This window comes from Mesorhizobium sp. 131-2-1, assembly GCF_016756535.1.
In the GTDB taxonomy this organism is placed as follows: Bacteria; Pseudomonadota; Alphaproteobacteria; order Rhizobiales; family Rhizobiaceae; genus Mesorhizobium.
Genome location: NZ_AP023247.1, coordinates 6,357,926 through 6,819,298 on the forward strand (window position 1 = coordinate 6,357,926; position 461,373 = coordinate 6,819,298).

A 461,373-nucleotide genomic window follows, 5' to 3' on the forward strand; every position below is an offset into this window, starting at 1 on the left:
CCGCCATCACGACAGGGATCGGCGCCCATGCGGGACGACACCGACAACTTTTACCTCTTCAGCGACAAGCTCTATTTCATCAACCCGAACAATGTCGGCGCTTTGGACACGCCCAATGCGGCCGGCGAGGTCGGCGCCGTCGCCTGCGGCGAGTTCGACCACTGGCTATCTCTTGCCCAGGGAGAATTGATGCGATGACCAACCAACTCCGCAGCGCCATTGCACAAGCATTGCCCTTTTCCTGTTGCAGGAGGGACGCGCGCTTCGCTTCCTGGTTGGCTGTTCCTTCCCTTGCAATTGTTTTCCTCATCCTGCCGGCGCTCACCGCGCCTGCTGCGGTGAATATCCAGGAGGTGAAATCCGAAAAGGGAATCACCGCCTGGCTGGTGGAAGACCATACGCTGCCGATCGTCACACTCCACTTAGTCTTCGACGGCGGCACCACCCAAGACCGATCGGTAAGGAGGGACTTGCCAATTTGATGACCGGCTTGTTCGACGAGGCGCGGCGACAGCGATACCTTTCAGGCGCAGCTCGATGATGCCGGGGCCGAGATGAGCTTCAAGGCGCGGCGTGACGGAATCTATGGCTCGATGCGCATGGTTTCCGAGCGCCAGGACGCCGCTTTCGATCTCATCAGGCTCGCGGAGAACAGGCCCCGCTTCGATCAGCCGCCGGTCGAGGGCATCCGCGCCCAGCTTCTCTCCGAAATCATCGCCAACGAGCGCGAACCTCACGCGATCGCCGAGGTTGCATGGCGGCGCAGACTCTTGGCGCCCATCCGTATTCGAGGCCGTCCGAGGGCACCAAGGAAAGCCTGGCCCGCATAACGCCTTGCACAAGGCCGCCTTCGCCCGCCAGGGCTGCGCGTGGGCCGATGCGATTGTCGAGCGCCTGGCGATGCGCGAAATTTGTCTGTCCACCGGTTCCCGCCTGCCGCGCTGGCTTCACCGCTCCGTCGCATGGATCAGCTATGAAGATGCTAAGTCCACGCTGCGAGCGAACCTTTCCACATTGTCCAAAGGCGGATCTCGAGTTGGCAATGGCCGAAATAGTAGCTGCCGTGAATACGGAGCCACAACGACCGCGCTCGAGGTCTGACAATTCTTCTAGCCCTTGCGCTTCGTTCACATAATCATCGCAGATGCAGCGGCAAGTTCCGCATCCTCGACTGCCTTTCGGCACCAGTCCGCATAGTCGGACGCGAAACATTGCGCCTCTAATTTGATGTCCTGAACGCGAGTACGTCTGGAAGGGTATGCCCGGCAGGAGACTGAGCTCGCTGCCGGGCCGGGTACGCCTTGGGAGGTGGCGTAAGTCGGCGACTTTCGTGGCGGTGGGCCACTCAGTTCGCGCGTTTTGCTGAACAGCCAGGATATACCATGCCAGGTCCAAAAAGCGTTTAGAAACCCCCGAGAGGCAGGTTCTCCCCGACGTTGCGTACTCGACATTTGTCGGCTATCGGGCAATGCTGAACGTGCCTTTCGGCATCGACCCACGCCTGAACCAAAGCACCCGCAAGGCAGTTCCCTGCCGGGTCGACCAGGCGAAGTGGTGGTGACCTTTTTTCGCTGCGCCGGCTGACGCACAGGGCGGACTGTCATTTTCAAGTGAGGAAATCTCTGTACCCTCCATTCGTGAGCGCGCGGCCACGAGAGACGGCGCGGCGAATGCGGTCGCGCAGATGATCGCGAGGATCCCTCCAGTCGGCATGGGCGCGCCGTTGACCAACCAGAGCTTCGGCGAGCTCGCGATGTGATGCCCCGGCAAGTGAGCCGTCGAGCGCACGAAGAACGAAGGTCAAACGGGGACCGCGTTTTTCCCGCGGAAACAAGCGGCCAGGCAGATGTTGACCCACACTCAGAGCATTGAGGCACTCGAGCGCCCTTAGGCGGTGCTTCGAAAACATCGCGGGCCAGATCGCCTCGGTATGGAGGGAAACAGGGTGCAGGATATCCGCGCCAGAGACGGCGAGCTGGAGCGTATACTCTGTGTCGCGAAGAAGAACATGCTGGCGCTTGTCGGGCGCCAGCAGGACCGTCGCACGACATCGCAATGCCGAGAGATCGAACGGCGCTGCCGCCGACGAGGTTGACAGTTTTTCTGAAATGACTGGCAGCACATCGAAGCACCAGGGCGGAGACCAGAATAGGAGCGAATTGCGCCCATAAGACTCGGCGAAACAGGACACCCCAGCGCGACAGGTCGCCGGCCGACGCGACCACCTCCAGAAAGGGGTGGTAGGACAAAGCATTAGCCTGCTGGCTTGCAGCGGTCACTTCACGCCGGAATGCTGGATTGCGGCGCAAGAACTCCCAAGCCCACTCGCGCGGCGTCAGACCAGTGGTGTAGTCGTACGACCTTTCATCGCGCCAATCAGCCTCATCCGCGCCAGTCACGAGAAGTGCAGGCATGACGGCGTTCCCCTGCCCGCGCCCAGGGAGGGCGAAATATTATGCCACATGGCAAGGCAACGGCGGCGAAGGCACCAGCGGTCGTTGGCGGCATTTCGTCGAAGCGTGTCCCATTGGCACTGTCGAGGGCATAAGGCGTGGCAAATAGTGACCAGGCCGTCGAGCCAGCGCAGCGACAGCCAGCAAGGGCGGAGCACGCCAAGGGGATCGATTTGACAGCGGTGAGCGGCTCCTGCGCCGGTCAAGACGTGGCCTAAAGGCGCAGTAGCGCGGCGGTGGATTGCACGCTCCTTGTGGGAAAGTTGTCGTAGCGCCGGCGCTATAAGCTCAGTCATTGGCAGGTCTCCTCAGGGGAAATTTCCGCCATTGGAGGCCAAGTTTCACGCCATGGCAGCCTGTATAGTTGTACAGGTTAAGCCGACTGTTCAGTCGAACGCAAAAACGAACCGGCGAGGCGCGCAATCGCTCCTTTGGGTGGTGCCCACGGCGGCTGTTTGAGAGCGGCATGGAGATGGAGCGCGGCCAGGCTCCGCCTGTTCCTGCGGCAGCCGATTGCTCCACGCAGACTTGCCACCGCACTGCCCTTTGTTTGCGGGTAGCCAATCCGCGGCGTCAGCAAAACATCGCCGACCGTTCGCCGTCTCGCATAGATAGCACGCGGAGCCGGAGCTTCCCCTGTCTCCAGACCCTCGTACCTTGCACTTTGGACGGCGGCTCGCCAGCAGCTGAATCCTAGCGACCACTGCCATGTGTTCGCCCGAATGCAGCTTGCTCGCGTGATCGACAGACTTCAGGAATGCGATCGATGAAGGCGGATCCCCAATGGGAGCTACTGCTCGATCTGGATGCGCTCGCGGCTAGCGACGGAGAGGACTGGATCTGGCGTGGTGCGTCGATCGAGCCGGAGAGACGAGAAAAAGCCGTTCTGCGCCTGTCGCGCGGCGGCAGCGATGCGGTCGTGCATCGCGAATTCGACCTGAGCTCTCTCAGCTTTGTTGCCGACGGTTTCAATCTCCCCGAAGCCAAGGGCGACATTGATTGGCTCGACCCCAACACGCTTCTGCTTTCCAGTGCGCTTGGTCGGGGCATGGCCACCCGCTCCGGTTACGCCCGCACCGTGCGACTGTGGAAGCGTGGCGCGGATCCCCTCACCGCGCGCCCAGGACCCCGGTCACCCCGCCGCAGCTTTTCCTGTTCGATCTCAACGCCGCGCCGCCTCTCAGCGCTCAGTAATGCTGAAGCGCAGTCCGGAGAATTTCGACGCATCCGGCCTGGTGGTCGCGCGCCACGAGGCAGTCTCGATCGATCATGAGATGATCCCCTATACGCAGGTCGACCCAACCAACGGGAACGGAGATGCCCCGGTTCACCTTTCCGGCTACGGCGGGTTCGGCATATCGCTCCTGCCCTTCTATAATTCCTGGCTCGGCAAGCTGTGGCTCGAGCGCGGCGGCACGTGTGTGGAGGCGAACATCCGTGGGGGCGGCGAGTTCGGCACCCGCTGGCACGATGCCGGGCGGAGGGAGGGCAAGCGTCTCGCCCATGACGATTTCGCCGCCGTTGCCGCCGACCACGTGCGAAGGGGCATCACGCTGCCGAGGCGGATTGCCGCCGAGGGCGGCTCAAATGGCGGCCTGCTGATCGCCAACATGCTTACCCGCTATCCTGAGCATTTCGGCGCGCTGTTCTGTACAGTCCCGCCTATTGATATGCGCCGCTACACCAAGCTCCGGCGGGCGCGGGCTGGATCGATGAATTTGGCGATCCCGGCAAGGCTAACGATTGGGCTTTCCTGAAGGAGATCTCCGCCTATCACACTGCCACGCCGGGACAGCCCTATCCGCCTATCCTGATCGCCACCATGAGACGCGACGACCGCATCCACCCGGGCCATGCGCGCAAGATGGCGGCAAAGCTGCAGGCTCTTGGCTATCCCGCTTACTTTTACGAGCCCGTCGCAGGCGGGCACGGCTATGGCAAGGACAATCGGGAGCGAGCTGCATTCATCAGTCTTGGGATCAGTTTTCTTCGCAGCGCGATCGGGTGGCACGCCGATAGCGTTCATGGACGACGGGGGGCCCGGCAAGAACAAACTTCGAACATGTGAGTACAGGGCGATGACTGCGAGGACGGCGCAAATAATGCGTACGGTCTACGAAATATGCGCGCCGACGCTCTGTAGATCTCAGACAATACACCAGGACCACTCACAGTGGAATCTGTCAATTCTGAAGAGCAAGGAGACAATATCACAGCAACAATACGAATGAGCGTGGCCCGGGAGCAACAGCGGCCCATCCTCATGCTGCTGGGACGGCAGGCCATCGCGGCAGACCTTCCAGAAATCCCGTGTGATCCGCAGGAGGATACGTACTGGCAAATCCGCCTGCGTGCGCTGGGGGCCATCACGCAGGATTCTGGCTCCGTCACTGGGGTGCCCGGCTCCGGTCTTGCTTATTCGGACACTGTGACGCCGGAACTTGATATCTCTTATTTCTTCCGCGAGAACGTCGCCGCCGAGGTTATCCTCGGCACCACCTTACCAACATCACAGGCCAGGGCTCGATCGGCCAGCTAGGCAATATCGGCAAGGTTTGGCTGGTGCCGGCCACGCTGACATTGCAGTATCATTTTACCGATTTCGGCGCCTTCCAGCCCTATGTCGGTGCCGGCGTGAACTACACGTTCTTCTATCATCACCAAGCCGGCAGCGCGGATGCTCTCAAGGTTAAGCCCACGTCCGGCGCCGCAATGCAGGTCGGTTTCGACAACATGGTGGATCAGCACTGGGGCGTGAATTTAGACGTGAAGAGGCTCTATCTGAAACCAAACTTCGACGTCACTGTGAACGGCAAGATGCAGACCGAGAGCTGTGCTCCATCCCTGGCTCATAGGCGCAGGTCTCACCTACCGCTTCTGATACCCAAAGGCAAAGGCGGCTTGCTGATAGCTGATCTGAAATGAACGCCTTGTGCGCCCTTTTTACGATCGCCCTGCGCAGGAATAAGGCGTTGTCGACAGGGCGGCCGCCCTCTTGAGCCTCGACTAACGTGAGATGGAAGTGCCTAGAGGCGCTTTCGATCAGGAAGGCGTTGGGCATTGTGGTGGGGATGTGGCGGCCATCTTTGCGGCATCAGTTTCCCCGACCTAGGTCGAAGCTTATGCGGCTGCGCAATGCGAGCACGGCCCCCCTTCGCGACGACAAAGTGTGCCTTGTTCTGCCACGCTGCCAGCTGCCGGTTCTTCTACTGCAGTTCCGGTGGCTGGCGTCCCGGAAGCATTGCTCGGGCAGCCTAAGGCCGGCCCTCCGCCCTGCTCCATGGGACCCGCGGCGAGGTGCCGGGCTTCAGCTCGGCAAGATGCGGGCGGGACCTCCTGATAGAACCTGACGCCGAGCCTGCCCCTGTCTGCCTCTGCGATGGCGGTCCGCTTCAGTCTTGCATGCATCGTTTGTCTCCGCTCGCCGATCCGGCTCCCCGGAGCCGGGACGGAAGGGGTGGGCGGCAAATGCGACCGTAAGGGCCGCCGTCCAGGCGGACCGCATCCGAAGGACCGGAACGAAGAGAAGGACCCGAAGCGAGAGTGAAGGGTTGCGGGATGCCGCGGCAGGCCTAGAAGGGAGTGCCGCCTACCCTGCGCCGCCGGGAAACGCCCAACATAGAAGAGCCGCGCGGGTCTGACGAGCCGCGCCAGGCGGGAGCCGAATGGCTGAGACGCCTGAGCTTTGCCTTAGAAAAGCGGTCCGGCAGCCGTTGCGCGGCGAGGCGCCGACGCCAGCTATGACCGCAGGCTCAACAGAATCCCGCAAGGATCAGCCTCAAGCACCGCAGTTACGTCGAGAAACTCAATGATATCGAGACGCCGCTCTCCACCCTCATACTTGGCCACGAAGGATTGCGGCCGGCCAAGCTTCTCGGCCACCTGCGCCTGGGTCATGCCTTTGGCCTTGCGCAGCGATATCAACTGGGCCAGAAACCGCTGGTGGCGGGCAGATCGAAGTGATTTGGGCATGTAGCCGAACCGGTCAGATAAAGACCGGCTCAGCCACTAATCCCGGTTCCGGATTATCCCATTTTGGGATATACTGCCTTGAATCCACCTATCAACAGGCGAGGTTCGCGGCAGAGATGAATCGATCGACGGGAACAGATGGGACTGAAAGCTCGACACTGCTCGATGACGTCCCGTGGTCAGACAGCATCACGATTTACGACAGGCAGCATGCCACCATTTACCTGCGCATCCTCGACGCCTGCGCCGACAATGCCAGCGTAGAGGAAATGGCCGAACTCATTCTCGGCATCGACCCCGTCCTTGAACCGGTGCGCGCCCGCAAGGCTGTTCGCAGCCATATCGACCGGGCGAACTGGATGGTAACGACCGGCTACAAGGAACTGTTCGCCGGCTGACGCACGGCTGGAACTGTCACGTTTTCAGGCAGGGAACTCACGACAATCTCCATTCCTGAACGCAGGGCCGGAGACGCGCACCGAATGCAGCCGTTCAGTCGGCTTGGATGCGCCTTCCGATCAGCACTTCAACGATCTCGCGACGCGAAGGTCCGGCGAGCGATCCGTCGAGACCCATAGAACGACGCTTAAACGAAGCCGCTTTCGGCGGAAACGAGCCGGCAAGCGATTCGCTGTAAGCACAGGACGTACTTGAGCGCCACGGGCTTCGCTTCAACGCCGCCGCGCACGTGAAGCTAACCTGTCAGTGAATCGAAAAAAGCCGAACGGGCCAAGCGGCCAATTGCCTGCTTGGTGGTCGTCACCCCAAGCTTCCCGCGAGCGTTGCCCAGATGAAAGGCGGCCGTTCGCTGCGTGATCCCGAGGATGCAGCCGATCTCCCAATCGGACTTGCCTTGTACTGCCCACTGCAGGCACTCGTATTCGCGCGGCGTCAGCAGGACACCATCGATCACTCGATCGGCGGACAGTTTGCGGCGAACAAACATATGAAAACAGGTCGCGATATACCGGAGACCTTCTTCGTGGCGTTCTGCGGCGCGAAAAAATACAGCGTCGGGCTTGTCTGCGGCAAAGGTTATCGCAGCAAAATTCCCTCGGCGGTCGATAATCGGGATCGTCATGCCGCAGCAGATGCCAAACTGCGCCGCTTCTTCAAAAACCTGAGCCCCTGCAGCCTCCTCGCCGTTCAGATCGGATCGCCATCGAAACGGGCATCCGCCACTGCGTGCGCGCACGATGACCGGGTCAACACTCTGATACCGGTTCTCAAGATAACGTGCTGTCCAGGGCGCCGGATAATTCGAGATCAGCGTGGGTTTGCCATCAGACCGCGGGGAAAAGGAGAAATAGGCGAAAGTGAGCAGATCGAGTCCAGAGGCGACATCGGCCAGGGCGCCGCGGAGATCAGCCTCATCGACGCTTTCGGAAAGCCGTTCCAAGAATCTCTCGAAGACAGTCTGCATCTCTCCCCTTTTCAGCTCCTTCCCTTGGCTCTCCGGCAACGTGTCATTTGAAAGGTGACGGTGCGGAAGAGGTCCGTGACGCTCTTGCGAGAGCATTGCCGCAAACCGCGCCAACTGGCGCCAGTGGCCTCAGACATTGGCACAAGCCAAGTGCTTTCATATAAGGTCCAGCCGTGCTGAATCGGGATGGTGCCCCCAACCGGATCTGAAATTCCCTGCCTCGGTGTAGACGCTGCGATGCCTGAGGAAGCTCTCGCGGTCTGGCCGTACAGGTGAAGGGGCTCCATTCGGTCGAAGCTCAAATACAGATTTGACCTTTTTAGGATAAATGCGCACGCGGACGAGTGGTACGCCGGTTCGACTGGAAGGTCACGTTTCTGACGATTGCCTCAGAAAATGAAAGCTCGCGTGAACGCGTTTCGTGAAGGTTGAGTCCGTCCATGCAAAAGCGCGATTCTCGCGAACTACAACCGCATTGGTCGACATCATAGTTCACAGGCTGCACCTGCCAGTTCCTCGCTGGTCGCAGTATACATTGCCGCGAGTGTTTCCGGCTTCGACAGCCAAGCGCCGTTCCCATCATCTTGCGGAAGGTCCGGCGGTGTAGCCCCTGTAAGTTGCGCCTATCATCCGTGACTCCAGAGTGGTGGAGTGATGCCATTAGGTTAATTTTGGAAGTGCGGCAATGGACGGCGCAATCGCGTCCTATAAGGCAGTATTCCTGCGAAAACGGCCAGCGCTTCGCAGGCTATCACAGACCTAGACATCGCGTAGAGATGACCCTTCTTGAGCCGCTTAAAAAAGCAACCGCCTGGCTTGTCTCGTCATCGTGACTATGGACGGCTGCCCGCCAGCCCAGGTCGCCCCAATCGTAGAAAACAGCACGCCGGTCGTGACCACTGGAGCCAACCGAACGGGCCGCCCAGCACCCGCCCCGCTTTTCCATCTCCGCAGCGGAGCGGGAAGCCGGTCGATGCCGGCGCTGCCCCCGCAACTATTAGAGGCGAGCCGACCCCACTCATGTCACTGAGGCGAACAGCCTCGGGAAGACGGGTAGAGGCTATGACCCCCGAGCCAGGAGACCTGCCACGGCGAACTATTGTCCACGGGCGGGGTGTCTCGGTGGCCGCTGCAGCCCGGCGTTCGTATCGGCCTACTGGCGCCTTCGTTGCCCCCCACGCCAACCATCGGGGTATCGCATGACTCTCTCTCAGCAAATTCCTGTAGCAACGCTTGGTGTGCCGCGTATTGGTCGTAGGCGGGAATTGAAATTCTCGCTTGAAAGCTATTGGTCAGGATAGTCTTGCGCTGCCGAGCTTCTCGCGACGGCAAAGGCGCTCCGAGCCGCGAGCTGGGAGGAGCAGCGCGATCGCGGTGTGTCGAAAATCCCGTCGAACGACTTTTCGCTCTACGACCATGTACTCGACACCGCCGCCGTTGTCGGCGCCCTGCCGTCCCGCTACGCACGGAATGGCGGCGAGGTCCCACTCGACATCTATTTCGCCATGGCCCACGGCAACCAAGGTCAGACGGAGAATTGCGACTCTGGTCAGGAGCATGCGCCTTGCCCTGTGCTCCTGGTCCCGGTCCCGATAGCGTCGGGCAGTCCTTATTGGCTCGTCTCGCCACAGGCAGCGCCGGTCGCGGCGACATGATTAACCTGCGCGCTCATGGAGAGAACATCTGATGCCGATCTCCTGTGCGAGATGATTGGCTTCGCCCGCCGAGCGGCTGATGGAGACGGAGTGGGCGAATTCGCTATAACTTTTCTGATATCGAACTGGAGCCATTTAGATGTCACTTCTTGAGAAGTTCGAACGATATCCGCTGACCTTCGGCCCGACCCCGATCGAACATCTGCCGCGCCTGAGCGCCGCGTTGGGCGGAAAGGTGCAGATTTACGCAAAACATGACGACTGCAATTCCGGTTTCGCCATGGGCGGGAACAAGCTGCGAAAGCTCGAATACATCGTGCCGGACTCTCTTCGCATCGGCACCGATACGCTGGTGTCTATCGGCGGCGTCCAGTCGAATCATACACGCCTGGTCGCGGCGACGCGGCCAAGATCGGCATGAGGTGCGTGGTGATCCAGGAGAAATGGATGCCGCACCATGATGCGGTCTACGACCGGGTCGGCAACATCCTGCTGACGCGCCTGATGGGCGCGGACAGCCGGCTTGTCGACGACGGCTTTGATATCGACATCCGCAAAAGCTGGGAGGACGCTATTCAGTCGGTGAAGGACGCCGGCGGCAAGCCCTATCCGATCCCGGCCGGCGCCTCGGTGTACAAGTTCGGCGGGCTGGGCTATGTCGGCTTCGCCGAAGAGGTGCCCAGGCAGGAAACCGAGCTTGGCTTTGCTTTCGACTACATCATCGTGTGTGTTGTGACCGGCTCGACTTCGCCGCGCAAGGCCGCGCCGACCGGGTGATCGGCATCGATGCCGCGGGCACGCTCGCTCAGACCCGTGCCCAGGTCCGCCGCATCGTCGACGACACCGCCGCTCTCGTCGGGCTGGGCCGCCCCGTGCGCGAGGACGAAATCGTTATCAATTCCGACTATGCCCATCCCGCCTATGGCGTTCCCTCGGACGCCACGAATGACGCGATCCGGCTGGCGGCCCGCACGGAGGCCTTGATCATCCATCCGGTGTACGAGGGAAAGTCCGGCCTGATCGATCTGACTAGAAGAGGCTTCTTCCCCGAGGGCTCGAGGATTCTCTACGCGCATCTCGGTGGCGCGCCGGCCATCAATGGCTACAGCTACTCCTACAAGGAAGGATGTCCAGAACGTTCCCGCCAGCAATTCCCGCGCAGCCAGCCAAGGAAGACGCGCATCAAAAGCTCCGTGTCGAGACGATCGGTTTTGGCGCGCCGGTGCTCACGCGACACCGCAACGCTGGCGGGGTGGATGGCATAGGCTTCGATGTCGCGCGCCCACAGCCGACGCGCCAGCCAAAAGCCGTCTCCAGCCGCCTCATAGGTGACGGCGATCCGCTTGATCGTGTGCCCAGCCTGGCCGGCTTCGTCGCGCCAGCGCTGCAGCAGCTTCAACAGTGATGGTGCGTCAGCATCGATCTTCTTGAGGGGCTGGCGCTTGAGACCCGGTACGAGCGCGGCAATCAGCCATTTCGCCTTGCTCATTTCGATGACGGCGATGACCGTGTTATCCTGTTCAAGAGCGGTAAGGGACCGGCTCGCGTCAAATGACTGCGACATGGGGTGCCTCCTTCTGATGGTGGATCCAACAACGCCGAAGGATGCCACACCCTCGCCGCTCGCCCCATAGCATCTACGCCAGTGGGCACGATCTCGCGGCATTCAGACTGGCGGTCACCAGGCAGGCTCTGCCTCGATAGTTCGGTTATGACGGCGCTATGTCTTTCGGCTCTGAGCCTGGGGATCGTTGCAGTGAAAGCCGCACGTGATGGTTCACGCGATCCCGTACCTGATTGGGTAACCAGAGCGGGAAAAGATGGGGGAACTTCTGCGGCTATGGCAGTGTGCAAAGTTATGCGAGCCGACCAAGATATCGACGACGCGATCTGGAAGGCTTGGACCTCGGGTGCAAGGCTTCACCGGAGTGGAAAGGCCGTGTCGCTTGGGCTGCGGGTGCGCTTTTAACGCTCACCACCTTTCCGCGTGCACGCAATGACTGCAATCCGCTATCCAACTGCGATGGCAAAGGATCCGAAGGGCCAACGTGCAGATCAATCTTTCCACTGCGGCGGCTTAGTGGCCGTTGATTAGGTCTGTCACCCTTCGTTTGCGGTGCATCTCGGCCCGTGCCCACCGTTCGCGTATTTCCGCGAGCTTACGCTCGGTTTCTCGAAATTGCGTCTTTGCTATGGAAAACTGAGCATCAGTCGATGTCAGGCCGGGACCTCCGCCAAACCGTAGGGCGTCCCTGCCCTCCTCGGGGCTCGCGGGCAGTACGTCACCCAATTCGCTGACTAGCTCGTTTCGGCGCTTGGCAGCACAGCTCTCCTGGGACACACGCGCCGCGATCGCGCCGATTTGTGTATGGACCTCCCGAAAAGGGGTGCCTCGCGAGGCCATTCGTTCCGCGGCGACGGTCGTCATGGCCAACCCATCTTCCAGATTTCTTCGCATCGATGTCGCGTTGAAAGATATGAACCTCACGATGAGCGATGTAAGGGTTACGGCCCGCGTGAGAGCTTCTTCCGCAAGTCGCAGGGGTGAGCAGCCATAGTTGCTCGACTCGATCGAGTTGCTGAAGGGCGATTTGCAGGTTGCCGTTGCCGCGGACACGTATGCGCCCATGACAGTGCTTGCCGATCCCTTGATGTGTTCGAGAAGATATGGGTTCTTTTTTTGAGGCAGCATGGAAGAACCCCCTGCAAGATTGCGGGGAACCTCTATGAGAGCGAACTCGCGCGTCGTCCAAACCTGCATATCCTGGGCCACACGACTGAGCAAAATCGAGACACTGGTAAAGATCGAAAGCCCATGAAGGTGGAGGTCCCGGCTTGCGACTGCATCGAGAGAGTTGAAGGACGGCAGTTCAAATCCCAGGAGGCTCGCCGTCTGCGAGCAATCTATAGGAATGCTGGTTCCGCCACCGGCACCGGCTCCCATGGGACAAGCCCTGATGTCTTTAAGCAGACGATGAAGTCGCTCGCGCTCGCGCCCGAGAGCGAAGAAGACCCCGAGCAGATAGTGTCCCGGCGACCCTGGAAGCGCAATTTGATATTGGCTATAAAGCGGAGCCAAAAGGCTCGATGCCTCTTCCGCCCGCTGAAGCAGGGCATCTTGTGCAACTCCTATCTTCAGGGAAACGGAACACACGGCTTCCCGAAGGGACAGGAGAGAAATGGTGGCGTTCAAGTCGTTACGGGACCGGGCCAGGTGGAGCCAGCCGGCCCTTTCTGCGCCTGCTCTGGCGGCAAGCTCGGCCTCATAAGCCAAATAGAGTCCACGCGGAGCATCACGCCCATCCAGAGATTGGAACTCCTCGCCCTGGAAATCCAAGATATGCGTGAGCAGGTCTGCGGCTACAGCTCGGCTGACCAAGCCCTGGTCAGCGAGCATCACCAGATGTGCTTCATCCACCGTCGCCTGGAGCTGCAGGAGACGACCGTCTCGCGAGATTTCGATGGGTGGAGCGAGCAGCTTCATCGCCTCAGGATGCAGGGTCCATCCGCCGTCCCCTGGCTCGCCGACTCGCGTGTTGTTCGACTCGTCGGGCGTCGCCTCGATCTCAATGGCAATTGAATCGATCATCCGTTCAGCCGCCGCGGCGGCGGTTTCGAGTTCATCGGCGACGCCCACCGCATAAGCCACGCGGTCTCTGAAGTCGCCCTTGATGCGTATTTCCTGTCCCTCAGATTTCAGCAGACCCGCTTCGGGTACAGTCGGCTCCGGACTGCGAGAAAAGGCCAAGCGCATGAGCTTTCCGGACTTTTCAGCAAGTCGAAAACGGATGGCTCCTGCCCTCTTGCTCGGTCCTGGCGGATCAAATTCTGCACCTGCATAGAGCCTTATCACTAGGTCGAGGACCGAGGTGCCCAAGGCCTGCGAGAGCATGATCGGAATCATTCCTCCTGCCAGCCTGGGATTGACCTCGATTACGACAGGGCCAGACTCCGTGATGACGAATTCCACGTGGGCCGGTCCGAAGTCCAAGCCTAAGGCCGACACTGCGTCGGCCGCAAAGGATCCCAGTTCGTCTAGTAACGGCTCCGGAAGGGGAGCCGGGAAGTCGTGACCGACCTCGACGAAGCAGGGAAGCGGTCCCTTGTGCTTCGCGACAATTCCGAGGCAATACGGCGTCCCGTTGCACACGACGATTTCTGCAGAGTATTCCTTACCTTCTATATATTGCTGGATGAGGATCTCGGGACTGCCCAAATCCACTTGATCGAGCAGTACGACCTTCGCGTCCTCAAACGCCTGGGCGGCCGCTGAGGCGTTTTCGCAGAGACGTACCCCGCTGCTGCCGCTCCCGGAGACCGGCTTGATGACGACCGGGAAGACAGATTTGGCAAGCGCTTTCTTCACCTCCTCGCCCGACGTGACCAGACGAGTTTCAGGCACAGAGACTGATTTTCGCTCCAACTCTGTCACTTGCTTCCATTTGTTCCGGCACCTCGCTATGGCTTCCGGGTTTGCCGATGGGAGCCCGATCGCTCTGGCGACCTTGGACGCCGATTCCACGAAGTAGTCAGACGACGAAAATATCCCTGCCAGTCCCGTCAGCTTGGTGGCGATCTCGATGATCGCATCTCGACTGAGTGTTTCAGCTTCGATCACTTGCGCGTCGCTCTTCTCAAGGAAGGGGTAGCGCTTGCGATTGCGTGTCACGAGATAGGGCCCGAACCCTAGGGCCTTGGCCCGCTTTATCAGTAGCTCGCCAGTGCCGGTCGTGTTGCTTTCTACGAAAAGGAAGCTGCCGCTGCTCATCTTACTGCTCCAACGCGCTCAAGACAGTTTCCCGGCTTTTCCGCATCCAACGATACCGGTTCCATGGTGGGCGGGCTGTCGAGGGATGCTCTTCGGTGGCTGGAGCGTCCAGAAGGACACCTTCATAGACACATCCATTTTGCTGGAGCCATTCGTGATCGTAGACGGCTTCGACGTAGCGATGACCTTCATCAGGACATATGACGACCACGGTTTCGTCTGGATACTGTCGAGCGCGCCAGCGCCCCACAATATAGCTCGCTCCGGACGTCGGACCGGCAAAAATGGCGTGCCGTTCGTGAAGCTCACGCGTTGCGGCAAATGCCAGCGATGCCGACGTGAAATGAACCTCGTCATATAATTCATGCTTCACATTTTTCGGGACGAGACTATTCCCCAATCCGCGTAGTTTCCGGTCGCCGTCCGGCTGACCGAAGATGACACTATTGAACGTGTCCACCCCGATCAGGCCGGCGCTGGGGGATTTTTGACGAAGGCGTTCTATTGTTCCGCAAGTGGACCCGCCTGATCCGACAGAACCCACTAAGGTCACGTCGGGACAAAGCATTCCTATGACCTGGTCGGCGAAGGATTTGTAGGCTGCAGGATTGTCCGCGGTTTCGTATTGGCGAGGCCAAAAACATGAGGGGCCCAACTGCCTCATCCTGGCGTACAATGCATCGAGACGGCTTCTTTGATATCCGCCCTGTTTCGCCTTGTCGGTTACTATGACCACTTCCGCGCCCAGGGATCTCAACCTGCTCTCAAGAGCCCTATCCATTACCGGGTCGGTAAAAATCTCGAGCCGAAATCCGTGCTCGCGGCAGACTACGGCTAACCCCAGCGCGAAGGTGCCACTCGAGGTCTCCAAAACGGTCGTGCCCTGCTTCAACGTCCCACGATTCAGTGCTTGTTCAATAATGTACTTAGCGGGAAGCAGCTTCATGAATGCAAACTGCGCAAGATAAAGATTCGTGCCGCACCTGATTATGCGAGGTAGCGCATAAGCAGCAGAATAGCCGGAGAAAGGCAGGTGTTTGCGAACGGCACTCATATGGCAGGTCATCCTCGCCAATGCATGGTCAGGTATACTCTTGGCGAGCTGTTGAACCGAGCTATCTGGTCGACCACAGACTGCAGCTTCCGCGGGAAGTCGCATGCCGTTCGATCAAGCAAGATTCCGATCACGGTACCGCTGTGCGCCACTATGACGCCTAGCGCTCCGACCTCCTCGGACACTTTCAGCATCGAATTTAGATGCTCTTTGGGAACCCGCTCCTGATGCAGGAGGGCGCTGGCTGTAGCGATTTTGCCTATCGACGCGATGTCACCCTGCGGAATTGCTATTCTCGCCTGTTCGAGCAATTCCTGATATTGCGCTTTTTGGCGAGCGGAGATTTCACCTCGTCGCTGGTCATAGGCGACGGTTTCGACGATGCCTCCTTCATCGATACCGACGACGGCAAGAGGCGGCATTTGCCCAAGGAACGAGATAAGCCTACAGGATCGGTGTTGATATGCGACAATGCCCGGGTACATGACCCCATCGGACGGCTCGATTTCCGCCATCAGCTTCTCGATCAACGACGTCCGAACCCTTCGCTTGAACGAGGAGCCGATTGACCGCGCAGTCGCCACGAGATCTGCAGAGGAACTCGCCAGACCTTTTCCTTCTGGGAGCTCAGATTCCAAAAGGAGATTTCCTCCTGATACGCCAAGCGCAAGCACGAGGTTCTCGGCCAGTCGTTGTGCTTTGACCTTATTTGTCGGGTAAATGCTTACAGATTGGGTGCCCGCTATTGGAATGAAGCAAGCACGAGCAAAGAGTGCGACTGGCATCGTGATCAAGAAGTGGGAATCATGCGAAACTGAGCCGATCGGCAATTGGCCTTGCAGCAATTCGCCGAACGTGCCGCAACAAAGGGCTTGGCCACCGCCACTATGAATTCTTGGCTCCCCACCTCCTGCGATGGTCCCAACCGTGTCATTGCAATCGCACCTCTGGTAACGCAAGTGTGGCTCCCAACTATCATCGGCCGCTTCTAGAAGTTCTGAAGCCGATGCTCGGCCTGATTTCTGAAGAGCTCATCGGATTGGATTTCCGGATAACCATGTCACTTCCCTTACGACCAGCCATGAGAACAATCGGGGCACCGCTTGTGTTCGATTGCACGGCATTTACCTCTGGCGTGCCGGGCTTCGAATATGCTGTGACCGTAACATTGGTGCGGTGCCGGGGCGTGCAAAGATTCTGTGAAGTTGCTTTAAGATGCTGTTACACAGATTGCCACAATGGCGCGGCCGCCCCTTGGATTTGGCCTGAACTGGCAACGCTGTAGATGGTTCGGCGACTCCATCGAGAAGACGCGGCGAACTGTTCTGCCGCTAGTGGATGGAATCTAACACTTGGTGCCCATGTTTAACTGCGGCGATGATTTTGTCGGGGTCTGCGGTCCAAGTGGATGGTTTGGGTTTCTGGTTGTGCTCGGCAAGGAAGCGGTTGATTGCCGCCTGGAGGTCGACGTCGGAGTGGAAGACGCCTCGCTTGAGACGACGCTTCGGCAGTTTGGCGAAGAAGCCTTCGACCGCATTGAGCCAGGAGCACGAGGTCGGCGTGAAGTGGAAGGTGAAGCGCGGATGGCGATCGAGCTGCGCATTCCGCCAACTCAGGACAGCGATTCCGCTAAATACGGGACAGGCGTTCCGGTAATGTCGGGACAGCCTGGGGTCGCTGGTTCTCGATAGCCTCGTTGAGTTCAGGATTGATTGATTTCGGTGTTTTCGGCGCCGGTCAAGAGGGGCCTCGTTTTTTGCTTTCGCAGACTGTCGCCTTGCAGGGCAATGCGGTGAGCATTGTGAACGATCCTGTCAAGAATGGCGTCGGCGACGGTGGGGTCATTGATCAGGTCATGCCATTTGTCCACGGTGGTCTGAGCGGCGATGATGGTTGAGCGGCGGCGATATCTCTCCTCGACGATTTCGAAGAGATGGAAGCGCTGCTGGTCCGAGAGGCTGTGGGAGCCAAAATCGTCGAGGATGAGCAAATGCACTCGGGTAAGTTTTTCGATGAGCCGGGGGAAGCGCCCGTCGAGGCGGGCGAGCGCCAGATCCTCGAACATGCGCGGTACGCGCACATAGAGAACGGAATGGTCGAGCCGGGCCGCCTGCCGTCCGAAGGCGCAGGCCAACCATGATTTTCCGGATCAAATTCTCCTGGGCCTTGAGCCAATGGCCTTGGGCGAGCGCCATGGTGTTGCGGCGGTCGAGGCCGCGCGCGGGCGCGAAGTCGATGTCTTCGATGCATGCTTCGGGGAAGCGCAGCTTGGCCGAGGCGAGCTTGTTCCTGACACGCTTGTCGGCCCGCATGGCGATCTCCCGGTCGAGCATCAGGCCGAGCCATTCGTCGCGGCTCAACTCATTGGCGCTGCTCTGTTCAGCTGCGGCCAGTTCGCGCCAGGCGGTAGCCATGCCAGGGAGCCCGAGGGCCTGCATTTGATCGAGGGTTGGGTTTGTCAGCATTCTTTCGTCCTTTGCTTCACTGATAGTAGGTGCGGCCGCGGATATTGGCGTGGGCTGGTGTCGGCTTCGCCGGTTCGGCCTGCGATCCCATGAGATCGAGGCCGGCTTTGAGGATGGCGTTGACGGAGGAATAGGTGATCGCGTTGATGGTAAGCGCGCGCTCGCAAGCGGCGTCCAGGCGCGTGGGTCCATAGCGGGGCGATAGCGACAAGATGCCCATGGCCGAACGATAGCCCTGCTCGGGATGGGGCCTGTCGCGCATCATGCGTTCGACCAGGATCGCGGTGTTCGGGCCGATGACAGCCGCCCGGCCGATCAGGTTGGCGGGCGTGGTGTTGGCGTAGCGCTGATGCGCCTTGGGCATGTGAACGTCGATGGTGACATGGCCGCAGCGCTGCGATCGGCGAACATGGCAGGCGACGCGCTGGTGATCATGGAAGATCTCGATCACCCGGTGGGTGAGCCGGACCTCGACGGTGCGGCCGATCAGTCGGTGCGGCACCGAGTAGAACGTCTTGTCGATCTCGACATGGTAGTCGGGATGCACCTTCGCCGATTTCCACTCGGCGTATTCAAACGGCGTCGCCGGCAGGGTGCCGAGCGCCGCCCGCTCGATCTCCTCGAACAGTTCGCGCCGGCTTTTGCCGACATGGCGCATCGGCCGGTTGTTCAGCTCCTCGAGCAGCTCGGCGATCGCCGCATTGAGCAGGGCTAGCGAGAAGAATTGGCGGTTGCGCAGTCGCGCCAGAATCCAGCGTTCGACGATGAGAACTGCGCCCTCGACCTTGCCTTTGTCGCGCGGCTTTGCTGGTCGGGTCGGCAGGATCGTGGTGTCGTAATGCTCGGCCATGGCCGCAAACGTCGCGTTCAAGGTCGGCTCGAACCACAGGGCCTTGACGACACCAGCCTTCAGATTGTCGCAGACGATCGCTTTGGTGACCCCACCAAAAAAGCTCAGGGCCTGCACCTGTCCTTCGATCCAATCCGGCAGCTTTTGGCTGAGGCTGGCATGGGCGAAGGTGAGATTGGAGGCTCCCAGCACCGCCACGAAGATCTGCGCCGGCGCAATGACGCCGGTGATCGGATCGATCACCGACACCGTCTGTCCGGCATAGTCGGTCTGCATCACAGCGCCGGCCGCGTGCCGATGACGGAACACAGCACTTGTACGCTGTTCGAAGAGGGCGAACCGGTCGCAGAACCAGCTGTAGCCATAGCCGTTGGGATGGGCAGCCCGATATTCATGCCACAGCAGGGCCAGTGTCACCCCTTTGCGCTTGAGTTCCCGGGCGATTGCCGCCCAGTCCGGCTCACTCAGATCAAGGGGAGGACGGCCCGCGCGCCCGAAGAGCAGTCGTTCGAGCTTGGCGTCGTCGTCATAGCCAGGCAACAGCGGCCAGCCCGTTAAACCGGCCTCCCGCGCCCGAAGCAGATAGGTTGAAACCGAGGTCTTGCTGATCTTCAGCCGTTCGGCCACCTCACGCACTGAAAGGCCCTGGTCATGGGTCAGGCGTAGGATCGAGCGGATATCCCTCACTGTCGTTCGTCTCGCTTGCTTCCGTCTTGGCATCGGTCCTCTCAACACACGCGTGAGAGACCAAATTGCCAGAACAGCGCCGTCGAGAACCGGTCGCCAAATCCACCCCGCAAAGCTGTCCGGGATTTAGTGGAATCACTGTCCGGGAATTACTGGAATTGCTGGAGTGCACCCCCAGACTGAGACAAGGAAAATAGCGGACAGTTTCCCGTGTTAAGCTATGCAGCCTTTTCCATCTGTCGCCCGCGTGAATGCTTCTGTTCGTATTCCTCCGGACTGAGGTAGTCGAGCGCCGAATGCAGGCGCTCCGTATTGTAAACGGTCTCTATGAAAGCGCCGATGTGCTTGCGGGCATCATCTGCATCCTTATAGGCGAGACCTTGCACCTCTTCCTGTTTCAGGGTTTTCATGAAGCTCTCCGCCTTCGCATTGTCGTAAGGATTGCCGACACGACTCATGCTCGCCTGGATACCGTGTAGATGCAGAAGTTCGGAGTAGGCCCCGCACGCGTATTGAACTCCGCGGTCGGAATGATGAATGAGGCTCCCGGGTACGGGCTGGCGATCAGCGATGGCCATCTCGAGAGCTTCGATGGCAAGGCTTGCTCTAAGATGCGTATCCAGCGCCCATCCGACAACCTTGCGGCTGAACGCGTCAAGGACAACGGCAAGGAAGGCAAACTCCTCAGCCAGATGCAGGAAGGTGATATCGGCAACCCATAGCTGGTTTACGCCATTGAGGATCATTCCCCTCGCGAGGTTCTGCACGACTTGCCAACCATGCCTGGAGTTGGTCGTCACAGGAACAAAGGGGCTAGCGCGCAGGCACAACAGATTGTCTTCACGCATGATCCGCAGAACGCATTTGTGATTAACTTGCCACCCCTCACGCCGAAGCAGGGCTCCAATCCGGCGGTACCCGTAGTGTGTGTTGCCGAGAGCCAGCTTCTGAATGAGATCGCGCAAACCCGTCTCGGCTCGACGAGGGGCTGAATCCAGCCAGTGACGGTAATAGCTCGCGCGGCTGACACCAGCGAGCCAGCACATTCTGTCGATGTTGAATTCGCCTTGCGACAGGCCGGTCATCATCTTTTCAATGACTTTGAAGATGCCGTTTCGCCAGGAGCGCTGCTCCGACGCTGATCTTCCTCGAAGTGCCGCAAGGCTTCGCGAAAAAAATCGAGATCGAGCTGCTGCTGCCCGACCTTCTGCTCCAGTTCCCTGATCCGGCGCCTGGCCTTGGTCAGTGCCTTTTCCTGAGGTGCCGGCACATCCACTGCACTCTGCAGCTGTGCGGTCCCGTCAACTCCTGCTGTCGATCTGGCCGGCCGGCCGCGCCGACGTGACTTCAGATTACCATGAAGCCTGAGATGATCACGCCACTCGTAAAGTCGTTGGCGACTGATACCAACCTCATCTGCCAACTTGCTGACGGTTTCGCCCGCTTCCATGCGCCGGAGAAGCTCCAGCTTTTGGTCATCATCAATAACTCTTTGCCGTCCGGCCATGCCCCAGTTTCCTCTCCTTGCGGGGAAACTGTCCGCTATTTTCCTTGTCTCAGTCTGGGGGTGCACTCCATTGCTGTCCCCGACATTACTGGAATGCCTGTCCGGGAATTACCGGAACGCGCAATCGAGCCATGCACGCACCTTGCGGTGCTTGTGAGCGGCGTAGTTGTCGAGGACGACGTATCGGCACCTCGGCGTCGATGGCATTGAGAAAGCGGATGAATTCCTGATGCCGATGCCGCTGCATGTTCTTGCCGAGCCGTCGAGCACGTTGAGAGCCGCAAACAGTGTGGTCGTGCCATTGCGCTTGAGTCGTGGGTCATGGTGCCGAGCCTACCCTTCTTCATGGGCAGGCCAGATTGGGCACGGTCGAGCGCCTGGATCTGGCTCTTCTCGTCTACCGACAGCACGATGGTGTGAGCAGGCGGATCAAGATAGAGGCCGACGACGTCGCGCAGCTTGTCGACGAACTGCGGATCGTTGGAGAGCTTGAACTGGCGCCATCGATTGGGCTGCAGCCCGTGCGCCTTCCAGATGCGACACACCGCACTCGGGCTGATGCTGGCCGCGGTTGCCATCATGTCGGCGGTCCAGTTCGTAGTCTCGCCAGGCGGGTCCTGCAATGTCAGCGCCACCACACCCACGGCTACATCAGGCCCGAGAGGCGGAATGCGCGAAGGCCGCGTCTTGTCGCGCAACAATCCTCCGAAGCCTTCCTTGGCGAAGCGCTCCTGCCAGCGCCATACGCATGGCTGGATTTGCCGGTTTGCCGCATGATCTTGACGGTGCCTACACCGTCGCCGCTAAACAGAATGATTTCGGCCCGCCAGACGTGCTTCTGCGGCGCATTGCGATCCCTGATCAGCGCAGCCAGGCGCTGGCGATCAATCGAAGAAACGGTGAGCGAGATTCCTGTGCGCATCCGGCAGTCTCGCGCACACGCCGCCAAAGGGGAATCCCAAATCGGCCTCTTCTGTCAGGTGGAAACCACTAGGCAGTCCGCCGTCGTGATCAACTACCAGACCAGGTAGTATCCCTTATAACCCGCCGCTGGTAGCTAAATGGCTGACATAAAAACAACGCCTAGGCATTGAAATGAGCGAACTTGCAACCCCACTTGATGTATCGAAATACATTTGCCATTTTGACAGCATAGCACGATCAAACGGCATTCAATTTAAAATGGGAGACGATTTTAACCATTATATCCAGATCACAGAAAATACTACTGGAAAGCCGCCCACTTATCCAAACTTCCGGCCGAATTTTTCCGAGCTCGAAGCTGGCCGCGCATTTTGGATCATCGGAGAAGATCAATCTGGCAAAGTTGCACACCTCCAGGCGGTCCGGTTGTACGATCTGACGTCCAACAACTTGGCGGAGCACCTTGAATCATTGCAAGCCTGCTACGCATATCCAAAGAGCCACTCCGGATCAGGCTCCTCTTGTGTTTGCCGGGCGCCGACCGCTCAAAAGATAACTGGGACAGTAGCTTATCACGGCGACTTGTGGCTCCGAGATGACTTCAGGCGCAAGGGCTTACCCCCTGCGCTCGCTGGTATTGCGTTTGGCTTGGCGTGGGCGAAATGGTCGCCCGATTTCATTTATGCCCTTGTCCCTACTTGGCTAATCGAAAAGGGGATTGCCGATCGGTATGGTTATCTCCACAAAGAAGAACAGGGAGCCATTTTGAGTTTGCCGGCCTGGGCCATAAAGGACAATGATTGGCTTATTTGGCTAACGCGATGCGAATTGTCTCAAATTATTAAGCGTGCCGTGGTCGGGGCGCACCATCATTCGAAGCCTTCAAAACCCGCAACCGAAGATCAGCATTGAGTGCCTTACCATTGTCAACCTCCGTCGGAGTGGATATTGAATCAGCCAGGGCGGCCCGACAGCGCTCGCCGCGTGGCGCACGGCCCCGCAGCCGCGCCTTGGTCGACGGACTGGGGTGAGTAAGCCGGAGGGATTTCACCTGCCGGCCTCTTGCACTCACATGGGATCTGAAAGTCCCTACCATCTCGTTCAACGTGGGATGCCCTTGCGCTCCTCGATGAGTCCGACGATGTTGATCGAGGCGCGAGCGCCGTCGACCCGGCAGTCGCGGCATCGTCTGGCCGATCCCGGCCCGAACGATCTGCGATGGATACCCCAACGCCGAACCTTGCCGCGCCATTGAGACGCGATGATATTCTTCGAGGAGGAGTTGACCGCCTCGATGCCTTCGTCGGTGAAGGCCAGGATCCCGTCCTCATCGTTGGCGCCGTAGACCCAGATGACGCCGTCCTCGGGTTCGAGACCGAGGGTAAGGTCATGGATGAGCGCTTCGCCGACGCCGAGGTCCCTGGCGACACGTTCGACGGTGGAGACGCGAAAGGCGGCACTCGCCGGAGGCTACGGTGAAATCAGCGAGCGGAAGGCATGGAACACGGGCAAATCACTCCGTCGATTGCGATTCCGACTCTATGAACTTATTCGCACCGTCCGTTAATCCCGCCACCTGTACCAAATATGCGGAAGGACCCTTGATTGACGCAACGCTCGCAGCTTCATTGTCGCGCCGCAAGGAGTCTTGCCGAGGAGTACGCACATACGATCGATTGGCGACTGGCCGCCCAGCGCGGTGAGCGGCCGATGCCATTCCAGTGATGCTGCCATTCTGACAGTTTCGCCTGGCGCTTGGCTACCGATCGCCAGAAGAATTTGAAACCCAACTCGCCCAGCAGGCGGCTTAGTTTGTTGTGTCCCGCTTAGTCCAGCCCGAGGGTTCACTCCAATCGGGGGTCAGTTTTGAAAACGATGACGTAATTGCTGCCGTCGTTCCTTTGAACGAAGACTCGGCTGACGGCAAAAGCCGCCGAACATTGAGATCAAGGAGGCCGCAGTGAAGCAATATGTCGGACTGGATGTGTAGCAGAGGGAGACGAGCGTCTGCGTGGTCGACGATACTGGAAAGACGGTGTTCCAGGGAAAGGCGAAGTCCTATCCAGGAGCCTTGACGGAGTTGCTGCGTAAACGTGCGCCTCACGCCGAGCGCATCGGATTTGAGACGCGCGCCATGTCCAGCTGGCTCTGGCACGAGCTGAAAAGGGTCGGGTTGCCGGTCGTCTGCCTTGATGCTCGGCATGCAAAGGCAGCGCTTTCAGTCCGAATGAACAAGAGCGATGAGAACGATGCCCGCGGCCTGGCCGAACTGGTTCGCGTCGGCTGGTATCGGGAAGTGAAGGTCAAGAGCGCAGAGAGTCAGGCCACCCGGTCCATGCTCGTCGCGCGGTCAAGACTGGTCGAGATCCGGCGCGATCTCGAAAACCAGACACGGTCCATGCTGAAGGAATATGGGCTGCAGTTCAGTCGATCGATTGGGTCACAGTTCCGGCGAAAGGTTTGGGAACTGGTTGCTGACGGGCATCCGCTCCGGCCTTTGGTTCAGGCGCTTCTGTCTGTCCATGAGCAGGTCTGCTGTGAACAGGAGAAGTTAGATCGGCAGGTCCGGCATCTCGCTCGTGAAGACGAAACCACCCGCCGGCTGATGACAGTCCCCGGCATCGGCGTGGTGACCGCGCTCACCTTCCGCCACACGATCGACGATCCCTCGCGCTTTCATTCGGCCAGCAACGTCGGTGCCTATCTTGGCCTGACGCCGCGACGAAAGCAGTCCGGCGAAACAGATGTCAACGGTCGTGTCTCCCGCTGGGGAGATCGGCTGTTGCGGACCTATTTATACGAAGCGGCCAGCGTCCTCATGCACCGGACGAAGAAATGGTCGACGCTGAAGGCGTGGGGCGTTCGCCTGTCGAAGCGGATCGGCATGAAGAAAGCGAAAGTAGCGGTTGCTCGCAAGATCGCGGTTCTTCTTCACTGCATTTGGGTTGACGGCACCAGCTTTGAGTGGGGTAGCGAAAAGATGGCATAGCAGATCCGAACTCGACCCAATTCGCGGGCCCGTTTCCGGAACCCGTGATGTCCCCGCCGGGACGGTGGTTGCGGCGACCTCGGTCAAACGGCTGACAGCAGGTTACCTGCATCTCGTTGGAAACGTTGAGGCGCCCGACCCGAACATCATCATTGAGGCATTCGACCTCGGAAAGGACCATGACCCCGGCGATGGCAATGCGAGATCTGGATTGACAACTACCCGCAATTAAAGGGCCGTTTGGCAGAAGACCTGGTCAGCGAGCGTAAATTCGCGAGAGGGCCTAGGGTGCTGGGACGCAAAGAGCGCGGCTGGGGCTGTTCGTGACAGGGTCGCTCCGGCGGCTCGTCCCCGTTCTCGCGCAGTTCGACCGCCTGCTGGATCTGTCCTGGCTGCGCGATGACATCGCGGATCTCTACTCCCGCAGTTCCACAGGCAAGCCGTGGCAGAAACATCGCGTCGCCCGTTCCGACCACTACCGACTTCACGGCGCGGAACAAATCGATGTCTTCGACCAGAAAGTGCAGTTGCGGAGGGAGTCGGTGCTGACGCCTGCGGCACGCATGGCCATCGCGGCCGAGCGTCAGTCAGGCCGTGCGACCCGTCGCGATCTTCGCCTGCAGAACTGCTTGAATGGCGTTGGCAGTCGCATCAACATCTTCATCGCTGATGAGGTAATGAAGGACGGCACGAACGATGCCTTCGCGTAGCGTCCCCATCCTCACTCCCTGCTGCAATAGTGTTGAAAGGAATTCGGGGATTGATCCGCCATCCCATTCTAGGCGGAAAAACACCATATTGGTGTCGATTATAGAGGGCTCGAGGCAGATGCCCGGAATGTTGCGGATCTTATTCGCCAGCAATTGCGCGCGCCGGTGGTCTTCCACCAAGCGGTCCACCATAGTTTGAAGGGCCACGATACCTGCGCTCGCCATGAAGCCAGCTTGGCGAAGGCCGCCTCCAAGGAGCTTGCGATAACGTCTCACCCGCTCGATAAGGACTCGTTTTCCGCATACGATTGAGCCGAATGGCGCAGCTAATGCCTTCGACAGACTGAACATCACGGAGTCGACGTCCTCTACAAGCTCTGCCGGCGTCTTCTTTGAGGCAATCGCAGCGTTGAAGATACGGGCGCCATCGAGATGCAGCGGTAGGCTATGTTCGTCGGCAAGCGCGCGCACCTCCTTGATGTAGGAGGCAGGCAAGACCCGCCCGCCCCGCTGACAGTGCGGATTTTCCAGGACTACGACCCCGGGCGGCGCGCATTGGTAATCGCTCTTGTCGCGGATCGCAGCGGACAGATTATCTAATGCTAACCGCCCGTCGGCCTCGGTCGGCACCGGGTGTAGGACGAGGCCGCCCATCACCGAAACACTGCCGGCCTCGAAGTCGTAAAGATCCGAACGATCACCGAGGATTACCTCTTGGCCGCGGGTGCAATGCGCAAGTAACGCGGCTAGATTTCCTTGGCATCCGCTTGTCATGAAAGCGGCGTCTTCCTTGCCGAGCATTTCCGCCGCCAACGCCTCCAGCCGGTTTAATGTCGGGTCTTCACCGTAACCGGCGTCGCCAACTTCCGCCTCGAAGATGGCCTGTCGCATCTCCTGGGTGGGAGTGGTTACTGTGTCGCTGAGCAGATCGATCATTCTTTTCTCCAGAAGGGCAGCTGGTGATCGGCGCTTCTTCAGGTCGATCTAGTCTGGCTGGACAGTGGAGTCCTCTCCTTCAGCGATATTTGAAATAAACTGAAGGATTGTTCCAAAATGTTACTGAAGGGCTGGCATCGTGGCAGGTCTCAGTCTGGCTGCTGCACGGAACATATTCGCCGGATCTGTTGGCGCAATGGCTGATCCGGTACTCGAAGAACCCAGTAGTGCGCGTCCTCTCCTTCGAGATACCTGCCGTCGCTCAAGCATTGCGCCGGCGCTACCACACCCGCATTCTGCAAATGCAGCACCTCGTCTTGAAACAATGTTTCCCTTGCGTAGTTGGTGCAGGCGCTCACCACGACAAAGCCGTTCGGGCGCGTGACACGGGCGAGCTCGCGTAGCCTATCTGGTCGGACATGCCCGAGCGCAAAGACGCCGCAGCATACGGTGATATCGTAGCTAGCGCTCGAATAGTCCAGGAGGGGCATGTTAAGATCAACATTGCCGACTATGTTGCGGTATGTGCCGGTTTGCCGCGCCATTTCCGCCATCGTCTCGGACAGATCGAATCCGTCGATCAATCGGAAGCCGAGGTGGCCCAGCTGGATGCCAACAAGGCCGGTTCCGCACCCCGCATCTAGGACTGTCGTGGCGGCTCGCGTTCTCTCGATATATGACGCCTGAACGGCGCCTGCCAGTTCCGCCACGATCACATGGCCGCAGTATCGAGCGCGGTCAACATCCAACTCGTAGGAGTCGGCCCATTCATGATAGTAATCAGCCACGCGGTTAGCATCGCCGTCGAGCGCATATGAAGCCTTGATCCGATATTCTGCGCCTCGCTTGAGTGCGTTCTGACTGGGTAACATGTCCATGTATTTCCTGTGCGCCAAACGATGCAATCTGGCCACCATCAGCAGTGGCATCGACCGCCAACAAGCTCCGGCTGCCCATCAAGCGGGTCGCTCTGCCCTCTACGCCGGCCCGGTAAGGCTCTCACGACCCAGAATCCCACACCGATACGACGGAGGACAACACTCCAACCAGACAACCAGCTGTTCAGGCGCTTTACAAGTGTATATTTGTTAATTCTGTTGCCGGCTAGTTTTCATTAACATTAAGCTTTCATAAAACTTGCAAAATGCACACAGCATGGCATCAGCGTCATGTCGAGCCCGGTCATCGCAACGTCCACGTTCACAAGCGCCGACAGAGACCGAAGAACGACGACTTCACCCTTCACGGCTCCGGTGACAGGGTCGCTCAGCGCCCGTTGGCCTTCTACGATGCCGTCGCCCGCCTGATGGCGAAGGAGCAGCGTCCATGACGAACGCGCTCGATACTACGCCGTCCACGATCGATCGAATCCGCCACGACCTAGTCAGCCTGAAGATGCCGCGGGCGCTCGAAGCGCTCGATCATATCGTGCGCCGGCTGGAGCAAGGCGAGATCGCCGCCCTCGAAGCCATGGACATCCTCCTCTCGGATGAGTTGACCCTGCGCGAGAACAGCCGGATCAAGACGGCACTGCGCATGGGGCGCCTGGGCACGAACAAGACGCTCGCCGGCTTCGACTTCTCTTTCCAGCCCTCGCTCGACCGCGATCGAATCTTCACGCTTGCCCAACTCGGCTTCGTCGCCCGCTGCGAGGTCGTCCATCTTCTCGGGCCGACCGATCCCACGACATAATGCACACCTCGCTATGTTATTGAAAAAGCTGGATCTGCTGATCCTGTGATTGTGATAATGGACTGTGTCCGCTCCTGCCGGAATGGTGCTGGATATCGAGTTGCTCGATATCTTCATGACGGATGATCCAGGGCGTACCCTTGCAATACTGCTCGGCCTTCAGATCGCCGGCGCGGATCATGCGCAGCACGGTCATTGGCCGCAGCCCGAGCTTTGCAGCCGTTTCCTGCAATGTATACTCGCCGCGCTCCGACCGTTCGTCCTTTTTGTAGACGGCGATGTCGTGCTGGTTGCGGAAAGTGCAGACACGGGACTGCGTCCATCCGTTCTGACGACCCGTGGTTTTGCCGAGCCGGTTGAGAAGCGATGCGATCGCTCTATCCGGCAATTGGCGTGCCAGGGCACGGATCAGTTCCTCGATGTCCGGCGGGGCGCCCCAACGGTGATGGCCTGCCTTGTTCTTCCTGACCGAAAGCGCGGTATGGTCGCCGCCCTGCCAATGCACCAGCATTTTGATGTGGTCGTCTTCGATGGCGACGACAATCTCGCGGATCACGGCGCGGATGATCCGCTTGCGCGTGGTGGCGGTGGCGTTGGCATGATGCCATGCCAATTCGAGATCGCCGCCCATGCGCAGCAGGCTCCGCCGTTCCTCTTCTCCCAGAGCCTCAGGCTTGTGGCGGTCGAGCGCGTCAAGCTCGTCCTGACGCTCGCGGACGGCTACGAGCGCGGCATTCCAGCGTCGCTCTAGTTCGCCTGCTACAAGCCGGTTGTCCGGGTCGACGGCGTCATACTGGCGGCGTGCATGGGCGGCTTCATAACGTGCTTGCTCGAGTGCGAGCTCCACATGGCGCCGCTTCTCTCCAGCCTGCACGGTGGTGGTCTCGATGGCCTTGATCGCCGCTTCGATGCCGAGCGGTTGAAGGCGTTGAAGAACCTCCGCGCTGACCGCCTGATCGACCCGCAACGATCCGAAGCCAATGCACGGGTCGGTTCCGTGGTTGAGCTGCGCTCCGCGGCAATGATAGCGCCCCGTATTGCCGTTGCTGCCGGAATAAGAGACGTGCAGCTTGCGGCCGCAATGGCCGCAGCGCAAGAGACCGCCGAGCAGCAACTCGCCCCGGCGAAGAGCACCGCGCGGCACCAAGCCTTTGCTTGTGGCATTGTCCGTGATCAGGCGCTGATTCCTCTCAAAATCGTGCCAGCTCAGGTAACCTTCGTGATGGTCGATGAGCAAGACCTCCCAGTCGGCGCGATCGCGCCTGATCCCACGCAAAATCCGTTTGCGTCCGGCCTCTATGGTGACTTTGCTGCAGGTTCGCCCGAACGCATAGGCGCCGGCGTAGATCGGGTTGGTGAGAATGTGGTGCACAGTATTGTAGACGGGCAGCTTCCAGACGATCGCCCTGTCCGCCGCGCGCGTGTAATTTACGGCAGGGAGCATAATGCCCTCGCTGCGCAGCCACAGATGCACCTGCCGGATGCTCTGCAGTTCGTCGAAACGCCGGAATACAAGATCGATCGCCTCGCGGATCCGCAGGTCCGGGTCTTTCTCGATCCGGTTCCGGCCCGACTTGACGTAACCGATCGCCACCGTCAGGAAAAGTTCGCCCCGGCGTGCCTTCTGCTTCAGGGCTTCGATCGAGCGGGCCCGCAGGATCGAAAGCTCCAGTTCGCTCATCGTGCCCTTCATGCCGAGCAGCAACCTGTCGTTGGGATGACGCGGTTCGTAGATGCCGTCCTCATCTATGATGAGCGTTCCGACAAGGCCACAAAACTCGATGAGCGTATGCCAGTCCCGGCCATTGCGGGCCAGCCGGGAGGCTTCAATGGCGAGGACCGCACCAACCCGACCTTCGCAGATAGCCGCCAGAAGCTTCTCAAAGCCCGGACGGCTGATGCCAGACCCTGAACGACCGAGATCTTCATCGATGACGATGGCTTCTTTCCAGCCAAGGGACCGCGCTCGCTCGGCAAGGCCATATTGGCGTCGCCGGCTCTCTGGATTGTTGACGAGTTGATCGGCCGTCGACTGCCGGACATAGACATAGGCGCCGCGCGCGAGATGTTCAGCGGTGATCTTCATGATCTGCCTCCCGTTCCGTCTGGCTCACCACCGCTTCCCTCAGCAAGGTCTCGATCAGCGGGAGGGTGCGTTCCCGGACTTCGCCTGGAAGACTCGATGGCGGAGCCTTCGTGGAAAACAGGTCTGGCTGGTCGGTTCGGCATTGCCTGCGCTGCATGGTCGTCTCCTGGCTGGCGTGAGTCGCTCTGCAGAAAACGTAGACCTGCATCCAGCTCGCTGCGCAGGTCGCGCAGGCATGAAAGGGGAAAACGGGGCGCCTCGCGAACCGCCATCGTCAGGGCGATCTCTTCCGTCATCCAGATCGGAATCAGCGCCAGGCTGCCATCCGGTTGTCGCCCGACATAGGCCGGCTCACCGCAATAACGCTGACGGCCTGTGACAAAAATCTCCCCGCCCGAACGCGGATGAAAGGCGTAACGGACAATCTTCTTTGCCTCGCCATCCTGATAACGGGCATTATGAGCCCAGTCCGACCGGCACAGGCAAGAGCCATCTGGCCATCGCCCTTGCCATCGAAGCCGTGAAGGCCGGAAAGAGCGTCTATTTCTGCACGCTCGCCGAACTCATCGCCTCGCTCGCCAAGACCGTGCGCGAGGGGCAGTTGCGCGAGCGTATCCGCTAGTTCGCAGAAGTCACCGTGCCGACTGCAGATCACTTTTCAATCCGCAACGAATGATCAGACTAGTACACGCGGCTCGCACTTAACCCGGTCCAGAGCGATCATGCTGCGGCACTTCCTAACATTCGGGTTCGCCAGCAGTTTCTCTTTAATAAAAGTATCGAATGCCTCGACGTTCTCGACTATGACCACGAGGACAAAATCCGCCTCCCCAGTCACCATGTAGCATTGCGTGAGTTCCTTTGCCTGAGTCATCGCCCTCCGGAAGTAGGCCATCAGGTCCAGACGCTCGCGGTCCAGCTCAACACAGATTACTACGTACAGGCCTTTTCCCAGGCCTTTGGGTCTATGAGGGAGATGTCGGAGATTATGACGCCCTCCTCCCGCAAACGGTTGACACGGCGCATGCACGAGGCGGCCGAAGATCCTACGACCTCCGCGAACTCCGTTCTTCTGGAGCGCTGCTAGGATTCTTGGATTCTTCGGTCGAGGTCATCCATATGTAAAGCCTTTGACTGGGATGCACCACTGCCGCCCCTGATACCCCACCCCGATCTCGTCATATTTGGATACTCGCGACGCGTCGCTGCTGCTGGACTACGCTGCAGCCCATATATGCAGATTACAATCCGGCTCAGAGACGGCGCGAGAAGGATTACGACTTGTTTGGATCACACGTTCCAAACTTGATCGGTCATCGATGATACGTTTCGCCTGCCCGGCATGGCGCACTCACGCCAAAGCAAGTTTTTCCTGGTAGCGCTTCCAGAGTCCTGCCAGCGCCCGCTCTAGCCGATCGACGATCTCGTCACAATCCGCCGAAGTCACCGTCAAAGGCGGCGCAACAATGAACCAATCGCCGAATTTTCCACCTGACGTCCTGCGGGAATAGACTATGAGACCTTCCTTCAGCGCCTCGGTCCGCGCGACTTCCGTTATGTTGAAGTCGTGAGGGAACTGTTGCTTCGAACCCTTGTCGACTACAAGTTCGACAGCATAGAGGAGTCCTTGTCCGCGTACTTCCCCGACGGCGTTCGAGCTTGCCAGGCGGGTCTTAAGACTCTTGCCAAGATACACGCCGGTCTGAGCGGCATTATCGATGAGCTTGTAGTTCTCATACTCCTCCAGCACGGCAAGGGCGGCGGCACAGGAGATGGGGTTCGCTCCGTAGGTGTGGGAGAAGTTAAATCCCGTCAGCTTCGCAAGCTCGTCTACCGGAGCGGCAGGCAACAGGACGGCTCCGAGAGGACTGTAACCCGCTGAAAGTCCTTTTGCCATTACCACCACGTCCGGTGTGACATCAAAATGATGACTTGCCAGGAACTTTCCCGTGCGGCCTGCGCCGCAAAGAATCTCGTCGAAGATTAAGAAAACGCCGTGTCGGTCGCAAAGCTCCCGCACGCGTTTGAAATAGCTGGCAGGGGGGGCGAGGCAACCTGTAGCCACCCCGCCGACCGGCTCCACCACGAAGGCGAGCACGTTCTCGGGTCCTAGTTCGAAGAAAGTCCTCTCAAGCGCTGCGACACTTTCTTCGGCGATTGAATCCGGCGTGCTGCCTGGCTGAATGCGATAAGTCATCGGAGCTGGCACCTTCGCTCCGTTGACCGAGAACCCTGCAAGAAATGGAGCAAGTGACTCATCGCCGGATATGATGAGCGTTCCGATAGAGGCACCGTGGTAAGAGGGCATATTGGAGACGAGGAACCTTCTGTTCAGCGTCCCCTTTGCTACCGCGTACTGGCGCAGAAACTTCAAAGCCAGGTCCATCGCTTCGCTGCCGCCGGATGCAAGACCGACGCGTTCAAATGGTTTGCCCGCCAGCCTACACAAACGCTCGGTCAGAGCTGCATTCAGCGCATGACGGCCTATTCGGGGATAGGCATAGTCGAGCGTAACGGCCTGTTGGTGCATTGCATCCGCAACCCGGCGATTTCCATGTCCGATGTTGCTGGCGATCGGGCCGGAGGAGCCATCTATATAGGCATTACCCTTATCGTCGTACATCCAGATGCCTTCGGCACGCACCATCATTGGAACAGGCTCGGACCCATCTTGCTGGAAGAAAGCGTCTTGAAACATTCCGGGTTGAGGTTGGGCATTTGTGAGCACTTCGTTCTCTTTCATTCGGAGGCGATAAGTAACGATAGCCAGTCAGGATCGACAGCGGCCGATTGCTTTGCTCTCTAATCCTCGACAGTCCCGTCGGTGAGAATTCTCGGCGCGCGTGACGCAGTAGTTTAGACCGGCGAGCAGGATTGGCACAAAGTAGCCTTTAATAAATTCCTGACAACTTCAAAGAGCGTTTGCACGTGAAATGGAAATCTCAAAATCGCGCTCGATGTGCAACGCGCCGCTCAGGAATTTCTGTTGCCGAGTACGGTCTCAGCAAGCCCCACCCAGTAGGCCATCCCATAAATCAAGGAGGCGTCATTGAAGTCGTATGCCGGATGATGGACTTCCGCAGTGTTCCCATTGCCGAGGAAAACGAACGCGCCCGGGCGCGCTTCGAGCAAATATGCAAAGTCCTCCGCGCCCATGATAGGCCTCATCTGATCATCAACTTGGGCATCTCCCACGATGCCCCGTGCGACTTTGGCGGCGACCGCTGTTTCCGCGGGCGAGTTGAGAGTCACCGGTACGGAACGGAGGTAGTGGAAGTCGATTTGCGCCCCGAACGCCTCCGCAATTCCGGTTGCCGACCTCGCCATCTCCGTTTCGGCAAAGTTCCGCAGGTGGGGCGAAAGCGTCCGCACTGTGCCCGATAAGGTCACATGGTCCGGGATAACGTTGTAAGCCTGCGATGCGCTCAGCTTGGTGACGGATATGACGATGGATTCGAGGGGGTCGACATGTCGTGTTACCAAGGATTGGAAGCCAAGGATGATCTGAGCGGCGATGACGACCGGGTCGACCGCACGATGCGGGGCTGCTGCATGTCCTCCTCGACCCTTTACGACCACGTCGAAGTCGTCCTGGGCTGCCATGATTCCCCCAGCGCAAATGCCGAATTTGCCGATGTCCATGCCCGGCCAGTTATGCATGCCGAAAATCTTGGAGATGCCGAAGCGGTCCATGATGCCTTCCTGCACCATTTTGAACCCTCCCGAAGGCCATTCGACTTCTTCCGCAGGCTGGAACACGAGCGCAACCGATCCCTTGAAATCCCGGGTCCGGGCCAAGTGCTTAGCGGCCGCAAGTAACATTGCCGTATGACCGTCGTGGCCGCACGCATGCATCTTGCCAAGCTCCGTAGATGCCCAGGGCTTACCCGACGCCTCGACGATCGGAAGCGCATCCATGTCCGCCCTTAGTCCAATGATCGGACCTTCGCCATGACGACCGCGGATTACTCCGACGATACCCGTATTCGCAATGCCTGTCGCTATCTCGTCGATCCCGAACGAGATGAGCTTGTTATGAACAAACGTAGCGGTACCATGCAGCTCGAACCCTACCTCGGGAATGCGGTGCAAGTGCCTGCGCCATTCGATCGCTTCGGCCGCAACATCCCGGTAGGCAGCAAAGTTCTGCATGTTATTCTTCGCCGTACATGCGCCACTAAGGTCCCTAGCTCGTTTAGAGGCTGGGGACGGTTCCACGTTTGGAACCTAGCCGATAAGGTGTGTGCATTGCCTCCTAAAACGTCGAGCGAATGAAACGTAAGCATCACACGCGACCATGATTTTGGTGGAAATCCTCCACGTCCTATCGCATTATGGAACACTTGTCTAAAACGGCTGATTAACATCTGGGCATGCCCGTGAGCGCAGGCAAACGGCTTCGCTCGACGACTTCAATCGAATGACGCGTGGCGATTTCCACTCGAGTCGAAGCCAACTAAACATTGACGAAATCATGGATGATTTAGACAAACGCATCCTCGCAGCGCTTCAGGTCAACAACAGGATGTCGTTCACTGAAATGGCAGACCTGGTCGGCTCATCCGCGGCCTCATGCATGCGACGGGTCAACAAGCTTCGGTCGGACGGCATTGTCGTCGCAGATATTTCCTTGATCGACCCTCGAGCGCTCGGGAAATCGTTGACTGTAGTAGTGACAGTGGAACTTGACCGGGAGCGGCTCGATCTCGTCGACGAGTTCAAACGCGCTATGAGGTCTGCGAAGGAAGTCACCCAGTGCTATATGGTGACCGGGGGCGCAGACTTCGTGCTGATCGTCATGGTCCAGGATGTTGATGCGTTCGACATCTTCGTCAAAACGAAATTGTATACCAACCCCAACGTCCGAAAACTCCGCAGTATGATAACCTTGGACCGTGTGAAGTTCGAGCCGCGCGTCCTGCTGTAGGGATTTTTTTTCCACCACATGACCTGATGTGGTTGTCTAATCGCCGCTGGGACGTCAAGCATGTAATTGCGTCGAGACGACGCTGCCGGGTGCATGGTTGTCTTCGCGGTCGACATCAGTCGCCGCATGATGGAGCTCCGCGGACGAGCCTTCAATGTGGACGACGCACTTTGCTGAGACAGCGGTGCAACCCCATCAGCGGAATGGCTCGGCTAACGTCCCGGCAGGGACGTCTTAGGCGCTCAGATCCTGAACGCTATTCGCAAGATTTCATTGCTGTGGCGCCTGCATTTCGATCAAAGAACTCACCGGTTTTGAGCATCGAATGCATTATCACCGCCAGTTTGCGCGCCACAGCCACGGCAGCTCGTTTGAAGCCAACCCTCTCCCGGAGCTTGAGGCCCCACGTGCGCAGGCTGCTGTCGATCGAGCTGCGTGTCAGGATGACCGCCGCAGCCTCATAGAGAAGTCCCCGCAAATGTCGATCGCCGCGTCGGGATATATGGCCGTCATAATCGACTTCTCCCGATTGGTAGCGGCGCGTTGTCAGGCCGATCCAAGCGGCAACAGAGCGGGACTTCTTGAAGTTGCCCGGATCTTCAATGGCAGTGGCGAAAGAGGTTGCGGTAATGGCGCCGATGCCGGGGATCGACATGAGTATGCGGCATGCTTGGCTTTGACGTGCGTCTGCGACAAGCTGGCGCCCAAGCTCGGCGGCACGGATGCGAATGCCGCGCCAGGCTTCCAACATCGGTAGCACGACAGGAGCAAGCTCGCTCTGATCGATAAGAAGGCTCCGGACATTCTTTTCGAATGTAGTTCCCTTACCGGCGGGAACGAGCAAGCCGAACGTTTTCATGATCCCTCGGATCTGGTTGGAAAGCTCGACGGTGATACGGACCAGCCGGGTGCGAGCCGCCACGAGCGTGCGGGTCAACATACTGTCGAAGCCTTTCACGCGCACCTCGCGAAAGAACCCTGCTTCAGCAAGACGCGCCAAACCATCGGCGTCATTCGCATCCGTCTTGTTCGCCGCCATATCGAGAGCGGCTTTGGCATGGCGCGCATCGATGCAGATTGCCGGCAATCCCTTGGCGCGTAGCGCATGATAGAACCATACGGAGAGAGGCCCCGTTTCGAACACCACTCGCTTTACAGCTGGCGCCCGCTTGCGGACAAGCTCGGCAATGATGTTGGGATCAGATGCGCACTTCCCGCGCCAGATCCGTTCGCCTTCACGGCGGATCGAAACTGCCGTCTCTTTCATCGACACGTCGAGACCGATATATTCTTCCATGGCTGTTCTCCATTCGATGTTTGGGCCTCGGCGTCAGGTCCTGAGCCCGTATTTCCATCCTATCGGGGAACAGCCACACTCCAAGACTACGATCGATTTCTAGCAGGTTGATGAAAAAGGCTCGGAGATACCCGTTTTGAATCTGATTTGTGCTCGGTCTGATTCTGATACGTTCCGTGAACAAAACCGTTTTTCAACAGCCTGCTAGGGCGACTCGCTCCCGCGATTACCCCATGTGGACGGCCTCCGCTGCCGAGATCGCAATCTGCCAAAGTGTGGGTGTCGAAAGTCACATAAGGAAGAGCCGTCCTGGAGAAGATTACCACAATTGGCCTGGATATCAGCATGTGTGAGGTTCACGGGGTCAATGGTGCCGGCGCGCCGTGAGCCGCCGCAAGCTGCGCTGCGACGATGTCGTTGCATTCTTCAAGGCATTGCCGCCCTGCCTGATCGGAATCGGGGCTTGCGCGACTGGACACCACTGGGGCTCGGGTTCTTATGGCGCTGGGTCACGAGGTGCGGCTGATGCGGGCGTCTTACGTCAAGCCATACGTCAAGTTATGGGCAGGTGAGCATATCTTCACTTGGACTAACCCGCTCCGCGACCGCGGAGCGGCAAGGGTGCGCGCCGACCACGTAATCTGATCGCGTCGTCTGTCGCGCTGGTCATGTTTCCACAAGAAGCTCCGACTGCGTCAGCATGGGGTGGCTGCTTGCAGCCCATTCCATCGGACAAAGGAGCTTGTCATGACCCAACTTCGCCAACGCATGAGTGAGGACATGCAGGTGCGCAACTTCGCGCTCAACACGCAGCTGTCGTATCTGCAACAGGTGTCGCTATTCGCCCGCCACTTCAGCAAGTCGCCGGACTTGCTCGATCGAGAGGATATTCGGACCTATCAGGTCTATCTGACCAACGAGAAGAAGCTGTCGCCGGGCTCGATCCACACCGCCATTGCGGCGCTGCGCTTTCTCTACAAGGTGACGCTCGAGAGGGATTGGGCGCCTGAAGAGGTCCTGCCGCTTCCCAAGAAGCCGCAGAAGCTGCCGATCATTCTCAGTCCCGACGAAGTTCAGCGGTTCCTCGGTTGCGTCCTCGACGTCAAACACCACGCCATCCTGACCACCTGCTATGCCGCCGGCTTGCGCATCTCGGAAGCGGTGCAGCTGAAGCCCACGGGCATCGACAGCCAGCGAATGGTCATCCGCATCGAGCAGGGCAAAGGCCAGAAGGACCGTTACGTGATGCTGTCGCCCAAGCTTTTGGAGATCCTGCGCGACTATTGGAAGCTGCGGCGGCCAAAGGCGTGGCTCTTCCCCGGCGATCGTGCCGACCAGCCGATCACCAGGAGTGCGGTGGGACAGGCCTGCGCGAAAGCGCGCGACCTCTCCGGCTTGTCCAAACCGGTCACGCCGCACAGCTTGCGGCACGCCTTCGCCGTCCATCTGTTGGAGGCCGGCGCCGACGTGCGCACCATTCAGCTGCTGCTCGGTCACCGCAGCCTCGCGACCACCGCCCATTACCTGCGGATCGCTACCAACAAGGTCTGCGCCACGTCGAGCCCCTTCGAGCTCTTGCCGCGTCCGGCGCCTACCCTGCCGCCGCCCGCCAAGCCTCAGTACTTCTGAGCGGCGCGGCGATGGCCCGCTCGGGGCCGGAAGTGGCGGACATAATCCGTCGCTACGGCAAAGCCTATCGTATCCAGCATGACGCGTCGCTGTCGACCGCCCAGCGTCGCGTCATGACGGCGATCGAACTGTGCCGGACCGCCGCGCTTGGCGGGCATGTCGAAGCATGTGATCAATGCGGCCACCGGCGCATCGCCTTCAACAGCTGCCGCGACAGGCATTGTCCCCGCTGCCAATCGCTGGCCCGCGCGCAATGGCTGGAAGCTCGTCGCGCCGAGCTCCTCGACACCCAGTACTTTCACGTCGTCTTCACGCTGCCGGAGCCCATTGCCGCCATCGGCTATCAAAACAAGGCGCTTGTCTACGGCCTGCTCTTCCGCGCCACCGCCGAGACCCTTCGCACCATCGCCGCCGATCCCAAGCACCTGGGCGCCGAGATCGGTTTCTTCGCCGTGCTGCACTCCTGGGGCCAGAACCTGCTTCATCATCCGCATCTGCACTGCGTCGTCACCGGCGGCGGCCTTTCTGCCGACGGCAATCGGTGGATCGCCTGCAAGCCCGGCTTCTTCTTGCCCGTCCGGGTTCTCTCGCGGCTGTTCCGACGATTGTTTCTGGAACATCTTCGGAAAGCCTTCGACGCCGGCCAGTTGAAGTTCTTCTCTGGCTTGCAGCACCTGAGCAGCGACGCCTTCCGGCGTTATTTGGCGCCGCTGCGAAAGGCTGAGTGGGTCGTCTTTGCCAAGGCGCCCTTCGCCGACCGGAGCAGGTCCTCGATTACGTCGGCCGCTACACGCACCGCGTCGCCATTTCCAACAACCGCCTCATCGACATCGAGGACAACGCCGTGCGTTTCCGCTGGAAGGACTACCGGCACGGCAATCGGCAGAAGGTTATGACCGTTGCGGCCGATGAGTTCATTCGCCGCTTCATGTTGCACGTCCTGCCCGAGGGCTTCCATCGCATCCGCTACTACGGCTTTCTCGGCAATCGCTACCGCGCGCAAAAGCTCGCCCACTGCCGCGACCTGCTCGGCATGCCGGTTCCCGAGCCGTCGGACAGTCGACCCGCAAAGGATTACCGCGACCGCTACGAGGATCTCACCAGTCATTCCCTCAGGCAATGCCCCGCCTGTCGTCAAGGTCAGATGATCATCATCGAAATCTTCGACGGCGCCACTGGACCCCCGCCATACTGGGATACGTCATGAAAGAACCGCTTCGCTTTCGCCGCCACCGCATCGCACGAGCCGTTCGGCCCGAAAACCGAGCCGGTCCCGCGAAGGTGCGCGCCGTCACCCCCGGCTGCCTCTGCCGGCGGGGCGCGACGCCGATCCTCACTTTGCCGAACCCATATCCGTGCCGCTTTCGGTGCACGCGGCCCCTTGCAATCGCGGCCTCCACGACCGTATCCGCGCCCACGCCAGGCCTGCTCATCGGGGCACGGCCTCAATTGAATGCCCATAGCGGCCACCCGTGCCGGCGGCTTAGTCCAACACGTTTTTAGCTCATCGTCGCGATCCACCTCAGCGCGCTTTCGCCACCCGCCGTTCTGCGCGACGCCAAGCTAAAAACGCTCTGCATAATCACGAGTGGCAGCTTTTGTGGCTTCTCAACGCAGCCCTCCGAGTCAGCCAAACGAGATCCAAGCCTGATCAATCTCATTGTTCACCGTCGACTACATAAAGTGCGTGGCCACTGGATGCATCTCTATCGCGCCATCGACAGTGTCGGCGACCGTCGAAACCTCCATGGTTGACCCGATCCCATCGGCATCAACGACACCGATGCCGGCGAGGAACTGGCGCTGATCGGCCCATCAATCGGGTAAGACAACCATTCTCCGTATCCTAATGACGCTCGAATCTGCGGCGCGACAATGAAGCTGCGAGCGCGACTTCTAATCAGAATTGGGATCTTCGCATTTTTGGTGCAGGTGCCGGGATTCACGGGCGGTGCGAATGAGTCCATAGAGTCGGAATCGCAGTCGACGCCGGTGATTCGGCCCTTTACCGGCCGCGTCCACAGCCACTACCTGGGCCGGGTGGCTGATCTGCCGTGGCAGGAACGGGTAGTCGAAATCCGGCTTCACGCCAGGCGGTTCCGTTGCGCCGATCCGCAATGCCGTCAGCGGATCTTTACGGAACGGTTGCCGGAAACGGTGTAGCCGAGAGCGAGACGCACCGCCCCTCTCGGCGAGAGCCATCTGGCGATCGGTTTCACGATCGGTGGCGAATCCGACTCGCGCCTGGCGCGCAAACTCGCTATGCCGGTAAGCGGCGAGAAGCTGCTGCGGATGATCCGCGCAGCCGGGTTCGAGCCGCCGGCCGCGCCTCGGGTGATCGGCATCGACGACTGGGTCTGGCGCAAGGGGTAGCGCTACGGAACGATCATCTGCGATCTGGAGCGCAACCTCGTGCTCGATCTGTCGCCGGACCGAAATGCCAACACGGTCGCGTCATGGCTGAAACGTCATCCGGGCATCGAAGTCATCGCTCGCGATCGCGCACCGGATCGGCATGAGCGTGAGAACGGTCGAGCGCTGGCTTGCAGCGGGCGGGGAGCCCGAGCACTGGCGCCCGCCCGCGCGCTCGGTTCTCATGGATCCTTTCCAGGAGTATCTCGAGGGACGCTGGCAGGAAGGCCAACGTAACGGGTTGCACTGTGGAGCGAAATCAAGCGTCGGGGCTTTGCAGGCAGCAAGGCGACCGTCTACAGGTGGACCGCCGCCCGCCATCAGTGCTCATCGGCCGCTCCACGAAATGCGCGATGGCGGTCACCGTCGCGCCGAAACTGTACATGGCTGCTGGCGAAGACCCGACTTTGCTCGATGAGCAGACCAAGCAATTCTTAGACTATCTCTATCACTGCGGCCGGAGCTCTTGAAGGCGGGTGACCTGGCTCGACGTTTCGCTGCACTGATACGCGGTAACGATGATGCCATTCTCGAGCAATGGATCGAGGACACCATGGACAGCGAACTGGCCTCCCTTGCAGCAGGCATCGGTCGTGACATTGCGGCTGTTCGGGCCGCCATCACTCAGCCCTGGAGCCCCAGTCCCGTCGAGAGACAGATCTACGTCTCAACCATCAAACGCTCGATCTATGTGCGCTCCGGGTATGCGCTGCTGAGAAAGAAACAGGCTGATGGCGGCCGCCTAACGACCGTAGAAACAGACGGGGCAACCAAGGGAACGCCCCTGCACCAAATATGCGGAAGATCCCAGAATTGTCGCGCTACACGAATCGATCACCGGCGGTAATATTAATGGTGAGCAACTCTATCACACGGAACGTGACGGCATTTGCACCAATGTTGGGTGAAGGTCGTCTCTTACCTGGCACCACCTGCGCCGGCGTGCGGAGGTAAAGGCCGAAGATTGTTTCTAATCGCCACGGTTCGGAAATGGCGTGATTGACCAACTGATCAATTCGACGGCCCGCTGAAGTGCGAACTCCGTCTCAGCAAGGCTGGGGGAAACGGCGATGACATGTCCGATACCGTCTCGGTAATCGCCTTTCCTGACGATCGGCGTCTTCGGTTTAACATACAGTTTGACCTCGACGACGCCTGATATGGCAGCCGCCCGACCGACGCCATCAATCCAATCGAGGATGCCATCGCGATCAGTATCCAGCATCCGCGTGGCCGCAGTATGCGAGTGTCTTTTGCGCAAATTCGATTCGTCGCCAATGAAGAGCTTGATGTGCTCGGTGACGAGATCGACACCGTAAGCCAGCTGAACCAGTTGAGAATCAACCGCGCCCGCAAGGCGCGGATTAACTTCAATGACCACTGGGCCAAGCTTAGTCCACCGGAATTCAATGTTCGTTGGACCCCAGCCAAGGCCAAGAGCTCGCAAAGACTTCAGCGAAACATCGGCGATGCGCTCATGCTCGTCATCAGGCAGCTCGGCCGGAAAGGTGAACTGACGATAGACGAAATTGGGGGGGGGGCCGAAGTCAGAGGTAGCAATTCCAATGACCTCATTTCCCATTATCTGAGCAGTATAATGGGGACCTTGTGCAAATTCTTCGACCAGTATCGTCGGCCGAGACCGCCATATGTGCTTCCCGCTCAACAGATACGCGGTATGTTCGGCTAACTCGTCGCCAGTGCGGCACAATCGGACACCGCGGCTGCCGCAGCCTGCGGCTGGCTTAAGAATCACCGGCAGGCCGATCGCCGCAGCAGAGCTTTCTACGTCCGTCGCATTCGCTGCCAAGCGATATGCAGGTACTGCAACGCCGGCCTCCGCGAGGAGCTGACGTTGAGTGAATTTGTCGCAGCATCGTTCAATCGATGCGGGGTTCGGTCCTGGTAGATCGAAATACCGGCAGAGCGTGCCGGCTGTCACGTGGACCGACTCGTCGGCGGTTGTAAAGCCAGTAATGCCAGCAATGTCATAGGTCGCGCTCAGCCGGGAACATTCGCCGATCAGTACATCGAGATTGTCTGTATCGACACGGATTGCCTCAACCCCTTCCACCGCAAGGTAGTCGTAATGGGCGGGATCGGCGGATAGGTTAATCGGATGAAGACCAAGACGCTGGGCCGCTTGGACGTATAGGCGACCATTACTTCCGCCTTCAAGCATGATGAGAGCTCTTCTTGCCATTGACTCGTTAACCTCGACGCTGGTGCTGTGCGGAGGTCCGAGCATCAGCCTTTTAGACGTGCCGATCCTCAGACTTGGCAGTGAACTTACCATTTTCAGCGATTTGCGATCGGAAAGATTCTGCAAATTTAGTTGAAGGTTTCGTTGCAATAGCTGAGCTAAGACGCCGAGGATCGGTTAGCTGCTGGTCGGGCGGCGAGACTGGCGAATGATCTATAGCAGCATGTGCCGCACGCTGCGCTGGAGACGCCGAAGCTTCTCCTCGAGCGCCAGGCCGGCCATGACAGTCGAGGGCCTTCTGAAGAAGCGATTTGCGGCAGCGTCAGCGTTCGCAAATCGTCGCGCTTTGGTTCACAGAGCAGCGGGACCTGCCGGGCGGCAAAACTCCGCTCTTGCAGGTTGATGCGCTTCAGCGGCACAGGCAAGAAAGCGGACGACCCAATGGTGGTCTTGCCGAGCGCGCCCGTGCTCTTGGCTGGACGGATGTGACAGTTATCGAATGACGCCCTTGGCCGCTCGGGTTGGGGCGTCAGTCGTCCGGGCTTCGAGAAGCTGCTGTCGGCGATCTGTGAAGATCGTGTCGGCAGTGAATCGCCAGCCTGCAAAGCGAGGAGGCGCTCGTCGAGTCCCCTGTCAGCCAGGTCAGCCGCATGTCGGGGTGCGAAATGTCTCCTCCATAGAGCGGGGTTCTGAAGATTTCGCTGCAGCGTCCAGTTGCGCGCGCCGGCGCGGCTCTGAATGCGCCCCCTTTCGCGCATACAGCGCAGAAATGCCGAGATGTTCGCTTAAAGATCAAATACTCGATCTTGACCACCGCCCCTTGGTCTTAGAGTGAGTGCCAATTCGGTGGAATGAAGTCGGCGGCCTTGATCCCATTCTCCCAAAGTTCGATGGGCATTACCTTTCCCGCCCGCAACCAGCAACAGCGCCACTGCGACGCCTTCGAATGCCCACGTCAGGGAATGGTTCTGCGCGACAGCACCCCAGATCCAGCTGCCGACCGCCATGCCGCCATAGGTCAAAGCAGATTAGATCGACAGAGTGCGACCGACAACCCGCCTTGGGCTCGCCAACTGCACACACACGTTTGTTCCGGCCCAGGTGACAACCCAGCCTGCGCCACCGATGGCAAGCGCGATCGCCGCGCAGGAACCGACGAGCAAAAGGCAACATGCCGCGCAGGCAATGGACGCGAGCGTGACCATTTCTCTTGCGTGGCGATGCATCTCAAGTAGCCATTACCCAGTCCGGCGATGAAGGTCGCCGGCGCTGAAGCCAGCTAGCAGGACGCCGTAAACGAGTGGGCCACCAGCCAGCTGATCACGCACCAGCAGCGGGGGCAGAGCGAGGATCGAGTTGCAAAGCCCAAACAGGGTTGCACGCGCGATCGCGAAGGCTAGCAGCGTCGAGGCTGCCTGCACCAGCGCAACCATAAGATCGGATGCTGGAATGTTGGCCATGAGCCAGCTGATGGCCACGCTTTGGACGAGCCAGCCGAGGCTCGGCGTGGCTGTCTAGATCGAACGAAAACCGGATTGCTGAAAGGGATCAGTGTGGTCGCCGCAAAGGACGAGGAATTTTCAGGGCGCATGACGTTCTCAACTTTCCCTCACCTGCTGTCAGCCGGGCCTTTGGCGCGCAGCTGCTTCACAACCAAGTTCGTTCTCGCGCCCTCGACACTGGAGAGATTTCGTATGGCCATGCCGATGTGCGTAATGGCTCCAATTGAGTGTAAGCGGGTCGGGGTCGCGCAACCGGTGGGCGCGGTCAGTTCTGCCCTGCGATATTAGCTTTGGATGGTGCTACTGCGCCGGGGGGGCGGCTTGTCAAACGGTCGCCAGCCCGCAGCGGCCACCGGCTCGATCAGGGGCAAAAAGGGAACGGGATCTGCGCCTAGGGCCGGGCCGTTTTCACCATTGGCATCGGAAAAGAGCCAGTGGATCATGAAGGGGCATCACGGTCGTTCAGCGCCTCCTTGATCCTCTTCGAGCGTGTCAGTTCCGCTTTCGAAGAGCGCCATGATCTTTGCGGCCAAGGCCTCACGTTCGGGGTCTCCGGCGGGAAAAGGCCGCCGAGCTCCGCGAGCGCCTTGCTGAGCATTTCCAGTTGTTCTGGACGTGCAAAACTATGGTGCGGCATGGCAGACCTCCCTCAACGCGCCTGAAGCCATTCACAACGTCGCCCGCCGCATTATCGCAGCCCGCGTGTCAGTCGAACAAGCCGCTTTTGCGAGCCGGCGCTATTGCGCCATCTCGAGTGCCGGAAACACACACCAGGGTCGGTGTGAACCCGTTCGCGCACCGCTCCTCCAGATCGCCCGAATTCCTCGAGCCCGATAGGTTCACCCCTCCCCCGCGAAACCCTAAGCCAGAAGCTTTTGCACGCGGCGATCCACTGCATGGCCGATATTGGATCTTCCAAGATCGCGGCGCTCGTAGGGGAATCCAGAAGATCGTGTGCAGCGCTTACGGGTCTGTGCCCATATGCATCATAACATGCCTGAAGGGCCGCCTTGTGAGCCATATCCTTTGCTCCTCGGGCCAGTCATTGAGAAAATCGACGCCGTCCGCAACGTTCGGAATCTCTTGCACAATAAAGGCATCACGCTTGACGGAAATTGGGCTGCTGAAATCCTCCGCGTCTATTCGTCCTCCCAACCTAATGAACTCTCACTCGGCGGGAGCATGTGACCCCGGCAATCCTTAGCAAAATGTGCTGTCATGGCTGTGACCATTCAAGGGGCCGAGCCGTCTCTGTTCCGCTCTCCTCAAGACTGATTTCGCCGCATCTGTAAACGGGTCCAACCAGATGCCCAACGCTGGCGCAGCTCCAGGAAGTCTTGCGGCACAGCTTGAGCACGATTGTGCGAAGCAGCAATCGCATTGGCCGTGCGGCGTGCGACTGCCCGGCGGGACGTCCAAAGCTGTGCGGGCGGAATGTTGAGAACGACAAGGTAATGGCAGGCAAAAAGACAATTTGTTTGGAACCGCAAAGCGCATGACAAGGACGCGCATTCCGGCGCCCTGTGTGGAGAGAGACAATTGCGCTTCGACGTCATCACCGCCGGAAAAAGAAACTCGTCGACTGATCCCGTTTGCGGGTCGCCCCAGTCGGGCCCTCGATAGCAAGCCTTTGACGAGGCGGAAGCTCGCCGGCCTGCAATTCGCGAAGGCGCCGGTCCAGTTCCTTGTCCACCGACGTCAGACGATGGTTCAAGCGAAGATAGTCCCGTCCAGGTCGGCGTGCGGAATTCCTCGGTCCACTGCATCGGCTCCTGCAGGTCGCGCTGAAGGTTCCAGTACCGCGCACCGACGCGGCTTTGCACCCGACAGCGTTCCCGTATCTGATCGAGAAATTCCTCGAGGTCGCTTCCGGTATGGCGTACTCGATTTTGACCTCGACCGGACCGCTCCTCGACTGCAGGTCGAGGGCGAGTTGCGGGGTCTCGAAATCAAGCGAATCCTGATCGGATTCCTTCCATTGAGGGATCGGCAGCAGGAGCCCGGTTGCGGCAACCAGCAGCAGGGCGCCCGCGGAACTCTCCAGCGCCGCCGTGAGGGTTTTCAGCCAACGCGCCCCATAGCCAGCTTCCGGCCGCAATACCGCCTGACGCAAGCGCAGAGTAGATCGAGAGCGTACGCCCGACGACCCATCTTGGGCTCGACAGCTGCACGCTGACGTCAAGCCCTGTCCAGGTGACGACCCATCCCGCCCCGCCAAGGGTCAAGGCTTTCGTCGCCACAACGATCGAAGGGGTGAAGGCGAGCCAGGCATCAGGCGGCGCAGGAGATGCACGCCAGCGTGGTCAGCCGCGCCTGCGAAAGCGCCCGTCTCAACGCATTGTTGGAAATGACCGCGCACAAGGCGCCGGCGCCAAACCCGGCCATCAGCACACCGTAGACGATCGGCCCGCCGCCGAGCTAATCGCGCGCAACGAGAGGCAGTAGCGCCGGGATGGAAATGCTCGTCAGTCCGAAAAGAGTTCCGCGTGCGATTGCCGCCTTGATCTCCTCCCGACAGTGCCGTGAAGCGCGCGCCGTCATGAATGGCCGTGGTCAACGGCTCACGCGGAAGAGGCGAAGACCGGCCGCTCCATTTGCAGAGACCAACGACCCAAAGCATCGCGACATAGGTCAGTGTCGCCAAGGCAAAGGCGGTCAGCGGTCCGCACCGAAGGAAGCAACAACGATGCCACCGAGTGCGGGGCCTATGCTTCGCGTGGCATTGTAGCTGACCGAGATCAGCGTGACAGCGGCTGGCACCTCGCGCTTTCGCAGAATGTCGCCAACCGAGGCGTGCCAGGCCGGATCGGTGAAGGCAGCGCCGCATCCGGCCAGACAGCTGAATGCCAGGATCATCCACGGATTGTATAATCCTATCCCCACAAGGGCGGTCAGCATGATCGACGACATGCTATCACGCACCAGCCGAGCGCCATGACATGCTGAAATTGTCGGCAACGGCGCCGGCAAAGATCGACAGAATGAAAACGGGCAGCGTCGTGGAGGCCTGCACCAGGGCGACCATCACGTCCGAGCTGGAGATGGTTGCCATGAGCCAGCTGACCGCGACGGTCTGGAACAACCAGCCCAGGCTCGACACGTGAGCCACGAGCCAGACAGCGCGGAAGGTGGAGTTTTCGAGCGGCGCGAACGTCGCGGACGAAACTGAAGACGCGTCCGCGCGCACCCCCCTGCTCATGGTCCGAGCCTCCATTGGCAAATGATCAAGCTGAAATTTCTACTTGCCGGCTTGCAGAGAGAGAGTGGCGGGATGAGGGCACTACAGGCACGTAGCGCAGATAATTTTCCGAGCGGCGGGTCCGATGGCTGCCGCTGCCTGGCCGCTCAAAGCGCCAAGACTTGCTCCTTGCGCGAAGCTCTTGCTTCATGCCGAAGAGAAACCGGCGAGCAAGCCCGTCTGTCGTCCGCCGGCCAGGCGCATAAAGCACACGTGCAAACCCTCTGCAGAGCCGCGTCTGTGACCACACGCTCCGGGGTTGGTGCCGGCGCTGAGTTCGCGTTCTTCCTTGCCCAAGAAGTCTACGGATAGAGCCATTTTAGGGCGCCCTGCGGATGGGAGGAGGCACCGGCAGGGCACGCCACGCGGGTCGCAGTCCATGGGAGGGACCGGACGGCAGCGGCGTCTGATTTCCTTTCGAGTGTTGGTGCAAGGCTCCAACAATCAGGGTCAGATCCCGATTGCCTCGTAGGCAGCAGCAACCCTGCGAATGGCAGTGACATAGGCGGCGGTTCTGTAGTCGCCCAGTTCAGGCTGCACCTCGAGCAGATCGGCAATGTTGGTCCAGGCGCTGCGCATTACGTCCTCGAGGCCTGAGCAGACCAGGTCGATCTCGGCGCCGCCTTCGAGGAACTCGTCGCGCATGTCGGCGGGGAATTGCTTGCCCGTCATCCGTTCAAGCGCAGCGGCAATTGTCTGGTTGCGCCGCTCGCGCCGGCGCCGCTCCATCAGACCGAAGGGAATGTGCGTCAGGTTCTTCACCCATTCGAAGTAGCTGACCACGACGCCGCCGGCATTGACGTAGAGATCGGGAAGGAGGGTTATGCCGCGGGCACGCAGGATCTTGTCGGATTCGAAGGTGACGGGACCGTTGGCCGCCTCGACGATCAGATGCGCCTTGATGCGCTCGGCGTTCTCGGCATGGATTGCGTTTTCCATCGCCGCCGGGATAAGGACGTCGCAGGGCTGCTCGATGCCGGACATGTCGTCGGCAAACGAGATCGCGCCTTCGAAGCCCAGAATGCTGCCGGTGCGCAGCTGATGCTGCTTCAGCGCCTCGATGGCAAGGCCATCATGATTGGCGACATAGCCGTCGCGTTCAGCCACGGCGATCACGCGTGCGCTGTCCTCTTCCGACAAGAACTTGGCGGCGTGATAGCCGACATTTCCGAAGCCCTGGACGATGGCGGAGGCGCCCTTGAGCACGCGCCGGCCGTCGAGGCCTGGTGTGCGGGCATCGCGAAGGAAGCTCTGGATAGCGAATTGAACCCCCCTGCCCGTCGCCCTCGGTGCGTCCTGCAATGCCGCCCTTGGACAACGGCTTGCCGGTTACGCAGGCACGCGCATTGACGACATCAGTCGGATTCGCGCGGCGGTACTCGTCCATTATCCAGGCCATCTCACGCTCGCCCGTGCCGATGTCGGGAGCCGGAACGTTAACGCCGGGGCCGATCAGGCTCCGCTTGTTGAGTTCCTGGGTGAAGCGGCGGGTGATGCGCTCGAGCTCCTGCGGGCTCCACTCGCGCGGATTGATCCTGAGCGCTCCCTTGGAACCGCCGAAGGGTACGTCGACGAGCGAGCATTTGAGCGTCATCAACGCCGCAAGCGCCTCGACTTCCTCGGCATCAGTATTCAACGCATAGCGGATGCCGCCCTTGACCGGCTCGCTGTGTTCGCTGTGGACCGAGCGCCAGCCGATGAAGCTGTACATGCGTCCGCGCAGCCTGACACCGAAGCGGACCGTGTAGGTCGAGTTACACTGGATGATCCGTTCCGCCAGTCCCTCCGGCAGATCGAGGAAGGACATGGCGTGACGAAAGTTCTGGTCGACGCTTTCAAGGAAACCCGCTGAATTGACCTGCATTTTGCCGATCTCGCTCGACCGTGTTGATGTTGCATGCACTTTTTATTTGCTCCTGAAGGGGCGACGACGGGGAATCGGTCGCGGTGCGCGCGAGCGTGAGGAAGCAGGGCGTTCAACTCACAATGCTCCGATGAACGGCGCTGCGTCTGAGCAGCGCGTAGATCAGCGTGAACAGCCGGCGCGCCGTGTCCTTGTCTATGCTGACTTTGGTGGAGAGGCGCTCTCTCAAGAGTTCGGCGGCTTTGTCATGGAGACCACGCCGGCCCACGTCGATGGCTTCGAGACGATCGGGTCCCGGCCAGCGCATAGCCTGCTGATAGCTTAGGCACATGCGGGTGTAGTCCTTGAGCAGCCTGCGCAAAGGCGACAGCGAGAGATAATGGCTGACAACATGCGCGCCGTCCTCGTCCGTGATATGCAATGCTAGGCGCCCTTCCCCTGCGTCGATCTTCAGGCGATAGGGACCACCGCCGTGCCCGATTGGGACGAAGCTGTTGCTCTCCAGAAGCTCGCTAACTGCAAGAGCCTGCTCGCGCAAAATCTCCGCATCTGCGCCACCCAAGGAACAGCCTAGCGAGACATCGTAGAGGCGGAACGCAGTTGCGGGCATGGTATCGGGCCCCTCACATCGCTTCCATGCACATCGCGACGCCCATGCCGCCGCCGATCTCGAAGACCAGTGTGTTGAAGACGCGAGCGCCGCCCGAGGCGCCGATCGGATGGCTTATGGCAATGGCGCCGCCATTGCCATTAAAGATCGAGGGATCCCAGCCCATGCCATTGTTGAGGGCGCGGGCCTGTGCGGCGAAGGCTTCGTCGGCCTTCACAGGGTCCAGATCCTTGACAGACCAGCCGGCCTTCTCCAGCGGTCTCTGCGAGGCCGGGATCGGCCCGGTGCCCATCTGGCGGATATAATAGTCCTGGTCGACGATGGTGTCGCATTTCCTGCCCTTGATGGTGACGGCGACAATCTCGTCCTTGGACTTGCCGGCAAGCTGGTCAAGGGCATGGGGGGCGCCATGGACCTGGTCGCCGGAGTGAAGCGGGTCGTCGCCCATCGGAAGCTCGGGGATGCCGCAGAGGCCGAACCCGCCAGGCGCGATGAACATCTCGTCGAATAGCAAGCCCTCAAGAGCTGCCAGCGGACTCTCGTGGGTCTTATTCATGGTCTCCCCTTGTGGTGGCGCACCGCAGCCGCCAAAAAAGCGTAGCTTGCCTGTCGTGAGAGCGGCTGGGCTGCTCCCGTCGAATTCCGCTCATCCGCGATTGATGCAAACCACCTTTGGCTGCGTCATCTCTTCGTAAGCAAAGCGCACCCCTTCCCGGCCCATGCTACCGTATTTGAAGCCCCCGAAGGGCATGGCATCGAAGCGGTAGTCCGAAGAGTCGTTGATCATCACACCGCCAGCCTCGATCCTGCTTGCAGCCTCGAGCGCGACGTTGATATCCTTGGTGAAGATTCCAGCATGGAGGCTGTAATCCGAATCGTTGGCCATTTCGATTGCTTCATCGAGCGTGGCGAAGGGCGCGAGCATGACCACGGGCGCGAACACTTCCTCCTGCCATGCGCGGCAGGTCGGCGGCGTGCCTACGAGGACGGTCGGGGTGTACAGAGACCCCTTGCGATGGTTGCCACAAAGCAGCGTGGCACCTGCTTGGATGGCCTCGTTCACAGTTGCTTCAGTGAGCTCAGCGACTTGGGCAGATATCATCGGCCCGACGTCGGTGTCCTCCTGCATCGGATCACCCACCTTGAGCTTCCTGGTGGCCGCGACAAAGGCATCGCGGAATTGGTCGTAGAGCTCCGCCTGGATCAGGATGCGCTGCGCGCCGATGCAGTTTTGCCCGGCGGCCCAGAAGGCGCCGGAGACGCAACCTTCGACTGCCTTGTCGAAGTCGCAGTCATTCATCACGATAACAGGGGCATTGCCGCCAAGCTCCATCGCGAGCTTCTTTAGGCCAGCCACGCGGCTGATGGCTTCGCCAGTGGCAAAGCCGCCGGTGAAGGACACGACGCGCACCTCACGCGCTGTGATCATCGCGGTCACCAGCTCTCTGTCACCGTGAGCGACGGTAATGACTTCTTTAGGCAGACCGCCCTCATGCAGCGCTTCGGCAAGCTTGATAGCCGAAAACGGTGTCAGGTTCGACGGCTTGAGCAACACGGAGTTGCCGCCGGCGATTGCAGGCCCGAGCTTATGAGCGACAAGGTTCAGTGGATCGTTATAGGGGGTGATAGCTGTAATGATGCCGAGCGGCTCGCGCGTGAACCACCCTTGCCGCTGCTCCGATCCCGTGTAGGCATCGAAAGGCACGATTTCACCTGCGTTGCGCTTTGCCTCTTCGGCCGAAAGCTGCAGCGTGTTGACGCAGCGCAGCACTTCCTTGCGGGCCTGAACAATCGTCTTGCCTGCTTCGCGAACGATGGTTTCGGCGAAAGCGTTGCTTCGGCTTTCGATAATTTGCGCGGCGCGTCCCAAAATGGCGGCCCGTTTGTGCCTCGGCAAATTGCGCGACAGCTCGGCACCATGGCGAGCTCGCTCGAGCAGCTTCTCCATATCGGCAGGATGCGTCGCTTCGACCGATCCAAGCAGCGCCCCATCATAAGGGCTGTGAATGGAGATCGGAGCCAAGCTGGTCGTGACGTGGAGTTTGGCGGCAAGCATGTGTCCCATGTCCCCTATTCGTAATGAACCTCCAGTCTGGAGGTCGAACTTGTGTCGCGGGCAGGTGCTGCCGTGCCCGTTCCTGAATTTTTGACGCGGCCACTACGAAGGCCAGCGCAAAGCGGCCGGTGTGGGCCGCCGCGCTTCGTGATGATCAGAGCTTCGGGTGGCTGCGAACGAGGTCGTCGATCACACAGCGCACTGCCTTTTCGGCAATGGACACGATCTCGTCGACTTCTTCCCTGGTGGTTACGAGCGGCGGCGCAAAGCCGAGGATGTCACCATGCGGCATGGCGCGGGCGATCAAGCCACGGTCCCGGGCAGCTTTCGAGACGCGAGCACCGACTTTCAGCGATGGATCAAAGCGCGTCTTTTTCTCGCGGTCGGCAACGAACTCGATTGCACCCATCAGGCCAACGCCGCGCACCTCACCGACGATGGGCAGCTGGGCGAACTTCTCCTTCAGTTGCGCCTGGAAATAGGCGCCGACCTGGCGGGCATTGCCGGGCAGATCTTCCTTTTCGACAATGTCGAGCACCGCATTTGCCGCGGCCGCGCCGATCGGATGGCCGGAATAGGTATATCCGTGCGAGAAGGCGCCGACACGATCAGCGCCGTTTTCGAGGACCTCGTAGACATTCTCGCCGACGATCGCGGCCGAGAGCGGGAAGTAGGCGGAGGTCAGGCCCTTGGCCACGGTGATCAGGTCGGGCTCAATGCCATAATGCTGCGAGCCAAACATCGAACCGGTGCGGCCGAAGCCGGTGATGACTTCGTCGGCGATCAAGAGCACGTCATGCTTCTTGAGCACGGTCTGGATCGCTTCCCAATAGCCTTCGGGCGGGGGCGTGATGCCACCCGTGCCAAGCACCGGCTCGGCGATGAAGGCGCCGACATTGTCTGACCCCAGCTTCTCGATCAGCTGGTCGAGCTCTGCCGCACGGCGAGCGGAGAACTCGCGTTCGGTTTCGCCCAGGTTGGCGCCCCAATAGTGATGCGGCACGCCCGTGTGAACGACCTGCGGCAGCGGTAGGTCCATATGGTCGTGATAGAAGCTCATGCCGGTCATCGAGCCGGATACCACGCTGCAGCCATGATAGCCGCGCTCGCGCGAGATGATCTTCTTCTTGTTCGGCTTGCCGCGCAGGTTGTTGTAGTACCAGACGAGCTTGGCCTGAGTCTCGTTCGCATCCGAGCCCGACATGCCGTAAAACACCTTGCTCATCCTGCCTGGCGCCATCTTGACCAGACGATCGGACAGGATCGCGAGTTCGTCCGTCGTGTGCGCTGCATAGGTATGGTAGTACGCCAGCCGATAGGCTTGGCGCGAGATCGCCTCAGCGACTTCAGTGCGGCCATAGCCGACGTTCACGCAGTAGAGTCCCGCAAAGCCGTCGATCAACTGATTGCCATGGGCGTCCTGGATCCGGATGCCTTGGCCTGTTTCCACAATGGTCGGGTCGCCGAGCTTGCCAGTGGCAAAGTCCTTAAGCTGCGTAAAGGGATGAAGAACGGCATTTCTGTCCTTCTCGCTGATTTCTTTGATGTTGATCGTCATCGGACATTCCTTTCAAGCAGCGATATTCCAACGCAGAAGTATTTTTGGACTCAAGGTAATCGGCCAAGCTGTGCCTTGACCCCTGCGAACGAACCGGATTGCTCCGCTGAGCTACGCTCGACTTTTCAACAATTCAGGCCAGCTCGACGACTCTAGGCCACGTTCAGCACAGATTTTATGTGCTCCTAGCTTCTTCTGAAGGCTAAGCGGCCTCGCCTGCCAATTGACGTCAAAAATCGGGTCGCCTATGCAGAATCGCGGCAAAACGCTTTCAACCTTGCAGGAATACGCTATTGACCTTGATCGCGCAGACGCGTCCCTTGTCGACGGCCGCGAAGAAAAATAATCGACTGACATCCGATGATTCTCGACTAGCGCGCGCTTGCCATTGCCCGCGGTGGCTTGCCACTTCACACGACCGTCTCTGCTAATTGCGGCCCGACTTACGACGCGGTCGTCAACTATAGCGCCGATGCCGTGATCGTGATTACGCCGCGCGCAAACGCGGTCGAACCGGCCGACCACGAGTTTCAAAGGGATCAGCATATCGGTGTGCTGTCCGATCGGACCATCGAGCTGACCGAGCAAGGGTGTCATGTGCGAGGCATTACCCGTGTCCTGGTCGCCCATCGTGTGAGCGATGACTCGCCGCGATCGGCATCCACGGCCAGATGCAGCTTGCGTCATCTCCGGCGGGATCTGGCGCCCTCCTTCTCCTCCTGCCATTGGCCTGCGCCATAGGAACTCGGCCGACATTTGTAGCCGCTTTGATCGTCGGATCTGGTCGGCGACGGCGCGCCACTGGGAACTGGCAGCTTCGGGCGACCCTGCGCGAAGGCGGTGGCAATGAACGAGGCCGTCACGACGACCGGCAGATGGTGCGATCCTCACCTGCGTGCTAAACGACGAATTGAGCGCGGGGCGGCGGCCTGCCAGGAAGCGCTCGGTCACGGGTTTGAAACGGCCTCCGGCCAGCCCGCGGCGATTTAATGCCATGTAGCTGCAAGACGCAGGTTTAGTGCGGAAATGGAGCGCATTTTGCGCAAATGCCCTACTTAACTCAGCTAGAGTGTACATCGGGCAAACAGCAACGGGATCGGACTGGCTGCGCAGTGCCGAGGCCCCTTGGTGATTGTTGACCTGCATGGGATAAGGGAACCGGCCGCACCATGATCTGGTCAAGTGTGACTAGATGTATAGATGGGAGCAGCGGCAGAACATCGGAGGTGTAAATTCATGCACGACTGGACACCCGAGAACAGCACCGCCAAACCCTCTAGACGCGCGGTACTGAGGGGAATGGCGCCCCCTTTGCATGACTGGAATGGCACGAGTTCCATCGCTGTTTCGGCTTCGGCACACTCGCTGCCGGACAAAAATAAGGCGGGAGAGCCGACGGGTCGGCTTCTCGAACGAGGTTCCTTGGGCTTCTCAGGGCGCCGCTTGGCTTCATCAACGCGATGACAAACGATTTCGCGCTCGGCTTCAGCGTGGCAGCACTCGCCAAGGGGGTCGTGATCACCCTAGTTGTGACTTTCGCTTCATCCCTAGTGGCGATCGGCTTGGGGGTGGTTGTTGGCCTTATCCGGATATCGCCCCTTTGGCCGCTGCGCTGGCTCGGCATCGCGTATATCGAGTTTTTCCGCGGAACGTCGATGCTGGTTCAGGTCTACTGGTGGTTCTTTGTTCTGCCTATTTTCGGAATCGCGTTGTCCCAATGGACCGTCGCTATCTTCGGCATTGGTATGAATATTTCCGGTTACGGAGCCGAGGTAGTACGCGCCGCAATCCAAGGCGTCGACCGTGGTCAGTATGAAGCCAGCATAGCCCTAAACCTGCCGCGGTTCGCGGCCATGCGTAGAATATTCCTTCCTCAGGCGATTCGCGCCATGTTGCCCTCTTGGGGCAACCTTTTGATAGATGTTCTGAAGGGCACATCTCTTATCTTTTTCATCAGCATTACCGAGCTGACCACGGCTGCCAAGCTGGCAGCCGACTTCACCGGCAACTATTTGCTGTTCTTCGGAGTTGCATTATTTACCTACTACATCATCGCACGAGCGCTCATCACTCCGTTGGTGCGCCGGCTAGAACGTCGGCTGTCGCGCGGCTTCATCCGGGAGACACCAGTGTGAAAGCTTGGGATTGGTCGTACGTGTGTGAGGCGTTGCCGTATCTTTATCGGGGTGCGATCGTCACAGTTCAGGCTACACTGCTCGGTTTCGCGATCGCCCTAGTGCTAGGCCTAGTCCTCGCACTCATCCGCCAGTCGCCGAATCGCTATGTGTCGATTGCCATGAGGGAAATCACGGATTTCGTTCGTTCGACGCCCCTCCTTCTGCAAGTGTTCTTCGTCTATTTCGTTGGTCCGCAGTTCGGCATCGTAATACCTACTTGGATGGCGGGCATTGGTGTGCTGGGTCTCCACTACGCCGCCTACTGTTCGGAATGCTACCGTGGGGGCATCGAGAGCGTGGATGGTGGTCAATGGGAGGCTTGTACAGCGTTGAACCTGTCACGTGCACGTACCTGGCGCGTCGTCATACTACCACAGGCGGTCCCGCCGGCCGTGCCCAGTCTGGGCAACTACTTTATTGCTATGTTCAAAGACACACCGATCCTGGCTGCCATCTCCATTCTTGAGATGCTGCAGCAGGCGAAGAACTTTGGAGCCGAGAACTACCGCTATATAGAGGCTATCACGATGGCTGGCGTGTTTTACCTCGTGTTCAGTTTGGTAGCATCCGCGATCGTGCAGGGGATAAGCTTTTGGCTCCAACGCCGCTACCATTTACAGTAGAAGGTGTGATGATAATGAGTGAATTGATGGTCCGGCGCGAGGTCGTCCCGCAATTAGACGGCGGACCGCAAGTCTCGAAGGAGCCTAATCTCTTATGTGCGTGCAACAGGAAAGTTATAAGTGATCCCATGGTTCGCTTCGAGAACGTAACAAAGCGATACGGCGCATTGACAGTGCTGGATGGACTTAATTTGGACATTGCGCGGAACGAAAAGGTATCCATTATAGGACCCTCAGGCTCGGGCAAAACTACTGTATTGCGCATGCTAATGACGTTGGAACGTATCGACGAAGGGGCGATCTGGGTCGACGGGGAGCCCCTCACGCACATGCGAAAGAACGACCGCCTGGTGCCGGCGGCCGGACGCCATCTTCGTCGTGTGCGCGGTAAGATTGGCATGGTTTTCCAGCACTTTAACCTGTTCCCGCACATGACCGCAGTGCAGAACTGCATGGAAGCGCCGATCTCGGTGCTTGGGCTCTCGAAGCAGGCGGCTGAAGCGCGCGCGGTCGAACTTCTTGAGATGGTAGGCTTGGGCGACAAAAAGAACCATTATCCAATTCAGCTCTCCGGCGGCCAAAAGCAGCGCGTGGCGATCGCGCGGGCTCTTGCAATGCGGCCCAAGGTGATGCTGTTTGACGAGGTTACATCGGCCCTCGACCCAGAGCTTGTTGGTGAGGTGCTCAATGTCATTCGTAAGCTCGGCGCCGAGCATGACCTCACCATGCTGATGGTGACGCACCAAATGGGCTTCGCTAAGGAGTTTTCAGATCGGGTCTGCTTCTTTTACGGTGGCAAGATTGCCGAACAGGGCACTCCCGAGCAACTCTTCGGAAGCCCGCAAAACGAGCGGACGAGGCAATTCTTGAGTGCTGTGCTACAGGCGGGATAGAGAGACATATGGCGTTTGTTGCTCATGCAATGGAGGGTTCGAGGATTTCGCGCCGGTTGAGCGCATAGCGGATAGCCTTAGGTCAGTTTCGACTTTTCTGCCAGTCTCGGCAGTTCCGCCAGGAATGGAACAGTTCGGCGACGATCGGGACGGATTTCTCCTGCCGGATCGCAGTCCGGATTTCGACGTACTGGCCACGAACCTCTTTTCAGTGGCCCATAGCGGAGCCATCATCGATCATCGGTAGTGTGCTGAGAGTTCTGCAAATTCGCTGAGAGAGGGCGGTCATGGCAGGCTGGTGATGTTCAACGTCACCGATTCACTGGAAGGAACGCCACCGCCGCCACGCATTGCAAAATGAAATTCAGGTGACGAATTGGAAGGAGTATGAGGTGGGACTTCGGCGGCGCGGCAGATTGAGCGTGTGGCTGACGTGGCAATCGTCAATATCATCTTCTGCACAACCGGCACCGACCGGCGCACAGCCAAACTCATTCCGGCGCGACGGCGTTGGCCGCCAGCCACATCGCGTATCTCCGACAGCAATCGATCCATAGGCGCCGCACTGATCATCAACATTTATCGCGAAGCTCGGCGCTCAGATCAAGGCGGCGGTGACGCTCAAGGCGGGGGGGCAAAATCGGGATCAGCCGTTTCAGGCGTTTTGAGCAGAGACGGTCGGATGCTTCCCATAAAGCCACCAGCGCCTCCAGAACCTCGGGACAGCATATTGCCATATTGCCGAGTGGGTGGCCGCTTGACTGGCGGTAGCCGGGCACTCGGACCGCATGCGTGCGGTGATATCCGGTGATCGCGATAGACTCATTCAGGATCCGTTGCTTGTACTGGGAAATTTTCCTCACCACAATCAGGGAATATTCATTGCCCTGTGGAAATCAAGGTCTTGCGGGCAATCCTCCGATTGTTTGGTGACCAGGCACGCTCCTGGCGTCATGCGAGATAGCTTTGTAAAGAACACCGAAGTTGCCTTCATGATGCATCCCTTTGTTAGATTCCGGGCAGGCGAACAACCTTATCATATTGATAATCTTCGTAATGTTGGGGTCGCCGGTCGATAATTTTCTGCACCCCTATCCGAACAGAGTCCGATGTCAGTGCTTCAACCGGAACAAGCCATTGAGCGCCAGACATATGCTGTGTCGCTGGCAACCCCCCCCTGAGCACCAGGGTTTTGGCGGAGCCGATACAGATACCAAGGTGCTGTGCAGCCTTGCCCAAACTGATCATCTTTCCATCGGATTTGTCCGGATCGTATTCCGGCAATCCGAGGCGTTCACGCATTTCCCGAACTCGCACAGTGGTCCAAGTCTCGCCGTCACCGGTTTTGCACCGCATACGGTTGAGAGAGACCGCAAGCTCCTTGTCCGGCCAATGGCCGGCAAGCTTGCGGAGCGCCTCAACCGCCGTTGGTGCCAGGTCCTGGGGATAGCGCCCGGTCTTGACGCGCGCGACGCGGATTTCCGTATGGCGCCCGCCATGCCAATGGACGAGCAACACCGCTTCGTTGGTTGCTTCGTCAAGATCGAGGATAATCTCCTTGATCAGGACGTGGATCAGCCGCTGCTTCGTTCTCGTATCGGTCGAGGGTGCGTTCCAAACGGCGGGTAAATCCTGCGCAAGCTGTAGAAGCGCACCGCGGTCAATCCTGGGCCGCATCGCCGCCGCCGAGCGTAACTCTTCGATCCTTCCTTCGAGTTCCGCAACATGTTCCAGCGCGCCATTCCATCGCGTCTCCAGTTCCCGTGCGACGTGGCGCTTCGCCGGATCTACCGATTCATAACGCCGTGCCGCGAGCGATGCCTCATAGCGCGCCGCTTCCAGATTGCGCTCTACGGCCGCAATGACGTCGTTGTTGGATCGCTCAATCTGGTCAGCCGCGAAGATAGCGGCCTCAACGGCGCGGTCCGAGACCGCTTCGAGGCAGGCCACAGCAACCGCCTTGTCAACGCGCACGCCACCTATTCCGATGCACACACCAATACCGATACCCTCTTCGTCGCCCCGACACTGATATCGGTGCGCATTGCCCTTCATCGTTCCGTAGTTCACACGCACCATGCGCCCGCAACGGCCACAGCGCATCAGGCCCGTCAACAGGGCACGACCTCCGCGCCCGGACTTCCGGTCGCAGTTTTTCTTCATGTAGGCATTCTCGAGCAGCAGCCGTTCGTTCTCTTCGAACTCCTGCCAACTGATATAGCCCTCGTGATTATCGCGCAAAAACGCCGACCATTCCTCACGAGGGCGTTTGCAGCCGTTCCTCTTGCGCGCTCGGCCATCAACGACCTGTGTACTCTGACCATTTCGTCCGAACGCATAGGCGCCGGCATAGAGCGGATTGTGCAGGATCTGGATCACGGTATGGTAAGCGGGCAGTTTCCAGATGACTTTGTAAACTTCGACGTTACGGCGAACGACCGGCATTTTGATATCGGCGTCACGTAGCCAGAGAAACACCTGTCGCGCGCTCCCCAGTTCGCGGAACTTGGTGAAGACAAGTTTCACAGCTTCCTGGACATGTTCATCAGGATCCTTTTCGACCTTACCCGTCTCACTCCAGCAGAAGCCTGGCGGAAGCATGAAGCGGAACTCACCGCGCTGGGCCTTGGCGTTGCGCGAGATCAGGCCGCGTTGACGCATCAGGCTGAGCTCATATTCCGACATTGTTCCTTTCAACCCCAGTAGCAAACGATCATTGACGACTCGGGCATCATAAACGCCGTCTGGATCGACCACCACCGCGCCGGTGAGCGCGCACAGATCGATCAGATGATGCCAGTCACGGCCGTTTCTCGCCAACCGTGACGCTTCGATACAATAGACGGCGCCAACACCACCGGAACAGACAAGAGCGACGAGCCGTTCGAACCCGGGTCGCTCGACGCTCCCCGAGCCCGACCGCCCGAGATCGTCATCGATCACGGTCACCGAGGCAAAGCCCGCGGCCTTGGCAGCGGCAGCAAGCTCATATTGTCGCCGCTGGCTTTCGAGATTGCCCATGACCTGCGCCAAAGTTGATTGCCGCACATAGACGACGGCCGCGCGGCCCAGATGGTCAGGTGTGATCTTGCTCATCAAAGCCTCCGTTTACAGTCTGGATCCCTGGCAATGGCTGGCCCATCGCCGCCATGATGAGGTCCGCCAGTGCTTCCACCAATCCCTTCACATCCCTCCCTCCCGGGGACTGCGGCGTCGGATTGTTGAATTCCAGCTTGAGCTGCGCTCGATCGACACATCTTCTTTTCGGCACGTCGTCTCTCCTTCGGGTTTGAAGAAGAGGATGATGCACGACGTTTCTGAGTCTTGCTCAAAGAGGTCAGCAACGTCGCGAGCTCGTTCAGGCTCTCGATACTGACCTCAGGGAGACCCTTATTCATGCCAGCGCAGAAGCTCGGGTCCAACATCCAGTTCGGCACCTCACGCGAATAGCCTGGCTTAATGTCCGTATGGATAGTTTTGAGTTTCTTGCCCCGTCGATTATGCGAGATTTGAACGGTCATCCCAAAGAAGGGGTGCCACGGATAGACGATCGTCGCATGACGCGAACCGTATGCTGAATGTTGTGTAGTTCCCCCTGCAGCCGCGGAAGCAGAACACATGGCCGCTCAAGGGGATCGCGCTCAAGCACCTCCTGACCGGCAGCGCCAGCGACGGAAAGCCACTCGCCGTGCCGGTGTGCCAGTGGCCAGCCACACCCGACCGCCCAGGACCCTAGTCATCTCTGGCGCGCCAGAACCCGCAGAACAGTAAGCGATGCACCAAGGCACCTTGCAATAGGCCGATGAACATGGAGCTTTCGCGCCATGACATTGGAACATGCAAGGGGCGATTTGGTCGCCGAGTTAAGCGATGCCGCGGCGGCGGAAGACCGTGCCACAGGGATTGGGCGCGCGCGGCAACGACGGCTGTGGAGTTGCACAGAGAAGCGCGCGTTGGTCGACCTGGCGAGCGCGGCGGGGTCGTCGGTGACCGAGGTCGCGCAGGCGTTCGGCGTAGCGCCGTCACAGCTCTATGCCTGGCGCAAGCAGATGGGCGGCGGCGAGCTCGATGCCGATCAGGCGATGGCGACCTTCGCGCGCATCGAGGTGAGCGATCTGCCCGGTGTCGAACGGCCCGTCGCCGATTGCCCGGACCCGGCCGGCAGGATCGTCGTGGCCTTTCCGAGCGGTGCGCGATTGCGGATCGACGGGACCGTCGATCCGAATGCGCTGCGCATCGTCCTGGCGGAGTTGACCAGGTGATCACGGTGGTGCCGACCGACCGGATTTACTTGTGCTGCGGCGCGACCGATATGCGCCGCGGAATCGACAGCCTGGCGCGGATGGTGCAGCAGGTCCTCGCGCTCGACCCGCACTTATGCATCGGGTGAGATTTTGTGGCGGAGCCGTCCTGGCGCCAGCCGGGGTCTGCCAAATCTGGCTTCCTCCGCCACATAATATTTCATGCCTCTCTGACGGACGCGGGATCCCCCTGCGTCGCAATGCCGGAGGGGCAATATGCTCGACTTCTATTTTTCGTATCGTGGGGTACTCAAGCGCCTGCGTAGCGGTGCGCTCGGCGGCGAGATGGATCGCCTCGCGGAGCATTTCTTCACGCTTGGTTACAAGCGAGCATCGGCCAAGTGTTATCTGAGCCGGATTGCGCACTTTAGCCAGTTTGCCGCGACGCGCTCTGGTCCGATGCCGATCCTTCAAGATGTCGTCGATAGCTATTTGCGTACGTTTACTACGGATTCTCCGCGCATTGGGGCAGTGTCGGCGCTGGGACACGCACGGCGAGTGGCTCCGGAGCGGTTCATTGTTTCCGTTCCAAATAAAGAGGATGATCCGGACGCCCCGCTTCTGGCCTCCTTTTCGGACTATCTGCGTAGGGTACGGGGCCTGGAGCCGAAGACCCTCGAAGGCGTTCTTCTGGGCGGCCGCCGCTTTCTGGATTGGTTCCACCACCACCATCCTCGGCAAAACCTGGAGATGTTGACGGCTGAGCACGTCCTCGCTGCTGCCGAACATCGGCTGTCGCTATCGGCGACCTCCAGCAGCCGCACGGCAGCGACTTCTCACATTCGAACATTTCTTCGGTTTTTGTATTGGGCTGGCCACCATCGCCAAGATCTCGCCTGCCTTGTCCCAAGGACGCCCTCTTGGCGTTTAGCACATTTGCCGCCGCGCCTTGCATGGGATGACGTTCGGCAGGCGATCGATGCGATCGGCGCAACGACACCGGTCGACATCCGCGATCGAGCCGTCCTGCTGCTGCTCGCCACCACGGGCATTCGCAACGGCGAGTTACGCGCCATTCGGCTGAAGGATATCGACTGGCGTACCGGCGAGGTTTTTGTCCGGCGCACCAAGGGCAAACGTGATCGGGTGGTGCCACTCCTCGAGGAGACCGGCGCCGCACTCGCCGATTACATCCTGCGCGCTCGACCGAAGGTGGACAGTCCGTATCTGTTCCTGTCCTTCAAGCCGCCGCTGGGACCGTTCACGTGCGCATCGCCTGTTTCGAGGATCGTGCGGAAGCGGTTGCGGCATGGCGGGGTCGAACTCGGGCGGGTCGCAGGTGCGCATCTCCTGCGCCACAGCCTTGCCACCCAGCTCGTCAGGCAGCGAAGGCCAATCAACGAGATCGCCGATCTTCTTGGACACCGGAGTATCAATACAACGGCGCTGTACGTGAAGGTTGCGGCCTCACAACTCGCCGAGGTCGCACTCCCGTTTCCGGGAGGCGCGGTATGACCGTCTTTACCCAATTCCTCGGCGAGAAGGCCGAGCGTTACATCGAACTGCGCCACTCGCTCGGCTACTCTTTCAGCAAACAAGCCGCCACCTTGCGGGCTTTCGTCCGCTACGTTGAACACGCTCAGTTCGTTGCGCCCGCCACCCGGACGATGGCGCTGGACTTCGTCCTGTCGTTCGGTGGCGCCGCCAACAGCCGCACCACTCGTCACGGCGTGCTCCGCCGATTCTACGAGTATCTCACCATCTATGACGCCCAAACCGAGGCCTTGGAGCGCAGAGTCTTTCCCAGATCCAGGGCAATTCCGCCGCCGCGCATCCTCAGCGAGTCAGAGTTGGCGTCGCTCATCGACGCATGTGCGCGCATTTCGCCAGGCATCCCACTCAGGGGGCGGACGATGGCAACGCTGATCGGATTGTTGGCAAGTTCGGGACTGCGATCTGGCGAAGCGGTCAGACTTGATCGTTCCGACGTCGATCTGACCAGCGGGGTTCTTCTGGTTCGGAAGACGAAGTTCCGCAAGGACCGTCTCGTTCCAGTTCACACGACGACCCAGGCTGCCCTTCGCCACTACGCACGTGATCGTGACGCCGCTTTTCCCACGCCCAAGGACCAGGGCTTCTTCCTCAGCTCTCGTGGCAACCGCCTCTCAGCGACCGGCCTGCAAAACGGTTTTGCCGAGGTCCGCAAGCTCGCCGGCCTTGATGGCGGTAAGCCCTTAAGGCCGCACGATCTCAGGCACCGGTTCGCCGTGACCCGTCTCAGCTTCTGGCATCAACAGCGTGCAGACGTTCAGGCGTTGCTCCCGTTGCTCGCCACATATCTCGGCCACGCCAGCTACAGCGATACAGCTTACTACCTCACGGGTTCGGCGGATCTTCTCGCCATTGCGGCGGATCGCGCTTTCCTCGATGGAGGTGCAGCATGAGCGAACATATGCTCCTAGCGCCGCTCCTGGAATCCTACTTTCGCCGGCGCTTGACCAAGCAGCGCAACGCCACTCCCGCGACTGTCGCGAGCTATCGCGACGCCTTGCGCATGCTGATCCTCTTCGCCGCCGCCAGGTTGCGGAAGAGGCCGGCGGCGTTGGTGCTTGAAGATCTCGATCGAGACCTCATTCTCGCCTTTCTCGACGAACTCGAGGAGAAGCGGAACAACACCGTCGCCACGCGCAATGCCCGACTAGCTGCGATACGATCTTTCTTCCACCATGTGGCAGCGGCCGACCCGGCGTCCTTTGGTGTCGCGCAACGCGTTTTGACCATTCCCACAAAACGGGCACACATTGAGGTGACGCGCCACCTCACCAGCGCAGAAGTGGACGCAATCATTGGGGCGCCCGATCAGAGGACGCCCCGTGGCCGGCGCGACCGCGCGTTTCTGCTGTTCCTCGCGCGGACCGGCGCGCGCGTCTCCGAAGCCATCAGTGTCGATGCTGACGACCTTCAGTTGGAACGCCCGCGTTCGCAGGTGCTGTTGCACGGTAAGGGGCGCAGAGATCGCGTCATCCCCGTTCCTCAGGATCTGGCGAGAGCGCTGGCGGCCGTGTTGCGCGAGCGCGGTATCGCCAACCACGAACCACGACCGATCTTTGTCGGCGCCCACAATGAGCGCCTGACGCGCTTCGGGGCTACCCACATCGTACGACGAGCAGCGGCCAAGGCCGTGGCCGTAAGGCCGGACTTGGCTGAAAAGCCCATATCACCGCACATTTTTCGACACTCCCTCGCCATGAAGCTTCTCCAGTCCGGCGTGGATCTCTTGACGATTCAAGCCTGGCTCGGCCACGCACAGGTCGCCACCACCCACCGCTATGCCGCTGCGGATGTCGAGATGATGCGCAACGGACTCGAAAAGGCGGGCATCGAGGGCAATTACGGGGCGCGCTTCCGGCCCACCGATGCCGTTCTGCAACTGCTGGACAGCATCTAAGCTAAAACATTATGTGGCGGAGCACGACAGATTTGGCAGACCCCGGCTGGCGCTAGGACGGCTCCGCCACAAAATCTCACCCGATGCATAAGTGCGGTTAGGTGGCGCGCCACCTAACCGCATACCGGCGCGATCTTCTGCTTCCGTGGACGCAAGGGTCATATCATCAAGATTTTGGCGCATGACGACCAGGGGTTCTGCCTTTTTACAAAACGGCTTTCCGATGGTTGTTTCGCCTGGCCGACCACCAAGGATCAGGTGACCGTGTCGCTCACTAAGGCACAGCTTTCGCTGCTTCTGGACGGGATCGACTGGCGCCGGCCGAACAAGATTTATCGACCGCGTCTGGCCGGCTAAATTCGGTCGTTTCTTATTGATTTTGTGCCGATTTTACTTTCGTAACAGAGGTCTTTCGGGTATGTAATTTGGGTGTCGGAACAAGCTCCCTCAACCGCTGATTTCTTCGCCCGGATCGCGCTTCTGGAGGCGGCCGTTTCTGCCCGTGACACCACCATCGCCGAACGCGATGAGCAGTTGCGAAGAGAGCGCGCCGAGGCCGCGCTTCGCATCCAGCGCCTGCAACTGCAGATCGATCGCTTCAACCGCAAAACCTTCGGCCGCTCGTCCGAGAAGCTGGGCCAGATGCTGCTCGAGCTCGAAGATCTCGAGACCGATGTAGCTGCCGGCGTGCCCGATATCGAGCCGCCCATCGTCGCTGACACCGACAAGGTCCGGGTGTTGCCGGTGCGCAAGCTCAACCCCAACCTGCCGCGCAAGCGCATTGTTCGCGAGCCGTCTTGCGCATGCTGCCCGGGCTGCGGCGGCGATCTGCGCGCCATGGGCGAAGATAGCGACGAGATGCTCGATCTGGTCGCCCAAGCCTGGCAGGTGATGGAGACCGTTCGACCCAAGTACAGCTGCCGGACCTGCGATAAAATCATCCAGGCGCCGGCACCAGCCAAGGCCATTGCACGCGGCAAGCTCAGCTATGCCGCACTTGCCCATATCATGATGGCCAAGTGGGGTTATTATCTGCCCTACTACCGTCAGGTACAGATGATGGCCGCCAAGGGCGTCGATATCGAGCGATCCACGCTTGCGCGTAGCGCCGGCTACGCCGCCGCCTTGCTCGATCCGATCTACAACCGCATCCGTGAGATCGGCCGTACCCGCAGCAAGATTCACACCGACGACACGCGGCTTCCGATCCTGGCGCCCGGCACTGGCAAGACGCACAAGGGCGCGCTCTGGGTCTACGTCGCCGACGACCGCAACTCGGGTTCGAAGGAGCCGCCGATCGCCTGGTATCGCGCCACCATGGGCCGCGCCGGCGAGAGCGTGATGAGCGAGCTCGCCGGATTTGCTGGCACCCTCCAGGCCGACGGATTCAGCGGCTACAATCAGCTCTACAAGGGCGGCGCCATTCGAGAAGCTGCCTGCCTGGCCCATCTGCGTCGCAAGATATTCGACGTTCACGACAGCCAGCCGACCGAGCTCAGCACGACGGCGATGGCCGGTATCCAGGCGATCTACCGGATCGAGGAAGAGATACGGGGGCTGCCGCCCGCCGAGCGATTGGCCGCACGACGAAGGCGAACCCGACCACTGGTCCGCGCGCTGCGACGACAGCTCATGCGCCAGGGCAAGGGTTTGTCGCGCCATGCCGATATCGCGAAGGCCTTCGCCTATGGCACCAAGCGATGGCGAGCGTTCAATCGCTTCCTCTACGATGGCCAACTCGAGCCCGACAACCTCATCGCGGAGCGGGCCATTCGTGGATTTACGGTCGGCAGGCGCAATTGGCTTTTCTCGGGCAGCTTCGCAGCGGCCGAGCGGTCAGCGGTCGTGCTCAGCATCATAGAGACTTGCAAGCTCTGCGGCGTCGATGCCGAGGCCTACATGGCCGACGTCACCGAGCGCATCCAGAATGATTGGCCAGCCTCGCGATGGGACGAACTGATGCCATGGAACTGGGTGCGCCGCGAAGAGATGCCGCTCCCCTTGGCGGCATGAGCGCGCTCGATGACATGGCGCTGTCGGACGAGGCGCTCGAGGTCTGGATGGCCGTCAAGACCAACCCCCGCCCGCTGGTGCAGACCATATCGGCGCTGGATGGCTTCGTAACGGCGTCGGTCACCGGGCCTCGCTACCGGGACCCGCAAGACTGGATGTGCCCGCTCATGGGGTTGCCGCGGAACGTCCTGGCCAAAGGGTCTGCAACCGATCACGCCGTGTTTGCCAGCGTCGCCAGGATCCACAACCGGATCAACGAGACGCTCTTCGACAGACCGCAGGATTATGCGCCCCGCTTCACCAGCACGCCCAGCGGCGGCATCGACCCCCGGCCGTGGTGCCAAGGGTTCTACGCAGCCATGAATCTCAACATCAAACGCTGGAAACGGCTACTCGACCTCGACAACCCCAACCACGGCCTGCTGCTGCCGATCCTGATCTACTGCGTCGACAAAAAGGACAGGCCCGTCCTCGGTAAGCCCAGGCCGGGGCCCGACACCGCGCACTTCATCGAGCACGAGGCGTACAAAGACATCGCCCTCGTCATCCCCGCCCTGCGCGAACTCCACTACGTCACCCGCTATGACGATCGGGAGTGATCGGCGCCGGCGCGCCGACCAATAAGCGACTTAACCATCAAGACGATTTCGGGAAAGGTGCCTTGGCGCAACGCTTACGCAGAACACAGGCAAGAGCGCTGTCATCGAAATTGGTCGGCCTGATTCGAGATCACGTCGATGGCGGCCGCTCACCCGACGGGAGGAGGTGAGTCGTGATGAAAAGATCAAGCCGCACCATCTGGAGCCCAAACCGCTCCTGTACGTGCGGCAGTAGTCAGCCCATCAGGGTCCTGCACCGCGAGAGCAGCGCGGTGCAATATGCGATGCGCGATCGCATGACGTCATTCGGTCGATCTCGTATAGACACGACGATACATGTGACCGGTCTTTCGGGGCGCGCCCCGGATGGCCAGTCATGGCGCAAACTTGGCAAGATTCAAACGGGGCACATTTGGGGAGTAGCGTTCCAGTATCGACATATGAGTGGGCTTGGAGACCTCTCGAGCTATCGTGTCTCAATAAGATCGGCGGCACGCTCGCCGATCATGATGCAAGTTGCGTTCGGGTTTCCTGCTATATGACGTGGGAATATTGATGCATCCGCAACCCATAGGCCTTGAACGCCTCGGACACAAAGATCAGGGGTCACTACTGCGCGCTCATCCGCGCCCATGCGGCAGGTACCTACAGGATGATAACTCGGCATAGCGTTGTTACGGACAAACTCCTCGTCCGCAGCTGCGCCGGCTTCCTGAGCCGGAATGTCGAGGAGCTTGAGGACGTTGTCGCCGAATGGCGGCATTTTGGAAAATCGTCGGATCCAGGTCAGAGATTCAGTGAGACTGCGGAGATCCTCTGGATGGTCGAGCAGGCGCGGAAATATCGCAATTGGGTCGCGGGGACTAGCGGATCGGAGTTCTAGGTGACCTTTGCTTTCGGCGTGGTTTACGTTCGCGAAAAATGCGACAAGCTTCTTGTTGGGGACGACGCGCTTTCCATCCTCAACCCAGTAACCGTACGGCAGAAAGTGAAACTGTAGGTCTGGCTCATACTTTTCAGGGGTTGATTTAACAAAGGCAATTACTTGCGCGAGGGACTCGCCCAAGATTCCTTGTCCTCGCAGGAAATATGAAGCAAACGCTTTGATACGGCCGAGTCCGGAGGAATACGCATTGCCGGTAGCGGTGTTCACTTCGGCTAGCACGTGAAGACAGGGATGCTCCAACAAATTTTTACCAACTTCTGGGCTGTCCACCACAGGTGTCACACCATGTTTGCGCAACTCTGTGGGATCGCCGATACCGGACAGCATGAGGATCTGTGGCGTATTTATTGCTCCAGCGGAAAGGACGACGCCTTTGCGCGCATGGTATCTCTTCGTCTGACCCTTCTTGGTGACAATGATGCCTCCGACTCTGTTTCCGTTGATGATAAGTCGATCCACCGAAGCATCATCTAAAAAGACGAGCCGCTTGTTTGACAATAAAGGTTTGATATATGCTTGGAATGTAGACTGACGAACACCGTTTGAGATATTGGCCTGGTTCCACGCAACGCCATCGTGAAGTGACCCGTTCAAGTCCGAGCTTTGTGGAACGCCTAACTTGATCAAGCTATCGATGAACCGCTGAGATATCGGCAGCCGCCAGCGCGTGCTACGGACACGAACCGGTCCCAATCCGCCGCGAAACGCGTTGTCAGTGTCCCCATCAGCGGTCTCCAACTTCCGAAAGTAAGGAAGTACCGAGTTCCATCCCCAGCCGTGGGCACCTAGCCCCTCCCAAGCTTCATAGTCGTTCCGCGAGCCCCGAATAAAGATCATCCCGTTAATCGCCGATGATCCACCCGGAACTCGCCCGCGAGGCCATCTCTCTTGCAGCCCGTTCCGTGTCGGGTCTGGCTGCGCTAGGAAGTTCCAGTCATAACGTTCATTGCCAACTGTGTAAATTGGCGAAGCAGGTATGCTAGTAACGGGGAATTTCTCTGCTTTTCCCGCTTCTACCAACAAAACTTTGAAGCCCTTCTCTACAAGGCGAGCCGTCAATGGCGAACCGGAACTTCCCGATCCAACTACAATATAGTCAACTTCCATTGATCTCTTCCACTTTTCACCGCAGCAGTAGGCTTCAGTTTATCATAGAACTATCGAGCTGTCGTAGCAAACTATAGAATATGCGACGAAAAACTGAGTTATCTGCGGCGGAAGTGAAGAATTTGGTGTAGCTGACGCCGTTGGTCGCCGCGCCCTCCGGCGCACAGCCGGGTTGATCAGCGCGCCACGGCGGGCAGGCTGATGAGCGGATCATCACTCATCAGGCTGATGGTTTCCAGCGTCATGTAGCGGGCCCTCTGCAGTGAGCTTGGGGATGCGCAGGTCGCCGGTTCCCGGTCGCGTTTTCCAATCCCGCTCGCGGTAGCCGTTGCACTGGGCGGTCCGCCGCGCGCTCTTCTCCCCATGGTCGGCGCCAGTCGTGGCGCCCGCCTCCAACTCCATCAGCCCGCTCGGCGGCAATGCATCATCTCGCGCAGGAGACGGCATCGGCGGGTCTTCTCCAGAGCGCGCAGGTTCACCATGTCGTTTGTCATCGGTGGTTCCTTTGAATCAGGTTGGTGCCAGCAACCCGACCCGAACGGAAGAACATCGATGACCACCGCTGCGCCACTCGCTCGCTACGCCGCTGTTGAGGGCGCGCTGGCCGAGCGGCTTCGCCAAGCCGAGCGCCACCACGTCGCGAGACACGACCAAAACGCACATCACGACCAACCCTTCAGAAATCGCTTGCTTCTCTACGTTTCGAGGTGTGGACGCTTTCATGAAAGTACCCGCGCAAAATCAGGTCGGCCGACCGCTTAAACGAACCCAGGTTTGGTAGGCGGAATGATTGTCAACCACGTCCATCTACCAAATCTTGCCTACCGCTTGCAAAGGTCGGCAGTCTTTGTTCCATCCGGCAGGTTAGACTTTGTGTAGCCGTACTTTCCGACTGAGGCCAGCATTTCTTCGCTGCCGAGGTAAGTCTTCATCACCGCATTCAAAGCATCGACATCGGCTTGTTGGTCTGGCGATAGAACAAGTCCTGGATATACTTTGCCTTCGGGCGCATTAAAAGGCTCAGCCATCTGTATGCTTTTATCGTTGTCAACAAGTCGCTTGGACGTAAAGTAGGCACCGGTTCCCGCGTCTGCGCGACCTGCCTTGATGGACTGCACCACTTCGGGATCCCCAGCAACCTGCATAAGCTTGTCGTCAGCAATCCCAGCTTGTTTCGCCTGCTTGACATAGACTGATCCCGCGACAGCTGCCAACGTTAGGCCCTTGTCGAGGATGTCGGTCAAGGAATGAATACCTTTTGGATTCCCCTTTGCCACAAGCAATGCATCGCTGAAATTGCCGAGGGGCTCGGTGAATAGAACGTTGCGGCATCGTTCAGGAGTGATATACATGCCGCCGGTAATGATGTCGTAGCGCCCAGCTTGGAGCCCGGGAATTAGCGAGCCCCATTCCGCTACGACGGGCTCGATTTTCGTCGTGCCGAGCTTTTTAAGGAGGTCGATTGTCATCGCATTGACAAAGCCAAGAGGCGCGTTGTTTTCTCCGGGGTACGCCCACGGGATTTCATTAGAAAAGCCGATACGGACGGTCTCGCCCTTCTTGATCTTATCAAGGAGCGACTCCGCGTGCGCCGAACACGCAGCCGCGGCAATAGAAGCCACCGCAATGCCAAGCGCAGCGATGCGCCGTTGAATTGCCAGCCTGGGCGTCCAAGTGATTTTGTTGTGAAGCTCTCTGGTTCCCATGAAAGAAATCTCCGTGGATTTTCATTATTATTACGGTCGGAATATGCCAGCTGCGGGTTGTTCGTTTCAAGCGAACTGAGCTGGAAATGTGCAGGAAAACTGCGTGTCTCCCGATTCAACCGCGACGAGTTATCCCTCCGGTCAGGACTCCCTGAGAGCCGCCTTGCGAGCTGAGGGCGAACGTCGGAATATTGCCCTCCGGCATTGCGGCGCAGGGGGATCCGGCGTCCGTCGTCCGTCAGAGAGGCATGAAACATTATATGGCGGGGCGCCCGGCGCCAGTGTCTCCTCCAGAATCCGCCTCTTCGGCTCCGCCGGCCAGCGACGGCGCAGCAGCACCACGCTCTCCTCGAGACGGTTTGCTACCGCATCGATGACTGCAAAACTTTGAAGTCTGGACTTGGGTGCGACTGCAAACCAACCCCCCCAGATTCATGGCGGCAGTGTCATCGCCTTCGCAGCTCAGCGAAGTTAAAAGGGGCGCTTACAGAGAAATCAACACCGGAAAATTCTGAAATTGGGCACTCCGTGGCTTGGCTACAGAAGCAATCTGGAAAGTTCGAGAGCATTCGGGCTGAGGCCGCCTTGTGGATCCGCCATGTGAACTTAGTTCTATCTAGTCTTAGTCTAGCCAACGTTGTTCGAACCCAGAACTGCCTTGACTTCGAGATATTCCTCCAAACCGAACTTGCCATTCTCGCGACCATTGCCCGATTGCTTGTAACCGCCAAACGGCCGAGCAGCATCGCGTATTGGATAGTTTATGTGCACCATTCCGGCGCGTAAGCGGGAAGCTAATTTTTTAGCTTCATCCATGTGTGAAGACGCCACGTAGGCTGCGAGCCCATAAACAGTATCGTTCGCAATTTGTACGGCCTCATCTTCATCTTGATAGGGTATAATTGTTAGTACGGGCCCGAAAATTTCTTCACGGGCGATGGTCATTGTGTTACTTGCGCCAGCAAATACGGTTGGCTTGACGAAATATCCTTTCTTGATGCCGTTGGGCCTACCAAGCCCGCCGGCAACCAATTCAGCTCCTTCTTCGATCCCTATTTTGATCAGCTCCTGTACCTTTTCAAACTGGGCTTTGGTGGCAACAGGACCAATAGCGGTTTGAGGTGAGTGAACGTCTCCTACCACCAGGCTTTCCGCACTTTCTTTCGCTATCGCTTTTGCCTGATCATGTAGGCTTGCCGGAACAAGCATTCTTGTTGGAGCACTGCAAGCCTGCCCGCTGTTGTGCATTACCCGGTGAACCCCGGTCGATACGGCCCATTTCAAATTTGCATCGGGTAGAATAATGTTTGCTGACTTACCGCCGAGCTCCTGAGTTACCCGTTTGACAGTCGACGCAGCGGTTTGCGCGATGCGTATCCCCGCTCTTGTTGATCCGGTAAAGGATATCATGTCTACATCCGCATGAGACGAAAGGGCTTCACCAACAACTGCTCCCTGTCCCTGAACCATGTTGAAGACGCCCGGCGGCACTCCAGCTGCTTCCAGGGCTTCGGTGAAAATAATGGCGCAGAGAGGTGTCATCTCGGAAGGCTTAAGGACCATGGTGCAACCTGCAGCAAGGGCTGGCGCGACTTTGGTAATAATTTGTCCAACGGGCCAGTTCCAAGGCGTTATCATACCGACAACACCGATCGGCTCACGCAAAATGCTATCTGAACCGACTGTCTCGTAGAAGCTATAGCTTTTCAGAATTTCGATCGTCCTCACGATCTCTGCGGATGCATCGTGCCATTCGCGAGCAATTTCGAGCGGTGCTCCCATCTCACGACAAAGAGTGTCCGCTATATCGTTCCTGCGTCGTTGATATTCCGTGAGCATCCTCTCCAACAACGCGGCTCGGTCAAAAACCGACCAAGCCGAGTAGATTGGAAATGCAGCGCGGGCAGCCGCTACCGCCCGGTTGACGTCCTGTACACCTCCGCCGGTAACCCACGTGAATGTCTCTTCGGTCGACGGGTTTACGACCGGCAAGAGGACCGGGTCTATTGGTGTGACCCAAGTGCCGTTTACATAATGCTTCGACTCGTGTTGCACGAGCTTCTCCAGATTCACCTAGAATTGTCCAATAAGAAATCGTTCACAAGTGCGATTAATTTGAGGCATCTGCCATCTATCCTAGCAGTTTCTTAACGGGGTCTATAACAATGCTAGGGTTCAACGACCCACTTGTTGCAGAGAACGCTGCGCGAGCCTTGATCCACATAAGGACCTAATGGGATCATGCCCGCGTTCGCCAAGCTGCTGTCTTGGACGAAGCAGCGTTTGCCGGTACGTTAATATTGCGTCTACTGGCTTGGCAGCGAGCCGGCCGCAATCGGAACACCCCAAAGTTTGTTCTCGATTGGCCTAGCCCGGCATCATCGGTCAGAAGCCTGCGTGTGTTTTAGCGAACGTAAAGCTGACGTTTGTAGTTCGTCAAGATCTCGCAGCCAGTTTCGGTCACGCGAACAGTCTCGCTGGTGCCGACGTCCGCAAAGCCGAAAGCCTTGACCATAGAGGGGATATGGAAGACCATATTGGGCTTGAGGATCCGCGTTTCCCCTCGCTTAAACGACAGGATGTGCCCTTCGCCCCAATCCGGCGGGTAGCTGATGCCGATGGAATACCCCGTACGCTTGAAGCGGCCTTCATAGCCTCCAGCATTGACGGTCTGCGACCAGATGGTCCACACCTCACCGAGGGGGCGATCGGGATGTATGCCGTCGAGCATGTTTTCCAGCGCCCTTCGTGACACGTCCTCCATTTTCTCGAGTTCACGGTTGGATGGACTGACCACGGAAGCCCGCATGATCGCGGCGCTATAGCGTCGAACAGTGCCGGACAGTTCGAGGAAGACAGGATCACCCGGCTGAATCTGCCGGCCCGACCACGTGCCATGCGCATAGCTCGTGCGCACGCCCGAAGTCACAAACGGCGGGTAGCCGGGGTATTCACTTCCCTGGAGCGTGACCACGCGCTGGATTTCGGCGGCGATTTCATTCTCGTTCACGCCGGCCCTTATCTGGTTGATGCCCGCTTCGATGCCGGCCTCGGCAATCCGCGCTGCCTGCCGGATATAGTCTATTTCGGCATCGGATTTGACGACGCGGACCGCCTCGACAATCATCGAGCCATCTTCGAAACGGACGTCAGGGAGAAGGGTCTTGAGCGCTTCGTAATCAGCGATCGAGAAGAACCAAGACTTTTCCTCGAACCCCACCTTCGCCTTGGCAAAACCCAGGTTTCGCAGCGTTTCCGCGAGCAGCTCGAGCGGGGCCTCGTGGTCCATGTAGCTGGTACTGTTATCTATCCACGAATAGGCCCGGACATTCACCTCTTCAATGCCACGGGTGATATGGAGGGGCTCCCCTTGCAGCGGGATAAGCAGATACTGGGCGGAGGCATAACCGAGCGTGTTGTAACCGCTTAAGTAAAGCATGTTTTCGGGGACGGTCACCACGAGGATGTCCAGATCCCGCGCTGCAATGCCTTCGCGGACCGTCTTGAGCCTTCTTTGATACTCCTGGATAGTAAAAGCCAGGTCTTTTTCTACCTTTATCGTGTCTATGCCGGAAACTTTCATAGGAGCCCTTCGAAAGAAAGAGGCGCGCCACGCGCTGGACGGCGTATTGTAGCATCTGATCTGCGCACAACGTTGCCGTCGTTTCCGAGATTGCGCAGGAAACCTGCGTTGAGTTGGCCTTGATTGCTCAAAAGCCTCCGTCCTCGTCGACATTGCTGTTGCATCGGCAGCCGCCTCCAACAATCCAAATGTCTAGAAAACGGCGGCGGGTCGGGCGAAATCTGCGCGGAGGTTGTGCCCGCGTCGGGAGCCTGGGACCCTCGCCGGCTTAGATCACTTCACTTCCGGCAGCCTCGGCGCGCGTGCCGTCCGTCGGAGTGTTCTGCCAGTTGAGATGGCAAGCTTGTGATCGGGTAAGAATGCGGCTGCCGTCACCGCTGACGTCGCGTCCACTGTCTCGAGGCGCTGAGGGCGCGGGCCTCCCGATGCAAAGTGCCTGCGCGCACGATTGGCTGCTCCCTCCCGGCTCGAAAGTCTGCATGCAATTCGCATCTATGCAGAAAATCCTCAACATGGGCGAGAAATAGGGGGAATTTCCCACAGTCTAACGGATATGATGATTCCTACAGAGACGAAGGCAGTTCCCCGCTGCCGCCAGCCGCGTTGGCGCTTGGACGTCTGTCCGGGGCGTTTGGACAAATGTAAACCGTAATTGACGAGCTCTATGACTATGAACGGCAGTGTGCTTCCATTAAACCGCATCCGTGAAGATTTTCCGGCCATCCAAAACTTTATTTACATGGATGTTGCCAATCAAGGATTGATCTCTCTAACTACCCGCAGATCTTTCGAGGAGCATCTGAAAAACAGATTGCACGGGATAAACGATGAGCTTAGCCAGTTGGCGGACATCGAGAAGACACGCGCCCGATTTGCTCGATTTGTTGGTGCAGATAAAGATGAAATTGCTATCACAAAGAACGCGTCAGAGGGGATCAACATAATCGCCAACGCGATTGACTGGCGACCCGGCGACAGCGTTATCTTATGCCCTCAACTTGAGCATGCAAACAACATCCTGCCATGGCTCCAAGTGAAAGCTCTACATAATGTTGATCTCAAATTAGTGGAGCCGGATAATGGTGCGATTCCCGTAGATGCGATTGTCAATGCGCTTGATTCCAGGACTCGCGTTGTGGCGCTTTCAACTGCAACGATGGTTCCTGGTTTTCGGACAGTCTCGCAACCTGTCGCGGAGGCGTGCAGGCGTCATGGCGCCTTCCTCTTGGCGGATGGGACTCAGTCGGTCGGAATACTCCATACCGATGTCAACCGGTTGGGAGTAGATGGTTTGGCCGTCTCGACTGTGAAGGGATTGATGGGCCTCTACGGATCGGGATTTCTCTACTGCCGCCGGGAGTGGGCAGATCAGCTAAAGCCAGCCTACCTCGCTCGCTTCAGCGTCGATCTCGGGAACGCACCAGAATCGGCTCCCATTCTCAACGCCGCCAAGCTGCGGGCTGGGGCGCCTCGTTTTGACATCGGGCATTACAATTTCCCAGGCATGATTGCCGCCCACGCATCCTTGGGACAACTGCTGGAGATCGGAACAGAAGCAATCGACAAGCACGTGACATCTTTGGCAACTCGACTGGCTTCAGGACTGCTACAAACCGGACTGCCTGTCTGTGGCGGGCCTCCTGGCGAGCACACTGGGAGTATTGTGGCGGTGGGCGACATGGCTGCACTCGGCGGAGCGCAAGAAATAGCCGCCTACATACCGTCGCTGCACAGTTATCTTGCGGAAAACAAGGTCGTTGCATCAACGCGACGAGGACTCCTTCGGTTCTCGCTCCATCTTTACAACAGCGAGGAGGAAGTCGACGAAGTTGTCGATATAGTCAAGAAATGGTCGAAGTAGCTGCGCCAGATCACAAGCCCATAGGAGAATTTATGTCATCGCCAAGCGCAGATACCGTCGCGCTTCTTCAAGACCTTGTCAAAATTGAAAGCGTAAACCCTTCGCTTTCGCCCAGGGGCAGCGGAGAACAGCGGGTCGCCGAATATCTTGAAAGGTTTTGCCGGGACCGAAACCTGCCTTATGAACTCCAGCACGTTGTCGACGGCCGCTCGAATTTCTTGACCTGGATCTCAGGCAAAGACCCTAGTCGGCGGCTTCTTTTTGTGGCCCATATGGACACGGTGCCCACTGATAATTGGGCTTCCGATCCATTTTCTCCCGAATTGAAGGATAATCGACTCTACGGTAGGGGAAGTTGCGACACAAAGGGTTCCCTCTCTGCAATGATGATCGCCCTGAGTACCTTAGGGGAGCGTCAGCCGAATGCCACAATTGTCGTTGCCGCCAGCATCGATGAAGAGTACCGCAAGATCGGCGCTCGCGCCATCGCTCTCTCCGGCAAGTCGTATGATGCCGCGGTTGTTGGTGAACCAACCGAGCTTGAGCTTGTAGTCGCCCACAAAGGGTCGGTCCGCTGGCAAATCGACGTTCAGGGTGTCCCTGCTCACACTTCGAAGCCGCATCTCGGAGTCAATGCAATCTCAGGCATGGCAAAGGTCATCTTGGCGCTCAACGAACACGGAGAGAACCTCGCTTCCCGCACCCAGCCTTTGGTTAGTCCTCCAACTTTGACGGTAAGTCTTATCGAGGGTGGCCTGGAATTGACGACGGTTCCTCCATCGTGCCGCATCTGGGTGGATCGACGTCTCGTTCCAGGAGAGCGACCGGAGCAGGCGTTGGCAGAAGTGGAGAACATACTGCAAGGTTTGCGGGATCACGAAGACATCAACGTCCGATCATTACTGCCCGCGCTTGAAGATCCTGCTCCGGACAGTGCCGAGTCAAGCAAGATAGCTTCCGTGGCAGCGCAGGCGTGTGCCGAAGTTGCCGGGACGGGCAAGTACATTGGAGTGCCGTACGGCACGGATGCTAGTCAGCTATCATTGGCCGGCATCCCGTGCATCGTGCTCGGGCCAGGAAGCATTGATCGCGCTCACACAAATAATGAGTTCATTGAGTTGGATCAACTTGAAAGGTCCGTTGAAATATATAGACGCATAATGCTCAGCTACTAGTTTTGGAACCGCAAATTGAGATTAGCAAGGATGCTTGTCACGTAGTGAGAGAGAGGCCCATGGTCCGGCTCGACCACTCTCAATCGGGAAGAGATCATCGCTATGAATGATCATGGTCGAAAAGTTCTGGTAATGGCCAGTAGCAAGGGTCTTGGCTTGGCCATCGCCAAACGACTAGCTAAAAACCGCTCGGAAGTTGTTATTTGTGGTCGTGACAAGGCGTCATTAGACAGAGCTGTAGGTGATCTACAGAAAATTGAGGGATGCGCTGGCGCTCATGGCATAATTGCAGACTTAGCTCAGCGAGCGGATGTCGACATGTTGTTGCAACGCACTTTGGAACTCCTCGGGAGCATTGATTGCCTCGTCGTAAATTCTGGTCATATGCCGTACGGAACTCTCGAAGACCTAAACGACGATGATTGGGATCATTCCTACGAGACGCTTCTCATGAGTGCTGTAAGGGTGTCGCGAGCGGCAGCCGCTGCAATGAAAGCGTCTGGTCGTGGGGGTGATATCGTCTATGTTTCCTCGGCAGGCGTGCACGAGGTGACAGGTCACCTACTCCTATCGAACGTCATGCGTGCCGGAATAGCAGTATTAGCTAAGCACCTCGCAGACACACTTTCGGGAAGTGGTGTTCGCGTGAACGTTGTCGCGCCTGTTATTTTGACACAGGCAGAGTTCACAAAAGAATTGAGGCGTTGATGGTCGACGAAGGCCTCAATCGAGATGCCGCTATCGAACGTGTGGCCAATACCAATCCCTTGGGGCGGATTGGAACTGCCGACGAACTCGCGGAGCTGGTTGGATTCATCGTCGGTGACCGAGCAAGATACCTGAATGGCACGACAATAGTGATTGATGGAGGAGGCAGCCGCCTTGTGACATAGCTGCAGGTGGACGTTGGTACATCCCTCGCCGCGTCCGACGCCCTGAGCGCTGGGCGTCGCCGCCACGGATAGACATTCAAAAAAGGTCCGCGCACGCACTGGAGCAGGATAGCCCCGATATCCTGAAGCGGCGCCAGGGCGGCCATAGAGCGCGTCGGAACCGATGAAGTTGATCGCGCCGGCAATGTAGCGGCCGTTGCGCTTCGCCATCACCAGCAGGATGTCGTCGGCCATGCGCTCGCCGATCAGCGAGAAGAATTGGCGGTTGAGATAGGGGGCTTCTTCGCCTTCTACATTGGACACCGGCAGCCGCAAATGGGTCCTTCCCGCCAGCTCGACCTCGATCCGGCGAAGCTTGTGTTCATCGATGAGACGGCCTCTCTCCACAAAGATGGCCCGCCTGCGTGGGAGAGCGCCGCGCGGCGAGCGCTGCCGGGCCGGCGTGCCGCATGGCCATGTGTGGACGCCCCCGGTGGTGCAAGAAGAATCTTTGGTAAAGGCTACTGCGCGTGATCGGGTGCTGCCATGTGTTCGGCCTCTCTTGCGGCTTTCATTGCCGCGGGCCCGTATGGGAGTTTGAGGATCAGGTCCACATCACTGGAACGCGCTCGAAGCGCTCCTCATGCGCCTGGTTCGTAAGCGTTGCGCCAAGGCACCTTTCCCGAAATCGTCTTGATGGTTAAGTCGCTTATTGGTCGGCGCGCCGGCGCCGATCACTCCCGATCGTCATAGCGGGTGACGTAGTGGAGTTCGCGCAGGGCGGGGATGACGAGGGCGATGTCTTTGTACGCCTCGTGCTCGATGAAGTGCGCGGTGTCGGGCCCCGGCCTGGGCTTACCGAGGACGGGCCTGTCCTTTTTGTCGACGCAGTAGATCAGGATCGGCAGCAGCAGGCCGTGGTTGGGGTTGTCGAGGTCGAGTAGCCGTTTCCAGCGTTTGATGTTGAGATTCATGGCTGCGTAGAACCCTTGGCACCACGGCCGGGGGTCGATGCCGCCGCTGGGCGTGCTGGTGAAGCGGGGCGCATAATCCTGCGGTCTGTCGAAGAGCGTCTCGTTGATCCGGTTGTGGATCCTGGCGACGCTGGCAAACACGGCGTGATCGGTTGCAGACCCTTTGGCCAGGACGTTCCGCGGCAACCCCATGAGCGGGCACATCCAGTCTTGCGGGTCCCGGTAGCGAGGCCCGGTGACCGACGCCGTTACGAAGCCATCCAGCGCCGATATGGTCTGCACCAGCGGGCGGGGGTTGGTCTTGACGGCCATCCAGACCTCGAGCGCCTCGTCCGACAGCGCCATGTCATCGAGCGCGCTCATGCCGCCAAGGGGAGCGGCATCTCTTCGCGGCGCACCCAGTTCCATGGCATCAGTTCGTCCCATCGCGAGGCTGGCCAATCATTCTGGATGCGCTCGGTGACGTCGGCCATGTAGGCCTCGGCATCGACGCCGCAGAGCTTGCAAGTCTCTATGATGCTGAGCACGACCGCTGACCGCTCGGCCGCTGCGAAGCTGCCCGAGAAAAGCCAATTGCGCCTGCCGACCGCCATCTCGCAGACATTCTGCCCATGTCGGGCGCGAGGTTGTCGTTTGGTATCGATGGCATCCGTATTTCGAGCGGACCGTTCGATGCGAGTATACCGAGGAGCGGGCGAACGGCAGAGTCGCGCACATTGTCGTGCGCCATGGCGAAGTCATTGTCGTTCCCGCATGGATGTTGGATCGCGACGTTTGCGAAGCGTTTAGCTTGGGCAGCCCTCAGGTAACTGTGGATGCGCTGACTGACCTTCACAATCTCTTGATCCATCGGGGGTTTCGTAAGGGCCTTGCGAGCGGTTCGAACGCTCAGGAGGTTATCGATGAAGACATTGCCCCCGCCAAGCCGGCTGCCAGCACTGCGGCAGTTGATCATGCCACTCGACTCCCGAGCCCTGGACGGGCTGACGAGAGCGCAACGCGCAGTCGCGGTCGCGAGCCTCGCCAATCTGCTGATGGCGGCCGCAGGTGTCGCGGAGAAGGAGATGACCGATGACGGGCGGTAATCTTCTTCCCACGGCACTCCTGAAGCGCAAGGCCGTCGTCTACGTCAGACAGTCGACGGCCCAACAGGTTCATACAAACCTTGAGAGTCAACGCCGGCAATATGAGCTGGTCGACGTTGCGCGGCGTTGGGGGTTCCACAATGTCGAGGTGATCGACGAGGATCTGGGGCGCAGCGCGAGCGGCGCCGTCGAGCGCCCGGGTTTCGAGCGGCTCGTCGACGATCTGTGCACCGGTCATGTCGGCGCAATATTGTGTCTTGAGGCCTCTCGGTTGTCGCGCAATGGTCCGGACTGGCACAGGCTGCTGGAGCTTTGCGGTCAGGTCGATGCGCGCGTGATCGATATCGATGGCATTTATGATCCTGCCAAGCCGAACGACCGGCTGTTGCTCGGCATGAAGGGCAACATCAGCGAGTTCGAGCTTTCTGTCATTCGGGCGCGGATGTACGAGGCCGCGCGGCAGAAGGCCCAGCGGGGCGAACTGCGGATAAGCGTGCCGATCGGCTACATCTGGCACCGCGATTACGGCCTGGGATTCGACCCTGATATTCGGGTCCAGGAAGCCATCAGGCTTATATTCGCGCGGTTCCGCGAGATCGGTAGCGCCCGCCAAGTGCTGATCTCGCTCAATGCCGAAGGCATGCATTTTCCGCGCCCATCTGACGGCAAAATGATGGTCTCCTTCGAGTGGGTTCCGATCCGCTATCGCAACGTCATCAGCGTATTGAAGAACCCTTTCTATGCGGGGGTCTATGTGTACGGCAAAACCCAGAAGCGGACCGAGATCGTCGATGGCCGCGTTCGCAAGAGCTATGGCCACCGTAAATCCCTTGAGGATTGGGCGGTTATGCTCAGGGAGCATCATGAAGGCTATGTCCGCTGGGACGAGTATGAGCGGAATCAGAAGCTGCTCGCCGCCAACACCTACGGCAAGGGCGGCGGTGTAAAATCCGGTCGAGGCGGAAGGGCTCTTCTGGCCGGCATGCTCACCTGCGGTCATTGCGGTCGGCGCCTGTGCGTCGTTTATGTCGGCCGTCGCATCGGTTATCATATCTACCGTTGCGACCGTTCGAACCTCATGCTGGCGCGACCCCGATGCATGACCGCCAATGGCGGTCGAGCTGACGCTGCTGTCTCGCAGGAGGTTTTGCGCGCCGTGGCGCCCATGGCGATAGAAGCAGCATTGGAGGCGGAGCGCATGCATCTCGAAGGCGAAGCGCAGAGAAGGCAGATGCTTGAACTGGATTTGCAGCAGGCCCGCTACGAAGCCTCGCTTGCCGAGCGGCGCTATGCGGCCTGCGACCCCGACAATAGGCTCATAGCCGCTCAGCTTGAGAAGAGCTGGGAGGCGACGCTTCGCCGTGTCGAGGCCTGCGAAGCCCGGCTCAACAATCGGCAAGTCCGCGATGACGCCGCCATCCCCGATTTTGCCGGCCTGGCTCAGGATCTCAGGGCTGCATGGGACGCTTCCGATGTCGACATGCGTTTTCGGCATCGGCTTCTGCGCGCGCTGATCAAGGATATCGTCGTCACGGTGGACGATGATGCGAGACAGGTCGAACTCACTATACACTGGCAGGGCGGACAGCATTCGCAGGTTCACATTCGCAAGCCAAAGTCCGGCGAGCACACCAAAAGCACGCCCGAGGAGGCGATGGCCATCATCCGATCGATGGCGACGCGCTGGTCCGACGCAGATGTCGCCGCCACGCTCAACCGCATGGGAATGCGGACTGGTCAGGGAAAGACCTGGACAGGGCATCGCGTCAGCTCGTTGCGCCGGGTGCACAAGATCGACGGCTACCGGTCTGCCGGCAATACTGACGGAGAATGGCTCACCATGTCCGAAGCCGCGACCAAATTCGGCGTCACCAACCATAAAATCCGGCGTGTCGTCGAAGCCGGGCTCTTGCCCACTGAGCAAATCATGCCCGGCGCGCCCCATCAAATCCGCGCAGCAGACCTCGAAAAGCCCGCCGTCAAAGCCGCGATCTCGCGCAAGGGCCCGTGTCGCGTCACCGACCGAGACCAGAAATCCCTGTTTTCCGCCATTTGAAGAGGAGCAGCATAATGAATCAGGCATCGTAAATCCACGAATGGCCCGCTCCGCGATGAGGTTGTCGGGCTCGAGTTGGCCATCGTAGAGGAAGCGATTGAACGCTCGCCATCGCTTGGTGCCATAGGCGAAGGCCTTCGCGATATCGGCATGGCGCGACAAACCCTTGCCCTGGCGCATGAGCTGTCGTCGCAGCGCGCGGACCAGTGGTCGGGTTCGCCTTCGTCGTGCGGCCAATCGCTCGGCGGGCGGCAGCCCCCGTATCTCTTCCTCGATCCGGTAGATCGCCTGGATACCGGCCATCGCCGTCGTGCTGAGCTCGGTCGGCTGGCTGTCGTGAACGTCGAATATCTTGCGACGCAGATGGGCCAGGCAGGCAGCTTCTCGAATGGCGCCGCCCTTGTAGAGCTGATTGTAGCCGCTGAATCCGTCGGCCTGGAGGGTGCCAGCAAATCCGGCGAGCTCGCTCATCACGCTCTCGCCGGCGCGGCCCATGGTGGCGCGATACCAGGCGATCGGCGGCTCCTTCGAACCCGAGTTGCGGTCGTCGGCGACGTAGACCCAGAGCGCGCCCTTGTGCGTCTTGCCAGTGCCGGGCGCCAGGATCGGAAGCCGCGTGTCGTCGGTGTGAATCTTGCTGCGGGTACGGCCGATCTCACGGATGCGGTTGTAGATCGGATCGAGCAAGGCGGCGGCGTAGCCGGCGCTACGCGCAAGCGTGGATCGCTCGATATCGACGCCCTTGGCGGCCATCATCTGTACCTGACGGTAGTAGGGCAGATAATAACCCCACTTGGCCATCATGATATGGGCAAGTGCGGCATAGCTGAGCTTGCCGCGTGCAATGGCCTTGGCTGGTGCCGGCGCCTGGATGATTTTATCGCAGGTCCGGCAGCTGTACTTGGGTCGAACGGTCTCCATCACCTGCCAGGCTTGGGCGACCAGATCGAGCATCTCGTCGCTATCTTCGCCCATGGCGCGCAGATCGCCGCCGCAGCCCGGGCAGCATGCGCAAGACGGCTCGCGAACAATGCGCTTGCGCGGCAGGTTGGGGTTGAGCTTGCGCACCGGCAACACCCGGACCTTGTCGGTGTCAGCGACGATGGGCGGCTCGATATCGGGCACGCCGGCAGCTACATCGGTCTCGAGATCTTCGAGCTCGAGCAGCATCTGGCCCAGCTTCTCGGACGAGCGGCCGAAGGTTTTGCGGTTGAAGCGATCGATCTGCAGTTGCAGGCGCTGGATGCGAAGCGCGGCCTCGGCGCGCTCTCTTCGCAACTGCTCATCGCGTTCGGCGATGGTGGTGTCACGGGCAGAAACGGCCGCCTCCAGAAGCGCGATCCGGGCGAAGAAATCAGCGGTTGAGGGAGCTTGTTCCGACACCCAAATTACATACCCGAAAGACCTCTGTTACGAAAGTAAAATCGGCACAAAATCAATAAGAAACGACCGAATTTAGCCGGCCAGACGCGGTCGATAAATCTTGTTCGGCCGGCGCCAGTCGATCCCGTCCAGAAGCAGCGAAAGCTGTGCCTTAGTGAGCGACACGGTCACCTGATCCTTGGTGGTCGGCCAGGCGAAACAACCATCGGAAAGCCGTTTTGTAAAAAGGCAGAACCCCTGGTCGTCATGCGCCAAAATCTTGATGATATGACCCTTGCGTCCACGGAAGCAGAAGATCGCGCCGGTATGCGGTTAGGTGGCGCGCCACCTAACCGCATTTATGCATCGGGTGAGATTTTGTGGCGGAGCCGTCCTGGCGCCAGCCGGGGTCTGCCAAATCTGGCTTCCTCCGCCACATAATATTTCATGCCTCTCTGACGGACGCGGGATCCCCCTGCGTCGCAATGCCGGAGGGGCAATATGCTCGACTTCTATTTTTCGTATCGTGGGGTACTCAAGCGCCTGCGTAGCGGTGCGCTCGGCGGCGAGATGGATCGCCTCGCGGAGCATTTCTTCACGCTTGGTTACAAGCGAGCATCGGCCAAGTGTTATCTGAGCCGGATTGCGCACTTTAGCCAGTTTGCCGCGACGCGCTCTGGTCCGATGCCGATCCTTCAAGATGTCGTCGATAGCTATTTGCGTACGTTTACTACGGATTCTCCGCGCATTGGGGCAGTGTCGGCGCTGGGACACGCACGGCGAGTGGCTCCGGAGCGGTTCATTGTTTCCGTTCCAAATAAAGAGGATGATCCGGACGCCCCGCTTCTGGCCTCCTTTTCGGACTATCTGCGTAGGGTACGGGGCCTGGAGCCGAAGACCCTCGAAGGCGTTCTTCTGGGCGGCCGCCGCTTTCTGGATTGGTTCCACCACCACCATCCTCGGCAAAACCTGGAGATGTTGACGGCTGAGCACGTCCTCGCTGCTGCCGAACATCGGCTGTCGCTATCGGCGACCTCCAGCAGCCGCACGGCAGCGACTTCTCACATTCGAACATTTCTTCGGTTTTTGTATTGGGCTGGCCACCATCGCCAAGATCTCGCCTGCCTTGTCCCAAGGACGCCCTCTTGGCGTTTAGCACATTTGCCGCCGCGCCTTGCATGGGATGACGTTCGGCAGGCGATCGATGCGATCGGCGCAACGACACCGGTCGACATCCGCGATCGAGCCGTCCTGCTGCTGCTCGCCACCACGGGCATTCGCAACGGCGAGTTACGCGCCATTCGGCTGAAGGATATCGACTGGCGTACCGGCGAGGTTTTTGTCCGGCGCACCAAGGGCAAACGTGATCGGGTGGTGCCACTCCTCGAGGAGACCGGCGCCGCACTCGCCGATTACATCCTGCGCGCTCGACCGAAGGTGGACAGTCCGTATCTGTTCCTGTCCTTCAAGCCGCCGCTGGGACCGTTCACGTGCGCATCGCCTGTTTCGAGGATCGTGCGGAAGCGGTTGCGGCATGGCGGGGTCGAACTCGGGCGGGTCGCAGGTGCGCATCTCCTGCGCCACAGCCTTGCCACCCAGCTCGTCAGGCAGCGAAGGCCAATCAACGAGATCGCCGATCTTCTTGGACACCGGAGTATCAATACAACGGCGCTGTACGTGAAGGTTGCGGCCTCACAACTCGCCGAGGTCGCACTCCCGTTTCCGGGAGGCGCGGTATGACCGTCTTTACCCAATTCCTCGGCGAGAAGGCCGAGCGTTACATCGAACTGCGCCACTCGCTCGGCTACTCTTTCAGCAAACAAGCCGCCACCTTGCGGGCTTTCGTCCGCTACGTTGAACACGCTCAGTTCGTTGCGCCCGCCACCCGGACGATGGCGCTGGACTTCGTCCTGTCGTTCGGTGGCGCCGCCAACAGCCGCACCACTCGTCACGGCGTGCTCCGCCGATTCTACGAGTATCTCACCATCTATGACGCCCAAACCGAGGCCTTGGAGCGCAGAGTCTTTCCCAGATCCAGGGCAATTCCGCCGCCGCGCATCCTCAGCGAGTCAGAGTTGGCGTCGCTCATCGACGCATGTGCGCGCATTTCGCCAGGCATCCCACTCAGGGGGCGGACGATGGCAACGCTGATCGGATTGTTGGCAAGTTCGGGACTGCGATCTGGCGAAGCGGTCAGACTTGATCGTTCCGACGTCGATCTGACCAGCGGGGTTCTTCTGGTTCGGAAGACGAAGTTCCGCAAGGACCGTCTCGTTCCAGTTCACACGACGACCCAGGCTGCCCTTCGCCACTACGCACGTGATCGTGACGCCGCTTTTCCCACGCCCAAGGACCAGGGCTTCTTCCTCAGCTCTCGTGGCAACCGCCTCTCAGCGACCGGCCTGCAAAACGGTTTTGCCGAGGTCCGCAAGCTCGCCGGCCTTGATGGCGGTAAGCCCTTAAGGCCGCACGATCTCAGGCACCGGTTCGCCGTGACCCGTCTCAGCTTCTGGCATCAACAGCGTGCAGACGTTCAGGCGTTGCTCCCGTTGCTCGCCACATATCTCGGCCACGCCAGCTACAGCGATACAGCTTACTACCTCACGGGTTCGGCGGATCTTCTCGCCATTGCGGCGGATCGCGCTTTCCTCGATGGAGGTGCAGCATGAGCGAACATATGCTCCTAGCGCCGCTCCTGGAATCCTACTTTCGCCGGCGCTTGACCAAGCAGCGCAACGCCACTCCCGCGACTGTCGCGAGCTATCGCGACGCCTTGCGCATGCTGATCCTCTTCGCCGCCGCCAGGTTGCGGAAGAGGCCGGCGGCGTTGGTGCTTGAAGATCTCGATCGAGACCTCATTCTCGCCTTTCTCGACGAACTCGAGGAGAAGCGGAACAACACCGTCGCCACGCGCAATGCCCGACTAGCTGCGATACGATCTTTCTTCCACCATGTGGCAGCGGCCGACCCGGCGTCCTTTGGTGTCGCGCAACGCGTTTTGACCATTCCCACAAAACGGGCACACATTGAGGTGACGCGCCACCTCACCAGCGCAGAAGTGGACGCAATCATTGGGGCGCCCGATCAGAGGACGCCCCGTGGCCGGCGCGACCGCGCGTTTCTGCTGTTCCTCGCGCGGACCGGCGCGCGCGTCTCCGAAGCCATCAGTGTCGATGCTGACGACCTTCAGTTGGAACGCCCGCGTTCGCAGGTGCTGTTGCACGGTAAGGGGCGCAGAGATCGCGTCATCCCCGTTCCTCAGGATCTGGCGAGAGCGCTGGCGGCCGTGTTGCGCGAGCGCGGTATCGCCAACCACGAACCACGACCGATCTTTGTCGGCGCCCACAATGAGCGCCTGACGCGCTTCGGGGCTACCCACATCGTACGACGAGCAGCGGCCAAGGCCGTGGCCGTAAGGCCGGACTTGGCTGAAAAGCCCATATCACCGCACATTTTTCGACACTCCCTCGCCATGAAGCTTCTCCAGTCCGGCGTGGATCTCTTGACGATTCAAGCCTGGCTCGGCCACGCACAGGTCGCCACCACCCACCGCTATGCCGCTGCGGATGTCGAGATGATGCGCAACGGACTCGAAAAGGCGGGCATCGAGGGCAATTACGGGGCGCGCTTCCGGCCCACCGATGCCGTTCTGCAACTGCTGGACAGCATCTAAGCTAAAACATTATGTGGCGGAGCACGACAGATTTGGCAGACCCCGGCTGGCGCTAGGACGGCTCCGCCACAAAATCTCACCCGATGCATAAGTGCGGGTCGAGCGCGAGGACCTGCTGCACCATCCGCGCCAGGCTGTCGATTCCGCGGCGCATATCGGTCGCGCCGCAGCACAAGTAAATCCGGTCGGTCGGCACCACCGTGATCACCTGGTCAACTCCGCCAGGACGATGCGCAGCGCATTCGGATCGACGGTCCCGTCGATCCGCAATCGCGCACCGCTCGGAAAGGCCACGACGATCCTGCCGGCCGGGTCCGGGCAATCGGCGACGGGCCGTTCGACACCGGGCAGATCGCTCACCTCGATGCGCGCGAAGGTCGCCATCGCCTGATCGGCATCGAGCTCGCCGCCGCCCATCTGCTTGCGCCAGGCATAGAGCTGTGACGGCGCTACGCCGAACGCCTGCGCGACCTCGGTCACCGACGACCCCGCCGCGCTCGCCAGGTCGACCAACGCGCGCTTCTCTGTGCAACTCCACAGCCGTCGTTGCCGCGCGCGCCCAATCCCTGTGGCACGGTCTTCCGCCGCCGCGGCATCGCTTAACTCGGCGACCAAATCGCCCCTTGCATGTTCCAATGTCATGGCGCGAAAGCTCCATGTTCATCGGCCTATCGCTTACCATGGAAGGGCCCCTGCGGCGCGATGAGACCGTACTCAGAAAGATGGCCGCGGATCGCGTTGATGAGTTGAGTACGCTGGCCGATCAGAATATCCCGGGTTCGGAAGATCACGGAGGAGGCCTGTTTGGCCTCGCTCTTAACGGCTAGGCGCGGTGCTGCTCGTCGAGCGCTGGATTCTGGCGCGGCTGAGGAATCGATCCTTCTTCTCGATCGCCGAGCTCAACGCGGCGATCGCCGAACTGCTCGAGGACCTGAACAACCGGCCGATGCGCCATGTCGGCCGCTTTATGGGCTCCTGATGTCGAACATCCGATACTTGTTGCCCACCGCGTCACGTTAGGCAAGCAGGATCGAGCCGGAAGTCTCGCCGTCAGGATTCGAGCCAGCATACAGTTAAGGCGGAGGCGTTGCTCATATCCCGCGCTGGATGCTTGACGAACCCTTTCACGCCCGGCCTCGTCGCATCGATGAACTGGTTAAAGAATGGCGCGATTAAGCCGCCCTCGTCGCGAACGATCATTGCCATCTCGCGATAAAGGTTTTTGCGCTTGCCCTGATCGAGTTCGGCCCTCGCCTCAATGAGAAGCTTGTCGAATTTCTCTTTGACGAAGCGCGTGTCATTCCAAGCGGCCGTCGACAAATACGCGACGGAGTACGCTTGGTCCTGCGTCGCGCGACCAGTCCAGAAGGTGGCGGCGAATGGCTGCTTTAACCAGACTTCCGACCAGTAGCCGTCGCTCGGCTCGCGCTTGACCTCGATGGTAATTCCGGCCTTGGCGCAGCTCTGCTGATAGAGTTGGGCGGCATCGACGGCACCGGGGAAGGCGACGTCAGAGGTGCGCAGCAGGAGCGGTCCGCTATGGCCCGACTTCCGATAGTGAAACTTGGCTTTGTCCGGTTCAAAGATGCGCTGCTCGATATCGTCAGAAAACAGCGGGTACGAAGCGTTGATTGGAAAATCGTTGGCCACTGAGCCATAGCCGCGCAGGATTTGGGTGAGCATCTGCTCGCGGTCGATGGCGAGCTTGAGCGCCATCCGGAGATCGTTGTTATCGAAGGGGGGCGTGTCACAGAACATGTTGAAGCAATAATAGCCGCGCCCCGAAACGTTCTGGACGGTCACGCCGGGGATACGATTGACCAGGTCAACGACCTTCGGCTCTACCCGGTCGATCATGTGGACCTGGTCGCTTCGCAGGGCCGAAATACGCGCCGTGGCGTCGTTGATGACGGTGATCTCGATCTGATCGGCGTGGCCACGCTTTTCGCCCTGCCAGAAATTCTTGAACCGTTCGCCCCCGTGCCGTACGCCCGGCTCATTCACCTTAATCTTGTAGGGCCCTGCTCCGATACCGCCAGCCGGATTGTCCTTGCCCCCGTTCGGTTGGATGACGAGATGATAATCGGTCATCAGATAAGGGAAGTCAGCGTTACCGCCCTTCAGGGTGACGATGACCTCGTCGCCATTTGCCTTGAGCGTGTCAATACTCCCCAGCACGCCCAGAGCGCCCGATTTTGACCTGGAATCCGAGTGCCGCTCGAGCGTCGCCACCACATCATCCGCGGTGACGGTCTTGCCGTTGTGGAACTCGACTCCCTTCCGAATCTTCATCGTCCAAGTCTTGGCGTCTTTGGACGAGCCGATTTCCTCGGCGAGGCGGTTTTCAACGCCGCCGTCCGGGGTCAGTTCCATCAGCAGCTCACCCCAGCATTTGCTGAAGGCGATCGGGCACGCGCCGGGGAAGAACGCCGGGTCGAGAGTGTCAGTCGCCTGACCACCCTGAAGGCCGGCCTTCAGAATGCCACCCTTTTGCGGGACCTGCGCATTCACAGCACCGGCAAGAAGCGAGTTGGCGAAGGTGGCGCTCACGCCGAGTGCCGTCGCGCGACCGAGAAATTCACGCCGGCTCAGTCGGCCGGCAGCGACGTGGCGGCTGAGGTAGTGAAGTTCCTGCGACATTGGATGCTCCTCTCTTCAGACGCGTTCCCATGAGATCGGACAAGGCGGCTCTATTTTGAGCATCGATACCAGCACCAATGTGCCGCGTGGAACGAATTGTCCTTCTTACAGCGCAGGAAATCGGCGTTTTTGGCGGTCATACGCGCAAGATTGACCCTTGTGGGTGTGGATCGACTGGCCAGAGTTCAAACGCGTGACCGTCGCTCCCTAACGTCGAGCCAGCGAAGACCACGCGGCTGAGGCCGCGCGCTTGGCTTCGTCGGCGAGCAACTCGATTACCACACGCGCGCAGCTGGCGCGGTCGAGACCCCGCGTTGTTTTCGCAATTCCTGACTATTTACCGCCAACAAGCAGCTTGAATAGGGGTGCCAGCGTGGGCCGCTTATCAAGGTCCTCGACGAATTCCCCAATCAACCCGAGCTGTGAATCGGAGAACGGCAACATGGACGTTTCGGCGCAAGCTTTGAGTTTACGCATGCCATCGACGAACGAAGCCGGATTGTCCGGATGGCCGAATGGCTTGTCAATCCGAATGGAATGTTCTGCGCCGCCCCTCAGCTTCACGGTAACTGCTGTCGGCGAATTTTGATGCAGACCGTGAGTACGATCGATCTCTGGATCAACTTCAATCTTCGTTACAGCCATTATCCGGCGCACAGCCTCATCCTCAAATGCTTCCGGACGAAAATCGCTAATTCCTACTCTGCCGCGCTGTGCCGCGACAGAGATGACGTAGGGCAGGCTGAAGCGCGCGACGACCGGGTCCTTCGGGTGCCACTTTTGGTCGCGCGGCTGTACCACATAACTTTCAGCGACGAGACGGTTCACCCCAAGCTCAAGTGAGATTATATCCTCTCCCTTGAAGCCATACTTATCGCGCAATTGCTTCAGGCCATCGATCCCCGGATGCATAGCCCTGCAAGCCGGCCAAGCTTTGAAGCTGATCTCAGTATTCACATAGTCCTGACCAAGTTTCTCCATAAGCAAGTCAACGTCGTAGCTAGGTTCGAAGGCTCTGTAGAAGCCATACTTACCAAAGAACGGCTCTCGAGGACCGTTGAAACCCACCATAGCCGACAGGGCCGATTCCACCCCCGAACGCGCCCGCAATCCTTGTTGCAGGGACACAGTATGCGAGCCTTCCTCATACATCTGTACTTCCCCGGCGGCGTGGGCGTACGCAATGCCGAATGCATTTCGGGTTTTCTCTTCATCGAGCCGCAGCAGTTTTGCGCTAACTGCAGTTGTGCCCCACACCGCAACAATATTGTCGCGGCCGGTTTTCAATGAATGGGTCGTCACGCTCCGCGCAAGACGCATGTGCAAATCCATAGCCGTAGCTAATGCGACCAGCAATTCGCTTCCAGCAATAGAAGGATCGCGTTCCGCGAGCGCCAGCGCCGGCGGCACATTGTAAGCGCTGGCGTGGCAGCCGTTGATACAAAGCTCGTAGGTATCATCAAAGTCGATGGCTCTAGCCGTGCTGGCATTGACAAGGGCTGCCATGCAGGCCGGAAGCTTTTCTCCAGAAACCCAGACGGTGCATTCTGCCTTGCCACCGGACAAGCTGCCCAGCCTACGAGCGAAATGCGCGATCGGATCGTCCGATCCCCCGATCGCACTGGCAAGCGTGTCGAGAACGGAGAGTTTCGCGCGTTCAATCGACTCCGTAGGTATTGTCTCTGCGCGCGAATCAACAATGTGCCTAATGATTTGCGCCGTCAAATCCATCGCCAAACCTCCCGCCCTTAATTAGTAAGCTTCTGAAAAAATGTGAGGACAGCCCCGCCCCTCCGCGTGCTAAATTGCCATGGAATGCCTTGCCCAATCAGCTTTGATTGATTGCAGGAGTTGTTCTGCACGCCTCTTCCTTGGAAGACAGTTGGGGCAGCTGTGCGTTATTTGCGCGTAGCCACCTAGGGCTCGAACGGTTGATATTTTCCGCTGGTTGGTGATCTGGCAGTCCAGTGCCGGATGAGGCTGTTCACAGCTTCACTCTGGTCGACCTGGACGTCATGTCCTGCATTGTTCAGCAGGTGGAAATCCGAATTCTTCATCAGCTTTGCCAACTTTACACCGCGGTCAGGCGGCACTGTGGAGTCGTTCCTGGACCAAATGATCAATGTCTCGGCCCGAAGTCGATCCAGATACGGGAACACATATGTTTGCTGCAGCACAACGTACAGACGGAGATTGTTTTCTTCTTCGGGCAGGTTCTGGAGAATCTCGTATTGCCCGCGCGCCGCAGCCCGCCGATAGGCCTCTCTTTTAGCTTCTTCCACATCCTGTCCATAGGCGCGCGTGCTCTTTCGCCAGGCGGCGACGTATTCCTCTTCGCTCGGCATCTGGCTGGAATTGTCGTAAGCTTCCGTATATGCCTTCCACCAAGTTTCGTCGCGATCGTCCCCATAGTCCGGAGAAACTGAACTCGCTGTCAGCAACACAAGCCTCGAGACAAGATCCGGACGCAGGATCGCGACCCGCGCCGCGACGAATGACCCTTCTGAATGACCGACGAGGGTGATCTGCTTCAACCCCAGCGCTTCGATGAAGCCAATCACGTGGTCTACACGACCAAGGCGGTTTACGAATTTTTGATCTGCGGGATAATCGGTCCCGCCGCACTGCAGTTGATCTACCGCGATAACCCTGAACTGATCGGATAGGTCATTGAGCTGCCGCAAAAAGGAACTCTTTCCGTCTGCACCGAAGCCCGCACCGTGCAGGAATACGATAGGCTCGCCTGTTCCGCTCTCGTAGTATGAAGTCCCGATTCCACCCACTGAAATGCTGCGTTCTGAGATCATCTTTTTCCTTGGGGTGAGACCAGTCGCAAGCCCTGCAGTACGGAGACTACCCCCGTGGCGGCGACCACCGAACTCTAGCAAGCCCCATCTCGCGGTGCTGCGCAAAGTTCTCCTTTATCGCGCTGGAAACCGGCGTTTTTGGCGCCTTTCGGGCACAGTCCCTGTGCTGCACAGGACAAACTGGGAGGGCAGGGACTACATTATGGCTCCGTCATACTGGTAGTTTTGGCCCAGCATTCTGATAATTCGCTGAGGGGTACGGCGTGATTGCGTACGTCCAGCATCGCGACTTTCAAGAAAGTAGATGCTATGGGGCGAGCGGCGAGGGTGTGGCATCCTTCGGCGTTGTTGGATCCACCATCAGAAGGAGGCACCCCATGTCGCAGTCATTTGACGCGAGCCGGTCCCTTACCGCTCTTGAACAGGATAACACGGTCATCGCCGTCATCGAAATGAGCAAGGCGAAATGGCTGATTGCCGCGCTCATACCGGGTCTCAAGCGCCAGCCCCTCAAGAAGATCGAGCTGACGCACCATCACTGTTGAAGCTGCTGCAGCGCTGGCGCGACGAAGCCGGCCAGGCTGGGCACACGATCAAGCGGATCGCCGTCACCTATGAGGCGGCTGGAGACGGCTTTTGGCTGGCGCGTTGGCTGTGGGCGCGCAACATCGAAGCCTATGCCATCCACCCCGCCAGCGTTGCGGTGTCGCGTGAGCACCGGCGCGCCAAAACCGATCGTCTCGACACGGAGCTTTTGATGCGCGTCTTCCTTGGCTGGCTGCGCGGCGAGAAGCGCCATTGCAGTATGGCGGCAATCCCGACGCTCGAAGAGGAGGACGCGCGGCGGCCGAACCGCGAACGGCAAACCTTGGTCGGTGAGCAGACGCGGCTCATCAACCGCATCAAGGCGATTCTTGCCCGCTTCGGCATTCGCAGCTTCCGCTTAAGCCTGCGCAATGCGGCCGACAGGCTCATGGCCATCCGCATAGCGGAGGGAGCACCGCTGCCGGACAACACCCGCGCCGAGTTGCACCGCTTGCTTGAGCGGCTCGACCTCGTGCGTGCGCAGATCCGCACCATCGAGGGCGACCGCCTGCGTTGGCTCGCCGCGGCTCAGGCTGCACCAGAAGGCCCGCATGCGATGGTGCGCCTCATCGCACGGGTCATCGGCGTCGGTGTCGAGACGGCGGACATGCTGGTCCACGAGATCCTGTCACGCGGATTGCGCGATCGCCGCGCGGTGGCGCGCTATGCCGGGCTCACGGGTTCGCCCGACGAGAGCGGCAAACGCCGGCGCGAGAAGGGGCTGGCACGCGCCGGCAGTGCCCGCGTGCGGCACGGCATGATCCAATTGGCCTGGCGCTTTCTCCTCTTCCAGAAGGACAGTGCGCTGGCCCAATGGTTCCAGGCGCGCACGGCCGACGGCCGCAAAGCCACGCGCAAGACGATGATCGTGGCGCTGGCGCGCAAGCTTGTGATTGCGCTGTGGCGCCTTGTCACCACGGGCGAGATGCCCCAGGGCGTCAGCTTGCGTGCGGCGTGATTGGGGGCACGTGGGAAGAGGAGAGCAACGCACACCCAATCGGCTGGCCCGTAGCAGGGTCTGCCGATGATGATCCGAGGTGGCGGCAACCCGAAGCTACACATGGTCCTCGGACCGCGGACGTAGAATGGGCCGCCGCCCCGGAGCTTCGCCCACCGATGCGCATGCTGCATCATGGTTCAGATCCACTGAGATCGACCGAATACAAGTCTGCCGCGCGGCACCCGCGCCTGCTTATGGCGAACTCCGCCTCGGAATCCATTGTCGGCACCTCGCAGGGCTCCCTGCCGACCGAGCAAGCCTGCCGCCGTGCTCGTGACCGTCAAGGACAAGTCGCTGCGCGATCGGTGCCTGCGGCCCAGCCTTGACCGTCACTGCGCGCGGCAGCCAGAGCGAAATAGGTCGGGACGAGGAGATGGTCGCCAATCGGCCGAACTAGGAGATGGTCGAAATGAAGTAGGAGCTGGCTTGACAATCATCGCCCCATACAGGTGTAGCTGGCGGCCTTGGTCGCCGCGCCCTCCGGCAGACAGCCGGGTTGATCAGCGCGCCACGGCGGGCAGGCTATGAGCGGATCATCGCTCATCTGGCTGATGGTTTCCAGCGTCATGTAGCGGGCCCTCTGCGGGGCCCGTCATCGTTCTGCTCGAGCAGCTGCGCCCCGAGGAGGCGGAGGATAGCGTTGTCGGTCTGCCGACCACATCGGTTCGGCGCTTGATTCCGCGGTTGTGACGCTCGATCGGATTCGTGCTGTTGGCCCGGCGCTCCTTCGAGAAGGTCATGTAGGCGAGCACGTCAGGTTCGGCGTTGTCGAGGATGGCGGCAGCTTCGGCATTTTCGGTCGGATCTGGTCGGCGACGGCTCGCCACCGGTAACTGGCAGCTTCGGGCCACTCCTGCGCGAAGGCGGTGGTGATGAAGGCCGAAACGACCCAGCCACGGATAGGCCCTGACAGTGTAGATCCAATAACATCAGAAGTTCTCCGAGTTGGACCACCAGCGCCGCTCCCGTCCCGAAAAGGTCGGGACGGACTATCGACACCGGGGCGAAAGCCGCCACTTCCGGGACGCGTCCCGGAAGTGGCGGCAGCAGCGCCAACCCTTGCGCTGGGTGGTCCGCCGCGCGTTCTTCTCGCCATAGCCGGCGCCCGTCGCGGCACCCACCTCCAGCTCCATCAGCCGCTCGGCGGCAAAGCCGATCATCTCGCGCAGGAGATCGGCATCGGGGGTCTCATCCACGACGGAGCGCAGGTTCACCATGTCGTCGGTCACCGGCGGTTCCTTCGAATCAGGTTAGGTTGGTGTCAGCAACCCGACCCTACGGAAGAACATCGATGACCACCGCTGCGCCTCGAGGGATACGGCCCACGGACGAGCCCCATCCAGTCAGCCGATCCGAAGATCGCCAGATCACCAGCGCATAACAGATATATGGAATGGGTATGAGCGAGACACCGCAGAAGTTGAGCTATTCTTTGCAAGAATGTGCAGTTTTCCTGCGAGGAGCTCCCAATGTTGCACACACCGCTGCCAGATTTAGACCGAATCGATCGGAAACTCCTCATTGCCGTACAGCGTAACAATCGCCTTACAACAGAAGAATTGGGCGAGCTCGCAGGCCTTTCGGCCACCGCATGTCAGCGGCGATTGAAGCGACTTCGAGATGCGCGTGTGATCCAGGCAGATGTTGCTGTAATCTCGCCCGAAGCGATCGGGAGGCCCATGCTCATGCTAGCCTCTATAACGCTAGAGCGTGACCGCGCTGATATCATCGATCGTTTCAAACAAGCTATCCGGCGCACACCCGAGATCATGAATGGATATTACGTGACAGGGGAGGCCGATTTTGTTCTCGCAATTTCGGTTCGTGATATGGTCGAATACGAGGCATTTACTCGTCGCTTTTTTCATGAGCACCCCGATATCAAGGGCTTTAAAACGATGGTCGTAATGGATCGAATCAAGGCATCATTGGCTCTGCCAATTGACGAATAGAATGGAAGCGCCAGTAGCACAGCTGCGGCTGCCGAAGAGGGGCAAGCACTTCGCGACTGGCGGCATTGCAGGCGAGACTAATGGTCATCTAGTCTCCTAATAGCCAGCGTCCCGGCGATGCTCCAGCTGCTTCAACTGGTGGTCGATGAACTTGTGCCGCGAGTGATAAACTCGCCCGACCAGCGCCCAAGCTCGACGTAACGTCGAACCATCTGCTCAAGGAATGATATGATGTGCCGTGCGGGTGGCGGCAGTATTGTTCCATATGCCGTTGTTAGCGCCAATTCAAAGCTTAGCGAAGACCGCTCAATCGCAGCCACAGACAGATTCTGGCCTTCGAGATCTTCCCACAAGCACGCACGACTGAAAATGCCGTAGCCTTCATCCAGCGCAATCATTCGCTTAATGAGAGGTATAGAATCGATCTCGTACTTGAATGTCAACTCCACCCTTTGCTCGTGCGCGGCCGCCTCGAGCCGTCGTCGCGTATAACTCGGCGCCGCCGGAATAATCAGCGGAAGACTCTCCAGTTCGGACAACAAGACCCTCTCACCGAATGGCCAATTGTTCTTTGAACCAACTAAATAAACTTCTTCTTGGAAAAGGAATTCTGGGTTCAGATGGCGATAATTATCAACATCGTATGCGAATCCTAGATCGATCTGCTTGCTCTGGATCCAGTTCGCGGTTTGATAGGTGAACCCCTCAAGCAATTTCAGGTTAACACGCGGGAATTGTTGACGGCAGCCTAAAATAAGCTCCGCCATGAAGGTTGGGCCCAGGTTGGGCAGAACTCCCACCCGAATGGCGCCCGAAGGAGTGCCTTCATCGATCCGAGCCTGAAGGCAAGCATTTTCCAGCCGCAGCAAGACATTTGCAACTTCGTCGCAGAGCTTGGCACCACTTTCCGTCAGCGTCACTCCGCGGCCATCCCGAATAAACAATTGCACTCCGAGCGTTTCCTCCAGGCGGCGCATTTGCCTTGATAAAGCGGGTTGCGCTATCCGCAACTCCACCGAAGCTCGACTGATGCTGCCGAGTTCGGACACTCGGATGAAGTGCCTGAGGGCGCGAAGCTCGATCTGATTATCCACGTGTTCCGCCCGCTGATTTAAGATGACTGGGCACCACGGTCTCTCAACTCTGAGCCCTTGCCCTGCCTCAACGTCGAAGCTAAGCCACTGCTGCCCCCCCCGCAATAGGCGGCCTCAAGCTGGTTTCAACCTCGTCGGGAACTCGCGCATGGGCCTCAGGGTGCGATTGCGTCCCTCGCGGACCGGAAACGGAGAATCAGGTTCATCCAAGTCTGAAAAGTACGCACCCGTCAAATGCTGCCCGCGATCGGCATCTTATCGCACAGCGATATCTACAGACAGTTTGTTTTGTGTCCGCAGTGCTCTTCAAATGGCCGCTCTACTAGGCCGCCACCGTTCTCGAGCAACGTCAGCGCCAGCGCCGCCGCAAGATCTACAGCCTGCACGCGCACGAGGTGGAATGCATCGGCAAGGGCGAGGCGCATATGCCTTACGAGTTCGGGGGGGAAAGGTGTCGGTGGCCACCACACTGAAGCGACGCTCCAAGAACCGCCAGTTCGCCCTGCAAGCGCTGCCCGGCAATCTTTATGACGGCCACACGCTTGCAAGCGTCATCCCCGACATGGAAAAGACCATCGGCAACGAGATCGGCCGCGTCCTCGCCGACGCCGGCTATCGCGGCCACAACGCACCGCAGAGCCACAAGCTCAGGGTCTTCACCGCAGGCCAGAAGCGCCGCGTCACCCCAGCCATCAAGCGCCAGATGCGCCGCCGCTCCGCCATCGAGCCCGTCATCGGCCACATCAAGGCCGAGCATCGGATGGGCCGCAACTACCTCGCCGGCCAGCAGGGTGATGCCCTCAACGCCATCCTGGCCGCCGCCGGCTACAACTTCTCCCTCCTGCTCAACTGGTTCAGGCAGCTTTTGTGGCTTCTCATCGCAGCCTTCCAAAGTCAGGCAAACAAGATCAAAGCCTGACCAGTCTCATTGTTCACGGCCGACTAACGCCCCCTTCCACCACTGAACCCAAGCGAGTTCAGCTGCGGACTCGCATACCTAACCGGTTTCACTCTTTCACCACCCAAACTTTCGGTCGCCGGTGACTCCAAGGTCTAGCCTCCTCAAGATCGCGTGCGACACGGACCAGCGTACCCTCGTCGCCGAAGCGGCCGACGATCTGCACCCCGATCGGCAGCCCGCGGGTACTTTGCGCCAAAGGCAACGACACAGAAGGCTGCCCGGTAATATTGAATACTCCCAGGTGAGTGCCGCCTCCGAAGTCCGCCTCGAAAAAGTCTTCAATAGAAACAGTGGGGGTGGTCAAACAATAATTGCCGCCGTGTGGTCGGGCGACAGTCGACATTGTAGGGGTCAGCAAAATGTCGAACGCATGGATCGCCTGGGCCACCCGGAGCCGCATTCGCCGGATGTCTTCATGCAGGTCTGCCGATGCCCATAAAAGTTGTTTTCGTCCGCGTTCGTAGATTTTGAGATTGACGGGCTCTAGTGTCTCCGCGCTGATAGTGCGGCCCATGTTCAGCGCTGCGGTTTGGAGCGAACCTGCTCCGAGTTCCGCGAATGCAATCATGATTTTCTTGAACTCTTCGAACTCATAGGGAGGCCGCACGACTTCCGTCACCTCGTGACCCATCTCCTCCAGCAGCGAGGCGGTCGACTCCACCGCTTTCACGACTTCGAGCTCGACGTCGACCCCTCCCCATGTAGTCCTCGCCACCCCGATCCGAAGTTTCCCTGTGGGCCGCGAGAGTTCCTCGAAATACGGGCGATCTGGCTGGACGATGACGAATGGATCGCCGACTTCGGGGCGCGAAAATACGTCGAGCGCAGCAGCCATATCGCGCACGGAGCGGCACAGTACGAATGTTCGGCCAACGCCAAACCGGCTGTCTTGGCCACCCGAAACGCGTCCTCGCGACGGGTTGAGTCCGACAAGGCCGCACCACGCTGCAGGCTGCCGAATCGACCCGCCGCCATCGCTGCCATGCGCAATCGGAACGATGCCGGCAGCCACGGCCGCCGCGGCCCCCGCGGACGAGCCTCCCGCCGAGCGATCCAAATCCCAAGGATTGCCCGTGATGCCATTGATGATGGATTCGCTCATTCCGGACATGCCAAACTCCGGCGTTGTGGTTCTTCCGACAGTCCGAAGCCCAGCCTCTCGAGCACGACGAAAAAACAAGCTGTCATTTTCCGAACGATGGCCTTTGAATAGGCGGCTTCCCTGTTCCTGGAGGCGGCCTGCCTCTGCGGGTCCGAGGTCCTTGCGAAGGAATGGTACCCCGTTGAAGACCCCATTGTCCGCGCCGAGAACGCTCTCGGCATCTTCGTAGAACTCGATAACAGCGTTGATTGAAGGATTGACCTCATCGTGAGCCTCGCGAGCCAAACGCGTAAGCTCCTTTGCAGTCACTTCGCCTGCATTCACAAGAATGCTCAAACCAGTTGCGTCGTTGTCTGCGTATTCGCCGAGCCGCATTGCAGTTTCCTTTGATATTCGGGATCGATCACCATCCCGGGCTATTTAAAGTGGAGCAAGCTGAGAAGTAGAGCCAGAGGTACTTAGTAGCGCTCACTTCGCCACCCAGCACGCAGACCGATGTCGCGCGCCGAGTTCAATGATCGGTGGCTCCTGCTCTTGACAGCGGTCGAAGGCTATCGGACACCGAGGATGAAAACGGCACCCCTTCGGCACGCGGGCCGCGCTTGGAATCTCGCCCTGCAGGGCTTGAATGCCGTTGCGCTGTCCCTCATTGCGAACCTGGGGCGTCGCATCTCGAAGGGCTATCGTGTAAGGATGCCGAGGATTGAGCGTGATATCGTCGGCGCTCCCGATCTCGACTACTCGACCGAGATACATGACCGCAATCCGATCGGCGATTAACCAGGCAAGCGGCAAATCGTGCGTGATGAAGAGCAGCGCCAAGTTCTGCTTGTCGCGAAGATCAAGGAGAGTCTGGAGGATTTGCGCGCGGATTGAGACATCGAGCATGGAAACCGGTTCATCAGCAACGATGAGCTCCGGCTTGACCACGAGCGCTCCGGCAATGACTACCCGCTGACGTTGTCCGCCAGAAAGCTCATGCGGAAAGCGCGCGAAGAACTCTTCGGGGGGGGTAAGGCCTGCCGCTGAGAGGGCTTCGCTCACCCGCTCGGTGAGCTGGTTTTCGTTGTCGACAAGGCCCAGCGAGCGCAATGGCTCTGCCACCGCATCGAACACAGTATGGCGTGGATTGAGCGCCTGATATGCGTCCTGAAAGATCATTTGGACGCGGTGCCGGTAAGGACGCAATGCCGAGAAGCCCTGCAGCGCCGTCATATCCTCACCGTCGAACAGCAACTTACCGCCGGTTGGCTGCACCAGCTTGGTGATGACGCGGCCAACCGTGGTCTTGCCGCTGCCAGATTCTCCAACCAAGGCGACTATTTCACCCCGCCCGATATTGAGGTCGAGCCCGTCCACAGCACGGACCGTGGCCCGGGTCCGTCCTAAAATACTGTCCAAAAATCCACCTTGGATGGGAAAATGAACCTGCAGGTTCTCTAGCTTCAAGATCGCAACGTTGTCATACACTGGCTGCTACCTTGTGCGTCTGCGTCAAAGAGCTGTGAAGGTGACATGCGACGTGGCCTTGCTCGCACCCATCAGGTCCGGGAATTTCGGTCGTACAAATCGGCATGGCAAACGGGCAGCGTGGATGGAACGCGCAGCCTGACGGGCGCTTCGCCAGAGTAGGCGGATCACCAGGTATGGGGCGCAAAACCCGTTTTCCCTTGGCCGGGTTCGGGATAGAATCGATCAGCAGGCGGGTGTAGGGATGCCTGGGAGCCGCGAAGATATCAGAGACGGCGCCCTCCTCGACGATCCGGCCCGCATACATGATCATGACGCGGTCACACGACTCAGATACTATGGATAGGTCGTGCGTGATCAACACCAGGCCAAGGTTGAATTTGGATCGCAGGTCGACCAACAGATTGAGGATCTGAGCCTGATTGATGACATCGAGCGCGGTGGTCGGCTCGTCGCCAATGATGATTGACGGACGACATGCCAGCGCCATGGCGATCATCACTCTTTGCCGCATCCCACCTGACAGCTGATGTGGGTAGGCGACACCGCGATCGGCAGGAATCCCGACCAGCTCGAGCAATTCGCGTGCCCTCGCCATTGCCTGGTCCCGCGACAGACCAAGCTTCAGTATACATGGCTCAGCAATCTGCTTGATGATGCGATGAACGGGGTTGAGTGCGTTCATCGCACCTTGGAAGATAACTGACGTTTCCCTCCAGCGATGGGGCCGCATCGCAGCATCGTCATCGATCGGCAGCCGGGAGCCTCGATAGCGCACCTCGCCACCGCTCACCCGCGCGCTGGCAGGCAACAGACCGGCGATCGCCATGGCGGTCGTGGTCTTGCCGCTGCCTGATTCCCCAACGAGGGCGACGGCCTCCCCGGCACGTAGCTCAAAACTCACATCCTGAATAGCGGGCAACGAAACGCCCTTCAGCCCATAGTTGACGGAAAGCCTTTCAACCGACAGCAGAGGACCGATCCCTTCTTGCGAGATATTGGTCATGGGATCACTCGCCGGCGGGGGTTGAATGTGTCGTCGAGCGCATTCCCGAGAAGGACGAAGCCAAGCGCGACCGTGAGCACGCACACACCCGGTGCGCCGAGGTACCACCAAGCCCCAGCACTTGCGGCTCCTGAGCGCTGAGCAAGGGCAAGTAAGGTGCCCCATGAAGGCTGCAGTGGATCGCCAAGGCCGATAAATGAAAGTGAGGTCTCGATGTAAATTGCATTGGCGACAACCAGGGCGCCATTCGCGGCGAGCTGCGGCACGAGATTGGGCAGGATGTGCCGCACCATTATACCGAAGTTGCTGCTACCTGCGACCTTGGCGCGGTCTACAAAAGGCCGCTCCCGCAGAGACAGTGTCTGACTGCGAATAACGCGAGCAATAAAGGACCAGCTTGTCAAGCCGATGACAACAACCACGACGAACAGAGACGTTCGGAAGCCTAGGATCTCGTGGCCGCGGCCTACGACTTCTACAAACACGGGCGCAATAACCAGCGCCAGCACGAAGGGAGGAACAATGAAGAAGAAATCAGTCATGCGCATCAGCCAAGAGTCTAATGACCCGCCAAAATAGCCTGACGTTATGCCCACCGCTGAGCCGACAAAGAGACTGATCACAGTTGCAATCAATGCTATCGTCAGAGAAATCCGGGCCCCATGAATTACGAGATTCAGAACATCTCGTCCCACCTCATCCGTGCCCAGCAGGTGTTGGCTGTCGGGTGACGTCAGGAAGTCGCCGGATGCGGACGCGGCCGTTTCAAGCGGACCGACGAGCAGCCCGGGCGCAACTGCCATCAGGAGAAAGAAAGTCAATGCGACTACGCCAACCCAGGCCCCGCCCCGTTCGAACAACCTTCCCAGGAAATCTTTTGTCGCTCGCAGTTGGACACGCCGTCGAGACTTAATGACTGTTTCAGTCATTGTCTCACCCGAGGGTCAAGTAGGCCATAAGCCAAATCTGCGACTAGGTTTGCGAGGACAATCGATGCACCGAGCAATAAGAAAACCCCCTGAAGAACTGGATAATCTCGTGAATTCAGCGCCTCGACTGTCAGCCCGCCAATTCCAGGCCACGCGAACACAGTTTCTACTGTAATGGCACCCGCCACTACATAACCTAGATTGAGAGCCACCAAGGTTACAACTGGCAGCATTGCGTTCTGGAAAGCATGACGCATCAGCATCTGGCCACTTGTAAGTCCCTTTGCCCGGGCTGTGACCATGTAGTCCTCGGCTACGACGTCGCTCATGGCAGCACGCGCAACCAGCACGTATTGACCCATTAGTCCCAAGGCTATTGTCGAGGCTGGAAGCACGAGGTGCCGCAAGTAGTCCGGCAACCAAACAAGAAATTCCTGGTTGCCACCGGGTGAAGATGCGCCATAGCCAGGAAACCAGCCGAGCCCCGTGCTGAATATGACCACCAGCAGCATGCCGAGCCAGAACGACGGCGTGGAGTAAAGCACCAACGATCCCCCTGTGGCGATATTGTCGATGACCTCTCCCCGGCGCCACCCGGCGAAGACCCCAAGCATGACCCCACATATGATTGCCATGATCTGAGCCACGCCGACTAGCGCTATCGTGGCAGGTAGCCGCTCCATGAGAAGGTCGACGACACGCCTGCCTCTAAACTTGAAACTGTAACCCAAATCGCCCTTTGCCGTCGCAGAGATGTAGTCCAACAACTGGTCCGGTATCAGCGGGCGATCTAGGCCCCAACGCTGGCGCTGCGCCTCGATCTGCTCTGCAGTCACAGCGGTGCGCGCCCCCGCCAACAACATCGCGGACGGATCGCCTGGGATGATTCTGAATAAAACGAAATTCAGGATCGCCACCATCAGAAGCGTCACAATCGCCCTAATGATAATATTCCAAATTCGCCGGCTGGACCGGTCTCCTTTTGCAAGGTTAGCCACCTCAGATTGACCTCAGGCGGTCAAACGGAAAATAGGACCACATTGACATCATATCCTCGGTCCCCCAGCCGTCGAAGCAATCCTTGCGATGGGCTTCAAGCACGAAGGGATAACACAGCATGATGTAAGGTGCTTCAACATAGGCCAGCCGCGCTGCCTGATCCACCAGTTCCTTGCTCTTATTGAGGTCAACGGTGCCATTGATCGTCGACAGGAGACTGTCGAACTTTTGATTGGTCCAGTATGACGTATTGGCACGGCCTACTACCTCGCTGCTGCACAAGCTGAGCAGGTCGTGAGGCGTGGGTGACCCCCAATATGAGGAAACCAGCAGATCCCACCCTCCACCGCCTTCCGTCGGCACTCTTGTTCGGGCGCTGAGCGCTCCGGCGTCGAGTTGGGTCACCGACACGCGGATACCGAGTTGCTCCAGCCAGGCGGCGATAAGCTGTACCGCCGCGATTGGCATCTCCAGCATGCCCGAAAATGTCCCAGTAATCAGCTCGAGATGGAAGTCGTTTCCCTCCTTGTCCTCCCTGACCCCGTCCGCGTTCGAATCGCGATAGCCCGCAGCATCAAGCCGTCGGCCGGCTTCATCCAAATCGAAGCGGCGCCTAATGTCGCTTAGGTCCGAGTAGTAGTCGGTGGCCGCCGGTACGACAAGTCCCACGCCAGGATCAGCGTGTCCGCGCATAGCTCGATCGACAATGGCCTTCTGATCGATCGCATAGCCGATCGCATCCCGAAATGCCGGGTCCTGCAGCGCCTTGGTGCTACCAGCCCCCTTGCCGGAGAGGGTGTTAAAAGCGAGATAATTCTGCTGCTCGATGCGAGATTCTCCGACAGCCATGTTGGCCTGCTTCGAGAGATCGGCCCACTGGGAGGGCGTCAAGCTTACGCCGTAATCAAGGCTACCACTCTTCAGACCCTGCGCAATGGGATCGGCCGTATCGAAGAAGTGGAAGATCATGCCGGCTGTCTTTGGCTGCCCGGTGCGGAAGTAGGGGTTCGGCGTGAATCGCGCAAACTGACCCTGTTGAAACTCTGAAATGGTCATAGGCCCCGTGCCCACGAGCGGCGGGTCGTTGCGAAAAGTGCCACGTGCGTCAGCATAACTTATGTTCTTCCAGATGTGCTCTGGAACGATCATCGTGAGGTTTTCAACTGGCGAACGGGTCGGAACCTTTGTAACGATTTGCAAGGTCTCGTCGTCGAGGGCCGTAATAGACTCAAAGGGCGCGACGGTTAGAGTAGTATTATAGCCGACGTTCAACTCGTCGGCCCTTCCGATAGAGCCCCGGAGGTAATTGTATGTGAAAGCGGCGTCTCGAGCAGTGGCGGGCTGGCCGTCCGACCATTTCATCCCCGGCCAGATCTTGAATGTCCAGGTTAGGTTGTCCTTGGCAACGGTCCACTCCTTGGCGAATCCCTTCCGATCGGAATGTCGTTGAGCGTCCACAGCGACGAAAAAATCATAGGTAAAGGTCAGAGGCCAGAAGTTGCCATTGCTAGCGAAAGGATTCAATGTGTCTGGGGCCACGATTGCGGCAATGCGCACGATATGATCTTTGCACGATGAGGCAAACGCCCTAGAGTTCATCATCAAGGTCGATACGGCTGATCCGGCAAGCATTGCCTTCATGACCGCTCGGCGGTCGAGTGTCCAGTCCTGCATTTCGTTATCCTCTCCCCTTGGTCGAAACCAAGTTCACGTTACCGGCCAGTATGCAGCTTCGTTCTGCGAAATTGATCTTTTGCTGCATCTTTCCTGCGTATCGTTGTTCTGGCCGCAGATTTTCTTCAGGGTCCCTTCGACAGCTTTTTGTCCAAAGCGCGGTTGCCAAGCCTTAGCGTATTGCTGGAGATCTACCCGAAACGATCGAGTCGCTGAGGCTACAACGTCTCTCAATCTTCGAACCGCAGCTGGCACGTATCCCTGGTGGTGCGGGAGGGACCGGCAAAGCCCGTCACTTCAGTCCCAATCCATCCCTCATCAGCGGCTCGACAATTCTTCACGGTGGAGTAGAAATCTCGCAGGAGAAGCTGCTAGCCCCGGGTCATCCCGCTCGCAGCATTGTAATTTCCCGATCCCACTCGCAAGCCGGCCGCGTGCTAACCATTGGTTGTTGTGCGTCCTCCAGACAAAGAACGGCCAAAGTAGTGCGAAGACTTCGCCACGGCATGGCTGCGTGCCCGGCGAAAGATTACGGATCGTCATATCCTCGATCATGCGCCGGTGAAGCGGGGCTCACTCGGCCATTTTATTGCTCCTGTTCTCAAGATTGCGCTTTAACAGCCGCAATCCTTCAAAACAGAAGCTTTCTCTCCGGCAAGCCGACCCGCCAAATGCGATCGAGGTGAAGGCTTGTGAAGCGGTGGACGTTACCGGGTTTGTAAAGGCGATATTGTTTGTCTCTTCTTGGGCTCTGGCGCATCGACAATCTCTTGGCATCCGGCTTCCGGCAGCCCCGTTGACCTGTCGGCCGAAGCGTCCACAATCTTCGAGGGGGCTGCACACGATCGTCCGAAATCGCACTCACGATCCCGCGAGATGCGTGCTCACGATCGGGGGAAATCCGTGCTCACGATCAACTGAAATCAGAACCCATGATGTCAGACAGTTTCTTCCTCGCGCACAATGCAGTCTGCAATCATGCGGCGATGCGCAAATGACGCCGAGATCCTGCGCCCCAAGCCTTGAAGTGAAGAACATGCACGATCAGTCTGCTGTATCGATATTAAGGCTAGAGGTATTGAGTACTCAGAGGGTGTTAAGCAAAGACAGAGCCATCGAGGCGGCCGTCAAACAGTTTGCTTTCCAAGAAGGGGAAATGAGCAATGAAATCACGTCATCAGGCCGGCGCCGGTCCAACCGGGCAGTCACTAGCAAGAAAAGGGCTGACACAGCCTTCTCTCGACACCTACCCAACACCACGTGTCTTCGAGGTCCAAATGTCCGGAGGCGGGACGATCCGCGCCTATGAGGTAGGCCCGTCCGATGCACCGCTGGTCGTTGGGATCCATGGGACGCCCAGCACCGGGCTAGGCCATATCGTGGACTATTTGGCTTGTGGTGCAGTTTCTGTCGCCTGGTCACCTTCGATCGGCAAGGCTATGGAGGGTCGACGCCCCAACCTGGCCGTGAGGTTAGCGATATTGCCCCAGTAGTTGAGGCTATCCTCGATCACCTATCCGTCGACATCGCAGCGGTGTACGGCAAATCTGGCGGTGGGCCGCACGCGGTTGCCGTGGCAGCACTGCTGCCCACCCGGATTTCACGGGTAGCATCCCTCGCCGGGGGCGGTCCAAATTCCGGTCCTGGATTCGACTGCACAGATGGGCAAGCCCCTCTCATGCGTGAGGAGATCTTGGAGGCGCGGAAAGGTCCAGAGGCATCGCGCGAATATTACAGGCGTTTGATCGTCAAAATGGGCAATCCCGATGAGCAGCAATTGTATTCATGGAATGATCGCCGCATAATGCGGTCGCCTGCCCCGTTGAGGGAAAATCTCGTACAACAGCTCGGTTTGTCTGGCTCTCCCTATTCGGAAGAAGATGCTTACGTCGACGACGTCCAATCATTTGTTTCCCCGTGGGGTTTCGAGTTCGGTTCGATTAAGGTGCCTGTGCGGTTCTTTCACGGCCTTGATGACCTTATGGTGCCGCCCTGTCATTCCGAGTGGCTGCAGCGTCAGATCCCAACTGCGGGCTTGGAGCTGTTTCCCAATATCGGGCATAACTTGAGCCAACTCATGCCGCACGTTTTTGCGTGGCTGGCCGGTAACGAAGCGAAAGGCTAGCAGGCTGTTGAAGAAGTCAGGCTCTTTCGCAAACGAAGCCTGAATCGTCGGCGTTGTGGATGTATAAGTGGCCGACGAGGCGGCCTGCAGTGCCAAAGGCAACCCAGCCGCGGCCACAGGCTGGGTCGTTCTCATCATGCCCCTCCCATGAGAATTCCGCGCAGGCTGAGCCATCGCGGGTGCCATATCGGACATCGAGGAAGCCCTTGAGTGCACCGAAGGCGATCTCGCCATCCGCCGAGCCTTTGAATGTCAGATGCGCTTCCTCGACGAGATCGAGGAAGTCGTTATCCCAAACATCCATCTCGACGATGCGCCAGCGGCCGGCAACGGCCTTGGCAAAGCCGGGAACCTTGGCCATCAGCCGGTCTCCGCCATGAGCTTTGGCAGTCGCACCAGATTGTAGGCAGCGGCTGCGAAGGTGAAGGCCCATCCGACACGGTCGCGGCCGCGGAACCTGGTCTTGTGCTGGCCGGCTACGACCTTGATCCAACCGAAGGCCTCTTCGATGCGCTTCCTGATGCGCTGGCTGACGGCGTAGCCGCCATGCCGCGTCGTGCGCCCGTCGATCGCGGAACTGCGGCCGCTCGTGTTCTGCGCTACATGCGGCGTCACCCTCATCGAGCGCAGCTCATTGACGAAGTCTTCCGCGTCGTAGGCCTTGTCGGCGCCGAGCGTGATCGCCTGTGGCCGCTCCGCTCGAAGTTCGATCATGTGTAGTGCGGCCACCCGCTCAGCATGTCCGTCGGCCAGTGTCAGGCAGGCGTCGACCAGCAGGCCGTGGCGGTTCTCCATCAAGCCATGTCCCATAAAGCACAGCTTGGCCTCCTTGCCTTTGCCCTTGCGATAGAGCCGGGCATCCGGATCGGTGGTCGAGGCATGTGTGTCGTTCGAGCGCTTGTGGCCATGGAAGTCCGCTTCCGCGTTTCGCCCGCCCCCTTCAGCCGGCGGCTCGCCCGAGCCGTCCTTCGGTTTGACGCTCTTCATCGATGCCCACGCCTCGATCAGTGTGCCATCGACCGAGAAGTGGTCCGTAGACAGAAGCTTCTTCACCTTGGGCTGCGCCAGCACTGCGCCTAAGAATTTCGCCGCAATATCACCTTCCAGCAACCGGTCGCGGTTCTTTGAGAACACCGAATGGTCCCAGGCCGCGTCATCGACGCCGATGCCGACGAACCAGCGGAACAGAAGGTCGTATTCCAGCCGTTCCATCAAAAGCCGTTCCGAGCGGATCGAGTAGAACGCCTGTAGCAGCATCGCTCGCAGCAGCTTTTCCGGCGGGATCGAAGGCCGCCCCATCGGCGAATACAGCGCCGCCAAGTCCCGCTCCAACGCTGCCAGCGCCTCGTTCACAATCGCCCGAATGCGGCGCAACGGATGATCGCGCCGCACCCGAGCCTCGAGATCAACATAACTGAACAGTTCGCCAGACCGTTCGTCGCCGCCGCGCATGCCTCGTTCTCCGAATCTCTCCGGAGACACTGAATCACGCTCACAGCCTCGCTGCGAGCCACTTTTTCAACAGCCTGCTAGGGCAGGTAGATGTCCTTAATCCCCTTTTATTGGGATCCCGTATTTTCCGGAAGTGGCGGATCTTGGCAATTTAGCGCCTGATCCGGTCGAAGTGCCGGAGGATGACAGTTCGCTCAATGGCCCCGCACCTCTGGTTAGATTGTGTCCCACGAAGTGACGGTTGGCCGGTTATTCACCTTTGTTCCAATTTGACCTCCGATCAACGCGGCACGGCTGGCAGAGAAAGGATCATTGCCCAGGGGACGCCATCAGCATCGTTTTGATCGGAGACAAAGGGATGCTGATGGACTGCTCGATCACCGATCGATCCCGGCCATCACCCAGTCGGGGTAGCGATTGCCGGAAACCATTCCTGTCGCGAGCGTCTCGTCGAGCGTCTGCATGTCCGTGGCAGTCAGTTGGATATTGTCTGCGTCGACATTCTCCTCCAGATAGGCGCGCCGCTTAGTACCTGGGATCGGGACGATGTCGTCGCCCTTGTGCAGCAACCAGGCGAGCGCGATTTGCGCGGGCCTCGCGCCCTTGACTTCAGCGATGTCGAACACAGCCTGAGCCGCCGTCACATTGCTGTCGTAGTTCGAGCCCTGATACCGTTCATCGAACCGGCGGGTATCGCCTTCAGCATATTCCTCGGCGCGTTTGACGCCACCGGCGAGGAAGCCGCGCCCCAACGGGCAGAAAGGCACCAACCCGATTCCTAACTCACGAAGCACCGGGATCACGTCCCCCTCAAGGTTGCGCTCCCAGAGCGAGTACTCGCTTTGCAGCGCCGACACTGGGTGGACTGCATGCGCCCGGCGTAGCGTAGCGTCGCCCACTTCCGACAAGCCGAAGAAGCGCACTTTGCCCTCGCAAACCAACTCCGCGACCGTGCCTGCGACGTCCTCGATCGGCACCTCGCGATCGATGCGGTGCTGATACAGCAGATCAATATGGTCGCTTTGAAGCCGTCGAAGGGATCCTTCTACCGCGCGCCGGATCGAGTCGGGTCGGCTATCGGTTTCGGCGCCGAGCTGACGGCCGTTCTTGTAGCGAAATCCGAACTTAGTGGCGATCATCACCTTGTCCCGCCGATCGCGAAAAGCGCGGCCGAGCAGTTCTTCATTCGTGTACGGACCATAGGCTTCCGCGGTATCGAAGAAATCGCAGCCGAGCTCGATCGCCCGGTGCAGCGCAGTGATCGACTCCTCCTCATCCGCCGGCCCGTAGTACTGGCTCATTCCCATGCAACCGAGGCCGATCGCGCCAACCCGCAGGCCTCGCTTACCCAGTCGCCGCTTGCTTAATATCATGGGATCACCCTTCTGAAGACGTGTAGAGTAAAGATATGAATTGCGGGTCGTACGGTGAATGCTACAAATCCGCAAAGCTTGCGGGAGTAGGAGAATGCGAACAATCCGTTTTCCGACATTCTTAAGCTGACCCGGGCGGAAATGCTGATGACAGGCGGCTTCACCGCAGTCGGGCCTAGGGCGATCCGCTTTCCAGTCCCGAGGACGATCCAGTCTTCGCCGTCGTGAGAGTAAGCCGCCGGGTCATTCTCGTGGGCGAAGCGCCGATCCGGTACGCGACCGGCGATGTGGAACTGTTTGTCGGCGCCGCTTTCCTTCGTATTGATTCGCCGTCCCGGTGTTGATCGGGTAGATGCAATCACGCTGTTCGCCGGGGCGGGTCGGACCACCATCCAAATCGGCGACGGCTGCTTCCTCCTTTCGGACGATGTGGAGAACCTGCTTTCGACAGCGAGCTAGCACCATTGACTTTTTGTTTCATGAAAATCGCCGCTGTATCAGGTGGCCTGTGTGACCCCATCCTCCAGAGACTACTTACCGCCCACTAGCAGCTCAAATAGCGGCGCCAAAGTGGGCTGCTTGTCAAGCTCGCGGATGAAGTCCCCTATCAAACCGAGTTGCTGCTTGGAGAACGGCAGCATCGACATTTCGCCGCAATGCCTGAGTTTCCGGATGCCATCATCGAGCGAAGCTGGGTTTTCCGGATGTCCGAACGGCTCGTCCACACGAATAAAATGTTCTGACCCGCTCTTTAGCCTTACTTTAACCTTTGTCGGCGAATTGCCATACTGGCTGTGAGTTCGTTCGATCTCTGGATCAACTTCGACCTGGGTAACGGCCATAATTCGACGCACGGCCGGATCCTGGAGCGCTTCGGGACGGAAATCGCGAATTCCGACTTGGCCGCGCTGCGCCGCGACAGAGATGGCGTAAGGCAGGCTGGAACGCGCTACAACCGGGTCCTTTGGATCCCACTTTTGGTCGCGCGGCTGGGCCACAGCACTCTCAGCGCGACGATTCAACCCGAGCTCAATTGAAACAATATCCTCGCCCGTGAAGTTGTGCTTCTTGCGCAGTTGCAGCAGTCCGTCGATCCCGAAATGATTACCCCTGCAAGACGGCCAGGGTTTGAAGCTCATGGAAGCGTTCACATAATCGTGGCCCAGTTTGTCTATAAGCATATCGAGATTGAACTCTGGTTCGAAGGCCTTGTAGAAACCAGACTTCCCAAAGAACGGTTCCCGCGGGCCATTGAAGCCCACCATAGCTGATAACGCCGACTCAATCCCCGAGCGGGCCCTCAAACCCTGCTGCAGCGCTATAGTATGGGCACCTTCTTCATACATCTGGTATTCGCCCGCAGCATGGGCGTAAGCGATTCCGAACGCATTTCGGGTTTTCTCTTCGTTGAGCCGTAACAACTTGGTACTAACTGCGGCCCCGCCCCAGACCGAGACCATATTGTCGCGGCCCGTATTTGAAGAATATGTGGTAACGCTACGCGCGAGACGCACGTGCAGATCGATAGCTGTTGCGACCGCAGTCAGCAATTCTCTTCCGGTGATAGATGGGTCCCTTTCGGCCAGTGCCAGGGCCGGCGGGATATCATATGAGCTTGCGTGGCAACCGTTAATACAAATCTCATACGTCTCGTCAAAATCAGGGGCTCTGACCGTAGTCGCATTAACAAGGACTGCCAAGCTGGAAGGAAGCTTCTCTCCGGAAACCCAAACGGTGCATTCTGGCTTGCCGCCGGACAATGCGCCCAGTTGGCGCGCAGTGTGCGAGATCGGATCATTCGATCCGCCGATCGCGCACGCAATAGTGTCCAGAATTGAGAGCTTCGCACGTTCTATTGCTTTCTGAGGTATCCTTTCGAAACCGGAATCGAGGACGTGCTTAATGATTTGCGTCGTTACATCCATTGCCAAACCTCCAAGCGAAATGTGCCGTGCGGCGGCCTGAGGTAAAAGATGTTGACTCTTTTTCGTGACTGACCTCAGACTGGCCGGACTATACCATTGCCGGCGGTGCTCGATTGCGAAAGTTCTGTGAAGTTAATTTAAGTTGAGATGATTTACTCGACAGAATTGTACGGCTGTCGATCTGACCCTACCGGGACGCTCCGCAGGAACCTCATGGCCCCGGCTGATTTCCGAAGGTGGAGATCGTCGCGCTCGCGCTGTTTTCCGGGCTCGCAGGCGTTGCGACGACATGGGTTGTGAGCGGTGATCTGCGCATCGTGGTTCGCTTCGTCCTGTTCGACGAACGCCCGCGGCGCTTTGCGGATGCCGAGGCATTGGCGGATGGGTGGTGGGGCCATTGGCGTCGCCCTAAGCTCCACTGGACGGGCGCTTGCGTGAGGTGCAGCGGCAGTTGGATGCTGGGAGGGTGCGTGCGCCGTCCAGTGGTTGGCGGCAAGACAGCGCCCCGCGGAATCTAAGTGACATCCTGCCGGGTTAGTTGAGCGCGAGGCTTTGCGATTTTGCTGCGGCGTCGGGAGGGCGTAGCCCGACCAGAGCTGCAGCAAAATCGCGCGGCGACGAAATGCGGCCGTCGCCATCGCTTGCGCGCCGAAATAGGCCTCGTCGGGCGAGCCCGTCAAGGTTCGAATGCGGGCGCCCTCCATTATAGAAGGCGAGATACCGGGTGATCGCCGTGCGGGCCTAGGACACGCTGTCGTAGGCGCGCAGATGACCTCCTCGTATTTGATCGTGCGCCACAGCCGCCCGACGAAGACGTTGTCGCGCCAGGCACCTTTGCCATGCATGCTGATGGACACGCTCGCCGCCGTCAGCACGCCTGTGAACTCGAGGCTGGTGAACTGGCTGCCCTGGTCCGTGTTGAAGATCTCGGGTCGGCCATGTCTGGCCAGGGCCTCCTCGAGCGCTTCGACGCAAAACGCCGCCTCCATCGTGATTGAGACCCGATGGGCCAGCACCCGCCGCTGAACACGTCGACGACGGCCGCCACATAGACGAAGCCGCGCCGCATCGGGATGTAGCTGACGTCCACCGTCCAGACATGGTTAGGCCGTGCGATCTTCCTTCCGCGCAGCAGATACGGGTAAATTTTGTGGCCCGCAGCTGGCTTGCTCTTGTTCGGGCGCCGATAGATCGCAGAAATCCCCATGCGCTTCATTAGCGTCTCGACATGGCGGCGGCCGACCACGACACCGGCTCGCCGCAGCAGCGCCCGAAGCATCTGCGCCCCGGCGAAGGGGTAGTCGAGATGCGACTCGTCGAGCCGGCGCATCAGCGCTAGCAGGCTTCTCTGATTGGGGTCGATGAGGTCAAGCTTTTCCATGTGACGCCCGATTGCCGCGACGAACGAAACTGTCTCGACAGCTACGACCTCGTCGTCGATCGTGCGCAGGCGCTCGATCGTCAAGACGCTCTCATCGGTCGGCACGTTAAGTGCGGCTGTAACGGCGTCAGCGCGACGCCAGCCGACCGTCAAATGCCTGTACCCGGCCGGAATCCACGCGCTACCGTTTCGTCCGAAAATCCTGAAAAAGGGAGCAAGTCCCGGCGAATGTGACGCTTGGCAACGAACGCCCCTTGCCAGCGCGTCGATAAAGCAAGCCTTCACCGACAAGGGCAAGCTCCGCCTGTCGCACAGTGCTGCTGCTGAGCTCGTGCTGCTTCATTAGATCCGCCTCGGTCGGGAGTTGATCGCCAGCACTGAAGACGCCACTCTCGATCTGAGACCGAATGATATCCGCGAGCTGAATATGAAGTGGAGTTCTACCGGGCCGAATCTTGCGAATATTGCATTCTTGCAAGAAATAATCTAGCGTGTGACTTAGAGGACTCTTGGGGGTGGATCATGCCTTGGTTGAAGATACCGCTCTGGGCGATCTAGCCATAGCCGAACTCCGGCTTCCCGCGCAGCCCGCCGACACCGTCGGCAGGCCAGACCCTGGCCAAAGGTTGTGCAGCATTCTTGGAGTGGCGGCCTTGGCACGCTCGACTTCTGCTGTGGTCAAACGGTCGATAAATTGGCCCAGCACTAAGCGGGCAACCACTTCCGGATCGACCGCCGGGTCTCGCTGGACGCCGGAGTGGATCCGTTCGAGAAATGAATTCCGGTTTCTGACTTTGGCGCGGCCGTCGGGATTCCAACCCTCGTAGTAAAAGCCGCGAAGCAAAGCTGGCAAGCGAGCGCCCATATAAACAGCGTGCTCGCAATCCAAGCAGTCGCGCAGAGCGTGCAGCGTCGCAATCAGAGCTTGGTAGACCCGCTCGCGATCATCCCATCCAAGCCTCCACATCAGATCGCTGATCCAATTCTGTGTTACTTCTAATGCGTTGTTGAAATCATGCCTCGCGCACATTAGCTTTTCTCATGTCGTTGAAGGTTGTCAGGATCTCGGAATGAGCCTCATCGGCGCGGAGGTTGACCTGGTCAGCGACTAGCGCTGGGAAGAAGAGGACTACAAAAAATAGGCTTCAGTCCGCGGCGAGCGAGCGATGCCTGACATATGGCCCCCTTGGAAAAGCGGCCTTCCGGTAGCGAAGTAGTTCCAGAGGCAAAGCTGGAGTTCAGGGTTTGACGAACATACTAACCGGAGCGCTCGCGAGTGCTCGTGCGGGCACGGTTCGATCCAGACAAAACAAACACTCCCTTTGGTTCTGATTTTCTTGTTCCATCCGGATTAATCGCCCAGTTCCGCGTCAGAAATCCTCGCCTCAGCGCAGCGCTTGGATCTTGTTTGGTGCAATCTAAACAATTTGGCAGTCCCAGCGTGCCTCATTCCAGGGGTCTAGATGTCGCCGCGTTTACGCGACGGCCGCACTCGCAGTTCTTCTAGGGGATCACGTCAGCGTGTGCTACGTCGTGGCCGCAGTTTGTTCACGCTTCATCAAGCCGAACGCCTACTGCAACTCACGCGCGCGCCCGGCCCCATTCCCCTTTTCCCATATTGACTCGTAGTTTCGCAGCATCATCTCCGCGACACCAAAGGTGTGATTGCCTTGCCGCGAAGCCAGGCGAGCGTCGATGTCGGGATATATAAAGAAGGGCAGGGAAATTCGTTCGGCCGGTCCACTGTGCACCACTTGATGCGGCGTACTCTTGAACCGGTTATCGCTCAAGACCTGAAGCATGTCGCCCAGATTGACCACGAGACTGTCGGGGAGGCTAGGCGCCGGTATCCAACGCCCGTGGAACCACACCTGCAAGGAGCGAGTAGGGAGTTCCTCCTGGAGTAGGAGCGTGAAGAAACCATTGTCGGTATGCTTAGCGGCCGCCCCGCCAGTAGACGGGTATCGGATCACGCGTTGCAGAACCGTCGGCGGGCTGAAATGACGTCGGAACCAGCCTTTTTCCATATCGAGCAGGTCGGCCAGCGCGTTCCCGAGCTGCGGCACAACCCCATTGAGCACGGTAGCCTGCAAAGCAAGCAAGCTTCGCGCGAAACCAGGAGCCAAGGCATCATCCGGAAGGCGTGTGCGTCCGGCGAACGGACGCCGGTCGTTTTCATTCTCGATTCCGAGGTCGAACATTTCCTTTGGATCCGGGCCAGCCTCGGGATGTAGCATTTCACCGTGCAACGGACTGTACCCACGGGCGGTGGTGGGGTGGACGTCTTGGAAGGCGTGACCATAGCGTTCCTTGGTAGCCAGTGGCAACGCGAAGAAACGGTGGGAAGCCTCGATCGCTTCTGCGATCTGTTCCTTCGGGATTCCGTGCTCGACTAGGTAGAAGAACCCGTACTCCTCGCAGGCCGTGCGTAAGCACTGTTGCTCTTCACGTCGCGTTGCATCGGATGAGAGTTTCGCCAATGAGATTCGCGGTAGCGTAGTCATAGTCGCTCCTTTGTCGGCGCCGTGCCCATGTGGGGCTGTCTAAGTCAAATCTTCTGCTGCATACACGAATTTATTCTCTATCGAAGTGAATCTCCCATATAATACCAGAATCGGCAACAGGAAATATATTAATATTATGGCGGCCTTACTGTCACATTTATTTAACAGTCCTTTAATATCCATGACATGCAATTCTGTGGCCCATTGACTACAAGTGGGCAACAAGCCCTTTCCGGCAGTGGCAAAAGGCTGTTCTACGACATGAGCGAAGATCTGCCCAACGTTCACGCTGGCCGCGGTCTGGACGTCGTGGACGCAGAGTATCGCGCTTTGCGATCTCGACGCAGACGAGTGCCCGCCAGGACCGCCACGCTTCAGGGGGTTAGCAACGCGGAATACCAAGCATAAGTATGTATGTTATGGGGACGGGAGTGAAAGCGGCGCCAATTTCCACCTCTTCGGGAATTGTTTGGCATTTGGCAGTTCGTCAGCCCCGACCAACTTGGCGAAAGACGAATCCCGCCAAGCCCTCATCGATGAAGTTTGATCACCCCTTCGCTGGCCATTCCCTGCCTTCTTTCAAAATGGCATCAGCCATCTTCTCAGCCACCATGATTGTTGGAATGTTTGTATTGGCGCGGGGGCAGAATGGCATCACAGAAGCGTCGGCAATCCTCAAGCCCGAAACGCCACGAACCCGGCCCGACGGGTCGGTCACCGCAACAGGGTCCGAGGCTGGCCCTATCCTGCAACTCGACGTCGGATGCCAATTGCCGGTCACGTTCTGTCGGACAAACCGATCCAGATGCTCCTCGTTGTCGATCAGATCTGAAATGCTCCGTCCATTGGTGATGACATGCCTAATGAGGGCGCGGCGCAAGCGCGGAGAACTGTCCATGAGCAGAGCCAGCACCGACGTAAGCCCGTAATTAATGCAATTTACCTTGCTAACCCGCTTCGCTCGCGTATTCCAAGCTGACGGGAACGGGTCGAGCCCCACCCCCGAAAGGGAATCTTGCAGCAGAAGGCGGGCCACGAAACGGAATCCCTGCTTCAGTCGCTCGGCATCCCGCTGGTCGCTCAACCAGTTGAAATCTACCTCCGGCTCAACGGCATGAGAGCGATCCTTGAGGACGATGGTTCCTGCTGAATAAGTACGGTTGACCCACACGTACAGGGAGCCGAGGCGCTTTCCGAGCGGGTGCCAGGCCGACTTGGCAACCGCCGATACCGCCATGTCTGTCGAAGGACACCTATTGTAGCCCGACGAGTAACGGGCATGCATCTGAATGTGCCCGCTAACATTGGGTGCCATGCGATCGCCCCGTTTCAAATACGCCGAAACGGCGATCCCTGGATGTTCTTGAAGATTCTGGCCCACACCTCTTACATCTGCAACCACCGGAATACCGAGCTTTGTCAGTTGCTCGGCCGGGCCGATCCCGGAGCGCAACAATATGGCGGGCGAGTGGATGGCTCCGGCGCAGAGGATCACCGTCGAGGCGCGAAACGACGGCCGTCCGAACTTGTTTTCCGTCTCGACGCCAGTTATGGCGCATCCTGAAAAGGCCAGCCGCACAACCGTCGTTTCGGGCAGAATTGTCAAATTGCGTCGACGGCGGACACTCTCGGACAAGTAAGCCATCGCGGCGGAAACGCGATGCCCATTTCGATTCGTCAAGGGAACAACCGAGTATCCATCACCAAATTCACCGTTGAAGTCTGGCCTGAAATGAAGACCCTCATTTTCATACGCTCTAGACACCGCCCGGATAAAGCCGGACCAATCTGATCGCCGCACCCGTCTTATCGGCAGTGGACCAGCCTTGCCGTGAAATTCGCCGCCGAAATCTAGATCGCATTCGAGGCGACGGAAGTACGGTAGAACCTCCTTCCAACTCCAGCCAGCTGCACCGCTCGAGGCCCAGTCATCGTAGTCTTCGGGACCACCGCGGTTGGCCACCTGGGCATTGATGCTGGAGCCGCCCCCCATGACCCGGGCCTGCTCGTAGTGAATGGGCTTGCGGCCATCTCGAACCGTGGTCGCGTTGAGTGAAGGCCATTGATAATCAGGATTGAAGTAAGCACGTGTTGGATTGCCGTCCAGGATGTCATGAGGCACGGCATTCGGGGGCGTATCAGGACCGGCCTCGATAAGCAGTACGCGAGGCCCTTCGGCGGAGAGCCTGCTCGCCATGACGGATCCAGAGGAACCGCCACCGATCACGATATAATCGAAAACCAACACAACCCTCCCACCATCGTATGATGCTTAGACGAGGGAAAAGAGGCACTGTCAGCGCTCCCCAGCAAAGGGACCACTCGTCAAGCAGCAAATATATTTGCTGCTGCCGGGAAATCCACACTACACCCTAGTAGTTGGTGAGATGCCGAGAATCAGTTAAGATGAAGAAACATGGAGCGAACGTCCCTAGGGTGGCGTGATGCGCGGATCGCGTAGGCGACTCCTTCTGAGAGCCGTAACTTTCATTCAACCTCTAGGATAAGGGGCCGCAATGAGCTTCAGCGCCGACCCAGCGGTCCGCTCCTGTCGCCTAGTACGAAGAGGTTCCGTCAGGTCAGCCGCGATCTTGCCGGGCATCGGGACGTATGTGCGGATTCCGAGATCATCGCGCGCACCGTTCCGATTTGATCGCGCGCGGCATTCCGAAGTGATGGCGCGCAGCATTCCGAGAATTACCCGCGCGGGATTCCGACACGATCGCGCGCAGTTCGGAGTTAGGAGAACCTGATCCTTGGGGCATGTTCCGGTCGGGCAACGACCGGAGGAATGGATGCCGACGAGGAGGGTTAGGATGCGCCACGTGCGCGAGATTTTACGTCTGAGCTTGGAAGCGGGGCTATCGACGCGGATGGCTGGCGAGCGTGCCGGGGTCGGGCCGACGACGGTCCGGGATATGCTGAAGCGGTTTGCACGCTCCGGGCTGAACTGGCCGGTCCCGGCCGAGATGAGCGATGCCGACCTGGAAGCTTGCCTATACGGCTTACCTGGGATGAAGCCCGGCCGGCGCAAACAGCCGGAACCGGACTGGTCGGCGGTAGCACGTGAGCTGAAGCGCAAGCATGTGACGCTGCAGGTTCTGTGGGAAGAGTATGTCGCCGCCCACCCGGATGGCTATCGCTACAGCCGTTGGTGTGACCTGTTCCGGCGCTGGGAAGGCCGCCTGCCTCTGACGATGCGGCAGAGCCACGCGGGCGGTGAGAAGATGTTTGTCGATTACGCCGGCGACACGGTGCCGGTTGTAGTCGACCGCCGGACCGGTGAGGTGCGCGATGCCCATCTGTTTGTGGCGGTGCTCGGCGGATCGAGCTTGTCATTTGCCTGCGCGACGTGGACCGAGCAGTTCGCGGACTGGATCGAGGCGCACAATGGCGCCTTCGCCTTCTTCGGCGGCGTGGCCCATCTTCTGGTCCCGGACAACGCGAAGGTCGCGGTGATTAAGGCGTGTCACTTCGATCCGATGGTCAACCGCAGCTACACCGACATGGCGCGTCATTACGGCACGGCGGTGCTCCCGGCAAGACCGAGGAAGCCACGCGATAAGGCGAAAGTCGAGGCCTGTGTCGGCATTGTCGAACGCTGGGTCCTGGGCCGCTTGCGCAACCGGATCTTCTACAGCCTGGCCGAGGTGAACGCGGCGGTCGCCGAATGCATCACCGATCTCAACGACACACGGGTGCTTCGCCAGTTCAGCAAAACGCGGCGCCAGCTGTTCGAGGAGATCGACGCGCCGAACCTCAAGCCGCTGCCGGCGGAACGGTGGGTCCACGCTGAGTGGAAGCGTTGCCGAGTCGGACTCGATTATCACATCGCGATTGAGCACCACCATTACTCGGTGCCCTGGCGCTTCGCCCGCCGCGAGGTCGAGGCTCGAATTACCACACGCACCGTCGAAATCTTCCTCGATGGCGAACGCATCGCCGCGCACATGCGTGGCAGCGGCAACGGGCGGCATACGACGATCCCCGAACATATGCCCTCGAGCCATCGGCGCTACCGTGAATGGACGCCCGTGAAGATCCGGGAGGAAGCGGCGCGGATCGGGCCGATGCTGTCGTTGCTGGTTGAAAAGATCATCGAGGATCGGCCGCATCCCGAGCAGGGTTACCGTTCATGCCTCGGCATCATCGGGCTAGCGAAGCGCTTCGGCGCCGAACGCCTGGAAGCGGCCGCGCGGCGCGCGCTGGAGATCCAGGCGCGCAACTATCCCTCGGTCAAATCGATCCTCGAGAAGGGGCTCGACAAGGTTCCGGCGCGCGAAGCCCCGGACCACACGCCGATCTTCCACACCAACATCCGGGGCTCCGGATATTACAACTGAAAGGACTACAATGCTCAAACATCCGACACTCGAACTGCTGGGGCAACTCGGCCTGGCCGGCATGGCCCATGCGTTCATCGAATTGGAAAGCAACAGCGATGCCGACAACCTCAGCCACGCCGAATGGCTTGCCCTGCTGCTCGATCACGAGGCGACATACCGTAATGACCGGCGCCTTGCGCTCCGCCTTCGTCATGCGCGGCTACGCCACCATGCCGTGCCCGAGGATGTCGATTACCGTGCTGCGCGCGGTCTCGATCGCCGGCTGTTCGACAAGCTGCTCAAGGGCGACTGGATCGCCGCCCATGAGAGCTTGGCCATCGTCGGGCCGGCCGGGGTCGGGAAGAGCTGGTTGGCCTGCGCCATCGGTCACAAGGCCTGCCGTGACAACCGTTCGGTCCTCTACACCCGACTGCCGCGGCTCATCGATGACCTGTCCCTGGCCAAGGGCGACGGCCGCATCGCCGCGCGCATGAAAAGCCTGGCCAGGGTCGATCTCCTTATCCTCGACGATTGGGGCCTCGAACCGCTCGACGGCAATGCCCGTCACCACCTGCTCGAAATCCTCGAAGACCGGTACGGGCGTCGCTCAACGCTGGTGACCAGCCAACTCCCGGTGGCCCGCTGGTTCGATCTGATCGGAGATCCCACCTACGCCGATGCCATCCTCGACCGCCTCGTTCACAACGCTCACCGGCTCGAACTCAACGGCGAATCCATGCGCAGATCCATCATCTCCGCTGCCGCTTGACCGAACCGCAAATGCAGTGACATCTTCCCCGACGATCAGGTGCTCCACCTGCGCGCGATCAGATCGGAACGCTGCGCGGCATCAGATCGGAATACATGCGCGCCATCGTCGGAATCCGCACGTATGCGACCGGGAAGATTCCGGAGCGGGTCTCCTATTTTTAGTAGCTTCCTGTTGTTTACGCTAGGACGCAGATCTGTAATTTGCAGAGCTTGGCGGTGTATCCCTTGAGGGTTTCAAGGATCTGTCCGCACTGGCCGAGCCGGAGCTGGTCGTGCTGTATCGGGTCTCACAAGGCCGGACGTTGCATTGACTCGAAGCGGGCTGTCAGGCCCATCTGACTACCTTCGCATATCGTCCGTCCCTGCGTTCCCTCGCGGGACACCGCCCTCGGATCAGCGCTGGCGCTTCACCGCTGGCAAACTGTTTCTACCTCATCTCAAGCCTCGAACAAAGTGCCGTCGCGCAGCATGGCATGCATGATGACAGCGAGACGCCGCGCGAGTGCCACTCGGGCTTTCTTCAGGCCGCGGCGCTTCGAGATTTTCAGCGCCCAAGTCTTGAGCGCGAAGCTCTCCCGGCTCCGGGTCAGGATTGAGTTGGCTGCTTCATAGAGAAGCTTGCGGACCATGCTGTCACCTTGCTTGGTGATCCGGCCGGTCCAGTCGAGTTCGCCGGACTGATGACGCCTGGGCACCAGGCCAAAGTAGGCACCCGCGTTTCGCGATTGTCGGAACCGGCCGGCCTCGTCGATGGCCGCGGAGAAGGCGGCTGAAGTCTGGATGCCAACACCAGGTATACTCATGAGGATCTGGCAGGCCTGCGACTGAGCGGCGAGCATACGCAGCTTGAGATCCAGTTCCTTGATCTGCTCGACCAGTTGCACGCGCACCGTCAGCAACGAAGTGATCGCTTCGCCAAGACCAGGGATGTGGGATGCTTCCATGATGCGTTCGATGAAGGCCTTTCCCTGCCCGACGCCCGGCCTACAGCCGAAGGTGGCGCACAACCCACGGATCATGTTGTCGAGCCGGACACGGGCCTCCACCAGATGACCGCGAGCGGTGATCATGCTGCGTACACCGTGCGCGCCCGGCGATTTGACATGAACCTCCTTGTAGAAGCCCGTTCTTGCCAGTTGCGCGAGCCCTGCAGCATCATGGGGATCGGTTTTGTTCGCCTTCATCGCCTTGAGGCTCTGGTGCGCCTGGCGGGCATCGATACACACCACGTTGACGCCCAACTCCCGCAGGCCAAGGCAGATCGCGGGTGACATACGTCCGGTTTCGATCACCGCCCGCTCGATCGGGCCGTGTCGGCGCAATGCGTCGGCGATCGCATCCGGCGTGCTCTCAGCCGTCTCGGAACTCAGCTTGCGTCCATTTTCATCAATAATGCAGACCTGCGTGCTTTCCATCGACAGGTCTAGTCCGGCATAATGCTTCATGGCTGTTTCCTTCCTTCAGGATTCGACAACCAGAAGTGTGCGCCTCACCCGAGGCCCGAGGGAAGCAGCCACAAATTACACGATGACTCATAACTTTTCAACCAGATGCGCACGGAAGCGAGTTTGATGGCAGCGAGGAAGTTTTGCGGGTCGCGGTCATACCGGGTGGCTATGCCTCTGAAATGCTTGAGCTTGTTGAAGTATCGCTCGACGAGATTGCGCTGCCTGTAGACCCATGCGCTGAAGGGAAAACTGCCGGTTCGGTTCTTCTTCGGCGGGATGTTCGCCCACGCTTTTCGCTCCGCCGCGAGCGTGCGGATAGCATCGCTGTCGTAAGCGCGGTCGGCGAGCAGGATTGCATCGGGTTGGAGGGCGTCGAGCATGGCGGCGGCGGGCTTGCCGTCATGTGCCTGTCCGGCCGTCAGGACGAGGTCGATCGGCCGGCCTTCGGCATCGACGAGCGCGTGGATCTTGGTCGTGAGGCCGCCGCGGGAACGTCCCATGCAACCATCGTCGTCGCCCCCTTTTTTGCCGCGGCAGCGTGCTGGTGAACGCGGACACAGGAGGAGTCGATCATGATGATCTCGCCGTCGAAAGCCTTGGAAACCGCCGCCAGCAGCCGATCCCAGACTCCGGCCTTACGCCATCGCACGAACCGGTTGTAGCAGGTGGTGTAGGGGCCATAGCGTTCCGGCACATCGGCCCAGGGCGATCCGGTCCGGAACCGCCACAGGATGCCATTCAAAACCTTGCGGTCGTCAACCCGGGCAACACCGCGAACCTTGTTGGGCAGACGCGGGTGGATGATGCTCCATTCGAAGTCGCTCAGTTCGTAACGACGCATTCAAGCCTCCAAAAGAAGCCTTGAATCAGAACTCGTCACAAAACGGTAGTCAGTTTATGAGTTTGCGGCCTAGTCATGTGAATCTAAAGTTCGCCACATAAGGTCTGCTCGGCCTTCTGACAGAAACGCCTAACGGACGAGAGAATTTCGTCCGCGGACTTGGTCCATCGATAGGGCTTTGGGTTCTCATTGTGGCGCTCGATGAAGGTACGAATATCGGCCTCGAGCTGGCTGGTTGAGGTATGCACGCCGCGTCGCAGCTGCTTTCGGGTCAGTTCAGCGAACCAGCGTTCGACCTGATTGATCCAGGATGCCGATGTGGGCGTGAAGTGGACATGGTAGTGAGGCCGGCGCGCCAGCCATGACCTGACCAGCGGGGTTTTGTGGGTGGCATAATTATCCATGATGATGTGGATATCGAGATCGGGCGGCACGTTGGCGTTGATCTGCTTGAGGAAGTCCAGAAACTCGGTCGCCCTGTGCCGCTTGTAGCATTTGCCGATCACAAAGCCGGACGCCACATCGAGCGCCGCGAACAGCGAGGTGGTGCCGTGTCGGACATAGCTATGGGTCCGGCGTTCCGGCATGCCCGGCATCATCGGCAGGACCGGTTGCTCCCGATCGAGTGCCTGGATCTGGCTCTTCTCGTCGACGCTCAAAACAAGTGCCCTGTTGGGCGGTGACAGGTAGAGCCCGACGATGTCGCGAACCTTGTCGACGAACAGCGGATCGCTCGACAGCTTGAACGTCTCCGAGCTATGCGGCTGCAGCCCGAAGGCGGTCCATATCCGGCGGATCGTCGTATGGGAGAAGCCAGTCGCAGTGCCCATCGAGCGGATGGACCAATGGGTCGCATCATCGGGCTTCGAGCGTAGCGTCCGCTCGATCACGGCCGCGATCTGATCATCGTCAATCGTGCGGGGTCTGCCGGGGCGGGCCTCGTCCAGCAGCCCCTCGACGCGATCTTTGAGGAAACGTCGTCGCCATTTACCGACCGTGTGTTCGTGCACGCCCAACTCGGCTGCCACGGCCTTGCTGGGGACACCGTCAGCGCATCGAAGAATGATCCGGCACCGCTCCGACATCGATCGCGCTACACGCTGACGCCGGACCTGCCGCTCCAGATACTCCCGCTCGACTGAGCTCAGAACCAAGGCGGCCGTAGGACGGCCCGTTGCGTTTGCCATCATGTGATCCTCATCGCTCCGGGCGAATCATACAATGAGGCTTACTTCAGTTCCAGATGACTAGAAAGCCACTCCGCTTTATAAGCTGACGCGTCAACTACCAGATCCCATAGTATCGGCGCTTTGCCGGAAGCTCTAAATGCCCTGCGTGTTCAGCGCACTGGTTAGGGTGCATCAACATGCAGAGCGACGTCACGACTTTAGAGCTTTCGAGGTGCATATGTGCGGCAGACGAGTTGGGGCGCAAGATGGGCCTTCACATTACGATGGGTGATGATTTTGAGAAGTATGTTGAAATTACCAGCAGCCTTCCCGGGAAGTCACCGACGTATCCAAGCTTCCGTCCCGACTGTTCTGATCTTCCGCCTGGAAAGGCCTTTTGGATCATCGGGCGGGATCGGGACGGAAGAGTAGCGCATGTCCAAGCACTGCGTTTAGATCATCTGTCCAACACAGACGTTGCTGAGCAACTTGGGTCATTGAGAGCCTGGTTCACGGATCCGACCTTAACAGCCGGGCCCGGCTCCTCGTCTCGCTGCGATGCGCCCGCCGCCCGCAGCATAACCGGGCTGGTCGCCTATCATGGTGACATCTGGTTGCGGAAGGACTTTAGGGGTCGCGATCTCTCCACTTTTATCGGGCGCATTGCATTCGGACTGGCATGGGCTAAATGGTCGCCGGACTTCATCTATGCGCTGGTTGCCGACTGGCACATAGAAAAAGGCGTGGTCGATCAATATGGGTATCTACATCAGGAGCCACACGGATCAGTCCTGCACTTGCCCGCGTTCGGTATAGATGACGACGATTGGCTCGTTTGGCTGACGCGAGACGAACTGTTAACGACGCTTCGTACTTCTGCATCGCGAGCGCTCGGTGAGAGTACCGTCGGACGGCCGACTCTCCATAATGGACAATATCCCAACACGATTATCTGAACCGGAACCAGAGGCAACATAAGGCCACGTCGTCGCCCCGGTGAATGGCGGGTTTCCAACACATCCGGGAGCCTACCCTGCGTGAGCTTCGGCACCTCAAGCGATCAGCGATGCGGCGCGGCAATCAACGTGAGAGCGCAGCGTCAATCAGGATGAGAATGCCGGCGGATTGGAACGCAGGGAGGGCGTAGCCCGACCGGAGTTTCAATCCGCCGGCGGCGCGTTCCTTTTCGGGAGCGTTCGTCTGGTGATCACGGTCGACCGGGTATGCCGGTGGTTTTTCCTGTTGGGGAGGAATCGCTTTGTGCCCGGCCGCCACGTAACCGATCACCATATGAGGCTTTTCATGAAGTTCCGGCAGACCAATACGACGGCCGTCGCGGCGGCGAAGGCGTCGATCAGTATCGCCACGGCCTATCGCATCGAGAAGGATTCGAGACTGCCGTCACAAAAGAAGGCGCCGCGGCAACGGCGCCGTGCCGACCCTCTCGCCGATATTTTCGAAGCCGAGGTCGCGCCCATGCTGAGGGCAGCTCCGGGCATTCGGGCGATCGCCATCTTCGACGAGATGATCCGGCGTCATCCCGAGCTTGGAGCCGGCATTCGCCGCACGATCGAGCGTCGCGTCCGAGCCTGGCGCGCCGTCCATGGCGAGGAACAGGAGGTCATCTTCCGGCAGGTTCACGTACCCGGGCGCATGGGATTGTCGGATTTCACCGACATGGCAGCCGCCGGCGTCACGATCGCGGGCCAGCCACTCGATCACCGGCTCTACCATTTCCGGCTCGCCTATTCCGGCTTCGAGCATGCGCATGTCGTGCTCGGTGGCGAGAGTTTCGTCGCTCTGGCGGAAGGCCAGCCGCCTAGCGCCGTATGTCGCTTCAGATTCCGCACGTCTGGCGAGCGGGTAACATCCTTGGTGAGGCAGCCGGTAACAAAATTACGTGAGGCAACACGACAACACTGTTGGTCGTGCGTAGCATGCGGGTCAAGATCGCACTTTGCAGCTGGGCGTGGTCACATTGTTTATGTGACACCCTCAGCGTCTCTGCCTGCTTGGACGTGGGTTAGAAGACACCGGGCGAATGGAATATCTCTCCAACGGAGTAATCCAGATCTGGCTGAGGTGCCGGAGCTGGAATGTTGTCCGGCAGGTTCCAAAGAGATCTCCGAGGCCGCTGAGCATCACCAGTTCAAGTGACAATGGATCATGAGATTGAAAGTTGAGATATACTAATCAAAAGAAAGAATACGATGATATTTCCGCGAGCGATACGCCGCTCTATTGCTATTGTACTAAGCTAAATCCCATTATAACATGTAATAATTAAACCTCTTTGTTGTACATTTTCGCGCAATGTAATTTTAAAAGTAACAACTCCTCGGATAGCAACTACTTGCTGGAGCTTTGATGCCGCCTGTTAAGGACGGCGCGCCGAGCCTAGCCTTGAGGCTGGCATGCTATTTGCGCAGTCGACAATATTCGGTGCAAATGGCTGCGGAGCAGAGACTATGGAACGCCCCCCGATCGAGGAAATTCCCAACCTCTCCACGAGAGAGCGAGAGTGCATACTGTGGACCGCCAGAGGTAAATCCTCCTGGGAAATGGGAAAGATACTCAATATCTCCGAAAACACCGTGAACTTTCATATGAAAAACGTGATGCGAAAATTGGGCGCGGGTAGCAGAACAGTCGCTGCGATCAAAGCCGTGAGCTTCGGAATTCTCGAACTGGAGGAAGTGGTGACAGCCACGGAACTGTCATCTGGCGATGATTAGAGCTCAATCCCTTCGAGGGCTGCCGGGACCTCATAGCCGAGCATGAACTTAGCCCTCGCGTGTTGAAGAAAACGATGCCCTCCGTGACAGACGCTGCCGGACGCGCCTTATGCACACAAAGCTGATAGTGCGCCTGATGCTAGACCACGTTTAGCTAACGCGCCGTCCTACGGGAGGAACCCCGCATACCATCTCGCACGCAAGGCGATCGCGAGGCGATCTCGGCCGGCTGGCGGTGCCGCTTCGCCCATAACAGCCGGAACTGGCAGTAGCCCATCAAAATGTGCCCCGACGTTGACACGACCGAATTTATGTACAGCCGCGCGCAGCCGGGCAAAATCGGCTTCACCAAAACCATCAACGCCGGCGCTACAAGGCCGGGCAGCCCAACGTGCTGACCTTGTGCGGGGTGCTGACGCATTCGAGCCTGGCCGTCACCCTCACCGGCACACCCCTCGGTCTGACGGCGGCGAAGTTCTGGACACGAACGAAGTTCAAGGAAACGCTCGCGCTCAAACGGCACATCAATCCCACGCGCGTGCCGATCGAGACGAAGGAGAGCTACCGCTGGCTGGAGAACCTGCGCCAGTCCATCGCGCTCGTTGGCGCGCCCGAGCGCTGCGTGCATGTGGGTGACCGGGAGAGCGACATCTACGAGCTCTATTGCACCGCGCAGGACCTTGGTACCAGCTTCCTCGTGCGCGTGCAGACGAACAGACTGGCAGAGCGGCCTGCCGATGCTGCCCCACACGATCCTGCTCATCGCGTCTTTGCCTAACTTGCGGCGGCGCCTTGGGCGGGACGTCATCGCATTACGGTTGATCAGGACGAGACGACCTGGCTGCAGGTGAAGTTCGCCGCCATCAACACCTTGCCGCCCGTGGGCAAGCAGAAGCGCTACAGTCCGCAGGTTCTGACTTACATCCACGCCCTCAAAGAGAACCCGCCGCCCGGTCGCGAGCCGATCGACTGGAAGCTGGTGACCAACTTGCCGGTCGAAGATCTCTCCGTGGCGGTCGAGAAGCTCGGCTGGTACGCCCTGCGCTGGAAGGCGGAGGTGTTCCACAAGGTCATGAAGTCCGGCTGCCGTGCCGAGGAGGGCGAGGCTCGAGACCGCCGAGAGGCTGGCGAAGTTCCTCGCCCTCATCGCGGTGGTCAGCTGGCGCATGTTCGTCGTCACTATGTCGGCGCGCGCCAAGCCAGACGTCGCGCCCGACAGCGTTCTCACCTTCGCCGAGATCACTGCGCTCGACCGGATCGACGCGTCTCGAACGCGACCGCGCCTCCAACGGCCCACGCTAGCCGCTTACCTGCTGCAAATCGCCCCATGGTTGGCGGCTATCTCGCCCGCAACCATGATCCGCCTCCCGGCAACATGGTCGTCTGGCGCGGCATGACCCGCTTGCACGACATCGCCTTCGGCATCTCCATTGGATCAAGCCGATAATGTGGGTAATCGAAAGCCAGACCGGATGCGTACGCCGCATCCGACATCAGATATGCGAGCAGCTCGTTGAGCCTCGCGTTCTCCTTCTCAAGAGTCTTCAGGCGCTTGGGGTCGGACGGGTCCAGTTGTACAGCGTTGCTTCAGAGGGCCGCGCTTGCGAGCAACGGCGTCCGCGCCCGCTTTCTGTTCATCGGTCCGTACGTCAAACGGGGCCGGACTCTAATCCCAACTGGAGGAGGTCACTCCTGCCAGGTCACCGTAACGGAGGACATTGACCCTTCAACTGCTCGCGAAATCCGGTCGGTCGCTGCGATATCCAACATCAAGTCCACCAGAGAACAAGATCAGGCCGTGCAAATCCGAAAAAGCTGTTTAGCACCAAACGACGCTTTCCATTGCCTGATTGACCGGTGACCCCGTGCACGAAACCGCCATCGATTAGTGCAATATCCCCAGCGTTGAGCTGGAACTCGCGAGAAGGAACAGCCTCGAGATAAGCTGCCGAGTAGGGATAGCCCGTGGTCTCAACACTCTGCGACTTTCGGTCGGCGACCGTCGGCTTATGGCTCCAGAGCCTCAGATTGCCACCTTCCTCGGGCATGCTGGGATAGACGTTGAGCGCCACAACGGTGTTGTGCGCCACCTCAGAAAGCTCGTAGTCGTTGCCAGCACACAGGACTTGAGCGACATCGTCGTGGGGGTCCAAGGAAAAAGTGCCCCTGCCAGACCAACTGAGAGCGCGACAAACATTAGCCTGACCCTGTTCTGAACGCGCCAGCCGCAATTCAATACCCTGGTTGTGAAGCTCGCGCTTCAATGCGTCGAATATTGCTCGGACCGGATCAACCAAATTCTCAAAAAGGGCGTCGACGTGAGGTCGCGCATCTTCCGATTCCGCGAAATAGGTGGCTGCATCCTTCCTGTAGTGGGATGCGCCGACAACCTGTCCGGGGACGCCATCTTTACGCTCCTTGAGACCGGGACTGCCAACAAAGTTCGTGGTAATCTTCTCGGCCACTTCGGTGCTGAAAGCTTGCTTGATGTGCAGGGCCGTGATCTCACCTTTCAGGACCGAGATGATCTCCGCAGTGCTGATCGAGCCGGTTCGTTCTTTGATCGTAAGAGGCGAGATGGCCGGCGTTTGAGGTACTTGGTTAGTTGCCATTGGTTTTCTCCTGTAGTGCCTGATCGAGGATGGCAATGCCGTGATCGAGTTCGCCATCTGAGATGGTTATCGGCGGAAGGACTTTGATGACGTCGCGATTTGGCCCCGAGGATTCGATCAGCAGGCCGTTTTCGAAGGCGACATCGTGCACACGGCCAACAACGGCCTGTGAACGGCACTTGAGGCCGGCCATCAGACCACGGCCGCGCTTTTGTTCGATGCACTTGGGGAATTTTGCAACGAGGCGATCAAGGTGTTCTTGCAGTTTGACGGCCGTCCGCTCGACGGCTGTAGTAAACTGCCTATCGGACCACATTGTGCACATAGCCGTGGATGTCACGAAGGCGAGATTATTGCCTCTAAAGGTCCCGCTATGTTCTCCCGGTTTCCATATGTCCATCTCGGGGCGAATCAAAACTATGGACAGCGGATTACCTGAACCGCTTAGCGATTTTGAAAGACACACGATGTCGGGCTCGATTTTCGCGAACTCGAACGAGAAGAAATCGCCCGTTCGTCCCGAACCTGCCTGAATGTCATCGACGATGAAAACAACGTCGTGCTTACGGCAAATGCGCTGAATTTCTGAGAGCCAAGGTGCGGATGCGGTGTTCATGCCGCCTTCTGCCTGGATGGGCTCCAGGATGATTGCGGCCGGCTTTTCTATCCCGCTGCCTGGGTCGCCCAACACGTGATCAATGTAACTCGCGGAATCGAAAGTTTGGTTCGGATAGTTCTCGTAAGGGACACGGATCACATCGTGGCGAGCGACGCCGCCAAGCTGTCTGGTTGACGCTGCACCCGACACCGCCAAGGAGCCGAGCGACATGCCATGGTACGAATTTGTGAAGGCCATGACACTCGAGCGGCCGGTATATTTTCGCGCCAGCGCCAACGCCGCTTCGTTAGCGTTCGTCCCGGTCGGACCAGGAAACTGTATCTTGTAAGAAAGGCCCCGGGGCTTCAGGATCGACTCGACGAACACTTTGATGAAATCACGCTTTGCAGCTGTATACATATCAAGCGACAAGACAATATTTTGATCGGCGAGATATTGAATTGCCGGCGCAATGATATCCGGGTTGTTATGACCGTAGTTGAGCGCGCCGGACCCTACAAGGAAATCAATATATGGCTTTCCGGACTCGTCCCAGATTGTCGCCCCCAGTGACTTTTTAAAGACTGTTGGAAATGATCGTCCATAGCGACGAACGTTAGACTCATAAGCATCGAAAATGTCGATATCCATTAAATGGCCTCTCTGTATGCGGCTCGCGATCAACACTGCAAGTTCTATGTTCACGCACTCCAAACCATTGATTTCGACGACTAGCTGCGGCCAATCTCTGCCTTAAAGCGAACGTATCATGGTCAGCAACTTGCGTTCGCAAAGAGTCTGTAAACTTGTTTGACGAATCTGTTGCAACGCATTGGATAGCGATAGCGTGACAGTCAGTACCCGCCTTGCGGCAACGCTATCGGCGGCGTTGTTGGCGAGCGCGACCGACACAACCGTACGGGTTTTTTCCAGCATGACTGCAACCACGATGCTTGTATTGCTCTACGTCGGCTGTGACGGCAGCCTTGCCGACGAGTAGCTGTGGCAGATGGCGATTTCTCACTTCGATGTGACGGCGAGACCGGTGCTTGCTCAGGTTTCGTTTGAGGCGCGGAAGAGCCGGACCGCGAATTGGCGGCAGAACTGGAACTGACCGCGGCCTCTAATTGTGGCCGTGGCCGCCGTGCCGGATTGCGCTGTTTCCTGGGCGGCACGTTGGCCCACCTTCTCGCTTCACGCCATATACAATGCCTCAGTCGGCCCCTCGCGAGGTGGCTTCCGCACCGCAGGCCACGGGCCGAGCACGCGAGTGGTGTTCGGCACCCCGAGCTGATGCAGACGGCGCCTGCTTCGAGAAGGCGCGATCGAAGCGGTATCGACAACCCCGGTGTTCGCCAAGGTACTGTGTGGTGACGACGGCGCGGCTTTTGGAGCGCAGCACGACTAAGAGTCCCCACCCTTACACTGGTCAACATTCATGTGATCGAAAACGCTGGCTCAGGCGACGCCACTGGCGATGTGTCCGATGCCGCTTTTTGTACGCAAGGTTCACTCTGTCCGACATCCGACAATTGTTGGATGTGAGACAGGGCTCCAAATCCGCTAACCAGTGGCTTTATTGAATTTTCCTCTCTGGCACCTTCTGTGCAGAGTGGCTTGCGAACGCATTAGCAAAAAAAATAGTCCCATGATCACACTCACTGAAAACGCCGTCGTCGCCGTCAAGGCTGCGCTTTCCCGCGCCAACGAGCCGGCGGAAGGCTTTCGTATCATGGTCGAGGTGGGCGGCTGCGCCGGCGTCAAATACCTGATGGGTCTGGAAAGCGTCTCGCGCGAGGGGGATGCCATCATGGAGACGGACGGGTTCAAGGTGTTCGTCGACGCAAACTCCCAGCCCCATCTCGCCGGCACGACCGTTGACTTCGTCACGGGCCTGGCGTCCTCGGGCTTTGTCTTCGACAATCCCAATGCGCGGGACAAATGCGCCTGCGGCAAGTCCTTCGGCTAGCCGCCATCACGACAGGGATCGGCGCCCATGCGGGACGACACCGACAACTTTTACCTCTTCAGCGACAAGCTCTATTTCATCAACCCGAACAATGTCGGCGCTTTGGACACGCCCAATGCGGCCGGCGAGGTCGGCGCCGTCGCCTGCGGCGATGGACTTAAATTGATAATGGGTTTCGATCCTAAGACGCAGACGATTACCGCCGCAACGTTCCAGACCTTCGGCCGCGGCTCGGCCATAACCGCTTCCTCGACATTTACCGAATTCATTGTCGGCAAGACCATCGATGAAGCCCTTCAGATCACCGATCAGGACATGGCGGATTTTCTCCGCGCCCTGCCGCCGCACACGACCTACTCATCGCTCGACCGCCTCATCCTGGAGCGCGGCTTGCGGCTGATGAGCGAGTTCTTCCGTGCGGTTAGGAAGGCTTTCGAGGAGACACCAGGATTCTCACGCCTCGTGCTCGTCAAGGCATCCTCGCGATGAGCGACGTGATCGAGGCGTTTCTCGTGGTGATAGGCTTCGAAGAGCGAGAGGCCCTTCCCCGCAGTCTCCACCCGCTGAAACCTAATTCTGCGAGGAGTTCGAGCGAGTGGGTTTTCGGTAACGAGCCTCGACGGTGGAACGCGCTGCAAAACGTGCAGTGGGACATTTCCCACCTTTTGCCGCGTCTCGTAAGCCTGCAGAGATGCTCCTTTGCTCAGTCGAAGGCCGCTTAAGCAATGTCATATGCGGTCAAGGAAATTTTCTACACCCTTCAAGGTGAAGGACGAAAAGCCGGGCGGGCCGCCGTATTTTGTCGTTTCGCCGGCTGTAACCTTTGGTCGGGACGTGAAGACGACCGGGCAAAAGCATTCTGCGGATTCTGCGACACCGATTTCGTTGGGGTAGATGGCCCCGGTGGCGGACATTTTGACACCGCACGGCAGCTTGCGTTGGCGATCGAACAAGCCTGGCGCGGGTCGGGAACTGGGCAGCGTCTCGTCGTGCTCACCGGAGGAGAACCCCTCCTCCAGATCGATGAAGAACTCCTGGAAGCGCTGCATTCCTTGGCGTTTGAAATTGCCGTGGAGACCAACGGGACCATTCCCACACCCGCCGGCATCGACTGGCTGTGCGTCAGTCCGAAATGCAATGCTCGCCTCGTGGTCATGGCAGGGGACGAGCTAAAGCTTGTATATCCTCAGATTGGCGCGGAGCCTGAACATTTCGAAGTTCTCGCGTTTGAGCACCTTTTGCTTCAGCCGATGGATGGGCCCGAGCGCGAGGCGAATACGGCCGCCGCGGTGGCCTATTGTCTTGCCAACCCACGTTGGCGCTTGAGCCTTCAAACCCACAAGTTTCTCGGGATCCCATGAAAATTACGCAAGCTTTCACCTTCGAGGCAGCGCACTGTCTTCCGCGCGTGCCAAAGACCCATCGCTGTCACCGCATGCATGGCCACTCATACCGTGTGGAACTGCGTTTGGAAGGGCCCGTCGATCCAGACACGGGCTTTGTCATCGATTTCTTCGATGTCGAGGCTGTGTTCGGACCGCTTCTGCAACGTCTCGACCATCAGTATCTGAATGAGATTGAAGGTCTCGACAATCCGACCGCGGAAAACATTGCGGTCTGGATCTGGAACCAAACCAAGCCGCTTCTTGGCCAAATGTGCTCGGTAACAGTCTATGAGACACCGCTGTGCTGGGCTGAATACGAGGGTTGACCCGATGCAACGAGATCCGGGAACCGCACTCGTCCTTTTCTCCGGCGGCCAGGATTCGACAACCTGCCTGGCTTGGGCGCTGGAGAACTTCGAGCGCGTCGAGACAATCGGCTTCGACTATGGGCAGCGGCATCGGATCGAGCTCGATGTGCGGCCTTACCTGATCGAGCGCATTCGAACAGACTTTCCGGCCTGGCGTGGTCGACTGGGCGAGGACCACATGATTGACATGGCCGTACTCGGTCAAATCAGTGATACCGCGCTCACGCGCGACGTCGAGATCGCACTGAACGCGAACGGCATAACAAATACCTTCGTGCCTGGCCGCAACCTTCTGTTCCTCGGCTTTGCGGCCGCGATAGCTTACCGGATGGGCGCGAATCACCTCGTAATCGGCGTGTCCGAGACGGATCGTTTCAGCTACCCGGATTGTCGAGATGACGCAGTTAAGGCGATGCAACTTGCCCTGAACCTTGGAATGGAAACGCGTTTCGTCATTCACACACCCCTCACGCAGTGTGACAAGGCGCAGACCTGGGCGCTGGCGGATTGGCTGGGCGGCGAGGCGCTGGTGAAGCTCATCTGCGAAGGAAGCCACACCTGCTATAGCGGAGACCGCGAGCATAGACATAGCTGGGGTTTCGGTTGCGGTACTTGCGTCGAGTGTAATCTTCGCGCAGCAGGATGGGAGCAATTCCGATCCTGCAAAGAGGCACCCGTGACCGCCCATGAAATGACGTGAGCGCCAAGATCCAGGCTGACGGTGGCAATCTGTTCCATAGATCGTTTCCTTCTCTTTGTGATGTTCAGCACGACAAGGTACGCGCCTTCGATGCCGTTTCGAAGGGCTGTTCCATACGATCGACCTTGATGATCTTCGCCGTTCGCGTGGTGCTGTTTCGTGGGGGAGTTCAGCACCACGGCGAGCAGGCTGCGGTTGTTATCCTTGATCCCGGTCGGATTTGATCGTGGAGCGTACTGCCAAGAGAAAAGGGGGAGGTTGTGGTTTCGACGAGAGGCAGTTGATGCCCGAGCCTGCCCTTATGTGGAGGATCGTCCATGCAGTCCATCACCAGCATGGCCGCAGCACTGGCATCATTGAACGAAGAATGACGACCTCATCGGCAATCGATGCCAGCGCCTGCGTGAGCTGGCACGGGCGCAGACGCCTGCGGCGACGCGATGTTGCGGATATCCCTCCCCTGGCCCCGCCTCGGGCCAATCAAAGGATTCCTGATAGCGCCTTCGATCTGGCAATGCTCGTGCGTTCAGTGAATGCGCGTGCCGCCTTGATGGCGATCATCACAGCCTCAGTGTCGATTGACGAAATGGATCTGCTCGACCGCCGGAAGACAATCGAGCAGGTAGCCCAGCAAGGTCGACTCATGTGCCGTCGAATTGAAAGGCGGCTGCCGTCATGAAGGATACGCGCGACCGCATCAAGCGCCGGGGCAAAGCGCCCCAATGAATCAGAATGGCGAAAGTATTGATTGAGGTGCAGAAAGCAGCGCCCATTGATGTCACACAGATTGGCGCCTTCGCGTTGCAGCGCGCGACGCGGCTTCGGATCGCACAGCCGCGGCGCGGGTGGCGCCATCGGAAAAAACCGGGCTCCGATTGGGCGTCAGGCTGCGCGGAGATTCGTGCAATATGTCAGGCCTCCCTCGAAGAATCCGGAGACCTACGCCTCTTTCGCCGGTGACATGGCATTTGCACTTGGAAGACGTCATTCACGAATTGCATATGGGAGGCGGCGAATGAACAGGCCAACGATCGCGGATCTGGCGAAAGCCGCGGGCGTAAGTGTTTCTACGGTCAATAGGCTCTTGCACGGAACTGGCTCACTGCGACCGCAGACGGCCGACCTCATCTCAAGCGCAGCGCAGCAGATCGGCTTCCACAGTTCGGGGCCGCTGCACGAACGCAGGCGGGACAATCTCCCGGATCGGCACTTGAGCTTTTTCCTGCAGCAATCGCACCGGCCGCTCTGTCAGATTTGGGCCGAGGCGCTTCTCGGTGCCTGCGCGCGACGCACAGATGCGGTTATTAAGCCAGACGTGCTCTTCGAGGACGACCCTTCCCCAGAAGCGGTTGCTGCCAATCTGCTCAAGATAGGCGAAAGTGCCGATGCAATCGCTGTGATCTCGGCCGATCACCCGCTCGTCGGCCAGGCGATTGACGAGTTGCGCGTCAAGGGCGTTCCGGTGATCGCCTACGTGACCGACCTGTCCGCCGCCAGCCGGGCCGGCTTTGTGGGAACCGACAACTGGAAGGCCGGCCGCACCGCCGCATGGTTTATCAGCCAGACGTCCGGTCGGCCCGGTAAGGTCTCTCCTCTCATAGGCGGCAACCGTTATCAGTTCCAAGACATCTCGGATGCGAGCTTTCGCTCCTACATGCGCGAGCACGCGCCCGAGTTCCACGTCAGCGAAACGCTCCTGACCCATGAGGCGCCGAAGAACGCCTATGCAATCGTTCGTAGGCTGATAGCGGAGGAGCCCGAGCTCAGGGGCATCTTCGTCAATGGCGGCGGCATTTCCGGCGTCCTGCGTGCTATGCGCGAACTCGCTGTGGAGCAGCAGTGCAAAATCCGGCTCGTCTGCCGCGACATCGGGCCCGAGACACGCAAGGGATTGAGCGAAGGCTTGATTACGGCTTCCTTGTGTCATCCCGTCGACAGGATGCCTGAAGAACTCATCAATGTGATGCTGCGCATGATCGAACGCACGGACACGCGGCTAATCGAACAGCGGATTGTTCCGTTCGAGATCCTCACGCCAGAGAGCATTTGGACTTAAGAATCGGAAGAGCCATCGTCGTCCGGATAAGGTCATCCGTGCCGCTACGAAGCGACGACCGCTTCCTGGGAGGAAACTGGGCGCAAGGGCGGTTCGGCACTCATGACCCTCGTATCCACCGAAAGAGGCCAGGAGGACGAGGAGATGGAAATCTCCGAGGAAGCCGATCTTGTCGAGAGCTGGACCTCACGCTCGCGCCAATGATTAGGCTGCTTCGGCCGTCCGTGCCGATTTGCGCGGCTTGTGGCGCGCCAACCTTATAAGCGCGTCGATCGAGGCAGCGCACCGGGCTTTGCTGTTCGCCCCGTGACTATGGCAGATATGTCGAGCTGTTTCATCATAGCGAGCAACCGAGCCGTTTGGGCTTGATTGAGGCGCCGACGGTTAATGACGGCGCGGATCTCGCGGGCGAGCTTGGCTTTCCGCAATTCCTCTTCGGAATTGTCAAAGCCCAAATCCGCAAACACGTTGCCGTTGGTCATTTCGCCGGTGATTCTTCAGTCATGACTTTGTTCCTAGTTTTCGCGATCGTGCGTCTCAGCCACCTTCAATCGCTGTAACGAGGTCGACTTCGCACTTGGGCGTGTCCCTGCCCTTCTTCTGGAAGCAAAGATGCGCGTTCCGGTAATTCCCGGACAGGCATTCCAGTAATGTCGGGGACAGCAATTGGAGTGCACCCCCAGACTGAGACAAGGAAAATAGCGGACAGTTTCCCGTGTTAAGCTATGCAGCCTTTTCCATCTGTCGCCCGCGTGAATGCTTCTGTTCGTATTCCTCCGGACTGAGGTAGTCGAGCGCCGAATGCAGGCGCTCCGTATTGTAAACGGTCTCTATGAAAGCGCCGATGTGCTTGCGGGCATCATCTGCATCCTTATAGGCGAGACCTTGCACCTCTTCCTGTTTCAGGGTTTTCATGAAGCTCTCCGCCTTCGCATTGTCGTAAGGATTGCCGACACGACTCATGCTCGCCTGGATACCGTGTAGATGCAGAAGTTCGGAGTAGGCCCCGCACGCGTATTGAACTCCGCGGTCGGAATGATGAATGAGGCTCCCGGGTACGGGCTGGCGATCAGCGATGGCCATCTCGAGAGCTTCGATGGCAAGGCTTGCTCTAAGATGCGTATCCAGCGCCCATCCGACAACCTTGCGGCTGAACGCGTCAAGGACAACGGCAAGGAAGGCAAACTCCTCAGCCAGATGCAGGAAGGTGATATCGGCAACCCATAGCTGGTTTACGCCATTGAGGATCATTCCCCTCGCGAGGTTCTGCACGACTTGCCAACCATGCCTGGAGTTGGTCGTCACAGGAACAAAGGGGCTAGCGCGCAGGCACAACAGATTGTCTTCACGCATGATCCGCAGAACGCATTTGTGATTAACTTGCCACCCCTCACGCCGAAGCAGGGCTCCAATCCGGCGGTACCCGTAGTGTGTGTTGCCGAGAGCCAGCTTCTGAATGAGATCGCGCAAACCCGTCTCGGCTCGACGAGGGGCTGAATCCAGCCAGTGACGGTAATAGCTCGCGCGGCTGACACCAGCGAGCCAGCACATTCTGTCGATGTTGAATTCGCCTTGCGACAGGCCGGTCATCATCTTTTCAATGACTTTGAAGATGCCGTTTCGCCAGGAGCGCTGCTCCGACGCTGATCTTCCTCGAAGTGCCGCAAGGCTTCGCGAAAAAAATCGAGATCGAGCTGCTGCTGCCCGACCTTCTGCTCCAGTTCCCTGATCCGGCGCCTGGCCTTGGTCAGTGCCTTTTCCTGAGGTGCCGGCACATCCACTGCACTCTGCAGCTGTGCGGTCCCGTCAACTCCTGCTGTCGATCTGGCCGGCCGGCCGCGCCGACGTGACTTCAGATTACCATGAAGCCTGAGATGATCACGCCACTCGTAAAGTCGTTGGCGACTGATACCAACCTCATCTGCCAACTTGCTGACGGTTTCGCCCGCTTCCATGCGCCGGAGAAGCTCCAGCTTTTGGTCATCATCAATAACTCTTTGCCGTCCGGCCATGCCCCAGTTTCCTCTCCTTGCGGGGAAACTGTCCGCTATTTTCCTTGTCTCAGTCTGGGGGTGCACTCCAGGCACGCGGCCGGCGCTGTGATGCAGACCGACTATGCCGGACAGACGGTGTCGGTGATCGATCCGATCACCGGCGTCATTGCGCCGGCGCAGATCTTCGTGGCGGTGCTGGGAGCCTCCAATCTCACCTTCGCCCATGCCAGCCTCAGCCAAAAGCTGCCGGATTGGATCGAAGGACAGGTGCAGGCCCTGAGCTTTTTTGGTGGGGTCACCAAAGCGATCGTCTGCGACAATCTGAAGGCTGGTGTCGTCAAGGCCCTGTGGTTCGAGCCGACCTTGAACGCGACGTTTGCGGCCATGGCCGAGCATTACGACACCACGATCCTGCCGACCCGACCAGCAAAGCCGCGCGACAAAGGCAAGGTCGAGGGCGCAGTTCTCATCGTCGAACGCTGGATTCTGGCGCGACTGCGCAACCGCCAATTCTTCTCGCTAGCCCTGCTCAATGCGGCGATCGCCGAGCTGCTCGAGGAGCTGAACAACCGGCCGATGCGCCATGTCGGCAAAAGCCGGCGCGAACTGTTCGAGGAGATCGAGCGGGCGGCGCTCGGCACCCTGCCGGCGACGCCGTTTGAATACGCCGAGTGGAAATCGGCGAAGGTGCATCCCGACTACCATGTCGAGATCGACAAGACGTTCTACTCGGTGCCGCACCGACTGATCGGCCGCACCGTCGAGGTCCGGCTCACCCACCGGGTGATCGAGATCTTCCATGATCACCAGCGCGTCGCCTGCCATGTTCGCCGATCGCAGCGCTGCGGCCATGTCACCATCGACGTTCACATGCCCAAGGCGCATCAGCGCTACGCCAACACCACGCCCGCCAACCTGATCGGCCGGGCGGCTGTCATCGGCCCGAACACCGCGATCCTGGTCGAACGCATGATGCGCGACAGGCCCCATCCCGAGCAGGGCTATCGTTCGGCCATGGGTGTCGTGTTGCCTCACCTAATTTTGTTACCGGCTGCCTCACCAAGAATGTTACCCGCTCGCCAGACGTGCGGAATCTGAAGCGACATACGGCGCTAGGCTGCTGACCTCGCCGATGAGCCGCTGCACGGCTTGTTGTCGCCACGCCCTTACTCGCTTCTGCAACGTGTGAAGCTGGTGCAAGCTGTATCGTCCGGGATAACGGACCTGGAACTCGACGAGAAGTTCAAGTGCGGTCTGATCCGGACGCTCTTCAAGGCATCGTGCCATCTCTTCCCAATGGTCCTTAAAGATGTCGGGACGTCGGCCGCGCGGTTTGTCGTTGAGCCGACGATAAGTCTTTGGCCCAACGACAACACCGCGCGCGCGAGCCGCTTGGCGCCAGAGATTGACCCGTCGAACGAGTGTTTTGTACTGCTTGCGGGTAAATCGACCTGGAAACTGGACGCACAGCTCCTCGAAGAGCTGCGTGGCGTTGATGTTGGGGAATTCCTCCAATCGGCGACAAACGATCGGCCACACCATGCGGAGCGCCTGGACGCGGGCTTGGCCAGGCTCGGCGTAGACCGGCTTCGGCTTCTCCTGCATCGTCGCGGGAGGAGTGGGTGGGATCACCGGTTTGAGCGTCGGCGAGGGACTCGCAATAAGGGTTTGTATCGAGACCTTTTGTAGACTTCGCAGGTAACGCGGTTTGGCTTCGATGGAGAAGGTCGGACGGATTTCGCCCGCATGCCAGGCGCTCGATAGGCTGGCTACGAACGCGGCCAGGTTGGGCGGTTCCGATGTCGCCGGTGGCGGTGTTTCGCCGTCAGCCAGCGCCGCCAGATAAGCCTGGACAGCTCGCATCTCCTCCAGCAGCTTCAGCGGATCGAGGTCGCCGGCGATCTCGCGCAGCTTGTTCTTGGCGGCCATCGGCATAGCCTCCGCCTGCAGGAGACGCTCGCAGGGAGTCTGCGGTGGATGATAGCGCTTGGCCACCTTCGCTCCGTCGCGCTGCTTGGCAGCCAGCTTGAACGAGGGCTGGAAGAAGTTCACAAACAGCCGGGATGCCCCGTAGAGGCGCGTGATCGCTCTGGCTGCCGCCAAGCCCTCGAAGCGTCGATAGCCCAGGAGCTTCCGAACAACCGCCCCATTTTTCTGCTCGATCCACGCTTGGTCGTTCTTACGGTAAGGTCGCGAGCGAGTGAGTTCGATGCCGTGACCAAGGCAATATTCGATCAGCCTGTTGTTGACGAACTCGCTGCCATTGTCCACATCCAGCGCTCTAAGGGCAAAGGGCAAGCCCATGCGGATGCGCTCGAGTGTCTCGACCACGAGGGTGCCTTCTCGGGCCACGATGGGCGCGGCCTCCGTCCATCCGCTCGCGATATCGGTCAGAACCAGGCTGTGAACGTAGCTACCGCGGTTGGCCTCTCCGCAATGAGCGACCAGGTCCATTTCCATGCTGCCGGGAAGCGGCTCGTTCCAGTCGGCAAAGGTGCGCATTTTGATGCGCCGCCGGGGCTCTGGCACAACCCTTGGCTTCTTTTTCGTACGCATGGTGCGCCTTGGCATCTGGAGCAAGCGGTCGATCGTCGCGGCGCTCATCGACAGGATCTTGTGGCGGATCTCCTCCTCGAGCTTTAGATGTCCATTGCGTTCCAGCGCCGGCAATAGAATGGGCAGTAGAGCCTTGAGCCGCTTGCCGCAAACTCGGTCGGAAGCTTCCCACAGCACAATCAACGCGGCCCGAGCGGCCTCATCATAGAGCGACAGGCGTTGGCGGGTCTGACGGTGCTTCCGCTCCGGGTGGCTGTTCAGGACACGGATTGCGGACTTTTCGTGATATCCCGTCGCCGCGATGAACTCCTCCAAGATCCGGCGCTTGTCCTTGGTCGTTGCGGCCGCATAGCGATCCCTGACCGCATTGGCCAGTTCCATGCGCATGGCATGCGTCATCTTCGTCTTCATGTTGCCTCCCTGGTGGTGAAGGCACCATGGCGACATGCGCCTTCACGGGTAACATTTTAGGTGAGGCAACGAGCCCGCGCGGTAACATTTTCCTTGAGGCAATGCGACACATGGGCATCTTGTCGCTATCGCCCCGCTATGGACCCACGCGCCTGGACGCCGCTTGCGAGCGCGCGCTTACCATCAACGCGATCACCTATTCCTCCGTCAACGCCATCCTCAAAGCCGGCCTCGATCTCATGGGATCGCAGGCCGAACCGGCGAAGCCGACACCAGCCCACGCCAATATCCGCGGCCGCACCTACTATCAGTGAAGCAAAGGACGAAAGAATGCTGACAAACCCAACCCTCGATCAAATGCAGGCCCTCGGGCTCCCTGGCATGGCTACCGCCTGGCGCGAACTGGCCGCAGCTGAACAGAGCAGCGCCAATGAGTTGAGCCGCGACGAATGGCTCGGCCTGATGCTCGACCGGGAGATCGCCATGCGGGCCGACAAGCGTGTCAGGAACAAGCTCGCCTCGGCCAAGCTGCGCTTCCCCGAAGCATGCATCGAAGACATCGACTTCGCGCCCGCGCGCGGCCTCGACCGCCGCAACACCATGGCGCTCGCCCAAGGCCATTGGCTCAAGGCCCAGGAGAATTTGATCCTCACCGGCCAGACCGATCCCACGACATAATGCACACCTCGCTATGTTATTGAAAAAGCTGGATCTGCTGATCCTGTGATTGTGATAATGGACTGTGTCCGCTCCTGCCGGAATGGTGCTGGATATCGAGTTGCTCGATATCTTCATGACGGATGATCCAGGGCGTACCCTTGCAATACTGCTCGGCCTTCAGATCGCCGGCGCGGATCATGCGCAGCACGGTCATTGGCCGCAGCCCGAGCTTTGCAGCCGTTTCCTGCAATGTATACTCGCCGCGCTCCGACCGTTCGTCCTTTTTGTAGACGGCGATGTCGTGCTGGTTGCGGAAAGTGCAGACACGGGACTGCGTCCATCCGTTCTGACGACCCGTGGTTTTGCCGAGCCGGTTGAGAAGCGATGCGATCGCTCTATCCGGCAATTGGCGTGCCAGGGCACGGATCAGTTCCTCGATGTCCGGCGGGGCGCCCCAACGGTGATGGCCTGCCTTGTTCTTCCTGACCGAAAGCGCGGTATGGTCGCCGCCCTGCCAATGCACCAGCATTTTGATGTGGTCGTCTTCGATGGCGACGACAATCTCGCGGATCACGGCGCGGATGATCCGCTTGCGCGTGGTGGCGGTGGCGTTGGCATGATGCCATGCCAATTCGAGATCGCCGCCCATGCGCAGCAGGCTCCGCCGTTCCTCTTCTCCCAGAGCCTCAGGCTTGTGGCGGTCGAGCGCGTCAAGCTCGTCCTGACGCTCGCGGACGGCTACGAGCGCGGCATTCCAGCGTCGCTCTAGTTCGCCTGCTACAAGCCGGTTGTCCGGGTCGACGGCGTCATACTGGCGGCGTGCATGGGCGGCTTCATAACGTGCTTGCTCGAGTGCGAGCTCCACATGGCGCCGCTTCTCTCCAGCCTGCACGGTGGTGGTCTCGATGGCCTTGATCGCCGCTTCGATGCCGAGCGGTTGAAGGCGTTGAAGAACCTCCGCGCTGACCGCCTGATCGACCCGCAACGATCCGAAGCCAATGCACGGGTCGGTTCCGTGGTTGAGCTGCGCTCCGCGGCAATGATAGCGCCCCGTATTGCCGTTGCTGCCGGAATAAGAGACGTGCAGCTTGCGGCCGCAATGGCCGCAGCGCAAGAGACCGCCGAGCAGCAACTCGCCCCGGCGAAGAGCACCGCGCGGCACCAAGCCTTTGCTTGTGGCATTGTCCGTGATCAGGCGCTGATTCCTCTCAAAATCGTGCCAGCTCAGGTAACCTTCGTGATGGTCGATGAGCAAGACCTCCCAGTCGGCGCGATCGCGCCTGATCCCACGCAAAATCCGTTTGCGTCCGGCCTCTATGGTGACTTTGCTGCAGGTTCGCCCGAACGCATAGGCGCCGGCGTAGATCGGGTTGGTGAGAATGTGGTGCACAGTATTGTAGACGGGCAGCTTCCAGACGATCGCCCTGTCCGCCGCGCGCGTGTAATTTACGGCAGGGAGCATAATGCCCTCGCTGCGCAGCCACAGATGCACCTGCCGGATGCTCTGCAGTTCGTCGAAACGCCGGAATACAAGATCGATCGCCTCGCGGATCCGCAGGTCCGGGTCTTTCTCGATCCGGTTCCGGCCCGACTTGACGTAACCGATCGCCACCGTCAGGAAAAGTTCGCCCCGGCGTGCCTTCTGCTTCAGGGCTTCGATCGAGCGGGCCCGCAGGATCGAAAGCTCCAGTTCGCTCATCGTGCCCTTCATGCCGAGCAGCAACCTGTCGTTGGGATGACGCGGTTCGTAGATGCCGTCCTCATCTATGATGAGCGTTCCGACAAGGCCACAAAACTCGATGAGCGTATGCCAGTCCCGGCCATTGCGGGCCAGCCGGGAGGCTTCAATGGCGAGGACCGCACCAACCCGACCTTCGCAGATAGCCGCCAGAAGCTTCTCAAAGCCCGGACGGCTGATGCCAGACCCTGAACGACCGAGATCTTCATCGATGACGATGGCTTCTTTCCAGCCAAGGGACCGCGCTCGCTCGGCAAGGCCATATTGGCGTCGCCGGCTCTCTGGATTGTTGACGAGTTGATCGGCCGTCGACTGCCGGACATAGACATAGGCGCCGCGCGCGAGATGTTCAGCGGTGATCTTCATGATCTGCCTCCCGTTCCGTCTGGCTCACCACCGCTTCCCTCAGCAAGGTCTCGATCAGCGGGAGGGTGCGTTCCCGGACTTCGCCTGGAAGACTCGATGGCGGAGCCTTCGTGGAAAACAGGTCTGGCTGGTCGGTTCGGCATTGCCTGCGCTGCATGGTCGTCTCCTGGCTGGCGTGAGTCGCTCTGCAGAAAACGTAGACCTGCATCCAGCTCGCTGCGCAGGTCGCGCAGGCATGAAAGGGGAAAACGGGGCGCCTCGCGAACCGCCATCGTCAGGGCGATCTCTTCCGTCATCCAGATCGGAATCAGCGCCAGGCTGCCATCCGGTTGTCGCCCGACATAGGCCGGCTCACCGCAATAACGCTGACGGCCTGTGACAAAAATCTCCCCGCCCGAACGCGGATGAAAGGCGTAACGGACAATCTTCTTTGCCTCGCCATCCTGATAACGGGCATTATGAGCCCAGTCCGACCGGAACTGGAAAATCATGGTTGGCCTGCGCCTTCGGACGGCAGGCGGCCCGGCTCGACCATTCCGTTCTCTATGTGCGCGTACCGCGCATGTTCGAGGATCTGGCGCTCGCCCGCCTCGACGGGCGCTTCCCCCGGCTCATCGAAAAACTTACCCGAGTGCATTTGCTCATCCTCGACGATTTTGGCTCCCACAGCCTCTCGGACCAGCAGCGCTTCCATCTCTTCGAAATCGTCGAGGAGAGATATCGCCGCCGCTCAACCATCATCGCCGCTCAGACCACCGTGGACAAATGGCATGACCTGATCAATGACCCCACCGTCGCCGACGCCATTCTTGACAGGATCGTTCACAATGCTCACCGCATTGCCCTGCAAGGCGACAGTCTGCGAAAGCAAAAAACGAGGCCCCTCTTGACCGGCGCCGAAAACACCGAAATCAATCAATCCTGAACTCAACGAGGCTATCGAGAACCAGCGACCCCAGGCTGTCCCGACATTACCGGAACGCCTGTCCCGTATTTAGCGGAATCGCTGTCCTGAGTTGGCGGAATGCGCAAGCAAAGATGCAGATCACACCAGCGAAGCGGCATGGACGGGCGATAAGTATCCCTGTCTAAGTCGTCGACCACCGCAAGGATTCGGCCGCCAAATCCCTTGAGGGCTTTGACCGCCAGATGCTGCTCGCCATTTTGGGCATCGTTGATTGCAACACCCATGACGATGCAGACATCGACCAATCTCACTCCGCTCAGCCACTGAAAGAAAGATCCGGGTCAAACAGCCGTTTTCGCCAAGTGATCATATTTCCTATGAACGCATTTTGGACTGCACGGACCGTTCCAGCTCGGCGCAAAACCCTCCCAGATACTCGTCAATCGCGCTCTGCAAATGCACCCAGTAGAGCACTTTGGCGGTGCTACATCGATAATGAGCCCAGTTTTGCTTTTTTTGAGAAGATGTCCCTCTTGCTTGGCCGCAGCGAATATCCCAGTAAAAATTGGCGGCAGCGCATCGCGTTTAGCGCTCGCCGGGCGGAGCTGGTCCGGGTTGCGAAGCCCGGCGAGCGCGGATCGTCTTGGGCCATGTGGTGATCAGGTGCGGTTCTTGGAGCGCCAGGATTCATGTCCGATTTCGATGATCTCGCAACGATGCGTGAGAGGATCGAGCAGTGCGGTCGTTGTCCCGTCGAAGAAGCGGCCGCGCCTGCTGTCGCGGATGAGCGCCCGGGCGATGGCAATGGCCAGATGCGACTTCCCGTTCCGGGCCGCCAATCAGCACGCCATTGGACAAAGGCTGTCAAGGGCATCTCAACCGCCGGGCGGCGGCTAAGAAGGAGAAGAGGTGATGGAACGCAAGCTTGATGACGTGATCGCCGCCCTCCCCGAGGAGCGTCGGGAGCGTGTCGACGCACGTTCGAAGAGTTAAAGGACGAGGTCGAGAGCCTCGGAGAGCTGCGCCATGCGGCTGGGAAGCCCAGGGAGATTGCCTCGACCTTCAAGATCAAGCAGCCCTCTGTCTCGAGGATCGAGAAACAGGCCGATATGGATCTGTCGACACTTAGAGCTACGTAGAGGCGATCGGGGGACAAACTCGACCTCATCGTCGCCTCGCCTCGCGCGCGCCGCCTCCGTATAGAGCGGCTCGGCTACGTCGTAGCCCCCACCCCCCTCCGCACGTAGTGCTCAAAGAGCCAGGTGGACGAACCCGCCTGAAAGCAAGCGCGCAGGCTGAACGCGCCGTTTCGGTCAAAATTGCCGAAAAGACGACGGTCTCGTCTACGCTCGCGATACATGGGCAAGCCCTCGTTAGACCCGATACCGATCTGCCCGCTCTCACGCTCGCGGGGGACGCCTCTTCCCTCGCCCGGGCTGGCCCAGTTCACCGCCGCGCTGGGGGTGTGTGGCGATGTGCTCGCCGACGACGACCAGCTCGAGCACGCTTGGTCACAGCTTCCATACCTGATCAGGTAGATACCTCCGCACCTGCGCGACATCTTCAGTGGTTTCCAATTTATTTAATTTGCGGCGATCATCGCCGCACGCAGAATGGCAAAAAACGTTAAACGGCCATGTCTGCTGCCTTCTTATGCGGCTCCAGGACACATTGAGCAGAGGCGAATACTGGCAAGCATCCAGCGCCACGACCCCACCTCGTGGCGGCAGTTAACGGCCCACTGCGGTTTCCCAAAGGCCTTCGGACAAAATTGGCGCAGCGCTGTTACGGCAGGCACAGCACGTGGAAATCTGTCGAGCATCAGCCATTGCGAAAGGTGTAGCCATAACCGTTGATGGCCGGCGCGCCGCCGAGATGCGCGTAGAGTATCCTCGAGCCCTCTGGAAAAAAGCCTTTTTGGATGAGGTCAATCATCCCTTGCATCGATTTGCCCTCATAGACGGGATCGGTAATCATACCCTCGAGCCGCGCACACAGACGGATCGCCGCCTTGGTTTCCTCGGATGGAATGCCGTACCGCGGGTACGCGTAGTCTTCGAGCAGCACCACGTCATCCTCGACAGGTTCCGTTCCGAGCTCGACGAGGGTCGCTGTATGTCGGGCAATGCTTAGCACCTGCGCCTTGGTTTTTGCAGGCGTGGCAGAGGCATCGATACCGATCACCTTGCGCTGTCGACCGTCCTTGGCGAATCCGACGAGCATGCCGGCATGCGTTGAACCGGTGACCGTGCAAACGACCATGTAGTCGAAGCCAAACCCTAGCTGTTCCTCCTGGGCGCGCACTTCCTCCGCGAACCCCACATAGCCGAGGCCTCCATTCGGATGAACAGACGCCCCGGCCGGTATCGCATAAGGCCTGCCGCCCCTTGCCTTGACCTCATAGAGCGCTTTTTCCCAACTGTGCCGGATGCCGATGTCAAAGCCATCGTCGACCAGACGCACTTCCGCTCCCATGATCCGGCTCAAGAGAATGTTGCCGACGCGGTCGTAGACGGCATCCTCATGGGGGACCCAGCTCTCGTGAACCAGGAGACATTTCATGCCGATCTTGGCGGCAACGGCTGCAACCATCCGCGTGTGGTTGGACTGCACGCCGCCGACGGTGACCAGGGTATCGGCATCCGACGCGATCGCGTCGGGGATGATGTATTCGAGCTTGCGGAGCTTGTTTCCGCCGAACGCGAGACCGGAGTTGCAGTCCTCGCGTTTGGCGTAGATCTCCACCTTGCCGCCCAGATGCTTGCCGAGCCGGTCGAGCTTCTCAATGGGTGTGGGTCCAAAGGTGAGCGGGTAACGTTCGAATTTTTCCAGCATATTCTCTCCGGCGATGATCATTCAGCTGAAATAGCCACGCAAAACTCGTCCATAAGCGCTGCTTGGATTGGTCGGCCGCGCTCTCCGACCACCCATCAGAGCTTTGGGGATTTTCCAGCGCTTTCCTTGCGACTGAAACGAAGCGATCCACATGTCGGCATGCTGCGATGAGGCGACCATCGCCTAGGAAACCTACGACGACACGCGGTCGGCATCTGTGTTTTGCCAGCTTTGCGAGCGCAGCTAGACCGCCAAACCAACAGACTTCGATAAAAACGCAGTGGCTCTTGTTTGCGCTTGGATCGGCAGAACCGCACAGTTGCCGAGCCGAATTCTGCGAGGCGATTTTTGTGGCGCTCAACGCCTCACAGAAGTTTCAGCTGCTCGATCGAAGTACTCGTCTACCTGATCGAAACGGGTGCCAATGCCCTCGAAAGGCTGGCCTCGCCGCGGCCGTAAGCCGCCGGATTGTAGTTGACGAGCGTGTCGGTTCTAGCCGTATCCAGCAACTGATTAGTTATCTGTGTCGGTGTTGCGGACGTGAACTTGCTGCCAAGGATGGCGGCATAGCCAGCCACTACAGGTGCCGCGAAAGACGTTCCGGATAGCCCAATCTTGTCGCTATCGACCCCCACCGTGAGGAAGTGGTTCTGCACCTCCGAATCTGAACCGGCGTAATTCGAATAGGAGGCGAGCTTCGCCTTGTTTTCGGGAGTGCCATTGTGCTCGAGCGCACCCACAAAGATTGTCGATTGCGTCCCAGTCAGCTCAAGAGCTAGGAAATCAATATCCCCTTCGGCCGGGGTACCTACCGCTACGGATTTGTTTCCGGCTGCCTTTGTGAAGACCGCGGCACCCGCCCGAGCCGTATCGACAATCGACTGCTCGAGCCGGTACCCGCTCACTGGGTTTTCAAGGGCATAGCTCAGATTAATGACATTGAGCCCCTCCTCCAGCGTCAGCGGAACTGCTTCCAAATAGTCGAGCTCGACTATCTTTGCGCCAGGCGCCACCATGCCGGCTGCTTGAGCGATCCACTGCCCATGTTGCCGCCATTGGGGGCCATAGCCGAGATCCCCAAACTCATCCATTTCACCTGTGAAGTCATCTGCGACAGTCACCGATACGCCGGAACCGGTATAGCCCGATGCCCATGCTTCACCAATATCCGGGCTCATCCAGCAAAAGGTCCCGTCGGCATTTTGTGGGCAGCCCGAGCTACTGCTTTCCGTGGTTGGCGTTCCGGTCGTTCCTTTACCGCTGACCCGCGCATCGAGATCACCAGCAAAACCGGGTGCCGTCAGCAGGCACATGAAAAGACCGGCAACGAGTCCTACCGGGAACAATTGTGTTTTGTGCATAATAAACTTCCTGTCTGGATTGTTCTTCATCAACGAAATGTACCGCCTATGCCTTTCACTATCTCTAGAATTCACCCCTGAACCGAAGATCGAGTTTCAATCGGCTTGGATTGATGTTTGCCATATATTTCAACGTGTCCGCAGGCCGGAATTGCGACGCGGCCAGACGGCAATTCACTGTCTGGAAGCCGCCGACGGCGCCATAGTCAGCCGTGCAAGGTCGTTCCGTCAGGTTCCCGCCCAAAATCGAACTGACGGTGAGAGAAAGCGTCGTGGACGGCGTCGGTCGCTTTTGCAGAATAAAGCCGAGTTTCACACCTGGGTCGATTCGGACCTTCTCGGCATGTTGGCCGGTGCTCGCGCCCCACAGGAGACCGAAATCATCCGAGAGCTGCGTCAACATTTCAAATCGCATGTCGATCCATTTGCTATGGTACCACTTGTCGAAAGACACGTTGGTACCACCCGACAGCTCGTATCCGCCTTGTCCCAGATGGTTGGCCGCCGCGGTTAGCTCCGAACCCTGGGAAATGCCGACAAGGCTGGTCTCCTGTCCGTTCGCAGTCATAGTGCTGACGAACAATGTCATCACGAACAGGACGTAACTCGCCAACCGTATGCACATCTGCAACATGTGATCGACACGCGTACTGCAGTCCCTCGCCGCATCTTCAAACCCCACGGAGGCTCTAGCCGCAGACGCATGGCCGCCAGCGGCCAACGTGTTCATTCGCAACAAATCTGTGATCTCCCGTCCTTCAATTTTGCCGAGCCATCTCTTCGCTCTTCCCTGGCAAGCAGCTCCCGCCTCTCAACGGAATCGAGCAAAATTCATGCCGATCTAGATGACGGCGCCAGGGAAGGAATAGTATGTTTGTTTTCAGTGGCTTAGACGAAACGTCCAAGACGCCGGCCAACCAAGGCCGTGTCGTCGAACCGACAAAGCCGACACAATTGCCGGATATCGACGAACACGCTGAGCGTGAACCCTCCCGCATGGCAACACTCCCTTCTCGCTCCAGCCATGCGTCGGAGAGCCTCGCTTTCATTTTCCATTCGACGCAATCCTCTTCAGTCGGACATTGCGCCGCCCAATTTGAGGTTCTGTACGCGAATCGTCTGAAAAGGCATGCCCGGCAGAGACGGAGCTCCCTGCCGGGCCGGGTTCGCCTTGGGAGGCGGCGTAAGCTAGCGACTTTCGTGGCGGTGGGACCACTCAATCCGTGCGTTTTGCGCAATAACGAGCATCTGCCGTGCCAAGCCAAAAGCATTTAAAAAACACCCGAGAGTCAGCTTCCTCTGCGTTGCGTACCCGACATTGTCGGCTATCGGACAATGCCGAACGAGGCCTCTCGGCATTCGACCTACACCTTAACCAGAGCGCACTCACCAGGCCGTTCGATGCCATTTCGACCTGGCGGACTGGTGGTGACCGGGTTTTAGCTCCGAACTGTTCGCAGGCTGACGGACAGGGCGTATGTTTACCTTCAATGCAGAGGGCGCGGCCACGAGAGACGGCGCGGCGAATGTGGCGGGCAGATGATCGCGAGGATCGCCACAATCGGCATGGCCGCGCCGTAGGCCAATCAGCCCTTCGGCGACCTCGCGATGTGACGCCCCAGCAAGTGAGCCGTCGAGCCCACGAAGAACGAAGGTTAGACGCGTTTTTCCGGCTTTGGCCCAGACTTAGTTCATTGAGGCACTCGAGCGCCCTCAGGCGGTGCTTCGAAAACATCGCGGGCCAGGTCGCCTCGGCACGGAGGAAATAGGGTGCAAGATATCCGCGCGGCAGCGGGCGACAGCAAGCCCGTCGCACGACATGGCAATGCCAAGAGCTCGAGCGGCGATACGGCGATGTCGCCGAGGATGCGGACAGCAGTTCGAGGATCAACACATCCGGCAGACTGGCAAATCAGCAGCCTGATATCTGTCCACCCTCAGGGCCGCACTCCAGATCGGCGTCCACTTATTGCCTCCGCTTGCATAAGCGCGACGAGGAGCGCTCGCCGGGCGGAGCTGGTCGGGTTGCGCAGCCCGGCGAGTGCGGATTGATTGGGCGGTGGGCGCGTCAGGCGCGGTTCTTGAAGCTCATCATACGGCTGTGGCAGAGCCGGACATGTGCCGCCTTCACACATGTTAAGTTTTCCGGCGCTTCGTTCGCCTTCGAGATGAAGCAACCCGCGTGCAGCGCGCTGCGATCGACTACCATTGCCCGGAGAACCGAAACTGCATTCCCCTGGCGTTAGAACGATGAGAATGCCGTCACCTCGATCATACCACGGAACCATGATCTCAATATTCAAACTCGATCCCAAGTGATGAATCCGAGCTTTCATCCTTGTTACATCGCCTCAAGGGAGGAGCAGCGATATGCCGAGCGTTTGATTGCGCTGGGCCCCATCTTGAGTTTCATTCCTTCGCTCATCCTCGTCGGGCGACTGGTACCGAACTTCCTGGGACCTATCTAAAAGCTCAGCACCTTGCCCGGCTTTGCCAGCACAGCCGGATCGCCAGATTAGAAAGAGCACACTTGCGAAATAAACCATCTGGAGCAGCAGCGAGCAGGCCAGCGTCGCGACGACGGTTAGACGGATCGACTGCGAAGCCAAGTAAACGGTCGCAGCGGTGCCGCACAAGACCAGCGCCAGGAGGCGACAAAAGGTGATGAAGCGCAATGCCGTTCTCCTGATTTTGGCTCGTCAAACCATGCAGCTCATGCTGCGATCTGGTCGGCCGCGAGATGGGTCTGGCAGTTCTTTGGGCAGACGCGGCCGCAGGCTCCGCAGCCAATGCAGCGGCCGGCATGGTCGACAACCATGATCATACGATTGAGCTCACCGTCGAAATCGTCGTCATCGGCGTCGCAGGCGCCGAGGATTTCACCCGCGTCATCGACGCCGTAAAGATGCATGACCTCGCGCGAGCAGACTTTGAAGCAGCGGCCGCAGCCGATACAGATCTTGCCATCGATAGCGATCAGATATTCCGGCACCCATATGGAGCCGTCGCGGCTGATGAATTTGCTCCTCATCGCAAAGTCTTCATTTTGGCAAGCTCTCTCCTGGCACCATCCAACTCGGCATAAACGGCATGCGTTTTCTCGGCGACTTCCTCTATCTCAATCCATTTGACCGGGAGACCCTCGGCAAGGTCGCGCAAGTTCGTCTTGGCAATTGCCGCGCGCAGTTGAAGCTTTCGGACTTTCTTCGCCATCTCATCCAAGTTTGCCATGATCCTTCCTCGAAAATCAGTTTCTTCACGCCCGCGCCACGTCGGAATGCAATAGCTGCAGTCGCATCGCCGACCAGTTTCGCGCCGGTATCCGCGAGTTGTCTGGGATTCGCGAAGCCGAACCGGTAGACGTCTCGACAGAGGTCGGTTTGATTTCTGTTGTTGACTTATGTCACGCCTGAGCGCTCCTCGATCGCAAGCTCCACTACGGTCTAAAACATGTCGCGCCTCCACAGCGCGTCCGAATCCGGATTGCCAATGATTGGATATTCCGGCGCAGTCCCTTGGTGATGATGAAATCGGCCAGCAGCCCGGTGTCCGATTTCCGTTGGCATGAGCCGTGAAAATCCTGAGCACGGATCAGCCGCAGGAGGCATTTGACGAACGGGCGGGAAAGGGCCTCGCCATCCTTGTTGACGGCAGGGCCAAGCGTTGCGTGAGACATTTCGTTTCCTCAATTTCAGGTCTCGTCCTCGACGGAGGATTTCTGCTTTCGGTTACGCTGACTTCGGGCTCGCTTACGCAGCCGACGTCCGGCCTCGCCAGGCCGATTCCACGTAAATGCTGCCCCTGTGGCCGACCTTGAACAGGTCCTGGACTGTGACATCTTCAACGACGGGCCAAATTCGCGTCGAATATCGCCGCCGCGGCTATTCGGTTGGAAGTCTAAGGTCCGAGCCCTGACCTGGAGCAAACCGTCGACCCTGTGCTCCATGAACACAGTTACTGCGGGCGCGCCGCAGAAAATGGGCGAATTGATCAGGGTTCCATTCCACTTGTCATCCCGACACCTTGCCGGGCTGAAAGTTCGTGAGAGGTTAGCCACGCAGCCAGTCGTCCACTTTGATCAGAGGAGCCGGGGACTCTCTACGCAACATGTTGTTCTCCATTCCCACCCCTTTCCTGACGTTTATGCGCGAGCTGGTTCTCTCAGAACGGAACACACCGGTTAGGAGACCATCAAAGTCTTGCGTGTTCTCATGCGTTCAGCCCTCACTCAGTATTGCCGATCTCAACCAGCAAACGTCATGCCAGCGCTTTGCCCGCAGTAAATGCGTGATTCTGCCTCGAAACCTCACAAGCCCAAGACGGCCGGTTGTTTTGAACCCGACATGTTTTCTGCTGCTGTCAGCTTTTGGACACGCATCATGCGTCAGACGCTTGAGGGCGAGAGCGGCTTGGCTATCTGCCCTGCGGTAATGTTGGCGTCGGCTCATCTAGCATCATTCGCCGCCGGCGAAGCGCGGGCGCGCACAGCTAGGCCGACCCAGCGCCCCGAACCGCATGACCTTCTTGATCGGCTGGCTATAGGTCGGAAATTCCGCGATTCCGAAAAAGTTGGTCAGCGCCGTGCAGCCCGCTCGGCATTTGCCGCACGAAGGGCAAGCGCTGGAAAGCTGTCAATCGAGCGATCCTCCAAGGCGCGGGCCAGCGTCTCGACGATATGTTGGTGAAGGCCGGCCTGTGTTTGTGTCTATGGTCTGGGAGTGGCCTTCGGCAGCCAATGGTAGCGAGTAAAGCTTCGGCATCCTCGGCTTTGATTGCCGCCCAACTCTGGTCGAAATCACGATAGGCTATTTTGCCTCCTCCTCATTGAGAACAGGAATGTCTGCTCTGGCATAGAAAGCCAGCACGGGTCCGAGATCAAAGGTCGTTGCGGGCGCAAGCCTCTGGACCGACCGCGGCCATGTTTCGGTTGAGACACCCTCGATACCTCGCGCCAGCGTGCAGGCGAATCGGGGCATCAGCGGTGCGAGTGTCTGCGCCAGGATCGCAGCGGCCGTAGCCTGAAGCGCGAGCGAAGTCCGAGTGCGGGCGGGATAGAGACGTCGCGCCGCTGCATAGTCTTGCGCCTGACGGTAGACTACACAATCGCTGACGAAATCGCAGGCCTGCGCGGCCGCGCGGCGGACGGAGAAGCCATCGTCCGAATAGGCGCGTTCCATCGCCGCGCGATGGACCTCTATCCGAGCAAAGAAAGCGCGATCGGCGGGAGCCCAGTCGCCTGCGTCGGGCACACAGCCGCCAAAGTCCTGCTTGATTTCCCGGTGCAGCGCATCAAGCCAATTCAGCCAGATCCCTTGGAACACCTCGTTCTCGGTGCGGCGTAGCGCGTCCTGCGTGAAGTTCGTTCGCTCACCTTCCGGGCGTGTCAGTCCCAAATGAAGGCGGACGACATCGACTGTCTTTGGGCCCAGAACCTCTTTGCCCCAAACCGCATGACCGCGGCTGGTCGAAAACTTCTGGCCGTCGAGCAGGTAGAACTCGTTCACATGATACCGGATGCGCGGCGTCCAGTGGGAGAAGACCTCAGCATAAAGCGCCGGATAAAGCAGGGCGTGATAGAAGGAATTATCGAAGCCGAAGAAATGGACTATCTGCCAGTCGTTGCTGGGCAGGGCTGCATTCCAGTCACGACCGAGCGATGTAGCTAGCGTCTGGATGTTGTAAAGAAAGCCAAACGCCATCTCTGGCCAAACCCAGGTCACCTGCCCCGGGAATCCCTCGGCCGGTAGCCCCCAGTCCGACGGGTGGGTGACGGGCACGGAAATGCCGCCACGTTGGCGTAGACGCGCGAAGAGGTCCATGATCCGAACGGGGGCGCCCGACGCCCTTAAATGCCGGTCGATATTGTCGTAGCACCGTTCCAGCGCAAGTTCGGGACGGCGCACGGAGCCGACCACCGGCGCCTCGGCCGAGTGCCGCGACCGGACTGCATCTAGGTCGTGGCATAGGTTCGGTGCGCCGCATTCCTCGCAGATGTTGCCAGCAGCGGAGCCGCCGCAATCGGGGCAGAGGCCGCTTACATCCGGTTCGTAAAGGTAGTCGCCTGTCACAGCATCGAAGAGCGCAGGGCTCGGGCGCAGATCTACCGCCGTGCTGCTCAGAAGACTACGGAAACACGCGGCTTGAAACTCTGCATAAGCGCTATCGCCCAAAGTGGAGAGGAAACTGTGGACCTCACAGTCGAGAAGCGCAAGCGTGGCTTGAATCTCGCCGGCGTAGTGGCGCGCCACCTTTGCGGGCGTCGATTGATCGGCATCGGCATGCGTGGCGACGTAGCTCTGGTAATCGTCGCTTCCAGTCAGGTGATAGGCTTCGACCCCTTTCATGTGCAGGAAACGCGTGTAGACATCGGCGCCAAGATAAGGTCCAGAAAGATGCCCCAGGTGCAGATCGCCATTAGGCGTCGGTGGCGCGGAGAAGACGAAGGTCGGCCGGCGGGGAGTCGCGACTTGTGCCGCAGCTTCGAGGGCGGCCTTGCCGTCGCGCCAGTAGACATCGACGAAATTTAGGTCGTCGTCCCCATGATTGTGCAGCACATGCGCTTCAAAAGGGTGAAACAGAACGACATCGCCGGCCGCGACCGTGATCTCCCCAAGATCGGTCCTGACCTTGCCCGCTCCAGACAGGATCACGAAGGCCTCGATTTCGTCGTGCCGATGGGGCTCGGATGTGACGCCTGGTGCCACCTTGCCAAATGAAAACCCGGTGCCCGCGCTTCCCGTTCCAAGGGTGGCCATGTCGATACCGAACGCCCGCGACAGCTCGGTTCGAGAAAACGTGGATTTCCGCATGACGAATCTCAGCTTGTTGAAGCAGTGGTATCTTCGGCTGCCAACGCAACAGCCCCTGCTGCAAGTTGCGAAGAGAGCGGCAGCCCGACACGTTGGCCGCCTCCGTTAGAATGATCCGGCTCTGGGTGCCCAAGCGGGTGACGACGGGCGCCAGTGGGGCTTTAGACGTTACAGAAGACCCCCGGCGACACCTGCACAATCGACATACCGAAGCGTCGTAACGGACTGCTGGCGATGCTCCAGTAGGCGGCAATCAAAACCATGCTCTCCGCGCATTTTTTGGCGGCCGATCAGTTTCGTGTGCATTCCCGCCTGGTTCCGTGAGCTCAATCGCGATAGAAAATGCCGTTTGGGGGTTTGAGGTTGTCGAGATCGGCCACTTTGCCCTCCGGCGGATTAAGGGCGCGCTTAAGCACGTTATATTCAGCGCGGGTCGGTCCACCGGTCGAAGCACGCTGGAACACCAAGTAGAGTGTACGCCGAGAACGATTGCTTTTGTTTGGTTGTGAGTAGTGCGGTGCGTAATCGTCGAAGATGAAGATGTCGCCAGCCTTCCATACTACGGGTTCCCAGGAGAATGTTTCGGCGACCTCAGGTTCAATCACCCCGCCGGCATCCATGGGAAATACCCCCTTCTTGTGGTTGCCGGGGCTGAAGAAAAGGCCACCATTGTCCGGGTCGGAATCGTCAATGCCTATGGCAACGATCGCATGGACCATCCGGTCGGGCAGCCTGTGTGGAATGTGATAAATGTCCTGATGCGGGCGATAACCGCCGCTATCGGGATAGTGGAAGATCAGCAACTCCTTGAGTCTGCGCGAATCTTCGCCAAGCAAATCCTCGACCGCAGAGTTTATGCGCTGATCTTCTAGGAGGAGAAGACGCAATGGGTCATGGAAGTCCAGAAAATTCTCGGCCTTAGAGGTGATCTTTCGATCATCAGTCGTCTTCTCGAACCACATGAGCCATTTATCATCGCTAACATCCCAGCGTGATACGTCTTCAACAAAGCTTGAAATCCGTTCCACAGCCGCGGGATCGAAGAACCTTTCGAGCCTGATGTATCCGTCTTTCAGCCACTTTTCTCTTTGTGCATCAGTCAACATGCGAAAGGCCCCCTGTTGGAAAAAAGTGGTTGGTCGAACATTCCGGTTAGAGGCAGTCGGGCGCTGGCCAGGGTGTGGCCCACGGAGACGATACTCCACGGCATGCAGACGGCGACGCAAAGTGCGTTCCGCTCCGGGTGGATTGCAAGGCTTTGTTGTCCCTCCTCAATGGAGAGATCGCCCAGGCCCGTAAAGATCTATCGATCCGGTACGTCTGCATAGTAGTCACGGCCGAGCATGCTGTTGATGGTGCGACTGCCCGATAAGACGACCTTTCGTGCAGCCTGACGCAACGAAAGTCGTGCGCCGCGAAAATTTTTGCGACAAGTTCCCGTTCCGGTCGGGCGATCAGGGAGGCACGTCGCTGGCATCGGGTCCATCGATGCTCCAAAAACGAGTATTGTCCGCACAAGTTCGGCGCTAGACTGCCCATCCGAGGCCAAGCTGGGTCCTCGGATTCCCTAAGGTGGTCCCGATCACTTACCTCACCCGGTCCAGCCACCACACGCATCGCTACGGGCCGGAACCCTCCGCTGACGGCCGACGCAGCCATGGCCACTAGGGCCACTGGGCACTTTCGAGTGAGCGACCTTGTACGGTTTCGACGACCGTGGGGCAAATTCTCGCCCGCAGAATTAAGCGATGCGCCCATAGGTCCAAGGGCATGTTCAGTCACGATGAGTTCGGAGCGGGCTCCGGACTGCGCCGCAGCGGAGGCGGACATCATTCCTTGGATGCCACCGCCGATGATCAGCAGTCGCCGAGTCATATCCCGCTGCCCATTTCTTCGGCTACCGGGTCGGGCCAGCTCTCGACGGTGGTACGGCTGATAAAGCCAAGATGCTCAGGGTTCGCGCACGGCGCGCGCTGTAGAAGGCTGTCAAGAATGCGGCGAGCTCGCCAGGCCAGCAGGCTTAGGTTCGGATCGGCCAGCCCGCGCTGCCCGGGATTGGCGTTCTGTACGAAGATGCGTCTGTCACGCGGTCCGTCCCAGCACACCGAAAAATCCGCGTTGATGACCAACTCATTGTCGGTCTGTTGCAGCCGATCCGCCATCGGTTCCAAAAAGCTTGGCACGGCGTTCTCGTAACCGGTGGCCAGGATGACGATGTCGGCCGTGACTTCTTCGACGTCGCCCAAGCCGCGCTGCAGCGTCAAGTTATGACCCGCGCCGGCGTTGATGCAGCGCGAAACGTTGCAACCCGGCCGCAGTGCGATGTCACATAGGTCTGGCTCAAGAAATTCGTGGCGATACAGCGCCTGGTAGACGGCGCGCAAAGTGCGATCCGAAATACCATCCGAGGCGAGCACGAAACGCCGCAGGAACAGCTTGCGCTGCGGCTCGCTCATGGCCGCGAAACGATCCGAAAAACAGGGCATGAACAACTCGTTTGTGAACGGGCTGTTGTCGAGGGGCAGGTAGTTTTCGCGCTGCGAGACCCAGGTGATCGAGGCAGGCCGCCGTTCTCTTGGCCCACCGACCAAATGCAACAGCACCTCGGCTCCCGACTGGCCGCCACCAACGACGCAAACATGTTTATGTCGCACCTCAGGATGGATGTGCAGCAAATCGGATGAATGGAACAGGTTGCGTCCGATCCAGCCCTGAAATTGAAGTGGAATCCGCGCTTGCTTGCCGATGCCGACCACCAGGTCTCTTGCACTGAGAACTGCATCGTCCGTCCGCACCCGAAACTCGCCATCATAGCGTATTTCGCGCACGGTCTCGCCGCCGCGGACAAGTGGGTTTCTGCGGAACGCCCAGTTCAGGTATTGCTCGAACTCAGCCCTGAGCACAGCATCGAACTGTGCATTCAGGAAGTGATACAGACGCCCGTTCTCGTGCAAGTAGTTTATGAAGGTGTAGGCGGATCGCGGATTCACCAGCGTGACCAGATCCTTGATGTGGCTGACCTGGAGTTCTGAGGAATCGAATGCGCTGCCTGGATGCCAGCGGAAGTCGACTTGCCTATCCAAGAACAGTGCTCCGTGCCCGATTTGCTCGTGTATCTGACACGCAAGGCTCAAATTGGACGGGCCAGCACCGATCCCAATGCAAGAGAGATCCAGTTGTCTTGCGCCTACTGACCTTTCCCATACAGACGCTGTGCGCAGCGAATGCGGGCCATGGCAGTTGGGCTTGCCCTCCCCGCAGGCATCGTCGACACCGCCGGACTTGCGACAGCTTGTCCGCGCGTTCGTAGTATCGGGTGTGACGCCCGCGGATCCCGGCTCCGTGATGAGGTCGGCACTCATGCCGGCGATATGTTGCGCGTGGCTGGCATCAAGACTCCCGCCTCGATGACCCCCGCGTGGTCAGTGACATGCTTTCGCAACCTATCCCTCATTGCAATTGGGCTCAGTTGTGCGCCTCGACCGCGATGAGCCGACCTTCGGCCAGCTTGGCGACCAGCGAGGGCACGGTCATCAGTGCGGCGACAGCATTTTTCCGTGGGTTTGATCATAGAAGACATCCGCTGCTGAATTCGGGAAGTCCCCTGCATCGAACGTGCCAGAGCAAAAGATCAGCAAAGCAACGGAAGGCATGGCTTGCGATCCGTCGAGTATCCGACATTGAGGCCGAAACCTTGCACCGGCGCCGATTTTGCACGTAGTCGTAGTTTTCGACTTCATGGCGTTGCAGGCGCTCTTGGCACTTTCCACACGGTCGACTGACCTCGGCGCCAAGTGTTCGACCCCGAAAAGGAATTTCCGTTGCAGCTGACCATCGGGCGTCGCGCACGATCGGGCCAGCCGCGTGAGCTGGAGCGCGAGGAACGAGAAAGAAGAGAGCGCGACCGCGACGACCGGGACCGTTAGAGGACCATGTTTGATCACCGCGTTTACCAGTACGGCGACCCCGAAAAGGGTGACGAGCGGTTTGGCAAGCTATTTGCAGCCGTCATCTGTCGGGTACACTGCAGGCCGCTTATGAAACGGTGTCTGGCTGGTACCAAAACTACGTGCAGTGGCGCGGCGAGATGATAGCTTTTTTGCCGGCTTGTGGCCGTTTTGATCGTTGCAGGCCCTTGGCGCTCGAGTCTTATGTGAAGACAGACGAACCGAATCGGAATCCGACTGCTGACGAAACAGCCGATTGTGCAATGGTGGAATTCACTTACCGAGGCTGAGCGCTCGGACTGGCTGGCCCGGGCGGATTCACCGTGCCCGCGAGGCTTGGGCAGCATACTACCTCAGGCACCGCTCGATTTACAACCTGCTGGAGTGATCCACCAAATATAGATCGCAAGGAAGAATCCGCTGGCAGACGGAAAGGCTTGGGGGATGATTTGGTGAGCGGCTTACAGTCGCTCCCGGAAAGGTGGCCTGGAGCACGGCACCGGCTTCTCCGGAGATCGCCTGTTGTTGGGACTGTCAGGAATTCTGTGCGCGAGGCCATGATGATGGAAAGGAGAGAATCATCACATGGCTATCGAGAAGGAACTTCTGGACCAACTGCTTGCCGGCCGCGATCCGAATGAGGTGTTTGCCAAGGACGGATTGCTCGACGACCTGAAGAAGGCGCTTTCGGAACGGATTCTGAACGCTGAACTCGACGAGCACCTTGAGGACGAGAACAGCGAGGGGAATGCCAATCGCCGTAACGGCCATTCGCGAAAGTCAGTGCTGACGGGCACATCGAAGATGACGCTGACGATCCCGCGCGACCGTGCCGGAACCTTCGATCCGAAGCTGATCGCCAAATACCAGCGCCGCTTTCCCGATTTCGACGACAAGATCATCTCCATGTATGCGCGCGGCATGACGGTGCGCGAGATCCGCGGGCATCTGGAGGAGCTCTACGGCATCGACGTATCGCCGGACCTGATCTCGGCCGTCACCGACGCCGTCCTGGAGGAAGTGGCCGAACGGCAGAGCCGGCCGCTGGATGCGGTCTATCCGCTGGTCTTCTTCGATGCCATCCGGGTCAAGATCAGGGACGAGGGCTTCGTGCGCAACAAGGCCGTCTACATCGCGCTCGGCATCCTGGCGGACGGCACGAAGGAGATTCTCGGCATCTGGATCGAGCAGACCGAGGGCGCCAAGTTCTGGCTGCGTGTCATGAACGAGCTGAAGAGCCGTGGCGTCGCCGACGTCCTGATCGCCGTCGTCGACGGCCTGAAGGGCTTCCCCGAGGCGATCAACGCCGTCTTCCCCCAGACCGTGGTCCAAACGTGCATTGTGCATCTGATCCGCCATTCCCTGGAGTTCGTGTCGTGGAAGGATCGCAAGCCGGTCGTGCCGGCGCTGCGCGCGATCTACCGGGCAAAGGACGCCGAAGCCGGCATGAAGGCCCTGGAGGACTTCGAGGCCGGCTACTGGGGCCAGCGGTATCCGGCGATCACCCAGAGCTGGCGGCGCAACTGGCAACACGTGGTGCCGTTCTTCGCCTTCCCCGAAAGCGTGCGCCGGATCATTTACACCACGGATGACATCGACAAGCCTGATTTCGGCTTTTTCGACTCCTGGCGTTTCTTTGTTCGGCTTCAGGTGAGCCTGTTTCTTCGTCCCGGCCCACAGGATTTCCCGTGCGAGCGTGTCGAGACGCAGTCAAGGCTGGCCGGTGCGGTGGCGCCACGGCCGGCTGCGAGGTTTCCAGGCCACGCCTTGACTGCGTCGAGCACGGCGCCAGTCTGGAGCGGACCGAGACGGCGGTCGTGCCGGCACATTCCCTATGCTATATTTGTCCGGCACGGACGACCACGTGGCAAAGAGTGGTGTAGGGGATGAGAGTGCCGCCACGCAGCCTTATAGTCGTTCCTCCTTTGTGGCGTCCGTGCGCCGCTTCGGCCCGCGTGGCCGCCAATGCCGAACTATCAGCTCGTAGGCACGCTCGGCATTCTCGGCCGCGGCCTTCTCGCTGTTTCGCAACTCCTTCACGTTGTAGGCGTAAGCCGAACCACGGCGACCGACACCGCGCTCGCCCGGCGCGCCAGCCTTGAGAGCGAGCTGCCTCTGCTTTGCCGCCACCAGCGCCGGGCGAGCCCAGAAGTAGTCCTGCTCCTTTGTCAGCAGATGCCAGATCAACACCGCGAGCTTGCGGGCGACCGCCACGGCTGCGACCTGATGGCCACGCTTGTTGCGGATGCGCAGGAAGAAGGCGCGGGCATGGGAACGCCCATGTTTGCTGATCCGGCCATATTGCGCCAAGCCAAGACCGGATTGGCGCACACGCGGATTGAGGCCGAAGTAGCTCACCAGCCTCTGCGGCTCGCGGAACCGCCGGATGTCGCCGACGGCGGCGATGATACCGCTCGCGACGATGGCATTGACGCCGGTGATTGTCTGAAGCCGCCGGACTTGCACATCATCAACTGCTTCCCGGGCGATGTCGCGATCGAGGTCAGCCAAATCCTCGGCCAGGCGATCGATCTCGCGGATGTGGCGGGCGATAGCGGCCCGCTCGTCGTCGGGAAGCACCTGCTGCTCGAGCCAGGCGCGACCCCGACGGTTGAACAGATCGGCATGCGGGCACTTCGGCACGAGGTGCGCCTGCAGGATGCCATGCACCTCGTTCTTCACACGCGTGCGATGCCGCACGACCTGATTGCGCCGCGCGACGAGGCGGCGAAGCCGCTCAGTCCGCTCATCGGGAACCCAGACCTCCGGCAGAAAGCCGCTGGCATGGAGCTGCGCCAGAACGCCGGCATCGATCCTGTCGGTCTTGATCCTGGCATGGGCGATCGCCTTCACCTGCATCGGGTTGGCGACAATCACCCGGCCGACATAGGGCGACAGAACCCGCACCACCGCCATGGCGTTGCCCGTAGCCTCGACGACAACCTCATCCGTCCGTCGCAAACTGCGGCCGAACCCTTCCAGTCCCGAGCGGGTCATGTCGACCCGTCCGTGATGGCGCAGCCGGCCATCTTCCCAAACCACCACCTCCGCAAAGGTGCGGTGGATGTCCATTCCAATCACACGTCTCATCGGCTCCCTCTCCTCAAACAGTCGGGAGCCGGCGGGCGACGCGACACCTACGGATCCGCGCTCTCGGCGCAACCGGGCAGGTCGCAGGGGCGGCCAGCTACTAACGCGAGCTCGCAGCTCATCGAATACATCGGCCTGCCCGCACTTGGCGTGCTCCCGGTGCCCCTGTCCCGGATGGTCGCACCATACGCCGAAAATCGCTCATCTCCAGCGGGGATCGGATGGCACCGTCATGATCATACCGGTTACGAACGCGATCGAGGCGCTGAATTCCAAGCTGCGCCGCGCTGTCCGTACCCGGGGACACTTCCCGAGTGACGATGCGGCCATGAAGCTGCTATATCTGGTCCTGAACCACGCCGCCGAGGATTGGAAACGACCGCCGCGCGAGTGGTTCGAGGCCAAAACCCAGTTCGCCGTCGTCTTCGGCGAAAGGTTCGTCAGCCAATGACGAAACCGGCCTCGCGCACAGAATTCCTGACAGTCCCCCTGTTGTTAGCGCCAACCTTGCTTGAATTCTTCGATGCTGGGCGAGGCGATCTCCTTGAGAGTTCCGAACCTGCCGGTCAAAACTCGGCAAGGTCGTGAAACAGATTGAGACGCCTCGCTCTCCTTACCCCATCATGGGCGGCCGAGCGCCGACCGCGAAGAAAAGCGAGTGACCTGCGGGACGGTCCAGAAAAAGTGCAGGAGTGGCTTGACCTAAACGACCGCAATCAGAGAAGACTTTGATGTCCCTCATACCGCAGCCTTCCTCATACCAGCGGACCCAGAAGCTGGCCAAATGGCGCTCTGCCAATCCTAACAGATCAGACAACGTGACAGCGCGTAGAGTGCTGGTTGCCTTGCCGCGCGGAGGCGCCAGCGGTGTATGTCTCGCCAGTTACCTCCTGCCGCGTCAGATGGTGCTGACGCTTAACCTAAACCTACACCAACCTTAACTTTATTTAACAATACGTCACAGCCCCTATAACTGTACACAAGACGACGTTCTTAACATAATCAACTACTTGGCAACCACACTCGCACTTCCGTGGCTGCGTTGACGGTAAAACCTGTAAATGGTAGTCTTTTGCTGAAAGTTTTATCAACTCCCGTTTGATCAGATGCAAGGCCACATGCAAATGGTCAACCGATAGTCACACCCATTTTGGGCGCTGGTTGCTTGTCCTGTTTCTACTAAGAGAGAGGCTGCAAAGGTTAACTAGGATCAATTAACGATTTAACAGCGGCGGCTTGCTTTTCAGACTTCGGCTCGAGGCCGATTACTCAAACAATCCATGGCATTTATAGTTTCTTTGCCGGCTCGTTAGAAACTTTATAGCGAATGCGGTTGCACTTTGGAAAAGTGGCGAGCCAAGGCCCGAAGAATGGACGACAGGTGTGAAGCTCGCGGCCACAAAGACTGCGCTTGCGCTGTAAATTAAGGAGCAAAACAACGCGGCTCATACTGAAGCGCTTGGCCCCAAAGTAAAGCAAAGTCAATATTTTGCAGCAGTCGTCCGAAAGGTTCCGCATGAAACGTGTGTTTGATCCTGACTCTTATGCCGAGATCGTCCCGCGAGTTCCCGGCGACGAGGTTTATCAGTTTATTGGTTTCCCTGATGCAATGTTTCCAGACGGGGGCTGCCTGAGAGAAACGATCGCCCAACGGCAAAACCCGGATGATCGCCTGCTCGGGAGAGGCATGCGTGATACGCACTATAAGACACAGGTCAGAGTAAAAGACATTCCAACTATTCTGGACGAATTCCACAACTCCATACACATCCTTTCGCTTGACTGCTTCGATACGTTGCTATGGCGCAAGACAGCAACGCCCGAAGATGTTTTTGCCGTGCTGGCCAATAATCCCGTCGCGCGAAGCTTGGGGGTGACTCCCGACCAACGGATTCGTGCTGCTGGGCGTGCCTATCGAGCAAATCTCTTAGAGAAAGACTCCGGGGAGATCGATCTCGTTGATGTTTATCGACATTTTGCGTCGCTTTCTGGTGAGGAACGGGAACTCTTGACCGAGGCGGAAATCCAGACCGAGATGAATGTTTGCTTTGCATTCTGGCCCTACGTCGAACTGATCAGGCAGGCGCATGCCCGTGGGATTAAAATTATTATCGTGAGCGATATGTATTTACGCGAAGGTCAGTTAAGGCGCCTCTTGGCTCGGCACCTGCCTCCAGATGCTATGAAGGCAATCAGTAAGGTTTACTGCTCTGTTGATTATGGGACACCGAAGAGTGATGCCCTTTTTCAAGTTGTGATTAAAGAGTGCGGCGTGTTTGCCTCACAAATACTTCACATTGGCGATAATGGTATATCCGATGCGCAAGTCCCGCGAAAATTGGGTATACGTGCTCTGCATTTCGTGGCATTTGATCGCAAGGTCACCGACTTTTTGCGGCTACAGCACGCGGCATCTTCGTTGATTGTAATGGAGGAGGCTGCGCCGGAGGCAGTTGTTGTCCCTCGCTATAGTCCATTTCGGCCGGTGTTCTCTGCGGAGGACCTGCATCCGAATGCGCCTGAGACAGTGATCGGCTACTTGTCGTTTGGTCCGGTGCTTTACGCCTACGCCCGTTTTCTCATGGATGAGGTTGAGGCGCTAGAACAGCGGGGCCAACGAGTAAGAGTTCTCTTTCTTTTGCGTGATGCTTATCTTCTTTCAGCTGCGTGTGAAGCCTATGCGCGCAGGCCTATTGGCAAGCTGGCACGAATCAACAGATTTGTATCTGTTGCATCATCTTTCAAAACTATCACTGACGTCGATTACTACCTCAGCGAGATCGATACGAGGATTGATAATTTTCATTCCACTGCGAAACAGCTTTTGCTTCCGCCCGAAGTGACCGAATTGCTGATACGGATCGCACATCAATCTGCCGATCCACAAAAAACGTTCCATCAGCTGCTGCGCGATGACGATGTGTTGGCGCTCATATTCCAAAAGTCGTCCGCTCTGCGTTCCAGATTGAGGCGCTATATGTCAAGTGTTTTAAAGTTGGAGGAAGGTGACACGGTTGTTTTGGCAGACAATGGTTATGACGGCACGATCCTGGACTATCTGACCCGCACCTTTAAAGATGAAATAAAAATAGACATATTGGGTCGCTATCTGGTCGCATCCCACCATCCTTACCGTCCGGCGAACAGAAAAGAGCTTATTACGACATCATCGTGGGAATACCATTTGTTTGAGCAATGTTGTACCGTCAAGGAAGGGGCGGTTGTGGATTATGATGATGACGGAAATCCAGTTTTCGATAATGTCGAGCTTAGTGAGAAGCAGTACGGGAAGGCGAAGAATGTTCAATCTGAATGCGTGCGCTTCATCAATGATGCCGTGACGTTTTTTACCAAATCTGGCGTCACGCACGATTTAGCTATTTTAAAACACTCCGCCCATGCAGCCCTATTCCGCCATGTCTATATGCCCATTGAAGCGGAGCTGGAATATTTCAGGGATTTTCAACACGACAACGGTGTCGGACAAGATCGTCTCCTTACGATCTACAATCAAGAAAGTGCCTTGAAGACTGTGAGGCGCCTTCCGTCGCCTTATCGTCTGGATGCATATGAAACACGCAGCTTGGGACTTGACTTTACATTCAGCGCTTTGTTACAGAAAAGATTTAAGATTAATCTAGTTGAAAGAGATATGAACGTACGTTTTTCACCCTTGGAGATTTCGGTAGGAGGGGCGCACGAATCGAAGGTGTTCTTGCTTAGAGCGCACCATCTGTATGACGGATACTTCTCACTGTTGGTTCCATATCTAAGCGGAACCTGGGTGAAGATGTTTTTGGGGCTACATTACGAGTGGTTGCAGGTTGCAGATATAGCACTATCGAACGGTGCAAGATGCGGGCTAAAAACGCTATTGGGATCTGTGGACTTGAAGGAAATAACGCAGCATGGCGAGATTTACCATTGCCTGTCGCGAGAAAGTGTTGCGATAATTCGTCCGATTGATTGTGAACAGTTCCAAGCTCCTCATTACTGTCATATTATCTTTCGCCCATTGGTTTCGAGGGCTGCTGATCCGCCGGGGGGCCAGGCACCACGCAATAATGAGGAAAGTCACGCGTGCCCAGTGGTGCGAGTACGCGGCTGCGACGATCGAACTGGCGAACTGTTCAGATCCTATGAAGGTGCGCCGGGAGAACGGCAAGTAGTAGATGGAGAAAGCCTAATACTTGCAGGAGTAGCGTCCACGTCGGGCACGAGCAGTGCGTAGGTATCCCAGAGGCTGTCGGCGAAGCGTCGGTAGCGGATCGTATAGGCCTGCCACTGAGCATGTGCTGGAGGTGCACAGGGCAGGAGAAGAGTTTCGACATCGGTCCCCGTGAGCAGCGCGTTGGTGCCGGGATCGGTGATGATGCGGTTCTCGGCTGCGGCGTCTAGAATGGTGATCCCAGCCATCGTCGGTGTCTCGGCCATCTGCCTCGCCGCGGAGCAGTCGACGCCCCTTCGGCGCGCCAGAGTTCCAGTGTCTTGTCACCGAATTTGTCGGTGACAACGCCCGCCAGCAGTTTGCAACTCCGTACGAGTCGACGACATAAACTTCGCAGGTGGGCATCATCTGCTCCGGCCAATTAATTGGCGTGGATGAGCGATTGAGGCGCTCTTGCGCTCGATCCAGCCGGTATAATTGTAGCGATCGGCGCGGTAGGACAAGGATGAAAAGTAAATAGCCCGATCGGTCGCATCGAAGGCGGTACGGTCAATTTGCAGCACCGCAGTACCGCTCGACACGTCGAGGGCTTTCGCCAGTCTGGCACGCGCGATGCCAGCCCGTATCTCCTGTTTGGCTCGGGCAAGCGGCACACCAAGCTGCTGCTCAAGGATCTTGGTGAGAGAGGCGTCGGCGAGGTCGATCTTTTCCATGCGGCGCCCGATTGCCGCGACGAACGAAACTGTCTCAACCGCTACGACTTCGTCGTCGATCGTGCGTAGGCGCTCGATGGTCAACACGCTTTCATCGGTCGGCACGTTAAGTGCGGCTGCAACCAAGGCATCAGCCGAACGCCAGTCGACCGTCACATGCCCAGTACCCGGTCGGAAGCCGCGCGCCAGGGCTTCTTCGGAGAATCCTGAAAAAGTGAGCAAGTCCCTGCCACTGTAACGTTTGGCAACGAACGTCCCCTTGCCAGCGCGGCGATAAAGCAAGCCTTCGCCGACAAGGGCAAGCAGCGCCTGTCGCACAGTGCTGCTGCTGAGTTCGTGCTGCTTCATCAACTCCATCTCAGTGGGGAGCCGATCCCCAGGATTGAAGACGCCGCTCTCGATCTGAGACCGAATGAAATCGGCGAGCTGGATATGAAGTGGAGTTCTACCGGGCTGGACCATGCGGTCTCCTTAAGCCTAGATCACGCCTGGCTGAAGAGATCGCCGAATTTGCCGGTCTGGGCGTCCGAGCCATAGTTATCAGCCTTCTCGCGCAGCTTGCCGACGATGATGGAGCCGTTTGCCCTGCTGTTCTCCGCGATCTGGCGCGGGAGCGTCGATGGCGCGCCGCACGATATCGGCGCCGTATCTCTGGTCGGCGTTGTCGACGGCTACCGCCTCGAGTGCGCAGGGCCCACTCCGCCGCCAGGCAGGATGCCTCTCGACCGCTGCGCGGGTGGGTGTCGCGCGTCGTTGACGCGGCCCTTGCTTTCCTACACCTCGACCTTGGTCGCGCCTCCGACGCGGATCACCGCGACACCGCCGGCGAGCTCGGCCAGCCGATTCTGTAGCTCCTCGCGGTCGTAATCGGAGGTGGCCTCCTCGATCTGCGCCTTGGCCTGCGTGTGCGGCCTCGATCTCCTCCTTCCTGCCGACGTCGTCGAATATCGTGGCGTTCTCTTTCTCGATCGAGACCTTCCTAGCGCGGCCGAGCATCTCCGGCGTGATGCCGTCGCTGATGGCGGTGCCGCCAGTCAGGATCGCGATATCCTCCAACATAGCCTTCCGGCGGTCGCTGAGCTTGTGGTCCGGCGGCTTAAGCTGGCTGGTTTCATTGCGTGCGTCAGGACCGGCGGCGACAACTTCGCCCTCCTGCGGCTTTTCCTTCGCGGTGTCGGGAATGGTAATGCCGCTGTCCGTCTTCTCGTCGGCTTCGATGCGGCGGACCAGGATGCGGTCATGCAATGGACGGAACGTCATATCGTTCTCCTTCAGGACAAGATTCCAACAGGCTACCCCGGTTCGGACTGACAGGGCTTGGTGCGGGCTCGCGCGACCCTTTTTCGGTCGCGCGCACATGCGGACCCAATTTTGCTGCCTTCTCCAAGAGTGGGCTGGCCTAGGAAGTTCCGACGGTTATGCCCTGTATTGCGATTGCGCCATGGGACGCGTTGACCGTTTTCGCGATGCGACGAGACGAAGTTTGACTGGGCTATCCTGAGCCCACAAAATACGTCTTCGGCGCGTTCAGCAGCTGGCATACTGGTTGTCAGATGCCACATCAGACAGCCTGGGTTACCTCTAGGGCTACGATATGCCCCCGGTGAGAGTTGATATTCCAGCTGTCGCGAAACTGCGATACTCGATAATCGTTGCATTCTTCGGCGCACGCTCTCTTTCGACGCGTCGAGCTCGCCGAAAAAGCGAACCTCTCCCTCTTGGCCCAGTGTCCGCAATCGCGATGGCGTTCCTCGGCTTCGCGACTGCAATTCCGACAAATGATTCCCTATGATCTGCCACAGCTCGTCCTCCTGTGATGAGGATCGGCTCGGCCCGCCCGGGCAAGCCTCGGACGCGCAGTGTAGGGCGAGCCACCTCACCGACAGAGGGACATACGGTCTTACTTTGAAGCGCAGCCTTGGGGTGAAGAAGCGCTCGCGCCCAGCCTGACCTGCTTCTCGACCCAACCCTTCTCCCAACTCGACGCTGGAGTGCAGGCCACCGGCTTGACAAGATAGTGGCCGATCCCAATGCAGGGCCAAACAGCGTCATCGACGCCCTCATGCCATGGAATTCCCAGCGCTGAATGGCTGCCGCTTACGCTACATGCGGCAATATGCGCTTCAATCTGATTGCCGCGCGGCACCCGAGGACGGACGCTGGCTGGCTTGGTCTACGTTCAATGATGCGTTCGATTTGGGCCGCTGCATCAAGTCAATCGCTCGAAGACGACGTTGATGTCAGTCATTGCAGCAAGCCGGTATGATCTGCCTTCCATGAGATTGATGATCCGATCTCTATTGCCCTTTAGATAATGCTCATTTGGCTCGCATTGGATGACAGCAGGTCTGATGCACTCGTAGTCAACGGCCTCGACGAGATCGTGATCCAGTCCTTCGCAATCAATCGATAAGAAATCGATCTTGTTGGCATAAGGGGTCAGTAGCTCATTGATACCAATCGCGCTCACCTCGATATGTTCTCGGATACCTCCTATACCGTCGAAGTCGCCGAAACTTTCAACGTGTGCTTTATCCACCGACGAAAGCTCATGGGCGTGTCCGATGAAGAGCGTCGCAGACGCTTGCGGAGCGGGCAACACAACGGATTGAACGAGAACGTCTTCCGGGCGCGCAGTCCGGATCAGCGCTTCCAATTCAGGATTGGGTTCAACCAGAACGCCTCGCGCGCCTCTTTGGTACATAAGATAGGTACTTGAGGTAGAGATGGGGTGATTAGCGCCGATCTCGACATAAAACACACTGGCCCAAGATCTTTGGCTCTTGCAGAGTTTTGCCGCCAAAATTCCTTCGACAATAACGTCTTCTCCGGCTTGTGCGTAACTGGCCGGCGCGAAGTGCTTGATCCGAGAGTTCGGCAGATTAAGGCGAGCGACCTCTTGGTTTATGGACTGGTTTTCAAACTGGGACAGCATAGCTCGACCTAACGTATTGGAGGGGAGACCGCTACGACCGGTTGTCGCTACGGCTCTTGCTTCATAGTCCCAGCAATCGGCGTGCCACATGCCGAATGCGGTGCTTCTTACTTATCAGGAGTGAAACACGCGCGCCCGCTGGAATGGCCGCGACACTTTTGTCGGGTTCGCGACATCGGCGCCACCAACGTCCCGGCGACTTGCCGAAGTGACGTGCAAACAGCGAAACCTGCTTGCAGCGGGTATTGAGCACTAGAGTTGCCACCTCCATGTCCTCGCTCATGCGCTACGGAAGTTAAGGCATGACAAGACTAAAGGCTCCAAGTCCGACCTTGTCCGCCAGCCGTGATCGCCTGAGGCCGGTCGGCACGAGGCCCGATCACGTGAAATGCCGCCATTCGACCAGCAGGCCGTGGCGGTTCTCCATCACCCATGTGCCACGAAGCACAGCTTGGCCTCCTTGCCCGGCCCTTGCGGTTGAGCCTGGCTTCGGGATCGGGTCGGGGCATGAGCCTCCGGTTGCAACGTTTCGCGCTGCATATGGCCGGGCGGGTCACAGGCTGACGCTGCAGCGCGGCATGACCGACGTCGGAAAAGTCAAGGCCGATACCGCATCCTGGCCACCCGGTTACCCAAACGCGCTGCCAGACCGACAATGAGTTGGCTATTCGCGAGGATTTCTCGGTGCGCTGGAACGGACCACATGACAGCCGCATCTTCGTACAATGCGAACCTCGGGCAGCGTGGACTGACTGATCCGAACCTTCCCGCTGGCCTGGGCGCTTGTCGGAGCCTTCTAGACGAAACTTCATGCGGGGTTGATGGATGTAGCGCAAGCCAGCGAAATACAAAGGTTGCTGAGGCCGATCTGATAACCATTTCCCGGAGACCACACCCACCACAAACGATCTTACGCTGCCGCTGGGCGGTTTGTCATCAGTCGGCGGCAAGTCCGTCGTCGCCCATTTCGACGGCGGCATGCTGTCGTCCAACAGCGGCGTTCTGACTTTATAGCGAAGGGTCACAGGCGTGCGCCGCTTTGCCTGTCAAAGATGTGGACCCGGCGCGGATCGATCCTCAGCCTTATCTCCCCACCAGGTCGGACGCTAAGCCTGTCCTTGACGATGGCATCAATCGCGTCCGCGCCAAACTTGGCGAAGATCTGCGTTTCGGAGCCAGTCGGTTCCAGCACCGAAACCGTTGCCGGCAAGCCGTCGGGCGCGATGTCGATATGCTCGGGACGGATGCCGTAGATGACCGGCTGGCCGCCCTGTGCCCTGGCCCCGACCGGGAGCACGGATCCGGTGTCCGAGACAAAGATCTGCTTGCCGTCCGTTGCTTCGATCTTGCCCTTGATGAAATTCATCGCCGGCGAGCCGATAAAACCGGCGACGAAGACATTGCCCGGATTGTCGTAGAGATCGAGCGGTGCGCCGACCTGTTCCACCTTGCCGTCCCGCATCACCACGATCTTGTCGGCCATTGTCATCGCCTCGATCTGGTCATGGGTGACATAGACGATCGTCGTGCCGAGGCGCTGATGCAGTTCCTTGATCTCGACACGCATGGCAACGCGCAGCTTGGCGTCGAGATTGGACAGCGGCTCATCGAACAGGAAGACCTGCGGGTCGCGCACGATGGCGCGTCCCATGGCCACGCGCTGGCGCTGCCCGCCGGACAGCTGTTTCGGAAATCGGTCGAGCAGCTTGCCGAGGTCGAGGATCTCGGCCGCCTTCTTCACCTTGGCGTCGATCTCGGCCTTCGGCCTGCCCTTGATCTTGAGCGAGAAGCCCATGTTGTCGGCAACGTTCTTGTGCGGATAGAGCGCATAATTCTGGAACACCATGGCTATGTCGCGGTCTTTTGGCAGCACATCGTTCACCACCCGGCCGCCGATGCTGATCTCACCCCCCGATATCGCTTCGAGACCGGCGATCATGCGCAACAGGGTGGATTTGCCACACCCAGAAGGACCAACGAGGATGACGAACTCGCCATCGGCGATGTCGACATTCACACCATGAATGACCTGGACGCTTCCATAACGCTTGACTATGTTCCTGACGGTGACCTGAGCCAACTGGCATGTCCTCTATTGCGCATAATCTGCATCTTCATCTCTATGCGAAACCCTCGAGATTATTCTTTGACGCCCGACATCGCGACGGACTGGGTGAAATAGCGTTGGAAGCCTAGCAGGATGACTGCCGGGATGAGGCTCAGAATGGTCGATGCAGCGAAGATCTGGCCGTAGTCGGTGGTGTGCTCCCCCGCCATCAAGGCGAGGCTGATCGGGGCGAGGAACATGTCGTTGCGCGTCGTGACCAGAAGCGGCCACAGATAGGCCTGCCATTGCCCATTGAAGATTATTACTCCGGCGGCGATGAGAGCCGGACGTGAAAGCGGCAGGAAAATCTCGAGGAAAATCCTTAGCCACCCGGCTCCATCGACTTGGGCCGCTTCAATCAATGAGCGCGGTATGGCGAGGAAGAACTGCCGCAGCAGGAAGATCACTATGCCGCTGCCGACGAAGGGCATGATCAGTGCGATGTAGGTGTTCTGCAGCCCGGCGCGTGCGAAGATGGCCGACAACGGGATAGCCACGACCTCCTCAGGGATCAAAAAGCTGAACACGATGATGGCGAAGACGACCTCGCGGCCGCGCCACTGCATGGCGCTCAACGCGAAGGCTGCGGCTGCGCACACCAGGAGTCCCACGACCACCGTACATGCGGCCACCACGATCGAGTTGATCAATCCGGTCCGGAACGGTCCGCCGAGCGCGCTGCCAAAATTTGCCAGCGTCGGCCGGGGCGGAATGAAGCTGCCAATGGAAAGCGGTTCGAGCGATGTAAATATCTCGCTACCGGGCCGGAGGCTTCCCGCAACAAGCCAAACGATCGGCAGCATAAAGCCGGCGGCGACGGCGATGCCGAACAGGAGCTGAACCATGCGCCCCACCCCGGCCGAGCCTTTTTCTCTGGCGCTCACAGTTGCTTCTCCCGCGACAGCAACCGGAACTGGATGAGGATAATGACCACCATGATGACCATCAAGGTCAACCCTTCCGCAGCAGCCAATGGCACGTCGTTGAAAAAGTAAGCCTGCTGATACACGTCAAACATGACTAGCTGCGTGCTGCCGCTGGGCCCGCCTCGGGTAAGTATTGAGATCGGCGCAAACAGCAGAAATGCGGACACGGTGTCAGCGACGATTACGAAGGCCAGCGGCCGACGCATCAGCGGAATAGTGATGTGCCACAGCGACGAAAGCTTCCCGGCGCCATCGATCGCTGCTGCCTCGTAGAGATCGCGAGGAATGTCCTTTAGGCCCCCAATGAGGAACATCATCCAGAAGCCGCATCCGATCCACGAGCACATAACCACGATCGACATCAGTGCCTGGTCTGGCGATGTGAGGAACGGCTGAGCGCTCACGCCTATGGACGTCAACAGAGCATTTGCCAGTCCCTGCGGGCGGTATGCAGCGCCCCACAGTATTGCTGCGACGCTCGATGGGATTAATACCGGAAGGAACACGAAGGTTCGCAGCAGCGAGAGGATCCGTGAATTTTCGGCAAATAGCAAAGCCAGGCCAAAAGCTATTGCCGTCTGCAGCGGCACGGCGACCGCGACAAAGGTTAAGGTCGCCTGAAGGGTCTTGGCAAAGGAAGGGGCAGTGACAAGAAACTCGAAATTATCGAACCAGACGAATTCGCCGTCGGGACCGGACAAGCTCTGTTGAACAAGCCAACCTGCTGGCAACAACCGAAACATGATGAGGGCAACCAGAGCCGGAGACAGGAAGAGGAGCGGCGCTATGGCCGCCCTCCATTTTGCAAGTCTACCAATCATGGGAGCGGCCCTCACAATCCGTCCCTCAGAAACCGCGCCCATCGCCATCGCTTTTTAGCGCTCGATACGCTTGAAACTGCGCTCAAGTTCACTTTGTAGCTGCGGAAACGTCTGAGCAGCATCACTTCCGTTGCGGATATCGCTCCATGCACGTGTGACCAGCTCCTCCAGCTGAAGATATCCCAGTGTACGCGGTCGCCTGACAGCCGTGTTCTCAAGCTCGTAGCGTATCAAAAGATCTATGCCGTTTAGGTTGGGATTTTGCTGAGGGATACGGCTCAGCACCTCGGTCGTAGCCTCGATGTTAGCGAGCAGATTACTTCCGGCGCTCGCAACTAGCGCTCCATCTTTGTCCAAACCCACATAGTTTAGGAATTTCAGGGCCTGATCGGTATTCGGCGTGTCCGCCGCCACCCCCAAATGAAATGATTCAGAAGGCGTTTCCGCCTTGCCACCGGCAAAATACGGATGCGGTGCCGCCGCATAGTCAAGACCTTCGACCTTACTGAAGTCGGCGATGTTCCAAGGGCCGCCAACAAGAAAAGCAAGCCGGCCAGCTTTGAACAGGTCGCGCATCTCTTGGCTGTTGGTCAGACCACGCGAAGCCACGCCATCGGCGAAGATGCTTCCATACCATTTTCCAGCCTGCAGCCAGGCATCATTGGCCACGTCTACGGTCAGCAAATCGTCACCCTTGACGCCTGGACCACCGCCGAGGGACTCCGGAAGGATCTGTAGCTGGTAGTAGCGATCGACTTGCTCGAAGCCGAAGCCCGTCTCGGCTCCGGCCGCCTGCACCTTCTTGGCAAGCTCGATGACTTTGTCCCAGGTCATGCGCGCGTCGGGCGAGATAGCCGGCGCTTCAACGCCGGCCTTGGCCAGAAGCCGCTTGTTAAAGAACAGAAGCTGCGTTGACTCCCACATCGGCATTGTCAGCATCTTCCCGTTGTAGGTAGCGCCCTGCACATCGCTCGGGAACAGCGCGCCCCTGCTTTTTTCTCTAAAGGCACTCGTCAGGTCTGCCAAAATGCCCAGCTTAGAGAACGTCGGGATATAAGTCGGGTCCACGAGGAAGACATCGATTCCGGAATTCCCGGTCCTGAATCGCTGGACGATCGTGTTCTGAAGGTCGGGAAAGGGCACACCTTCATAAGCAACCTTTACGCCTGACACCTTTTTGAAGGTATCGAAAAGTCCCTTAAAATCGGCGCCGTCTCCATAGCCGAAGACTCGGAGCGTCTGGTCCTGCGCCGCAGCCGGCAACGACCCAAGCAGTGGCAGTGACGACATCCCCAGCATACCGGTCAAGAAGCCGCGCCGACCCAAGCGATAGCCCGTTATAGTCATCTTGTTTCCTCCCGTTCGTTCTGCGGCCCATAATAACCGCTCCCTTAGCTTCAAGGTCCAGGCTAGGGCATTTCTTGCAAGAATGCAATAACCGAATATTGCCAGACACCAACGCCGTGTGATAGCAATGACTCGCATTGAGGAGGCCGCATGGTTCAGCCCGGTAGAACACCATTGCACATTCAACTCGCCGATATCATTCGGTCTCAGATTGAGAGCGGCGTATTTAACGCTGGCGATCAACTCCCCACGGAGATGGAGTTGATGAAGCAGCACGAACTCAGCAGCAGTACGGTGCGGCAGGCCGTGCTTGCCCTTGTCGGTGAAGGCTTGCTTTACCGACGCGCTGGCAAGGGGACGTTCGTTGCCAAGCGTCACATCGGCCGGGACCTGCTCACTTTTTCAGGATTTTCGGAAGAGGCCGTGGCGCGTGGATTCCGGCCGGGTACCAGGCATGTGACGGTCGCCTGGCGTTCCGCTGACGCGGTGGTTGCAGCCGCTCTCAACGTGCCGACCGATGAGAGGGTGCTGACCATTGAGCGCCTGCGAACCATCGACGATGAAGTCGTGGCGGTTGAGACGGTTTCGTTTGCCGCGGCAATCGGACGCCAGATGGAAAAGCTCGACCTTGCCGACACCTCTTTCACAGAAATTATCGAGCGGCAGCTTGGTGTGGCTCTTGCGCGAGCCAGGCAGGAGATAAGGGCCGGCGCCGCGCGTGCCAGGCTGGCAAAAGCACTTGAGGTGTCCAGCGGCACTGCGGTGCTGCAAATCGACCGTACCGCTTTCGACACGAGCGATCGGGTTATTTACTTTTCGTCCTCGTCCTACCGGGCCGATCGTTACATTTACACCGGCTGGATCGAGCGCAAGAGCGCCTCGATCGCTCACCCACGCCAATTGATCGCCCGGAGTAGATGATGCCCACCTGCGAAGTTTATGTCGTCGGCTCGTACGGCGTTGCGTTTTGGATTGTGGGCGACGTGCCAGCGCCGGGCGAAACCCGGCTGGGGTCGGGGTTTGCCTTCGGAAATGGCGGCAAGGGCTCTAATCAGGCCATCGGAGCTGCGCGACTCGGCGCCAGATGCAAACTGCTGGCGGGCGTCGGCGCCGACAAATTCGGTGACGAGGCACTGGAACTCTGGCGCGCCGAAGGGGTCGACTGCTCGGCGGTTAGGCAGATGGGCGAGACGCCAACGATGGCCGGGATCATCATTCTCGACGCCGCAGGCGAGAACCGCATCATCACCGATCCCGGCGCCAATGCGCGGCTCGCGGCGACCGATGTCGAAGCCTTCGCAGCCACCTGGAAGAGCCCGGGCATCCTGCTCACGCAGCTCGAGATCCCAGTCGAGACGGCGGCCCGCGCGCTTGCCCTCGGCAAGGCGCGGGGATTGACGACAATCCTTAATCCTGCACCTGGCCGCGCCCTGCCGAAGGAGATCCTTGCCGACGTTGACATCCTAACGCCGAACCAGTCCGAAGCGCGCATCCTGCTGGGGCTCGAAGCGGACAATCGGCAGGCCGACGCCGAAATAGCGGCAAGACTACGCGGTCTCGGCGTGGGGTACGTCGTAATGACACTGGGCGCGGATGGTGCCCTGATTGCCGGTCCTGACGGAATAATCAATATCGCGAGCTATCCGGTCAACGTCGTCGACACCACCGGGGCCGGGGATGCATTCAATGGGGCACTCGCTGCAGGGCTGGCCAGTGGATTGACCCTCGCTGAGGCCGTTCGCCGCGGCACTGCGGCGGGCGCCCTCGCAGTCACGAAAAAGCTCGTGGTTCCGGCATTGCCCGAGGAGAGTCAGATTTCACAACTGATGAAAGATCGGACCGCCTGCGCATGAAGATCAAGGTTGCTTTCCTTCCCACCAGTCCCCTGGCTATTGCCGGAGACGTATGCATTGTCGTGGATGTGATCCGCGCCACGACAGCTCTCGTCGGACTTTTCGACGCCGGCAGCAATCGTGTGTTTGTCGGAGGGTTTCGCTCGGACGTCGCTAAAGCGCGCGCCGCCGTGGGTGAGAATGGCGTTATTTGCGCGGAGTTGGATGATGGATCAACGCCCCTCGGATTTGATCATGAGCCCTCGCCGTCCCTCCTATCGCGACTCGATCTGTCGGGGCGCTCCGCGATGCTGGCAACGGCAAATGGCACGCCAGCCATTCTCGCGGCAGTTCGCGAAGGCGCTGCCTTGATACTGATTGGTTCGCTGCGAAACCTGGATGCGGTTGCCCGGCGTGCGCTCTCGGAGGCCTCATCGCGCAAAACAGACATCACCATAATCTGTTCAGGCCAGCTCCGAAACTCACGTATTGCGATTGAGGACAGCTATTGCGCCGGCATGATCGTTTCACGGTTTTGTGATCTTTCGAACGGTGACGCTGTCAAACTAGACGACTCGGCGTCGCTCGCTCACGGCTTCACAATCTCGCAAGATAGTGCCGTGAAGGTGTTATTGGGCTCGATGACCGGTCGTCGCTTCATCGGCAACTGTCGGCAGAACGACGTGGAGTTCTGTGCGCGCATCAACGAATCGAAAATCGTTCCGGTCATGACCGCGCAAGGCGAAGAATGCGATCATCCGGTTTATCTCCTCGATGCCTAGTAGCCCAGACGCCATCAGATTGATCAGTGGCCGACCTCGCGTCCTGGCCACAGCAGATCTCAGCCCGGAGGGCATCGCCTCGCTCCGCGACATGAGCGAGCTCAAATTGCTCGGCTGGGCAGCCGGCGAGTGGTTCTGTGATCGCAAGCAGCTAATGGAGGCAATTGCTGATGCCGAAGTTGTAATAGCGGGATATGAGTGCTTTGACGAGGCGCTGCTGGCTGCCGCACCTCAGCTTCGCGTGATCCTGTCAGTGCGCTCGGCCCCGGAAGCGAACATCGATGTGGCGGCCGCAACGGCGCGCGGGATCGCCGTCTTGCACACTGTCGGGCGCACGGATCACGGGGTTGCAGAGTTCACGGTTGCTCTCGCACTAGGGCTTACTCGACACCTTATCCCAGCCGGTGCATGGATTAGATCCCGCCCCCCTGACTTCGACGCCGGGGAGGACCTTTATCGCGGCACGGTATGGGGTCGCGGCGCGGGTTCTCCGCAACTCGCATTCACCGGCATTGAGCTCCATGGCCGCACACTCGGCATCGTCGGCTTTGGGGCAATCGGCCGTGTCGTCGCGGAAAAATTTTCCGGCTTTGGCATGAGCACTATCGTCCATGATCCATATGTCGACAGCGTCGAGTTAAGAACCCTCGGGGTCGAACAAGTCTCACTCGACGAACTTCTGGCACGCTCGGCAATTGTAACCTTGCACGCACGGCTCAGCACGCAAACGCGCGGCATGATCGGCGCAGACCAGCTCGGTCGGATGGGGCGCGGCGCGTATCTCATCAACACAGGTCGGGCAGGCCTTATCGACACTGGCGCGCTACTACAGGCCTTGGACTGCGAACAGATAGCTGGGGCCGCGCTAGACGTCTTTGACACAGAGCCGCCTTCGGCAAGGGATCCGCTTGTTACCCATCCGCGCGTCCTTGCGACGCCTCATATCGCCGCGTGGACCGAAGAAATGCGTGTACGTCACACCCGCAGCATTGTGCAAAATCTACAGCGGCTCTTGGCCGGCAAACCCGGCAATCTGTCGAACCCCGAAGTTCTCACGACGGCTGGGAGAATCGTGCCTTGAAAATCATCGATGTCGCCTCCCGTCTCTATCACATTCCGCCGACGGTCTCCTGGGAGGACGCCACACACCGCGTTGCGAACCTCGAATTCATCATCACCCGCGTGACCACAGACGCTGGAATCGTTGGCGAGGGCTTTGCCTACACGACAGGGATCGGCGGAAGCGCCATCCTCGCGCTGATCGATGATTATTGCCGAACGATGATTGTCGGACAAGATCCGCGACAGGTTGAGCGACTTTGGTCGTTCCTGTATGGCCAATTGCACCGCAGCGGCACCGGGGGCATCAACACCCTCGCATTAGGCGCGATCGACATCGCGCTATGGGATATCGCGGCCAAGTGGCACGATGTTCCACTATTCCGTCTGCTTGGCGCGCGCCGTGACAGTATCCCCACCTATGGCAGTGGCATCGACCTCTTCCTCGACAGTGACGCTCTACTCAACCAGGTCGAAGGGTTCCTGGCGCAGGGCCACAAGGCAGTGAAGATCAAGATCGGTCGGGACAACGCGGAAGAAGATCTCGACCGTATCACAGCCGTGAAGAAACTGATCGGCCCCACGCGACGACTGTTCGTCGATGCCAACCAGCACTGGAATGTCGCCGACTGCATGACCCGACTGCAAAAACTAGCCGCGTTCGACCTTGGCTGGATCGAAGAGCCTCTCCATGCCGAGGATGTTCGTGGGCACGCCGACCTGCGCCGTTTCGTGTCGCTGCCCATTGCGATCGGCGAGAGCCTATACACGCGGCATCAATTTGCTGACTATCTACACGCTAATGCCGTAGACATCGTCCAAGCGGACGTGTGCCGAGTTGGGGGTATTAGCGAGTGGCTGAAGATTGCCAATCTGTCAGCTTCCTTCCACCGCAACATGGCGCCTCATTACATGTCCGAACTCTCCGTCGCAGTGATGTGTGCGATCGATAACGCGGACATCCTCGAATGCGTGCACGGCGGAAGCTTCTCCGAGATGGGTGTGCTTCAGACGGCGCTTCGGCTCGAGAACGGAGTGGCCTTCCCATTTGAGGCGCCCGGACATGGGGTGGTATTCGACCACGAAAAGCTCGAGCCCTTCGCTGTCGATCCTGCCCAACTGCGGAAGCGGAATCTACAGAGTGCAAAGTGATGCGGCTTCATCACGCACGCACGGCATTCGATTGCCACAACCTGCTGGGCGAAGGATGCAACTGGAGCGCATCGGACCAGAGCCTATGGTGGACTGATATCGAAGCGAAGAGCGTGTTCCGCTGGGACGACAAACGGAGGGTTGCAGCGGTACGGCAACTTCCCAATCGTGCTGCGTTCGTCTTTCCACGCGCGCGTGGCGGCTTCGTGCTCGGCTTTCCTAAGTCTATTGTTGTCACCGACCTGACCTTTTCCGACTTCTCACAGCTGGCCGAAATCGAGCCGCATCTTGCGCAAACGCGCGTCAACGACGCCGCGATCGATCCGTACGGCGGGATCGTCTTGGGCACATACAATGAACGCAGCCGTGAGCCAGTCGGAAGCGTCTATCGCCTCGCGCCCGATGGAGAGATCGTCACGCTCTTTGGTGGCGTAGCGGCGGCCAACGGACTGGCATTTTCGCCCGACGGCCGGATCATGTACTTCACCGACACGACGGATGGCACCATCCGGCGTTTCGCCGTGGCCCCGCAATTTGCTAGTCTTGCGGAGATAGGCCCACTGGCAGGCCCGAACGTCGCCCCGGGATCTCCTGATGGCGCCATCGTGGACATCGAAGGGGGCTACTGGAGCGCCAGGCTTCGAGGCGGCTGTGTCGTTCGTATCGATCGAAACGGTCAACTCACGGATCGCGTCGACATGCCGAGTATGGCGCCGACCTGTGTGGCACTTGGCGGGGAAGACCTGAGCACGCTGTTCATAACCTCACGGCGAACCAGGCAATCGTCTGATGAACTTCTTCGATATCCCGAGTCCGGCAACCTCTTCCGCGTGGAGGTCGGTCAGGCTGGCGGACAGCCCTTCAGTTGCAGAATCTAGACCCCAAGGACGAGGTTTGTGTCCGTGCACGGATCTAGACTAAGACTAGTCGCGTGGGACATGAAAGCGCCAGCTGCAGGTGGAATGAAACCGGGCGTCGAAGGCGTGAGGAGGGGGCAGTGTGCGACATCAATCTTCGCGACTCTCGACGAAGATGCCGTATCGCTCTTCGTCCGGAAGCACGACCTCGCTCGGCCCCTCTGAACGCCACCCCATCATGCAGTTCCTGCTGGCCGACGGATTTTCCAAGAAGGCGCTCAGCCCTCGCTCGGCAGAGGCGAGGCTCGGCGCATCCATGCATCTCTGCGGGCCGGATAACGACGGATACCGGCCGGCATAGCGCGTACGAAGCTAAGGACAAAGACGCAAACACTCCCAGACGAAGGGTGCCGCCCTCGCCTCGACGCACGGCGTGCATGGCACCTAGGGCGTTCGTGTGCAAAAGCGCTGACACGCGCGCGTCAACAACGTCGGCAGAGGTCGGCTTCACTCCTTGGTAGGGCCGTCGCAGAGAGATGTGCCCAAACCTCGTCTGGACTGCGCCGCACGCCGAGAGCGCGTCGATTGCTGTCATCGAGCTTCCCCCTGTCGAACGCTGCCTTGTTTCATGTGGCGCAGGAAGCCGCCCGAGAGCCTTAGCTTGTACAAAGGAGGTGTCGTCGCGACGGCACCTCGCATCTCGAGAAGTGGGCCGGTGGGCAACGGGGAGGTTCGTTACCCACCAGCTTCCTGTCTGCGCCGCAACGCAGCCAGGATAACACGTGGTGTTAGCGCCGATCGTTCACTTTGCGGCCACGGCGAGGGCCGCCGCTGCTATGCCAAAAACCCGACCACTCATTCGCGACAGTCACGAGCGGCGGAAAGGTCGAGTTGCAATGGGCGAGCACTGGTTCGGCTTACGACTACCGAATATTCCCCAATAGCGTGGTCATGGCAGCAGTCATGGCGCTAGCATAGTTATCGGTATCCTTCACCTCGAACAGGAAGCGATTTGAACCCGAAACGGCGTCGGTCCACGTCGTGACCCCATTCGTATCGCACTTGATGTCGACGGGGCGGAAGCCAAAAACCGCATCGTCTGCGTCGGGCCCCGCGATAATGTTACCCAACTTGTCCACGGCTTGGGATGCCATGTGGAAAAAGCCTGCGGTGCACCACATAGGGCGATAAGCCTGGATTGTGTAGGAGCTCGATACATCGCTGCTCGGAGAAAGTAGCGGCTGTAGATAGCGTGCATCCGTTCGGGCCTCGAGGGAGTAGGTGAAGTAGCTTTGCAGGACGGGCGACAACTTTGGCAGGACTTCGCTCTGGTTGAAACCGTAGAAGGTACCGAACCGCTTCACCTTTTTCACGCTGAAATCCGACCTCAGGTCCTCGAAGCACGGCATCCAGTAGATCGGGCACGGGATGTCGAACGTAGCGGCGTAAGCCGCCGCATTGAGCACAACGTTGTACTCTGTAGCTCCCTGCTGCGCCACATCGGGATGGCCCGTGCCCGCGTTGAGGTAGATCCCGGCACATTTGTTACGGAAAAGGTCTGGATCAAGTTTTGCCGCAACGGCGAGATCGCGACAGGAGCCGACAATGCTAATGTAAGCCGGTCCTTCGCTGTCGCGAAGATACTTGAGAAGGAACTCGGCGCCGGCGCGGTCCCGCCTGGGAAGGGCATTGAGCGACTCCCGGTCATGCGTGTAGGGCACGGAGGAGCCGACAGCCATGTGGGTCGGCATCCCGGTGAGGTAGCTTAGCTGTGCAATGCCGGTGACGTCCGGACTGCGGCCTGGGTAGTGATCGGGCGGGAAGTCGACCAGTACGCCGCCGAGCTCGAGCTGGCCCGATGCGGCAAGAGCATAGACGCAAGCAAGGTCCCAGTGATCGTCGGGATCGATATAGGGACGAAACAGGTCGGTCTGGTGAAGCAATCTTACGGCCATGCGAATCCTCGTGGTTGAACGGCCGACATCGCGACCGAGTCGGGTGAAGAAGCATACGCAGGCTAAGATATTTCTTGCAAGAATGCAATAATCTAATATTGCCAGCCGCCAATGCCGTGTGATAGCAATGTCTCGGCTTGAGGAAGCAGTATGGTTTCGTCGGGAATGCGGTGGCGCGCGAAGCGCGCGTCGAACACGTGTTTCGCTATGCCCATGTTGTCCACGCTGTGTTCCGTGCTCTCTTCAGGTGCAATTGACGTGGAACCGCTGATCACGCGCACGTTCGAATTCGAAGACAGTGTTCGAGATGAATCGCCGCATCTGCCCCGACGGGCGAAGTGAAGATGCAGACTATGTGCAATAGGGGAGATGCCAATGGCTCAGGTCACCGTCAGGAACATCGCCAAGCTACCACGCTCGCCCTAATGCGGTGGCGGAGCTCTACGCCTACCGGATCATCGTGAATCACCGCGAGGCGTACGAGCTCTATGCAAGCACGGCGAGCGCATGTGGCGCATCTTGCAGCGTCATCGACAAACGCTGTTCAGGCCAATCGAGGTTGACCTGCTGATCGGCGATGCCTCCAAGGCCGCCGACCAAACTCGGCTGGAAGCCGAAGACCACTTTCGATGAGCTCGTCTCGGAAATGGTCGAGGCCGACTGCCGCGCCTACGGGATCGTGTTAGTGTGACGTGAAAACACGATGACTTCGCGGGCATGTGCATCTTGCCGTTTCAGAGGCCGTCGGCATTTCAGGCCCGCCGCGGTCAGCCGGCATCAGTTAGTTCCTATCGTTTGGATCGGCAAATTCACACATCCTGCAAAGCAGAAAACCAGCCGCTCCATTCATGCGATCGACGATTTCGCAAAAAAACTGGGCTTTTAAAGAGATCGCCGTATTCGTCGCATAGTAGGTTGCCCAATACGTGACGCCGCTCAAAATCCATGGAGCAGAGAGTAACCTCGCCGTTTGGAAGGAGTACATTCCGATACTGCCGTTCGTCCACGCATATCAGCGCTCCGACGACTGGCTGCCGTGGCTCTACAATCTTAGGGTCTACGCTTCCACCCCTGCTGCTCACCGGTCGCGCGCGAACTAGGGCTTGGGCAGGGATAATGTCGGCGATATCGGGATGGGGCTCGCCCAAAACCACGAATCGGATCGAAGGGATGTCGGCGTCGACGAGTTGACCAACCAAATCGCGATACTTGTCTCCGACAAGGCGGCTATTCATGTGGGCGCCATCATCAAAAACATGAACCACGAGTACCCCCAACCGCAGCGCCTGCAAGCGTTGTAGATCCCGCCCCTTCATTCCCACAAGCGTCGTGAAAATCCTGATGCCGTGGCCTTTGGCGGAAGCGTGCTCGACCATTTCGGTGCAATCCGGATTGAGCCATGGCTCAGAATATCCGGCAAAACTAATGTCGACGGAGGTTGGTACGCGCGCCAGACAGCGCTTGAAATCTCCAAGACTAAGATGCTTCGTATCAGATACTTTTCTTTGCCGGTCAGCGAACTTGTCCTGCGGACAATATGAACATCCCACGATACCGCAGCCATGGAACCGCGTCCGCGACCATCGCCAATGATCGCGCCCCAAGGCAATTGCCCAGCGCAAAATGGCTACGCGCGATTACGCCATGCATCCCTTACGAGGCCACGGCAGCACCTCGGAGAGCCTCGCCGCCATCATGCAGACCGATCTAGCCCCACTTGATCCAGCACAAAGGAATTTCAAACATGCACCAAGATACCGTCCGTGGGAAAGCTTTCGCCATGCCCCTGATCAGCCCGGCCTACCCGGCCGGCCCATATCGCTTCCGCAACCGGGAGTATCTGATCATCACATATCGCACCGATACGCAGAAACTGCGCGACCTTGTGCCGGAGCCGCTTCAGGTGTGCGAGCCTATGGTCAAGTTCGAGTTCATTCGCATGCCGGACTCGACAGGCTTCGGCGACTACACGGAAGGCGGACAGGTCATCCCTGTCTCCTTCTGTGGCCGCAGGGGGAGCTATCCCCACTGCATGTTTCTCGACGACCATCCGCCGATAGCGGGCGGACGCGAGTTGTGGGGCTTTCCAAGAAGCTCGCTAGCCCAACGCTCCGAACGGAGACGGATACCCTTGTTGGCACGCTGGGCTACGGCCCGGTCCGCGTCGCGACGGGTACCATGGGCTACAAGCACCGAGCCGCCGACCTCGCGAGCGTGAGGGCCTCGCTCGCTGAACCGAACTTCCTCCTCAAAATCATCCCGCATGTCGACGGCACGCCGCGCATCTGTGAGCTCGTGGAATATCATCTAGAGGACGTCCATCTGAGGCGCGCCTGGACCGGGCCGGCAGCCCTGAACCTCTGGTCGCATGCGCTTGCCCCCGTCGCCGAACTGCCGGTGCTGGAAGTAGTCTCGGCCGTCCACTTCGTCGCAGATCTCACGCTCGCGCTCGGGAAGGTCGTCCACGACTATCTCGCGAAAGCCTAGCCTCGCCATCGGAAAGGAAGAAACCATGAACTTTTACAGTGATATCTCATTGAACCAACGCGATGGGGAGCCGGTGGCCGGCTTCTCGACAAGGTGGCGCTGATCACCGAAGCCGCGAGCGGGGTCGGCAAGGATAGCGCGGTTCGCCCGCGAGGGAGCAAGAGTGGTCCGCGGATCTTGATCACAGCGAAGTCCAACAACGGCGTCCGGGATCGATCGGTTGACAGAAAATGGTTGCCAGCGAGAGGGGCAGGTGGAAAGCAGCTGATGCAGGCGATCGAAACCTTCGGGCGCCTCGATGTCCTGGTCAGCAACGCCGGCGTCCAGAACGTAGCGCCGCTTGTCGAGTTCTGCCACCAGGCACTTCCCGCCCGTGATAGGCTCCATGTCACGGTGTCGGCGAACTCAATGCCACCAAAATCAGTGTAAGGCTCGGTCTGCTGTTCGGCGTCTGCCTCAGAGGCAGACGCTCGCCCTGTCGCCGATATCGCGTCGAGACTCGGCCTGCAGGGGAGGTGGACTACGGCCTACCTTGGACTTTGCTGCTGGCTTTTACCGTCGTCAGACGAAGCGAGCCGAATGTTGCGCCGCGGTGCTGATGAACGAAATTCTCGGCGACTCGACCTTTACCTCGCCTTTACGAGGAGGTTGCACGAAAAGCGCGGCCTTGCCCACTCGTACCACAAGAGTGACACGGGGCCGACATGGCGGCCGAAACGCTCACCTCATGCGCAACCTGGTTAAGAAGCTGGCGCAAACGGGGCCGAGCGTGGCGGAACTCGAGGGGACGAGGATGAAACGCCCAAATCCTCAAAGAGACGGCCCGCGTCGAAAAAACCCGTGCCTAGCCGAGATTGGGCAAGGGCCAGGAGCCAAGGCTACCCAGCCGTAGCGAAGCCCGTGATCACGCTTAGGCACCCAATAACGATAATGGAAAAATCTGCGCGAAACGGTCGCACCGGTATTGACATTAATTGACACACCCCGCGAACACTTGCATAAGCCACATAGCGGTAGTGACTAGGTGCATGCCGCAGCCAATTTTTTCCCTACGGGCGAGGTCTGATCTATGGCGGCACTGGCGAAATTCAGACCAGTTGATTCCGGCCAACACGACAAGGACGAACTCCGCGAGATTGTCCGTGAGCGCTCTTTTCGATTCGGACGCTACACGCTCTCGTCGGGCATAGAGAGCGACATCTATTTCAATATGAAGCCTACCATGATGGTGGCGCGAGGCGCGCAACTTGCCGCTCTTGAATTCCTAAAAATAGCTGAGCAAGTGAAAGCAGAGTACGTCGGCGGTCTTGAAATGGGAGCGGTCCCCGTAATCGGATCGATGGCGGCTGTCAGCTCGATGATGAACAAACCCATAAACACGATCTTCGTTCGCAAAGTTCCAAAGGCCCATGGCACAAGGGACGTGATTGAAGGACTTGGGCCTAAAGAAGATCTCGAGGGAAAAGTGGTCCTGATCGTTGACGACGTTGCCACAAGCGGCAAGTCGATATTGAAGGCGATTGAAGAGGTTCGCCGCGTCGGCGGCATTGTGGGTGACGCTGCTTGCCTCGTGGACCGTGACGAGGGAGCTACGGCGCTGCTAGCCCAACATGGCGTCACGCTGCACTCCGTACTGCATGCGAGCGAATTTGTGGAACGCCACTGACAATCTCATACAACGTCTTTCCGGCGACCTAGCCTTAGAGGACATTCCGCCGCTTTGCAGTGAGTGCAGGCGCCTCGCGAGTAAGAGCGATTGCCCCTGCCCATCCTCCCTGCTTTTGGTGCAACATATGCTCGCTGCCGTTCACCAGCGGCTTGACGCCATTGACTACCTCTCAGAGCAAGGCGCCATAAGACTGAAGGCTTTTACCGATTATCTGGCGGCGGTCGTTCGAATAGCTTCAGAGAGCGGCGACGCGGTACCCTGGATTGATCTAGCAACCCGGTTTAGCGCTCTTTTCGGTCCCGACGAGGTTGCCCATTGATCTCGCGCTTATTGCTTTTTCGTGGAACGAGCAGCTCGTCGGCAAATGCGTCATCGATCGCCAGCGGCGTGCCGGCGCATATGCGAGCGAAAAGCGCCGAGCTGCCGGTGATGAATCTCGAACGTGACGACGTCGATTGGCGCGATGCGCGTTGGCTCGGGGCCCTCGTACCCAAGCATGGGTGCGTTCCCATTCCGCGGCATCATGCTCGCGATCCCGTCTGTGCCGTTCTCAAGCAAGCGAGCTCGAGCGAACCGCCCCGGGTTGCGGATTTCGACAATCGTTGGTGGAGTTGGCTGGCGAATTGGCGCGTTCGGCCTTCGGTTGGAAGACCGGCTTGAGGCGGGCCAACGAACGGAATTGGCGAAGCCACGCTGGAGTATGCCTTCACTGGGGTCGCGTCCCTGCACGTGCTGTAACGTAGCTTTCGCGAAGCCGCTCGCGAGCGCGCCCTCATAGCGCCGAGCGGGCGAGCGGCTTCGGGGCGGGCGCAGAGGCTGGGTAGACGGGCCGAACTCACCTCACCCGGTCCAGCCACGACATGCATCGCCAAAGGCAAGGACCCCGCTGACCGCGCCCGCAAGGGGGGAGATTGGCCGTCATCGCTGCCTTCGCCAATCTCCAAGGCTAGAAGTTTGGAGCCGCCAGGGAAGCTGCCGGTCTCCCCCCTTGCGGGGGAGATGGCCGGCAGGCCAGAGAGGGGGCTGTCCCGCCAGCGTTAGATCACATTCAATTCCCTGAACGCCCGCCCTTCAGCGACACGGCTGTACCCAAACGCCGAGCAGTCCACCGTGCGGTAGCCGCCGTGCACGATCAGCTCGGCCAGCGCCTTGCCGACCGCCGGCGCCTGCTGCAGGCCGTGGCCGGAAAAACCATTGGCGAAGAGGAAATTCTTAACCTGCGGATGCGGGCCGATCACCGCGTTCTGGTCGAGCGTGGTGTAGTCGTAATGGCCGGCCCAGGCGCGTGTCGGCTTGATCGCCTCGAAGGCGGGAATGCGGGTCGCCAGCACCGGCCAGATCACCTCTTCGAACAGCGGCCAGTCGACCTCGAAGTCGGTGGGGTCGGCCGGGCCGTCGCCTTCTTCCGGTTCGGCGCCGCCAGTGAGATAGACCGAACCTTCCGGCCGGACATAGATGCCGGAGGGATCGACCAGCAGCGGCATATCAGAATATTTGTCGCGCGCCTCGAAGACGAAGACGTTGCGCTTGCGCGGCTCGACCGGCAACACCAGCCCCGCCATGGCAGCCACCGTGCCGGCATTCGGCCCGGCTGAGTTGACGACGATGCCGACTTCCAGCCTGTCGCCATTGTCGAGGCTGACACTGGTCACGCTCTGGCCGTCCCACCTCCGCCTTGCGCATGACTGGAGAGATTTCCGGCGGGCGTCGCCTCCCGAGCAATGCTTTTCATGTTCGTTACTCTTCGTAAGATCGATTATTTCGATGGAGCCCATCTACGTATGAATGCAGGCGTCACAGTAGAGCTTTGAACAGCATCGGTGCGGGTCCGGAACCGTCATCGAGCCAAAAACAGCGGCAATGTCGGCTTTTCAAAGATCCATCTGGTCACACCGCCAAAGAGCCGCTCACGCAGCCGGCGGCTGCCATAGGCGCCCATGACGATCATGTCGGCAGAAATGTCGATTGCGTGCTGCGCAAGCACCGTGGCCGCCGATTTGCCGGCACTTGGCAGGAGGTCAACCGACACCCGAGCACCGTGCCGAGTGAGATAGGCAGCGATGTCGGCTCCAGGCTCCGCGCCGTTCCCGTTGTAGTTGGCCTTCGGATCGACCAGGGCGACACGAACTTCCTCAGCAACGCATAGGAGGCCCAGCGCTTCTCGAACCGCACGGGACGCCTCGACTCGCGAATCCCAACCGACCAGGACGCGCCGTGGCCACAGCGTCGCCTCAGCCCCCTTCGGCACAACGAGCACCGGCTTTCCCGTATCGAACAAGCAGCCGTTGACCACAGGAGGTCCGAGATTCTCGTCGTTGAGGAGCCCCGGTCCGATGATCGTGAGGTCGGCGCAGAGCGCCCGCTGTCGTGCCACTTCACCGAGGCTGGCCGGATCGTAATAGTCGGTGTCAACGTCATAGGCGAGCGACATAGATTCCAGCAGTTTCTGAATATCTCTGGAGCGTTTTTCCAGTCTGACCGCGTTCTGTGTAAATCGATCGATTTGCCGAAACCGATCGTTCAATCTGGCAATTGCCTGTCCACGTGCTACCGGCCACTCTGGGACACCATCTCCGATCCGCCGATGCGACATAAGGAGCATCGGAGCGGGTATAATCAGTACGGAAAGGTGCGCGCCGATTTCCGCACACAAGCCGGCAGCAGTTCTGACGTCCTGATCGGAATGGTCAGCGCCGGTCGAACAGAGTACCGTTTTAAAGCCCATTTTCCTGCTTCTTCCCTGAGTGTTCGATGAGGGCGTTTCAGGCCGCAAGACCGGCTCACAGCGCGAGGAAAAGGGAGTGGCACCAGACCCGGCACTCGATTCAGCCGTCCAGCTTCTCGAGCGAGTAGCCGGCCGACCTGACGGTACGAATGACGATACCGGTCGAGGCCGTCTCCAGTGCCTTTCTGAGCCGACTGATATGGACATCGACTGTGCGTACACCGACATGGATATTGGCCGGCCAGGCCCCGCCGATCAGCTCGTCCCGGCTGAAGACCTTGCCGGGAGCCTCCAGCAAATGCCGCAGCACGTTGAACTCGATCGGTCCGAGATGGATGTCATGGCCATTGCCGCAAACCCGGTGGGCATCGAGCTTCATCTCAAGGCTGCCATAGGAAAGCCAGCTGTCGTTTTCAATCGCGTTTGAACCCGGCTTCGGCAGCGCCAGCCTCGTCCGCAGATAATCGAGCAGCTTGGCCGGCGCCATTGGCCGCACAAAGCTCTCGTCAATGCCGGCTTTCAACAGATCAAGGTGCTGGTTCTCGGCGCCGGGCGCAATCAGGGCAATGATGGGCACGCCGCCGGTCCGGGGCTCTCGCTTGAGCCGGGCGCAGATTGCGGACCCGGTAAGGCTCGTTGGACCGCAGTCCAGCACCACGGCCTGGAATTCCCGTTCGTCGGCCTTTGCAAGTGCTTCCTTGGCGCCGCCTGCCGGCTCACTGACGAAGCCGTCCACATCCAGTATGTGGCTGAGGAACAGATAGAACTCCGCATCTTGCGAACAGATCAGGACGAGTGGCTTCATCAGCGCTACCCCGAGAACCACATTGGCCTCGACCGCGTCGGCCGCGTGGGCTGGCCATCGCGGCTCCTCAAGGCCTGACATGATCCTCTTGCTCAAAAATTGGTTTCATGCCCGTGCCACCTCGGGATAGGCGTCGATGGCTGCGATGGCATCGTCGACCAGTTTCGTACCGGCGGCGGCGAGTTTGCAGAACGTCTCGAAGCCGAACCGATGGACGTCGCGCACGGTCTTGGACAGAACGACCAGCCGCCCGGCGGTGAAAAGCACGCGCCCGAACCCCTCATGGCTCATTTCGATCATCGGCGATGCCATCAGGCCGGAGCGCTCCTCGATCGCAAGGGCGACGGCAGTGTAAAACTTGTCGAGCCTCCACAGCACGTCCGGATCGGGATCGCCGATGATTGGGATCGTACGACGCCGTTCCTTGCTGACGATGAAGTCGGCCAGCAACTCGGCATCCGCTGTGCCGTCCCATGACCCGTGGGTATCCTGAGCACGGATCAGCCGCACGAGGCATTTGACGAATGGGCTGGCAAGGGCCGCCTCGTCATCGTTGACAGCAGGGCTGATCGCAACTTCAAACATTTTGCTCTTTCCTCGTTTTAGTCCTCGTCCTCGAAGGAGGGTCTCTTTTCGGCGACACCAGCTTCGGCCAGCACCTTGCGCAGCCAGGGCGGAGGACACGTCCTCAGCATCATCTGCGTGCGCAACAGCACCTCCTGGATGGTTTGTGGCTGCTGCACCTTGATTGGATGGATTTTTGCCGAAATAACCTTGGCTGCCGAAGGCCCGCCGATGGCCAGACAAAACAGCAGATGGCAGCCCTTCAGCGCCTCCACCTTCGGCGTGACGCGGTCATCGCCCTCGGTCCGACGCTTCCCGCTCTCATCGGAAACGTCATCGAAGGCCACGGCTTCCACGAGATGCCACTCCTCGCGCGTCACGTCGTAGACAGCAAAGCGCTTGGCCGACCCGAAATGGGCATTGAGATTCGTCATGTCTTGCGTGGCGATGGCTACGCGCAATGCGCCTGCCCGTCGGTCCGTCATCGGTGCGTGAACCTCGTCAGTGACGAGTGAGAGGCGACGAACGGAGCTCATCTGGCATTTCTCGTTTCCGGAATAGATCAAGCGCCTCAGGCGTCGGCGCGTGCTGGTTGGCCTGAAAGATATTGGCAACATCGAAGATCAGGTCGCGGGTCCCCCGATAGAGGATTGTGAGCTTGTGCTGGCTGCCGAGCCGGTCGAAGATCGGGAAGCCGACGCGCATGAGCGGAATGCCAAGGCGTCGCGACGCCTGGCGACCGTGGGAATGTGTTACGAGAAGATCCGCGCCCGCTGCAAGAGCTTCCAAATCGCCGAGATCGCCGATCTGAACCCACTCCGCCGGTACTTTTTGCAGAATCTTCGACATATCGGTCGTCGTGACCGCCGCCGCGATGTCAGAGCCCATGTCGGTGAAGAAGGTTGCGAGTTGATAGAGTTGGTCTGGTTCAGCAGCGATCGCAATTTTCTTGCCTCCGAAATGGAAATGTCCGTCGAGCAATGCATCCTCCAATTGCGCCCGGTGACGGCGAACCCGGGCCGGCACCGCCGCGCCCGAAACCGCCGATAGCAGCGAGACGAACCGGTCGACGGCCTTCAATCCGGTCAGCGACTGGAACACCGCGTAAGGCACGCCGGTCAACCCGTGCAGCGTTTTCGCCGGGTGGCGCATGTGCTCGCCGATGACGATGCATTGCGCGGCCGTGCCAAGCTCGCGGATTTCCTCGACGCTGGTGCCGCCATAGGTAGTGGTTACCCAGCGGTCAGGAGCCGTGCCGTCGAGTGAGCCGGAGACGTCCGGAAGAATAACCGGCCTGAGACCAAAACTTTCAACCATGTCACGCAAATGCTCGACGTCAGCGACAGTGAGGTTGCATCCGGGCAGGATCGCGATCTTCTTCGGCTGCCGCGTCCGTTCGCCCGACCGTGTAATCCCTTCGATCATCGCCGCGACAGCCTTGGCCCAGCCCTCTTCGATCGCGCCGTCAAAATCGGGCGTGTTGGCGAGCACGACCTCCGTACCCGCGAGCTCTTCCACGTGCTTCAGCTTGATGTTGGCGATATCACTCGCGCAATCTTCGCCACGGGTCTCCACCAGCGCGGTCGTGCACACCCCTATCAGCTTTGGCTTTGTGCGGGTTTTGAGGTTGAGGATCGCCTCTTCCAGATGGTCCGCTCCGCCGAGTATGGTTGCCACCTCGTCCAACGCCGTTGTCTGCAAGGGGATCGCTTCCTTGAAATGCCGCACGAAGAGCACGAGCGCGAAGCTGGTGCAGCCCTGGCTGCCGTGGAACAGGGGCATCGCACCGTCGACTCCAAGAAAAGCAAAGGCGGCACCCAGTGGCTGCGACGACTTCAGCGGATTGACCGCCGCTGATTTGGTATTGCGAAGGATGCGGACCATCGGATTTCCTCAACGGTCGCCGAAGCGGTGAGCCGTCGCGCCGGCGAATTCATTGAAGGCGTTCACAGTCGCGGTCCCGTTCTTCGTGCTCGCCAGATCGTCCTCCAAGTCAGGCTGGCAATCCCACGGCGCCGGCTCCCGCACCTGGCCCCAGATCGGGTTATGAATGGCGAGGTCGATCTGCCGGACAAGTTCCACCATGCCATCATAGCCGGCATAAGGATGTTGGCGCTCCTGGTTGATATCGAGCCAGGGTGTCTTGGCCTTCAGCGCGATGAATTGCGTGCGCCCGCCCGACAGCATGATGTCGGCCTTCTGTTTTGAGAGCATGGCGTAAAGATCGCGCGCTGCCATCTGCTCGAACATGTGGTTTTCGTCCTTGAGGATCCGTTTGATCCGCTCCTTGTCTTCGACTGTGGATTTCTTGACCGAGGTGCCGACGATCTCCATGCCGATCTCCATCAGCGCGTGGACGACCGACCAGGACTTCACACCGCCCGTGTTGAGCAGCACGCGCTTGCCTTGAAGCCGCCGGCGGTAGGCCTCGAGGTTCTTCCACGCAATCGCCTCCTGCTCAGCAATCAGCGTCTCCGTGCGATCGAGGATCTCCGCATCGGCGCCCTTCCTCACCAGCAGCTCAGCAATGTTGCGAAGTGCTTCCGAGGTATCGGTTATGCCGTAGAAAGAGCCCTCGAAGTACGGGATGTCCCAGCGCTCCTCCATCTTGCGGGCCAGATTGATCAGTGCGCTCGAGCACACCATCATAGCCGCCCGGGCGCGGTGCGCGGATGCAACGTCGATGTAACGCGCATCGCCCGGTATGCAAGCGCGCACCCGGATGCCAAGCCGATCAAGCAGCGGCTTGACCAGCCAGAATTCGCCGGAGAGGTTGAATTCGCCAAGGATGTTGATGTCGTAGGGCCCGGCGTCGTCGGGTTCCACCGTGCCGATGACATGATCGAGCAACGCTTCGGCGGCGAGTTTGTTGCCGAGGTTCTTGGAGCCGGCCAGGCCCGGCGCATTGATCGGCACCACGGCCAGTCCGAATTTTTCGGCCGCGCGTTTGCACACGGCCTCGATGTCGTCGCCGATCAGCGCCGTCACGCAGGTCGAATAGACGAAGACTGCCGGCGGCGCATATGTTTCCTTGATCTCGCGGATCGCCTTGAATAGCTTCCGCTCGCCCTGCCCCATCACGATGTCGAGTTCGGTGAGGTCTGTTGTGAAGCTTGTCCGCCACAGGGTTGGCCCGGACGAAGCTGCGCCTCTGTTGTCCCAGGAATTGCCCTCGCAGGCGAGCGGCGCATGGACCAGGTGCGCAACGTCGGTGATCGGCTGCAGGACGATCTTGGCGCCGTCAAAGGCGCAGCCGCCGGCTGACGCCCCGGGGGTCAGCGGCTTCGAGCAGCCCTCCTTGCGCGCCTTGGCATCCTTGCCGCGGTTGGTATCGCAGGCGGGCTCGTCGAAAACGTCCTGGATCTTGGCACTGAGCGAGGTCATTGCGTCAGTCTCCGAAGTCCATTGGGCATGGGCGGCCTCGGCGAAAGGCCGGCACGGGCTTAGCGGGTGAGGTCATAGGAATAGTCCGTCACGCCTGTTTCGCTCGTCTCGCGATCGAGCTTGTCGAATATCTTGTCGAGGATCGTCGTCAGCACGCGTAATCCACCCTGGTAGCCCATGAGGGGAAAGCGATGGTGATGGTGCCGGTCGAAGATTGGAAACATCAGCCGGATCAGCGGCGTGCCGGTGTCGCGCTCCAGATACTTGCCATAGGAATTGCCGATCAGCAGGTCCACCGGCTCTGTAAACAGCAGCGAACGCATCGCCCAGAGATCCTTGCCCGCCCAGATCTGGGCATCCTGGCCGAAGGACGAGGATGCAAGCAATTCCTTCATCTCGGCCTCCCAGGCCGATGTCCCGTTGGTCGCGAGGCAATGTGTCGGCTCGCCACCGGTCTCCATGACGAAGCGGGCCGTGGCGTAGACGAAGTCCGGATCCCCATAGATTGCGTACTTCTTGCCGTGCAGCCATGACTGGCTGTCCGCCATGGCGTCAACCAGTCGGCCGCGCTCCATCCGGATTGTCTCGGGGATCTCCTGGCCGGAAATTGCCGAGACCTTCATCAGGAATTCGTCGGTCGCCTGGACACCCAGCGGATAGTGGAAGGATGCCGTCGCCTGCCCGACCTCGTTGCAATATTCCAGCGTCTTGCGGGTGTTGTAATGCTGCAGCGACAGCGTCGCCTCCGCGTTGAGTGCCCCTTTCACGTCTTCGATCTTGGTGCCACCGTCATACATGCGGTATTCGCCGTCCGACGGCGTGTCGAACTGGTCTGAGGCGTCCTGAATGACGGTATAAGTGACACCCATCAGGTCGAGGAGGCGCTTGAGTTCCCGGTTGTTTCCGACGCAGAATCCGTCGAAGCCTGGAATGATGTTGATGGTCCCAGCGGCTTGCGAGCGCTCGCTGCCCTTCCAGAAATGCTCCAGCACGCCCTTCACCATGCCGTCGTAGCCATCGACATGGCTGCCGACGAAGGCAGGCGTATGAGCGAAAGGCACGTCGAAGTCGCACGGGACCGAGCCTTCGTTCTTGGCGTTCTCGATGAAGCTGCGCAGGTCGTCGCCAATGACCTCGGCCATGCAGGTGGTCGAGACGGCGATCATCTTGGGGTCGTAGAGCTTGTAGGTATTGGCTAGCCCGTCGACCATGTTCTTCAGGCCGCCAAACACTGCCGCGTCCTCGGTCATCGAGGAGGAAACCGCTGACGAAGGCTCCTTGAAATGTCGCGACAAATGCGAGCGGTAGTAGGCAACGCAGCCCTGGCTACCGTGGACGAAAGACATGGTGCGCTCGAAGCCCGCGGCCGCGAACACCGCACCGAGCGGCTGGCAGGCCTTGGCGGGGTTTATGACGAGCGCCTCGCGAGCGAGGTTCTTTTCGCGGTATTCCCAAGTCTTGGTCAATTCGCGTTGATCGGTGACGATCTGATCAGGGTGCGGACATTCGAAATTCAGTTTCTTCTCGGCAAGCATTTGTCTGTATTCCGGCTCGCGGAACAGGGGAGCATGGTCGAGAACTTTTTCGGCCGATTGCGGCATGGTGGTCACCTTTTCCATCTGGCCGCGGCAAGCGGCAGCACAGAGACATCAAAGCGTTAAAGGGCATCCCGCGTGGATCGAGCGCGCCCCAAGCATTTATCGGCCTCCCTGCCAGGGAGGCAGGCCAGTCCTCATTCGGCGGCGACCGCCGTCGGCGGCGCGTCCTTCATCTTTTTCCACGGCGCGCGGTAGAGATCCCAGACCGGGTTGTTGATGGCCAGATCCATGTCGCGGGCGAAAATGGCGAAGCCGTCATAGCCGTGATACGGGCCGGAATAGTCCCAGGAGTGCATCTGGCGGAACGGGATGCCCATCTTCTGTACCGGGTACTTCTCCTTGATACCGGAGCCAACGAGATCCGGGCGGATGCCTTCGATGAACTTCTCCAGCTCATAACCGGTGACGTCGTCATAGACGAGCGTGCCACTCTTCACGTAATGGCCGGTGCGCTGATAGTCGTCGTTGTGGGCGAATTCGTAGCCGGTGCCAACGATCACCATACCGAGGTCTTCGTAGGCAGTGATGACGTGACGGGGGCGCAGGCCGCCGACATAGAGCATCACCGTCCTGCCTTCGAGGCGCGGTTGGTACTTGGCGATGACGGCATCGACCAAGGGCCGGTACTTGGCGATGACCTTTTCGGTCTTCTCCTCGATTTCCGGGCCGAAGTGTTTGGCGATGTTGCGCAAGGAGGCCTCGATCTGGGAGGGGCCGAAGAAATTGTATTCCATCCAGGCGATGCCGTACTTTTCCTCCATGTGCCGGCAGATGTAGTTCATCGACCGGTAGCAGTGGATCAAATTGAGCTTGGCCTTGGGCGCGCGCTCTATCTCGGCGAGCGTGGCGTCGCCCGACCAGTTGCCGACCACCCGAAGTCCAATCTCCTCAAGCAGGATTCGCGAAGCCCAGGCATCGCCGCCAATGTTGTAGTCGCCAACGACGTTGACGTCGTAAGGGCCGGACTCGAACGCGACATCGTCCTTGTCGAAGACCCAATCGCGGATCGCATCATTGGCAATGTGGTGGCCGAGCGATTGTGAAACGCCGCGGAAACCTTCGCAGCGCACCGGTACAATCGTCTTTTCGTGCTCCTTGGCCTTCTTGCGCGACACTGCCTCGATATCGTCCCCGATCAGGCCGATCGGGCATTCGGACTGCACCGAGATGCCCCCACTGAGCGGAAACAAGTCCTCGACCTCGTCGATGATCTTTTCCAGCTTCTTGTCGCCGCCGAAAACGATGTCCTTCTCCTGGAAGTCGGAGGTGAACTGCATTGTCACGAATGTGTTGATGCCCGTCGTGCCGACGTAATAGTTGCGGCGTTGCGACCAGGAATATTGCCCACAGCCGACCGGCCCGTGCGAGATGTGGACCATATCCTTGACCGGACCCCACACCACGCCCTTGGAGCCGGCATAGGCGCAGCCGCGGATTGTCATCACGCCCGGAATGGATTTGATGTTCGATTTGACGTCGCATTCGGAAAGGCCCTTGCCCTCCCCTCCGGCCTCGTCCTTGCTCGTTGCGACACTGAGGTGCTTCTTGCGACGCTTCGCCGCCTTGTCTGGATATTGGGACAGCACGTCTTCGATAAGCTTCGCATGCAAGGCGCCGTCATTCTCATAGTCGAGGCCCATGGGACCTGCCCCTTTCAAGGTTCGGGTAACGCCTCGCCGACGAGGCCTTGTTTCGTAGAAAGGGGCGTCAGGTCACGGTCTGCGCCCCCTGTCGGTAGCGGCGATTACTGAGCGACGGCCAATTTCGCTTCCTTGGCCTGAAGCTCGGCAAGCATCTGCTCGTCCGTCTTCATGATGCCGAAGTCGAGCAGCATGTCCTCGAGCTCCTCCATGGTGATTGGGGTCGGGATGGTGCCCTGGCCCGAATTGCCATGGATCTTCTCGGCCAACGCGCGGTACTCCCCTGCCTGTTTGGAGTCCGGCGCATACTGGATTACCGTCATCTTTCTCAGTTCGGCATGCTGGACGATGTTGTCGCGCGGCACGAAGTGGATGAGCTTGGAATTGAGCCTGGCGGCCAGCGCCTCGGAGAGGTCGAGCTCGCGGTCGGTCTGGCGCTCGTTGCAGATCAGCCCGCCGAGCCGCACGCCGCCCGAATGGGCATATTTCAGGATACCCTTGGCGATGTTGTTGGCGGCATAGAGCGCCATCATCTCGCCGGACATGACGATGTAGATTTCCTGGGCCTTGTTTTCGCGGATCGGCATCGCGAAGCCGCCGCACACCACGTCGCCCAGCACGTCGTAGGAGACATAGTCGACATTGTCATAGGCGCCGTTCTCCTCGAGGAAGTTGATAGAGGTGATGACGCCGCGGCCGGCGCAGCCGACACCCGGCTCGGGGCCGCCGGACTCCACGCACTTGATGTCTTTGTAGCCGATCTTGAGCACGTCCTGGAGTTCAAGGTCTTCCACAGAACCTTCCTGGGCGGCGAGATGCAGAACGGTATCCTGCGCCTTTGCGTTGAGGATCAGGCGGGTGGAGTCGGCTTTGGGATCGCAGCCGACGATCAGGATTTTCTGTCCGAGGTCGACCAGGGCGGCTAGCGTATTTTGAGAGGTGGTGGACTTGCCGATGCCTCCCTTTCCGTAGAATGCGATCTGACGCAGGCCTGACATGTTGCTTTCCTTCCTTCTTTCCATCCATAGCGGCTACCCGCGACTTGAATGCCGGTCGGCAGATCCCGCCGCCCCGCACCAATCGTTTCAAAACTCGTGCCAATTTGGCTGGTTGGATCGAAGAAGAAATTTTATGATTGCTTTTCAGCTGTTTAACATTTGGCAAAAATATTAAATTGGCTAAATAAACTTGTGTCGCGGGCCCGACAAAGGCGACAGGAGATGTCGGATAGCGTTGAGTGAGACGTCGGCCGCGGAGCCCGGAAAGAAGCTAGTTGTCAAAATCTGATGGAGTAGATGCCCCCTCCCGACGCCATCGCAATGTGCCAGTTTGGTGATTGCCAGAATCGACCAAGACAGAGACGGCATCCATGGAAGTTACCATCATTGGAATCGATCTCGCAAAGCGGGTCTTCCAGGTTCACGGCGCGGCGAGTGACGGGAAGGTTGTCTTTCGCAAGAAGCTGTCGCGCGCAGTTGCTGCCGTTTCTCGCCGGACAGCCCCGGTGCACGGTGGCGATGGAAGCGCGACCGCCCACGACTGGGGGCGTACGATCGGCGGGCTCGGGCATGCGGTCCGGCTCCTGCCGCCGGTCTATGTGAAGTCCTTTGTAAAGCGGCACGCGGAAGCGGCCCTCAGGCCGACAATGCGCTTCGTGGCTGTCAAAACCGAGGAGCAAGAGGCGCGGTCGATGATCTTCCGCACGCGCGACCTCTTGGTGCGCCAGCGCACGCAGCTGATAAACGCCCTGCGCGGCCACCTCGCCGAAGCACGGGGTCGTCGCCCCACACGGCCCGGCCCACGTGAAGCGCCTTGCGGATGCAATCGAAGACGAGGAAGGCCTCATCCAGCCGATCGTCCGCGACGTCGGTCGTCTCTACCTCCAGCAGATCGCCATCTACAGCGAGAAGATCGCCGAGCTCGAGAAGACCCTCCCTTGGCTGTAGATCATCTGGGAGCTCGTCCCGCTGGATTTGGCGCGCTGAAGGAGCGGGGATCAGCCAAATCCGCGAGCGTTCCAAGTGGATTCTGTCCACTCTATCTGAGTTTCAGCCATCTTGCCCTCCCGAGCATTCCTTAACCCGCCGCCGCATCAGACCGCTCCGCGTATCGGATTGACGACCTTGAGCCCGGCAAAGTCTTTTTCGTTATCCGTTACCAGCACGCACTCGTTCGCTCCGGCGACAGTGGCGATGATCATGTCGAGCCCGCTGCGCGGCTTGCCGGCCAGTTTTCCTCCTGCCATCAGCCGCGCCCAGATCAGCCCTGCCTTGTCGTCGAACGAGAGGATGCGGCCCGCAAACAGCGCCTGCGGCCCCTCAGGCCCAGAGAACCAGTTGTCGAGTGCGTCGCGTTTTTTCCCGCGCGGCTTCTCCAGAACCCTGCGAAGAATTTCCGCAACGGTCAGCGAAGCGATGAACAAATCCTCGTCAGGCTGTCTCGACATCCATGCCAGGAGCGATTCCGAAGGCTGCGATTTGACGACATCGCTGATGATGTTGGTATCGAGGAGGTAGCGTGTCAAAGGTCGATCTTCCGCCCCTCTTCATGGGGGCGGGAAAGATCGAGGTCAGCTCCCACGAGCGGCGAACGACGCAATGCGGCGAGAATCCCGCCGAGCTTGGGTGGCTCGCCGGCGATGGTCTGGCTGACAGCAGCGCGCAGGCTAGAGGCATCCGGTCCATCTTCGGCCAGGCGGCGAGCCAAAGATCGAATGAGGTCGCGATCGGCATCGCGGCCAAGCACCTCGAAGCGCGCCAAGCCGCGCTCGCTGAGGCGAGATCGATAGTTTTGAATGGCGCGTTTTTGCGATCTGCTCATAGTTGCCTCCGACTACAACACACATACATAATACATTCGACATACATCATAACTACAACAAGAAGGAACATACAGATCTAAATAAAAAGACAGTCTTCATTTCTCATTTCCAGTAATATAACCAGAATACTGGGTTTGATCAAGGTGCAGGCAGTCCGGGCAGTGCTCTCTTTCGGTTGAATGGCATCGGTGGGGACGCGCGATATATGTTACGCGACGGTACTTTTTGACCAGCGTCGGATTTTTTGCGCTGACAAGAGAAATATCTCGGCGCCGACCAGAGGGCGTCGGCCCCAGGACGGGCGAGGCTCGTTCGGCGAACGGCGCGAAACAGGGATTGGTCGATTCGCGCGGCGATGATTGTCCACAACGCCTGCTGGACGGGTTCCGTCGTGCAGGTGCCCGTCGCTGCCCGCCTTGAAAACTGTCAGAAAATTGCATACATTTCTGACAGGAGCATGGCCATGCAACGGTTGACCGAACAGATTCTTGCGCACGCGAAAGGGCTGCCAGAGGGCACGCCGGTCGCAGCTAAGAGCTTGCTTCACCTCGGGAATCGCGCCGCGGTGGATCAGGCATTGTTGCGTCTAGCCGAGCGGACGCAGTTGATCCGGGCGGGTCGCGGCGTCTATCTCCTTCCGGTCACGAGCAGGTTCGGCACCCGGGCTCCCTCCGTGGAGCAAGCGATCGAGGCGCTTGCCAGCCAGCGCGGGGAGATCATCGTCCCGAGTGGGGCCGTTGCCGCCAACACCCTCGGTCTCACGACACAGGTGCCGGTCCGGTCGGTCTATCTGACTTCCGGCCGCACCCGGAAGATGAGCCTCGGCAAGCAGGTCGTCGAGCTTCGCCACGCGCCTCGTTGGCAGCTCGCCATGGCGCATCGGCCCGCTGGCGAGGCGGTGCGAGCGTTGGCTTGGCTTGGGCCGGAGAAGGCTGAGGCCGCCCTCCAGAAACTGAAGCGGAAACTCCCGCCGGGCGCCTTCAGCGAGCTGGTCGCGGTAGCGCCGCAGCTTCCGACCTGGATGGCGCGCAGCGTGGGCAAGGCCGCACATGGCTGATCCCTTTCTCCACCTCCCGATCGAGGATCGGCGGGAGGCGCTCGGCGTCGCGGCCGATCGGTCCGGCCGGCCGGCGCATCTCCTCGAGAAGGACGTGTGGGTGGTCTGGGCGCTCGCCACCCTTTACGGCTCGGCGCTCGGCGAACATCTGGTGTTCAAGGACGGCACGTCGCTGTCCAAAGCCTATCAGGTTATCCAGCGGTTTTCCGAGGACGTCGGTGCGCCGTGACGGCGCGGGAGGGTAGTATGACATAGTTAGAACCTTTCCTAGCTTTGCTGATTTTCGACCGACGGCTGTAATGCCGTCCCTTTCGTCGGAACAACGAAAGGAAGGGGACCGAAAAGCTGGACCGGGTGTCGCCGGTTCGGTGCCATAAGCAGATCGGTCTGAACTGTACCGGACGGAAGCCATCACTTCTGGGCCGGGCTACCGCAGTGCTCACGGTGAGACAACGAAGTGCGTGATAGAAGCCTCTGAATATCCGAGAAGTTTCCCAAGCGTGATGGCGGGGGAGACAAACAGCGCGATCAGACATGGCAGGGCTCAATGTTCCCTGCTGAGGGGTGCGAGAAATACGCGCTCGGAGTGGGCGAGTTCCTTCAGCCCACTCTCCGTATCGCCAGGGGTATAGCGCACCACCTACAGGCACGAAGGTTGAAAATCGGAACACGGGAACTTGAACCGTCTGCCCGGCAGGAACCGGGCTAGCCGCGACGACCGGAGACGGGCGCGTTCAAGGGCGGAGCCTCCGTAGTAGTCCGGGTCCGGGAAAGCCGGACACATGGCGAAGGGAGGCAGGAAGATGATCGGTTGGCATGACGGAGGAGTGATCTGTGGACACGGATCATCAGGCTGATAAAGCTTGGGTACTCGGCGTTCAGCGCAAACTGTATCAGTGGAGTAAGGCGAATCCCGACGACCAGTGGCGGGACATGTGGGGCTGGCTGACAGACTCGCGCATGCTTCGTCACGCTTGGCGTCGTGTGTCCACCAACAAAGGCGGGCGCACCGCCGGGGTAGACGGGATGACCGTGGGACGCATCCGGAAGAAAGGAGAGCTACGCTTCCTTGCCGGGATTCAGGACGAACTGCGCTCCGGCGCATATCGGCCGAGTCCGGCGAGACGCAAGATCATTCCCAAAGCCGGTAAACCGGGGCAATTCCGGCCCTTGGGCATTCCCACGGTCAAGGACCGCGTCGTACAAAGCGCGGTCAAAGCACTTCTGGAGCCAATCTTCGAGGCGCAATTCTGGCATGTTTCCTATGGGTTCAGGCCCGGACGGAGCACGCACGGCGCCTTGGAGCATATCCGCCGGGCTGCTCAGTCGCACAAACGCGGCGGGGATACCCGGAGGCACGGGATGCCATATCCTTGGGTTATCGAGGGAGACATCAAGGGCTGCTTTGACAACATCAACCACCACTATCTGATGGAACGGCTACGCAAACGCGTCGCCGACCAGCGGGTGGTACGGTTGGTCGGGCAGTTCCTGAAAGCCGGCGTGCTGACGGAGGAGCAATTCTTCCGCACGGAAGCCGGAACCCCGCAGGGTGGGATCATATCACCGCTGCTCGCCAACATTGCGCTTAGCGCGATTGAGGAGAGATATAAACGGTGGGTGCATCCTGATCCGACGGGGAGGTCTTCACGACAATCGATACTCTCGGCGGCATCGGGTAGACGTCTGTGGGATCGCAAAGCAGGGCACTGCGTGTGTTTCCCCGTACGCTATGCGGACGACTTTGTGGTGCTGGTCTCCGGTACGCAGGAAGAGGCTATTGCGGAGAAATCCGCGCTGGCAAAATACCTGCAGGAGACGACAGGCCTCGAGCTGTCACCGGAAAAGACGAAGATCACAGCAATGACGGACGGGTTCGCGTTCCTCGGATTCCGCTTCGTCATGGAATGGGACGGGCGCTACGGATATTGTGCACGCGTACAAATCCCGAAGACCAAGTCCCTCGATCTCCGTCACAAAGTCAAGGAGTGTACCGGGCGCACCAGCGCGAGAGGCACCCTTGGCGCAAAGCTTCAGGAGCTTAATCCCATCCTGCGCGGATGGGCGAATTACTTCCGTTTCTGCTACGGAGCCAGCAACGTGTTCACCAGCCTCGACTGGTACACCGGGGATCGGCTCTGGCGCTGGCAGCGGAAAGTTCGCCCAAACGCCAACGCGAGCGAAATCGCAAAAGGCCGACAACGCAGCAGTCGCCGTCCGACGGTGAGACTGTGGCGTGATGGGTCCGTCGAGCAGTATATGCTCGCGTGGACTCCCGTCTGCCGGTTTCGTCTGGCGTGGATGGGAACGCCAAACTTCGCCACGTCTTCTGGCGAGCCGGATGCATAACGAAAGGTGCACGTCCGGTTCTGCGAGGGGTGGTGAGAAACGGACCGCTGCAAGGCGGTACCGCGCTCGCCACCTACTCTACACCTAACATACGACATCCGGGCGATTGCACCCGACTTGGTGGGCGACGACGGCGAAGCGTTGCCGGAGACCCGTAGCGAGGAAAAACGCTGGTCCAGCGAGGTGCGCAAGCGCCTGCCAAATTGGGTTGAAGGAAGCGTTCAGCCGATCATCGCAGATGCGCTCGCGGCTGAAGCTTTGGCGGCCGCCATCCGCGTCGAGGGCGAGAAGCTGTTCATCGATTACGAAGCCGCGACGGCTGGCTCCGGCTATGTGGCGCCGAGCGTGATGCTCGAATTCGGAGCACGATCGACGGGCGAGCCGGCGAGCTTGCGCGACATCGCCTGCGACGCTTCTGGCCTGATCGAGGGCGTGACCTTTCCCACGGCTCGTCCACGCGTGATGCATGCGGAGCGAACCTTCTGGGAGAAGGCGACGGCCATCCATGTCTTCTGCCTGCAGGAGCGCCTGGGCGGCGATCGCTTTGCTCGTCACTGGCACGATGTCGCGCGGTTGGACGAAACCGGTTTTACCGCGTCCGCCTTTGCTGATCGCGATCTGGCGAACGCAGTGGCGCGCCACAAGACCATGTTCTTCGCCGAGAAAGCGCCCGATCGAACGCCCATCGATTACGCGGCGGCTGTCAACGGCGGTCTGCGGCTTGTGCCCGCAGGCGATGGTCTGAAGGCGCTTGAAGAGGACTACGCCCGCATGGTCGACGACGGGCTTCTTCTGGAAGACGCGGAGCCTTTCGAAGCGCTGATGGCGCGATGTGCCGATATCGCCGAGCGAGCCAACTGCGTCCGCGAATAGAAAAAACTGGGGGGACGGCGCCGTGCGAATTTCGCGGGTCAAAATTACAAACTTCGCCAATCGGCGCGCTGCGGCCGGGAATGCTCGATGCGCTGATGGCGGCAGAGCCAAGCCTCGCCGATCAACGCGAACAGGTGGTGCGCATGTCGGCGGCGCTCGCTGTCGGCGGGCCGCTCGCCGACCTGGATCTGGCGAGCCTCGGTGGACGCGACGCGTCGCCTCTCCATCTTAATCTGTTGACGCCGCACTCGGCAAAGGGCTGCGAATATGATGTCGTGATCATGGCGGGACTCGATCTGGGCGGTTTGCCCTGGCGCAACGAGCAGCCGGCGGCGCGACGCGAAAGCCGACGGCTGTTCTATGTTGGCCTGACGCGGGCCCGCGACGAGATCCATATGCTGTATTCCGGTTACGTCGATACCGGCCGCGGGCGAAGGTTCGGCACCCCGTTCCGTGCAAGAGCGTAGCCGTCGACAAGTGTGGAGATCAGCTCCTTTGCATTGGGAAACCGTTATTTGAGGGTCGGGTCGAGCTTATCGCGCAACCAGTCGCCGAGGACGCTAACGGCAACGGCCGTCACGACAATGACAACGCTTGGAGCGAGCAGCATCCAGGAGGCGCGGGTGATATACTCGCGGCCGGCCGCGACCATGACACCCAGGCTGGTCATCGGCGGTTGAACGCCGAGGCCGAGGAAGGACAGTCCGCTTTCCACCAGGACGATTTCCGGAAAGGTTACCGTCGCCGCCACGAGAAGCGTCGCCGCACTGTTGGGCAGGATATGCCGCAGATAGACACGCAGCGGATGGGCGCCGAGCTGGCGCGTTGCGCTCGCATAGCCCTGCGCGCTGGCGGTGATTGCCAGTCCTCGTGCCAACCGCGCATTCCGCTCCCAGCCATAAAGTCCCATCAGGGCGACGAACAGCGTCAGCGAATTACCGAAACAAGCGAGCATTGCCAGCGCCACGATTAGAAATGGTAGCGAAGCCTGTACGTCGATCATTAGCAGCAGCGCATGCTCGACGAGCCCGCGGAAATACGCGGCGATGAAGCCAATCCCGGTACCGACCAACACGCTGATCGCAGTGGCGCCGAAGGCGACCAGCAAGCTGGTGCGGATCGAGTAGAAAAGACGCGAGGCCACATCACGGCCCAGATCGTCGGTTCCCAGGACGTGTAGCATCGTTCCGCCAAAGCCGACGGGCGGCGCCAGGCGATGGCGCAGGTCGATAGAAGTGATCTCATAAGGAGCGATCAGCGGCGCGGCGAGCGCCGTGAAGAGCATGAGGAGAACCCAGCCCACAGCAAGGAGTGTCGGCAGGTCCACCGAGCGAGGCGGCGGACGGTTGGTTTCTACAGTTGCCGTTTTCATTGCGATCCTGAGTTTGTTCCACGCAAGCGCGGATCGAACACGCCATAAAGCAGGTCCACCAGCAGGTTGGCCGACGTCATGGTCAGCGCCACGAGAAGGAGGATGACCTGCACCACGGCGAGATCACGGTTCGCAACCGAAACCACCAGCAATTGGCCGATGCCGGGCCAGCCGAAGACGCTTTCCACCAGTACGGCGCCCGCGACCTGGCCGCCGAGCATCAGGCCGAACAGCGTCAGCACAGGAATGATCGCGTTCGGAAGGGCATGGTGGCGAACCACCTGCCGCCACGTCACGCCCTTGGCGCTGGCCGCCACGATGTAGAGCTGCGACAGAACTTCGATCATGGCGCTACGCGTGAAGCGCGCGATAATGGCCGCCCCGCCCAAACCAAGCGTGAGCACCGGCAGTACGAAGCTTTCCGGCCGATCCGCGCCGCCGGACGGGAACAGGCCGAGCGTCACGGAAAAGATCAGGATCAGCAATAGCCCGAGCACGAAGCTTGGCACGGTGAAGCCGAACACGGTCAGCATCATCACCGATCGGTCGACCCAGGTGTCGCGATGCATGGCGGCGTAGGCGCCGACCGGAATGCCGATCAGCATCGTGAGCGCCAGTGCCGGCAGCATCAGCGCCAATGTCAGGGGCACGCGCTCGAACACAAGCTGCAGGGCCGGTTTTCCAGCCAGCATGGAATTCCCGAAATCGCAGTGAATTGCCGCCAGGACATAGCGAACATATTGCACATACAGAGGCTGATCGAGCCCCCAATGCCGGCGAAACGCCTCAAGATCCGGGGCGCGGGCGCTGGGGCCGAGTATCTGCAGCGCCGGGTCTCCAGAGGCCCGCAGCACCACGAATGTAAAGGTCACCACGATCAGGATCGACAGGCCGGCACGCAGTATCTTGGGGCCGGCGAAACGAAACACAGCACTCATCAATGCCTCACCAAATGGCAGGCGACCTGCCGTTCCGATCCTAGCGGCAGGAGTTCGGGCAGGCTCTGGCGGCAGACATCGCGCGCAAGTGGACAGCGTGGATGAAACGGGCATCCGCTCGGCCGATCGGTGGGGCTTGGCGGTTCGCCTGGCAACGCCACATAATGATCGAATCCGCCCGGAAGCCTCGGCATGGCCGAGACGAGCGCCTGCGTATAGGGATGGGCGGGTTGATCGATAATGGCGTCGGCGCGCCCCTGCTCGACGACGCGGCCAAGATACATGACGACGATCCGGTCGCTGACATGGCGAACGACTCGCAAGTCATGGCTGATGAACAAGAGGCCGAGCCCGAGCTCCTGCTGAACATCCATGAGCAGATTGACGATTTGCGCCTGGACTGACACGTCGAGCGCCGAGACCGGCTCATCGCAAACCAGAAGCGAGGGTTTTGGCGCGAGCGCCCGCGCAAGCACGACGCGTTGGCGCTGGCCGCCGGAAAGCTGATGCGGATAGAGCATGCCATGGCCTTCGCCGAGGCCGACGCCGTGGAGAAGCTCGGCCACACGTTGCTTGCGGCTTGCCGGATCCCCAATCCCGTGAATCGCCAGCGGCTCGGCGATGAGAGCGCTGACAGTCATTCGGCGGTCAAGCGCTGCCAAGGTGTCCTGAAAGACCAGCTGCATCTGGCGCCGCTGCGCGCGCCACTTTTTGCTGTCGATGCGCGGCAGCGGCAAACCCTGAAACAGCACACCTCCCCTGTCCGGCGGCTCCAGACCGAGCGCAATACGGCCGGTGGTGGACTTGCCGCATCCGGATTCGCCGACAATGCCGGTCGTCCGGCCCATCTCGACATCCAGCGACACGCCATCGACTGCAACAAGATATTTCCGCGGTCCGTAGAATGGCGAGCCGAGGGGAAAGCGACGGGTGATGTTGTTGAGACGCAGCAGGGTCATTGATACGTGCCGGCGTCCAAACGAAGGCAACTCACCGAATGCCGCGCGGCGACCTGCCGCGGTTCCGGTCGGCTCGTGCGACATGCCGTGATCGCGTGCCGGCAGCGTGGCGCATAGGCGCATCCCGGCGGCAGATTGCGTTGTGGCGGCGCGCCGGCAATGGCGGTCAACCGCATGCGCGGACCGTGCGAGGGCGGAATGGCACCGATCAGGTCGCGTGTATAGGGGTGTTCCGGCGCGGTCAGAAGCGTGTGTTTCGGTGCCGTTTCGACGATCTGGCCCGCATACATGACGCATGCCCGGTCACAGACGGCAGCCACCGCGGCGAGATCATGGCTGATCATGACCAGCGCCATGCCTGTGTCGCGTTGAATATCTTTGAGCAGCAGCAGGATCTGCGCCTGCACGGTAGCGTCGAGCGCGGTCGTTGGCTCATCGGCGATCAGCAGTTCGGGCCGGCCGGCGAGCGCGATGGCAATCATCACCCGCTGGTTCTGGCCGCCCGACAGTTCGTGGGGGTACGCGTTGAGCCTGCTTGCCGCAGCGGCTATCCCGACCTGGTCGAGCAGGCGGCAGGCCTGGGCACGGGCGGCGGCACCGCTGAGGCCACGGTGCAGGCGAAGCGCTTCGGTGATCTGCGCGCCGATGCGATGCACCGGGTTCAGCGCGCTGGCCGGATCCTGGAAGATCATGGCGATGCGTCCGCCGCGCACCCGATCCAAAACGGATTGTCGTGCGCCCACAAGATCGAGATCACCAATCCTGGCCTCGCCCCCGATCTCGGCGGATTTCGGCAGCAGGCCAAGAACCGCCCGCCAAGTCACGGACTTGCCGCAGCCGGATTCGCCAACGATACCCAAGGCCTCGCCTTTGTTCACAGCGAGATCGACACGGTGCAGCACAGGCACATCGCCGAACGCCACCCTCAAGCCAGCAATGCTTATGGCAGGTTTGGTGGCGGAAGCCCCGATGTCATGGGCCGGCAACAGCGCGGCGCCCGCGCTGTTCTGGAAGGACTTGTGCAGCATGGAACTCAGGCCACCGGCTCAGGCGGCATCTTCGGGCCGAGATACATTTGCGGTAACGGGTTGGGCTGCCAGCTGACATCCGCCTTCTGCCCATAGATGAAGGGCATGGAATGCAGCGGCGTGATGCAAGGGTCCTCGATCTCGACAATGTCCTGCATCCGTTTGAAGGCCGCCTGGCGCTTGGCGAGATCGGTCGTCGTTTCAAGCTCGTGACCGAGCCGGTTGAACTCGGCATTGGTCCAGCCACCTGTCGACTGGAGGTCATTGGTCGGACCGATAATCTGCCACAGCATGGAAACGGGATCGGCGTAGAAGGCGCCGCCGGACGTGTCATTGATGCCGCCAATGTCGCCGACCTGCGTCCAGTTCTCACACATGATCAGCTTGACGTTGATCCCGGCAGCCTTCCACATCTCGACAAGCGCCTGGTTCTCGGCGAGCTGCATCGGATAATAGGTGCCGACGGAAGGGTAAGGGATTTCCTCGCCCCTGTAGGATGACTTGGCGAGCAGTTCCTTGACCTGCGCCGGATCATAGGACACTCCCTTGCGGTTGGGGTCGTTGATCTCGCCGAAGATCGGTAGCTGCCAGCTGGTCAGCGCTTTCGCCCGGCCGTCCCAGAGGCCGTCCGCCAGCGCACCGCGATCGATAGCGAGAGCGAGCGCGCGACGCAGATCGACATCTTTCAGGATGGGAGTCCTGAGCGGAGCAAATGTGAGAAAGCGGAACCACATGGCTTCGCCACCAACAATCGAGAGGCCGTTGACACCCTCAATTTCGGCAATGTGGTCCGGAGTGATGTCTGTGACGATATCGTAATCGCCCGACTTCAGTCCGGCGATGCGCGCGGCGATTTCCGGCAGCCGCTTGAAGCGGATCGAGGCAAATGGTGGCTGGCCTCCCCAATATTCGTCGTGCGCCACCAGCGTGATCTCGTCGCCATTGCGGACCTCGCCGATCTTGTAAGGGCCGGTGCCGATCGGCTTCGCCGCCCAGGCGTCATAGCTGCTGGCGCCAGCCCGTGCCCTGGCGCTGATGATCTGCGTGCCCCAGGCGCCGAGCCGCTGGGCGAAGACCGGATCCTCTGTCCTGGTGATCAAACGGACAGTGCGATCATTGATCTTCTGCACATCGGCAAGCGAGGAGAGGAAGTTGGCAAACACGGCCGCGCCCGGCGCTTTTTCGCCGCGCAGTCGATCCGGCCCGAGCGAGAAGACAACGTCATCCGCCGTCATTGTGGACCCGTCATGAAACTTCACATTGTCGCGCAACCTGATCTCATGGATCGTGGCGTCGATTTGCTTCAATGATGTCGCGAGCGCGAAATTCAGGCGAAAATTGTCGTTGTAGTCGGTCCGTAAAAGCTGATCGAAAACGCTGTATTGCACCCGCCAGGAAACGTTGGCGATGGAGGAGCCGTCCACCGGTTCCAGAATTGTGCGCAGGTCCTGAACGGCAATATTGAGGTTCGGCCGCCGGCCGGCTGCCGCCATGATCGTGTTCGGCAATGCTATTGCGCCAGCCGCCATGGCGCTCATGCCGAGAAATCTGCGACGTGTCGTTTGCATATCAAAATCCCCTCTCTTTCAGTCGGGATGACAATCGGAGCGAATGAAATCCGCTCCCGAGACGGGATGAGACATAGCGCGGTTATGTGACGGTTTTTTGCATGTTTGAGACGGATTGTGTTGGTTATTGAAATCAAATGGAAAAAAATGTTTCACGATTGGGGCAGCCGTGCGGGCTGACAGAAGAGGATCAAGTAGAGACCAGTGCGGGGTTGTGACGGTTTTGCGGATATAGAACTTCAACACCGGCGGCTTCGATCTTGTCCAGCATGTCCGATGCAGGCCTCCGGTCGGTGATGATCGCGGTAATCGCCGAATGGGGCAGGATGCGGTAGCGCGCCGACAAGCCGAATTTGCTGTGATCGGCGAGAATGACAATTTTCCGTGCTTGCTCGCAGAGCGTCGCAGCAAGCTCCTGTCCGACCTGTTCATGGTCGAAGACGCCATTCGGATGCACCGCATTGACGCCGATAAATGCGACGTCGATCTGCTGTTCGCGGAGTGTACGCAAGGCGGTGAATCCGCTTACGGTCCGGAAATCGACATTGAAATCGCCCCCCAGCATGACAACGCGATGCCGATGGCCTTCGGCCGCGGCGATGGCAGTATCGACCATGTTGGTGACGACGCGCATTTCCGGGAGGGCCGATATGCGGCTGGCCAACGACAGAATGGTGCTGCCGCCCCCGAAAAAGAGATTCTGGCCGGGCTTCAGAAGACCCAGGGCGATCTCAGCGATGGTGCTTTTTTCCGCGCGCTCGGAAACAGCTCGCGATGAGATGGCCAGCAGCTTTGGCTGTTGCGTTGCGACCGCGCCACCATGGACCCGTGCGACCAAGCCATCCTGCTCGAGCCGTTTGATATCCCGCCGCGCAGTCTCTTCTGAAATATTGAACCGCTGCATCAAATCTCGGATGCGCACTTCGCCATTCGCCTGGATGATTTCAACGAGCCTTTTATGACGATTGTAACTAAGCGACATGCTTCTCTCTCTCGCGGCATTCGAAAAAAGACTATTCAGTTCGCTGCGCAAATGTCACGTCAGGGCGTCACTCTCAGAGGCCGTTGAGCGGCTTAAGGTGCGCCGCAGAGCTTTTGCCAGCCTTTCGTTTTCCGTCCGACTTCGAACCGTCAGGCGCAGATATCGATCTGCGTCGTTCATGGCTTGATAGCCGCATTCTCTTACGAGGACGGATTCGAACAGAACGAGGCGGCGCTTGAGCTCGGCAGCGGATACCGAATTTTCAGGCAGCCGGCACAAGATGAAATTCGTTTGCGAAGGTACGACGTCGAGGCCCGGTACCGTCCGCAGCTCCTCGATGAACAGCTCTCTATCTTCTCGCAACATGTCTAGACTGTGTTCCAATTCCTCTGCGAATTCGGGAAGCAGGAACAGTGTGTATTCCGCAATGCCGTTAATGTTCCACAGCGGCAGTTTCCGGCGCACGGCGGCAACGAGGGTGGGATCGCCAGCCATGAGGTAGGCGAGCCGGATTCCGCCAAGTCCGAAGACCTTTCCAAGGCTCTTCACCACGATCAAATTGGCACAGGACGGAACCAGATTCTCAACGCTGTTTGGTCGGCCATCAGCGGGAAAATCAATGAACGATTCATCCACGATCAGCCGTCGCCCTCGAGATCCTAGGGCCTCCGCCAGCCATGCCACGTCAGCATGATCAACAAGTCGACCGGTCGGATTGTTTGGATTTACAACGATTGCCGTATCCGCGCCTGTCGCCAGTACGAATTCCAGGAAAGCTCGAACGTCGAGATCGAAATAGGGCGGGGTGAGGACGAAGTTGTTCTTTTGTTCGTCATCGAGAGGTGTTTGAAAGCCGGCGAACGTCGGCACGGGAATCGCGATTGTTGGGTTCAGCGTTGAATAGAGCGCCTGGATGAGGTCGGTCACCCCGTTTCCGACTGCAATAAAGTCCGGCTGCTGCGAGGTCATCGTGCCAACAACTGAAGCGATATCGATCTGCTGAGAAGGATAGCATGTCAACACGCCTTCGAGCCTCGCCGCCAGCCGATCGTAAAAAGTCTTGGGAGGGAAGCGGGTATTGCAAAGAAGCATGTGCTCGGCGATTGGCTTGCGCCAATAACCTCCGACGCTCGTTTCCAGACGCCGCAGCACGTTCTCCTTGTCACACCGAAATTCCGCGATGGATGCGTCGACACCGTCGCAAATATCGAGCAGCTTGGAGCCGGCAGTCAGCACATTGCCAGGCAACGCTACGTCCAGCTGGGACAGGCCCGCGACTAACCTGCTGAAGGCCTGATGCAGAGATGCCGCGGCGCGGCTTTCGGCCAGAAGATTGCGTAGAACATCAGCACTCAATCGATAAATCCCGGTCGGCGCGTCGGGCCGCCAAGCGGAGCCGCGCAAACCCTTGTTGGTATTGATACCGTCAAGAACCTCACTGTCGAAAAGCGGTGTTCCCCATATCAGGAGAGTATCGCCATCATGTTGGCGGAACTTCTCAATGAGATCGCCGTCATGCGCGTCGTGCCACGAAAGCGTATTTGTGCTGTCCTGCAGGCGGAACCCATCGAATGTGCCGCTACTCAAGTTTTCAACGAGAGTGACATCTTCAATGCCGTTTTCGACACAGGCGTTGACGAGACGGTCCAAGAGCGGCTGACCGTTGATAGGAACCAACGGTGCATCGTAGCTGCCACTCCACAGATGTATTTTTGGCCCTGCGAAATCGAGGATAAAAATAGCACGGGTCGTATCGGCCATCTCGGACTCCTTTCTTCTGAAGGAAGCAAAAAGAGCGCGTAGAAGCGCCCATTCCCAAAATCAAAACGACCCACTGGCGCTCGAAGTATCCCGTGATGCGTTCATACCGGCGTCATCCGAAGCCTATAGGGGGCTTTGGTTTCGATCGGTCTCTTCCAGGTGCAACATGACCCACACCAATCCATCCAGGCCTACCGCTCGTTTTCAGACGCCTGCCTCGATAAAGCCGCGCGCTCCTACGAAAGCGATTCTGATCCTCATGGACGGCGTAAGCGCGGACTATTTCGAAAAGCACAAACATCGGTTGCCGACGCTTCTTCGTTTGGCAGGAGACGGTCTGTCCATCACTCGCCTGCGCTCAACGGTGCCGGGAACGTCGATGCCGGGGCGCGCAAGCATGCTAACCGGCGCGGCGCCTCAAGCGAACGGGATCTACGGAAACCACATTGTGCGAGATGGCTCGTTTGTCTGCGCCGACGCGTCTGATCTGCGGGTTCCGACCATTGCAAAGCTTGCCAAAAATAGCGGGCTTGATGTCGCGTCCATCGGCGCTGGGTTGATCGACCCAGCCGATTGCGATGTCTTCGTGCCGGCCTGGTGGGAACGAGGGTTTCTCCAGGGAAGCCGGTCATTTAAGAGCCTGCCCGAAAACCGCATCGCTCGCTCGCGCATGATCAAAGATCCAAATGGGCGGTTGCGAGCCGCCGGCGTGCTCGATCTCTTCGGCTTCCCGTCCAGTAGCGACACCGTTGCGAGCACTGCTCTCGTTGCGGGCCTGGCCGCGGATCATCTCATGATCGGGGCTGCAGGAGCGCTGGCTTGCTCGGAGAACCCGCCTGATCTCATTTTGACCGAGATCGACATGACGGATTCGATTCAGCATCAGTTCGGATACGAAAGCGAGGCGGCACATTGGTCTATCGCCGCGGCCGACATGATGATTGGCGCTCTCATCGAAGGACTGAGGCGAGTCGGGCGGAAAGACGATTACGCGATCGTAGTCGCAAGTGACCATGGACATAGCGCCGTCCACACAACCATTTATCCGGATGCGATCATCCCTGACTTGCTTTGGGAAAGTGAAGGAGCGACGCTCCATGTCCTGGTTGACGGAGCTCATGACCGCAGAATCGCAGACGGACTGTTGGCGCGCTTCCAAGTGGAGCCGTGGTCGAGCGACCATGTTCCGGTAAATGAACGCGATTGCATAGCGACCTATGTCGCACCTCCTGGACACTCCTTCGAGGAGACCGTTGGAGACACGCAAGAAGCTGGCCCGACGGGCAGACCTCGATACTTGTCCACCCACGGTTTTCGACCGGGCAGCGCGGAGGACGATCGGATATGCCTGTTGAGCATCCCTGGAATGCAACCTTGCAATATTGCCTGGGGCTCCGCTGAAGAGTTCACGCCAACCATTGCTCAGATCTTGGGATTGTCCGACGCCCCGTTTTCGGCAAGGGGTCTTCTGTAACATGCCCGCAAGCGACCGCCTGCGGGCTCGCATATTCGTCATGAGAATACCTCTTTGAAGAATATCCCAAGGTTGGCCAACAGCCAGAACTTCCGACCAAACGAGTCTGAAGGATTTCGTCGTCCGGCCTCGAACCAACGCCGCAAAGCAGCAGGATCGAACAAATCTCCCAGTGGAGAGTCCTTATCAAACAGCAGCCTTCGATATTCCGTTGCTCCCTCGCCAACGGCCCACTGACCCAGTGGCAGCGGAAATCCCATCTTTTTGCGAGATAGAACAGATCTGGGCAAGACGCTCCGGTATTCCCTTCTTAAGGGGAATTTTGAGACATCGAGACGTTCGCTGAAGGAAGCAACCGGATGCCACAGTGCCTGGACCGAAGCGATTGGAGACCTCCACCTCAACCGCTGTGAGCCGGGCATCGCCATTGCGGCGGTAACGAGCTGGTGATCGGTATAAGGAACGCGAGCTTCAAGCCCAGCTGCCATTGTGGTGTTGTCAACCATTTCCAGCAATGCGGGCAAATGCGTAGAGACGAGAACATATGAGATCTTGCTAAAGAAATCTCCGCCGGCCTCTGCAAATTGAGTCGAGAAGTGATCGAACAGAGCCATCTCGTGCTCCCTTCGTACCCGCCCATCGATGACAAGCGAGCGGATTTCATCGGTCGGGAAGTAGCTGTAACGCGCCAGGAAGAACTGCAATTGACTGCCATGGACGTCGAGTCCGAGGCGCCGGCGTGCGACCTGGGCAAGAGCACGTGGTAATGCGGCGATGATCTTGCTTCGATTGTAATCATACGGCGTACGGAACAATCGGCTGTAGCCAGCAAAAATCTCATCGGCCCCCTCGCCGGTGAGGACGACCTTATGCTCCTTCGAAATCGCCTTTGCGAGCGTAAACATTGCGATTTCGTTATGCATCCCAAGCGGATGTCCGCGCAGGCGAACCAGCTCTGACACAGCGTAGATATCGGAAGGTTCTCCAATTGGGACGACCCGGTGAGTGAGCCCAAATTCTGCGGCGACCTCCATCGCATAGGCCGTCTCGTCATAATCGGCGGTCTCGACCTTGCCGGTATAGCAGATCGGACGGATTTGGGAGCGGGTGGACGCCTCATAGGCGAGGATGCTCGAGTCAAGTCCACCGGACAACAATGCGGCGACCGGTACGTCAGACACCAGCTGACGTTCGACGGCGCTTCCAAATAGTCTCCTTATGTCGGAATAGTCCGGCTTCGATCGCGAAATGCGCTCCGACAGATTCCACCAACGTTCGGACGTGTGTCGCCCGTTCCTTATTGCGAGGAGATGGCCGGGCTCTAACTTGGAGATCCCGGCGAACAGCGTCCTGGCACCGACAACCGCGCGATAGGAAAGAAAACTGAGCGCGCCGATGATGTCGGGTCCGCGCATGACGCCCGGCCAGCGAATGAGAGCGTTCGGCTGCGACGCAAAGAGAAGGCCAACATCGCAGATCGTGTAGTAAAGGGGTTTTACCCCCAAACGATCTCGGGCGATGAGAGCAAGCGAGTTCCGGGGATCGAAAAGCGCGAAGGCAAACATCCCGTCAAGGCGGTTTAAGAATGACTTTCCCCAAGCAATATAGCTAAGAATTAGAACCTCGGTGTCGGACACCGTCGAAAAGGAAAAACCCATATCCCTCAATTCAGCTCTAATTTCCCGATAGTTGAATATCTCGCCGTTGTACGTCACCACAACTCCGGTATTGTCATCGCGATAGGGCTGATTGGCGCGAGAATGAGCGTCGACAATCGATAGCCGTCGATGCGCGAATGCGACCGATTGATCAATGTATAGGCCGCTGGCATCAGGCCCGCGATGAGCGAGAGCCTCAGCGCAACGCTCAACGGCCTCAGCACAAACGGGTGTTCCCTCGTTTTTGAGGACTATCCCAAAGATTCCGCACATTGGGGTCGCTCTCTTGGCACGAATAACGCCAACTACGTGCTCGGCTTTTCGCCGATCATCTGGATGCAGCCATCGCCGAACCAGAAGCGGGCCAGCGGGTGGTCATAATGACGGTACATCGGAGCGAGAAAGCGCCGAAGATTATGGAAATTTTTTGTATACCTTGAGATCCTGCGGATCTTCTCGAAGCCGCACTCGCCATACCAGCCTCGGATTTGCACCTCTGTGAATGCGAACCCGTGATAGGTCGGCGCCTGGAAACGATCCCGGATCGTCACGAACAAATCATCGTCAAAAAGACTCCGAAAGAATTCGTTTTCGCCGGGTATATATTCTTTCTCTTCGCCGTCCTTTATTCGCAACAGCCAGTTGATGGCTTCGCGTGCGGTGGATGCATCCAGATTGTCAATGGAACTGCGGAATTGTTCGTCGCTTTGGTAGAGTTCTCGCAAGTGATTGATGCATCGGTAAATGACGCCGTTGGCGGTACCCATAATCGTCAAAAAGAAGCTGCCGCCGGGGCGGGTTACACGGGCAAGCTCTTCAAAGCCTTTTTTCGGATTGCTGGTGTGCGGCAAAACCCCTGCGCAATGGACAAAATCGAAACTGAAGTCGTCAAACGGCAGATCGAGCACACTGCCAGCGACCAGTTCCGAGCGCGGCCCAAATCGGCTGAGCCGTTTGCGCGCGCAATCCATCCAATCATTGCTCAATTCAAGCGAAACAACGTTTCGTGCCCCCTTGTCGAGAAACGCATAGGACGCATTCGCGTTGGAGCCGCAGCCCGCATCCAGGACATCAAGGCCGCGGAAGCTACCGGTTGGCAGGCCGAAATATTCCTCCTCGATTAGAGAGACCAACCTGTCGAATATGTGGTCATCATTCTCCTGCTGGCGCTGGTAGCGATCAAAGACGGTGCGAGTTTCGACCTCGAAAGAGCTTTCCATGTATTCTCTTCCCTATGGCTACAAACTGATTCACGCTGTGAGCAAGGCGACAGATCCGGCTGCGGCGAGTGTAAGGTTGCCCAAGCGCAATGCACTGCCGGTACCCGGAAATTTGAAGTTTGAAAGATGCAGGACCGACAGCACAAACCCTGCACCGATCAATAGGTTGCCCAGGCCTTGCACCGGCAAGTGATGGTCGGCGACGAAGAGGAACGCCAACACGAAGAGATTATTGTTCAACGGCAATCCTCTGCCGAATCCGTCAGCGTCCAGTCCGAACGTCGAAAAATAGCTGAGGCGCAGAGCCCCTGACAGGATGAGGCAGTTGGCAGCCAACAATGCGGGAACGGAGAACGCGTTGAAGGACAAAATCAGAACCGCTGGAAAGACGGCTGCGTAGACCAAATCAAGCAGCCCGTCCAACGCGCCACCCAGCTGTGCCATCAAAGCGGACCGGTTCGGGGAACTCTTCGCGACCATGCCGTCGGCATCATCTGCCAAAAGAGCCCACAAGCCGAAACAGATGCCAATCTCGAAGCGCCCGATCAAAGCAAAGTAGATCGCCGTGGTGGCCAAGATCAGCCCAAGGGCCGTAATGGCATTTGCAGCGTCGAACAGATAGCGGATCATCCTCCTACCCCCGCCACGGCGGCCGGCGCGTCGGCACTATGTCTGTGAGGTCGCTCGAAGGCGAAAATCCTTTCCGCTACCCGCAGGTCCTGTTCACTGTCGATCTCGTACCATCGCAAATCGTCACATCGCGCCGCGGCGAGTTGCAGTCCGCGCTGCTCGATGAGATGCGCGAGCAGCTCCTCGCTATAGGCTTTGATTGCGCCCGAGCCGATCAGGTCGTGGAGGACCGGGACGATCGCCGTTTGGAGTTCGGCGCCAGAGAACCGGATGAGGTTCATCATCTTGAAGAGCACCGGGGTGCCTGATACCAGATTTGCCGCCGTTTGCTTCAACCGGACTTCGGATATGAAGCCGTTGCTGGAAAGGACGACCGCGGACCCTTCCATGGATGGATCGAAGGGCGCGACCGCGGCGGCATTGGCCGCCTCCACCCTGATCAGGTGGCGCAGCGCATCTTCTTCAAAGAAGACGTCACCTTCGAGGAGATAACAGTCGCCGGAAAGAAGCGTGTCGCGTGCCAGCCAGAGCGAGTAGGCGCTCCCTGTCTTGTCGAAGACCGAGGACTCGACATAGTTGATTTCAAGTCTACCGAAGCGTTCGCCACAGGCATGGCGAATGGCATCCTTGCGATAGCCGACAACAATCGTCACCTCTTCAACTCCCACCGTCTGAAGGTTCCACAGTGCATTGTAAAGTATCGGTGTGCCGTTGACTTCGACGAGGGGCTTGGGACACAGATCGGTCAGCGGACGCAGGCGGGAGCCGAAGCCGGCAGCGAGAATGACGGCTTTCCTGGGAGCAGCGGGAGGCATCTCATTCACCTCTTTCGTTGTGTTGCGGTGTCATTTCCAGGAGTTGAGGAATTCGACGAGCCGGGCCAGGCCGGTCGCGAGTTTTTCAGATGGAATTCCATAGGACAGGCGCAGGCCGGCGGGGTCACCGAACGCGGCGCCCGACACAGCTGCGACGCCAGTTTCGGCAAGCAGTGCCGTCACGATATCGTCGGCTGTCGTTGAGGCGCCGTCTTCCGATGCCGATCGCAGCAGATGGGAAAGGTCGAGATAGAAATAGAAGCCGCCTTGCGCCCTGGGGACCGGTACACGCGTCAACCAAGCAAGCACGTCAAGACCGATCCGTCTGGCGCTTGTGAGGCGTGAACGCAGCTTGCCTTCATAGTCCGAGCCACCCCTTTGCAAATGGGCGAGCACCGCGTGCTGGGCAATTACGTTTGGATTCGAAGTGGTGTGCGATTGCAGCGCGTTGACGGCATTGATCACCTCTTTTGGACCCGCCAGATAGCCGATGCGCCAGCCGGTCAATGCCAGCGATTTGCTGAAGGAGCTGACGATCAGCGCGCGTGCTCGAATTTCGGGGGCGACCGAGACGATCGGATGGTGGGTATGATCCTCATGCACGAAGTCGCCATAGCACTCGTCGAAAATGATCCACAGGTTGTGGCTGACCGCCAGTTGAGCGATGGCCATCAGGGTCTCAACATCGTAGACCGCACCGGCCGGATTGCTGGGCGTGTTGACGACGATCGCCCGCGTTCGTTCGGTGACCGCCTCCTTGATGTGCTCGGGGCGCGGGACGTAACCATTGGATTTGGTGTCGACGAAGACCGGTGTCCCGCCGGCGATTAGCACCTGGGCCGGAAACGTTGTCCAGTAAGGCGCCGGGATGATGACCTCGTCGCCCGGGTTCAGCAGCACCATTGCGGCATTGAACAAGGCCTGCTTCGCTCCGGACGTCACGGCAACTTCCTCGGCCTTCCAGATCTGTCCGGTATCGAGGGAGATCTTCCGCGCCAGTGCCTCGCGCAGCTCCACCATGCCAACCGTATCGGTATAGCGATTGACGCCCTTATTGATGGCGTCGATCGCGCCGTCGCGAATCGTGGGAGCAAGCTCGCTCCAGATCTCGCCGGCGGTCAGATCGATGATCTCCTTGCCAGCATCGGCCGCCGCTTTTGCGGCAGCGCGCGCCGCGGCGGTACCCGATGTACCGAACAGGTTTGTCCGATGCGCAAGCATGTGCGCTCCCGTTTTCGTTTGCTTTCAAAGACGGGCTGGGCCTGCTACCGCACGCCGGTCGCCGTCTGCGGCAGATATTTCTCTTCCGCCGCTGAGAGTTCCTGGTAATTGAGCAGATCGAAGAGTTCGTCGAGCGTCGCCACCTCGTCCTCGATACCGGCGGTACTTTCTTCGCGGAGGATGCGGTCGCAGACCTGGCGCATGGCCGAGATCGCCGCGCGCATGTTGTGGTTCGCCCATATGACCGTGGAGATTCCGGCCGCCCGATACGCGGAGACCGGTGTGCGGTAATATTTCGTAGGCACGATCACGACCGGAAGGCGGTTCTGCCAGGCGCGCGTGAAGGCGAAAATCTGCTCAGCGTTGGACTTGCGGGAATGAATCAGAATAGCATCGGCGCCGGCCTCAGCGTAGGCTTGTGCTCGCGCCAGCGCCTCATCCTCTCCGCGGCCGGCGATGAGCGCCTCGATCCGGGCGACCAGAACGAACTCCGCATCCGGCACTTGGTCCTTCACCGCCTTAAGCCGGCCGCAGAACTCGGGAATATCGGCCAACGGGTGCCGATCACCGATGAACGAGTTCATTTTCGGGAACGCCGTGTCCTCGATACATATGCCGCTCGCGCCATGTTGGCGCAGCTTGCGGGCGACCAAACGGGCATTGTTGAAGTTCCCGAACCCGCTGTCCCCGTCGACGAGGACTGGAATGTCCACCGTGTCGGAAATTCGCTCAACGACATCGACGAGTTGGGACCAGGAAGCTTCGTTCGCATCTCGATATCCGAGACTGGATGAAATCGAGAGGCCGGACGCCCAGAGCGCCTTGAAGCCAGCGCGCTCGGCAATCGCCGCCGAAAGGCCGTCATGAGCCTCCATTGCGAAGGCGAGTTCACTGGACGCGATCATTCGGCGCAAGCTCTCTCGCGTCTGCGCACCAGACTGCCTCTCCACCATACGGTCTCACCTCCACCGACGCTGTCCAGCCGACAAGCCTGTCATCGCTGCCGACGAAGTACTTTCAGAGGCGAACCGCTCTGCCCACCGATCGGCGATCTGCCACTGTCGTGCACACGTACAGAATCAATGAAGCAAGGCGCGTGCCGAATTGGCGAACCACCTGCGCCGCACCAGTTCTCCATACCGGCGGGCCAGGTCCCCTCTCGACATTTGTCGGGCTTCCGACATCCTCGTCCAACTTCGGACACAAGAGGGGTAGCGGGAGGGAGTGGCTATTCGTCTACGCCATGGCGGCCGTTCCGAGGCTGCCGATCAACGGTCTCAAGCGAGATGGACAGGGAGCGGAAGACCGGCGGTCCGTGCAGGCAAGGACGGACGACGTTGGTCTTCGATCCCGGTGATCGCCGGTCGGCTTGATTATTTATCCATGCCTCATGGACGAAGTGTCGAGCATCGGCATGCGAGATTTCAGCTCCCCCAGTGGCCGTTCCGAACTTCAAGCCTTGACCTAACCAAGCGACTTGTTGATCGATGGGATGATCTTGTCTCCCCAGAGCTCAATCTGGCGTAGCATCGTCTTTTGGTCGAAATCTCCCAATTGGGTCTGAATTGCGATCTGGTCCGGCTTCAGGATACTTATCTCTTCCAGCAGGCGATCGATGACGCGACTTACGCTGCCGATCGGCAGGTTCTGGCGCATGGTCTCGAACGACAGATCCTGCTGCGTCGGTGTTTCCTGCAGCAGATAGCCGTCCCGGCTCTGCTGGCGGCGCTGATGAAGTGCTTCAGATAGCCGGCGCTGGAAGCGGGCGTTGTCGAGATAGCTGTCGATCTCCGCCTGATCGTCGCTGGCATAGCAGCAGCGCAGAAGCCCTATCTTGGCGGCGGTGACATCCTTACCCCGCGAGGCCGCTGCTGCCTCGATGGTCTCACGCAGCGTTCTTAAGTTTTCCAAGCCGTTGTGGAACGCCGTGACGAAAAGATTGTGGCCCTCACGATAGGCCCGGCACATGCTTCGCGCGGACCCGCAGGCGATCCAGATCGGTGGGGCTGGCCTTTGGATGGTGCGCAGCGAAATCGCCGTTAAAGGTATCTTCTCATACTGGCCATTGTGCTCGAAGACCTTCTGGTTAAGGCCCTTGAGAAGGATATCCAGGTATTCCGCAAACACGGCCGGCGCCTGATCGACATCGACGCCGAAGCGCTCGAACTCGAACTGCTGGTATCCCGAGCCGACGCCGAGTTCGAGGCGGCCGTTCGAAACGATCTCGGCAAAGCCGATCTCGGAGAGCAGGCGCTGCGGTTGATATAGCGGCAGCACACACACACCGGTGCCAAGGCGAATGGTGCTCGTAAGGCCAGCACAGTGCGCCACCATCATCAAGGGCGAGGGAACCAGGCTGTAATTGTTGAAGTGGTGCTCGGCGAACCAAGCGGTGTTGAAGCCAGCCTGCTCCGAAGCGATTGTCTGTTCAATGGAGTTACCTATGACGCTGTCGCACGATTGATGATAGCCTCGCTGGGCCGCCAAGATGAACGTCGCGAATTCCATGGCGTGTCCCTCGTTTACACAAAGTGGCCAATCAAGCCTTCGACTTGTGCCGATTGCGGGTGGGTCGCGGTATCGATGCGGCCTGGCGACGACGTAGTCGACGATCTTGCGCAAAGCCGCTTATCGTTCGGCGGCCGCAGGCAAGCGCCAAAACCTGGCTAGTCATTCGACCCTGATGACGAGTTTTCCGTCACCGATGAAGACGATCACTTGGCAAGCCGCGCTTGGCACGTTCCATGCAGCCGCAGTCTCAATCCTCGAACCTCGTCGGCTTCGACGAACCGCAACCCGTCGCCGGCGAACATTCCGTTGGATTTTCTTGATCGGTTGGCTGGGCGTTTCGCGCGTCAGCCAACGAGGTCAAGCCGCCGTCCACGTAGAGGGTCGAGCCGTTTACGTATGAGGCATCAGGCGAGGCCAGAAAGAACACTGCCTCGGCGACGTCTTCGGGCTCTCCCATCCGCCCCATCGGGATGCGCCGTTTGATCGCTACGGAATCGATGCAGCCGGACTCGACCAACTGAGCAATGTCAGGCGTACGGATATAGCCAAGAGCGACGGTGGCCGTTCGGATGCCGACCGACCCGAGTTCGGCCGCCATGCACCGGGTCAGAATGTTCATACCCGCCCTGGACGCCCCATAGGCATGGCGCGCCACGAAGGGCAGGAAACTATTGATCGATCCAAGATTGAGGATTACGCCGCCGGCGTCCATCGACTTGATCGCCTCGCGCGCGCAGGTGAAGGTGCCGGTGAGATTGACGTCCAGCACCCGCTCGATCTGTTGCGGGATTTCGATCCCTCGCACAAACGTATCGGCAATAGCAGCACAGTTGACGAGGACCTCGATGCGACCGAAGCGCCCCCGTATTTCCTCGAACAGCGCCACCACGTCGCTCTCGACCGCCAAGTCGACGGATTTCGCCACGTGCCTGCCGCCCAGCAAATCAGCGAGTTCTGCCGCCCCAGCACCATCTTTATCAGCAATCACGACTGTGTCGGAGTTCGCGGCAAAGCGGCGAACGACGGCGGCGCCTATACCGTTCGCGCCGCCCGTCACGACCACTGTGCGCGCGCCAGTTCGTTCGGCCGGCCGGAAGAGTTCGGCTCGAGGCGTCTCGTCGACCGGCGGGTGCGCGTCGCCCGGCTGGTTGAACGACATCCAACCGCCGTCGACCGTCAGCACCGATCCTGTGATGTAGCCCGTCTGTGCGCTGGCCAAAAAACGCACGGCCCGAGCGATCTCGTCGGGGCGCGCCATTCGCCCCATGGGCACGCGGCGGCGCACGGCCGCGAGGTCCATCTTGCCCGCACGTTCCAGTTCCGCCACCATCGGCGTGCGCACGTATCCTGGCGCTACCGCCGTTACGCGGATGCCGCGCGAGGCCCACTCGCATGCAAGCGATCTCGTGAGAGCGATCAAGCCTGCCTTCGAGCTGGCATAGGCGTTGCGCTTGGGATTGCCGAGCACGCCCGCCAGCGAAGCGACGTTGACAATGGCAGCGCCGGGCTGCATGCGCCTCGCCGCTTCGCCGGCCATGATGAAAGGCCCGATCAGATTTGTTGCCAGCACGCGTCGGAAGGCCTCGAAACCGGTGTCGATAGTCGCAGCCATGGCGGGTCCTATCGCCGCGTTGTTGACGAGAACATCGATTTTCGCGAACTGCGCTTCGATGCGGCCGTATAGGGCGACAATGTCCTCTTCTCGTGAGACATCGCATTCGAGGCCCAGATGCGGATGGCCGAGACCGCCGGCCAGTTCAAGAACGCCGCTGCCAGGAAGGTCCACCGCAACGACGATGTCTCCATCGGCGGCAACGATCTCGACCAGCGCACGGCCGATTCCGCCTGCCGCTCCCGTTATGATGACGACCCGTCCTGCCTGCTTCATATGAACCTCTCCGCAGCCAGCGTCAGAGATATCGACGCGAGTCAGCCGCAAGACCGGTCGCGGACGTCCTGGTGACGGCGAGTTTCCATACCGGGTAGACGTGTTGCGTTCCGCGACCGCTCCCGCGACGCGGCTCCGCAATTGGGAGCCTTGGAAAGCATTGTGGTGACATGCATGGCATTTTCATTTTGATGACGAGCTGCGGCGCTTCCTGAGCGCGTAAACCGGGTCATTGGGATGCGCTGCTCCGATCGGTTGCCGCAAGCCGAACCGTTCTGCCTCGGGGACCGCTGGTGGGGTCTGCTCTTCGAGCCAATCGTAAACGACGGTCCGTTCGGCAATGCGCCACGCCCCTTCCCTCTTCTGAAAAAGATCGCAGTAACGGCCGCAGAGAAGCACCTGGCGTGCTTCTCCGTCATTGTCTGGTCCGCGTTGCAGCGCGGTGAAATAGCTTTCGACCACGGCCTCCGACGGGTCGATGAATTCGATCAAGACGTTCGTGATCTGGTGGATTAAGCGCGGTCCGGTTTTGAAGAGACCAAGCGCAAACTCAAAGAAGCCCTCGGCTGAGCCGCGATAGGCACCGTGATTGTCATGCGCATCGGGCCAATATGCACTGCGCAGCGCAGCCTCATCCGCGCGGTCTATGCCGCGGCAGTACCGATAAAGGCAGTCGCGGATCGCCTCGCGGTCGCGCAGTTCGGTGATTTTTGCCTGGCCCATCGCTCTGTCGCAAATTTGAGATTGGAAGAGGCGTTTCGTGCCTCTAGGTGCGTGCAAGGTCGAACCGATCGGCAACTGAAGAAGCCAGAACGGAGACGAACTTCACGTGTCGCGTGCGTGTCATTGAGGTCTCGATGCCGGAGAGGAGGTTGGCAGGGAAGCGGCCGGACATCTTGCTTTGCGGTGTGGGGCCACGTCTCGTCGATTCCACCTAAGCTTCCCCAGTTCTTGGTTGCATGGCGGCTGGTTCGAACCGCGCTGCCGAGGTGCGATCGACTTCCAGCGCACGTTCGGGGCAGGATCGCGCGCCTTGTGACGCAAGCAGTTGCTCCCCCTCCGCAACCTGAATGTCACCGGGCAGGATGTAGCCATCGTCATCAAGCTTGAAGATGTCCGGCGCTTGCGCCCAGCATCGCGCGTGCCCCTGGCATTTGGCATTGTGGACGATAATGCGCATAGCGCTGCCTCCATTGTCTTGGCATGGCTCGGCGATGGTCATGACCAGTCCAGGATCAGATTTTCGATCCCGAACACATGGCCGCCACAGGTGATGGGCGCTGTACCCTCCTTGATCCGGAAGGTCGGTATGCGCGCCAGCCATTCCTCCAGGCCAATGACAATCTCGCGCCGGGCAAGGTGTGAGCCAAGGCAACGGTGGGGACCATAGCCAAAGGCGGCGTGGCGGTTGTGATCTCGCGCCAGATCGACCGTGTTGGGGGATTCGAATTCCTCCGGGTCGCGATTTGCAATCATCGTGGCGCACGAAACATAGTCCCCCTTTCGGATCGGCGCGCCTTCGAAGTCGATATCTTTCGTAGCCACGCGGATCAACTGAATGGGCGGATAGGCCCGCAGCAACTCTTCGGTTGCGAGCAGGATGCGGGCCGGTTCGCTGCGCAGCAGTTCCTGATCCTTGAGGTTGCGCGCTAGATAAGCCAGGTCAAAGCCAATAGCTGCTGCGACAGTGTCAAGTCCCGCGACGAACACAAGCACGCCGATGCCACGGATCTCCCCGTCGGTTAGCCGGCGGCCCTCGATCTGTGCCTGCACGATGAAGGTCATGAGATCGTCGACCGGATCCTTGCGGCGATTGGTTGCAAGTTCATCGATGAAAGCCACAATCTTGCGGGCAGCCACAGGTCGTTCCACATCGTCGCCGTGGAGCAGATCTTTCGCCCAGCCGACAAATGTATCGAGTCCCTGATCCGGCAACCCCAGAAACCGAAGGAAGATGCTGACAGTGAACGGAAAGGCAAAATCCTTCATGACGTCGCAGCTCGTGGCCGATGCGGTGATCCGGTCGATCAGGGCTATCGCTCGCTCACGGACAGCCGGTTCCAGTGCCGTCACCCGCTTGGGCGAAAGCAGCGGACTGAGCAGTGAGCGAAATGCGCCATGGGCCGGTGGATCGAGCTCAAGCGGGATCGTCGGCCAGGTTTCGCCCAGTATGGAGGAGAAGATGCTGCGATGGCTGGAAAAAGTTTCAGTGTCCTGCAGCACCTTACGCTGATCTGCGGCGCGGGTGATGACCCAGGTGCCCCGGCCATCTTGCGTGTTGTAGGGGGAATAGAAGATCGGAGGCCCGTCATGGGCGCAAGCGACGGCTGCGTGTGGATCCCCGTTGGGCGTTGGTGGCATGCCTGGCGATGTGAACAGGCTGAAGTCTCTCACCATTTCGGGCGGGACATGATCTGGGACCGGGTTGATCGCCATTGCATTTCTCCTGCCGCCTAACCACTAACCAGGCCGCGCACCATGGCATCTTGGTCATCTAGAGAGCCGACGAGCGAAATCGTCGGAGACCCGGCGTTTTCCAGCTTCGAACGGCGAACCGGAATGAAGCTCTTGCTCCACAGCGGTTCGGGGTCGATCATCTCTGCGAGGATATCCGCAGCGCGGCACGCGAAAGACCGGTTGGCCGCCGAAGTGCTCGCCGGTCTCCTCAAGCGCCGGCGAGAGGACAGGAGCAAGCACATTCTGGTCGAACCGTATCTGCGGATCGATCGGTGGCCATTGGCCGGTGCCGGGCGGTTGTGACGGTGACGCCAGTCACGCCGGTCGATATTGCATTCCGCGGGCAATGCCCGTTTCGGATAGAATCTGAACTGACGCTGACCTGACATGTCGTCTTCCTTCATTGCATTGAGCGCGATATCACTCACGAATGGACGCCAGTCGGTATCTCCTGCCGTCTCACATGAGAGCTTCAAAAGTCGTGCCAACGGCGCGGAAAGAGCCCTGCAGGAGATTTTCTACATATCATTCAACAGCTTGAACGAATGCGCAGCCGCAAGCCTGGCTGTCCCGGACATGACAAACCCGACAGCAAAGTCGCGGCAGCTTCAAAATGCTCCGAGAGCACAAGGCGGCTTTTTCCATCACCTTGGGACCGTGCCCGCCTCACGCAAGCGCGGTTCAGAAAGATCACATGGCCAGCTTGCTAATGGACGTGCTGGCTTTTTTGTACCCGTTGTCGATTTCGAAGCGGTCTCGCGAGCGTCGATAGGGCGAAGCGCGTGGGCCTGTCAGCCGTCTCAATCCTGAGAACGGAGGCCATAGGGACCCTCGTCAGGTTAACCCCGATCGACTCCTGTCCCTCGTTCCGAGTTTGAGCCCAGATTTTCGCTTCGAATACGAGCCACGTGTTCGCCGCGCCGGCGACCCGGCGACCCGGCGACCCTCCGGTCCGACTTCCGACATTTTTGTCCAGCTTCGGACAAAGAGGGTCGCGGCTTGATACCCATAAAGGGGATCCCCTCCGCCCAGAGCCCACGATCTGGTGATTATGGGCGCGCTCGGTCTCGGCGAAGGCATGGTTCTGGCCGCTCAAGGCAAAGAGGGTCGCTGCAAAAAACAGTGTGAACCCAAGCCTAAATCAAATGGCATGGCGCTTGCGTCGTACTCGGCAGAACCCATCACAAGGTGGCCAGGAGTAAGACCATTGCTGACATCGCGACGCCCCGTACAAGCGCGTACCGTTCTCGTTGCCGCGGCAAATCGAGAGCTCGTTTCTTCAGACGCCCGTGCTTGCGAGCGGTTTTGCCATGGCTGATCCAAGGCCGACACAAAACGCGCGGCGCCCGGCCGAATTGCCGGCCGAGGTCGATGCCGTGTCAGTTTCAACCGAAAAAGCAGCGCACCAGTTTTCCTCCAGGAGCACATTGATGACCGTCAAAAAAAAGGTTCCTTTCGTCACCTTTCGCACGCGTGTTCGCGATGACTCCATCGAGGGGCCAAACCCGTACCGCTGGGAAGACAAGACATCCGACGACTATTTCCGCGGCAAGCGCATCATCCTGTTCTCGCTGCCCGGTGCCTTCACCCCGACCTGCTCGACCTTGCAGTTGCCCGATTTCGAAATGCTCTACGACGAGTTCGAGAAGGAGGGAATTGACGCGATCTACTGCGTTTCCGTCAACGATGCCTTCGTCATGAATGCCTGGGGCAAGGCCCTGGGGCTGCAGAAAGTCCAGCTCATCCCAGACGGCTCGGGCGAGTTCACCCGCAAGATGGGCATGCTAGTTGCCAAGGACAATCTCGGCTTCGGCATGCGCTCCTGGCGCTACGCTGCCGTGATCAACAATGGCGTAGTGGAGCAGTGCTTCGAGGAGGACGGTTTCTGCGACAACTGCGAGGCCGATCCCTATGGCGTATCGTCGCCGCAGAACGTCCTTGAAACGTTGAGAGCCGCCAAAGCCGTGACGGCTGCATGATCTAGACGAGTCAACGTCTCGAAAATCCCCTTGCACAAGGCGAAGGGTCGCTCGGTAGGAGTTTCACGCTAGCCATGGAGTCCTCAGCAAGCCTGCTTCAGCGTCAGAAGCAATCGTTGGTTTTGACGCCGCAAATGATGGAATCCATTCGCCTGTTGCAACTGGCGCATCCCGAACTGCATCAGTTCGTCGAGCAGGAAATCGAGAAGAACCCCTTTCTGGAACGGGCCTCAAACCGGGCGCCGAAGGACATTCCGTCGATTTCGGCCGGGAACCCGCGCATCGGGCCGACCACGGGCGGAATATCGGATCGGGCCTCGCAGTGGAAATCAATCCGCGGCAAAAACAATGTCCAACCGGGGGGAAACCATGCGTTCGAAGATTCCTGGACGTCCATCGAAACATTGCACGACCATGTCGCTCGTCAGATCGCTCTCAGCGCATTCGCGCCGCTGGAGCGGCGAATAGCTGGCGAGCTTGCCGGTCATCTGGAAGACACCGGATACCTTCCGGTGAACCTTTCGGAACTGGCCCGCAGCCTGAATGTCCGGGAGGCTGTTGTGGAACGGGTTCTCGGAACCTTGCAGCAGTTCGATCCACCGGGTATTTTTGCGCGAACTCTCAGCGAATGCCTTGAGATACAATTGCGGCAGCTAGACAGGTTCGACCCGGCAATGGCAGCGCTGGTCGCCAATCTTGAAGCGCTGGCGCGACGCGATTTTCAAACATTGAAGCGCCATTGCGGTGTCGATGAAGACGACCTTCTCGAAATGTTGCACGAAATCCGCGCGCTCGATCCCAAGCCCGGAAACCGATTCCAATCCGGAGGGCCTGAATCGATCATTCCCGACGTCTTGGTCCAGCCCTCTCCCGGAGGTGGGTGGCAAATCGAACTCAATCCAGACACGCTGCCTAGGCTGCTGATGAACCAAAACTATTTTGCCCAGGTCTCCCGCCTAAGCGCTCAAAATTCGAAAGATCAGTCATTTCTCAACGAATGCCTCCAAAACGCGAACTGGCTAATCCGCAGCCTTGATCAGCGCGCCAAGACGATCCTCAAGGTAGCGGCTGAAATCATCCGCCAGCAGGACGCCTTTTTTGAACATGGGGTCGCCCACCTGCGGCCTCTCAATCTCAGGACTGTCGCGGATGCGATCAACGTGCACCAGTCGACGGTAAGCCGGGTAACGTCGAACAAGTACATGCTGACCCCGCGCGGCGTGTTCGAACTGAAGTATTTTTTCACTGTCGCGATCGGCTCCTCCGAAGGCGGCGACGCGTACTCCGCCGAAGCTGTCCGCCATCAAATCAAGGCGATGGTTGCCGTGGAATCGCCCAACGAAGTGCTTTCAGACGACGACATTGCCACCCGGCTCAAGGAAACCGGGATCGACATTGCTCGCCGCACCGTTGCGAAATATCGTGAGGCGCTGAACATCCCGTCCTCCGCGCGACGTCGCCGGGAAAAGCGCGTGCGTCTTCGATGCCAATCAAGCCCGGTCGGCGGCGGCGACGAAAGCGGCTCTTAAGCGAGCCCGTTCTTGATCCGTGCCAAGTGGCTTTCGCCTTCCTCCGGGCCAAAACAGCTTTCGAAATCGCCGCATTCCTGACAACTGGGCGCGGTGCATAGCGAAAAGCCTTCAGCCTCGCAGAGCTTACGATAGAAATACTTCTTCCATTTCATGTTTTTGGTGTTGCCGGCCGCCAGCGCCGGGAAATGCCTGGCCATTAAGCGGCTGAGTTCGGCCCGATTGAAAAGGCCAAGGTCCTGCCACAGATGGTCATTGCGCAAACTGCGCCTGGCGATGATCTTGGCGAAGAGGGTGCTCGCCGGATCGCCTGGCCTGGCATGTCCAATAAGCAAGCCGCGCAGAAGCCCTTCCTCCATATCCGGCTCGGGATCGGTCAGCTTTTCCAGCGCGAAGGCGTTGACGGGAACAGCCGGGAAATAGCGTGTCATGACATCTCGCAGGTCGGCACGCGAAAGGCCGATTGCTTCGGTCGCGGTCGCCTTGCCGGCCTCGACCTCCTCGAACGCGAGGTAGAAAACACAGGCAAGCACATGCCGGTCGAACGCCGCCGCCTGGTCTGTCGGCGGCCATTGGCTGGTGCTGAAACAGCCACGGTGATGGGCGAATGTGGCGCCGTTCTGCTGGTCTTGTTCCCAGCTCATGCAGCAAGCTGGTCGGCCGCAAGGTGGGTCTGGCAGTTCTTCGGGCAGACGCGGCCGCAGGCGCCGCAGCCGATGCAGCGGCCGGCATGGTCGACGATCATGACCATGCGGTTGAGCTCGCCGTCGAAGTCGTCGTCCTCGCCCGCGCAGATGCCGAGGATTTCGCCTGCGTCATCGACGCCATGAAGGTGCATGACCTCGCGCGAGCAGACCTTGAAGCAGCGGCCGCAGCCGATGCAGGTCGCGCCATCGATCGCCGTCAGATAGTGCGGCGTCCAGGGAGAGCCGTCGCGGGTGACGAAAGCGCCCGTCATTGTGAATTCTCCAACGCTGCGAGTTCTTCCTTTGCCGCATCCAACTCGGCAAAAACCTCGAAGGCTTTCCAGGAGACGCCTCGATCTCGGTCCAGTTGACCGGAAGGTGCTCGGCAAGGTCGTGCAATTCCATCTTGGCGGCTCCCGCGCGCGACTGCAGCTTGCGGACCTTCTTCTGCAACAGCGCAAGGTCTGACATGATCCCCTTCCTCGCAAGCCGGTCGTTACGCCCGCGCCATGTCGGGACGCGCTTCGATGGCCACGAGCGCATCGCCGGCGCGCCGGCCTCGGCGGGTTTCCGGAACGTCTCGAAGCCGAACCGGTGATGCCGATGGACGCTGCAGCCAGCTTATGCAATCCCGCGCGGCGAGACGCAGGTCCGTATCCTTCGAGTTCGGCATAAGAGCGGTTGAGCGCAGACGACAATCAAGATCTTGTTCCCGACGTCGACGCGGGCGGTGAGCGCATATTGTGAGGGTGTCGATTTGGCGACGCCCCTATGCCAGAGAAGGCGGATCTCGCGTGGATCCGGCGCGTTGCTTTCCTTCGCTCCATTGATCGCATCAACCAGGATCTAAATAATCGCGAGGCGGCTGCCGCCTCAGGAGGAAGCCTCAAGCGCCGTGCCGGGAACGCAGGACGCAGCTCATAAAAAGTTGTCTTCATCCCATTCATGGGTTTGCTCAAGAGCGCGGCAGGAAGACAGGCCGGCACCAGGCGTGTCGTGGATTGGACAAGCCCGACGACAGGTTGCGGCCGCCTTTTCAGGAACGGCCCGACAGGATTGCTGGGGAGGCAAGCTGAATTCACGCCGCGTTCAACCGCGTTGCACATTGGTCTCATCCCACCCCCCCTTTGTCAGTTCCAAGGCCTGCCGCTCGAACAGGCGGCGGTAGATGCCGTCGCGACGGATCAGCGCGGCATGGTCGCCCTGCTCGGTGATGCAACCACGGTCGAAGACAAGCAGCCGGTCGAGTGCCCGCACCGTCGAAAGCCGGTGCGCAATGACGAGCGTGGTGCGCCCGACCATGAGCCGCTCCATCGCCTTCTGGATCAGCACCTCCGATTCCGAGTCGAGGCTTGATGTCGCCTCGTCCAGAATCAGGATCGGGGCATCGGCGAGGAAGGCGCGCGCTATCGCCACACGCTGGCGCTCGCCGCCTGAAAGCTTAACGCCGCGCTCGCCGACCAGCGTACCGTAGCCGTTCGGCAGGCGCGCAATAAAGTCATGCGCGCTGGCGAGCCGCGCCGCCTGCTCGACATCGGACCAAGAAGCACCCGGCCGCCCATAGGCTATGTTCTCGGCCAGCGAGCGGTGGAACAGGAGGGGCTCCTGCTGTACGATCGCGATCTGGGAGCGCAGCGAGCCCTGCGTCACCCGCGAGATGTCCTGCCCATCGATCAAGATTCGTCCAGCATCCAGGTCGTAAAGCCGCTGGATGAGCTTGACGAAGGTGGTCTTGCCGGAGCCAGAGGGGCCGACCAGACCGACCCGTGCGCCGGCCTCAATCGAAATCGACAAGTCGCTGTAGAAGGGCGACCAATGATTGCCGTAGTGGAAATGGACGCTCTCAAAATCGATGTGACCCTTCGTGATCCGGATCGGCTTGGCGCCCGGAACATCGGCCACGTCGGGCGGCTGGCTGTAGGTTTGGACCAGTTCCTCCATCTCATTTACAGAGCGCTGGATGTTGCGCACGTGTATGGAAACATCACGCAAGTACCCATACAGGACGGTGAAAGACCCGAGCACCAAGGCGATGTCACCTGGGGTAGCCTGGCCGCGCGACCACAAAAATAAGGCATAGCCGATCAAAGCCGCTCTCAGCGCAAGAAGCATGATCCCCTGGAATGCAGCACTGACCGTCCCGCGCACCCAGGTCCGGAGGGTGCGGTGCCGCCACTTGGAGATAACTTTCGCCAGGCGATGATCTTCCCGCACCTCGGCGCCGAAGCCTTTGACCACAGCGTTACAGCTGATCGCGTCCGCAAGCGAGCCGCCAAGCCTCGTATCCCAGTTGTTGGCGAGGTTTGCGGCTGGCGCCACATAGCCGAGCGACAGGACAATGATCAGCGCCACATAGCCAACCGAGCCGCAAGCGATAATCAGCCCCATCATCGGCCAATACCAGCCGAGCAGAACGCTCGACCCCACGAGCATGATGAGCGACGGGAACAAGGCAAGAAGGATCGTGTCGTTAAGGAGGCAGAACGCCCACATGCCGCGCGTGATCTTGCGCACCGTAGAGCCGGCGAAGGTTTTCGCATGCCAATCGGTCGAAAAGCGCTGGACGCGATGGAACGCGTCGCTGGCGATGTCCGACATCATCTTTAGAATGAAGTCATTGACGGCAATGAAGGCGATGTTGCGCATGACGACGGCGCCGAGTGCGAGCGCAATCAACATTGAAAAGGCCGCAAGAGCCGCATCCCACACGACGGCGTCGGCTGCCGCTCCTTGGGCGACCGCGTTTACGAGCCGTCCGGAATAGAGCGGCGTCAGAACGTCAAGGAGCGTTGCGACAAGCACCGCGAGCATGATGATCGGGAGCCGGACCGGTTGCCTGCTCCAGTGGCGCATGGTGAAGGCGAAAACGTCGCGAAAGGCGGCGCCGCGGAGATCGATGTGAAAACGCCGCGTGGCTTTGTACGAGCGCAGCAGGCCGCTCGGTCTCAAGAAACCCGAAATGGAAGGTCTGCGTGAGGACGAAAACATCGCTCGGAATGCGGGTGACTGATCTGGACCTGACATGTTGCTTTCTTTCCTTCGTTCCATCGATCGCGATGTCACCCGCGAGATGAATATCGGCCGCGGGCACGCGCTGCCCTACGGGGAGAGAACCGCAAAAGCCGCGCCAAAGCTCAGAAAGAAGCTCAGAAGAATTTTCTGCATATTCTACAATGACAAACGAGATCTCAGCAGGGCAACGGGGGCGTAACAGTGCCGTGTCGCGCACTCGACAAACCCGACAGGACGCCTCGGTCGCGCCGGCATCCTTGGCGAACGGCCCGACAGGATTGCTCCTCACGCGAAGCGGAATTCACGCCGATTTAACGGCGTTCCGCGTTGAACAATTCCCTCCGATGTCGGACATGCGACATAGCAGTGTTGGAGCCATCATGTTGTTTTGAAATGATCCCCTCCTTTGGCACGGTCCATGCGTAGCTGTTCGAGAACGCGTCCCGGCCTGAAGGAGAAACAGTCCATGATCCAGCACACCGAAACGCCCTGGCCTAAAGACGGCGTTTTCCCGAGCCGGCGCAAGCCTGGCGCATCAAGTCGAGGCGAGCGGCCGCGCCGGCTCCAAGAAGCGCGCGGCAACTCCTTCGGCTAGCCATCATCATGACAGACCGGAAGTGCGCTTTGCGTGATTGCGCTCAGGAGAAGGATCACATCAATGAGGCCTGTTTATCTGGATAACAACGCAACGACACGGGTCGATCCTGAAGTCGTTCAAGCGATGCTGCCGCTTTTTACCGACCAATTCGGCAACCCTTCGTCGAGCCACGATTTTGGCACTTCCGCCGGGGCGGCGGTGAGAAAGGCGCGCCTGCAGGTGCAAACGCTCATCGGCGCGGAGTTCGACGACGAGATTACCTTCACCTCGGGCGGGACGGAAAGCGACAACGCCGCGATCCTTTCAGCGCTCGAGGTGATGCCTGAGCGCGCAGAGATCGTGACTTCCGCAGTCGAGCATTCGGCCGTGCTGACGCTTTGCGCCCACCTGGAGAAGACGCGCGCCATCAAGGTGCATAGGATCCCGGTGGATCGCCACGGCCGGCTCGACCTCGACACTTATAAGGCCGCCCTCACCCCGCGCGTGGCGATCGTCTCGATCATGTCGGCGAACAACGAGACCGGAACGATCTTCCCGGTGGTCGAGCTTGCTGAGTTGGCCAAGGAAGTCGGCGCCCTTTTTCATACCGACGCGGTGCAAGCGGTCGGCAAGCTTGCGATCGACTTGAAATCGACGGCAATCGATATGCTGTCTCTCTCCGGTCACAAATTACACGGACCGAAAGGGGTCGGCGCACTTTATGTAAAGCGCGGCGTGCGCTTCTGTCCGCTGATCAAGGGGGGAGGCCAGGAGGGCAACCGCCGCGCCGGCACGGAGAATACGCCAGGCATCGTCGGTCTCGGCGTGGCAGCCGATCTTGCCTTGAAATTCATGGACGACGCGAACATACGGGTAAAGGCGTTGCGCGACCGCCTGGAGAAGGAACTTCTCCAGCGCATCCCACACGCCTTCGTCGCCGGCGATTTGCTAAAGCGGTTGCCGAACACCGCAAACATCGCCTTTGGAGATATCGAAGGTGAGGGCATACTGCATTTCCTCAATCGCGAGGGCATTGCCTGCTCCTCCGGCTCTGCTTGCGCCTGCGGCTCGCTGGAGCCGAGCCACGTCTTGGTGGCGATGAATATCCCCAATAACGCGGCACACGGCGCAATCCGTTTCTCCTTTTCGCGCAACAACGGCGAGGAGGACGTCGACCGGGTGCTCGAGGTCATGCCCGGGATCGTTAAGGAGCTGCGTGAGCTTTCCCCATCTGCCAGCCAGGCGAGAGGACTTCAATCAACTCCAGGCCTGGGCGACAAGGCAAACCCGACAACCGTTTCCGGCCCAGGAGAATGCAATGCGCAGTTGTTTCGCTGAAAGCCGCGCCATCGATGTCACCGACATCCTCGCCCGGCTGAAGAGCCTGTCGGCTGCGGAGGAGTTCTTCGCAGTCCTTGGCATCTCTTATGATCCGAGGGTGCTCAATGTCTCACGGCTGCATATCCTGAAGCGCATGGGCCAATATCTCGCTGAAGAGGATTTCGCCGGTCTTCCCGACGGGGTGATCGCCGCGCGGGCGCGTGCGACGTTGGAACGCGCCTATGAGGATTTCGCGACATCCTCGCCACTCACCCACCGGGTCTTCAAGGTGCTCAAAGAGCACGATCCCGACAAACCGGCCACTCGGGACCACACCTTTGTCCCGTTCGAGTCGATCCTGAGGCGGTTCGGGACAGAATGAACGCGACACGAGTGCGACGCGACAATGTCGAAAAGCCGACAAACTCGGTCATCACGACGGTACCGTTCGGAAGAAAACAACCCCATGTCAAAAGGAAACAGAGCAACGCAAAGCGGTTGGCACGAATGATGCTGCGAAGGAGATGAACGCCAGGGCCGCTTGCGGATTGGAGCCGAGAAAGACGCAATGCACATTGTAATCTGTATCAAGCAGGTGCCGGACTCCGCGCAGATACGTGTCCACCCGGTGACGAACACGATCATGCGCCAGGGCGTGCCGACCATCATCAACCCTTACGACCTGTTCGCCCTCGAAGAGGCACTGAGATTGCGCGACGCCCATGGCGGCGAGGTCACCGTGCTTACGATGGGTCCGCCGATGGCAGAAGATGCGCTGCGCAAGGCGCTCACCTATGGCGCCGACCGCGCGGTACTCTTGACCGACCGCTGTTTTGCCGGCTCCGACACGCTGGCGACCTCCTTCGCGCTTTCTCGGGCAATCGTGAGAATTGGCGAGACCTTCGGCGCGCCGGACATCGTCTTCGCCGGCAAGCAGACGATTGACGGCGATACCGCCCAGGTCGGGCCCGGCATCGCCAAGCGCCTCGGCCTCCTGCAGTTCACCTATGTGGCGAAGATCGACTCTATCGATGTCGATGCTCGCGAGATCACCGTCAAGCGCCGTTCGGAAGGCGGTACGCAGATGCTGAAAAGCAGGCTGCCTTGCCTCATCACAATGCTGGAAGGCACCAACGAAATCCGCAGAGGCTCGCTCGAGGACGCCATGCGCGCCGCGCGCAGCCAGATCGTGAAATGGAGCGCGGCCGAAGCTGGCATTGAGGACCTCAACAAATGCGGCCTGCGCGGCTCGCCGACGGTCGTCAAGCGCGTTTTCGCCCCTACCACGCGGGCGGAAAAGGCGACGCAGATCGACATGACCGACAAGACGCAGCACGACCTCGCTGACGAACTGATCGCCTCAATCTTTACCCGCCAGCCAGCGCTGGAACACGAACTCGCCTTCGACGGCGGCCAGTGACGGGACGGCAAGGAGAGATGATGTCGAACGCTAACCGCGAAGCCCCTCCTTCCGCCGGCCGTGCCGGCATCAAGAGGGAATTGCCTGAGCACTTTAGGGACTATCGGCACGTCTGGGTTTTCATCGAACTGGAACGCGGCGAGGTCCATCCCGTGTCCTTCGAACTGCTTGGCGAAGGCCGCAAGCTCGCCGACAAGCTAGGCATCCAGCTTGCGGGGATCGTGCTTGGACCGCCGGGTGACGCGACGCAGCATGCCGTTGCCGAGGCCTTCGCTTACGGCGCCGACCTTGTCTACCTCGTCGAGGCACCGTTGCTTGCCGACTATCGCAACGAGCCTTTCACTAAGGCGATGACGGATCTGGTCAATACCCACAAGCCGGAAATCCTGCTTCTCGGTGCGACCACGCTCGGCAGGGATCTCGCTGGCTCAGTAGCGACGACCTTGCTGACAGGGCTCACTGCCGACTGTACCGAACTCGATGTAGATGTCGACGGTTCGCTCGCCGCGACCCGTCCGACTTTCGGCGGTTCCTTGCTGTGCACGATCTATACGCTCAACTACCGGCCGCAGATGGCCACGGTACGACCGAGGGTTATGGCCATGCCACCGCGGACGGACAAGCCGGTCGGGCGTGTCATCCGGCACAAGCTGTCAATGACCGAGGAAGAGATCATCACCAAAGTCCTTGGCTTCAACCTCGATCGCCAATCGGCAAAGGCAAATCTCGCCTACGCCGACATCGTGGTTGCCGGAGGCCTCGGTCTCGGCTCAGCGGAGAATTTGCAGCTTGTGAAGAATCTAGCGCGGGCAATCGGCGCCGAATATGGCTGTTCGCGCCCGTTGGTCCAGAAGGGCTGGATGCCTGCCGATCGGCAGGTTGGCCAAACGGGCAAGACCATCCGGCCAAAGCTTTACATAGCGGCCGGGATTTCCGGCGCCATTCAGCATCGGGTTGGCGTGGAGGGGGCTGATTTGATCGTAGCCATCAACACCGACCCGAACGCCCCGATCTTCGAATTTGCCCATCTCGGCATCGTCACCGACGCAATCCGTTTCCTGCCGGCATTGACGGAAGCTTTCACCCGGCGGCTGTCGCCGCACAGCCACGACAAGCTTGCGAGCTAAGGGAGAGGGCCATGATCGAGGAAGAATTCGACGCCATCGTCGTCGGGGCCGGTATGTCCGGAAACGCGGCCGCCTACACCATGGCAAGCCAGGGCCTGACGGTGCTGCAGTTGGAGCGCGGCGAGTATCCGGGCTCCAAGAATGTCCAGGGCGCCATCATGTACGCCGACATGTTGGAGCAAATCATTCCGGATTTCCGGGATGATGCGCCTCTCGAGCGGCATCTGGTCGAGCAGCGATTCTGGGTGATGGACGACACCTCCCACACCGGGATGCAGTATCGATCGGACGATTTCAACGAGGCGAAGCCCAATCGCTACACGATCATCCGCGCCCAATTCGACAAGTGGTTTTCGCGCAAGGTGCGCCAGGCCGGCGCGACGGTGCTGTGCGAGACGACGGTGACCGAACTTGTCCGCAATGCCAGCGGCAAGGTGATCGGCGTGCGCACCGACCGGGCTGGCGGGCCGATCTACGCGGACGTCGTCGTGCTCGCAGAAGGTGTCAACGGACTGCTCGGTACACGGGCCGGCCTGCGCAAGATGCCGAAGCCAGAAAGCGTGGCGCTCGCTGTCAAGGAAATGCATTTCCTACCCGATGAGGTCATTGAGCAGCGGTTCGGCCTCCAGGGCGACGAAGGCTGCGTGATCGAAGCGGCGGGCACGATTTCCCGCAGCATGGCCGGACTGGCCTTCCTCTACACCAACAAGGAGTCGATCTCTCTCGGCATCGGCTGCCTCGTCTCCGATTTCGCCCAGACAATGGAGAGCCCTTACGTCCTCCTCGACAACTTCAAAAACCATCCTTCGATCCGGCCGCTGATCGCGGGCTCGGAAGTCAAGGAGTATTCCGCGCATCTCATTCCCGAAGGTGGCTACAAGGCAATTCCGCAGCTCTTCGGCGACGGTTGGGTGGCGGTCGGTGATGCCGCCCAACTGAACAACGCTATTCACCGCGAGGGTTCGAACCTTGCCATGACTTCCGGTCGCATCGCGGGCGAGGCAATCATTGAGATCAAGGGCCGCAACCAGCCGATGATCAGGAGGAACCTCGCCCTCTACAAAACCATGCTGGACAAGTCCTTCGTAGTCAAAGACCTGATGAAATATAAGGACATGCCGGCCCTGATACACACCAATTCCCGCAATTTCTTCATGACTTACCCGCAGTTGATGTCGCAGGCCGCGCAGAACTTCATGCGGGTCGACGGAACCCCGAAAATCGAGAAGGAAAAGGCGACCACTGCTGCCTTCATCAAGGCGCGTTCGCGCTGGGGGCTGATCAGCGATGTGGTCCGCCTGGCACTCGCCTGGCGCTGAAGGAGAAACAGGATGACGATGGCCGTGACGAAGTTACGTGTCGAGGAGAAGCTTTATCAGAACCGCTATCTGGTCGATCCGGGCCGCCCGCATATCAAAGTGCGACCGCACGAGAGGCCGAGCGCGAACCTGCTCGCGCTGACACACATCTGCCCGGCCAAATGCTATGAGTTGAACGACAAGGGACAGGTGGAGACCACTTCCGACGGCTGCATGGAATGCGGCACCTGTCGCGTGCTGTGCGAGGCCAGCGGTGAGATCGTGTGGAATTACCCGCGCGGCGGCTTCGGCGTTCTCTTCAAGTTCGGATGACTGGCGCAAAGAGCGGGAAACGAGAGGCTCGGAATGCGGTCAAGACCGCCAATATTGTTCACAATTGCCGAAAGGCTGAAAATACTATGTTTCTGGAACTCAAAATACAAAAAAGGGCCTGGGAGGAGCACCTTGGACAACCCTTGAGGTGTTTGCATGGCTCACATGCTTCCAGATCAGGTCGGTGAAATTGTATCTCGGAACACCCCGCCTGAACCTGCGGTCGAAGCGGCGCTCAATGCGGATAGCTTGCTCGGGGGAATCTACGAGATATCGAAGATTCTGACTGCCCCGACCCGGCTGGAGATTACGCTTGCCAATGTCGCGAATATCCTCTCCTCGTTTGTGCAAATGCGTCATGGCGCAATTGTCGTCCTGGACGCTGAAGGAGAGCCGCAGATTAGCGCAACTACCGGCGGCGCTGTGCCTCAGTCAGCCATCGGCAGTGTCATACCCCAGGCCGTAATAGACAAAATCGTCGCTACTGGAGTGCCGATCGTCATACAAGACACAAGCACGTCGGAGCTGTTTCAGGCCGATCCTCAATCGACCAGCGGCACGATCGCAACTGCGTTTATCGGTGTCCCGCTAAAGGCTGAGGAAAAGATCTTCGGGACGCTGTCGATCGACCGGGTCAGGAACGGTACCACCAAGTTCCGTTACGAGGAGGACTTACGTTTCCTGGCCATGGTCGCCAATCTGGTCGGCCGGACCATCCGCCTGCATCGCACTTTGAGCACGGCTGGTCAGCGACTTATCGAGAAGCAACCGAGACCAGAGCAATCGCTCGACGAGGACAGGACCCATCCGGCCCGACATCCGCATGTCAAGATCGACGGAATCATCGGAGAAAGTCCCGCACTCAAGCAAGTGCTGGAGATCGTCTCGGTCGTGGCCAGGACCAATTCCACCGTGCTTCTGCGAGGCGAAAGCGGTACCGGCAAGGAGTTCTTTGCACAGGCCATCCATAAGCTTTCGCATCGGAGGGAGAAATCCTTCGTCAAATTGAACTGCGCCGCATTGCCCGAAAGCGTCTTGGAATCGGAGCTCTTTGGCCACGAGAAGGGCGCCTTCACCGGGGCTATCCTGCAGCGCGCCGGCCGGTTCGAATTGGCGAATGGCGGAACCCTGCTGCTTGATGAAATCGGCGAGATTTCGCCTGCCTTTCAAGCCAAGCTGTTGCGCGTCTTGCAGGAAGGAGAACTTGAGCGAGTGGGCGGCACCAGGACCCTAAAGGTTGACGTGCGGCTCATATGCGCCACCAACAAGGACCTCGAGATGGCTGTCCGGAATGGAGAGTTCAGGGCCGACCTTTATTACCGCATCAATGTGGTGCCAATAGTCTTGCCTCCCCTCAGAGAGCGGCCGGGCGATATTCCACGCCTTGCCAAAGCTCTCCTCGATAGATTCAACAAGGAGAACCATCGCGATCTTGCCTTCACGCCGTCGGCGCTTGACCTGATCTCGCAATGCTATTTCCCTGGCAACGTGCGTGAGTTGGAGAATTGTGTGCGACGGACGGCCACACTTGCGCGTTCAATGACAATAACTCCGTCGGATTTCGCCTGCCAGAACAGCCAGTGCCTTTCTTCGCTTCTGTGGAAAGGAGTCGGCCGTTCGCACGGCGCCTATGCCGTCGACGAGTTCGCACGTGGCAATATGATGCCGGTTGGATCGCCGCTGCCTGCCATGCGAGTCGGCCCCTCCCAGAATGAGGCATCGCCCGGCGAGACCTGCGACCCCAACCATCCAGCTTGCCCAGCAATCAACCAGCGTCTGACGGAACGCGACCGACTGATCGATGCGATGGAGAAAGCCGGCTGGGTTCAGGCCAAGGCGGCTCGTTTCCTCGGTCTCACGCCGCGGCAGGTCGGCTATGCTCTGCGCCGGCATCATATCGAAGTGAAGAAGTTCTAAACGTCCCTGATGACATCAAACGTGGGGGCGCGGTTGCTGCCCGCACCGGGCGTAACTGAGACAAGACGTCACTTTTCGCGTTGCTTTTGACCGTTGTCGGCGACCTGACAAAACCGTGTCGCAGGAAACGGACACAATTGGACACAAAAGGCCGACGTAAAAGCCAACATGACGGATAAGACCGCTTTTGGGGTTGGCATATCTCTTGCGCTCTGAAGTGCGATGTTCACACCACGCACGGAGCCGCTCCATGTCCGCACCGATGATTTCGCTACAGGGCCTTTCCGGCACGACAGTCTTCGATCAGTCGCCGGCGAGAGCGAAATCCGGTGGCTGCGCATCTTCATCCTGCGGCTCCTCCGCGAAGCCGCACGAGATGGACTCGGCCGTCTGGGAGAAGATCAAGGATCATCCCTGCTTTTCAGAGGAAGCGCACCACTATTTCGCGCGCATGCATGTGGCGGTCGCCCCAGCCTGCAATATTCAATGCAACTACTGCAATCGCAAATATGACTGCGCCAACGAAAGCCGGCCTGGGGTCGTTTCGGAAAGGCTGACGCCCGACCAGGCGCTGCGCAAGGTGATCGGGGTTGCCAACGAAGTGCCGCAGCTTTCCGTGCTTGGCATCGCCGGACCGGGCGATGCCTGTTACGACTGGAAGAACACAAAGGCGACATTCCAACGGGTCGCCAAGGAAATCGGCGACATCAAGCTGTGCATCTCAACCAACGGGCTCGCGCTGCCAGACCGCGTCGCCGAGCTTGCCGAAATGAATGTCGATCACGTGACGATCACCATCAACATGGTCGACCCGCGGATCGGTGCCAAGATCTATCCGTGGATCTTCTATGGCAACCGCCGTTATACCGGCGTTGAGGCCGCCACGATCCTGCACGAACGACAGATGTCGGGGCTGGAGATGCTGACGGCGCGCGGCATCCTCACCAAGATCAATTCGGTAATGATCCCCGGCGTAAACGATGAGCACCTGATCGAGGTGAATAAATGGGTCAAGGAGCGCGGCGCGTTCCTGCACAATGTCATGCCGCTGATTTCCGACCCGGCGCACGGTACGCATTACGGCCTGAGTGGGCAGCGCGGCCCCAAGGCAATGGAGCTGAAGGCCCTTCAGGATCGTCTCGAAGGCGGCGCCAAGTTGATGCGCCACTGCCGGCAGTGCCGGGCCGATGCTGTCGGCCTGCTCGGCGAGGATCGTGGCCAGGAATTCACGCTCGACCGGCTTCCCGACAAGGTCACGTACGACGCCAGCAAGCGCGAGACATATCGGGCAGTGGTCGCGCGCGAGCGGGGCGATCGCCTGGCGGCCAAGAGCGAGGCGCTCGGGATGGTCAAGACCGCAGGCTCCGGCAAATCGCTTCTGGTAGCGGTGGCGACCAAGGGTGGCGGCCGCATCAACGAGCATTTCGGCCATGCGAAGGAATTCCAGGTTTATGAGGCCTCTCCGAAAGGGATCAGTTTCGTCGGTCATCGCAAGGTCGAACAGTATTGCCTCGGCGGCCGGGCCGAGGACAAGAGCCTCGACGGCGTCATCTCTACGCTCGAAGGCGTAGACATCGTGCTGTGCGCGAGAATTGGAAATTGCCCCGAGGATCGTCTCAAGGAAGGTGGGATCCGAGCAACGGAGGCTTACGGGTATGACTACATCGAGACCGCGATCGGCGCGCTTTACGCCGCCGAGTTTGGGAGTGAGCCACTGGCTGCGACGGCCTGAGCCGCCTCATTGTAACCGAACCGGAGTTGAAAATGGCCTTTAAGATCATCGCTTCCCAATGCACCCAGTGCGGTGCCTGTGAGTTTGAATGCCCTTCGGGCGCGATTAAGTTCAAGGGCGAGACCTACGTGATCGATCCGAAAAAGTGCACCGAATGCGAGGGGACCTTCGAAACGCAGCAATGCGCCTCGGTATGTCCGGTGTCGAAGACTTGCGTCCCTGCCTGACCTCCATTTCGGCTACTGACACGGTCGAGGCGCCTCCGCAGGACCATCGACCTCCTGTTGGAAAGATGCAGCCGAGAGAAAGGAACGGCCATGAGCCTCGGACGCGAACAGGACATCGAAATCCGTACACCCCCGCGATTCATGCCGGGTGAGCGGGTCCGCGCCACACGCCACATAAAAAATGACGGCACCTATCCGGGCAAGGAGATCGGTGAAAATCTGGTGCGCAAAGGCGACGAGGGCTATGTGCGCGACATCGGCACCTTTCTCCAGCAGTTCTACATCTATGCGGTCGAATGGGTCGATCGCGGCACCGTCGTCGGCATGCGTGCGCGTGAACTCATGAGCCTTGAGACGGCCCGGACTCCTTCCAGTGCCGAAATCGGTGCTGGGTTTGACGAAGGAACGGCCCGATGAGGGTAATGATCCGCAGGACCCGTGCTGGCTTGTCGGCATATATTCCCAAAAAGGATCTCGAAGAGCCGATCATCAAGGTCGACAACGAACACCTATGGGGTGGCGCCGTGACGCTGAAGAACGGCTGGCGGCTAGTCCTGCCCGACCTTCCGCGCGATACGCCTTTGCCGATTACCGTGGAAGCAAGGAAGATTTCCGACGAGGACTGACCTTCGGGTTGACACAAAGAGAGCGGCAAAGGGATACGAGCATGAACACAATGACCTCGGGCCATCTCGTCGTCATTCGGGACAGTTTTGCCGAAAGGCAGCTTGACCTTTTGAAGAAAGGGCTCGCGGCCGATCAGGTCATTCCCTATCTCGGCCCGGGTCTGCTTGAGATCCGCTCCGCGGGACCGCCCGTACCGCATACCCCCGAAGCCGTTGCCGCAGCGCTCAACAAGCGCGCGCCAGCCCCTTCGAAGATTCGCACCAACATGTGGTCGGTAGCGCAGTATATCGAACAGCGCCGGCACCGCCGGACGCTTCAAGTTTGGATGGCCGAAATATTCGCGGCCCCGGTGGTGCCGACCATCTTGCATGCCTGGCTTGCAACGCTGCCGCTCTCCGTGATCGTCGACAGCTGGTACGACGGTGCCATGCGCGCGGCTCTAATACAGACCCGCCGAACGGACGTCGTCGAAATACAGGGCGTAACACGGGCGCACGAGATCGGTGACATTTGGACGAAAGCCTACGATTTGTCCGGGATATTACTCGAATCCGCACCAGCGGCGAAGACGGTTCTCTACGCCCCTCACGGCGGTGCCAGGCCGGCCGCAAACTTCCTCGTCGCAGATTCCGACTACGTTGAAGTGCTGAGCGAAATCGACATCCAGACGCCGATCCCTGACCTGGTGAAGGAACGGCGAGCTAGTCGTGGTCTTTTCTTCATCGGCTGCCGCTTCAACGATCAGATGCTGCGCACCTATGCCCGGCAGATCATGAAGCGCTCCAATGGCCCACATTTTGCGGCAATCGATACAGCGACGCTGACCAAGAACGAGCGTCGTTTCCTTGCGGCAAGCGCAATCACGGTCATTGACATGCCGACGGGTCAGGCCGCAGCCCGTCTCGTCGGACTGGGCGAGACATTGCATGAAGCCAAACGGGGTATCGTTTGAGCCATTCTCAGACACCTCAACATTGCCGAAAAGGTAAAACGGGCAATTGACTTCCGGGTTTTTCAACAACTCCGAGAGGCACTCTGAAAAGCTACGACGGTTATTGCATTCGAGGCTGCAGCGGATATGGCATTCGATGCTGCGGATGAACACAGCGGCGACGGGCTCGAACCAGCCGAGCAGAGCATAGTCTGGCGCCAGGGTTGTCGCGGCGAGCGGTCGCAGCTGATCGGCTTCACTTGGCGGTAAAAGCTGTGGCACGGCGCGATGACCAGGGCCGGTTGGGGTCGATGCCAATCGAGCTAAGGCCAAGCGTGCTCACCGCATAGGCGGTCACCTGCCACTGCCATATAGGCGGTCACCTGCCACTGCCATCCCAGAGCGTCAGGATGATCGCGTTGCGCGACAGCTTGGCGCGCCGCAGACGCGAGCGATTGGTTCAGGGCAGCCCGCTTCGCCATCAACGAGACCCGCTGCTGCATGAGTTGTAACGCCCGCACCACGGCGCCGCGAATCCGCGCTTGTGGCGCCATGACCTTGAGGCGAGTGAGTTCGGCGCTAACAACGCAGACTGAACCAATCCGATCAGCCCGGCCCATGCCGGAGAGCACGGCGACCAATGCCGCCAGCTCCACCACGCAGGGGACACGATCCCGCCTGCGGCTAAGCGCGAGTTGAAAAGCATACGTCGACGCCCGCCATTTCCGCATGCACCGCCTTGGATAAGGCCTGCCTCGAGGCATGATGCGGGCCTGGTTGGCTTTCCTGTCGATGCCAGCTTCGTAAGCAGCGGCTCCCGCGAGGTCGAGCAGTTCTAACTGGCGGCTTGAGTTGACGGCGCTCACGCACAGCCGTTCCAGGTGCGGCCAGTTATGCGGCCTTCCCCTTCCCATTTGGCTTGGGCAAGCTTCTGGGTGATCCTCTGCATCGCCGGTCGCAGAGAGGTCCGGTCTGCAAAGTCAGCACAGGCCACTATTGCGGCCGCCTCGAGATGTATGCGTCCCTCTCATCTGTTTGGCCGGACTGGGCGAGCTTGCACCCGGTCGGACATGCAGTCCAACTTGGATGCGCGCTTCCACATCAAGCCGCATGAAGGCGAAGAAAATCCTCATACGTCGCTTGCAACCCGGCACCAAGGGACGTTTTGGCTTTCCAGCCAAGGTTACGCAAGCGCGTTACGTCCAGTAGCTTGCGCGGAGTACCGTCTGGCTTCGTCGTGTCGAACACCAAATTGCCCTCCCAGCAGACCGCCGCCTTGACGAGTTCCGCCACCTCGCGAATTGTGACGTCCTCACCAACGCCAACATTAATCAGGGGCGCAGTGTCGGGGGCTGTCAAGGCGTCAAAATCCGAATCTGGCAGGCCAAGCAGGAACGCAATGGCATCGCCTACATCCGACGAATACATAAACTCTCGCCGAGGATTTCCGGATCCCCAGACCCCCACAGAGGAGTCGCCGTTCATTTTAGCTTGATGAAAGCGGCGTATCAGAGCAGGCAGAACGTGACAATTTTCGGGGTGATAATTATCGCCGGGACCATATAAATTGGTCGGCATCAACGCGAGATAGTGCGCCTTGTACTGCCGGTTGAAAGACCAGCACGATTCGACACCTGCGATTTTTGCCAAAGCGTAGGGACGATTCGTCGCTTCAAGCGGACCGGTGAGAAGGTATTCCTCCCGTATCGGCTGCGGACAGTCGCGTGGATAGATACACGAGGAGCCAAGAAAAATCATCCGTTCGACGCCGGAAGCGTAAGCGGCATCAAAAACACTGACTTGAATCGCGAGGTTGTTATGAAGGAAATCGACAGGGGAGCTGGCGTTCGCCAGTATACCACCAACCTTCGCGGCGCACATAACGACGTAATCTGGCCGCTGCGACATGAAGAACCTGCGCGTCTCGCTCCGGTCAAATAGATCCAGTTCGTCGTGAGTACGTGTTATTATCTCATAGGATCCTAACGCCTCGAGGGCTCTCATCGTGGCCGATCCAACAAGGCCGCGATGGCCTGCCACATAGACTTTCTTCATCTTTTTGTTTTCCATTGTTAACGCTCTGGGCGCTCCTTAAGAAGGCCAACATAGCACTGACAACAACCCCGCATGGCGCCGCCGTTGTCAGCATAACTCTCGTGGACTGTGTGAATAATAACCCTGATTCATCAGCACTGCTTCACGCTCCGCCATGCGCAAATCTTCCCGAACCATCTCCCTAACCAATTCGATGAAGGAGATTTTGGGCTCCCACCCAAGTTTTTCTTTCGCCTTGCGGGCATCGCCGAGAAGTGTCTCGACTTCTGCAGGACGAAAATAGCGGGGATCTACTTTTACGATCAGAGCTCCCGTCTTTGCATCGTACCCCTCTTCGTCGACCCCTTCCCCCACCCAACGAACATCGATGCCGAGTTCAGCGGCCGCGACGGTGACGAATTCGCGCACCGAATGTTGCTCACCGCTAGCGATCACAAAGTCTTCAGGTTGCTGCTGCTGCAGCATCAACCACTGCATCTGGACGTAGTCTCGAGCGTGCCCCCAATCGCGACGCGCATTAAGGTTGCCGAGGAATAGAGTGCGTTGCATTCCAAGCTTAATCCGAGTCAAGGCGCGCGTGATTTTGCGAGTTACAAATGTTTCTCCGCGCGCAGGTGACTCATGATTAAATAAAATGCCGTTACATGCATACAAATTGTAAGATTCTCGATAATTTACGGTGATCCAGTGAGCATACAATTTGGCAACAGCGTAGGGGGACCGGGGGTAGAACGGTGTCGTCTCGGTCTGTGGCGTTTCCCGCACCAGCCCGTAGAGCTCAGACGTCGAGGCTTGGTAGTAGCGCGTATGCTTGACGAGCCCCAGGATCCGAATTGCCTCGAGGATACGCAGCGCACCCAAGGCATCGGAGTTCGCGGTGTATTCTGGTTCTTCAAAGGAGACTGCAACGTGGCTCTGAGCTGCCAAATTGTAAATTTCGTCCGGCTGAACCAGTTGGATGACGCGCGTAAGGCTCGACGAGTCTGTCAAGTCCCCGTGGTGAAGTGTAAGATCAACGCCACTTTCATGAGGGTCATGATAGAGATGGTCTATACGGCCCGTATTAAAAAGAGACGATCGTCTCTTTATCCCATGCACAGAATAGCCCTTTTCTAAAAGCAATTCTGCGAGGTAGGAACCGTCTTGTCCCGTAACCCCGGTGATTAAAGCTACTTTTCTCTTTGACAAGCTTGAATCCTTTTGATTTTGACGCGCCCATGAAAACGCTCGCCTGCGGCGGGATTGCGTGGCGAGAAAGGGGCGTGTTGGGCAGGGCGAACGGGGGCCTCTGCGCGAAGGCAAGGGAGAGTTCGATCGGGATGCCAGCCTTTCATGGAGCCGGGGAACGTTCGAAAGTGTTGTCGATCAAGATCAAACGACGCGGGTCATTCAAATCGAATTCGACAATTCGTGGCACGAAGAGGCGGGCGTAGCGGGTGAAGGCGCTAGTCGGAGGAAAGCGAATAACAGTGTCGCATCGACCGAGGAGATACATCTCAACGAGCGCGGAAAACCCCCCGTCGGTGCCCAGTGCTGCACTGTGTAAGGGGCCGGCCTGATCCGCCTGGAAGCGTTTTGGGACGGTGAAAAGTTCGGGAAATACGCCCGACAGGTGATCAACAACCTTGGCGCTGTCTGTACACAAGAACACCCTTACAGGTCTTGAATGCGGTTGCGCCTTCGCCATACGAATGGCAGTGCATACCTGCTCTAAGGCAACCTTCGGATCAGCCCAGTAAGGTGCGTGATCCATAATATCTTCGCCGTTGCCGTGGCGGACATGGACTCCAATTATGCTGTGCCCGTCAAAATGTTCCTGGTAGAGCGCTTCAATGCGATCCTCAATTTCGACCCTCGGTGTGATGCTCCTAAATATGGTTCGCTCGGCCTTTTCATCGCAGCGCCACATCAAGCAAGCATCACACACTACCGTGTTGGCTTCACAATCATCTTGGGCCTGGAAAAGATCGTTAAGCTCGTCACGTTCTTGGAAAATCTGTTCATCCGGACGGTACACGCAGTCGATGGATGGCTTGTTCCACCACGACGGGAAGAAGGGACCAGGGAATGAGACGTGGTTGATCTGGTCATCGCAAATGACCCGTACACCACCGATATCCTCAATTGGCTTGAAGAAAGCTGGAAAGGCATTCGCAAACGGGTTGTCAAGGTAACAAGAGCCGCGCCAATCTATTGCTAAAGCTCGTCCCGTCCGATGTGCGTAGTCCCAAGCCGACGCGAGAGACCACAGGCAATCACCGAGACCCGTGCGCCGTCGAGAAACAACGAACCGATCGTTCCTTGAGCGATCAACAAGCATCTAAATTGCCTCTCTCCAGAACACCACAAGCCTCAGCTTTGCTGCTGCGTTTGAGGCAAGCGCCTGCGCAATTCGGGGAAGATTGTCGTGCTGTGCCAATGCGATGTAGCTTGCGTCTGTCGCGGAAGTGCCTGGCCGCGATGGACGCGCGCCTGGGCTGGTCTTCCGCGCAGACCAGAAAATGCTCTTCGGAGCCAACGCAAACATCAACCACTTTCCTTAAGGCTGCTACATTCTTGAATTCTTTCTATGCATCGTGCCGTAACATCGGTAAAATCGTCTGTTTCGATGAAACGCATCCACGCCATGGATGGCTAGTGACATGGGTTCCAGAGCGTTGGCTGTGAACCCTCTCGCTGTGCTCGACGCACCGCTAACCCCAGCGGAACCTCACGGTGACAGCACGCAGCATCGACCTAAGTAAGCCGGCCATGAGCGCGGGCCGCGGCCACGAAGCTTCGACTGGGCCAGGTTCTGCATGGGAGCGCCACAAAGAAAGAGGCGATGCGTCGAGCTGTAAGCGAGCCTGAGCTCGCTTTCGAAGCGCTATGCCATCAACCCCAAGACGGTCGCGAAGTGGAGGAGCGGAGTTCGACCGCCGATCTGCCCACCGGCCCCAGGGAGCCGAGATCGAAGGTGCTGTCTGCCGTAGAAGAGGACCGTTGTTGTGGCCTTCCGCCGCAACACACTGCTGCCGCTGGACGATTGCCTCTACGGCCTTGCAGCCGACGATCCCGCATCTGACGCGCTCTTCATTGCACCGATGTCTGCAGCGCAAGCATCGGCTTCTTCCACATTGATATTGCGGAGATCCCAACCGAACAGGGCAAGCTAAACATCAAGGCCTTTGTACCGCGGCACCGCCTGTCGCGAACCTTCGCGCCCCTCTGTCCCGCCGGCACCAAAGGAGACCGTCGCGGCGCCGTTGTTGCTAGATCACATTCAATTCCCTAAACGCCCGCCCTTCGGCGACACGGATGTACCCAAACGCGGAGCAATCGACCGTGCGGTAGCCGCCATGCACGAGAAGCTCGGCCAGCGCCTTGCCGACCGCCGGGGCCTGCTGCAGACCGTGGCCTGAAAATCCGTTGGCGAAGAGGAAATTTTTCACCTTGGGGTGCGGCCCGATCACCGCGTTCTGGTCGAGCGTGTTGTAATCGTAGTGCCCGGCCCAGGCGCGGGTAGGCTTGATGGCCTCGAAGGCTGGAATGCGGGTCGCCAGCACCGGCCAAATCACCTCTTCGAACAGCGGCCAGTCGACCTCGAAATCCTGGGGGTCGGCCGGGCCGTCGCCTTCTTCCGGTTCGGCGCCGCCAGTGAGATAGACCGGGCCTTCCGGCCTGACATAGATGCCGGAGGGATCGACCAGCAGCGGCATGTCGGCATATTTTTCGCGCGCCTCGAAGACGAAGACATTGCGCTTGCGCGGCTCGACCGGCAGCGCCAGCCCGGCGAGAGCGGCGACCTTGCCGGCATTCGGCCCGGCGGCATTGAGGACGGTGCCTGCTTCGATCGTCTCGCCATTGTCGAGCCTGACGCTGGTGACACGGTGGCCCTGCCGCTCGATGCCGATGACCGAGGCGGTCATAAAGTCCACGTTCTTGCCGCGCAGCGCCTTGCGGAACAGCGTCAGCATCGCATGCGCGTCGAACCAGCCTTCGCCGCTGCGGCCATAGGCGCCGGCAGAAATGCCTTCGGTCGACAGCCAGGCGAAGCGCTGCGTCAACTGCTCGGCATCCTCGAGCACGATGTCGGCGCCCTCGGCGATCTGCGCCTCGTGATTGGCCTTGAGGATCGGTAGCCCGGCTTCTCCGGCGAGGATCAGATAGCCGCTCTCGCGGAACCCGATATCGGCATCCGTGCCGAATTCTTCCTTCAGCCGCCGGAACAGCTTCAGCGCGAATTGCGACAGGCGGATGTTTTCAGGAATCGAAAACTGCTGGCGAATGGAGGCGCAGGACAACGTCGTTGCCGCGTGCGCGAACTGCGGATCGCGCTCGATCAGCGCGATCGAGCCGGAAAACCCTTCCTCGCGCAGATAGTAGGCGATCGAGGAGCCGACGATGGCTCCTCCGATGATAACGATGTCGTAACGCACTTTTTTGTCGCCTTTCCGGTAACCGCCCGTGTCGATCACACAGCCGTCAGCATGATGTCGAAGCGCGTGCCGCGGCGGGCGCGGGCCTAGCGAGTTGAAAGGCCGCATGCGCTTGATCCAGCGGCGTTCACGCAGCTGCCGGTCCTGCCTCACGCAGCAAGTCGTCGGCTCTGTCCGTCTTCTCCCAGGTGAACTCAGGCTCTTCACGGCCGAAGTGTCCGTATGTCGCCGTGTTGCGGTATATCGGGCGTACGAGATCAAGCATCTTGATGATGCCTTTCGGTCGGAGATCGAAAACATGCGAATCCAAACATGAGGCCCTGATCCCGCCCTTGCTCGAGATCCTGCCATCGTTGGCATCGTCGTAGCCAATATCGAGTATCGTATCGCGGGCGACTTGGGTGTAATCGATGTGCGCATGGCTGGTACCCTCGTCCTGCTGGCTTTGTCATTTCGCGCTCTTCGCAAATGCTGTTTGGCGGCGGAACATAAAACGACACCAGATTTCTGCCGCCACTGATCTCGAAAGTTGTGATGAGCGTACCATTGACAGCGATTTGCGCTCGCAACGATTCCATGAATTTCTTTGAAGGATCTGTTGCAACGCTAAACAACAACGCAACGAGATTGGCGGGGGCCTGGTAAGACGGCAAGCTCGAACTGGTTGGCCAAGAGGGAGGCGATCGGCGCACCTTTCCCCAGGCGACGTGCTAACTTGCATCGTGCACCTCATCCGCCATTTGCTAAATGTTTAGTCCCGGCATTTGCTGGAGCGGATTGAAAGTGAACGCTCGGGCTGGGAAGCCCATGCCTTCCAGATGAACTCGCAGGGCGTGAGGCCCTTGAGGGTCTTCAGCTTGCGGCCGAAATTGTAGGCCGCGACGAAGTCGGCAAGATGCCGACGCAGTTGGTCGCGATCGTCGTAGTGGAAGCGCTTGACGGTTGCGTCTTGATGGTCCGGTTCATTCTCTCGACTCTTCTCGCCGGCCTGTCGCCGTCGACATCTGGCAATCGGCCGATGCTTGCCTGCAGGCAGCGGTGGGAGCGCGTCAGATGCGCGACGTCGGCTGCAACGCGTAGAGGCAATCGTCGAGCGGCAGCAGCCTTGTTGCGGCGGAAGGCCACAACAACGGTTTTCCTCGACAGACAGAACTGTCGACTCCCTGGAGCCGGTGGACAGATCGCGGTCGAATTCCGCTTCTCCACTTCGCGACCGTCTTGGGGTTGATGCCATAGCGCTCCGAAAGCGACCTCAGGCTCGCTTCACCTAGCCCATAGTGCATCCTTTGAGTCGGACGAGAATGGCGAAATTTCTTTTCCGCGACATGCAAGCAAGAAGGCTTCAGCCAATGGCGGTTTTTCGATAATCGGCCGTGTCTATCCCATGTCGTTTCAGCTTGTCGTAGAAGGTCTTGCGGGGAACTCCCAGGACTTCGATCGTGCGCCTCACGTCGCCGCCGCATTCCTGCAAGGCATCGCGGATGATAGTCGCCTCATAAAGGCTGACCTTCTCGGACAAGTGGAGGCTTGATACCGCTTGTTCCTTTCGACCTGATGCAATGGGCGTGCCCAGCCTTTCAAGTCCCAATGCAACGCGATCGGCGAAATGCACGAGTTCACGGACATTGCCGGGCCAATTGTGGCTCACGAGGCGATCGCGCACGCCAGCGCTGATGTCCGGAACTGGCCTGCTGAAGCGTTTGGAGGCGCGTTCCAGGAAATGCCCAAAGAGCATCGGGATGTCTTCGCGCCTTTCGCGAAGCGGCGGGATGCGGAGCGTCACCACATTCAGCCGGAAATAAAGGTCTTCCCGGAAATCTCCGCGGGCGGCCGGATCGCCGAGATCGGCCTTGGTAGCCGACACGACACGAAGGTCGATGCTGCGGGTTTCGTTCGTGCCAAGCGGCGTGATCTGCCGGGTCTCAAGCACCCTCAGAAGCTTCACCTGGAGTGCTGGCGGCATCGACTCGATTTCGTCGAGGAAGAGCGTCCCTCCGTTCGAATGCTCGATGCGACCGGTCCTGCGCCTCTGCGCGCCAGTAAAGGCGCCTGCCTCGTGCCCGAAAAGTTCGCTATCGATGACGCTTTCGGGCAGCGCTCCACAATTCAGGGCAACGAAGGGCTTCGTGCGTCGTCTGCTCCAGCGGTGAAGCAGATCCGCGACCACCTCCTTGCCCGTGCCCGTCTCGCCTTCCACAAGGACATCCACATCGGTATCGGCGATCTGGCGGAGAGTTTCGCGCAATCGAATCATGGTCGGTGCCTCCCCGATCAGCGGGATATCGCCCGCAGATCGGACAACCGCATCCCTAAGACGTCTGTTTTCCAGGACCAGGCGCCGTTTTTCCGAAGCGCGATGCAGCGTCACGAGAAGCCGGTCGTTCGCATATGGCTTCGAGATGAAATCGTAGGCGCCATCCTTGATGGCGGCAACGGCCAGCTCGACGTCGGCATGCCCGGTGATCAGGACAACCGGAATTTCCGGGTCGATCGCCTTCACTCGCTCGAAGAGCTGAAGTCCGTTCAGCCCGGGCATACGGATGTCACTCACGACAGGGCCATCGAAGTTCCCGTCGATTCTGGCGAGTGCGGCCTCAGCCGAACCGAACACGCTCGGTGAGAACGAGGCAAGCTTCAGCATCTGCGTGGCTGCGCGAAGCACATCCTCGTCATCGTCGATAAAAATGACCGGTCCTGATTCAGCACTCATGCCGCTCGCCTCAGCTCGACCGTGAAGGAAGTCCCTCTCCCGTGGCCGGCATCATCATGCCGCAACGAGCCGCCGAGCTCACGTGCGATCTCTTGCGAAATGACCAGGCCAAGACCGAGACCCTTTTCCTTGTTGGTAACGAACGGCATGAAGAGGCTCCTGCGAATGTCGGGGGCAAGGCCGGGGCCGTTGTCCCGAAGGGAAATAGCGACCATTTCCCCGTTTTCGGCGAGCGCTATCTCGACGCGGGGCTCCGGTTGATCCTTCAGAGCGTCAAGCGCGTTCTGGAGAAGGTTGACGAGTATCTGCTCCAGTCGCATGCGGCTTGCCATGACAATTGGAGACGGATCGATCCGCTTCCGTTCAATCGTCACCCCGGAATCGCGAATTCGGCCTGAAAGAAGCGACAGAGCGCCGTCGATCGCGTCGTCCGCCAGTATCGGTCCCATCGATCCGCTGGCGCGGCGGGAAAAGGACCTTAGCGTTTCAGTGATCGTGCCGATCCTGCCGGTCATGGCGACGATCGAGGTCAGATTCTCGGCGGTTTCTTGCGACCGGCCGATCCCTAGAAGACGCGCGGCATTTTCAGCATAGGTGCGGATTGCGGCGACCGGCTGGTTGATCTCGTGGGCGACCCCGGCCGTTATCTGTCCCAGGATTGACAAGCGGTTCGCCTGGGCGAGTTCGTCGCGCAGGCGACGCACTCTTGCTTCAGCGTTCTCTCGCTCGGCGATCTCACCGGCGAGCGCTGCGTTCGAGCTCTGGAGCTCCGCCGTGCGCAGTTCGACGCGATGCTCCAGTTCCGCATTCAGCAACACAAGCACTTCTTGCCGCTGCCGGGCCGCCCGCCGCCGTCGAACAATGATGAAAATGACGAATCCAACGAGAACGAGGGCAAGCAGCGTTGTCACGCGGGCTGTCATGACCGCCGAGGAGATCTCGGTGTCGGCGGGGATGAGCAACGACATGCGCCAGCCCGGAACTGCTTTGCCGAGATCCTGCGAAACCGCAACGAAACCGGCTGATCGACTCTCAGGAGTTGCGGTGACCAGGTTGTCGCCGCGGCGGGAAAGCGGCACCGGCTCGAAAGTCACGCCCGGTAGCTGCAGACGATCGCGAGCGGTTTGCTTCTCCTTTGCGGAAAGCGGTGAGAGAGCGCCAAAACGCCATTGGGGCACGCTCGTGGCAAGAACCACGCCTCGCTCATCGGTCGTGAAGACCACGAAGCCGCTCTCCAGCCAACGCAACTCGACGCGGTCGAGCTCCACCTTCACCACAACCACACCGAGCGGCCCCTCCGGCCCATCGACCCGGCTCGACAGATAGAGACCAGGGCGCGCGCTAACCGTGCCGAGCGCATATTGCATAGCCGCGCCATCCGCCATCGCCTCGGTGAAGTAGTGGCGAAAGCGGTAATCGCTGCCGACGAAACTGGTCGGCTCGCCAGCGTTGCTTGCAGCGACCGCTACGCCCTCAGGATTAATGATGTAGAGTATAGAAGAGCCGGCGTCGCGCGCGATGGCGCGAAGCTTCTCATCAAGCGCGGCTTCGTTGGCAGTGCTCGGACTGCGAAGCATCTCCTGAACGGCACCGTCGCGTGCCAGAACCAGCGGAATCATTCGCTGCTTCTCGATCTCTCCTTTCAAACTGTCGGCTGCAAGCGGGAACGCGGCAAGAGCACGGTCGCGTAGGGCATACTCTGCTCTGGTGCCGGCGATGCGTCCCGTTGCAAAGACGACGAAACAGAGCGCCGCACCAAGAATTGCAAGCAAAACCACAAGCCAGAGAGATCGACCGCCGGATCTACCAGGGAAGACCAATGGGGCGCGCTGGAAGGCGCCATTACCCATGTCTTCTTCTTCTGCCATCGTATTCTTAAAACCGATCATTGACGAACCATAGTGCGGGGTTCCGCCAGAAGGGAAGGCGATCCGTGCGGAAAACCGCACAATCTTGCTGCGCGATTTGTTGAAGATACCTGAGGCTCCGGCGATTTCCGCGCTCTCTTGGCTTGGCACGGCTATTGCGGTCAACAACGCAGCAGCGTTCGACCGGGGCGCCGCGATGGGAGAAGCCGCGGGGAGGAACAGCCCGCCCCAAACCGGTCAGGGAGAGAAAACTTACATGTTGACCCCACTGGCTCCAAGCGTAAAGCGCGCACCCCGCAAGACCCTTTTTGCCAAGCCTTACGTGCAGGTGCTTGTCGCAATCCTGCTCGGAGTCGCGGTTGGCCATTTTTATCCGCAAATCGGAGAAAACCTGAAGCCGCTCGGCGATGCCTTCATCAAGCTCGTCAAGATGATCATCGCGCCCGTTATCTTTCTGACCGTGTCGACTGGAATTGCCGGCATGAGCGATCTTCAGAAGGTCGGCCGTGTTGCCGGCAAGGCGATGGTCTATTTCTTCACCTTCTCGACGCTCGCGCTTATCGTCGGCCTCATCGTCGGCAATGTCATTCAGCCTGGCGCCGGCCTCAACATCGATCTGACCTCGCTCGACGTCCAAGCCGTCAATGGCTATGCCTCAAAGGCCCATGAGCAGTCCGTGACCGGCTTCCTCATGAACATGATCCCGACCACGATTGTCGGCGCCTTTGTGGAAGGCGACATTCTACAGGTGTTGTTCTTCTCCGTCCTCTTCGGCATCGCGCTGGCGATGGTCGGAGAATCGGGCAAATCGGTTCTTTCCTTCCTTCAGGACCTCACTGCACCCGTTTTCAAATTGGTCGGCATCCTGATGAAAGCCGCGCCGATCGGTGCTTTCGGAGCAATGGCCTTCACGATTGGCAAATATGGCATCGGTTCGGTAGCCAACCTTGCGATGCTGGTCGGGACCTTCTATCTCACGGCCTTCCTCTTCGTATTCGGGGTTCTCGGTGCAGTCTGTCGCTACAATGGCTTCTCGATCTTTTCTCTTATCCGCTACATAAAGGAAGAGCTGCTGCTGGTCCTCGGAACGTCCTCCTCCGAGGCTGCGCTGCCCTCTCTCATGGAGAAAATGGAAAAGGCCGGCGCCAAGCGCTCGGTCGTGGGCCTGGTTATCCCGACCGGATATTCCTTCAATCTGGATGGCACCAATATCTACATGACCCTCGCGGCCCTTTTCATCGCGCAGGCGACGAATACGGATTTGTCAGTTGGCGATCAGGTCCTGCTGCTGCTCGTCGCGATGCTTTCCTCCAAGGGTGCAGCAGGTGTCACAGGTGCCGGCTTCGTCACGTTGGCTGCTACGCTCTCCGTAGTGCCGGCAGTTCCCGTTGCTGGAATGGCGCTGATCCTTGGCGTCGATCGCTTCATGTCGGAATGCAGGGCACTGACGAATTTGGTCGGTAACGCGGTGGCATCGCTCGTCGTCGCCCGCTGGGAAGGCGAACTGGATCAGGCGCAATTGAAAGCTGCATTCTGCGGCCACCAGCCTGCCGAGACATCAACCGGCCAGCCACTGATAACGCCCGCGCCGAGCAACTCGGCAGCATCGCTGCCGGTTGAATCGCCTGGCTGGTCCCAAACGCCGGACGATCGGGCCGCGGGTTCCAAACAAACTTTCGCAGGCCGATGAAATCAAGAATCCCGAAATGCAGTGGGTGCAAAATCATCTGCGCCTTGCGAAGGTCTTGCACCGGTCACGACACACAAGCCATCGATGATGCGCTTAATGCCTCCGAAGTTTGCGACGGTTCGTGGAACCGGGCGCGGAGCTGGGTCGGAGCCGTCGGCACGGCTGAACAATTCGCCCAGGCTCTACGTTTCGGCTTCTACCTCGCACCATGCCACGACAAGAATTCGGTAGCGAACAGGATCAATGCAGGAATGACAGATTTTACTGAATCGACCTTTGCCGGATTTCTTCTTGATGTCGTTTAATCAGACTCGAACAATGGCGAAGCGACCCATAATTGCTGATATCGCCCGGGAAGCCGGGGTTAGTGTTGCCACCGTTGACCGAGTTCTGAATGCCCGTCATCCGGTGCGGAAGGAGACTGCGCAGCGGGTCTTAGCGGCGGCACAGGCCATCGGATATCACGCCGCAGGTCTTATCAAGCAGCGCCTGCAGCCGGACCTGCCGCAATATCGGCTTGGCTTCATCTTGAGAAAACCGACTCACCACTTCTACCAGGGCTTCGCGCGTGAGGTCGAAGCGGCGGTCAACGCGGCGAAGTGCTTCCATGGCACTTCGCTCATCGAATTCGCGCCGTCGCACATGCCGTGCGACCTTGTTCCATTGCTCAAGGAATTCGGAGCGCGCTGCCACGCGATCGCCATGGTGGCGCCGGACCATCCGGCGATCACGGCAGCCGTCCAAGAACTCAAGGCAAAAGGAATCCCCGTTTTCTCGCTGCTTTCCGATTTCGCCGAAGGTGTTCGTGAGGGTTATATCGGCCTCGACAACCGCAAGGTCGGGCGGACGACAGCGTGGATGCTTTCAAAGGTCGCAAGACGGCCGGGCAAGGTGGCGGTTTTTGTCGGCAGCCACCGTTTTCAGGGGCAGGAGCTGCGGGAGGTCGGCTTTCGCTCCTATTTCCGTGAGAATGCACCGGCATTCGAGCTGCTCGATCCGCTCGTGAACCTTGAGGCACGGCAGATCACCTACGAGGCCACGCTGGATCTCATGCAACGGGAACCCGAACTCACCGGCTTCTATGTGGCCGGCGGAGGTATGGAGGGAGCGATCTCCGCGCTCCGTGAAGAAGGCGAAAGCCGGGGTCTCGTCGCGATCGTTAACGAGATCACGCCGGAGTCACGGGCTGCACTCGCAGATGGCATGATCACGATGTCGGTCGCCACGCCCCAGCGCCTGCTTTGCCAGGAACTGATGACGCTGATGGCCCAGGCCATCAAGGTCGGCACTTCGGAGACGCTTGGGCAGACTTTTCTGCCGTTTGAGATCTATCTGCCGGAAAACATCTGAAAAACTGATAAAATACTATCATGAGAGCCTAATTTCCTTTCATTCATGAAAGAAAAGCAGCGGGAGTTTGATTGACTCACCTGCCTCATTCCGGTCTCGTTTAACAACGAATGATTGCTGCGCGGCGGAAGCCAGTCAGCCGAGAACGACGACCCGCACTTCATGAAGAGAGAGGAAAGCCATGCGTCAAGCATCGCTCCGCTTTGCTATCGACCGCATGACGCCGCCCCATCTTGCCAGGGCCGCACTTGCTCGCGGCCGGGGCCTGACTGGCATCGACATTAGCTATCATCTCAATGGCAATTTCATTGCGCGCGAAAAGCCGGCTGCAGACGTCCGTCTTGCTGACGGATCAATCGTCACGACTATCTTCATCAACGCCTTTTCGTGTTTCAATGAATCCCCGCGTGCAAGGGCGAGGCGAGCAAACTCGTCGATTGTGCAGCGGCCTGCGGAGCGAAGACGCCGACGAATGCGATTCGCCAAGGACATCCACGCGCTGGACAATAGGCGCACTTGCCTCGGGCATCGATTTCATGGCGCGAGATGGATGATCACATGCACGATACTCGCAACTCCGAGCAAAGTGCCAGGCAGATCTCGTCACGCTGCATATCGCTTCCAAAAATGAAAAGCCCTAATTCAAAGTCCGAGATGAATAACGTGGTCCCTATTGTGCCGTTGCACGAGAGGGCGCCGGACATCTTTGAAACGTCGATAGCGCTCACCGCTCCCTCTGGGCTGGAAGCCACGTTGGCCAACGTCGTCGACCTCCTGCCATCGTTGGTGCAGGTGCGGCACGGCATCATCTCGCTCTGCGACGGTGCCGGCATACCGGACATGACCGTCGGCGCCGGCTGGAGCGAAGGCAGCGATGAGCGCTACCGCAAGCATCTGCCACGGGCGGCGATCGACCAGATCATAACGACGGGCATGGCGCTCGTCGCCGAGAACATAGCGTTGGATCCGGCTTTCAACGCCGCCGACAAGGAGGTGCTCGGGGCGTCCGACAACATGAAAGTGTCGTTCATCGGCGTACCCATTCGCGTCGATGCGAACGTCGTGGGCACGTTGACCATCGACCGCATCCTGGACAACAAATCAGGCTCCCTCCTCGATTACGACCTGCGCCTCCTTACCACAATCGCTAATCTGGTTGGACAGACAGTGAAGCTGCATCGCCTGTTCGCCTCCGACCGCGAGCGACTGATGGCCGAGAAAATCCGGATGCAAAAGCAATTCGGCGAACTCAAGCAGCCTGGGCATGAGGGCAAAAGGGCTCATGTCAAGGGGATCATTGGCGACAGCCCGGCGCTGCGCGGGCTGCTTGAGAAGGTCGCGTTAGTAGCCAGGTCCAACAGCACCGTTTTGCTGCGCGGGGAATCGGGGACCGGCAAGGAGCTGGTCGCCAAGGCCGTTCACGAGATGTCGGGACGCGCCAAGCGGCCGTTCATCAAGCTCAATTGCGCAGCGCTCCCTGAGACAGTCCTGGAATCCGAACTGTTCGGTCACGAAAAGGGTGCCTTTACCAGTGCATTCAACTCGCGCAAGGGGCGCTTTGAGCTCGCCGACAAGGGAACGTTGTTTCTGGACGAGATCGGTGAGATTTCGGCCTCGTTCCAGGCAAAGCTGCTGCGCGTGCTGCAGGAGCAGGAGTTCGAGCGCGTCGGCAGCAACCAGACGATTAAGGTCGACGTTCGCGTGATTGCCGCCACGAACAGGAACCTGGAAGACGCGGTTGCAAGGAACGAGTTTCGCGCCGACCTTTATTATCGCATCAGCGTTGTTCCCTTGCTGGTGCCGCCATTGCGCGAAAGGCGCGGTGATATTCCGCTCCTTGCCGCTGAGTTTCTCAAGAATTTCAACAGCGAGAACGGCCGTATGATGGTCTTCGATGCGAGTGCGACTGAAGTGCTGATGAACTGTGCTTTTCCCGGAAATGTCCGCGAGCTTGAAAATTGCGTGCAGCGGACGGCGACCCTGGCAGCGGGAGCGTCAATCGGCAGAAACGACTTTGACTGCTCACACGGCCGATGCCTTTCCGCGATGCTATGGAAGCACGCATCGAAGGAGACTGCGCCGAAATCGGAGCCGATCGCACCATTGCCACTGAACCCGGCCATGAAATCATCTGGTGCTTTTGCTTCGGCCGCCATTGGGGTCCCGCCTGTTGACAGCGAGCAGGCACTGCCAGCGCCTGATCGGATAGGCCTCGTGAGCGACGGGAAGCTGACCGATCGCGAGCGTCTCATCGCGACGATGGAAAGATCCGGCTGGGTCCAGGCAAAGGCAGCGCGCCTGCTTGGATTGACGCCGCGCCAGATTGGCTACGCGCTGAGGAAATACGGTATCGAGATCAAGTGTCTCTGAACGGGCTGTCGAACTTTCGATATGTGGGGGCCGCGCGACTGAGCGAGCGAGGCGAATAGCTGGGTCAAATCAAGGGTTGGTTCATTCGGCACGGACCTCCGCGAGGCGGTCCAGCCTATCGGCGCCAAGAACGGCCCGCCGTTATGGTCGCTCTGTCGGTCCTGTCGATCGGCTCTGCGAACTAGTGCAATGAGGATTTGCCTGTGTAAAACCAGTTCGCCGGGTAGCCGGGCAGGGCGCCGGCGTTGTCGACGGAGTTCGCGCCAGAACCGTCCCTGTAGTACCCCACCGTCTGAAAGATGAAGCTATGCGTTCGATATCAACGAGAGCGATGACGTGCGGCCTCCACCCTAATCTCGGATCGAAATCGTTCGTCGGATCCTGGAAACGTGAGTCAACGCCCGCGGTCAGGTAATCCTTGCTGCCTTGTTCGCCGAATCCGCAGAGCATGTTATTGTCCTCCCCAAAAACGTGCGGTTTGTCGCGGCTTCTGTCACCGGAGAGTTCGTGCCATGCCTTGTCGCCGTAGGGTCGGTGATCGGCCTCGCGGGCTAAAGATTGAGAGTCGCCTCGACAAGCGTCGGTTCTGTCGCTGCGGTCAGGTCCCACGCTCACATCGTCCCGCTCATTTTCGATTGCTTCGGGAGTTGGTTGACCCCTAAGAAACTGTTTTAGCTGCAGGACAAGCTTTCTCATTGCAGTCTCCCGATGCCCCCGCGACGAAGCACTTCGTATACCGCTCACCGAGCCATTGCGGTAATCGTTTGCCGTTATGAATGCATTTGCCGGATGGATGTTTTTTCACGTGCTCTTCGCGCTGCTGCCTTCAGTGACGGGCGGGACCGCGGCGGCCTGCACTTGGCGACATTCGACGCGCGAAACCGCTGGACGAGGATGTCGGCGATGCCCGCGCAGGACCGCCAGCTTGTAGCCAAAGGGCCATTGGGCCGATGCAGTGACCAACTGGCCAGCACGGCTCTCCGAGGTGGCTTATTCGCTGCTCGTGCTCAGCAAGAAAGGGTCGGGCCTCAGAGCGTGGGGCATGAACGTCGCCAACTGCGCAGTATGCCTCCGGCCCTTGTTGCTGTTGCCCGCGCGCTCGCCGTCATTCTGCGTCGCATGAGAGGTCGGTCTCGTCCATCAACACAAGCTTCGCCGGACCCGCGAAGGCAGACGCTCAAGGCGCTTTGGCTGATCCGCACCGACTGCTCACCTCCGTTGAAGGATTTTGAATCAGCACAAAAGCAACTGTCACACGACCATCGAGTCATCATCACAGGACATGCTGTAGTTGCAGCTCGGTCGGCTGGTCCGTAAAAGCAGATCGGGATCATCGTCGGCCCGTAGTCCGAGATATTCAACTTCTCTGTAGCCGGCGGCTAGGATGGCGTCGCCTCTCGCAGTGCCTTGGCCAGCCTCTCGGCCGCTTTAACAGTATTTCGCTTTGGGGGACCGCCACGCGCTGCTCGGGCGGCAGCTGAGAATTGCGATCGCCCATCCATGTGCTTCGCGCCTTTTCGGAAAGGCGATGATCTCGAGAAAGCGGGCAGGACGGCGCACGAGTTTCAACTGCTGGAAATCCTTCTCGCCAAGAAGGCCGGACCAGCAGCGGTCTGGAAAAGAGCTTCGTCACCAATCGCGCCACGCCGTCGAAATGGCCGGGGCCGAACGCGACGCACAGCCTTCGCTCGCCCCGCTCACCGAGACCGCGGTGGCAACCACTCAAGATACATCTCTCGTGCGGCCGCGTAAAGCATCCGGCGCCTAGCAGCTTGGCAGCGTCCTCATGCTCCGTGGGTGGGTAGGCGGCAACGTCCGCGGCGGTCGTTCAACTGCTTCTGGTTCGCGAAGAGGGTAAGGATCACCCGGTCGGCGCCTGAAGTGCGGCGCGCACCAAGCTGAGATGGCCCTTCATGCAGGGCGCCCATGGTTGACACGACCGCGACTTTCATGCCCTGCCTTCGCCATGCCGCCACGGATTTGCGCGACTCGGTGGCGGTCCGGACGATCGGTGTGCTCATGTCGCTTCTCCTCCTTTGATGGCTTTCGGTTCATCGCCGAAGACATGTTCGGCCGCCGGAAACCGGCGCTCCTTCACGTCGCACGCGTAGGCCTCGATCGCTGCCGAAGCGGCCTCTCCCAGTTCGACATAGCGCTTGACGAATTTCGGGCGGAAGTCGCCGAACAGGCCCAGCATGTCGTCGACGACCAGGATCTGCCCGTCGCAGGCCGCCGAGGCGCCGATGCCGATCGTCGGGATTGGGATTTCCTCGGTGATGCGGCGGGCGAGCGGTTCGGGCACTTTTTCCAGTACGACGGAAAAGGCGCCAGCCTCGCTGACCGCAAGAGCATCGCGCCAAATGCGCTCGGCATCCTCGCCCCTGCCCTGCACGCGATATCCGCCAAACAGGTTGACCGCCTGCGGCGTCAGGCCGACATGCGCCATGACCGGGATTCCGCGCGCTGTGAGGAAGCGGATCGTCTCGGCGATCGTCGCGCCGCCCTCGAGCTTGACCGCAGCGCATCCGGTCTCCGCCATAAGGCGCGCGGAATTGCGGAAGGCCTGCTCTAGGCTTTCCTCGTACGAGCCGAACGGCATGTCGACAACCAGCAGCGCCCGCTCCATTCCCCGCCGAACCGCCTTGGCGTGCATGATCATCATATCGAGCGTCACACTGAGCGTGGAGGGAAGGCCGTGGAGAACCATGCCGACGCTGTCGCCGACAAGAACGATGTCGCAGTGGCCGTCAACCAACCTTGCGACCGGCGTGGTGTAGGCCGTCAGGCAGACCAGCGGCGTGCTGCCCTTTCGCGCACGGATGTTCGGCGGCGTGATCGCCTTGACAACACCAGCGGCGCTCAATCCACGTCTCTCCTCACCCAGCGTCACCCACGGCCAGTGTCGTGTTTGGCATATTTTTGTCGAGGTGCGAAGAGGTAAAATCGCCAGAGCGCGTGGTGTTGACGCGACGGGTGGAATGATAAAGAACAGAACTAAATCGGTTTAGACAGGCGGAGCTCTGCCAAGTAGGTCAGGAACTATGGATCAGGCAAAGGGACCAAGGAAAGGCAGAGTCACAGGCAAGACCAACGACGTCAATGCGGACCTCATCGCAGTCGTCGTTGCCGTGAACGACGCTGGACCTTGTGTTCTGACCATCGAACAGGGGGGCGCCCTTCCCTCGGGCCCGTTTGAGCTCGCTCATCGTTCGCTCCAGTCGGGCCTCAGGGCATGGGTGGAACTGCAGACCGGTCAGCCTCTCGGTTATATCGAGCAGCTCTACACCTTCGCCGATCGCGATCGGATCGGCGCCAACGAGCGCGTGATCTCGATCAGCTATCTCGCACTCACCCGCGAAGAAGATGCGGGCGCCTCGGGCAGGCGCAGCTGGGCCAGCTGGTACGACTATTTCCCCTGGGAGGATCATCGCTCCGGCAGGCCCCCGATGCTGGAAGAATTGTGGCCGCGCCTTATCGAATGGGCGGACGGCGCGGACGACGGCGCGACGCGCTTCGATCGCCGGCGGCGAGCGGCGGTCGCCTTTGCCTTGGACGACCGGGCATGGAACGAAGAGCTAACACTGCAGCGCTACGAGCTGCTGTATGAAGCCGCCCTGGTGGAGGAAGCAAAACGCGGCGGAGATTCGGCCATCCTCGCTCCGGTGCCGGGCAGATCGATGAGCGCCGATCATCGCCGCATTCTGGCAACGGCTATTGCGCGGCTGCGCTCCAAGATCAAATACCGGCCTGTTGTGTTCGAACTGATGCCGCCGCTCTTCACGCTTTTACAGCTACAACGAACCGTGGAGGCGCTCTCCGGCAGGCTCATCAACAAGCCGAACTTTCGCCGGCTCATAGAGCAGCAGGAGCTGGTTGAGAAGACCGGCGCGACGACCGCCGAGACCGGCGGCCGGCCGGCGCAGCTCTACCGCTTCCACCATGCCATTCTAGACGAGAGGCCTGTGGCCGGCACAAAATTGCCGCTCGCACGGGCTTGACACCACTTATAGTCACAACGATTATATAGGCCTTATAATCGCGTTGACTATAACTGGAGGCTCGATGAGCGCCGTCCTGCCTTCGAGCGCCTCACTATACGACCGCGTTCGGCGCGTTATCCCACCGATCGAGTGGCCGCTCTTCGTCGAGGACATCGACGCGATCCTGGAACTGAAGCGACAGCGCAACGCGGTCATTCTGGCGCATAACTACCAGACGCCGGAGATTTTTCACTGCGTGGCTGACATCGTCGGCGACAGCCTGGCGCTGGCCCGCAAGGCGATGACAGTCGATGCCGAAATCATCGTGCTCGCGGGCGTGCATTTTATGGCCGAGACCGCCAAGCTCCTCAATCCGGACAAGACCGTGCTCATCCCGGATCTCGGCGCCGGCTGTTCGCTGGCCGAGTCGATCACCGCCGAAGACGTGCGCCTGATGCGGCAGCGTTATCCGAGCGTTCCAGTGGTGACCTACGTCAACACCTCCGCCGCGGTGAAGGCTGAATCCGACATCTGCTGCACCTCGGGCAATGCGCTCGCGGTGGTGAAATCGCTCGGCGCGCCGCGTGTGATCATGCTGCCCGATGAATATCTGGCGAAGAACATCGCGGCGCAGACCAAGGTCGAGATCATTGCCTGGAAGGGGCGCTGCGAGGTGCACGAACGCTTCACCGCGGCCGACATCCGCGAGCTGCGTGAGGCCCATCCCGGCATCAGTGTACTTGCCCATCCCGAATGTCCGCCTGAAGTGGTCGCGGAAGCCGACTTCGCCGGCTCGACGGCGGCGATGTCCGACTATGTCGCGCGGCATAGGCCGGCGCGTGTGGTGCTGATGACGGAATGTTCCATGAGCGACAACGTCGCGGTCGAGCATCCGGAAGTAGATTTCGTGCGCCCATGCAATCTGTGCCCGCATATGAAGCGCATCACGCTCGCCAACATCCGGACCGCGCTCGACGAGAACCGCCACGTCGTCACGATCGATCCTCATGTCGCCGAACGGGCCCGCTGGGCTGTGGAACGCATGCTCTTTGTATGACGGCGGACATCCATCACATTGGCGGAGCGCCGGTCATTATCGGCGCTGGTATCGCCGGGCTCATGACGGCGCTACACTTGGCGCCGCAACCAGTCGTCCTTCTGTCAAGGACCTCGCTCGGAACCGAAGCCTCGAGCATTCTAGCCCAGGGCGGGCTCGCAGCGAGTCTGGGGGAGGACGACAGCCCCGACCTGCACCTCGCCGATACGCTTGCTGCCGGCGAAGGGCTTTGCGACGAACAAATGGCCAGGCGGGTGGTAGAGGCCGCACCTCAAGCCGTCGAGAATCTCATTCGTCTTGGTACTCCTTTCGACCGCTCGCTAGACGGGAGGCTGCAGCTGGGCCTGGAAGCGGCGCATTCGCGTCGCCGCATCGTGCACGCCGCCGGCGACGCAACCGGCCGCGAGTTGTTTCGGGCGCTACTCGGCGTGGCGCGGCGAACCCGTTCGATCACGATCATGGAAGGCATGACAGCGCTTCGCTTGGTTGTCGCAGAGGGCAGCATTGTTGGCTTGCTGACTGTCCTGCATGGCGCCGTGTTCGCATTGCCCACACGCCGCGTGGTGCTGGCGACCGGTGGTATAGGCGGCCTGTTTTGCGATACAACCAATCCGCTCTCCTCATTCGGGCACGGCCTGGCGCTTGCAGCCTGTGCTGGAGCGGAACTAGCCGATCTCGAATTCGTGCAATTCCACCCGACGGCCCTCGACATTGCGCGCCGGCCAATGCCGCTTGTCAGCGAAGCAGTGCGTGGCGAAGGCGCGGTGCTGATCGATGAGCACGGCCATCGCTTCCTGGCAGACACGCCCGGGGCAGAACTCGCATCGCGCGATGTGGTCGCGCGGGCGATCTCCGATCAGCTCGCAGCCGGGCATGGCGTCTATCTCGATGCCCGACATTGTCTCGGGCAGAAATTCGCAAGACGCTTTCCGGCAATCGACGCTATTTGCAAGCATGCCGGCATCGATCCGGCGGTGGAACCCATTCCCGTACGGCCCGCTGCTCACTATCACATGGGCGGCGTGGCCGTTGACGCCGAGGGGCGAACTTCCGTTAGCGGCCTGTGGGCCTGTGGCGAAGTCGCATGCACAGGACTGCATGGCGCCAACCGGCTTGCCAGCAACTCGCTGACCGAAGCGGTTGCAACCGCCGCCTGGGTGGCTGAAAGCGTCGCGGGTACCTCTGCGGGTTGGCAGTGGCCTAGGCTTCCGGCAACTGTTCCCATCCGGCCCGACCCTTCACCTATTCGCACGATTGTGTCCAATGCGCTTGGCATTGTTCGGAATGGGAAATCATTGTGCGACACGGTCGCGACACTGCTGCCGATCTCTGTTTGCGAGACGGCCGCGGCCGATCCGGCCCTGGTGGCATTGTTGATGGCGATCGCCGCCCTTCGGCGCGAGGAGAGCCGCGGCTCCCACTTTCGATCCGATTTCCCCGGGCGCGATGCCGCCGCCCTCCCCTCACGATTGACGCTCTGCACAGCTTTTGAGAATGCCGTCACGCTCAGATGGCAAGCATCCGAACGGAGCCGTTGACATGACTTCACTTGCACCACTTCCCCAGATCATCATGGAGCCCATCGTGCGTTCTGCCCTGCTTGAAGACCTGGGCAGAGCCGGCGACATCACAAGCGATGCGATCATCCCCGCCGATTGCAAAGCGACGCTGGCGTTGAATGCCCGGCAGGCAGGCGTTGTTGCCGGGCTCGACTTGGTCATGTTTGCCTTCCTGCTGGTCGATCCCGGGATCAGCATCCAGCTGCGGTGTCCTGAGGGCGGCAAGGTTTCGGCCGGCCAGACCATCGCGATCGTAAACGGGCCGGCGCGCAGCCTGCTGACGGCGGAGCGGACGGCGCTCAATTTCTTATGCAAACTCAGCGGCATCGCGACGGCAACGGCTACGCTCGTAAACGCGGTGAGGGGCCATAACGCAAAAATCGTGTGCACACGCAAAACGACGCCCGGCCTGCGTGTCCTGGAAAAGTATGCGGTACGAGCGGGCGGCGGTGCCAATCACCGCTTCGCGCTCGACGACGCCGTGCTGATCAAGGACAACCACATCGCCATTGCCGGCGATATCCGCACCGCAATCGAGCGGGCGCGCCGCGCCATCGGTCACATGGTCAAGATCGAGGTCGAGGTCGACAGGCTGGACCAGTTGGAGATCGCGCTTACAGCGGGCGTCGACGCCGTGCTCCTCGACAACATGTCGGTCGAGGACCTTGCGCAGGCTGTGGCTATGGTCGGTGGCCGCGCGATCACCGAGGCTTCGGGCCGGGTGACGCGGGCGAGCGCCCCGGCAATTGCGGCGACCGGCGTGGACCTCATATCGGTCGGCTGGCTTACCCACAGCGCGCCCATCCTCGACATTGGTCTCGACATGCCGGCCGACCGAAATTGCAACAGGCATCTGAACTGATGGAGAGGACATGAACCGGGATCGCAGGAACTCCTTTGGTCGCAGTCTAACCTGCGTCAGCACGTCCCAGGTTCCACCAACAGCCGACGCAAGCCTTCTCGGCGCCAGGCGACACGCTTCAACAACGGAGGCGGGAGGGACGGACCAGCAAGGCACAGAAAGCCGCGTCGCAGCCCTTGGCGTCATCATCTGCCGACTCGACGAGATGCGCCAGTTGGCGGCCTCTCACGGGCTGGAACTTCTGGGTTATCTGCTGGACGTCGCCTTCACCGAATCCTGCGACGCGATCAGAAAGGAGCATTCCTGTGCTCAGAGTAATATAACGGAAACCGTAATCCCCACGGATGACGTGAGTTGAGCCTGCGGGCAGCAGTTGGAGAGTCCGCTCAAGAGCGCCACCAGTCGCGTTTCGATAGAAGACTTCCCGCTGGCATGCGCCTGGTCTTCAGCATCCACTGCAACGCTCCAGGTCAAGGACGGAAGATTATGGAGAACAAGATTTTATGAACGAACTCAGCCCAGACCTGACCTCGGATCCAATCGGTTGGGCGCTTCCCCCTTGGACGCGAGCGGAAGCCCAAGCGCTCCACGACGCGCCATTCAACGACCTTTTGTTTCAGGCGCAGACCGTTCACCGGCAGAATTTCGATCCCAACAAGGTCCAGCTCAGCCGGCTTCTCAGCATCAAGACGGGTGGATGTCCGGAGGATTGTGGCTATTGCAGCCAGTCGGCGCATCACGAAAGCGGATTGAAGGCGTCGAAGCTGATGGAGGTCAGGCGCGTCATCATGGAGGCGACTAAGGCGCGTGACGCCGGCGCCACCCGCTATTGCATGGGCGCCGCCTGGCGCAATCCCAAGGCGCGCGACATGGATGCGGTCGTGGCGATGGTCGAAGGCGTCAAGGCACTCGGCATGGAGACCTGCATGACGCTCGGCATGCTCGATCTTGAGCAGACCGCTCGCCTGAAACAGGCTGGTCTCGACTATTACAACCACAACATCGATACGTCGGAACGCTACTATAGCGAGATCATCAGCACGCGCAGCTTTGCTGACCGGCTCGAAACACTCGAGCTTGTCCGCCAATCCGGCATCAAGGTCTGCTGTGGCGGCATTGTCGGCATGGGCGAAGAGCCGGTGGACCGGATCGACATGCTGGTGACACTGGCCAATCTGCCGGAACATCCGCAAAGCGTTCCGATCAACATGCTGATCCCGATCGAAGGCACCCCGCTTGCCGAAACCAGGCCGATCGAGCCGATCGAATTCGTGCGTGTGATCGCGCTGGCCCGCATCATGATGCCGAAGTCGCACGTGCGTCTTTCCGCCGGCCGCACCGCCATGACCGATGAAATGCAGGCGCTGTGCTTTTTTGCCGGCGCCAACTCGATCTTCGTCGGCGACACACTGCTGACGGCGGACAATCCCGGCGAAGACAAGGATACTCTGCTGTTCCAGCGTCTCGGCATCGAGCCGATGGAAATCGGCACGCAATGAACGAGGCACTTCTTGCCCGGTATGACGCGTCCTTGCGCGGACTGGCGCGCAAGGACCGGCTGCGCACACTTGCACCGCGCGCCGGGCTCGACTTCTCGTCGAACGACTATCTCGGGCTTGCCGCCTCCAAAAGACTTGGCGAAGCGGTCGCGGCGGCGATTGCGCGGGGGACGCCGGTCGGCGCGACCGGATCGCGGTTGTTAAGGGGCAACTCACCGGAGCACGAGGCCCTGGAGGCAGACGCCGCGGCGTTCTTCGGCGCCGAACGCGCGCTGTTCTTCGGCAGCGGCTATATCGCCAACTTCGCTCTGCTGACGACGCTGCCGCAGAAGGGTGACCTTTTGGTCCTCGACGAACTCGCTCATGCCAGCATGCATGAGGGGGCCCGCGCTGGCCGCGCCGAGTTCAAGCTCGCCGCGCATAACGACATCGATGCTGTCGAGGATGCGATCACCCGCTGGCGCGCCGAAGGCGGCATGGGCCGCATCTGGATCGCGGTCGAAAGCCTCTACAGCATGGATGGCGACCGCGCCCCGATGGCGCGCCTGGTCGCGCTTGCCGATCGGCACGAGGCATTCCTCGTCGTCGACGAGGCGCATGCCACCGGCATCTGGGGACCGAACGGCCGCGGGCTGGCCGCCGCTTTCGAGGGCCGCGACAACACTGTCGCACTTCACACATGCGGCAAGGCGCTCGGCGCGTCCGGCGCACTCGTCACCGGGCCGGGAACGCTATGCGACTATCTCGTCAACCGCTGCCGGCCATTCATCTACGCCACCGCGCCGTCGCCTCTGATGGCGGTGGCAGTGCGCGAAGCGCTGGCCATGCTGTCCGACGAGCCCCAACGCCGTGTCCAGCTGCAGGAGCGCGTAGCCTTCGCGGGCCGCCAATTGGCCGAGCGCTGCGGCGTGAAGCCCAGCGGCTCGCACATCCAGCCCTTTGTCATCGGCGACAACAGGCGCACCATGGCGGTGGCGGCGGCGCTGCAGACGCGCGGCTTCGACATACGCGGCATCCGTCCGCCGACGGTGCCCGAGGGCACATCGCGACTGCGCATTTCGCTGACGCTCAACGTCGACGAAGCGGACATTTCGGCCATGGTCGAGGCGCTCGTCGAGGTGTTGGCCCAGACATGACCAGAAGTGGCATGACCAAGCGCATCGTCGTCACCGGAACAGACACCGGAATTGGCAAGACAGTATTTTCGGCCGGGCTCGCCGGCCTGCTCGACGGCTTCTACTGGAAGCCGGTGCAGTCGGGCCTCGACGAGGAGACGGACAGCGAGGTCGTTGCCCGGCTTTCCGGCTTGCCCGCCGGTCGCGTGCTGCCCGAAGTGTATCGCCTGAAGGAGCCGCTGTCGCCGCATCGTTCAGCCGAACTCGACGGCGTAGCGATAGACGTCGCGGAGCTGTCGCTTCCGGACTTGCCGGGTCCGCTCGTCATCGAAGGTGCCGGGGGACTGATGGTGCCGCTCAATCGGCGCACCAAGTTCATCGACATATTCGCGCAGTGGCGGGTGCCGGTCATCCTGTGCGCCCGTACCAAACTCGGCACGATCAACCACACGCTGCTGTCGATCGAGGCGCTCAGGGCCCGTTCCATCCCGCTCATCGGCATTGCCTTCATCGGCGATGAGGTGGCCGATACGCAGAGAACAATCGTGGAATTCAGCGGCGTGCGCCAGCTTGGCAGACTGCCACTGCTCGATCCGCTGACGAGTGGGACGCTGCGGGAAGCGATGGTTGCCAGCTTCGACCTCACGACGATCGCAGGGGGCGAATGATGTCGCAGTCTCAAGTCTGGCATCCGTTCACCCAGCACGCGCTCGAGCACGCCATCCCTGAAATCGTGCGGACGGAAGGCGCCTACCTCCACAAGGCCGACGGCACGCGCATCCTGGATGCCATTTCCTCCTGGTGGGTCGTCACCCACGGCCACCGCCATCCCCGCATCATCAAGGCCATCGAGACGACTGCGGCGAGCCTCGACCAGATCATCTTCGCCGGCTTCACCCACGAGCCGGCCGAACGCCTGGCCGAAGCACTTGTCGGCCTCGCTCCGCCCGGCCTCGACTGGGTGTTCTACTCCGACAGCGGCTCGACCTCGGTCGAGGTCGCGCTGAAGATGGCGCTCGGCTATTTCCGCAACATCGGCGCGCCGCGCGCGCGCATCGTCGTCATGGAGCACAGCTATCATGGCGACACGATCGGCACGATGAGCGTCGGCGCCCGCGGCGTGTTCAACGCTGCCTACGAGCCGTTGCTGTTCGAGGTCGACACCATCCCCTTCCCGGCCGCCGGGCGCGAGCAGGAGACGCTGGATCGGTTCGAGGCAGTTGCCCGCGACCGGCGCGCGGCCGCGCTGATCGTCGAACCGCTCGTGCTAGGCGCCGGCGGCATGCTGATGTATCCGGCCTGGGTTCTGGCCGAATTGAAGAAGATCGCAGAAACCTCCGGCACGTTGCTGATCGCCGATGAAGTAATGACCGGCTGGGGGCGGACCGGAACCATGTTCGCCTGCGAGCAGGCGTCCATTTCTCCGGACATCCTATGCACGTCGAAGGGCTTGACCGGTGGCGCGATCCCTTTGGCGGCCACGCTCGCCACCGATGCCATCTTCCAGGCCCATTATTCCGAAGACCGTAAGAAAACCTTCTTTCATTCGAGCTCATACACCGCCAATCCGATTGCCTGCGCGGCAGCACTCGCCAATGTCGAGATCTGGCGCGACGAGCCGGTGGCCGAGCGGGTCGCGGCTTTGAGCGCGAAGCAGGCCGCCGGGCTGCAACGCTTCCGGGACAACCCATATTTCACCGACTGCCGAGCCACTGGCACGATCGCTGCCCTCGACCTGCGCACCGGTTCCGCCGGCTATCTCGCCGAGATTGGTCCGAAACTGCGCGCGTTCTTCCTCGAGCGCGGCCTGCTTGTTCGTCCGCTCGGCAATGTCCTCTATCTTCTCCCGCCCTATTGCATCACCGGCGGCGAGTTGGACGCACTCTACGACGCGATCGAGGAGGCCGCCGAACGCTTCGGGTCTAGGCCATGAGCAAGTCGTCGCGCATTCTCGGGTTCGGTCATCATACGCCTGGGCGCAAGGTGGCGAATGCCGAGATCGAGAACAATCTCGGCCTCGAGCCGGGCTGGATCGAAAGGCGTACCGGAATCCGTTCGCGCTTCTGGGCAACGGACGGAGACACGCTGTCTGGTCTTGCCGCGCAAGCCGGCGACATGGCGCTGGCGAACGCCGGTATTGACCGCAGCGACATCGGGCTGCTGTTGCTTGCCACCTCGACACCCGACCACCTTCTGCCGCCCAGTGCACCCTTGGTCGCGCACAAGCTCGGCCTTGGCCGCGCAGGCGCGGTCGATCTGACCGGCGCCTGCGCCGGCTTCGTCTATGCGCTGATGTTCGCGGACGGGTTCACCCGCCTGCACGGCAAACCAGCGCTGGTCATCGCCGCCAACATCCTCAGCCGCCGCATCAATCCAGCCGAGCGCGCGAGCTCAGTCCTTTTCGCCGATGCCGCCGGCGCCCTGGTGATCGGTCCTTGCGAGGATCCCTATCAGGGTATTCTCGGCGCTTCGGTGGATTCCGACGGCTCGCGCTACGGGCTGATCCAGATCCCGGCAGGCGGAAGCAACACCCCGTTCCATGGCGAGCTCGATCTCGAGCAGACCCGCATGACGATCACCGACGGCCGCGAAGTGTTCGCCAAGGCGGTTGAGATGATGACTGCCTGCTCGCAGGACGCACTCGCGGCGGCCCGGATGCGGCCGCAGGACATCGATCGGTTCGTACCGCACCAGGCCAATGCCCGCATTTTCGATGCGGTCGGGCGAAACCTCGGCATCGCCGATGAAGCGATCGTCAAGACGATCGCCGAGTATGGCAACTCTTCCGCCGCGACGATCCCGCTCTCGCTGTCGCTCGCCCATCGGGCGGCGCCGTTCCGGCCGGGGGAGAAGGTTCTTCTGGCGGCCGCGGGTGCGGGTCTTAGCGGCGGTGCGCTCGTCGTTGGAATTTAGCCGCGCGAACCGAACTGCCAAGACTGACCTTGAACGATGAATACAGGGACAACGACCAATGCGAAAACTAGTCGCCGGCAAGCTGCACGGCATCCACGTCACAGAAGCGAACCTCAACTACCATGGTTCGATAACGCTCGACCCCGACCACTGCGAGGCAGCCGGGATCCTGCCGATGGAATTCGTGGAGATATGGAACAAGAATTCCGGTGCGCGGATTTCGACCTATGTCATCCTCGGCGAGCGCGGCTCACGGTGCTGCATCCTCAACGGAGCGGCGGCTCGCACCTGTCAGCCCGACGACCCGATTATCGTCTGCAACTCCATCTACCTGGACGAAGCGCATATCACTTCGCTGAAGCCGCGCATCGTCACGTTCGACCAGGATAACCACATACTCGACCGCCTGAGCTACTCCGTCGATATTGACACAGACGGCCGTTACAGTTTCGCCATTCTTGACGAGGCGGATGAGCCTTTGGTCATTCCTGCCCTGGTCTCCGGGGCGTGAGCCGCGCTCCACAGATGTGCGAGCCTCGGCACTGAAGAGCGTCTGGTCTAAGACTCGACGAAGTTGCTGATGCTCAGCTTCGAAAGGCTGATGCCCACCACGCCTTGGGCACCGTGGGCCTTCGTGGGATGGCGCAATGTCTCGCAGCTGCTGATCCGCGAACAGCGGTTTGCATGTCTGACCCTTGTCTCAGGTTACTTGCGGTGGCGGCTTGCAAATTCTTGCTGCTTTCTCAAGCGCCGCGGCCGGGTCCTTGACGACCTGGCTTTTCATGATCTTTGCCGCCGTGTCGATCAAGCAGGCTACCGTCTTCCGCATCGGCAGCGGTGCCAACCATCATCGCGAATATGGCTAGCCGAACGGCCGCAAGCAGCATTGAGGTGGGCCTTCGGCAAGTGTTTCCCGCCGGCGCCAAGGCTCACCAGCCATCCGACGCCTGATCCGGTTACATATCAGGTTCGTCGATCGGTGGCTTGGCAGCAAGACCGAGCCTGGCTCGTTGGCCATCGGCGTAATTTTCCGCGGGAAACTGTGTCTTGAACCGAAGAACTGTCAGTTTGCCGTCCTCGACAATATGAACAACCCATCCCCCACCACAACGCTTGACGCGCACGTCATTAGGTTCGCCAGCCACCATTGCTGCCCCTCATTTTCGTCGCGCTTGGGCTGAGACTGGAAGTCGTTTCCGCACATCGGAAAACATAGGACCTTACGTAACGTCAAGCCCCGATTTTGGGATAGCCGATGCCTTGTCGATTTCAGGGTGACGGCGATTCTGGTCCGCAACGTCCGTGAGCGCTCAAATCGATTTAGATGCGCAGATTTTGCATGTTAATTCAGCCTTGTTATCCACAGCTAACGTGAATGGGAACGCGTATTCAGTCCGAGTACCTCTGCAAAAAATCTGCCGCTCTGGTGCCTCAGCGCGATCACCCGGCAATCGCCGGAAACAGTCTTGTCCGCCCGCCAAGCTCGGCAGCCAACATCTCGAGCTTTTCGACACGCGTGCCGTGCAGGCCGACGGTTGCGCCCTGCGCGTGCAGCGTCCGCGCCACGGCCTCGCCGATTCCACCACTTGCTCCGGTGACGAGCGCGTTGCGGCCGGTCTTCCACGGAAGCGGTCACTGGCGGCCATGCGCCTTTCAGATATTATCGGATACAGCTTTGGACAGGCCATCGAGCCGAACTCGAAGGGCTCGCTTAACCTTCCGGGTAGCGGTACGTCGACGTCGCTTCAACAGTTGAGAATTTTGCAAAAGATGGGGCCCCGGCTTGTCCAGCTTCCGCTGCCACTTGGCGCATTCACCGAGGCGGTCCAAGGGCACGTCCTTCACAATCGTGATCCGGCAAGCATTTGGAAACGAGAGATAGAGTTACTGGAGGCATCTCGCATGCCTTCTACACTTGCTTGAACGCCAGAACTGCGTTCATGCCGCCCATGGCGAAAGCGTTGCTCAGTGCCACGCGCACCTTGCGCTCGCGCGCCACATTGGGCGTGACGTCGAGATCGCAATCGGGGTCTGGCTCGCGATAGTTCGCGGTCGGCGGCACAATGCCCTCCTGGATCGCCATCACGGAGGCGATCATTTCAAGTGCGCTCGCTGCGCCCAGGCAATGCGCGTACATGGACTTGGTGGACGAGACAGACATCGAATAGGCATAGTCTCCGAAGACGCGCTTGATCGCCGCCGTCTCAGTCTGATCGTTGGCCTTGGTGCCGGTGCCGTGGGCGTTTAGGTAGTCCACGTCCTCCGCATTCAGCCCGGCGTCGGCAAGGCAAGCGCGGATCGCGGCCTCCGGCCCCTCGACAGACGGCGCGACGATGTGGAAGGCGTCGCCGGAAAGGCCGATGCCTGCGATCTCGGCAAGGATTGTGGCACCGCGCACGGCGGCATGCTCATAGCTTTCCAGCAGGCCATGCCCGCACCCTCGCCTATCACCACTCCCTTCCTGTCGGAGAAGGGCCGGCACGTATCTGGAGCGAGCGCGCGCATTGCTTCCCATGCCTTCATCTGAAGGCATACGAGCGGCGCTTCGGCGCCTCCGGCAAGCATCACGTCGGCCCGGCCGAGCTTGATCTGATCCGCGGCCGAAGCGATCGCATGGTTGGCTGATGCGCATGCGGAGGCGATGGCAAAGACCGGGCCGCGCAGGCCGAGACTCACGCTGACCTGGCTGGCAGCGGCGCTCGGCAACCCCCTTGGTGCAGTGTAAATGCCAGCACGCTTCGCGCCGCCCAAAAGGAGGTCACGGTAGGTTTCTTCGACCGTTCCCCAGCCCCAGCCGCAGACGCCCACTGTCGCGCCGAAGCGATACGGATTTCCCTTATCGCAGGAAAGTCCGGCGTGCTGCATGGCTTCACGCGCTGCAAGCACAGCGAGCAAGCTGTGGCGGTCCATGGAGACGAGCTGGTTGCGGCCGATGTCGTGCTCGGGCAGCTCCTTGATCTCGGTACCGACAGTCCCCTTCATCTCATGAAGCGCGGAAGTGACCATCGGGCGGATGGCGGAGCGACCTTCGCGCATCTCTTTCCAGATAGAGGCGGCGTTGTTGCCTAGCCGCAAAGCCCCCCTATCCCAGTAATGACGACTCGCCTGTCCAATCAGACCTCCTTCGCGAGCAAACCGCGGACGGCTTCCACCATGTCGCCGACATTCTTGAGATTCGACCAGGCGTCAGCCGCGTCATGTCGATCTTGATGTCGTAGGCCTGCTCCACATCCCAGAGGAGATCCGCCAGACCCAGCGAATCGACTCCGAGCGAGGTCAGTTCCGTGGCAGTCGTTATTTCGCCGATGGTGGAAACACTCTCGCCGCTCTCCGATTCGACGCGGTTCCCTGTTGCGCCGCTTTCGGTCGCGTGGCTCAGGGGCTTCGCAGCCCCGCCGGGAATGGTCATCAGCCGCTTCACGCCTTCATCCGCGAGAGCCGAGCGGGCAACATCGCGTTCGATGACCTGGAGGTGGGACCAGATGATCCGTGAGGGGAACGCCACGCCGGCCTGGCTCGCCAATGACTTCAATGCCAACCGTCGGCATAGAGCGGTCCGGTAAGCTTGGCGCCATTGTCATTGGCGAAGCCTTCGGCGAGCACCTCGATTTCGTCGAGGCCGGCCGCGATAGCCCGCTTCACCCGAGCGGGACGCAGGGCAGTGGCGTTGCGGACAAAAAAGCCCGCGGCCCGCGCCCGTCATCCCGTTTTGCCAAGCGAAATGTCGTCGAGGTCCTCTTCGATCACCCCAGCCGCGTATAGCTGATCGAGCAAGTCGGCGACTGCAAGGACGCTCGCTCCGTCCATGGCCCGCATAATCAGCTCCGAGGCTGTACAGTTCCCGCTCGCGATTAGATGGCCAATGGGAATCGGAACCACCCCGTCGAGCACTCGATGCTCACTGTTGCGTGAGCGGAGATGGAAGCAGTGGTCCCCTGCCTCGTATTGCAGGTCTCCGCGGAAGCGAATTGGCCGGTTGGGAGGGGGGCTTTCGAGCATATTCTCGTCGATGATGCTATCGAGACCTTCCCGGAACTCGTCGGGCGCGCTGAAGAAACGTTGAGCCACGATTCGGTACCCGAGAGGCCAGCGTTCGCTACCCGGTACCGGCGTCACCAGTTGTAAACGTCCCTGCCGCATGTTCACGAGAAAGCCAGAAACACAGGCGATTGTCGTGGGACAGCCCTCCGGCACGGCGATTGCGGCGTCTTTGCCGGCTGCCCTGAGTTTCTCCTTCCGCGCTCGTGCGCGCCCGGTGAAAGCCTTTGCGGTCGGCCCGTCCTTGCCCTGCAGGATGAGTTCGACCCCCATCAGGTCCTCGGGCGAAAACGCCGCGTGTATCTGATTAAGATGGTCCGTGCTTAGCACTGAGAAACGATTGGTCACGCGACCGTAGCGTTCGAACAGTTCGAGCACGCGGTTGGTGAGTGCCTGATCCTTGAGCGGGGCCGCCGTCGTCGTTTGTGGCAATTCGCCCGTGATCTGATGGTAGTCGAACAGAAAACGGTCGTACTCCGGGTTGTCGATCGGGTCTGTGGCCCAGTAACAGAAGCCAGTGCGGACTGCCGAACCAAACATTTCGCTCGCCGCACGGAGCACGCCGCGCCAAACCTCTGCATGCTCCTCAGTGTATTCATAGTAACCTTTGAAGGTACCCGCCGAGAGGCCACAGAACCAGCAACCGACGGTGCAGCCTTCGCTCAGCTCGAAAGCGATGACAGAGTGCGCGATTGACGGCGCCAATTCGCCCATTTCGTCGTTACAGCGCCGGATTTGGCGCTCGCGCCAGGCATGAAAGCGAGGATTGATAGTCGACATTTCGCCTTGGCCGCGCAGGAGGTCGCGATGGCGCAACATCTCCCGCGTATACTCATCCCACATCATAGCCAGCGGCCACGGGGCAGACTCCGGCTTGAAGCGATACTTCAGGTAGTCACCGCACCAGAGCGGCAGCATCTCCATTGGGTCAACTTCGATGCCGTATCGCGCGGTCACTATCCGAGGGTTGTCGAGGTTCTCGGAAAGCGCCGTACGGAATTTCCCATCACCGGCCAGCCGCTCCATGAAGCGCTTGATATGTGACAAACTGCGCCGTTCCTTAGGCGTGCGCCGATCAAAAAATCTGCCGCCAGCGTTCGCTCCGAGGGTAGAGATGAGCCCTTGCAGCGGTCCCTTGTCCGCCTGATGGCATTATCTCGTTGACAAGCTTTGCGATCATGTTCTCTTCAGACCGGCTCCTTCGAGCCAATGCGATCAGAGCTAGCTCGCGACAGCTACAACTATCACAACAACGACAACGACCGCGACCGCGACCGCTGCAGTTTTTCCATCGACTTTAACAGGGCTCATGGACGTACACGGAGCGCAATTAGCCAACGCATTGGTGTGTACAAGGCTGGTCAAGGTCGAAACACTCGAACCACCCTTGCGGCCCGCAGTCGCGCGAAGCTTCTTGCTATTTGGTTTTTCTCGGCTGTTCGATCGGATAAAACCTTTAACCTCGTCGAGTGTGATGTTGTAGTCGAGGTCCTTTGCAAATTCTACAATCGATGCAAGCCCTCCAGCACGCCGTTTGAGGTTTTCAAGCGGACTGCCTTTTTTTCCCAACTCGTTGATGAATCGCTCTACGTCAGCTCGCGCCATAGCTAATTCCCGCCTCTGCTCAGTGTCCGAGCTATCCAGCCATCTCGCTCTCACAAGCGATCGGCTGATGTACCAGCAAGCTCCGTACCAACCTCACATCTCTGATTTTCGGCTTGGCCAGCATTTCCATACTGGCGCTGCTCCCTCTCGTCGTCCGGAATCAATTGAAGAGCGGACGGATCGTCTACGGCATTTTATTGGCGGCTTCGGCACCGGTGCTTTCATCGCGGGCATGAGCAACGGCTACCTGAGGCGAATCACGTCTCAAAACAAGCTGGTGGCGTTCGCCTCTGTCGCTTGGGCAGCCTACAAGCGTGTCGCGCTTGCGACAATTACGGTGCGACTTATCCTAGACGGCCGCCCACCGCCCCAGAATAATCCATTGAATTCAAGCGTGTCTTACTGGCACAGCTCTTGCCTAGAAGAGGCGAAGCGGTTCATTTCCATCGCTTCGGCTACGTTTTTTGAGGCTTTCGAAAGAGCTAACCATCAGCAGTACATCTATGAACAGCTTAATGACGGCGACGGCCTTAGCTACGGCGACCGCCATGACGGCTTCCGCCCAGCCCCAGATGACCACCATCGCCAAGGCGATCGGTTCCAACCCCAACGAGGCTCCTAACGATGCCACCGACCCCCGCGCCTATCTGAACGAGGTCGACGACGTCGAGGCGATGCCCTGGGTCAGGGCGCATAACCTATCGACCGTCAATAAGCTGTCGAAAGATCCGCGCTACAGAGAATACCAAGCCGACATTCTGAAGATCCTACAGGCCACCGATCGTATTGCTTCGCCCGGCCTTGCGCAAGGCGACATGATCGACAACTCTGGCAGGACGGGACGCACGTGCAAGCCTTGTGGCGGCGTGCGAACTGGGAATCCTACAGGTCAGGCAAGCCGCAATGGCGCACCATCCTCGATGTCGATGCACTGTCCAAGGCCGAGGGCAACCTGCAGGGATACGCCCGCCGTTACGCCCTCGAATACACCCACATGTCTCAAAAACTCATGGACAATAGTGCGCAAGCCTTAGGACCGTGTGGATTGAAGCGAGATGAAGCCGGCGGCGAGGGCGGAGACGTGGCGCGCACTACGGGTGGAATCGAACACCTGCATCAGATGCGCCGACCAAATCCGCCCTTCGCCAACAGCGCCCCAATAAAGCGCACCCGTGCGCGCTTCCATGGAGACTATTGTACACAGGCTAATTGGCACGACGGAAATACAAGTTGCGCCGCGACGGCAGGTATGGAGCTAACATCAAGATGAGAAATGGCTATGCTACAGACAAAACATAGCGAGGCCTGCCTGCCTTGGTATTTCAATTATCCAACTGCACCGCAGTTCTCCGCAGCGATCGGCGCGGAGGCCTATGGGGAATGGCTCGGCGGCCTATCGGCTAACGATCCCGTATCGCTCTATATCCATATTCCGTTCTGCCGGTCGATGTGCTGGTATTGCGGCTGCCCTACTACCATCACCCAGCGGGACCCGCCGAACCAAAATTACGTGGCGGCGCTGCGCGGCGAGATCCATTTGGTCTCAGAGCTAACGCCGCAGGCGCTGCCCGTGAGCGACGTGCACTTTGGCGGCGGAACGCCCACGCTCCTTGAGCCAACGGAATTCCTCGCCTTGACGGAGCTTCTACGCCGCCGCTTCGCGTTCAGGCAAAAGACCGCCATCGCCGTCGAGATCGATCCGCGCACGTTCACCGCGGAGATGGCCGAAGCCTTAAGTGCAGCCGGGGTGAACCGCGCGAGCCTCGGCGTGCAAAGTTTCGACCCCAGTGTTCAAAAAGCGATCAATCGTATCCAGAGTGTAGAGCAGACGGCGACTGCCGTCGAAAACCTGCGCCAGCAGGGAATAAACCGCATTAACATCGATCTCATCTACGGTCTTCCCAATCAGACGATGCAGTCCTGCGTCCAGACCGCCACGGTGGCGGTGGCGATGCGCCCGCAGCGGATTGCCGTGTTCGGATACGCTCACACGCCGTCTTCTAATAAACATCAGCGCCTCATCGAAAAGGCAGGACTACCGGACAGCGCTGCCCGCGCCGAACAAGCTGCGGCCGTCGCCGAGACGCTGGTTGCTGCCGGCTACCGAGAGATTGGGGTCGACCACTTCGCCTTGCCGGACGACGAGCTCGCATTGGCTCAGAAAACCGGTCGCCTGCGGCGCAACTCCCAAGGTTACTCTGCCGACACCTGCAAAACCCTGATCGCCTTTGGTGCGTCGGCTATCGGGCGTGTTGGAGAGGGTTACGTCGAGAACGCAGGCGCGCTGGAGGCCTATAGTCAGCATATCGCAGCTGGTCGCTTGGCAACGTCGAAGGGCTACCGTCTCATCGGCGAAGACCGCGTCCGAGGCGCAATCATCGAGCGACTGATGTGTGATCTCGAGGCCGACGTACCGGCAATCTGTGCCGCCCACGGATTTGATTGGACCCATTTTCTCGATTCAGCTGAGCGCTTGGCGATGCTGGCCGACGACGGGATAGTGGACGTCGAGAATGGCTTCATCCGCGTGCGGCATGGCCATCGCATTTTGCTTCGCTCTGTTGCTGCCGCGTTCGACGCTTATCTCGACCAATCGTAGTGAGCCACAGCGAGTCACCATGAGCGGAGGCCTGAGAAGGTCGACTGTTGCAATCCGCTGTGGATCGGAAGTCCTTTGTGTACCCGTTTTTGCAGCACCGTGATGTTCAGTGCCCTGTACGAGCAATGCCCGCGTTTCCGGATCACGAGGGGTATTTGCAGCGCTCGAACCGCCGCTTTGGTTCAGTGCGAACACGAGGAATGGTCGGCATGTTCACTTCTATAGGGGGAGATGGCCACCTTACTCTGCTCCGTGAACCCTGGGACGTCATCGCGCTTTCGGCAGGCGTTCAACGAATACGAATCCTAGGTGTTAAGGACATCCCATGGCATTCAATATTGCGATCTATCTGAATCGTATCGGCCTTGCTCGAGTGCCGACAACGGTCGACGGTCTTGTTGCCCTTCAGCAGGCTCAAATGCGCGCGATTCCCTTTGAAAACATCGATGTGCTGTTGGGTGATATACCCAATCTGACTGAGAATTCGATCTGGGCCAAACTGATCAATGCCCGGCGAGGGGGGTATTGCTTCGAATTGAACAAGTTGTTTGGCTTGGCGCTCGAAGCACTCGGTTTCACGATCCAGCCCATCCTTTGCAGAGTGCGTATGGGTGCTGCGGAGGGTGGGCCACGCACACACCAGGCATTCATCTTAACCATCGAGGGCGTCGACTGGCTCGCCGACGCTGGCTTCGGTGGTCCAGCACCGATTGCACCGCTACGGATCGATACAGAGGAACTGCAAACAGCTGGCCGTGACGTGTTTCGCCTGCGAGCTGACTCCGCCAGCGGAGAACTCGTCGTTGAACGCAAGAACGGGAATGAATGGTTCCCTCTTTATGGTTTCGATCGAGCCACCGCCTTGCCCTCAGATTTTGAGGGCGCCAACTTCATCTGCGCTCGCTGGGACCGTTCGCCGTTTCCATCCAGCCTCATGATGAGCGTGCTGACAGCCGAAGGGCCTGCGAACTTGTTCAACAAGGATTTCAGCTTGATTCGGAACCAAATTGAGGAAACAGAAACCCTCAAAACGAAGAGCGAACTGCAGCGAGTCTTGTCCGATGTTTTTCGGCTGCACCTTCCTCGGTCCACGATTGATTCGTTGTGGGAAAAGCTTGGGTCGCGTGGACGGGTATAGGAAAGAAGGCCGTCAAGCTTGCACTGCGGCGGTTTTCAGCAGTCGGATTTGCCCTTTTTGCAGGCACCGTGTGTGGCATCACTCGAAGCCCATACGTAAATGACCCTGCTCGCTTAAGACCGCTCACCAGCCGTCAGCGGTGGCAGCCAATCGGCAGCTCTAACCATGATCTCCGAATTGGAAAGGTGAGCGTCGGTTACGGTGTCGCCACAAGCGATCAAGCATACCAGTCGACCCAGCATCAGGCTGCGCTGCCGTGTCCACCGCGCGCTACTAGCGCTCACCAGATCGGCTGGATGAGAACCTTCCATGCCCGGTCGGAGACCTATCGCGCGGCGCAAGCATGCATCACCGATGCGCACACCCGGCATCCACATTCTCGATTTTGGGGCAATGGAACGACCGCGTCATCCGATGGGCAGTTCTTTCGCGCGAGCGACCGAGCGGCGAAGCGCGGCGACGTCAATCTGCACTATGGCAGCGAGCCGGGCTCGAAGTTCTATAGCCATCTGTCAGATCAGTACGGCTACTTCAGCATCCTGCCGATCAGCCCGACCGAAAGCGAGGCAGCCTATGTGCTCGATGGGCTGTTCGACCAGGACACGATCCTCGACATCCAGGAACACTTCACCGATACGGGCGGCGCGAGCGATCACGTCTTCGGGCTGTTTGCCCTGATCGGCAAACGCTTCGCGCCGCGACTACGCAACCTCAAGGACCGGAAGTTCCGCACGTTCTCCGAAGCGATGAGCGCTCCTTTTGGCGATGCAACCCGAGGTTAGGGATGAATTGCAAAAGGCTCAAGACTGTTCGGCTGGCCGTCGATTCCGGCCGACTGCTCGGCCGTTAATTTCACATAATTTCACATTCCAAATAAGACACAAAAGTCGGCCCAAAGCTTACGGCCGAAACGCGCGTAGGCAGTGGGTTTGCGCCGTAAATGGGGGTCCGGCTTCCGCGCCGATTCCACATCTTTTGCCCTCCGGTCCGTCCCCCCGCCCGTCTTGACTAAGTACGAACCTACAGCCTATCTCACGATCATCTTAGCACTCCCCAATAGCGAGTGCTAACCACCCTCCGGCAACGGAGAACCTTTCAACCTGCGCACCAGGGATAGTAAAAATGGCACAGTCGAATTTGCGGCCGCTTCATGACCGCGTGGTCGTTCGCCGAGTCGAATCCGAATCCAAGACCGCCGGCGGGATCATCATACCCGACACGGCAAAGGAAAAGCCGCAGGAAGGCGAGATCATCGCCGTCGGTTCCGGCGCCCGCGACGAAGCCGGCAAGCTCGTTCCGCTGGACGTCAAGGCCGGCGACCGCATCCTGTTCGGCAAGTGGTCGGGCACCGAAGTCAAGCTCAATGGCGAAGACCTTCTGATCATGAAGGAAGCCGACATCATGGGCATCATCGGCTAACACGCCGCTGCCTTTCATCCGTACCATCCAATCTGAATTTCGGGCGAAATGCCCAGGAGTACAAAATGGCTGCCAAAGACGTAAAATTCTCCCGTGACGCCCGCGAGCGCATGCTGCGCGGTGTCAACATCCTCGCCGACGCGGTGAAGGTGACGCTCGGTCCCAAGGGCCGCAACGTCGTCATCGACAAGTCGTTCGGCGCCCCGCGCATCACCAAGGACGGCGTCACCGTCGCCAAGGAAATCGAGCTTGAAGACAAGTTCGAAAACATGGGCGCGCAGATGGTCCGCGAAGTTGCTTCGAAGACCAACGACATCGCCGGCGACGGCACCACGACCGCGACCGTTCTGGCGCAGTCGATCGTCCAGGAAGGCCACAAGGCTGTTGCTGCCGGCATGAACCCGATGGACCTGAAGCGCGGCATCGACCTCGCGGTTAGCGACGTCGTCTCGACGCTGATCAAGAACGCCACGAAGATCAAGACCTCGGAAGAGGTTGCCCAGGTCGGCACAATCGCCGGCAATGGCGACGAGTCGGTCGGCAAGATGATCGCAGAAGCGATGCAGAAGGTCGGCAACGAAGGCGTCATCACGGTTGAGGAAGCCAAGACCGCCGAGACCGAACTCGAAGTCGTCGAAGGCATGCAGTTCGACCGCGGCTACCTCTCGCCCTACTTCGTCACCAACGCCGACAAGATGGTTGCCGATCTCGAGGACGCCTACATCCTGCTCCACGAGAAGAAGCTCTCCAACCTGCAGGCGATGCTGCCGGTTCTCGAAGCCGTCGTGCAGACCTCCAAGCCGCTGCTCATCATCTCGGAAGACGTCGAAGGCGAGGCCCTGGCCACGCTGGTCGTCAACAAGCTGCGTGGCGGCCTGAAGATCGCCGCCGTCAAGGCTCCGGGCTTCGGTGATCGCCGCAAGGCCATGCTGGAAGACATCGCCATCCTCACCGGTGGCCAGGTCATCTCGGAAGACCTCGGCATCAAGCTCGAGAACGTCGGCCTTGACATGCTCGGCCGCGCCAAGAAGGTGTCGATCTCCAAGGAGAACACCACCATCGTAGACGGTGCCGGCCAGAAGGAAGAGATCCAGGGCCGCGTCGCCCAGATCAAGCAGCAGATCGAGGAGACCACCTCGGACTACGACAAGGAGAAGCTGCAGGAGCGTCTCGCCAAGCTCGCGGGCGGCGTTGCGGTGATCCGCGTCGGCGGCGCGACGGAAGTCGAAGTCAAGGAAAAGAAGGACCGCGTTGATGACGCGCTGAACGCGACACGCGCAGCCGTCGAAGAAGGCATCGTTCCCGGCGGCGGCGTTGCCCTGCTGCGCGCTTCGCTCAGCATCAACGCTGTCGGCGCAAACTCCGACCAGACCGCTGGCATCAGCATCGTGCGTCGTGCGCTGCAGGCTCCGGCCCGCCAGATCGCGGCCAACGCCGGCGCGGAAGCCTCGATCGTTGCCGGCAAGATCCTTGAGAACAAGGGCGCGACCTTCGGTTTCAACGCCCAGACCGGCGAATATGGCGACATGATCGCCATGGGCATCGTCGATCCGGTCAAGGTCGTGCGCACGGCTCTCCAGGACGCGGCCTCGGTCGCCGGCCTGCTGGTCACCACCGAAGCCATGATCGCGGAGGCTCCGAAGAAGGAGTCGGCTGGCGGCGGCGGCATGCCTGGCGGCATGGGCGGCGGCGGCATGGGCGGCATGGGCGGCATGGATTTCTAATCTAGCCTCTATCAGCTTTCGGATACCGAGAGGGCGGCACCGACGCCGCCCCCTTTTTTTGGGACGGAGCCGGTCGGAAAAGGTTTGGGCTCGCGTGATATTGTCGTGCGCGCGCCTACACGGCCACACTACATCGTCGCAGTGGAGCTTTCGGGTGGCGTACTGAACAAACATGGCTTTGTGCGCGACTATCAAGACTTAGCAGCGCTTAAGCCACTACATCGATGGCACGTTCGACCATGGCGGTCGGTTTTCGATATGCCTGATATGAGCGGCCGTGGAAGCCGCTCAAAGAATGATACCGTAGTGCTGTTGCCAACGTCGGCGATTTCGATGATCGACTCCGCCTATGCCAGCTCTTCACGAGCTCTATCCGCGCTTGCCTGTTATGGAGCGAAAGCCTTAGCGCGACTCGTGATTGAGGCTGTCATTGCTATGGGCTAATCAGTCGGGAAGCTGCGCTTGCAATGACGGAGGGCCGGAACGATTTCGTCCGATCATCTGGCACAAGTTGTGCTTATTAGTACGTTGCGAAGCTAGTAACTTAACCATGAAGGGGGACGACGGTTTGACCGTGACACAGTCGCTGACGAGACGTCTCAAAAATCCCGAGCTATTTGACGATCTGGCCGGTGTGCCTGGTCGGAAGGCGGAGCAATCCACGAGGCGTTTTTCGGTGTTCAATCCCTCAACGGGCGAGCTGTTGGCTGAGCTTCCAGATATGGATGTCCGGGACGTTTCCAAGGCAATCGATAAGGCTGAAGCTGCGCAGGAACATTGGGCGGCGCTCACCGCGCGCGAGCGCTCCGACATCTTATGGGAATGGCACCAACTGATCCTCGACCACAGCGAGGATCTTGCAGCCATTTTGACGGCTGAAATGGGTAAGCCGCTTGCAGAGGCGAAGTCTGAAATCGCCCATGCCGCAGCCTACCTCCAATGGTATGCCGAGGAGGCCAATCGCATCTATGGCGAGACGATTTCGCCGCCTTCTAACGACAGGCGTATGCTGGTAATCAAACAGCCGATCGGTGTTGTCGGCGCCATTACCCCTTGGAATTTTCCCGCCTCGATGGTGGCTCGCAAGATTTCGCCTGCGCTTGCCGCCGGCTGCGCGATTGTTCTGAAACCCGCGGAGCAAACACCGCTTGTCGCGGGTGCTATGTTCACGCTTGCCCGGATGGCAGGTTTTCCCGATGGCGTTCTAAACTTGATCTACGCATCGGAAGGCGATGCGGTTGGGCGTGAACTTTGCTCGAACCCGAAGGTCCGCAAGATCAGCTTCACTGGGTCGACCGAGGTCGGGCGGCTACTCATGAGGGAGTGTTCGGATCAGATCAAAAGAACCAGCTTCGAACTTGGTGGTAACGCTCCTTTCATTGTTTTTGATGATGCAGACGTCGACGCTGCCGTCGATGGTGCGCTACAGGCAAAGTTTCGGAATGCAGGCCAGACCTGCGTTTCAGCCAATCGGCTTTACGTACAGTCCAGCGTGTATAATGAATTCTGCGACAAATTCACCAAGCGCGTCAGTGCATTGCGCGTCGGTGACGGTTTCGAGCCAGAAGTTGCGATCGGTCCCCTGATCGATAAGTGCGCGCTTGCAAAGATTGAAGATCATATTCGCGATGCTGTGCGGCAGGGTGGGAAGATCCGTTGCGGTGGCAACCGTATCGGCGAATCGGGAACCTTCTTCGAGCCCACGGTGATCACCGACGTCGAAAGGACAATGCGGGTCGCTCAGGAAGAAACCTTCGGACCGCTGGCTCCCATAATCCGCTTCAACGATCCCGACCAGGTGGTGCGCGAGGCGAATGACACGATTTACGGTCTTGCAGCCTACTTCTACGCTTCCAATCTAAAGCGCGTGTGGCGCGTGGCTGAAGCCCTCGAATACGGAATGGTCGGCATCAATACGGGACGCATGTCATCCGAGGCCGCACCCTTTGGCGGAATGAAGCAATCAGGGATCGGTCGTGAGGGGTCGCGCCACGGCCTCGAGGATTATCTCGAAATGAAGTACCTGTGCATGGGTGGGCTATAATCCCACAGCATCCGCGTCCCATTGACTTCGCCCTGACAATCCGCCGCGGCCATCGATGGAATGGTGGCCTTCGATCAAGGCCCAGCGTAAAACCTTGATGCTGTCATCCTTGCCTTCGGCCGCATTCATCCATCCCTGATTGACACGTGCTTGCCATGTACCGCTTCAATCCGCCGGGAGTGGTTTTTCCTGTCTCGGCCGCGACAGATCAGGGTGCTGGTGCGCAAAATCTCCGACCATCCGACAGCCGGCGAGCCTTCGATCACAGTTCTACCGTCTGGTCGAATGGCGGCATTTTCTGAAGCCTTATTGCAGCCCTAGCTTCCTCTTCAGTTCCGCGTTCTCTGTGCGCAGGCGTTCCGCGAGCAGGCTCTTCAATCGCTTGTTTTCTTTCTCGAGGGCGACCAGGTCCTTCAGATCGTCGCCATCGGATCTAGGCGCCGCGGCCTTCTTCCAGTGATAATAGGTCTGTTCCGATATACCCGCCTGCTTTACGGCGCTCTTGAGAGTGGTGCCGCCGCTGATCGACGTCTCGACCTGAGCGAGCATTTGGGCGCGCTCTTTTCCGGAGTAGACCTTCCGGGCGCTCCGCACGGCCGCTGCTGTTGCTTCCGCCGGGGACGCCGTATTGGCGCCATTCTTGCGACCAGGCTCAGTCTTGGCCTTCCGCGAAGGTGGGGTTTTCTTCTTCGTTTCAGGCGTCCTTCCTTTGGGAGCGTGTTCGGTTGCAGCTTCTACTGATTCAGCGTCTAGGGGATTTGCCATGAGATACTCCGCTCGCGGTTTGTGCGCGTGTTCAGCATCAAGGGCTATGACATTAGAGTCAATCAGCCGACGATTTGGCAGATCCATATCTTTGAGCTCCCTTGTTGTGTCGGCTATAGCCGCGGAGAGATCGACATCGCTCCAGATGGAATGGCCCCGTTTTTGATAATTGCGCTTTTGTTTGACCTCCACAGTGAACGGTCGGGTCTGCCGCCTCATAGTTTCTTCCTTGTTAGAACGAATTGCACAGGAGGTCGCGGCTGACGATGACTGAACAACTGGCGCTTCCTCTGTTGCGCCGAGCTATATGGATGAGATAGTCCGAGAGCAAGCGGCACTTGCGGTGTGCATTGACAAATGCTCGGGCCACGTCGCTGGCTGACCGCAGCTTTGTTTCATATCGATGCGTTTGCAGAGCTGGAACAGCGGCTCGCGCGTCGCAACGCCATCGAGCACGTTTTGAAGGGGTGGATCTGAAGGCATCCGGTTTCTGCTGGGCGCACGCCAGCGGCTCGCGGAATATTGTCCGCGATGGCTCGATCAGGTGGTTGCGAGCTTGTCAGCCAATCTAAAGCGGGGGTAGGGGGTACATGGAACGACACATCACGACACAGTCGGCTAGTCGGAGCGTCTGATCGACGTGGCCGGCAAGGCGGGTCATGCTGTCGTGACGCAAGTGGGCGTCGACGGGTCAGGTTTTCATTTAGCGTTTCAATTGAATTCGGAAATGAAAGTCCCCCTAGCTTTCCAGTTGGATAGGCCTCGCCGGAAGTCATGATCGTCTCGTCCCAGTGAAGGGCGCAATCATTCGTGATTGCGACCTTCACTAGCCAGCTCCGGCCAATCATTGCGGGAGGATATGCAATACAGGTCGAGGCGTTGTCGGCGTTTCGGCGGGTAAGACGGGATAGGCGACCTCCGGTACTTTTCCGGTCAGCGAATTAAGGAAGGCAACGAGCAGGTCGACTTCTTTTTCCGTCAATTCTTGGCCGAGCTGGGTGATCCCCATAATGGCGACGGCCTGTTTCAGATCCCAAACCTTGCCCGAATGAAAGTATGGCGCGGTGAGTGCTACGTTGCGCAACGGCGCCACGCGGAAAACATAGGAATCGTCGGCTTCATGGGTCACGGCAAATCGGCCTTTGTCGTTTTCCGGCAGGACATCGGTGTTGGGCTTTTCAACGAGGCCGAATGGGGAATAGCCCTCCCCACCCACGTTGATACCGCCGTGGCAGGACGAGCAGCCTTTGTCCATGAAAAGCGTCAGGCCCTGTTTCTGCTCGGAAGTCATAGCGGCGTCATCGCCGTTGAGGAAGGCATCGAAGGGCGCCGGTGTGACCAGTGTCGCCTCAAAGGCTTCGATTGCCTTGGCGACGTTTTCGAAGGTGACGCGATCGGCTTCGCCCGGGAAAGCTGAATTGAACCACTCGACATATTGCGGCATCGACTTGAGCGTGGCGATGAGTTGACCTGGTGTGTTGGCCATTTCGACAACGGCTTGGATCGGTGCCTTGGCCTGAACCTTCAGGTCTTCAGCACGACCATCCCAGAACTGCGCTATGTTGAAGACAGCGTTCAGTACCGTCGGCGCGTTGCGCGGTCCCTTCTGCCAACCATGGCCGATCGAGCTTTCTTGATTGTCGTCGCCCCCGGTGGCCAAGTTGTGGCACGAATTGCACGACAAGACGCCTGACGCCGAGACGCGTGGATCGAAGAACATTGCCTTGCCTAGGGCTATCTTCTCCGGTGTGATCGGGTTGTTGGCGACTGTCGGCGTGATGGATGGTAGAGGCTTGAAGGTGGCCCGTGCTGTTTCTCTGAGGTATACGGGGATCGTTTGCGCAGCAAAAGCGATGGCCGGCAACGCGACAGCCACCGTAGTGAATAGGATTTTCACAAGTGATCTCCCTGCGTTTTGCACGGAAGCCATTGTTGATATGCGGTTCGTGAACGCCTTGCGCTAAAGGCGGCAATCCTCTTTGAATAAAATCGATTCTGACGCGGACCTGACATATTGTCTTCCTTCGTTGCATTGCGCGATATCACCCACGATGAACGCCAGTCGGTATCTCCTGTCGCCTCTCGAGAAGCATCAAAAGTCGTGCCAACTGAGCAGAAGGAACCTCCGGGGATTTTCTGGTCATCATTCAATAGGTTGAAGGAATTCGCAGCAAAGCGCAGCCCTACTCCGGTGTCGCGGATCTGACAGCCAACAGTCGGGCTGAAACAGAGAGATGTTGGTCCCTCAGCGTCTTGTCCGATGGGCACCCGGCCTCCTGCATGGGCGGGAGGGGACCACACGGTATTAAAGCTCAAGATGAACGCCGCCGGCAAGCATCGCTAGACAGTCCCCGCAGATACTTTGACGCTGGTCCGCGAGCTGGTGCGCCTAGTGCCCGACCGCCAGATCGCGGCTCCTCAATCGCGCCGCAAGCCGACGGCGCGTTAAAGCGGCCGCGCAATCATCGATGTGAGCGTGATGACGGCGCTGCGCACTGTGTCGTCGAATTGTGGCCACTGGAGCAATCCTCGTAAAGCGAGCCAAGGTTCTTGATCTAAACGGCGGCGGCCGCCATATTAACGTAGCGCCTCTCACACGTTCGAGAGTGATCGCATTTTTGGATGCCGCCGGCTCGGGCCGTTTCGGCATCCTATTTCAACATCGGCCGCCGCTTGTTTCGAGTCATCGAATGGCCGTTCTCTGCATTTGGAGGCAAAATGACCGCAACGCCTTTCGCGCTGCCCGAGGCAGTGCTTACCGCAATCTCAAACGGAAAACCCGTAATTCAGGCATATCGGGAACATCTTGGCTATTCGACCGAGGACATTGCCGTGACCAGCGGTCTGACAGTCGAGGAGGTCGGGCTGATCGAATCTGGCCATTGTTTCGACAAGGGCTATCGCGATCGGATCGCTCGGGCGCTTGGCTTGGCTGAGAGTATCTTCGATGAAATCTCGGGTATCCCGAACGCTGCCTGACGTCGGCCTCTGAAGATTACCCGCCGCCTGCCAGGTCGGATCAAAATCCCAAGGGTATATCAATACCCTTACGGCGGCGGGGCGGTGGCAGAATTCTTATTTCTACGGAATCCATTCGCTCTGCGGAAGATCGGCCTCATGCTGGGCGACACGGATGTAACTTTGGCCCGCACGAGAGGCCAGATCTGTGGATAGAGAGAACCGGCTAGCCGGTTGATGGTACGAGGGCATGTGGACAAAATATCCCTACCCGATGGTGGCGCCGAACTACGGCACAACGATCAGCGCTTGCGAAGTCGAGCGCTTAGACGAAAGATTTCGGCGAAACCACCCGAGGCCATCAGGAAGGTTCGTCACGATGAAAGCGATCCCTTGCCCGTTCTGCACAAGCTGCGAGGTTAGGCCATATGAGACGGACGAGGCGCGCGTTGTGATGAAATGCGAGGACTGCGGTGCATCGGGGCCGGTCTGCATCGACGAAGTCAACGCCGTCGAAAGCTGGAATTACCGTCCATCTGCCGAGCCCGAATAGGATTGTCCATGTGGCATGGCGATAGCGATGCGCCTACGCCTAATGGCCCCGGTCCGTCACCGGCGCGCAGGAGCGTATTATCTTCGTCAGCCGGTGCCGCGTTTCTCTTGCGAGCCCCCGCCAGTCAGGCCCGGCGCATGCTGGCCTACCCCGTCAGAGTGCCAGGCCGCTCATGTCGCGCCTGCCGTACATGGCAACGAACCTTATCGCGCATCTGATCGACTGATATTGCCGATCACCTTCCGCAACTCGAGCGGCTGTAGCAGCGCATGCCGTTACATCGGATGCGCAAGTGTCGTCTGACAATCTCGCCGGAAAACTGCCGTCTCAACAATTCGGCCAGCCTGTCGTTGCGACATCGCTCACTAGCCATACTCATAAAACCTGTTCTGGTTTGCCTCGCCTTGCCTAGCCGCCGGTCGCCTGACAGCCCACATGCCGACGCAGGTTCGGTCTGCCAGCCACCGTAGGGCATGTGACGTTGGACTGTCACGTTCGACCGTATACGTCCTCAAGCCGCACGATGTCATCTTCGCCGAGATACTCGCCGCTTTGGACCTCGATCATCACCAGTCCGATATTGCCGGGGTTTTCGAGCCGGTGTTTGTGGCCGCAAGGGATATAGGTGGATTGATTAGTGGTCAGGAGTAGCTCCTGGTCGCCGTTGACTATTTTCGCAGTGCCGCTGACCACGACCCAGTGCTCGGAGCGGTGATGGTGCATCTGCAGGCTCAAGCGTCCGCCCGGCTTCACCTCGATGCGCTTGATCTTGAAGCGCTCGCTTTCCTCCAGAACCGTGTAGGTGCCCCAGGGCCGGTGCACGGTACTGTGAAGCAAGTGCGCTTCATGTCCCGCAGCCTTGAGTCCCTCGAAGAGTTTCTTGACGTCCTGGACGCGATCGCGGGATGCAACCAGCAATGCATCGGGGGAATCCACGATCACCAGGTCGCTGATGCCGACGGTGCCGATGACGCGTTTGTCCGAGCTTATGTAACTGCCCACGGTGTCGACCACATGGACATCGCCGCGAATCCTGTTGCCGCTCCCGTCAGCGGCGACCAGTTCGGCCATTGCGTTCCAAGATCCAATGTCGTTCCACCCCATTTCGCAGGGAACGACAGCCAGATTGTGGGTTTTTTCCATCACCGCATGGTCGAGTGAAATATGCGGCGCCATGGCGAAGTGCTCAGATGAGAGTTCGACGCTGGCAACATGTTCGCCGTGGCTGACGCGAGCGTTATCATAGCTATCGAGAACGGCATCGATCACCTGCGGGCAATGCGCAGCCATTTCGTCGAGCATGACCTGCGCCTTGAAGCAGAAGATGCCGGCGTTCCAGAAGAAACGTTTGGACGCGACATAAGATTTGGCAGTCTCGGCGTTCGGTTTCTCGACGAACCGAACAACTTTCTCACCGTCGGCCTCGATGTAGCCGAATGCGGTGTCTGGCCTATCCGGGGTTATGCCCAAGGTTGCGATACGCCCCTGCTGCGCCTGTTCGATTGCCCGGTTCATGGCGGTTTGAAATGCGGGCAGATCACCAATCATATGGTCGGCGGGAAAAACACACAGAACAGCATCGGGACCCTGTGTTGCCTTGGCATGGACGGTTGCCGCAGCGACGGCGGCGGCGGTATCCCGACCCTCAGGCTCAAGCAGAAAGGTGCGTGGCAAAACAACGGAATCCAGCTCGTCGAAAACGTCTTTCGTAAGGAAGAGGTGCCCCGTGGACGTCACGGTAACAAGCTCCACGACATGCTGCATCGAAGCGGCGCGCAACACGGTGTGCTGGATGAGCGAAAGTCCATCCGCCACCTTGAGAAAAGGTTTGGGGTGCGATTGCCTTGAGGCGGGCCAGAGCCGCGAACCAGCTCCACCGCTGATGATGACCGGAACCACTTTCATCAAAGGTCCTCTATCTCGTCTGTAAGCGCGAACGCATGTGCCCCTTGCAGCGTCGAGGCGACGATCGCCATGGCCCTGCTCTCGGTCGAAGCTTCCGAGTAGCAGCGCAGTTCCGGGGCATTGCCGGAAGGCCGCAGATGTATGATCTCACCTGAAAGCATCCGCGCCCTGAGGCCATCGGTTTCGTCAATTTCGGCGACGGTCCCGAACGAGGCAAGAAAGTGCTGCAGTGCGTTCCGGCTTGCGAGATGATCCATCAATCTGCGCGAACTTTCCGCGGGGAAGTTCTGAAGCCGGTCACTGGCGCACACAGGAAGATTCCAAAGCCCGCGCAGTCGCGACAGCTTCTTTTTTGTCGACGCCATGGTACTGAGCACGGCCAAAATCGGGAGGAATGAGTCCCGCGTCGGCAGTGCAGTCAATGTCTTCCCATTCACGACACAATCCGAGCCCAGCAGAACACCACCATTGGCCTCAAAGCCGACGATGACGCCGCCGGCGCCGTGTAATGCTTCCATTGCTTCAATGACAAATGGAGACCCGACTTTCGTCCTCTGGACCGCGAAACCCAAGGCCTTCGAAATTCCCGAATTGGAGGTCACTGGCGTCACGATCGTGTCTGCCTTCAGGAAAAGAGCCGTTGCAAGCCCAACCAGGTCGCCGCGAAGAAGATCGCCATTTTCATCAGCGATGAGTGGCCGATCAGCGTCCGCATCGGTCGACACGATGGCATCGAGACCGAATTCGCGGACCCACTTCTTCAATTTTGCGATTGTTGCTGCGTCCACGGCTTCGGTATCGACAGGTACGAAGGTCCCGGTTTTCCCGACGGCGACCACGCTGGCACCGAGCGATCGAAGAACCTGTACCAACAGTTCCGCCGCGACCGAACTGTGCTGATAGACACCAAGTCTCATGCCGGAAAGTGAGCCCGGCTCCAGCATGTCATGGGCGCGCTCTCGATAAGAGGCGATCGCTTCTTCACGGTGCATAGGCCACGTCGTTCCCAGACAAGCCGTTGGTAAGCAATACGCAATTGATCTTTCGGCTACAAAGCGCGTAATCGCGGCCTCATCCGCCTTGCTGATTTCACCATTCGGGCCATAGAATTTGATGCCATTGCGATCGGCTGGAATGTGCGACCCGGTGACCATAAGAGCCGCCGCGCCGTGTTTGCATGCATATAGTGCCAGGGCAGGCGTGGGTATGGTGCCGCAATCGATCGGCTGGAAACCATTTGCGGCCAACGCCGCCATGCAATTGTTGGCTATCGCCTGACTGCTGTCACGTAGGTCGCGGCCTATGAAGACTGAACTATTCGGCTGAACCCGGCTGGAAATCAAACGCCAAGCGAAAGCTTCGGTATAAAGTCCGCTGGCCTTGCCGACCAATTCCGAAGCCAAACCTCGAACGCCGCTTGACCCGAATTTCATGATTTCGCTTTGCTAGTGGACAGGCAGGGTGGGGTAATGTTGCAATGGGCTAGTACTTTCTACTGCAAGCGCCATCGTTCTCAGGCACCTGCTGTTCAGGTATGCGGTCTCTACAACACGGTGTGGCGTAAGGACCCCTCAGAGTTCCGCCGAACAGCAGGGCATCCACTGGCACAGGGGCATCCACAGTTCTCCTTCTAGTGGAATCTTTTGGCGGGCTCATCTAATGATCAAGGAAGTGGAGTGATCGATCGGTGCCTGCCGGTATTTCGCTATGCAGCATCATGACAGGTCCGTAAACTTGGTTGTTTGGATGGAACGCATCCATGGCATGGATAGGGCTAGAAAGCCGTCTCGATCAGCGCAATGGAACCCTGTGATTCTTGGGTAATGGATTAAGGTCAGCCAGAGCGCTCGCCGACCATGGCGTCGCCTAGGGCGCTGGACCCAAGCAGGAACCGATGCTTGGATCAGTTGGGGCGACGATCAGCGCCGACAATGTCTTGCCTTGCGACGCCCTTCAGAAAGTTGTTTCTGGAATTGCGTTCGATCAAGGCCCAGCGCAAAACCTTGATGCAGTCGTCGCCGCCGCAATCTTCGCCTTCGGCTTTGTCTACATCCATCCGTTCGAGGACGGAAACGGCCGCATTCACCGCTACCTGATCCACCACGTCCTTGCCATGCACAGCTTCAATCGCCGGGAGTGGTGTTTCCCGTCTCGGCCGCGATCCTGGACCAGATCGACGAGTACAGGCGCGTGCTGGAGAGCAATTCGAAGCGCCTTCTGCCATTGGTCGAATGGGAACCGACGCCGCAATTCAACGTCCGGGTGCTGAATGACACCGGGGATTTCTACCGATACTTCGATGCAACCCCGCACGCCGAATTTCTTTATGCCTGCCTTCGGCGGACGATCGAACGGTACCTTCCTTACGAACCAGCTTTTCTGCAGCGCTACGATCAATTCCGGCAACTGGTGAATGCCTTTATCGACACGCCCAAGCGGCTGATCGATCTGCTCTTCCGTTTCCTTAACCAGAATGGTGGCCCTATCGAGCCGCGCCCTCGGAAAGGAATTCCCGGCTCTGACCAATGACGAAGCGCGGGCGGCTCGAGGCGATCTATGCGCAGACCAGAAAACGGCAAAGCACGCGGCAGAAGCCTTTCCCTGGGACTGCCGGTCGACCCTTGCGTTAGCGCCGAAACTCGGGACGTCAAGTTCTGGGGCAAACCGGACAAGCCGAAGGTGTGTCGGGAATGCTGCTGCGCCACGGCAGTGATTTCTGCATCATCTATACGCCTATATACGCAGTGCCGGCGTCAGCACCCCAGCGGTCGAAGATACGCGACAAGTCGCGTGCAAGTCATCTTGGGGACGCTGACAACAAGGTACGTGCGCTCAATCGCGTCCACCCCATTCACAAAACCGGCTCCGTGGAGTAGTGGGAACGCAGAGAAATCTCCGGTCGCAGCCTTACCCGGTCAAAACAAGGATTCAAACCATGAAAGCCCTCGTCATCTGCTCCGGCGGATTGGACTCTGTTTCGCTCGCTCACAAGGTGGCGACCGAGCAGAAACTCATTGGCCTGCTTTCGTTCGATTACGGCCAGAGGCACAAAAAGGAACTCGGCTTTGCCGCTATCTGCGCCAAGCGGCTGGCTGTTCCGCACCAGATCGTCGATATCCGCGATGTTGGCCGGAACCTGAGCGGCTCGGCGCTGACTGATAATGTGGACGTGCCCGACGGGCACTATGCCGAAGACTCCATGAGGATCACGGTGGTGCCGAATAGGAACGCCATCATGCTGGCCATCGCCTTCGGGGTTGCCGCCGCGCAGAAGGCCGATGCGGTGGCCACTGCCGTCCACGGCGGAGATCATTTCATCTATCCCGATTGCCGGCCCGCTTTTATCGACGCCTTTCAGACGATGCAGAACCATGCCCTCGCAGGCTACGCCGATATCCGCCTGTACGCTCCGTATGTGAATATGTCGAAGGCCGACATCGTCAGCGAGGGGGCAAAGTACGCCACACCGTTCGAGGCGACGTGGTCCTGCTACAAGGGCGGTGCACTTCATTGCGGTCGCTGCGGGACATGCGTCGAACGGCGCGAAGCATTCGATCTGGCCGGCATCACCGACCCGACAGATTATGAGGACGCAGACTTCTGGCTCCACGCTATCCAGACAAGGAGCGCGTGATGTTCCGCATTACCAAAGAGTTCCACTTCTCGGCCTCGCATCAGCTCACCTCCTTGCCACCAGATCATCAGTGCGCACGTCTGCACGGCCACAACTACATCGTCGTAGTGGAGCTTTCAGGTGGCGAACTGGACGAACACGGCTTTGTGCGCGACTACCAAGATCTGGCGGCGTTCAAGCACTACATCGATGGGACGTTCGACCATCGGCATCTTAACGACGTGCTGGGGCATGACCATGCCACAGCGGAATGTCTGGCCAGGCACTTCTACGACTGGTGCAAGGTGCGGCTACCCGAAACCTCCGCCGTGCGGGTGAGCGAGACGCCGAAAACCTGGGCGGAATACCGACCATGACTTGCGCGTTGCATCCCGGAATCCGGGTGAGCGAGATTTTTGGGCCGACCATTCAGGGCGAAGGCGTGCTGATCGGCTTGCCGACGGTGTTCGTAAGAACCGGCGGGTGCGATTATCGCTGTTCCTGGTGCGACAGCCTGCATGCGGTGGACCGTCGCTTCCGCCATGATTGGGAGATGATGTCTTCCGACGCGGTTTGGCAAAAGGTCATTGCACTTTCCGGCGGTCAGCCCGTGATGGTATCGCTGTCGGGCGGCAATCCGGCCATCCAGCCGCTTGGCCAGTTGATCGACCGCGGGCATGGTGAGGGCTACCGTTTTGCATTGGAAACCCAAGGTTCGGTGTCTAAGCAATGGTTCGCGGATCTCGACGTGCTGGTACTCAGCCCCAAGCCGCCCTCAAGTGAAATGACGACAGATTGGGCCGCGTTCGACGCCTGCTTAGAGGCGGCGCAGGATAAGCCGCAGACGGCGCTCAAGCTCGTCGTCTTCGACGAAGATGACTATGCCTATGCCAAAGACGCCGCGGCGCGCTACCCGCAATTACCCGTCTATCTGCAGCCCGGCAATCACACGCCGCCGCGTCCCGGCAACGAAGACGCGTTCATCGACATGGCCGGTGTGATGAGGCGCATGGAATGGCTGGTTGAAAAAGTGACCCGTGACATGTGGTTCGAGGCGCGTGTACTGCCGCAGCTTCATGTTCTGCTCTGGGGAAACAAACGGGGCGTCTAGCCGAAGGGGAAGGATTGCCGACGATGAGCAAGACAGACCTCTATAGCAATCTCACCCAACTGGGCGGCAGCAGCGTCGTTCCGGAAAGCCCCGAAAACACCGTGCTGGAAAAGGCACCGAAATCCGCATGAGGGCTCGCCTTATTGGGGGCGCTTCACCGCTCCTCTGGAGCGTGACTTGCTCTCGATACTACCATGCTTTTCCGCTGGGTTTGTTTGGTCGCCGATCACCGCTGCGGGACGAATGCGCTTGACAAAATAGCGAAGGGCCGTTCAATTCGATGCATTCACCAGGGGAGTCCCGGCAAGGGGCTGAGATACTGCTGGCTTTCGCGGTGCAGTGACCCGTTGAACCTGATCCAGTTCATACTGGCGTAGGGACGGTGCAAGCGCTTTGCGGGAGTTTACGCCCGAGGTCCTGTTTCGGCAGGTCGGCAGAAGCGTCTTTTCATCCTTCCGGCACAGAACTGGGTCTCCAATGCATGAGCAAAGGAGCCTCACGATGAATGCTCTCACCCCCGCCGTGTCGACGGGACCACTGCCCGCCTCGCGGAAAATCCACAAATCCGGCGTCCTCCACCCGCAGATCAGGGTGCCGATGCGCGAAATCTCCGTCCATCCGACGGCCGGCGAACCGCCCATCACCGTCTACGATCCGTCAGGACCCTATACGGACCCTGCTGTCGAAACCAACATCGAAAAGGGCCTTGCCCGGCTTCGCCACGAATGGGTCACGGCGCGCGGCGATGTCGAAGCCTATGACGGCCGCCATGTCCGGCCGGAAGACAATGGATTCGTCACGGGCGAGCGCCTGACGCCGGAATTTCCCATTCGCAATCGGCCGCTCAGGGCCAAGGCAGGCAAGGCGGTCACGCAGCTAGCCTATGCGCGCGCCGGCATCATCACGCCTGAAATGGAGTTCGTCGCCATCCGCGAGAACCTCGGCCGCGAGATCCTGCGCGGCAAGCTTGAGCGCGACGGCGAAGCCTTCGGCGCGGCGATCCCCGACTTCGTCACGCCGGAGTTCGTGCGCGACGAGGTGGCGCGCGGACGCGCGATCATTCCCGCCAACATCAATCATCCCGAGAGCGAGCCGATGATCATCGGCCGCAATTTCCTGGTGAAGATCAACGCCAATATCGGAAATTCGGCGGTCACCTCCTCGATGGCCGAGGAGGTCGAAAAGATGGTCTGGGCGATCCGCTGGGGCGCCGATACGGTGATGGACCTCTCGACCGGCCGCAACATCCACAACATCCGCGAATGGATCGTGCGCAATGCGCCGGTGCCGATCGGCACGGTGCCTCTCTATCAGGCGCTCGAAAAGGTCAACGGCATCGCCGAGGATCTGAGCTGGGAGGTCTACCGCGACACGCTGATCGAACAGGCCGAACAGGGCGTCGACTATTTCACCATCCACGCAGGCGTGCGGCTGCACTACATCCCGCTGACGGTCGACCGGGTCACGGGTATCGTCTCGCGCGGCGGGTCGATCATGGCCAAATGGTGCCTGCACCATCACCGGGAGAGCTTCCTTTACGAGCATTTCGCCGAAATCTGCGACATCTGCCGCGCCTATGACGTGTCCTTTTCGCTCGGCGACGGCCTTCGTCCCGGCTCGATCGCCGACGCCAATGACGCAGCGCAATTCGCCGAACTGGAAACGCTCGGCGAGCTGACGAAGATCGCCTGGGCCAAGGATTGCCAGGTGATGATCGAGGGGCCCGGCCACGTGCCGATGCACAAGATCAAGGAGAACATGGACAAGCAACTCGCCGTCTGCGGCGAGGCGCCTTTCTATACGCTTGGACCGCTGACGACCGACATCGCGCCGGGTTACGACCACATCACCTCAGGTATCGGCGCCGCCATGATCGGCTGGTTCGGCACCGCCATGCTCTGCTACGTCACACCGAAGGAACATCTCGGCCTTCCCGATCGCAACGACGTCAAGATTGGCGTGATCACCTACAAGATCGCAGCACACGCCGCCGACCTGGGGAAGGGGCATCCGGCGGCGAAAGTCAGGGATGACGCCCTTTCCCGCGCGCGCTTCGAGTTCCGCTGGGAGGACCAGTTCAACCTGTCGCTCGATCCCGAAACAGCGCGGTCCTTCCACGACCAGACCTTGCCCAAGGAAGCGCACAAGCTGGCGCATTTCTGCTCGATGTGCGGGCCGAAATTCTGCTCGATGCGGATTTCCCACGACATTCGTGCCGAAGCGCAGAAGGAGGGCATGGCGGCGATGGCGGCGAAATACCGCGAGGGCGGCGATCTCTACGTGCCGGCGGACGAGACCGGCACACCGCTGGTGCCGGAGGCGCATGAGCGGTCATGAGGGTGCTGGTCAAAGGGGCCGGCGTCGCCGGTCTCACCGCAGCCTTCGAACTCGCCACGCGCGGCGCGGCGGTGACAGTTGCTGAGACAAGACATGGCCTCGGCGGCAATGCGTCGTGGTTCGCCGGCGGCATGCTGGCGCCATGGTGCGAGCGCGAAAGCGCCGAGCAACCGGTGCTGGATCTCGGACGCGATGCCGCCGACTGGTGGGATACGGCAACGCCCGGGCAGGTGACGCGGGCCGGAACACTGGTCGTGGCCGCGCCGCGCGATGCGGGCGAACTCGACCGGTTCGCCAGCCGCACGTCGGGTCATCGGCGCGTCGATGAGGATGAAATCGCGTTGCTCGAGCCCGACCTCGCCGGCCGCTTCCGCCGCGGACTGCTCTTCTCCGACGAAGCCCATCTCGACCCGCGCCAGGCGATGGCGGCACTTCATGACAGGCTGGCGGCGATGGGAGTCGAATTCCACTTCTGCGCCGATGCCCCGGCTGTTTCCGGGTTCGGTCGTCAAATCGACTGCACGGGAATGTCCGCCGTCGATGGAAGGCTGCGTGGCGTTCGTGGCGAGATGCTGATCCTGCGTACGCCTGATGTCTCGCTGTCGCGCCCGGTCCGGCTGCTTCATCCGCGCTTTCCGCTCTATATGGTGCCACGCACCGACCACCGTTTCATGATCGGCGCGACGATGATCGAGAGCCAGTCCACTGGACCTGTCACGGCTCGTTCAATGATGGAGCTTTTGGGCGCGGCCTATGCCCTCCATCCGGCCTTTGGCGAGGCCGAGATCGTTGAAACCGGTGTCGGCGTTCGTCCGGCCTTTCCCGACAACCTGCCCCGCGTCGAAGCGAGCGGAGACACCGTCGCGATCAATGGGCTCTATCGTCACGGTTTTCTCCTCGCCCCCGCCATGGCGCGCCAAGCTGCCGACCTGGTTTTCAATCAAGACGGAACCAAGGAACCTACTCATGAAACTGATGGTCAACGGCGAAGCGCGTGAGGTTGCCGCCACCACGCTGGCGGAGCTGCTTGCCGCGCTCGACTATGAAGGCGATTGGCTCGCCACTGCCGTCAACAGCGACCTCGTGCACAAAGCCAACCGGGCGGAATTCCAGTTGAGCGACGGCGACCGGATCGAAATCCTCTCGCCCATGCAGGGAGGCTAGCATGTTCGAGCTTCTCGGGACGACGCTTCCTTCCCGCCTGCTTCTCGGCACCGCGCAATATCCTTCGCCGGCCATCCTTGCCGATGCGGTCAAGGCATCGGGCACGTCGGTGGTGACCGTCTCGCTGCGCCGTGAGATGGCAGGTGGCAGGGCCGGCGAGAAATTCTGGTCGTTGATCCGCTCGCTGGGCGTCAGAATCCTGCCCAACACTGCCGGCTGCCACTCCGTCAAGGAAGCGGTCACCACTGCGAACATGGCGCGCGAGGTCTTCGGTACGAGCTGGATCAAGCTCGAAGTGATCGGCAACCACGACACGCTGCAGCCAGACGTGTTCGGCCTGGTGGATGCCGCCCGCATCCTGTGCGAGGACGGCTTTGCGGTCTTCCCCTACACCACCGATGACCTTGTCGTCGCCGAACGGCTGCTTGATGCGGGCTGCAAGGTCCTGATGCCGTGGTGCGCTCCGATCGGTTCCGCCCTCGGCCCGATCAACATCACCGCGTTGCGCTCGATGCGCGGACATTTCCCTGGCGTCCCGCTGATTGTCGATGCGGGGCTCGGGCGACCGTCGCATGCGGCAACCGTCATGGAACTCGGCTTTGACGCCGTGCTTCTGAACACCGCGGTCGCCAGGGCTGCCGAGCCGGTCGGCATGGCGCGCGCATTCGGCAAGGCGGTCGATGCCGGTCGTGAGGCTTTCTGCTCGGGAATGCTCGAACCGCGCGACGTTGCCGTGCCGTCGACGCCGACGATCGGCAGGGCAGTGTTTTCATGAAGCTCGATCCCTTCTACCTGATCGTCGACAGCGCTGCCTGGATCGAGCGGCTGGTGCCGCTCGGCGTCAAGCTGGTGCAGCTTCGCATCAAGACCATGGGCGAAGCCGGATTGCGCGCTGAGATCCGCACAGCGAAGGCCTTGTGCGCGCGATACGGGTGCCAGCTCATCATCAATGATTACTGGCGACTGGCCATCGAGGAAGGCTGCGACTTCGTTCATCTCGGTCAGGAGGATATGCAAACCGCCCACCGTTCGCGGATTCGGGTAGCCGGCGTGAGGCTCGGACTGAGCACGCATGATGGTGTCGAACTGGGCACGGCGATGGCCGCCGAGCCCGACTATATCGCGCTCGGCCCCATCTACCCGACCATCCTGAAGACGATGAAATGGGCGCCGCAGGGACTCGAACGGATCAGAGAATGGAAGCATCGGATAGCGCCAATCCCATTGGTCGCCATTGGCGGTCTCAACCCTGACAGGCTCGACGGAGTTTTCGCGGCTGATGCCGACAGCGCGGCGGTGGTCACCGACATCACGCTGAATGCCGATCCCGAAGGGCGCACACGAGAATGGATCGAAAAGACGGAGCGATGGCGCTGAGGCGAGAACCGCATGTGCTTGTCGTTGGTGGGTCGGACTCCAGCGGTGGAGCTGGAATTGCCCGCGATATAGAAACGGTTTCCGCCTTCGGGCTGCGCAGTTGTCTTGCCATCACCGCCGTGACAGTCCAGACGCACTCGGCTGTCGAGCACGTCAAGCTTGTGCCGTCGGAGCTTGTCGCCGCTCAGATGCGCGCCGCGTTCGCTGCCAACGCTGTCGCGGCCGTCAAGATAGGCATGATTGGGACATCGGCGGCTGTTGAGGCAGTCGGCGCTGTTTTGGTCAACCGCCAAGTGCCTGTGGTACTCGACCCGGTCCTGGCCTCTACCTCGGGACGCAATCTGCTGGCGGACGATGCCATTAATATGCTGCGCCACGATCTGATGCCGATCTGCCGGCTTGTAACGCCTAACCTGGTCGAGCTGGCTGCGTTTACCGGCTCGTCACCGGCCGCGGACGAAGAAGGGGCTTGTCGTCAGGCTGAAGAGCTATCGAGGACGGTGAGGACCGCCGTACTCGTCAAGGGCGGCCATGCACAAGGAACCCGTTGCGTCGACGTGCTTTTGCAGCCGAACCAACCTGCAATTCGGTTCGAGGCGCCCCGCTTGCCGCGTGGGATGCGCGGAACGGGTTGCATGATGGCCAGCGCAGTCGCCGCCTCGCTTGCTCTTGGAGCGTCGCTGGAAGCGAGCGTGCGCCAAGCCAAGCAACATGTTTTCGATGCGCTTGCCGGATCGAAGGACATCGGGCCGACAAGCTGATCGGGCCGAACGTATCCAACGCTCCGATCAAGTCTGGCAGGCGATCGTGGGTCTACTCCTAGGACATGAAGGCCCTATCCGAGGGGTGAGAATGCGGCATACACGGTCGCTTTCGCCCATGAACAACACGCCGCTTTGAGGAGGAGCCGCATGCCTCTGTGCCAACAGGTTGATGGGTCATCCGAAACCCGCATCTAGTCGTCGCTAGCGACCGCATGCCGCTTGGCACGTTGTTGGGTGAGCGAACGTTCGAACCGGGGTTAGCCAACTCGAGCCATAATTACGGATTGAATCGCCGTTGCGGTATATAGGGAAGCATCTAACGACAGATTCCCAAACGCCGGTTGACAAAGGAGGTAGTTTGCACCTGCCGCTTCCAGCTGATCAAGAAGAGCTTGTCCCGCAGATGCTGCCGTTCCTACTACGCACAATTCCTTCTCGATTGCTGCATCGAAGGTCAGCGGCAGGTTTGGTGGAGTCGGCATACCATTGAGATCATAAAGGAATTTAAAGCTCTTGAGCCACCGTTCGTAAGCAGGTGCGGCGAGTGAACGTGCATCTGTTTCAGAACGCCCAATCACGACCATTCGGAGCAATCCAAGAAATGGCGCTTGGTCGTCCGCCTCACTGGTGTGCTCTCGACCGGCGCGGAAGGCATCAGTGATTCTTCGAACGGAAGAGGAAGGTCCCACGCACGCGATGTTCATGCCATTCGCAGCGGCCCAGCCTGCCGATTCCGGTCGATTGGTGGCGATCCAAGTCGGCGGATGTGGACGCTGATGAGTTCTTAGCGTCAGCGGAACGCTGTTCAACTCAAAATGGCGACCTTGATAGGATAGCGTGCCGCCCTTCAGCGCATTGATAAGAATTTCGCTGGCTTCCGCATAGTGGTTTGGCGCCGCGTCCGAGCCAATCCCGAAGTAACCCAATTCGATCGGGAGCGAGCCGCGCCCTATCCCAAGTTCGAGCCTGCCACCGCTCAATTGGTCCAGCATACAGATCTCTTCGAACGCACGTAGCGGATGATAGAGGGCAAGCAGCATTACCAACGGGCCGACACGAAGGCGCCGGGTTCGCTGGGCTACGCTCGACAAGAACAGATTCGGTGAGGGACCTCTCCCATGTGGGGTACAATGGTGCTCTGCGAGATGATATGCATAGAATCCAAGGTGATCGCACGCCTCCGCTAACATCAGGCGATCTTCGTACTGTCGGGCGATATCGGGGCCGTCCTCGTCCAGATGATCGAAGATGCCGACAGCTAGGCCTGAAGGAAAGGCCTTATCCATGATATTCTCTCCATTTTTGACGCAACAAGTCCGGTTGCTTGCGTATTCCAAGCATTTTAAAGATTTCTCGCTTATGTAATCGCTCGGATTATTGCCTGCGAAATGCTAAAGCAGAGCCTTGGCAACCTAACGCGGGGGTGTTGACATATTCAATATTCTGCTAATACGACTAGCGGCACGAAGAAACGCATCCATTTGCTCTTTTGTACCGATGCTGACGCGGATGTAATTTTCCAAACCTTTATCTGGAAAGACGGCAACAAGTATTTTTTGCCTTGCGAAGGCTGATTGCCACCATGAGCCGTCCTGTGCCGTTGGCACGCGGGCAAGCAAGAAGTTTGCGTGGGAAGGGATTACGGAAAATCCAAGTTGCGACAGCGCGAGCGTCACTCGCCGTCGTTCATGCCTGATGTGTCTGTGGTTGTCTGCATAGGCGGCGCGGTGCGCAAGGACGCTGATACCAACCGCCTGCCCGATCACATTCATGTTGAAGACGTTCTGGATGTTGCGTAGCCTGCCGATAATTTCAGGATGACCGAAACCGAAACCGACGCGAACGCCGGCGGCAGCATAGCTTTTCGAAAATGTCCTTAAGACCAGAAGGTTCGAATAGCGATTGATGAGGCGTAGACCATTCTCGGGTGCAAAGTCGACGTAGGCCTCATCCAGCACGATCAAGCGGTCCGATTTCGCTACCAGGCGTTCGATATCGGCCACCGGAACGAACGTTCCAGTCGGATTGTTCGGATTGGCTAGCAGAATGAACTTGGCGTCCTTTGCAGGACCGAAGAGCAATTGCTCCATCGGCAAGGAATGATCTTTGCTAAATTCGATTTCGACAAATTGAGCACCCTGCAACGTTGCAAGTTTGCGGTTGAACGAAAAGCCTGGCGACATCATCGCCACGCTATCCCCCGGGGTAAGGAATGCTCTGTAGACAAGTCCAAGCAGTTCAGACGATCCGTTGCCGGCGATCACCTGATCCATGGAGACGCTGTAGGCATTCGCCGCTGCTTCTCTCAAGCTGATGTTATCGTCTTCTGGATATAGATACTGCCGTTCGAGAGCTGCAATCGCACTTTGCATTATGATTTCCGGAAGCGGGAAGGGGTTCTCATTCGTGTTTAGTTTTACCCAACTTGAATCCGGCGCTGGTGTATCGGATGGCAGAGCATCTAACTGTCTCGCCACTTGCGAAAGAGACGACAGCACACTCTGAAGTTTTGCATCGGACATGTTTTTCTCCGTTTCAGTCGCAGAGGGAATCCGGGATGAACTGATGGTCTGAGCACATGGCCGACCAACAGTGCATTCACACCGCCGTTGTCAGCACATTGACCCCGCGAGGTCGGGCGGGCTGTCCTCCCGGGTCGGATTGGCCCGACGCTCAGTCCGCATCCACTCGTCATCGGGCCAAGGCTCCGCCAACCACCAACGCTTGATTTGTCCCTGATATTTGCCTCGGTCAGCCTTTCAAGGACGCTTGATCTGATGCCGTATTTCCTCAGCGTGTATCCAATCTGGCGCGGCGTCAGTCCAAGCAGGCGCCGCCTTTGTCTGCACCGAACCATCTCTTCACGGCCGCGATGACACGCTCGCGATTTGACATACTCGTACCGTTAAAGAGGCTGCGCTGGGAGGCGCCAGCGGTGCCTGGTCGCTGACGACGGACGGGACCGTAGCGGCGGCCCAAGGAGCAGCCTCAGTCGGCCGCGTGGCCGGCCTGTCTGGCATCATCGGCCCAGTTGCGGCACCTTGTTGCCCGGTCCGCTCTTCCACGGCGCCGCGAAAAAACACTGTCCGTGGCATTCTGCCGATTGACGCTCCCGCTGCCAGGAACATGCGATGCAGCTTCACTGTCTGCCCAACCAGATTGGCGATTGTGGTGAGGAGGCGCAGGTCGTAATCGAGGAGGGAACTTGATTTGTTGTCCAAGATGCGGTCGATGGTCGGCGTGCCCACGACGTTCGCATCGACGCGAACGGGTACGCCGATGAACGAGACTTTCATGCTGTCGGACGCCCCGAGCACGTCCTTGTCGGCGGCGTTGAAAGCCGGGTCCACCGCTTGGTTGCGGATTTTGACTGGTCACGGGCAAGCGCGAAAAACGCCCTGGCCGTAAGTCGGGACGCTGCAACGTGGTCGAGTGCACAGCGGTGCGATGCCTTGCCATGGAGTTTCCTTTCATGAATCGCGACCGTCGACTGGCTTCTGCACGCCGCAACCGCACGTTGATTCACGAGACCGGAATGGGGCGGGAGAGTCAATCGAGCTTTCTTTCATTCGCGAAAGGAAACTCTGCGCTCATGATAGAATTCCATCAGTTTCATATAGCTCCGGTAGATGATATCGAACGGCAGAATGTCTGCCCCGGCGTCGCCGCGGTGCCGGTGCTGATGGCCCGGGCCATCAGCCTAATCAGCTCCTGGCAAAGCTGGGCGCAGTGGCGTGGCGACCGCCATCGCGACGATGCCATCTACGAGGGCCGACTGCGACTCCGGCGTGATTTCATTCACAATCGCGACAGCGTCTTGAGCTTTGCGCACCTCGCGGAGCTCCTGATGGCCCCCTGCCCCCGCCGACCATACAGAAGCCGACGAGCTCAGGTTGCCGTGCATGAGATCCAGCGTGGTCTCGTATGTGATCTGCCGCTTCTCGAGGGTCACGAGCGTATCGAGCACCTCCAAACTCGGCGCGTTGTCACGGAAATAGGAGCGAAAGCCGATTTCGCGGAGCTCGTGCCCCTGCAAGCGGTGGCTGCCGACGAAGACCGCCCCTTGCCGGGCCGTTTTGCGACCGTGGAAAACATCCAAGCGGCGGCCCCCCGACCTCGTCCCGCCATAGGAGGAAACGGCACCGCGACCTTGATGCAGTGTCATGGATGGATGGGGCATTATTCGGGAACCGAACCAATCCACAGAAATATTTTGTTGGTATTTTTGTTGGTCCGCGCTCCTATTGCTCCATGCCGAGGCGATTGAAAACGAACTCAAATTTTCTCTACTTGGATTCCGCCTCGGATGAGGCGAAGGCATTCATGGCCATAGGCGAGAGTTTTGCCAAGCATGAGACCGTGAAGCATTCCAGCCACGAATATCTTCGCGACACGGTCCACGTCAATTAGGTGGAGGGTTTCAATTCCCGCGTGCGGCGGACGATCGCCGGCGTCTTTCACCATATCAGCCCGCAACATGCCGACCTGTATTTCCATGAAATCGGCTTCCGCTGGTCTCAGCGCGTCGTGTCTGGAAGCGCCATTCGGAAAACTCGGCATGGCCGGGAAATCATGCGAAGGCTCTGGTCACGGGTGCCGCCAGCGCTGCAACTGCCGACTGTCTTTTGCGCCGCCACGGGACGTCAGATGCGGCGAAGCCCCGATGGTGGCATCACTATCAAATCGGCCGTAGCTGTCTTTGGTTGATAAAGGCCGGGGTAAGGATGAATGAACGCAGCAATGTAGACAGGCTCGTTTTTGGAAGAGACCTCTAAGTCGAGGGCGAATACCTTGTCGCTAGTCTAGGAAGGGGTCTGCGCCGGCGCGCGACGGCGCCTGTCGGGCTTCTCCGCGGTCGTCTCCAATATCATGAGCAATGCGCCGGCCGTGCTGGCGCCCAGGCCCTTCATACCGGTCTGGAAACCCGGATGTGCCTGGCCTGATTGTCGCCATGAGTTCCACGCTGGTCGACAACTTTACGCTGCTCGGCTAGGTCGCCAGACTGATCTTCCCCGAGCAGGCGCAGATCGCTGGCACAGATCTCAGTTTTGGGCGTTTTCTTCAAGGCCGGACTGCCGCTGAAGCTGATCACGCTCCATAACGGTTCGGTTGCTATGCGCAAGGCCTCGGTCGTGCTCCTATATTCCACGGAGAATTACTCATGGCTGCTTACGCAACGTTTCTTAACACCGATTTTAATAGCGCAAAAGGATTTCCGACGTAATGCTGCAGTGCAACAGAACGGTCTTTGAGCGTGCCGTTTATGCACTGTCACCAGGAGATCCGAATGCTCGAACAGACCCCAGACAAACCGCACGAGCCTTTGGCGCAACAGACCCTTCCCGCTGAGAAGTTCCGCAAGTCGCGGTCGCTGCGATTAATGTTCGCGATCGTCCTCTTGGGCGGTAGCTCTTTTGCCATCTATGCCTACAGCAGCGCTCGCCCTTCGGACGCCGTCGCGCTCGCAACTGTCGCACCGGCGCCTCCCATTGTGGTCAAGGCAGCGCAGGCGCAACTTGGGAACGTTCCGATCTGGGTCACAGGGCTCGGAACCGTGCAACCCTTCAACAGCGTGACAGTCAAGCCTCGCGCCAATGGGCAGATCAACGATATCGTCTTCACTGAAGGCCAGATGGTGCATGCGCACGATGTGCTCGCCCGCCTGGACCCGAAACCCTTCCTTGGACCTCTGCATCAGGCCGAAGCGACGCTGGCCAAGGATCAGGCACAACTCACCAATGCTCAAGCTGATCTGCAACGCGTTTCGAGCCTTGCCCAGAAAGGCTTTGCCACGGGCCAGGTCCTCGATACGCAAAAGGCGCAGATCGCCCAGACGGAGGCGACGATTTTGGCGGACAAAGCCGCCATCGAGAACGCGCAGACCCAGATAGACTACACCACCATCACCTCGCCGATCGACGGCGTGGCGGGCATACGGATGATCGATGCGGGCAACATGATCACTTCGACCGATCTGGGGATTGTGACAATCAATCAGCTCGAGCCGATTTCGGTCGTGTTTAACGTGCCGGCGGACGCCGTCGCTGACTGGCCGGTCGGAACGCCAGCGTCCGCGATTTCCGTCACCGCCCTAGCGGCCAACGATAGCAGGATGCTCGACACGGGAACTTTGAGCCTCGTCGACAATCATATCGATCCCGCGACGGCTACCATCAAATTGAAGGCGACTTTCCCGAACAAGGACCATCAACTGAAGCCGGGGCAGTTCGTCAGTGCCCTGTTCCAGAGCGTGCTCCTGTCCGAGGCGACTTCGGTTCCATCAAGTGCCGTTCAGCAGTCGGCCAACGGCACTTACGTCTATCTGGTCAAGCCGGAGGACTCGACGCTGGTCCAGCGCAAGGTGACGGTCAAACGCGTAGCCGGCGACGTCACCGTGATTGCTTCGGGCTTGAATGCCGGCGATACGGTCGTCACCGAGGGGCAATACAGCCTGAAGCCCGGGATGAAAGTGTCGACGCAGAGCGCCGGATCGCAGGACGCGGCAGGCGAAGCTTTGGGCCATCGAAGGGATCGAGTGTGAGCGTCTCCAACATATTCGTCCAGCGTCCAATTGCGACCGGGCTGCTGACGCTCGGCATCGTGCTCGTGGGCATGGTTGCGTACATGCTTCTGCCGATCTCGTCGCTGCCTCAGGTCGATTTTCCGACCATCGCTGTAGAGTCCACGTTGCCCGGCGCCAACGCGGAAACGATGGCGAGCACGGTAGCGAGCCCGCTCGAACAGCAATTCTCGACCATACCCGGCCTAGCCCAGATGACGTCGACGAGTACGCTCGGCAAAACCGACATGACGCTGCAGTTCGATCTCAGCCGCAATATCGACAGCGCGGCCCAGGACGTTCAGGCGGCGATCAACGCGGCGAGCGGCTCATTGCCAAAGGCAATGCAAAGTCCGCCCACCTACCACAAGGTCAATCCGGCACTGTTCACCGTGATCTCCATCGTGCTGCAGTCGGACACGATCCCCCTCCCGCTGGTCATGGATGCGGCGTCTAATATGGTTGCCCAGACCTTGTCCCAGATTCCGGGAGCCGGCTTCGTGGACATGCCCGGTTCTTCGAAATCGGCCATCCGAATCCAGCTCGATCCCATGAAGCTGGCCAGCCTCGGGATGAGCCTCGAAGACGTTCGGTCCGCGCTGGTAGTGGGGACGACCAACGGACCCAAGGGCACTCTCGAAGGCGCGCAGCGCTCGGTCACGCTTGACGCCAATAACCAACTCCTCACCTCGGCGGACGCGAGCGCGGCAATCATCGCCTACCGCAACGGATCTCCGATAAGGATCAGCGATATCGGACGCGCGATCGACAGCGTCGAAAACACGACGTTGGGTGCATGGTACAATAATCGGAAGGCTGTCCTCATAGACGTTCATCTGCAGTCGGGCGCTAACGCGGTTGACGTCGTGAATGGCGTCAAGGCCGCCCTGCCAGGACTGCGGTTGCGCCTCCCTCCCTCCGTCCAGATCATGACGGCGGGTGACTCTACGGTTGCCGTTCGCGCAGCCGTGGCCGACGTCCAGTTCACACTCATGATTACGATCGGGTTGGTTGTCCTCACGATCTTCCTATTCCTCAAGAGCATGAGCGCGACCATCATTCCGGCCGTCACGATTCCCGTTTCCCTGATCGGCACATTTGGCGTGATGTATTTGTTGGGTTACTCGCTGGACAACATTTCGCTGATGGGACTCACGATCGCCGTAGGGTTTGTCGTCGACGATGCGATCGTCGTGATCGAGAACATCGTCCGGCACATCGAGGGCGGCGAATCCCCTCTTGAGGCCACCTTGAAGGGGGCGAGCGAGATCGGCTTTACGGTCGTTTCCATGACCGCATCGCTGATCGCGGTCTTTATCCCGCTGCTTCTGATGAGCAGCATGGTCGGCCGGCTGTTCCGGGAGTTCTCCGTCACCATAGCGGTAGCGCTCATCATTTCGGCGCTCGTTTCGCTCACCCTTACGCCTATGATGTGCGCCCTGATGATCAAAGGCCATGGTCACGACGCCAAGCCCAACCGCTTATCCAGCCTGCTCGAGCGCGGCTTCGACTTCATCCAGCGGGGTTATAGCCGTTCGCTCCGCGTCGTGGTCGGACATCCAAGGCTTGTTCTCCTCTGCTTTTTCGCAACGCTGGCTGTAACGGCGGAGTTGTTCCTAGCGATCCCGAAGGGCTTCTTCCCACAACAGGACCTCGGGCTGATTTCCGGGTCCACGCAGGCCGCGCAGGATATCTCCTTCCAAGCGATGGCAGCCAAGCAGCAGGCCGTTGTCGATATCATCCTGAAAGATCCGGCGGTCGACACGGTCCGGTCCACCCTCGGCGGCTCCGGGCGCATGAACTCCGGCAACTTGCAGATCGTCCTCAAGCCGCTGTCGGAACGATCCGTGTCCGCGGATCAGGTGATTGCACGCCTCCGCAAGGAAACGGCCGGTGTGTCCGGCGTCAGCGTGGGCATGCAGGCTGTACAGGGCATCAACGTGGGCGCACGCGGCTCCCAGACGCAGTTCCAGTACACCTTGCAGGACCCCAACCTGCCCGAACTGTACAGATGGGCCGACACGATGACCGCCGAATTGCGCAAGCTTCCTCAGGTCCGAGACGTTGCGAATGACCTGCAAGCCGCGGCGCCGCATGCCAGCATCGCTGTCGACAGGGACACGGCATCACGCCTCGGCATCACGCCGCAGGCGATCGACGACACACTCTACGACGCATTCGGTCAGCGGCAGGTCACGACGATCTTCACCCAAGCCGACCAGCACAAAATCGTCATGGAGATCGATCCGAAATACCGAGTCGATGCAGGCGCGCTTGATGCGATCTATGTCGGAAGCAATTCGGGCAAGCAGGTTCCGCTCAGCGCTTTCGCCAAGGTCAGTAGCTCCGTGGCGCCGCTGACGATCAACCATCAGGGCTTGTTCCCTTCCGTAACGCTGAGTTTCAATCTCGCGCCCAACGTCGCCCTCGGGGACGCGGTTACGGCGGTCGAAGCCATGCAGGCACGGATTCGCATGTCCGCGACGGTGCAGACCGGGTTCCAGGGCACCGCACAGGCCTTCCAGGCCTCGCTCAGCACGCAGCCGATGCTAATCGTGGCAGCCCTGATCGCCGTGTACATCGTTCTCGGCATGCTTTACGAGAGCGTGATCCACCCGATAACCATTCTGTCGACCTTGCCTTCAGCGGGAGTGGGCGCCCTCGCGACGCTTATGCTTGTTGGTGGTCAGCTTGATGTCATGGGGCTTGTCGGCATCATCCTGCTCATCGGCATCGTGAAGAAGAATGCGATTATGATGATCGACTTTGCATTGTCAGCCGAGCGGGACCGCGGCTTGCCGCCAAAGGAAGCCATTATCCAAGCCTGCATCTTGCGGTTCCGGCCCATCACAATGACCACGCTCTGTGCGCTGTTGGGCGCGCTGCCGCTCGCTTTAGGTACTGGCGTCGGTTCGGAACTCAGACGCCCGCTCGGCATCGCGATCGTGGGCGGACTCTGCGTGTCGCAGCTGCTGACGCTGTACACCACGCCGGTCATCTACCTCTACATGCAGCAGTTTGCAGGCTTGATGATGGGCGTCAAGTATCGGATCATCGGGCGTCGGCCCGCGCTCCCCGCAGTCCCGGCAGAATAGGTTGGGGAGCGGCCGTGCTTGGCCCGCTGACGCCCGCCGGGGTGCAGCAACAACGTGGCCAATGGGAGAGGACAACACGCTGTGATTAAGGTCCTGGTCGTCGAAGACGATGCAGATACGGCCGATGAGATCGTCGACGAATTCTGTGCGGCGGGGTTCGAAGTCGAGCGCGCCGCGACCGGGCCGGACGGGTTGACTAAAGCCAAAACCCAGGCCTTTGACGTGATCACGCTCGATCGCCTACTGCCTGGCCTAGACGGTCTGAGCCTTCTCGAAAACTTGCGCGGAGGCGGCGTGGATACGCCGGTTATGGTCCTCAGTGCACTGTCCAGTGTTGACGAGCGCATAAGAGGATTGCGGGCGGGCGGGGACGACTACCTCGTGAAACCGTTCTCGCTGGCTGAACTGCGGACGCGCATCGAGGTGCTGGCGCGCCGCACTCCCGATCAGCGAGCCACGGTCCTGCGGCTCGCCGACCTGGAACTTGACCTTTTGACCCGCACGGTACGACGCGGTACCCGCATCGTCGAACTCGTACCGCGCGAGATCACCCTGCTCGAATATCTGCTTCGGCATGCCGAGCAAGTCGTCACGCGAGGGATGCTTTTCGAGCATGTCTGGCACTATCGCTTCGATCCAGGAACGAACCTCGTCGACGTTCATATCGGCCGGTTGCGCCGTAAGATCGATCTGGCAGATGAGTTGCCGCTGATCCATACGATTCGTGGTCGGGGGTTTGTCCTTCGTGCACAGGACTAGGATCTTCCAAACGGCCAGCTTCCGCCGCACGATCGGCGCGGCGGGGATCCTTGCCCTCGCGCTTCTGCTGATGGCTGGGTTTTTCTACAGGGAGACAGTTGGCTATCTCACCAAACAGATCGACGATTCGCTGATCGGCGATGCGCGTTCTTTCGCACGGGATGATCCGGCATCCCTTCCAGCCCGCATCGAGAAAGCATTGGCTATCGACAAGCGGCAGGAAAAGGCCTTCGGCATCTTCTCAGCCGATCGCACGCGGCTCGCCGGTAACATCGCAATACTGCCATCAACATTGCCGGAGCTCGATATCCCGACAACTCTGGTGCTATCCCTGGACAACGGTGCGGAGAAGCGATCGGAGAGCGTACGCGGCGTCGCGACCATCCTCACCAATGGCAGCATACTTATACTGGGGCGTGCAACGGCATCGCTGGACGAAATAAAAGAAATCGTCGCTAGGGCCATGGCGCTCGCAATCATCCCTGCGATCGCGCTTTCGTTGATCGGCGGGCTGGTGATGAGCCGGGCGATGTTACGGCGCGTCGAGGCTGTGCGCCGAGCCTGTAGTTCCATCATGGAGGGCCATTTCGACCGAAGATTGCCGGTTCATAAGCGCCAAGACGAATTCGACAAGCTGTCGGTGATCGTCAACACGATGCTGGACGAGATCGAGCGGCTCATAGCGGAAGTGAAAGGGGTCGGCGATTCCATTGCCCATGACCTCCGAACGCCGCTGACGCGCTTGCGCGCACGCCTTGAGCGCAGTTTGCGTGCAATTTCGGGTGATGCACCTGTCAGGGCTGCGATGCAGAAGTCCTTGGCGGACATCGACCAGCTGCTGGCGACGATCGCTGCCCTGATGCGGATTGCCGAGGTGGAGCAGAGCCGCCGCCGTGAGAATTTTTCACGTGTCGATCTCGGCGACATCGTGACCGCGTTGGCTGAATTCTATGGGCCGATCGCAGAAGAAGGCGGCCTCGATTTCGCAGTCGTTTGCCAGCCGGCGGTGCCGATAGACGCTGATGGCGACTTGCTGTTCGAGGCGTTAGCTAATCTCGTCGACAACGCAATAAAATTCACCCCGCCGGGCGGGCGGGTCGGGCTAGAGCTTGTTGGCACGCCGACAGCAGCGGTCGTGCGGGTTTGGGATACGGGACCCGGCATTCCCTTCGAGGAGCGGGGCAACGTGCTCCGGCGCTTCTATCGCCTCGACCGCAGCCGCCATGATCCGGGATATGGGCTCGGATTGAGCCTTGTCGCAGCCATAGCGCGGCTGCATCAATTTTCATTAAGCCTTCGCGATCACGAGGGCGGCGGACTGAGTGCTGAACTATCCTGTCCGGCGGCCCGAGTGAGTAATAGGCTTTGATAAAAAGGGCGATGTGATGGCGACGTCAAGTCCGGGCTTTTAGAGCCTCACTTTCGGCAGAGTCGGCGTAGTGCGGCCATGGACATCCCGGCGTCTCCTGGGACCGTGTTGACGTGAATTTCGCTCGGCACGAAGGGTGCGTTTACCATCCGCTTCATTGGGCTCTCGCACCACCAATGCGCATGCGACAATCGCGCCCTCCGCCAACGACGGCGCTCCCCAGCCGTAGGGAATCGCTCTGTTGTCTGAGGGGATCAAACGCGCTTCACGCGTCTTCTGCTCGTCCGGCCATCTGCTGAAGCCGTTCACCAAATCGGCCAACTCTGAATCCGAAAATCCGTCGAGATTGCCGTCGCGGGCAACCACCGCGCCGGCGATGGCAAGCGTCTCTTCGCGCGCCTTCTGCTGGTCCGACATTGCGTCGGAGATGCGATGCGGGCCTCCTTCGCTATCAGGACGCCCTGCTTGTCCGACCAACTCTCCGGTGCTGCCCATATTCCCTCTCCGATCCAGCAAAACGCATCGCCTAAAGCCTGTGAACAACAGGGCATCATTGGTTTGAGGGCGGTCACGCGAGACTGCAACGGCATGCTTAAAAGCCGCAGCATTCACGCAGCGGCAACTGCCTCGACAACGCCGCAATGAAAAGCTTCTTCGCCACTCGATCGCTTCGACATCAGGCTGAAGCTCAAAGGGCTGAGCCCTATACAAAGGCCCCTAAATCACTGTGAACCGTACCGCTTTGCGGGGAGAATCTACGGTTTTTTCATTGCGGTACAGATTGAGCGATATCGATCAGGCAGCGTTCGAAATCCAGTTCAAAAGAGCTGTCTTCGGTTTGGCGCCGACCGAGAAATCGGCCACTTCGCCGCCCTTGAAGATCGCGAGCGCCGGAATGGAGCGCACGCCCAATTGGGCGGCGAGTTCCGGGTTTTCATCGATGTTGAGCTTGGCGACCTTGATCTTGCTTTCCATCTCGACGGAGATTTCCTCGAGGCTCGGAGCAATCATCTTGCAGGGATCGCACCATTCGGCCCAGAAATCGACGACGACGGGTGCTGCGGATTCCAGAACTTCCGACTGGAAGTTATTTATATCGACTTTCACGGTAGCCATGGCTGCTCCTTCTCATCGGCCGCTCCAGTTTGCGCTTCCTCTACCGGAGCTGAAGTTCCGGCTTCATGTTGGACCCGACACTGATCCTGATCGGCAAGATCGAGATATTTCTCGCCGTGACCGAGAGCAATGGGATCCGGGGGGAAGTATCTGCTTCACAAGCGGCAAAATACCCGCCATTATCAAGAAGCGTACTCAATCCACGTGATAGCCGAACGCTGTTTCCACTTTGACTGAGCCTCGGGTGAGATGATGTAAGTTTTCCGAGCGGCAAGTGGACCTCCGTTCAATATCGAATGCGCCGATTTGAGCGTGTCCTTTAATGAAGATCCAAAATTCTGAAGCGTCAACGTCGAAACGGGTTACACTCGTAATATGGATAGATCGGACATGCTGGACTTGGCTCGCAAGCATGGGATCTCCGAAGCGACGATCTACAATTGGAAGGCCAAATTCGGCGGCATGGACGTTTCCGAGGCGAAGCGGCTGAGGGCCTTGGAAAAGGAGAACGCGAAGCTGAAGAAGCTTCTGGCTGAGCAGATGCTCGACGCGGCCGCCCTTCGCGAGCTGCTTTCAAAAAATGTTGACCCGCCCCGTGTAAGGGTCGTTTCGATCAGGACGATGCAGTCTGCACAAATGTATCCGGCCTCTTGCAAGTGGGCCGCTGTCGCGGCCAGGCCATGATGAGATCCGCCCGTGCGGTTCCCAAATAAATGGTGGTCGGGCTCACAACCCGCTTTTTTGCACAGGGCTTATGGCGCGCCGATCGACTGTCTCGTCCTCACTTTCACGAGCCTCGCAGTCTGGAACAAATGGGATCAGCTAGAGGCCGGATCCCGCCGTTCGTAGCTTGCGCCGGGCTTAGTCATCACTACCCATGCGATCCGCCCAATCTTGGCCGCCAAGGCGACGGTGACCTTGTTAGTGTGCATGCGTGCCTGAAGTCCATCAAGCCAGGCGCCAAGGTGATATCGCGAGCGATCAAGGTGTGTCACGCAGGAGCGGGCGCCATGGATGATCATCCGGCGCAGATATCGGTTGCCGCGCTTGCTTATTCCCAACAGCTTCGTTTCTCTCCCGTAGAGTATTCTCTGGGAACAAGACCCAAGCTGCCATATCGCGGGCCTCTTTGAACTGTCGGGCAGATCCAGCTGCTGCCAAAAGCGCCCTCGCCGCGAGTGGACCAATGCCCGGGATAGTCATTAATCGACGTGCGGTATCGCTTTGAAAGGCAATCGCCTCGCGGTTGACTTCAGCAATCCGCAGCTCCATCTGCCGCAGCTCGTCGAACGTGTAGATGCAAGAATGCGACGCATACCCGAAGCTACCCCAGAAGAGATGAACGGGGCTGACTTTGCCCAAATATGAGGCCCGGAGCCTTTGGACCACTACCGACACTGATATGAACGCCCTAAAGACCGCGCGACAGCCTCGCTGTCATAGGGCCGCTCGATCAGCGCATGCGACGCGTGCTGTCCGTCCATCGGTGGATGTACCGACAAGCTGGTGATCGACAAGGTCGAAGCTCAACTCGATCTCACCCACGCTATCCGGCACCAGGCCGGTGGTGAACCCACGGGCGTTCGGGTAGAACATCGCATGCCATGAGTGGTTCACCCACGGTGTTCGCGCGAGCCGATATTTGCCAACGATCTGTGCGTAGAGCTGCAGCGCAGCGGCTGTATCGCGCCACGGCAGATATGGGATATCCGGCCACCTCTCATCCATGTCTCACTCCATGTCTCCGCCGTGAATAGAGAATCGATCCATTTTGCGCCCGATTGACAGGTCCCGACCTGACCGCAGCCTGCGTTCTTAGGCACCTGGATACGCCCAAATGGTACATGATCGGACTGACGATGAACGAGGCCGCGAGCTCCTGCGCAGTCGGACCGGCAAACACTTCGGTGACGGCGATCGTTCGAGGCTCTCCCGATTTGTGAAAGCAATCGAGGAGACAATCCGAGCCAAACTCAGAAATAGTCGGATCGGCCCCAGAGATAAGGTTCAGGAGCGATGGGGCTGGGGGAACGGCAATATTCGGGAACAGAACCAACCACTGAAGAATTTTGTTGGTATTTCTGTTGGCTTGAGCGGCCGTCGGCCAGCGCTAACCGCTTAGAACTAAGTCCAGATTTCCCCCGCTTGGATTCCGCCTGGGCGGGTGAGCCCAATGCGCATATTGACCGAGTTCAAGCGTCGCATTTCAAAAGATTGCTTCGCTGTGGCCTAGACCCTGCCACGGTGTCGATGAGGCTGCGAAAATCCGGTCGACCTTCGCTGCGAACTGCAACGTGCGACCGGAGGCCACAAGCGCAAGGCTGTGCCAGTACGCCTGATCTGAAATTTCGCGGGGGGGCCGAGAGCTGCCTCGATTATTCCGAACGATGCAAGCGAAAGACCACCAGTTCTCTTCTGAAATCCTGATCACAACATCGTTGCCGCTCTGTCATCCGGCGTGCCAAAATGAGGGCGTCGTTCGAACGATATATGCAGCCCGCTCTCCGACAAAAACTGACGTGCGCGATCGGTGTCGCGCTGGCCAACCCGAGATACCCAATCGGAAAACAGGCGGACCGCGCGCCGGTTCATGTGCCTGGAAGGACAGACCAGCCAATAGCCGGGAAACTCAATGACGTCGAACTCGGTCGATACCGGCACCAGGGAACCCGACACGAAATCTTCGAACGCGATTGTCGTGCTTTCCAGGACCACGCCTGCTCCGTCCTTGGCCAATTGAACCGACATTGACGAACGGTCGAAACGGTAGGGATACGTCATGCGGGCGCCCTGGATACCGTTGCGCGGCAGCCAATAGTCCCACCGGAAATAGGCCTTCACGCTGTCGATCAGTCTCGCATGGCGAAGCTGCTCGCGCGGATCGACTGACAGTCCGCGCAGCTCCGCCAGATAGGATGGCGAGCACATCGGAAGGATGAGGTCGTTGACGACGCAATCGGAGTAAAGGCCAGCCCAGCCACCGTCGCCATAGCGTAGATCGAGATCGATGACCTCGGTTTCGAAGTCCGAGAAATTGGGCGTGGCGTCCACCCGCAGGTTCCAGCTCGGATAGTCCTTGCTGAACTCAGCCAACCGGGGCGCCAACCACTTCTCGCCGAAAGAAGGACTGACGCGAAGGCTGAGCTGGAAGCTTTCGCGCTGGCGAACAATGGCATTTCGCACCTCACGAATGGATTCGAAGGCCTGGGTCGTGGTCTGGAAAAGTCGTTCGCCGTCGATGGTCAGCGAGAGATGGCGCTTTTCTCGCTGGAAAAGCCGCACGCCGAGTTGGTGTTCGAGCAACCGCAGTTGCTGGCTGACCGCTGAAGGTGTCACCTGCAACTCCTGCGCAGCCTTTGCCACGCCGCCGAGCCGGGCGACGGCCTCGAAATGGGTCATCGAATTGAACTTGATATCCGACATCTTTCTGGTCAGTCAGTTAAGTTCAGCTACACAGGATGTTAAGAAACGAGAATTGAGCCGAATGTCAATCAGTCGCATGATCCTGTCGTCTCGGGAGGAGATACAGGATGGAACCGGGTTCAACCCAAAGCTTGGGTAGCGCCGGCAACGTGCCGGGAGTTGGACAGGTATCGACCAGGAAGCCCCTGATCGAAGCTGCCAATGTCGAAAAAAGTTATGGCGCAACCCGTGTCCTACGAGGTGTGAGCTTTCAGGTCCGGGCTGGCGAAATCCACGCGCTCCTGGGAGGTAACGGCGCCGGCAAAAGCACTCTCATCCGCATCATTACGGGGCTGACATCACGCGATGCCGGCGAAATTAACGTCGCCTCGTCGAAGGCCGGCCGCACCAGCCCGATCATCGCGGTGGTGCATCAGGAGCTGGCGCTGTTGCCCGAGCTGTCGGTCGCGGAGAACATCGGCATCGTACATGCAAGGTCGGGCTGGTCGCAGATCAGCCGTCGCCGCATGCGTGAAATTGCCCTTAGAGCGCTCCAGCTGATCGACCCGGCGATCGGCGAAGAGATCATCGATCTGCCAGCACGCAAATTGTCGCTTCATGAAGGCCAGATCGTCGAGATCGCTCGTGCCCTTTCCACTGGAGCAGAAGTCCTGCTTCTCGACGAGCCCACGGCCAACCTCACCGCCGGCGAGACAGCCAAACTTTTCTGGGTGCTCAAGCGGTTGGTGCACGAGGAGGGCATTGGCATCGTCTTTGTTTCTCACCGCATGCGGGAAATCCGCGCGCTCTGCGATGTCTGCACGATTTTGCGCGATGGCGTCACGATCGCCAATGCCACGTCACTTGCCCTGCTTAGCGACGCCGAGATCGTCCAGCAGATGGGACAACCCGCACAGGGTCCGGCAATGCACCGCAACCCGCAAAAACGCCGCCGACAGGGCGCCCCCGTCGAACTCCTTGGCCCTGGAGATGTCAGGATCGCGATTTCGTCTGGCACCATCCTGGGACTGGCCGGCGCACCCGCGGGTCCGACCGGTCTCATAGCTCCCCTTGTGGGCGCCGGGCCTGGAGCTGGCTGGCGCCTTTCCGGAGAGGGTTTTGCCGACCGGTTCTCGTCTCCAGCGGCAGCGGCGCGCGCAGGCATTGGCTTCGTCTCGGGCGACCGGGCAACCAAGGGCATCCTTTCTCAGCTTCCCATCGTCGACAACGTGCTTGCAGCACGCAGGGTTCGCGAGAGGCGGCGGATCGTTGCCGCGGCCGAGAGGCAGGAATGTCGCGATCTCGTTTCGGCGCTGAAGTTGAAAGCCGCCTCGATCTGGGACCTGCCGGCTTCGCTGTCCGGCGGCAACCAGCAAAAGCTTCTCGTCGCACGCTGGCTTGGGTTGCCGCTCAGGATGGTGGTGCTGGAAGAGCCGACGCGGGGCGTCGACATCGGCACCAAGCATGACATTTACGGCTTGATCCGGGAGATGGCCGACGCCGGCGCGATCATCATCTGGTGGTCGACCGAGAATGTCGAACTGCTCGAGCTTTGCGATGCCATTTTCGCCTTCGACACCGATGGGCAGCCAAAGGGATTCCTGCCTGATGAGCACTACACCGAAGACGGGCTCGCCGAACTGACGGGGATGGCGGCATGACCGACGCGACCAACGGCAACACGACCACCAGCAAGCTCCGGAGCGCCACGTCACGCGTCCCAGCCGTTCTTTTGTCCTACCGCACGGAAGCCGCGATTGCAGCGGCAATCGTGGTCCTGCTGCTGGCCGTTGGCATGTTCGTGCCCGCCGCACTCAGCATGGGTAATTTGCAAAACATCGTCCAGGCCGCCGCGCCTCTCATCATCATGTCGCTCGGTGTTTTGCTGGTCGTGGTCACCGGCGGCATCGATCTTTCGGTCGGTTCAGTCTTTTCCCTGACCGGGATGGTGACCGCGCTGGCGATGGCCAATGGCGCTGACGGACTGACCGCCAGCGCCGCCGGCCTGGCGGTCGGCTTGGGGTTCGGCGCGATCAATGGTCTTCTGGTCACGGTCGTCGGGCTCGCGCCTTTCGTCGTCACGCTCATCACCTACGCGGTGGCGGGCAGCCTGGCCTTCATCGTCACCAACGGCCGTTCGATGCCGATCGGCGCACCGGATTTCTGGCTCCTGAATTCCGGCGAGATCGTCCCCGGCATGCCCAACCATCTCGTGGTCTGCATCGTACTGATGGTCGCGCTGGAATATGTGCTGCGCAAAGTCGTGGTCGGACGCTGGTTCTATGCCGTCGGCTCGTCGGCAATTGCGGCACGGCTGCTTGGCATCCCTGTTCTGCGCATCAAGTTCGCGGCCTATGTCGCTTCGGGCCTGCTTGCCTCTTTCGCGGGGCTGCTGACGGTCAGCTACATCCTCAACGCCGAAGCCACGGCAGGGGCGAGCCTGATGCTGCAGGCGATTGCCGCTGTGGTCATTGGCGGGGCCAGCCTTTTTGGCGGAACCGGCAGCGCGATCGGCGCCGTGCTGGGCGCGCTGATGATCACCTGCATCCAGAACGGTGTGAACCTCATTGGCGTGAACAGCTTCTGGCAAGGCTCGGTCACAGGCGCCGCAATCCTGCTCGCGGTTTTGATCGACCGCTTCAGCAACAAGAACCGCATCTAGATCATCAACGGGAGGAACCAAGATGAAGTTGAAGAGCATCCTGATTGCAGCTTTGGCGACGGCCGCCTTGTCAAGCGCGTCGTACGCCGAAGACAAGAAGACCGTCGCCTACATCGCCCCATCGCTCGACATTTCCTATTGGCAGTGGGTTGGCTACGGCGTGAAGGAGAAGGCCAAGGAACTCGGCATGGACTATGTCGAGTACACGTCGGAAAACTCACCCGCCAAGCAGATGGACAATGCCAGGACCGCGGTTACCAAAGGCGTCTCGGCCATCGTGATCGGCCCAGTCAGCTCGACATCGACCCCGCCGCTGCTCGACTATCTGGCGAAGCAGAAAGTGCCGATCGCGTTCGCCGGCATCGGGCCGCAGCCAGGCCTCACCAATTACACATCCTCGGTCACTGCCAACAACTATGAGACCGGCAAGGCGCAAGGCAAGTTCACCTGCGAGCTCGCCAAGGAGCGTGGCGGCAACAAGGTTGGCATGCTGTCGCTGCCGCAGGATCGGGAGAATGCGCAGAAATATCTGAAGGGCGCCAAGGAAGCCTTCGCCGCCAACGGGTGCGATCTCGTCCAGATGCTGGAAACACGCGGCCTCACCATCAACGAAGCCGTCACCCAGGCAAACGACCTCTTAACCGCCAATCCCGACGTCAAGGCCATTTACGGTATGTATGACGAAGCCGGCAGCGGCGCCGCCAAAGTTGTCGAGACCCGCGGCCTGACCGGCAAGATCAGCATTACCGTTGCAGACGGCTCGCCGACGACGATCGCGCTGCTCAAGAAGGGAGCGATCCAGGGCATCTTCTTCCAGGAAGCGGTCGGCCAAGGCATCGACGGCACCCAACAGGTCTACAACGCCTTGACGGGCGCTCCGGTGACCCAGGACCTGGCCCTGGTCATGCCGCTCGTTACCGCCGACAAGGTCGACAGTCCCGAGGCCAAGAAGGTCATCGACCGCGTGTTTCCCCCAAGCAACTGACCTCCACCCAATGGACCCGCCGGGAGAGGCCGGCGGGTCCAGATCCCGAGCGAGGAATTCAGACCGTGTCCGAGCTGCCGTTCATCGATCCGCACCATCATTTGTGGGATCTGGAAGCCAATTACTATCCGTGGCTGAGCGACGGGGTTAAGCCGTCGGCCTTCGGCGACTACGACGCAATCCGCAAGAGCTATCGTCTCGACGACTATCTTGAGGACGCCAGGAACCAGAACCTCGTGAAATCGGTGCATCTGGACGTTGGGTTCGATCCCAGCGATTCGGTCGGGGAGACCCGGTGGCTGCAGGAAATCGCGAACAAGCGGGGCTTCCCCCATGGCATCGTCGGCTATGCCGACCTGTCCAAACCCGACGTCGGCGACCTCCTCGACCGGCACATGGAGTATCCAAACTTCAGGGGTATCCGGCAGTCGATGAATTATCATCAAGACCCTGCCAAGACCTATCAGGCGCGGCCTGGGGTCAGTCGTACTCCCGAATGGCGGCGCGGCTTCAGGGAATTGGCGAAGCGCCGACTGAGCTTCGACCTGCAGCTCTATTATCCGCAGATGGAAGAGTTTCTCCAGCTCGCGCGCGACTTTCCCGACGTCCAGATCATTCTCAATCACACCGGCATGCAGGTCGATGGCCCAGAGCATTTCGAGGCCTGGAAAAAAGGCATGCACAGATTGGCGCAAGCGCCGAACATCGCCTGCAAGATCTCGGGTCTCGGCATGGGCGACTGGTCCTGGACGACGGCGTCGATCCGTCCCTATGTCGAGGAGGCGATCGCGGCCTTTGGTGTCGGCCGCTCAATGTTCGCGACGAACTTCCCCGTCGACAAGCTGTTCTCGAGCTTCGACGCCATCGTGAACGCCTTCAAGGAGATCACGCAAGGCTACACACACGAGGAGCGGCTTGCATTGTTCCACGACAACGCCGCTCGCTACTACCGGCTCTAGATCATCCGCCGAAACAATTGAGACAGCAGGAGACTTTGACATGTTGCTGAAGGGCAAGGCCGTGGTGATTTCGGGTGCCGCGAGTCCCCGGGGAATTGGCCGCTCCACGGCAACGCTGATGGCGGAGCAAGGCGCGCGCATTGCTATTCTTGACCTCGATAAGGAACGAGCCCGTGACGCCGCCGCGTCGCTTGGGCCCGAGCATATCGGCCTCGCCTGCAATGTCGCCGACCTCGATGCCTGCAAGAGGGCTGCGGCAGAAGTGACCGAAGCGTTCGGAAGGGTCGAGGTGTTATGCAACATTGCCGGGATCACGCAGCCCGTAAAGACACTGGACATCGGTCCGGCCGACTGGGACCGCATCCTCGATGTCAATCTGCGCGGCGTGCTCTATCTCAGCCAGGCCTTCATCCCGCATATGCGTGAAAATGGCGGCGGCTCGATCATCTGCATGTCGTCGGTTTCAGCGCAACGCGGCGGCGGCATCTTCGGTGGCCCGCATTACTCAGCCGCCAAGGCGGGTGTGCTCGGCCTCGCCAAGGCCATGGCACGCGAATTCGGGCCTGACGGCATTCGCATCAACTGCGTCACGCCTGGCCTGATCCAGACCGACATAACCGGCGGCAAACTGACCGATGCCATGCGCGCTGACATCATCAAGGGTATCCCGCTCAGTCGCCTGGGCGATGCGCGTGACGTGGCGGGCGCCTACCTCTTCCTCGCCTCCGATCTGGCCAGCTACATCACCGGTGCCGTGATCGACGTCAATGGGGGGATGCTGATCCATGGCTGACGGGACAACGGAATTCGAGATGCCACGCGCGGGCAGCAATGTCAGCCTTGCCGAACGCGCCTATCGCATCCGTCGACATGCCGTGCGCATGGGCGAAGTCCAGGGCCAGGGCTATGTCGGGCAGGCGCTCGGCGTCGCCGATGTGCTTGCGGTCGCCTATTTCCATGCACTTCGCTACCGGCCGGACGACACGCTGTGGGAGGGACGCGATCGCTTCCTCCTATCCATCGGACACTATGCGATCGCACTCTACGCGGCATTGATCGAAGCAGGCGTGCTGCCGGAGGAAGAGCTCGAGACCTACGGTACCGACGACAGCCGCATGCCGATGTCCGGCATGGCGGCGTACACACCTGGCATGGAGATCACCGGCGGCTCGCTTGGTCACGGTCTTGGTATTGCCGTCGGCATGTGCCTGGGACTGAAACGCAAGCAGAGCGATTGTTTCGTCTACAACCTCTTGTCCGACGGTGAGCTTGGCGAGGGTTCGACCTGGGAAGCAGCGATGTCTGCCGCCCATCACAAGCTCGACAACCTCATCGCCATCGTCGACTTCAACAACCTGCAGGCCGACGGCCCCTCCACAGCCATGCTTTCTTCGGAGCCGGTGACCGACAAGTTCGAGGCCTTCGGCTGGCACGTGCAGCGCGTTGACGGCAACGACATCGACTCCGTCCGCGCTGCATTCGACAACGCCCGGGGTCTCAAGGATCCGCGTCCACGTATCATCGTCTGTGACACCCGCATGGGTAAGGGTGTGCCTTTCCTGGAGGCCCGCGACATCACGCATTTCATCCGCGTCGAGCCCTATGAGTGGGCTCTGGCGCTCGAGGCTCTGGAAAAGGGACGTCCGCAGTGAGGCAGTCAAAATTCGCGCCGCGCCACGCCGTCAACGCGGGTGAGCGCAAGACCACCTCGGCGATGATCGCCTCGATCGCGCCCGATGGCGTTCCGACGCGCAGTGCGCCGTTCGGACACACGCTTGCAAGGCTAGCCCATCAGCGGCCCGGAATCGTGGGTTTGACGGCTGATCTTGCGAAATACACTGACCTTCATGTGTTCGCGCAGGAGCATCCGGATCGCTTCTATCAAATGGGCATGGCCGAGCAGGTGCTGATGAGTGCCGCCGCCGGCCTGGCGCGGGAGGGTTTCACGCCCTTCGCCACGACCTACGCTGTCTTTGCCTCCCGACGGGCCTACGATTTCATCTGCATGGCGATTGCCGAGGAGAAGCTCGACGTCAAGATCGTCTGCGCCCTGCCGGGGCTGACCACCGGCTACGGCCCCAGCCACCAGGCGACAGAAGACATCGCGATCTTCCGCGGCATGCCGAACCTGACGATCATCGACCCTTGCGACGCGCTCGACATCGAACAGGCCACGGAGGCAATCGCGGACTACAAGGGCCCGGTCTACATGCGGCTTTTGCGCGGCAAAGTTCCTGTCGTGCTCGACGAATACGACTACACGTTCGAGATCGGCAAGGCGCGGCTGTTGCGCGATGGGGCGGACGTGCTGTTCATTTCCAGCGGCCTGATGACCATGCGAGTGCTGGAGGCCGCGAAGGCGCTTGAAGCAGACCGCATCGACTGCGCGGTGCTGCACGTGCCGACGATCAAACCTCTGGACACGCAGGCGATACTTGATGGCGCGCGCCGTCCGGGACGGCTGGTGGTGGTGGCGGAGAATCACACCATCATTGGTGGCCTAGGCGAAGGCGTTGCCGCGTTGCTGATGCGGGAGGGCGTGGCCCCAGTCTTTCGCCAGATTGCCCTGCCCGACGAGTTCCTCGATGCTGGCGCACTGCTGACGCTTCATGATCGCTACGGGATCTCATCGTCCGAGCTCGTGCGTCGTGTCCGCAAATGGACAGAGTAAAAGCAAAGCAGGAGCTCGAGCTAATTCTTCGCGGTCGCATGTCCGCTTTCGGCAACGGGCCAGAATTGGTGTTGATCACCGACATGCTGCGCAAAGCTGCCGTGTTGACGAGCGGGTGATAAGTCGCTTCGATGCTCTACTGCGTCAAAGATTAGATACGGCGGCGTCGGAGCGATAAGCAATTTTCGGGAACCGAATCAATCCACAGAAATTTTTTGTTGGTATTTTTGTTGGTCCGCGCTGCTATTGCTCCATGCCGAGGCGATTGAAAACGAATTCAAATTTCCTCTACTTGGATTCCGCCTCTGGGCACCATCCTTTTCAAGAGCTTAGTGCAATCTCGTCAAATCTTAGGCTCGCTATAGGCTCGGGAAAGGGCGATCTGCCTAGACACGATCCACAGGTTCGATTGCGGCAGTTTCTGGAAACTTTGATTCATTCGTTTGCACGCCGGATCACCCGGTATCACCCCTGAGGAGAGCCCGCACTCGGGCGGGCTATTCGGGCACGCTCCGGTGCCCGGATGTGCTCGAGTGAGACGAGTGCCCAAACATGGTTCCTATTTGGCGCAATCCCACGCGCACGTTCCAGCTTGCTGGCTCGCAGGCGGGCAACGCCAGAGCGCCATGACGCGGGGCTCCGTTGTGCTGAACTTGTACGCCATCCTCGCGCGTGATATCAATTCTGATGCGTGGATTGCTGATACTTTTCGTATTGGCGTTTGCCGCGACCAATGCAGCGGCGGGCGATGTGCTGTTCGACGCCATAGCTGCCGGCGACAAAGCGGGTGTCGAGCAAGCTCTCGCGAGTGGTGCCGACGTTGACAGCCGGGCACGCGACCAGGCAACCCTTCTCATCGCTGCTGCGCTCGACGACCAGCCAGCAATTGCGGAATTGCTGCTGAGCAAGGGCGCCGACGTCATGGCCCGGAACTCGGGCGGCTTCACACCGCTCCACGCGGCGGCCTTCTCGGGCAGCCTGCCGATCGCCAAGCTGCTGCTGGCAAAAGGCGCGGTGCTCGACGATGCCGCCAACAAGGCGGGTGTTACGCCGTTGCTGGTGGCCGGCGAGGAAAACCACGTTGAACTGGCCGAATTCCTTATTGCGAAAGGTGCCGATGTGAACCATCCCGAGGGTCATGGCTACATGCCGACAACGCGCGCATTCTGGAAGGGCAACACGGATATCATACGACTTTTCAAACGCCATGGTGCTACCTGCCAAGCCAAAATCCTTGGCGAGGCGAACGCGGCGAAGTGCGCAGAGATCCACGATTAACGGAGGATGCAGATGAGCACGATGATCAACTCACGACTTCGGAATTTGGGCGCGACTGCCCTAGTCGCTGTAGCTGCGGTCGCCGGCGCGGGGTCGGCCTGGGCCGACGATTCGGTAAACACCGGCTATTTCGGCGGTGTGGCGATCATGGGCTACGACACGGTCGCTTACTTCACTGACGGCAAGGCCGTGAAGGGCTCCGAAGAGTTCACTTATGAATGGCTGGGGACGCCTTGGCATTTCGCCAGCAAGAAACACCAGGAAATGTTCATGAGCGAACCGGTCAAGTACGCGCCTCAATATGGCGGCTACTGTGCCGGCGAAGTCGTCGGCGGTGGGGTCACGGTCAATGTCGATCCGGAAGCATTCAAGATAATCGACGGCAAGCTCTACCTAATCTACGATGTCGGCAATGCGGACAATTTCGCCGCGCATGCGGCTGAAGAAATACCGAAAGCCGATGCCAACTGGCCGAAGGTCGCGGCCAATTTGGAGCTCGACAAGTATCACTGAGACCAGGTTCGCCTACTGGACGACCGTGAAGTGAAACACCTTACTTGTATTGGCATAGGAGTAGCCTTTGCCGGTAGCGTCATTGCGTCTGTAGACGGGACCGCAGTCGGGGCGCCCGAACAGGTTCTCGCTCTGCTCGCACAAGAGATCGCCATCGACGTAGACGGTCTCTGTGACCAGCCGCGTCGTCGTGCGGAAGGCCGCCTTGCCGTCGCTCCCGATCTGGAGGAAGGCTGGTTGGAGACCGGGTTCGATCTGGCCTTGCAACGTATGGCCAATGACGAGGGACGCGATCTCAGCACCCTTCAACTGGTCGTGCTCGTCCGGGGTAAAGCCATAGCGCCATTGGGGTAGGCCTGCCTGGCGCAGTGCGTTGACGAGGATCGCCAGATCCTGCGGGTTCCGGAAATGTGCATGAGTCATCTGCCACCCAGCCAAAGAGTCCACGTAGCTGGACCCTGCTACGAGGTGGAGCCCAGCTGCGATTTCGGCTTTCGCATCCGGTAGACGGCCGCCGCGGACATACGCCGCAGCGAGTGTAAACCGAAAGTTGCCAACCGTGGACGCATCGTCGCGGGTGCGTTCGAGAGTCTCGATCGCTTTATCGACATTCCCCTGCAGAAGAAAAACCAGCCCAGCAGTTTCCCTGTTGATGGCGGAGAGGTCGGGGTCGAGCCTGAGCGCTGTCTCGACCGCTGCGGCTGCCTCGGCATAATTGCCGGCGCATAACTGGACATATCCAAGGGCTGCTTGCGCCTCTGCATCGCCCGGACCGATTGAAACAGCCTTCCTGGCAGAGGCAATCGCATCTTCGTAGCGGCGATTCACGACCTGCATGACACCGAGAATTGCATAGGGCGATGAAAGGTCCGGTTCGAGTTCCAAGGCTCGGCTCGCCTTCTCATAGGCTCGCTTGCGCGCGGGCGCGCTCTGCATGATGTCGTTGAAGGCCTCGCGCCAGATATAGACTGTCGTGCGCGCGTCAGCCGCAAAGGCTTCCGCGAAGGCGGAGTCGAGCCCCTCCGCCTTTTCATAGAGCGCAAGCGCCTGCCGCAGACCGGCCAGCAGGCCGCTGCGTGACGCCGTCTCGGCTTGTAGATAGTAATCGTAGGCCTCGAGATTGTTCGTCGGCGGGCGTGCCATGCGCTCGCTTTCCGCTGCCGAAGGTTGCATGCCAAGCGCTTTGGCGATCTCCCCGCTCATCTCTTCCTGGACGGCAAACACGCCGGCCATGCCACGGTCGAACCGGTTGGCCCACAGATTGTCGCCCGTTGCCGTATCGATGAGCTGGGCATTGAGGCGGATCTGCTCGCCGGTGCGGCGGACGCTGCCCTCAACGACGTAGCGGACGCCAAGGTCGCGCGCGACATCGGCCAGCGCCGCAGGCCGATTCTTATAGGCGAAGACGGAATTGCGGGCGATGACGTCGAGACCGGAAAGCTTGGTGAGGTCGGTGATCAAATCCTCGGTGATGCCGTCCACAAAATAGTCCTGGCCTGGATCGCCGCCGAGATTTGCAAACGGCAGCACGGCAACCGATGGTCGGTCGGCCAGGGAAGATGTCCCCGATTGCCACGCAAACAATCCTGCGAGGAGCACGACGAACAGGACCGCGATTCCTGCCATCCCGATCGCCCGGGGGGATACCGGCCGGCGAACTGCCTCCTTGATTTTCCCCGAGGCTGCGGGATCCAGCAGCAGCCGATAGGCGCGAACGGGATCGGCGATGTTCTTGAGCCGCTGCTCGCCAAGACTGGCAAAGCCGACATCAACCTTGTGCAGCGCATGATCGAACGCCGTGCCCGAGATACATACACCCCCCGGCTCGGCCATCGACTCCAGTCGCGCGGCGATGTTGACGCCATCGCCATAGATGTCATTTTCCTCGACAATGACGTCGCCGAGGTTGACGCCGATGCGAAACCGGATCTGCCGGGCATCAGCGGTGCCTTTATTGCGATCGGCCATCCGGCGTTGGATCACGGCAGCGCACTGGACGGCATCGACGACGCTGGCGAACTCGACCAGCGCGCCGTCGCCCATGAGCTTGATAATGCGACCGTGGAATTCCTTGATCGCCGGGTCGACCAGTTCGCGACGGCAGCTTTTCAACCGCTCGAGCGTGCCGACCTCGTCCTCGCCCATGAGGCGGCTGTAGCCGACCACATCGGCAGCAAGTATCGCGGTAAGCCTTCGCTCCATACTCGCCGCGCCCTCCCGGTCGATCAAGCGGCTTCTTCGCTGCAGCCTATTCCAGTCCCGCGTCGGACGCGAGCGGCGCGACCGACGACGCAATGCGATGGGAATGACCGGATCGGGTCACCTCACGACATCGGACCTTGGGGGTACAACGTCCGCCATGGAACTCGACAAATATCACTGAGACGCGTGCAACTACTGAACGACAGTGAAGTGAAACACCTTGCTTGAATTGACAAAGGAATAGCCGGTGCCGGCATCGTCGCGGCGTTTGTAGACAGGTCCGCAGTCGGGGCGCCCGAACATATTCTCGCTCAGCTCGCATAAGAGATCGCGATCGACGTAGACGGTCTCGGTGACCAGCCGCGTCGTGGAGCGGAAGGCCGCCTTGCCGTCGCTCCCGATCTGAAGGAAGGCTGGTTGGAGAGCGGGTTCAAGCTGGCCCTGCAGCGTATGGCCCAGCACCAGCGAGGCGATCTCCTCGCCCTTCAAGCGGTTGTGCTCGTCGCCGGTGAAGCCGAACGGCCATTCGGGCAAGCCGGCCTGCTGCAACGCGTCGATGATGAGAGCCAAATCGCGCGGGTTACGATATTGGGCACCGTTGAGCCGATATGCAGACAATGAATCGGACCCAGCTGTCGACGTGGAACGTAGTCCCTCGGCGACCGCCGCTCTTGCATCGGGCAAACGGCCGGCGCGGGCGTAGGCCGCAGCGAGGTCAATCCTGAAATCTCCAACTGACGGCGCCTCGTCGCGGGCGCGTTCGAGCGCCTCAATCGCCTTGTCGGTGTTGCCTTGAATGAGAAAGACCAGACCGGCAATTTGCCGGTTGATGGGGGAAAGGTTGGGATCGAGCCTGAGCGCCGTCTCGACGGCAACGGCTGCCTCGGCATGATTGCCGGCAAACAGCTGGACATATCCCCGCGCGATCTGTGTCTCGGCATCTCCGGGGCCGAGCGCGACGGCTCGCTCGGCCGAAGCGATGGCTTCCTCGTAGCGGCGATCCACGACCTGCATGATGCCTAGAATCGCATAAGGCGACGAAAGGTCCGGGTCGAGTTGCAGCGCACGGCTTGCCTTCTCATAGGCGCGCTTGCGCGCGGGCGCGCTCTGCATGATGTCGTTGAACGATTCGCGCCAGATATAGACTGTCATGCTTGCGTCCGCCGCGAAGGCTTCGGCAAAGGCGGGGTCGAGCTCCTCCGCCTTGTCGTAGAGCGCGAGCGCCTCCCGCAGCCCGTCGCGCCGGCCGGTCCGTGCTGTCTGCTCGGCCCGAAGGTAGAAGTCGTAGGCTTCGAGGTTTTCGGTCGGCGGGCGCGCCATGCGCTCGCTTTCCGCTGCTGAAGGTTGCATGCCGAGCGCTTTGGCGATCTCCCCGCTCATCTCGTCCTGGACGGCAAACACGCCGGCCATGCCGCGGTCGAACCGGTTGGCCCACAGATTGTCGCCCGTTGCCGTATCGATGAGTTGGGCATTGAGGCGGATCTGCTCGCCGGTGCGGCGGACGCTCCCCTCGACGACGTAGCGGACGCCAAGGTCGCGCGCGACGTCCGCCAGCGCTGCAGGCTTGTTCTTGTAGGCGAACACCGAGTTGCGCGCGATGACGTCCAGACCGGAAAGCTTGGTGAGGTCGGTGATCAGATCCTCGGTGACGCCGTCGGCGAAATAGTCCTGGCCTGGATCGCCGCCGAGATTTGCAAACGGCAGCACGGCAACCGATGGCCGCGATGGCACCGAGAGCTTCTGCCATGCGAAAAAGCCGGCAATCGTGGCAATCGCCAGGGCGGCGGCGCCTGCCAGGATCACGGCGCGCGGGCCCGGCCGGTGTGGCGCAGCTGTGACCTTTCCCGATGCTGCGGGATCCAGCAGCAGCCGATAGGCGCGAACCGGATCGGCGATGTTCTTGAGGCGCTGCTCGCCAAGACTGGCAAAGCCGACATCAACCTTGTGCAGCGCATGATCGAACGCCGTGCCCGAGATGCATACACCTCCCGGCTCGGCCATCGACTCCAGGCGCGCGGCGATGTTGACGCCATCGCCGTAGATATCGTTTTCGTCCACGATCACATCGCCGAGGTTGACGCCGATGCGAAACCGGATCTGCCGGGCATCAGCGGTGCCTTTATTGCGATCGGCCATCCGGCGTTGGATCACGGCGGCGCACTGGACGGCATCGACGACGCTGGCGAACTCGACCAGCGCGCCGTCGCCCATGAGCTTGATAATGCGGCCGTGGAATTCCTTGATCGCCGGGTCGACCAGTTCGCGACGGCAACCCTTCAATCGTTCGAGCGTGCCGACCTCGTCCTCGCCCATGAGGCGGCTGTAGCCAACCACATCAGCAGCAAGTATCGCAGTAAGCCTTCGCTCCATACCTACCTGCGCCCTCCCCGGTCGATCAAGCGGCCTCGCTGCAGACTATTCCAGTCCCGCGTCGGACGCGAGGGTTCGACCGCTATCCCATGGGGACAGCCAACGCCCATCGTTCAATCACTTCTCGTGGTGATTTATGTTGCGCGAGGCGCAATCCAACCACTTCCCCCGGCTTGCGCCCGGCGCCGAATGGCGGGATGCTGCTTTAGGCAAACCGGGGGGCAAACCGGCACGCCGGATCGGAATGGCTGCTGGAAGATCTATGTCGCGAGCTTGCTTCGCCCTTGTTGCCATCGTTGCCTTGATGACGCCGGTAGAGGCAGGCGAGCGCGTGTCTCATCTGCTTGACCACGCCAGTCTCGCGACAGCCTATGCGCAGGAATCCGATACCGTCACCGCCTATACCACCGCGATGGCGCGCTTCCGCCTGCAACTCGGAACACGTCCCGGCCAAACCAGCCTCGCGGTTCCTCTTGAGCCGCGGCTGTTGCGCACGGAATTCAGCCAACGGACATGGCGCTCGGCGGACGGCAGCCTGCTGCAGGGCTTCGCCGGCAAGGGCGGCTTCCGGCTGACCGCCGGCAACTGCCTTGCCCAGATCTGCCTGGCCAGCGAATGCAGCGACGATGGCTGGCCGGTCTATGCCTGCAGCGACGGGCGCAAGCGCAAGATGTCGGTCACCGATTTCGTGACGGCGGTGTTCGACGGCGTTTCCTATAGGCGGTTGAGCGCACCCCCGGCGGAATGACGTCTCAACACGTCGCTCATTCTGCCGGACAGGCTTTCGGCAAAGGCCAGTCTACTTCACCCTGAACGCCGCCTGCACCGCGCGGTTGACCGTCACCGGCAGTATCGACATGTGGTTCTCGCCGGCATGCAACCGAAGCCGGCGCCGAGACCGGGGAAGGCGTTCAGCCGCTCGGCCATGACCAAGTTGGTCGGGTTTTGCGGCGGCGCGAGTCAATGGAACCCAGGTGGGTTGCGATCCCGCCGCCGCCCGTGGCATCTGTCGCCGTTCATCGGGAAAGAATGCCGGATCATGGCACGACCGCCGCATACCATCAGACGACCTCCGAGCGTGGGTGTCAGCCTCAGCCGCGCGCTGTCGAAGCTTGGGCTGTGCTCGCGCAAGCAGGCCGAGCTGCTGGTCGCGGAAGGCCGCGTGCGGGTGGCGGGCAAGGTCGCGCGCGATCCGTCGATGCGTGTCGACCTCGACCGCGACCGCATCACGGTCGACGGGGAGCGCGTGGTCGCCGAGCGCAAGGTCTATCTGATGCTCAACAAGCCGCGCGGCCTGGTCACCACCCGCGACGACCCCGCGGGTCGCGGCACGGTCTATGACTGCCTCGAGGGGCTCGACCTGCCCTTCGTGTCGCCGGTCGGCCGCCTCGACAAGGCGAGCGAAGGCCTGCTCTTGATGACCAACGACACGCGCTGGGCGAATGGGCTGCTCGATCCCGCCTCGCATGTCGGCAAGACCTATCATGTGCAGATCGGCACCTCGCCCGACGAAACCATGCTGGGGCGGTTTCGCAGCGGCGTGACGGTCGACGGCGAACTGTTGACGGCGCGCTCGATCGAGATGCTGCGCAGCGGCGGCCGCACGGCGTGGCTCGAAATCGTGCTCGATGAAGGCCGCAACCGCCAGATCCGCCGCCTGCTCGGCGCCTTCGACGTCGAGGTGCTGAGGCTGATCAGGGTGGCGATCGGCCCCTTGCAGCTCGGCGATCTTGCCAAGGGCAAGGCGCGGCACCTGACAGCGGAGGAACTGGCGATGCTGGCGGGCGAGAGCAAGTAGGGACGACCGACGATGCCGGCTATTTCTGGTTCCACCGGCGGATCACCGGCTCGGTCAGGTCGTGCTCGTAACCGAGAATGCTGAGGCTGGCAGTGTCGAGTACAAAGAGCGCGCCGCCTTCGGGCGGCAGAGCCACCCACCGCGCCGCAAGCACGCGCAGGAAATGCGCGCTCGAGAATATGAGGACATTGCCGGATGTGGCGCGAAGCCCTGCGATGATGGCATCGGCCCTGGCGCCGACATCGGCCGCCTGCTCGCCGCCCGGACAGCCGTCGCGAAACACGTTCCAGCCGGGACGTTTGGCGATAATCTCCTTCGTCGTCACACCTTCATAGGCGCCGTAGTCCCATTCCTGCAGGTCCGGCTTCTTGACCGCGGCAGCGCCGAAGCCGGCCAGCCTGCAGGTGTCGAAAGCGCGCTGCGAAGGGCTCGACCATACGGCCTGGAAGGTCAGGCCCTTGAGCCGATCGGCGACACCACGGGCGGCTTCCTCGCCCCTTGCCGTCAGCGGAATGTCGGTGCGGCCGGTGTGCTTGCCGGAAGCGCTCCATTCCGTCTCGCCATGGCGTATGAGGTAGATTTCGGGAAACGCGCTCATCAGCCGGCCCTCACGGTTGAATGCGGCCGATGGAACCGGCCCGCGCCACCCTATGCGGCGATCGGAAAAAAGAACAGGCCGCGGCGGAGCCACGGCCTGTCCAGGCTCGGGAGGATGCCTCCTTGATTGCGCAATTCCGACGGAAAACCGCTGGACACTTTTCCTGGAATTGCTTCGGTCGATCAGGCAGGCTGGAGACCGCCCGACAGCGCCAGGTCGGCCTCTTCCGGCAACTGGCCAGCCATGGCGGCGGCGAATTGCTTCTGGTCGAGCTCGCCTTCCCAGCGCGCCACGACGATGGTCGCCACCGCGTTGCCGACGAAGTTGGTCAGCGCGCGGCATTCCGACATGAAGCGGTCGACGCCGAGGATCAGCGCCATGCCGGCCACCGGCACCGTAGGCACGACCGAGAGCGTGGCGGCGAGCGTGATGAAGCCGGCGCCGGTGATGCCGGCGGCACCCTTGGAGCTCAGCATGGCGACAAGCAGCAGCAGGATCTGGTCGCCGAAGGTGAGCGGCGTGTCGGTGGCCTGGGCGATGAACAGCGCGGCCAGTGTCATGTAGATGTTGGTGCCGTCGAGGTTGAAGGAATAGCCGGTCGGGATGACCAGGCCGACCACCGAGCGGTTGCAGCCGGCACGCTCCATCTTGGCCATCAGGCCCGGCAGGGCGGCTTCCGAGGACGAGGTGCCGAGCACGAGCAGCAGCTCTTCCTTGATGTAGCGGATCAGCGCCAGGATCGAGAAGCCGTTGTACCATGCCACGGCGCCGAGCACGACCAGCACGAAGAGCAGCGACGTCAGGTAGAAGGTGCCGATCAGGAAGGCGAGATTGGCGATCGCGCCGATGCCGTATTTGCCGACGGTGAAGGCCATGGCGCCAAAGGCGCCGATGGGGGCGGCCTTCATCAGGATGGCGACGAGGCGGAAGATCGGCGCGGTCAGCGCCTGCAGGAAGTCGACCACCGGACGGCCGCGATCACCAACCAGGGCCAGCGCGACGCCGAACAGCACCGAGAAGAACAGCACCTGCAGGATGTCGCCCTGGGCGAAGGCGCCGGTGATGGTGTCGGGGATGATGTTCATCAGGAAGCCGACGATAGTTGTGTCGTGCGCCTTCTCGGTGAAGGTCGACACCTTGCTGGCGTCGAGTGTCGCCGGATTGATGTGCATGCCGGCGCCCGGCTGGACGACGTTGGAGACGACAAGGCCGACGACCAGCGCCAGCGTCGAGAAGACCAGGAAGTAGATCATCGCCTTGCCAGCGACGCGGCCGACCTTGTGCAGGTCGGAGACCCCGGCGATGCCGGTCGCCACGGTCAGGAAGATCACCGGCGCGATCACCATCTTGACCAGCTTGATGAAGGCATCGCCGAGCGGCTTCAGCGACGCGCCGATGTCGGGATAGAAATGGCCGAGCAGGATGCCGGCGGCGATGGCCGTCAGGACCTGCACATAGAGATGCCGATAAAAGGGTATCTTGCCGCGCGGCTCGGCGGCAGCGAATGCTGTCTGCATGACGTCCTCCGTTGCGCCCCGATCGAGAAGCTCGACCTCCCGGGGCTTTGACCTCCAACAGCCTCGCGGCTGCCGACTCTTTGTTAGCAACGGGCGTGCCAGTTTCGGCCGACGCAGATTTTCTTTGATTTTGTTGGCTTTTTTCAAACCGAAGGGCGTCCTGCCTGGCCAAGGCGTGCGGTCATCCGCATAGGCCGAATTGTGTTTTGTGCGAAATCATGCACAGATGGGCGATGCTGCAGCGCCCCGCAGCCGGCCCTGTTGCCGGCCTTTCTCCAACGCCCGAGCAACTCGGCAAAAGGGCGCGCCGGGCCTGGTTGCTGTTTGCGGGCGTAGCGCTCGCCATCATCGCCGCGGCGCTCTACGGCGCTGGCCTCTATGGCCGTGCGGTCGAGGTCGACGCGCTGGCCGCACAGGGGCGCACCGATGCCAATCTGAAGGTGGCGCTGCTGCGCGCCGTGCTGGAGAACCCGCGCGCGCTGCCGCTGCTTCTGTCCGAAGACCAGCAGGTGCACGACGCGCTCAGCGAGCGCAGCCCCGCCGCGATCGACATGCTCAACCGCAAGCTGGAAGGCCTGGTCTCCGGCACCAAGGCGTCGGTGCTCTACGTCACCGGCACGGACGGCCTGGCGATCGCCTCGAGCAACTGGCGCGAGCCGACCAGCTTCGTCGGCAACGACTACGGTTTCCGCGCCTATTTCTCCCGCGCCATGCAGTCGGGAACCGCCGAATATTTCGCGCTCGGCAATGTCAGCAAGCGCCCCGGCCTCTACATCTCGCGCCGTGTCGGCAGCGCCTCCGCAGCGCTCGGCGTCGTCGTCGTCAAGATGGAGTTCGACCAGCTCGAGGCCGACTGGCACGAGGCGAACCGCCCGGCCTATGTCAGCGACGAGCATGGCGTCGTGCTGATCACCAGCGTGCCGTCCTGGCGCTTCATGACGACGGCGCCGCTTGCCGTCGCCACGCTTGCCGAGATCCGCGACAGCCAGCAGTTCGGCGACGCGCCGCTGGTACCGCTGCCGATCACGCGGCCGCAAGCCCTGAGCGCCGACGTGTCGATGGTGCACGCGATCACGCCGGGCGGCAGCGACGCCGAATATCTCAGGCTGTCGACGCCGGTCGCCTCGACGCCGTGGCGGCTCGACTATCTCGTTCCGGCCGAGGCGCCGATCGCCGCGGCACAGCGTGAAATGCGGCTGCTGGCGCTCGGTGTCGTCGGCCCGCTCATCGGCCTTGCCGCCTATCTGTTGTGGCGCCGGCAGTCGGGCAAGATGCGCATCGCCGCCGAGCAGGCGGCGCGCGCCGAGCTCGAACGCCGCGTCGTCGAGCGCACCGAGGATCTGAGCCGCGCCCGCGACCGGCTGCAGGCCGAGATCACCGACCACCGCAGCACCGAGGCCAAGCTGCAGGTGGTGCAGCAGGAGCTGGTGCAGGCCAATCGGCTGGCCATCCTCGGCCAGGTCGCCGCGGGTGTCGCGCATGAGATCAACCAGCCGGTGGCGACCATCCGCGCCTATGCCGACAATGCGCGCGTCTTCCTCGACCGCAAGCAGACCGCGCCGGCCGAGGAAAACCTCGGCGCCATCGCGGCGTTGACCGAGCGCATCGGCACCATCACCGACGAGTTGAAAACCTTCGCCCGCAAGGGCCGCACGGCGGCCGAGCCGGTCGAGTTGCGCGGCGTCATCGAGGGCGCGGTGGTGCTGCTCAGAAGCCGCTTCGCCGGCCGGCTCGACGCGCTTGACATCACGCTGCCGCCGCCGTCGCTCAAGGTGATGGGCAATCGCGTGCGACTGGAACAGGTGCTGATCAACCTGTTCCAGAACGCGCTTGAGGCGCTGGACGGACGTGACGGCGCCAGGGTCGAGGTGTCGGTGGAGGAAAGGGACGACGGCGTCGTGCTCGGCGTTTCGGACAACGGGCCGGGCATTCCGCCGGCGATCCTGAAATCGCTGTTCACGCCCTTCAACACGTCCAAGGAGAAGGGACTTGGGCTTGGCCTCGTCATCTCGAAGGACATCGTCGCCGACTATGGCGGACGCATCGAGGTCGCGAGCGGCGCCGAGGGCACCCGTTTCACCGTCTATCTTGCGAAGGCAACGGCATGACCACCAACAACCAGGTCCCAGTCATCCTGATCGATGACGACGAGGATCTCCTGAGGGCGACGAGGCAGACCCTGGAGCTTGCCGGCTTCGCGGTGTCGGCCTTTTCGGCGGCAAGCGAGGCCCTGGCCGGGCTCGATGCCGGTTTCGCCGGCGTGGTGGTGTCGGATATCCGCATGCCCGAGATCGACGGGCTGCAGCTTTTCGACCACATCGTGGAGATCGACCCGGACATCCCCGTCATCCTCGTCACCGGCCATGGCGACATCGCGATGGCCGTCAAGGCGATCAAGGATGGCGTCTACGACTTCATCACCAAGCCCTTCGCCGCCGACCGGCTGGCGCAAAGCGTGTGGCGGGCGGCCGAAAAGCGCCACCTGGTGATGGAGAACCGCGCCCTGCGCGAAGCAGCCGAGCAGGCGCAGGACAGCCTGCCGCTGATCGGCCAGACGCCGGCGATGGAGCGGCTGCGCCGGACGCTGCGGCAGATCGCCGACACCGATGTCGACGTTCTGGTGACCGGCGAGACCGGCTCCGGCAAGGAGGTGGTGGCAAGCCTGCTGCACCGCTGGAGCCGCCGCGCCCAGGGCAATTTCGTTGCGCTGAACTGCGGCACGCTGCCGGAGACGGTGATCGAGAGCGAATTGTTCGGCCATGAGGCCGGCGCCTTCACCGGCGCGCAGAAGAAAAGGATCGGCCGCATCGAGCATTCAAGCGGCGGCACGCTGTTCCTCGACGAGATCGAAAGCATGCCGCCGTCGACCCAGGTGCAGATGCTGCGGGTGCTGGAAATGCGCGAAGTGACGCCGCTAGGCACCAATGAGATACGGCCCGTAGACCTGCGCGTCGTCGCCGCCGCCAAGGTCGATCTCGGCGATCCCGGCCAGCGCGGCGCCTTCCGCGAGGACCTCTACTACCGGCTGAACGTGGTGACGCTGTCGATCCCGCCGCTGCGCGAGCGCCGCGACGACGTGGCCCTGCTGTTCGGCTATTTCGCCGAGCGCGCCGCCGCCCGTTTCCGACGCTCGATGCCGGCTGTACCGGCGGCCATCCATCGGCATTTGAGGGAGCACGACTGGCCCGGCAATGTGCGGGAGCTTGCGCATTTCGCCGAGCGCTTCGTGCTGGGGCTGGAAGACGCCGGCTGGGTCGAAGGCCCTGCCGCGGCCGAATCGGATGCGGCCATTCCGCTGCCCGAAAGGCTCGAGCGCTACGAGGCCGAGATCATCCGCGAGACACTTGGCCGCAATGACGGCGATGTCCGGCGCACCATCGAAGCGCTGGGGATTCCGCGCAAGACCTTCTACGACAAGCTGCAGCGGCACGGCATCGTGCGCAGCGATTTTTCCAGATAATTCAAGCGCGTGGAACGCAACGCAGGGCGCAGCCGTTTGAAAGGCGCCGCAAACCGTGGCACGTCGGCACCAGATGGCCCCGAAGATCGCGGCGGAGGCCCCTGGCGAGGCGTGTTCGGGTTGCACTCGGCGAATGTTGATGGTTTGTTGCCGGGCAGCGGAGATTGAGAGATGCGAGAACCCGTGGGTCAAGACGAATATGGGTCGACCAGCCCGTTCGATCCGGACGAGCTGTCGAATTTGAACGCGATCGGCCCGGCCATGGGAACCGGCAACGACTTCGAGAAGTACGCCGTCGCGGTCATCATCGTGTTCGGCGCGCTGATCATTGGCGGGCTGATGGCCGCCTCGATGACCTTCGGCCACCGCAACGGCTTCCTGTTCGCGCTTGGCGGCGCGACATCCGCCTGGATATCAGGCAACGCGCTGCTGCTCGACCGTCCCCGCCTCTATGCCCTGTTCGTCGGCATCGCCGCTCTTATGCTGTTGGCCTCCACGCTGACGCTGGTCGTCTGAACCAGGCCTACCCACGCCTAGTATCCCAGCGCCTCGCCGGCTGCGGCGCGGCTGTCGATGGCGCCATTGTAGCGCGCGCCGCCGCCTTTCTCGATTTCGCCCAAGCTCTTGCCGCCGACCAGGATGCCGGCCGCCTGGCCCCAGGTCTTGTCGGCGAGGTCGAGGTGGTAGCCCATGCCGGCCAGCAGTCGCTCGGTGTCCGGCGACAGTCCGAACGGTTCTACATAGACCGTGTCCGGCAGCCACTGGTGATGGATGCGTGGCGCGTCGATCGCCTCCTGGATGTTCATCCCGTGGTCGATGACGTTGACGATCGCTTCCAGCGTGATGGTGATGATGCGCGAGCCGCCGGGGCTGCCGATGACCATGAACGGCTTGCCGTCCCTGGTGACCACGGTCGGGCTCATCGAAGACAAAGGCGTCTTCTTCGGCTGGATGGCATTGGCCTCGCCCTGGACCAGTCCGTAGAGATTGGGCACGCCGGGCTTCTGGGTGAAATCATCCATCTCGTTGTTGAGCAGGATGCCGGTGCCGTCGGCGACCACGCCGGCGCCGAACGAGCCGTTCAGCGTATAGGTCACCGCCACCGCGTTACCGTCCTTGTCGATGATCGAATAGTGCGTCGTCTCCTTCGACTCGCCGAAGCCCTTTGGCATCAGCTCCTGCGAGACGCCGGCACGGAACGGATCGATCTTGTCGCGGATGTCCTTGGCGTAACCCTTGTCGAGCAGCTTTGAGACCGGATTGTCGACGAAATCCGGATCGCCCAACGCCGAATTGCGGTCGACATAGGCGTAGCGCATCGCCTCGACCATGACATGCACCGTCTCCGCCGAGCCAGCGCCGAGATAGGATAGCGGATAACCCTCCAGCACGTTGAGGATTTCGCAGATGATGACGCCGCCGGAGCTTGGCGGCGGCGAGGAGATGATCTCGTAGCCGCGATAGGAGCAGGTCACGGGTTTCAGCTCGCGCACGGCATATTGCTCGAAATCGGCCTTGGCGAGGATGCCGCCCTTGGCACCGCTCGCCTTGACGATCGCGTCGGCGATGGCGCCCTTATAGAAGGCATCGGGTCCCTTCTCGGAGATCGCCGACAGCGAGGCGGCGAGGTCCGGCTGGGCGAGCCGCTCGCCGGAGGCGTAGGGTTTGCCGTCGGGTTTCAGGAAGATGGCGGCCGCCGCGGGATCCTTGGCCAGCCGCTCGGCGCCGCCGGCGAACGAGGCGGCATCGCCCTGATTGAGGACGAACCCATCCTTGGCATAGGCGATCGCCGGCGCCATCAGCTCCTGCCTGGGCAATGTTCCGTATTTCTCGCGCGCCATCTCGAAGCCGGCAACGGAGCCGGGCACACCGACGGCCAGATAACCGTCGAGGCTGGCGCCCTTCACCGGCTTGCCGTCCTTGTCGAGATACATGGTCCTGGTCGCGGCGAGAGGCGCGCGCTCGCGAAAATCGAGGAAGGTCGAGCGGCCATCCTTCAGGCGGATGGTCATGAAGCCGCCGCCGCCGATATTGCCGGCGTTCGGGTAGACGACGGCCAGCGCATAGCCGACGGCGACCGCCGCATCGACGGCGTTGCCACCCTTCTTCAGCACCTCGACACCGACTTCGGTGGCGAGATGCTGCGCGGTCACCACCATGCCGTGCTCGCCTTTCGCTGGGGTGGGCGAAGCGGCGAAGGCGGCTGGCAATGGTGTGAAGGCAAAGGTGAGCGATAGGCTGACGGCGATCAGCGTCCGGCGGGTGAGATGCATGGCGGGGACTCCGGGGCGTGGGGGGTGCCTTAGGGAAACCTCTTAGGATGGATGAGTCCAGCTAATAGTGAAGGCTTGCGATCCTTCACACCCCCCTCTGTCCTGCCGGACATCTCCCCCGCAAGGGGGGAGATTGGCAGCTTCGCAGACGGCGCCTCTTTTGCGGCGCTGGCGATTTACGAAGGTCGCGATGACAGCCGATCTCCCCCCTTGCGGGGGAGATGGCCGGCAGGCCAGAGGGGGGTGCTCAAGCGCCGCCCTCGCCTCTGTCGAATCGACGAAACCGTCGAATTACTGCCTAGACAATCCCACCACCACCGCCAGCGACAGCCGGACGCTCCGCCGCGACCTTCGCCCGGTAGCCGGCTTCACGATAGGTTGCGACCGGATCTATGGCGCCGCCGGTCTTCAGCCGCGCCATGGCAAGGATCGGCTCGACGTCGGTGCGATAAGCCGCTTTCAGAGCTTGCGTGGCCATCAGCGCGTCATTGCTCTCCTGAAAACCTTCCAGCGCCTTGCGGTCGACGAGCAGCGCCTGCGCATAGGCGCGCTGCACCTCGACCGCCGACAGCATCAGGCTTTCGATCGGGTCGGTGACGTTGTGGCTCTGGTCGAGCATATGCGCGGGGTTGAAGCCTTCAGCGCCCGAGAGCTCGGCATCGACCAGCTCGTTGAAGACCAGGAACAGCCGGTAGGGGTCGATCGAGCCGGCATCGAGATCGTCGTCGCCATATTTGGAATCGTTGAAGTGGAAGCCGCCGAGTTTCTTGAACTGGATCAGACGCGACACGATCATCTCGATGTTGACGTTGGGCGCGTGATGACCGAGGTCGACCAGGCAGAAAGCCTTGTCGCCGAGTTCCTTGGCGATGAGGTAGTTGGTGCCCCAATCCTGCACGACCGTCGAATAGAAGGCCGGCTCGTACATCTTGTGCTCGGTGAACAGCCGCCAGTCATCCGGCAGGCCGGCATAGATCTCCTTCATGGCGTCGAGATAGCGTTCAAACGCCTTGGCGAAATTGACCTGGCCGGGGAAGTTCGAGCCGTCGCCGATCCAGACCGTCAGCGCCTTCGAGCCTAGCGTCTTGCCGATCTCGATGCATTCGAGATTGTGCTCGACCGCCTGGCGGCGCGTGCCGGCATCGGCGTGCGACAGCGAGCCGAATTTGTAGGAGAGCTCCTGGTCCTTCGCGTCGGAGAAGGTGTTGGAGTTCATGGCGTCGAAGCCGAGGCCGAAGCGCGAGGCCGCCTGCTTCAGCCGTTTCGGATCGGCCTTGTCCCACGGGATGTGCAGCGAGACGGTCGGGGTCGCCCGCGTCAGCTGGCTGATCACGGCGCAGTCCTCGATCTTGTCGAAGATGTCGCGCGGCTCACCGGCGCCGGGAAAGCGGGCAAAGCGAGTGCCGCCGGTGCCAACGCCCCAGGATGGGATCGCCACGGCGAATTTTTCCACCCTGTCGCGGATGGCGTCGATGGCAATGCCGCGCCGGTCGAGGCGCTCGCCAAGCGAGGCGTAGTCGCGCTCGATGTCGGCCTTGCGCGCGGCGTTGTCTTTTTCAACGACGTCGGCGGAGATGATCTTTTCGGACAATGCTGTTCCTCCCAAATGCGTTCAGCTGGCGCTGCCCCTCATCCGGCCCTTCGGGCCACCTTCTCCCCGTGAACGGGGCGATGGAAGAAGGCCTAGCGCGTAAAGCTCTGCGCGTTGCCGGCATCGACGTTGATGATGTTGCCTGTCGACTTGGCCGACATGTCGGAGGCGAAGAAGTAGATCGCCTCGGCGATGTCCTCCGGGAAGACTGAGCGCTTCAGCATCGAGCGCGAGCGGTAGTGCTCCTCCAGATCATCGGTCGACATCTTATAGGCAGCGGCGCGCTGTTCCTTCCACTCGCCAGTCCAGATCTTGGAGCCGCGCAGCACGGCGTCGGGATTGACGACGTTGACCCTGATCTGCGCCTCCGCGCCTTCAAGCGCCAGGCAGCGCGCGAGGTGGATCTCGGCCGCCTTGGCGGTGCAGTAGGCGGCGGCGTTGGGCGAAGCGGCAAGCCCGTTCTTGGAGGCGACGAAGACGACGTTGCCACCGATCTTCTGGGTGCGGAACAGCCGGAACGCCTCGCGCGAGACCAGGAAATAGCCGGTGGACAGTATGTCCATGTTCTTGTTCCACAGCGCTAGCGACGTCTCTTCGATCGGCGCCGAGGAGGCAAGGCCGGCATTCGAGACGAGAATGTCGATGCCGCCGAACTCGACCGACGTTTCGGCGAAGCCCGCGACGACCTGGTCTTCCGACGTGACGTCGATCACCACCGGCCGCACGAAATCCTTGCCGAAGGCCTTGGTCAGTTCCTCATTGGCGCTGGCGAGCGCCGCCTCGTCGATGTCGGCCAGCACCACGCAGGCGCCTTCGCGCAGCAGCCGGTTGGCCGTCGCGCGACCGATGCCGCCGGCGCCGCCGGTGACCAGCGCGATCTGGCCGGCCAGCGCCTTCGGCTTCGGCAGCCGCTGCAGCTTGGCTTCCTCGAGCTGCCAGTATTCGATGTCGAAAGCCTCCTGCGCCGGCAGGCCGACATAGGACGACACAGTCGAGGCGCCACGCATGACGTTGATGGCATTGACATAGAATTCGCCGGAGATGCGGGCTGTCGCCTTGTCGCCGGCGAAGGTGAACATGCCGACGCCGGGCATCAGATAGACCACGGCATTGGGATCGCGGATGGCGGGCGAATCCGCATGCTTGCAGCTGTCGTAATAGGCCTGGTAGCCGACGCGGTATTCGGCGATGTCGTCGGCAAGACGCGCAATGACGGCATCGACGTCGGGAGTCGCCGGATCGAACTCGATCACCAGCGGCCGGATCTTGGTGCGCAGGAAATGGTCCGGACACGAAGTGCCAAGCGCTGCCAGCGGCCGCAAATCCCTGGAGTTGACGAATTCGAGCACGGCGGGCTGGTCGTCGAAATGGCCGAGCTTGTGGCTCTTTTCCGAGATCAGGCCGCGGATCCTCGGCATCAGCGTCGCGGCAATGGCGCGGCGCGCCGGCGCGTCGAGCGACTTCACCACCGCACCGCCGAAGATCGGCACACCGTCCGACCGGCGCTCGAACCATTCCATCGCCTGGTTGATCACCGAGATCGTCGTCTCGTAGCACTCCTTCGGCGTGTCACCCCAGGTGAACAGGCCGTGACTTTCGAGCACGACGCCTTTGGCGTCAGGATTTTCGAGGCAGAACTTTTCCAGCCACAGACCGAGTTCGAAGCCCGGCCGCTTCCAGGGCAGCCAGCCTATGGCATCGCCAAAGATTTCCCTGGTGATCGCCTTGGAGTCCTTGGCGGCGGCAATGGCGATAATGGCGTCGGGATGCATGTGGTCGACGCAGGCTTTGGGCACGAAGGCGTGCAGCGGCGTGTCGATGGAGGCCGCGCGCGGATTGAGGTTGAAGGTGCAGTGCGGCAGGTAGCCGACCATCTCATCCTCATGCGCGAGGCCGCGATAGAGGCCTTTCAGCGCGCGCAATTTGTCCATGTAGAGCGTGGCGAAGCCATCGAGCTTGATCGAGGCGCTGTCGCCGCCGGAACCCTTGACCCACAGCACTTCCACCTCCTCGCCGGTCAGCGGGTCCTTCTGCCAGACCTTGGACGAGGTGTTGCCGCCGCCATAGTTGGTGACGCGCTTGTCGGAACCGAGCGTGTTCGAGCGATAGACCAGAAGCTCGGGGCCGCTCATCCCATTGGCCGTCGCATCAACCCACAGATTGGCGAGGCGCGAGCCGGAGCGCTTGTCGAGCATGGATATCCTCCCTTGGGACGCAAAAAGGCGCGGTCCTTTTCGCGGGGAATGTCTACGCAAGCGGCGCGCTTGTCAATCACAAACGATCAATATCGATCATATTGCACTGCACAATGAAAATATATGATCGGAAATGATTGACACTGCTCGTTTTGAGTGCCTAGATGGCCAGGCAGGGAGGAACCATGCACGAAAAAGAGCGCCACAGGATCATTCTGTCCGCCGTCCAGGAAAAGCCTGTCGTGACGGTGCAGGAAATGGTCGACCTGACCGACTCCTCGGAGGCGACGATCCGGCGCGACATCGCGGCCCTGCATGTCCAGAAGCGGTTGCGCCGGGTGCGCGGCGGCGCCGAGGCGATCTCGCCGCCGCAGTTCATTGGCCTCGCCGGCCGGCCCTTCTCGGTCAACGAGACGCTGAACGCCGCGCAGAAGCGGGCGATCGCGCGAGAAGCCGTCGACCTCTGCAAGGACGGCGAGCCGATCATCATCAATGGCGGCACCACCACCTTCCAGATGGTGCATTACCTGACCGGCCGCCGCATGCCGATCTTCACCAATTCCTTCCCGATCGCCGAGCATCTGCTGAAGCACTCGAAGAACACGGTGATGCTGTCCGGCGGCACCATCTATCGCGAGCAGAACATCATCCTGTCGCCCTTCGACAATGACGTGACGCGCAATTTCTATGCGCGCCGTATGTTCATGGGCGCGCAAGGGTTGGGGCCGCTTGGGCTGATGGAGGGCGACCCGCTGCTGATCCAGGCCGAGCAGAAGCTGATCGACCAGGCCGATGAGTTGGTGGTGCTGGTCGATTCCTCGAAATTCCGCATGCGCTCCAGCCTGATCCTCTGCGGCCTGACGCGCATCGCCACCGTGATCACCGACGACGGCATCGAGGACCGCGAAGCCAAGATGCTCGAAACCGCCGGGGTGACGCTGATCGTCGCCCGCAAGACGGCAACCGAGAAGGAAGAATCTTCACTGCAGGCCTGAGACCACCTCGCGCCCGCAGCGGCGATGGAATGCAACGCTCAAGGGAGGATATTCGATGAGCTTTTTGAAGAAACTGCTGGTTACGGCGGCCTTTTCCGCCGCCATGTTCGTGAACGGCGCCTATGCCGAGAACGTCAAGATCGCGCTGGTGGTGAAGTCGCTCGGCAACGGCTTCTTCGACGCCGCCAACAAGGGCGCCGAGGAAGCGGCCAAGGAACTGGGTGATGTCGACGTCATCTACACCGGCCCAACCAAGGCGACCGCCGAGGCGCAGATCGAGGTGATCAACTCGCTGATCGCGCAGAAGGTCAACGCGATCGCCGTTTCGGCCAATGACGCCGACGCGCTGGTGCCGGTGCTGAAGAAGGCGATGGAACGCGGCATCACCGTGATCTCGTGGGACTCCGGCGTCGCCAAGGAAGGCCGCCAGCTCCATCTCAACCCGTCCGACACCGGCCTGATCGGCGAGACCATCATCAAGCTCGCCGCCGACTACCTGCCGGAAGGCGGCGACGTCGCCATCCTGTCGGCCTCCTCGACCGCGACCAACCAGAACGCCTGGATCGAAGCGGCCAAGAAGGTGCTGCCGGAGAAGTTCCCGAAGATCAAGCTCGTCGCCACCGTCTACGGCGATGACGACTCGGCCAAGAGCACGGACGAGGCCAAGGGCCTGCTCAAGTCCTATCCGAACCTCAAGGCGATCATCGCGCCGACCACCGTCGGCGTCGTCGCCGCCGCACAGGTCGTCACCGACGCGAACCTGATCGGCAAGGTCAACGTCACTGGTCTCGCGCTGCCGTCCGAGTTCAAGAAGTTCATCGACAACGGCGCCAGCCAGGCTGTCGCGCTGTGGAACCCGATCGACCTCGGCTACTCGGCGATCTATCTGGCCCACGACCTGGCGGTGAAGAAGGAAGAGGCCAAGCCCGGCGCAACGCTGTCGATCGGCCGTGTCGGCAAGGTGACGCTCGACGACACCAACTCGGCTGCGATGGCTCCGCCCTTCCAGTTCGACAAGACCAACATCGAGAAGTTCTCCAAGATCTATTGATCCTGGCGCCCTTCACACTGATGCGGCGGGGCGATCGCCCCGCCGCATCCTCAAGCGGATCCTGCTTCAGGGCCTGACACGGATATGGACACGACAGCCCAGCACAAAGTGGAGACGGAACGGCCCGCACCTTCAGGCCCGTCCCAGAGCGCCAGCCCGCGCCTGACGCTTTCCGGCATTTCGAAAAGCTTCCCCGGTGTCCGCGCCCTGCACAATGTCAGCCTGTCGCTCTATCCGGGCCAGGTCACGGCGCTGATCGGCGAGAACGGCGCCGGCAAGTCGACGCTGGTCAAGATCATGACCGGCATCTACCAGCCCGACGCCGGCGAAATCAGCATCGACGGCGAGGCCACGACGCTGCATAGCGCGCATGCCGCCTTCGGCCATGGCATCACCGCCATTCATCAGGAAACCGTGCTGTTCGACGATCTTTCGGTCGCCGAGAACATCTTCCTCGGCCACGCGCCGCGCACCCGCTTCGGCACGATCGACTGGCGCACCATGCGCAAGAATGCGCGCGAGGTGCTGGAGACGATGCGCGCCGGCCATATCGATGCCGACGCAAGGCTGAAGGACCTCGGTATCGCCAACAAGCATTTGGTTGCAGTCGCCCGCGCGATGTCGATCGATGCACGCATCGTCATCATGGACGAGCCTACCGCGGCACTGTCGATGAAGGAGATCGAGGAGCTTTTCCTCTTGATCGAGTTCCTGAAGAGCGAAGGCAAGGCGGTGCTGTTCATCAGCCATAAGTTCGACGAGATCTACCGCATCGCCGACCGCTACACCGTCTTCCGCGACGGCGAGATGGTCGGCGAAGGCCTGCTCAAGGACGCCGGCCAGAACGAGATCGTGCGCATGATGGTCGGCCGTAACGTCGACCATATCTTCCCGCAACGCGAGCCAAAGATCGGCGCGCCGGTGCTTTCGGTCGCCGGCCTGTCGCATCCGACCGAGTTCGACGACATCGGCTTCGAGCTGCGCAAGGGCGAGATCCTCGGCTTCTATGGACTGGTCGGCGCCGGACGCAGCGAGGTGATGCAGGCGATATCGGGTATCACCCGCACCAGTCGGGGCGCCATCACACTTGAAGGCCAAACGATTGCGCCGAGATCGGCCGCGGATTCGATCGAGGCCGGCATCGTCTACGTGCCGGAAGAGCGCGGCAAGCAGGGCGTGGTGATCGGGATGCCGATCTTCCAGAACGTGTCGCTGCCCTCGCTCATGCGCACCTCCAAAACCGGCGTGCTTCGGCTGGCGGAAGAGTTCGCGCTCGCCCGTTCCTACACCGAGCGCCTCGACCTGCGCGCCTCCTCGCTCAGCCAGGATGTCGGCACGCTTTCCGGCGGCAATCAGCAGAAGATCGTCATTGCCAAATGGCTGGCGACGGCGCCGAAGGTCATCATTTTGGACGAGCCGACCAAGGGCATCGACATCGGCTCCAAGGCGGCCGTGCACGGCTTCATGGCTGAGCTGGTGGCGCAAGGCCTGTCGGTGATCATGGTCTCCTCGGAGCTGCCTGAGATACTCGGCATGTCGGACCGGGTGGTCGTCATGCGCGAGGGCCGCATCGCGGCCGTGCACGAGAACACGGGACTGGACGCCGAGACGCTGGTCAGGACGGCAGCGGGGATCGCGGCATGAAGAATTTGCGCAAATACCGCGAGATCTGGCTGCTTGCGGCAATAGCCGTGCTGATCGGGCTGATCTCGACGCGCTTTCCGGGCTTTGCCGACCTCGCCAATCTGCGACAGGTGTTCAACGACACCTCGATCCTGATGATCCTGGCGCTCGGGCAGATGGTGGTGATCCTGACGCGCTCGATCGACCTTTCGATGGCCTCCAATCTCTGCTTCACCGGCATGGTGGTGGCGATGCTGAATGCCGCCCATCCCGCGATCCCGATCCCGATCCTGATTGTCATCGCGCTTCTGGTCGGGCTGGTGCTCGGCGCCATAAACGGTTTCCTGGTGTGGCGGCTGAACATCCCCTCGATCGTGGTGACGCTGGGCACGCTCACCATCTATCGCGGCGCAACCTTCGTGGTGTCCGGCGGCGCCTGGGTCAATGCCGACCAGATGAGCCCGGACTTCATCAATTTCCAGCGCGCGGCCTTCCTCGGCATCCCGGTGCTGTCCTGGATCGCCATTGCGGTGATTGCGCTGTTCTTCGTGGTGATGACGCGCACCGCGATCGGCCGCTCGATCTACGCCATCGGCGTCAATCCGACGGCGTCGGTCTATGCCGGCATTGATGTCGGCCGGACGAAATTCATCGTCTTCTGCATTTCCGGCATGATCGGCGGGCTTGCCGGCTATCTGTGGATCTCGCGCTATGTGATCGCCTCGGTCGAGGTCGCCAACGGCTATGAGCTCAACATCATCGCCGCCTGCGTCATCGGCGGCATCTCGATCGCCGGCGGCATCGGCTCGGTCGGCGGCGCGGTGCTCGGCGCGCTGTTCCTCGGCATCATCTCCAATGCACTGCCGGTCATCAACATCTCGCCCTTCTGGCAGATGGCGATCTCGGGCAGCGCCATCATCCTGGCGGTGGTTCTGAATGCGCGCGGCGAACGCCGCCAGGGCCGCATCATTCTCAGAAAGGCGGAAGCGGCATGACCGACGCCCCTCATCCGCGCCATATCCCCGACCGGCTCGACAAGCCGCTGTCGTCGGCGATCTTCTCCTGGGAGGCGCTCCTGGTGGTGATCGCGGTTCTCATCTTCGCGGTCAACAGCTTCGCCTCGCCCTATTTCCTCGACCCGTGGTCGCTGTCCGACCTGACCTTCAACTTCACCGAAAAGGGGCTGATCGCGCTCGCCATGGCGCTGCTGATCATCTCGGGCGAGATCGACCTGTCGGTCGCCGCGATCGTGGCGCTCGCCTCGACGATGATGGGCATGGCCGTGCAGGCCGGCGCCGGCACGCCGGTGCTTGTCCTGATCGGCATCGTCGTCGGGCTCGGCTGCGGCGCCTTCAACGGACTGCTGGTCACCCGGCTCGGCCTGCCCTCCATCGTCGTCACCATCGGCACGATGAGCCTGTTCCGCGGCATCGCCTTCATCATCCTCGGCGACCAGGCCTACAAGGGCTATCCGGAAAGCTTCGCCTTCTTCGGCCAGGGATATGTCTGGTGGGTTTTCTCGTTCGAGCTGGCGCTGTTCCTCGTTGCCGCACTCGTCTACTGGTTCGTGCTGCATCGCACGAGCTTCGGCCGGCGTGTCTTTGCCATCGGCAACAATCCGGTCGCATGCCAGTTCTCCGGCGTCCGCGTCGACCGCATCAAGTTCATCCTGTTCTGCCTGACCGGGCTGATGTCGGGCATCGCCTCGGTGCTGATCACCTCGCGGCTCGGCTCGACCCGGCCGTCGATCGCGCAGGGCTATGAGCTCGAAGCCATCACCATGGTGGTGCTGGGCGGCGTCAGCATTCTGGGCGGCGCCGGCAGCATTCTCGGCGTCGTGCTTGCCGCCTTCATCATGGGGCTGGTGACATTTGGGCTTGGGTTGCTCAACGTGCCCGGCATCGTCATGTCGATCTTCATCGGCCTCTTGCTGATCATCGTTATCGCGCTGCCCATCCTCTGGCGGCGCCTGCGCGAGGGACGCTTCGCCTGATGGAGAAATACGCCTTCAAGATGAAGCTCGATCCCGGCATGAAGGCCGAATACAAGCGCCGCCATGACGAGATCTGGCCGTCGCTGGTCGCGCTTCTGAAGCAGGCCGGCATTTCCGACTATTCGATCCATCTCGACGAAGAGACCAACATCCTGTTCGGCGTGCTGTGGCGGCGCGACGACCACGGCATGGCCGACCTGCCCAAGCATCCGGTGATGCAGCGCTGGTGGGCGCATATGGCCGACGTCATGGAAACCAGGGCCGACAATGAGCCGGTGGCGGTGCCGCTGGAAACTGTGTTCCATATGGTATGATCCGCCACGTCGCCGTCATCGATATCGGCAAGACCAACGCCAAGGTCGCGCTGGTCGATCTGGCGACCCTGCGCGAGACAGCCTTGCGCCGGACCGCCAACGCGCCTCTTGCCGATGGTCCCTACCCGCACCACGACGTCGAGGCCCTCTGGGCCTTCATCCTGGACAGCCTTGGCGCGATCCACCGCGAGCAGCGCATCGACGCCATATCGATCACCACGCACGGCGCGACGGCGGTGCTGGTCGACGCCGACGGAGGCCTGGCGCTGCCGGTGCTCGACTATGAATTTTCGGGGCCTGACGACCTCGCCAAGGACTATGACGCGGTCCGCCCGCCCTTTGCCGAGACCGGCACGCCACGCCTGCCAGCCGGCCTCAACATAGGCGCGCAGCTCTTCTGGCAGCAGAGGCGTCTCCCCGCCGAATTCAGCAAAACGGCCGCGATCCTGACGTACCCGCAATACTGGGCGCAGCGGCTGACGGGCGTGACTGCCAACGAGGTGACATCGCTCGGCTGCCATACCGACCTGTGGAGCCCGTGGAAGTCCGATTTTTCGTCGCTGGTCGATACAATGGGCTGGCGTTCGATGATGGCGCCGGTGCGGCCGGCGAAGGATCGCCTCGGGCCGATCCTGCCGGCCCTTGCTGGGCAAACCGGGCTCGACCCGCAAACACCGGTGTTCTGCGGGCTGCACGATTCCAACGCCTCGCTGCTGCCGCATCTCTTGTCCGACCGGCCACCCTTCTCCGTCGTCTCGACCGGCACCTGGGTGGTTTCGATGGCGGTCGGCGGCAAGAAGATCGCGCTCGACCCGGCGCGCGACACGCTGGTCAACGTCAACGCGCTCGGCGATCCGGTGCCTTCGGCGCGCTTCATGGGCGGGCGCGAGTTCTCGTTGCTGACGGATGGCAAGCCGCAGGACTGGAGCGAGGACGACATCGCCGTCGTGCTGGCGCGCAGGACACTGCTTCTGCCCTCGACCCAGCAGGGATCGGGGCCGTATCCGCATCGCGACGCGCTATGGCTCAACGCCGACGGTCTGAGCGTCGGCGAACGTTTTGTCGCCATCTCCTTCTATCTGGCGCTGATGACCGCGACCTGCCTTGAGCTGATCGGCGGCGACGGGCCGACGACCGTCGAGGGACCTTTTGCCCGCAACCGCCTTTTCATCCGCATGCTGGCAGCGGCCACCGGGCGGCCGGTCGTCGCGTCGGAAACCGCGACAGGAACCAGCATCGGCGCCGCCCTGCTGGCGTCGGATGGTAGCGTGGCGACGGACAAGGGGGAACGGACCGAGCCACCGGCCGACCCGGCCTGGAGCGGCTATGCCCGCGCCTGGCGAACCGCTCTATAGGGCGCTGCCCCTTACCGCGAAGCGATCGACACAACGAGCCTTTGAAGGCTGTTCGGCGGCAAACGTGAAGCCGCTCACATAATCATACTATGTATTAGCGCATGTATATGAAGCATTGATTGCTCTGATCAATGTAAAATGCGGATACATTTTTAATCAACCTTTCTTGGAGGCAAAGATGAGCTCCACGTTCAAACCTACGCATATCGATTTCGTCGACGGCAAGAAGCGCATCGAAGAGGCCCTGGCGAAAGTCGGACACAAGATGAACTCGAGGATCCTGACGTCGAGAGACAAGGAGGCCGTGGCTCTGTGCAACCTTCTCGGCGTTCCGCGCGAGCAGCTTCCCACCGGATTTATGAAGTGGCAGTTGCCCTTCTATCTGGACGGCGGCCAGTTCTTCATCACCGCGACGGCGCCGAACGCGGAAGTCGGCGAACATTCGCACGACAATGACGGCGTCCGCTTCATCATGTCCGGTTCGGTCTACTACGACGGAATCGAACTCAATGCGGGCGACTGGATGTATATTCCGAAGGACAAGCGCTATTCGCTCAAGGTCGGGCCGCTCGGGGCAAGCATGTGTTACTGCTATTGCTGTTGCTGCGCGGGCCGCGAGCTCAACAAGAACGACCTGATCGACCCGGCGCCGTTCGTGCGCGTTCGGCAATCCCTGCAGCGGTAAGTTCAGCCGTCCCGTCGCGGTGTCTCGCCGCCGCGACGGGCTTCTGGCGCCGGCAGCTGCCGCTCAGAGAATCCGCTTGCCGAACGCCGACATGACGAAGTTGATCGTCTCGGTCGCCAGCTTCCGGTCCAGATCGGCCGTCAGGCCGGAAACGCTCATCGACAGCAGTCCGCCGGACAGTGCGATCGTCTCCATCGCCTGATGCGTCTCGCGCACGGTGATGCCGCCGGAGCCGGGCGCCCAGCCGGCGAACTCGGTGACCTCGGGCGCATAGGCGACGTGGAATCCTTGCGTGCCCGAGGAGGCGATGTGGATCGCCTCGCGCATGACGTCACGCATGCCCATGGCGTCGATATCGGCCATGGTGAAGGCAGAGACACGCGAATCCGTCAGCACCCGGGCCTCGGCCGGATCGGCATGGCGCAGCCCGACGATGACGACATTTTCCGGCGAGAGCTGCGGCAGCAAGGCGCCGGGCTTGTGGTCGAGGCCCAGCGCCCGCGCCAGCACGGAGGCCTCCGGCAGGTCGATGCTTTCGAGCTCTTCGGGCATCAGCGCGGCGATGGAGTCGATCCAGATCAGCCCGAAGGAATGGGTGGCGCGCGCGGTCGCGGCAAGTGCTGTATGGGCGACGCGGCGGTCGGCGCCGGCGGCGAGCCGGATCAGGCCCGATGGCGGCCGCTCGACATCGGCGAGTTCCACCACATCGAAATTCATCACCTCCAGCCGTGCCCCGGTCGCCTCGCGGGCGAGGATGCCGGCGGCCGCCGGCTCGGCCGAGATGGACACCATCTTGCGCCCGGAATAGTCGGCGACATCGTGCATCGGAGCCTTCTCGACATATTCCGAGGTCATCGCCAGAAGCATGGCGCCGTAGCTCATGCGGAAGGCGACGCGGTCGCCGACGGCGGGCGGCGGGACGGCATCCTGCACGTCGAGCAGCAGATGGTCGCTGGAGGCGCCGAGCACGCGCACGCCCTTGGCGATCGGGATCAGGCCTTCGACCAGCACGTCCTCGCGGCCGATATTGGCGATTGCGCGCAGCCTGTCGCCCTCATCGGGAAACACCGGCTGGTTGCCGAACGCGTCGTAGCCGGACTGGCCGATCGGCCGCGATGGTTTCTTCTTGACTTCGATGATGTCGGCGGTCAGCCGGCAGGCATCGAACTCCAGCGCTTGCCAGGGCGGATCGCGGAAGGTTTCCAGCCCTCCCTGCAGGATCGCCTCGCCGACCCTGAGATTGTTGATGCCGGCGGGCAGCCGGCCTTCGAGCAGCAGCGGCAGCGAGGACGACGCGCCGCCGGAAATCCAGTCGAGGCTTTTGCCCGACAGACGCTCGATCTTGTAGGCATGGGCGACGAGCTGGCCGAGGTTCTCCTCGGTCGGCATGATGGCGCCGAAGCAGCCGAGATTGGTGCCGATACCGGCGATGCGCACGCCCCTCATCTCCAGGACCTGCTCGACGGTCGGCACCAGATCGTTTGGCCAGATACCTTCCCTCAGATCGCCGAGATCGATCATCAGCATGATGTCGTGGACGCGGCCCATCCGCTCGGCGATGCGGGCGATCTCGCGGATGATCGTAAGCTCCGACTGCAGGCTGATGTCGACGGTCCGCACCACCTCCTCGACGCGGGCGATCGGCGGGCTGCGCAACAGCATCACCGGCGCATTGATGCCGCTGTCGCGCAGCCGGCGGATGTTCTCGAAGCGCGACTCCGCGATGCCGGCAACGCCGCCGCGCAGCATGGCGCGCGCCACCTGCGGCATGCCGCAGGCGCCCTTGGTGACGCCGAACACCTTGATGCCCGACTGCGCGCAGCGCTCGACGACGGTTCGCGCATTGCGCTCGATGCGGCCAAGATCGATGGCGACTTGCGGTCCGGACATCGCTAGTTCCTGTAAACCAGCCCCTCAGGATCGATCTCGGGCTTGCGGCCGGCGACGATGTCGGCGAGGAATTTTCCGGAGCCGCAAGCCATTGTCCAGCCGACATGGCCATGGCCGGTGTCGAGATAGAGATTGGCGTAGCGCGCCTGGCCGATCACCGGCACCGAGTTCGGCATCATCGGCCGCAACCCGGCCCAGAGTTCCGCCTTCTTCTCGTCGAAGGCGCCGGGGAACAGGTCCTTGCCGGTCCTGAACATGGCGGCGAAATCGCGGGGACGAAAGCTGCGGTCGAAGCCGGTGAACTCCGCGGTCGAGGCGAGCCGCAGCCGGTTGCCGAGCCGCGAATAGCCGATCAGCTGGTCTTCGTCGGCGCCGCCCATGGTCGGCCCCTTGCTCTCATCCTCCAGCGGGATGGTCGCGGTGTAGCCCTTCACCGGATAGACCGGCAGGTCGATGCCGTAGCGGCGGCCGAGCAGGCCGCTTTCCGGTCCCATGGAGATGACCACCGCGTCGCCGACAACCGGGCCGGCCGAGGTCATCACCGCGCGCACACGGTCGCCCTCGATCTGGAGGCCCTCGACGGTCGTGCCGAAGAGGAATTTGACGCCGAGCTTTTCGGCCGAATAGGCGGCGAGCCTTTCCACGAACTGCCGGGAATCGCCGGTCTGGTCGATCGGCGAATAGACACCGCCGGCGATCTTGTCCCTGGCGCCGGCGAGGCCAGGCTCCAGCTCGATCAGCCGGTCGCGGCCGACGATCTCGATCGGCAGGCCGTGTTCGGCGAGATAGCGGTAGTTGTCGGTGCCGGTGTCGAGACTGTGCTGCGAGCGGAAGAAGTAGAGGATGCCCTTCTTGCGTTCGTCGTAGTGGATACCGGTCGCTTCCGAAAGCGCGTTGATGCAGTCGCGCGAATAGAGCGCCAGGCGCAACTTGACCTGGCTGTTGGCGCGCAGGCGCGCCACCGTGCACTGACGCAGGAAGCGCAGGCTCCAGGCCAGGAAATAGGGATCGAAGCGCAGCCGGACCTTGATGCCGAGATCATGGTTCCAGAGCCCGCGCAGGAAGGTCTTCAGCGCGGCCGGCGAGGCCCAGGCGGTGGCGTCGCCCGGCGAGACAAGGCCGGCATTCGACTGGCTGGTGCCGCGCGCGGCGCTCTGGTGACGCTCGATCACCGTCACGTCATGGCCGTCGCTCGCCAGATAGTAGGCGGCCGCCGTGCCAACGACGCCGGCTCCGAGCACCAAGACCTTCATGCCGCCCCCCTCGAACGGTTCACCGTTTCACGGAAACGCAGAACCGCTCCATCTCCTTGTTTTGACGCAATTCCGGACGGAAAACCGTTTCACGCTTTTCCTGGAATTGCTTCGGCAGATCGAACCGGCCGGCGCGCCTCCAGGCGCTGCCTTCAAGACCCTCAATAGCGCTTCTCGACCCGCAGGACGAGCCCTTGGGCCGGGAAGCCTATTGGGTCAGCCCCGCGCTGAGTTCTTGCCGGTCAGGATGCGCTCCCAGGCCAGCGCATCGGAAACGATCAGGTCGAGATCGTCGCGCTGCGGCGTCCAGCCAAGCTCAGCGCGGGCAAGCTCGGAATTGGCGACAATGGCTGCGGCGTCGCCAGGGCGGCGATCGCCCATCCTGACCTCGAAATCACGGCCGAAGGCGCGCCGGACGCTGTCGATGACTTCCAGCACCGAATAGCCGTGGCTGTAGCCGCAATTGGCCACAAGGCTCTCTCCGCCAGCGCGCAGCCGTTGCAGCGCCAGGCGATGCGCGGCCGCCAGGTCGCTGACATGGATGTAGTCGCGGATGCAGGTGCCGTCAGGCGTCGGATAGTCGGTGCCGAACACCTGCATGAAGGGGCGCTTGCCGAGCGCGGTCTCGCAGGCGACCTTGATCAGATGCGTGGCGCCGGGCGTCGACTGGCCGGTGCGGCCCTTGGGATCGGCGCCGGCGACGTTGAAATAGCGCAGCGCCGTATAGCGGATATCGTGCGCCTTCGCCGCGTCGCGCAGCATCCATTCGCTCATCAGCTTGGACAGCCCGTAGGGCGAAACCGGCGAAAGCCCGGCATCCTCGCGCACCGGCTCCAGCCCGGCGCCGCCATAGACCGCGGCGGTGGAGGAGAAGATGAAATGCGGCACGCCTTCGCGCACGGCCGTTTCGATCAGGGTCCGCGTCTTGGAGGTGTTGTTCTCGTAATAGCCGAGCGGGTCTGAGACCGATTCGGGGACCACGATCGAGCCGGCGAAATGGATGATCGCGTCGACCTTGTTGTCCCTGATGATCTGGCCGACCAACTCGCGGTCGGCGACGTCGCCGACGACGAGCTTGGCCTCCGGCGCCACCGCCCATTCGAAGCCGGTCGAAAGCCGGTCGAGAACGACGACGCTCTCGCCCGCGTCCAGAAGCTCCCAGACCATATGGCTGCCGATATAACCGGCACCGCCCGTCACCAAAACCGTCATCCGCGTCCTCGCTGGTCAAGATTTATCGGAAACTGTCTCAACAGCCGCCTTACTGGAAAGCGCGCCGCAAGACCACTAGAACCCCGAATGTTAAATCCGTAACAGTCCCTTCGCCCTGTGGCATCGTACTGAAACAAAGTTGATCCACATCAAGGGAATAGGCCACGATCCGTGGTCGTTAGGAACAGGCTTGGGGCGTGGCATTTTGACCAAAGGGCCCCGGTGGACGCCTGATGGGGCAATGACTATGATCCGGCACAAAATCGGGAAAGCGACATGAACTACCAGCGGTTCTTCGAGGAAGCGATCGACCAGCTCCATGCCGAGCGGCGCTACCGCGTTTTCGCCGACCTCGAACGCATTGTCGGCAAATTCCCGCGCGCCATCTGGCGTTCCAACGGCCGCGCCCAGGAAATCACCGTCTGGTGCTCCAACGACTATCTCGGCATGGGCCAGCATCCCGATGTCATCGACGCCTTCCAGAAGGCGGCCGGCAAGATGGGGTCGGGCGCCGGCGGCACCCGCAACATCTCCGGCACCAGCAACCCGCTGGTGGAGCTGGAACTGGAGCTGGCGGACCTGCACGACAAGGAAGCCGCGCTCGTCTTCACCTCCGGCTTCGTCTCCAACGAGGCCTCGATCTCGACCATTGCGCGGCTGCTGCCGAACTGCCTGATCATTTCGGACGAGCTCAACCACGCCTCGATGATCGAGGGCGTGCGCCGTTCGGGCGCCGAAAAGAAGATCTTCCGCCACAATGACGTCGCCCACCTGGAGAGCCTCCTGCAGGCCGCGGGGCGCGAGCGCGCCAAGCTGATCGTCTTCGAGAGCGTCTATTCGATGGATGGCGACATCGCGCCGATCAAGCAGATCGTCGAGCTCGCCGAGCGCTACAACGCCATGACCTATATCGACGAGGTCCATGCGGTGGGCATGTACGGTCCGCGCGGCGGCGGCATCACCGAGCGCGAGGGGCTGACCGACCGCATCGACATCATCGAAGGGACGCTCGCCAAGGCCTTCGGCACGCTCGGCGGCTATATCACCGGCACCAGCGCGGTGATCGATGCCGTGCGCTCCTATGCGCCGGGCTTCATCTTTACCACGGCGCTGCCGCCGGCCGTTGCCGCCGCAGCCACCACCTCGATCCGGCACCTGAAGCGCTCGCAGGCCGAGCGCGACGCGCAGCAGCGCCAGGCGTCGCGGACCAAGGAGGTGCTTGCCGCCGCCGGCCTGCCGGTGATGGAATCGTCCACCCACATCGTGCCGGTGCTGGTCGGCGATCCCGAACTCTGCAAGATGGCCAGCGACCGCCTGCTCGGCGTCCACGGCCTCTACATCCAGCCGATCAACTATCCGACGGTGCCGCGCGGCACCGAGCGGCTGCGCATCACGCCGACGCCGTTCCATTCGGACGCGCTGATCGCCGAACTTCAGGATGCCCTGGTCGAGACCTGGGACGCGCTCGGCATCCCCTATGCCTCGACCGGCAGGCCGGCCGTCGCCAAGAGCGACCGGATCATTCCATTGCTGGTGCCGAAGTCAGGCGGCTGAAGCCGTTTGAAACTCTAGTCCGGCGGCCATCCGCTGCAACTTTCTGCGCTTCCGGTGCTCACGGACCTGAATGTCCGCTGCGCTCCGGTTCTCGAAAGCCGCACCGGCTGACTCACCGGACCGAGTTTCAATCCGGCTTCAGGCTGCTCAGACCGTCTTCATCCATTTCGCCAGGCGGTGCGCCGCTTCCTCGAGCTGATCGAGGCGGCGGTGGAAGCATAGCCTGAGGAAGGCTTCGCCGCCGGGACCGAAGGCGGTGCCCGGCGCCAGGCCGACATTGGCCCGGTCGACGATGTCGAAGGCGGCGGTCCGGGAATCGGTGATGCCGTCGACGGTGAAGAACAGATAGAAGGCGCCCTGCGGAACGGTGAAGCGGGCCTTGCCGGTCGCACCCAGAATGCCGCAGACCAGGTCGCGCGCCGCATGCGCCCTCTCAACCTGCTCGACGATGAAATCATCGCCCCCGTCGAGGGCGGCGACGGCGCCGCGCTGCATGAACTGGGCGACACCCGAGGTCGAATACTGGATCAGGTTCTCGAACACCTGCTGCAAGGCGGGATGGGTCTTGATCCAGCCGACGCGCCAGCCGGTCATCGCCCAGTTCTTGGAGAAGCTGTTGACGAACAGGATACGGTCTTCCGCCGCCGCGACGTCGAGGAAGGACGGCGCGCGGCCTCGGCCATAGTGGAAATGCGAGTAGATCTCATCGGCGATGATCCACAGGCCTCTTTCGCGGGCAAGGTCGAGGATCGCCTGCAACGTCTCATGATCGGCAGTCCAGCCGGTCGGGTTGGACGGCGTGTTGACGAACAGCGCCTTGGTTCGCGGCGTAATCGCGGCCGCGATCTTGTCGACGTCGCAGGACCAGCCATTGCCGGACTGGTCGAGGACAACAGGAACCGGCACGGCGCCGGCGACCCCGGCCGCGGCGGCGAAGTTCGGCCAGGCCGGCGACAGATAGATCACCTCGTCGCCCGCGCCGGCGAGCGCGTCGATCGCCAGTTGGATGGCATGCATGCCGGACGCGGTGACAATGAATTCCTCATCGCCAAAGCTCTTTGCGAAATGCCGGCCATAGTAGCGGGCAAGCGCCTGCCGCAGCTCCGGAATGCCCTTCTGCCAGGTGTAGAAGGTCTCGCCGGCGGCAAGCCCACGGGCGGCGGCATCGCTGATGAAGGCCGGCGTCGGCAAATCGCCCTCGCCGGCCCAGAGCGGGATAAGGCCTTCGCGCAGCCGGCCGTGGTTGACGACGGCGACGATGCCGCTCTCGGGGGCGGCGCGGGCCTCGGCGCGCAGGGTCTGGATCAGGGTCATGCAAAAGTCCGTTTGGTTTGCCGACAGCTAGCGTGTTTTACCGCGCCCGCAAACAGAAAACCCCGGCCGAAAATGGCCGGGGTTTTGGTCCAGAAGTCCGCTCCGGCGCTATTTTTTGGCCAGGAGATCGCGAATTTCGGTGAGCAACGCGACATCTGCCGGTGGCGGCGCGGCGGGCGCTGCCGGCTTCTCGGCCTCCAGCCGCTTGCGCAAATTGTTCACTGCCTTGACCATCAGGAAGATGATGAAGGCAAGGATGAGGAAGTTCAGCACCGCCGTGATGAAGCTGCCATAGGCGAAGACGGCGCCTTCTTTCTTGGCGTCGGCCAGCGCGCTCGAGTGGACGTTCGAGGATAGTCCGAAGAAGTAGTTGTTGAAGTCCAGCCCGCCGAAGATCGCCCCGACGATTGGCATGATGACGTCGTCGACCAGCGAAGTGACGATCTTGCCGAAGGCGGCGCCGATGATGACGCCGACGGCCAGGTCCATGACATTGCCCTTGGAAATGAATTCCTGGAATTCTTTCAGCATTCGACCCTCCTTGCCATGGCCGTGCTGCCGTCCCCAGCTTCCGCCCGGCGCCAGCCCGCGCCCACCATAACAAAAACCCCCGGTTGCAAAACGGGAAAATGGGCCAAGGCGCCGCTTTCTGCCCGTCACGCGCGGCCTTTGCCCCTGCGCCCATGCGCCGAAAGCCGTGATGGACTCGCCCCCAAAGCTGTGGTTGCGTCTGGCATCGGCCGACGGGAGACCGGCCAGGGAGGAGGTTCGAACCGTGCAGGGCTGGTTCATCGTCATCATCGCGATCGCCTATGTGACGCTGCTCTTTGCCATCGCCAGTCTTGGCGACCGGCGCGCGGCAGCGGCCGGACTCGGCCGTGCCCGCCCCTTCATCTATGCGCTCAGCCTCGCCATCTACTGCACGTCCTGGACGTTCTTCGGCTCGGTCGGCCTGTCCTCTGAGCGCGGCCTGGAATTCCTCGGCATCTATACCGGCCCGGTGCTGGTGTTCGTGTTCGGCTTTCCCCTGCTCAACCGCCTTGTCAGGCTGGCCAAGACCGAGAAGATCACCTCCGTCGCCGATTTTCTCGGCGCGCGCTACGGCAAGAGCTTCACCGTCGCGGCGATCGCCACGCTGATCGCGACCATCGGCGCGGTGCCGTATATGGCGCTGCAATTGAAGGCTATCTCCGGCTCGGTCAGCCTGATGGTCGAGCACTATACCGGCTCGCCGCCCTCGTTCGACCCGTTCGTCAGCGACATCTCGCTGGTGGTGGCGATGCTACTTGCGCTGTTCGCGGTGCTGTTCGGTACCCGCCATGCCGACGCCACCGAGCATCAGGACGGGCTGGTGCTGGCGGTGGCGGTGGAAACCGTCGTCAAGCTCGCTGCCTTCCTCGCCATCGGCCTGATGGTGACGTTCCTGATCTTCGGCGGCCCCGGCGACATGTTCGACAAGCTGGCCGACAATGCGCAGGCGCGGCAAGCCATGGGTTACGGCACCTCCCTGGCCACCTGGCTCGTGCTGACCTGTCTCAGCGGCTTTGCCATCCTCATGCTGCCACGCCAGTTCTACGTCACCATCGTCGAGAACCGCAGCGAGGCCGAACTGCGCACCGCGACCTGGGTGTTCCCGCTCTATCTGGTGGCGATCAACCTGTTCGTGCTGCCGATCGCCTTTACCGGCCTGGCGCTGGTCGGCGACAAGACCAGCAGCGACCTCTATGTGCTGTCGCTGCCGCTGTTCACAGGCCATGATTTGCTCGCCATGGCGGCGTTCATCGGCGGCCTTTCGGCGGCGACCGCCATGGTCATCGTCGAGAGCGTGGCGCTGTCGATCATGATCTCCAACGACCTCGTAATCCCGCTGTTCGTGCGCCGCCTGCTCAAGACCTCGACCTTGGAAAACGAGGACTGGTCGACGCTCATCCTCAATGTGCGGCGCGGGGCGATCTTCGCCATGCTGTTCATCGCCTTCCTCTATTATCGCGAAAGCACCAACAGCGCGCGGCTGTCCTCCATCGGCCTGATGTCGTTCGCGGCCATTGCCCAGTTCGCGCCGGCGCTGATCGGCGGGCTGATCTGGCGCGGCGCCAATGGCAGAGGCGCGGCGCTCGGCATGGTCGCAGGCATTCTGGTGTGGGCCTACACGCTGCTCCTGCCTTCGCTGGTGGGTGCCGACGCCGTCATCATCGTCAACGGCCTGTTCGGTTTCGAAGCGCTGCGGCCGCAGGCACTGTTCGGCACGGTCGCCGAGCCGCTGAACCATGGCGTGCTGTGGAGCCTGTCTATCAACACGCTGTTCTTCGTGCTCGGCTCGCTGTCCCGCGCCTCCGTGCCGCTGGAGCGCATCCAGGCGGCGATCTTCGTGCCGCGCGAAGCCGGCCCGATGCCGAGCCTGAGGCGCTTCCGCACCGCCGTCACCGTCAACGACCTCAAGGACACGATTTCCCGTTATCTCGGCGTCGAGCGCACCGAGAGATCGTTCCAGTCGTTCGAGAAGGACACCAACGTGTCCCTGCATGGCAATGAGCAGGCCAGCATGGACGTCATCCGCTTCTCGGAGCAATTGCTGGCGAGCGCCGTCGGCTCGTCCTCGGCGCGGCTGATCTTGTCGCTGCTGTTCCGCCGCAACGACCGCGATTCCAAGGATGCCTTCCGCCTGCTCGACGATGCCACCGAGGCGCTGCAGCACAATCGCGACCTGTTGCAGATCGCGCTCGACCAGATGGAGCAAGGCATCACCGTCTTCGACCGGGATTTCCGCCTGATCTGCTGGAACCGCCAGTACCGGGCGCTGTTCGACCTTCCCGACGAGATGGGTCAGGTCGGCGTCTCGCTCGACCGGATCCTGCGTCATCTCGTCGAACGCGGCGACTTCCCGGGCGATCAGCGGGTGGCGATGCTCAACCGCCTGACCAGCTTCGACGGTCCCTGGCAGATGGAGCTGAAGACCAGCGGCCGCATCCTGGAGCTGCGCTCCAATCCGATGCCGGACGGCGGCATCGTCGCCACCTATGCCGACATTTCCGGCCGTGTCGAACAGGATCTCGCGCTGAAGCGGGCCAACGAATCGCTTGAGCAACGCGTCAAGAACCGCACCGCCGAGCTGACGCGGGTCAACGAGGAGCTGGCGCAGGCGCAGATGCTGGCCGAGGAGGCCAATCTCGGCAAGACGCGCTTTCTCGCCGCTGCCGGCCACGACATCCTGCAACCGCTCAACGCTGCCCGCCTCTACTGTTCTTCACTGATCGAGAAAGCCGGCAAAGGGGCCGCCGGGAAGGCCGCGGTCAACATCGAATCCTCGCTGGAATCGGTCGAGACCATCCTCGGCGCCGTGCTCGACATTTCCCGCCTCGATGCGGGTGCGATGAAGCCTGACGACACCGCCTTCAGCCTCGACGGGCTGCTCGGCCAGATCGGCAACGACTTCCGGCCGCTAGCCGCCGAGAAGAGGCTCGGCCTGACCATCATGCCGTCGTCGCTCACCGTGATGACGGACCGCAATCTGCTGCGCCGGCTGATCCAGAACCTGGTGTCGAACGCGATCAAATACACCCGCCAGGGCCGCATCCTGGTCGGCGTCAGGCGACGCGGCTCGCTGGCCGAGATCCAGGTCATCGACACCGGCATCGGCATCGCCGGCGACAAGCTGAACACGGTGTTCCACGAGTTCACCCGGCTGGACGAGGGCGCGCGCGAGGCCGAGGGGCTCGGCCTCGGCCTTTCCATCGTCGACCGCATCGCCAGGGTGCTGAGGCTGGAGATCCGGATCTTCTCAATCCCGGGCAAGGGCACGCGCTTTTCCGTCATCCTGCCGGTGGCGGCGGTGGCGGTTCCCCGGCGCGAGCTCGAGAAGGCGCCGGCGCGCGCGCCCTCCTCGCTGGCCGGTCTCGGCGTGCTGTGCATCGACAACGACGCCCGCATCCTCGACGGCATGCGGCTGCTGCTCGAAGGCTGGGGCTGCAAGGTCGACACCGCTTCGGGCTCGGCCGCCGCCCAGGCTGCCGGTGCGTCAACGCCGGACGTCGTCCTTGCCGACTACCACCTCGATGGCGAGACCGGGCTGGACGTGATCCGCAAACTGCGCGCGCTGTGGCACGCCGATATCCCCGCCGTGCTGGTCACGGCGGATCGCTCGAACGAGGTCCGCGCCGCCGCCAACCAGATGGACATTTCCGTCATCAACAAACCGGTGAAGCCGGCGACGCTGCGCTCGATGATGGAGCGCATGCGCCGGCTGGCGCCGGCAGCGGAGTGATCCGCATCCGGCACTCGATACGGTCGAGACGTTTCACTTTCCCGCGGCCGGCTCGGCGCCGATCCTGGAGAGCTGGATCACCGCCTGGGTGCGGCTGTCGACCCCGAGCTTCTGCAGGATGGCCGAGACATGCGCCTTGACCGTCGCTTCGGAGACGCCGAGCTCATAGGCGATCTGCTTGTTGAGCAGGCCCTCCGCCAGCATGCCGAGCACGCGCGTCTGCTGCGGCGTCAGCGCCTGCAGGCGCTTGATGAGGTCGGAGATCTCGGGGTCGCGCTCGACGCCGAGATCGATGCCGACGGGCGCGGCGATATCGCCGGCCAGCACCGTCTGCACGGCGCGGCGGATTTCCTCCATGCTGGCCGATTTGGAGATGAAGCCGGAGGCGCCGAGGTCGAGAGCGCGCCGGATCGTCACCGGGTCGTCATGCGCCGAGACCACCACCAGCGGCACGGCCGGGTGAACGGCGCGCAGCGAGATCAGGCCGGAGAGGCCGCTGGCGCCCGGCATCGACAGGTCGAGCAGCACCAGATCGATATCCTCATTGGCCATGACCAGCGCCTTGGCGCGTTCGAAATCACCGGCCTCGTGGATGGCGGCGACATCGCCTATGCCGGCAAGCGCCTCCTTCAGCGCGCCGCGAAAAAGCGGATGATCGTCGGCGATGACGAACGTGTAACCCGACGGCAAATAGTCCTCCCCGAATCCCATGCTTATCTGTTCTTACGGGATCGGGCCGATTATGCGGCGATATCGGCCGTTTTCAAGCGGCAAAGACCAGACGCTCAGGTCTTTTGCTGGTTGAGCCTGGAGCCGTCGTCGCCGCTCTCCTTATCCATGTCCTTGACGATATCCTTGAACGTCCGGAAGAACTGCTCCATGTAGCCCATCGTCTTGTTGAAATCCTCTTCGCTCGGCAGCTGCGATTCGAGCCGGGCGGAAAGCGAGTTCTCAAGCTTGGCTACACGCTCGTCCAACGCCTTGATCGAGCTCTGCAACTTGTCGATCTCGTCCTGGTAGGCGGCGCGCTCGTCGGCCGCCGTCTTGCAGACGAGCTGGCCGGAGCGCTCCTCGCAGATCGACATGGCGCCGGTCTGGGTGTCCATGCGGACATAGCCGTTGGCCGACTTTTCCAGCCGGTAGCGATCGGTTTCCTCGGAAAAGGCCGACACGGCGACCAGCGAGAAAAGTGCCGCTGGGATCAGTATGTAATGCGGACGCATATTGTCCTCCATGAGCCAGTCGATACAACCATATCACGGCTTTGCGCCGGAAGTGGGGAAGAGTCATTCCTGGCCTTGGGCAGGCTCAGACGGAAAACCGTGCAACATCTTTCCGGAACCTGCCTGCACCCTTTCCCGCACGGTTCGTTCGGACTATAGCGCAGCAATGTCTCAGTTTATCTACAAGATCGCGCCCGAAGCCCTATGGCGCGAAGCGGAGAAAAACGGCCGCTTCACCGGCGCGCCGATCGACATCGCCGATGGCTTCATCCATTTCTCGACCGCCGACCAGGTGCGGGAGACGGCGGCGAAGCATTTTGCCGGCCAGACCGGCCTGCTGCTGATCGCCATCGATGGCGACCGCCTTGGCGATGCGTTGAAATACGAGATCTCGCGCGGCGGCGCGCTGTTCCCGCATCTCTACGCGCCGCTCGATCTCGGCGCGGTGGCTTGGGTGCGTCCCCTGCCGCTCGGCGCTGACGGCCGGCATGAATTTCCCGACCTGGAGACCGAATGAGCATGCTCGACCGGATCGGCCAGAAACTGCTGTTCACGCTCGATCCGGAAACGGCGCATGGCCTGTCTATCGCGGCGCTCCGATGCGGCCTGCCGGTCACCCCGCGCGCCCCGCGCGACGAGCGGCTGAAGGTGCGCGTCGCAGGTCTCGATTTTCCGAACCCGCTCGGCATGGCGGCGGGCTACGACAAGAACGCCGAAGTGCCGGACGCGCTGCTTGGCCTCGGCTTCGGCTTCGCCGAGGTCGGCACCGTCACGCCGCTGCCGCAGCGGGGCAATCCCAAGCCGCGCATCTTCCGGCTGATCACGGACGAAGCGGTGATCAACCGGCTGGGCTTCAACAATGAGGGCCATGAGGCCGCCGAAAGGCGCCTTGCCGCCCGCAAGTGGCGCACCGGCATCGTCGGCGTCAACATCGGCGCCAACAAAGACAGCGCCGACCGCATCGGCGACTACGAACGCGGCGTCACCCGCTTCGCGCCCTACGCCAGCTACCTCACGGTCAACATCTCGTCGCCGAACACGCCGGGCCTGCGCAGCATGCAGGCGCGCGAGCAGCTCGGCGAGCTTCTGTCGCGTGTCATGGCCGCGCGGGCGTCGGCTGCGGCAAAGCCGCCGGTCTTCCTCAAGATCGCACCGGATCTGATCGAGGCCGAGCTGGAAGATATCGCCGCCGCGGTCACCGAGAAGCAGATCGACGGCGTCATCGTCTCCAACACGACGCTCGCACGCACGGGCTTGCGCAGCACGGCTGTCGCTCGAGAAACCGGCGGCCTGTCCGGCAAGCCGCTGTTCGAGCGCTCGACCGCGGTGCTGGCCAGGATGCGCAGGCTGCTCGGCCCTGAGATGGCCATCATCGGCGTCGGCGGCGTCGACTCCACCGAGACGGCGCTGGAAAAGATCCGCGCCGGCGCCGATCTCGTGCAACTCTATACCGGCATGATCTATGCCGGGCCCTCACTAGCGGGGCGCATCGTGGCCGGCATGGCGCGATTTGCCGAGAAGGAAAGGCTGAAGTCGCTGCGCGATTTGCGCGACAGCAGCCTCGATCATTGGGCCGCCAAGGCTCATTGAAAGCCTTGGCGCGCCGACCGATGCGCCCACACCTTCATGTCCGCCATCTCCATTGCCGCAACCGTCACCTTCTGGCTCTGACCAACGAGTTTCGAGCCTCGTCGCGCTCATTGCGTAGCCTGATACGTTCAGGCGGTCGCTGTCGGGTTCATCCACACGATTTCCCAAACATAGCCATCCGGGTCTTCAATGTGGCGGTTATACATGAAGCCAAGATCCTGTGCTGGGTTGGGATCGGCGCGACCGCCCGCCGCAACCGCCCTGGTCAGCGTTGCATCAACGGCGTCGCGGTCATCGACAGTGAGGACGATCATTGCCTGGCTGTCACGCCGTGCGTCGCCGATCGGGCGTTTGGTGAATTCGCGGTAGTGGTCATGGGTCAGCAGCATCACCCCGATCGCGTCCGAAAACATGAGCGAGGTGGATTTCTCGCCCGAAAACTGCGGGTTCACAGTGCCGCCTAGCGCCACGTAGAACGCCGTCGACGCCGACAGGTCACGGACAGGCAGGTTCACGAAAATCATTTTGGACATCACTTTCTCCTTCTCCGGGCCAGCGCCCTGCGCTACTGTCTTGCTACAATGTTAGTAGGTACAGTGTATCTTGATATCAAGATACATCTTGTCGAGGGAATATTTGCCATGGATCGCGCCGAGGCTGCGGCTAAGCAATGGGCTCGCGAGCGCCCCGATCTCCCATCCTTGCCTATTGAAATGGTCGGTCGGCTGCTGGATGCCGCCGCGCGCGTGATCCGCGATCACATGAACCCGTTGCTCTCGGAAGTAGGCCTGAACGTAGGTGAATTCGATGTGCTCACGCCGCTCAGACGCTCCGGCGAACCCTATATGCTTTCACCTACGCAGCTTTACGAATCGGCAATGATCTCGTCGGCCGGCATGACAAACCGCCTGGACCGGCTGGAGCGCGCTGGGCTGGTTGAACGACGCCCCGATCCCAACGACCGGCGCGGCAAGAAAATTGCGCTAACGGCTGACGGCAAGCGCGCGATAGACGATTTGATTGGTCCAATGGTGGCGCTAGAAGAGCAATTAATCTCCGTGCTGACGCCGGCGGAGCAGGAGACTCTTAACGCTCTACTTAAGAAATTGCTCACCGGCCTCTAGGTCGTTGTCCACGCCAGCGTCACCTCTCCCTGAATCAATGAGTCCTGACCTAAGCAGAGGTACTACCTAAAACGCAGTCCGCACCCGCCGCCGCATGATCGCAAACAGGCTGAAGCCGCGCACCAGCAGGAAGACATGCAGCGCCGCCCACAGGCCGTGATTGCCGAAGGTCGGCGCCAGGGCGAACAGCGCGGCGCTGAAGGCGAGGAACGACAACAGCATCATGTTGCGCATGTCGCGCGACCAGGTGGCGCCGATGAAGACGCCATCCATCTGGAACGCCAGCACACCGCTGAGGGCCGTGAATGCTGCCCAGGGCAGATAGATGTCGGCAACCGAGCGGACCTCGGGCGATGTCGTGATGACGCCGACCAGATCGACGCCGGCCAGCAGCAGCACAAGGGTGGCAACGCCCGCCAGGCTGAAACCCCAGAAGAGAGTTAGCCGCACCGCTTGCCGGAACGGCGTTTCGGCGCCCGCACCGATGGCGCGACCGGCGAGCTGCTCGGCAGCGGTGGCGAAGCCGTCGAGGAAATAGCCGGCGATGAGGAAGAAGTTCATCAGCACGGCGTTGGCGGCCAGCGTCACCGTGCCGAACTGGGCGCCCTGGCGGGTGAACAGCGCGAAGGCGGCGAGCAGCGAGAAGGAGCGGATCATGATGTCGCGGTTGAGCGACAGCATGTGCCGGAATGCCGACAGGTCGAGGATGCGCTGACGCGACGGCCGAGGCGAGGCGCGGAAACGCCTGACGACAATGGCGAGGCCAAGCAGCATGGCCAGCAACTCGCCGGTAACGGTCGCCCAGGCAACGCCGGCGACGCCCCAGCCGAGCTTCAGGCCGAGCAGGATGCAGAGCGCGATGTTGATGCCGTTGAGCACCGCCTGCAGCATCAGGCCCAGCCCGCCCTCGCCGCGCCCCAGCACATAGCCGAGGATGGCGAAGTTGATCAGCGAGAAGGGCGTGGCGAGCAGCCTGATATGGACATAGATGGCCATCGCTTCGCTGACGCGCGGTTCGGCGCCCATGAACTTTTGCCCGCCAATGGCGATCAAGGGTGCAAGAGCGGCCAGCACGATACCGGAGACGACGGCGATCAGCACGGCGCGCCAGAACACCGCCTGCTCTTCCAGTTCGTCGCCGCGCCCCAACGCCTGGGCGACGAGGCCGGTCGTACCGGAGCGCAGGAAATTGAAGGTGGTGAAGACGACGTCGAAGGCGAGCGCGCCCGCCGCCAGGCCGCCGAGAAGGGCGGCGTCGCCGAACTGGCCGACCACCGCCGTATCGACGATGCCGAGCAGCGGCGTCGTCAGATAGGCGAGCGTCATCGGCACGGCGATGGCGAGCACCGAGCGGTTGGTGACGGCGAAGGACCGGCCGGCGGCCGATGTCGACAGCTGATCCAGAGCCTGATCCTCATGGCGGCTTGATCGGACGACCGATGTGCCCCACTTTCCTGACGCCGCGCAATCATTCATTCGGCGCCGGCCAACCGAATCCCAAGCCTGGCATGCCGCTGCAGATCGTCCACCACCCCGACTATGAAGCCGGCTTCGCCGTCAATCATCGTTTCCCGATGAGCAAATATCCGCTTTTGATGGAAGCGCTCGACGCGCGCGGACTGGCGAGGCGCGATACGCTGACCATGCCCGAGCCGGCGCCGGCAGCGTGGCTGAAGCTGGCGCACGCGGCCGACTATGTCGACCAGGTCCTGGCCTGCGAGGTGCCCGCAAAGATCGAGCGCGAGATCGGCTTTCCGGTAAGCCCGCGGGTCTCGCTGCGGGCGCAGCTCGCCACCGGCGGCACGGTGCTGGCGGCGCGACTGGCGCTCCGCCACGGCATTGCCTGCAACGCCGCCGGCGGTAGCCATCATGCGCGGCGCGCGCAGGGCGCAGGCTTCTGCACCTTCAACGACGTCGCGGTCGCTTCGCTGGTGCTGCTCGCCGAGGGTGCCGCGAGAAACATCCTGATCGTCGATCTCGACGTGCATCAGGGCGACGGCACGGCGGATGTTTTGAAGGATGAACCACGCGCGTTCACCTTTTCCATGCATGGCGAGCGTAACTATCCGGTGCGCAAGATCGCTTCCGATCTCGACGTCGCGCTGCCCGACGGCACCGGCGACGCGGCCTATCTCGACAGGCTGGCCGGCATCCTGCCTGACCTCTCGGCCAGGACGCGCTGGGACATCGTCTTCTACAATGCTGGCGTCGACGTCCATGCCGGGGACAGGCTGGGCCGGCTGTCGCTTACCGATGAAGGCCTGCGCGCCCGCGACGCGATGGTGATACGCCATTTTCGCGGGCTCGGAATGCCGGTCTGCGGCGTCATCGGCGGCGGCTATTCGACCGACGTGGCAACACTTGCCGCGCGCCACGCCATCCTGTTCGAGGTGGCGTCAGGCTTCGCCGGAAATCACTTCCTGTAGCTGGCGATCCTCAGCAGGATGAAGACCGGCACGACGATCGCCGCGCCCAAAAGAATGTAGCCGAGGAAACGGTCGATGGCATGGAAGCCGAGATTCCACAGATCGATGAAGAATTGGCGGATACCGTAGTAGACGTCCATCGGCGACCAGCCGAAGGCGTGCATGACGAGGCCGACGAGGAACGAAACCACCAGCAGCTTGATGAGCACCCGAAGCGGTGAGTCACCGAGAAAGCGCGTCAGTGCGGACAAGGGCCGTCTCCACGTTTCGGCTGCCCCGATTCGGGGGATCGATCCCAGAAATACGCACTTGCCCGCCCGGCATCAAGCCGGAGGGGCACGTTCGTCAAATGCGCCAACGGAAGATGCGGGCCCATGGCGGCCGATCGCGATAGACTTCCCGCGAGCGCCAGAGCCTGTTGTAGCGGTTGCCGCCGCCGATGCCGAGTTCCGACAGGGGGCCGCCGCCCCGCTTGCGCTTGACCGCCACCAGTTCCCTGGCGTGCTGAAGGCAATGGCTCGGCTTCTGCGCAGCTTCGGCGTCGCCTGGTGGCAGCGTCAACCTGACCGCCTCTCCGACGATGAGGTCTTCCGGATCGCAGGTCAGGGCGATGGCCTTGCCGAACAGCGTCGGGCCGGTCGGACACAAGGCGGTCGGCCCGTAATATTCACGCTTCACATTGGCGCAGACCAGCTCGATGGCCTTGGCCAGAGCCCTGTGGCGCAAGGGAGCGGCGACCACGCCGAGGCTGGTGTCCCATGGCGTCGAACTGAGGAAGTCCCGAAACACCGACAGCCGTCCCTCGTCGCGCGGAACGCCGCGCAGGAATTGATAGGAAAGATCGGCGTAGACGCCGCCCTGCTCGTAGAGCAGGCAATATTTTGCGAGATCTGCCTTGTAGGAATAGGGGCGCAAGGCGCGGAAGGCCGACAACACCTCGGCGTCGAAATGCGCCGCGATGAACTCGCTCAAAGCCGCTTCCTCGAACAGGACATGTTCCTCGCCCGGATGCGCGGCCTTGAACGAGCGGATGTTCTCGCTGACCCGTTCGGGAAGGTCGGTGCTGTGGTCGTCCGTTATGATAATGCTGAATAGCGGCATGAGCTCTCGACCGTCAGCGCGCGGTGAACGCGGTCAGTTTCTCCCAGTCACGCCATTGATGCGGCCAGCTTTGCAAATAGGGCAGGTGCCGGTCTGCAAAATCCTGCGCGGCGCTTTGGATCATCTCGGCCTTGTCCCGATGGCGGGTGAGATCGATCGGCCGCTCGACGGTCACGTGCAACTTGCCGGTGCTGTCATCGCGCACGACGAAAACTGGCAACAGCGGAGCGCCGGCGATCCTGGCCAGCCGGGGGGCGCCGCTGGCCACCTCCACGGCCGATTCGCCAATCCGCGCCTTGACCAGCATTTCGCCCTCCCAGGCTCCCGCGGTTATTGAAACGAACTTGTTCGCTCGAAGCAACCGACGAGCCTCGTTCATGCTGGCAGCGGGATCGGCGCGGTCGATCACGATGCGGCCGGCGGCATATCTCAGCTCCGCGCCACTCCTGATCGGATTGAGGAAACGGATGCCGAAACGCGACTTGGTGAAGCCATGCTCGGGCCTGCTGACGTGAAAGACCTCGAACCCGGCCCTGGCAAAGGCCATCTTCGCCGCCAGCGCATTGAAGCTGAAATGCGCGATCCACAGCACCGCGCCATGGCCCGCATCTTGCGCGGCTTCGAGATGCTCGATGCCTTGCAATGCGATGGCCGGGCTCCATCCACCAAGCCGCTCGCGCACGATCTGTATGTGATGCTCGTGGCGCGTCGCGCGGACGCGGCGCAGGTGGTCATCGCCGACCAGTCCGAACGAACGAAGGGTCTGCAGGACACCGCTATCCCGCGGGGCGAAAGATACGCTGCCCAGCCGCTCCATCGACAGGCAAATCGCTCGCCATCCCCACTCGGGAACGAACAGTGAGACAATCGCGAAGGCAGGAAGCTGCAGCAGAAATTTGAGATCTTCCGGCGCAAATATCTTCCTGGCCTCGGCGGCCCGTTTTCTCTTGCGTATGTTGAATTCCAAGCCGGGTCCCCACCCACACCTTGCTTGCTGTAGTCGGCAGGCAAACAACTGCCGATCCCCAAAGCAAAGGCGCTCCTAGCATGACCGATCGCCGGCATCAAAGGCTCTCTCGTCATTCGGGCACCGCTTTGGCGATTGCCCGAAGCCCGGCCATCATGGTAACGAGGGCGCGCGCGGGTATGATGTAATGGTAGCCTGTCAGCTTCCCAAGCTGAACGCGCGGGTTCGATTCCCGCTACCCGCTCCAGCAAAATCAACCTATCAGGCGGAGCCTTCCCGCACCCTGCCGCGGCCGCGCGCGGTCCAGTTCAGGTGCGGATGGATCCTGCGCCGGTCACGCCAGCACACCGCACAGCGGAAGATGCTTTGCCACCTCGTCGACTTCCATCCGCACTATGGTGTGCGTCAGGCCGCCATGCTCATCGATCCATTGCCGCACCCAGTCAGGGTATTGCGAGAGAAGGTAATTTGCGGCGACTGCGTTCTGCCGGGCGCCGACGCCGTAGGGCAGGTGGAAGCCGAAGGAGGCGTGTGGGGTCACGCAGAGCTGTTCCACCGGCAGCGACAGATAGAGCGTGCAGGCGCTGTCGCACGCCCCCTCCAGGCTCACCGGCTCGTCGGCGGCGCGCAATTCGGCGATGTGCAGGGCAAAGCTCACGATCTGGCCACCAGGATTGTCGCCGACCGTCTCGGCCTTCGCGGGCAGCGCCGTCAGGATAGCGGCGAGCCCAATCGCCATGGTCTTCGACGTCCATCCAAGTTTTGCAGGCAGCAGATCGATCTTCATACTGTGGTCTCGCGTTTGTCTCGCGGCGCCTACGCTAGCATCAAGATGGTTAACATTAGGCAACGCTAATCAAACTTCCGATCGGTCTGTTACACTCGCGCGAGCGAGCCTGCCGCTTGAGGCGAGGACTGCCCGTCGAACAGGATGGTCGGCGCGCCCTATGGCGAAGGAGACTCCAGGAAGCGCTCGACGAACTGGCCGGCCGGCAGGTCGAAAGCCGCCTTCTCCCGCATCAGTCTTTCGATCGGCCAGTCCCACCAGCGGATTTTCTGCATGCCGGCGATCGTCTCGTCCGGGAACCGATATTTGATGACCCTTGCCGGATTGCCCCCGGCAATGGCGTAGGGCGGAATGTCCCTGGTCACCACGCTGCGGGCGGCAATCACGGCGCCGTCGCCGATGGTGACGCCGGACAGGACGACGGCGTCGGTGCCGATCCAAACATCGTGGCCGAGCTTGATGGGGCCGTTCGTTCGCAGATATTCGAAGGTCGACCTGGTTTTGAACAGCTGGTGCTGCAGCGCGTAGTTCGCGGCCGTGTCCGTCGGATGGTTTGCCTGACAGAAGAAGCGGACGCCGGGAGCGATCGCGCAGAACGAGCCGATCTCGACCGGCGACTGTTCGGTGCAGTTAAAGAAAGAGCGCCCGTGCAGGCTCTTGGAGTACCGGCCGATCCTGGCATGGGCCGGAATGGCGTTTGGATCGGCCTTCAGGCCGAGCAGGATGCGCAGTTTCTTGAAAGCCATCGATGGAGAGCCCTACCCCGACGATTACGTTGGTATCCGGGCTCCCGACTTGTAAAGGGTGGATTTTGGGTTTTGAACATGCGCGAAGGCATTCGAGACGCCCGAGCTGTCGGCGTCTTTCAACACGTTCACCGCCGGCGGTCACATGCGGAGCATGAGCGATCCGCCGGATTTCACGCGACTGGCGAGCAGGCCCACACGATCCGCTTCCGGCGCCTAGTCGATATCTGATGGGAGAAGCGGGTGGTGTGGCGAGATGAATAGGATGCCAAGGACCATCGTAACGTGTTGTTCACCAATCCTATAAAGGTCTTGATGAGAATAAATATACGACCTTGCTAAAGTGTACTTCGCATGATCACGTTGCCGCAATGTGCCCAGTAATTTTCATTGTTGGGTACTCAGGTGACGGACGCAGTCCCTGACTACGCGCAATAAGAAGGCAATGCAATTTTTCGCTACGACACCCAAGTCGCCGGCGAGAACGGGTGGGACATCAACAGAACCGTCCTACTCTACACCACAGGTTCCTTTCTATCGCCACAGAGCGAGCACGACTGACCACTTTCAGGCAGCTGGATTATCGTTATGACTTCAACGATCGAGCTTCAGGTTAGTGCCCAAAAGTTCACCGACCAGGTGCTCCAGACGCTGCTCGCAAAACCGCGGCCGCTCCCGGACCCCTACCTCGGCATGCAGCTACAGCGGGTGCGCTATCGCGGCGTGAGCCTCCGCCGCGACGTGATCGCGTCCTACCGCCTATTGCATGTCAACGCCGGCCACGACCAAGGTCCCGGGTACTACGACATCAGCGCTCGGCAGACGCAGCTGGCTGTCGACGTTAGCGTCGAGATAACGGCCGAGGCCAACATCGCAGCACAACCGAACCGCCTCGCGACTCCCGACGTGATCATTGATGGCACGCTCGTCTTCAACCTCGAGGTCAAGCAGTCCTCGATCGGCGTGCTGGCACTCGAGACGAGGTTCCGCGACCTCGAGGTCGGCATCTCGTTCCCGTCGATCGCGGGCGTCGTCGACCCGAAGCAATGGGCGATGGACAAGCTGAAATCGCTTCTCAACCTGAAGCCTCTCAAGTTAGACCTCTCAGACACGCTCGCCGAGGGCCTGCAGTTCTGGAACCAGGGGATCGCCCTCGACGCGACGGGCAACGCGCTGGTCATCCGTGCCGAGGTGGCCAACGACGGCAACCCCTCTCGCTGGACCGACTTCTACAACGGCGTGATCACGGAGAGACTTGGCGGCGCTGACTGGGCCGTTGTCGCACTCCCGCGGGACCTGAGCCTCACGATCCAGACGGAGATCTGGGGGCGGCTTGCACAGGCGCTCGGCCAGTATCGGGTGCGCACCGTCGATGTGCAGTATTCCGGCCACGGCGATCGCGCCTCCTTTACGATCACGCCGTATCTTGAGGTGTGGGAGGACGGCGTCGAGGTGTTCGGCAACGTCGTTTCCGCCTCGTTCGGTATCTCGGTCGGATACGAGACCGGCAAGGTAGTAGTCGAAATCGACGCTTCCGCGGCCGACGACCTTGCCGACGGGATTCGCGCCGTGATCGCCGGCCTCGTCGCAGCGTTCGTCCCGCTCGCCGGCTGGCTGGCGGCGATTGTGCTCAACGAGGTGCTCGGCGTGCTGCTCGACGAGGTGTCCCACACCATCGCCGAGATCGCCTCCGGGATCGAAGGTCTCCCGGAAGGTACGACGGTCGAGGATATCGAACGCTTCAAATACCGCGCCCGCATTCCGTTCACGGCGCCGAGCGCCCTCCCTGGCGCGATCACGACGTTCTCGGCCGATGCCGAGGCGGTGACCGTCGGCGGCACATGGAGCGTGACGAACCTAAGCCCCGGCGAGTTGAAAGTGACAGCGTCGCGGTTCGCGCGAAATGCTCCGTTCGTGTCGTGCGGCCTGCTGGGCGACTCCACGCTCAAGGCATTCGACGACGACCCAGCCGGCTCGGTCACTATGCACGCCGAGGCTGAGCTCACGTCGACCGGCACCGCGCCCGTATCGGTCGACAACGTCATTTCCGTGCGCATGCCCGCCACGGACGGCAGCACCGGGCTTACCTTCGTCCCCGGCGAGAACGCGTTGCCCTCCAAGCTCGAGCTCGACGGGCCAGGCTCGCTACGGCTCGCCGAACCGATCGTGGTCGAGGTCCGCACCAGCATCGGTGTGGTGCGGCTGAAGTTCGACCAGGTCGCCAGCCCAGTGATCACCGTGCCGGAACTGCGGCGGCTGCGAACGCAGATCAAGGCGAACCTGGCATACTGTGATGCCGAGGAGTTACCGATCTGGTGGCTCAAGAAGCACGATCTGATTCCGGGCGGCCCCGACCTCACGGCCGAGGAGATTAAGGCGAAGCTCCTGGAGGAGACCCTGACAACCATCCCCGCCTTCTACTAATCCCTCCTGGTCGCGGGCGCTCGTGGTTGCGCCATGGCGGACCTGCACAGATCGCGGCGCCAACGTCGGTTTAGCACCGCCAATTCCGGACATCGGTTTTGGACGCAGGCGCGGTCGGCCTGCCAAAAGAGCCAAGCGGTTCCCGCGGAGGCGCAGTTTCGGAGCGCGCCAGCGGGATTTAGATATGGCACGAACCGCTGAACCTGATACTTTAGACATCTCTGAAAATCCGGATTTCCGCATGGAACGTCGGCTTACTGCGATCCTCGCCGCCGATGTGGTTGGCTACAGCCGCCTCATGGGGTTGGATGAGGCTGGTACGCTGTCGGCTCTGAAGACGCATCGGCGCGAGATGGCCGACGCCAAGATCGCCGAGCACCAGGGCCGCATCGTCAAGCTCACCGGCGACGGCATGCTTGTCGAGTTCCCGAGCGTGGTGAACGCCGTTGCCTGTGCCACGGAGATCCAGCGCAAGATGCGCGAGCGCAACGTCGAAGTGGCGGAGGACCGTCGCATCGAGTTTCGCATCGGCATCCATCTCGGCGACATCATCTTCGAGGACAACGACATCTATGGCGACGGCGTCAACATCGCGGCGCGCATCGAAAGCATCGCCAGGCCGGGCGGCATCGCAGTGTCCGGGTCGGTCCGCGACAATGTCGGCAACCGGCTCGATCTGACGTTCGAGGACACCGGCGAGCAGGCGCTCAAGAACATCGAGCGGCCGGTCAGGGTCTACAACGTCAACCTCTTCCAGTCCGCTCCGCCGCCACGTGTGACGAGCGGCGCTGCGCAACCCAAGTCGGGGCCGGCGAAGGAAAGGCCGTCTATCGCCGTCCTTCCCTTCAACAACATGAGCGGCGACCCCGAGCAGGAATACTTTTCCGACGGCATCACCGAGGACATCATCACCGACCTGTCGAAGATCTCGGGGCTGCACGTCATCGCCCGCAACACGGTGTTCACTTACAAGGGCAAGCCTATCAGGGTACAGCAGGCAGCACAGGAACTCGGCGTCAGATTTGTTCTGGAGGGTAGCGTGCGCAAGGTTGGGTCGCGCGTGCGCGTCACCGGACAGCTCATCGACGGTGCGGATGGCGGGCACGTCTGGGCCGACCGCTACGATCGCGATCTGACCGATATTTTTGCGATCCAGGACGAGATCACTCACACCATCGTCGACCAGCTGAAGGTCAAGCTGCTGCCGGAAGAAAAAGAGGCGATCGAGCTGGCGCCGACTGAGAATGTCGAGGCCTATACCTACTATCTCAGGGGGCGGGAGTTTTTCCACCGCGGTTCGAAATCATATTACAGGCTGGCCAGGCGAATGTTCGCCATGGCGATCGAACTCGACCCGCTCTATGCGCGCGCCTATGCCGGTACCGCCGATTGCGACTCGTTCCTCTTTCTCGACTATAGCGAGGAGGTTTCGCTCGAGGGCATCCTCGCCAACGCCGCGAGGGCACTCGAGATCGACAGCGGTCTGGCCGAAGCGCACGCCTCTCGCGGACTCGCCTTGGCGGTCGGCCAACGCTACGAGGAGGCCGAAACGGCGTTTGAACGGGCGATCGCAAGCAATCCCAATCTGTTCGAAGCGCATTACTTCTACGCCCGCTGCTGCTTCGCACAGGGTAAGCTGGAGACGGCCGCCACGCACTGGGAGCGCGCGGCCGAGATCGACCCCAATGACTATCAGTCATCGATGTTGCTCATGCAGGTCTATCGCTCGCTCGGGCGATATGTCGACAGATTGGAGACGGCTCGCAGAGCCATCGAGCGCGCGGAACGGCAACTGGCGAGGAACCCTGAAAATGCCCGGCCCGCCTATCTCGGCGCCAACGCACTCTTAGGATTGGGAGAGTTCGATCGGGCAAAGGAGTGGGCGGCGCGCGCGCAGGTCATCGATCCCGACGACGTCCTGACCCAATACAATCTTGCTTGCTTTCATTGCATACTTGGCGATCGTGATCGGGCGTTCGACCTGCTCGAAAGGGTGATGCCGCGGGCCAACCATGAAATGAAGGCTTGGGTTCTGCACGACTCCGATTTCGACCCGCTTCACAACGATCCACGCTGGCAGAAGGTGCTCGATCTCACCAGCTAATACGGTTGATCGGCGATGATCGAGCGCACCGAAGCGGCAAGCTTTCCAGGTGTTGCCAGACTAACAGGTCAAAACGTGTGAGGTTACAGACCGTGACGGCCCCTTCGGCCGGATGGCCGCCAACCTACAGCGGCCTTGCAACCTGAACGAATCGACAGGCGGCTTCACGAAAACCTGCCGGCGACCGTCTACATGCCATTGCTCGAGCGTGGCCGGTCAATGGCTGCATTCGAAGCAGAACTGATTGCCGGCTTCGAATCGTCGGCACGCCGTTGCTGGCTGGAGGCACTTTGTTGTCGGCAAGCGAGCGCAGCTAAATGTCGTTTGGGCGCGATTTCAGACCGGCTTGCGACCCCACGCTTGAGTGACGACGAAAGTTAGGCCCGTGGTTTTTGGATCACCTGCAACTTGCTCGCATTCGACGATCGCATCATCCAGCTCGGATTTGGTCATCAGGCCAGCGTCCAGAATTCGGTTCCTTAGCGAGGTCGCGAACTGGATAGGCAGCCGCAGGTACGGGTGACCTGGCGCTAGGGCGACAACGGCGGCGCGCACGCGCAAGTCCTCAGCTCCCCGCTCGCGCAGCATCTTGTGAGTACGTCGGCCTGCGTCGAAATCACCTCCGCCGCGGCGGAATGCCTCGAGAATTGCCGCCTTCAGCCGGTCCCACGCGTCAGACGGCGGGTAGCAGCGCCACGCCGCGCTGTCCGGCTCCTGGATCGCAATGATGCCGCCGGGCTTCGTCAGCCGCCAAAGCTCATCCATCAGCTGCGCATCCCGGCCGACCGGCGCAAAGAGGAAACGGACGTGCGCGAGGTCAAACGAGTTGGCGGGAAGCGGGGACGCGTAGGCGTCAGCTTCCAGGATCTCAACCTTCGGCAGATTGTTTTCGGCGACAAATGCGCGGGCGGCGCGAAGCTGCATGGCATCGATGTCGACACCTACGATGCGCCCTGACGCCCCAGCGCGCCGCGCCAGAGACCCAAGGATGCCCATGGCCCCGCAACCGAGATCCAGGCAGTGCCAGCCCTCCATCGGGCCAAGGCTGTCGAGCCACGCCTCTGTCTCCGGCTCCCACACGCGCGCCTGGAGGCGCAGGCGCTCAAGCTCTGAAGCGCTGTCCGACAGCAAATAGTCGGCACTGGACATCGTCTGGACCCTCCGCTTGGCCACGAACCCTACGACGGATCAACGAAGGACCAAAGACGTGTTGCCGGGCAGGCTTTGCCCGACCGGGCAGAGCCGGTTCGCGACACCCTGGACCGATTGGTCCGCTTTCTAGCCCAGTCACCCAAAAACGGAAAGTCCGGTTGCGGCCCCACCCGGTCATTCGAGAAACCGGAGGCGAACGACCGCTCTGACGCTTAATGGTCCGTCTGAGCCGCGACCAGTGCACGCCGTTTGATTGGCCACAATGTCAAAACCATTGCGCCGCCGGTTAAGTCCGTCGCCGTCCGGCCTTGGCTTGCGGCCGCCGACCCAGCCGTCATCCCACTTCCCGCAGGATGAAATCGTGCAGCATCTTGGCGGCCGGCGAGAGCACGCGGTTCTTCACCGTGATCAGGCTGTAGGGCCGGACCTCGATGTCGAACTCGGTCTGGACGACATCGATGGCGCCCGCCAGCCCGTCGGGATTCTGGATGAATTTCGCCACCTGCACCGACACCGGCGCGATGGCATCGGACTGCGCCACCATGACCAGGGTGAGCAGCAGTGAAGATGTGTTGAGGATGCGGTCCGGCAGCGCGATGTTGCGATTGAGGAAGTTGCTCTCCATCGCCTGGCGCAGCGGCGAGCCGCCGGACTGGAAGACCCAGTCGTAGGCGGCGGTCTCCTCCAGCCGCACCGCCTTGCCCTTGCTCAGCGGGTGGCCGCGGCGCACGATCAGGCAGGCCTTCTCGACGCCGATGACGCGCGATTCGAACAGGCGCGGATTGAGGTCGTCGGGGATGCGGGCGATGATGAAATCGTGGCGCGACGCAATCAGCTCGCGCGCCAGCACGTTCGAGGTCTCAACCTGCATGGTGATCTCGATGCGCGGATAAAGGCGGCGGATCTCGCGGATCGCCGGCACCGCCAGCTCGATCGCCGGCGCCGTCACCGCGCCCAGGAACACCGAGCCGCCCTTGCCCGCCTTGAGCTCGGATATCTCGCGGTCGGCCTCGCGCATCTCGAGCAGGATCGAGCGTGCGCGCCTGGCCAGCGCCTTGCCGTAGGGCGTGAGCGTGATGCCGCGCGGCAGCCGCTCGCAGAGCTTCACGTCGAGCACCGCCTCCATCTCCGAAATCATGCGCGAGGCGGCGGGCTGCGAGATGTTCATCACCTGGGCCGCGGCGCTTACCCGGCCGTGATCGTCAAGGGCTGCGATCATGCGCATGTGGCGCAGGCTGAGCCCGCTGCGCAGAAGCGTTTCGCCATCGCCCGGCAGTTCGTCGTATGCGCCTGAAATGCCATCAGGATTGCGCAGTGCCGCCATACTCTGTCTTCGCTCCCGCAACTGTTCGTCGGCTGCCGATATATACCAGTTTCGATATAGCAACCATCAGAGATCGCATTTGACAGTTATGTCAAAGGGACACACCCTTCGCGCGTCCCGTGGCATGACGGTCGATGACGAGGGAGATCGTGTCGGCTGAAATCAGCGCCGCGGGGCCGATTGGGAGGATACCGGAGATCGATAGACGACAGCGGCGCATCTCGCGCTCCTGCTCGCCTGCGCGGCCCGAGAAGCCCCGAGGTGTCGCGTCCATCAACCAGGGAGAGTTACTGTGAAAATCATCAAGACACTGGCCGCCGTGGCGGCCCTTGGCATCGCGGCCATGACGCTGCCGGCGCATGCGGGCGAAGGCCTTGTCGGCGTGCTGATGCCGACTAAGACCTCGCAGCGCTGGATCAACGACGGCGACGCCGTCAAGTCGCAGCTCGAGGCTCTCGGCTACACGGTCGACCTGCAGTACGCGCAGGACGACATCCCGAACCAGCTCAGCCAGCTGGAAAACGAAATCACCAAGGGCCCGAAGGCGCTGATCATCGCCTCGATCGACGGCACCACCATGGCCGATGCGCTGCAGAAGGCCAACGACGCGGGCGTCGTCGTCGTCGCTTATGACCGCCTGATCAAGAAGACCCCGAACGTCGACTACTACACCACCTTCGACAATTTCGGCGTCGGCGTGATCCAGGCAAACTCCCTGGTCAAGGGTCTCAAGGAGCGCTTCCCGAACACCAAGCCGTGGAACGTCGAACTGTTCGGCGGCTCGCCGGACGACAACAATGCCTTCTTCTTCTACAATGGCGCGATCTCCGTCCTGCAGCCGCTGATCGACGACGGCTCGATCAAGATCAAGTCCGGCCAGACCGGCATGGACAAGGTCGGCACGCTGCGCTGGCTCGCCGCTACCGCCCAGGCCCGCATGGACAACCTGCTCTCGGCCAACTACTCGGACGGCAGCCGCGTCGATGGCGTTCTGTCGCCCTATGACGGCCTGTCGCGCGGCATCACCGCCTCGCTGCGCGCTGTCGGTTACGGCACGGATGCACAGCCCTGGCCTATCGTGACCGGTCAGGACGCCGAGACCGCCTCGGTCAAGCTGATCATCTCGGGCGAGCAGTACTCGACGGTGTTCAAGGACACCCGCGAACTGGCCAAGGCCACCGTGCAGCTGGTCGACAAGGTGCTCTCCGGCGGCAAGCCCGACGGCCTCGACGAAAAGACCTACAACAACGACGTCAAGGTCGTTCCCTCGATCCTGTTGACGCCGCATGACGTCGACAAGTCGAACTACCAGGCGCAGGTCGTCGACTCCGGCTACATCAAGGCCGACGAGCTGAAGTAATCCGGCTTCAAAGGGAGGGGTCCTGCGCGACGCAGGGCCCCTTTTCGTTCGCAAGCGACGCCGGTATTGTTTTTTGCCGGCTTCTGCAGCGCCATGCACCGTCGCGGCGCGGGCCAGACTGCAGTATGTTGATTTCGCGCAAGACGCTTTCCGAAACCGGAAGGCATGCGCCAGGGAGCGGAAATTCCTAATGACCTCGACGATTTTGGAGATGCGCGACATCACCAAGACGTTCCCCGGCGTGAAGGCGCTGTCGAACGTCAACCTCAGCGTCGAGGAAGGGGAGATCCACGCCGTCGTCGGCGAGAACGGCGCCGGCAAATCGACGCTGATGAAGGTGCTGTCAGGGGTCTATCCGTCCGGCACCTATGAGGGCGAGATCGTCTTTCGCGGCCAGGAATGCCACTTCAAGGGCATCCATGACAGCGAGCATATCGGCATCGTCATCATCCACCAGGAGCTTGCCCTGGTGCCAATGCTGTCGATCGCGGAAAACATCTTCCTCGGCAACGAGCACGCCAGCTATGGCGTCATCGACTGGGATGCCAACGAGAAGCGCACCGCCGCATTGCTGAAGAAAGTCGGGCTCAGGGAAGACCCCAAGACGCTGATCACCAATATCGGCGTCGGCAAGCAGCAGCTGGTCGAGATCGCCAAGGCGCTCAGCAAAGAAGTGAAGCTGTTGATCCTCGACGAGCCGACGGCCTCGCTCAGCGAAAAGGACAGCCAGGCGCTGCTCGACCTTCTGCTCGAGTTCAAGCGCCAGGGCATGACCTCGATCCTGATCTCGCACAAGCTCAACGAGGTGAACCGGGTCGCCGACAAGGTCACCGTGATCCGCGACGGGCGCACCATCGAGACGCTGGCCAGGCAGGACATCTCGGAAGACCGCATCATCACCTCGATGGTCGGCCGCTCGCTCGACGACCGCTATCCGCCGCGCGAGCCGCAGATCGGCGAGGTCGTCTTCGAGGTCAAGGACTGGTCGGTCTACCATCCGATCCACGCCGACCGGCAGGTGATCAAGAACGTCAACCTCAATGTGCGCAAGGGCGAGGTGGTTGGCATCGCCGGGCTGATGGGCGCCGGCCGCACCGAATTCGCGATGAGCCTGTTCGGCCGCTCCTACGGCCGGCACATCACCGGCGAGGTTTTGCACCGGGGCAAGCCGATCGACCTTTCGTCGGTGAGCAAGGCGGTGGAAAACCGCATCGCCTATGTTACCGAGGACCGCAAGACCTACGGCCTCAACCTCATCGACCACATCAAGCACAATGTGACTTTAGCCAATTTGGGCGGCGTTTCGAGCCGCGGCGTCATCGACGACATGCGCGAAATGAGCGTAGCCAACGACTATCGAAAGAAGACGAACATCCGCGCCTCCAGCGTCTATCAGCTGACCGGCAATCTTTCGGGCGGCAACCAGCAGAAGGTGGTGCTGTCGAAATGGCTGTTCGCCGACCCGGAGCTGCTGATTCTCGACGAGCCGACGCGCGGCATCGACGTCGGCGCCAAGTACGAAATCTATACGATCATCGCCCGTCTCGCTGCCGAGGGTAAGGCGATCATCGTCATCTCGTCGGAAATGCCGGAGCTCCTCGGCATCACCGACCGCATCTATGTCATGAACGAAGGGCGCATGGTCGGCGAAATGGCGGCAAGCGACGCCAGCCAGGAAAAAATCATGCGCGCCATCGTTCGCGGAGAAGGAAAAAAAGCATCATGAGCACAGAAAGCGCTCCCGCACCGCAGAGCGGCGCAGCCGAAGACGTCAAGCAGGGTCCGCGCGTCGCCGTCTCGGCGCTGACGACGAACCTGCGCGAATACGGCCTGATCATCGCGCTGATCGTCATCATGCTGTTCTTCCAGTACACGACATCGGGAACGCTGTTCAAACCGGTCAACCTCAGCAACCTGGTCCAGCAGAACTCGTTCATCATCGTGATGGCGCTGGGCATGCTGCTGGTCATCGTATCCGGCCATATCGACCTCAGCGTCGGTTCGGTCGCGGGCTTCATCGGGGCGCTGGCAGCGATGATGATGGTCATCTGGCCGCTCGGGCCGCTCAGCAATCCGCTGGTGGTTTCAATCATCTGCCTTGTCGTCGGCGGCGGCATAGGCGCGGCGCAGGGCTACTGGATCGCCTATCACCGAATACCGAGCTTCATCGTCACGCTGGCGGGGATGCTGATCTTCCGCGGCATCTGCCAGGCACTGCTGGGCGGCGGCTCCTCGGTCGGCCCGCTTCCCGACAGTTTCAAGGCGCTGAGCTCGGGCTTCATTCCCGACGTGATCGGCCCGCTGACGCTCATCCCGCCGACGGTGAATGCCGCCGGCAAGACCATCCTCGGCAGCGGGCTTACGCTGCACATGACGACGATCGTGCTCGGACTGGTCGCTGTGCTGGCCTATGCCTATTTCGGGCTGAGGGCCCGCCGCAAGCGTGAGAGTCATGGCTATGAGGCCGAGCCCTTCCCGCTGTTCGTCATCAAGACCTTGGTCGGCAGCGCGCTGGCGCTGTTCCTGGTTGTCCAGTTCGCGAGCTACAGGGGCCTGCCGGTCGTGCTCCTGGTGATGGGCGTGCTGATCTCGCTGTTCGTCTTCGTCACCAAGCGCATGACCATCGGCCGCCGCATCTATGCGATGGGCGGCAACGCCAAGGCGGCGCAACTGTCGGGCATCAACACCGAGCGGCTGACCCTGATGGTGTTCATCAACATGGGCGTGCTTTCGGCGCTCGGCGGCCTGATCATCGCGGCCCGGCTCGGCCAGGCGGTGCCCGCGGCCGGCCTCGGCAGCGAGCTCGACGTCATCGCGGCTGTCTTCATCGGCGGCGCCTCGGCGATGGGCGGCGTCGGGCAGGTCATCGGCGCGGTGGTCGGCGGCTTCATCATGGGCGTGATGAACAACGGCATGTCGATCATGGGCGTCAATGTCGACTGGCAGCAGGTGGTCAAGGGCCTGGTGCTGCTCGGCGCGGTGATCTTCGACGTCTACAACAAGAACAAGGCCTGACAGGAGCAATTCCAGGAAAAGTGCGTAGCGGTTTTCCGCTGGGAATTGCGCAGAGACGAAATATTTGGAGCGGGTCGGCTGCTCAAAGCTGAACCGCTCCAGCGAGGAAAGCAGGAGGCATACGGGTCCAGATCGCGAAGCTGCCGGCAACCCGCCGGCGCCAAAGAAGTCCCGCAAGGACCAGGCTCGCGAGCGCAATCCGGACGAAGAGTTTCAACCGTGGCGCGGAACTGTTCCGGGCCGCGACGGTCAGGGTTTGCCAATCGGCGGCCGGGCCAAGGCAAAAGAGAGAGGGTTCATCATGCTGATCTCCCAGATCCTCGACGACGCCGAGACGATCCGCGTCGTCGCCCGCAACGGCGGCAAGACCCGGATCATCAACGGCGCCCGCAGCGTCTATTCGCTGGCGATGGAGGCGGCCCGCACCGGCACCGGCCTCGTGGCGCTGATCGAGCGCAAGGGTTTCGGCGAAACCGTCGATCTCGATGCCGTTTACAAGAAGGGACGGCTGGTCTCGCCGATCAACCATCCGGATCCCGCGCATCTGCATCTCACAGGCACGGGCCTCACACATCTGGGCTCCGCCGCGACGCGCGATTCCATGCACAAGAAGCTCAGCGCCGACGGCGAGGAGCAGCTCACCGATTCCATGAAGATGTTCCGCATGGGGCTCGAGGGCGGCAAGCCGGCGAAAGGCCAGATCGGCGTGCAGCCGGAATGGTTCTACAAGGGCAACGGCACGATGGCGGTGGCGCCCGGTGCGGCGCTGATGTCGCCCGCCTTCGCGCAGGACGCCGGCGAGGAGCCGGAGATCGCCGGCATCTATGTCATCGGCGATGACGGCGCGCCGTTCCGTGTCGGCTTCACCCTGTCGAACGAGTTCTCCGACCATGTGACGGAGCGGGTGAACTATTTGTTCCTCGCCCACTCCAAGCTGCGCAACGCCTCGTTCGGACCGGAGATCCTGATCGGCGACCTGCCTGCGGACATCAGGGGCTCCTCGCGCATCCTTCGCGACGGCAAGCTGCTATGGGAAAAGCCGTTCCTGTCGGGCGAGGCGAACATGTCGCACACCATCGCCAACCTCGAGCATCACCACTTCAAATATTCGGCCTTCCGCCAGCCGGGCGACGTGCATGTGCACATGTTCGGCACCGCGACGCTGTCCTTCGCCGACGGCGTCAAGACCGAGGCCGGCGACACTTTCGAGATCGAGGCGAAGGATTTCGGCCTGCCGCTGCGCAACCCGCTCGAGATCGAGAAGCCGGTGAAGGTGGCGGTGAAGGCGCTGTAAGCTCCAGCCTTCCCCTTCTCCCCTTGTGGGAGAAGGTGGATCGGCGCGCAGCGCCGAGACGGTTGAGGGGTGCGCGAAGGATCGCCGTCGGCGTCAAGCTGGAGCACCCCTCATCCGGCCGAGCTGCGCTCGGCCACCTTCTCCCACAAGGGGAGAAGGAAGAGGCTCAAACCTCAATAGATATCGAAATCGAAATACTTGGCCTGGATCTTCTTGTAGGTGCCGTCGGCGACGATGGCGTCGATGGCCGCGTTGAGCTTGTCGCGCAGCGCGGTGTCGTCCAGGCGCACGGCGATGCCGGCTTCGGTCTCGGTGCCCTTGACGTCGCCGACCAGCTTGCAACAGCCGTCGCTCGCCTTCTTGAGCCAGTCCACCAGCACGAACTTGTCCGAAATGACGGCGTCGAGCCGGCCGTTCTGGAGATCGGTGATCGCCTCTTCCTGTGTCGGGTAGAGCTTGACCTCGGCGCCGGCCTTGCCGTAGGCGTCCTGGGCATAGTCGGCCTGGGTGGTCGAGGCCTGGGCGCCGACCGTCTTGCCGGCGAGCGCCGCCGGTTCGGTCGCGGTGAGCTCGCTGTCCTTGGGCGCCACCAGCGCCAGCGGCGTCGTATAGTATTTGTGGGTGAAGGCGACCTGCTTCTTGCGTTCCTCGGTGATGCTCATCGAGGCGATGATGGCGTCAAACTTCTTGGCCTGCAGCGCCGGAATGATGCCGTCCCAGTCCTGGGTGACGATCTCGCATTCGACCTTCATCTGCGCGCACAGCGCATTGGCGATGTCGATGTCGAAGCCCTCGACCTTGCCGTCCGGCGTGATGGTGTTGAACGGCGGATAGGCGCCCTCGGTGCCGATCTTGACCTTTTCCGCCGCCTGCGCCGACAAGGTGCCGGCGCCGACCGTCAGCATGGCGGCAGCGGCCGCCGACAGGATCCATCTCGAAATCCGCATTGTCATCTTCCCCTTCATTTCCGTCACCTTGACGGGTTGGGCGACAGCCAAGCATGGCGCGCCGAACCGGGCAAGCGGAGTCTGATGCTGACGATGGGGCCGAGCGGTTTCCGCTCTGACCATTTTGCTTTCACGCAATTCCGGACGGAAAACCGCTGCGCACTTTTCCTGGAATTGCTTTAGCGCGCGGCGCGGAAATGCTTGGAGAGCTTCAGGCCCTGCGCCTGGTAGTTCGAGCCGAGATCGCTGCCGTAGAGCGCCCGCGGCCGCTTCAGCATGTGCTCGTAAACGAGGCGCCCGACGATCTGGCCATGATCGAGGATGAAGGGCACCTCGTGGCTGCGCACTTCGAGCACCGCCCGGCTGCCGGTGCCGCCGGCCGCCGAATGGCCGAAGCCCGGATCGAAGAAGCCGGCATAATGGACGCGGAATTCGCCGACCAGCGGATCGAAGGGCGTCATCTCGGCGGCGTAGAGCGGCGGCACATGCACCGCCTCGCGGCTGACCAGGATGTAGAACTCGTCCGGATCGAGCACCAGTTCGCCGGCGCCGCTCTTGTAGAGCGGCTCCCAGAAGTCGACGACGTCCTGCGCGGCGCGCTTGTCGACATCGACAAGGCCGGTGTGGTGCTTGCCGCGATAGCCGACCAGCCCGTCCTTGTCGCCGTCGAGATCGATCGACAGCGCGATGCCGCCGCCGGAGATGTTGGGCGGCTCGGTGGCGACCAGCATCTCGGCATGGTGGAGGTCGCGCAACTCATTCTCCGACAGCAGCGCGTTGCCGGTGCGGAAGCGTATCTGCGACAGGCGCGAGCCGGCGCGCACGACGATCGGGAAGGTGCGCGGGCTGACCTCGAGATAGAGCGGGCCGTGATAGCCGGCGGCGATCTTGTCGAACTCGTGGCCGCGATCGGTCATCACCCGGGTGAAGATGTCGAGCCGCCCGGTCGAGCTTTTCGGATTGGCCGAGGCGGAGACATTCGCCGGCAGTGCCAGGCTTTCCATGAGCGGCACGATGTAGACGCAGCCCGTCTCCAGCACGGCGCCGTCGGCGAGATTGATCTCGTGCAGCTTCAGCCGGTCGAGCTTGTCTGCCACAAGATGATCAGGCCCGGGCAGGAAGGAAGCGCGCACGCGGAAAGCCGTGTCGCCCAGCCTGAGGTCGAGGCTGGCCGGCTGGACCTGGTCGGCATCGAGGGCGCGCGGCGACTTCAGCGCGCCGGACTGGAACAGCGCGGAAATGTCCTGATCGGGAAGAATGCCTGTCTGCCGCAAAGCTGGCTCCGCTCCAAGGCCGCTGGTACAAACCTCTTAATGAAGCCGGCAATTGACGCAAGCGCGGTGCGGGTCTAAAGGGTCGTTATCCCGTGGTGATTTGGCCGGTCGGCTTGCAGCCACGTTAAACAAGTCGCTAAAGGACCGTCGGGCCGCAAGGCCGTATGGACCGGTTGCGACTTTTCGCGGCCGGTTTTTTTGTATCTGGAAGTAGAGCGATGACGAAGAAGCGTGACTGGAAGCCTCAGACGGCACTCGTGCATGGCGGGACGCTGCGTTCCGGCTTCGGCGAGACATCAGAGGCGATGTACCTCACCCAGGGCTATGTCTATGAGACGGCGCAGGCGGCGGAAGCCCGCTTCAAGGGCGAGGAACCGGGCTTCATCTATTCGCGCTACGCCAATCCCACCGTCGACATGTTCGAGAAGCGCATGTGCGCGCTGGAAGGTGCTGAAGACGCGCGCGCCACCGCCTCCGGCATGGCGGCGGTCAGCGCGGCACTGCTGTGCAGCGCCAAGGCCGGCGACCATATCGTAGCGGCGCGGGCGCTGTTCGGCTCCTGCCGCTGGGTGGTCGAGACGCTGGCGCCGCGATACGGCATCGAGGCGACGCTGGTCGACGGCACCGACATCGCCAATTGGGAAAAGGCGGTCAGGCCGAACACCAAGCTGTTCTTCCTCGAAAGCCCGACCAACCCGACGCTGGAAGTGGTCGACATCGCTGCCGTCGCCGCGCTCGCCAATTCGATCGGCGCCAGGTTGATCGTCGACAATGTCTTCGCCACGCCCTTGCAGCAGAAACCCTTGCAGCTCGGCGCCCATATCGTCGTCTATTCGGCGACCAAGCACATCGACGGCCAGGGGCGCTGCCTCGGCGGCGTCATCCTGTCGGACAAGAAGTGGATCGACGAGAACCTGCACGACTATTTCCGCCACACCGGCCCCAGCCTGTCGCCGTTCAACGCCTGGACGCTGCTCAAGGGGCTGGAGACGCTGCCGCTGCGCGTGCGCCAGCAGACGGAAAGCGCTGGCAAGATCGCCGACTTCCTGGCCGAACGGCCGGAGATCGCCCGTGTCATCTATCCGGGCCGGGCCGACCACCCGCAGGCCGAGATCGTCAGGAAGCAGATGTCGGGCGGCTCGACGCTGATCTGCCTCGACGTCAAGGGCGGCAAGCAGGCGGCCTTCGCCTTCCAGAACGCGCTCGACATCGTGCTGATCTCCAACAATCTCGGCGACGCCAAGAGCCTGATCACCCATCCGGCGACGACGACGCACAAGAACCTCAGCGACGAGGCGCGCGCCGAGCTCGGTATCGGCCCAGGCACGCTCAGGCTCTCGGTCGGCCTGGAGGATGCGGACGATCTGCTCGCCGATGTCGAGCAGGCGCTGAAGTCGGCGAAATAGACAGGCGCCGGTCAGGCGCTCGACGGCGTCTCTTGCAGTTCGGCCGCCTTGGTGCCGATGGTCATGGCGTTGCCACGCCAGTCGACGGCGCCGCCCAGCCAGCCGCGCGCCCATATCGCCGGCAGCATCGCGTCCCGCACGATCATGGCGGCGACGATGCGCGGCGATAGATACCAGCCCTTGGCCCAGGCGAGCGCGCATTCCGGCAGGTAGGCGAACGCCAACACGCAAAGCGCGGTGGCCGGCAGGCTGACGCCGGAATGAGCCGCCGCCAACAGCGCGAACAGCAGCGGCAGCGCCGCACCGGTCATGATCTCCGGCGCGAAGAACAGCGGGAAGGTGACGCGGCGCAGCCGCGCCCAGCGCGCCTGGCGCGACCAGATCTCACCAAACCTGCGCTCGCCGAGCGGCTGCTCGAAGGGCGAAGCGACGAGATGTACGCGAAGGCCAAGCCCGTTGACCAGCTTGGTCGCGGCGGCGTCCTCGGCGATCTCGGCGGCGAGGGCGCGAATGCCGCCATTGGCGTCGAGCATGGGCTTGTTCCACAGCATGCTCTTGCCCTGGGCAAAGCCGAGACCGAGCGCCTCGCCAGCATATTGCCAGCGCGCCTGCAGCGTGTTGAGGAAGGCGCATTCGACCTCGGCCCAGAAACCATCCGGCCGCGAGCCGATCGGCGTCGAGCAGACCAGGCCGGTGTCCGACCGCCAGGCGGCCATCAGATGCTCGATATAGTCGCGCGGCATCAGCACGTTGGAATCGGCGAGGATCACCCAGTGGTGGCGCGCCGCCTCCCAGCCCTTGACGCAATTGTTGAGCTTCGGATTGGCGCTGACGCGGTCGTCGCCGACCAGCAGCCGCGCCGGCACTTCGGGAAACCGGGCAATCGCCCTGTTTATCAGCGTGACCACCGGATCGTCGCCATGGGCGACGCAGAAGACGAGCTCGTAACGCGGCCAGTCGAGCGTGAAGGCGCGCTGGAGCGTCTCCTGCGTGAACGTCTCGATGCCGCGCGAGGGGATGACGATCGACACCGGCGGCGTCCGGCCGGCCGGCCGCGACACGCCGCGCGGCGGCTCAAGCCTGAAAGCCGCGAACAGGATGCTGGCGAGATTGACGAGAAGCAAGGCTATCGAAAGCAGGGCAGCGGCTATGGCGATCAGGTCCATCGAGGTCTGGTCACTCCGGAAAAGCCGGCCTGGGAATGGCCGTCTTGAACAAGTCGACAGAGCGATGAGTCGCCCGGCACGGTCCGCGCACACCATCATTGTCGTGTGTCACTTAAATGACATTGTTTGCCGGCACGTGCGCATAAGGACGGAAGGGATGGGCATCACGCATCGTTGACCTGATAGCGGAGCGAGCCGAAAGTTCCCGAACTGTTTGGAGCAGCTCATGTACCGCGCCGTCACGCGCAAAATCGAAGTGCAGGTCAGGCCGTTCTATCTGGAGGATCGCTCCGATCCGTCGGAGAACCGCTATGTCTGGGGCTATCACGTGACCATCGACAACCAGTCGGACGAGTTCGTGCAGCTGCTGTCGCGCTATTGGCACATCACCGACGGCAGCGGCCGCGTGGAGGAGGTGCGCGGTGCCGGCGTCGTCGGCGACCAGCCCGAGCTCAATCCCGGCGACAGCTACCAGTACACCTCCGGCTGCCCGCTCTCGACGCCGTCGGGCATCATGGTCGGCCACTACACGATGCGCAACAAGCGGGGCGAGACGTTCGACGTCGCCATCCCCGCCTTCTCGCTCGACCTGCCGGGCACGCGGCGGACGGTGAACTGATATCCAGCTCGCAACCCTACCATCGCGGCCCGGGCTACTGTCGAAGCGCCGCCTTCTACTCCATGAGCAGCCTAAGGCCCCTTTTTCTCACCGGGTTTCATGGGCGGAAGCGTCTTGATGTAGGCGTAGACAGCCGCGACATCCTCGCTGCTGAATTCCTTGAGCATTGCGAAGGGCATGACGTTGCTTACGACGCTGCCGTCCGGGCGCTTGCCGCTCTTGAACATTGCGGCGAACGCGGCTTCGGTAGGGTAACGCGATATGGCGCTGTCTTCACCGGGAGTCAGGTTGGCCGCCGGCGGCCAATCGGGGGGGCCGCCTTCGATCGGGCCGCCGCTGAGGGACGGATTGTGGCAGCCGATGCAGGCATTGGCGACATAGGCGCCATGGGCGAGCACATCTGTGGCGGCAACTGGCTGCGGCGGAGGCAAGGTGTGGTCGACCTTTTCCGCGGCATCGCGGACGAAGCCAAGCGCATAGAGCAGCCGAACAAGAAGCGGAATACGGAACTCGGCGGGGGTGCCGGTGGCAGGGGGCAGGCTTCTGGCATAGCCGATGATGGCCGCGATATCGTCGTCCGTGTAGCGGGCGAAGTCCTCGCTGGGCATGACGAGCAGCGGCCGGTTGTCCGGCTTCACTCCATGGCGGATGACCTTGACCCAGTCGAGATCGGTGAAGTTGGCGACGACGCTGCCCGCGGCCGGGGTGATGTCGGGGGTCTTCACGAAGAAGCCTCCTGAATCGAGCATGACCTTGCCGGCACCGTCGGGACCATGACACTCGGCGCAGCCGCGGGAGTCGAAAAGGTATTTGCCGCGCTCAAGCGCGGCAGAGCTGGTGGCGGCGGTGACCGGCTGGACGTTCAGGTCTACGACGCGATCGAGCTTCTGCCGGCTTCCAACAACGGCATAGATGACACCCGCCGCGCTGATGGCGACAACAATGCATGCGAGCCATAGGAAGATCTTGAAGAGTTTGTACATAGAGGCGCCCAAGAGCGCCGATGCAAAATCCCTCAATATCCACCGGCAACCGGCGCAGAGAGATATTGTTCGAAAGGGGTGCGACTAGCAAGCGCACCCCCAGCGGTCATAGTCACGACCACAAGCGATGCCCTCACCGGTCTGCATGGCAAACCGGTGAGGGCGTGAGCCTTACTGAGCGGCGCCGAACTCCGTCGGATCGAAGTCATACTGCGTCGAGCAGAACTCGCAGGCGACGTGGATGCCCCCATCCTCGGTGCTGTCCTTGATCTCGTCGGCGGAGAAGCCCGCGAGGATGCCACGGATCTTCTCGCGCGAGCACGAGCACTGGTCGGCTACCGGCACGCCGCCGAACACACGCACGCCGTGCTCGTGGAACAGCCGGTAGAGCAGCCGCTCGGCGCCGACCGTCGGATCGATCAGTTCGGTTGGCTCGATGGTGCCGAGCAGCGCCAGCAACTCCTGCCAGGAATTGTCCGCCGGATCATGCACCGCCTCGCGCGGATCGCCGTCGCCGCCGGAAATATCCGGCACGCGCATGCGTTCCGGCGCCTTCGGCAGGAACTGCGCCAGAAGACCGCCGGCGCGCCACTGCTCGCGGGCGCCGCCGGGACCGGGGGTCACCAGCTTGGCCACCGACAGCCTGATATCGGTCGGAATCTGCTCCGACTGGCGGAAATAGGTGCGCGCGGCCTCCTCCAGCGAGGAGCCGTCGAGCTGGACGATACCCTGATAGCGCTGCGTGTGGACGCCCTGGTCGATGGTCAGCGCCAGCACGCCGTTGCCGAGCAGCGTCTGCTGCGAGACCTCGCCGGCGGCGGTCAGCGCCTGCAGCCGGTCGGCATCGAAGCGCGCATAGCCGCGCAGCGCATGCGGCGTGGAGAAATCCGCCACCAGCATGTCGACCGGCCCATCGGTGCGGGTCTGCAGGATGAACTTGCCCTCGAACTTCAGCGAAGTGCCAAGCAGCACCGTCAGCACGCAGGCTTCCGCCAGCAGGCGGGCGACCGGCTCCGGATAATCGTGGCGGGCAAGAATGGCGTCGAGCATCGGCCCGAGCTGGACGGTGCGGCCGCGCACGTCGAGCGGGGCGACCTCGAAGGGCACGACGTGATCGTCGCCGGCATAGCCGAATTCGCCGAGTTGCGGGTGATGTTCAGTCACTTGACGGGTTTCCAACATGACAAAGCTCCGGGGCGCGGCCATGCCGCCCTTTTGGGGGCATGCGTCCAAACGCGCTCGATTTGCGTGATGCGCCGCAGATAGGCATCACACCTCCGGAGATCAAGCTCCCAGACACCAGGCCAAAACCGCCTTCTGGGCGTGCAGCCGATTCTCGGCCTCGTCGAACACCACCGAATGCGGGCCGTCGATGACCTCGTCGGTCACCTCCTCGCCGCGATGCGCCGGCAGGCAGTGCATGAACAGCGCGTCGGGCTTGGCCTTCGCCATCAGCGCCGCATTGACCTGATAGGGCAGGAAGACGTTGTGGCCGCGCGCGCGATGCTCCTGGCCCATCGACACCCAGCAGTCGGTGACAATGCAATCGGCTTGGTGGACAGCCTCCTCGGCCGAGCGGGTGAAGTTCAGCTTGCCGCCATTGGCCTTCGACCAGTCGATGTGCTTCTCGTCGGGCTCGCTGCCTTCCGGCACGGCCACGTTGAGGTTGAAGCGGAACCGCGCCGAGGCCTCGAGCAGCGAATGCAGCACATTGTTGCCGTCGCCGGTCCAGGCAAAGGTCTTGCCTGCCACCGGACCGCGATGTTCCTCGAAGGTCATGATGTCGGCCATCAGCTGGCAGGGATGGGTGTCGTCGGTCAGCCCGTTGATGACGGGAACCGTGGCGTTCTCGGTCAGCTCCAGCAGCCGCTCATGCGAGGTCGTGCGGATCATGATGGCGTCGACATAGCGCGACAGCACCTTGGCCGTGTCGGCGATCGTCTCGGAACGGCCGAGCTGCATCTCGGTGCCGGTCAGCATGATGGTTTCGCCGCCAAGCTGGCGCATGCCGACGTCGAAGGACACGCGCGTGCGGGTCGACGGTTTGTCGAAGATCATCGCCAGCACCTTGCCTTCGAGCGGCCTGGTGCGCTCGCCGGCCTTGAGCCTGGCCTTTCGCACCACCGCGTCGTCAAGCATGAAGCGCAGATCGCCTTCGGAAACGGCGGAGAGGTCGGTGAAATGGCGAACGGACATCGGCAATGGTTCCGGAATTACTTCGCGGCGGCCGAGGCGATGGCATCCGCCAGGCCCCGGGCACCTGCGCGGATGCGGTCGAGCGCCTCGCCGATCTCGGCGTCGGTGACGGTGAGCGGCGGCAGCAGGCGGATGACGTTGTCGCCGGCCGGGACCGCGAGCAGATGCTGGTCGCGCAGCGCCATGTTGACCTTGGTGTTGGGCATGACGCATTTCAGGCCGAGCATCAGGCCGGTTCCGCGGATGCCTTCGATGACCTCGGGAAACTCATCGGCGACGCCGGCCAGTCCCTGTTTCAGGAGCAGCGCCTTGCGCTGGACGTCCTCGAGGAAGCCCTCCTCCAGCACCACGTCGAGCACGGCGTTGCCGACCGCCATCGCCAGCGGATTGCCGCCGAAGGTGGTGCCGTGCACGCCGGCGGTCATGCCGACTGCTGCCTCGTCGGTGGCGAGGCACGCGCCCAGCGGGAAGCCGGCGCCGATGCCCTTGGCGATCGCCATCAGATCCGGGGTGACGCCGGACCATTCATGCGCAAACAGCTTGCCGGTGCGGCCGATGCCGCACTGGACCTCGTCGAAGATCAGAAGCAGGCCGTGCTGGTCGCAAAGCTGCCGCAGCCGCTTCAGTGACTGCGTCGGCACCGGACGGATGCCGCCCTCGCCCTGCACCGGCTCGATCAGGATGGCGGCCGTCTCCGGCGTGATCGCCTTCTCCGCCGCATCGATGTCGTCGAAGCCGACCTGGTCGAAGCCTTCGACCTTGGGGCCGAAGCCTTCCAGATACTTATACTGTCCGCCGGCGGCGATCGTCGCCAGCGTGCGGCCGTGGAAGGCGCCTTCGAAGGTGATGATGCGGAAACGCTCGGGATGGCCGTTGACGAAATGGTAGCGCCGCGCCGTCTTGATGGCACATTCCAGCGCCTCGGCGCCGGAATTGGTGAAGAACACCTTGTCGGCAAAGGTCGCCTCGACGAGCCGTTCGCCGAGCCGGCGCTGCTCCGGAATCTCATAGAGGTTGGAAACATGCCACAGCTTCGCGGCCTGCTCGGTCAGCGCCGACACCAGATGCGGATGGCTGTGGCCGAGTGAATTGACGGCGATGCCGCCGGCGAAATCGAGATATCGCTCGCCCTTGTCGGTGACCAGCCAGGTCCCCTCCCCGCGGTCGAAGGCCAGGGGTGCGCGAGCAAAGGTCTCGTAAAGCGCCGAACCGCTCATTATATTGCGTCTCCGGAACCGGAAAATCAAAAAAGCCGCCAAAGCGGCGGCCTTTGCGGCTTATCGTGTTTTTCGGCCATGAAGTCAACGAAAACGTCGCGCATGGGCGCGCGGCACGCCCCCGACGAGCTGCCGGTTCATAAGCGGCCGGCAAGTTGGGGAAAACCGGAAAAACCGATTCGTGTTGCCCCGGGGACTCTTGTCACCGAGTCAGCGCATGAGGTATTTGTAGTCGAGAAATAACTAGATTTCGTGCGGCGGACCTAATCACCCGATATATGTGGTGTTGTCTGCCCGGCGAGAGCCGGGACGGGAAGGGATTCCGATCGCCGCACGCCTCAGCAGGAGCGCGGTCTCATGAACTGGACTGACGAGCGGGTCGAACTTCTCAGGAAACTGTGGTCGGAAGGGCTGAGCGCCAGCCAGATTGCCGCACAGCTTGGGGGCGTCAGCCGCAATGCGGTCATCGGCAAGGTGCATCGCCTGAAGCTGTCGGGCCGCGGCCGCGCGACGGCCAGCCCAGCGCGCCAGAAGAAGACCGTGCAGGGATCGTCCATCCAGAAATCGGTATCGCGCGCCGCTACCGCCACGCGCCATGTCACCACCTCGATCGGCGCGACCGCGCTGCAGGCGCAGTTCGACGCCGAGCCGGTGGCGCGCCACTACATCCGCCCGGTGGAAAACGTGGTCGTGCCGATCTCGCGGCATCTGCAGCTGGTCGAGCTGACCGAACGCACCTGCAAATGGCCGAATGGCGACCCGCTGTCGGAAGACTTCAACTTCTGCGGCAACGACGCCGGCGAAACCGGGCCGTACTGCAAATATCATGCAAGGGTGGCGTTCCAGCCGGCGGCGGAGCGCAGGCGGAACAGGTAGTTAGGGAGTAGGCAGTAGGCAGGTATGTTCTGAGCCGGGCTGGCGAGGGCTTTCTTACCCTACTGCCTACTGCCTACTGCCTACTGCCTACTGCCTACTGCCTACTGCCTACTGCCTACTGCCTACTGCCTTACCTTCACAGCCATCCATTCTTGCGAAACCGCCAGTACAGGAACGAGCAGATCAGCGCGATCGCCACCAGCACCGTCGGATAGCCATATTCCATATGCAGTTCCGGCATGTCGTTGAAATTCATGCCGTAAATGCCGGCGAAGGCGGTCGGCACCGCCAGGATGGCGGCCCATGAGGCGAGCTTCTTGGATATCGCCGTTTCCTGACTCTGGCCGACCAGAAGACTGGCTTCGAAAGCGAAGGCCAGCACCTCGCGCAGGCTGTCGATCTTTTCCTGGACCGTACGGATATGGTCAGTCACGTCGCGGAACAGCGGGTGCATGGAGGCATTGATCTGCGGCAGGTCGGCGCTGGTCAGCCGGCGGCAGACCTCCACCAGCGGCAGAGCCGCGTTGCGCAGCCGCAAGAGATCGCGGCGCAGCATATAGAGCCGCTCGATGTCGGAGCCGGTCATTGGCCTGAGCAGCACCTTGTCCTCGATCGCCTCGACCTCGTCCTCGATCTGCTCCAGCACGGGCATGTAGTTGTCGACGATGAAGTCGAGGATGGCATAAAGGACGAAGTCCTCGCCCTTGGCGAGCGAATGCGGGCAGCTTTCCCAATGCTGGCGGACCGCGGCATAGGATGTCGAGGGTCCATGCCTGACGCTGACGATGTAGCCGGCGCCGACGAACAGGTGCGTCTCGCCGAAGGTGACCCGGCCGTCGATCAACTGGGCGGTGCGCGCGACGATGAACAGGGCGTCGCCATATTGCTCGATCTTCGGCCGCTGGTGCGGATGCTCGGCATCCTCGATCGCCAGATCGTGCAGATGGAATTGCGCCTGGACGCGCAGCAACAGGTTGCGATCCGGCTCCAGAAGTCCGATCCAGACGACATGGTCCGGCTTCTTGGCCCAGTCGCCGGCCTCCTCGATCGGAATGTCGGCGATACGCCGGCCGGCCGTATAGACGCTTGACGCGATAATGCCGGACGTCGGCGCAGGAGCCGGAGTGAGGTTTCGAACGTTTTCCATGGCAACCTCCTGAGACACGGCCACTGATCAGGATTCAGGAACGTTCGCGGGAGCTTAGCCTAAATTAGCACGGTGTTCGAGAGGCGGTCGTTCACTTCACCGGCAGCATGCCGGGAACAACGACCTTGTCCGTCTTGTCGCCCTTCGGCCGCTCGGCCGGCATCTGGTCGCCGGTGACGATGTAGTAGATGGTCTCGGCGATGTTGGTGGCGTGATCACCGATGCGCTCGATGTTCTTGGCGCAGAACAGGAGATGCGTGCAGGGCGTGATGTTGCGCGGATCTTCCATCATGTAGGTCAAAAGCTCGCGAAACAGCGAGGTGTACATGGCGTCGATCTGGTCGTCGCGGTCGCGCACGAAGCCGATCTTCTCCACCGAGCGCGAGGCATAGACGTCGAGCACTTCCTTGAGCTGCGTCAAGGCGAGGTCGGCCAAGGCCTCGAGACCGCGGAACAGGCTGGTCGGCTGGCGCCCGTCGATGACGGCCGCCACGCGCTTGGCGACATTCTTGCCGAGGTCGCCGACGCGCTCGATATCGGCAGAAATGCGGATGGCGCCGACGATCTCGCGCAGGTCCGTCGCCATCGGCTGGCGCTTGGCGATGATGACGATCGCCTTGTCGTCGATCTCGCGCTGCCCTTCATCGAGGACCTGATCGTCCCGGATGACCTTCTGGGCGAGGCCGGGATCGGCGTTGACCAAAGCGGTGATCGCCTGCTCGACCATGCGCTCGGCATGGCCACCCATCGCAGCGATCCGCTTCGACAGGTATTTCAGCTCTTCGTCATAGGCGCTGACGATATGCACGGACTGCATGGACGAAATGCCTTCCCCGGGTCTTCCGCCGAGTCGTTTCCTCGAATCCTGCGCTGATACGCTAGCCGGATGACAGAAAAAAGAAACGGACAGTTGGTAGATAGTACGGCGTCAGGCCGCCGGCAAATGGACCGAGAACGCCGCGCCCTTGCCGACTTCCGACTTGATCGACAGCCTGGCGTTGTGGCGCGTCAGTATGTGCTTGACGATCGACAGGCCGAGGCCGGTGCCCTTCTGGGTGCGGCTGCTTTCGACATCGACCCGGTAGAAGCGCTCGGTGATGCGCGGGATGTGCTCTTCGGGGATGCCGGGACCGTAATCCTGGATGGTGACGTCGATGCCCTGTTCGGGGCCGGTCCCGTCGCGCGCGATCGACACCGTGACGCGCCCGCCCGACTGTCCGTATTTGCAGGCGTTCTCCAGGAGATTCTCGAAGACCTGGAAGAGCTCGTCGCGGTCGCCCGGCACGTCGAGCGGTCCTTCGACGAAGTCGCGCTCGATGACGACGCCGTTCTCACGGGCAAGCGGCGCCAGCGAGTCGATGACGCTGTCGATGGTCTGGCGAAGATCGACCTCGGTTCCCGGCTTGAGATAGGGCTTCATCTCCAGCCGCGACAGCGACAAGAGATCGTCGATCAGGCGGGCCATGCGGCCGGTCTGGTTCTGCATGATCTGCAGGAACTGGTCGCGCGCCGCCGGATCACCGCGGGCCGGCCCGCGCAGCGTCTCGATGAAGCCCGATATCGAGGCAAGCGGCGTGCGCAGCTCATGGCTGGCATTGGCGATGAAATCGGCGCGCATCCTGTCGATCCGGCGCGCCTCGCTCTGGTCCTTGAACACCAGCACAAAGAGGTCGGTGGCGTGGCCGACAGAGGATGCGCTGACGCGATAGGCCCGCTCGACCGGCAGCTTTTCGGTGTAGTCGACAACATCGGACGCGACTGTCCCCGACAGGACGCTGTCCAGCAAGGCCTGCATTTCGGGGGCGCGGAATTTCAGCGACAGCGACATGCCCGGCGCGATGCCGCCGAAAGCAGCGAAAGCGGCGGCGTTGGCGTGGACGATGGTGGCGGTGCGGTCGAAGATGATCAACGGATCGGCGACGGCGGCCGCGAGGTATTCGCCGGAAAGCCGCTCCAAGCCGCCTGCCTCGATCGCCGCCGCGTTCTCGATCGACTGCCGGGCGCCGCCCGACGGAAGCAGCGCGGCCGCCAGCAGCAGCGCAATCGCCGCCACGAGCACATAGGCCGATGTGCCGGCAAGGCCGTAGACGGCGAAAACCGCGACGAAGCCGGCGGCAAGCAGCCAGCGGCTCGCCCACAGCCGCGCGGCTACCGGTTGCGCCGTGCCTTTGTGCTCCGCGTTCAGCTCAGCCATTCGCGCGCTCGCGCCCCATGCCTCTTCCCCCGTCGCCGGTCGCGAAAACTTCCGCTGGACCGGTCTGGAGTGCTACAGCGTCATTTGCGCATCCAAACGGGGGCGCGGCGCCGTTGAGGCTCCCAATAGCATGAGTCCGCAGGCTGGAAAGGTTCGTCTCGATGAAAAAAGCCAAGGAAAGTCCCGCCGCGGCGCCGGCACAGGGTCCGCTGAAAATCAGGATCGGCGGCAAGGAGCGTGAATTCGACATCGAGAACCCGGTGCTTCCGGACTGGATCGAGGACAACAAGCTGACCGCCGGCGGCTATCCCTACGACAAGAAGTTGAAGAGTGAGGAGTATGACGCGACGCTCGAGCAGTTGCAGATCGAGCTGGTCAAGGCGCAGGCCTGGCTGCAGGCGACCGGCAAGCGGGTGATGGCGCTGTTCGAGGGTCGTGACGCCGCTGGCAAGGGCGGCACGATCTTCGTGCTGCGCCAATACATGAACCCGCGCACGGCGCGCAATGTGGCGCTGACCAAGCCGACGCCGCCGGAGCTCGGCCAATGGTATTACCAGCGCTATGTCGACCATTTCCCGACATCGGGCGAGTTCGTGACCTTCGACCGCTCCTGGTACAACCGCGCCGGCGTCGAGCCGGTGATGGGCTTCTGCACGCCCGAGCAGCACGAGAAATTCCTCGACGAGACACCGCATTTCGAGCGGATGATCTGCAACGAAGGCATCCACTTCTTCAAATTCTGGCTGAACATCGGCCGGGAAACCCAGCTCGAACGCTTCCACGACCGCCGCTGGAGCCCGCTGAAGAACTGGAAGTTCTCGCCGATCGACGTCGCCGGCATCAACAAATGGGACGATTACACCAAGGCGCGCGACCTCATGGTCGAACGCACGCACAAGGAGTTCGCGCCCTGGATCATCGTGCGGGCCAATGACAAGCGGCGGGCTCGGCTGGCCGTGATCAGGCGCATCCTGTCGTCGCTGCCCTATGACGGGCGCGACCTCGATATTGTCGGCAAGGAAGACAAGAAGATCATCGGCGAAGGGCCATCATTCCTAGAGAAGTAGGTCCCATTTCGCCGACGATACGGAGGCTGCCGGGCCTTATGCCGCCAGCCGCGCGATGCGCTGCAGCCGCTTCAGGGTGGTGTCGTCCTGCAGCGCCTGCTGGAATAGCGATATCTCCTGGTCGATGCGGTCGCAGAGCGCGTTTGTGTCGCCCTTGAGCAGGCCGCGCGTCTGCAGGAGCGCGGCGACCGGCTTCTTGCCCAGCTGCCTTGCCCTGAGAAGAGCCGCTTCCTCGGCGCTGCCGTCCGCCACGACCTCGCCGACCAGGCCGAGCGCCTTGGCGTCCTCGGCATGGAGCGTGTCGCCCAGGCAGAAGAAGCGGAAGGCGCCGGCATAGCCGAGCTTCTGCGGCGCCAGGATGCTGGTTGCCGCGTCCGGCACCAGGCCGAAATCGACAAACGGCACCCTGAACGTGCTGCCGCTCGAGGCGATGACCATGTCGCAGTGGAACAGGATGGTGCAGCCGACTCCGACGGCATCGCCGTCGACACAGGCGAGCACCGGTTTCGGAAACGTCGCCAGCGTGCGGAACATGTCGGTGACGGCGGCGATCAGCTGCTGATGCTTGGTGGCGTCGAGGAACTCGGAGAAATCGCCGCCAAGGCAGAAACAGCCTGCCAGGCCGCGCAGCACGACGACGCGCACGTCATCGTTGACGGCGGCTTCATGGAAGGTCCTGGCGAGGCTCGCATAGGCGCGCCTGTCCAGCACCGGCCGGCCATCATGTGAGGAAACCGTGACGACCAGCGTGTGGCCGCGTAATTCTGGTTGCGGGTGGATACTCATAACAAACTCCAATCACGATGCCTGCCGCAGGCCGAGCCTGTCGGGATAGCCCCTGGCCAGCACAGGGGCGAAATGATTGCGGCGCGCGCGCACCACGTCCAATGTGTGTTCGGTGAACGTGAGCAGCGTGGCCACGACCTGTTGATTGCCGTAGGTGCGCTGATAGCCGAGCGGCGTCGCCAGGAAATGCAGTTGCAGTGCGCGCAGGACCCACATCGGCTCGAACTCGATGATGACCTGGTTGACGTTGCGTTTCAGTCCCCATTCGACGAAGCCGGCGATCAACTCGGTGCCGACCGTCGATACCCCGCGCTTGCCATCGCGGAAGCCCGGCGCCACGGCATAGCGCGTCAGCTCCCAGACGCGCGGCCCCGAGGGCGGCGTGCCTTCATAGAGGTCCTGCAGCACCTCGGTCAGGAGATGCGCCCTTGTCGTCGGCAACATCCGCTGATAGCCGGCAAGCTCGCCGTTGCGGATGACGAGCTGGTGCACCGCCTCGTCATGGTCGAACTGGTCGATCTCGAGGCCGTCGGGGCGTTCGAGATCGGTCCATCCCATCTCCTCGACGAAGATCTTGTAGCGCAACCGGTGGACGGCTTCCCAAAGGTCGGGACGCTCCATTAATTCTTGGGTTGTTAGGGAAAATAGCATTAGCCGTCTCCTGTGTTCAAAAGGAAGATACGGCCGGGCATTCCCGAAAAAATTACGCGATCGCGTAGGCAAGAATTTCTAGGCCGGCACGGCCGACCTAGCTAATATAGCCGCGCCTAATCGCTTCCGCGACGGCTTGCACCCTGTTGACGGCACCGAGTTTGCTTTTGGCGTTAAGAAGGTGTTTCTCGGAAGTGTGTTCCGAGATACCTAGAATTTGAGATATTTCCCATTCGGACTTGCCGACGGCGGCCCATTGCAGGCATTCGCGTTCGCGCGGCGTCAATTCGATGTGATCGATGGTCTTGGCGGCCATGGTGTGGATTTGCATGGCGCGGCCGATCGCATAGGTCGCCACGAGCGACACGATACCGAACTCCGACTCGGACAATTCAACGGCCTCGCCGCCCAGCGACACCATGACGATTTGCCCGTCGAGCGTGATCAGCGGGAAAGCCAGGCCGTCGCGCAGCTTGAACTCCCTGGCGTCGCCCATCACCTCGCCGCTGCTCTTGTCGATGCGGATACCTTCCGCGGCCTCCCGCCATTGGAACGGCGCCTGAAGCTGCTTCATGTGACTGACGACGGGATCGTGATCGACGTAGTTGCGCGCCACATAGCGCTCCAGCCACTCGCCCGGCCAGTCGCAGAGCAGGACGTGGTCCTTCTGCTGGCCGCGCGGCGTGCCCGGGTGCGGAACCGTTCCAGCCATTAGCGCCGTCAGGCCGAAGTTCGACGTGACGCCAAGCAGCCTTTCACAGACCGCGGCCGCCGTGTTGGCGTGCTGCAGCTGATCGATGTATTCCAGTGTGCGATCAAAATGACCCATCGCAACATCTACCCCATGTTGCCATCCGCATTAGAGATCGATGGTAGATGCCTGACCCTCGCTTCGCCATCAACCCCGGATTGCAAAGCAGCACCGCTTTCGTGACCGGCCGATTGCCCCCCTTTCAGCCGCCGCCGCGGAGCTATTTGCAAACTCCCTAAACCATACGCCTAAATTCGCAGGTTGAAATCAAAAACCATTGTGTCGGCTCTATTTTCGTACGAAAAGCCCAAGGACATGACTGGGCGGAGTCTTCTTGTGACATTGTGGCGGATGGTCATCGCCCTGTCGATGCTTGTAGCGGCGCAGTTTTTTGCCGCCATGACATTTGCAACCGAGCCGCAGGTGCCGGTGCTCTGGGACGCCAAGGAGCGGCTGCCGAAGCCCGACCTCTCGGCGCTGCCGCGCCTCAGATTCCTCACCACCACCGACTTCCCGCCGTTCAACTTCCTCGACGGCGGCGGCCGGCTGTCCGGTTTCCATGTCGACCTGGCGCGGGCGATCTGCGCCGAGCTCGGCATCGCCGAGAAGTGCCAGATCCAGGCGCTGCCCTGGGCCGAGCTCGACGAGGCGCTGCAGAAAGGCGAAGGCGAAGCCATCATCGCCGGCATCGCCGCCACGCCGGAGACGCGGACGAAATATGCCTTCTCGCGCTCCTATCTGCAGTTCCCGGCGCGCTTCATCATGCCGAAGGCCAAGGCCTTCGCGGAGCCGATCCTCGACAAGCTGCGCAGCAAGCGGGTCGGCGTCATCGCCGGCTCGGCGCATGAGAAGATGCTGCGCGACTATTTCGGCACCGTCCAGGTCGTGCCCTTCGACACGCCGGAAGCGCTCTTTGGCGACCTCAAGGCAGGCAAGATCGACGCTGCCTTCGGCGACGGCATGCGCTTTGCCTTCTGGCTGGGTGGCACCGACGCGGCCGGCTGCTGCCGCTTCGCCGGCGGGCCCTACCTGGCGCCGGAATATCTGGGTTCGGGCATGGCGATTGCCACCCGCGCCGGCGATCCGGCACTGGCGGCGGCCATGGACTACGCCCTGCAGGAAATCTCGATCAAAGGGACCTTCGCCGAGTTCTACCTGCGCTATTTCCCGGTGAGCTTCTTCTGAGGACCTGAACCCCCAGCAGCCCTCGGCCCGTGCCAGTGTCAGGTGAGCGTGCGAAGGCGCGCTTTCGCCGCGCGAGCGATCGCCGCGACGGTCAGCGTGTCGAGATCGAGCTTGAGGCGGATGAGCTGCAGCACCCGCACCTCCTCCATACGCATTTCGAGATCGACGGCGGCGACCTCGAAAGCGGCGGCATAGGCGGTGTCGCGCAGCCGCTCGGGCAGCGCCCCGGCAACGAGTTCGAGCACGCCTTCGAGCCCGTCCTCGTCGTGCAACGCCTTCTGGCAGGCCTGGGCAACCGCCACCAGCCTGTCCTGGTTGAAATCCACGAACACCGGCCATGAGCGGACGACGTCGCCGATGCGCGCGAGCTCGACATCGGTCATGTCGCGGTCGGAAGCCGAAGTGATGACCATCAGGTAGATCAGGGCATCGTGTGGCGTCAAAGGCATTCAAAACTCCTTGATAATAGGCCTCGAAGGTAGGGGTCCCATAAGGGCGCTGCAAGGAAAACCGCCGCAAATCGTTGACGCTCCGGCCAGTCACGCCTAGAGGACCGGTTGAAAATCTTACCCGCCGGCAAGCCGGCCGATAGCTGGAACTTTTGACATGACGGGATCAAACATCATCGATCTCAATCCCGAGATGCTTTCGGCCGCGGCCGAAAGCAAGGCCTGGCCGTTCGAAGAAGCCAAGAAGATCATCGCGCGCTACAAGAATGCCGCGTTTCCCGAGACCGTCCTATTCGAGACCGGCTACGGGCCGTCCGGCCTGCCGCATATTGGCACCTTCGGCGAAGTCGCCCGCACCTCCATGGTGCGCCACGCCTTCCGCGTGCTGACCGGGGACAAGGTCAAGACCAAGCTGCTCTGCTTCTCCGACGACATGGACGGCATGCGCAAGATCCCCGACAACGTGCCGGACCGCGCCGCGCTCGAGCCGTACCTGCACCAGCCACTGTCGTCGGTTACGAACCCGTTCGGGGGCGACTATGCAAGCTTCGCCGACCACAACAATGCGATGCTGTGCCGCTTCCTCGACACGTTCGGCTTCGACTACGAATTCGCCAGCGCGACGCAGTACTACAAGGCAGGCCGCTTCGACGAGGTGCTGCTGCGCGCCGCCGAGCGCTATGACGAGATCATGGCTGTCATGCTGCCGACGCTGGGCGAAGAGCGCCAGGCGACCTACAGCCCGTTCCTGCCGATCTCGCCCAAGAGCGGCCGCGTGCTCTACGTGCCGATGAAGCATGTCGACGCCAAGGCCGGCACCATCACCTTCGACGACGACGGCACCGAAACCACGCTCTCGATCAAGGGCGGCAAGGTGAAGCTGCAATGGAAGCCGGATTTCGGCATGCGCTGGGCCGCCCTCGGCGTCGATTTCGAGATGTTCGGCAAGGACCACCAGACCAATGCGGTGATCTACGACCGCATCTGCAACATCCTCGGTGGACGCGCGCCGGAGCATTTCGTCTATGAGCTGTTCCTCGACGAGAACGGCCAGAAGATCTCGAAGTCGAAGGGCAATGGGCTGACCATCGACGAGTGGCTGACCTATGCGCCGACCGAGAGCCTCGGGCTCTACATGTACCAGCGGCCAAGGCAGGCCAAGAAGCTCTATTTCGACGTCATCCCGCGGGCCGTGGACGAGTACTACACCTTCCTTGGCGCCTATCCGCGGCAGGACTGGAAGGAACGGCTCGGCAATCCGGTCTGGCACATGCATGACGGCAATCCGCCGGCCATCTATCTGCCGGTGCCGTTCTCGCTGCTGCTCAACCTGGTCAGCGCCTCCAATGCGCAGAACAAGGACGTGCTGTGGGGTTTCATCTCGCGCCACGCGTCTGGCGTGACGCCTCAGACGCATCCCGAGCTCGACCGTCTGACCGCCTACGCGATCCGCTATTTCGACGACTTCGTGAAGCCAACCAAGGTTTTCCGCGCAGCCGACGACGTGGAGCGCGACGCGCTGGCGAAGCTTTCCGATGCGCTCGGCGCACTGCCGCAGGGCGCAGACGGCGAGGCGATCCAGAACGCCGCGCTCAACGTGGCGCGTCGGATCGAGCGCTATCAGGACCACTCCAAGCAGAGCCCGGAAGGCGGGCCTGGTGTTTCCGTGGCCTTCTTCCAGATGATCTACCAGGTGCTGATCGGGCAGGAGCGCGGACCGCGCTTCGGCTCGTTCGCCGCGCTCTACGGCGTGGCCGAGACGCGCGCGCTCATTGGGCGGGCGCTGGCTGGTCAGCTAGCGGCGTAAGGACGCCGTCCTCTTCCTGCAGGATCGAGCCCGGCGCGGACGGCGCCGGGCGCGATGCAGCCGGCAGTGACGGCAGCCCGCCAAGGTTCGGGGCCGGTCCGAAAATGCCCTTTTTCCCCGCGCGCGCCTTTTCGCCCGCCTCGACATAGGGGCCGCCATCGGCGGCGCGCGCCCAGCCATTCTCGACCAGCCACCCGCCGATATCCTGGTTGCCGATCCGGCATTCGGCTGAGATGAGATCGCGGCCGCCCTCGGGCGGCACGGCGCAGACCAGGGCGCGGCCGCGCAGGAAAGCCCGGAACGCCGTCCTCGCCCTGGTGCCGCAGGCCCAGGACTTGCCGTCGGCACTGCAGGTTTCGTCCGGCTTGACGACATCGACACCGGAAATCGCGACCGAATAGCCCTTGGCCTCGATCAGTCCGGCGGCGGTGGCCACCGGTTGGAACAGCTTGGTGCCGTTCCAGTCGTCCGGCATTTTCAACTTGGGCGGGCCGGCGAGCGCAAGATCGCTGAGCGGCGCGCGTGGCTCGACGCGCTCGAGCGCCTCGCCGGGGAGTTGCGGCGGCGCCACCACGTCGGGATCGATCGGCCTGGAATGGGTGGGAGGCTTCACCGGCTGCGGTGCCGGAATGGCTGCCGTGGCCGGGGCTTCAGGCGGCATGTCGGCGCCCTCCTCGGCGGCCGTTTCGGCCGCCGGATCGATGCGGTCGACCGTGTCGACGCTTTCACCGCCCTTCAGCGCGCGGCCTCCGGCGACGACGAGCGCCGCCATTGCCGGCACCGTCAGAACAGCCACGGCAAGATGGAGCAGCCGCACTTACTGACTTGCCCAGACGATGCGCGCCACCCATTCGATGTCGCGCATCGGGATATCGCGGTCGGGATGGTCGGGATTGAGGGAGACCAGCACAATCGACTTCACGGTCTGGCGTTCGAGCACTTTGGCCATCACCTCGCCGGCGGTGGTCTTGACGACCACACGGTCGCCCTTGCGGGTGGCGGCGCCCGGCTCGACGATCAGCACGTCGCCGTTGCGGTAGAGCGGCAGCATGGAATCGCCCTGCACCTGCAGCGCATAGGAGCTTGCGGTTGCCCTGGCCGGCAATTCGACCAGATCCCAGCCCTGCCCGGCCGGATAGCCGGCATCGTCGAAGAAACCTCCGGCGCCGGCCTGAGCAAAGCCGAGCAGCGGCACCGCCGACCTGCGCGCCTGCCAAGCTGAGGTCGCGCCGTGGCCCTCCACCAGTCCGGTGAACTCCTCCAGCGAGGCGCCGGTGGCCTCGATGATCTTGGCCAGCGATTCGGTCGACGGCCAGCGCGGCCGTCCATCCGAGGACAGGCGCTTCGACTTGTTGAAGGCGGTGGAATCGAGGCCCGCGCGCCTGGCCAGGCCAGACGCCGAGAGCGAATAGCGCTCGGCGAGAGCATCGATGGCAGCCCAGACACGCTCATGCGAGAGCAATCGAGCTCTCCTTCAAGACAGGAAAAAATGCCTCTGCCTGTCTAGCGCGCGGTCGTCGCAATGTCCATCGGCACGGCGAAGGACAAGGACAAAATCAAGCGCGATTGGCACCGGATCGAGCTCGGCGGCATTGATCACGTCGACCGCAGCGATGCGTCGCGCGCGCATCGTTCGAGCGCCGCCGAAACGTCACCGTGCGCAAGCTTTGTAAGGTGCGGTCCCTAGAACCACGAAGGACCGCTCATGTTACAGGACCACCGATCCATCGCCCCGCCCGTTCTCTATTTTGGAACGCCTGTCGTCCTGATCGTTACCCGCAACCATGATGGCAGCGCCAACATTACGCCAATGTCGTCCGCATGGGCCCTGGGTTCGTGCGTGGTCCTCGGCCTGAGTTCAGCAACACAAGGAGCAACCAATCTCCTGCGCAACGGCGAATGCACTCTCAACTTTCCATCGGCGTGCCTTTGGGCGAACGTCGAACGGATCGCTCGCACGACGGGGGTGAATCCGGTTCCAGCCTATAAGGCGGAAATGGGGTTCGTCCATGAGGCCGACAAATTCGCCTTGGGCGGCTTCGCCGTCCAACCTAGCGAATTGATCCTCACCCCGCGCATCGCGGAATGCCCCTTGCAGTTCGAAACACGCCTGCTGACCTGCCATCGCAGCGCAAAGCAGCAAGGAGGCGCAGCCTCGACACACCTCATCATGGAGGTGGACGTGCAGCGCGTTCATGCGCATCGCAGCATCGTTGTGCCGGGGACAAACCACATCGACACGGCGCAATGGAATCCGCTGTTTTATGTGTTCCGGCACTATTTCGGCGACGCCGTCGATCTCGGCAAAACCTTCCGGGCCGAATATTGAGCACTCAACGCCATCCTCCACGCCCGCAAGATGAGTCTTTCGGGCCGATCCGTGCTCGGCGCTTCGGCCTCAAACGACCCGATCAGCTCGCCTTGGCCTGCTCGCGCAGGTTCCTGTGCGAGGCCATGAACGTCCGCTCGGCCTCGGTCGGCGGGCGTGGCTCGGCGGATCGGCCAAGTGCGGTGACGACCTCGCCAATGTCGAGGAAGCGGCGATTGCGGCGGTCGTAGACGCCGCCGGTGGTCATGATCAGCGCGGCCGTTTCGCCATTGTCGAGGACGAAGCGGTGCCTGCCGATGACCGATGTCCCTTCCCAGGTCTCGATCGAGGACACCACCTCGAAGCGGCGCCACAGCCTGATCTCGCGCACATAGGCAACCTGCAACCCGCCGATCATCGGCGCCCAGCCGTTCCTGCGCGCCAGCGCGATCAGGCCGGCGCGCAGGAAGATGTCGATGCGGCCGAGGTCGGCCAGCATCATGTAGCGGGCATTGTTGAGGTGGTTGTTGAAATCGATGTCGGTCGGCAGGCAACGGAAGGCAAGCCGGCTTTCGCCGCCGATCAGATAGGGGCCACGGCTTCGCGCCGTGGCCATCATGCGCGCCATGCGCGCCCAGACGTACATCCGCGTCGGCCGTCAGGCTGCCTGCCTGACCTCGCCCTTCGCGTACGGGTCGAAGCGCTGGTAGAAGGTCTCGCCCTTCTCGGCCATGTCGAGGAGCAGCTTCGGCGCCTTGAACTCGGCCCCGTACTTCTTCTGCAGGCCCTTGGCGATCTTGACGAACTGCTTGGCGCCGATGCCGTCGATGTAGGACAGCGCGCCGCCGGTGAAGGGCGCGAAACCGAAGGCGAGGATCGAGCCGACATCGGCCTCGCGCGGATCGGTGACGATGCCTTCCTCCATTACCCGTGCCGCCTCGAGCGCGATGGTGACCAGCAGGCGCTGCTTCAGCTCCTCATAGTCGACTGTCTCCGGCTTAAGCTGCGGGTAAAGGTCCTTGAGGCCCGGCCACAGCTTCTTCTTGGCCGGCTTCGCCGGATAGTCGTAAAAACCCTTGCCGTTCTTGCGGCCGAAGCGGCCATGCGTGTCGACCATGGTGTTGATCAGCGCCATCTGCTTGGGATCGACGGCCTTCTCGCCGATGTCCCTGATCGTCTGCTTCATGATCTTCTGGGCAAGATCGATGGCCGTCTCGTCGGTCAGCGCCAGCGGCCCGACCGGCATGCCGGCCGCCTTGGCGGCGTTCTCGATCATCGCCGCCGGAACACCCTCGATCAGCATCTTGTAGGCTTCCGACATGTAGCGCAGGACGCAGCGGTTGACGTAGAAGCCGCGCGTGTCGTTGACGACGATCGGCGTCTTCCTGATGGCGCGGACGAAATCGATCGCGGTCGCCAGCGCCTTGTCGCCGGTCTTCTTGCCGAGGATGATCTCGACCAGCATCATCCTGTCGACCGGCGAGAAGAAGTGGATGCCGATGAAGTTCTTCGGCCGCGCAGAGTTTTTTGCCAGCGCGGTGATCGGGATGGTCGAGGTGTTGGAGGCGAACACCGCCGAAGACTTCAGCACCGCTTCCGCCTTTTCGGTCGCGGCCTTCTTGACGGCGGAATCCTCGAACACGGCCTCGACCACCAGATCGCAGCCGGCGAGGTCGGCATAGTCGGCCGTCGGCGTGATCAGCGACAAGAGCTTGTCCTTCTCCTCGGGCTTGGCGCGGCCCTTCTTGACCTGATCCGAGATCAGGCTGTCGGAATGTGCCTTGCCCTTTTCGGCCGACTCCATATCGCGGTCGAGCAGCACGACGGGGATGCCTGCCTTGGCCGTGACATAGGCGATGCCAGCGCCCATGAAGCCGGCGCCAAGGATACCGATCTTCTTGAACTTGGTGTCCGGCACGCCGGCCGGGCGGCGCGCGCCCTTGTTCAGTTCCTGCAGCGAGACGAACAGCGAGCGGATCATCGCCGCTGCTTCTTTCGTCTGCATGATCTCGGTGAAATAGCGCTGCTCGATCCTGAGGCCGGTATCGAACGGCACCAGCAGGCCTTCATAGACGCATTTCAGGATTGCCGCGGCGGCCGGATAGTTGCCGAAGGTCTCGCGGCGCAGGATGGCGATGGCCGGCGGCCACAGATTGGCTCCCGCTGCCGAATAGACCGGGCCGCCCGGCAGCTTGAAGCCCTTCTCGTCCCACGGCGCCACCGGCTTCAGACCGTTCTTGATCATCGCCTTGGCGGTCTCGACCAGCTTGTTCGGTTCGGCGATCTCGTGGATCAGACCCATCGACTTGGCTTTCTGCGGCGTGAGATTCTGGCCGGTGGTCAGCATCTGCAACGCTTGCTGCGGGTCGGTCAGCCGCGGCACGCGTTGTGTGCCACCGGCGCCAGGGAAGATGCCGATCTTCACTTCGGGAAGCGCCATCTTCACCTTGTCGGAATCGGCGGCGACGCGGCCATGGCAAGCGAGCGACATTTCGAAGGCGCCGCCCATGCAGGTGCCGTTGATCGCCGACACCCACGGCTTGCCGCAGGTCTCCAGCTTGCGGAACAGGCCGGTCATGATGCCGGCATTGTCGAACAGCGCCTTGGTCGCCTTGCCCAGATCCTTGGCCTTCTCGGCGGCGAAGGCGCCCAGCATCTTCTGCAGCAGGGTGATGTCGGCGCCGCCGGAGAAGGTGTCCTTGCCGGAGGTGATGACCGCGCCCTTAATGGCGGCGTCACCGGCGACGTGATCGACGATGGCGTTCAGTTCCCGCATCACCTCTTCGGTGAAGACGTTCATCGAACGGTCCGGCATGTCCCAGGTGACCAACGCAATGCCGTCGGCGTCGATGTCGAGGGTGAAATTGGTATAGCTCATCTTCTCTCTCCCCGTCAGACGCGTTCGATGATGGTGGCGGTGCCCATGCCGGCGCCGATGCAGAGCGTGACCAGCGCGGTGTTGAGGTCACGGCGCTCGAGCTCGTCGAGCACCGTGCCGAAGATCATCGCCCCGGTGGCGCCGAGCGGATGGCCCATGGCGATTGCGCCGCCATTGACGTTGATCCTGTCATGCGGGATCTCGAAGGCCTGCATGTAGCGCAGCACAACGGAAGCAAAGGCCTCGTTGAGCTCGAACAGGTCGATGTCCGACAGCTTCATCTTGGCGCGCTTCAGAAGCTTCTCGGTGACGTCGACCGGACCGGTCAGCATCAGCACCGGCTCGGAGCCTATGTTGGCGAAGGCGCGGATGCGGGCGCGCGGCTTGATACCCATCGCCTTGCCGGCCTTCTTCGAGCCGAGCAGCACGGCTGCGGCGCCATCGACGATGCCGGAGGAATTGCCGGCGTGATGGACGTGGTTGACCTCCTCGACTTCCGGATGCTTCTGCACGGCCACCGCGTCGAAACCGCCCATCTCGCCGGGCATGACGAAGGACGGATTAAGCGAGGCCAGCGACTGCATGTCGGTCGAGGGTCGCATGTGCTCGTCGTGGTCGAGGATAGTCAGCCCGTTCTGGTCCTTGATCGGAATCACCGAATTCTTGAAGCGGCCCTCGGCCCAGGACTTGGCGGCGCGCTTCTGGCTTTCGACCGCGTAGGCGTCGACGTCGTCGCGGCTGAAGCCGTATTTGGTGGCGATCAGGTCGGCCGAGATGCCCTGCGGCACGAACCAGCCGGGCAGGCCGACGGACGGGTCCATGAACCAGGCGCCGCCCGACATGCCCATGCCGACGCGCGACATCGATTCGACGCCGCCGGCGATAACGATCTCGTCGGCCCCTTGCGCGATCTTGGCGGCGCCGAAATTGATGGCGTCGAGGCCGGAGGCGCAGAAGCGCGAGATCTGCATGCCCGGCGCCTTGGTGTCGTAGCCGGCCTCGAAGGCCGCGGCGCGCGGAATGACGGAGCCCGCCTCGCCGACTGGATCGACACAGCCGAAGATGATGTCGTCGACATTTCCGGTGTCGAGCCCGTTGCGGTCGCGCAGCGCTTCCAGCGTCCTGGCGGCGAGCCGCACCGCCGGCACCTCGTGCAGCGAGCCATCCTTCTTGCCCCTGCCGCGCGGCGTGCGCACGGCGTCATAGACGTAAGCTTCGGCCATTTTCCTGCTCCTTGGGTTTGCCGAAATGCCGCTCAGAGCGAGCGGCCGATCAGCAATTTCATGATCTCGTTGGTGCCGCCGTAGATGCGCTGGACGCGAGCGTCGCGGTACATGCGGGCGATCGGATATTCATTCATGTAGCCATAGCCGCCATGCAGTTGAAGGCATTCGTCGACGACCTTGCCCTGCAAGTCCGATAGCCAGTACTTGGCCATCGACGCCGTCACCGGGTCGAGGCCGCCGTCGATGTGGCGGGCGACGCAGTCATTGTAGAACACACGACCGATGGTCGCCTCGGTCTTCAATTCGGCCAGCTTGAACTGGGTGTTCTGGAAATCGATGATCGCCTTGCCGAAAGCCTTGCGCTCCTTGACATAGTCGATGGTGATGGCCAGCGCCCGTTCGATCATGGCGATCGCCCCGGTGCCGATCTGCAGCCGCTCCTGCGGCAATTGCTGCATCAGCTGGACGAAGCCCTTGCCTTCCTCGTGGCCGAGCAGGTTCGAGGTCGGCACGCGCACGTCGTTGAAGAACAGCTCCGAGGTGTCGTTGGCCTTCAGCCCGATCTTGTCAAGGTTGCGGCCGCGCTCGAAGCCTTCCACCTCATCCGTCTCAACGATGATCAGCGAGGTGCCCTTGGCGCCCTTTTCCGGATCGGTCTTGGTGACGACGATGATCAGGTTGGCGAGCTGGCCATTGGTGATGAAGGTCTTGGAGCCGTTGATCTTGTAGTGATTGCCATCCTTCTCGGCGCGCGTCTTGACACCCTGCAGGTCCGAGCCGGCGCCGGGCTCGGTCATGGCGATGGCGCCGATCAGCTCGCCGGTCGCGAGCCTGGGCAGCCATTTCTTCTTCTGCTCCTCGGAACCGTAGTGGAGGATGTAGGGCGCGACGATCGAGTTGTGCAGGCCGATGCCGAAGCCATCGACGCCGACGTGGCCGATCGCCTCGATGATGGCGCTCTCATGCGCGAAGGTGCCGCCCGAGCCGCCATATTCCTCAGGCATGGAGGCGCAGAGCAGGCCGGCCGCGCCCGCCTTCAGCCAGCTCTCGCGGTCGACCATCTCGTTCTTCTCGAACTCGTCGTAGCGCGGCGCGATCTCTTCCGACATGAAGCGGGACGCCATGTCGTAGAGCATGCCGACTTCGTCCGCCGCCCAGGCGGGTTTTGGCAAGCCAAGAATTTCGGCTGGATTTGTCGCCACGATTTCCTCCGCGTTCCGACACTTGTGGGCCGGCGATGCCGGCCCACCGAACCTAGAACGCTTCCGCCGGCAGCGCCATTAGCGTGTCCGCGCCACTGGAAACGCGGGCAAGCCGCGTCGCCGTCTCCGGCATGATCCGCTCCATGAAGAAGCGCGCCGTCACCAGTTTGTTGTCGTAGAAGGCCGAGGAGCCGTTGGCGCCATCGGCGAGCTTCGCGCCGGCGGCCTTCGCCATCTGCGCCCACATATAGCCTAACGCCACCAGGCCGAAGAGATGCATGTAGTCGGTCGAAGCGGCACCGGCATTGTCGGGCTTGGCCATGGCGTTCTGCAGCAGCCACATGGTCGCCGCCTGCAGGTCGTTGAGGCCCTTCTTCAGGCCCTTGGTGAAGGGCGCCATCTTCTCGTCGGCGCGGTTTTCTTCGCAGAACTCGCCGACCTCCTTGAAGAAGGCCTGCACGGCGCGGCCGCCGTTCTGCGCCAGCTTGCGGCCGACCAGGTCGAGCGCCTGGATGCCGTTGGCGCCTTCATAGATCATGGCGATGCGGGCATCGCGCACGAACTGGCTCATGCCGTGCTCTTCGATGTAGCCGTGGCCGCCGAACACCTGCTGCGCCATCACCGCGTGGTCGAAGCCCTTGTCGGTGAGCACGCCCTTGACCACCGGCGTCAGCAGACCGGTGTAGTCGTCGGCGATCTGGCGGTCCTTGTCGTCACCGGAGCGGTGAGCGACATCGGACTTGATCGCCGTCCACAGCGCGAGCGCGCGGCCGGCCTCGTTATAGGCCTTCATGGTCATCAGCGAGCGGCGGATGTCGGGATGGACGATGATCGGATCAGCCTTCTTGTCCGGCGCCTTGGCGCCCGACAGCGATCGGCCCTGCAAGCGGTCCTTGGCGTAGGAGACGGCGTTCTGGTAAGCGATCTCCGACAGCGACAGCCCCTGCAGGCCGACACCGAGGCGGGCCTCGTTCATCATCGTGAACATGGCCTTCAGGCCGCCATTGGCCTCGCCGAGCAGCGTGCCTTCGGCCTCGTCATAATTCATGACGCAGGTCGAATTGCCGTGGATGCCCATCTTCTCCTCGATCGAACCGCAAGAGACGGTGTTCCTTTCACCGGGATTGCCCGAGGTGTCGAGCTTGAGCTTCGGCACGATGAACAGCGAGATGCCCTTGACGCCTTCCGGCGCACCCTCGATGCGGGCCAACACCAGGTGAACGATGTTGTCCGCCATGTCGTGCTCGCCGGCGGAAATGAATATCTTCTGGCCGGAAATCCTGTAGGTGCCATTGCCGTTCGGCACGGCCTTGGTGCGCAACAGGCCAAGATCGGTGCCGCAATGCGGCTCGGTGAGGTTCATGGTGCCGGTCCAGGCGCCTTCGACCATCTTCGGCAGCCAGGTGGATTTCTGCTCGTCGGTACCGTGGGTGATGATTGCGGCGATCGCGCCTTGCGTCAGGCCCGGATACATCATCAGCGACATGTTGGCCGAGACCATATATTCGGAGACCGCCGTGTGGACGGTATAGGGCAGGCCCTGGCCGCCAAACTCGGCGGGCGCCGCGAGCCCCATCCAGCCGCCCTCGCGATACTGGTCGAAGGCTTCCTTGAAGCCCTTGGGCGTCGTTACCGAGCCATCGTCATGGCGCACGCAGCCTTCCATGTCGCCGACACGGTTCAGCGGATGCATGACGTTCTCGGCAAGCTTGGCACCCTCGGCGAGGATCGCCTCGAGGACGTCGGGCGTCGCGTCGGAGAAGCCTGGGAGATTGGAATAGCGCTGATAACCCAGCACGTCGTTGAGCACGAACAGCGTGTCCTGGATCGGCGCCCTGTAGATCGTCATGCCTTCCTCCACCCTTGCGGTCCGGCCCTGCCAGCAAGTTCTCGATCAAAGCGCAGATCGGAGGCTGAGCCAATGTCGACGCTCGGATAGCAAAAATTGACGTTTGCGTAAACGTCAATCTTGTCGCAGATGGAAAATTTTCGGTGAGCGGACGCGCATGGTCGCGAAAAAGAAAAGAGCCGCGCGGCACAGGCCGCGCGGCTCCTGGTCGAGATTTTCGCCGATGGCCGGCGAAAAGGATCAGCCGGCGGCGCTGGCCTGCGGAGCGGCGCGTTCGGTAAGCATCTGGCGAACGGCGGCCATCGAGGTGCTCAGCTCGTTGATGGCGTCCTCGATCAGCGCCCGCTGCTTCTGCAGGCGGGCGAGCTGCTTCTCCGACTTGTCGAGCGCCAGCCGCAGCTGCTTGGTGTTGGAGCCGGTCGGATCGTAAAGATCCATCATCTGCTTGACGTCGCGCAGCGAGAACCCGACCTTGCGGCCGAGCAGGATCAGCTTCAGCCGGGCCTTGTCGCGGCGCGTGTAGAGACGGGTCGAACCGTCGCGCTTCGGGTTGAGCAGGCCCTTGTCCTCATAGAAACGCAGCGTGCGCAACGTCACGCCATATTTCTTGGCCATCTCGCCGATGCGGGCAAGGTCCTCGCCGGTTTCAGTCGATATGTCATTGGTGTTGGCCGCGGCTTCGCCGGCCGAAACAAGTTTCATGGTCACTGGCTTTCCCCGTCTGGTGGCGCCGCGGTCCCAGACCTTGCGTCGCCTGAGTGGAAGCGGGGGCGTGCTTCCAGTCGTGGTTTCAACTAAAAATCGCAAAAGGGGGATCTGCACACCTCTTACGTTTACGTCAATTCTATACCGAGTGCCGGCTCATGACGCAAGGGCGTTCTAGGCTAAGAAACGTTATGCCGCACCCGTTGGCGCGCGATCCGGATATCCGGAATGATTTTTGCCGCGGCGACCCGGAGCCGAAAGGATCGTGCGCAAGTTCTTAAGCTTGGTTAACGCGTTGTTTACCACGTTGGGTGAAATGTGCGCATGTCGGTCACCCGTGTTTATCCTGTAGCGAATTTTTCACGGTTTTCGAAGCGCGGGCCAAAAGCCCGGGAGGCTAGCCCTCCGCCGCGGCAGAACCGCACGGTCGCCTTCGTCCCGGCGAGACTTTGGGGAATCCGGTCACGAGCCGGCAATTCTGAACACGGGCGCATCGATGAACAGCAAGCGGTCCTATCTCGATACACTCAATGCCGGCAGGCAGCGCAGGCCGCATACCACGCTCGAGCAGCTGAACCGCTCGCTGGAAACGCTGGAGCAGCGGCTGGAGCGGACGCGCGAGGATACCGCCGAGCGCCTCGACCCTCGCCGCCAACCGGAACCGCGCTACGCCAGCGCCCAGCCTTACAGCCAGCCGCCGCGCTGGTATGAGGATCCGCAGCCGGCGCCGCGGCCGAAGTCGCCGGTGCCGACCGCGCCCGCCTTCGAGCAGAACTATCAGGCGATCGCCCGCGATATCGACCGCGTGCGCGGCCAGGAGGACAGCGTCGCCGTGGTCGGCAAGATCGCCGGCGAGCTGCGCGGCCTGCGCGAGGAATTGCGCCACCAGATGACCGCCGGCCTCAAGCGCGAGTTCGACGCGCTGCGCAACGACATCGAGCGCGCCTTCCAGGCGAATGGCCAGGCGGACAAGGGCAGCGCCGAGCTCGGTCTCGAATTCGAGCGGCTTTCCGGCGCCATCCAGACGCTGGCCGAGAAGAGCGACGACAGGAGCGTCAACCTGCTCAGGCTCGAGCTGGAGCAGGTGAAGGGCGCGCTGGACACGCTGGCGCGCGAGGAAAGCGTGCGGGCGGTCGATCGCCGCTGGGACGATTTCGACCGCCGCTGGAGCGCCTTCGAGGACCGCGTCGACGCCGACCAGCGCTCGCGTTCGGACAATCCGGGCCTTTCGGCGCTGACCGAGCGGCTCGAGCAGATCAGCAGTGCCGTCAACAACCTGCCGGAATCGCTGTCGCTGCGCTCGCTGGAGGAGAAGGTGCGCACGCTTGCCGGCGCCGTCGACCAGTTCGCCAGCCAGCAGAGCAATCGCGGCAGCGACACGTTCGGCATGATCGACGAGCGGCTGGACGAGATCTCCCGCGCCATCGTCGCCTCGACAATTGCCGCGCAGGCCAATGCCTTCGACCCCGAGCCCTTCGAGCGCATCGAGAAGCGGATCGCCTCGCTGGCGCAGCAGATCGAGGAAGTGACCCAGGCTCAGCCGGGTCGGGAGGTCATGGACTGGCTCAACCTTCTGTCGAGCCGCGTCGACGAGCTAGCCGGCCGCGCCAACCTGCCGGAGCAGGCCATGGAACGGCTCGGCAAGCAGATCGCGCTGATCGCCGACAGGATCGACCACGCGCCGGCCATGCCCGACGCCGATTACATCTTCCAGGGACTGGAACAGCGTTTCGACGCGCTGTCGGGGGTGATGGAGCGCCGGCAGGGTGATGCGATCGAACAGGGCAATATGCTGTTCCGCGACCTCGAGCGGCGCCTGGAAGAGGTTGCCGACAGGCTCGACCAGCGCATGCCGCAGGCGGACAGCGCGGGCATCATGGACGCCATCGACGCCCGCTTCACCGCGCTCGCCAAGCGCCTGGAGACGCGCGTTCCCGATCCCGCCAACGAAGCGGCAATCCGTGGCCTGGAAAGCCGGCTGGAAGACATTTCGAGCCGGCTTGAAACATCGGCCGCGCAGGTCGCCGGCATCGACCCGGCGCTGATCCGCAGCCTGGAGGCGCAGGTCTCTGGGCTTTCTGCACATCTTACCAAGCCGGGCACGCCGCTGCCCGAATTCGAGGATATCAGCCCGCGCCTCAACGAGATCGAGAAGTCGCTGGCGGGAACGCGCGATTCCATCCTCAGCGCGGCGCGCGAGGCGGCCGAGAGCGCGGTGCGTTCGATGGCTGATACGAGCGCCAACACGGCGGCGGTCAGCGGCCTCGCGCAGGACCTGAAGACTCTGGAGGCGCTGACGCGCCGTTCCGACGAGCGCAACTCGCGCACCTTCGAGGCCATCCACGACACGCTGCTCAAGATCGTCGACCGGCTGGGCTCGCTGGAAACCGACGAGCCGGTGGAAGCCGTCAGCGAGCTCATCGATCCGCAGCCGGCAGGCAAGCGCGGGAGCCGCGGTTCCAAGATCGCGGTGCAGGACGCGCCGTCGATGGATATCGACCAGCCGCTGCCGCTGGCCGGAGACATTGCCGATCTCGATACCCGCGCCGCCGCCATCCTGCGCAACGAGCCGGTTCCGCGCAGCGAACCTGCTATGCACGGCGACCCTGCCCCGCGCTCGCCGGCGGAAGCCGCCGCGGCGGCGGCAATGGCGGCGCTCGGTTCGGACACGATCGCCGAGAAGGCCGAGAAGGCCGGCAAGAAATCGATGTTCGGCGGGCTGGCCCGCGCATTCAGGGGCAAGAAGCAGGCGGATACGCAGTCGCTCGCCGGTTCGGCGCCTGACGTCGACGCCCCGAGTGTCGACCTCGACCAGCCGCTCGATCCGAAGCTCGCCAACCGGCCGCTGGAGCCCGGCTCCGGCGCACCCGACCTCAGCGCCATCATGAAGCGCGTGCGCGACGAGCGGGGCCCGCCGGTCAAGCGCAGCGAGGGCGACGCGGCCAAGTCCGACTTCATCGCCGCCGCAAGGCGCGCCGCGCAAGCCGCCGCCGCCGAGGCCGATGCGCTGAAGCGCCAGTCGACGATGGGCGGCCCGGTCAAGGCGCTGAGGATCGGCGACCTGCTCAAGGCGCGGCGCAAGCCGATCCTGATGGCGGCGGCCGCGATCATGCTGGCGCTTGCCGGCCTGCAGCTCGGCAAGGCCTTCTTCGCCGATCCGGCCCCTGTTGCCAGCAACGACGCCCCGCCGATCGTCGCCGCGCAGCCGGTAGAGACCGCCTCGCTCAACGCCAAGGCCGAACCTAAGATCAGCGCCGAGCCGAAGACGGAGGCCGCGGCGCAGGACACGCCGGCCCGTGCTGTGCGGCAAGCGGAGCCGGTGAAGGACGCAGCGCCGGCGCAGACCGCGCCCGTGCCGCCGGCGGACGCCGATACGCTGATGGAGGCCGCGCCCGCTGCCGCCGAACCGGCGCCGGCGCCCATAGCTTCGGCCGCGCCTGCCGAACCGGCAGCCCCGGCGCCAGGCGTCACCGCTTCGGCGCCCGTGGCGCCGGCAACGGACGCGGATGCCGACGCCGAGCCTATGGCCACGGCGCCAGCCGCCGCGCCGACGGTCCCCGCCACCACCGGCACGGTTCCGCCCGCCGGCGCCGCGCCCGAGGCAGCGGCGGCCAAATACGACATCCCGGCAGATGCCGGCCCGCAGGCCCTGCTCGACGCGGCCGCCGGCGGCGACGCCAAGGCGCTGTTCGAGGTCGGCTCGCGCTATGCAGAATCGCGCGGCGTCAAGGAGGACATGAAGGCGGCGGCCAAGTGGTACGAGAAATCCGCCGAGCTCGGCTTCGCGCCGGCCGAATACCGCATCGGCAATTTCTACGAGAAGGGGATCGGCGTCGCCCGCGACATCAAGAAGGCCAAGACCTACTACCAGCTCGCCGCCGAACAGGGCAACGCCAGCGCCATGCACAATCTCGCCGTGCTGTTCGCCATGGCGGCGGACGGCGTGACCGACAATGAGTCCGCCGCGCACTGGTTCCAGGCGGCGGCCGACCTCGGCGTCAAGGACAGCCAGTTCAATCTCGGCATCCTGGCGGCCAAGGGCGTCGGCATGAAGCAGAACCTGGAGGATTCCTACAAATGGTTCGCGCTCGTCGCCAAGACCGGCGACAAGGACGCGGCGTCCAAGCGCGACGAGATCGCAAATGCGCTGCGTCCGGAGCAGCTGGAGCGGGCGCGCGCCGCCACCGAGCTGTGGAAGGCAAAGCCGATCGACCAGGCTGCCAACTCCGTCGACATCCCCGAATCCTGGCAGGAGGGGACGCCGCAGACGACCGCCAGCATCGACATGAAGAAGGCGGTCAAGAACATCCAGCTGATCCTCAACAAGAACGGCTATGAGGCCGGCGATGCCGACGGCATGATGGGCGACAAGACCAAGACCGCGATCATGGCCTTCCAGACCGATAACAAGATGAAGCCGACCGGCGAGGTCGACGAACAACTGGTCAAGGCACTGCTGGCGCGCAAATAACGGCAGAGGCGTCGCTTCCGCGATGTCCTTGCCACACATTTGCCTGTTAACTGATTGAGATGGTTTTTGTTTCGACGCGGCGGCGGGGTTTGAACCTCACCGCCGCGTCGGCGCAAGAAAAAATTGGCTTTTCGGTGCGAGACTGCACGCTGCGGCTGCAATCGCCGACAGGCAAACTGATCGAGACTGACGGGTGGGCATCTATCTCCCGATCGCGGAAATTTCCGTCAACGTCTTCGTGCTGCTGGCCATGGGCGCGGCGGTGGGTTTCCTGTCGGGCATGTTCGGGGTGGGCGGCGGCTTCCTCATCACGCCGCTCCTGATCTTCTACAACATCCCGCCGGCGATCGCCGTCGCCACCGGCGCCAACCAGGTCATCGCCTCATCCTTCTCCGGCGCGCTCTCGCACATGAAGCGCGGCACGCTCGACTTCAAGCTCGGCGGCGTGCTGCTCTCCGGCGGCATCGTCGGCTCGACCGGCGGCGTCTATGTGTTTGCCGTGCTGCGCCGGCTCGGCCAGCTCGATCTCTTCATCTCGCTGCTCTACGTCGTGCTGCTCGGCACCGTCGGCGGACTGATGCTGGTCGAGAGCGTCAATGCGCTGCGCGCCACCCGCAGCGGTGCGGCTCCGGTGCTGAAGAAGTCCGGCCAGCACAACTGGATCCACCGCCTGCCCTTGAAGATGCGCTTCCGCGCCTCGAAGCTGTTCGTCAGCGTCATCCCGGTGCTTGGGCTGGGCGCCGGCATCGGCTTCCTGTCGTCGATCATGGGCGTCGGCGGCGGCTTCATCATGGTGCCGGCGCTGATCTATCTGCTCAAGGTGCCGACCAACGTCGTCATCGGCACCTCGCTGTTCCAGATCATCTTCACCTCGGCCTACACCACGCTGGTGCATGCCACGACCAACCAGACGGTCGACGTCATGCTCGCCTTCCTGTTGATGGCGGGCGGCGTCGCCGGCGCGCAGTATGGCGCCAAGGCCGGGCAAAAGCTGCGTGGCGAGCAGCTCAGGGCATTGCTGGCGCTGCTGGTGCTGGCGGTCGCCATCCGCCTGGCGATCGACCTCTTCGTCACCCCGCCCAATCTCTATTCGCTTTCCGCGGCGGGCCTGAGCTGATGGCGGGGTGGAGGGGGTTCGCGGCCGCTGCCTTGCTTCTTTTCGTCGCGACGGCGTCGCCGACGGCGGCACAAACCCCGCCGGTCGAAGGCATCCAGATCGGCCTTTCGACCGACGCCGTCTCGATCACGGCCGGGTTTTCCGGCGCCGACCTCACCATCTTCGGATCGCTGGAGAATCCCGATCCGCTGGTCGCGCGCCAGGGACGCTACGACGTCATCGTCGTGCTGGAGGGTCCGCCGCGGCCGGTGGTGGTACGGCGCAAGGACCGCGTGCTCGGCGTCTGGATCAATCTGGAATCGGAGACCTTCGAGAACGTGCCGATGTCCTATTCGGTGGCGACGACGCGGCCGCTGCAAGACATCACCGAGCCGAACAGCTACAAGCAGCTGTCGCTCGGCGCCGCCAATCTCTACATGAAGCCGGCCGATGCCGGCGACAGCCCGGCGACGATCGAGGAATTCACCGCCGCGCTGCGCGAGCGCAAGACGGCGACCGGCCTCTACAGCGAAAATGTCGGCGGCGTGCAATTCCTGTCGCAGAACCTGTTCCGCGCCACGGTGCGGCTGGCGCCCGACGTTCCGGTCGGCACCCACAAGGCGCGCGCCTTCCTGTTCAAGAGCGGCATGTTCATCAAGGAAAGCTCGGCCCAGCTCGAAATCCGCAAATCCGGTTTCGAGCAGTCGATCTTCCGCGTCGCGCACGAGTATTCGTTTCTCTACGGCGTCTTCGCCGTGTCGCTCGCCATGCTGACCGGCTGGCTGGGGCGGCTCGTCTTCCGCAAGGATTGATGCCCCTGGGGAAAAGAGGGCTTTCACTTTTCCCGCTTTTGGGATAAATCGCCGCCTCCCAGATCAGGGGCAAGCACACATTCAATTTCGGCAGAGCGGTCCGGCCATCCGGATGACGGCGCGTTTTTCCGACGCCGGCGATCCGCTGCCGCGAAGCAATGACAGGAGGCTGCGATGCAATCAGCATTCGGCGGCATCGATTTCGGCACGTCCAACTCCACGGTGGGCGTGATCCGCGACGGCCGCGCTCGACTGGTGGCGCTGGAGGGCGAACAGCCCACTTTGCCCAGCGCCGTCTTCTTCAACTTCGACGACGACCATACCTATTTCGGCCGCCGCGCGATCAGCGACTATACCGATAGCATCGAAGGCCGGTTGATGCGGTCCCTGAAGAGCGTGCTCGGCAGCTCGCTGGCTCACGAGAAGACCCGCATCAAGGCGCGGCTGATCGGCTTCACCGACATCATCGGTTTCTTCATCGCCCATCTGAAGCAGCGCCTGGAAGAGGACGCGCGCGCTCCGGTCGAGACCGTCGTTCTCGGTCGGCCGGTGCAGTTCGTCGACGATGACGCCGAGGCCGATGCGAGGGCGCAAGGCGAGCTTGAAAAGGCGGCGCGCGCGCAAGGGTTCAAGCATATCGCCTTCCAGTTCGAGCCGATCGCGGCCGCGCTCGACTACGAGCAGAAGGTCGCCCGAGAGGAACTGGCGCTGATCGTCGACATGGGCGGCGGCACGTCCGACTTCTCGGTTGTGCGGGTCTCGCCCGAGCGCGCCCGCTCGAACGATCGCAAGGGCGATATCCTGGCCAACCGCGGCGTCCATATCGGCGGCACCGACTTCGACCGGCTGCTCAGCATCACCCATGTCATGCCCGAGCTCGGCTATCTGACGCCGACCAAGGACGGCAAGCGCAATCTGCCGGCGAGCTATTTCATCGACCTGGCGACCTGGCAGCGCATCAACCTCGTCTATACCGCCAAGGCGATGTCGGACCTGAAGCAAATCCGCTTCGAGGCCGAGCGCGCCGACCTCGTCGGCCGCTTCATCCATATCGTCGAGCATCGCTATGGCCACGCGCTGGCGGGCCTGGTCGAAAGGGCCAAGATCGCGCTGACGGATCAGCCGGCGGCCGAGGTGAAGGTGTCGCTGCCCGGCGCACGTTTCGCGGCCGAGATCACGCGCGCCAGGCTGGAGGCGACGATCGCGGCCGACATCGAGCGGGTGACCAAGACGGTCCATCAGACGATTGCGGATGCCGGTGTTGCCGCCTCCGCCATAACCGCCGTGTTCCTGACCGGTGGTTCGACCGCGATCCCGCTCGCCAAGCGCCAAATCCTTTCGCTGGTGCCGCAGGCCTCCGTCATCGAGGGCGACATGTTCGGCTCGGTCGGGCTTGGGCTGGCGCTCGATGCGCAGCGGAAATTCGCCTGAGGCCCTTCTTCCCGATCAGTCCCTGTCCCTGGGTGCCAAGTCCGCCTTTCCCAGATGCGCCCGCAGCGCCATCTGCGCGAGGCTCGGCTGGCGGTCGCGGTGGGTGATGATGGCGAAGTCGCGCCTCGCCAGGTCGATCGGCACCGAGCGCAGGCTGCCTTCGGCCACGGCGCGGCCGACGACGAGTTCCGAAATGATGGTGGCGCCGGCGCCCGCCTCGACCGCCTGGCGGATCGCCTCGTTGCTCGGCAAGACGAGGAATATCCTGAGGTCCGTGAACGGCACCGCCTCGCGGCGCGCGAGATCCTCCAGCGCCTCACGCGTGCCCGAGCCGCCCTCCCTGATGATCCAGCGCAGCTCCCTGATGTCGGGATGGCCGGGCGCATGCTCGGGGATCTTCGGATGCGACGGCGCGACAACCAGCAGCAGGCGATCGACATCGACCTTGGCGCGCCGCAGGATGTCGGATTCGGTGCGCCCTTCGACCAGGCCGAAATCCGCCGTGCCGTCGAGGACCTGGGTCTCGACCTGGCTGGTGTTGCCGATGCTGACATTCAGCCTGACGGCGGGATAGGCCTCGTGGAAGGCGGCCAGCCGGCGCGGCAGCCAGTAGCTGGCGATGGTCTGGCTGGCAGCGATCGACAGGCTGCCGGTGACCGTCTGCGAGACATCAGCCAGCACGTTGCTGGCGGCGGCCGCGCGCTCCAGCACGGCCTTGGCCTCGGGCAGGAACCGGCGTCCGGTCTGCGCCAGCTCGATGTTGCGGCCGACACGGTCGAACAGGCGCACGCCATGCTGCTGTTCGAGCGCGCGGATGGCGGCCGAGGCGGCCGACTGCGAGATGCCCAGAAGCTCGGCCGCCTTGGTCATATGCCCGCGCTCGGCGACGGCGACGAAGATGCGCAACTGGTCGAGAGTCATGCCGCAATTAAGAAGCGCAATCGATTGGAATTACAAGAGCAACTTGTTAGACAGATCGATTGCTTTATTCTACGTTTTCGTGCGGAGTTGGAAAAAAATCGCGGCCGAGTCGCGAGGATTAGAATTGATGGGGCGGTTCAAGTCTTTGTTCGCACATTGGACGCGCAGCCTCCGGCGGCGGGTCGCCGGCGAACGCTATCACCCGGAACAACACTACATGCGCGGTCCCGGACCCAAAACGAGAGCCAAGAACGCGGACCGTAAAAGCGCCCCCCGATCATGAGCCAGGGCGCGCCGCGCGGCGCAAATTCCGCCCCGTCGCAAAGGCCGCTGGCCGACACGCGCGCGCCTGACGAGGGCGATGGCGTCAACACCTCGCCCAGCGTCTCCGACCGGATCGCCAAGACCACCTGCTACATGTGCGCCTGTCGCTGCGGCATCGACGTCCACATCAAGGACGGCAAGGTGCGCTACATCAACGGCAACAAGGACCATCCGGTCAATCGCGGCGTGATCTGCGGCAAGGGCAGCGCCGGCATCATGCAGCATTACAGCCCGGCGCGGCTGCAGAAGCCGCTGTTGCGCAGCGGCGCGCGCGGCTCGGGCGAATTCCGCGAGATCGAATGGGAGGAAGCCTTCTCGATCGCGACGGAGCGGCTTGCCGCAATACGCCGGAGCGATCCAAAAAAGCTTGCCTTCTTCACCGGGCGCGACCAGTCGCAATCGCTGACCGGCTGGTGGGCGAGCCAGTTCGGCACGCCGAACTTCGCCGCCCATGGCGGCTTCTGCTCGGTCAACATGGCGGCCGGCGGCCTCTACACGATCGGCGGCTCGTTCTGGGAGTTCGGCGAGCCCGACTGGGACAACACGAAATACTTCATGCTGTTCGGCGTCGCCGAGGACCACGATTCCAACCCGATCAAGATCGGCCTCGGCAAGCTCAAGGCACGCGGCGCCAAGGTGGTTTCGATCAATCCCTGCCGCACCGGCTACAATGCCATCGCCGACGACTGGATCGGCATCAGGCCCGGCACCGACGGCCTGTTCGTGCTGGCGCTCGTCCACGAGCTGCTCAAGGCCGGCCGGGTCGATCTCGACTATCTCATGCGCTACACCAACGCCCAGGTTCTGGTCATCCAGGAGCCGGGCGCCGCAGACGACGGGCTGTTCGTTCGCGACGTCAATGGCAATCCGATCGCCTGGGACAGGATGGCGAAGACGCCGGTCAACGCCGCCGATCCAGATGCGAAGCCGGCGCTGACCGGCAGCTACACAGTCGAGGGCCGGCGTTGCGTGCCGGTGTTCCAGCTCCTCGCGCAACGCTATCTGGACGATAGCTATTCGCCCGATGCGGTGGCGGGGCGCTGCGGCGTCAGCGCCGACACGATCCGCCGGATCGCGGCGGAGCTGGCGCATGTCGCCTTCGAGCAGACGATCGAACTGCCGGTGGCCTGGACCGACTGGGCCGGACGCCCCCACGAGACGATCAAGGGGCGGCCGGTGTCGATGCACGCCATGCGCGGCATCTCGGCCCATTCCAACGGTTTTCACACCTGCCGCGCCATCCATCTGCTGCAGGTGCTGCTGGGCACCGTGGATGTGCCGGGCGGCTTCCGCTTCAAGCCGCCCTATCCGCGTTGCGCGCCGCCGGGACCCAAGCCCGCCGGCAAGGATGTCCGGCCGATGACGCCGCTTGAAGGCATGCCGCTCGGCTTCGTCTGCGGGCCGGACGACCTTCTGGTCGACGAGGCCGGCACCCCCACCCGCATCGACAAGGCCTATTCCTGGGAGGCGCCCTTGGCAGCGCACGGCCTGATGCACAGCGTCATCCGCAATGCCTGGGCGGGCGATCCGTACCGGATCGACACGCTGATGATGTACATGTCGAACATGGCCTGGAATTCCTCGATGAACACCGTCGAGACCATCGCCATGCTGACCGACGTCGATGAGGCCGGAAACTACAGGATCCCCTTCATCATCTATTCCGACGCCTACTATTCCGAGACGGTGCCATTCGCCGATCTTGTGCTGCCCGACACGACCTATCTCGAGCGGCATGACTGCATCAGCCTGCTCGACCGGCCGATCAGCCATGCCGACGGGCCGGGCGACGCCATCCGCCATCCCGTCGTCGAGCCCGACCGCGACGTCCGGCCGTTCCAATCGGTGATGATCGAGCTCGGCGCGCGGCTCGGCCTGCCCGGTTTCGTCAACGCGGACGGCTCAGCCAAGTACCGCGACTATGCCGACTACATCGTCAACCACGAGCGCACGCCCGGCATCGGCCCGCTCGCCGGCTGGCGCGGCAAGGACGGCGGCTCGACCGGCAGAGGCGAGGCCAATCCCGATCAATTGCAGCGCTACATCGACAATGGCGGCTTCTGGCACCAGGATTTTTCCGCCGACCAGCGCTATTACAAAATGGGCAACCGCTCCTATCTCGACTTCGCCGTGCAGATGGGCTTCATCGCCAAGGCCGAGCCCATCGTCTTCCAGCTTTATTCCGAGCCGATGCAGCGCTTTCGGCTGGCAGCGCGCGGCCATGGGAAGGTGCAGCCGCCGAAGGCGGAGCGGAGCCGCATCGAGGCCTATATGGACCCGCTGCCGTTCTGGTACGCACCCTTCGAGGAAGACGCCGTCGACCTCGTGAAATATCCTCTGCATGCGCTGACGCAGCGACCGATGCACATGTACCATTCCTGGGGCTCGCAGAATGCGTGGCTGAGGCAGATCACCAGCCAGAACCGGCTGTTCGTGCACGCAAGGACCGCCGCCAACCTCGGGCTGGCAGATGACGACTGGGTGTGGGTCGAGAGCATCAACGGCCGGGTGAAGGGACAGATCAAGCTGATCGACGGCGTCAATCCAGACACGGTGTGGACCTGGAACGCCATCGGCAAGCGGCGCGGCAGTTGGGGCCTGAAAGACGACGCCGCCGAGAGCAATCGCGGCTTCCTGCTCAACCACATCATCGGCGACCAGACCGCGGCCGTCGCCAACGGCAAGCGCTATTCGAATTCCGATCCGGTCACCGGCCAGGCCGCATGGTTCGACGTGCGGGTGCGGATCGTCAAATGCGCGGCGCAAGAAGCTGGCTTCACCGAGCCGCAGTTCGAGCGCTTCCGGCAGCCACCGCGCTTCCCCGCCCCGCCAGACAAGCTCAGCTTCGGCGCCGAATTCCGCGTGAACAGGGAAGCCGCCGAATGACCTGCCTTCCCGCCCAAACCGACAGGAAGCTTGGTCTGGTCATCGACCTTGACACCTGCGTCGGCTGCCAGGCCTGCGTCACCGCCTGCAAGGAGTGGAACACCGGCGGCCATATGGCGCCGCTGACCGATATCGATCCCTATGGCGGGCATGTCGACGGTGTCTGGTTCAACCGCGTCCACAGTTATGAGCACACGACCGAGATGGGCGGGCGCACGGTGAACTTCCCTCGCTCCTGCCTGCATTGCGAGCAGCCTGCCTGCGTCACCGTTTGCCCGACCGGCGCCTCCTACAAGCGGGCCTCGGACGGCATCGTGCTGGTCGACGAGGACAAATGCATCGGCTGCAAACTGTGCAGCTGGGCCTGCCCCTATGGCGCGCGCGAGTTCGACACCGATGTCGGCGTGATGAAGAAATGCACGCTCTGCGTCGACCGCATCTACAACGACAATCTGGCGGAGGAGGACCGGGTGCCGGCCTGCGTCGCCGCCTGCCCGACCAGCGCCCGGCATTTCGGCGATCTCGGCGATCCGGCTTCCGCCGTGTCGCAGCTGGTGGCGGCGCGCGGCGGCGTCGACCTGATGCCGGAACTCGGCTACCGACCGACCAACAAATACCTGCCGCCGCGCGCCCATACGGAACGCGCCGCCAAGGTGCTGGCGCCGGCGCTGGAGCCGGTGCGGGCCGAAGGCGGCTTCCTCGGCTGGATCGACCGCATGCTTTCGAACTAGCATTCCAGCCATGCATCCCACCTTCTCCGTCGTCTTCTTCACCACTGCCACCGGCGCCGGCTACGGCCTGCTGGCTCTGCTCGGCGTGCTCGGCGGGTTGGGCTTTGTCGAACCGGATTTCTGGCTCGGCCTCGTCGGCATGGGGCTGGCGCTCGGCCTGATCGCGGCCGGCCTGTTGTCGTCGACCGGCCATCTCGGGCGGCCTGAACGGGCCTGGCGGGCTTTTTCGCAGTGGCGCAGCTCCTGGCTGTCGCGCGAAGGCGTTTCGTCGATGGCGACCTTCATCCCGGCCGGACTGTTCGGCATCGGCTGGGTCCTACTCGGCCGCCACGGCGGCTGGGTGGCCGTCGCCGGGCTGCTGACGGCTCTCGGCGCCGTCACCACCGTCTGCACCACCGGCATGATCTATGCCTCGCTGAAGCCGATCGCGCAGTGGCACAGCCGCTTCACCCTGCCCGGCTATCTGATCTTCTCGGCGATGACCGGCGCTGTGCTGTTAAACGCGCTGCTGCAGGTCTTCGGCGTCGGCTCGGTGGCCCTGCCGGCGTTCTCGGTGCTTGCCACCCTCGCCGGCTGGGGCTGGAAGCTGGCGACCTGGCGGTACAATGACCGGCTGGAAATCCCGACCACCGCCAACACCGCTACCGGTCTTGCCGGCGGCACGGTGCGCTCGCTGGAATGGCCGCATACCGAGGAAAACTACCTGCTCAAGGAGATGGGTTTCCGCATTGCGCGCAAGCATGCAGCCAAACTGCGAAGGATCGCGCAGGCTCTGGCCTTCGCCTTGCCGGCCTTGTTCATTGCCGGCGCGTTCGTTCTGCCCTGGCCGGCCGCCGCTGTGCTCTCGACGCTCGCCGCGCTGCTCCAGTTCGCCGGCATGCTGGTCGAGCGCTGGCTGTTCTTCGCCGAGGCGAAGCACACGGTCACGCTCTACTACGGCCGGTAGAACGTTCTCTCGCTCACGCGGCCCGTGCCCGTGGCGCCGACGGCAAGTCCTTCAGCAAGATTTCGATCGCGGCATCGACGACGGCTGTCCGTCGGTCGTGTGCGTAAAGACCGTATTGGACGGTGAGGGTCTCGGGAAGGCCAGCCGATGTCTTCAGCAGCCGCATCGAAGCGGTGCGCACCGATTCGGGCGGAAGCAGCCCGATGCCCAGCCCATTCTCGATCGCCGCCTGCAGGCCGGTGACGCTCTGGCACGACAAGGCGATTCTGTGCTCCCTGCCGGCGGCAACCAGCGCCTCGATCATACGCCTGCGCCAAGGGCAGGTTGCGCCAAAGGCGACGAGATCGAGCGGCCGCTCCGCATCCAGATCATAGTCCTGGGCGCAGACCCACTGCAGTTCGACGTTCCAGGTCGTCAGGGCATCGGCTGCGACGACGGATGTCGGGGCGATCATGACATCCAGTGCATCCTCACTCCAGAGCCGTCCCAGCGCAACGCTGTGCTCGACCATCGCGTCAAGGCTGATGTCGGGATAGGTGCGATGAAGCCGCCCGAGTGCTGCCGACAGCGCTGCCGTCGTGACCTCCTCGGCGAGGCCGATACGAACGCCGCCGCCGATGCCGGCCTGCTGCAGACGCGCCACCGCCTCATCGCCAAGAGCCAGGATGCGGGTCGCGTATCCCAGAAAAAGTTCCCCCTCCGCAGTTGGCATGACGCCGCGGCCGGTGCGTTGGAACAGGTGCCGTTGGAGCAGACCTTCGAGCCGCCGCATCTGCATGCTCAGCGACGATTGGGTTCTGCCGGTCTGCGCGGCGACCCTGCTCAGGCTGCCCTGCCGGCAGACCGCCACATAGGTGCGAAGGAGGTCGAGGCCAATTTGCTCAGATATCATGATCCTTGAACTCTGATGTCATCGATATCAATCTACAATGATATCGTATCTCGCGCTATCTCCCTGCCACGAAAACAGCGCAAGGAAGAGAGCCATGAAAGCGATCCGCGTCCACCGCCATGGCGGGCCAGATGTGCTTGCCTATGAAGATGTCGACATCGGCCAGCCCGGACCGGGCGAGGTCCGCGTGCGCAACCGGGCGGTCGGCCTCAACTTCGTCGATATCTATTTCCGCACTGGCGAATATGCACCGCCCGCCTTGCCATTCACGCCGGGCAATGAAGGCGCCGGCGAAATCGTCGCCGTTGGCGAAGGGGTGAGCGGCTTCGTGCCCGGCGATCGTGTCGCCTATGTCGAGACGCTGGGCGCCTATGCCGAGGAACGCATCGTGCCGGCGCATTTTGTCGTCCATCTGCCCGACGCCATCGACTTCGAGACCGGCGCTGCGATGATGCTGAAGGGGCTGACGGCGCAATATCTGCTGCGCCGCACGTTTCGCGTCGAGGTGGGCCACACCATCCTCGTGCATGCGGCGGCGGGTGGAGTCGGCCTCATCCTGACGCAATGGGCCAAGCATCTCGGCGCCACCGTCATCGGCACGGTCGGTTCGCCAGAGAAGGCCGAGCTGGCGCGCGCCAGTGGCTGCGACCATGTCATCGACTACAGCAGGGAAGATTTTGCCGCGCGGGTGAGAGAGATCACCAAAGGCGAAGGCTGTCACGTCGTCTATGACGGCGTCGGCAAGGCGACGTTTCCCGCCTCGCTCGATTGCCTGCGGCCCTTTGGCACCTTTGTCAGCTTCGGCACGGCGTCAGGATCGATCCCACCATTCGACATCATGCTGCTGATGCAAAAAGGCTCGCTGTTCGCCACCTGGCAGTTGTTGTTCCACCATCTCGCCAGGCGTGAGGACGTTGTCGCCATGAGCGAAGAGCTCTTCAGCGTCGTGCTGAGCGGTGCCGTGAAAATCCCCGTGCATGCCCGGATGCCACTCGCTGAAGTGGCCGAAGCGCATCGCCGGCTCGAAGCGCGGCAGACGACCGGCGCAACCGTAATGCTTCCTTGAAGCAATTCCCGGCTCAGCCCGGTCTCAGCATCGAACCGGAAATGGCGAAGATGCGCTCGGCGCCCAGCATATAGGCCATCAGCGTCTCGCGGCGGAACAGGCCGGCATAGGCGCGGTCGAGCACGTTGAGCGAGCCGGTATAGGCGCCGAACGCCGGCATGATCATGCGGCCGCCATCAGCCGCGAAGCAGCGCCGCCGCACCGAGCGGCCGCGCTGGACGATGCGCGCGCAAGGGTGGAGATGACCCGATATCTCGCCTTCCACCCGCACCTTGGACGGCTCGTGCCGGAAAAGTAGCGAACCGATGGCGAGTTCGCGCACCGTCTCGCCGGGCAGGTCGGCCGGCGCGTCGGGATCATGGTTGCCGGCGATCCAGAACCAGTCACGCCCTGCGATCAAGCCTTCCAGCCGCTCGCGGAAGCTGGCGTGCATGCGCCCGGCGCCGCCGCCGTCATGGAAGGAATCGCCCAGGCTGATGACGATCGCCGGCTGGTAGTCGGCGATCGCCGCCTGCAGCCTGAGCAGCGTCGCACCAGTATCGTATGGCGGAATCAGCGCGCCACGCCTGGCGAAGGAGGAGCCTTTCTCCAGATGCAGGTCCGACACGGCGAGCAGCCGAAGGTCGGGAAAGTAGAGCACGCCACGCGTGTCGCAGACGGCGCGCTCGCCGGCGATGCCGACAAGATCGGCCTCGGCGATCAGCGTTGCGCGCGCCAGCGAGAAATTCATGCCCCTGTCATCCTCGGCCCATGGCCTCCTCGACCAGATCGGCGGCTTCCATCAGCAGCGTCTCGTTGGCGCCGCCATTGACCGGTTCCTTGCCGATCTCCAGCATCACCGGGATCGCCAGCGGTGAAATCTGGTCGAGATGCTTATGCACGATTCGACCGCGCACACGCGAGAGCATCTCGGCAAGTCTGCTGACATCGAGCAGGCCGGCCGAGGCATCGGTGCGCGTCGCCCGCAGCAGGATGTGGTCCGGCTCGTGGCTGCGCAGCACGTCGTAGATCAGGTCGGCCGAGACGGTGACCTGCCGTCCGCTCTTCTCTTGGCCGGGATAGCGCTTTTCGATCAGCCCGGCGATGACGGCGCAGGTGCGGAAGGTGCGCTTCAGCATCCAGCTGTCGTTCAGCCAGGCTTCGAGGTCGTCGCCCAGCATGTCCTCGTCGAACAGCTGGCCGAGCGACGGCTTCCTCGCCTTGAACAAAGCCGCCATGTCGTCCAGCGCCCAGACGGCAAGCGAATAATCGGTGGCGACGAAGCCGAGCGGCCGGGCGTGCGCGCGCTCGAGCCGGCGCGTGAGCAGCATGCCGAGCGTCTGGTGCGCCAGCCGGCCCTCGAACGGATAGGCGACCATGTAGTGCCGGTTGCCGCGCGGAAAGGTCTCGACCAGAAGGTCGCCGCGCTTCGGCAGCACCGACTTTTCCTTCTGCAGGCGCAGCCAGTCGGCGACCTGCTCCGGCAGGGCCTTCCAGCGGTCGCTGTCGGCCAGCATGCCGCGCACCTGCTCGGCCAGGTAGGTCGACAGCGGAAACTTGCCGCCGGCATAGGACGGCACGATGATGTTTGCGCCGGCGCCGTTGGAGACGACGCATTCGTTCTCACGGATGCCCTCGAAACGCAGCACCTTGCCAGCGAACAGGAAATTGTCGCCTGGGCGCAGCGTCTCGGCGAAATACTCCTCGATCTTGCCCAGCACCGGCCCGCCGCGCCCGGCCATGCCCCGCCCCTGCCGGACATAGCGGACATTGAGCTCCGGCATTTCGACGATGGTGCCGACATTCAGCCGGTATTGCTGCGCGACACTGGGATGCGAGACGCGCCACAGCCCCTCCTTGGTCCGGCGGATGCGGGCGTAGCGCTCATAGTTCTTCAGCGCGTAGCCGCCGGTGGCGACGAAGTCGACGACGCGGTCGAAGGTCTCGCGCTCCAGCGCGGCGTAGGGGGCGGCGCTTCGCACCTCCTCGAACAGACGGTCGGCATCGAAGGGGCCGCCACAGGCGACGCCCAGCACGTGCTGCGACAGCACATCGAGCGCGCCCTTGATCAGCGGCGGCGTGTCCTGCGCGCCAAGATAGTTGGCGTCGAGGGCGGCGCGGCATTCCAGCACCTCGAAGCGGTTGGCCGGGATTAGGATCGCCTTCGACGGCTCGTCCATACGGTGGTTGGCGCGGCCGATGCGTTGCGCCAGCCGGCTTGCCCCCTTCGGCGCCCCGACATGCACGACCAGGTCGACATCGCCCCAGTCGATGCCGAGGTCGAGCGTCGAGGTGGCGACGATGGCACGGAGCGCATTCTCGCCCATCGCCTTCTCGACGCGGCGGCGCTGGCCGACGTCGAGCGAGCCGTGATGCAGCGCGATCGGCAGCGAATCCTCGTTTGCACGCCACAGCTCCTGGAACAGCAGCTCGGCCTGGCTGCGGGTGTTGACGAACAAAATCGTCGTGCGGTGTCTTTTGATCGCCTCGTAGATTTCCGGGATGGCGTAGCGGGCGGAATGACCGGACCAGGGCACGCGCTCCTGCGAATCGAGGATGGAGATGTCGGGCTTGGCACCGCCTGCCACGGTGATCAGTCCGGCCATGGCGCCGGGTGGATTCTGCGCGACCAGCCAGCGGCGCAACTCATCGGGCTCGGCGACGGTCGCGGAAAGCCCGATCGTCTGCAGATCGGGAACGAAAGCGCGCAGCCGCGCCAGGCCGAGCGAAAGCAGATGTCCACGTTTCGAGGTGACCAGCGAATGCAGCTCGTCGAGCACGACGTAGCGCAGATCCTCGAAGAAGCGTCTTGCATCGTTCGAGGCGATCAACAGGGCAAGCTGCTCAGGCGTCGTCAGCAGGATGTCGGGCGGCACCAGCTTCTGTCGCTGGCGCTTGTGCGAAGGCGTGTCGCCGGTGCGCGTCTCGATGGTGACGGGCAGCCCGATCTCTTCCACCGGCTTGCCGAGATTGCGCTCGATGTCGACGGCGAGCGCCTTGAGCGGCGAGATGTAGAGCGTGTGGATGCCGCGATGCGCCTCGCCGGGCTTCCGCCTGGGACGGTTTGCAAGCTCAGTCAGCGACGGCATGAAGCCGGCGAGCGTCTTGCCGGCGCCGGTCGGCGCGATCAGCAGCACCGACTGACCGGCTTGCGCCCGCGCTAGAAGTTCAAGCTGATGGGCGCGCGGCGACCAGCCCTTCTGCGCGAACCATCTGACGAATGGCTCGGGCAGGACCACGACGGCATTCCGTTCGGCAAGGCGCAGCTGCTCTGTCACGCGCCAGAGGTAGCGCGACGGCGCGCGATCGCCAAGCAGAATCGGAACAAAAGGTGATCGTTCTTTCCTTCTCCCCAGTGGGAGAAGGGGAAGGTCCGCGGTTACGGCCGCCGAAACCCCGTCGGGCCGCCATAGAGGTAGCCGATGCGGGCGACGGCCTCCTTCAGCCCTTCACGCGAGACCAGCATTGTGTGGCCGTTGGCGTGGATCATGGTGTCGGGGTCGGTCATAATCGCGACGTGGCCTTTCCAGAAGACGAGGTCGCCGCGCCGCAAGCCGGCGAAATCCGGCCCCGGAACGAGCGGCTCGCCGATGCTGGCCGCCTGCATGTCGGAGTCGCGCAGCACGTCCCTGCCGGCCATGCGCATCGCCAACTGCACGAGGCCTGAGCAGTCGATGCCGAAGCCGGAGACGCCGCCCCACAGATAGGGCGCGCCGAGAAAACTTTCCGCGACCGAAACGTAGTCGGCAGCCGTCTCGCCGATGGGGCGCAGATGACCGGCGATGATCGCCTGGCTGGAGGGCAGCATCGCATAGGGCGTGCCGCGGGTTTCGGCCGTGCCGGTCACCGTCACTGCCGACCCCATCGACAATTGGCTGCTCACCGGGAAGCGCAGGTCAGGGCCGGGATAGAGGAAGGTGCGCGGCACCGAGACGACATGGGTCGGCCCGTGATTCCTCGCCCCAAGCACGGTGTCGGCGACATAGCCGACGTAACCGTCGCGCTCGGCCTGGATCCAGGCCCAGCCTTCCCTCTCCTCAAAGACCAGGACATCGTCGCCGTACACAGCCTGCGTGTTGACCCCGGCATCCCAGGCCGGTGCCTTGCGCAGATCCGCCACCGGGACGGAAATCCGCGCCGGCTGCCCAGCGACGAAACGGTCGGCTGAAACCTCCCCTTTCAGCCTGGCATCGGCGAGATCGGAACGGAAGGCGTGGAGGCGGGCATCCCTGGCGGTCAAATCGGCACTCGGTCAGATGGACAATCGGTCAGATGGGCAGCTCATGGGCCCTGGCGATGATACCATCGCCGAAGCGCTCGACAAAGAGCGCGCCCTCGACGGTGCGCCGGATCAGCACATTGCGCTTGTCGAGCTCGTCGCGGTGACGCGACACCAGCTTCAGCGCGCCCATCGTGTCGAGCGCGCGCGTGATGACCGGCTTGGTGACGTTGAGCCGAGCGGCGAGCCCACGCACCGTATGCGGTGGAGGGTCGAGATAGATGGTGAACAGGATCGCCGTCTGGCGCATGGTGAGATCGGGCGCGCCGTCGCGCACCTGCGACAGCATCACCTGCTGCCACAGTCTGAGGGCCTGGCTCGGGCGCATCGAGATCGACATAGCCCCAGCATGCCGGCAAATTGTTTCGGTTCCGTTTCAGTACCGGCGCATTGCCGGCTGTCGCGAAGGCATCACCCGTAGCGCCTGGAGATAATCCGCTCCAGCGCGCGAATACCCTGCGCCTCGCCGCCGGTGATGCCGTGCGGGCGGTCGGACGGATTCCAGGCGAAGATGTCGAAATGCGCCCAGCGCGACGTCCTCTCGACGAAGCGCTTCAGGAACAGCGCCGCGGTGACCGAGCCGGCGAAGCCATCGGTGGTGACGTTGTTGACGTCGGCGATCTTCGACGACAGCTTTGCATCGTAGGGCCGCCACAGGGGCATGCGCCACAGCGGATCCTCGACCGCCATCGATGCCGCCGAGAGCTCCGACGCCAGCGCCTCGTCGCCGGTGTAGAAAGGCGGCAGGTCCGGACCGAGCGCGACACGCGCGGCACCTGTCAGCGTCGCCATGTCGACCAGCAGTTCGGGCTGCTCGTCGTCGGCCAGCGCCAGCGCATCGGCCAGCACCAGCCGCCCCTCGGCGTCGGTATTGCCGATCTCGACGGTGATGCCCTTGCGGCTCGTCAGCACATCGCCCGGCCGGAAAGCGTTGCCGGCAATCGAGTTCTCGACGGCGGGGATCAGCACCCGCATCCGGACCTTCAACCCCGCCGCCATGATCATCGAGGCAAGGCCGAGCACGTTGGCGGCGCCGCCCATGTCCTTCTTCATCAGCAACATGCCCGATGACGGCTTGATGTCGAGGCCGCCGGTGTCGAAGCAGACGCCCTTTCCGACCAGCGTCACCTTCGGCGCATCCGGCGAGCCCCAGAGCATGTCAATCAGCCGCGGCGCGCTTGTGGAAGCGCGGCCGACCGCGTGGATCATCGGAAAATTCTGCTTGAGGAGATCATCGCCCTTGATCACCGACACCTCGGCCTTGTGCGTTGCCGCCAGGGTCCGCGCGGCCTTTTCCAGTTCGTCCGGTCCCATATCGCTGGTTGGCGTGTTGACCAGATCGCGGGTCAGGAAAACACCGTCGGCGATGCGGCGGACATGGGCGGCATCAGCGCCCGCCGGCAGCGCGAAGCGCAGCGTCCTGCCGGGCTTCTTGCCGTAGCGGGTGAAAGCATAGCCGCCGAGCACAAGCCCGATCGCAGCCAGATCCGGCCAGGCCGGGTCGACGGCAAAATGCCAGTCGCCTTCCGGCAGGGCTCTCGCCAGGGCGCCGACGGCAAGCGCGCCATCGCCGTCGCCAAGGCCGAACAGGGCGCCGGCAAGCGCGCCGTCCTCGCCCGGCAAGGTCAGCATCCTGCCGGCCTCGCCGGAGAAGCCGTTGGCCCTGGCCCAGGCGATCGCGGCCGGCGCGAGGCCGGCGGCCTCGAGGCCTCCGCCCGCGACCAGGTGGACCGGCAGGGCGGCCTCTGATTTCGTCTCGACGAGTTCGACTGGCATTCGATTGTCTCCGCTAACGCCGTCCGACTCGGCGTTCTTAACTGTCCGTTAGGGTTAACAGAATATTTCTTCGAGAGGGAAGACGGCCAGGCAAAGGCCGCGCATGGATGGAGGCCTTGGCCGATGCTGATCAAAGGTTCGATGAACACCAAGGGCAAACGGCTTATCACGACGGCATTCATGATGGCGCTGGCGGCAGGCGTCGCCGGCTGCGGGACCAGCAAGCTCACGACCGGCTCCATCGGACGATCCAACAGCAGGCCGCTGGAAACCATGTCGGCCTCCGAACTGCACACCGCGACGACCAGGCTTGGCGAATCCTATGCCAAGAACCCCAATGACAAGCGGATCGCCACCAATTACGCGGCGGCGCTGCAGATGGATGGCGACGCGGACCAGTCGCTCGCCGTGATGCGCAAGCTGGCGATCGGTCTCCCCAAGGACCGCGACGTGCTCGCCGCCTATGGCAAGGCGCTCGCCGCTAACGGACAGTTCGAGCCGGCGCTGGACGCCGTGCGCCGCGCGCAGACGCCGGAATATCCTGACTGGCGGCTGGTGTCGGCGGAAGCCGCGATCCTCGACCAGCTCGGCCAGCGGGACGAGGCGCGCCAGGACTACCGCAAGGCGCTCGACCTCAAGCCGAACGAGCCCTCGATCCTGTCCAATCTCGGCATGTCCTATGTGCTCGAAGGCGACCTGCGCATCGCCGAGACCTATATGCGCTCGGCGGCCCAGCAGCCGAACGCCGACAGCCGCGTGCGCCAGAACCTGGCGCTGGTCGTCGGCCTGCAGGGCCGCTTCGACGAGGCCGAGAAGATTGCTTCGCAGGAGCTCTCGCCCGAGCAGGCGCAAGCCAATGTCGCCTATCTGCGCCAGATGCTGGCCCAGCAGAACGCCTGGAACCAGCTGAAGGACCAGGACAAGGCCAAAGACAAGCCCGCGACCAACTGACGGCAGCGCCGGCGCCAGGCGCATAACCTGCCCACATCCAAGGCCGAAAGACCAAGAGCCGCACTGCATCAGCAGGGCGGCTCTTTCGCATGGCTTGCGACCGTTCTGGCGCTACTGGCTGCTTGAATTGTGCTGATCGCCGAAGATGCCGCGCTGGCTGACCTGGATGCCGGCCGGCCCCAGGATGATTGCGAACAGCACCGGCAGGAAGAACAGGATCATCGGCACGGTGAGCTTGGGCGGCAATGCGGCTGCCTTCTTCTCGGCCGCGTTCATGCGCATGTCGCGACTTTCCGAGGCCAGCACGCGCAGCGCATGCGCGACCGGCGTGCCGTAGCGCTCGGCCTGGACCAGCGCCTGCGACACCGACTTGACCGATTCCAGCCCGGTGCGGCTGGCGAGGTTCTCGTAGGCGACCTTGCGTTCCTGCAGATAGGAGAGTTCGGCATTGGTCAGCACGAACTCTTCCGCGAGCGCCACCGACTGACCGCCGATCTCGTCGGCGACCTTGCGCAGCGCTGCTTCCACGGACATGCCCGACTCGACGCAGATCAGCATCAGGTCCAGCGCATCCGGCCACGCCATCTGGATCGACTGCTTGCGCTTGGCGGCGCGGTTGTTGACGTAGAGGATCGGCGCGTAGAAGCCGCCATAGGCAACAACAACGCAGACAAACAGCTTGATGAAGGGTGGCTGCAGGGGCAGGCCGCCGAGCACGAAAAGGTAGACGGCTGCCAGCGCGAAACCGACAAAGGGCAGGACCAAGCGGAAGAACAGGAAGCGCGTCAGCGGATTCTGGCCGCGAAAACCGGCCACTTTGAGCTTCTGCAGCGTGCCTTCATCGGCCAGCGCGCGTCTCAGGTCCAGCCGATCGACGATGTTGCGCATGCCGATCGACTGCTCTTCGCGCAGGCCCTTGCGGCGGCGATCGGCTTCGTTGGCCAGCCGTGCGCGCTGCTTGGCGCGCAGCTCCTCGCGCTCGAGTGCCACCGATTTCATGCGCGACTTGAGCTGGTTGCCGCCGAGCGCCGGCAAGAGCGTGAAGACCGTCGCGAACACCGCGATGCCGACCAGCAAGGCGATCAAGAAGCCGGGGTCGGTGAGGGATTTGACGACCTGGTCTGTCACTGATGCCCCCTAGACTTCGAAGTTCATCATCTTGCGCATCACCAGGATGCCGATCGACATCCAGACCAGCGAACAGCCAATGATCAGGTTGCCTGTGCTGGTGGTGAACAGCGGCATGATGTAGTTCGGGCTCGACAGGTAGACGAGGAAGGCGACGACGAAAGGCAGGGCGCCGATAATGACGGCCGATGCCTTCGCCTCCATCGACAGCGCCTGCACCTTGGCCTTCATCTTCTTGCGGTCGCGCAGCACGCGCGAGAGGTTGCCCAGCGCCTCGGAGAGGTTGCCGCCGGCCTGGGACTGGATCTGGATGACGATGCCGAAGAAGCCAGCCTCCGCGCAAGGCATGGTTTCGGACATGCGCATCGTGGCGTCGGGGATCGACATGCCCATCTGCTGCGAATCGATGATGCGGCGGAACTCGGTCCTGACCGGCTCCGGAGACTCGTTGGCGATCAGACGGACGGCATCGTTGAGAGGCAGGCCCGACTTGACCGCGCGCACGATGATGTCGAGAGCATTGGGAAACTCGTTGAGGAATGCCTTGACCCGGCGGCTGCGGCGGAACGAGACGAACCAGCGCGGCAGGCCGAAAGCGCCGGCCAGCAATGCGCCCGGCAGCACCAGCAGGGGCGCGCCGGCCACGTAGGCAAGCACCATGAGGACGATGCCGCAAATCGCCGAGTAGATATAGAAGCGCTCGATGGAAACCTGCATGCCGGCCTGGCGGATCTGCACCTTGAGCGGCGGCTTCTTGACCATGCGGTCGTTGGATCGCTGCTTTTCATCGAGCTGCTTCAGCGAATCCTGGAGCGACTTTCGCCGCTTGACCGCCTCGGCGGCGCGGTCGCGCGAAGCCTTGACGACGGACCGGTCGGTTTCGGCCGTCTTGATGGTCTCGAGGCGCTTGCCGACCTGCTTCTCGTTGGTGATGCGGGTGAACAGGAAAGCATAGGCGACCGCGCCGGCGCTGAAGCCGGCCAGCACGACAAACGCAAGTACGGTGCTGTCAATTCCGAACATCGACCAGAGCCCCTACGCCTCCAAATGCGTCAGCCAGCGTTTTTCTCCATGGCCTCGAGCGCGGTCGCCAGGCGCTGCTCCTCGCCATAATAACGGGCGCGATCCCAGAAATGCGGGCGGCCGATGCCGGTCGACACGTGCTCGCCGATCAGCCTGCCGCTCGCGTCCTCGCCCTTGATGTTGTAGAGGATGAGGTCCTGCGTGATGATGACGTCGCCTTCCATGCCGATCACTTCGGTGATGTGGGTGATGCGGCGCGAACCGTCGCGCAGGCGGGCCGCCTGGATGATCACGTCGACCGAGCCGACGACGATCTCGCGCACGGTCTTCTGCGGCAGCGAATAACCGCCCATGGCGATCATCGATTCGATACGGTTCAGGCACTCGCGCGGGCTGTTGGAGTGGATCGTTCCCATCGAGCCGTCGTGGCCGGTGTTCATCGCCTGCAGGAGGTCGAACACTTCCGGTCCGCGCACCTCGCCGACGATGATCCGCTCGGGCCGCATACGCAGGCAGTTCTTGACCAGGTCGCGCATCGTCACCTCGCCCTCGCCCTCGAGATTGGGCGGACGGGTTTCGAGGCGAACCACATGCGGCTGCTGCAGCTGTAGTTCGGCCGAGTCTTCGCAGGTGATGACGCGCTCCTCGCGGTCGATGTAGTTGGTCAGGCAGTTGAGCAGGGTCGTCTTGCCCGAGCCGGTGCCGCCCGAGATGACGACATTGCAGCGGACGCGGCCGATGATCTTGAGGACCTCGGCGCCCTGCGGCGAGATCGCGCCGAACTTGACCAGTTGGTCGAGCGTCAGCTTGTCCTTCTTGAACTTGCGGATGGTGAGGGCGGTGCCGTCGATCGAGAGCGGCGGCGCGATGACGTTGACGCGGGAGCCGTCGGGAAGGCGGGCGTCGCAGATTGGGCTCGATTCGTCGACGCGGCGGCCAACCTGGCTGACGATGCGCTGGCAGATGTTGAGGAGCTGCTGATTGTCGCGGAAGCGGATGCTGGTCTGCTCGACCTTGCCGTTGACTTCGATGTAGACGTTCTTGGAGCCGTTGACCATGATGTCGGCGATGTCGTCGCGGGCAAGCAGGGGCTCCAGCGGCCCGTAGCCGAGCACATCGTTGCAGATGTCCTCGAGCAGCTGCTCCTGCTCGGCGATCGACATCGCGAAATTCTTGATCGCGATGATGTCGTTGACGATGTCGCGGATTTCCTCGCGCGCGCTTTCGGGATCGAGCTTGGCGAGCTGCGACAGGTCGATCGTGTCGATGAGGGCGGAAAAAACCTGGCTCTTGGTGTCGTAGTAGGTCTCGCTGCGCTCGCGCTGGACTTTCTTCGGCTCCGGCGCCAGCGGCGGCGGCTCGACCGGGCGGCGGGCGGGCGGGGCGGGCGGGGCGGGCGGCTCTCCGGCCTGCGGCGGCGCGGCGGGCCGCGCAAGAACCGCGGCATCCGCGGATCCAGGCGCCGCCGGCCCCGGTGCCGGCTGGCGGAATTCCGGTTTGAACCGGCTGCCGTCGTCAGAACCTCTCTTACCAAACATGATCGACTACCAATTCCGCCGCCTGAGCGTCACTTCTTGTTGCGCGAGAGCTTGCCGAGAAGCGAGCCGAGACCCGCCTTCTTCTTGGTCTTGATTTCGCTGCGTCCGGTCAGCACATGCGCGATCTCGTCGATGATGCCGACGATCGGGCTCTTGGCATCCATCTCGCCCAGCATGCGCCCGTTGTTGGCCGCGTTGCCAAACAGCAGCGGCTCGAACTGGATGACCGCCATCGGCGTGATGCCGAGCGGCTCGGCAAAATCCGACGATCCGATCTCGGGACGCTTCGGCACGCCCGCCTGATTGATGACCAGCCTCGGCGGCGGATCGTTCGGACGCAGCCGTTTCAGCATGTCCACCATGTTCTTGGTGTTGCGCAGATTGGCCAGTTCCGGCGTCGCGGTGATGACGACCTCATCCGCCTTGACGAGGATGCTCTTGGTCCATCCTGTCCAGATATGCGGGACATCGAGGACCAGGAGCGGGGCGCTGCGCTGGGCCGTGTCGATGAGCTGGGAGAAGGCGTCGGCATCGAAATCGTAGACCCGCTCGAGCGTGGACGGGGCGGCAAGCAGCGACAGGTGCTCGGCGCATTGCGCAAGCAGCCGGTCGAGATAGACCTCGTCGACGCGCTCGGGCGAAAACACCGCCTCGGCGATGCCTTGCGCCGGATCCTGGTCGAAATTGATGTTGGCCGTTCCGAAGGCGAGATCGAGATCGGCGACGACCACTTCGGACTTGAACAGCGACGACATCGCCCAGGCGACATTGTGGGCGATGGTCGAGGAGCCGACGCCGCCCTTGGCGCCGATGAAGGCGATCGAGCGGCCGATCGGCTCGGCCTCCGGATCGACGAAGATCGACGAAACCACGCTGACGATGTCGGTCATCGACACTGGTGCGATGACATATTCGGAAATGCCGGAGCGGATGAGCTCGCGATACAGGCCGACATCGTTGTAGTGGCCGATCACCACGACCTTCGAGGACGGATCGCAATATTCGGAGAGTTGCGCCAGCTGCTCCAGCAGCTGCTTGGGCTCGCTGCGCGATTCGAGAAGGATCAAGTTCGGCGTCGGCGCCGACTGGTAGAACTCGATCGCCGTGGCGATGCCGCCCATATGGACCTTCAGGTGGGCCTTGGCCATGCGCCGGTCCTCGCCGGCGAGGCGGACCGGGCTGGCGACACCCTCGGTTTCGCAGAAAGCCTGGATCGAGATGCGCGGCACCGGCCGCAAGGCCTGCATCGCTGCGATGTCCTGTTGCGAGGTGTCGCCGCCGTCCAGGGGCGCGTCATAGGCAAGATTGCTCATTGTCATGCTCTCTCCCTGACTTGCGCCGCTAGTAGGTCACTTCCGAGTTGCCGAGGAACTCGTCCGAAATGCCCCTGCTGCGGTAGATGTCGATCACCTTGCTGCGGTTTTCGGCATCGATGTCGGATTGCTTGCGCGGCCCAAGCAGATCGGCCGGATTGGCCATCTGGGCGGCGAGGTTGTTCTGGTACGAGCAGCCATAGTCGGCATAGTGCTTGTTTTCCGACGTCTGCAGCAGGTCATCGGGCCAGCGTCCGCATTTGTCGGTCTGGGCCTTGATCGAGACGTAGGCGACGCGCACCGGCGCGGATGCTTCGGGCGATACCGACTGGTAGGACGTCATGACGATCCGGTTCCGGCTGACGCCGGCTGCGACCGCAAGCCTGGCGAAGTCGCGGCTGGCGGCGGCCGCGGCCACCTCGTTGGCCGACCCGACCGGGGCGGCGATCGTCAGCGCGGGAGCGGCGCCCTTGTCATAGCCGTCGAGGAAGCCCAGCAGCGTGGCCCGCTGGGAAGCGGTCATGCCGCGATCGCCGGCGCCGACGGGAAGGTCGATCTTCTGGTTCTTTTCCGCGATCATGATCGGATGGTTGGTGCGATAGTCGTCGGGGATGGCGCCGACCGTGACGCTGTCGCGCTTCCAGCCGGCGCAGCCGGCGAGCGATGCGGCGAGCATGACCGCCAGGACCGGGGCGGCCGAACGGCGGATCCCCTGGCGGCCGGACCGTGCCGGCGCTGCGATCGCGATGATCTTCGATGACTGGAACATGTCCGCTTCCTCGCTCACTTGTAGATGAAGCCGACAACGCCGTGATAGCGGCCGTTGGGCCTGTCGGTCTGCATGGTGCCGTAGACGCGGTTGACGCGTCCCAGGAACATGCCCGCGCCGTCGCTCGGCGCGTTGAAATTGTCGTCCGGCTTGGCAAGTTCGTTGCGCGCCACCGGCTTGGCCAGATAGGGCGTGATGATGATGACGAGCTCGCTTTCGTTGCGGACGAAGTCGCGGCTGCGGAAAAGAGCTCCGAGCACCGGAATCTTCGTCAGTCCGGGCAAGCCGTTCACCGCCTGCCTGATGTCATCGCGGACGAGGCCGGCGATCATCATCGAGCCCCCGGAAGGCAGCTCTACCGTTGTGTCGGCCAAGCGCTTGCGAAGCGACAGCACATTCATGCCCGGCCGCGTCACGCCGCTCGACAGAGATACCGATCCTTCCGTGGTCGGTTCCGAAACCGACGTCCGGACTTTCAGGCTGATGCGTCCGGGCGACAGCACCACCGGCTGGAATTCCAGACCGATACCATAGTCGATCTTTTGAATCGAATAGGTAATACCGCCGCTGCTGCTAGGGGCGGACTGGTTCTGTACCATGTTGTACTCGCCGCCGACCTTGAAGGTTGCCTTCTCGCCGGAAACGGCCGTCAATGTCGGCTCGGCAAGTGTTTTCATCACTCCCGACTGCTCCATCGCATTGATGTAGCCCTGCAATTCATTGGTCGCGAAGTTGACCCCCGAGCGCGAAAGCGACTTGCCGAGGCCGGTGAAATTGTCGCTGATAGCGCCATAGCTGATGCCGTTGCTGCCGCCGCTGCCGACCATGTTGACGCCGAGCTGCTTCATCACCGAGCGGCTGACTTCCGCCACCGTCACCTTGAGCGTCACCTGGTCGTCGCCGATGATCTGCAGCAGGTTGACGATCTTCGAGACGCGGCGCACCTGGTCGGGGTTGTTGATGTCGACACCGCCATTGGCCGAGCCGCCGGCGGCGGTTTGCGAATATTGTCCGGTGGTCGCCTCACCGCCGGACACGAAGATGGTCGCCAGGTCGACCGCGCGCTTGGCGTCGAGCGGGGTATCCACGGTTCCGGTCAGAACGACGTTGTCGTTCAAAAGCTCGACCTTGATCTCGGACGTCGGAAGGAAGCGCTTGAGGTAGTCCTCCAGTCCGGCGACGTCGCGCTCGACCGCCAGGTCCAGGCTGACGATCTGCTCGCCATTGGGACCGAAGACGAAGATGTTGGTCTCGCCCACGGCCTTGCCGAACAGATAGATGCGCCTTGCGGTGCGGGTCACCGCATCGGCGACCGCAGGGTTGGCGACGAGAATGTCATAGGCATCGCTCGGCAGGTCGATGACGACCGACTTGTTGAGGCCGAGCTTGACGCGCTGCGTGGCGGTGGATGCCGACACCTGGGCATTCCTGTTCGCGGCCTTCGCCTCGAGAAGACCGGGCGCGCTGGTGCCGAGCAGGAACAGGCCGATCGCCGCTGCCACCGTGAAGGGCAGTTTACCCTTTAGCCTCATTTCCTTGCTCCCACTTCGGAAACTTCGCCCGACTTGATCAGCCGCACCGTGCCGCGCCGGCCGTTGCCGGAAACGAGATAGTCGGCCTCGCTCAAATTCTTTTCGCTGGTGTCCGTGATCGAACGCAGCGCCAACGTCAGGCGATCGGCCATCTGCTGCGCGACCGTGATGATTTCGGCCTGCTGCGGCGTCAGCTCCAGAGTGGCGGTCTGGCCGACCCTGGTCTTCTTGCCCTCCTCGTCCTCCTGAATGGTCTGGTCGATGGCCAGGACGCGGATGTTCTTCAGGATGGTCTCGGTGGTGAACCCGCTGCCGCCCGTTCCAGTGTCGGAACGGCGGGTCATGATGACGTCGACGAAATCATTGGGAAGGATGAAGCCGCCCGCCGAAGTGTCGGCCGATACGGCAGTGGCGACGGCGCGCATGCCGCTGGGCAGGATCGACGACATGAAGCTCTGCCCCTCGCCGATCAGCTTGGAGCGCCTCAGCGGCTCGCCGGTGTACATCGCCACGCGGGCAACGGAGCCTTTCAGCTTGTCCAGCGCATCGGGCTCGGCGGCGCGGGTGATGAAATTGGCATTGATGCCGCCGGACGGCCACGACTCCCAGCTGATGTTGTTCTCCAGCGGGCTGCCCATGGCGACATCGCCGGACAGGACGAGCACGTCCTGCAGCGCGATGGCCGGCGCCTTGGGGGAATCGACGATGACCTGGGGCGGCGGAGCCACCACCATCTTCTTCGCGACATAGCCTGCGCCGCCCGCCGCGGCCACCGCCACGCTTAGTATGATCAGTCGGGATGCTGGCATCTGTCCGAACCCTCGCCTTTGGCAAACCACCTAGCCAGGGCGGACTTTGCAGCCGCAATCGTCAAAACAAGGTTAATGTAATGCTTACGATCGTGATTAATTTAAGGTTTACATAAATTAGAATGAACCGCCTCCGGCATGCGAAAAGGGCGGCCGAGCCGCCCTATTCAAAAAACGAGATGCGTCAGGCGCGGGATAGTGAAGCGGCTATGTGGCCAGCCTTGCCAGCGCCCACACCATCAAAGGCGAATCCGGATAGACGAGCAACCCGCCAATGCCGAGCGCGATGCCGTAGGGGACGCCGTTCGCCTCGTCGGCAAAGTGACGCAAGAATGGATTGTGGCCGGTAAAGGCCGCCAGCGGCGATTTCCGGTAGGCGAGGATGGCGAGGGTCAACAGGCCGCCGATGAGTGTCGAAGCCACCAGATATTCGAGAAGATGGATATTGAAGCCCATCCACAATGCCGTGGCGGCGAGCAGCTTGGCGTCGCCGCCGCCCATGCCGCCAAGGGCGAACAGGCCGAAGGTCACGGTCAGCACCAGGAAACCTGCCGCGAAATGCCAGCCATAAGTCGCCCAGTCCATTCCGGTCAGCGGCGCCACCAGGGCAAAGACGGTCACCAGCAGCACCGACACGCGATTGGCGATCGTCATCGACAATATGTCCGAGATCGCGGCAAACAGCATGCAGAACGGAAAGACGACGAAGATCAGCGCTTCAAGCATGGGCGTGGTGCCTGCGGTCGAGTTCTAGCCAGTGCAGTCTAGGCATGCACGATTAACGATTGATGAGACCGGGCAATCAAAATCGCCTGGTTTTTGCGAAAGGCGCATCACGAAAAAAGGGCCGCCAGAAGAGGCGGCCCTTTCGCTTGAAGAAGCCAATTCGCTTCAGGTATCAGGAATTTTCGACCTTGGTGGCGATCGCGTTGAACTTGTTGTTCAGCGCATTGCCGAGGGCGCCAGCGCCGACCATGATGGCGAGCGCGATGAGAGCGGCGATCAGGCCGTATTCGATAGCGGTCGCACCGGACTCGTTCTTCACAAAACGTGCAATGAGATTAGACATTCGAGAGCTCCTACTCCACGTGTTACAGCACTTCCGTCAACTTCTCTTGCCGGTTGATCGGATGCTGCCCAATCTAGGGAGAAGCCCTTTCGATCGGCTTAATAAACAGCCTTACCGATTCCTTTCCGGTCCCGAATCGGTTGCTTGGTTAATCGTCGGCTAAAGTAGTGAAGGGCGGTCCCGCCTCCCGCAAAGCAGCGGCAGAGAGGGGTTTCCCGACAATCGTCGCGGTAGCGATCACTGCCAATATGGCAGGCAATCGAAGCCCGATGTTAATCGCGCTAGCACGGGCTTAACCCTTGGTTCACCAATCTCGTTCATGTTCCGTTGAACAGTTTGCCGCCCTGGAGCGTCCTGATGACCGGATTGAGATCGTCGTTTGCAGTTGCCGCGCTTCTCGCCGCCGCCGCTTTCGTCATGCCGGCCAAGGCTGGACCCGGCATTGAAGTCACCATGAACCAGGCCAAGATCGTCAAGCTGTCCCGCGCGGCCGACACGATCGTCATAGGCAATCCGGCGATCGCGGATGCCTCCGTGCAGGATGCCTCGACCATCGTGCTGACCGGTAAGGGATTCGGTGTCACCAACCTGGTCGTCCTTGACCAGGAAGGCAGCCCGATCATCGACGAACAGGTTACCGTTGTGCGGCAGGACGCATCCTCGGTCAGAATCTACAGGCGTTCCGAGATCCAGACCATGTCCTGCACGCCTTATTGCGAGAGCTCCTACAAGAGCGACAGCGAGAGAGCCTCGGAAGCCGAGATGAGTGCCGGCCACTGAATAGCCGGCCGCAGGCCTGGTCCGCGCCGCCGGCCACGGTTAGCGGCTGGTTAAGGGCGTTCCGACGAATCTAACGGTCATCCAAACCGGACCTCAATGGGTTTTGGCTAGTGTTCCGGCCGACATCACAAGGATCGGCAGGGAGGGGGCATGCGCAGGAATCCGGCACCCGGGGACGACAATCGCGGCAAAGGGTGGACGAGGCTCCGCTCCCGCTTTCTTGGTGACCGGCGCGGCAGCACGGCGATGGAATTCGCGATGCTTGCCCTGCCTTTCGCTCTCCTCGTCTTCGCCATCCTCGAAAGCTGCATTTCATTTGCTGGCCAGGAAGTGATGGCCAATGTCACGGACGACATCGCCCGCCAGTTGCGCACCGGCCAGCTGAGGCCGGCCGACGTGGCCGGATCCAAATTGCAGAACATGATCTGCGCCAAGCTGGAGATCATAGTCGCAAAGAACTGTCCGGGATTGCTTGTGGACCTGCGCGAATATCCGACCTTTGCGGACGCCGCCACGGCAAGCTTCAAGATCGTCAATGGCGACATCGTGCTGACGCAGGGCACGAATTCGACGAGCTTCGGCGTATCGCCGGGGCTGGCCGAATCGAGAAACATGCTGCGCGTCTTCTACAAATGGCCGGTCATGACCGACTTCATGGCCAAGTCGATGGCCAATCTGAAGGACGGCAACACGCTGCACTTCGCGTCGGTGACCTGGCAGAACGAACCGTTCGACAATTGAGATTTGCGGGCATGCTTCGGCAAAACGGGGGTAAGGGCATGTATCGTGCGGGGGCACATCGGGGGATTTCGGCGGTCTGGACAAGAGCGATGCGGTTTTGCGCCGATCGCCGCGGCGTCGCGGCAATCGAGTTCGCCTTCATCGTGCCGCTGCTGCTCATCATGTATTTCGTGACCATGGAGGCCTCGCAGGCCATCGAGACCAGCAAGAAGGTCAGCCGCATCGGCAGCATGGTGGCGGACCTCGTCACGCAGCAGAATACGATCACCAAGGCGGATCTCGACGCGATCATGAAGATCGGCACGTCGACCTTGAAGCCCTACAACCGGTCGACCCCCAAGATCGTCATCACGGCGATAGAGGTGACGACCGACACGACGCCGAAGGTGCAGGTCGTCTGGTCGCGCAAGCTGGTCAACGGGGCCACCAGCGTCGATGCCGCAAAGACCAGCACCACAACGATTCCCACGTCGCTGAAGGTCGCCGGCACCTTCCTCATCCGTGTCGAAAGCGACCTTGCCTATGTGCCGATCATCGCCTGGTCGGCGGACAGCCAGGAGCGGATTGGACTGACCTCGGCTTTCAGCCACATTTCGATGAGCGAGACCTACTATTTGCGGCCCCGTCGGAGCACGACGATCCCCTGTGGCGATTGTTGACCACCCCGGTTCTGGAGCGGTTCAGCTTTCGCTAGAACCGCCGAACCGCTCTGTCTCTTTGTCCTGACGCCATTCCGGACGGAAAACCGCTGCGCACTTTTCCTGGAATTGCGCTAGCCGCTCGCCCTGGCTATTGCCGGTTGTCTTTGCCCGACACCAGCCGCACGATCGCCGACGCCATCGCATAGTCCGTTTGCGAGGCGAGCGCGAACCCACCGGGATGCGTTGCCTCCAGGAGATCGTAGACATCGGGCGTAATCGACTTCAGGTTGGTGAGAAACACGGTGAGCCGGCGCTTGGCCTCGGGGTCGAGATCGCTGCGCACGGCGTGCGGGCCGTATCTCAGCAGCCCTGACGTCCACACCACTTCAAGGGACGTCTTCGAAAGACCCGCTGCTTCCAGCCGCGCCACCGTGCCGTTCGGATCCGCCGCCTGGTCGTCCGCGCCGGCCGGCTGGTCCGCGGGGAAGGCCGGCTGAGTGTCGGGTACAGCCGTTTTGCCATCCGCCGTGGAGGCCACCCAGCCGAACAGGGCATCGGCCTCACCATCGGCCAGCATCGCTTCGGCGGCGGCCGTCGAAGCGGCGTGCACCAGATAGGGCGAGTCCTCGCTGATTCCGACGCCGGCGGCCGTCAGCCCGGCAAGCGGCAGAAGCGAACCGCCAACGCTGTCGGCAGGCGCCATGGCGATCCTGTAGCTGGCCATGGCGGCAAGGTCCGGGACCTTGCCGTCGCGCGTCACGAGGACGGAGCGAATGCCGGTGGCGCCATCCGCATCGACCGGCGCCACCAGAGGTTCGACGCATCCGCAGCGCTCGGAGGCCGTCGCGTAGGCGATCGCCGAATAGACGGCGTATTGGATCCGTCCATCCACCTGCGCCTCGATCAGCGCCTGGTAGTCGCGGGCGACGACGAACTCCACCTTCATGCCCAGTGCCTTCGTATAGGCGTCGGTCAGCAGCGCCAGGCCCGGAACGGTGTTGCCGCCACCCGGTTCGGCGACGATGCCGATGCGAAACGTGCCGATATCATCGCGCCAGTCGGCGCTGGCCGTGTCCGGCCAGGATGCGGCCAGCAACGCCAGAGCAGCCAGGCAGGTCCTGAAGGCAGGTCTTGCCGAAAATCCGCTGCGCCGTCTCATCCCTGCCCCGCCCGTGCCGGCATCCCATCTCGCCCGACTATCGCGCCGAGCGGTTGCCGTTTGGTTTCCGAATTGCCAATGGCGATGCGGAACCCTATGTCTGGGGCCGCAGACAGGCAACAATGACCCTTTTGATGGCGCGCGCTTTCCTCTTTGTCCTCGACTCTTTCGGCATCGGCGGCGCCGCCGATGCCCAGCACTATGGCGATGCCGGCGCCGACACGTTCGGACACATCGCGCTCGCCTGCGCCGAGGGCCGCGCGGACCGCGAAGGCCTGCGCCATGGACCGCTCGCCGTGCCCAGCATGGTGTCGCTTGGGCTTGCCCGCGCGGCAGAGACCGCGACGGGATTCCGCTTCGACAATGGCGGCGCGGCACCGCTTGCCGCGGCCCTGCGCGGCGCGGCGCAGGAAATCTCCAGCGGCAAGGACACGCCGTCCGGCCACTGGGAGATCGCCGGCCTGCCGGTGCGTTTCGACTGGGGTTACTTCCCCGAAACGGTGCCCGCCTTCCCGGCCGCGTTGACCGAGGCGATGATCCGGGAGGGAAAGGTGCCCGGCATTCTGGGCAATTGCCATGCCGGCGGAATCGAGATCATCGAGCGGTTCGGCGAGGAGCATATCCGCACCGGCAAGCCGATCTGCTACACCTCGGTCGATTCCGTCCTGCAGATCGCCGCGCACGAAACGCATTTCGGCCTCGAACGGCTCTACGAATTCTGCAAGACGGTGCGCAGGCTGGTCGATCCGCTGAACATCGGCCGCGTTATCGCGCGGCCCTTTGTCGGCGAAACCGTCGCCACCTTCGAACGGACATACAACCGCCGCGACTATGCGGTGCCGCCGCCGGAGCCAACCCTGCTCGACCGGCTGACCGGGCGCGGCAGCAAGGTCATCGCGGTCGGCAAGATCGGCGACATCTTCGCGCATCGCGGCATCTCGGAGGTGCGCAAGGCTGCCGGCAACATGGCGATGTTCGACAAGGCGCTCGGTGCGATGGACGATGCCGGCGACGGCGACCTGGTGTTTGCCAATTTCG

Annotated in this window: 368 protein-coding genes, 1 tRNA gene, 63 pseudogenes and 3 riboswitches (1 of these 435 running past the window's edge); of the genes and pseudogenes, 193 read left to right on the forward strand and 239 right to left on the reverse strand. The window is 60.9% G+C overall.

Annotated elements, in window-relative coordinates:
- Positions 1-27 precede the first annotated feature (27 nt).
- The 4 genes from JG743_RS30615 (at position 28) to JG743_RS34730 (ending at position 1,101) form a co-directional block, all read left to right on the forward strand.
- Positions 28-198: an iron-sulfur cluster assembly scaffold protein gene (locus JG743_RS30615; RefSeq protein ID WP_244672988.1), complete on the forward strand. Its 171-nt coding sequence runs from the start codon at positions 28-30 to the stop codon at positions 196-198.
- On the forward strand, positions 195-482 hold the full coding sequence (locus JG743_RS34720) for a hypothetical protein (protein ID WP_342215520.1): 288 nt from the start codon (positions 195-197) through the stop codon (positions 480-482). The genes JG743_RS30615 and JG743_RS34720 overlap by 4 nt, the downstream gene beginning before the upstream one ends.
- Before the next feature lie 72 nt (positions 483-554).
- The gene (locus JG743_RS34725) at positions 555-830 is read left to right on the forward strand and encodes a hypothetical protein (RefSeq protein WP_342215521.1); all 276 of its coding nucleotides are present in this window, start codon (positions 555-557) and stop codon (positions 828-830) included.
- 4 nt (positions 831-834) lie between these two features.
- Positions 835-1,101 (forward strand): hypothetical protein, encoded by a 267-nt coding sequence (locus JG743_RS34730; protein ID WP_202303188.1) that lies wholly within the window; start codon positions 835-837, stop codon positions 1,099-1,101.
- A 505-nt stretch (positions 1,102-1,606) separates the two neighbouring features.
- On the opposite strand, the gene JG743_RS30630 is transcribed toward JG743_RS34730, so the two are convergent.
- Both JG743_RS30630 and JG743_RS34840 read right to left on the reverse strand, forming a co-directional pair.
- Complete coding sequence (locus tag JG743_RS30630) at positions 1,607-2,122, reverse strand: DUF2285 domain-containing protein (protein ID WP_244672989.1); 516 nt, start codon at positions 2,120-2,122, stop codon at positions 1,607-1,609.
- Between the two features lie 115 nt (positions 2,123-2,237).
- A pseudogene (locus JG743_RS34840) lies at positions 2,238-2,414 on the reverse strand (transcriptional regulator domain-containing protein); the annotation flags it as partial.
- Between the two features lie 781 nt (positions 2,415-3,195).
- On the opposite strand from JG743_RS34840, the pseudogene JG743_RS30635 reads away from it, so the two are divergent.
- Both JG743_RS30635 and JG743_RS30640 read left to right on the forward strand, forming a co-directional pair.
- Positions 3,196-4,521: pseudogene (locus tag JG743_RS30635) on the forward strand (prolyl oligopeptidase family serine peptidase); the annotation flags it as partial.
- A gap of 159 nt (positions 4,522-4,680) precedes the next feature.
- Positions 4,681-5,334, forward strand: a pseudogene (locus tag JG743_RS30640) (OmpW/AlkL family protein).
- Positions 5,335-6,191: 857 nt separating this feature from the next.
- On the opposite strand, the gene JG743_RS30645 reads toward JG743_RS30640, so the two are convergent.
- Positions 6,192-6,425 carry a helix-turn-helix domain-containing protein gene (locus tag JG743_RS30645; protein ID WP_202296125.1) on the reverse strand — a complete coding sequence of 78 codons (234 nt, stop codon included), beginning with the start codon at positions 6,423-6,425 and terminating at the stop codon, positions 6,192-6,194.
- A gap of 116 nt (positions 6,426-6,541) precedes the next feature.
- Between JG743_RS30645 and JG743_RS30650 the strand changes: the two genes are divergently transcribed.
- The gene (locus JG743_RS30650; RefSeq protein ID WP_202296126.1) at positions 6,542-6,823 is read left to right on the forward strand and encodes a DNA -binding domain-containing protein; all 282 of its coding nucleotides are present in this window, start codon (positions 6,542-6,544) and stop codon (positions 6,821-6,823) included.
- A 296-nt stretch (positions 6,824-7,119) separates the two neighbouring features.
- On the opposite strand, the gene JG743_RS30655 is transcribed toward JG743_RS30650, so the two are convergent.
- On the reverse strand, positions 7,120-7,848 hold the full coding sequence (locus JG743_RS30655; RefSeq protein ID WP_202296127.1) for a LuxR family transcriptional regulator: 729 nt from the start codon (positions 7,846-7,848) through the stop codon (positions 7,120-7,122).
- A 960-nt stretch (positions 7,849-8,808) separates the two neighbouring features.
- A riboswitch (cobalamin riboswitch) is annotated at positions 8,809-8,932 on the forward strand.
- Between the two features lie 115 nt (positions 8,933-9,047).
- Between JG743_RS30655 and JG743_RS30660 the strand changes: the two are divergent.
- Positions 9,048-9,410, forward strand: a pseudogene (locus JG743_RS30660) (5-methyltetrahydropteroyltriglutamate--homocysteine S-methyltransferase); the annotation flags it as partial.
- 232 nt (positions 9,411-9,642) lie between these two features.
- Positions 9,643-10,768 (forward strand): annotated as a pseudogene (locus JG743_RS30665) (1-aminocyclopropane-1-carboxylate deaminase).
- Positions 10,769-11,580: 812 nt separating this feature from the next.
- Here the strand turns inward: JG743_RS30665 and JG743_RS30670 are convergent.
- The 9 genes and pseudogenes from JG743_RS30670 to JG743_RS30710 form a co-directional block, all read right to left on the reverse strand.
- Positions 11,581-14,271 carry a lyase family protein gene (locus JG743_RS30670; RefSeq protein WP_202296128.1) on the reverse strand — a complete coding sequence of 897 codons (2,691 nt, stop codon included), beginning with the start codon at positions 14,269-14,271 and terminating at the stop codon, positions 11,581-11,583.
- 1 nt (position 14,272) lies between these two features.
- Positions 14,273-15,325: a cysteine synthase family protein gene (locus JG743_RS30675; protein ID WP_202296129.1), complete on the reverse strand. Its 1,053-nt coding sequence runs from the start codon at positions 15,323-15,325 to the stop codon at positions 14,273-14,275.
- Between the two features lie 8 nt (positions 15,326-15,333).
- Entirely contained in the window at positions 15,334-16,284 is a 951-nt protein-coding gene (locus JG743_RS30680) for a GHMP family kinase ATP-binding protein (protein ID WP_202296131.1), read from the reverse strand.
- 372 nt (positions 16,285-16,656) lie between these two features.
- Positions 16,657-16,926, reverse strand: a pseudogene (locus tag JG743_RS30685) (IS630 family transposase); the annotation flags it as partial.
- A 101-nt stretch (positions 16,927-17,027) separates the two neighbouring features.
- Positions 17,028-17,790: pseudogene (gene istB / locus JG743_RS30690) on the reverse strand (IS21-like element helper ATPase IstB).
- Positions 17,791-17,806: 16 nt separating this feature from the next.
- A complete protein-coding gene (gene istA / locus JG743_RS30695) occupies positions 17,807-19,360 on the reverse strand; it encodes an IS21 family transposase (protein ID WP_202296133.1) in 1,554 nt (517 codons plus the stop codon).
- A gap of 185 nt (positions 19,361-19,545) precedes the next feature.
- Positions 19,546-20,412, reverse strand: coding sequence for an IS3 family transposase (locus JG743_RS30700; protein WP_202295961.1), 867 nt, complete (start codon positions 20,410-20,412; stop codon positions 19,546-19,548).
- Positions 20,412-20,834: a helix-turn-helix domain-containing protein gene (locus tag JG743_RS30705; protein WP_202295958.1), complete on the reverse strand. Its 423-nt coding sequence runs from the start codon at positions 20,832-20,834 to the stop codon at positions 20,412-20,414. Before JG743_RS30705 ends, JG743_RS30700 begins: the two co-directional genes overlap by 1 nt.
- 123 nt (positions 20,835-20,957) lie before the next feature.
- Positions 20,958-21,756 (reverse strand): annotated as a pseudogene (locus JG743_RS30710) (IS630 family transposase); the annotation flags it as partial.
- A 173-nt stretch (positions 21,757-21,929) separates the two neighbouring features.
- Between JG743_RS30710 and JG743_RS30715 the strand changes: the two are divergent.
- Positions 21,930-22,670, forward strand: coding sequence for a hypothetical protein (locus JG743_RS30715; RefSeq protein WP_202296135.1), 741 nt, complete (start codon positions 21,930-21,932; stop codon positions 22,668-22,670).
- 46 nt (positions 22,671-22,716) lie between these two features.
- On the opposite strand, the pseudogene JG743_RS34845 reads toward JG743_RS30715, so the two are convergent.
- Positions 22,717-23,005: pseudogene (locus JG743_RS34845) on the reverse strand (IS630 family transposase); the annotation flags it as partial.
- Here JG743_RS34845 and JG743_RS30720 point away from each other — a divergent pair.
- Both JG743_RS30720 and JG743_RS30725 read left to right on the forward strand, forming a co-directional pair.
- A complete protein-coding gene (locus JG743_RS30720; RefSeq protein WP_202296137.1) occupies positions 22,977-23,237 on the forward strand; it encodes a hypothetical protein in 261 nt (86 codons plus the stop codon). The pseudogene JG743_RS34845 and the gene JG743_RS30720 sit on opposite strands and share 29 nt — an antisense overlap.
- Before the next feature lie 481 nt (positions 23,238-23,718).
- A pseudogene (locus JG743_RS30725) lies at positions 23,719-24,747 on the forward strand (IS110 family transposase).
- Between the two features lie 587 nt (positions 24,748-25,334).
- On the opposite strand, the gene JG743_RS30730 reads toward JG743_RS30725, so the two are convergent.
- Entirely contained in the window at positions 25,335-26,393 is a 1,059-nt protein-coding gene (locus JG743_RS30730) for a GntG family PLP-dependent aldolase (protein ID WP_202296139.1), read from the reverse strand.
- 149 nt (positions 26,394-26,542) lie between these two features.
- The gene (locus JG743_RS30735; RefSeq protein ID WP_244672991.1) at positions 26,543-27,322 is read right to left on the reverse strand and encodes a class I SAM-dependent DNA methyltransferase; all 780 of its coding nucleotides are present in this window, start codon (positions 27,320-27,322) and stop codon (positions 26,543-26,545) included.
- Between the two features lie 397 nt (positions 27,323-27,719).
- Between JG743_RS30735 and JG743_RS30740 the strand changes: the two are divergent.
- A pseudogene (locus JG743_RS30740) lies at positions 27,720-28,067 on the forward strand (ATP-binding protein); the annotation flags it as partial.
- 34 nt (positions 28,068-28,101) lie between these two features.
- On the opposite strand, the gene JG743_RS30745 reads toward JG743_RS30740, so the two are convergent.
- Together JG743_RS30745 and JG743_RS30750 are read right to left on the reverse strand one after the other, a co-directional pair.
- Positions 28,102-30,171, reverse strand: a complete 2,070-nt coding sequence (locus tag JG743_RS30745; RefSeq protein ID WP_199202613.1) for a recombinase family protein — start codon at positions 30,169-30,171, stop codon at positions 28,102-28,104.
- A complete protein-coding gene (locus JG743_RS30750; protein WP_202296141.1) occupies positions 30,155-30,328 on the reverse strand; it encodes a hypothetical protein in 174 nt (57 codons plus the stop codon). Before JG743_RS30750 ends, JG743_RS30745 begins: the two co-directional genes overlap by 17 nt.
- 312 nt (positions 30,329-30,640) lie before the next feature.
- Between JG743_RS30750 and JG743_RS30755 the strand changes: the two are divergent.
- Positions 30,641-30,790: pseudogene (locus tag JG743_RS30755) on the forward strand (ATP-binding protein); the annotation flags it as partial.
- A gap of 57 nt (positions 30,791-30,847) precedes the next feature.
- Here the strand turns inward: JG743_RS30755 and JG743_RS34390 are convergent.
- The 4 genes from JG743_RS34390 to JG743_RS30770 all read right to left on the reverse strand — a co-directional run bounded on the left by JG743_RS34390 (position 30,848) and on the right by JG743_RS30770 (position 34,323).
- A complete protein-coding gene (locus JG743_RS34390; RefSeq protein WP_342215523.1) occupies positions 30,848-31,066 on the reverse strand; it encodes an Lrp/AsnC ligand binding domain-containing protein in 219 nt (72 codons plus the stop codon).
- A gap of 38 nt (positions 31,067-31,104) precedes the next feature.
- On the reverse strand, positions 31,105-31,197 hold the full coding sequence (locus JG743_RS34395; RefSeq protein WP_244672992.1) for a hypothetical protein: 93 nt from the start codon (positions 31,195-31,197) through the stop codon (positions 31,105-31,107).
- A gap of 325 nt (positions 31,198-31,522) precedes the next feature.
- Positions 31,523-32,914: an aminotransferase family protein gene (locus tag JG743_RS30765; protein ID WP_202296145.1), complete on the reverse strand. Its 1,392-nt coding sequence runs from the start codon at positions 32,912-32,914 to the stop codon at positions 31,523-31,525.
- Positions 32,915-33,144: 230 nt separating this feature from the next.
- Entirely contained in the window at positions 33,145-34,323 is a 1,179-nt protein-coding gene (locus tag JG743_RS30770; RefSeq protein WP_202296147.1) for a M20 aminoacylase family protein, read from the reverse strand.
- Positions 34,324-34,645: 322 nt separating this feature from the next.
- Between JG743_RS30770 and JG743_RS30775 the strand changes: the two genes are divergently transcribed.
- The gene (locus tag JG743_RS30775) at positions 34,646-35,098 is read left to right on the forward strand and encodes an Lrp/AsnC family transcriptional regulator (protein WP_244672993.1); all 453 of its coding nucleotides are present in this window, start codon (positions 34,646-34,648) and stop codon (positions 35,096-35,098) included.
- A 256-nt stretch (positions 35,099-35,354) separates the two neighbouring features.
- Here JG743_RS30775 and JG743_RS30780 read toward each other — a convergent pair whose 3' ends face one another.
- On the reverse strand, positions 35,355-36,395 hold the full coding sequence (locus JG743_RS30780; protein WP_010913671.1) for an IS110 family transposase: 1,041 nt from the start codon (positions 36,393-36,395) through the stop codon (positions 35,355-35,357).
- A 345-nt stretch (positions 36,396-36,740) separates the two neighbouring features.
- Here JG743_RS30780 and JG743_RS30785 point away from each other — a divergent pair.
- The 3 genes and pseudogenes from JG743_RS30785 to JG743_RS30795 all read left to right on the forward strand — a co-directional run.
- Positions 36,741-36,953 (forward strand): annotated as a pseudogene (locus JG743_RS30785) (IS110 family transposase); the annotation flags it as partial.
- Positions 36,954-37,142: 189 nt separating this feature from the next.
- Entirely contained in the window at positions 37,143-38,024 is an 882-nt protein-coding gene (locus tag JG743_RS30790) for a tyrosine-type recombinase/integrase (RefSeq protein ID WP_202296149.1), read from the forward strand.
- 11 nt (positions 38,025-38,035) lie between these two features.
- A pseudogene (locus JG743_RS30795) lies at positions 38,036-39,231 on the forward strand (IS91 family transposase).
- A 916-nt stretch (positions 39,232-40,147) separates the two neighbouring features.
- Here JG743_RS30795 and JG743_RS30800 read toward each other — a convergent pair.
- The 10 genes and pseudogenes from JG743_RS30800 to JG743_RS34855 all read right to left on the reverse strand — a co-directional run.
- A complete protein-coding gene (locus tag JG743_RS30800; protein ID WP_202296151.1) occupies positions 40,148-40,369 on the reverse strand; it encodes a hypothetical protein in 222 nt (73 codons plus the stop codon).
- 1,037 nt (positions 40,370-41,406) lie between these two features.
- The gene (locus JG743_RS30805; protein WP_202303103.1) at positions 41,407-42,639 is read right to left on the reverse strand and encodes an ATP-grasp domain-containing protein; all 1,233 of its coding nucleotides are present in this window, start codon (positions 42,637-42,639) and stop codon (positions 41,407-41,409) included.
- Positions 42,640-42,797: 158 nt separating this feature from the next.
- Positions 42,798-44,099: pseudogene (locus JG743_RS34850) on the reverse strand (MFS transporter).
- A 1,597-nt stretch (positions 44,100-45,696) separates the two neighbouring features.
- Positions 45,697-47,340: pseudogene (locus JG743_RS30815) on the reverse strand (MFS transporter).
- A gap of 489 nt (positions 47,341-47,829) precedes the next feature.
- Positions 47,830-49,186 (reverse strand): annotated as a pseudogene (locus JG743_RS30820) (Glu/Leu/Phe/Val family dehydrogenase).
- A gap of 169 nt (positions 49,187-49,355) precedes the next feature.
- Entirely contained in the window at positions 49,356-49,853 is a 498-nt protein-coding gene (locus tag JG743_RS30825; protein WP_202296153.1) for a UPF0262 family protein, read from the reverse strand.
- Positions 49,854-49,866: 13 nt separating this feature from the next.
- A pseudogene (locus tag JG743_RS30830) lies at positions 49,867-50,241 on the reverse strand (hypothetical protein); the annotation flags it as partial.
- A gap of 258 nt (positions 50,242-50,499) precedes the next feature.
- Positions 50,500-51,909, reverse strand: coding sequence for an aldehyde dehydrogenase family protein (locus JG743_RS30835; RefSeq protein ID WP_202296155.1), 1,410 nt, complete (start codon positions 51,907-51,909; stop codon positions 50,500-50,502).
- Positions 51,910-52,063: 154 nt separating this feature from the next.
- Positions 52,064-53,467, reverse strand: a complete 1,404-nt coding sequence (locus JG743_RS30840; protein WP_202296157.1) for an aspartate aminotransferase family protein — start codon at positions 53,465-53,467, stop codon at positions 52,064-52,066.
- 549 nt (positions 53,468-54,016) lie between these two features.
- Positions 54,017-54,207: pseudogene (locus tag JG743_RS34855) on the reverse strand (IS5/IS1182 family transposase); the annotation flags it as partial.
- Positions 54,208-54,313: 106 nt separating this feature from the next.
- Between JG743_RS34855 and JG743_RS30845 the strand changes: the two are divergent.
- From JG743_RS30845 to ehuA, 4 genes are all read left to right on the forward strand, one after another.
- On the forward strand, positions 54,314-54,457 hold the full coding sequence (locus JG743_RS30845) for a hypothetical protein (RefSeq protein WP_202296159.1): 144 nt from the start codon (positions 54,314-54,316) through the stop codon (positions 54,455-54,457).
- Positions 54,458-54,927: 470 nt separating this feature from the next.
- Positions 54,928-55,602: an ectoine/hydroxyectoine ABC transporter permease subunit EhuC gene (ehuC, locus tag JG743_RS30850; RefSeq protein ID WP_202296161.1), complete on the forward strand. Its 675-nt coding sequence runs from the start codon at positions 54,928-54,930 to the stop codon at positions 55,600-55,602.
- A complete protein-coding gene (ehuD, locus tag JG743_RS30855; RefSeq protein ID WP_202296163.1) occupies positions 55,599-56,267 on the forward strand; it encodes an ectoine/hydroxyectoine ABC transporter permease subunit EhuD in 669 nt (222 codons plus the stop codon). Before ehuC ends, ehuD begins: the two co-directional genes overlap by 4 nt.
- A 116-nt stretch (positions 56,268-56,383) precedes the next feature.
- Positions 56,384-57,160: an ectoine/hydroxyectoine ABC transporter ATP-binding protein EhuA gene (gene ehuA / locus JG743_RS30860; protein WP_446720473.1), complete on the forward strand. Its 777-nt coding sequence runs from the start codon at positions 56,384-56,386 to the stop codon at positions 57,158-57,160.
- A gap of 285 nt (positions 57,161-57,445) precedes the next feature.
- On the opposite strand, the gene JG743_RS30865 is transcribed toward ehuA, so the two are convergent.
- From JG743_RS30865 to JG743_RS30875, 3 genes are all read right to left on the reverse strand, one after another.
- Positions 57,446-57,739 (reverse strand): hypothetical protein, encoded by a 294-nt coding sequence (locus tag JG743_RS30865; protein ID WP_202296167.1) that lies wholly within the window; start codon positions 57,737-57,739, stop codon positions 57,446-57,448.
- Positions 57,740-58,168: 429 nt separating this feature from the next.
- Entirely contained in the window at positions 58,169-60,256 is a 2,088-nt protein-coding gene (locus JG743_RS30870; RefSeq protein ID WP_244672994.1) for a recombinase family protein, read from the reverse strand.
- Complete coding sequence (locus JG743_RS30875) at positions 60,237-60,431, reverse strand: hypothetical protein (RefSeq protein WP_202296171.1); 195 nt, start codon at positions 60,429-60,431, stop codon at positions 60,237-60,239. The genes JG743_RS30870 and JG743_RS30875 overlap by 20 nt, the downstream gene beginning before the upstream one ends.
- Before the next feature lie 553 nt (positions 60,432-60,984).
- On the opposite strand from JG743_RS30875, the gene tnpA (JG743_RS30880) reads away from it, so the two are divergent.
- From tnpA (JG743_RS30880) to JG743_RS30915, 8 genes and pseudogenes are all read left to right on the forward strand, one after another.
- Positions 60,985-61,422 carry an IS66-like element accessory protein TnpA gene (gene tnpA / locus JG743_RS30880; protein WP_202296172.1) on the forward strand — a complete coding sequence of 146 codons (438 nt, stop codon included), beginning with the start codon at positions 60,985-60,987 and terminating at the stop codon, positions 61,420-61,422.
- Complete coding sequence (tnpB, locus tag JG743_RS30885) at positions 61,419-61,550, forward strand: IS66 family insertion sequence element accessory protein TnpB (protein WP_202296174.1); 132 nt, start codon at positions 61,419-61,421, stop codon at positions 61,548-61,550. The genes tnpA (JG743_RS30880) and tnpB (JG743_RS30885) overlap by 4 nt, the downstream gene beginning before the upstream one ends.
- A gap of 127 nt (positions 61,551-61,677) precedes the next feature.
- Positions 61,678-62,916 carry a site-specific integrase gene (locus tag JG743_RS30890; RefSeq protein ID WP_202296176.1) on the forward strand — a complete coding sequence of 413 codons (1,239 nt, stop codon included), beginning with the start codon at positions 61,678-61,680 and terminating at the stop codon, positions 62,914-62,916.
- Entirely contained in the window at positions 62,913-63,845 is a 933-nt protein-coding gene (locus JG743_RS30895; protein ID WP_202296179.1) for a tyrosine-type recombinase/integrase, read from the forward strand. The genes JG743_RS30890 and JG743_RS30895 overlap by 4 nt, the downstream gene beginning before the upstream one ends.
- Positions 63,842-64,849, forward strand: coding sequence for a tyrosine-type recombinase/integrase (locus tag JG743_RS30900; protein WP_202296181.1), 1,008 nt, complete (start codon positions 63,842-63,844; stop codon positions 64,847-64,849). Before JG743_RS30895 ends, JG743_RS30900 begins: the two co-directional genes overlap by 4 nt.
- A gap of 129 nt (positions 64,850-64,978) precedes the next feature.
- Positions 64,979-65,206 (forward strand): annotated as a pseudogene (tnpB, locus tag JG743_RS34860) (IS66 family insertion sequence element accessory protein TnpB); the annotation flags it as partial.
- Between the two features lie 72 nt (positions 65,207-65,278).
- On the forward strand, positions 65,279-66,862 hold the full coding sequence (gene tnpC, locus JG743_RS30910) for an IS66 family transposase (protein WP_202296183.1): 1,584 nt from the start codon (positions 65,279-65,281) through the stop codon (positions 66,860-66,862).
- Positions 66,814-67,461 (forward strand): UPF0149 family protein, encoded by a 648-nt coding sequence (locus JG743_RS30915; protein WP_244672996.1) that lies wholly within the window; start codon positions 66,814-66,816, stop codon positions 67,459-67,461. The genes tnpC (JG743_RS30910) and JG743_RS30915 overlap by 49 nt, the downstream gene beginning before the upstream one ends.
- 466 nt (positions 67,462-67,927) lie before the next feature.
- Here the strand turns inward: JG743_RS30915 and JG743_RS30920 are convergent, their stop codons facing one another.
- From JG743_RS30920 to JG743_RS30940, 5 genes and pseudogenes are all read right to left on the reverse strand, one after another.
- Complete coding sequence (locus tag JG743_RS30920; RefSeq protein ID WP_202296187.1) at positions 67,928-69,514, reverse strand: GMC family oxidoreductase; 1,587 nt, start codon at positions 69,512-69,514, stop codon at positions 67,928-67,930.
- A gap of 324 nt (positions 69,515-69,838) precedes the next feature.
- Positions 69,839-69,961 (reverse strand): annotated as a pseudogene (locus JG743_RS34865) (hypothetical protein); the annotation flags it as partial.
- A gap of 374 nt (positions 69,962-70,335) precedes the next feature.
- Positions 70,336-71,220 (reverse strand): ectoine/hydroxyectoine ABC transporter substrate-binding protein EhuB, encoded by an 885-nt coding sequence (gene ehuB, locus JG743_RS30930; RefSeq protein ID WP_202296191.1) that lies wholly within the window; start codon positions 71,218-71,220, stop codon positions 70,336-70,338.
- A 627-nt stretch (positions 71,221-71,847) separates the two neighbouring features.
- Positions 71,848-73,293, reverse strand: coding sequence for an aldehyde dehydrogenase family protein (locus JG743_RS30935; RefSeq protein ID WP_342215525.1), 1,446 nt, complete (start codon positions 73,291-73,293; stop codon positions 71,848-71,850).
- 331 nt (positions 73,294-73,624) lie between these two features.
- Positions 73,625-74,803 carry a M24 family metallopeptidase gene (locus JG743_RS30940; RefSeq protein WP_202296193.1) on the reverse strand — a complete coding sequence of 393 codons (1,179 nt, stop codon included), beginning with the start codon at positions 74,801-74,803 and terminating at the stop codon, positions 73,625-73,627.
- Between the two features lie 670 nt (positions 74,804-75,473).
- Here JG743_RS30940 and JG743_RS30945 point away from each other — a divergent pair.
- The 3 genes from JG743_RS30945 to JG743_RS34870 all read left to right on the forward strand — a co-directional run bounded on the left by JG743_RS30945 (position 75,474) and on the right by JG743_RS34870 (position 78,547).
- A complete protein-coding gene (locus JG743_RS30945) occupies positions 75,474-76,664 on the forward strand; it encodes an aminotransferase class V-fold PLP-dependent enzyme (RefSeq protein ID WP_244672997.1) in 1,191 nt (396 codons plus the stop codon).
- Positions 76,665-76,696: 32 nt separating this feature from the next.
- Entirely contained in the window at positions 76,697-77,839 is a 1,143-nt protein-coding gene (locus JG743_RS30950) for a M20 family metallopeptidase (protein WP_202296197.1), read from the forward strand.
- 132 nt (positions 77,840-77,971) lie between these two features.
- A complete protein-coding gene (locus JG743_RS34870; protein ID WP_446720474.1) occupies positions 77,972-78,547 on the forward strand; it encodes an SDR family NAD(P)-dependent oxidoreductase in 576 nt (191 codons plus the stop codon).
- Between the two features lie 323 nt (positions 78,548-78,870).
- Here JG743_RS34870 and JG743_RS30965 read toward each other — a convergent pair.
- Positions 78,871-79,008, reverse strand: a pseudogene (locus tag JG743_RS30965) (peptidogalycan biosysnthesis protein); the annotation flags it as partial.
- Positions 79,009-79,062: 54 nt separating this feature from the next.
- On the opposite strand from JG743_RS30965, the pseudogene JG743_RS30970 reads away from it, so the two are divergent.
- Positions 79,063-79,189: pseudogene (locus JG743_RS30970) on the forward strand (IS630 family transposase); the annotation flags it as partial.
- Positions 79,190-79,445: 256 nt separating this feature from the next.
- Here the strand turns inward: JG743_RS30970 and JG743_RS30975 are convergent.
- Complete coding sequence (locus JG743_RS30975; RefSeq protein ID WP_244672996.1) at positions 79,446-80,093, reverse strand: UPF0149 family protein; 648 nt, start codon at positions 80,091-80,093, stop codon at positions 79,446-79,448.
- On the reverse strand, positions 80,045-80,278 hold the full coding sequence (locus tag JG743_RS30980) for a transposase domain-containing protein (RefSeq protein WP_244672998.1): 234 nt from the start codon (positions 80,276-80,278) through the stop codon (positions 80,045-80,047). The genes JG743_RS30975 and JG743_RS30980 overlap by 49 nt, the downstream gene beginning before the upstream one ends.
- Before the next feature lie 309 nt (positions 80,279-80,587).
- On the opposite strand from JG743_RS30980, the gene JG743_RS30985 reads away from it, so the two are divergent.
- Positions 80,588-80,770: a hypothetical protein gene (locus JG743_RS30985; RefSeq protein WP_202296203.1), complete on the forward strand. Its 183-nt coding sequence runs from the start codon at positions 80,588-80,590 to the stop codon at positions 80,768-80,770.
- On the forward strand, positions 80,757-82,826 hold the full coding sequence (locus tag JG743_RS30990; protein ID WP_202296205.1) for a recombinase family protein: 2,070 nt from the start codon (positions 80,757-80,759) through the stop codon (positions 82,824-82,826). Before JG743_RS30985 ends, JG743_RS30990 begins: the two co-directional genes overlap by 14 nt.
- A gap of 81 nt (positions 82,827-82,907) precedes the next feature.
- On the opposite strand, the pseudogene tnpC (JG743_RS30995) reads toward JG743_RS30990, so the two are convergent.
- Both tnpC (JG743_RS30995) and tnpB (JG743_RS34875) read right to left on the reverse strand, forming a co-directional pair.
- A pseudogene (gene tnpC / locus JG743_RS30995) lies at positions 82,908-84,209 on the reverse strand (IS66 family transposase); the annotation flags it as partial.
- A 72-nt stretch (positions 84,210-84,281) separates the two neighbouring features.
- A pseudogene (tnpB, locus tag JG743_RS34875) lies at positions 84,282-84,509 on the reverse strand (IS66 family insertion sequence element accessory protein TnpB); the annotation flags it as partial.
- Between the two features lie 180 nt (positions 84,510-84,689).
- On the opposite strand from tnpB (JG743_RS34875), the gene JG743_RS31005 reads away from it, so the two are divergent.
- Genes JG743_RS31005 through JG743_RS31015 form a run of 3 tightly spaced genes read left to right on the forward strand, consistent with a single transcriptional unit; the run spans position 84,690 to position 87,861 of the window.
- Positions 84,690-85,928 carry a site-specific integrase gene (locus JG743_RS31005; protein WP_202296176.1) on the forward strand — a complete coding sequence of 413 codons (1,239 nt, stop codon included), beginning with the start codon at positions 84,690-84,692 and terminating at the stop codon, positions 85,926-85,928.
- Entirely contained in the window at positions 85,925-86,857 is a 933-nt protein-coding gene (locus JG743_RS31010) for a tyrosine-type recombinase/integrase (protein ID WP_202296179.1), read from the forward strand. Before JG743_RS31005 ends, JG743_RS31010 begins: the two co-directional genes overlap by 4 nt.
- Complete coding sequence (locus JG743_RS31015; RefSeq protein WP_202296181.1) at positions 86,854-87,861, forward strand: tyrosine-type recombinase/integrase; 1,008 nt, start codon at positions 86,854-86,856, stop codon at positions 87,859-87,861. The genes JG743_RS31010 and JG743_RS31015 overlap by 4 nt, the downstream gene beginning before the upstream one ends.
- Before the next feature lie 76 nt (positions 87,862-87,937).
- On the opposite strand, the gene tnpB (JG743_RS31020) is transcribed toward JG743_RS31015, so the two are convergent.
- From tnpB (JG743_RS31020) to JG743_RS34410, 3 genes and pseudogenes are all read right to left on the reverse strand, one after another.
- The gene (tnpB, locus tag JG743_RS31020) at positions 87,938-88,069 is read right to left on the reverse strand and encodes an IS66 family insertion sequence element accessory protein TnpB (RefSeq protein WP_202296174.1); all 132 of its coding nucleotides are present in this window, start codon (positions 88,067-88,069) and stop codon (positions 87,938-87,940) included.
- Positions 88,066-88,503: an IS66-like element accessory protein TnpA gene (gene tnpA / locus JG743_RS31025; RefSeq protein ID WP_202296172.1), complete on the reverse strand. Its 438-nt coding sequence runs from the start codon at positions 88,501-88,503 to the stop codon at positions 88,066-88,068. The genes tnpB (JG743_RS31020) and tnpA (JG743_RS31025) overlap by 4 nt, the downstream gene beginning before the upstream one ends.
- Positions 88,504-88,550: 47 nt before the next feature.
- Positions 88,551-88,688: pseudogene (locus JG743_RS34410) on the reverse strand (IS110 family transposase); the annotation flags it as partial.
- Between the two features lie 5 nt (positions 88,689-88,693).
- On the opposite strand from JG743_RS34410, the gene JG743_RS31030 reads away from it, so the two are divergent.
- On the forward strand, positions 88,694-88,840 hold the full coding sequence (locus JG743_RS31030; RefSeq protein WP_202296207.1) for a hypothetical protein: 147 nt from the start codon (positions 88,694-88,696) through the stop codon (positions 88,838-88,840).
- A 71-nt stretch (positions 88,841-88,911) separates the two neighbouring features.
- Here the strand turns inward: JG743_RS31030 and JG743_RS31035 are convergent, their stop codons facing one another.
- The 3 genes from JG743_RS31035 to JG743_RS31045 form a co-directional block, all read right to left on the reverse strand.
- Positions 88,912-90,501 carry an ABC transporter substrate-binding protein gene (locus tag JG743_RS31035; RefSeq protein WP_202296209.1) on the reverse strand — a complete coding sequence of 530 codons (1,590 nt, stop codon included), beginning with the start codon at positions 90,499-90,501 and terminating at the stop codon, positions 88,912-88,914.
- Positions 90,502-90,834: 333 nt separating this feature from the next.
- On the reverse strand, positions 90,835-92,232 hold the full coding sequence (locus tag JG743_RS31040) for an MmgE/PrpD family protein (RefSeq protein ID WP_202296211.1): 1,398 nt from the start codon (positions 92,230-92,232) through the stop codon (positions 90,835-90,837).
- A 185-nt stretch (positions 92,233-92,417) separates the two neighbouring features.
- On the reverse strand, positions 92,418-93,308 hold the full coding sequence (locus tag JG743_RS31045) for an alpha/beta fold hydrolase (protein WP_202296213.1): 891 nt from the start codon (positions 93,306-93,308) through the stop codon (positions 92,418-92,420).
- A gap of 377 nt (positions 93,309-93,685) precedes the next feature.
- Between JG743_RS31045 and JG743_RS31050 the strand changes: the two are divergent.
- Positions 93,686-94,851: pseudogene (locus tag JG743_RS31050) on the forward strand (IS110 family transposase).
- Between the two features lie 544 nt (positions 94,852-95,395).
- Here the strand turns inward: JG743_RS31050 and JG743_RS34880 are convergent.
- A pseudogene (locus JG743_RS34880) lies at positions 95,396-96,122 on the reverse strand (transposase); the annotation flags it as partial.
- A gap of 240 nt (positions 96,123-96,362) precedes the next feature.
- On the opposite strand from JG743_RS34880, the gene JG743_RS31065 reads away from it, so the two are divergent.
- Positions 96,363-96,845, forward strand: a complete 483-nt coding sequence (locus JG743_RS31065) for an Lrp/AsnC family transcriptional regulator (RefSeq protein WP_202296215.1) — start codon at positions 96,363-96,365, stop codon at positions 96,843-96,845.
- Between the two features lie 131 nt (positions 96,846-96,976).
- Here the strand turns inward: JG743_RS31065 and JG743_RS31070 are convergent, their stop codons facing one another.
- Positions 96,977-97,939, reverse strand: a complete 963-nt coding sequence (locus JG743_RS31070; protein WP_202296217.1) for a LysR family transcriptional regulator — start codon at positions 97,937-97,939, stop codon at positions 96,977-96,979.
- 302 nt (positions 97,940-98,241) lie between these two features.
- On the opposite strand from JG743_RS31070, the pseudogene JG743_RS31075 reads away from it, so the two are divergent.
- Positions 98,242-98,858, forward strand: a pseudogene (locus tag JG743_RS31075) (transposase); the annotation flags it as partial.
- Between the two features lie 88 nt (positions 98,859-98,946).
- Here JG743_RS31075 and JG743_RS31080 read toward each other — a convergent pair.
- The 7 genes and pseudogenes from JG743_RS31080 to JG743_RS34420 form a co-directional block, all read right to left on the reverse strand.
- Positions 98,947-100,377, reverse strand: coding sequence for an amidase (locus JG743_RS31080; RefSeq protein WP_202296219.1), 1,431 nt, complete (start codon positions 100,375-100,377; stop codon positions 98,947-98,949).
- Positions 100,378-100,470: 93 nt separating this feature from the next.
- The gene (locus JG743_RS31085; protein WP_202296221.1) at positions 100,471-101,472 is read right to left on the reverse strand and encodes an ABC transporter ATP-binding protein; all 1,002 of its coding nucleotides are present in this window, start codon (positions 101,470-101,472) and stop codon (positions 100,471-100,473) included.
- Positions 101,465-102,478: an ABC transporter ATP-binding protein gene (locus JG743_RS31090; RefSeq protein WP_202296223.1), complete on the reverse strand. Its 1,014-nt coding sequence runs from the start codon at positions 102,476-102,478 to the stop codon at positions 101,465-101,467. The genes JG743_RS31085 and JG743_RS31090 overlap by 8 nt, the downstream gene beginning before the upstream one ends.
- Positions 102,475-103,407: an ABC transporter permease gene (locus JG743_RS31095; RefSeq protein ID WP_202296225.1), complete on the reverse strand. Its 933-nt coding sequence runs from the start codon at positions 103,405-103,407 to the stop codon at positions 102,475-102,477. The genes JG743_RS31090 and JG743_RS31095 overlap by 4 nt, the downstream gene beginning before the upstream one ends.
- Positions 103,404-104,405 carry an ABC transporter permease gene (locus JG743_RS31100; protein WP_274608511.1) on the reverse strand — a complete coding sequence of 334 codons (1,002 nt, stop codon included), beginning with the start codon at positions 104,403-104,405 and terminating at the stop codon, positions 103,404-103,406. The genes JG743_RS31095 and JG743_RS31100 overlap by 4 nt, the downstream gene beginning before the upstream one ends.
- A gap of 1 nt (position 104,406) precedes the next feature.
- Positions 104,407-106,080: an ABC transporter substrate-binding protein gene (locus JG743_RS31105; protein WP_202296229.1), complete on the reverse strand. Its 1,674-nt coding sequence runs from the start codon at positions 106,078-106,080 to the stop codon at positions 104,407-104,409.
- Between the two features lie 470 nt (positions 106,081-106,550).
- Positions 106,551-106,635 (reverse strand): annotated as a pseudogene (locus JG743_RS34420) (tyrosine-type recombinase/integrase); the annotation flags it as partial.
- Positions 106,636-107,467: 832 nt separating this feature from the next.
- On the opposite strand from JG743_RS34420, the pseudogene JG743_RS31110 reads away from it, so the two are divergent.
- Positions 107,468-108,205: pseudogene (locus JG743_RS31110) on the forward strand (alpha/beta fold hydrolase); the annotation flags it as partial.
- Between the two features lie 16 nt (positions 108,206-108,221).
- Here JG743_RS31110 and JG743_RS31115 read toward each other — a convergent pair.
- The 10 genes and pseudogenes from JG743_RS31115 to JG743_RS31155 form a co-directional block, all read right to left on the reverse strand.
- The gene (locus JG743_RS31115) at positions 108,222-108,566 is read right to left on the reverse strand and encodes a hypothetical protein (protein WP_202296231.1); all 345 of its coding nucleotides are present in this window, start codon (positions 108,564-108,566) and stop codon (positions 108,222-108,224) included.
- A complete protein-coding gene (locus tag JG743_RS31120; RefSeq protein ID WP_202296233.1) occupies positions 108,566-109,657 on the reverse strand; it encodes an IS5 family transposase in 1,092 nt (363 codons plus the stop codon). The genes JG743_RS31115 and JG743_RS31120 overlap by 1 nt, the downstream gene beginning before the upstream one ends.
- A 377-nt stretch (positions 109,658-110,034) precedes the next feature.
- A complete protein-coding gene (locus JG743_RS31125; protein ID WP_202296235.1) occupies positions 110,035-111,030 on the reverse strand; it encodes an aldo/keto reductase in 996 nt (331 codons plus the stop codon).
- Between the two features lie 530 nt (positions 111,031-111,560).
- Complete coding sequence (locus JG743_RS31130; RefSeq protein ID WP_202296237.1) at positions 111,561-112,955, reverse strand: MmgE/PrpD family protein; 1,395 nt, start codon at positions 112,953-112,955, stop codon at positions 111,561-111,563.
- A 623-nt stretch (positions 112,956-113,578) separates the two neighbouring features.
- Positions 113,579-114,294, reverse strand: a pseudogene (locus JG743_RS31135) (IS3 family transposase); the annotation flags it as partial.
- Positions 114,295-114,336: 42 nt separating this feature from the next.
- Positions 114,337-114,621: pseudogene (locus JG743_RS34740) on the reverse strand (UTRA domain-containing protein); the annotation flags it as partial.
- Entirely contained in the window at positions 114,518-114,814 is a 297-nt protein-coding gene (locus JG743_RS34885) for a GntR family transcriptional regulator (RefSeq protein WP_446720454.1), read from the reverse strand. The pseudogene JG743_RS34740 and the gene JG743_RS34885, both read right to left, overlap by 104 nt.
- A 42-nt stretch (positions 114,815-114,856) precedes the next feature.
- Positions 114,857-115,366: a DUF2267 domain-containing protein gene (locus tag JG743_RS31145; protein WP_202296239.1), complete on the reverse strand. Its 510-nt coding sequence runs from the start codon at positions 115,364-115,366 to the stop codon at positions 114,857-114,859.
- Positions 115,367-115,907: 541 nt separating this feature from the next.
- The gene (locus JG743_RS31150) at positions 115,908-116,840 is read right to left on the reverse strand and encodes an isopenicillin N synthase family dioxygenase (RefSeq protein ID WP_202296241.1); all 933 of its coding nucleotides are present in this window, start codon (positions 116,838-116,840) and stop codon (positions 115,908-115,910) included.
- 547 nt (positions 116,841-117,387) lie between these two features.
- Complete coding sequence (locus JG743_RS31155) at positions 117,388-119,085, reverse strand: GMC family oxidoreductase N-terminal domain-containing protein (protein ID WP_202296243.1); 1,698 nt, start codon at positions 119,083-119,085, stop codon at positions 117,388-117,390.
- A gap of 571 nt (positions 119,086-119,656) precedes the next feature.
- On the opposite strand from JG743_RS31155, the gene istA (JG743_RS31160) reads away from it, so the two are divergent.
- Together istA (JG743_RS31160) and istB (JG743_RS31165) are read left to right on the forward strand one after the other, a co-directional pair.
- Complete coding sequence (gene istA / locus JG743_RS31160) at positions 119,657-121,183, forward strand: IS21 family transposase (protein WP_202295162.1); 1,527 nt, start codon at positions 119,657-119,659, stop codon at positions 121,181-121,183.
- A gap of 10 nt (positions 121,184-121,193) precedes the next feature.
- The gene (gene istB, locus JG743_RS31165) at positions 121,194-121,934 is read left to right on the forward strand and encodes an IS21-like element helper ATPase IstB (protein ID WP_202295168.1); all 741 of its coding nucleotides are present in this window, start codon (positions 121,194-121,196) and stop codon (positions 121,932-121,934) included.
- A 439-nt stretch (positions 121,935-122,373) separates the two neighbouring features.
- On the opposite strand, the gene JG743_RS31170 is transcribed toward istB (JG743_RS31165), so the two are convergent.
- The 3 genes from JG743_RS31170 to JG743_RS31180 all read right to left on the reverse strand — a co-directional run bounded on the left by JG743_RS31170 (position 122,374) and on the right by JG743_RS31180 (position 125,412).
- Positions 122,374-123,381 (reverse strand): IS110 family transposase, encoded by a 1,008-nt coding sequence (locus tag JG743_RS31170; RefSeq protein ID WP_010913709.1) that lies wholly within the window; start codon positions 123,379-123,381, stop codon positions 122,374-122,376.
- Positions 123,382-123,425: 44 nt separating this feature from the next.
- Positions 123,426-124,225, reverse strand: a protein-coding gene (locus JG743_RS31175) for an IS5 family transposase (RefSeq protein ID WP_202296245.1) whose coding sequence is annotated in 2 segments (ribosomal slippage) — positions 123,426-123,902 and positions 123,905-124,225 — 798 coding nt in all. Because the reading frame shifts where the segments join, the coding sequence is not laid out codon by codon here.
- Between the two features lie 83 nt (positions 124,226-124,308).
- A complete protein-coding gene (locus JG743_RS31180; RefSeq protein WP_202303109.1) occupies positions 124,309-125,412 on the reverse strand; it encodes an IS630 family transposase in 1,104 nt (367 codons plus the stop codon).
- Between the two features lie 179 nt (positions 125,413-125,591).
- Between JG743_RS31180 and JG743_RS31185 the strand changes: the two genes are divergently transcribed.
- Entirely contained in the window at positions 125,592-126,350 is a 759-nt protein-coding gene (locus tag JG743_RS31185; protein WP_202296247.1) for a hypothetical protein, read from the forward strand.
- Positions 126,351-126,474: 124 nt separating this feature from the next.
- Here the strand turns inward: JG743_RS31185 and JG743_RS31190 are convergent, their stop codons facing one another.
- On the reverse strand, positions 126,475-126,684 hold the full coding sequence (locus JG743_RS31190; protein ID WP_202296250.1) for a hypothetical protein: 210 nt from the start codon (positions 126,682-126,684) through the stop codon (positions 126,475-126,477).
- On the opposite strand from JG743_RS31190, the pseudogene JG743_RS31195 reads away from it, so the two are divergent.
- The 4 genes and pseudogenes from JG743_RS31195 to JG743_RS34435 all read left to right on the forward strand — a co-directional run.
- Positions 126,655-127,206 (forward strand): annotated as a pseudogene (locus JG743_RS31195) (IS21 family transposase); the annotation flags it as partial. The gene JG743_RS31190 and the pseudogene JG743_RS31195 sit on opposite strands and share 30 nt — an antisense overlap.
- A gap of 671 nt (positions 127,207-127,877) precedes the next feature.
- Positions 127,878-128,129: pseudogene (locus JG743_RS31200) on the forward strand (helix-turn-helix domain-containing protein); the annotation flags it as partial.
- 391 nt (positions 128,130-128,520) lie between these two features.
- Positions 128,521-128,907, forward strand: a complete 387-nt coding sequence (locus tag JG743_RS34430; RefSeq protein ID WP_244673003.1) for a hypothetical protein — start codon at positions 128,521-128,523, stop codon at positions 128,905-128,907.
- A gap of 69 nt (positions 128,908-128,976) precedes the next feature.
- Positions 128,977-129,576, forward strand: coding sequence for a hypothetical protein (locus tag JG743_RS34435; protein WP_244673004.1), 600 nt, complete (start codon positions 128,977-128,979; stop codon positions 129,574-129,576).
- Between the two features lie 322 nt (positions 129,577-129,898).
- On the opposite strand, the gene JG743_RS31210 is transcribed toward JG743_RS34435, so the two are convergent.
- Both JG743_RS31210 and ectB read right to left on the reverse strand, forming a co-directional pair.
- Positions 129,899-130,741 carry a 2OG-Fe(II)-dependent halogenase WelO5 family protein gene (locus JG743_RS31210; RefSeq protein ID WP_202296252.1) on the reverse strand — a complete coding sequence of 281 codons (843 nt, stop codon included), beginning with the start codon at positions 130,739-130,741 and terminating at the stop codon, positions 129,899-129,901.
- Complete coding sequence (gene ectB / locus JG743_RS31215; protein ID WP_202296254.1) at positions 130,731-131,990, reverse strand: diaminobutyrate--2-oxoglutarate transaminase; 1,260 nt, start codon at positions 131,988-131,990, stop codon at positions 130,731-130,733. The genes JG743_RS31210 and ectB overlap by 11 nt, the downstream gene beginning before the upstream one ends.
- Positions 131,991-132,987: 997 nt before the next feature.
- On the opposite strand from ectB, the gene JG743_RS31220 reads away from it, so the two are divergent.
- From JG743_RS31220 to JG743_RS31255, 8 genes are all read left to right on the forward strand, one after another.
- Positions 132,988-133,308 (forward strand): HesB/IscA family protein, encoded by a 321-nt coding sequence (locus JG743_RS31220; RefSeq protein ID WP_202296123.1) that lies wholly within the window; start codon positions 132,988-132,990, stop codon positions 133,306-133,308.
- 27 nt (positions 133,309-133,335) lie between these two features.
- Positions 133,336-133,797, forward strand: coding sequence for an iron-sulfur cluster assembly scaffold protein (locus JG743_RS31225; protein WP_202296256.1), 462 nt, complete (start codon positions 133,336-133,338; stop codon positions 133,795-133,797).
- A gap of 236 nt (positions 133,798-134,033) precedes the next feature.
- Complete coding sequence (gene queE / locus JG743_RS31230; RefSeq protein ID WP_202296258.1) at positions 134,034-134,669, forward strand: 7-carboxy-7-deazaguanine synthase; 636 nt, start codon at positions 134,034-134,036, stop codon at positions 134,667-134,669.
- A complete protein-coding gene (gene queD, locus JG743_RS31235; protein WP_064987130.1) occupies positions 134,666-135,019 on the forward strand; it encodes a 6-carboxytetrahydropterin synthase QueD in 354 nt (117 codons plus the stop codon). The genes queE (JG743_RS31230) and queD (JG743_RS31235) overlap by 4 nt, the downstream gene beginning before the upstream one ends.
- 4 nt (positions 135,020-135,023) lie before the next feature.
- A complete protein-coding gene (gene queC / locus JG743_RS31240) occupies positions 135,024-135,761 on the forward strand; it encodes a 7-cyano-7-deazaguanine synthase QueC (protein ID WP_202296260.1) in 738 nt (245 codons plus the stop codon).
- Complete coding sequence (locus JG743_RS31245; RefSeq protein WP_202296262.1) at positions 135,758-135,985, forward strand: hypothetical protein; 228 nt, start codon at positions 135,758-135,760, stop codon at positions 135,983-135,985. Before queC (JG743_RS31240) ends, JG743_RS31245 begins: the two co-directional genes overlap by 4 nt.
- Before the next feature lie 2 nt (positions 135,986-135,987).
- On the forward strand, positions 135,988-136,440 hold the full coding sequence (locus tag JG743_RS31250; protein ID WP_202296264.1) for a hypothetical protein: 453 nt from the start codon (positions 135,988-135,990) through the stop codon (positions 136,438-136,440).
- A gap of 336 nt (positions 136,441-136,776) precedes the next feature.
- Positions 136,777-137,817 (forward strand): LacI family DNA-binding transcriptional regulator, encoded by a 1,041-nt coding sequence (locus tag JG743_RS31255; protein ID WP_202296266.1) that lies wholly within the window; start codon positions 136,777-136,779, stop codon positions 137,815-137,817.
- Between the two features lie 257 nt (positions 137,818-138,074).
- Here the strand turns inward: JG743_RS31255 and JG743_RS31260 are convergent, their stop codons facing one another.
- From JG743_RS31260 to JG743_RS31270, 3 genes are all read right to left on the reverse strand, one after another.
- Positions 138,075-138,299, reverse strand: coding sequence for an XRE family transcriptional regulator (locus tag JG743_RS31260; protein ID WP_244673005.1), 225 nt, complete (start codon positions 138,297-138,299; stop codon positions 138,075-138,077).
- 241 nt (positions 138,300-138,540) lie between these two features.
- Positions 138,541-139,407, reverse strand: a complete 867-nt coding sequence (locus JG743_RS31265; protein ID WP_202295961.1) for an IS3 family transposase — start codon at positions 139,405-139,407, stop codon at positions 138,541-138,543.
- A complete protein-coding gene (locus JG743_RS31270; protein WP_202295958.1) occupies positions 139,407-139,829 on the reverse strand; it encodes a helix-turn-helix domain-containing protein in 423 nt (140 codons plus the stop codon). The genes JG743_RS31265 and JG743_RS31270 overlap by 1 nt, the downstream gene beginning before the upstream one ends.
- A gap of 66 nt (positions 139,830-139,895) precedes the next feature.
- Here JG743_RS31270 and istA (JG743_RS31275) point away from each other — a divergent pair.
- Positions 139,896-140,837, forward strand: a pseudogene (istA, locus tag JG743_RS31275) (IS21 family transposase); the annotation flags it as partial.
- Positions 140,838-140,879: 42 nt separating this feature from the next.
- On the opposite strand, the gene JG743_RS31280 reads toward istA (JG743_RS31275), so the two are convergent.
- The gene (locus JG743_RS31280) at positions 140,880-142,778 is read right to left on the reverse strand and encodes a DDE-type integrase/transposase/recombinase (protein ID WP_202296268.1); all 1,899 of its coding nucleotides are present in this window, start codon (positions 142,776-142,778) and stop codon (positions 140,880-140,882) included.
- A gap of 50 nt (positions 142,779-142,828) precedes the next feature.
- On the opposite strand from JG743_RS31280, the pseudogene JG743_RS31285 reads away from it, so the two are divergent.
- Together JG743_RS31285 and JG743_RS31290 are read left to right on the forward strand one after the other, a co-directional pair.
- Positions 142,829-143,092 (forward strand): annotated as a pseudogene (locus tag JG743_RS31285) (IS21 family transposase); the annotation flags it as partial.
- Positions 143,093-143,135: 43 nt separating this feature from the next.
- On the forward strand, positions 143,136-143,456 hold the full coding sequence (locus JG743_RS31290) for an ATP-binding protein (RefSeq protein ID WP_274608552.1): 321 nt from the start codon (positions 143,136-143,138) through the stop codon (positions 143,454-143,456).
- A gap of 16 nt (positions 143,457-143,472) precedes the next feature.
- Here the strand turns inward: JG743_RS31290 and JG743_RS31295 are convergent, their stop codons facing one another.
- Positions 143,473-145,542: a recombinase family protein gene (locus tag JG743_RS31295; RefSeq protein ID WP_199202613.1), complete on the reverse strand. Its 2,070-nt coding sequence runs from the start codon at positions 145,540-145,542 to the stop codon at positions 143,473-143,475.
- Positions 145,539-146,033, reverse strand: a complete 495-nt coding sequence (locus JG743_RS31300; RefSeq protein ID WP_202303190.1) for a hypothetical protein — start codon at positions 146,031-146,033, stop codon at positions 145,539-145,541. The genes JG743_RS31295 and JG743_RS31300 overlap by 4 nt, the downstream gene beginning before the upstream one ends.
- On the opposite strand from JG743_RS31300, the pseudogene JG743_RS31305 reads away from it, so the two are divergent.
- A pseudogene (locus JG743_RS31305) lies at positions 146,012-146,467 on the forward strand (ATP-binding protein); the annotation flags it as partial. The gene JG743_RS31300 and the pseudogene JG743_RS31305 overlap by 22 nt on opposite strands.
- Before the next feature lie 11 nt (positions 146,468-146,478).
- On the opposite strand, the gene JG743_RS34440 reads toward JG743_RS31305, so the two are convergent.
- The 12 genes and pseudogenes from JG743_RS34440 to JG743_RS31360 all read right to left on the reverse strand — a co-directional run bounded on the left by JG743_RS34440 (position 146,479) and on the right by JG743_RS31360 (position 160,630).
- Positions 146,479-146,754, reverse strand: coding sequence for a hypothetical protein (locus tag JG743_RS34440; protein ID WP_244673006.1), 276 nt, complete (start codon positions 146,752-146,754; stop codon positions 146,479-146,481).
- Between the two features lie 354 nt (positions 146,755-147,108).
- Positions 147,109-147,301 (reverse strand): annotated as a pseudogene (locus JG743_RS31315) (hypothetical protein); the annotation flags it as partial.
- Between the two features lie 969 nt (positions 147,302-148,270).
- A complete protein-coding gene (locus JG743_RS31320) occupies positions 148,271-149,284 on the reverse strand; it encodes a 1-aminocyclopropane-1-carboxylate deaminase (protein WP_096458539.1) in 1,014 nt (337 codons plus the stop codon).
- Positions 149,285-149,685: 401 nt separating this feature from the next.
- The gene (locus tag JG743_RS31325; protein WP_244673007.1) at positions 149,686-150,675 is read right to left on the reverse strand and encodes a S8/S53 family peptidase; all 990 of its coding nucleotides are present in this window, start codon (positions 150,673-150,675) and stop codon (positions 149,686-149,688) included.
- Between the two features lie 34 nt (positions 150,676-150,709).
- Positions 150,710-151,375, reverse strand: a complete 666-nt coding sequence (locus JG743_RS31330) for a hypothetical protein (RefSeq protein ID WP_202303113.1) — start codon at positions 151,373-151,375, stop codon at positions 150,710-150,712.
- Positions 151,376-152,996: 1,621 nt separating this feature from the next.
- Positions 152,997-153,320 (reverse strand): exopolysaccharide production repressor protein, encoded by a 324-nt coding sequence (locus JG743_RS31335; protein ID WP_202296270.1) that lies wholly within the window; start codon positions 153,318-153,320, stop codon positions 152,997-152,999.
- Between the two features lie 38 nt (positions 153,321-153,358).
- Positions 153,359-153,676, reverse strand: coding sequence for a ferredoxin III, nif-specific (fdxB, locus tag JG743_RS31340; RefSeq protein ID WP_202296272.1), 318 nt, complete (start codon positions 153,674-153,676; stop codon positions 153,359-153,361).
- Entirely contained in the window at positions 153,673-153,876 is a 204-nt protein-coding gene (locus JG743_RS31345; protein WP_202296274.1) for a CCE_0567 family metalloprotein, read from the reverse strand. Before JG743_RS31345 ends, fdxB (JG743_RS31340) begins: the two co-directional genes overlap by 4 nt.
- Before the next feature lie 215 nt (positions 153,877-154,091).
- Positions 154,092-154,321 (reverse strand): annotated as a pseudogene (locus JG743_RS34890) (NifX-associated nitrogen fixation protein); the annotation flags it as partial.
- 1,129 nt (positions 154,322-155,450) lie between these two features.
- Positions 155,451-157,454, reverse strand: coding sequence for a class I tRNA ligase family protein (locus JG743_RS31350; protein ID WP_202296275.1), 2,004 nt, complete (start codon positions 157,452-157,454; stop codon positions 155,451-155,453).
- A 326-nt stretch (positions 157,455-157,780) separates the two neighbouring features.
- The gene (locus JG743_RS31355; protein ID WP_202296276.1) at positions 157,781-158,560 is read right to left on the reverse strand and encodes a phytanoyl-CoA dioxygenase family protein; all 780 of its coding nucleotides are present in this window, start codon (positions 158,558-158,560) and stop codon (positions 157,781-157,783) included.
- Positions 158,561-159,325: 765 nt separating this feature from the next.
- Complete coding sequence (locus JG743_RS31360) at positions 159,326-160,630, reverse strand: SidA/IucD/PvdA family monooxygenase (RefSeq protein WP_202303116.1); 1,305 nt, start codon at positions 160,628-160,630, stop codon at positions 159,326-159,328.
- Positions 160,631-161,986: 1,356 nt separating this feature from the next.
- On the opposite strand from JG743_RS31360, the pseudogene JG743_RS31365 reads away from it, so the two are divergent.
- Positions 161,987-163,000, forward strand: a pseudogene (locus JG743_RS31365) (IS256 family transposase); the annotation flags it as partial.
- Positions 163,001-163,309: 309 nt separating this feature from the next.
- On the opposite strand, the gene JG743_RS31370 reads toward JG743_RS31365, so the two are convergent.
- Positions 163,310-164,473 (reverse strand): IS110 family transposase, encoded by a 1,164-nt coding sequence (locus JG743_RS31370; RefSeq protein WP_202303118.1) that lies wholly within the window; start codon positions 164,471-164,473, stop codon positions 163,310-163,312.
- A gap of 253 nt (positions 164,474-164,726) precedes the next feature.
- On the opposite strand from JG743_RS31370, the pseudogene JG743_RS31375 reads away from it, so the two are divergent.
- Together JG743_RS31375 and JG743_RS31380 are read left to right on the forward strand one after the other, a co-directional pair.
- A pseudogene (locus JG743_RS31375) lies at positions 164,727-164,942 on the forward strand (transposase); the annotation flags it as partial.
- Positions 164,943-166,007: 1,065 nt separating this feature from the next.
- On the forward strand, positions 166,008-168,722 hold the full coding sequence (locus tag JG743_RS31380) for an HAD family hydrolase (RefSeq protein WP_202296277.1): 2,715 nt from the start codon (positions 166,008-166,010) through the stop codon (positions 168,720-168,722).
- A 341-nt stretch (positions 168,723-169,063) separates the two neighbouring features.
- On the opposite strand, the gene JG743_RS31385 is transcribed toward JG743_RS31380, so the two are convergent.
- The 8 genes and pseudogenes from JG743_RS31385 to JG743_RS31415 all read right to left on the reverse strand — a co-directional run bounded on the left by JG743_RS31385 (position 169,064) and on the right by JG743_RS31415 (position 177,508).
- A complete protein-coding gene (locus JG743_RS31385) occupies positions 169,064-169,834 on the reverse strand; it encodes a GntR family transcriptional regulator (protein ID WP_202296278.1) in 771 nt (256 codons plus the stop codon).
- Positions 169,835-169,860: 26 nt separating this feature from the next.
- Positions 169,861-170,446: pseudogene (locus tag JG743_RS31390) on the reverse strand (TCP-1/cpn60 chaperonin family protein); the annotation flags it as partial.
- Positions 170,441-170,632: pseudogene (locus JG743_RS34450) on the reverse strand (co-chaperone GroES); the annotation flags it as partial. The pseudogenes JG743_RS34450 and JG743_RS31390, both read right to left, overlap by 6 nt.
- Positions 170,633-171,581: 949 nt before the next feature.
- A complete protein-coding gene (locus JG743_RS31395; RefSeq protein WP_202296280.1) occupies positions 171,582-172,307 on the reverse strand; it encodes an FkbM family methyltransferase in 726 nt (241 codons plus the stop codon).
- Between the two features lie 1,021 nt (positions 172,308-173,328).
- A complete protein-coding gene (locus JG743_RS31400) occupies positions 173,329-174,387 on the reverse strand; it encodes an ABC transporter ATP-binding protein (protein ID WP_202296281.1) in 1,059 nt (352 codons plus the stop codon).
- A gap of 59 nt (positions 174,388-174,446) precedes the next feature.
- Positions 174,447-175,298, reverse strand: coding sequence for a carbohydrate ABC transporter permease (locus JG743_RS31405; protein WP_202296282.1), 852 nt, complete (start codon positions 175,296-175,298; stop codon positions 174,447-174,449).
- The gene (locus JG743_RS31410) at positions 175,295-176,161 is read right to left on the reverse strand and encodes a carbohydrate ABC transporter permease (RefSeq protein WP_202296283.1); all 867 of its coding nucleotides are present in this window, start codon (positions 176,159-176,161) and stop codon (positions 175,295-175,297) included. The genes JG743_RS31405 and JG743_RS31410 overlap by 4 nt, the downstream gene beginning before the upstream one ends.
- A 54-nt stretch (positions 176,162-176,215) precedes the next feature.
- On the reverse strand, positions 176,216-177,508 hold the full coding sequence (locus tag JG743_RS31415) for an ABC transporter substrate-binding protein (RefSeq protein ID WP_202296284.1): 1,293 nt from the start codon (positions 177,506-177,508) through the stop codon (positions 176,216-176,218).
- 150 nt (positions 177,509-177,658) lie between these two features.
- Here JG743_RS31415 and JG743_RS31420 point away from each other — a divergent pair, with 150 nt between their 5' ends.
- Genes JG743_RS31420 through JG743_RS31445 form a run of 6 tightly spaced genes read left to right on the forward strand, consistent with a single transcriptional unit; the run spans position 177,659 to position 183,211 of the window.
- Entirely contained in the window at positions 177,659-178,429 is a 771-nt protein-coding gene (locus tag JG743_RS31420) for a GntR family transcriptional regulator (RefSeq protein ID WP_202296285.1), read from the forward strand.
- A complete protein-coding gene (locus JG743_RS31425) occupies positions 178,426-179,361 on the forward strand; it encodes a ribokinase (RefSeq protein ID WP_202296286.1) in 936 nt (311 codons plus the stop codon). The genes JG743_RS31420 and JG743_RS31425 overlap by 4 nt, the downstream gene beginning before the upstream one ends.
- The gene (locus tag JG743_RS31430) at positions 179,358-180,122 is read left to right on the forward strand and encodes a 2-phosphosulfolactate phosphatase (RefSeq protein WP_202296287.1); all 765 of its coding nucleotides are present in this window, start codon (positions 179,358-179,360) and stop codon (positions 180,120-180,122) included. The genes JG743_RS31425 and JG743_RS31430 overlap by 4 nt, the downstream gene beginning before the upstream one ends.
- Positions 180,115-181,203, forward strand: a complete 1,089-nt coding sequence (locus JG743_RS31435) for an NAD(P)-dependent oxidoreductase (RefSeq protein WP_274608513.1) — start codon at positions 180,115-180,117, stop codon at positions 181,201-181,203. The genes JG743_RS31430 and JG743_RS31435 overlap by 8 nt, the downstream gene beginning before the upstream one ends.
- Positions 181,200-182,333, forward strand: coding sequence for a mandelate racemase/muconate lactonizing enzyme family protein (locus JG743_RS31440; protein ID WP_202296289.1), 1,134 nt, complete (start codon positions 181,200-181,202; stop codon positions 182,331-182,333). The genes JG743_RS31435 and JG743_RS31440 overlap by 4 nt, the downstream gene beginning before the upstream one ends.
- Complete coding sequence (locus JG743_RS31445) at positions 182,333-183,211, forward strand: SMP-30/gluconolactonase/LRE family protein (RefSeq protein WP_202296291.1); 879 nt, start codon at positions 182,333-182,335, stop codon at positions 183,209-183,211. Before JG743_RS31440 ends, JG743_RS31445 begins: the two co-directional genes overlap by 1 nt.
- Before the next feature lie 902 nt (positions 183,212-184,113).
- On the opposite strand, the gene JG743_RS31450 is transcribed toward JG743_RS31445, so the two are convergent.
- The 4 genes from JG743_RS31450 to JG743_RS31465 form a co-directional block, all read right to left on the reverse strand.
- On the reverse strand, positions 184,114-185,145 hold the full coding sequence (locus tag JG743_RS31450) for a hypothetical protein (protein WP_202296293.1): 1,032 nt from the start codon (positions 185,143-185,145) through the stop codon (positions 184,114-184,116).
- A 92-nt stretch (positions 185,146-185,237) separates the two neighbouring features.
- On the reverse strand, positions 185,238-185,426 hold the full coding sequence (locus JG743_RS31455) for a hypothetical protein (protein WP_202296295.1): 189 nt from the start codon (positions 185,424-185,426) through the stop codon (positions 185,238-185,240).
- Between the two features lie 205 nt (positions 185,427-185,631).
- Positions 185,632-185,769 (reverse strand): hypothetical protein, encoded by a 138-nt coding sequence (locus tag JG743_RS34895; protein WP_202296297.1) that lies wholly within the window; start codon positions 185,767-185,769, stop codon positions 185,632-185,634.
- Between the two features lie 185 nt (positions 185,770-185,954).
- Entirely contained in the window at positions 185,955-186,749 is a 795-nt protein-coding gene (locus JG743_RS31465; protein ID WP_244673011.1) for a radical SAM/SPASM domain-containing protein, read from the reverse strand.
- A gap of 176 nt (positions 186,750-186,925) precedes the next feature.
- Here JG743_RS31465 and JG743_RS31470 point away from each other — a divergent pair.
- A pseudogene (locus JG743_RS31470) lies at positions 186,926-187,632 on the forward strand (acetoacetate decarboxylase).
- Between the two features lie 33 nt (positions 187,633-187,665).
- Here JG743_RS31470 and JG743_RS31475 read toward each other — a convergent pair.
- On the reverse strand, positions 187,666-187,989 hold the full coding sequence (locus JG743_RS31475; RefSeq protein ID WP_202296299.1) for a hypothetical protein: 324 nt from the start codon (positions 187,987-187,989) through the stop codon (positions 187,666-187,668).
- Between the two features lie 712 nt (positions 187,990-188,701).
- Between JG743_RS31475 and pyrE the strand changes: the two genes are divergently transcribed.
- Positions 188,702-189,298, forward strand: a complete 597-nt coding sequence (gene pyrE, locus JG743_RS31480; protein WP_096453656.1) for an orotate phosphoribosyltransferase — start codon at positions 188,702-188,704, stop codon at positions 189,296-189,298.
- A 1,040-nt stretch (positions 189,299-190,338) separates the two neighbouring features.
- Here the strand turns inward: pyrE and JG743_RS31485 are convergent.
- The 10 genes and pseudogenes from JG743_RS31485 to nifH form a co-directional block, all read right to left on the reverse strand.
- Positions 190,339-190,962: pseudogene (locus JG743_RS31485) on the reverse strand (NAD(P)/FAD-dependent oxidoreductase); the annotation flags it as partial.
- A 176-nt stretch (positions 190,963-191,138) separates the two neighbouring features.
- Complete coding sequence (locus tag JG743_RS31490) at positions 191,139-192,026, reverse strand: universal stress protein (RefSeq protein ID WP_202296301.1); 888 nt, start codon at positions 192,024-192,026, stop codon at positions 191,139-191,141.
- 100 nt (positions 192,027-192,126) lie between these two features.
- Positions 192,127-192,912, reverse strand: coding sequence for a response regulator transcription factor (locus tag JG743_RS31495; protein WP_202296303.1), 786 nt, complete (start codon positions 192,910-192,912; stop codon positions 192,127-192,129).
- Between the two features lie 24 nt (positions 192,913-192,936).
- Positions 192,937-193,416: a NifX-associated nitrogen fixation protein gene (locus tag JG743_RS31500; RefSeq protein ID WP_010913614.1), complete on the reverse strand. Its 480-nt coding sequence runs from the start codon at positions 193,414-193,416 to the stop codon at positions 192,937-192,939.
- A 17-nt stretch (positions 193,417-193,433) separates the two neighbouring features.
- The gene (gene nifX / locus JG743_RS31505; protein WP_202296306.1) at positions 193,434-193,931 is read right to left on the reverse strand and encodes a nitrogen fixation protein NifX; all 498 of its coding nucleotides are present in this window, start codon (positions 193,929-193,931) and stop codon (positions 193,434-193,436) included.
- Complete coding sequence (nifN, locus tag JG743_RS31510; protein ID WP_202296308.1) at positions 193,897-195,279, reverse strand: nitrogenase iron-molybdenum cofactor biosynthesis protein NifN; 1,383 nt, start codon at positions 195,277-195,279, stop codon at positions 193,897-193,899. Before nifN ends, nifX begins: the two co-directional genes overlap by 35 nt.
- Before the next feature lie 9 nt (positions 195,280-195,288).
- Positions 195,289-196,779, reverse strand: coding sequence for a nitrogenase iron-molybdenum cofactor biosynthesis protein NifE (gene nifE / locus JG743_RS31515; RefSeq protein ID WP_202296310.1), 1,491 nt, complete (start codon positions 196,777-196,779; stop codon positions 195,289-195,291).
- 59 nt (positions 196,780-196,838) lie between these two features.
- Positions 196,839-198,380 carry a nitrogenase molybdenum-iron protein subunit beta gene (gene nifK / locus JG743_RS31520; protein ID WP_202303120.1) on the reverse strand — a complete coding sequence of 514 codons (1,542 nt, stop codon included), beginning with the start codon at positions 198,378-198,380 and terminating at the stop codon, positions 196,839-196,841.
- Positions 198,381-198,511: 131 nt separating this feature from the next.
- Positions 198,512-200,017, reverse strand: a complete 1,506-nt coding sequence (gene nifD, locus JG743_RS31525; RefSeq protein WP_202296312.1) for a nitrogenase molybdenum-iron protein alpha chain — start codon at positions 200,015-200,017, stop codon at positions 198,512-198,514.
- A gap of 104 nt (positions 200,018-200,121) precedes the next feature.
- Positions 200,122-201,015, reverse strand: a complete 894-nt coding sequence (gene nifH / locus JG743_RS31530) for a nitrogenase iron protein (RefSeq protein WP_010913608.1) — start codon at positions 201,013-201,015, stop codon at positions 200,122-200,124.
- A 371-nt stretch (positions 201,016-201,386) separates the two neighbouring features.
- Here nifH and JG743_RS34465 point away from each other — a divergent pair.
- Positions 201,387-201,945 (forward strand): annotated as a pseudogene (locus tag JG743_RS34465) (IS110 family transposase); the annotation flags it as partial.
- A gap of 164 nt (positions 201,946-202,109) precedes the next feature.
- Here the strand turns inward: JG743_RS34465 and JG743_RS31540 are convergent.
- Positions 202,110-202,541 (reverse strand): PIN domain-containing protein, encoded by a 432-nt coding sequence (locus JG743_RS31540; RefSeq protein ID WP_202296314.1) that lies wholly within the window; start codon positions 202,539-202,541, stop codon positions 202,110-202,112.
- A complete protein-coding gene (locus tag JG743_RS31545) occupies positions 202,538-202,837 on the reverse strand; it encodes a hypothetical protein (RefSeq protein WP_202296316.1) in 300 nt (99 codons plus the stop codon). The genes JG743_RS31540 and JG743_RS31545 overlap by 4 nt, the downstream gene beginning before the upstream one ends.
- A 464-nt stretch (positions 202,838-203,301) precedes the next feature.
- Between JG743_RS31545 and JG743_RS31550 the strand changes: the two genes are divergently transcribed.
- The 5 genes and pseudogenes from JG743_RS31550 to JG743_RS31570 all read left to right on the forward strand — a co-directional run bounded on the left by JG743_RS31550 (position 203,302) and on the right by JG743_RS31570 (position 207,584).
- Positions 203,302-203,895 (forward strand): DUF6088 family protein, encoded by a 594-nt coding sequence (locus JG743_RS31550; RefSeq protein ID WP_202296318.1) that lies wholly within the window; start codon positions 203,302-203,304, stop codon positions 203,893-203,895.
- Positions 203,888-204,112 (forward strand): annotated as a pseudogene (locus JG743_RS31555) (nucleotidyl transferase AbiEii/AbiGii toxin family protein); the annotation flags it as partial. The gene JG743_RS31550 and the pseudogene JG743_RS31555, both read left to right, overlap by 8 nt.
- 617 nt (positions 204,113-204,729) lie before the next feature.
- A complete protein-coding gene (gene ltrA / locus JG743_RS31560; protein ID WP_202295506.1) occupies positions 204,730-206,244 on the forward strand; it encodes a group II intron reverse transcriptase/maturase in 1,515 nt (504 codons plus the stop codon).
- Between the two features lie 81 nt (positions 206,245-206,325).
- Positions 206,326-207,117, forward strand: a pseudogene (locus tag JG743_RS31565) (nucleotidyl transferase AbiEii/AbiGii toxin family protein); the annotation flags it as partial.
- A gap of 80 nt (positions 207,118-207,197) precedes the next feature.
- Positions 207,198-207,584 carry a 3'-5' exonuclease gene (locus tag JG743_RS31570; RefSeq protein WP_244673014.1) on the forward strand — a complete coding sequence of 129 codons (387 nt, stop codon included), beginning with the start codon at positions 207,198-207,200 and terminating at the stop codon, positions 207,582-207,584.
- Positions 207,585-207,628: 44 nt separating this feature from the next.
- On the opposite strand, the gene JG743_RS31575 is transcribed toward JG743_RS31570, so the two are convergent.
- The 7 genes from JG743_RS31575 to JG743_RS31605 form a co-directional block, all read right to left on the reverse strand.
- Positions 207,629-208,489 (reverse strand): ABC transporter permease, encoded by an 861-nt coding sequence (locus JG743_RS31575; RefSeq protein WP_202296321.1) that lies wholly within the window; start codon positions 208,487-208,489, stop codon positions 207,629-207,631.
- The gene (locus JG743_RS31580) at positions 208,486-209,427 is read right to left on the reverse strand and encodes an ABC transporter permease (RefSeq protein ID WP_202296323.1); all 942 of its coding nucleotides are present in this window, start codon (positions 209,425-209,427) and stop codon (positions 208,486-208,488) included. Before JG743_RS31580 ends, JG743_RS31575 begins: the two co-directional genes overlap by 4 nt.
- Positions 209,427-210,386, reverse strand: coding sequence for an ABC transporter ATP-binding protein (locus JG743_RS31585; protein ID WP_202303122.1), 960 nt, complete (start codon positions 210,384-210,386; stop codon positions 209,427-209,429). The genes JG743_RS31580 and JG743_RS31585 overlap by 1 nt, the downstream gene beginning before the upstream one ends.
- Entirely contained in the window at positions 210,383-211,414 is a 1,032-nt protein-coding gene (locus tag JG743_RS31590) for an ABC transporter ATP-binding protein (RefSeq protein ID WP_202296325.1), read from the reverse strand. The genes JG743_RS31585 and JG743_RS31590 overlap by 4 nt, the downstream gene beginning before the upstream one ends.
- A 5-nt stretch (positions 211,415-211,419) precedes the next feature.
- The gene (locus tag JG743_RS31595; RefSeq protein WP_010913597.1) at positions 211,420-212,982 is read right to left on the reverse strand and encodes an ABC transporter substrate-binding protein; all 1,563 of its coding nucleotides are present in this window, start codon (positions 212,980-212,982) and stop codon (positions 211,420-211,422) included.
- 190 nt (positions 212,983-213,172) lie between these two features.
- Positions 213,173-213,964 carry a DeoR/GlpR family DNA-binding transcription regulator gene (locus tag JG743_RS31600; RefSeq protein WP_010913596.1) on the reverse strand — a complete coding sequence of 264 codons (792 nt, stop codon included), beginning with the start codon at positions 213,962-213,964 and terminating at the stop codon, positions 213,173-213,175.
- A gap of 54 nt (positions 213,965-214,018) precedes the next feature.
- A complete protein-coding gene (locus JG743_RS31605) occupies positions 214,019-215,725 on the reverse strand; it encodes a pyridoxal phosphate-dependent aminotransferase (protein ID WP_096453623.1) in 1,707 nt (568 codons plus the stop codon).
- A gap of 166 nt (positions 215,726-215,891) precedes the next feature.
- Here JG743_RS31605 and JG743_RS31610 point away from each other — a divergent pair, with 166 nt between their 5' ends.
- Complete coding sequence (locus JG743_RS31610) at positions 215,892-217,199, forward strand: alkaline phosphatase family protein (RefSeq protein ID WP_199201500.1); 1,308 nt, start codon at positions 215,892-215,894, stop codon at positions 217,197-217,199.
- A 38-nt stretch (positions 217,200-217,237) separates the two neighbouring features.
- Here JG743_RS31610 and asnB read toward each other — a convergent pair whose 3' ends face one another.
- The 13 genes from asnB to JG743_RS31675 all read right to left on the reverse strand — a co-directional run bounded on the left by asnB (position 217,238) and on the right by JG743_RS31675 (position 231,040).
- On the reverse strand, positions 217,238-219,130 hold the full coding sequence (gene asnB / locus JG743_RS31615) for an asparagine synthase (glutamine-hydrolyzing) (protein WP_202296327.1): 1,893 nt from the start codon (positions 219,128-219,130) through the stop codon (positions 217,238-217,240).
- A 32-nt stretch (positions 219,131-219,162) separates the two neighbouring features.
- On the reverse strand, positions 219,163-220,077 hold the full coding sequence (locus tag JG743_RS31620; RefSeq protein WP_202296329.1) for a class I SAM-dependent methyltransferase: 915 nt from the start codon (positions 220,075-220,077) through the stop codon (positions 219,163-219,165).
- A gap of 30 nt (positions 220,078-220,107) precedes the next feature.
- Positions 220,108-220,707, reverse strand: coding sequence for a phosphatidylcholine/phosphatidylserine synthase (locus tag JG743_RS31625; RefSeq protein WP_010913591.1), 600 nt, complete (start codon positions 220,705-220,707; stop codon positions 220,108-220,110).
- The gene (locus JG743_RS31630) at positions 220,704-221,522 is read right to left on the reverse strand and encodes a phosphocholine cytidylyltransferase family protein (protein WP_202296331.1); all 819 of its coding nucleotides are present in this window, start codon (positions 221,520-221,522) and stop codon (positions 220,704-220,706) included. Before JG743_RS31630 ends, JG743_RS31625 begins: the two co-directional genes overlap by 4 nt.
- Positions 221,523-221,552: 30 nt before the next feature.
- Positions 221,553-222,743: an aminotransferase class I/II-fold pyridoxal phosphate-dependent enzyme gene (locus JG743_RS31635; RefSeq protein WP_202296333.1), complete on the reverse strand. Its 1,191-nt coding sequence runs from the start codon at positions 222,741-222,743 to the stop codon at positions 221,553-221,555.
- A 44-nt stretch (positions 222,744-222,787) separates the two neighbouring features.
- Complete coding sequence (gene aepX, locus JG743_RS31640; RefSeq protein ID WP_010913588.1) at positions 222,788-223,696, reverse strand: phosphoenolpyruvate mutase; 909 nt, start codon at positions 223,694-223,696, stop codon at positions 222,788-222,790.
- Positions 223,697-224,207: 511 nt separating this feature from the next.
- Entirely contained in the window at positions 224,208-225,251 is a 1,044-nt protein-coding gene (locus tag JG743_RS31645) for an LLM class flavin-dependent oxidoreductase (protein ID WP_010913587.1), read from the reverse strand.
- Positions 225,252-225,501: 250 nt separating this feature from the next.
- Complete coding sequence (locus JG743_RS31650) at positions 225,502-227,142, reverse strand: SDR family oxidoreductase (RefSeq protein ID WP_202296335.1); 1,641 nt, start codon at positions 227,140-227,142, stop codon at positions 225,502-225,504.
- A gap of 183 nt (positions 227,143-227,325) precedes the next feature.
- Entirely contained in the window at positions 227,326-227,865 is a 540-nt protein-coding gene (locus JG743_RS31655) for a nuclear transport factor 2 family protein (RefSeq protein WP_010913584.1), read from the reverse strand.
- Positions 227,866-228,076: 211 nt separating this feature from the next.
- A complete protein-coding gene (locus tag JG743_RS31660; RefSeq protein ID WP_027056547.1) occupies positions 228,077-228,322 on the reverse strand; it encodes a ferredoxin in 246 nt (81 codons plus the stop codon).
- A 38-nt stretch (positions 228,323-228,360) separates the two neighbouring features.
- Positions 228,361-229,578 (reverse strand): cytochrome P450, encoded by a 1,218-nt coding sequence (locus tag JG743_RS31665; protein ID WP_010913582.1) that lies wholly within the window; start codon positions 229,576-229,578, stop codon positions 228,361-228,363.
- Between the two features lie 17 nt (positions 229,579-229,595).
- The gene (locus JG743_RS31670) at positions 229,596-230,027 is read right to left on the reverse strand and encodes a hypothetical protein (protein ID WP_202296337.1); all 432 of its coding nucleotides are present in this window, start codon (positions 230,025-230,027) and stop codon (positions 229,596-229,598) included.
- A gap of 851 nt (positions 230,028-230,878) precedes the next feature.
- Positions 230,879-231,040 carry a hypothetical protein gene (locus JG743_RS31675; RefSeq protein ID WP_202296339.1) on the reverse strand — a complete coding sequence of 54 codons (162 nt, stop codon included), beginning with the start codon at positions 231,038-231,040 and terminating at the stop codon, positions 230,879-230,881.
- On the opposite strand from JG743_RS31675, the gene JG743_RS31680 reads away from it, so the two are divergent.
- Together JG743_RS31680 and rpoN are read left to right on the forward strand one after the other, a co-directional pair.
- Positions 231,030-231,578, forward strand: a complete 549-nt coding sequence (locus JG743_RS31680; protein WP_096458527.1) for a peroxiredoxin — start codon at positions 231,030-231,032, stop codon at positions 231,576-231,578. The genes JG743_RS31675 and JG743_RS31680 overlap by 11 nt on opposite strands.
- 74 nt (positions 231,579-231,652) lie before the next feature.
- Entirely contained in the window at positions 231,653-233,107 is a 1,455-nt protein-coding gene (gene rpoN, locus JG743_RS31685; protein WP_096453603.1) for an RNA polymerase factor sigma-54, read from the forward strand.
- On the opposite strand, the gene JG743_RS31690 is transcribed toward rpoN, so the two are convergent.
- From JG743_RS31690 to JG743_RS31705, 4 genes and pseudogenes are all read right to left on the reverse strand, one after another.
- Positions 233,104-233,751, reverse strand: coding sequence for a nitrogen fixation protein NifQ (locus tag JG743_RS31690; protein ID WP_096453601.1), 648 nt, complete (start codon positions 233,749-233,751; stop codon positions 233,104-233,106). The genes rpoN and JG743_RS31690 overlap by 4 nt on opposite strands.
- Positions 233,748-234,065 carry a ferredoxin III, nif-specific gene (fdxB, locus tag JG743_RS31695; RefSeq protein ID WP_096453599.1) on the reverse strand — a complete coding sequence of 106 codons (318 nt, stop codon included), beginning with the start codon at positions 234,063-234,065 and terminating at the stop codon, positions 233,748-233,750. Before fdxB (JG743_RS31695) ends, JG743_RS31690 begins: the two co-directional genes overlap by 4 nt.
- Positions 234,062-234,264, reverse strand: a pseudogene (locus JG743_RS31700) (CCE_0567 family metalloprotein). The gene fdxB (JG743_RS31695) and the pseudogene JG743_RS31700 overlap by 4 nt, the downstream one beginning before the upstream one ends.
- A 618-nt stretch (positions 234,265-234,882) precedes the next feature.
- Complete coding sequence (locus JG743_RS31705) at positions 234,883-236,781, reverse strand: ABC transporter ATP-binding protein (protein ID WP_244673240.1); 1,899 nt, start codon at positions 236,779-236,781, stop codon at positions 234,883-234,885.
- Positions 236,782-237,463: 682 nt separating this feature from the next.
- Between JG743_RS31705 and nifS the strand changes: the two genes are divergently transcribed.
- From nifS to JG743_RS31765, 12 genes are all read left to right on the forward strand, one after another.
- Positions 237,464-238,720, forward strand: coding sequence for a cysteine desulfurase NifS (nifS, locus tag JG743_RS31710; RefSeq protein ID WP_202296341.1), 1,257 nt, complete (start codon positions 237,464-237,466; stop codon positions 238,718-238,720).
- The gene (gene nifW / locus JG743_RS31715) at positions 238,701-239,084 is read left to right on the forward strand and encodes a nitrogenase stabilizing/protective protein NifW (protein ID WP_010913572.1); all 384 of its coding nucleotides are present in this window, start codon (positions 238,701-238,703) and stop codon (positions 239,082-239,084) included. Before nifS ends, nifW begins: the two co-directional genes overlap by 20 nt.
- A gap of 186 nt (positions 239,085-239,270) precedes the next feature.
- Positions 239,271-240,122 carry an electron transfer flavoprotein subunit beta/FixA family protein gene (locus tag JG743_RS31720; RefSeq protein ID WP_010913571.1) on the forward strand — a complete coding sequence of 284 codons (852 nt, stop codon included), beginning with the start codon at positions 239,271-239,273 and terminating at the stop codon, positions 240,120-240,122.
- Between the two features lie 20 nt (positions 240,123-240,142).
- A complete protein-coding gene (locus JG743_RS31725) occupies positions 240,143-241,249 on the forward strand; it encodes an electron transfer flavoprotein subunit alpha/FixB family protein (protein WP_202296343.1) in 1,107 nt (368 codons plus the stop codon).
- An 11-nt stretch (positions 241,250-241,260) separates the two neighbouring features.
- Entirely contained in the window at positions 241,261-242,568 is a 1,308-nt protein-coding gene (locus tag JG743_RS31730) for an FAD-dependent oxidoreductase (protein WP_027056558.1), read from the forward strand.
- A gap of 12 nt (positions 242,569-242,580) precedes the next feature.
- Positions 242,581-242,880 carry a ferredoxin family protein gene (locus JG743_RS31735; protein ID WP_006333856.1) on the forward strand — a complete coding sequence of 100 codons (300 nt, stop codon included), beginning with the start codon at positions 242,581-242,583 and terminating at the stop codon, positions 242,878-242,880.
- Between the two features lie 156 nt (positions 242,881-243,036).
- The gene (gene nifA / locus JG743_RS31740) at positions 243,037-244,797 is read left to right on the forward strand and encodes a nif-specific transcriptional activator NifA (RefSeq protein WP_202296345.1); all 1,761 of its coding nucleotides are present in this window, start codon (positions 243,037-243,039) and stop codon (positions 244,795-244,797) included.
- A 250-nt stretch (positions 244,798-245,047) separates the two neighbouring features.
- Entirely contained in the window at positions 245,048-246,529 is a 1,482-nt protein-coding gene (gene nifB, locus JG743_RS31745; protein ID WP_096453589.1) for a nitrogenase cofactor biosynthesis protein NifB, read from the forward strand.
- Positions 246,530-246,561: 32 nt separating this feature from the next.
- Positions 246,562-246,756, forward strand: a complete 195-nt coding sequence (locus tag JG743_RS31750) for a 4Fe-4S binding protein (RefSeq protein ID WP_010913566.1) — start codon at positions 246,562-246,564, stop codon at positions 246,754-246,756.
- A 90-nt stretch (positions 246,757-246,846) separates the two neighbouring features.
- Entirely contained in the window at positions 246,847-247,173 is a 327-nt protein-coding gene (locus JG743_RS31755) for a nitrogen fixation protein NifZ (RefSeq protein ID WP_096453587.1), read from the forward strand.
- Positions 247,170-247,382, forward strand: coding sequence for a putative nitrogen fixation protein NifT (nifT, locus tag JG743_RS31760; RefSeq protein ID WP_010913564.1), 213 nt, complete (start codon positions 247,170-247,172; stop codon positions 247,380-247,382). Before JG743_RS31755 ends, nifT begins: the two co-directional genes overlap by 4 nt.
- A gap of 41 nt (positions 247,383-247,423) precedes the next feature.
- Positions 247,424-248,335: an SIR2 family NAD-dependent protein deacylase gene (locus JG743_RS31765; protein ID WP_044548978.1), complete on the forward strand. Its 912-nt coding sequence runs from the start codon at positions 247,424-247,426 to the stop codon at positions 248,333-248,335.
- Positions 248,336-248,637: 302 nt separating this feature from the next.
- Here the strand turns inward: JG743_RS31765 and JG743_RS31770 are convergent, their stop codons facing one another.
- From JG743_RS31770 to JG743_RS31785, 4 genes are all read right to left on the reverse strand, one after another.
- Complete coding sequence (locus JG743_RS31770; RefSeq protein WP_199201483.1) at positions 248,638-249,180, reverse strand: hypothetical protein; 543 nt, start codon at positions 249,178-249,180, stop codon at positions 248,638-248,640.
- Between the two features lie 235 nt (positions 249,181-249,415).
- Positions 249,416-250,384: a GDP-L-fucose synthase family protein gene (locus JG743_RS31775; RefSeq protein ID WP_202296347.1), complete on the reverse strand. Its 969-nt coding sequence runs from the start codon at positions 250,382-250,384 to the stop codon at positions 249,416-249,418.
- A 72-nt stretch (positions 250,385-250,456) separates the two neighbouring features.
- Positions 250,457-251,557 (reverse strand): GDP-mannose 4,6-dehydratase, encoded by a 1,101-nt coding sequence (gene gmd / locus JG743_RS31780; protein WP_010913561.1) that lies wholly within the window; start codon positions 251,555-251,557, stop codon positions 250,457-250,459.
- A 142-nt stretch (positions 251,558-251,699) separates the two neighbouring features.
- The gene (locus JG743_RS31785) at positions 251,700-252,689 is read right to left on the reverse strand and encodes a nodulation protein NodZ (RefSeq protein WP_096453585.1); all 990 of its coding nucleotides are present in this window, start codon (positions 252,687-252,689) and stop codon (positions 251,700-251,702) included.
- A gap of 462 nt (positions 252,690-253,151) precedes the next feature.
- On the opposite strand from JG743_RS31785, the pseudogene JG743_RS31790 reads away from it, so the two are divergent.
- Positions 253,152-253,547: pseudogene (locus JG743_RS31790) on the forward strand (IS481 family transposase); the annotation flags it as partial.
- 73 nt (positions 253,548-253,620) lie between these two features.
- Here JG743_RS31790 and JG743_RS31795 read toward each other — a convergent pair.
- The 5 genes and pseudogenes from JG743_RS31795 to JG743_RS31815 all read right to left on the reverse strand — a co-directional run bounded on the left by JG743_RS31795 (position 253,621) and on the right by JG743_RS31815 (position 259,365).
- Entirely contained in the window at positions 253,621-254,787 is a 1,167-nt protein-coding gene (locus JG743_RS31795) for an NAD(P)/FAD-dependent oxidoreductase (protein WP_202296349.1), read from the reverse strand.
- A 127-nt stretch (positions 254,788-254,914) separates the two neighbouring features.
- A pseudogene (locus JG743_RS31800) lies at positions 254,915-255,085 on the reverse strand (methionine adenosyltransferase domain-containing protein); the annotation flags it as partial.
- Between the two features lie 445 nt (positions 255,086-255,530).
- A pseudogene (locus JG743_RS31805) lies at positions 255,531-256,070 on the reverse strand (IS3 family transposase).
- A gap of 59 nt (positions 256,071-256,129) precedes the next feature.
- Positions 256,130-257,497 (reverse strand): sigma-54-dependent transcriptional regulator, encoded by a 1,368-nt coding sequence (locus JG743_RS31810; protein WP_096453581.1) that lies wholly within the window; start codon positions 257,495-257,497, stop codon positions 256,130-256,132.
- Entirely contained in the window at positions 257,494-259,365 is a 1,872-nt protein-coding gene (locus JG743_RS31815) for a sensor histidine kinase (protein WP_244673015.1), read from the reverse strand. The genes JG743_RS31810 and JG743_RS31815 overlap by 4 nt, the downstream gene beginning before the upstream one ends.
- Before the next feature lie 256 nt (positions 259,366-259,621).
- Here JG743_RS31815 and JG743_RS31820 point away from each other — a divergent pair, with 256 nt between their 5' ends.
- From JG743_RS31820 to nifA (JG743_RS31830), 3 genes are all read left to right on the forward strand, one after another.
- A complete protein-coding gene (locus tag JG743_RS31820) occupies positions 259,622-261,055 on the forward strand; it encodes a dicarboxylate/amino acid:cation symporter (protein WP_202303126.1) in 1,434 nt (477 codons plus the stop codon).
- 318 nt (positions 261,056-261,373) lie between these two features.
- On the forward strand, positions 261,374-262,405 hold the full coding sequence (locus JG743_RS31825) for a LacI family DNA-binding transcriptional regulator (RefSeq protein ID WP_069091033.1): 1,032 nt from the start codon (positions 261,374-261,376) through the stop codon (positions 262,403-262,405).
- A 654-nt stretch (positions 262,406-263,059) separates the two neighbouring features.
- Positions 263,060-264,775: a nif-specific transcriptional activator NifA gene (gene nifA / locus JG743_RS31830; RefSeq protein ID WP_202303128.1), complete on the forward strand. Its 1,716-nt coding sequence runs from the start codon at positions 263,060-263,062 to the stop codon at positions 264,773-264,775.
- Positions 264,776-266,132: 1,357 nt separating this feature from the next.
- On the opposite strand, the gene JG743_RS34900 is transcribed toward nifA (JG743_RS31830), so the two are convergent.
- The 3 genes from JG743_RS34900 to panB are packed head-to-tail and all read right to left on the reverse strand — an operon-like array spanning position 266,133 to position 267,638.
- Positions 266,133-266,546, reverse strand: a complete 414-nt coding sequence (locus JG743_RS34900) for a hypothetical protein (protein WP_446720921.1) — start codon at positions 266,544-266,546, stop codon at positions 266,133-266,135.
- A gap of 13 nt (positions 266,547-266,559) precedes the next feature.
- Positions 266,560-266,796, reverse strand: a complete 237-nt coding sequence (locus tag JG743_RS31840) for a pantoate--beta-alanine ligase (protein WP_202296351.1) — start codon at positions 266,794-266,796, stop codon at positions 266,560-266,562.
- The gene (gene panB / locus JG743_RS31845) at positions 266,793-267,638 is read right to left on the reverse strand and encodes a 3-methyl-2-oxobutanoate hydroxymethyltransferase (protein WP_069091030.1); all 846 of its coding nucleotides are present in this window, start codon (positions 267,636-267,638) and stop codon (positions 266,793-266,795) included. Before panB ends, JG743_RS31840 begins: the two co-directional genes overlap by 4 nt.
- Before the next feature lie 178 nt (positions 267,639-267,816).
- Between panB and JG743_RS31850 the strand changes: the two genes are divergently transcribed.
- From JG743_RS31850 to panD, 11 genes are all read left to right on the forward strand, one after another.
- Positions 267,817-268,773: an NUDIX hydrolase gene (locus JG743_RS31850; protein ID WP_172352497.1), complete on the forward strand. Its 957-nt coding sequence runs from the start codon at positions 267,817-267,819 to the stop codon at positions 268,771-268,773.
- 64 nt (positions 268,774-268,837) lie between these two features.
- A complete protein-coding gene (gene nadA, locus JG743_RS31855) occupies positions 268,838-269,812 on the forward strand; it encodes a quinolinate synthase NadA (protein ID WP_202296353.1) in 975 nt (324 codons plus the stop codon).
- Positions 269,809-271,350, forward strand: coding sequence for an L-aspartate oxidase (locus JG743_RS31860; RefSeq protein ID WP_202296355.1), 1,542 nt, complete (start codon positions 269,809-269,811; stop codon positions 271,348-271,350). The genes nadA and JG743_RS31860 overlap by 4 nt, the downstream gene beginning before the upstream one ends.
- Before the next feature lies 1 nt (position 271,351).
- Complete coding sequence (gene nadC, locus JG743_RS31865) at positions 271,352-272,233, forward strand: carboxylating nicotinate-nucleotide diphosphorylase (protein ID WP_010913548.1); 882 nt, start codon at positions 271,352-271,354, stop codon at positions 272,231-272,233.
- A 10-nt stretch (positions 272,234-272,243) separates the two neighbouring features.
- Positions 272,244-272,591, forward strand: a complete 348-nt coding sequence (locus tag JG743_RS31870) for a hypothetical protein (protein WP_202296357.1) — start codon at positions 272,244-272,246, stop codon at positions 272,589-272,591.
- Positions 272,592-272,736: 145 nt separating this feature from the next.
- Entirely contained in the window at positions 272,737-273,732 is a 996-nt protein-coding gene (gene bioB, locus JG743_RS31875) for a biotin synthase BioB (RefSeq protein ID WP_202296361.1), read from the forward strand.
- Positions 273,729-274,868, forward strand: coding sequence for an 8-amino-7-oxononanoate synthase (locus tag JG743_RS31880; RefSeq protein ID WP_202296365.1), 1,140 nt, complete (start codon positions 273,729-273,731; stop codon positions 274,866-274,868). The genes bioB and JG743_RS31880 overlap by 4 nt, the downstream gene beginning before the upstream one ends.
- Before the next feature lie 11 nt (positions 274,869-274,879).
- Complete coding sequence (gene bioD, locus JG743_RS31885) at positions 274,880-275,515, forward strand: dethiobiotin synthase (protein ID WP_202303130.1); 636 nt, start codon at positions 274,880-274,882, stop codon at positions 275,513-275,515.
- Positions 275,515-276,780 (forward strand): adenosylmethionine--8-amino-7-oxononanoate transaminase, encoded by a 1,266-nt coding sequence (locus tag JG743_RS31890; RefSeq protein WP_202296367.1) that lies wholly within the window; start codon positions 275,515-275,517, stop codon positions 276,778-276,780. Before bioD ends, JG743_RS31890 begins: the two co-directional genes overlap by 1 nt.
- Positions 276,777-277,760, forward strand: coding sequence for a beta-ketoacyl-ACP synthase III (locus JG743_RS31895; RefSeq protein ID WP_202296368.1), 984 nt, complete (start codon positions 276,777-276,779; stop codon positions 277,758-277,760). Before JG743_RS31890 ends, JG743_RS31895 begins: the two co-directional genes overlap by 4 nt.
- 58 nt (positions 277,761-277,818) lie before the next feature.
- The gene (gene panD, locus JG743_RS31900) at positions 277,819-278,271 is read left to right on the forward strand and encodes an aspartate 1-decarboxylase (protein WP_010913542.1); all 453 of its coding nucleotides are present in this window, start codon (positions 277,819-277,821) and stop codon (positions 278,269-278,271) included.
- A gap of 941 nt (positions 278,272-279,212) precedes the next feature.
- Here panD and JG743_RS31905 read toward each other — a convergent pair.
- Positions 279,213-279,377, reverse strand: a pseudogene (locus tag JG743_RS31905) (SDR family NAD(P)-dependent oxidoreductase); the annotation flags it as partial.
- A gap of 162 nt (positions 279,378-279,539) precedes the next feature.
- Here JG743_RS31905 and JG743_RS34905 point away from each other — a divergent pair.
- Positions 279,540-279,683, forward strand: a pseudogene (locus JG743_RS34905) (LysR family transcriptional regulator); the annotation flags it as partial.
- Here the strand turns inward: JG743_RS34905 and JG743_RS31910 are convergent.
- The 4 genes and pseudogenes from JG743_RS31910 to JG743_RS31925 form a co-directional block, all read right to left on the reverse strand.
- Positions 279,670-280,873: pseudogene (locus JG743_RS31910) on the reverse strand (beta-ketoacyl-[acyl-carrier-protein] synthase family protein). The pseudogenes JG743_RS34905 and JG743_RS31910 sit on opposite strands and share 14 nt — an antisense overlap.
- A pseudogene (locus tag JG743_RS31915) lies at positions 280,874-281,169 on the reverse strand (acyl carrier protein).
- Positions 281,170-281,459: 290 nt separating this feature from the next.
- Positions 281,460-282,845 carry a radical SAM family RiPP maturation amino acid epimerase gene (locus tag JG743_RS31920; protein WP_202296369.1) on the reverse strand — a complete coding sequence of 462 codons (1,386 nt, stop codon included), beginning with the start codon at positions 282,843-282,845 and terminating at the stop codon, positions 281,460-281,462.
- Positions 282,846-283,019: 174 nt separating this feature from the next.
- Positions 283,020-283,403, reverse strand: a complete 384-nt coding sequence (locus tag JG743_RS31925; protein ID WP_202296374.1) for a hypothetical protein — start codon at positions 283,401-283,403, stop codon at positions 283,020-283,022.
- Between the two features lie 104 nt (positions 283,404-283,507).
- Between JG743_RS31925 and JG743_RS31930 the strand changes: the two are divergent.
- The 8 genes and pseudogenes from JG743_RS31930 to JG743_RS31970 all read left to right on the forward strand — a co-directional run.
- Positions 283,508-283,710, forward strand: a pseudogene (locus tag JG743_RS31930) (MFS transporter); the annotation flags it as partial.
- Positions 283,711-283,975: 265 nt separating this feature from the next.
- Positions 283,976-284,437, forward strand: a complete 462-nt coding sequence (locus JG743_RS34475; RefSeq protein ID WP_244673016.1) for a hypothetical protein — start codon at positions 283,976-283,978, stop codon at positions 284,435-284,437.
- Positions 284,438-284,682: 245 nt separating this feature from the next.
- Positions 284,683-286,002, forward strand: coding sequence for an oxygen-independent coproporphyrinogen III oxidase (gene hemN, locus JG743_RS31940; RefSeq protein WP_010913532.1), 1,320 nt, complete (start codon positions 284,683-284,685; stop codon positions 286,000-286,002).
- Positions 286,003-286,327: 325 nt separating this feature from the next.
- Positions 286,328-287,140, forward strand: coding sequence for an arylamine N-acetyltransferase family protein (locus JG743_RS31945; RefSeq protein WP_010913531.1), 813 nt, complete (start codon positions 286,328-286,330; stop codon positions 287,138-287,140).
- 266 nt (positions 287,141-287,406) lie between these two features.
- A pseudogene (locus JG743_RS31950) lies at positions 287,407-287,898 on the forward strand (Tn3 family transposase); the annotation flags it as partial.
- A gap of 364 nt (positions 287,899-288,262) precedes the next feature.
- Entirely contained in the window at positions 288,263-288,559 is a 297-nt protein-coding gene (groES, locus tag JG743_RS31955) for a co-chaperone GroES (RefSeq protein WP_010913529.1), read from the forward strand.
- 65 nt (positions 288,560-288,624) lie between these two features.
- A complete protein-coding gene (groL, locus tag JG743_RS31960; RefSeq protein ID WP_202296384.1) occupies positions 288,625-290,283 on the forward strand; it encodes a chaperonin GroEL in 1,659 nt (552 codons plus the stop codon).
- A 550-nt stretch (positions 290,284-290,833) separates the two neighbouring features.
- The gene (locus JG743_RS31970) at positions 290,834-292,327 is read left to right on the forward strand and encodes an NAD-dependent succinate-semialdehyde dehydrogenase (protein ID WP_010913527.1); all 1,494 of its coding nucleotides are present in this window, start codon (positions 290,834-290,836) and stop codon (positions 292,325-292,327) included.
- A 306-nt stretch (positions 292,328-292,633) separates the two neighbouring features.
- Here JG743_RS31970 and JG743_RS31975 read toward each other — a convergent pair whose 3' ends face one another.
- Together JG743_RS31975 and JG743_RS31980 are read right to left on the reverse strand one after the other, a co-directional pair.
- Entirely contained in the window at positions 292,634-293,311 is a 678-nt protein-coding gene (locus JG743_RS31975; RefSeq protein ID WP_244673017.1) for a transposase, read from the reverse strand.
- Positions 293,312-293,936: 625 nt separating this feature from the next.
- Entirely contained in the window at positions 293,937-295,022 is a 1,086-nt protein-coding gene (locus tag JG743_RS31980) for a cytochrome-c peroxidase (RefSeq protein ID WP_202296386.1), read from the reverse strand.
- 788 nt (positions 295,023-295,810) lie between these two features.
- Here JG743_RS31980 and JG743_RS31985 point away from each other — a divergent pair.
- On the forward strand, positions 295,811-296,071 hold the full coding sequence (locus JG743_RS31985) for a transcriptional regulator (RefSeq protein WP_006333988.1): 261 nt from the start codon (positions 295,811-295,813) through the stop codon (positions 296,069-296,071).
- Positions 296,072-297,092: 1,021 nt separating this feature from the next.
- On the opposite strand, the gene JG743_RS31995 is transcribed toward JG743_RS31985, so the two are convergent.
- The 3 genes from JG743_RS31995 to JG743_RS34480 form a co-directional block, all read right to left on the reverse strand.
- Positions 297,093-298,508, reverse strand: coding sequence for a mannose-1-phosphate guanylyltransferase/mannose-6-phosphate isomerase (locus JG743_RS31995; protein ID WP_202296390.1), 1,416 nt, complete (start codon positions 298,506-298,508; stop codon positions 297,093-297,095).
- Positions 298,508-299,941: a phosphomannomutase gene (locus JG743_RS32000; RefSeq protein WP_202296399.1), complete on the reverse strand. Its 1,434-nt coding sequence runs from the start codon at positions 299,939-299,941 to the stop codon at positions 298,508-298,510. The genes JG743_RS31995 and JG743_RS32000 overlap by 1 nt, the downstream gene beginning before the upstream one ends.
- 470 nt (positions 299,942-300,411) lie before the next feature.
- Positions 300,412-300,627: a hypothetical protein gene (locus JG743_RS34480; protein ID WP_244673249.1), complete on the reverse strand. Its 216-nt coding sequence runs from the start codon at positions 300,625-300,627 to the stop codon at positions 300,412-300,414.
- On the opposite strand from JG743_RS34480, the gene JG743_RS34485 reads away from it, so the two are divergent.
- From JG743_RS34485 to JG743_RS32050, 11 genes are all read left to right on the forward strand, one after another.
- Complete coding sequence (locus JG743_RS34485; RefSeq protein ID WP_244673241.1) at positions 300,535-300,777, forward strand: Fic family protein; 243 nt, start codon at positions 300,535-300,537, stop codon at positions 300,775-300,777. The genes JG743_RS34480 and JG743_RS34485 overlap by 93 nt on opposite strands.
- Positions 300,771-301,037, forward strand: coding sequence for a hypothetical protein (locus tag JG743_RS34490; protein WP_244673018.1), 267 nt, complete (start codon positions 300,771-300,773; stop codon positions 301,035-301,037). The genes JG743_RS34485 and JG743_RS34490 overlap by 7 nt, the downstream gene beginning before the upstream one ends.
- Before the next feature lie 406 nt (positions 301,038-301,443).
- A complete protein-coding gene (gene queC / locus JG743_RS32010) occupies positions 301,444-302,142 on the forward strand; it encodes a 7-cyano-7-deazaguanine synthase QueC (protein WP_202296409.1) in 699 nt (232 codons plus the stop codon).
- A complete protein-coding gene (queD, locus tag JG743_RS32015; protein WP_044548957.1) occupies positions 302,142-302,498 on the forward strand; it encodes a 6-carboxytetrahydropterin synthase QueD in 357 nt (118 codons plus the stop codon). Before queC (JG743_RS32010) ends, queD (JG743_RS32015) begins: the two co-directional genes overlap by 1 nt.
- Complete coding sequence (gene queE, locus JG743_RS32020; RefSeq protein WP_202296411.1) at positions 302,495-303,232, forward strand: 7-carboxy-7-deazaguanine synthase QueE; 738 nt, start codon at positions 302,495-302,497, stop codon at positions 303,230-303,232. The genes queD (JG743_RS32015) and queE (JG743_RS32020) overlap by 4 nt, the downstream gene beginning before the upstream one ends.
- Before the next feature lie 281 nt (positions 303,233-303,513).
- Positions 303,514-303,630: riboswitch (TPP riboswitch) on the forward strand.
- A 103-nt stretch (positions 303,631-303,733) separates the two neighbouring features.
- The gene (gene thiC / locus JG743_RS32025) at positions 303,734-305,569 is read left to right on the forward strand and encodes a phosphomethylpyrimidine synthase ThiC (protein ID WP_202296413.1); all 1,836 of its coding nucleotides are present in this window, start codon (positions 303,734-303,736) and stop codon (positions 305,567-305,569) included.
- On the forward strand, positions 305,566-306,567 hold the full coding sequence (gene thiO, locus JG743_RS32030; protein WP_202296415.1) for a glycine oxidase ThiO: 1,002 nt from the start codon (positions 305,566-305,568) through the stop codon (positions 306,565-306,567). The genes thiC and thiO overlap by 4 nt, the downstream gene beginning before the upstream one ends.
- The gene (gene thiS / locus JG743_RS32035; protein WP_202296417.1) at positions 306,536-306,733 is read left to right on the forward strand and encodes a sulfur carrier protein ThiS; all 198 of its coding nucleotides are present in this window, start codon (positions 306,536-306,538) and stop codon (positions 306,731-306,733) included. The genes thiO and thiS overlap by 32 nt, the downstream gene beginning before the upstream one ends.
- Before the next feature lies 1 nt (position 306,734).
- The gene (locus tag JG743_RS32040; RefSeq protein ID WP_202296419.1) at positions 306,735-307,508 is read left to right on the forward strand and encodes a thiazole synthase; all 774 of its coding nucleotides are present in this window, start codon (positions 306,735-306,737) and stop codon (positions 307,506-307,508) included.
- Positions 307,505-308,110, forward strand: a complete 606-nt coding sequence (locus JG743_RS32045; RefSeq protein ID WP_202296421.1) for a thiamine phosphate synthase — start codon at positions 307,505-307,507, stop codon at positions 308,108-308,110. The genes JG743_RS32040 and JG743_RS32045 overlap by 4 nt, the downstream gene beginning before the upstream one ends.
- Positions 308,101-308,871: a hydroxymethylpyrimidine/phosphomethylpyrimidine kinase gene (locus tag JG743_RS32050; RefSeq protein ID WP_202303135.1), complete on the forward strand. Its 771-nt coding sequence runs from the start codon at positions 308,101-308,103 to the stop codon at positions 308,869-308,871. The genes JG743_RS32045 and JG743_RS32050 overlap by 10 nt, the downstream gene beginning before the upstream one ends.
- A gap of 260 nt (positions 308,872-309,131) precedes the next feature.
- Here the strand turns inward: JG743_RS32050 and JG743_RS32055 are convergent, their stop codons facing one another.
- The 4 genes and pseudogenes from JG743_RS32055 to JG743_RS32070 all read right to left on the reverse strand — a co-directional run bounded on the left by JG743_RS32055 (position 309,132) and on the right by JG743_RS32070 (position 312,973).
- Positions 309,132-310,160, reverse strand: a complete 1,029-nt coding sequence (locus JG743_RS32055; protein ID WP_202296423.1) for an LLM class flavin-dependent oxidoreductase — start codon at positions 310,158-310,160, stop codon at positions 309,132-309,134.
- Positions 310,161-310,286: 126 nt separating this feature from the next.
- Complete coding sequence (hisC, locus tag JG743_RS32060; RefSeq protein WP_010913508.1) at positions 310,287-311,396, reverse strand: histidinol-phosphate transaminase; 1,110 nt, start codon at positions 311,394-311,396, stop codon at positions 310,287-310,289.
- Positions 311,397-311,996: 600 nt separating this feature from the next.
- Positions 311,997-312,239: pseudogene (locus JG743_RS32065) on the reverse strand (GAF domain-containing protein); the annotation flags it as partial.
- Between the two features lie 335 nt (positions 312,240-312,574).
- A complete protein-coding gene (locus JG743_RS32070; protein ID WP_193363995.1) occupies positions 312,575-312,973 on the reverse strand; it encodes a hypothetical protein in 399 nt (132 codons plus the stop codon).
- A gap of 203 nt (positions 312,974-313,176) precedes the next feature.
- Between JG743_RS32070 and JG743_RS32075 the strand changes: the two are divergent.
- Positions 313,177-313,581, forward strand: a pseudogene (locus JG743_RS32075) (transposase); the annotation flags it as partial.
- A 199-nt stretch (positions 313,582-313,780) separates the two neighbouring features.
- On the opposite strand, the gene JG743_RS32080 reads toward JG743_RS32075, so the two are convergent.
- On the reverse strand, positions 313,781-313,996 hold the full coding sequence (locus tag JG743_RS32080; RefSeq protein ID WP_202296425.1) for a hypothetical protein: 216 nt from the start codon (positions 313,994-313,996) through the stop codon (positions 313,781-313,783).
- A gap of 165 nt (positions 313,997-314,161) precedes the next feature.
- On the opposite strand from JG743_RS32080, the gene JG743_RS32085 reads away from it, so the two are divergent.
- The 4 genes from JG743_RS32085 to JG743_RS32100 all read left to right on the forward strand — a co-directional run bounded on the left by JG743_RS32085 (position 314,162) and on the right by JG743_RS32100 (position 320,656).
- Positions 314,162-315,415 (forward strand): efflux RND transporter periplasmic adaptor subunit, encoded by a 1,254-nt coding sequence (locus tag JG743_RS32085; protein WP_202296427.1) that lies wholly within the window; start codon positions 314,162-314,164, stop codon positions 315,413-315,415.
- Positions 315,412-318,528 carry an efflux RND transporter permease subunit gene (locus JG743_RS32090; protein ID WP_202296429.1) on the forward strand — a complete coding sequence of 1,039 codons (3,117 nt, stop codon included), beginning with the start codon at positions 315,412-315,414 and terminating at the stop codon, positions 318,526-318,528. The genes JG743_RS32085 and JG743_RS32090 overlap by 4 nt, the downstream gene beginning before the upstream one ends.
- 81 nt (positions 318,529-318,609) lie before the next feature.
- Positions 318,610-319,287 (forward strand): response regulator transcription factor, encoded by a 678-nt coding sequence (locus JG743_RS32095; protein ID WP_010913501.1) that lies wholly within the window; start codon positions 318,610-318,612, stop codon positions 319,285-319,287.
- Entirely contained in the window at positions 319,274-320,656 is a 1,383-nt protein-coding gene (locus JG743_RS32100) for a sensor histidine kinase (protein ID WP_010913500.1), read from the forward strand. Before JG743_RS32095 ends, JG743_RS32100 begins: the two co-directional genes overlap by 14 nt.
- A 39-nt stretch (positions 320,657-320,695) precedes the next feature.
- On the opposite strand, the gene JG743_RS32105 is transcribed toward JG743_RS32100, so the two are convergent.
- Together JG743_RS32105 and trxA are read right to left on the reverse strand one after the other, a co-directional pair.
- Positions 320,696-321,151, reverse strand: coding sequence for a hypothetical protein (locus tag JG743_RS32105; RefSeq protein WP_202296437.1), 456 nt, complete (start codon positions 321,149-321,151; stop codon positions 320,696-320,698).
- 300 nt (positions 321,152-321,451) lie between these two features.
- Positions 321,452-321,772, reverse strand: a complete 321-nt coding sequence (gene trxA, locus JG743_RS32110; protein WP_010913498.1) for a thioredoxin — start codon at positions 321,770-321,772, stop codon at positions 321,452-321,454.
- A 396-nt stretch (positions 321,773-322,168) separates the two neighbouring features.
- Here trxA and JG743_RS32115 point away from each other — a divergent pair.
- Positions 322,169-322,375, forward strand: a pseudogene (locus JG743_RS32115) (transposase); the annotation flags it as partial.
- Between the two features lie 215 nt (positions 322,376-322,590).
- On the opposite strand, the pseudogene JG743_RS34910 reads toward JG743_RS32115, so the two are convergent.
- The 3 genes and pseudogenes from JG743_RS34910 to JG743_RS32130 form a co-directional block, all read right to left on the reverse strand.
- Positions 322,591-323,062, reverse strand: a pseudogene (locus JG743_RS34910) (transposase); the annotation flags it as partial.
- A gap of 147 nt (positions 323,063-323,209) precedes the next feature.
- Positions 323,210-323,500, reverse strand: coding sequence for a DUF5996 family protein (locus tag JG743_RS32125; protein WP_010913496.1), 291 nt, complete (start codon positions 323,498-323,500; stop codon positions 323,210-323,212).
- 699 nt (positions 323,501-324,199) lie between these two features.
- The gene (locus JG743_RS32130) at positions 324,200-325,171 is read right to left on the reverse strand and encodes a LysR substrate-binding domain-containing protein (RefSeq protein WP_244673019.1); all 972 of its coding nucleotides are present in this window, start codon (positions 325,169-325,171) and stop codon (positions 324,200-324,202) included.
- A gap of 131 nt (positions 325,172-325,302) precedes the next feature.
- Here JG743_RS32130 and JG743_RS32135 point away from each other — a divergent pair, with 131 nt between their 5' ends.
- From JG743_RS32135 to JG743_RS32175, 9 genes are all read left to right on the forward strand, one after another.
- Complete coding sequence (locus tag JG743_RS32135; protein ID WP_202296441.1) at positions 325,303-326,835, forward strand: ATP-binding cassette domain-containing protein; 1,533 nt, start codon at positions 325,303-325,305, stop codon at positions 326,833-326,835.
- Positions 326,832-327,836 (forward strand): ABC transporter permease, encoded by a 1,005-nt coding sequence (locus JG743_RS32140; protein ID WP_202296443.1) that lies wholly within the window; start codon positions 326,832-326,834, stop codon positions 327,834-327,836. The genes JG743_RS32135 and JG743_RS32140 overlap by 4 nt, the downstream gene beginning before the upstream one ends.
- A 22-nt stretch (positions 327,837-327,858) precedes the next feature.
- Positions 327,859-328,821, forward strand: a complete 963-nt coding sequence (locus tag JG743_RS32145; protein ID WP_202296445.1) for a substrate-binding domain-containing protein — start codon at positions 327,859-327,861, stop codon at positions 328,819-328,821.
- Between the two features lie 65 nt (positions 328,822-328,886).
- Positions 328,887-329,780 carry an amidohydrolase family protein gene (locus JG743_RS32150; RefSeq protein ID WP_202296447.1) on the forward strand — a complete coding sequence of 298 codons (894 nt, stop codon included), beginning with the start codon at positions 328,887-328,889 and terminating at the stop codon, positions 329,778-329,780.
- Between the two features lie 40 nt (positions 329,781-329,820).
- Positions 329,821-330,573 carry an SDR family NAD(P)-dependent oxidoreductase gene (locus tag JG743_RS32155; RefSeq protein ID WP_202296449.1) on the forward strand — a complete coding sequence of 251 codons (753 nt, stop codon included), beginning with the start codon at positions 329,821-329,823 and terminating at the stop codon, positions 330,571-330,573.
- Positions 330,574-330,592: 19 nt separating this feature from the next.
- Positions 330,593-331,432, forward strand: a complete 840-nt coding sequence (locus tag JG743_RS32160) for a transketolase (protein WP_202303137.1) — start codon at positions 330,593-330,595, stop codon at positions 331,430-331,432.
- Positions 331,429-332,451, forward strand: a complete 1,023-nt coding sequence (locus JG743_RS32165; protein WP_202303139.1) for a transketolase family protein — start codon at positions 331,429-331,431, stop codon at positions 332,449-332,451. The genes JG743_RS32160 and JG743_RS32165 overlap by 4 nt, the downstream gene beginning before the upstream one ends.
- Positions 332,452-333,138: 687 nt before the next feature.
- A complete protein-coding gene (locus tag JG743_RS32170) occupies positions 333,139-333,729 on the forward strand; it encodes an ankyrin repeat domain-containing protein (protein ID WP_202296451.1) in 591 nt (196 codons plus the stop codon).
- A 12-nt stretch (positions 333,730-333,741) separates the two neighbouring features.
- A complete protein-coding gene (locus JG743_RS32175; protein WP_244673020.1) occupies positions 333,742-334,242 on the forward strand; it encodes a YHS domain-containing (seleno)protein in 501 nt (166 codons plus the stop codon).
- A gap of 12 nt (positions 334,243-334,254) precedes the next feature.
- On the opposite strand, the gene JG743_RS32180 is transcribed toward JG743_RS32175, so the two are convergent.
- The gene (locus tag JG743_RS32180) at positions 334,255-336,444 is read right to left on the reverse strand and encodes an adenylate/guanylate cyclase domain-containing protein (protein ID WP_202303144.1); all 2,190 of its coding nucleotides are present in this window, start codon (positions 336,442-336,444) and stop codon (positions 334,255-334,257) included.
- Between the two features lie 192 nt (positions 336,445-336,636).
- Positions 336,637-338,814, reverse strand: coding sequence for an adenylate/guanylate cyclase domain-containing protein (locus tag JG743_RS32185; RefSeq protein ID WP_202296453.1), 2,178 nt, complete (start codon positions 338,812-338,814; stop codon positions 336,637-336,639).
- A 139-nt stretch (positions 338,815-338,953) separates the two neighbouring features.
- Here JG743_RS32185 and JG743_RS32190 point away from each other — a divergent pair, with 139 nt between their 5' ends.
- Complete coding sequence (locus JG743_RS32190; protein ID WP_244673021.1) at positions 338,954-339,562, forward strand: hypothetical protein; 609 nt, start codon at positions 338,954-338,956, stop codon at positions 339,560-339,562.
- A 291-nt stretch (positions 339,563-339,853) separates the two neighbouring features.
- On the forward strand, positions 339,854-340,612 hold the full coding sequence (locus JG743_RS32195; protein WP_202296455.1) for a pseudouridine synthase: 759 nt from the start codon (positions 339,854-339,856) through the stop codon (positions 340,610-340,612).
- Between the two features lie 19 nt (positions 340,613-340,631).
- Here the strand turns inward: JG743_RS32195 and JG743_RS32200 are convergent, their stop codons facing one another.
- Positions 340,632-341,213: a histidine phosphatase family protein gene (locus tag JG743_RS32200; RefSeq protein ID WP_202303148.1), complete on the reverse strand. Its 582-nt coding sequence runs from the start codon at positions 341,211-341,213 to the stop codon at positions 340,632-340,634.
- Positions 341,214-341,392: 179 nt separating this feature from the next.
- Positions 341,393-342,727 carry a dicarboxylate/amino acid:cation symporter gene (locus JG743_RS32205; RefSeq protein WP_202296457.1) on the reverse strand — a complete coding sequence of 445 codons (1,335 nt, stop codon included), beginning with the start codon at positions 342,725-342,727 and terminating at the stop codon, positions 341,393-341,395.
- Positions 342,728-342,960: 233 nt separating this feature from the next.
- Here JG743_RS32205 and JG743_RS32210 point away from each other — a divergent pair, with 233 nt between their 5' ends.
- The 3 genes from JG743_RS32210 to JG743_RS32220 all read left to right on the forward strand — a co-directional run bounded on the left by JG743_RS32210 (position 342,961) and on the right by JG743_RS32220 (position 346,703).
- Complete coding sequence (locus JG743_RS32210; protein WP_202296458.1) at positions 342,961-344,835, forward strand: sensor histidine kinase; 1,875 nt, start codon at positions 342,961-342,963, stop codon at positions 344,833-344,835.
- A complete protein-coding gene (locus JG743_RS32215) occupies positions 344,832-346,187 on the forward strand; it encodes a sigma-54-dependent transcriptional regulator (protein WP_202296460.1) in 1,356 nt (451 codons plus the stop codon). Before JG743_RS32210 ends, JG743_RS32215 begins: the two co-directional genes overlap by 4 nt.
- Before the next feature lie 171 nt (positions 346,188-346,358).
- Positions 346,359-346,703: a hypothetical protein gene (locus tag JG743_RS32220; RefSeq protein WP_244673022.1), complete on the forward strand. Its 345-nt coding sequence runs from the start codon at positions 346,359-346,361 to the stop codon at positions 346,701-346,703.
- Between the two features lie 17 nt (positions 346,704-346,720).
- Here the strand turns inward: JG743_RS32220 and ggt are convergent, their stop codons facing one another.
- From ggt to JG743_RS32235, 3 genes are all read right to left on the reverse strand, one after another.
- Positions 346,721-348,460: a gamma-glutamyltransferase gene (ggt, locus tag JG743_RS32225; RefSeq protein ID WP_202296462.1), complete on the reverse strand. Its 1,740-nt coding sequence runs from the start codon at positions 348,458-348,460 to the stop codon at positions 346,721-346,723.
- 298 nt (positions 348,461-348,758) lie between these two features.
- The gene (rhaI, locus tag JG743_RS32230; protein WP_202296464.1) at positions 348,759-350,051 is read right to left on the reverse strand and encodes an L-rhamnose catabolism isomerase; all 1,293 of its coding nucleotides are present in this window, start codon (positions 350,049-350,051) and stop codon (positions 348,759-348,761) included.
- Between the two features lie 92 nt (positions 350,052-350,143).
- The gene (locus JG743_RS32235; RefSeq protein ID WP_202296466.1) at positions 350,144-352,246 is read right to left on the reverse strand and encodes a bifunctional rhamnulose-1-phosphate aldolase/short-chain dehydrogenase; all 2,103 of its coding nucleotides are present in this window, start codon (positions 352,244-352,246) and stop codon (positions 350,144-350,146) included.
- 185 nt (positions 352,247-352,431) lie between these two features.
- Between JG743_RS32235 and JG743_RS32240 the strand changes: the two genes are divergently transcribed.
- The 8 genes from JG743_RS32240 (at position 352,432) to JG743_RS32275 (ending at position 360,262) form a co-directional block, all read left to right on the forward strand.
- A complete protein-coding gene (locus tag JG743_RS32240) occupies positions 352,432-353,241 on the forward strand; it encodes a DeoR/GlpR family DNA-binding transcription regulator (RefSeq protein ID WP_202296468.1) in 810 nt (269 codons plus the stop codon).
- Positions 353,242-353,296: 55 nt separating this feature from the next.
- Positions 353,297-354,292 (forward strand): rhamnose ABC transporter substrate-binding protein, encoded by a 996-nt coding sequence (rhaS, locus tag JG743_RS32245; RefSeq protein WP_202296470.1) that lies wholly within the window; start codon positions 353,297-353,299, stop codon positions 354,290-354,292.
- Positions 354,293-354,376: 84 nt separating this feature from the next.
- The gene (locus JG743_RS32250) at positions 354,377-355,936 is read left to right on the forward strand and encodes a sugar ABC transporter ATP-binding protein (RefSeq protein WP_202296472.1); all 1,560 of its coding nucleotides are present in this window, start codon (positions 354,377-354,379) and stop codon (positions 355,934-355,936) included.
- On the forward strand, positions 355,933-356,910 hold the full coding sequence (locus tag JG743_RS32255; RefSeq protein ID WP_202296474.1) for an ABC transporter permease: 978 nt from the start codon (positions 355,933-355,935) through the stop codon (positions 356,908-356,910). The genes JG743_RS32250 and JG743_RS32255 overlap by 4 nt, the downstream gene beginning before the upstream one ends.
- Positions 356,907-357,908, forward strand: a complete 1,002-nt coding sequence (locus tag JG743_RS32260; RefSeq protein WP_202296476.1) for an ABC transporter permease — start codon at positions 356,907-356,909, stop codon at positions 357,906-357,908. The genes JG743_RS32255 and JG743_RS32260 overlap by 4 nt, the downstream gene beginning before the upstream one ends.
- Positions 357,908-358,222, forward strand: a complete 315-nt coding sequence (rhaM, locus tag JG743_RS32265) for an L-rhamnose mutarotase (RefSeq protein WP_202296485.1) — start codon at positions 357,908-357,910, stop codon at positions 358,220-358,222. Before JG743_RS32260 ends, rhaM begins: the two co-directional genes overlap by 1 nt.
- Positions 358,219-359,577, forward strand: coding sequence for an FGGY-family carbohydrate kinase (locus JG743_RS32270; RefSeq protein WP_202296487.1), 1,359 nt, complete (start codon positions 358,219-358,221; stop codon positions 359,575-359,577). Before rhaM ends, JG743_RS32270 begins: the two co-directional genes overlap by 4 nt.
- A gap of 178 nt (positions 359,578-359,755) precedes the next feature.
- Positions 359,756-360,262: a hypothetical protein gene (locus tag JG743_RS32275; protein ID WP_202296489.1), complete on the forward strand. Its 507-nt coding sequence runs from the start codon at positions 359,756-359,758 to the stop codon at positions 360,260-360,262.
- Between the two features lie 63 nt (positions 360,263-360,325).
- Here JG743_RS32275 and JG743_RS32280 read toward each other — a convergent pair whose 3' ends face one another.
- The 3 genes from JG743_RS32280 to galE all read right to left on the reverse strand — a co-directional run bounded on the left by JG743_RS32280 (position 360,326) and on the right by galE (position 364,617).
- Positions 360,326-362,152, reverse strand: coding sequence for an alanine racemase (locus tag JG743_RS32280; protein ID WP_202296491.1), 1,827 nt, complete (start codon positions 362,150-362,152; stop codon positions 360,326-360,328).
- A gap of 2 nt (positions 362,153-362,154) precedes the next feature.
- Positions 362,155-363,405 (reverse strand): D-amino acid dehydrogenase, encoded by a 1,251-nt coding sequence (locus tag JG743_RS32285; protein ID WP_202296493.1) that lies wholly within the window; start codon positions 363,403-363,405, stop codon positions 362,155-362,157.
- A gap of 216 nt (positions 363,406-363,621) precedes the next feature.
- Entirely contained in the window at positions 363,622-364,617 is a 996-nt protein-coding gene (gene galE, locus JG743_RS32290) for a UDP-glucose 4-epimerase GalE (RefSeq protein ID WP_202296495.1), read from the reverse strand.
- Between the two features lie 276 nt (positions 364,618-364,893).
- On the opposite strand from galE, the gene hemA reads away from it, so the two are divergent.
- Entirely contained in the window at positions 364,894-366,171 is a 1,278-nt protein-coding gene (gene hemA / locus JG743_RS32295; RefSeq protein ID WP_202296497.1) for a 5-aminolevulinate synthase, read from the forward strand.
- A 147-nt stretch (positions 366,172-366,318) separates the two neighbouring features.
- Here the strand turns inward: hemA and JG743_RS32300 are convergent, their stop codons facing one another.
- Both JG743_RS32300 and mscL read right to left on the reverse strand, forming a co-directional pair.
- The gene (locus JG743_RS32300; RefSeq protein ID WP_202296499.1) at positions 366,319-367,485 is read right to left on the reverse strand and encodes a pyridoxal phosphate-dependent aminotransferase; all 1,167 of its coding nucleotides are present in this window, start codon (positions 367,483-367,485) and stop codon (positions 366,319-366,321) included.
- A 108-nt stretch (positions 367,486-367,593) separates the two neighbouring features.
- Positions 367,594-368,016 carry a large conductance mechanosensitive channel protein MscL gene (gene mscL, locus JG743_RS32305; RefSeq protein ID WP_202296501.1) on the reverse strand — a complete coding sequence of 141 codons (423 nt, stop codon included), beginning with the start codon at positions 368,014-368,016 and terminating at the stop codon, positions 367,594-367,596.
- 244 nt (positions 368,017-368,260) lie between these two features.
- On the opposite strand from mscL, the gene JG743_RS32310 reads away from it, so the two are divergent.
- Positions 368,261-371,746 (forward strand): hybrid sensor histidine kinase/response regulator, encoded by a 3,486-nt coding sequence (locus JG743_RS32310; RefSeq protein ID WP_202296511.1) that lies wholly within the window; start codon positions 368,261-368,263, stop codon positions 371,744-371,746.
- Positions 371,747-371,779: 33 nt separating this feature from the next.
- Here JG743_RS32310 and JG743_RS32315 read toward each other — a convergent pair whose 3' ends face one another.
- A complete protein-coding gene (locus JG743_RS32315) occupies positions 371,780-372,436 on the reverse strand; it encodes a response regulator transcription factor (protein ID WP_202303151.1) in 657 nt (218 codons plus the stop codon).
- A 95-nt stretch (positions 372,437-372,531) separates the two neighbouring features.
- Positions 372,532-372,969 carry a hypothetical protein gene (locus JG743_RS32320; protein WP_202296513.1) on the reverse strand — a complete coding sequence of 146 codons (438 nt, stop codon included), beginning with the start codon at positions 372,967-372,969 and terminating at the stop codon, positions 372,532-372,534.
- A gap of 166 nt (positions 372,970-373,135) precedes the next feature.
- Between JG743_RS32320 and JG743_RS32325 the strand changes: the two genes are divergently transcribed.
- Positions 373,136-373,486: a DUF952 domain-containing protein gene (locus JG743_RS32325; protein ID WP_202296515.1), complete on the forward strand. Its 351-nt coding sequence runs from the start codon at positions 373,136-373,138 to the stop codon at positions 373,484-373,486.
- Positions 373,483-374,559 (forward strand): quinone-dependent dihydroorotate dehydrogenase, encoded by a 1,077-nt coding sequence (locus JG743_RS32330; protein ID WP_202296517.1) that lies wholly within the window; start codon positions 373,483-373,485, stop codon positions 374,557-374,559. The genes JG743_RS32325 and JG743_RS32330 overlap by 4 nt, the downstream gene beginning before the upstream one ends.
- A gap of 128 nt (positions 374,560-374,687) precedes the next feature.
- On the opposite strand, the gene JG743_RS32335 is transcribed toward JG743_RS32330, so the two are convergent.
- Positions 374,688-375,092: a VOC family protein gene (locus JG743_RS32335; protein WP_202296519.1), complete on the reverse strand. Its 405-nt coding sequence runs from the start codon at positions 375,090-375,092 to the stop codon at positions 374,688-374,690.
- A 108-nt stretch (positions 375,093-375,200) separates the two neighbouring features.
- Between JG743_RS32335 and JG743_RS32340 the strand changes: the two genes are divergently transcribed.
- Positions 375,201-375,683 carry a MarR family winged helix-turn-helix transcriptional regulator gene (locus JG743_RS32340; RefSeq protein WP_202296521.1) on the forward strand — a complete coding sequence of 161 codons (483 nt, stop codon included), beginning with the start codon at positions 375,201-375,203 and terminating at the stop codon, positions 375,681-375,683.
- A 66-nt stretch (positions 375,684-375,749) separates the two neighbouring features.
- Here JG743_RS32340 and JG743_RS32345 read toward each other — a convergent pair whose 3' ends face one another.
- Positions 375,750-377,009, reverse strand: coding sequence for an MATE family efflux transporter (locus tag JG743_RS32345; RefSeq protein ID WP_446720922.1), 1,260 nt, complete (start codon positions 377,007-377,009; stop codon positions 375,750-375,752).
- 182 nt (positions 377,010-377,191) lie between these two features.
- Here JG743_RS32345 and JG743_RS32350 point away from each other — a divergent pair, with 182 nt between their 5' ends.
- Positions 377,192-378,109: a histone deacetylase family protein gene (locus JG743_RS32350; protein ID WP_202296525.1), complete on the forward strand. Its 918-nt coding sequence runs from the start codon at positions 377,192-377,194 to the stop codon at positions 378,107-378,109.
- Here the strand turns inward: JG743_RS32350 and JG743_RS32355 are convergent.
- From JG743_RS32355 to JG743_RS32365, 3 genes are all read right to left on the reverse strand, one after another.
- Entirely contained in the window at positions 378,097-378,360 is a 264-nt protein-coding gene (locus JG743_RS32355; protein WP_202296527.1) for a DUF6460 domain-containing protein, read from the reverse strand. The genes JG743_RS32350 and JG743_RS32355 overlap by 13 nt on opposite strands.
- Before the next feature lie 94 nt (positions 378,361-378,454).
- Positions 378,455-379,210 (reverse strand): glycosyltransferase family 32 protein, encoded by a 756-nt coding sequence (locus tag JG743_RS32360; protein ID WP_202296529.1) that lies wholly within the window; start codon positions 379,208-379,210, stop codon positions 378,455-378,457.
- A 13-nt stretch (positions 379,211-379,223) separates the two neighbouring features.
- Positions 379,224-380,225, reverse strand: a complete 1,002-nt coding sequence (locus tag JG743_RS32365) for an LpxL/LpxP family acyltransferase (RefSeq protein WP_210388515.1) — start codon at positions 380,223-380,225, stop codon at positions 379,224-379,226.
- A 125-nt stretch (positions 380,226-380,350) separates the two neighbouring features.
- Between JG743_RS32365 and JG743_RS32370 the strand changes: the two genes are divergently transcribed.
- Positions 380,351-380,424, forward strand: a tRNA-Gly gene (locus JG743_RS32370).
- An 87-nt stretch (positions 380,425-380,511) separates the two neighbouring features.
- Here the strand turns inward: JG743_RS32370 and JG743_RS32375 are convergent.
- The gene (locus JG743_RS32375) at positions 380,512-380,964 is read right to left on the reverse strand and encodes a hypothetical protein (RefSeq protein WP_202296533.1); all 453 of its coding nucleotides are present in this window, start codon (positions 380,962-380,964) and stop codon (positions 380,512-380,514) included.
- 158 nt (positions 380,965-381,122) lie between these two features.
- A complete protein-coding gene (locus tag JG743_RS32380) occupies positions 381,123-381,710 on the reverse strand; it encodes a CatB-related O-acetyltransferase (RefSeq protein WP_202296535.1) in 588 nt (195 codons plus the stop codon).
- A 588-nt stretch (positions 381,711-382,298) separates the two neighbouring features.
- Between JG743_RS32380 and JG743_RS32385 the strand changes: the two genes are divergently transcribed.
- Both JG743_RS32385 and JG743_RS32390 read left to right on the forward strand, forming a co-directional pair.
- Positions 382,299-384,134 (forward strand): hypothetical protein, encoded by a 1,836-nt coding sequence (locus JG743_RS32385; RefSeq protein WP_202296537.1) that lies wholly within the window; start codon positions 382,299-382,301, stop codon positions 384,132-384,134.
- A gap of 241 nt (positions 384,135-384,375) precedes the next feature.
- Positions 384,376-386,238, forward strand: coding sequence for an adenylate/guanylate cyclase domain-containing protein (locus JG743_RS32390; protein WP_202296539.1), 1,863 nt, complete (start codon positions 384,376-384,378; stop codon positions 386,236-386,238).
- 336 nt (positions 386,239-386,574) lie between these two features.
- Here the strand turns inward: JG743_RS32390 and JG743_RS32395 are convergent, their stop codons facing one another.
- Together JG743_RS32395 and JG743_RS32400 are read right to left on the reverse strand one after the other, a co-directional pair.
- Positions 386,575-387,387 carry a class I SAM-dependent methyltransferase gene (locus JG743_RS32395; RefSeq protein ID WP_202296541.1) on the reverse strand — a complete coding sequence of 271 codons (813 nt, stop codon included), beginning with the start codon at positions 387,385-387,387 and terminating at the stop codon, positions 386,575-386,577.
- A 337-nt stretch (positions 387,388-387,724) separates the two neighbouring features.
- Positions 387,725-388,714: a LysR family transcriptional regulator gene (locus tag JG743_RS32400; protein WP_202296542.1), complete on the reverse strand. Its 990-nt coding sequence runs from the start codon at positions 388,712-388,714 to the stop codon at positions 387,725-387,727.
- 292 nt (positions 388,715-389,006) lie between these two features.
- Between JG743_RS32400 and chvE the strand changes: the two genes are divergently transcribed.
- From chvE to araD1, 4 genes are all read left to right on the forward strand, one after another.
- A complete protein-coding gene (gene chvE / locus JG743_RS32405; protein ID WP_202296544.1) occupies positions 389,007-390,074 on the forward strand; it encodes a multiple monosaccharide ABC transporter substrate-binding protein in 1,068 nt (355 codons plus the stop codon).
- Positions 390,075-390,264: 190 nt separating this feature from the next.
- Positions 390,265-391,800, forward strand: coding sequence for a multiple monosaccharide ABC transporter ATP-binding protein (mmsA, locus tag JG743_RS32410; RefSeq protein ID WP_202296546.1), 1,536 nt, complete (start codon positions 390,265-390,267; stop codon positions 391,798-391,800).
- Positions 391,797-393,089, forward strand: a complete 1,293-nt coding sequence (gene mmsB, locus JG743_RS32415; RefSeq protein WP_244673023.1) for a multiple monosaccharide ABC transporter permease — start codon at positions 391,797-391,799, stop codon at positions 393,087-393,089. Before mmsA ends, mmsB begins: the two co-directional genes overlap by 4 nt.
- Before the next feature lie 301 nt (positions 393,090-393,390).
- On the forward strand, positions 393,391-394,383 hold the full coding sequence (araD1, locus tag JG743_RS32420) for an AraD1 family protein (RefSeq protein WP_202296548.1): 993 nt from the start codon (positions 393,391-393,393) through the stop codon (positions 394,381-394,383).
- A gap of 173 nt (positions 394,384-394,556) precedes the next feature.
- Here the strand turns inward: araD1 and JG743_RS32425 are convergent, their stop codons facing one another.
- Together JG743_RS32425 and JG743_RS32430 are read right to left on the reverse strand one after the other, a co-directional pair.
- Positions 394,557-395,330 (reverse strand): ABC transporter substrate-binding protein, encoded by a 774-nt coding sequence (locus JG743_RS32425; protein ID WP_202296550.1) that lies wholly within the window; start codon positions 395,328-395,330, stop codon positions 394,557-394,559.
- 179 nt (positions 395,331-395,509) lie between these two features.
- Entirely contained in the window at positions 395,510-396,604 is a 1,095-nt protein-coding gene (locus tag JG743_RS32430; protein ID WP_202296552.1) for a 2'-deoxycytidine 5'-triphosphate deaminase, read from the reverse strand.
- Between the two features lie 82 nt (positions 396,605-396,686).
- Positions 396,687-396,764, forward strand: a riboswitch (SAM riboswitch).
- A gap of 58 nt (positions 396,765-396,822) precedes the next feature.
- On the opposite strand from JG743_RS32430, the gene JG743_RS32435 reads away from it, so the two are divergent.
- Positions 396,823-398,010 (forward strand): O-succinylhomoserine sulfhydrylase, encoded by a 1,188-nt coding sequence (locus JG743_RS32435; RefSeq protein ID WP_202296554.1) that lies wholly within the window; start codon positions 396,823-396,825, stop codon positions 398,008-398,010.
- Positions 398,011-398,021: 11 nt separating this feature from the next.
- On the opposite strand, the gene JG743_RS32440 is transcribed toward JG743_RS32435, so the two are convergent.
- On the reverse strand, positions 398,022-399,176 hold the full coding sequence (locus JG743_RS32440) for a ceramide glucosyltransferase (RefSeq protein ID WP_202296564.1): 1,155 nt from the start codon (positions 399,174-399,176) through the stop codon (positions 398,022-398,024).
- Positions 399,177-399,402: 226 nt separating this feature from the next.
- Here JG743_RS32440 and apaG point away from each other — a divergent pair, with 226 nt between their 5' ends.
- Complete coding sequence (gene apaG, locus JG743_RS32445) at positions 399,403-399,795, forward strand: Co2+/Mg2+ efflux protein ApaG (RefSeq protein ID WP_202296572.1); 393 nt, start codon at positions 399,403-399,405, stop codon at positions 399,793-399,795.
- A 71-nt stretch (positions 399,796-399,866) separates the two neighbouring features.
- Here apaG and JG743_RS32450 read toward each other — a convergent pair whose 3' ends face one another.
- The 4 genes from JG743_RS32450 to JG743_RS32465 form a co-directional block, all read right to left on the reverse strand.
- Positions 399,867-400,778 carry a c-type cytochrome gene (locus JG743_RS32450; RefSeq protein ID WP_202296574.1) on the reverse strand — a complete coding sequence of 304 codons (912 nt, stop codon included), beginning with the start codon at positions 400,776-400,778 and terminating at the stop codon, positions 399,867-399,869.
- A gap of 171 nt (positions 400,779-400,949) precedes the next feature.
- On the reverse strand, positions 400,950-401,984 hold the full coding sequence (locus tag JG743_RS32455) for an Hsp33 family molecular chaperone (RefSeq protein WP_202296576.1): 1,035 nt from the start codon (positions 401,982-401,984) through the stop codon (positions 400,950-400,952).
- 78 nt (positions 401,985-402,062) lie between these two features.
- Complete coding sequence (gene argF, locus JG743_RS32460) at positions 402,063-402,974, reverse strand: ornithine carbamoyltransferase (protein ID WP_202296578.1); 912 nt, start codon at positions 402,972-402,974, stop codon at positions 402,063-402,065.
- A 17-nt stretch (positions 402,975-402,991) separates the two neighbouring features.
- Positions 402,992-404,191, reverse strand: coding sequence for an aspartate aminotransferase family protein (locus JG743_RS32465; RefSeq protein WP_202296580.1), 1,200 nt, complete (start codon positions 404,189-404,191; stop codon positions 402,992-402,994).
- Positions 404,192-404,548: 357 nt separating this feature from the next.
- On the opposite strand from JG743_RS32465, the gene JG743_RS32470 reads away from it, so the two are divergent.
- Positions 404,549-405,067 carry a GcrA family cell cycle regulator gene (locus tag JG743_RS32470; protein WP_202296582.1) on the forward strand — a complete coding sequence of 173 codons (519 nt, stop codon included), beginning with the start codon at positions 404,549-404,551 and terminating at the stop codon, positions 405,065-405,067.
- A gap of 136 nt (positions 405,068-405,203) precedes the next feature.
- On the opposite strand, the gene JG743_RS32475 is transcribed toward JG743_RS32470, so the two are convergent.
- From JG743_RS32475 to JG743_RS32485, 3 genes are all read right to left on the reverse strand, one after another.
- Positions 405,204-406,214: a magnesium and cobalt transport protein CorA gene (locus tag JG743_RS32475; protein ID WP_202296584.1), complete on the reverse strand. Its 1,011-nt coding sequence runs from the start codon at positions 406,212-406,214 to the stop codon at positions 405,204-405,206.
- Between the two features lie 91 nt (positions 406,215-406,305).
- Positions 406,306-407,031 (reverse strand): phosphate signaling complex protein PhoU, encoded by a 726-nt coding sequence (gene phoU, locus JG743_RS32480; RefSeq protein WP_202296586.1) that lies wholly within the window; start codon positions 407,029-407,031, stop codon positions 406,306-406,308.
- 111 nt (positions 407,032-407,142) lie between these two features.
- Complete coding sequence (locus tag JG743_RS32485) at positions 407,143-408,408, reverse strand: ATP-binding protein (RefSeq protein WP_202296588.1); 1,266 nt, start codon at positions 408,406-408,408, stop codon at positions 407,143-407,145.
- A 161-nt stretch (positions 408,409-408,569) separates the two neighbouring features.
- Between JG743_RS32485 and ppk2 the strand changes: the two genes are divergently transcribed.
- Complete coding sequence (gene ppk2 / locus JG743_RS32490) at positions 408,570-409,475, forward strand: polyphosphate kinase 2 (RefSeq protein ID WP_202296590.1); 906 nt, start codon at positions 408,570-408,572, stop codon at positions 409,473-409,475.
- A gap of 36 nt (positions 409,476-409,511) precedes the next feature.
- Here ppk2 and JG743_RS32495 read toward each other — a convergent pair whose 3' ends face one another.
- The 3 genes from JG743_RS32495 to JG743_RS32505 all read right to left on the reverse strand — a co-directional run bounded on the left by JG743_RS32495 (position 409,512) and on the right by JG743_RS32505 (position 411,741).
- On the reverse strand, positions 409,512-410,261 hold the full coding sequence (locus JG743_RS32495; protein ID WP_202296593.1) for an enoyl-CoA hydratase-related protein: 750 nt from the start codon (positions 410,259-410,261) through the stop codon (positions 409,512-409,514).
- A 12-nt stretch (positions 410,262-410,273) separates the two neighbouring features.
- Positions 410,274-410,912 carry an acyl-homoserine-lactone synthase gene (locus JG743_RS32500; RefSeq protein WP_202296595.1) on the reverse strand — a complete coding sequence of 213 codons (639 nt, stop codon included), beginning with the start codon at positions 410,910-410,912 and terminating at the stop codon, positions 410,274-410,276.
- 97 nt (positions 410,913-411,009) lie between these two features.
- The gene (locus JG743_RS32505) at positions 411,010-411,741 is read right to left on the reverse strand and encodes a helix-turn-helix transcriptional regulator (RefSeq protein ID WP_202296597.1); all 732 of its coding nucleotides are present in this window, start codon (positions 411,739-411,741) and stop codon (positions 411,010-411,012) included.
- A gap of 273 nt (positions 411,742-412,014) precedes the next feature.
- On the opposite strand from JG743_RS32505, the gene JG743_RS32510 reads away from it, so the two are divergent.
- Positions 412,015-412,848: a transporter substrate-binding domain-containing protein gene (locus JG743_RS32510; RefSeq protein WP_446720923.1), complete on the forward strand. Its 834-nt coding sequence runs from the start codon at positions 412,015-412,017 to the stop codon at positions 412,846-412,848.
- Between the two features lie 38 nt (positions 412,849-412,886).
- Here the strand turns inward: JG743_RS32510 and JG743_RS32515 are convergent, their stop codons facing one another.
- Positions 412,887-413,297, reverse strand: coding sequence for a tellurite resistance TerB family protein (locus JG743_RS32515; protein ID WP_202296601.1), 411 nt, complete (start codon positions 413,295-413,297; stop codon positions 412,887-412,889).
- Between the two features lie 157 nt (positions 413,298-413,454).
- Here JG743_RS32515 and JG743_RS32520 point away from each other — a divergent pair, with 157 nt between their 5' ends.
- On the forward strand, positions 413,455-415,104 hold the full coding sequence (locus tag JG743_RS32520; protein WP_202296611.1) for a lysine--tRNA ligase: 1,650 nt from the start codon (positions 413,455-413,457) through the stop codon (positions 415,102-415,104).
- Here the strand turns inward: JG743_RS32520 and JG743_RS32525 are convergent.
- Both JG743_RS32525 and JG743_RS32530 read right to left on the reverse strand, forming a co-directional pair.
- Entirely contained in the window at positions 415,067-415,921 is an 855-nt protein-coding gene (locus JG743_RS32525) for a thermonuclease family protein (protein WP_244673025.1), read from the reverse strand. The two genes, JG743_RS32520 and JG743_RS32525, sit on opposite strands and share 38 nt — an antisense overlap.
- The gene (locus JG743_RS32530; RefSeq protein ID WP_202296613.1) at positions 415,922-416,566 is read right to left on the reverse strand and encodes a S24 family peptidase; all 645 of its coding nucleotides are present in this window, start codon (positions 416,564-416,566) and stop codon (positions 415,922-415,924) included. It abuts the gene before it with no gap.
- A gap of 60 nt (positions 416,567-416,626) precedes the next feature.
- Between JG743_RS32530 and JG743_RS32535 the strand changes: the two genes are divergently transcribed.
- Entirely contained in the window at positions 416,627-416,791 is a 165-nt protein-coding gene (locus JG743_RS32535) for a hypothetical protein (RefSeq protein WP_202296615.1), read from the forward strand.
- An 18-nt stretch (positions 416,792-416,809) separates the two neighbouring features.
- Entirely contained in the window at positions 416,810-417,433 is a 624-nt protein-coding gene (locus JG743_RS32540) for a flavin reductase family protein (RefSeq protein WP_202296623.1), read from the forward strand.
- 82 nt (positions 417,434-417,515) lie between these two features.
- On the opposite strand, the gene JG743_RS32545 is transcribed toward JG743_RS32540, so the two are convergent.
- From JG743_RS32545 to JG743_RS32570, 6 genes are all read right to left on the reverse strand, one after another.
- Positions 417,516-418,058: a thioesterase family protein gene (locus JG743_RS32545; RefSeq protein WP_202296625.1), complete on the reverse strand. Its 543-nt coding sequence runs from the start codon at positions 418,056-418,058 to the stop codon at positions 417,516-417,518.
- A 12-nt stretch (positions 418,059-418,070) separates the two neighbouring features.
- A complete protein-coding gene (locus JG743_RS32550) occupies positions 418,071-420,290 on the reverse strand; it encodes a 3-hydroxyacyl-CoA dehydrogenase NAD-binding domain-containing protein (protein ID WP_202296634.1) in 2,220 nt (739 codons plus the stop codon).
- Between the two features lie 14 nt (positions 420,291-420,304).
- Positions 420,305-421,513, reverse strand: coding sequence for an acetyl-CoA C-acetyltransferase (locus tag JG743_RS32555; protein ID WP_202296636.1), 1,209 nt, complete (start codon positions 421,511-421,513; stop codon positions 420,305-420,307).
- Positions 421,514-421,545: 32 nt separating this feature from the next.
- Complete coding sequence (locus JG743_RS32560; protein ID WP_202296643.1) at positions 421,546-422,718, reverse strand: acyl-CoA dehydrogenase family protein; 1,173 nt, start codon at positions 422,716-422,718, stop codon at positions 421,546-421,548.
- Between the two features lie 52 nt (positions 422,719-422,770).
- Positions 422,771-424,567, reverse strand: a complete 1,797-nt coding sequence (locus JG743_RS32565) for an acyl-CoA dehydrogenase (protein WP_202296645.1) — start codon at positions 424,565-424,567, stop codon at positions 422,771-422,773.
- Between the two features lie 240 nt (positions 424,568-424,807).
- Positions 424,808-425,269: a MerR family transcriptional regulator gene (locus JG743_RS32570; RefSeq protein ID WP_202296647.1), complete on the reverse strand. Its 462-nt coding sequence runs from the start codon at positions 425,267-425,269 to the stop codon at positions 424,808-424,810.
- 499 nt (positions 425,270-425,768) lie between these two features.
- Here JG743_RS32570 and JG743_RS32575 point away from each other — a divergent pair, with 499 nt between their 5' ends.
- The 4 genes from JG743_RS32575 to JG743_RS32590 all read left to right on the forward strand — a co-directional run bounded on the left by JG743_RS32575 (position 425,769) and on the right by JG743_RS32590 (position 433,082).
- Entirely contained in the window at positions 425,769-429,743 is a 3,975-nt protein-coding gene (locus JG743_RS32575) for a peptidoglycan-binding protein (protein WP_202296656.1), read from the forward strand.
- 193 nt (positions 429,744-429,936) lie between these two features.
- Positions 429,937-430,860 carry a sulfite exporter TauE/SafE family protein gene (locus JG743_RS32580; protein WP_202296664.1) on the forward strand — a complete coding sequence of 308 codons (924 nt, stop codon included), beginning with the start codon at positions 429,937-429,939 and terminating at the stop codon, positions 430,858-430,860.
- Positions 430,860-431,651, forward strand: a complete 792-nt coding sequence (locus JG743_RS32585) for a TIGR02186 family protein (RefSeq protein ID WP_202296667.1) — start codon at positions 430,860-430,862, stop codon at positions 431,649-431,651. The genes JG743_RS32580 and JG743_RS32585 overlap by 1 nt, the downstream gene beginning before the upstream one ends.
- A gap of 174 nt (positions 431,652-431,825) precedes the next feature.
- Complete coding sequence (locus JG743_RS32590) at positions 431,826-433,082, forward strand: Hsp70 family protein (protein WP_202296669.1); 1,257 nt, start codon at positions 431,826-431,828, stop codon at positions 433,080-433,082.
- Positions 433,083-433,097: 15 nt separating this feature from the next.
- Here the strand turns inward: JG743_RS32590 and JG743_RS32595 are convergent, their stop codons facing one another.
- On the reverse strand, positions 433,098-434,003 hold the full coding sequence (locus tag JG743_RS32595) for a LysR family transcriptional regulator (protein WP_202296671.1): 906 nt from the start codon (positions 434,001-434,003) through the stop codon (positions 433,098-433,100).
- A 279-nt stretch (positions 434,004-434,282) separates the two neighbouring features.
- On the opposite strand from JG743_RS32595, the gene JG743_RS32600 reads away from it, so the two are divergent.
- The 3 genes from JG743_RS32600 to JG743_RS32610 are packed head-to-tail and all read left to right on the forward strand — an operon-like array spanning position 434,283 to position 438,890.
- Positions 434,283-437,213, forward strand: a complete 2,931-nt coding sequence (locus JG743_RS32600) for a molybdopterin oxidoreductase family protein (RefSeq protein ID WP_202296673.1) — start codon at positions 434,283-434,285, stop codon at positions 437,211-437,213.
- Complete coding sequence (locus JG743_RS32605; protein ID WP_202296675.1) at positions 437,210-437,944, forward strand: 4Fe-4S dicluster domain-containing protein; 735 nt, start codon at positions 437,210-437,212, stop codon at positions 437,942-437,944. The genes JG743_RS32600 and JG743_RS32605 overlap by 4 nt, the downstream gene beginning before the upstream one ends.
- Before the next feature lie 10 nt (positions 437,945-437,954).
- A complete protein-coding gene (locus tag JG743_RS32610; protein WP_202296686.1) occupies positions 437,955-438,890 on the forward strand; it encodes a dimethyl sulfoxide reductase anchor subunit family protein in 936 nt (311 codons plus the stop codon).
- A 13-nt stretch (positions 438,891-438,903) separates the two neighbouring features.
- Here the strand turns inward: JG743_RS32610 and JG743_RS32615 are convergent, their stop codons facing one another.
- Positions 438,904-439,782, reverse strand: coding sequence for a LysR substrate-binding domain-containing protein (locus JG743_RS32615; protein WP_202296688.1), 879 nt, complete (start codon positions 439,780-439,782; stop codon positions 438,904-438,906).
- Between the two features lie 94 nt (positions 439,783-439,876).
- Between JG743_RS32615 and JG743_RS32620 the strand changes: the two genes are divergently transcribed.
- Entirely contained in the window at positions 439,877-440,848 is a 972-nt protein-coding gene (locus tag JG743_RS32620) for a quinone oxidoreductase family protein (protein WP_202296690.1), read from the forward strand.
- Positions 440,849-440,861: 13 nt separating this feature from the next.
- Here the strand turns inward: JG743_RS32620 and pdeM are convergent, their stop codons facing one another.
- The 5 genes from pdeM to JG743_RS32645 form a co-directional block, all read right to left on the reverse strand.
- The gene (gene pdeM, locus JG743_RS32625) at positions 440,862-441,578 is read right to left on the reverse strand and encodes a ligase-associated DNA damage response endonuclease PdeM (RefSeq protein ID WP_202296692.1); all 717 of its coding nucleotides are present in this window, start codon (positions 441,576-441,578) and stop codon (positions 440,862-440,864) included.
- 7 nt (positions 441,579-441,585) lie between these two features.
- The gene (locus JG743_RS32630) at positions 441,586-444,105 is read right to left on the reverse strand and encodes a ligase-associated DNA damage response DEXH box helicase (RefSeq protein WP_202296694.1); all 2,520 of its coding nucleotides are present in this window, start codon (positions 444,103-444,105) and stop codon (positions 441,586-441,588) included.
- A gap of 101 nt (positions 444,106-444,206) precedes the next feature.
- A complete protein-coding gene (locus JG743_RS32635; RefSeq protein ID WP_202296696.1) occupies positions 444,207-445,067 on the reverse strand; it encodes a C40 family peptidase in 861 nt (286 codons plus the stop codon).
- 28 nt (positions 445,068-445,095) lie between these two features.
- Positions 445,096-445,446 (reverse strand): MarR family winged helix-turn-helix transcriptional regulator, encoded by a 351-nt coding sequence (locus JG743_RS32640; protein WP_126056626.1) that lies wholly within the window; start codon positions 445,444-445,446, stop codon positions 445,096-445,098.
- Positions 445,447-445,517: 71 nt separating this feature from the next.
- Positions 445,518-446,882, reverse strand: a complete 1,365-nt coding sequence (locus tag JG743_RS32645; RefSeq protein ID WP_202296698.1) for a leucyl aminopeptidase family protein — start codon at positions 446,880-446,882, stop codon at positions 445,518-445,520.
- 123 nt (positions 446,883-447,005) lie between these two features.
- Here JG743_RS32645 and JG743_RS32650 point away from each other — a divergent pair, with 123 nt between their 5' ends.
- Positions 447,006-447,833, forward strand: a complete 828-nt coding sequence (locus JG743_RS32650) for a tetratricopeptide repeat protein (protein WP_202296700.1) — start codon at positions 447,006-447,008, stop codon at positions 447,831-447,833.
- A 111-nt stretch (positions 447,834-447,944) separates the two neighbouring features.
- Here the strand turns inward: JG743_RS32650 and JG743_RS32655 are convergent, their stop codons facing one another.
- The 9 genes from JG743_RS32655 to JG743_RS32695 form a co-directional block, all read right to left on the reverse strand.
- The gene (locus tag JG743_RS32655) at positions 447,945-448,961 is read right to left on the reverse strand and encodes a type II secretion system F family protein (RefSeq protein WP_202296702.1); all 1,017 of its coding nucleotides are present in this window, start codon (positions 448,959-448,961) and stop codon (positions 447,945-447,947) included.
- Positions 448,962-448,970: 9 nt separating this feature from the next.
- The gene (locus JG743_RS32660) at positions 448,971-449,984 is read right to left on the reverse strand and encodes a type II secretion system F family protein (protein ID WP_202296704.1); all 1,014 of its coding nucleotides are present in this window, start codon (positions 449,982-449,984) and stop codon (positions 448,971-448,973) included.
- 29 nt (positions 449,985-450,013) lie between these two features.
- Positions 450,014-451,522, reverse strand: coding sequence for a CpaF family protein (locus JG743_RS32665; RefSeq protein WP_202296706.1), 1,509 nt, complete (start codon positions 451,520-451,522; stop codon positions 450,014-450,016).
- A gap of 29 nt (positions 451,523-451,551) precedes the next feature.
- Entirely contained in the window at positions 451,552-452,835 is a 1,284-nt protein-coding gene (locus tag JG743_RS32670; protein WP_202303156.1) for an AAA family ATPase, read from the reverse strand.
- Positions 452,836-452,863: 28 nt separating this feature from the next.
- Positions 452,864-453,604, reverse strand: coding sequence for a CpaD family pilus assembly protein (locus tag JG743_RS32675; protein ID WP_202296708.1), 741 nt, complete (start codon positions 453,602-453,604; stop codon positions 452,864-452,866).
- A 14-nt stretch (positions 453,605-453,618) separates the two neighbouring features.
- Entirely contained in the window at positions 453,619-455,136 is a 1,518-nt protein-coding gene (locus JG743_RS32680; RefSeq protein ID WP_202296711.1) for a type II and III secretion system protein family protein, read from the reverse strand.
- Complete coding sequence (gene cpaB, locus JG743_RS32685) at positions 455,133-455,945, reverse strand: Flp pilus assembly protein CpaB (protein ID WP_202296713.1); 813 nt, start codon at positions 455,943-455,945, stop codon at positions 455,133-455,135. Before cpaB ends, JG743_RS32680 begins: the two co-directional genes overlap by 4 nt.
- 207 nt (positions 455,946-456,152) lie before the next feature.
- On the reverse strand, positions 456,153-456,671 hold the full coding sequence (locus JG743_RS32690) for an A24 family peptidase (RefSeq protein WP_202296722.1): 519 nt from the start codon (positions 456,669-456,671) through the stop codon (positions 456,153-456,155).
- Positions 456,672-456,843: 172 nt separating this feature from the next.
- Positions 456,844-457,014, reverse strand: a complete 171-nt coding sequence (locus JG743_RS32695; protein ID WP_202296724.1) for a Flp family type IVb pilin — start codon at positions 457,012-457,014, stop codon at positions 456,844-456,846.
- 357 nt (positions 457,015-457,371) lie between these two features.
- On the opposite strand from JG743_RS32695, the gene JG743_RS32700 reads away from it, so the two are divergent.
- The 3 genes from JG743_RS32700 (at position 457,372) to JG743_RS32710 (ending at position 459,194) form a co-directional block, all read left to right on the forward strand.
- Positions 457,372-457,794 (forward strand): pilus assembly protein N-terminal domain-containing protein, encoded by a 423-nt coding sequence (locus JG743_RS32700; protein ID WP_202296726.1) that lies wholly within the window; start codon positions 457,372-457,374, stop codon positions 457,792-457,794.
- A gap of 150 nt (positions 457,795-457,944) precedes the next feature.
- Positions 457,945-458,535 carry a TadE/TadG family type IV pilus assembly protein gene (locus JG743_RS32705; RefSeq protein ID WP_202296728.1) on the forward strand — a complete coding sequence of 197 codons (591 nt, stop codon included), beginning with the start codon at positions 457,945-457,947 and terminating at the stop codon, positions 458,533-458,535.
- Positions 458,536-458,573: 38 nt separating this feature from the next.
- Entirely contained in the window at positions 458,574-459,194 is a 621-nt protein-coding gene (locus JG743_RS32710) for a TadE/TadG family type IV pilus assembly protein (RefSeq protein ID WP_202296730.1), read from the forward strand.
- 130 nt (positions 459,195-459,324) lie between these two features.
- On the opposite strand, the gene JG743_RS32715 is transcribed toward JG743_RS32710, so the two are convergent.
- A complete protein-coding gene (locus JG743_RS32715) occupies positions 459,325-460,335 on the reverse strand; it encodes a phosphate/phosphite/phosphonate ABC transporter substrate-binding protein (protein ID WP_202296732.1) in 1,011 nt (336 codons plus the stop codon).
- A 134-nt stretch (positions 460,336-460,469) separates the two neighbouring features.
- Between JG743_RS32715 and JG743_RS32720 the strand changes: the two genes are divergently transcribed.
- Positions 460,470-461,373 carry the 5' portion of a phosphopentomutase gene (locus JG743_RS32720; RefSeq protein ID WP_202303158.1) on the forward strand. Its footprint extends 347 nt past the window's final position, so 904 of the gene's 1,251 nt are visible here — the first part of the coding sequence; it begins with the start codon at positions 460,470-460,472; the stop codon falls past the right edge of the window.

Bases quoted from the DNA above. Each gene is read 5' to 3' on its own strand.
- nadC (WP_010913548.1), top strand. From the start codon at position 271,352: ATGACTTCACTTGCACCACTTCCCCAGATCATCATGGAGCCCATCGTG.
- JG743_RS30670 (WP_202296128.1), bottom strand. From the start codon at position 14,271: ATGAGCAGCGGCAGCTTCCTTTTCGTAGAAAGCAACACGACCGGCACT.
- JG743_RS31730 (WP_027056558.1), top strand. From the start codon at position 241,261: ATGATCGAGGAAGAATTCGACGCCATCGTCGTCGGGGCCGGTATGTCC.
- JG743_RS32615 (WP_202296688.1), bottom strand. From the start codon at position 439,782: ATGATATCTGAGCAAATTGGCCTCGACCTCCTTCGCACCTATGTGGCG.
- JG743_RS31585 (WP_202303122.1), bottom strand. From the start codon at position 210,386: ATGACCCTGCTGCGTCTCAACAACATCACCCGTCGCTTTCCCCTCGGC.
- JG743_RS31065 (WP_202296215.1), top strand. From the start codon at position 96,363: ATGTTGCACACACCGCTGCCAGATTTAGACCGAATCGATCGGAAACTC.
- hemA (WP_202296497.1), top strand. From the start codon at position 364,894: ATGAACTACCAGCGGTTCTTCGAGGAAGCGATCGACCAGCTCCATGCC.
- JG743_RS32690 (WP_202296722.1), bottom strand. From the start codon at position 456,671: ATGCTTGAAGCGCTGATCTTCGTCGTCTTTCCGTTCTGCATGCTGTTT.
- groES (WP_010913529.1), top strand. From the start codon at position 288,263: ATGGCACAGTCGAATTTGCGGCCGCTTCATGACCGCGTGGTCGTTCGC.
- JG743_RS31185 (WP_202296247.1), top strand. From the start codon at position 125,592: ATGCAGAGCGACGTCACGACTTTAGAGCTTTCGAGGTGCATATGTGCG.
- JG743_RS31225 (WP_202296256.1), top strand. From the start codon at position 133,336: ATGCGGGACGACACCGACAACTTTTACCTCTTCAGCGACAAGCTCTAT.
- JG743_RS32595 (WP_202296671.1), bottom strand. From the start codon at position 434,003: ATGACTCTCGACCAGTTGCGCATCTTCGTCGCCGTCGCCGAGCGCGGG.
- JG743_RS31550 (WP_202296318.1), top strand. From the start codon at position 203,302: ATGCAACGGTTGACCGAACAGATTCTTGCGCACGCGAAAGGGCTGCCA.
- apaG (WP_202296572.1), top strand. From the start codon at position 399,403: ATGTACCGCGCCGTCACGCGCAAAATCGAAGTGCAGGTCAGGCCGTTC.
- JG743_RS32360 (WP_202296529.1), bottom strand. From the start codon at position 379,210: ATGCCGCTATTCAGCATTATCATAACGGACGACCACAGCACCGACCTT.
- JG743_RS31410 (WP_202296283.1), bottom strand. From the start codon at position 176,161: ATGATTGGTAGACTTGCAAAATGGAGGGCGGCCATAGCGCCGCTCCTC.
- JG743_RS32170 (WP_202296451.1), top strand. From the start codon at position 333,139: ATGCGTGGATTGCTGATACTTTTCGTATTGGCGTTTGCCGCGACCAAT.
- JG743_RS32675 (WP_202296708.1), bottom strand. From the start codon at position 453,604: ATGTTCCAGTCATCGAAGATCATCGCGATCGCAGCGCCGGCACGGTCC.
- nifA (WP_202303128.1), top strand. From the start codon at position 263,060: ATGAATAACGTGGTCCCTATTGTGCCGTTGCACGAGAGGGCGCCGGAC.
- JG743_RS31490 (WP_202296301.1), bottom strand. From the start codon at position 192,026: ATGGGCTTTAAAACGGTACTCTGTTCGACCGGCGCTGACCATTCCGAT.
- JG743_RS31680 (WP_096458527.1), top strand. From the start codon at position 231,030: ATGACCGTCAAAAAAAAGGTTCCTTTCGTCACCTTTCGCACGCGTGTT.
- JG743_RS31010 (WP_202296179.1), top strand. From the start codon at position 85,925: ATGACCGTCTTTACCCAATTCCTCGGCGAGAAGGCCGAGCGTTACATC.
- JG743_RS32195 (WP_202296455.1), top strand. From the start codon at position 339,854: ATGGCACGACCGCCGCATACCATCAGACGACCTCCGAGCGTGGGTGTC.
- JG743_RS30720 (WP_202296137.1), top strand. From the start codon at position 22,977: ATGGATACCCCAACGCCGAACCTTGCCGCGCCATTGAGACGCGATGAT.
- JG743_RS32550 (WP_202296634.1), bottom strand. From the start codon at position 420,290: ATGAGCTATACCAATTTCACCCTCGACATCGACGCCGACGGCATTGCG.
- JG743_RS31995 (WP_202296390.1), bottom strand. From the start codon at position 298,508: ATGAAAGTGGTTCCGGTCATCATCAGCGGTGGAGCTGGTTCGCGGCTC.
- JG743_RS34725 (WP_342215521.1), top strand. From the start codon at position 555: ATGAGCTTCAAGGCGCGGCGTGACGGAATCTATGGCTCGATGCGCATG.
- JG743_RS30915 (WP_244672996.1), top strand. From the start codon at position 66,814: ATGGAACTGGGTGCGCCGCGAAGAGATGCCGCTCCCCTTGGCGGCATG.
- nifB (WP_096453589.1), top strand. From the start codon at position 245,048: ATGTCCGCACCGATGATTTCGCTACAGGGCCTTTCCGGCACGACAGTC.
- JG743_RS31150 (WP_202296241.1), bottom strand. From the start codon at position 116,840: ATGACTACGCTACCGCGAATCTCATTGGCGAAACTCTCATCCGATGCA.
- JG743_RS31600 (WP_010913596.1), bottom strand. From the start codon at position 213,964: ATGTCGCTTAGTTACAATCGTCATAAAAGGCTCGTTGAAATCATCCAG.
- JG743_RS30890 (WP_202296176.1), top strand. From the start codon at position 61,678: ATGCTCGACTTCTATTTTTCGTATCGTGGGGTACTCAAGCGCCTGCGT.
- JG743_RS31260 (WP_244673005.1), bottom strand. From the start codon at position 138,299: ATGACCAACGGCAACGTGTTTGCGGATTTGGGCTTTGACAATTCCGAA.
- JG743_RS32570 (WP_202296647.1), bottom strand. From the start codon at position 425,269: ATGAAACTTGTTTCGGCCGGCGAAGCCGCGGCCAACACCAATGACATA.
- JG743_RS30645 (WP_202296125.1), bottom strand. From the start codon at position 6,425: ATGCCCAAATCACTTCGATCTGCCCGCCACCAGCGGTTTCTGGCCCAG.
- JG743_RS31430 (WP_202296287.1), top strand. From the start codon at position 179,358: ATGAAGATCAAGGTTGCTTTCCTTCCCACCAGTCCCCTGGCTATTGCC.
- hemN (WP_010913532.1), top strand. From the start codon at position 284,683: ATGCTACAGACAAAACATAGCGAGGCCTGCCTGCCTTGGTATTTCAAT.
- mmsA (WP_202296546.1), top strand. From the start codon at position 390,265: ATGACCTCGACGATTTTGGAGATGCGCGACATCACCAAGACGTTCCCC.
- JG743_RS32680 (WP_202296711.1), bottom strand. From the start codon at position 455,136: ATGAGGCTAAAGGGTAAACTGCCCTTCACGGTGGCAGCGGCGATCGGC.
- queD (WP_064987130.1), top strand. From the start codon at position 134,666: ATGAAAATTACGCAAGCTTTCACCTTCGAGGCAGCGCACTGTCTTCCG.
- JG743_RS32215 (WP_202296460.1), top strand. From the start codon at position 344,832: ATGACCACCAACAACCAGGTCCCAGTCATCCTGATCGATGACGACGAG.
- JG743_RS31880 (WP_202296365.1), top strand. From the start codon at position 273,729: ATGAACGAGGCACTTCTTGCCCGGTATGACGCGTCCTTGCGCGGACTG.
- JG743_RS31705 (WP_244673240.1), bottom strand. From the start codon at position 236,781: ATGTTTTCGTCCTCACGCAGACCTTCCATTTCGGGTTTCTTGAGACCG.
- JG743_RS30840 (WP_202296157.1), bottom strand. From the start codon at position 53,467: ATGACGATCAACATCAAAGAAATCAGCGAGAAGGACAGAAATGCCGTT.
- JG743_RS32235 (WP_202296466.1), bottom strand. From the start codon at position 352,246: ATGCTCGACAAGCGCTCCGGCTCGCGCCTCGCCAATCTGTGGGTTGAT.
- JG743_RS31080 (WP_202296219.1), bottom strand. From the start codon at position 100,377: ATGCGGCTCGGCGAATACGCAGACAACGACGCAACTGGTTTGAGCATT.
- JG743_RS32585 (WP_202296667.1), top strand. From the start codon at position 430,860: ATGGCGGGGTGGAGGGGGTTCGCGGCCGCTGCCTTGCTTCTTTTCGTC.
- JG743_RS32500 (WP_202296595.1), bottom strand. From the start codon at position 410,912: ATGCTATTTTCCCTAACAACCCAAGAATTAATGGAGCGTCCCGACCTT.
- JG743_RS32665 (WP_202296706.1), bottom strand. From the start codon at position 451,522: ATGTTTGGTAAGAGAGGTTCTGACGACGGCAGCCGGTTCAAACCGGAA.
- ehuB (WP_202296191.1), bottom strand. From the start codon at position 71,220: ATGGGAACCAGAGAGCTTCACAACAAAATCACTTGGACGCCCAGGCTG.
- JG743_RS31985 (WP_006333988.1), top strand. From the start codon at position 295,811: ATGACCGCAACGCCTTTCGCGCTGCCCGAGGCAGTGCTTACCGCAATC.
- galE (WP_202296495.1), bottom strand. From the start codon at position 364,617: ATGACGGTTTTGGTGACGGGCGGTGCCGGTTATATCGGCAGCCATATG.
- JG743_RS30865 (WP_202296167.1), bottom strand. From the start codon at position 57,739: ATGTTGATGATCAGTGCGGCGCCTATGGATCGATTGCTGTCGGAGATA.
- JG743_RS30700 (WP_202295961.1), bottom strand. From the start codon at position 20,412: ATGACCGGCCTGTCGCAAGGCGAATTCAACATCGACAGAATGTGCTGG.
- JG743_RS31040 (WP_202296211.1), bottom strand. From the start codon at position 92,232: ATGGATTTGACGGCGCAAATCATTAGGCACATTGTTGATTCGCGCGCA.
- JG743_RS32350 (WP_202296525.1), top strand. From the start codon at position 377,192: ATGCCGCTGCAGATCGTCCACCACCCCGACTATGAAGCCGGCTTCGCC.
- JG743_RS32565 (WP_202296645.1), bottom strand. From the start codon at position 424,567: ATGACGATCTACAGGGCGCCGATCCAGGACACGCTGTTCGTGCTCAAC.
- JG743_RS31890 (WP_202296367.1), top strand. From the start codon at position 275,515: ATGTCGCAGTCTCAAGTCTGGCATCCGTTCACCCAGCACGCGCTCGAG.
- istA (WP_202295162.1), top strand. From the start codon at position 119,657: ATGCGCCACGTGCGCGAGATTTTACGTCTGAGCTTGGAAGCGGGGCTA.
- JG743_RS31015 (WP_202296181.1), top strand. From the start codon at position 86,854: ATGAGCGAACATATGCTCCTAGCGCCGCTCCTGGAATCCTACTTTCGC.
- JG743_RS32605 (WP_202296675.1), top strand. From the start codon at position 437,210: ATGACCTGCCTTCCCGCCCAAACCGACAGGAAGCTTGGTCTGGTCATC.
- JG743_RS31860 (WP_202296355.1), top strand. From the start codon at position 269,809: ATGACGGCGGACATCCATCACATTGGCGGAGCGCCGGTCATTATCGGC.
- JG743_RS32485 (WP_202296588.1), bottom strand. From the start codon at position 408,408: ATGGCTGAGCTGAACGCGGAGCACAAAGGCACGGCGCAACCGGTAGCC.
- JG743_RS31825 (WP_069091033.1), top strand. From the start codon at position 261,374: ATGGCGAAGCGACCCATAATTGCTGATATCGCCCGGGAAGCCGGGGTT.
- mscL (WP_202296501.1), bottom strand. From the start codon at position 368,016: ATGCTGAAAGAATTCCAGGAATTCATTTCCAAGGGCAATGTCATGGAC.
- JG743_RS30790 (WP_202296149.1), top strand. From the start codon at position 37,143: ATGACCCAACTTCGCCAACGCATGAGTGAGGACATGCAGGTGCGCAAC.
- JG743_RS31270 (WP_202295958.1), bottom strand. From the start codon at position 139,829: ATGGCCGGACGGCAAAGAGTTATTGATGATGACCAAAAGCTGGAGCTT.
- JG743_RS31570 (WP_244673014.1), top strand. From the start codon at position 207,198: ATGCTCGATGCGCTGATGGCGGCAGAGCCAAGCCTCGCCGATCAACGC.
- JG743_RS34870 (WP_446720474.1), top strand. From the start codon at position 77,972: ATGGCCAGTAGCAAGGGTCTTGGCTTGGCCATCGCCAAACGACTAGCT.
- JG743_RS30835 (WP_202296155.1), bottom strand. From the start codon at position 51,909: ATGCTTGCCGCCAAACTCCACGTCACGACCAGCTTGGCTCCGATCTCC.
- JG743_RS32495 (WP_202296593.1), bottom strand. From the start codon at position 410,261: ATGAGTATCCACCCGCAACCAGAATTACGCGGCCACACGCTGGTCGTC.
- JG743_RS31435 (WP_274608513.1), top strand. From the start codon at position 180,115: ATGCCTAGTAGCCCAGACGCCATCAGATTGATCAGTGGCCGACCTCGC.
- JG743_RS31265 (WP_202295961.1), bottom strand. From the start codon at position 139,407: ATGACCGGCCTGTCGCAAGGCGAATTCAACATCGACAGAATGTGCTGG.
- JG743_RS32535 (WP_202296615.1), top strand. From the start codon at position 416,627: ATGTCCATCGGCACGGCGAAGGACAAGGACAAAATCAAGCGCGATTGG.
- panD (WP_010913542.1), top strand. From the start codon at position 277,819: ATGCGAAAACTAGTCGCCGGCAAGCTGCACGGCATCCACGTCACAGAA.
- JG743_RS30730 (WP_202296139.1), bottom strand. From the start codon at position 26,393: ATGATCGATCTGCTCAGCGACACAGTAACCACTCCCACCCAGGAGATG.
- nifN (WP_202296308.1), bottom strand. From the start codon at position 195,279: ATGGTCCGCATCCTTCGCAATACCAAATCAGCGGCGGTCAATCCGCTG.
- JG743_RS32210 (WP_202296458.1), top strand. From the start codon at position 342,961: ATGCTGCAGCGCCCCGCAGCCGGCCCTGTTGCCGGCCTTTCTCCAACG.
- JG743_RS30675 (WP_202296129.1), bottom strand. From the start codon at position 15,325: ATGAGTGCCGTTCGCAAACACCTGCCTTTCTCCGGCTATTCTGCTGCT.
- araD1 (WP_202296548.1), top strand. From the start codon at position 393,391: ATGCTGATCTCCCAGATCCTCGACGACGCCGAGACGATCCGCGTCGTC.
- JG743_RS32390 (WP_202296539.1), top strand. From the start codon at position 384,376: ATGGAACGTCGGCTTACTGCGATCCTCGCCGCCGATGTGGTTGGCTAC.
- JG743_RS30655 (WP_202296127.1), bottom strand. From the start codon at position 7,848: ATGCAGACTGTCTTCGAGAGATTCTTGGAACGGCTTTCCGAAAGCGTC.
- JG743_RS31210 (WP_202296252.1), bottom strand. From the start codon at position 130,741: ATGGCAACTAACCAAGTACCTCAAACGCCGGCCATCTCGCCTCTTACG.
- JG743_RS32300 (WP_202296499.1), bottom strand. From the start codon at position 367,485: ATGACCCTGATCCAGACCCTGCGCGCCGAGGCCCGCGCCGCCCCCGAG.
- JG743_RS31415 (WP_202296284.1), bottom strand. From the start codon at position 177,508: ATGACTATAACGGGCTATCGCTTGGGTCGGCGCGGCTTCTTGACCGGT.
- JG743_RS32155 (WP_202296449.1), top strand. From the start codon at position 329,821: ATGTTGCTGAAGGGCAAGGCCGTGGTGATTTCGGGTGCCGCGAGTCCC.
- JG743_RS32660 (WP_202296704.1), bottom strand. From the start codon at position 449,984: ATGTTCGGAATTGACAGCACCGTACTTGCGTTTGTCGTGCTGGCCGGC.
- JG743_RS32105 (WP_202296437.1), bottom strand. From the start codon at position 321,151: ATGGGCAGCACCGGAGAGTTGGTCGGACAAGCAGGGCGTCCTGATAGC.
- JG743_RS31655 (WP_010913584.1), bottom strand. From the start codon at position 227,865: ATGGGCCAGGCAAAAATCACCGAACTGCGCGACCGCGAGGCGATCCGC.
- JG743_RS32705 (WP_202296728.1), top strand. From the start codon at position 457,945: ATGCGCAGGAATCCGGCACCCGGGGACGACAATCGCGGCAAAGGGTGG.
- JG743_RS32185 (WP_202296453.1), bottom strand. From the start codon at position 338,814: ATGGAGCGAAGGCTTACTGCGATACTTGCTGCTGATGTGGTTGGCTAC.
- JG743_RS31720 (WP_010913571.1), top strand. From the start codon at position 239,271: ATGCACATTGTAATCTGTATCAAGCAGGTGCCGGACTCCGCGCAGATA.
- JG743_RS32575 (WP_202296656.1), top strand. From the start codon at position 425,769: ATGAACAGCAAGCGGTCCTATCTCGATACACTCAATGCCGGCAGGCAG.
- JG743_RS30985 (WP_202296203.1), top strand. From the start codon at position 80,588: ATGAAGACATTGCCCCCGCCAAGCCGGCTGCCAGCACTGCGGCAGTTG.
- JG743_RS30940 (WP_202296193.1), bottom strand. From the start codon at position 74,803: ATGAAAGTTTCCGGCATAGACACGATAAAGGTAGAAAAAGACCTGGCT.
- JG743_RS30615 (WP_244672988.1), top strand. From the start codon at position 28: ATGCGGGACGACACCGACAACTTTTACCTCTTCAGCGACAAGCTCTAT.
- JG743_RS32055 (WP_202296423.1), bottom strand. From the start codon at position 310,160: ATGGATAAGGCCTTTCCTTCAGGCCTAGCTGTCGGCATCTTCGATCAT.
- JG743_RS31625 (WP_010913591.1), bottom strand. From the start codon at position 220,707: ATGATCCGCTATCTGTTCGACGCTGCAAATGCCATTACGGCCCTTGGG.
- JG743_RS32555 (WP_202296636.1), bottom strand. From the start codon at position 421,513: ATGGCCGAAGCTTACGTCTATGACGCCGTGCGCACGCCGCGCGGCAGG.
- JG743_RS32710 (WP_202296730.1), top strand. From the start codon at position 458,574: ATGTATCGTGCGGGGGCACATCGGGGGATTTCGGCGGTCTGGACAAGA.
- JG743_RS32375 (WP_202296533.1), bottom strand. From the start codon at position 380,964: ATGAAGATCGATCTGCTGCCTGCAAAACTTGGATGGACGTCGAAGACC.
- JG743_RS31190 (WP_202296250.1), bottom strand. From the start codon at position 126,684: ATGGTGATCGGTTACGTGGCGGCCGGGCACAAAGCGATTCCTCCCCAA.
- JG743_RS32345 (WP_446720922.1), bottom strand. From the start codon at position 377,009: ATGACGCTCGCCTATCTGACGACGCCGCTGCTCGGCATCGTCGATACG.
- JG743_RS31105 (WP_202296229.1), bottom strand. From the start codon at position 106,080: ATGCAGGACTGGACACTCGACCGCCGAGCGGTCATGAAGGCAATGCTT.
- JG743_RS31775 (WP_202296347.1), bottom strand. From the start codon at position 250,384: ATGGAAAACAAAAAGATGAAGAAAGTCTATGTGGCAGGCCATCGCGGC.
- JG743_RS32335 (WP_202296519.1), bottom strand. From the start codon at position 375,092: ATGTCCAAAATGATTTTCGTGAACCTGCCTGTCCGTGACCTGTCGGCG.
- JG743_RS32380 (WP_202296535.1), bottom strand. From the start codon at position 381,710: ATGGCTTTCAAGAAACTGCGCATCCTGCTCGGCCTGAAGGCCGATCCA.
- JG743_RS30945 (WP_244672997.1), top strand. From the start codon at position 75,474: ATGAACGGCAGTGTGCTTCCATTAAACCGCATCCGTGAAGATTTTCCG.
- JG743_RS31380 (WP_202296277.1), top strand. From the start codon at position 166,008: ATGAAACGTGTGTTTGATCCTGACTCTTATGCCGAGATCGTCCCGCGA.
- JG743_RS31820 (WP_202303126.1), top strand. From the start codon at position 259,622: ATGTTGACCCCACTGGCTCCAAGCGTAAAGCGCGCACCCCGCAAGACC.
- JG743_RS32700 (WP_202296726.1), top strand. From the start codon at position 457,372: ATGACCGGATTGAGATCGTCGTTTGCAGTTGCCGCGCTTCTCGCCGCC.
- JG743_RS31590 (WP_202296325.1), bottom strand. From the start codon at position 211,414: ATGCTGCACAAGTCCTTCCAGAACAGCGCGGGCGCCGCGCTGTTGCCG.
- JG743_RS32220 (WP_244673022.1), top strand. From the start codon at position 346,359: ATGCGAGAACCCGTGGGTCAAGACGAATATGGGTCGACCAGCCCGTTC.
- asnB (WP_202296327.1), bottom strand. From the start codon at position 219,130: ATGTGCGGAATCTTTGGGATAGTCCTCAAAAACGAGGGAACACCCGTT.
- JG743_RS34390 (WP_342215523.1), bottom strand. From the start codon at position 31,066: ATGGCCTACTTCCGGAGGGCGATGACTCAGGCAAAGGAACTCACGCAA.
- JG743_RS31840 (WP_202296351.1), bottom strand. From the start codon at position 266,796: ATGAGCACACCGATCGTCCGGACCGCCACCGAGTCGCGCAAATCCGTG.
- JG743_RS31595 (WP_010913597.1), bottom strand. From the start codon at position 212,982: ATGCAAACGACACGTCGCAGATTTCTCGGCATGAGCGCCATGGCGGCT.
- JG743_RS32325 (WP_202296515.1), top strand. From the start codon at position 373,136: ATGTCTCAGTTTATCTACAAGATCGCGCCCGAAGCCCTATGGCGCGAA.
- rpoN (WP_096453603.1), top strand. From the start codon at position 231,653: ATGGAGTCCTCAGCAAGCCTGCTTCAGCGTCAGAAGCAATCGTTGGTT.
- JG743_RS32330 (WP_202296517.1), top strand. From the start codon at position 373,483: ATGAGCATGCTCGACCGGATCGGCCAGAAACTGCTGTTCACGCTCGAT.
- JG743_RS30650 (WP_202296126.1), top strand. From the start codon at position 6,542: ATGAATCGATCGACGGGAACAGATGGGACTGAAAGCTCGACACTGCTC.
- JG743_RS31355 (WP_202296276.1), bottom strand. From the start codon at position 158,560: ATGTTGACTGATGCACAAAGAGAAAAGTGGCTGAAAGACGGATACATC.
- istB (WP_202295168.1), top strand. From the start codon at position 121,194: ATGCTCAAACATCCGACACTCGAACTGCTGGGGCAACTCGGCCTGGCC.
- JG743_RS31300 (WP_202303190.1), bottom strand. From the start codon at position 146,033: ATGATTTTCCAGTTCCGGTCGGACTGGGCTCATAATGCCCGTTATCAG.
- mmsB (WP_244673023.1), top strand. From the start codon at position 391,797: ATGAGCACAGAAAGCGCTCCCGCACCGCAGAGCGGCGCAGCCGAAGAC.
- JG743_RS30775 (WP_244672993.1), top strand. From the start codon at position 34,646: ATGGATGATTTAGACAAACGCATCCTCGCAGCGCTTCAGGTCAACAAC.
- JG743_RS31450 (WP_202296293.1), bottom strand. From the start codon at position 185,145: ATGGCCGTAAGATTGCTTCACCAGACCGACCTGTTTCGTCCCTATATC.
- JG743_RS30750 (WP_202296141.1), bottom strand. From the start codon at position 30,328: ATGCAGCGCAGGCAATGCCGAACCGACCAGCCAGACCTGTTTTCCACG.
- queC (WP_202296260.1), top strand. From the start codon at position 135,024: ATGCAACGAGATCCGGGAACCGCACTCGTCCTTTTCTCCGGCGGCCAG.
- cpaB (WP_202296713.1), bottom strand. From the start codon at position 455,945: ATGCCAGCATCCCGACTGATCATACTAAGCGTGGCGGTGGCCGCGGCG.
- JG743_RS31385 (WP_202296278.1), bottom strand. From the start codon at position 169,834: ATGGTCCAGCCCGGTAGAACTCCACTTCATATCCAGCTCGCCGATTTC.
- JG743_RS32515 (WP_202296601.1), bottom strand. From the start codon at position 413,297: ATGCCTTTGACGCCACACGATGCCCTGATCTACCTGATGGTCATCACT.
- rhaM (WP_202296485.1), top strand. From the start codon at position 357,908: ATGGAGAAATACGCCTTCAAGATGAAGCTCGATCCCGGCATGAAGGCC.
- JG743_RS32650 (WP_202296700.1), top strand. From the start codon at position 447,006: ATGCTGATCAAAGGTTCGATGAACACCAAGGGCAAACGGCTTATCACG.
- JG743_RS32275 (WP_202296489.1), top strand. From the start codon at position 359,756: ATGAGCTCCACGTTCAAACCTACGCATATCGATTTCGTCGACGGCAAG.
- JG743_RS30845 (WP_202296159.1), top strand. From the start codon at position 54,314: ATGAACGAGGCCGTCACGACGACCGGCAGATGGTGCGATCCTCACCTG.
- nadA (WP_202296353.1), top strand. From the start codon at position 268,838: ATGAGCGCCGTCCTGCCTTCGAGCGCCTCACTATACGACCGCGTTCGG.
- JG743_RS31645 (WP_010913587.1), bottom strand. From the start codon at position 225,251: ATGGAATTCGCGACGTTCATCTTGGCGGCCCAGCGAGGCTATCATCAA.
- nifD (WP_202296312.1), bottom strand. From the start codon at position 200,017: ATGGGCCTCGACTATGAGAATGACGGCGCCTTGCATGCGAAGCTTATC.
- JG743_RS31660 (WP_027056547.1), bottom strand. From the start codon at position 228,322: ATGCGCATTATCGTCCACAATGCCAAATGCCAGGGGCACGCGCGATGC.
- JG743_RS32435 (WP_202296554.1), top strand. From the start codon at position 396,823: ATGACGAAGAAGCGTGACTGGAAGCCTCAGACGGCACTCGTGCATGGC.
- JG743_RS30735 (WP_244672991.1), bottom strand. From the start codon at position 27,322: ATGCCACTGCTGATGGTGGCCAGATTGCATCGTTTGGCGCACAGGAAA.
- tnpA (WP_202296172.1), top strand. From the start codon at position 60,985: ATGACATTGGAACATGCAAGGGGCGATTTGGTCGCCGAGTTAAGCGAT.
- hisC (WP_010913508.1), bottom strand. From the start codon at position 311,396: ATGTCCGATGCAAAACTTCAGAGTGTGCTGTCGTCTCTTTCGCAAGTG.
- JG743_RS31220 (WP_202296123.1), top strand. From the start codon at position 132,988: ATGATCACACTCACTGAAAACGCCGTCGTCGCCGTCAAGGCTGCGCTT.
- JG743_RS32175 (WP_244673020.1), top strand. From the start codon at position 333,742: ATGAGCACGATGATCAACTCACGACTTCGGAATTTGGGCGCGACTGCC.
- JG743_RS32400 (WP_202296542.1), bottom strand. From the start codon at position 388,714: ATGGCGGCACTGCGCAATCCTGATGGCATTTCAGGCGCATACGACGAA.
- JG743_RS32610 (WP_202296686.1), top strand. From the start codon at position 437,955: ATGCATCCCACCTTCTCCGTCGTCTTCTTCACCACTGCCACCGGCGCC.
- JG743_RS30705 (WP_202295958.1), bottom strand. From the start codon at position 20,834: ATGGCCGGACGGCAAAGAGTTATTGATGATGACCAAAAGCTGGAGCTT.
- nifA (WP_202296345.1), top strand. From the start codon at position 243,037: ATGGCTCACATGCTTCCAGATCAGGTCGGTGAAATTGTATCTCGGAAC.
- JG743_RS32455 (WP_202296576.1), bottom strand. From the start codon at position 401,984: ATGGCCGCGCCCCGGAGCTTTGTCATGTTGGAAACCCGTCAAGTGACT.
- JG743_RS31445 (WP_202296291.1), top strand. From the start codon at position 182,333: ATGCGGCTTCATCACGCACGCACGGCATTCGATTGCCACAACCTGCTG.
- JG743_RS32425 (WP_202296550.1), bottom strand. From the start codon at position 395,330: ATGCGGATTTCGAGATGGATCCTGTCGGCGGCCGCTGCCGCCATGCTG.
- JG743_RS32450 (WP_202296574.1), bottom strand. From the start codon at position 400,778: ATGTACAAACTCTTCAAGATCTTCCTATGGCTCGCATGCATTGTTGTC.
- groL (WP_202296384.1), top strand. From the start codon at position 288,625: ATGGCTGCCAAAGACGTAAAATTCTCCCGTGACGCCCGCGAGCGCATG.
- queE (WP_202296258.1), top strand. From the start codon at position 134,034: ATGTCATATGCGGTCAAGGAAATTTTCTACACCCTTCAAGGTGAAGGA.
- JG743_RS31120 (WP_202296233.1), bottom strand. From the start codon at position 109,657: ATGCGCGGCGGCGACGAACGGTCTGGCGAACTGTTCAGTTATGTTGAT.
- JG743_RS30765 (WP_202296145.1), bottom strand. From the start codon at position 32,914: ATGAAAGAGAACGAAGTGCTCACAAATGCCCAACCTCAACCCGGAATG.
- trxA (WP_010913498.1), bottom strand. From the start codon at position 321,772: ATGGCTACCGTGAAAGTCGATATAAATAACTTCCAGTCGGAAGTTCTG.
- JG743_RS31870 (WP_202296357.1), top strand. From the start codon at position 272,244: ATGAACCGGGATCGCAGGAACTCCTTTGGTCGCAGTCTAACCTGCGTC.
- JG743_RS32000 (WP_202296399.1), bottom strand. From the start codon at position 299,941: ATGAAATTCGGGTCAAGCGGCGTTCGAGGTTTGGCTTCGGAATTGGTC.
- JG743_RS31605 (WP_096453623.1), bottom strand. From the start codon at position 215,725: ATGGCCGATACGACCCGTGCTATTTTTATCCTCGATTTCGCAGGGCCA.
- JG743_RS31690 (WP_096453601.1), bottom strand. From the start codon at position 233,751: ATGAGCTGGGAACAAGACCAGCAGAACGGCGCCACATTCGCCCATCAC.
- JG743_RS30870 (WP_244672994.1), bottom strand. From the start codon at position 60,256: ATGAGCAAGATCACACCTGACCATCTGGGCCGCGCGGCCGTCGTCTAT.
- JG743_RS32240 (WP_202296468.1), top strand. From the start codon at position 352,432: ATGCACGAAAAAGAGCGCCACAGGATCATTCTGTCCGCCGTCCAGGAA.
- JG743_RS32395 (WP_202296541.1), bottom strand. From the start codon at position 387,387: ATGTCCAGTGCCGACTATTTGCTGTCGGACAGCGCTTCAGAGCTTGAG.
- JG743_RS32045 (WP_202296421.1), top strand. From the start codon at position 307,505: ATGAAGCTCGATCCCTTCTACCTGATCGTCGACAGCGCTGCCTGGATC.
- argF (WP_202296578.1), bottom strand. From the start codon at position 402,974: ATGTCCGTTCGCCATTTCACCGACCTCTCCGCCGTTTCCGAAGGCGAT.
- ehuC (WP_202296161.1), top strand. From the start codon at position 54,928: ATGACAAACGATTTCGCGCTCGGCTTCAGCGTGGCAGCACTCGCCAAG.
- JG743_RS32640 (WP_126056626.1), bottom strand. From the start codon at position 445,446: ATGTCGATCTCGATGCGCCCGAGCCAGGCCCTCAGACTGTGGCAGCAG.
- JG743_RS31975 (WP_244673017.1), bottom strand. From the start codon at position 293,311: ATGAGGCGGCAGACCCGACCGTTCACTGTGGAGGTCAAACAAAAGCGC.
- JG743_RS31610 (WP_199201500.1), top strand. From the start codon at position 215,892: ATGACCCACACCAATCCATCCAGGCCTACCGCTCGTTTTCAGACGCCT.
- JG743_RS31925 (WP_202296374.1), bottom strand. From the start codon at position 283,403: ATGGCGCGAGCTGACGTAGAGCGATTCATCAACGAGTTGGGAAAAAAA.
- JG743_RS34720 (WP_342215520.1), top strand. From the start codon at position 195: ATGACCAACCAACTCCGCAGCGCCATTGCACAAGCATTGCCCTTTTCC.
- JG743_RS31630 (WP_202296331.1), bottom strand. From the start codon at position 221,522: ATGCCTCCCGCTGCTCCCAGGAAAGCCGTCATTCTCGCTGCCGGCTTC.
- JG743_RS31620 (WP_202296329.1), bottom strand. From the start codon at position 220,077: ATGGAAAGCTCTTTCGAGGTCGAAACTCGCACCGTCTTTGATCGCTAC.
- JG743_RS31495 (WP_202296303.1), bottom strand. From the start codon at position 192,912: ATGTCAGGCCTTGAGGAGCCGCGATGGCCAGCCCACGCGGCCGACGCG.
- JG743_RS31325 (WP_244673007.1), bottom strand. From the start codon at position 150,675: ATGAAGAACAATCCAGACAGGAAGTTTATTATGCACAAAACACAATTG.
- JG743_RS32145 (WP_202296445.1), top strand. From the start codon at position 327,859: ATGAAGTTGAAGAGCATCCTGATTGCAGCTTTGGCGACGGCCGCCTTG.
- JG743_RS31280 (WP_202296268.1), bottom strand. From the start codon at position 142,778: ATGAAGACGAAGATGACGCATGCCATGCGCATGGAACTGGCCAATGCG.
- JG743_RS32050 (WP_202303135.1), top strand. From the start codon at position 308,101: ATGGCGCTGAGGCGAGAACCGCATGTGCTTGTCGTTGGTGGGTCGGAC.
- JG743_RS32205 (WP_202296457.1), bottom strand. From the start codon at position 342,727: ATGCAGACAGCATTCGCTGCCGCCGAGCCGCGCGGCAAGATACCCTTT.
- JG743_RS32130 (WP_244673019.1), bottom strand. From the start codon at position 325,171: ATGACCCATTTCGAGGCCGTCGCCCGGCTCGGCGGCGTGGCAAAGGCT.
- JG743_RS32620 (WP_202296690.1), top strand. From the start codon at position 439,877: ATGAAAGCGATCCGCGTCCACCGCCATGGCGGGCCAGATGTGCTTGCC.
- JG743_RS31815 (WP_244673015.1), bottom strand. From the start codon at position 259,365: ATGGCAGAAGAAGAAGACATGGGTAATGGCGCCTTCCAGCGCGCCCCA.
- JG743_RS31005 (WP_202296176.1), top strand. From the start codon at position 84,690: ATGCTCGACTTCTATTTTTCGTATCGTGGGGTACTCAAGCGCCTGCGT.
- ectB (WP_202296254.1), bottom strand. From the start codon at position 131,990: ATGGATATCGACATTTTCGATGCTTATGAGTCTAACGTTCGTCGCTAT.
- JG743_RS31350 (WP_202296275.1), bottom strand. From the start codon at position 157,454: ATGCGGAAATCCACGTTTTCTCGAACCGAGCTGTCGCGGGCGTTCGGT.
- JG743_RS31765 (WP_044548978.1), top strand. From the start codon at position 247,424: ATGAACACAATGACCTCGGGCCATCTCGTCGTCATTCGGGACAGTTTT.
- JG743_RS31755 (WP_096453587.1), top strand. From the start codon at position 246,847: ATGAGCCTCGGACGCGAACAGGACATCGAAATCCGTACACCCCCGCGA.
- JG743_RS31785 (WP_096453585.1), bottom strand. From the start codon at position 252,689: ATGCTTGTTGATCGCTCAAGGAACGATCGGTTCGTTGTTTCTCGACGG.
- nifS (WP_202296341.1), top strand. From the start codon at position 237,464: ATGAGGCCTGTTTATCTGGATAACAACGCAACGACACGGGTCGATCCT.
- queE (WP_202296411.1), top strand. From the start codon at position 302,495: ATGACTTGCGCGTTGCATCCCGGAATCCGGGTGAGCGAGATTTTTGGG.
- pdeM (WP_202296692.1), bottom strand. From the start codon at position 441,578: ATGAATTTCTCGCTGGCGCGCGCAACGCTGATCGCCGAGGCCGATCTT.
- JG743_RS32140 (WP_202296443.1), top strand. From the start codon at position 326,832: ATGACCGACGCGACCAACGGCAACACGACCACCAGCAAGCTCCGGAGC.
- JG743_RS31395 (WP_202296280.1), bottom strand. From the start codon at position 172,307: ATGCTGTCCCAGTTTGAAAACCAGTCCATAAACCAAGAGGTCGCTCGC.
- nifT (WP_010913564.1), top strand. From the start codon at position 247,170: ATGAGGGTAATGATCCGCAGGACCCGTGCTGGCTTGTCGGCATATATT.
- JG743_RS31545 (WP_202296316.1), bottom strand. From the start codon at position 202,837: ATGAGCAGATCGCAAAAACGCGCCATTCAAAACTATCGATCTCGCCTC.
- JG743_RS34475 (WP_244673016.1), top strand. From the start codon at position 283,976: ATGACCACCATCGCCAAGGCGATCGGTTCCAACCCCAACGAGGCTCCT.
- bioD (WP_202303130.1), top strand. From the start codon at position 274,880: ATGACCAAGCGCATCGTCGTCACCGGAACAGACACCGGAATTGGCAAG.
- JG743_RS32440 (WP_202296564.1), bottom strand. From the start codon at position 399,176: ATGGACCTGATCGCCATAGCCGCTGCCCTGCTTTCGATAGCCTTGCTT.
- JG743_RS30900 (WP_202296181.1), top strand. From the start codon at position 63,842: ATGAGCGAACATATGCTCCTAGCGCCGCTCCTGGAATCCTACTTTCGC.
- JG743_RS31575 (WP_202296321.1), bottom strand. From the start codon at position 208,489: ATGAAAACGGCAACTGTAGAAACCAACCGTCCGCCGCCTCGCTCGGTG.
- JG743_RS31895 (WP_202296368.1), top strand. From the start codon at position 276,777: ATGAGCAAGTCGTCGCGCATTCTCGGGTTCGGTCATCATACGCCTGGG.
- JG743_RS32340 (WP_202296521.1), top strand. From the start codon at position 375,201: ATGGATCGCGCCGAGGCTGCGGCTAAGCAATGGGCTCGCGAGCGCCCC.
- JG743_RS32670 (WP_202303156.1), bottom strand. From the start codon at position 452,835: ATGAGCAATCTTGCCTATGACGCGCCCCTGGACGGCGGCGACACCTCG.
- JG743_RS32465 (WP_202296580.1), bottom strand. From the start codon at position 404,191: ATGAGCGGTTCGGCGCTTTACGAGACCTTTGCTCGCGCACCCCTGGCC.
- JG743_RS31725 (WP_202296343.1), top strand. From the start codon at position 240,143: ATGTCGAACGCTAACCGCGAAGCCCCTCCTTCCGCCGGCCGTGCCGGC.
- JG743_RS31370 (WP_202303118.1), bottom strand. From the start codon at position 164,473: ATGGACATCCACCGCACCTTTGCGGAGGTGGTGGTTTGGGAAGATGGC.
- rhaS (WP_202296470.1), top strand. From the start codon at position 353,297: ATGAGCTTTTTGAAGAAACTGCTGGTTACGGCGGCCTTTTCCGCCGCC.
- thiO (WP_202296415.1), top strand. From the start codon at position 305,566: ATGAGGGTGCTGGTCAAAGGGGCCGGCGTCGCCGGTCTCACCGCAGCC.
- JG743_RS31255 (WP_202296266.1), top strand. From the start codon at position 136,777: ATGAACAGGCCAACGATCGCGGATCTGGCGAAAGCCGCGGGCGTAAGT.
- bioB (WP_202296361.1), top strand. From the start codon at position 272,737: ATGAACGAACTCAGCCCAGACCTGACCTCGGATCCAATCGGTTGGGCG.
- JG743_RS32260 (WP_202296476.1), top strand. From the start codon at position 356,907: ATGACCGACGCCCCTCATCCGCGCCATATCCCCGACCGGCTCGACAAG.
- queD (WP_044548957.1), top strand. From the start codon at position 302,142: ATGTTCCGCATTACCAAAGAGTTCCACTTCTCGGCCTCGCATCAGCTC.
- thiS (WP_202296417.1), top strand. From the start codon at position 306,536: ATGAAACTGATGGTCAACGGCGAAGCGCGTGAGGTTGCCGCCACCACG.
- queC (WP_202296409.1), top strand. From the start codon at position 301,444: ATGAAAGCCCTCGTCATCTGCTCCGGCGGATTGGACTCTGTTTCGCTC.
- JG743_RS30745 (WP_199202613.1), bottom strand. From the start codon at position 30,171: ATGAAGATCACCGCTGAACATCTCGCGCGCGGCGCCTATGTCTATGTC.
- aepX (WP_010913588.1), bottom strand. From the start codon at position 223,696: ATGGTGGAGAGGCAGTCTGGTGCGCAGACGCGAGAGAGCTTGCGCCGA.
- JG743_RS30715 (WP_202296135.1), top strand. From the start codon at position 21,930: ATGAGCGAACTTGCAACCCCACTTGATGTATCGAAATACATTTGCCAT.
- JG743_RS31850 (WP_172352497.1), top strand. From the start codon at position 267,817: ATGGATCAGGCAAAGGGACCAAGGAAAGGCAGAGTCACAGGCAAGACC.
- JG743_RS32320 (WP_202296513.1), bottom strand. From the start codon at position 372,969: ATGCGTCCGCATTACATACTGATCCCAGCGGCACTTTTCTCGCTGGTC.
- JG743_RS31650 (WP_202296335.1), bottom strand. From the start codon at position 227,142: ATGAAGCAGGCAGGACGGGTCGTCATCATAACGGGAGCGGCAGGCGGA.
- ppk2 (WP_202296590.1), top strand. From the start codon at position 408,570: ATGAAAAAAGCCAAGGAAAGTCCCGCCGCGGCGCCGGCACAGGGTCCG.
- JG743_RS31115 (WP_202296231.1), bottom strand. From the start codon at position 108,566: ATGGCCAAGGTTCCCGGCTTTGCCAAGGCCGTTGCCGGCCGCTGGCGC.
- JG743_RS31130 (WP_202296237.1), bottom strand. From the start codon at position 112,955: ATGGATGTAACGACGCAAATCATTAAGCACGTCCTCGATTCCGGTTTC.
- nifX (WP_202296306.1), bottom strand. From the start codon at position 193,931: ATGAGCTCCGTTCGTCGCCTCTCACTCGTCACTGACGAGGTTCACGCA.
- JG743_RS32255 (WP_202296474.1), top strand. From the start codon at position 355,933: ATGAAGAATTTGCGCAAATACCGCGAGATCTGGCTGCTTGCGGCAATA.
- JG743_RS32520 (WP_202296611.1), top strand. From the start codon at position 413,455: ATGACGGGATCAAACATCATCGATCTCAATCCCGAGATGCTTTCGGCC.
- JG743_RS31420 (WP_202296285.1), top strand. From the start codon at position 177,659: ATGGTTCAGCCCGGTAGAACACCATTGCACATTCAACTCGCCGATATC.
- JG743_RS31295 (WP_199202613.1), bottom strand. From the start codon at position 145,542: ATGAAGATCACCGCTGAACATCTCGCGCGCGGCGCCTATGTCTATGTC.
- JG743_RS31180 (WP_202303109.1), bottom strand. From the start codon at position 125,412: ATGGCAAACGCAACGGGCCGTCCTACGGCCGCCTTGGTTCTGAGCTCA.
- nifH (WP_010913608.1), bottom strand. From the start codon at position 201,015: ATGTCAGGCCTGCGTCAGATCGCATTCTACGGAAAGGGAGGCATCGGC.
- JG743_RS32270 (WP_202296487.1), top strand. From the start codon at position 358,219: ATGATCCGCCACGTCGCCGTCATCGATATCGGCAAGACCAACGCCAAG.
- JG743_RS32645 (WP_202296698.1), bottom strand. From the start codon at position 446,882: ATGCCAGTCGAACTCGTCGAGACGAAATCAGAGGCCGCCCTGCCGGTC.
- JG743_RS32470 (WP_202296582.1), top strand. From the start codon at position 404,549: ATGAACTGGACTGACGAGCGGGTCGAACTTCTCAGGAAACTGTGGTCG.
- JG743_RS32385 (WP_202296537.1), top strand. From the start codon at position 382,299: ATGACTTCAACGATCGAGCTTCAGGTTAGTGCCCAAAAGTTCACCGAC.
- JG743_RS32250 (WP_202296472.1), top strand. From the start codon at position 354,377: ATGGACACGACAGCCCAGCACAAAGTGGAGACGGAACGGCCCGCACCT.
- JG743_RS31635 (WP_202296333.1), bottom strand. From the start codon at position 222,743: ATGCTTGCGCATCGGACAAACCTGTTCGGTACATCGGGTACCGCCGCG.
- JG743_RS30780 (WP_010913671.1), bottom strand. From the start codon at position 36,395: ATGGAAGAATATATCGGTCTCGACGTGTCGATGAAAGAGACGGCAGTT.
- JG743_RS32085 (WP_202296427.1), top strand. From the start codon at position 314,162: ATGCTCGAACAGACCCCAGACAAACCGCACGAGCCTTTGGCGCAACAG.
- JG743_RS32285 (WP_202296493.1), bottom strand. From the start codon at position 363,405: ATGAAGGTCTTGGTGCTCGGAGCCGGCGTCGTTGGCACGGCGGCCGCC.
- pyrE (WP_096453656.1), top strand. From the start codon at position 188,702: ATGGCGGCACTGGCGAAATTCAGACCAGTTGATTCCGGCCAACACGAC.
- fdxB (WP_202296272.1), bottom strand. From the start codon at position 153,676: ATGAGGAGCAAATTCATCAGCCGCGACGGCTCCATATGGGTGCCGGAA.
- JG743_RS31580 (WP_202296323.1), bottom strand. From the start codon at position 209,427: ATGAGTGCTGTGTTTCGTTTCGCCGGCCCCAAGATACTGCGTGCCGGC.
- nifK (WP_202303120.1), bottom strand. From the start codon at position 198,380: ATGCCGCAATCGGCCGAAAAAGTTCTCGACCATGCTCCCCTGTTCCGC.
- JG743_RS32280 (WP_202296491.1), bottom strand. From the start codon at position 362,152: ATGTCCGGACCGCAAGTCGCCATCGATCTTGGCCGCATCGAGCGCAAT.
- JG743_RS32160 (WP_202303137.1), top strand. From the start codon at position 330,593: ATGCCACGCGCGGGCAGCAATGTCAGCCTTGCCGAACGCGCCTATCGC.
- JG743_RS30990 (WP_202296205.1), top strand. From the start codon at position 80,757: ATGACGGGCGGTAATCTTCTTCCCACGGCACTCCTGAAGCGCAAGGCC.
- JG743_RS30980 (WP_244672998.1), bottom strand. From the start codon at position 80,278: ATGGCGGTCGGCAGGCGCAATTGGCTTTTCTCGGGCAGCTTCGCAGCG.
- JG743_RS30975 (WP_244672996.1), bottom strand. From the start codon at position 80,093: ATGGAACTGGGTGCGCCGCGAAGAGATGCCGCTCCCCTTGGCGGCATG.
- JG743_RS30950 (WP_202296197.1), top strand. From the start codon at position 76,697: ATGTCATCGCCAAGCGCAGATACCGTCGCGCTTCTTCAAGACCTTGTC.
- JG743_RS32125 (WP_010913496.1), bottom strand. From the start codon at position 323,500: ATGGATGAGAGGTGGCCGGATATCCCATATCTGCCGTGGCGCGATACA.
- JG743_RS31945 (WP_010913531.1), top strand. From the start codon at position 286,328: ATGGCATTCAATATTGCGATCTATCTGAATCGTATCGGCCTTGCTCGA.
- tnpA (WP_202296172.1), bottom strand. From the start codon at position 88,503: ATGACATTGGAACATGCAAGGGGCGATTTGGTCGCCGAGTTAAGCGAT.
- JG743_RS31750 (WP_010913566.1), top strand. From the start codon at position 246,562: ATGGCCTTTAAGATCATCGCTTCCCAATGCACCCAGTGCGGTGCCTGT.
- fdxB (WP_096453599.1), bottom strand. From the start codon at position 234,065: ATGACGGGCGCTTTCGTCACCCGCGACGGCTCTCCCTGGACGCCGCAC.
- JG743_RS30800 (WP_202296151.1), bottom strand. From the start codon at position 40,369: ATGCCGATCACCCGAGGCGCGGCCGGCGGCTCGAACCCGGCTGCGCGG.
- JG743_RS32600 (WP_202296673.1), top strand. From the start codon at position 434,283: ATGAGCCAGGGCGCGCCGCGCGGCGCAAATTCCGCCCCGTCGCAAAGG.
- JG743_RS32180 (WP_202303144.1), bottom strand. From the start codon at position 336,444: ATGGAGCGAAGGCTTACCGCGATACTTGCTGCCGATGTGGTCGGCTAC.
- JG743_RS31665 (WP_010913582.1), bottom strand. From the start codon at position 229,578: ATGGCGATCAACCCGGTCCCAGATCATGTCCCGCCCGAAATGGTGAGA.
- nifE (WP_202296310.1), bottom strand. From the start codon at position 196,779: ATGACCTCGCTCAGTGCCAAGATCCAGGACGTTTTCGACGAGCCCGCC.
- JG743_RS31500 (WP_010913614.1), bottom strand. From the start codon at position 193,416: ATGTTTGAAGTTGCGATCAGCCCTGCTGTCAACGATGACGAGGCGGCC.
- JG743_RS32540 (WP_202296623.1), top strand. From the start codon at position 416,810: ATGTTACAGGACCACCGATCCATCGCCCCGCCCGTTCTCTATTTTGGA.
- JG743_RS31970 (WP_010913527.1), top strand. From the start codon at position 290,834: ATGAAGGGGGACGACGGTTTGACCGTGACACAGTCGCTGACGAGACGT.
- JG743_RS30825 (WP_202296153.1), bottom strand. From the start codon at position 49,853: ATGCCCGCAACTGCGTTCCGCCTCTACGATGTCTCGCTAGGCTGTTCC.
- JG743_RS31425 (WP_202296286.1), top strand. From the start codon at position 178,426: ATGATGCCCACCTGCGAAGTTTATGTCGTCGGCTCGTACGGCGTTGCG.
- JG743_RS30805 (WP_202303103.1), bottom strand. From the start codon at position 42,639: ATGGCAAGAAGAGCTCTCATCATGCTTGAAGGCGGAAGTAATGGTCGC.
- JG743_RS31980 (WP_202296386.1), bottom strand. From the start codon at position 295,022: ATGGCTTCCGTGCAAAACGCAGGGAGATCACTTGTGAAAATCCTATTC.
- phoU (WP_202296586.1), bottom strand. From the start codon at position 407,031: ATGCAGTCCGTGCATATCGTCAGCGCCTATGACGAAGAGCTGAAATAC.
- JG743_RS32475 (WP_202296584.1), bottom strand. From the start codon at position 406,214: ATGGAAAACGTTCGAAACCTCACTCCGGCTCCTGCGCCGACGTCCGGC.
- thiC (WP_202296413.1), top strand. From the start codon at position 303,734: ATGAATGCTCTCACCCCCGCCGTGTCGACGGGACCACTGCCCGCCTCG.
- istA (WP_202296133.1), bottom strand. From the start codon at position 19,360: ATGCCAAGACGGAAGCAAGCGAGACGAACGACAGTGAGGGATATCCGC.
- JG743_RS31345 (WP_202296274.1), bottom strand. From the start codon at position 153,876: ATGGCAAACTTGGATGAGATGGCGAAGAAAGTCCGAAAGCTTCAACTG.
- JG743_RS30920 (WP_202296187.1), bottom strand. From the start codon at position 69,514: ATGGAAGTTGACTATATTGTAGTTGGATCGGGAAGTTCCGGTTCGCCA.
- JG743_RS32040 (WP_202296419.1), top strand. From the start codon at position 306,735: ATGTTCGAGCTTCTCGGGACGACGCTTCCTTCCCGCCTGCTTCTCGGC.
- JG743_RS30895 (WP_202296179.1), top strand. From the start codon at position 62,913: ATGACCGTCTTTACCCAATTCCTCGGCGAGAAGGCCGAGCGTTACATC.
- JG743_RS31090 (WP_202296223.1), bottom strand. From the start codon at position 102,478: ATGACCAATATCTCGCAAGAAGGGATCGGTCCTCTGCTGTCGGTTGAA.
- nifW (WP_010913572.1), top strand. From the start codon at position 238,701: ATGCGCAGTTGTTTCGCTGAAAGCCGCGCCATCGATGTCACCGACATC.
- JG743_RS31810 (WP_096453581.1), bottom strand. From the start codon at position 257,497: ATGAGTGCTGAATCAGGACCGGTCATTTTTATCGACGATGACGAGGAT.
- JG743_RS32590 (WP_202296669.1), top strand. From the start codon at position 431,826: ATGCAATCAGCATTCGGCGGCATCGATTTCGGCACGTCCAACTCCACG.
- JG743_RS31145 (WP_202296239.1), bottom strand. From the start codon at position 115,366: ATGTGCGCGAGGCATGATTTCAACAACGCATTAGAAGTAACACAGAAT.
- JG743_RS34395 (WP_244672992.1), bottom strand. From the start codon at position 31,197: ATGCGCCGTGTCAACCGTTTGCGGGAGGAGGGCGTCATAATCTCCGAC.
- JG743_RS31045 (WP_202296213.1), bottom strand. From the start codon at position 93,308: ATGATCTCAGAACGCAGCATTTCAGTGGGTGGAATCGGGACTTCATAC.
- JG743_RS31125 (WP_202296235.1), bottom strand. From the start codon at position 111,030: ATGATATTAAGCAAGCGGCGACTGGGTAAGCGAGGCCTGCGGGTTGGC.
- JG743_RS32505 (WP_202296597.1), bottom strand. From the start codon at position 411,741: ATGGGTCATTTTGATCGCACACTGGAATACATCGATCAGCTGCAGCAC.
- JG743_RS31320 (WP_096458539.1), bottom strand. From the start codon at position 149,284: ATGCTGGAAAAATTCGAACGTTACCCGCTCACCTTTGGACCCACACCC.
- JG743_RS32545 (WP_202296625.1), bottom strand. From the start codon at position 418,058: ATGTACGTCTGGGCGCGCATGGCGCGCATGATGGCCACGGCGCGAAGC.
- JG743_RS31290 (WP_274608552.1), top strand. From the start codon at position 143,136: ATGCAGGCCCTCGGGCTCCCTGGCATGGCTACCGCCTGGCGCGAACTG.
- JG743_RS32510 (WP_446720923.1), top strand. From the start codon at position 412,015: ATGGTCATCGCCCTGTCGATGCTTGTAGCGGCGCAGTTTTTTGCCGCC.
- JG743_RS32715 (WP_202296732.1), bottom strand. From the start codon at position 460,335: ATGAGACGGCGCAGCGGATTTTCGGCAAGACCTGCCTTCAGGACCTGC.
- JG743_RS32135 (WP_202296441.1), top strand. From the start codon at position 325,303: ATGGAACCGGGTTCAACCCAAAGCTTGGGTAGCGCCGGCAACGTGCCG.
- JG743_RS31095 (WP_202296225.1), bottom strand. From the start codon at position 103,407: ATGACTGAAACAGTCATTAAGTCTCGACGGCGTGTCCAACTGCGAGCG.
- JG743_RS31330 (WP_202303113.1), bottom strand. From the start codon at position 151,375: ATGAACACGTTGGCCGCTGGCGGCCATGCGTCTGCGGCTAGAGCCTCC.
- JG743_RS31035 (WP_202296209.1), bottom strand. From the start codon at position 90,501: ATGTCGCAGGAACTTCACTACCTCAGCCGCCACGTCGCTGCCGGCCGA.
- ggt (WP_202296462.1), bottom strand. From the start codon at position 348,460: ATGCATCTCACCCGCCGGACGCTGATCGCCGTCAGCCTATCGCTCACC.
- JG743_RS30770 (WP_202296147.1), bottom strand. From the start codon at position 34,323: ATGCAGAACTTTGCTGCCTACCGGGATGTTGCGGCCGAAGCGATCGAA.
- JG743_RS31170 (WP_010913709.1), bottom strand. From the start codon at position 123,381: ATGAAGCATTATGCCGGACTAGACCTGTCGATGGAAAGCACGCAGGTC.
- JG743_RS31735 (WP_006333856.1), top strand. From the start codon at position 242,581: ATGACGATGGCCGTGACGAAGTTACGTGTCGAGGAGAAGCTTTATCAG.
- JG743_RS32695 (WP_202296724.1), bottom strand. From the start codon at position 457,014: ATGTCTAATCTCATTGCACGTTTTGTGAAGAACGAGTCCGGTGCGACC.